A 375,207-nucleotide genomic window follows, 5' to 3' on the forward strand; every position below is an offset into this window, starting at 1 on the left:
CGCCACCTCCCCCGGGCAGGTCCGGGCCGACCTCGACATCCTGGCCGCCGAGGCGGGCGGCCGGCTGCCCGCCGTCCTGGAGCCGCTGCACCGGGACCCGGCCGGGCAACTGCCCGGGCTGGCCGCCGAGATCGAGGTGTACTGGGAGCGGGCGCTCGCCCCGTACTGGGCCCGGATCCGCGCACTGCTCGCGGCGGACGTCTTCCACCGCTCCCGGCAGGCCGCGGAGCACGGCACCGCGCGGATGCTGGACGAGCTGCACGGGACGGTCCGCTGGGACGGCGCCGCGCTGCGGCTGGAGCGGCGGCACTGCGCGGTCACCCGGCTGAACGCCGGGGCCGGGCTGCTGCTCGTGCCCTCGGCCTTCGCCTGGCCGCGGGTGCTGACCCGGGTGCTGCCGCCCGACCCGCCGCAGCTGAGCTACCCGGCGCGCGGCGCGGCGACGCTGTGGGAGCGGCGGCCGGACCCGGCGGACCGCGCCGAGGCGCTGGCCGGCGTCCTCGGCCGCTCCCGCGCCCGGCTGCTGGCCGAGCTGGACGCCCCGGCCTCGACCACCGAGCTGGCCCGCCGCACCGGACTGTCCGCGGCCGGCGTGTCGCAGCACCTCACCGCCCTGCGCACCGCGGGCCTGACCAGCGCCCACCGCGCCGGGCACGCCGTCCTGTACGCCCGTACGGCGGTGGGCGATTCCCTGTTCGAGCAGGACGGACAGGTGTTCCACCGATGACCGCCCGCGGGCTCCCCTCGGCGGGCCCGCCCGGTGACCGTCCGGTACGAATGGCCCCGCACGGCACACCTCGGCACACCCCCTCCTCATATGATCGGAGCGACATGCGCCATGCTTGGTGATGCAGAACACTGAACGGAACTTGCGCCGGACGGCCCACCCGCCGTACGGCCGAGAAGGAGGAAGCACGTGGACGACGTTCTGCGGCGCGCCGCACTCTTCGCGGCACTCGACGACGAACAGGCCGGCGAGCTGCGCGCTTCCATGACCGAGGTCACCCTCGCCCGTGGTGAGTCGCTGTTCCACGAGGGCGACCCGGGCGACCGCCTGTACGTCGTGGCGGAGGGCAAGGTCAAGCTGCACCGCGCCTCCCCGGACGGCCGCGAGAACATGCTCGCCGTGCTCGGCCCCAGCGAGATGATCGGCGAGCTGTCGCTGTTCGACCCGGGCCCGCGCACCGCGACCGCCAGCGCGCTGACCGAGGTCAAGCTGCTCGGCCTCGGCCACGGCGACCTCCAGCCCTGGCTGCACGCCCGCCCCGAGGTCTCCATCGCGCTGCTCCGGGCCATCGCCCGCCGACTGCGCCGCACCAACGACGTGATGTCCGACCTGGTCTTCTCCGACGTGCCCGGCCGCGTCGCCAAGGCCCTGCTGGACCTCTCCCGCCGGTTCGGCGTGCAGTCCGAGGAGGGCATCCACGTCGCCCACGACCTCACCCAGGAGGAGCTGGCCCAGCTGGTCGGCGCCTCCCGCGAGACGGTCAACAAGGCGCTCGCCGACTTCGCCGGCCGCGGCTGGCTGAAGCTGGAGGCCCGCGCCGTGGTCCTGCTGGACGTCGAGCGGCTGTCGCGCCGCTCGCGCTGACGCCCGCGCACGCGGAAGGGCCCGTCCGGATCGGACGGGCCCTTCCGCGTCTCCCCCGGTCTCCCCGGTCTTCCCCGGTCAGTCCGAGCCTCTCCCCCGGTCAGTCCTCGGCGCCCGGGATCAGCCCGTGCTCCTCCAGGTAGTCCAGTTGGGCCCGCACCGACAGCTCGGCGGCCGGCCAGAGCGCCCGGTCCACGTCGGCGTAGACCCGGGCCACCACGGCGGACGCCGTCTGGCAGCCCGCCTCGACCGCGGTCTCCACCTGGGCGAGCCGTGCGGCCCGGTGGGCCAGGTAGTAGTCGACGGCGCCGAGCGCGTCCGCGAGCACCGGGCCGTGGCCGGGCAGCACGGTCCGCACGCCCTGGTGGGAGGCCATGGTGTGCAGTCGGCGCAGCGAGTCCAGGTAGTCGCCGAGCCGGCCGTCGGGGTGCGCGACCATCGTGGTGCCGCGGCCGAGCACGGTGTCGCCGGTGAGCACCGCGCCGTCGTCCGGCAGGTGGAAGGTCAGCGAGTCCGAGGTGTGCCCCGGGGTGGCCACCACCCGCAGGTCCAGTCCGCCGACGTCCAGGCGCTGGCCGCCGACCAGCCCCTCGGAGCCCAGCCGGTGCGCCGGGTCCAGGGCCCGTACCTCGGTGCCGGTCAGCTCGGCGAAGCGGGCCGCGCCCTCGGAGTGGTCGGCGTGGCCGTGGGTGAGCAGGGTCAGCGCGATCCGCTTGCCCCGCTCCTCCGCGAGGTCGATCACCCGGCGCAGGTGGCCCTCGTGCAGCGGGCCCGGGTCGATCACCACCGCGAGGTCCGAGCCGGGCTCGGAGAGCAGCCAGGTGTTGGTGCCGTCCAGCGTCATCGGCGACGGGTTCGGTGCCAGCACGCACAGCGCCCGAGGGGTGGCCTCGCCGCCGACGGCGGCGGCGGGGTCGCCCGGCAGGAGTCCGCTCACCGGCCGCCTCCCACGTCTCGGTGCAGGGCCCGCAGCGGCAGCGCCCGGACGAGGGCGCGCTGCGCCACCTCGACGAACGGGACCTGGCTCTCGCAGGCGGGGTCACGGGGAATCACGCGGCGGGCGGGCATCCGGGGCGCCGTCCGGCGAGCCACGTCGTTGTGGGTCATCGGGCGTCGGTCCTTTCTCTGCGGCGGTACGGGAAGGTCGTGTCGTGCGGTGGGGCTGGGTGGGGCGGATCGTGCGAGTCGCACCGGAAGCACGGGCCGGTGCGGATCGTGCGGCTCGTACGGGTGGTCCCGGAAGGGAGCAACGGTCAGGGCCCCTCGGGGAACTCCCCGTCGATCGTCAGTTCCTCGTAGCCGGGCCAGCGGACCGTCAGCCGGTCCCCGCGGACCTCGGCCCGGCCCAGGACCGGTGTCAGCCTACGGTCGGCGGCCGCGGCCAGGGCCTCGGCGGCGGTCCGGGCCGAGGACAGCTCGCGCAGCACCGTCACGGTCGGCGGCAGCATGCCGAACCGGCCCTCCCGGTGGCCCCGCACCGCCTCGGCAGGAGTCAGCCAGGCGACCCGGTCGGCCTCGCCGACCTCCAGGGCCGCGCGCTGGCCGGCCGGCAGCACGGCGACGAAGAACCAGGTGTCGTAGCGCCGTTCCTCGAACTCCGGGGTGATCCAGCGGGCCCAGCCGCCCAGCAGGTCGCTGCGCAGCACCAGGCCGTGGTCCCGGAGGAACTCGGCGAAGGACAGCTCGTGCGCCTCCAGCGCGGCCCGCTCGGCGGACCAGTCGCGCGGCGCGACGACGCTCTCGGCGTCCGGGCCGGCCAGCAGCACGCCAGCCTCCTCGAAGGTCTCGCGGACGGCCGCGCAGACCACCGCCCGCGCCGTCCGGGCGTCCACCCCGAGCCGCCGCGCCCACTCCTCGGGCGCCGGCCCGGCCCAGCCCGGCTCGACCTCGGCGTCCCGCGGGTCCACCCCGCCGCCGGGATAGGCGTACATCCCGGCCGCGAAGGCCATCGAGGTGCGTCTGCGCAGCAGGTAGGCCTCCGGCCCGTCGGCGGCGTCGCGCAGCAGCACGACGGTGGCGGCGGGCCTGGGCACCGGCGGGGTCACCGCGCCGGATTCGACCGCCCGGATCCGGGCGGGCCAACCGGGCGGCATCGGGAGCGTCGTCGCTCGATGGTCCATGCCCGGATGCTAGGGCGTGTCCGACGATTCCCGCCAGGCTCACGGATCGATCGGACACCCTCCGGCAACACCGGGGCGGGGCCGGAGGTCCTCCGGCCCCGCCGCCGCGGTCATGCTCAGGCGGACTTGACCTTCACCAGGATCTCGACCTCGACCGGGGCGTCCAGCGGCAGCACCGCGACGCCGACGGCGCTGCGGGCGTGCTTGCCCGCGTCGCCCAGCACCGTGCCGAGCAGCTCGCTGGCACCGTTCACGACGGCCGGGACACCGATGAAGTCGGGGGCGGCGGCGACGAAGCCGACGACCTTGACGACCTGCTCGACCTGGTCGAGGTCGCCGATCACCGACTTCACGGCGGCCAGGGCGTTCAGCGCGCAGATCTGCGCGAGCTCCTTGGCCTCCTCCGGGGAGACCTCGGCGCCGACCTTGCCGGTGGTCGGCAGCTTGCCGCCCACCACCGGGAGCTGGCCGGAGGTGAACACGAGGTCGCCGGTCCGCAGGGCCGGGACGTAGGCGGCGACCGGGGCGGCCACCGGCGGCAGGGTCAGACCCAGCTCGGCGAGCTTCTCCTCGACCTTGCTCATGCGTTCTTCTCCCGCTTGAAGTAGGCCACCAGCTGCTCCGGGTTGGGGCCGGGCACGACCTGGACGAGCTCCCAGCCGTCCTCGCCGAAGTTGTCCAGGATCTGCTTGGTGGCGTGCACCAGCAGGGGCGCCGTCATGTATTCCCACTTGGTCATGGCCAGACTCTAGACGAGCCGTCGCGACGATCGGCGCCGCCGACCCCGGGGTGTGTGAGGTGGAGCACAAACAGGGCATGATCGGGCCTGACGGCCCAGGTGCTCCGGGCATCCGGTGCGCTCCCTGGTTACCCTCGCGAGAGGGCACCCTGAGGAGGGGCACCCTCGTCAGGAGGGGACGCCCGTAGGACGGAGACGGACGGAGACGGAGCGTGGCACGCACCCCCGGCCAGACGGCCCGGCGCGACCCCGACTGGGAGGGCGTCCGGCTGCACGTGGTCAGCGGCAAGGGCGGCACCGGGAAGACCACGCTGGCCGCCGCACTGGCCCTGGCGCTCGCCGCCGACGGCGGACGGGTGCTGCTGATCGAGGTCGAGGGCCGGCAAGGCGTCGCCGAGCTGTTCGGGATCGCCGCGCTCCCGTACGAGGAGCGCCGGATCGCCTCGGTCTCGCGCGCCCAGCTGGCGCTGCCCGCCGGGCCGGGCGGGCCCGGCGAGGTCTTCGCGCTGGCGATCGACACCGAGCTGGCGCTGCTGGAGTACCTGGAGATGTTCTACAAGCTCGGCCGGGCCGGGAAGGCGCTCCAGAAGGTCGGCTTCGTCGACTTCGCCACCACCATCGCCCCCGGCGTGCGGGACGTCCTGCTCACCGGCAAGGCCTGCGAGGCGACCAGGCGCAAGGACCCGGACGGCCGGCGGCGCTACGACGCGGTGGTGATGGACGCCCCGCCGACCGGGCGGCTGACCCGCTTCCTGAACGTCAACGCGGAGGTCGCCGGGCTGGCCCGGATCGGCCCGATACACACCCAGGCGCAGGCCGTGATGCGGGTGCTGAAGTCGCCGGAGACCGCGGTGCACCTGGTCACCCTGCTGGAGGAGATGCCGGTGCAGGAGACGGTCGACGGCATCGAGGAGCTGCGCGAGGCGAAGCTCCCGGTGGGCGGGGTGATGGTCAACATGGTCCGGCCGCCGCTGCTGGACGCGGCGGCGGTGGCCGCGGTGGACGGGGACCACCGGGAGGAGGTCGCCCGGGCGCTCGGGGAGGCCGGGCTCGGCGGCCGCACCCGGGCCGCGGAGAAGGTCCGGGCGGCGGTGGAGCCGCTGCTCGACCCGCTGCTGGAGCAGGCCAGGGAGCACGCCGAGCGGGTCGAGCTGGAGCGCGCGCAGCGCGCCGACATCCAGCAGCTGCGGCTCCCGACGTACGAACTGCCGTTGCTGGGCGAGGGCGTGGACCTCGGCGGGCTGTACCGGCTGGCGGGCGAACTGAAGCGGCAGGGGGCGGCATGACCACCGACGGCACGACCTCCAACGGCCCGGCCGGCCCCGGCGCGTCCTCCGGCGGCCCGACCGGCCAGAGCCCGGCCTCCAGCCGCACGACCGGCCACGGCGCGGTCGGCAACGGTGCGGTCGGCAACGGCGCGGTCGGCAACGGCGCGGTCGGCAACGGGGTCCGGAGCACCGGGCGGCGGCTCGCGGTGGACGAGCTGATCGACGACCCGAAGACCAGGATCATCGTCTGCTGCGGCTCCGGCGGCGTCGGCAAGACCACCACCGCCGCGGCCCTCGGCCTGCGGGCGGCCGAACGCGGCCGCAAGGTCGTGGTGCTGACCATCGACCCGGCCCGCCGGCTCGCCCAGTCGATGGGCCTGACCGAGCTCGACAACACCCCCCGGGTGGTCAAGGGGATCACCGGCACCGGCGAACTCCAGGCCATGATGCTGGACATGAAGCGGACCTTCGACGAGGTCGTGCTGGCCCACGCCGAGCCCGAACGGGCCCGGGCGATCATGGAGAACCCCTTCTACCAGTCCCTGTCGGCCGGCTTCGCGGGCACGCAGGAGTACATGGCGATGGAGAAGCTCGGGCAGCTGCGGGCCGCCGAGGAGTGGGACCTGATCGTCGTCGACACCCCGCCGTCCCGCTCGGCGCTGGACTTCCTGGACGCGCCCAACCGGCTCGGATCCTTCCTGGACGGCCGGGTGATCCGAATCCTCACCGCCCCGGCCAAGGTCGGCGGACGCAGCGCGATGCGCTTCCTGAACGTCGGGATGGGCCTGCTCACCGGCACCCTGGGCAAGATCTTCGGCGCCCAGCTGCTCACCGACGTGCAGACCTTCGTCAGCGCGATGGACTCGATGTTCGGCGGCTTCCGGGAGCGCGCGGACCGCACGTACCAACTGCTCAAGGCGCCGGGCACGGCGTTCCTGGTGGTGGCCGCGCCGGAGCGGGACGCGCTGCGGGAGGCGGCGTACTTCGTCGACCGGCTGGCCGCGGACCGGATGCCGCTGGCCGGGCTGGTGCTCAACAGGGTGCACGGTACGGGCGCGCCGCAGCTCACCGCGGAGCGGGCGCTGGCGGCCGCCGAGGCCCTGGAGGAGAACGGTTCGGAGCACGCCTCGCCCGAGGCGGAACAGCTCGCGGCCGGGCTGCTCCGGCTGCACGCCGAGCGGATGCAGATCATGGGGCGCGAACGCCGTACCCGCGACCGCTTCGTCTCGGTGTACCCGGACGTGCCGATCGTGGAGGTGCCGGCGCTGCCGGGCGACGTGCACGACCTGGACGGGCTGCGGGCCATCGGGGACCGGCTCAACGGCGCGGTGTAGCACGCGCCCCGGGGCCGACCGGCCTGGACCGCCGCGGTGCGGCCGGGCTCAGCCCGCCTGGGCGTAGTCCGTCAGTATCACGCCGGTCGCGAGGGACTCCTCGTACTCGGTGCGCGCCGTCTCCAGCAGCCGCCGCCACGAGATGACCGTCGGGCGGCGGCGCAGCAGCGCCCGGCGCTCGCGCTCCGTCATCCCGCCCCAGACCCCGAACTCCACCCGGTTGTCCAGGGCGTCCGCGAGGCACTCCGTCCGGACGGGGCAGCCGCTGCACACCGCCTTCGCCCGGTTCTGTGCCGCCCCCTGGACGAACAGTTCGTCCGGATCACTCGTGCGGCAGGCGGCCTGCGCACTCCAGTCGTCTACCCAGCCCATGCCGGCGCCGTCCTCTCCCATATCGAGGCTCCCCCACGGCGGCAACGGCATATTCACCGTTGCCAGTTGAGGACGTTACGGAAGAACGACAGCTTGCAACAGCCCCTTCGGGCTCAATCTCGAATGACCCGATTGGACTATGGGTGTCGATCAGCTCACTCGTTGGAGTGATCGCAGGTGGCACACCTTGCCAAAAGCGGAACCGGTACTCTCGCCACAGGTGTCGTCACGTAGCGTAACCAGTCACACGGGTACAGCAGGCCACAGCTGCCTCAAAACCCGGTCATCGGCGGGCAATCCGGGCAAGTCTCCTCGCCCACAAGAGTGAATGATGTTGACGCACCGAAGCTGTCGCAAGCTTGTGACAAGCCTAGGCGAACACCTGCCGCCGTGTGCGGGAATCCGCGACGTAGGGTTCTCCTCATGGCACCGAAGCGCCCACAGGCATCCCAGGCCCCAGGCAACCCCGGAGCTCCGCGCGGCAGGACCGGCGGATCACCGTTGGAGCACGCCGGCAACGGCGTGAAGTTCCTGGGTGTCAGCGTGCTGTCCGGAGTCCTGCTGGCGGGGCTCGCCCTGCCCGCCGTCGGCGCCATCGGACTGACGGCCAAGGACACGGCGGAGAGCTTCGACAACATCTCCGACGACTTCAAGACGCCGCCGCTCACCCAGGCGACCCAGATCTTCGACGCCAAGGGCGGGCTGATCGCCAAGGTCTACGAGCGCGACCGCACCGTCCTGACCGCCGATCAGATGTCGCCGTTCATGCGGCACGCCCAGGTGGACATCGAGGACGCCCGCTTCTACGAGCACGGCGCCGTCGACCTCAAGGGCATCCTCCGCGCGGTCAGCAAGAACGCGGAGAGCGGCACCGCCTCCCAGGGCGCCTCGACGCTGACCCAGCAGTACGTGAAGAACGTCAACGTGGAGAAGGCCGGCGACGACCAGGCGGCCGTCCTGGAGGCCCAGCGCAAGACCCTGGGCCGCAAGATCCAGGAGCTCAAGGTCGCCATCAAGCTGGAGGAGGACCTGTCCAAGGACCAGATCCTCACCAACTACCTCAACATCACCTTCTACGGCCACCAGGCGTACGGGGTGGAGGCCGCCTCCCAGCGCTACTTCAGCAAGAGCAACAAGGACCTGACCATCGCCGAGGCCGCCACCCTGGCCGGCATGGTGCAGAACCCGTCGTCCTACGACCCGGTGCGCTACCCCGAGAACACGGTCAAGCGCCGCAACGTCGTGATCGACAAGATGCTGGAGAACAAGCACATCACCGCCGACCAGGCGAAGGAGGCGAAGGCCGCCCCGCTGGGCCTGAAGTACAAGGACCCGCAGAACGGCTGCATCACCGCCCAGGCCGGCATGGGCTTCTTCTGCGACTACGTGCGCCACGTGGTCAAGCAGGACCCGGCCTTCGGCAAGAGCTCCGACGAGCGCAAGAAGCTCTGGAACACCGGCGGCCTGAACATCTACACCACGCTGGACCCGGACAAGCAGGCCGCCGCGCAGAACGCCGTCACCACGAAGGTCAACGTGACCGACCAGGTGTCGGCGGCCGCGACCATGATGGAGCCGGGCACCGGCAAGATCCTGGCGATGGCCCAGACCCGCCCGTACGGCCTGGACCCGAACAAGAACCAGACCGTCGTCAACCTCAACGTGGACGCTGCGATGGGCGGCGGCAACGGCTTCCAGACCGGTTCGACCTTCAAGCCGATCCTGGCCGCGGCGGCGCTGGAGTCGGGGATGTCGAACACCCAGGCGTTCCCGTCCGAGAACAAGATCGAGTACCCCCAGATGTCCACCTGCTCGGGCACCTGGAAGAACACCGAGAAGCCCAAGGCGACGGTGAAGAACGAGCAGGACAGCGAGGTCGGGCCGTACCAGCTGAAGGAGGCGATGGCCCGCTCGATCAACACCTACTTCGTGCAGATGGAGCAGCAGGTCGGCCTCTGCGCGATGAAGCAGATGGCGAACAAGCTGGGCATCACCCAGTCCGCCAAGGGCGACGCCTTCCAGGAGGTGCCCTCGATGGTCCTCGGCACCCTGGAGCTCTCCCCGCTGACCATGGCGAACGTCTACGCGACCTTCGCCGCCCGCGGCAAGTACTGCACTCCGATCGCGATCAACAAGATCACCACGGTGGACGGCAAGGACGTCCAGGTCCCGCAGGCGCAGTGCAGCCAGGCCTTCTCCGACAGCACCGCGGACTCGCTCAACGCCGTCCTGCTGAACGTGACGGAGAAGGGCACCGCCGCCGCCCTGACCATGGACGACGGTCGCAAGATCGCCGGCAAGACCGGTACCACCGACGAGAAGAAGGCCGCCTGGTTCAGCGGCTACACCCCGTCGCTGGCCACCGCGGTCTGGCTCGGCGGCCCGGCCGGCGGCGTCAAGATGAAGAACATCAACATCGGCGGCAAGCACTTCGACGACGTGTTCGGCGCGACCGGCCCCGGCCCGATCTGGGCGCTGGCGATGAACCAGGCGCTCAAGGGCACGCCGCTGGAGCCGATCCAGACCGCGAACATCCCGGACCCGCTGCCGGCCACTCCCCCCGCGGGCGCCACCCCGCCGGCCGCCGACCCGAACACCCCGCCGCCCGCCGGCAACCCCCCGCCGCCGCAGCCCGGCGGCAACCCCGGCCAGGTCGGCGGTCTGCCCGGTGGGCTGCCCGGCGGCTTCCCCGGCGGGTTCACCTTCCCGCCCCTCCCCGGCAACGGGAACGGCGGCCGGCACGGCGGCGGCAACGGGAACGGCTGACGCGGCTCCCGGGCCGGGTCAGGTGCACCGGCCGGTGACACGCCGAAGGGGCGTCCTCCAGTACGGAGGGCGCCCCTTCGGCGTGTCACCGGGGCTCGCGGAGCCGGCACCGGGCGGCCGGGCGCCGCCCAGCGGTACCCCGGCACCCCGGCCCCCGGTTCAGGCCAGGGCGGCCTTCACGGCGGCGGCGACCCGGCTGCCCTCGGCCAGGCCGTCGACCTTGGGCTTCACCAGCTTCATGACGGCGCCCATCGCCTGCGGGCCGCTCGCGCCGCTCTCGGCCACGGCGCCCGCCACGATCGCGGCCAGCTCCTCGTCGGAGAGCTGCTTGGGCAGGTAGGTCGCCAGCACCTCGCCCTCCGCCAGCTCCCGGGCCGCCTGCTCCGTCCGACCGGCGGTGCCGAAGGCCTCGGCGGCCTCCCGGCGCTTCTTCGCCTCGCGGCCGATCACCTTCAGCACGTCGGCGTCGGACAGCTCGCGCTTCTGCTTGCCCGCCACCTCCTCGCTGGTGACGGCGGCCAGCGTGAGCCGGATGGTGGACGAGCGCAGCTCGTCCCGGTCCCTGATGGCAGCCGTGAGGTCTTCTTGCAGCTGCTCCTTGAGCGTTGTCATTTCCTCTTCTTATCCTTCGGCTGTGGGTGGGCTCAACCAGGTTTCCCGCGGGCGTCCACCGGGGTTTCCGCAGTTGAACGAGTATCCCCCGACAATCCCGACGCGCCGTCACCAGCCGCCCGCCAGCGGTGCGCCGGGCCGCGGCGATCCGGACCGGGAACGGGCGGTGGTCGAGTCCGTGAACAATCGACGATCCGGGCCGGGAACGAGCGAAGGGATTCGGCCAAGGTGGCCGACAACGCTCGCACAATCTCGGCCGAAATGCCGAAAATTGCCTGCCCCGGAGCGAAGTTGCCGGTCCTGGAGGGGCAAATCGAGCGCTGTGACCGCTTCGCCGAAAATAATCGGCGTAGTACACTCGTTCGCGCGTCGCTTGAGCAGTCCGATGGCGGCGATCACCTCACCGCCGAATCATCGCCGAATCGCCTCGAATCATCGCCGGACCGCCCTCGAAGACCGCCATGAACAACTGAGACAAACCGTCAGCACGTCCCTGATTCATTATTCCACGGCATTGACACACTGCCGCCCAGGCCCCCTGCAGCCCTGACACCCTGCGGCCCGGGCACTGTGTGCCCCATGCCGGCACGAGCACTCGGGGCCGCGCTCCACCCGGCTGCCCGACCGCCCGGCCCAGCAGTGATCGTTTTCCGAGTGATTGCACGCCGCAGCACGGCGCGTTGAGTTCTGACTTTTATTCTGCTCACGACAGCAGGAAGCGCGGGGGAATGGACAACAATCAGCTTCGCTCGATGTTGGTAACCCAACGGAAGGTGGTCGGCTGGAGCCAGGAGCAATTAGCCGAGCACTCCACGGTCAGCGTCCGCACCATTCGAAATCTGGAAACCGGGGCCATCAAGAATCCGCGGCGCAGTTCCGTGGAACTGCTGGTGGGCGCGCTGTTCTCCGCGGCGACCGGCCGGGACGACACCCTGCTCTCCCAGGCCGTCCGGTCGGACATTCCGGCCGGACCGCTGCCCACCCGGCCGGGGCCCGGAGCGCCGACCCACGTCTCCGAACTCCCGGACAACGCGCGGTGGCAGGGGCTCCGCCCCAAGACGGACATCACCGTCGGGCGCCAGGCCGACCTGCTGCACGTCGTGACCGCCCTGCGTCCGGGCCGTCCGCTGGTGCTCACCGGGCCGGCCGGGGTCGGCAAGACCCGCCTGGCGCTGGACTCGGCCGCCCACCTGCTGGACCGCTTCCGGGACGGCGTCGTGGTCCTGGAGCTCGGCTCGGTCACCCCCGAGGGCGTCGACCCGGCAGCCGCCGCGGCCCAGACCCAGCGCGCGCTCGACGCGCTCTTCCAGGGCTTCGACCGCGACCCGCGGACCAACGCCGAGCTGCAGATGCTGCTGGTCGTCGACAACGCCGAGCACGTCATCGACACGGTGGCCCGGCTGGTCAGGGCTCTGCTGGCCCGGCACCCGGCGCTCCACATCGTGATCACCTCGCTGCGGGCGCCCGCCGGGGTGCCCGCCGACCTGTGGGAGGTCTCGCCGCTGTCCGTCGACCACCCGGACGGCCCGTACGGCTGCCCGCCCGCCGCCGAGCTGTTCTGCCGCCGGGTGCACTCGGTCGTCCCGACGCTGGACCTCGGCGACCAGATGCCCCAGGTGGTCGAGCTCTGCCGGCGGCTCGGCGGTCTGGCGCTCGCGATCGAGAACGCCGCCGTCCGGATGCGCTCGGTGCCCCTGCACGTCCTGATGGAGGAGTACCGGGTGCTGCCGATCCTCGGCCAGGAGGAGGTCGGCGGGCTCTCCCACCACCGCTCGCTGCACCGCAGCCTCGCCTGGGCGTACGGGCTGCTCGACGAGCGGCAGCGCCGGGCGCTCAGACGGCTCTCCCGGTTCCCCGAGGAGTTCTCCATCGACGACGTCCGGCGGGAGCCGGTCGACGGCGGCCGGGAGACCTCCCGCAACCTCGACGTCCTGGCCGAGCTGGTCGACCTCTCCGTCGTCCAGGTGAAGCGCGGCCACCACTACGCGTACCGGGTCCCCCGGATGATGCGCGAGTACGTCAACGCCATTCCGGCCTGAGGCCGGCCCGCCACCCCGCCTGGCCCGGAGCCCTGCTCCTGGCCAGGCGGGGGTGGCGGGGTGCTGTGCGTCGGCGTCGGCAGCGGGGCCGATGGGCCCCCCGCTCCCGTAACCCCTCTTCCTGGTTACGCCTATCCTGGGCCGTATGACCGACGGAGCCGACCCAGCCACCCGGAACGCAGCCGACACCGCCGACCGGGGCACCCCGCCCGGGCTGGTCCTCACCACGGCCGCGGGCGGGAGCTTCCACTTCGATCCCGGCGCCCTCTGCCTCGAACTGCTCACCACCGGCGGCCCCGGCCCCTACGCCCGGTACGAGGTGCTGCACCGGCCCGCCGACCTCGCCGCCTGGCTCCCGCTGTCCCGGCTGCGGCTGCCCGCCGACGCCGTCCGGGTCTCCCCCACCGAGCTCGCCGCCACCCGCACCCTGCGCGACGCGCTGTGGCGCCTCGCCGCCGCCCGCGCCCACGGCACCCCGGGCGAACCCGGGGACTACGCCGTCCTCAACCGGACCGCAGAGCACCCGCCGATGGTCCCCCGGATCGCCCCCGACGGCACCGCGGCCGCCCCGCTGCCCGCCGACGGCGCGCAGCTGGCCTCCACCCTCGCCCGGGACGCCATCGCCCTGCTCACCGGCCCGTACGCGGACCGGATCCGGGAGTGCGGTGCCCACGACTGCCAGCTGATCTTCGTCGACACCTCGCGGCCCGGCCGGCGGCGCTGGTGCTCGATGGAGCGCTGCGGCAACCGCCACAAGGTCCGCGCCCTGCGCGCCCGCCGCGAGTCCGAGGAGGCCTCCCCGGCCACCGCTCTCCCGGCCGCCCTCCCCACTGTCCTTCCCGCCGATCTCCCCGCCGGCTCCGGGCGTGCGCCGGCTGATCCACCGTCTGAGAGCATGGGCTGATGCGACCGCTGTACTCCGTTCCCCTCGGCATCGCCGCCGCCGGCGCCGCCTGTCTCGCCTACTCCGTCGGGTACGAGGTCCGGGCCTTCCGCCTCCGCCGGATCGAGGTCCCCGTCCTCCCGCGCGGCGCCCGCCCGATCCGGGTCCTCCAGGTGTCCGACATCCACATGGTGAGCGGGCAGGGCAAGAAGCAGCGCTGGCTGAAGAGCCTGGCCGGCCTGCGCCCCGACCTGGTGGTCAACACCGGCGACAACCTCTCCGACCCGCTCGGCGTCCCGGCCACCCTCGACGCGCTCGGGCCGCTCATGGAGTTCCCGGGCGTCTACGTCTTCGGCTCCAACGACTACTACGGCCCGGCCCGCAAGAACCCGGCGCGCTACCTCCAGGCCATGCGCAGCGGCGCCCACGGCATGAACAACCCCGACGGCACCGCCCGCCGCGGCATCACCGGCGCCGTCCACAACCCCTGGGAGAAGCTCCGCGACGGCTTCGACGGGGCCGGCTGGCTCGACCTCACCAACACCCGCGGCCGGCTCACCGTGAACGGGCTCGACCTGGAGTTCACCGGCCTCGACGACCCGCACATCCGCCGCGACCGCTACAGCGAGGTCACCGGCGGCCCCTCCGCCGACGCCGACCTCTCCCTCGCCGTCGTCCACGCGCCCTACCTGCGCGTCCTCGACGCCTTCACCGCCGACCGCTACCCGCTGATCCTGGCCGGCCACACCCACGGCGGCCAGCTCTGCGTCCCCTTCTACGGCGCCCTGGTCACCAACTGCGACATCGACACCCGCCGGGTCAAGGGCCTCTCCACCCACACCGCCGGCGGCCACCGCTCCTACCTCCACGTCTCGGCCGGCTGCGGCACCAACCGCTACACCCCCGTCCGCTTCGCCTGCCCGCCCGAGGCCACCCTCCTCACCCTCACCCCGGCCCCCCGCTGACCCCCACCGGACGCCCGCTCGAAACCGGATTTCGTGTCTCGGCGAGCGTCCGGTAGAGTTCTACTCGTCGCGAAGGAGACGGAGCGACAAACAGAAAGACCGGGGTGTGGCGCAGCTTGGTAGCGCGCTTCGTTCGGGACGAAGAGGCCGTGGGTTCAAATCCCGCCACCCCGACCCAGTGCAGAGGCCCTGCCGGAGAGATCCGGCAGGGCCTCTGTCGTTGTGTCCGACCGGCCGGGTGACCGTGCCTCAGCCGGTCCGGCGGTGGTCCCGCTCCACCCCGACTGCCGTGGCCGTGGCCTGATGGCCCCGCGGCCGTCGCCTCGTTCGGTGTTCTCCTCGATCCGCCCTGCGTCCGGCGGCCGTCCCGTCAGAGGACGGTGGTGAGTTCGGTGCGGGAGGTGATGTTGAGCTTGGGGTAGGCCTTGTAGAGGTGGTGGGCGACGGTCCTCGGGCTGAGGAAGAGCTGGGCGGCGATGTCGCGGTTGGTGAGGCCCTGGGCGGCGAGGCGGGCGATCTGGAGTTCCTGGGGGGTGAGCGGGGACTGCGGGGTGCCGGCGGGGGTGGCCGGGGTGGGGGCCGGGGTGCCGGTGGCGGAGAGTTCGGTGCGGGCGCGGGCGGCCCAGGGGTGGGCGCCGAGGCGCTCGAAGGTCTCCAGGGCGGCGCGCAGGTGGGGGCGGGCGTCGGTGCGGCGGCGGGTGCGGCGCAGCCATTCGCCGTAGAGGAGGGCGGTACGGGCCTGTTCGAAGGGGCGGTGGGCCGTTCCGTACCGGGAGAGGGCCTCGAGGTAGGCGGCTTCGGCGAGTTCGTCGGGGCCGAGCAGGGCCTGGCAGCGCAGGCGCAGGGCCTCGGCCCAGGGGCGGTCGGCGGCGGCCGTCCAGCGGGCGAAGCGTTCGTAGGGTTCGGCGGCGCGCTCGGGGGTGCCGAGCCGGACGGCGGCCTCGACCAGGTCGGGGACGGCTCGGGTGGCGCTGATGTGGTGCCGGTACGGGCCGGTGGTCAGGGCGTGCAGCCGGTCGGCGGCGTCGCCGGCGCGGCCCTGGCCGAGGTCGAGCAGGGCGAGCGCCCACTGCACCCAGGCCTGGCCGGCCGCGGGGGCGGCGGTCCGCGGACCGGTGGTGGCGAGGGAGGCGGCGGCGAGTTCGGCGCAGCGGTCGGTGCGGCCGTCGAGGGCGGCCAGGCAGGCCAGCAGCGCGGTGAGTTGGCTGACCCACTGGTGCTGGCCGGTGTCCCGGGCGAGGCCGAGGCCCTCGGTGGCGGTGAGTTCGGCGTCGCGGTGGCGGCCGTGGAAGAGTTCGGCCTCGGCGAGGAAGAACTGCAGGGTGGGCATCACGCCGACGGTGCCCTTGGCGCGGGCCTCGGCCACCAGTTCGGCGGCGAGTTCGGCGGTCTCCTCGTCGCGTCCGAGGACCAGGGTGGCGCCGCACAGCTGGACCAGGTCGACCGGGCTCTCGGCGCCGGCCCGGCGGGCGGCCTCGACGGCCTCCCGGACGGGCGGCAGCGGCCCGGCGGGCCGGCCGAGCGCGGGCAGGACGGCTGCGGGCAGGTGGCGGGCGAGCGGGGCGAGGGGGTCGTCGTCGGCGAGCGGCAGGACGGCCAGGCGGTCCAGGACGGCGACCACCGGCTCCTCCCCCGCGTACCAGGCGGCGTGGAAGGCCTGGAGCAGCATCCGGGCGGCGTGCATCGGGTCGATGTCGGTGCCCGCGGCGTCGAGCAGCAGCCGGTGGGCGGTCGGGTACGCGCCGCGCCAGAAGTGCGCGGTGGCCCGGACCTGGTCGAGCAGGGCGTGCGCCAGGACGTCGTCGGTACGGCCGGCGGCCTCGTCGGCGAGCACCTCGGCCCGGGCCAACTCGCCTTCCTCGGTGGCGGCTTCGGCGGCCAGGACGAGTCTTCGGGTGGCGCTGTCGCGGTTTGGGGTGAGCCGGGCGGCGCGCTCGTACGCGGCGGCGCCGCCGTGGCCGCCGCGGCGTTCGGCGCGGACGGCGGTGCGTTCCAGCGCGTCGGCGAGTGCGGCGTCGGGGCCGGTGGCGGCCAGGGCGAGGTGCCAGGTGCGGCGGTCGCCGTCCGGCAGCGACCGCGCGACCGCCCGGTGGGCCGTCACCTTCTGGTGGTGCGGAGCCCGCTGGAGGATCGCGGAGCGCAGCAGGGGATGCCGGAAGGCGATCCGGCGGTCGGCCGTGACCGTCACCAGTCCGGACTCCTCGGCGGGCGTGAGGTGTTCGGCGGTGACGCCGAGGGCGGCCGCGGCGGGCAGGACGACGTCCAGCGCCCCGCTCTCCTCGGTGGCGGCGACCAGCAGCAGCGTCTGGGTGGCCGCAGGCAGGCCGGTGACCTGGCCGTGGAAGGCGATCAGCAGTCGGCTGGTGAGCGGCAGGCCGCCCGGCGCCGGTGTCCGCGCGCCGGTGGCGACCGGGAGTTCGGTGAGGGCGAGCGGGTTGCCGGCCGCCTCGGCGAGCAACCGGTCGCGGACGGCGGCGGGCAGGTCGGGGCCGACCCGCCGGGTCAGCAGCCGGGTGGCGTCGGCCTCGGACAGGCCGGTCACCTGCCGTTCGGGCAGGCCCAGCGGGCGCTCCGCCGGACCGTCGCCGGGCCCGTTCGGGCCGCCGGTGCGGACGGCGAGCAGCAGGGCCACCCCTTCGGCCTGGAGCCGCCGGGCGGCCAGCAGCAGCGCGTCCAGTGAGGCCCGGTCCAGCCACTGCACGTCGTCCACGACGCACAACAGCGGGCGTTCGGAGGCGAGTTCGGCGAGCAGTCCGAGAGTGGCGAGGCCGACCAGCAGCCGGTCGGCACGCCCTGCGCCGGGGAGGCCACCGCCGGAAGTGCTGCCGTCGGAGTTGCTGCCGTCGGAGAGACCGAACGCCGCCTCCAGCGCCCGCCGTTGCGGTCCGGGCAGGGCGTCCAGCCGGTCCAGGCCGGGCGCCAGCAGCAGGCTCAGTCCGGCGTACGGCAGCTCGGCCTCGTACTCGACGCCGGCCGCCCGGATCACCCGGAACGACTCCCCCGCCCGCGCGACGGCGTCGTCCAGCAGCGCGGTCTTGCCGATGCCGGCCTCGCCCCGCAGCAGCAGCACCCCGCTGCGGCCTGCCCGCGCCCCGTCCAACAGGCCGTCCAAGGCGGCCTGTTCGCCTTCCCTCCCGTACAGCATGGACCGACCCTACCGACCCCGGCCGCGCGCCGCCGACGCCGGAGGCGCCGGTACACCCCCGGGCAGGCTACGTACCCCCATGCCCATACGTGACGGATTCGCCGCCGGCCGCCCTTCCCTACCTTGGTGAGCACCGGGAAGGACCCGGCCAACCACCCAACGGAACACGGGAGATGACCATGACCGAGATCACCGCCGCCACCCTCCAGCAGCTCGCCGAGCGCTACCTCGCGGTGTGGAACGAGACCGACCCGGCGGCCCGTCGCAAGCTGGTCGACGAGGTGTGGGCCGAGGACGGCCGCTACACCGACCCGCTGGCCGCCGTCGCCGGCCGGGACGCGATCGACGCGCTGATCGGCGCCGCCCAGGCCCAGTTCCCGGGGCTGGAGTTCACCCTCGGACCGGTCGACGCGCACCACGACATCGCCCGCTTCACCTGGAACCTCGGCCCGGCCGGCGCGGAGCCGGTGGTGATCGGCTTCGACGTGCTGACGGCCACCCCGGACGGCCGGATCGGCGCGGTGTACGGCTTCCTCGACCGCGTGCCCGGCGCCTGAGCCCCCGCTGCCGCCATAGCCGCCGTAGCCGCCGTAGCCGCCGCCGTCGACCCCGCTACCCCCGAGGAGCGGGCCGCGCCCCACCGCGTCCCGCCCCTCGCCCTCGGCCCCACCGGCCCCACCCGCCCCCTTGAGGAGAGCCCGAGATGAGCACCGCCCTGAACGCCCGGCGGCCCGCCCCGGCCGCCCCGGCCACCCCGGCCGCCCAGGCCGCACCGGCACCGGTCCCCAAGGGGCTGCTGCCGGTCGTCCTGACCGCCACCTTCATGACCGCCCTCGACATCTTCGTCGTCAACGTCGCCCTCCCCTCCCTCCAGAGCGACCTCGGCGCCGGCCCGGCCGCCGTCCAGTGGGTGATGGCCGGCTTCAGCCTGGCCCTCGCGGCCGGTCTGGTCACCGCCGGCCGTCTCGGCGACCGCTACGGCCGCCGCCGGGTGTTCGGCCTCGGCCTGGCCCTGTTCACCCTCGCCTCCGCCGCCTGCGGCCTCGCCCCGACCGCGGCCACGCTGGTCGGCGCCAGGGTGCTGCAGGGCCTGTCGGCGGCGCTGATGGGCCCGCAGGTGCTGGCGATCCTGCGGACCGCGTTCAGCGGCGCCGCCCAGGCCCGGGCCTTCGCCCGGTACGGGCTGACCATGGGCGTCGGCGCGGTGTTCGGCCAGTTGATCGGCGGCCTGCTGATCCGCGCGGACCTCTTCGGCCTCGGCTGGCGCAGCTGCTTCCTGATCAACCTGCCGATCGGCCTGGCCGCCCTGCTGCTGGTCCGCCGCAGCCTGCCGGAGTCCCGCGCCCCGCAGCGGCCCGGCCTGGACCCGGTCGGCGTGCTGCTGGTCACCACCGCGCTGACCGGCCTGGTGCTGCCGCTGATCCAGGGCCCCCAGCTGGACTGGCCGCTGTGGACCGGGCTCTGCCTGGGCGCCTCCGTCGCCCTGCTGGCCGTCTTCGCCGTGCACCAGCACCGGGCCACCGGGTCGGCCACCGCCACCCCGCTGGTCGACACCCGGCTGTTCCGCAGCCGCTCCTTCAGCGCCGGCCTGCTCGCCCAACTCGCCTTCTGGCTCGGCCAGGGCTCGTTCTTCCTGGTGCTCGCCCTGCACCTCCAGCTCGGCCGCGGCCTGGACGCCCTCGGCGCCGGACTGGTCTTCACCGCGATCGGCCTCGGCTACCTGATCACCTCCAACACCACCCACCGGGTCACCGCCCGCCTCGGCGACCGCCGCACCATCGCGTTCGGCGGGCTGCTGATGGCCCTCGGGCTCGGCCTGCTGGCCCTCGCCGGCTACGAGGCCGCCGACGGCGGCGTGGGGTGGCTGGCACCCGGGCTGTTCGTGGACGGGCTCGGCATGGGCCTGGTGATCGCCCCGGTGACCTCGGTGGTCCTGGCGGGCGTCGAGCCGCGGCTGGCCGGCTCCGCGGCCGGGGTGGTGTCCACCGTGCAGCAGGTCGGCGGGGCGCTCGGGATCGCGCTGATCGGCCTGGTCTACTACGGCGCCGGCGACCCGACCGCCGCCTTCGGCCACAGCGTCCTCGCCCTGGCGGTACTGGAGCTGGTGCTGGTGGGCCTGGTCCGGTTCCTGCCGCCCGGAGCGCCGCGCCGGGGGTGATCCCCGAGCGGGCCGGGCCGCGCCGTGACTCCCCTGGGACTGATCCCGAGCGGCCGGGGGCGGCGTCCCCGAGCGGCCCGGGTGCGGCGTCCCCGAGCGGGCCCGCGGGATCCCCGGGGAGTGACGGCGCGGCCCCGTCGGGGCCCCGGCGCCCGGGGCGGGTGGGCCGAAGCCCGCCCGCCCGTTCCCTTCCCTCGCCCCGATCGGGTTGGATGGTCGGATGAGCGAGGAGAAGAGCGCCGTACCGGCGTGGGAGCAGCGGTTCAGGGCGGCCCGGGTGTCGCTGCCCGACTGGGCCGAGGACGCCCCCGACCGGGCGCTGTACGTGTCCAACGCGACCGGCACCTACGAGGTCTACGCCTGGGACCGCGCCACCGGCGCCCACCGCCAGGTCACCGACCGTCCGAACGGCACCACCGACGCCGAGCTGTCCCCCGACGGCGACTGGGTCTGGTGGTTCGACGACCACGACGGCGACGAGTTCGGCGTCTGGCGCCGCCAGCCGTTCGCGGGCGGCCTCGACGAGGAGGCCGTGCCCGGCCTCGCCGCCTCCTACTCGGCCGGCCTGGCCCTCGGCCGCGACGGCACCGTGGTCGTCGGCCGCTCCACCGACGAGGACGGCACCACCCTGCACCTTCGCCGCCCCGGCGCCACCGAGCCGGTCGAGATCTACCGGCACGAGGAGTACGGCGGCATCGGCGACCTCAGCCACGACTCCACGCTGCTGGCCATCGACCACACCGAGCACGGCGACGCGATGCACTCCGCGATCCGCGTGGTGCGCCTGGACGGGGACGGCGGCGTCGAGACCGTCGCCGAACTGGACGAGGTCACCGGCCGGGACGAGCCGCGCGGCGTCGCCTGCCTCGGCTTCGCCCCGGTCGAGGGCGACACCCGGCTGCTGGTCGCGCACCAGCGCACCGGCCGCTGGGAGCCGATGATCTGGGACGTCGCCACCGGTGCCGAGACCGCCCTGCCGCTGCGCGACGAGCAGGGTCGCGAGCTGCCCGGCGACGTCTCCGCCCAGTGGCGCCCCGGCGCCCGGGAGCTGCTGGTGGAGCACGAGTACGAGGCGCGCAGCGAGCTGTTCTCGTACGGGCTCGCCGACGGCCGACTGACCCGCCTGGACACCCCGCGCGGCACCGTCGGCGGCGCCACCGCCCGTCCGGACGGCACCGTGGAGTACCTGTGGTCCTCCGCCGCCGAGCCCTCCGCCGTCCGCTCCACCGCCGGGACGGTCGTGCTGCGGGCGCCCGGTTCGGTGCCGCCCGGCTCGGTGCCGGTCGAGGACGTCTGGGTGGACGGGCCCGGCGGGCGGGTGCACGCCCTGGTGCAGCGGCCGGCGGCGCCCGCGCAGGGCCCCTACCCGACCGTGTTCGAGATCCACGGCGGCCCGACCCATCACGACAGCGACTCCTTCGCCGCCGGTCCGGCCGCCTGGCTGGACCACGGCTTCGCGGTGGTCCGGGTCAACTACCGCGGCTCGACCGGCTACGGCCAGGCCTGGACGGACGCGCTGCACGAGCGGGTCGGCCTGATCGAGCTGGAGGACATCGCGGCGGTCCGCGCCTGGGCGGTCGACAGCGGCCTCGCCGACCCGGCCCGGCTGGTGCTCGCCGGCGGCAGCTGGGGCGGCTACCTGACCCTGCTCGGCCTCGGCGTCCAGCCCGACAGCTGGGCGCTGGGCGTCGCCGCCGTGCCGGTCGCGGACTACCACACCGCGTACGCCGACGAGATGGAGGCGCTCAAGTCGCTGGACCGCACGCTCTTCGGCGGCACCCCGGAGGAGGTCCCGGAGCGCTTCACCGCCTCCTCGCCGCTGACCTACGTCGAGCAGGTACGGGTGCCGGTGTACATCAGCGCCGGGGTCAACGACCCGCGCTGCCCGATCCGGCAGATCGAGAACTACGTCGAGCGGCTGGAGCAGCTCGGCAAGCCGCACGAGGTGTACCGCTACGACGCCGGGCACGGTTCGCTGGTGGTGGAGGAGCGGATCAGGCAGCTGCGGCTGGAGATCGACTTCGTCCGCCGGCACCTGGGCACGGCGTCGGCGGAGACCGGCACGGGCGCCGCGGCCGGCGCCGGAGGCACCGCGTGAGACGTCTGCTGATACTCGCGGGGGCGACGGTGGCCGGGGCCCTGGTGCTCACCGGCTGCTCGGGATCGCAGCAGAGCAACGCCTCCTGCCCACCGCCCGCCGGGCCGCCGGCGCCGAGCTCCTCGGCCGTCGTGCCGACGCCGGCCGCACCCACCACGGCTCCCGGCACGGCGGCACCGCTCGCCACCGCGACACCGCTCGCCACCGCGACCAAGGCGAGCGCACCGGGCGCCGGGGTCGCCGGCGCGACCGTCCTGCGGGCGGCGTACGCGTCGGTCGGCGGGGACGAACCGGTCCAGCTCGCCAAGGGAGGCGGCGGCAAGAGCGGCTCGTCCGGTTCGAAGGGCTCGGGGTCCAAGGGCTCCAAGACCGGCCGCACCGTGCACCACCACACCGACAACTACAACTCCGGCAGCGGCAGCGGGAACGGCCGCAACTGCGTCGGCGTCCCGACGCCGGCGCCCACCGGCACCTGGACGCCGTCCCGGGCGCCCAGCGGGACACCGGCCGTACCCCTGCCGGCCGCGACGCCGGTGCCGACCGCACCGCCGAAGCCGGCGGTGCCCGTACCGGTGGCCCCGTCGGCCAAGCGCTGAGGCCCGGGGCCGCTCGGGAGCGTCAGTCCAGGACCGGGTCCAGCCCGAGGGCCCGGTCCTGCTCCGCCTCCGCCTCGCGGCGCACCAGGCGGTACCACATGAAGACCACGAACCCGCCGAAGACGAACCACTCCAGGGTGTAGCCCAGGTTCTGGAACGCGCGCAGGGTGAGCCCGTCGCCGCCCTGCGGCTGCACGGTCGGTACGGGGGCCAGCCCGGCGGGCGCGTCGTCGGCGGCCACCCAGCCGTCGTACCAGCCGTCGTACTCCAGCACGTTCAGCAGCGACGCCCGGTTGATCATGCCGAGCTGCCCGGCGGGCAGACCGCCCGCCACCGCGCCGTTGCTGCCCACCGACTCGTTGGCCTGCAGGCGCCCGGTCACCGTCACCTGACCGCCCGGCGGCGGCCCGGCGGCGGCCGGGTCCCCGGCCGCCCAGCCGCGCACCACGGCGACGGCGTGGCCGTCGGCGGTGCGCAGCGGGGTGAGCAGGTAGTAGCCCTGCTTGCCGTCCACCACCCGGTTGGGGACGAGCAGTTGGTGTTCGGTGTCGTAGCTTCCGGTCACCGTGACGGCCTTGCCGACGGTCTCCGTGCTCACCTGCGGGGCCGCCTGGTTGAGCAGCTCGTCGATCGGCCGGGCGTCACCCGAAGCGGTGACCGCCTGCTTGGCGTCCTGGTGCGTGGACACCCGGTCCTCGAACCGGCCGAGCTGCCAGGAGCCCAGCCACAGGCACACCGCCACGGCCGCCACGGCCACGACGGTGCCGCCGAGCCAGCGCGGGGTCAGGAGGAACCGGTACACACCCCCACGGTAACCACTCCTCACACCCGCCCGGCCCCCGGGCCCCGGGACACGGGATACCGGGCACCGCGGCCACCGGCCCGCCACGGCGTCCGGCCCGAGCCACGGGCGGCGGGGCGCGCCGACCGCGGTCACCCCGCGGTCACCCCGCCGTCGGCGAGGCCGACGGCTGCGGCGCCGGGCCGCCCGGGCCCTCGACCCCGCCGCGGTAGACGGTGCCGCCGCACGACACCGGCAGGGTCGCCGTGGCCGCCGCCGGGCTGCCGGGGGCGGGGGTGTGGGCGATCGTCACCGCGGTCGGCGCGGTGGTCGGGTTGCCGGTCGGGGTCGCGGTCGGGCTGGGGGCCGTGGTGGGGCCGGCCGACGGGGACGAGGAGGCCGGCGGGTTGGCGCTGGGCGCGTCGGTGGGGGCGGAGGCCGGGGCGCCGGACTCGACGGCGGGGACGTTCGAGCGCAGGGCCGCCTGGTTGACCCCGTTCGACGTGGCGGTCAGCGTGCCGGATCCGGTGCAGCTCTGGTCGGGGACCCAGGCGAACGGCACCCGGTACCCGGCCCGCGGCGCGAGCACCGGCGGCTCCCCGTCCATCGCGGGCAGCCCGGCCGCCGGGTCGCCCGGGGTGTGGTCGGCGGTGCGGACGCGGCCGCGGTCCCCGCCGCTGACGGTGGTGACCGCCACCGAGCCCGGCCCGCCGAGCCGGCAGCTGTGGTCGGAGACGTTGTAGACGGTGAACGAGCCGTAGATCCGCCCGGCCCCGTCGGCCGGGCCGACCTGTGCGACGCCCTCGCCGAGGTCCGCGCGGGTGCAGAGCAGGACGATGCCGCCGTCGCCGGCGCCGGAGGTCCCGGTGGGCGCGACGCCGCCGTCGGTGTGGGCCAGCCCGCCGCCGGGGGTGTGCGGGGCCGAGGCCGTCCCGGGCGGCGGGGTGGCGCCGCCGGTGCCGCTCGGGTCGGCGTGCGGGGCCGTACCGGAGCCGCCGACCGTTCCGGCGGTGCCGCTGGGGGAGGCGGCGGCCGGGCTCCCGGTGTCCGCCGAGCCGGGGCCGCCGGAGAGCCCGAGGTGCTCCCCCTCGTGCAGGACGGGCAGGCCGACCGCGACGACGAAGGCGAGCGCGGCCGCCCCGGTCCAGGCGCCGCGCCGGGCGGCCCGGCGGCGGGGTACCGCCCGCCGGATCCGCGGCAGCCCGCCGGCCGCGGGCTGGATGCCGGAGACGGCGCCGTGCAGCAGCTCGCGCAGCGCCCGTTCCTCGGTGGACAGGTCCAGGAGCTCCGGGACCTCGCCGGCGGGGCCGTCCGCACCGGGCGCCCCCGCACTCGGAACCCCGTCCTCCGGTCGCCGTCGGCCGCCGTCCGCCTCAGCCATGTCCGGCCTCCATCTGGACCCGGAGGGCGGCGAGTCCGCGCGAGCCGTAGGCCTTCACCGAGCCGAGCGAGATGCCCAGGGTCTCGGCGACCTGCGCCTCCGTCATGTCCACGAAGTAACGCAGCACCAGAACCTCCCGCTGACGGCGTTGCAGACCACGCAGCGCGGCCTTCAACTGGTCGCGCTCCAGGGCATCGTAGGCACCTTCTTCTGCACTGGCCATGTCAGGCATGGGCTTCGGCAGCAGTCGCAGCCCGAGGATGCGCCGGCGCAGCGTGGAGCGGGACAGGTTGACGACCGTCTGCCGCAGGTACGCCAGGGTCTTCTCGGGCTCGCGCACCCGGCGCCGGGCGGCGTGCACCCGGATGAACGCCTCCTGGACGACGTCCTCGCAGGTCGAGAGGTCGTCGAGGAGCAGCGCCGCGAGCCGCAGCAGCGAGCGGTAGTGCGCCTGGTAGGTCTCGGTGAGCAGGTCCTCGCTGGTACCCGCGTCGGTACCGGCGCCGGAGTCCGCCGCACCGCGTGCGGCCGCCGTCATCTGGTCTTCTTCCGGCCTACTCGCAGGCCACGGGGCGCGCGACGGGAAGGACACCGCGGATCTCGCCGGGATGCCCGCCCTTGCCCCCACCATCACGTTCGCCACGCACGTTGGACACTCGATCCCCTGTCATGGTTGCCCGGCCCGGGGCCCATTCTTCCGCATCGGCGGAAGAGGCCTCCAGGGGATTCCCACGGGATTCCGGACAGATTGTGTCGAGGAGCGGACACAGGTATGGACACACCTGTGGACACAAGGGGGCACATCGGGACGCGCGCGGGCCCCGGAACGCTACTCCCCCGGCTCCGCCGGCCGACCCGCCGTCAGCTCCGCCGCCACCAGTTCGGCCAGCTGCACCAGGTTGAGCGCCGCCCCCTTGCGCAGGTTGTCCCCGCACAGGAAGAGGTCCAGCGCCTCCGGCTCGTCCAGCGCCCGCCGGACCCGCACGACCCAGACCGGGTCCGTCCCGACCACGTCGTTCGGCGTCGGGAACTCGCCCGCCGCCGGGTCGTCGTAGAGGACCACGCCCGGCGCGTCCCGCAGGATGTCCTGCGCGTGCTCCTGGGTGACCTCGCGTTCGAACCGCGCGTGGACGGCCAGCGCGTGGGTGCGGACCACCGGGATGTGGACGCAGGTCGCCGAGACCTTCAGGGCGGGCAGGCCGAGGACCTTGCGGGACTCGTCGCGGATGCCCATCTCCTCGGCGGACCAGCCGCCCTCGCGCAGCCCGCCGGTCCAGGGCACCGCGTTGAAGCGCCAGCGGGGCGGCGAACGGCCCCTGATCGGCGATCAGGGCGCGCAGGTCGCCGGTCTGCCGGCCGGCCTCGGTGCCCGCCACCAGCGCGGACTGGGCGCGCAGCGCCGCCTCGCCGGCCCGGCCCTCGCCGTCGGCGGCCTGGTAGGAGGCGACCACGAGCTGCGCCAGCCCGTACTCGGCGTGCAGCGCGCCCACCGCGGCGATCATCGCGAGGGTGGTGCCGGCCGGGCTGGCGACGATGCCGCGCGGGCGGATCCGCAGCGCGGGCGCGTTGACCTCCGGGACGACCAGCGGCACGTCCCCGGCGGTGCGGAAGGCGGCCGAGTCGTCGATCACCACGACGCCCTTGGCCGCCGCGACCGGCGCCCACCGGGCGGAGACCGGCTCGGGCACGGCGAACACCGCGACGTCGATCCCCGCGAAGGCCTCCTCGGTCAGCGGGACGACCTCGACGGTCTCCCCGCGCACCACCGCCTCGCGGCCGGCCGAGCGCGGGGAGGCGACGAGGCGGATCCCGCCCCAGACGTCCTGGCGGAGCGAGAGCAGTCCGAGCAGCACCTCGCCGACCGCGCCGGTGGCGCCGACGACGGCGAGGTTCGGACGCCGGGTCATCGCCCGGCGTCCCGGCCCGGCGCCCGGGTCATCGCCCGGTGCCGCCGTTCCGCCCGCGGGTCATCGCCCGGTGCCGCCGTTCCGCCCGCGGGTCATCGCCCGGTGCCGCCGTTCCGCCCGCGGGTCATCGCCCGGTGCCGCCGTAGACGACGGCCTCGTCGCTCTCGCTGTCCAGGCCGAAGGCGCTGTGCACGGCGCGGACGGCCTCCGGCACGTCCTCGGCGCGGGTGACCACCGAGATCCGGATCTCCGACGTGGAGATCAGCTCGATGTTGACGCCCGCGGCGGACAGCGCCTCGAAGAAGGTCGCCGTCACGCCCGGGTTGGAGCGCATCCCGGCGCCGACCAGCGAGATCTTGCCGATCGCGTCGTCGTAGCGCAGCGACTCGAAGCCGATGCCCTCCTTGACCCGGCCCAGCGCGTCGATGGCCTTCTGGCCCTCGGTCTTGGGCAGGGTGAAGGAGATGTCGGTCAGGCCGGTCGACGCGGCGGAGACGTTCTGCACCACCATGTCGATGTTGACCTCGGCGTCGGCGATGGCGCGGAAGATGCGCGCCGCCTCGCCCGGCTTGTCGGGCACGCCGACGACGGTGACCTTGGCCTCGGAGGTGTCGTGGGCGACTCCGGAGATGATGGCCTGCTCCATCTCGCCCCCTTCGGGCTGGTTCGGGTTGTCGTTGCTGACGATCGTCCCGGGAAGACCCGAGAAGGACGAGCGTACGTGAATCGGGATGTTGTAGCGACGGGCGTACTCGACGCACCGGTCGAGCAGCACCTTGGACCCCGACGAGGCCAGCTCCAGCATGTCCTCGTAGGCGATCCAGTCGATCTTGCGGGCCTTCTTCACCACGCGCGGGTCGGCGGTGAACACGCCGTCCACGTCGGTGTAGATCTCGCAGACCTCGGCCTTGAGCGCGGCGGCGAGCGCCACCGCGGTGGTGTCCGAGCCGCCCCGGCCCAGCGTGGTGATGTCCTTGCTGGTCTGGGAGACGCCCTGGAAGCCGGCCACGATCGCGATGTTGCCCTCGTCCAGGGCGGTGCGGATGCGGCCGGGCGTCACGTCGATGATGCGCGCCTTGTTGTGGACGGAGTCGGTGATGACGCCGGCCTGGCTGCCCGTGAAGGACTGCGCCTCGTGCCCCAGCGATTTGATCGCCATGGCCAGCAGCGCCATGGAGATGCGCTCTCCAGCGGTCAGCAGCATGTCGAACTCACGGCCGGCAGGCAGCGGTGACACCTGCTCCGCGAGTTCGATGAGCTCGTCCGTCGTGTCGCCCATCGCGGACACCACGACGACGACCTCATGGCCGGCCTTCTTGGCGTCAACGATTCGGCGGGCCACGCGCTTGATGCCTTCGGCATCCGCAACGGATGAGCCGCCGTACTTCTGCACGACAAGGCCCACGTGCGCTCCTCGACTCGAAGTCTCTTCCGGGGGCCGCGGGCCCCCGTACCCCCCTGGGGAGAGGGGGGTGCGGTCCTCGTCAGTCTACCGAGCAGGGGTGCTCCGACCGGCGCTTTCCATATGGTGAGATGGTGGTTTCAGCACGTGAACGGCGGTGCGGGCGGCTCCGCCGTCAGGTCTGCGGGGGATCCGGTACGGCTCCGAAGAATCGGCGGATCGGGGTGCGGCGATCCGATCGGATTTCTTTTCCGGCCGGGCCGCTGAGGCATTCGTCACAATCCGTGGACGCCGTCGCGGAATACCGCCCACGGCTTCCTGAACAGCCCCGCGCCCGGACGGGCCGCGCGCCCGACGGGACTACCGCCCGAGGCCCAGCTCGGCCGCCATCAGGTCGCCCGCCTGCTGCTCCAGCTGCTCGTCGGTGAGCCCGTCGTCGTCGGTGTCCGCGCCGTCCGGCACCGCGCCGATCGGGCTGTCCAGCCGGACGTGGGCGATCAGCGACTGCAGGGCCCGCAGCACCGCCGTGCAGGTCGTGCCCCAGTTGGAGAGGTACGAGAACTGCCACCACCACAGCGCCTCGCTGACCCGGCCCTCGCGGTAGTGGGTCAGGCCGTGCTGGAGCTCGCCGACCACGCCGGCCAGGTCGTCCGAGATCCGGAAGGCGTTGGGCTTCTCCGGCGGGCCGTACGGGTCGAAGACCTCGTGGTAGACGTCGATCGGCGCGAGCAGCTCGGCGAGGCGCTCGCGCAGCTGCTCGCCGTCCGGCTCGGGACCGGCGTCCGGCTCGAACCGGTCCTCCGGGACGACGTCCTCGATCGCGCCCAGCCGGCCGCCGGCCAGCAGCAGCTGCGAGACCTCCAGGAGCAGCAGCGAGACCGCGCTGCCGGGCTCGTCGCCCTTGGCGACCTCGGTGACGGCGAGCACGAAGCTCTCCACCGAGTCGGCGATCTGCACGGCGAAGTCGTCCGGCTCCGAGCCGTGGCCGTGGGTGTGCGGGGCGTGTGCCCCCGGGGCCCCGTGGGACTGCTGGTGGGGGGTGTGGGGCTGCTGGTTGATCGTCCGGTCAGACATCGAGCAGTCGTCTCCCTTCGAAGGCGCGGCCGAGGGTGACCTCGTCCGCGTACTCCAGATCCCCGCCGACGGGCAGGCCGCTCGCCAGACGGGTCACCTTCAGGCCCATCGGCTTGCAGAGCCGGGCCAGGTAGGTGGCGGTCGCCTCCCCCTCCAGGTTGGGGTCGGTGGCCAGGATCAGCTCGGTGACCGTGCCGTCCGCGAGGCGCGCCAGCAGCTCGCGGATCCGCAGGTCGTCCGGGCCGACGCCCTCGATGGGGCTGATCGCGCCGCCCAGCACGTGGTAGCGGCCGCGGAACTCACGGGTGCGCTCGATGGCGACGACGTCCTTGGACTCCTCGACCACGCAGATGACGGCGAGGTCGCGGCGCGGGTCCAGGCAGACCCGGCACTGCTCGGCCTCCGCGACGTTGCCGCAGACCACGCAGAAGCGGACCTTGTCCTTGACCTCCAGCAGGGCGTGCGCCAGCCGGCGCACGTCGGTCGGGTCGGCCTGCAGCACGTGGAAGGCGATCCGCTGGGCGCTCTTGGGCCCGACGCCGGGCAGCCTGCCCAGTTCGTCGATCAGGTCCTGAACCACGCCCTCGTACAACGTCGCGCCTTCCTTCGGATGGTCGGTGGTGCCGGTGGCCGGTCGGGCCGGGGTGGCCGGTCGGGCCGGTGGCCGGTCGTGCTGAGCGGCCGGTGGCACCGGACGGCCGGTGGTGTTCCGGTGCCATCATCCAACGAATCGGGCGTCGGACACAGCGCCCGACGCCCGACTCCCACATAAATCACATGGGTCTGTCGTCTGAACTTCAGACCTTCTGCGCCGGGAAGCCCGCCGTCAGAACGGCAGACCGGGGATGCCGCCGCCCAGGCCCTGGGTCAGCGGGCCCATCCGCTCGGCCTGCATCTTCTGCGCGGTCTGGTTGGCGTCCCGGACGGCCGCCAGGATCAGGTCGGCCAGGGTCTCGGTGTCCTCCGGGTCCACGGCCGCCGGGGCGATGGTCAGCGCCACCAGCTCACCGGCACCGGTCACCGTCGCCTCGACCAGGCCGCCGCCCGCCGTCCCGTTCACCTTCGTGTCGGCCAGCTCCTGCTGGGCCTTCGCGAACTCCTGCTGCATCTTCTGCGCCTGCTTCATCAGCTGCTGCATGTTGGGCTGGCCACCACCGGGGAACACGGCTGTCTCCTTGCTGTCACGGCTGTCGTGCGGTGCTTCGTCCGTCACCGCCGAGCCTACGTGCTGCCCGCCACTCCGGGCCCCGGAGCGGGGCCCGGTTCAGGGTCGCCTCAGGGGCCCGTCGTTCCGGGGGACGGGGGCGCGGGTCAGGAACCCTGGTGGTGGATCTCCTCCAGCACCGTCGCGCCCAGCTCGCGGATGATCAGCTCCTGGCCGGAGAACACGTCCTCCTTGAGGTCCGGGTCGTCCTCCTCCGGGATGTCGTCCTCCGGCGCCACCGACCGCACCGGAGGGGCCGGCGCCACCACCGGCGGCGGGGCCTGCACCGGCGCGGACCGCACCGGCGGGGCCTGGACGGGCGCGGGCGCCGCCTGGACCGGCGGAGCCTGGACGGGGGCCGGGGCGGGGGCGGGCATCGGCGGCGCGGCGGCCGCCGGACGCGCCGGGGCTCCCCAGCCCCCGCCGCCCTGGGCCGCACCGCCCGGAGCGCCACCACCCGGAGCGCCACCACCCGGGCCGGCGGTGCCGCCGGACGGGTCGACGATGCACTCGATCCGCCAGTCCACGCCCAGCGCGTCGGCCAGCGCGGCGCGCAGCACGTCGTCGCTGTTGCTGCCGACGAAGCTGTCCCGGGCGCCGGCGTTGATGAAGGACACCTGGAGCACGCTGCCGTCGAACCCGGCCACCTGACCGTTCTGGCTGAGCAGGATCCAGGTGAAGCGGCGGCGGTTCTTCACCGCCTCCAGGATCTGCGGCCACAGCTGCCGCACCTGCGCGGCACCCTGCTGCGCGGACGCCGACGGCTGCCCGCCGGGGGCCGCCGGAGCGGGGGCGGGGGCCGGTGGGGGGGTCGGTGCCGGGACGGGGGCCGCCTGCGGCTGCGCCGCGGGAGGCGCGGCGGGGGCACCACCTGCGGGGGCACCACCGGCGGGCGGGAAGCTGCGCGGGATCGGCCAGGCACCCGGCGCCGGCGCGGCCGGTCCGGCGGGCGCGGCAGCGGGCGGCGGGGCCTGCACGGGCTGCGCAACCGGTACGGGAGCGGGGGCCACCGGCGCTTCGGCCGCCGGAGCCGCCCCGGCCGGGGCGGCCGCCGCCGGGGCCACCGGGGCCGCCATCGGCATCCCCCCGGGGACGGCCATCGGCGCGGCGAACCCGCCCGCGGACGCCCGCCGCTCCAGCTTGTCCAGCCGCGCCTGCAACGACAGCTCGTCGCTGTACGCGCCCGGCAGCATCACCCGGGCGCAGATCAGCTCCAGCTGCAGCCGGGGCGCCGCGTTGCCGCGCATCTCGGTCAGCCCGGTGTTGACGATGTCGGCGGCCCGGCTCAGCTCGGCCGCGCCGAACGCGTCCGCCTGCGCCTGCATCACCGCGACCCGGTCGGCCGGGGCGTCGATCAGCCCCTTCTCCCCCGCGTCCGGAACGGTGGCCAGGATCACCAGGTCGCGCAGCCGCTCCAGCAGGTCGGTGACGAAGCGGCGCGGGTCGTGCCCGCCCTCGACCACCCGGTCGACGGCCTGGAACACCGTCGCCCCGTCGTGCGCGGCGAAGGCGTCCACCACCTCGTCCAGCAGCGCGGAGTCGGTGTACCCGAGCAGCGCCGTGGCCATCTGGTACGTGACGCCGCCCTCGCCGGCCCCGGCCAGCAGCTGGTCCATCACCGACATCGAGTCACGCACCGACCCGGCGCCCGCCCGCACCACCAGCGGGAACACGGCGTCCTCGACCTGGATCCCCTCCCGGCCGCACACCTCCGCCAGGTAGTCGCGCAGCGTGCCGGGCGGGACCAGCCGGAACGGGTAGTGGTGCGTCCGGGACCGGATCGTCCCGATCACCTTCTCCGGCTCGGTGGTCGCGAAGATGAACTTGAGGTGCTCCGGCGGCTCCTCCACCACCTTGAGCAGCGCGTTGAAGCCGGCCGAGGTCACCATGTGCGCCTCGTCCAGGATGAAGATCTTGTACCGGCTGTGCACCGGCGCGAAGAACGCCCGCTCGCGCAGCTCGCGCGCGTCGTCCACACCACCGTGCGAGGCGGCGTCGATCTCGATCACGTCGATCGACCCGGGCCCGCCGGTCGCGAGGTCACGGCAGGACTGGCACTCCCCGCAGGGCGTCGGCGTCGGCCCCTGCTCGCAGTTGAGGCAACGGGCCAGGATGCGCGCGCTCGTCGTCTTGCCACAGCCGCGCGGCCCGCTGAACAGGTACGCGTGGTTGACCCTGTTGTTGCGCAGGGCCTGCTGGAGCGGAGCGGTCACGTGCTCCTGCCCGATGACCTCCGCGAAGGTCTCGGGGCGGTAGCGGCGGTACAGGGCTAGGGACACACCCCCGACGATATCGGGACGGACCGACAAACGCGTCGCCCCTCGCTCCCACCGGGCCCCGGGAACGCGAAGACCCCTCGTGCACCCGTCAGAGCCCTCCTACCCTTGCTGCCTTCCGGCCCTGGGGGGGGTTCAGAGAGATAACGCCACACGAGGGGCTGACACCCACACTACCGGATCCCCGCCCCGAGGATCCACAGGCACCCCCGCCCTCCCGCCTGCGGGATCGGTGGTCGCGAGCACCCCGAAACATGTACTAAGCTCTCCCACGGAGGATTCGCCTAGAGGCCTAGGGCGCACGCTTGGAAAGCGTGTTGGGGGCAACCCCTCACGAGTTCGAATCTCGTATCCTCCGCCTCGCCCACCAGGGCAAACGAGGGCCCCGACCGCTCAGCGGTCGGGGCCCTCGTCGTTGCGTGGTCTCAGTTCTGGTCTCATTTCGGCTTTGGGCGACCCAGAGGCCCCTCGGCGCGGCCCCAAGGACGGCTGCGGGGCTTGGTGTAGGTCCGCGGGGAGGCTACCGCGACCGTAGGCGGCCCTTTCGTGGCGGCGATGGAGGCAGCCTTCTGGTGGTGCTGAAGGGCGGCTTCGAAGCGGCGGCCGTCGATCGCCGCCCACATGGCGGACGACATGAAGGAGGCCGCGCAGGCGTACAAAGCCGCGCGGATGCGCTGGGACGCGGTGCCGTGCTCTTGGAGGGCGAGGGCTTCATCTGCGAGTTGTACGGCCCTGGTCTCGATGCTGACCCGGCCGCCGTGGCGGTGGTCGCTGGCGATGACCTCGGCGAAGCGCGCTTCCAGCCGCTGGATGTCGGCGGTGCCGATCCGGCGTGGTGCGGCGTCGGCCACGCCGTGGGCGATGACTGCGACGGCGGTCCCGCCGGCGGCCGTTATGAAGTCGCGTCGCCTCACGTCTGCCTCCGGTGTGGTGCGGGCCCGGCCTGTGGGGAGGAAGCCGAGCTGTTCGGGCGTGCAGTCGAATACTGCACCGAGCGCTACCCGGATCTTCCCTGGGGGCCACCGGGTCACGCCGGTCAGCCAGTTGTGCACCGTGCGCTCTGATACGGTGCCCGGCTTCCCGGTGAGGGTCCTGATCTCGGCGTTCACCTCGCGCGCCAACTCAGCCTTGGTCATGCGGCGTTCGGCCATTCTGCGGCGGAGAGCGACATTGGCCACCATGCGGTCAACGTAGCCGTGTTGTCACCTGCTGTGCAGGGCTTCGGGTAATGAGATCGTCAAGTTTTCCGGTTGGCGGCAGACCTTCCGGCAGTGAACTTTGCCTCACCACGGTGGAGTTGGGAGTCATTCACTGGATGAGCGCCGCCGGACACCCCCTCGGTGGCGGCCTCTCCTCCTGCCCTCACCTCTGGAGTTCGCCATGCCCTTCTCCTCCAGTTGTTCCGGACGAGCCCCGGCCACCGAGCTGCCCCACCGGGGCGGGCGAGCGTGACGGGAGCGGTCGCCGTGCTGGAGCCCCCGGTGGCGCTCGCCGAGCTGAGCACAGATCTGCCCTACGAGCCTGGCTCGGCCTCGCGGGCCCGGCAGCTGGTTCAGGCGGCGCTGACCGGCTGGGGCTTGGGCGACCTGGTCGACGACGCCGTGCTGGTGGTCTCGGAGCTGGTCACCAACGCCGCGAAGACCGGCTGTCGCTTGGAGATGACGCTCCGGATCATCCGCCTGACGGCGGCCTCGGTGCGGATCTCGGTGACTGACGGCTGCCGGGTCCTGCCGGTGCGGATCGAGGCAGACGACGGCGACGTGTCCGGTCGCGGTGTCGACCTCGTCCACAAGCTCACCCGGGGCCAATGGGGCGCCGTCCCTGAGCCGTTCGGCAAGACCGTCCACGCCGACCTGCGACTTGGGAGGAAGCCGTGACGGGCCAGCACCGGGGTCAGGCCCGCGACCCGATCGCGACCGTGCTGCAGGCGGTCTGGATGACCGGCCATCTCGTCGTCCTCGGCCTGCTCGGCGCCGTGGCCGACCACCAGCTCACCGGCGGCCCCCAGCCCGAGATCGCAGCCTCAGCACCCGATGCCGAACCGCCGACATCGTCCCTCTGATGCGAAGGAGCCCGCACGATGCAGACCTTGGCCCGCTACCGGCGCCGCATCGCCCGCCGTCCGGAGGCGTACGTCGTCCAGCCGGACGGCTTCTGCAACCTCAACTGCACCTACTGCTACCTCCCCGACGGCGGCCGCCGCACGCCGATGCCGGTCGAGGTCGCCGAGGCCGTCGCCCGCTCGGTCGCCGAGCTGGTGGGCCCCGCCGCCCCGAAGCCGGTCGAGATCATCTGGCACGCCGGTGAGCCGCTGGTGATCGGCCGCCGGCGCTTCGCCGAGCTGCTGGCACCCTTCGAGCCGCTGCGGCGGGCCGGACTGGTCGAGCACTCGGTGCAGACCAACGCCGTCCTGCTCAACCCCGCCTGGTGCGAGTTCCTGACCGAGTACGGGTTCCGGGTCAGGGTGAGCATCGACGGCCCGGCTGCACTCAACCGGCAGCGCGTCGACTGGGCCGGGCGGCCCGCGTTCGACCGGATCATGAAGGGCATCGGCTGCCTGCGCGAGCACGGCGTGCGGTTCGCGGTGATCGCGGTCGTCAGCGCGGAGAGCATCGGCAACCCCGAGGGGCTGCTGGGCTTCATGGCCGGCCTCGGCTGCTACAGCGTCGGCCTGAACATGGAGGAGACGGAGGGCGTCAACACCGACCGCCTGGTACCCACCGTCGAACAGGCCCGCGAGTTCTGGCGCCGCACCATCGCCTGGTCCCGGCAGCACAAGGAATTGACTGTCCGTGAGGTCGACCGCCTCGGCGGCTATCTGCGGGCAGCCCGCGCCGGTGGCTCGGCGGTCCCGGACGGAATGCTGATCGACCCCATACCGACCGTCTCCTCCGCCGGAGACGTCGTCCTGCTCTCGCCCGAGCTCGCCGGGATCAAAGACCCGGCCTACGAGGACTTCCGGGCCGGCAACGTCATGGAGCTGAGCATCGGCTCCATGCTGGACCGCGCGCACGACCTGCGTTACGTGCGCGAGTTCCTGACCGGCCTGGACGAGTGCGAGGCCACCTGCGAGTTCTTCGGCTTCTGCCGAGGGGCCCAGGCCGGCAATCGCTACTTCGAGAACGGCCGCCTGGACACCACCGAGACGAACTACTGCCGCGTGTCCAGGCAGGCCCTCATCACCGCACTGTCCGATACCGTCCGAGAGGAACAAGCAGCATGACCCTGCTCGAACTGCTGGCCACCACCGACGCCCCGGTGGTCGCCGACCTCACCACCGGCACCCTGACCGGCCCCGCGGTCGCCAAGTTCGACAACCGACCGACCTGGGACAACCCCGGACCGGCGTTCGACAACCGGCCGACCTGGGACAACAAGAACAGCAAGTAGCGCCACCTGAACCACCCGGGCCCGCACCCACGGTGCGGGCCCGGCCCCGAACCGAGAGAGCGGAGCAAGACCGTGGACAGCACCTTCGGCCGCGTCACCGTGACCCTGCCCAGTCTGAACGAGCCCGGCCTCTACCTGTCCAACGTCCAAACGCTCGACTCCGCGCGGGGCATCGTCCAGGACTTCCAGTACGGCGACGCCGACCCGCGGGACCTGGACCTCACCGACACCAGCCTCATCACCGGCCGCGTCACCGGACTGCGGGCCGACCGCGCCCAGCTCGACAAGGTCCGCCTCGACTCGATCGAGTTCGACTCCTGCGACCTCGGCTCCGCCCGCATCAGCGACGCCAAGCTCTCCCGTGTCGTCTTCCGCAACTGCAAGATCATGGGTGCCAACCTCGCAGGCGTGACCCTGGACAACGTGCTGTTCGAGAGCTGCAAGCTCGACTACAGCACCTTCGAGCAGGTCCGGGCCACCGGCCCGCTGGCCTTCTCCAAGTGCGTCCTGAACGAGGCGACGTTCACCGGCAGCGACCTCAGCCGGGCCGTCCTCGACGCCTGCAACCTGCGGCTGACTGACTTCGGCCGAGGCAAGTACCAGGACCTCGACCTGCGCGGAAGCGACCTAAGCAGCATCCGGGGAGCCGCCCACCTCGGCAAGGTCATCATCGACCGGACCCAGCAGGCCGAACTCGCCGAAGCCCTGATCGCGGAGCTGGACGTGACCTTCGCAGACACCCTCGACGACCGCCGGTGAGACCAACCGGGAGGAGCCCGGAATGAACCTCGCCATCGCCCACACCGACCCCGCCGCCCTCATCGAGCGGTGCGAGGTCACCGGCGTCCGCATAGCCAGCGGCGAACCGGAGTACGAAGACGGGGCCATCCTGCCCGCCGGCCCCTGGCGCCCCCTGACCACCGAGCTGGCCGCGAGCCTCAAGCCGACCACCGGCACCTCCGACAGCACACTGGTGGAGCTGATCAAGCTCCCCGACGGCCCGCCACCGACCAGCCTGGCCGCCCTCGCCGACCCGCTCGGCGACCCGGACGCCGTGCACCTCGGCCAGGCCGCCAGCCCCGCCAAAGCCCTCACCACCACCCCCAACTACAAGGACGGCCGCCGCATCGGCCTGCACCTCGACAACTGCGACAAGCTCGACTACCAGACCAAGCACACTGGCCGCCGACGCCTGTGCATCAACCTCGGCCCGGGCACCCGCTACCTCCTGCTCGGCGCCCTCGACATCCAGACGATCTGCCGCACCATCCACCACGACCGGTCAACCGCTACCCGCACACCGACGACCTGCGCGCCTACATCGCTGGCGGCCACCAGATCGGCGTCTACCGCATCCGCTTGGAGCCCGGCGAGGGCTACATCGCCCCCACCGAACTCCTGCCTCACGACGGCTCCACCGAGGGCCAGCCGCAGCCGTCCACCGCCACCTTCTGGCTCGGCCACTGGCCACGCGGAGTACTCCCGGCCGTAGCCTGACGTGCCCAGTCAGGTGCAGCAGATCCCCGTGCGGTGCCACCTCCCAGGGGCTGTGCTTTTCGCGGCGCCTTACCAAACGCCGCCGGGTCAGCCGAGTAGTTCGGTGACTAGTTGGTCCAGCTCCTCGGCATCGGTGGAGCTCAGGAGGAAGTCGCGCAGGGTACGGCGGATCTGAATGTAGCTCTTGCCGTCCTCGAACTGCAGCTCCGCGATTCTTTGAGCCTCGGCTTCGCCGATCGCCGCGATTCGTGCGTGTTTGGCGTCAGCCGGGTCGAAGTCCGGGATGGGCAGCTCCCATACAGCCATGTCGATGTCTCGCTCGTCCTTACCGTAGGACATGAGTGGACGTACAGCTTCTGTCGTATACGGCGAGTTAAGAACAGCCAGTAGATACATGCCCTCCTGGCGAGTGGTGACGGTGCTCCAGTACAACTTGTGCTCAATGACGGCATTTGGATCGTCCACCAATGCCGCCGTGATGTGCATGCCAGAAGCTCCGTACACCACCCGCAGGGGTGCACCGGGGAGCTGCTCAGTCAGTTTCTTTCGGAAGTTGAGCTGTTCGGTCAGAGAGAGCCGGTCGCTGGAGCGGTTGGCGTCCCAGAGCCGTTCAGCGTCACGCCACCATGCCGCTAGGTCCGGATATCGATCGAGATGGTCATGCTCGCCGTGCATGAGGGTATTCGTCCCCTCGATGGGCAGAATGACCTTATCTGCACCCATAACCCGGTAGGGGACAACGTGTTCGCCGAGCAGGATGGGCCAGATGAACTGCTTCTCAACGGACCCTTCCCGATCGGGGAGCTGCTTCCAGGGCTTCTTCTCCAAAGTGCTCCGCTGGGACCGGACTGACACTCGGCCACTTCCGAGACCAAGGGGGTTGACGGCCTGTTCCTCGACGAAGAAGAGGACCTTGGGGAAGACGGTTGCCCCGTTCATGAAGCGAGCTCGGTACGGCGAGCTGATCAGTCCTTCTTTCGGGTAGCGCAGTTCACCTGACTTCCGGGCAATCCAACCCTTGGCATTTTCCCAGTGAGCGGCGCTCTTGAAGATTTTCCCGGTCCAAATTTCGGTCTGCCTGGGTAGCGCGACGGCTCCGTTGCCCAGTTGCCCGATGGCAACGGGCAGGCGGCGGCCGAACACAACAGCAGCGGCGCGGGGAAAGAAATGCGGTCGCAGCCGGCGCAGGTCCCAGGAGCCAGTGAATTTTACCTTGACGGGGTGCTCAGGGTCAGCCCATTCTCCACTTCGGAACCCAGTCCAGTAGGGGCGATCCAGAACCGGGTTGGGTACGACGAAGGCAAAGGTGCCGTCCTCGCGCAGATACTGTTGAACTGCGCGGGCAATGAACAAGCCGGAAAGGTCCTGGTGGGTGGCGACCTCGAAGCCACTCCACAGGCCACGAGCCTGCATCATTTCCTTGAATTTCACCTGCATGTCGGCTGGCATGTGGCGATATGAGAGCCAGGGTGGATTGCCAATAAGAACGTCTACCCGGTTTTCGGCGCGCGACAACCACATAGGGCGGGCAAGGTTACGGACATAGTAGGACCAGATGTGATTTCGGTCCTCGTCGACCAAATTGCACAGGACGCGAAAGGCCTCTGTCAGTTCGTCTCGGTCGTCCTTGCTGGAGACCCCGTGTCGATTGAAGAGGCTAACGAGGGAGGGCAGCTTGCTCTTATCCCGGTGCGGGTCGGCTGCCTTGTCGGCGAGTTCGTTGACGATTGCGTCGAATCGGCTGGCATCCTGCAGCAGGTTTTCGGGGAATCGCAGGTCATTGGCAAAGAGCTGGTTGCCCGTACCGGTCTGGATGACGAGATGACCATGGTCGATGAGGTCAGTGCGCTGGTCCCATTGAACGCTGTCGCCCAAGTAGACGGGAACGCTTATCGGACCGCGTTCATCGGAGGTGAGTGTTTCTCTGCCAATGGCAAGAAGGTAAGTGACGCGGGCCAGGGCTACAGCAACGGGGTGCAGATCGATGCCGACAACATGGTCGTGCAGGCCGTCCAGTGCTTCATGCAAGGGCAACCCGCTGTCCTGTGCGGCAGTGAGATAGCGTCGGACGCAGTGGAAGAGGAACGTGCCAGAGCCGCACGACGGATCCATGACCCGCTGATTCAATGGATCAGAGACGGCCTCGGCCACCGTGGCTGCTGCCAGCCAGTCCGGGGTGTAGTACTCCCCCTGCTTCTTGCGGGTCTCTGCGGCAATCACCGACTCATACAGCACCTTCAGCACGTCGTGTTCGACCTTCGACCAGTCGAAGCCGGCGAGGCGCCGAGAGAGGTCTTCGATAAATCCCTTGCCGCCTTCGGTCTCCAGCGGCCAGCCGAAGAAATCCGACTCGACCACACCCGAAATCCTCGCCTGCGTGAACAGCTGGCCGTAGACCAGTGAGGCTGGAGCGGTCTCCTTCACGTCAATGCCCATCACTGCATGAGCAATGATCGCGGCAGTGTTCACGAGGAGCGTGTGCTCGATGAACAGGTCATCGCTGGCCTCGAACTGGGCGCCCAACGCGCTGCGGAGCAGACGCGCCCATAGATCGCGTTTCAGCTGGACGGTCGGCAGATGCTTGTTCTCCTCGTACAGCGCGACCAGGACCGCTTTGTCGATGGAGTGGGCGACACTGTCCGCTCCCAGGCGGGCGGCGATGGCATCTGGCGTGGGTGCTGCACCTTCGGACGTCGCCAGAACACCTTCGAGCCAGCGGACCAAGTTCAGAGCGTTGCCGCTGCGCTCCCGGGTATCGAAGCGGTTCACCTCGTTCAGGTCATCGTTGACCAGCGCGTAAGCACGCCAGTCGGCACCGTCCGTGAGGATGCCGACGTGCCGTCGTTCCCGCTGCTCTGTCCTGGCTCGCACGTACTTCGCGAGTTGCTCGACCGCGTCCTTGCGGATCTTCGGACGGCTGATGTCCTTCTTGACCTCGATGACGGTCGCGCCCATCTCAATATCGATGCGATGGCCAGTCCCGTCACCCACCTGCGCTTCGAGCACGGGAGTCAGGAGGTCCTGCTCGCCGAGGTTGAGGTCTGCGTCCAGGAGGAACTGGCGAATATCGGCCTGCAGTGTCGCCTCAGCGCGGACAGCCTTGCGCTCGATGACCCGCTTGAACACGGTTTCGAGCGCGGTAGGCGTAGGAGGGGCGGAGAGCATCACGGCGAGAGCTCCAAGAGCATCAAGGTGTACAGACGGGCAAGGGGACTGCTGGTCCCGTTGGCCATTGTGGGGCAGGAAGTAGGTGTCGGCACAGTCCTTGCCTGGAGAAGAGGTGGTCAACCGACATCTGCCACGCTGGCGGCGCACCGCCGCGCGGGCCCGTTCGATCCGGCGCATGGCCGCCTCGTCGATCTCGTTCAGGGTCGGCCGCACCATGGGAAAGCTGTGGAAGCGCCGACCCGGCAACCATCCGTTCCACTACTGCGAGGTTGAGTGCTGATTCCGCTTGCTGCCCCGGATGTGGTGCGCCTGTTCTCAGCTGGCAGCTCGTACGACTGCGGCCAAGGCATGACGGCCACAGTGACGGCACTGTCCGAGGCGACGCTGCCTCTCCCTTCAAGCAAGATCGCGGCCCGCGACCCGTTCATCGCGTCGATGCCTCCGACGGAACCCCGCTCGGCGACCTGCTGCTGGCCGAGGACTACGAGCTCCTGACGAACAGCCCTGTTCGGCGAGGAGAACTCCATGGTGCACACGCCAATCGTTCTAGCGCTTTCGCGCCCCGCGCCGCACGAGCGGCAGACGATTCGCGGCCTTGGCCGCACTGGCAGCGGTACTGGCGGGCCGCCTGACCGCGCCCGCGTACGCCGCCGACCTGGTCGTCCGGGCCGGCCTGGTGGCCGACGACCGAACGGTGACGGCCGGTCCGCTGTGTACGCCGCCGACTCGGCGGACGTGAACGTGACTGGCCCCGCGAGCGGCCACAGCCTCGCTGCTTTCTCTTCTGGCGGGGGTGACAGCCACTACCCGACATGGATCGGCCGAAGCATCGACGGCACGATCACCGGCTTCGTATCGGAGTTCTTCGTGGTACCGCAGCCGGGCCGCGGCCCCGTCTCCAAGTAGTACCGACAGCGCCGACGCCAGATCATGGTCTCAGTTCTGGTCTCATTCAGCCCCGTCCGGGCAGGTTCAACGCCGGCACCACCATTCACTCCGCCGCAGGTCAGGACGGGTGTGAACCCCGGCGGACGCCGTTCGTGAGAATCGGAAAGCGTGTTGGGGGCAACCCCTCACGAGTTCGAATCTCGTATCCTCCGCCTTGATCGAAGGCCCGGACCGCGTCAGCGGCCCGGGCCTTCGTCGTTCCGCGGGTGCGCGCGCCGGCGGCCTGGGGAGGCGGCGACCGGTCAGGAGTCGATGAGTCGCATCTCCGCCGCGTCGTAGCGGGCACCGGTCACCTGTCGGGCGACCGCGTTCAACTGCTCCAGGTCGGCGCTGCTCAGGCGCAGGTCGTCCGCAGCGGCGTTCTCCTCCAGCCGGCGGCGGTGCCGGGTGCCGGGGACGGGCACGACGTCGTCGCCCTGGGCCAGCAGCCAGGCCAGGGCGAGCTGGGCGGGAGTGCTGCCGGTCGTGGCGGCCAGCCGCCTGAGCTCGTCGACCAGGCGCAGGTTCGCGGCGAAGGCGTCGCCGGTGAGTCGGGGCACGTGTCCGCTGCGGCGGAAGTCGTCGGGGGCGAGCTGGGCGGGGTCGCTCAGCTGACCGGTGAGGACTCCACGGCCGAGGGGGCTGTAGGGGACCAGCGCGATGCCCAGCTCCCGCAGCACCGGCAGGACGGTGTCCTCCACGCCGCGCTCCCACACGCTGTACTCGGTCTGCACCGCGGTGATCGGGTGGACGGCGTGTGCGCGGCGGATCGTGTCGGCCGCCACCTCGCTGAGACCGAGATGACGCACCTTGCCGGCGGCCACCAGTTCGGCCATGGCGCCGACGGTGTCCTCGATCGGTACGTCCGGGTCGACACGGTGCAGGTAGTACAGGTCGATGTGTTCGACGCCGAGTCGCCGCAACGAGGCGTCCGCGGCCCGACGGACGTGGGCCGGACTTCCGTCGACGCCCCGCACCGCGCCGTCCTCGTCCCGGACGAAGCCGAACTTGGTGGCGATGAACGCCTGCTCCCGGCGGCCGGAGAGTGCCGTGGCGAGCAGCTTCTCGTTGCCTCCGCAGGCGTACATGTCCGCGGTGTCCAACATGGTGACGCCCAGTTCCAGGGCCCGCCTGATCGTGGCGACGGCCTCGCCCTCGTCGCCGGGGCCGTAGAACTCGCTCATCCCCATGCAGCCGAGTCCCAGGCCGCCCACCTTCGGCCCGCCCGGGCCCAGGGTGCGGGTACGCATGATCGCTCCTCCAATTTCGGTCGGTACCGGATTCGGTCGCAGCGGGCCCCGGGGCGACCGCCGCGGACGCGGGCCTGCCGGTGGGCCGGCAGGCCCGCGCCTGGTGCCGATCAGCTGAGCTGGCCGGTGGGCATGACGGTGACCTGCTGGAGGTTCACCCGCGGCGGCAGCGAGGCAAGGAAGCCGATGGTCTCGGCGACGTCCTGCGGGGTGAGCCACTCCATGGTCGCCTTCGAACCGGCCAGCCAGTCCCGCGCACCCTGGTCGGTGACGTGGCTCTGCAGCTCGGTGCCGACGATGCCCGGCTCGATCGCGGCCACCCGCACGTTCTTCGGGCCCAGCTCCGCGCGCAGGTGGCGGGAGAAGTGGGTGACGTACGCCTTCGTGGCGGAGTAGACGGCGAAGTTGGGGAAGATGTTCTGCGCCGCGATCGACGAGGTGTTGATCAGGTCGGCCACGCCGCGCTCCCCGGCGGTTCGCACCAGCTGCGGGACGAACGCGCCGGTGACGTTCATCAGGCCGGCGATGTTCAGGTCGATCTGGTGCTGCCACTGGTCGGTCGCCAACTCCTCGACGGGAGCGGGCAGCATCACGCCGGCGTTGTTGAACAGCAGGTCCGCGCCGCCCAGTTCGGCCTCGACCCGGTCGGCCGCCGCCCGGACGGCCGCCCGGTCGGTGACGTCGGCGGCGATGGCCACGGCGCTGCCGCCGTTCTTCTCGATCCGGGCGACCAGTTCCCCGAGCCGCTCGGCCCGGCGGGCCAGCACGACGACGCGGGCCCCCAGTTCGGCCAGCCTCTCGGCGGACGCCTCGCCGATGCCGCTGGAGGCTCCGGTGACGACGGCGACGCGGCCCTGAAGTGCCTTGGTGTTGTTCAGCGTGGACATGGTGCGGGTACCTTCCGGACGAAGCGGTCGGGGTGAGGGTCGGTGCCGTCGGGCTACTCCCGGGCACAGCTCAAGCACACCAGCCCGCCGCCCCCGCCGGAGCGCCACAACAGGCCCTGGCCAGGCAGGTACTGGCAGGGCCACCCTGGGGCTCCCCGCAGGGACACCGACGATCCACACTGGGACCATGGACCGCAGCAAGGAGATCGCCGACTTCCTCCGGAGCCGTCGCGCCGCGATCAGGCCGGACCTGGCCGGGCTTCCCGCCGACGGGCGGGTCCGCCGCGTCCCGGGTCTGCGCCGGGACGAAGTCGCACGTCTGGCGGGGGTCAGCACCGAGTACTACACCCGGCTGGAACAAGGGCGCGCCCGCAACCCCTCCGCCGAGGTCGTCGCGGCCCTGGCCCAGGCCCTGCAGCTCGACGCGTCCGAACGCGAGCACCTCACCGACCTGCTGCTGCCCGACCCGCAGGCGGCACGGCGCACCCCGAACCGGCCCCAACGGGTCCGGCCCGGCCTGTACCTGATGCTGGAGACGCTGAGCCGTGTGCCGGCGTTCATCCTCGGTCGCCGCACCGACGTGCTGGCCGCCAACCACCTCGCCAGGGCCGTCCTCACCGACTTCGAAGCCCTGCCGGCCACCCGGCGCAACCTCGCCCGCTACTACCTCCTGGACCCGCAGGCCCGCGAACGCGTCGGCGACTGGGAACGGATCGCCGCGGAGACGGTGGCCATCCTGCGGCTGGAGGCCGGCCGCTACCCGGGCGACCGCCGGCTCGCCGACCTGGTCGGCGAACTCACCCTGGGCTGCCCCGAGTTCTCGACCTGGTGGAACGACCACAAGGTGCTGCGCCGCACCCACGGCGCCAAGCACTACGTCCACCAGGTCGCGGGCGAACTCCATTTCTCCTACGAGTCGTTCCAGGTCCCCGGCGACACCGAGCAGACCCTGTGCGTCTACAACGTGGAACCCGGCTCCGACACCGCCCGGGCACTGCAGCTCCTGAGCAACTGGACGGCGCCCGAACTCGCCTCCCCGTCCACCGGCTGACGCCCCGCACCTCCGCACGCGGGGCGGGCGGGGCGCGGGGCGGGCGGGGCACTGGCCGGGGCAACCCGTCGTGCCTCCCTCCCGGGAGGGAGGCACGGCCCCGCCCCGGCGGGATCCGCGGTGTCCGCCGTTCCGGTTGACTCGGGGCATCGACGACCGGGGAGGCGAACATGCTGCGCAGACGAATCGGACGGGTGCTGGCTCAGGCCGGTGCGGCGGTCCTGCTGGCCGGTACGGCCGCGGTGCCCGCCGCGGCCGCGCAGGGGACGGGGCCGGCCGACATCCGGGCGGCCATCGAGGCGGTGCCGGGCCTGCGCGTCGTGGAGGAGAAGCCGGCCGCGCCCGGGTTCCGGTTCTTCGTCCTGACCCTGCACCAGCCCGCCGACCACGACCACCCGGAGAAGGGCGGCTTCGAGCAGCGCCTCACGCTCCTGCACCGGGGCACCGACCGGCCCACCGTGCTGTTCACCAGCGGATACACCGTCCCCGGCGCGCAGTTCCGCTCGGAACCCACCGAGCTGCTGGACGCCAACCAGGTGAGCACCGAGCAGAGGTTCTTCGGTGCCTCCCGGCCCGAGCCCGCGGACTGGACCGACCTCGACATCCGGCAGGCCGCGGCCGACCACCACCACGTGGTGGAGGCCCTGCGCCGGGTCTACCGGGCGGCCTGGATCTCCACCGGCGGCAGCAAGGGCGGCATGACCACCGTCTACCACCGCCGCTTCTACCCGCAGGACGTGGCCGGCTCGGTCGCCTACTCCGCGCCGAACAACGTCGACGACCACGAGGACTCCGCCTACCTCGACTTCCTGCGCACCGTCGGCACCCCCGAGTGCCGTGCCGCCCTCCAGGCCGCGCAGCGGGCCCTGCTGGAGCGCCGCACCTCCCTGGTCGCCGGGTACCAGGCCTGGGCGGACTCCCGGGGCGACGGCTTCCAGCTGGTCGGCAGCGCCGACAAGGCCTTCGAGATCGCCGTGCTGCGGGCCCCGTTCATGTTCTGGCAGGGCCGCGGCCAGGCCGCCTGCCCGGCCGTACCGGCTCCGGACGCCACCGACGACGCGCTGTACGCATGGCTCTCCGATGTCGCCCAACTCCCGGTATATGCCGACTCGGTGGCGAACCAGTTCGTCCCGTACTTCTACCAGCTGGGCACCCAGCTGGGGTACTTCCCGGTCGAGACGGCCCACCTGGCCGACCTGCTCCGCCACCCCGGCGCCACCGAACCGCGCACCTTCGTCCCCCGCGACATCCCGCTGAGCTACCGGCCGCAGGCGATGCGCGACGTGGACCGCTGGGTCCGCACCCGCGGTGACCGGCTGATGTTCGTCAACGGCGCCGCCGACCCGTCGGTGGCCGAGCCGTTCCGGCTGGGCCAGGGCACCCGGGACTCCTACCTGTACCAGGTGCCGGGCGGCACCCACGCGGCACGCATCGCCCAACTGCCCCCCAGCGACGCCGCGATGGCGACGGCCACCCTCCGCCGCTGGGCGGCGGTGTGACCCCCGGAGGCGGTGCGCGGTACCGGGCGGGGGCGGGGACGCCGACGGCCCCGGCCGCACGAGGCAGCCGGGGCGGGACAATCGAGACACAAGGGCCGTACGCCGCAAGCGCCGTAAGCCGTGAGCGCCGCAAGCGCCGTGAGCGCCGGGCTCAGCCGACCGGCTCGGCCGTGGGCTCCGTCGGCACCCCGGCCTCCGCGGCGGCGGTCTTCCGCCCGTCGCGCATCAGCACCAGGGTGAGCGCCGCGGCCGCGACGACCGCGATGCCGCCCACCGTGAAGGTGGTGGAGGTGGCGGTGTTGAACGCCTCCCGGGCGGCGGCGACCAGTCCGCCGTCCCCGGTGGAGCCGGCCACCGCAAGCGCGCCGGTGATGTCGTGGCGGGCGGCGTCGGGGGCGGCGTCGGGCATCGCGCCGGTGTAGGTGCTGGAGAGCACGGTGCCGAGGATGGCCACGCCGAGCGCCGCGCCGGACTGCTGGATGGTGTCGTTGAGCGCGGACCCGACGCCGGCGTGCTCGCTGGGGATGGCGCCCATCAGGGCGTTGGCGGCGGCCGGCATGCCGAGGCCGGAGCCGACGCCGAGCACCAGCATGGCCGTGGCGACCTTGGTGAAGCCGTCGCCCACCGAGAGGGTGGCCAGCAGGCCGAAGCCGCCCGCGATGATCAGCATGCCGACCGAGGTGAGCGCCCGCGCCGGGACCTTCTTGCCGAGCACCGCGCCGAGCGCGTTGAACACCAGCGAGGCGACGGCCAGCGGGATGAAGGCGAGGCCGGTGTCGGTGGGCGAGAACTCCAGCACGAACTGGAGGTACTGGGTGAGGACCAGCATCAGCCCGCCGGTGGCGAAGGTCAGCAGGACGAGCGAGAAGCTGGCGCCGGTGAAGACCCGGTTGCGGAAGAGCTTGATCGGGACCATCGGCGAGTCGGTGCGGACCTGCCGGACGGCGAAGCCGGCCAGCGAGGCCACCGCGAGCAGGAGCGCGCCGAGGGTGCTCGCGCTGGTGAAGCCGTCCCGCGGCAGCACGATGATCGACCAGACCAGCGCCGTCATGCCGACCATCGACAGCACCATGCCCGGCAGGTCGGGGCGGCGCCACGGCCCCTTGGACTCCGGCATCAGCAGCATCGCGGCGACGATGGCGACCGCCGCGATCGGCACGTTGAGCAGGAAGACCGCGCCCCACCAGAAGTGCGCGATCAGCGCGCCGCCCAGCACCGGACCGCCGACCAGGCCGATCATGGCCACCGCGCTCCAGGCGGCGATCGCCTTCGGGCGCTCCTCGTCGTCGAAGACGGTGATCAGGATGGAGAGCGTGCTCGGCATGACCAGCGCGCCGCCGACGCCCATCAGGACGCGCCCGGCGATCAGCTCACCGGGGCTGCCGGCGTACGCGGCGACCAGTGAGGCGGCACCGAACAGCACCAGTCCGACGATCATCACCTTCCGCCGGCCGAAGCGGTCGGAGAGGCTGCCCGAGGTGAGCAGCAGGCCGGCGAAGACCAGGATGTACGAGTCGATGATCCACTGGATGTCCTGCGCCCCGGCCTTGAGGTCCTCCGCGATCGGCGGGATGGACACCGTGAGCACCATGTTGTCGATCACCAGCACCAGGCTGCTGAGGCAGAGCACGACCAGGATGAGCCAGCGCTGCGGATGCCGTTCCACGGCGTTTCCCCCTTCGGACTACGGAATCGGTGCGGGCACACCGCCCTCCGTCCCCAGGGGAACGGTGTGCGCCACTCCGAACACTGTACGGACGCCGCACACTGTTCGCAACGCCGTACGCCGTTCGATCTCCGCACAGCGTTCGCTCCGCCGTACACTGTTCGCATCAACCTGTGGTGAGCTGTGCCGGACCGGCCCGGTCCGGACGACTGGTGAGGAGAGCCCGATGACGGCCAAATCAGAGGACGGAACGACCCCCGGCATCCCCACGCCGTGGAACCGCCCGCAGCGACGGCGGGAACAGCCCGCCCTCAGCCGCGAGCAGATCGTCTCCGAGGCCTTCGCGCTGCTGGACTCGGACGGCATCGAGGCGCTGAGCATGCGCAAGCTCGCCGCCCGCCTGAACGCCGGCGCGACCTCGCTGTACACCCACGTCGCCAACAAGGACGAACTGCTCGCCCTGGTCGTCGACCAGATCTTCGGCGGCCTCCCCCAGCCCGACGCCGAGGGCTGCGAGGCGTCCGAGGTCTGGCGCGCGAAGGTCATGGAGCTGGCCGAGGGCATGCGCGCGGCCGTCATGCGCCACCCGTGGATGGTCTCGGTGATCGGCGACGTCGGGATGGTCTACCTCGGCCCCAACTGGATGCGGCTCTCCGAGACCTTCCTGACCGTGATGGAGACGGCCGGCTTCGACGCCGGCGAGGCCAACGACGCGATGAGCGCGGTGATGGGCTACACCATCGGGAGCGCCTGCGTGGAGGCCTCCTGGGTGCGCGCGCTGGCCCGCAGCGGCCAGGACGAGCAGGAGTGGATGAACCGGCTCCTGCCCGCCGTCATCGAGGCCACCAAGGAGTTCCCGCGACTGCACCGGCTGTACACCACCGAGGTGCCGGACGAGGTCGCCGCGGGCCGGGACCAGGGCTTCGCCCGCGGGGTCGACGTCATCCTGGACGGGGTCGAGGCGTCCCTGGCCGTCCGGCGCCGGGGCTGAGCGGCCGCACCCGGTTCCGTCGAGTGCGGCCGTCCGGGGCGACGCCGCACTGGCGCTCCGGTTCGCTCTCGACCGGCAGGGCGGCGCCACCCCCGGGCGGACCGCTCAACTCCCGCTGAGCGCCTGCACCTCCGCGTAGCCCGGCACCGGCCCGACCGGCTCCCCCGCCGCGACGGCCGCCGCCGTGGCCACCGCCGCCGCCAGCGCCGCGCGGTACAGCAGCGACCCCAGGCTGACCCGGGCCACCCCGAGCGCGGCCAACTCGGCGAGGCCCGGGCCGCCCGGCGTCCAGAGGATGTTGAGCGGGACGGCGACCGCGCCGACCAGCCGGCCGATGACCGCCGGATCGGCCAGCCCGGGGACGAACACGCCGTCCGCACCCGCCTGCTGGTAGGCGTCCAGGCGCCGGAGCGCCTCCGCTTCGGGGGCGTCCTGGCCGCACCAGTAGGCGTCGGTGCGGGCGTTCACGAACAGCTCCGGTACGGCCGCCTTCACCGCCGCGACCTTCGCGGCGTGACGGGCGGACGCGGTCAGCGTGCCGTCCGCCCGGCCGTCCTCCAGGTTGATGCCGACCGCTCCGGCGCTCGCCAACTCCACGGCCAGCTCGGCGACTTCGTCCGGGTCTTCGCTGAACCCGGACTCCACGTCGACGCTGAGCAGGAAGCCGCCGCGGCCGAGCCGGCGCGCCAGCCGTACGGTCTCCGCACGGGTCGCGGCGGCACCGTCGGGCAGACCGGCCACGGCCGCCACGCCCAGGCTGGTGGTGCCGATCGCGGGGTGGCCCTGGGCGGCGAGGGCGACGGCCGAGGCGTGGTCCCAGGCGTTGGGGAGCAGCAGCGGCCGGCCGGGACGGCGGTGCAGGGCGGCGAAGGGGGTCATCGGACCGCCTCCACCGGCTCGTTCGCGAGGTCTCCGGTCGCGCCGAGCGGGCCGCGCGTCACGTCCGTCGCGCTGCCGGTCGTGTTCGCCGCGCCGTCGGTCGGTTCGGTCGCGCCGCCGGCCGCGTTCGCCGCGCCGCCGGCCGGTTCGGTCGCGCCGTCGGCCTGGTCGGCCAGGTGCCCGAGGGAGTCCGCGTAGTAGTACCCGGCCTCGGAGACGTGGCAGACGATCTGCCGGAAGCTCCAGCCCGTCCCCGGCGAGTCGTCCAGCCGCTCGTCCGGCAGCGCGGCGACCCGCCGGGACCAGATCCCGGCCAGCCGGGTCAGCCGGCTGCGGGCCTCGTCCAGGTCGGCGGCGGTGAACGGGGCGAGGTCGGCCGGGGTGGTGATGCCGGAGGCGTGCCAGCGGTCCGGCTCGGTCGGTTCGCCGGCCAGCCGGGCCTCCAACTCGGCGAGGTGGTCGATGAGATGGTCGGTGATGCGGCGAAGTGCCTTGTGCGGCGCGTAGGTCCGGCCGTCGCCGTTGACGATCGGGCGGCCGTCCCAGGCCGTCCAGCCGGCCGCCCGCACGAGCACGTGGTCGACCATCTCCGGCACCAGGGCGGCGAGTTCGGCCTTGCCGAGGTCCAGAGCCGGAGGTGTTTCGGTGTCCGCCGGATCGGAGGCGCCGTACTGGATGCCCTCGGCGATCGCCAGGGCCTGCGAGCGGCCCGGGCAGCTCCGGGGCGGGGCTCCGAAGGTGAGCGCGACGCCCTCCGGCGCGCCGGCCTGGGCGGCCGCGATGTCCAGCAGGACCAGCGTCCCGGCCGGTACCGCGACCCCGCCGACCTCGGTCGCCCGGGCGGCGAGCCGCCGCATCGTCCGGACCGGCGGGTCCGAGCGCAGCACGGCGGCCGGCCCGTCGCCGCGCCGGCGGGCGGCCTCGACCAGCGCGGCGGTGGCGTCGCAGGCCTGGACGAGCAGGCCGATCCGGTTCGCGGCCGTCTCCTCGTCCCCGTCCCCCATCGCGGGCAGCAGCCGGGCCACCGCCGCGTCCGCCGAAGGGTCCGCCACCGGATTCCCCGCCGGGTCGGCCGGGGTGTCGGCGAAGTACGCCCGGGACACCGCCGCGACGTCCCGGGCCACGGCCTCCGGGTCGGCCAGGCCGAGCTCCGCCGCGAGCACCCGGACCACCCGCAGCCGCACGTCGGGCTCGAAGCCCCCGGCGGCGGCCACCCGCAGCCGGGCCGGGTCCAGCCGCTCCAGGTCGGCCAGCACCAGCGCCCGGCGCCGGGCGTGCGCCTCGCCGGAGCTGAACCGGGCGACGGCGGACCGCAGCCAGGCCACCGTGCCGGGGGCGGCGCCGGGCGCGAGGGGCGCGGCGGGCAGCGGGACCAGCTCCGGGTCGGCCAGGGCCGCCGTCACGTCCTCGTAGTGGGAGAAGGTCATGGTCGCGGGGTCGGAGACCACCGTGGTTTCGCTCATGCCGTCATCGTGGCCCGGGGTCGTTTCGGCGCCGGCCGAACCGTGCCGGGGCGACCCTGGAGACATGTCCCCGGCTCCGCTCCCCCGTGCAGCCCCTCATCCGCCTCCTCGTCCGCCCCTTCACCCGTCCCCCGCACCGTCCCCGTGCCCCGACCATGGAGGCATGACGCTCGCCGCCCTCGCCGCCCTGCTCGCCGACCCCACCCGCGCCGCCTTCTGCACCGCACTGCTCGACGGCCGTGCCTGGACCGCCGGCGAGCTGGCCCGGCACGCGAGCGTCGCGCCGTCCACGGCCAGCGAGCACCTGTCCCGGCTGATCGCGGGCGGGCTGCTGGCCGAGGAACGGCAGGGCCGGCACCGGTACGTCCGGCTGGCCACGCCCACGGTGGCCACGCTGATCGAGGACCTCACCGTCTTCGCCGAGTCCGGCACCCGCCCCGCGACCGCTCCCCGCAGCCTGGGCGAGGCCACCCGGCTGAGCGCCGAGGCCCGCGCCCGTACCTGCTACGACCACCTGGCCGGACGCCTCGGCGTGGCCGTGTCGGACGCGCTGCTCGCCCACGGCCTGGTCACCGAGGAGGGCGGGCTGGCCGTCACCGAGCGCGGCCGGGACTGGCTGGCCGCGCAGGCGATCGAGCTGCCGCCGCGCGCGGGCCGCCGGGGCGGACGCCCGGTGGTGCGCGGCTGCCTGGACTGGACGGAGCGCCGCACCCACCTGGGCGGGGCGCTGGGCGCGGCGCTCTGCCGGGCCGCGCTGGACCGGGCCTGGGTGGAGCGGATCGGCTCCGGCCGGGCCCTGCGGGTCACCCCGGACGGCGGCCGGGCGCTGCGCGAACTCCTGGGCGTGGAGCTGCCCTGACGGTCGTCCGGGCGCCGAGAGCTGCCCGGTCGGCCGGCCGACCACCACCGGAGCCCGCTCAGCCCATCGACTTCGCCCCGTCCAGCGACTCCCGGATGATGTCCGCGTGCCCGGCGTGCTGCGCGGTCTCGGCGATCAGGTGCAGCAGCACCCGCCGGGCCGACCAGGCCGTACCCGGCGGGAACCAGGGCGCGGGCGGCAGCTCGTGGGCGAGGCCGAGGTCGGGCAGGGTCCGGATCAGCTCGTCCGTCCCGCGCGCCACCCGCTCGTACTCGGCGAGCAGCCCGGCCAGCGTGTCGCCCTCCGCCATCCGGAACTGGGCCGCCCAGGTGTCCGCGTCGTCGGGGCCGTGCTCCCCGTTCCGGCCCCGCATCGCCTCCGCGCCCCCGGTCATGAACCGCGCCCAGCGCGCCTCGACCGCCGCCACGTGCTTGAGCAGGCCACCGAGGCACAGCTCGCTGACCGTGGTGCGCTCGGCCGCCTGCGCGTCGGTGAGGTCCCGGACGGTGCGCCGCAGCAGGTCGCGGTGCTTGTCCAACGTCTCGACGAGTTCCTCGCGCTCACCCACGGCCCGCCCCGCTCCGTCGCCCCGCAGGCCACCGTTCCGCAGCCCGTCCTCCCACGCCCCACCGCCCCATCAGACGTCCACCGTCTTCGGCGGCTCGCCGACCGTCCGCCCGAGGTCGATCAGCCCGAAGGCCGCACCCTGCGGGTCGCCGACCGCCGCGAACCGGCCGAACGGGCTGTCCGTCGGCCCGAAGTACACCTTGCCGCCGCGCGCCGTCAGCCGCTCGATCGCGGCGTCGGTGTCGTCCACCGCGAAGTAGACGCTGATGTACGAGGGGGCCTGCGGCGGCAGGAAGTCGCCCTCCGCTCCCATCCGGCCCAGCACCGGCCGACCGCCGACCTGGAACATCCGGTAGTCGAACTCCTCGGAGTCCATCTTCGCCACGCCGTACGGGAAGACCGCCGGGAAGAAGGCGTCCGCCTCGGCCGGTTCGCGGGTCACCAGTTCGGCCCAGCTGTACGCGCCGGGCTCGCCCTGCTTCTCGAAGCCCTCGTGCCGCCCGGCCTCCCAGACGCCGAACACCACCCCGCCCGGGTCCTTGGCGATCACCATCGTGCCGAAGTCGCCGATCTGCATCGGCCCCATGACCACCTCGCCGCCGTTGGCGCGGATCCGCGCCGCGGTGGCTCCGGCGTCCGGCGAGGCCAGGTACAGGCACCAGGCGGACTCGGCCTCCACGCCGGGCATCGGCGGCACGACCGCGGCGACCGCCTTGCCGTCCGAGTACGCCTGGGTGTAGCTGCCGAACTCCGACGAGCTCTCGCCGAAGGTCCAGCCGAGCACCTCGCCGTAGAAGGCCTTCGCGCCCTCCACGTCGGTGAACATCGCGTCGGCCCAACAGGGTGTGCCCTCAGGTAGCGCAGCCATCTCTCTGCCCTCGTGTGTGGCGAAGTGCGCGCGCCGGAGGACGCGCGCCGGCCCCCGGTTGGCCAGCCTAGCCACGGGGCGGCGCGCCCGCGCGGGCTGGGCTCCGCGCGGGTCGCGCCGCCCCGGTGGCGGGCCTCGGCGGCTCACGGGTGCGGCGTGCCCGCCCCCGGACGCGGTGAGGACGGGCGCAGGCGCAGCGAGGACGTGCCCAGCCCGGTCGGCCCGAGCGGCAGCGCGGGCGCCGGCACCGCCGTGGGCGCCGTCGGGGCCGTGGGAGCCGTCGGCGCCTCGGCCGCGGCCGCCGTGGCCGCCCGCCGGGCCTGCGAGGCCTCCGCCAGGTCCCGCTCGGCGCCGAAGTGCCGCTCCAGGTCGGCCGTGCCGTAGCGGAGACAGCCCTCGTGCCAGCTCAGGATCCCCGCGAGCCAGTTCTCCAGCTCCCCCACGTACCCGTCGAGCAGTTCCCTGGCCTCCTGCGTCAGCCCGAAGTCCTCGTAGACGACCGGGAGTTCCTTCTGCGCGACGTGCTGGAACTGGTCCAGCCGCGAGTGCATCAGGTCGTCGACGATCCGGACCGCCGACTCGTAGCCGCAGTCGAAGAAGTTCTGCACCACCAGGACGACGTTGTGCAGCTCGCCCTCGTACTCGACCTCCTTCTGGTACGAGAAGAGGTCGTTCATCATGCACGCGTAGTCCATCGCGGAGTTCTCCAGTGCGCGCATCGAGCCGTGGTCGTACACCTCCTGCGGGACGGCCTTCCCGTGACCGAGCCGGGAGAGGCTCGTGGTGAGCTCGGAGCCGAAGGTGGAGCGGCGCATCTCCAGGTAGTCCACCGGGTCCGGGATCCGGTTCTGGATCTGGTTGGCCAGCTCCCAGATCCAGCTGTCCAGCATGGCCTCGACCGCCACCCGGAACCGGCCCCGGGCCTCGACGGTCATCGGACCGGCGGTGCGTTCCCAGAGGTCGGCGAGGCTGCGCTCCAGCGCGTTGCCCGGCTCCGGCGCGGGGGTGCCGTCCACCGGCATGAACAGCGACAGCCGCGCGTTGGCGGCCTTGGCGCCGCCCAGGTCGCGGGTGTGCCCGAAGGCCCGGGGGTAGTAGTCGTCGGCCCAGGTGCCCCAGGCCAACCAGGCTGAGGCGATGTCGAGTTGGTCGGCCGTGGCGTCCGGATGGATGCCGGCCGCGCAGAGCGGGAGGTCGTAGTCGCGCATCGACTCGGCGTCCCAGATGCCGGATGCGGGGACGCCCGGCTCCGCCGCCAGCAGTCCCATCCGCTCGGCCCACTCGATCACCCGCTCCCGGGCGCCGTCCAGGTGGGGGCTCAGCCGGAGGTCGTACGGCAGCCTGAACTCGGGCAGCAGGGAGGGCCCGACGGCCTGGTACGGCACGTGGCCGTACGACCGCGCCCGCCGCCGGGCCGGGCCCGCCGCCCCCCGGGCCGCGGAGGCCGCGCCCTCCTTCGCGGAGGCCGCCTGGGCCGCCGGGGCCCCCGCGGCCGTGCTGCGCAGGATGTCCAGCGCCGAGGTGCCGATGCCGCCGATCGCGTACTGGTCCCACCAGTTGCCACCCCCCGGCCCGCCCGGCAGCCCGGCCGGCGCACCACCCGAGCCCGGCGCCACCTCGCCCGACCCGCCCGAACCCGCCGCCGCCCCACCGCCGTTCATGTACCGGCTGGACCGCAGGTGCCACTCGTGCCCGCCGGACTGCCAGTCCTGGAGGCCCTTGACGTACGCCATCACCCGGGCACGGCCCGCCGGGTCGAGCCCGGTCTCCGCGAACAGCACCGGCAGTTCGGTGAACACGGTGCTCTCGAACTGCTGGAGCCGCGAGGTGAGCAGGTCGTTGACCGCGTCGGCGGCCTCCTGGGTGGAGCACTCCAGGAACCGTTCCAGCACCAGGATGCCGTTGCTCAGCTCGCCCTCGTCCTCCACCTCCCGCTGGTACGAGAAGATGTCGTTGCGCAGGTGCACCCCGTCGGAGAAGGCGTCCATCAGCACCCGCAGCGACCGCGAACCCGACACCTCCGCGGGCACCTCGGCACCGGCCGCGTACTCGACCAGCTGCGCCGACCAGGGGGCGCCGCCGACCTTGCGGCGCATCTCGATGTACTCGACCGGGTTGGCCACCCGGCCCTCGTTGATGTTGGCGAGCTCCCACAGCGACTCGTCGAGCAGGTTGCGGGTGCTCTCCGCGAACCGGATCCGCCAGTCCTCGCCCATCGCCGGCACGGTGCGCCGCCACAGGTCGGCCAGCCCCGCCTCGACCGGGTTCTCCGGCTCGGGCAGCGCGGCGGCCGGATCGGCCGGCATGAACAGCGGCAGCCGGTCGAGGTGGGCCTTGCCCGCCTCGCGGTCGTTGGTGCGCTTGTACATGTCGAGGAAGTGGTCGTCGAAGAAGAAGACCCACACGTACCAGTCGGTGACCAGCGACAGCGCCTCGGCGGAGGCGTCGGGATGGGTGTACGCGCAGAGCAGGCCGTAGTCGTGGGCCTCCAGATCGGCCTGGTCCCAGATCCCGGAGCCCTCCAGCATCCCCATCTCCCGGGCCCAGCCGGTGGAATGGGACCGCGCCTCCTCCAGATGGGGATTGAGCCGTGCCGGGTGCGGCACGTAGAAGGACGGCAGTTCGAACGGCTGGGTCACGGCTGCGAGCCTTTCTGGACACGTCGAGTGGACCAAGGATGGCCCGCCGTCAGCTCACCGCACCGGCACAACAGAAACAGTCATATGAAATGACTCGCTCCCCCCACACAAGTCCACTCCCCCGGCCGAGCGCTCCCCGATCCTCCGCACACCCCCCACGCACCCCGATCCGCCGGGGCGGGCCGTGGGAGGCCCGCCCCGGCGGGGGCGGAGGCAGGGGCAGGGGCAGGGGCGGGGCAGGGGCGGGGCAGGGGCGGGGCAGGGGCCCTCCGGCTCAGGCCGCGAGGGCGAGGACGAGGGAGGCGGCGACGGGCGCCATGTAGACGAGGGGGAAGGGGACGTGGGCGTAGGCGCGGGCGCGGAGGACGGTGACGACGGCGCCGAGGAAGTAGAGGACGACGCCGACCGCGGCCGCGTAGCCGACGGCCGGGACGGCGAGGCCGACCAGCAGGCCGAGGGCGCCGGCCGCCTTGGCGACGCCGAGCCAGGTCCACCAGGCGCGCGGGACGCCGTAGTCGGCGAGGGGCTTCACGACGTACTCGGCGCCGGCGAAGACGGAGTAGGCCGAGAAGCCGACCATGAGGGCGCCGAGGACGGTGACGACGGTGTGGGCGATGGACATCGGAGGGCTCCCCATTCGACGGCTGTTCGGTTCGACACTCCCCTGACCCGGGGCACCCGACGGATGTGACAGAGGCGGGCAAAAAATTGTCCGCGCCACCCCGATGCCTGGCCCGGAAACCGCTCCGCCAACGAACAATGCCGCTCTGACAAGGCCTTGAACAGACAAGACTTCCCCGGATACGGGCGTGTTGACCGCGTACGCCAACGCCGCTTCCACCAGACTGGGCGCCGACCCGACGTCAACTCCGAGGAGGGCAAGCCCATGAACGTCACCGTCCGGCTCGCACAGCAGCCCGAGGCCGACGAACTGCTCGGACGCAGTGCGCTCGCCGCGCTCGTCGGCATGCTGCTGGACCAGCAGGTCCCGATGGAGTGGGCGTTCACCGGCCCGCTGACCATCGCCCAGCGCCTCGGCCACGACGACCTGGACGCCCACGAGATCGCCACCTACAACCCGGAGGAGTTCGTCGCACTCCTCTCCGCGAAGCCCGCGGTCCACCGCTACCCGGCCGCGATGGCCAAGCGGGTGCAGCAGCTCTGCCAGTTCCTCGTCGCCCAGTACGACGGCGACGCCGCCGCGCTGTGGAAGAACGTCCGCACCGGCAAGGAGCTGCTCAGCCGGCTCAACGCCCTGCCCGGCTTCGGCAAGCAGAAGTCGCAGATCTTCCTGGCCCTGCTCGGCAAGCAGTACGGGGTGCGGCCCGAGGGCTGGCGGGAGGCGGCCGGGGTGTACGGCGAGGAGGGCGCCCACCGCTCGGTGGCCGACATCACCGGCCCCGAATCCCTCACCCTGGTACGGGAGTTCAAGCAGGAGATGAAGCGTGCCGCGAAGGAGGCCAAGGCCGCCGCCAAGCCGCGCACCACCACCCGTACGACCGCCGCCCCCGCCCCGTCCGGTGCGCGCTGACCGACGGTCGGCCCGCCCGCCCGGCGGCACCGCGGCCGGGCCTTCCCAGAGCGCGACGCGGGCCCCGGCCGCGCCGCGCGACCGGGGCCCGCGAACGGGAGTGCTCCGTCAGGCCAGGACGGGCTCGCGCTCCTCCGCGGAGGAACCGGCCACCGGCCCGGCCGCCTTGCGCCGCCGCGGCAGCGCGAACATCAGCAGGAACACGGCGAGCAGCACCCCGGCGACCCACCACATGGCGTGCACGAAGGCCCCGCCGAACGCCGTCCCGACCGCCTCCGGCACGACCACGTCGTCCATCGCCCCGAAGAAGGCCACCGACACCAGGCCGAGCCCGAGCGCGTTGCCGACCTGCTGCACGGTGTTGATCAGCCCGGACGCCGAACCGGCGTGCTCGCGCGGCACCTCCGCCAGCACCGCGTCGGTGATCGGCGCGACGATCAGCCCCATCCCGAGGCCCATCACCACCAGCGGCAGCGCCATCTGCCAGGCCGCGATCGCCGTCCCGTACCGGTCCGCCTCCCAGATGTAGACGAGCACGCCCGCCGCCATCACCAGCGCGCCGGTCTGCAGCACCTTGCGCCCGAACCGCGGCACCAGCTTCTGCACCGACAGCCCTGCCGCCGTGGAGACCGCGATCGAGAACGGGATGCCGGTCGCACCAGCCTTGAGCGGGCTCCAGCCCAGCCCCACCTGCATGTAGAGGGTCCAGACCAGGAAGAAGATGCCGAGCGCCACCCCGAAGGCCAGCTGCACGCAGATCCCGGCCGCGAAGGACTTCACCCGGAACAGCGCCAGCTCCACCAGCGGCGAGCCGTCCCGCCGCGTCTTGACCTTCTCGTACACCACGAACAGGACGAACACCGGCAGGCTCCCGGCCATCGACAGGTAGCCCCACAGCGGCCAGCCGGCCTCCCGGCCGTGCGTCAGCGGGTAGATCAGCATCAGCAGGCCGAGGCTGGCCAGCGCCACGCCCACCAGGTCCAGCTTCAGCGCCTGGTCGGCCTTCGACTCGTCGATGAAGCGGCGGCCGAGCAGCAGCCCGGCGATCCCGACCGGCAGGTTGATCAGGAAGATCGGCCGCCAGGCCAGGCCGAACAGGTCCCACTCGGTGAGCAGCGCGCCGATCATCGGACCGGAGACCGCGCCCAGCCCGACCACCGCGCCGAACAGGCCGAACACCTTGCCGCGCTCCTCCGCCGGGAAGGTCGCGTGGATGATCGACAGCACCTGCGGCACCATCAGCGCCGCCGTCCCGCCCTGCAGCAGCCGGGTCGCGACCAGCATCTCCGGGTCGGCCGCCAGCCCGCACAGCGCCGAGGCCAGCGTGAACCCGCCGATCCCGATCAGGAACACCCGCTTGCGGCCGTGGATGTCGCCCAGCCGGCCGCCGGTGATCAGCCCGATCGCGAAGGCCAGCGCGTAGCCGCCGGTGACCCACTGGAGGGTGCTGAAGGAGGCACCGGTGTCCTGCTGGATGCTCGGGATGGCGATGTTGACGATGGTGACGTCCACCAGGTCCATGAAGGAGGCGACCATCACGATGGTCAGCGCGATCCACCTCCGCCGATCCGCTGCCGCGGTGCTCATTCCGCCGTCCTCTTTCCTCACGTCCGCCTTTTTCACGTCCGTGACAGTAACGACCATGTAGGTCAGAACCTGTCCTAGTCGTTACGGCATGCTGAAGAACATGAGCGATACCCCGGCCCGGCTGCTGAACCTGCTGTCCCTGCTCCAGACCCCGCGCGAGTGGCCGGGCAGCGAGCTGGCCGAGCGGCTCGGCGTCAGCCCCCGCACGATCCGGCGCGACATCGACCGGCTGCGCGAACTCGGCTACCCGGTGCGGGCCAGCATGGGCGCGGTCGGCGGTTACCGGCTGGTCGCGGGCACCGCGATGCCCCCGCTGCTGCTGGACGACGAGGAGGCGGTGGCCATCGCGGTCGGGCTCCGCGCGGCGGCCGGGCACGCCGTGGTGGGCATCGAGGAGGCCTCGGTGCGGGCGCTCGGCAAGCTGCTCCAGGTGCTGCCGGGCCGGCTGCGGCAGCGGGTCGGCACGCTCAACTCCGCGACCGTGCCGCTGCTCACCGGGGACGGCCCGACCGTCGACCCGGAGGACCTCACCGTGCTCGCCCGGGCCGTCACCGCCCGGGAGCGGCTGCGCTTCGGCTACCGGGCGTACGACGGCGCCGAGACCAGGCGGCAGGTCGAGCCCGAGCGGCTGGTCTCGGTCGGCCGGCGCTGGTACCTGGTCGGCTACGACCTGGACCGCGCGGACTGGCGGCTCTTCCGGGTCGACCGGCTGACCGACCCGGCGGCCACCGGCGTCCGCTTCACCCCGCGCCAGCTCCCCGCCGAGGACGCCGCCGCGTACGTGGCGGGCAAACTGCACCGCCCGTCACCGAGCGGCACCGTGGTCGCCACCGTGCACGCCCCGGCCGAGCGGGTCCGCCACATCCTCCGGTCGGGCGACTCCGAGGTCGAGCCGATCGACGGGCACAGCTGCCGGCTGCGCTCGCACTCGGACTCGCTGGAGTGGACGGCGATGCGGCTGCTGTCGCTGGACTGCGCCTTCGAGGTGCACGAGCCGTCGGCGCTCCGCGACCACCTGCGCCGGCTCGCCGCCCGCGCCCGGCACGCGGCGGGCGCGGCGGGCGCGGAGCGGAAGGAGGGGAAGGAGGGACAGGCCGCACCGCGGGAGGACCCGGAGGATCAGGCCGCGCCACGGGAGGATCAGGAAGGTCAGGCCGCCACCCGGAACCAGCCGTCGCCGGACCGGAACCACAGCACCCCGTCCCGCCCGTAGGCGCAGCGCCGGTCGAGCTCCCCGGGGACGTCCACCCGCTCGCGGCGCACCTCCCGCCAGCCCTTCCGGCCCTCCCGCTCGCACCGGACCAGCTGACCGTCGGGCTGGAGGAACACTGCCCGGTCCCCGGCGATCGCGAAGCCGACCGGCTGCCGGGCCGGCAGCCGCAGGACGACCGGCTCGCCCCCGGCGGGGTCGATGCCGGTGAGGTGGCTCCGGTCCCCGTACCAGGCGAGCCAGGCCCGCCGTCCCTCGGTGGCGGCGGCGAGGCCCTCCAGGGGTTCGTCGCCCAGCGCCTCGAAGTCCGGCCGCCAGACGAGCCGCCCGGCGGTGTCCAGCCCGAGCAGGCCGCACCGGCCGAGCGGGTCGTCGCCGTGGTTGCCCTCGTCGCCGAACGCCAGCCAGATCCGGCCGTCCCGGTCGGTGATCAACGCCTGGACGTCGTCGCCGAGTCGCAGCTCCCGGGCCGGCCGGCCGTCCGGGCCGAACACCTGGCCGTTGTGCTCCCGGCCGTCCGCCGTCGCCGCGGCCCGGCACCCGGCCAGCAGCACCCGCCCGCCCGGCAGCAGCGCCAGCAGGTCCGGCGGCACCCCGGCCCCGGCGATCGGCACCCGCCACCCGCCGTGCGGGCCGTGCACCACCACTTCGCCGTCGAACGGCAGCCGGGCGGACGGCCAGGAGCCGGCCCGTGCCAGGCACCCCTCCGGCACCAGCAGGACGGCCAGCTCCCCCTGCGGCCCGACCGTCCAGGCCGGGGCCCGGCGGCCGGCCCGTACGTCCTCCCCGGGCAGCCGCCAGACCTCGACCGGACGGTCGGGCATCGCCATTGCTCAGACCCCGTACTCGGCGGTCAGCAGCGCCCGCCCCAGGGTGTGGAAGGTCAGGTTGAAGCCCACCTGGGCCGGCGGGGTGTCGGCGGCGACGTCCAGCTTCTCCACGTCCAGCGCGTGCACGGCGAAGACGTAGCGGTGCGGGGCGCCGGGCGGCGGGGCGGCACCGTCGTACCGGTTGCCCGGGAAGTCGTTGCGGCCGTGGAACGAGGCCTCACCGGGCAGGTCGGCGTCCGAGGACCCGGCGCCGCGCGGCAGTCCGGTGGTGTCGGCGGGCAGGTTGAGGGCGAGCCAGTGCCACCAGCCGGAGCCGGTCGGCGCGTCCGGGTCGTAGCAGGTGACCGCGATGCTCCGGGTGCCCTCCGGCAGGCCCGACCAGGCCAGCTGCGGCGAGAGGTTGCCACCGGCGTGGACGAACTCCTGGCCCAGCGTGCCGCCTTCGGTGAGGTCCTGGCTGCTGAGCCGGAAGGACGGCACCTGCGGCAGGAACTCGTACGGCAGCGGCGGACGAACACTCATGGGTGGTCACCTCTCACGGTCGGAATGACACGGGTCACTGTAATGGGGTGCACGTCCGATCCCGGCGCCCCTACAGTCGGGGTATGGCCGCCAAATTCGCCCAGTTGTTCGCCGACTCGCGCCGCGCGTTGTTCACCATGCTCGGCATCCAGGCCGTCATCTGGTCGGTGCAGGTGGTCAACTGGCTGGACGACTACGGGCTGTCGCGGGACTTCGGCCTGCGCTCCGAGCAGGTCGGGGACCTCCCCGAGATGTTCACCATGCCGTTCCTGCACTTCAGTTGGAGCCACATCGAGGCCAACTCCTGGCCGCTGTTCGTGCTCGGCTTCCTGTCCGCGTACCGCGGCATGAAGAGGTTCCTGCTGGCCAGCCTGGTGATCCTGGTGTCCGGCGGGCTGCTGGTCTGGCTGCTGGAGAGCCCGAACACGGTGACCGCCGGAGCGAGCGGCATGGTCTACGGCTATCTGGGCTACGTGGTGCTGCGCGGCGTCCTCGACCGCAACGTGCTGGACGCGGCGGTCGGCATCGTCATCGCGGCGGTCTACTCGACCATCCTGATCGGGGTGCTGCCGGTCACCCCGGGCGTCAGCTGGCTGGGCCACCTCGGCGGGCTGATCGGCGGACTGGCCGCCGCCGTGCTGCTGCGCGAGCGACCGGCCGCCCGGCAGGCCCGGCAGTCGGCCGCACCGCGGGGCACCGCACCGGACAGCCCCGGGTCCGCCCTGCTCAAGCAGCTGGACGAACTCGGCCTGTGAGGCCGGGCGGCGTACGCCGTCCGGGGCATCAGGTATAGACCAATCCCACCGCTGCGGCTAGCGTGGACCGCTCACCTCCCCAGCTCCGGAGCCGCGCCGTGCAGTCCTCCGTCCTCGCCTTCGCCACCGACCTGCTCGACGAGGGCGCCGACACCTTCTTCGGCAACCTCGCCGACCGCGCCGGGGTCGGCGGCGTCACCCTCGCCTCGGTCTACCACCAGGCCCGCGACGTCTTCCCGCACAACCCCCGCCGGGTGGTCCGCTACCTGGAGCCGGGCGCGGCCTACTTCCGCCCCGACCCGGCCCGCTGGGCGGGCCGCCGCCTGGCCCCCGTCCCGTCCACCGCGCTGGACGGGCGCGACCCCTTCGCCGAGGCCGCCGAGGAGGCCCGCCGCCGCGGCCTGAAGCTGCACGCCTGGACGGTCTTCTGCCACAACGACCGGCTCGGCTTCGCCCACCCCGACTGCGCGCCCGCCAACGCCTTCGGCGACCGCCACCTCACCGAGCTCTGCCCGGCGAACCCGGAGGTCCGGGAGTACGCGCTGACCCTGGTCTCCGAACTGGCCCGGTACGGCGTGGACGCGATCCGCGCCGAATCCCTGCACTTCCACGGCCTGCGCCACGGCTACCACCACGAGCGCTACTTCGAGGAGCTGGGCCCGAGCGCCGAGGCGCTGCTCGGGGTCTGCTTCTGCCCGCACTGCCGCGCCGCCGCCACCGGCGCCGGCCTCCCGGCCGACGAGGTGGCCGAGGCGGTCCGCACCGAGCTGCGCCGCCGGCTGGCCGACGAGTCCGCGGCCGCCGAGCCCGCCGACCTGAGCGCCCTCGCCGACGGCGCCTTCGCCGCCTACGTGGACGCCTCCGCCGCCACCGTCACCTCGCTCGCCGCCGAACTCACCGAGCAGGCCCGCCGGCACGGCATGCGGCTGAGCTTCATGGACGGCGGCGGCCCGGGCACCGGCTGGCTCTCCGGCATCGACCTCCCGGCCCTCGCGCGGGCCACCGACCAGATCGAGACCCTCGGCTACGCGAAGACCGCGGAGGCGGTCCGGGAGAAGATCGCCGCCTTCGCCCTGCACGGCGTCCACCCGCGGTCCATGGCGGTGATCCTGCGCCCGATGTCCTCCGACTGCGACGGCCCGGAGAACCTCGCCGCCAAGATCGCCGTGCTACGCCGACTCGGCGTTCCCGAGGTGGAGTTCTACAACTACGGCCTGATGCGGCTGTCCTCCCTGGACCGGATCGGCGCCGCGCTCGCCGGCTGACCGGCCGGCACCGCGCCCCATCGGCCCACCGGCCCACCGGCCCACCGGTCGGCCCCGCGCCCCTCCGGCCGACCGGTCGGCACCGCACTCGCCGACCCCCCGTCAGCGCCGCCGCTTGGACGTCCCGAACAGGCTGCGCGAGATCTCCTGCCCGAGCTGCCGCCCGGCCGAGCGCGCGAAGGACTTCACGGCCGGGTTGTTCAGCAGCGAACCGAGCAGCCCGCCCGCACCCGACTGCTCCCTCGCCCGCTCTCCCGACCCCGCCCGCTCCCCCCGCTCCTCCCGCCGCGGCGCGGGCTGCTCGGGCTGCCCGGCCGGCGCCGCCTCCGGCCGGGGCGCGCGCGCCGCCAGCTTCTCGTACGCCGACTCCCGGTCGACGGCGTCCCGGTAGCGCGCCGTCAGCGGCGACGCGTCCACCACCGCCCGCAGGTCCGCCGCCCCGAGCGGCCCCATCAGCGACTGCGGCGCCCGCAGCCTGGTCGCCGCGACCGGCGTCGGCGCGCCCTTCTCGGAGAGGACGGTGACCACGGCCTCGCCCGTGCCCAGCGAGGTCAGCACCGCGCCGAGGTCGTACGAGGACCGCGGGAAGGTCGAGACGGTGGCCTTCAGCGCCTTGGCGTCGTCCGGGGTGAAGGCGCGCAGCGCGTGCTGCACCCGGTTGCCCAACTGCGCCAGCACGTCGGACGGGACGTCCCGCGGCGTCTGGGTCACGAAGAAGATGCCGACGCCCTTGGAGCGGATCAGCCGCACGGTCTGGGTGATCGCCTCCAGGAAGGCCTTGGAGGCGCCCTTGAAGAGCAGGTGCGCCTCGTCGAAGAAGAACACCAGCTTGGGCCGGTCCAGGTCGCCCACCTCGGGCAGCTCCTGGTAGAGGTCGGCGAGCAGCCACATCAGGAAGGTGGAGAACAGCCGCGGCCGGTCCTGCACCGCGGGCAGCTCCAGCACCGAGACCACGCCCCCGCCGTCCGGGGTGGTCCGCAGCAGCTCGGCGGTGTCGAACTCGGGCTCGCCGAAGAACGCCCCGGCGCCCTCGTTCTCCAGCACGGTGAGCGCCCGCAGGATCACCCCGGCGGTGGCCGCCGAGAGCCCGCCGATGGTCCGCAGTTCCTCCTTGCCCTCCGGCGAGGCGAGGAAGGCGATCACCGCGGTGAGGTCCTTGAGGTCGTAGAGCTCCAGGCCCTTGCCGTCGGCGTAGTGGAACACCAGGCTGAGCGAGGACTCCTGGGTCTCGTTCAGGTCGAGCACCTTGGCCAGCAGCAGCGGCCCGAAGCTGGTGACGGTGGCCCGGATCGGGATGCCCGCGCCCTGCCCGCCGAGCGAGTAGAACTCGGCCGGGCAGCCCCGGGGCGTCCACTGCTGCCCCACCTCGGCGGCCCGGGCGGCGGTCCGCTCGCTCGGCGTCCCGGAAGCGGCGACGCCGGAGACGTCCCCCTTGACGTCGGCCAGGAACACCGGCACGCCCTGCCCGGAGAGCTGTTCGGCGATCAGCTGGAGGGTCTTGGTCTTCCCGGTGCCGGTGGCCCCGGCGACCAGCCCGTGCCGGTTGAGCACGCCCAGCGGGACGCGCACCCGGGCGTCCGGGTACGCGGTGCCGTCCAGCAGCACCGCGCCGAGGTCGAGCGCGGGGCCGGTGAACGCGTACCCGTCGGCGATCTCCCGGACGGCCGGCGGGGTGGGGTCGGAGGACATCGGTGCACACTCCTGAGCGGATCGGAACGCTTCGGAACGCTTCGGCATCGGATTTCATCGGCTCGGAACCCGATCGGCACCGGGCGATGTTCGCGACATTTCCCATCAAACAGCCGCATTCGTCCATGCGCAGTTCACACCGGCGCGCGTGGCGGCGCCGCGGCTGCTGCGCCATCCGCCGCCCAAACGGTAGGCTTTCCGTGTGATCTTCAAGCGCATCGGCAATGGGCGGCCGTACCCGGATCACGGCCGGACGAGCACCCGCCAGTGGGCTGACGTCGCCCCGCGCCCGGTGCGACTCGACCAGCTGGTGACCACCAAGGGGCAACTCGACCTCGAAACCCTCCTGGCCGAGGACTCGACGTTCTACGGGGACCTCTTCGCCCACGTGGTGAAGTGGCACGGCGACCTCTACCTGGAGGACGGCCTGCACCGGGCCGTCCGGGCCGCGTTGCAGCAGCGCCAGGTGCTGCACGCCCGCGTCCTCGAAATGGAGTGACGGTCCCCGCCGCAGCGACCGCCGGACCGCCACGGGCTCTTCCGGACCGCCCCCTCGCCACCCGGCGGAGGGCGGTCCGCGCGTACCCCGGTACCCCCTTTCGGGTACCGGGGTACGCCAGATGATGATCGTTTAGTACCTTCGAGGCCGTACGGCACTACGCTGCTGACTACGGCCGCGACCAGGGGATTCCGCCCGCAGCGGGGGAAGCCCCCACCCGGCCGATCCGTCATCCCGACCCCGCCCCGGCACGAGGGGGAGACAAACCGTGAGCATGTTGACTCCCCGAGGCCTCAAGGGGAAGCAGTACCGGGTCACCGGCAACACCTACCCGCGGTTGGGCCGCCCCCCGAAGAAGAGCCGCAAGGTGATCGCCGCGCTCGCCGGTCTGCTCGCCCTGGCCCTGATCGGCCTGGGCGGCCTGCAGCTGTACGACATCTTCACCGGCAGGAACAAGAGCGCCTCGGCCCAGGCCTGCGCGACCCCGTCCGGCAAGGCGCTGGCCGCCCCGACCCCGGGGGCCACCCCGGGCGCCTCCGGCGCGCCCGCCGCCGCGCAGGGCGACCCGCACGCCGTCCCGCAGCCCGCCGCCGTCACCGTGAACATCTACAACGCCACCACCAAGGCCGGTCTGGCCGGCCGGACGGCCGAGGAGTTCAAGAAGCGCGGCTTCGTCATCGGCAAGGTCGGCAACGCCCCGGCCGAGCTGGACAAGAAGGTGCCCGGCACCGCCCAGGTGATCGCCGGTCCGGCCGGCGCCGGCGCGGGCACCCTGGTCGGCTCGCAGATCGCCGGGGCCGCCGTCACCGCCGACGCCCGCACCGACGCCACCGTGGACTTCGTGATCGGCGACAGCTACAACGCCCTGCTGGACGAGACCCAGGCCGCCGCCGCCCTCGCCCTGGCCACCAAGCCCTCCCCCACCCCGACCGCCACCGGCAGCTGCTGAGGCGCCGAACACCGAGAGCCCCCGGCAGACGCAGTGCCGGGGGCTCTCGGTGTTCGGTGGTTCGGGTGGGGAGGCTCAGCCGGCCGTGCCGTACAGGCGGTCGCCCGCGTCGCCGAGGCCGGGGACGATGTAGCCGTTCTCGTTGAGCCGCTCGTCCAGGGCGGCGGTGACCACGGTGACCGGCAGGCCCGCCAGCTCCCGCTGCATCACCTCGACGCCCTCGGGGGACGCCAGCAGCACCACGGCGGTGACGTCGGTCGCACCGCGCTCGATCAGCATCCTGAGCGCGGCGACCAGGGTGCCGCCGGTGGCCAGCATCGGGTCGAGCACGTAGACCTGGCGGCCGGAGAGGTCGTCCGGCATCCGGGTGGCGTAGGTGGAGGCCTCCAGGGTCTCCTCGTTGCGGACCATGCCGAGGAAGCCCACCTCGGCGGTCGGCAGCAGGCGGGTCATCCCGTCCAGCATGCCGAGGCCGGCCCGCAGGATCGGGACCACCAGCGGGCGCGGGTAGCTGAGCCGGGTACCCGTCGTGACCGCCACGGGGGTGGTGATCTCCACCTCGTCGGTGCGGACGTCCCGGGTGGCCTCGTAGGCGAGGAGGGTCACCAGTTCGTCCGTCAGGCGACGGAAGGTCGGCGAGTCGGTGCGCTCGTCGCGCAGGGTGGAGAGCTTGTGGGCGACCAGGGGGTGGTCGACGACGTGGAGACGCATGTACCGAGGTTAGCCCGGTCCTGGACGGGTGTACGACCGCCGTGCCCCACCCGCGCGCCGGACCGGGTGACGTTCCGGTGACACGCCGTGACCCGCCGCGGATGTCCGGACGGAACTGCCCCCTGTGGTATCAACCGGGCCGTTCGGGGAATGTCACGTCTTATGACGAGCAACCCGAACGCCGGGGACGGCTCGAAGGACGAGCCCGTCGACGGGGCGGGCCGCAGCCCGGGCCCGCCGTACGACCATCCGGAGACCGAGGCGGAGCGCCGCAAGCGGCGGGCCGTCTTCCTGCGCGAGCTCACCGAGGCCCGCGAACTGCGGGAGCGGGTGCAGCCCCGACGGACCAAGGAGCGGCGGATGCGCGAGGCGATGCGGATGCGGACCTTCCGGATCTGACCGGCCCGGACGACGTCCGGACACGGCCCCCGCACCGCCCTGGCAGGCCCCTGCCGCGCGCCCCGCCCACCCCCGGACGGCCCGCGAAACGGCCCGCCCCGATCCCGACGGGCGTTCGGAGCAATTTTCGACCGGCCCCGGACCGCCCCGGCCCGACTTCACCGCCCGCCACCCGGTCCTTCCGACACGACCTGCGAAGACGCGCTGCCGAACACCCCCCGCGAGGGCGGGCTTTCTGTCACGATTCCGATGGGACGGTCCGAACAAGCGGACCGCCTCTGGCGCGGGGGCGGCCAGATTTCCGCGTCGCCCGTGCGCGCCGACAGCCGAGACCGATGATCTTGGGAGTGTCCCTGGTGGCGTACTTCGCTGCAGTGCTTGCTCGCACCGAGGACGGGTGGGATGTGAGCGAGACGGAGCTCGACGACGTCGAAACCCTGGCCGATCTGACCGATCTGGCCCGCGACTCCGCCCAGGACGACGACAGCGTCCTGATCTTCATCGAACAGGAGGACGCCTGGTTCGCCGTCGTCCGCGTGGACGGCGAGGAGGACCCGCGGATCTTCGTGTCGGACGGCGCCGCGGCCGCCCGCAGCTCCTACGGCGCCGTCCTCACCGACGAGTTGGTCGACCAGGCCGGCGAGAGCGAGTTCGGCGACCTGGACCACCTGCTGGACGAGGCCGAGGGGGCCGAGGAGCCGGACGAGGAGGACGCCGACGCCCGCGGCGGTGTCCCGGTCGGCCCGCTCGGCGACGCCCACCTGCTCACCGAGTTCGGCCTCGCCTCCGACGCGCTGCTCGCGCTCAGCGGCGAGGGCGCGGTGCCGGGCGACGCCCTGGAGGAGATCGCCGAGGCCCTGGGCTGCGGCGAGGTCCTGGAGGCCGTCCGGTAGCGGGGTCGGTCATGCCGGTGTCCGCCACCGGATACCCGACACTGGATGCCATGCAGCCCGCATCCACCCCGTTCACCGTCCCGCTCGTCCCCCCGCTGCCCGCCCCCGTCCGCCCCGACCCGGTCCGCGACCGCTGGGCGGCGCCGATGCGCCTCGCGATGGCCGAGGCCGCGCTGGCGCCGGCCACCGGTGACGTACCGGTCGGGGCGCTCGTCCTGGACCGGCACGGCGAGGTGATCGGACGCGGCCACAACGAGCGCGAGGCGGTCGGCGACCCGACCGGGCACGCCGAGGTGGTCGCGATCCGGCAGGCGGCCGAGAATTTGAGGCGAGCCGCGCGCAGCGCGCCGAACAAGGGTGGCGGCGGGCGGCGGGAGGGCGAGTGGCGGCTGAGCGGCTGCACGCTGGTCGTCACGCTGGAGCCGTGCACCATGTGCGCCGGCGCCATCGTGCTGTCCCGGATCGACCGGGTGGTCTACGGCGCCCTCGACGAGAAGGCCGGCGCGGCCGGCTCGCTCTTCGACGTGATGCGCGACCGCCGGCTCAACCACCGCCCCGAGGTGATCTGGGGCGTGCTCGCCGACGAGTGCGGCGAGCAGCTGCGCGCCTTCTTCGACACCCACCGCTGAGGCCCGCCGACCGCGGTGGCGATACGGATTTCGTGACTGCGCCACACCTCCGGTAGAGTTCCTCTCGGTAGCGTGTCCGAGCGGCCAAAGGAGCACGCCTCGAAAGCGTGTGTGGGGGCAACTCCACCGTGGGTTCGAATCCCACCGCTACCGCTCGAAAGCCCGAGGGCCCGTCCGATCCGGACGGGCCCTCGGCGTTTGCCCGGCGCGGGCCTGCCGTCCGGTGCAGGAAAGCAGGCCCGCGCGGGCACGAGAAGCGGCTCCGTACCCCGGGCCGATGACCACCGGTGCCCGGTCCGTACGGAGCCTGGAGGGGGGAGCGGCTCGGGGGGACTGACCGCTCCCCCGACGGAGTCCCACAACCGGCGCCGCGTCGGGGGGAAGCCGCGGCGACCGGTCCCACAGCGGGGAGCTCCGGATCCACGTACCGGGGGATTCCTGCCAGATCCCCGGCACGTCCTCCATCCTGCCGCCCGGGCCGCGGCCGGGCACCCGGAGAAAGGCCCCACTCGCGGGGACCTTCGTCCCGCCGGCCGAACGCGTCGCACACTTGATAGCCCGTCCGGGTGGATAAGCTGCCCCTGCAGGCCGCTCGGGGACCGGAAGACGGCGGCGCACAGCTCGGAGGAAGGTCACCCGATGGCGCAGGCGAAGAAGATCGGCATGGTCCTCCTGCTCGTCTTCGTGCTCTACTCGATCATCACCTCGCCCTCCCGGTCCGCCGAGCTGGTCCAGCTCGGGTTCGAGGGGATCTCGAACGCGGCCAAGGCGGTCGGCACCTTCATGACCGGTCTGATCAAGTGACGGACGGCCTCCTCCGGATGACGGCCGGCCCCGCGCACCGGCTACGGTGAGCCCGACCCTCTGTCCCCGTCCGCGAGGAGCGGCAATCGTGATCCGGCACCTGGTCCTGTTCAAGCTCAACGAAGGCGTCAGCAAGGACGAAGAGCGCGTGCTCGCCGGCGCCAAGGCCTTCGACGCGCTCGGCGCGGTGATCCCCGAGCTGCGCGAGTGGGAGTGCGGCTGGAACACCACCGAGCGCGACATCGCGTACGACTACGCGATCAACAGCCTGGTCGAGGACCGCGACGCCCTCCAGGCCTACCTCACCCACCCGGACCACCAGGCCGCGGCCGGCCTCTGGCGCGAGTTCGCCACCTGGGTGATCGCCGACGTCGAGGTCTGAGCGGCCGTCCGGCCCCGCCCCGTCCGACCCAGCCGTCCGAAAGCCCGCGCCAGGGCCCTTCCCCCGGACGGACCGCGGCGCCCCGTCCGGCCTCCGGACGGGGCGCTTCGCCCTGCCCCGGAACGACCCTTGCGGCGCTTCGCCGGCCGGCCCGGGAAAGGTTGAACGCCCCACCAACACACCTCCGTCGGGTGCTTGCCCGACGTATGCCCACCTTGTGATGCTATGACCGGTTTTGCCGGACATGGCGAGGTAGTGAACCAGCCGCGACACCCGCTCCGCAGGGACCGCCGTTGACGACTTTGGGAGGGGTGAGATGTCCGTGGACGAAGTGCTGGCCGCGATCACCAGCCCGGCCGGCGAGCTCCGCCCGGACCGGCTGCGCGGCCCCGGCGGCCGCCCCGCCGTGGACGTCCGGACGCTGACCCGGGTGCTGTTCGAGCGGCTCGCCGAGCTGCCCCCGGACGCCCCCGAGCGGGAACGCGTCCGGGCCGCCCTGATCGAGGTGAACATCCCGCTGGTCCGCTACGCGGCCACCCGCTTCCGCAGCCGCAGCGAGCCGATGGAGGACGTCGTCCAGGTCGGCACGATCGGCCTGATCAACGCGATCGACCGCTTCGACCCCGGCCGCGGCGTCCAGTTCCCCACCTACGCGCTGCCGACCATCCTGGGCGAGATCAAGCGCTACTTCCGGGACAACGTCCGCACCATGCACGTCCCGCGCCGGCTCCAGGAGCTGTGGGTCCAGGTCAGCGGCGCCATGGAGGAGCTGACGGTGCTGCACGGGCGGGCCCCCAAGGTGCCCGAGATCGCCGCCAGCCTGCGGATCCCCGAGGAGGACGTGCGGGCCTGCCTGGACGCCGGACGGGCCTACAACGCGGCGTCCCTGGAGGCCGCGCAGGAGCACGAGGGCGGGCTGGCGCTGCTCGACCGGCTCGGCTACGAGGACTCCGCGCTGGCCGAGGTCGAGCACCGGGACATGGTCCGCCACCTGCTGGTCCAGCTCCCCGAGCGGGAGCGGCGGATCGTGATGCTGCGGTTCTTCGCCAACCTGACCCAGTCCCAGATCAGCACCGAGCTGGGGATGTCCCAGATGCACGTGTCCCGGCTGCTCTCCCGGATCCTGACCAGGCTTCGGACCGGCAACTCCTGGGAAGAGTGACATTGCAGCCAGTTACCCCGACGTGACATCTTGCGACGTTCGGGTTTGCCGTGGACCGTGTTCCGGTATGGAGGGGGAAGGCCCTCGCCGGGAACCTCCGCGCGACGGCCCCCGTTCAGCTGACAGTCACAAGGGGGTGGGTGCATGTCCGGAGAGCCGGCCACTGCGGAGATCCACGCTGGACAGGCCAACGGCACGGCCGTCGTCGAGGACCTGGTCCCGCGGCAACGGGTCGAACCGGTCCGGCCGCCCGGCCCCGAGGCGGCGCCGGAGACGCCGCCCGGCTCCGCGCTGGACACCCGGACGCTCTCCCGCTCGCTGTTCCTGCGGCTGGCCGCGCTGGAGCCCGGCAGCACCGAGCACGCCTACGTCCGCGACACCCTGATCGAGCTCAACCTGCCGCTGGTCCGGTACGCCTCGGCGCGCTTCCGCAGCCGCAACGAGCCGATGGAGGACATCGTCCAGGTCGGCACCATCGGCCTGATCAAGGCGATCGACCGGTTCGACCCGGAGCGCGGGGTGGAGTTCCCCACCTTCGCGATGCCCACCGTGGTGGGCGAGATCAAGCGCTTCTTCCGGGACACCAGCTGGTCGGTCCGGGTGCCCCGGCGGCTCCAGGAGCTGCGGTTGGCGCTCACCAAGGCCGGCGACGATCTCTCCCAGCGGCTGGACCGCTCCCCCACCGTCGCCGAGCTGGCGGTCTGCCTGGGGGTCAGCGAGGAGGACGTGGTCGAGGGCCTCGCCGTCGGCAACGCGTACACCGCCAGCTCCCTCGACTCCAGCACCGGCGAGGAGGACAGCGACGGGCCGCTGGCCGACCGGCTCGGCTACGAGGACCTCGCGCTGGAGGGCGTCGAGTACCGGGAGTCGCTCAAGCCGCTGCTGGCCAAGCTGCCGCCGCGCGAGCGCCGGATCATCATGCTGCGGTTCTTCGGCAACCTGACCCAGTCGCAGATCGGCGAGGAGATCGGGATCTCCCAGATGCACGTCTCCCGGCTGCTCACCCGGACGCTCACCCAACTGCGTGAGGGGCTGATCAACGAGGGCTGAGCCGGCCGCCGGTGGCCGGGCCACCGCCCGGCCCGGCCACCGGGTCCGCCACGACGTCGTCCAGCAGGTTGGCGCGCAGCCCGGCCAGCACTTCGTCGTCCAGCCCGAGCCCGTCCCGCCAGAACGCGTCGAAGCCGCCCCAGCCGGCCTCGACCTCGGCGAAGGCCGCGTCCAGGTAGCCGCCGTCGGCCCGGAAGACCGGCAGCAGCAGCTCGGGCTCGCGCATCAGGCCGCGGCCGCCGAGGTCGTCCAGCACCCGCCGCACCACCGGGGCGGAGCGCTCGTTGGTGAGCAGGTAGTCCGTCCGGACGGTCCCGCGGTCCACCCCGAGGGCGGTCAGCAGCAGCGCGGCGGCCCAGCCGGTGCGGTCCTTGCCCGCGGTGCAGTGGAACAGCAGCGGCGGGCCCTCCGGGGCCGCCAGCAGGCGCAGCAGGGCCGCGAAGCGCTCGCGCGCCACCCGGTCCGTGACGAACCAGCGGTAGAGGCCGGTCATCAGGGCGGCTGCCCGGCCGTCGCCGAGCAGCGCCCGCTGGCGCTGCGGGCTGTGGTCGGCCAGCGCGTCGCGGACCAGCACGAAGACGTCGAAGTCCGTTGCCAGCAGCGGGAGGTGGTGGAGGGTCACGCCAGCCGGCAGGCGGTCCAGGCCGGCCTCGCGGACCTCGCCCATGCTCCGCAGGTCCACCACGCTGCGCAGGCCGAGCGCGCCGAGCGGGCCGATGTCCTCGGCGGTGACATGGTTCAGGCCATCGCTGCGCAGTGCCACCCCGCGCCGGAGAATCCGCCCGTCAGCCGCCCGGTAGCCGCCCAGATCGCGGGCATTCAGCGCACCCCGCAAACCGAGACTGCGCCCGACCAGCGGCGTTCCGTACGGCTCCGGTGACGCATTCCGTACGCTCCGGAATCCCGCCGGCTCGGTATGCTGATCGACCACGCGAGCGCCTCCATTGCATATTCGGACTGTCACATGGCACAGCGGTGCCCGATATTGCATGAACCTGCCCGACCGGGCGGTGGGATGTGCAAGAGTGTCATGCGCAACGACGACAGTGTAGGTGTCCCGCCCGACCCGCCGAGCCACACCGTCGGTTACCGCTTGTAGCACTCAGCTTCCGGTTTTTCATTTTCAATTCATTATTTGCGCCGCCGGTACGGTTCCGGTCACAATCAGCGCCTTCATGGCTTCGCCATGAACGTTGGTAACAGGTTCGCTGCACTCTCGCCCGATTGGTCCCTCGCACTGCCGTCCCTCGACCAGGATGGGCCCGGGCAGCCTGCTGCCCGCGAACAGCTACACGGGCAGGCGAGCGCGGAGCAGCGCGACGCCTGTACCAAGGGGAGGATCACCATGGGTCGAGCGACCCGAAGAGTCGCCGCGTGCGCGGCGGCAGTCCTGCTGGCCAGCGGCTTGCAGACCACCCTGGCCCACGGCGACACCGCGCCGCCCAGGATCGACCTCACCGTCCTGGTCATCGACGACGGCGGCCCGTCCGTCGCGGCCATCACCGCCGAGCTGAAGAGCCAGGGCACGCCTTACAAGGTCGTCAGCCTCAATGACCCCAACCGCCCCGTCATCAACTCCGCTTTCCTGAGCGACACGGTGAACGGCCAGTCCCGGGGGAAGTTCCAGGGCATCGTGCTGCCCAACGAAAACCCCTTCCCCAACAGTGCCGCCGAGATGACGGCGATCGCGAGCTACGAAGCCGCATTCAACGTCCGTCAGATCGACGCGTACACGTGGGCCAGTCCCGCGGTGGGGCTGAACTACGCCCAGAATCCCGGATTCGCGGGCACCCTCGACGGATTCCAGGGCGCCACCACCGCGGCCGGAACTGCGGGACCGTTCGGGTACCTCAAGGGCAGCGTCCCCTTCGAGGACAACGACGCGAACGTCAGCGAGAGCTACGGCTACCTGGCCACGCCGCTCGCCGCTCTGCCGGCCGGCGCCTCCTTCGTCCCGCTCGTCGACGCGCCGATACCCGGCGCGACCGCCCGCGGTTCACTGGTCGGCGAGTACACCCACGACGGCCGCAAGGAACTGGTCGTCACGTTCGTCTACAACCAGTACCAGCAGCAGTACCGGCTGTTGGCCCGGGGCATGGTCGACTGGCTCACCCAGGGCGTCCACCTCGGCTACGACCGCAACTACTTCGCCACCCACGTGGACGACGTCTTCCTGGCCGACGACCGCTGGGACACCGTCCTCAAGTGCACCCCCGGCGACGTCACCTGCCCGCCCGGCACCCCGGACTCCGCCAACCCGATTCGGATGACCCAGGCCGAGGGCCAGCGCCTCAAGCAGTGGCAGACCGCCAACGGCTTCACCCTGGACATGGTGTTCAACGGCGGCGGCAGCGAGGACTGGAAGGCCGACCACGAGACCACCGTGGACGCCGCGGCGGACCAGCTGATCACCGACCAGAACAGCTACCGCTGGATCAACCACACCTACACCCACCCGTACCTGGGCTGCGTCCAGGACGTCTCGGTGGTGCCGTGGCGCTGCTCCAAGGACGCCGCCGGCAAGACGGTCTGGGTCGACCAGAACACCGTCTCCACCCAGATCAGGAACAACTCGGACTGGGCCACCGCCCGCGGCCTCCGGTTCGACCCGCAGACCCTGGTCACCGGCGAGCACTCCGGGCTGCTGACCGCGCCGCAGGAGACCAGCGACAACCCGAACCTGGCGCCGGCGCTGGCCGCCAACGGCATCAAGTTCACCGCCAGCGACGCCTCCCGCGAGGCCGCCCAGCGCGCCGTCGGCACCTCCACGCTGACCGTGCCGCGGTACCCGATGAACGTCTTCTACAACGCCGGCACGGCGAAGGAGGAGACCGACGAGTACAACTGGATCTACACCAGCAAGGCCAACGGCGGCAGCGGCGTCTGCGAGAACAACGCCAACTCGACCTGCCTGCCGCAGCCGCTGGACGTCAACACCGGCTACCAGTCGTACATCGTGCCGCTGGAGGCCCGGATCGACCTCGGCCACGTGCTGAGCAACGACCCCCGGCCGCACTTCGTGCACCAGTCGAACCTCGCCGAGGACGGCATCCTGTACCCGGTGCTGGAGAAGATCCTCGGCACCTACCGCTCGCTGCACGCGGACAGCGCCCCGATCGTGAACCTGAGCCAGCGCGAGATCGGCCTGGAGTTCCAGCGCCGCGCGGCCTGGAACACGGCGCTCGCCTCCGGCCAGGTCACCGCCTACCGGGTTGGCAACACCGTCACCGTGAACGCGCCGTCCGGCGTTCAGGTCCAGGCCACCATGCCGACCGGAACCGCTCAGAAGCTGGCCATCGGAACGACCGGGTTCGGTTCGTCCTACGCCGGTACCCTCTCGGGTTGGGTGGCCCCGGGCGCGCTGCAGAGCAGCGTCACCCTGCAGCTGCCGGCCGCGCCGACCGCCCCGGCCGCCGTCGCGCCGAGCGTCGCGGCCAAGTCCGTCCCGGCCCCGGCGCCGACGGACAAGACGGTCGTCCCGCAGGGCGTCGCCACCCCGGTCCCGGCGGGCCCGAGCGACACCACCCGCCAGCCCGCTCCGTCCCTGGTCCCCGGTAGCGGAACCCCGGTGCCCGGTAAGGACGTCGCCGCTGGCAACATCGGGCAGGGCGGCAACGGCCACCACGGCGACAAGGCCGCGGCGAAGAACGGCAAGGCCTCCGGGGGGACGGCCGCGCCGAGCAGCACCACCGGACGCCCCGGCAACCGGTAACCGGTACCACCCGCTGGTGGGGCCGGGCCGGTCGCCCGGCCCGGCCCCGCCACGGCTCCCGTTCCGGTCATCCAGACCGGAACCGACGCAAGAACAGGAGGGGGGACAGGAATGCGCGTCACCCTGCTCACCGAGGGGACGTATCCGCACCAGCACGGCGGCGTGAGCGTCTGGTGCGACCAGCTCGTTCAAGGCATGCCGGACGTCGAGTTCGACGTCATCGCCGTCACCGGAACCGGCCACGAACCACTGGCATGGGAGCTGCCCGCCAACGTGCGGTCGGTCACCACCGCACCGCTGTGGGGGCCGGCCTCGGAAGGCCGGCCGCCCCGCGGCAAGGAGATGCGGCGCTTCCTCAACGCGTACGAGCGCTTCCTGCACTCCATCCTCGACCCGGTCTACACCACCCACTTCGGCACCGAGCTGTACGGCTTCGCCGACCTCGCCCGGCGCGGGCTGCTCAGCCCGGCGCTGCGCAGCGAGCGGGCGCTGCGCACCCTCCAGCAGGTCTGGACCCGCGACTACCTGCCGACCGCCGTCTCCCGGCCCACCCTGCACGACGCCCTGAACGCCACCGACCTGCTGGAGCACGCCCTGCGGCCGCTCTCGGTCGAGCCGCCCAAGGACGGCGTCGCCCACGCGGCCAGCGGCGGGCTCGCCACCCTGCCCGGGCTGATCGCCGCCCAGCAGTACGGCGTACCGTTTCTGCTCACCGAGCACGGCATCTACCTGCGCGAGCGCTACCTCGGCTACCGCACCGGCCCGTACCGCTGGCCGGTCAAGGCGCTGCTGCTCGGCTTCTACCGGATGCTCGCCGAGGAGAGCTACCGGCAGGCCGCGCTGGTCACCCCCGGCAACCGGTACAACCGGCGCTGGGAGGAGCGCGGCGGCACGCCGTCCTCGCACATCCGCACCGTCTACAACGGGGTGGACCCGGCGGCCTTCCCGCCGGCCGGCCCCGAACCCGAGACGCCCACCCTCAGCTGGGCCGGCCGAGTCGACCCGATCAAGGACCTGGAGACGCTGATCCGGGCCTTCGCCATCGTCCGGCGCGAGATCCCCGAGGCGCGGCTGCGGCTCTTCGGCGGCACGCCCAAGGGCGGCGAGGCGTACCGGGACGGCTGCATAGCCCTGGCCGCCGAGCTCGGCATAGCCGACTCGGTGGCCTTCGAGGGCCGCGTCGCCGACATCACCGACGCGTACGCGGCGGGCAACGTGGTCATGCTCTCCAGCATCAGCGAGGGCTTCCCGTTCACCCTGATCGAGGCGATGTCCTGCGGCCGCGCGACCGTCTCCACCGACGTCGGCGGCGTCCGGGAGGCCGTCGGCGACACCGGACTGGTCGTCCCCCCGCGCGAACCCGAACCGATGGCGGCCGCCGCGATCGAGCTGCTGCGCGACGCCGAACGGCGCGCCCGGCTCGGCGAGGGCGCCCGGCTGCGGGTGATCGAGCAGTTCACCCTCCGCCAGAACATCGACGGCTTCCGCGGCATCTACACCGAACTCCTGGGCACCGCCCGCTGGATGCCCGGCGGCGTGGTCGCCGTCACCGACCAGGTCCCCAGCCCCGACTGGAACCAGCGGCCGGCCGCCGTCCGCCCCGAGCCGAGCGAGGTCGGGGCGTGAGCGGGCGTCGGGGGTACCCCCTGCCGAAGGCCGGGGGAGAGCGAACCGTAGAAGGGCGCGTCCGCCGAGGGGCGGCCGCCGAGCACAGCGAGGTGGACGCATGAGCGGTCCTCTGCGTCTGATCCCGGGCGAAGGCGGCCCCGAGCACACCATGCAGCTGCGCACGCTGCCACTCAAGCGCCGCCGCCCCGCCCCGCCGGAGCCGGAGCCCGAGGAGTCGCTCTACCTCCCCGCGGACCCGCTGGACGAACTCGCCGAGCGCCTGCGCGACGTCTGCGCCGACGCCGTCCACCCGTACGAGATCGCGGCCTTCCTGGAGTCCGACGGCCTCTCGGACGAGCAGGCCGCCCTGCTGTACGGCCGCCCCGACGCGTTCACCGTCGCCGAGGAGCTGTTCGAGAAGGTCGAGCGCCGCTACCCCGGCCCGAGCTCCGAGTTCGCCAACCCGTGGCGGGCCGACCCCTGGCGCTGCGTGGTGCGCGGCCTGGTGTTCGCCCTGCCGGGGCTCGGCTACCTGCTCGGCGCCAACCTGTTCGCGACCACCCGGATGCGCTTCGGCCTGCCCTCGGGCATGCTCGCGCTGTCCGTCGCCACGCTGGTCAGCTGGGGCTTCAACCAGGCGCTGGCGCACCGCTCCTACCGCTGGCTGGGCCGGCTGCGCCGCCGCGAGGCGGCGGTCTGCCTGGCCGTCGGCGCCCCGCTCGGCGCGCTGGTCGCGGCGGCCTCCGCCTACCTGGTCGGCGGGCCGCTCGGCGCGCTGTCCTTCGCCGCCGGGCAGTCCTGCTACCTGGGCGCGGCCACCGTGCTGCTGGTCCTGGGGCGGGAGAAGTTCCTGCTGCTGGCGCTGGCCCCGGCCTCGGTCGGCGCGGGCGTGGTGCTGGCGGTGGACGTGCCGCAGATGGTCCGCACGGTCGTGCTGCTCGCCTCGCTGGCGCTGGCGGTCGGACTGGCCGTCCGCGAGCTGCTGGTGTGCGTCCGCGGCGGCGAACGCGAGTCCGTGGCGCTGAGGCTGCCGGTCCGCCAGGAGGTCCCGCACCTGCTGTTCGGCCTGGCCTGCGGCGCGCTCACGCTGATCGCCGGCCTCGGCGGGACCATCCACCAGGCCGTGCAGACCGGCGGCCACCCCGCGCAGGAGACCTCGACCACCCCGACCGGCCCGGCCATGATCGCGCTGACGCTCAGCCTGGGCCTCGCCGAGTGGCTGCTCTTCCGCTACCGGGCACTGGCGGTGGCCGCCCTGCGCACCAGCCACACCAGCGGCCAGTTCTCCCGCCGCACCGGCGCGATCCTGCTCGGCTGCCTGTTCATCTACCTCACCACCGTGGCCGCGCTGGACGCCGCCGCGACCGTGCTGTGGCCCGGCGCCCCCGCGCTCGGCGTGCCGCAGCTCGGCGCGATGCTGCTCCTCGGCGGCTCGCTCTGGCTGGCGCTGCTGCTGAACGCCTTCGGGTTCAGCTGGAGCACCGCCCTCGTCTGTCTGGCCGCCGCGGTCGCCGAGAGCGCCGGGCTGCTGGCAGGTGCGGACCCGGTCGTCCTGCAGCTGATCGGCTGCGGGACGGCCGCCGTCGTCCTCACCGCACTCGCCGGGCCCGCGCTCGGCCGCACCACCCAGCACCGCTGAACACAACGAATATCCCGCACGCCTCCTTTCGCGTGCACCGTCGTACCCGCTCCACCTGAGACACCCATCGGGCCACGGCGGCCGGCCGCACCACAGCGCGTCGGACCGTCCCGGCAGATCGAGAAAGCGAAATCCGCATGAGCAGCGTCGCGGTTACCGGAGCCGAGGGCTTCATCGGCTCCCACCTCGTCGAGACCCTGGTCGCCGACGGGCACCACGTCCGCGCGATGGTCCAGTACAACTCGTTCTCGTCCTTCGGCTGGCTGGAGACCCTGTCCGAGGACGTGCTGGACTCGGTCGAGATCGTCCTCGGCGACGTCCGGGACCCGGGCTCGGTCAACGGCCTGGTCAAGGGCACCGAGGCGGTCTACCACCTGGCCGCCCTGATCGCGATCCCCTACTCCTACCGCGCCCCCCACTCGTACGTGGACACCAACGTCACCGGCACCCTGAACGTGCTGGAGGCGGTGCGCCACCTGGAGGTCCCCCGCCTGGTGCACACCTCCACCAGTGAGACCTACGGCACCGCGCAGACCGTGCCGATCACCGAGGACCACCCGATCAACACCCAGTCCCCGTACGCCGCCTCCAAGGCCGGCGGGGACCGGCTGGCCGACAGCTACCACGCCAGCTTCGAGACCCCGGTCGTCACCCTGCGCCCGTTCAACACCTTCGGCCCGCGCCAGTCGATGCGCGCGGTCATCCCGACCGTGATCGCCCAGGTCGCGGCCGGCCAGACCGAGATCACCCTCGGCGACCTGCGCCCGACCCGCGACTTCACGTTCGTCAAGGACACCGCCAACGCCTTCCGCACGGTGGGCACCGCGCCCGCCGAGGCCGTGGTCGGCCGGACCTTCAACGCCGGCACCGGCGGCGAGATCTCGGTCGGCGACCTGGTCACCCTGGTCGGCAAGCTGATGGGCGTGGACCTGGTGGTGAAGGAGGACGAGCAGCGCATCCGTCCGACCAACTCCGAGGTCATGCGCCTGGTCGCGGACGCGACCCGGCTGCGCGGGGCCACCGGCTGGGCCCCCGCCTTCAGCCTGGAGCAGGGCCTGGAGCAGACCATCGAGTTCTTCCGCGACCCGGCCAACCTGGCCCGGTACAAGACCGACATCTACAACGTCTGATCCGCCGCGACCGAGCTTGCTCGTCCTGGTAACCAAGGTTCGTGTCCTGCACATCCTTTCCGTGGGGGAAACACCATGCACGCAGTGATCCTGGCCGGCGGCAAGGGCGTCCGTCTCCGCCCGTACACCACCGCGCTTCCCAAGCCGCTCGTCCCGATCGGCGACCAGCACGCGATCCTGGAGATCGTGATGCGCCAGCTCGCCGCCGCGGGCTTCCAGAGCGTCACCCTGGCCATCGGCCACCTCGGCCACATCATCCGCGCCTACGTCGGCAACGGCTCCCAGTGGGGCCTGCGGGTCGGCTACGCCGTCGAGGACAGCCCGCTGGGCACCATGGGCCCGTTGCTCACCATGCAGGACCGCCTGCCCGAGCACTTCCTGGTGATGAACGGCGACATCCTGACCGACCTGGACTTCGCCGGGGTGCTCAAGCACCACGAGGCGTCCGACGCACCGCTGACCATCGCCACCTACGCCCGGCAGGTCAAGATCGACTTCGGCGTGCTGACCGCCGCCGAGGGCAGCATCACCGGCTTCCAGGAGAAGCCCAGCATCGACTACCGCGTCTCGATGGGCGTGTACGGCGTCTCCCGCTCGGCGCTCGCCAAGTACACCCCCGGCCTGCCACTGGGCTTCGACGAGCTGGTGCTGGACCTGCTGGCCGCCGGGACCCCGCCGTCCGCGTACGAGTTCGGCGGCTACTGGCTGGACATCGGCCGGCCCGACGACTACGACCGGGCCAACGCCGAGTTCAACACCATCCGCCCGGTCCTGATGCCCTTCGAGTCGACCGGCATCACGTCCGGCGTCGCGGAGCTGCCGATCCCGGCCGCCCGCACCGCGCCGGACGACCAGGACGCCGAGCCCGCCGCCGCGGGCGTCGAGAGCGACGGACGGGCCGCGTGAGAATACTGCTCCTCGGCGGCGACGGCTTCCTCGGCCGTCACGCCGCCGCCGTCCTGCGGTCACTGCCCGGTGCCACCGTGCTGACCGCGGGCCGGCGGCCCGCCCACGACGTCCGGCTGGACCTGGCCACCGCCCAGGCCGGCCCGCTCGGCGAGGAACTGTCCGCGCTGGCCCCTGACGCGGTGGTCAACTTCGCCGGCGCGGTGGCCGGCAGCGCGGTGAAGCTCGCCGAGGTGAACGCCCGCGGCCCGGCGGTGCTCTGCGAGGCGCTCTCCCTCGGCGCCCCGAAGGCCCGTCTGGTGCACATCGGTTCGGCCGGCGAGTACGGCGTCTGCGCGCAGGGCGAGTCGCTCGCCGAGGACGCCGACGCCCGTCCGGTCGGCGTGTACGGCGCGACCAAGCTGGCCGGCTCCCTCGCGGTGGCCGGCTCGTCGCTGGACGCCGTGGTGCTGCGGGTGTTCAACCCGGTCGGCCCCGGCGCCCCGGCGGGCTCGCTGCCCGGCCGGCTGGCCGCCGAGCTGCGCCGGGTGGCACCCGAGGGCGCCGACGGCGTGGTCACGGTCGGCGACCTCTCCGCCTACCGCGACTTCGTCGACGCCCGGGACGTGGCGAAGGCGGTCGGCCTGGCCGTCACCGCCAACCGTCCGCTCCCCCGGGTGCTCAACCTGGCCTCCGGGCAAGCCCGGCAGGTCCGGGCGATCGCCGACGGGCTGGTCGCCGCGGCCGGCTTCACCGGCCGGATCGACGAGAGCGGGGCGGGCTCCGAACGCTCGGCCGCGGTCTCCTGGCAGCAGGCCGACGTGTCGGCCGCCGCCCGGGAGCTCGGCTGGCGGCCGGAGACGGACCTCGCCGACACCCTGCGCGATCTGTGGCTCGGCACCGCCGCCCCCACCCCCGACCCGGTGGTCGCATGACCGCCGGGCTGACCCCCGACGGCCGCCTGCTGGTGCCGCTGTACGTCCACCCCGCGGTGGACCCGGCGGCCTGGCGGGCGGTCGCCGCCGCCGACCCCGCCCGGATCGCCGCCGTCGTGCTCAACCTCGCCGACGGCCCGGGCGAGGTCCCGGACCACGTCTTCGCCGAGGCGGCGGAGGAACTCCGCGCCGCCGGCCTGCCGTTGGTCGGCTACACCGACACCGACTACGGCCGCAGACCGCACGCCGCCGTGGTGGCCGACATCCTGACGTACCGCCAGCGGCACGGCATCACCGGCGTCTACCTCGACCAGGTCAGCACCCACCCGGGCGCGTTGGCGCACTACCGGCGGCTGGCCACGGCCGCCCGCGCGGCCGGCTGCGGCACCGTGGTGTTCGGCCACGGCGAGCACCCGGACCCGGGCTACGCCGAGGTCGGCCTGGCCGACCTGCTGGTCACCTTCGAGGGCGACTGGGACGCCTACCGCACCATGACGCTGCCGCTGTGGACCGGCCGGCACGCGGCCTCCCGCTTCTGCCACCTGGTCTACGACGTCCCCGCCGAGCACGCCCGGGACGCCGCCGCCCTGATCGCCGCCCGGCGAGCCGGCGTCGGCTGCGCCGTACCGGGAGCCGGGGAGAACCCCTGGCGCACCCTGCCGTACGGCCTGAACGCCGCCGAACTGACCTGACCCGATCCGGAGTCCGACTACCGTGAACCGCCGCAACCGGCTACTTCCGGCCGCCCTGGCCCTCGCCACCGCCACCGCCCTGCTGGTCAGCTCGTGCAGCAGCTCGGGATCGGAGGACGACCAGGACCAGGCCGACGGCACCCCGAGCAACTCCCCCGCGGCCACCGCGCCGGGCGCCCCCGGCACCCCGGACGCGACCACCGCCGCCCCGGACACCCCGGCCCCCGCGCCGGCCACTCCGGGCACCACCGCCCCGGCCCCGGGCACGCCCGGCGGCGGCCCGCCGCCCGCCACCCCGCCGGGGACCGGCACCCCGCCGGGCAACCCGGCACCGCCGCCGGCCGGCGCCCGCTGGCAGCCCACCCCGGGCCTGGCCTGGCAGTGGCAGCTCGGCGGCGGCGTCGACCAGTCGGTGGACGTCCCGGTCTACGACATCGACGGCTTCGAGAACGACGCCTCGGTGGTGGCCGCGCTGCACGCCAAGGGCCGCAAGGTGATCTGCTACATCAACGCCGGCTCCTGGGAGGACTTCCGCCCCGACTCCGCCGCCTTCGCCAAGTCCCTCCAGGGCTCGGACACCGGCTGGAAGGGCGAGAAGTGGTTCGACATCCGCAAGCTCGACCAGCTGAGGCCGCTGATGGCCGCGCGCTTCGACATGTGCAGGAGCAAGGGCTTCGACGCCGTCGAGCCGGACACCATCGAGGCCTACAACCAGAACAGCGGCTTCCCGCTGACCCCGGACGACCAGCTCAGGTACAACCGGATGCTGGCCCAGCTCGCCCACGAACGCGGCCTGGCCATCGGCCTGAAGAACGACCTGGACCAGATCCCGGCGCTGCTCGCGGACTTCGACTTCGCGGTCAACGAGGAGTGCGCCCAGTTCGACGAGTGCGAGCGGGTCGCCCCCTTCGTGAAGGCGGGCAAGGCGGTCTTCCACGTCGAGTACAAGCTCGACACGGGCCAGTTCTGCGGCAAGGCCAAGTCGCTGGGCTTCAGTTCGATGCAGAAGAAGCTCGAACTGAACGCCTGGCGCAAGCCCTGCTGACGCGCCGCGCGCCCGTCGCGCGGGTGACCCTCGTCCGGGTCACCCGCGCGAGGGTCACTTGACCGCCAGCCAGATGACGCCGCCCAGGACGACCAGCGCGACGACGGCGACCAGCGCGATCACGCCGGTGCGGCTGCCGCCCTTGCTGCTGCCGTAGGTGGAGACGGAGCCCGGTGCCTGGGGCGCCGGGCTCTCGTCGACGAACGCCCGGAACATCTGGGTGCTGCCGGCGGGGTCGTAGTCGTTGTCAGCCATGGCACGGACTCTAACGAATCGGCCCACCTCGGGCACACCCCGGACCCCCGTCGCGCGGGACACACCACCCCCACGTGCGACAGCGGTACGACAGCCTCGTGAAGACCTCGCGGTTCACGGAATGCCCGGCCGCGCGATCGGGTTGACTGCCACCATGACCGGAACCCACAGCCGGGTGAGCCTCGGCACCTCCGACCTGTCCGTCTTCCCGCTCTCCCTCGGCGGCAACGTCTTCGGCTGGACGGCCGACGAGCAGCAGTCCTTCGCCGTCCTGGACGCCTACGCGGCGGCCGGCGGCAACTTCGTCGACACCGCCGACGTCTACTCCTCCTGGGCCCCGGGCAACACCGGCGGCGAGTCCGAGACGGTCCTCGGCAACTGGCTGCGCAGCCGCGGCAACCGCGAGGACGTCGTGATCGCCACCAAGGTCGGCATGCTCGCCGGGCGCAGCGGCCTGGGCGCGGCCAACATCAAGGCCGCGGCCGAGGACTCGCTGCGCCGCCTGGGCGTCGAGCGGATCGACCTCTACTACACCCACCGGGACGACGACACCCCGGTCGAGGAGTTCGTCACCGCGCTGGACGAGCTGGTCCGCGAGGGCAAGGTCCGGGCGGTCGCCGCCTCCAACATCTCCGCCGAGCGGCTCACCGAGGCGCTGGCCTTCGCCGAGCGCGAGGGCCTGGCGAAGTACGTCGCCGTCCAGCCGCACTACAACCTGGTCTCCCGCGGCACCTTCGAGGGCCCGCTGGCGGACGTGGTCGCCGAGCACGGCCTGGCCACCGTCCCGTACTACGCGCTGGCGTCCGGCTTCCTGACCGGCAAGTACCGTCCGGGCGCCGAGGGCGTGGACAGCGCCCGCGCCGAGGGCGCCGCCCGCTACCTGGCCGAGCCGCGCGGGCCCAAGGTGCTGGAGGCGCTGGACACCGTCGCCGCCGAGCTGGAGGTGGAGCCCGCCTCCGTCGCCCTGGCCTGGCTCGCCGCCCGGCCGACGGTCGCCGCCCCGATCGCCAGCGCCCGCACCGTCGAGCAGCTCCCGCCGCTGCTGGCCGGCGCCACCCTGGAGCTCACCCCGGAGCAGACCGCCCTGCTGGACGCCGCCTCCGCCTGAGCCCGGCCGGCCGGCACCACACCGTGCCGTGCACCGCAGGCCGCGAACCCGCCCCGCCCGAGGGCCGGTTCGCGGCCTGCGGCGGTCCGGACGCGTCCGCCCGTCCGGGAACCATCGGGCACGGTGACAAGTCATGGTCAATGAACCATCAAGCACGCATCAAGACTTCACTCGCACAACGCCGACACGGGGGACGCTTTGGCCGACAATCCTGCCTGGGACGGTCTGTTCGACGACGAGGACCGGAAACGGTACGCGGGCCTGCGACTCAACTCCGCGGGCGGCAGCGGGGGCGGCGGCAAGGTGACCGTCAGCCCCGCCGACCTCAAGGCGCGGGCCGGCACCGTCGACGAGATCAAGGGCAACTTCCACACCGTCGACGACACCGCCGACGAGAAGACCACCGCCGCCTACGGCGCGCTGACCAGCTGGCAGACCGGCCCGGAACTGCGCAACCGCTCCATCCGCTGGGACAGCCAGGTCTCCACGCTCGGCAACCTCCTCTACGACATCGCCGAGCGGCTGCGGAAGACCGCCGACCAGTACACGGCGACCGAGAACGCCAACAAGCAGAACCTGTCCGGCGGGAACTGAGGGGGCCACCACCGTGCTGAGCTACGAGATCGTCCGCAACGCCAAGTTCGAGCCGCTGCACGCGGCCGCCGAGGAGTGGAAGACGCTCCAGGCCCGCTACGTCGGCCTGAAGGACCGGCTGACCAGCGAGGTCGCCAACAAGCTGGCCGCCGGCTGGGAGGGCGAGGCCGCCACCCAGGCGCGTACCCAGATCCAGAAGGCCGCCGAGCAGCTCGACGCCGCGGGCAAGGAGTCCGCCGACATCGCCGGGCTGCTCGCCGACGCCGCCCAGCAGTTCACCGCCGCGCAGAACCTGCTCAAGAAGATCGCCGACGAGGACGGCCCCGCCGACCACCTCAAGGTGGACGGCACCGGAAAGGTCACCGACGTCCACCCGCTGCTCACCGACAAGACGGCGCAGCACGACCCGGACTACCAGACGGTCTTCCTGCCCCAGCGCAAACGCGCGGTGGAGAACCTGGTCCACAGCCTCGAAGCGGCGCTCCAGCAGGCCGCCGACGCGGACCAGGCCGCCGCCTGGGCGCTGCGCTCGGACCCGAACGGCGCGAACGACCACTCGTTCAACGCCAACGGCTACCACAGCCTCAAGGAGGCCACCGAGGCCCGCAAGGACCTCTCCGACGCGCTCGCCCTGGCCGGGAAGGGCGGCGACCTCTCGGTCGAGGAGTTGACCAGGCTCAACTCGCTGCTGGAGAAGCGCAAGAGCGACCCGGCGTTCGCCGAGCAGTTCGCCACCACGCTCGGCCCGCGCGGCACCCTGGACTTCTGGCGGGACGTCAACGACCCGACGAGGTTCCCCGGGGGGTACAGCAAGGAACGCAACGAGGCCATGAAGAAGCTCCAGGCCTCGCTGGGCGTGACCCTGGGCACCGCCACCCAGAGCCACTCCAAGGCCATGCAGGACTGGGAGAACGAGATGATCAAGCTCGGTCCCCAGCTCGTGACGCGCGACCACGGCGGCCCGCTGCCGCGGGGCTACCAGCTGATGAGCAGCCTGATGCGCTCCGGCGAGTACGACACCGACTTCCTCAACTCCTACGGCGACAGCCTGCTCAAGTTCGAGCGCAGCGCCCAGACGACCCCGCAGGGGCTCTGGTCGCCCGACTCCACCCAGCCGAGGTGGGACTACCTCTCCGAGAGCCGCGGCGGCGACGCCGTGGGCGGCTTCCTGGAGTCCCTCAGCCACAACCCGCAGGCCTCCACCCGCTTCCTGGACCCGGGCGACCCCCGGACCAACGACAACCTGAAGTACCTGGTGGACGACCGCCGTTGGCCGGAGGAGATCGACCGCCACGCCAAGTACGTCCAGGACAAGCACTCGCTGGGCCTGGCCATCGAGGCCGCCGCCACCGGCGACCGGGCGGGCCAGGAGGACGGCGTCCGGCACCACAGCGAGGCCCAGGCCCGGGTGATGCGCGACTCCATCAACATGCTGGACGGCGGCATCAAGGACGAGGGGCTCCCGGCCGGCATGCAGCGCCCGATCGCCAACGCGCTCGCCGACTACGCCGCCGACACCCACGACATCCTGTCCGGCTCCAACCGCGCCGCCAAGGACCACTCGGGCGAGGACGCCAGCGGCGTCTGGGTCGACCCGGTCACCGGGGAGACCAGGATGGCCACCGACAAGGGCTCCCTGATCCGGGTCCTGCGCGGCGTCGCCGACGACCCCGAGTCCCACCACATCGTCCAGCAGGCCGAGATGGTGCACGTCGCCCAGCAGCTCGCCGAGCTCCCGCCGAACGTGAGCGAGAAGGAGTGGAAGGGCGTGATGGCCAACTCCTCGGTCGCCCTCGGCGTGTACGACGCCGTCCAGGCCGACGCCATCCTCGACCAGCGCGACGACGACACCAAGGTCGCGGCCTGGCGGGCCAAGGGCATGTACCAGGGCATCGGCACCCCGCTGAAGCTGGTCCCGGTCCCCGGCGTGGCGGACGTGGCACAGAGCCTGCTCGGCAGCGGGATCATGGGGTGGCAGATGAACGCCACCGAGGAGATCAACGCGACCGCGGCCGGCAAGATCGAGGAGAACACCCTCACCGGCGCCAACGGCCGCAGCGGACACGAGGGGATCAGCGCCATGGTCGAGAAGTGGCAGCAGCAGCGGGCCGGCCTCAACCCGGACGCCCCGGCCGTCGACTGGGACGAGCAGCAGATGCGGACGATCTACAACACCGGTCGCAGCGACGCCGCCTCCGCCCTCGGCCGCGGCGGCGAGAACAAGTGACGCCCGAGCCCGCGGAACCGCGCGGGGCCCGTCGGCGGTGGCGGCTCCCGGTCGCCGCCGCCGTCGGGCTGGTCCTCGCCGCCGGCGCGGTGTTCTACCTGGGCGGCGGGTACGACCGCTGGCAGGACGGCCGCTCGCTGGCCGGGCTCTGCCACGGCAGCGTGGACACCGCCGAGGTCAGGGCCCTGCTCGGGGCGGACCGGGTGCGCGGCAAGGACGCCGGGGCTCCCGAGGGCCTGGCCTCCTGCTCCGTGGACAACGCCGGGAGTCCCGGCAACGGCTACCTGGACGTCCGGATCGACCGGGGCTCGGAGGGGGTCGGCACGGCGCTGCACACGCTGGGCCGGGACCGCCCGAGCCTCGCCACCAGCATGGTGATGCCGCTCGGCCACGGCCGCCGGGGCGTGCTGGACCTCCAGGGCCGGGCCGGCGCGACCGCCGTGACCGCCCTGGACTGCCCGGGCCAGGGCAAGGAGGGGCTGCTGGTCACCGTCCACACCGTCCCCGCCGGCGGCGACCACCTCCTCGACGACCCGGCCCAGCGCGCCCGGTTCGCCCGGATCGCCGCCCGCGCCGCGGACGGTGCCGCCCGGGTCTGGGGCTGCACCGCCCCCTCCGGGCCGGAGATCACCGAGGTCCCCGCGGACACCCGGTACGTCAAGGTCCCGGACGGCGCGGCGAGCGGCACCTGCGCCGGGCTGTCCGGCACCGTCAACGAGTCGCCGGCCGATCCGAACGCCCCTGTCGAGGATTGCTTCCTGTACGCCGACCAGGACGCCCCGCGCTTCCGCCTGGGCGCGTACTACCCGCCGTTCGCGGACCGCCTCCCCGCCGTCGCCGACTACCCGGTCACCGGCCCGGCCGGCGGCAAGGACGGCCTGGCCTGGGCCACCGCCGCCTGCCCCGGCGGCGGCACCGCCCTCTTCACGGTGGACACCGTGTTCGACGGGAACCGGGCCGCCGCGCCCGACCCGGCGCTGGAGAAGGACGCCCTGCGCACCTTCGCCACCCGCTCCGCCCAGCGCCACGGCTGCTCGGCGCCGCAACTGCCCTGAGGCCACGGCACGGGCCCCCGGCGGCACCGCGCCGCCGGGGGCCCGTCACGTCCCCGCGGCTACGGCCGCCCGAAGTGGGTCGGGTAGTAGCCCGCGCTGAGCGTCGAGACCCGGACGGTCGTGCCCGGCCGCGGCGCCTCCACGAACTTGCCGCCGCCCAGGTAGATCCCCACGTGGTGGATGCCCGACGCCCGTCCGCTGTCGGACCAGAACACCAGGTCGCCGCGGCGCAGCTGCCCGGCGCTGATCGGCGTGGTCGCCGCGTACTGGTCGTCGGCCACCCGCGGCAGGCTGATCCCCGCGCGGCGGTAGGCCTGCTGGACCAGCCCCGAGCAGTCGTAGCCGGACGGGCCGTTGCCGCCCCAGACGTACGGCTTGCCGAGCTGGGCGAGCGCGTAGTCGACGGCCGACTCCGTGCTCCCGGAGGCCGGGGCGGAGCTCGACGACGGACGGCTCGCGGGGGGCGCGGGCTGCGCGGGGGCCTGGGCCGGACCGCTGCCGGACCGCCCGGTGCGGCTCGCGTAGACGTCGTAGTGGCTGGTCCAGCGCCACTCGCCGCTGCCGTTCTTGAACCAGTACTTCGACCCGTCCCAGCCCTGGCGCATCCCGGCGGAGGAGGCCGAGCCGTTGGAGACGGTCCGGGCGGTGGGGCCGGCCGAGCCGCCGGACTGCCCGGTGCGGCTCGCGTAGACGTCGTAGTGGCTGGTCCAGCGCCACTCGCCGGAGCCGTTCTTGAACCAGTACTTCGACCCGTCCCAGCCCTGCTTCCCGGCCGCGGCGTGCGCGGATCCGGCGCCGGCCGTCAGGCCGACGACGCCGGCGCCCGCCAGCACGGTGGTGGCCAGACAGGTGCTCCGCACGGCCCGGTGTATTCGGCCGCCCCCGGCCGCCGGCGCCGAGCGGGCGGTGCGCGGCCGGACGACGCAGTCGGGGCAGCCGCAACCCGCGACCGCGGGGACGCTGCCGAGGCTCTCCTCGAAGCCGATCAGTCCGGGATCGTCGTCCCCGGTCCCGACCGCGCCGCCGGTGACGGCGGGTTCGGCGTACGCGCCGGTGGCTATCCTCATGCGGATCGTCCTTCCTTCCGTCCGGCACGGACGGCCGGGGGCGGTACCGAGGCGGCCACTCCGGCCGGGGCGACGAAGGCGACCAGCAGCTGTTCCATCAGCGCGCTGCGGGCGGCCTCGTCCAGTTCGTGCGCGGTCGCCCGCTCCAGACGGCGGACGGCGAGCGCCGCCGCCTCCACCGCGTCGTCCACCAGCACCGTGCGCAGGCCCGCGTCCAGGTCGGCCAGCCGGCGCCGGCGCATCGACTCGGCCACCTCGGGCGCGTAGTCCAGGGCCAGCGGCTGCACCGAGTAGACCTCCAGGCCGGCCGGGACGACCTCGGCGGCCAGCGCCCTGGTCATCTCGTCGGCGAACCACTGCCCGTCGCGCAGCGCGGGGCCGGGCGCCGCGTTGCTGTCGCAGGGCAGGATGGACGCGGTGCGGGTGAGCACCGCCTGGACCTGCTCGCGCAGGTAGCTCTCGTGGTCCGCGATCGCCAGCAGCGCCCGCGCGGTGTCCTTGACCCGCCAGACGATCAGCAGCCGGACCACGATCGGCGTGCCGGTGCGGTCCACCACCTTGACCGGCTCGCTGCGCCAGTGCCGCAGCCGCACGTCCACCCGGCGGCGGCGCAGCAGCGGGTTGACCCAGACCAGGCCGGTCCGGCGGACGGTGCCCCGGTAGCGGCCCCAGCGGGTCAGCACCCGGGTCTCGCCGCCCGCGTTGGCCAGCAGCCCGGCGAGCGCGAACACCGTCAGCAGGCCGGCCGCGGCCGCCGCGGCGATCCACTGCGCGTCCACCTCGACCAGACCGCTCCTCTTCGCGGCGGCGCCGCGCAGGTCGGGCAGCGCGTCCCAGTACGGGATGACGCCGGTGCGCAGCAGGACGAACAGCACGCCGGCCACGCCGACCAGCACCGCCAGCAGGGCGATCCAACCGGGCACCGCGGTGGCGCGCTGCTCGCGCAGCGCCTGGTCGGCGCGCGGCGGGCGCCGGGAGGTGGTCGCGGCCGGGGCCCCGACCGTCGTCGCGTCCAGGAGTTCGACGGTCTCCGGGGCGACGGTCTCCAGCGGATCGGGCAGGTCCGCCGGGGCGCCCGGCGAGGGGTTCGGCGAGGGGTTCGGGACGACGGCCAGCGGGGTGGTCGCCGGTCCGCTGTCGGCCGGGCCGCCGGGCTTGACGGCCCTGACGGCCGTGGCTCTGGCCAGCGGGCTGGAGCCGGAGCGCTCCGGCAGGGCCGGCGGGAGCGCCCTGGGCGGGTTGTCGGGTCGCTGCGAAGAATCGCGGGTGACGTCCATGCACGGATCCTCTGGGTCGGTGTGTCGCGCAACGGGCGGCCCGGATCTGACGGGCAGTGCCAGGGTCAGGCTAAGTTCATAGGTCATCAAATGCGACATTTGACCGAGGTGTGTCGACATTTACTGACGAATCATCCAAAGCCGACCTGACGCGCAGGCACATGAACGGATGGTCGGGACAGTTCGGCGCGGTTCAGCGCCGAGGAGCACCGGGCCTGCGGGCGAACACCCGACGGGTGATCAGACCGAGACCGGTGAGCACCAGCAGGACTCCGGCGAGTCCACCGCGCCAGCCGGCCTCCCCGGGCCGTCCAGACGCACCCTGCGCGGCCTCCGCCGGCGGCGCCGCCAACGGCCGGCCCGCGTCCCCGGCCGGCCCGGCGAGTCCGACGAGGCCGACGGCTCCGGCCGGCTCGGGCACGGGCTTCACCGCGGCGACGGCCGTCGGCGAGGCGCCGACAGCGGTGGCCGGGGTCGCGGAGACGACCGCGGCGGTCGAAGGGGACGGGCCGACGGGACGGGTGGTGGCGGCGGGCGCGGCGGTCGCGACGGCGGCCGGGGCGGTCGCGGCGCTCGGACCGGCCGTCGCGGACTCCGAAGGCGCCGCCGACGGTACTGCCGACGGGCCGGTCGGCACCGCCGTTGCCGCCGTCGCCGCCGACGACGGACTGGGCCGGGCCGAGGCCGACCGCGTCGGGCTCGCGGCCACCGGGCTCGGCACCGCCGAGGCCGCCGTACTCGGCGCCACCGGGTCGGGCGCCGCCTTCGCCGCGGCGACCCGCACCAGCACCGCCTCCCCCGAGACCCCGTTCCCCGCCCGGTCGGTCGCCGTGACGGTCAGCCACTGCTCCCCGTCCGCCAGGTCCCGGTTGGCCGTGCAGGTCCAACTCCCGTCGAACGCCGCCGTCGCCCCGCACAGCACCGTCCGCCGTTGCCGCTCCGGGCCCGCCGCCGCCCGCGCCGTGACCAGCACGTCCACGCCCGGATCCGCCCGGCCGGCCAGCTTCGGCCGACTGACCCGCACCGTCTCCCCGGCGGCCGGAGAGGTGAGCACCGGCCCGGTCGGCAGGGCGGTGTCGACGACCAGCGCGACCGGCGGTCCGGCCGTCCGGTTCCCCGCCGCGTCGACCGCGACCGGGGTGAGCAGGTGCTTCCCGTCCGTCAGGTTCTCGACCGGCAGGCAGGACCACCGACCGTCCGCCGGCACCCCCGTGATGCACAGGTCGTCGGCCGAGCCGTGTTCGACCACCATGACGGTGCTGCCCGGCTCGCCGGTGCCGGTGAGCCGCAGGCCCGGGTCGTTGGTGTGGTCGGGGACGGTGAGCATGGGGGCGCTCGGCGGCACGGTCTTCACGCTGACCTTGACCGGGTCACCGCGCAGCACCACGCCTGCGCCGGTGGTCTCCACCGGCGTGAGGACGTGCGAACCGGCGGCCAGCTCCTTGTCGGGGCGGCAGGACCAGTCGCCGCCGCGCCCCGCCACGGCCGTGCAGAGCGCGGTGCCGCCCTCCCGGACCTCCACCGAGGCGCCGGACGCCGCGCCCCGGCCGCCGATCCGCGGGCGGGCGTCGGCGAGGACGGCGCCGTCGACCGGCCCGGTGATCTCCGGCCGGGGGCGGTCGGACGCGGGACCGGAGGACCGCGCGGGGGCTCCCGGCCGCGTGCCGCCGGCGGGGCCGCCGGCGGGGAGCCCCGCCGCGAGGGGGGTGTTCCACGTGGTCAGCAGCCCGGTCGCGAGGACGGCCAGGGCGGCAGCCGTACGGGAAAACTGTCGGCTCATCCGGCTCTCCTTCGCGGTCGGCTGCCGGGTGGTGGGCAGTCTGCACAAGATCCGACAAAAAGGAATCACGATCCTGAGCCGGTCATACTGCGACACCTGTGGTTCTGGCCGTGTCCCACCCGTTCGGCGGGCTTCCGAGCGGCAGGACGGGATGTACCCGAAACAGCTGCATTTCATCCATTAGGCGGCAATCGGCACCACCCGAACGGACGCGGGACCGGGTGCTCCGGACCCATCCGGGCGACCCCTGCTCCCGGGACGGGTCCATCCACCGCAGGGCTCTGTTCGAATCGCCGACCGGGCATCCCGGAGAAAGGGAGAAGCCCCCGGCCGGTGGCCGGGGGCTTCTCGATGGTGCGCTCAGCAGGATTCGAACCTGCAACCTCTTGATCCGTAGTCAAGTGCTCTATCCGTTGAGCTATGAGCGCAAGGAACGGGCGAACCCGATCTTGCGGAGTTTGGTGCGCTCAGCAGGATTCGAACCTGCAACCTCTTGATCCGTAGTCAAGTGCTCTATCCGTTGAGCTATGAGCGCTCGCCCTGGTGAACGTTGCCTCCGGGGCGTTGCGGGGACAACATTACATGACCTGCGGCGTAGGACGAAATCGGTTGATCCGGGCCCCGCCCGGCCCCCACCGACCTCTCCGAACCCCTCCCCGGCACCCCCGGCCCGCACCCCGGGTCCACCCGTCGGGCGGCCCGCGACCATCCGCCGGACCGCCCCGGACCCTGCCCGGGAACGCGAAGAGCCCCCGCCGACGAGATCGTCGACGGGGGCTCCCGACTGGCGGAGGCTGAGGGATTTGAACCCTCGATCAGGAATAACCCCGAAACCGCATTAGCAGTGCGGCGCCATAGACCGGACTAGGCGAAGCCTCCCCACATGGACCGTGCCCGCGCGAGCGGACCCGTTCCGTGTGTCAGTGATGATGCCACACCCGTGGGGCTCGGCACCAACCACCGCCAACGTTACTAGGCGGGTCGTCCCCGCCGCAAAGAAGAATGAGATACTGCCGTCTCCGGAGGAGCTGCCCCGAGCCGAGGAGACCTGTCGACGTGAGCAGCAGGCCGATCCGAGGCGCTGCTCGCCTCGCCGCCATACTCGACGCCCTGCCCGACGCGTTGCTGCTGGTGAACAGCAACGGCACCGTCGTGGACGCCAACAGCGCGGCGGTCCAGGCGTTGCAGGCGCCGGGCACCTCACTGGTCGGCATGGGCGTGCTGGGTCTGCTGCCCGAGTTCGACCCCAGTCGCATCCCCGGCTCGATGCGCCCGGCCACCCGCGACGGCGAGGCCCTCGACCGCCCGGTCCGGATGACCGCCCACCGCACCGACGGCACCACGTTCCCGGTCGAGGTCTCCGGCAACGACTTCGCCGACGACGGCGACGGCCGCGGCTACGCGCGCTCCCCGTACGACTCGTACCGCGAGAACTCGCCCTCCTCCTCCGACCTGCTCCTGCTGCTGGTCCGCGACCTCTCCGGCCGGCTCGGCGTCGAGGCCGAACTGCGCCGCCAGCACAAGCAGACCGAGATGATCCTGCGCGCCGCCGCCGAGGGCGTGCTCGGCGTGGACCTCGAAGGCCGCTGCGTGCTGGTCAACCCGGCCGCCGCGCACATCCTGGAGTACCGGGCGAGCGAGCTCGGCGGGCGCGAACTCCACCCGCTGATCCAGCACTCCCGGGCCGACGGCACCCCGCTGGCGCTGGAGGAGTCGGCGCTGCTGGACACCCTGACCTCCGGGCGCAAGCACCGGGTGCGCGGCACCGTGCTGTGGCGCAAGGACGGCCGGCCGGTCACCGTCGACCTCACCACCGCCCCGGTCCGGGACGGCGACCAGCTGGTCGGCGCGGTGATGACCTTCACCGACCGCAGCCGCGAACTCGCCCTGATCGCCCGCAACGAGCACCTCACCGCCGTCCTGGAGAGCGAGCTGGGCGGCGCGCTGAACGCGCTGAACCAGCGGCTCGACGCGCTCGCCGCCGACCCGGCCGGCCAGCTCTGGCCGGAGGCGAACTGGACGCTGCGCCGGCTGGCCGCCGAGTGCCGCCGGTTCGGGAAGCTGATCGACGGCGTGCTGGACCACCAGCGCTGCGAGGCCGGCGAGAGCGGCGCGGAGGCCAAGGACGGCAAGGAGTCCAAGTCCGGAAAGGACGCCAAGGACGACAAGGACGGCAAGGGCGTGCGGAAGGCCGCGCCGCGGGTGCCGGTGGGCCTGGACACGGTGGTCCGCCGGGCCGTCGAGGAGGCCGGCGAGCTGGTCGGCCCCGGCCGCGTGCGGTTCTCGGTGCACGCCGCCGCGGTCGAGGTGATCGCCGACGAGCGGCGGCTGGCCCAGGCGCTGGCCCACCTGGTCGCCGACGTCAGCGGCGTCGGAGTGGTGCTGGACCCCCCCGCCGCCCCCTCCCCCGGCCTGGCCGTGCCCGGGCTGAACGGCGCCGCCGCGCCCGTGCCGCCGCCCGCCCCCGAGCCGCCGACCGTCGTGCTGGCCGCCGCCCAGCGCGGCGAGGTCGCCCGGGTCGAGATCCGCGGCCCCGGCGTCGGCGGCAGCCCCGTCCACCTGCCGATAGCCCGCACGGTGGTCGAGCGCCACGGCGGCGTGCTCCAGCCGCACGAGCTGCCCGGCAAGGCCGGCACCACGTACGTCGTCGAGCTGCCGCTGGACCCGGCCGCCGCGAAGGCCGCCGCCGAGCGCGCCGCCGCCGAGGGCCGCTCCGACCGGCCCAAGGAGACCGACAGCGCCGTCCTGCCCGAGCTCCCGGGCATCCCGCAGCTGCCCAGCAGCGGCGCCGACGGGACCGCCGAGCCCGCGACGGCCGGCGAGCGGTCCGGGCCCGAGGCCCCGGAAGCCCCCGCGGCGGAGCAGGCGCCCGCCGAGGAGCCCCCCGCCGAGCGACGCGGCCGCCGTGGCCGCCCGGCCGCCGAGGCCACGGCCCCCGCCGGTAACCCCGAAGCCACCGGCGTCCCCGGTGCTCCCGGCATTTCCGGTGCCCCTGGCGATCCCGGTGCCTCCGGTGCTCCCGGTGCTCCCGGTGCTCCCGGCCTTCCGGCCGACCAGTGGCCGAACTCCCCCGCCCGGGTGGAGCGGGCCGTCCCCGAGCAGTGGAACGGCACCGGCAACGACCCCGCGTACGGCCGCCAGGGCCTGGCCGGACCGGACGGCGTCCAGAGCGACCCGTGGGGCAAGGACGACGGCCGCTCCGGCCCCGCCTACGCCGTGCCCGTCGACGGCGACCGGGCGCAGCCGCCGACCCGCCCCGCCGGACGCGAGCCGCTCGCGCTCGGCCCGGCCCCCGCGCCCGCCGCCCCGGACGGCACCCCGCCCGGCGGCACCCCGACCGCCGAGGGCGACCAGGAGCAGGCCGCGGGCGAGACCAAGCCCCGGCGCCGCCGCGCGCTGCCCTCCGCCGAGGACTCCTCCGGCGGCTTCGCCCTGCCCGGGGTGGCCGACGCCCCGGTCTACCCCGGCCTGGAGCACGCCCTGCCGGCCGGCCCGGCACCCGCGCCGCCCGAGCCGGCCGCCACCGCGCCGACCGGACGCCGCCGCCGACTGGCCGTCCCCCCGGGCCCCGGCCCGGACGCCCCGGTGAACGCCTCCGGTCCGGCCGGCCAGGCCCAGCCCGCGCCCGGCACCGCCCTGGCGCCCGCCCGGGCCGCGCTGCCCGCCGCCGAGGAGCCGTCCGCCCCCCGCCCGGTCGGCACCGGCCTGGGCGAACTCGCCCCGCCGCGCGCCCTCGGCCCGGCGCCGGTGCCCGCCGCCGCGCCGCAGCCGCCCGTACCGGCCGAGGCCGCCCGGATCGCGCCGCGCCCGGTCGCCGAGCTCCCGGCCGCCGAGGAGCGGCCCGCCACCGAGCAGCCGTCGGCCCCGACCGGCGAACTGGCCAACACCCGTCGGCTGCTGGTCTGGCCCGAGCCCGACCCGGCCACCAAGCAGGCCCTCCAGTCGCGCGGCTACCTGCCGGTGATCGTCCGCTCGCGCGAGGAGGTGGACGCCCAGGCCGCCGGCTTCCCGGCCGCCCTCTTCGTCGACCCGCTGACCGGCCCGATCACCCGCACCGCGCTGCAGTCGCTGCGCACCGCGGCGCTCAACCGCCGGGTCCCGGTGCTGGTCACCGCCGGTCTCGGCCAGGCCACCCGGGACGCCGCGTACGGGGCCGACCCGGCCGTGCTGCTGCGCGCCCTCGCGCCGCGCGACGGCGAGCACCACGCCCCGCGGGTGCTGCTGGTCGAGGGCGACCCGGACATCGCCGCCGCCATGATCAGCAGCCTGGAGCGGCGCGGCATGCACGTCGAGCACGCGGTGGACGAGAACGACGCGGTGGCCCGGGCCAGCAGCGTCCAGCCCAACCTGGTGGTGATGGACCTACTGCAGATCCGCCGCCGCCGGGTCGGTCTGCTGGACTGGCTGCGCGCCAACGACCGGCTGCACCGCACCCCGCTGGTGGTCTACACCTCGGTGGACCTCGACCCCCGCGAACTGCCCCGGCTGCGCACCGGCGAGACGGTGCTGTTCCTCGCCGAGCGCTCGACCAGCGAGGACGTCCAGTCCCGGATCGTCGACCTGCTCGGGCGGATCGGCGCGATGGGCGAGGCGGGCGTCGCCGCCGCGGGCTGACCCCCGGTACGCCGAAGGGCCGGCCGCCCCCGTTCCGGACGGGGGCGGCCGGCCCTTCTCCTCGATCACGCCTCGGTGTCACGCCTCGGCGGTCACTCCTCGACCGTCACTCCTTGCCGAGGACCGTGACGTCCAGCTCCTCCGCCGCGTAGCTGGCCCGGATCACCTTCTTGTCGAACTTGCCGACCGAGGTCTTCGGCACCGACTGCACGATCGACCAGCGTTCCGGCAGCTGCCAGGAGGCGATCCGCTCGCCCAGGAAGGCCCGCAGCTCCTTCAGTCCGACGGTCGCGCCCGGCCGCAGCACCACGGTGGCCAGCGGGCGCTCGCCCCACTTCTCGTCCGGGACGGCGACCACGGCGGCCTCGGCCACGTCCGGGTGCGCCATCAGGGCGTTCTCCAGCTCGACCGAGGAGATCCACTCGCCACCGGACTTGATGACGTCCTTGGCCCGGTCGGTGAGGGTCAGGTAGCCGTCGGCGGTGATGGTGCCCACGTCACCGGTGCGCAGCCAGCCGTCCTCGGAGAACTTGTCGTCCGGGCGGACCGGGTCCTGGCCGGCGCCGCCGTAGTACGCCCCGGCGATCCACGGGCCGCGCACCTCCAACTCGCCCGCCGAGACGCCGTCGTGCGGCATCCGCTCGCCGCCCGGGCCGATCAGCCGGGCCTCGACGGAGGCCGGGAAGACGCCCTGGGTGATCCGGTACGGCCACTCCTGCTCGGGGGTGAGACCGCCCGGCGGCTGGGCGAAGCAGCCGAGCGGGGAGGTCTCGGTCATGCCCCAGGCGTGCAGCACCCGGATGCCGTGGCGCTCCTCGTAGGCCTTCATCAGGGACGGCGGGCAGGCGCTGCCGCCGATGACCACCATGCGCAGGCTGGAGGTGTCGTAGTCGCCCGCGTCGAGTTCGTCGAGCAGGCCGGCCCAGATGGTGGGGACGGCGGCGCTGACGGTCGGACGGACGGCGGCGATCATCTCGGCCATCGGCTTGGGCTGGAGGAAACGATCCGGCATCAGCAGGTTGGCGCCGGACATGAAGGCCGCGTGCGGGATGCCCCAGGCCTGGACGTGGAACATCGGCACCACCGGCAGCGCGGTGTCGCGCGGGGTGAAGGCGAAGTTGTCGCCGGTGTTGACCTGGAGGCAGTGCAGGTAGACCGAGCGGTGGCTGTACAGCACGCCCTTCGGGTCCCCGGTGGTGCCGGAGGTGTAGCAGAGCACGGCGGCCTGCCGCTCGTCGATGTCCTGCTGCCACGGGTACTCGGTGGGCCGTCCGGCGATCAGCTCCTCGTAGTCGTGCACGCCGCCCGCGAAGCCGGCCAGCAGCGAACGGTCGCCGGGGCCGCTCACCACGATGTGCCTGAGGGTCGGCGCGAGGTCCGGGAGGACGGCGGCGAGCAGCGGCAGGACGGAGCCGTTGACGACGATCACGCGGTCGGCGGCGTGGTTGACGATGAACGACAGCTGCTGGGAGGGCAGGCGGAGGTTCAGCGTGTGCAGCACGGACCCCATCGAGGGGACGGCGAGGTACGCCTCCAGGTGTTCGGTGTTGTTCCACATCAGGGTGGCGACCCGGTCGTCCGCCGTCACGCCCAGCTCGTCGCGCAGCGCGCAGGCCAGCTGCGCGGCGCGTGCGCCGACCTCTGCGTAGGTCCGGACTACCGGCCCGGTGCCGTCCCAGGTGGTCACGGTCGACCGTCCGTGGATCGTGGACCCGTGCTCCAGGATTCGGGCGACGGTGAGCGGTACGTCCTGCATCGTGCTGAACACGGGTCCTCCTTGACCGGGCGGCACTGGCGGCTGCGCCTGCGGCACCTACCGGGCGGTAATGCGCGCCGACGTGCCCGATTGTGCCGCCCCCGCCCCCCGCTGTCAGCATCCCGTCCCCGTTGCACGGATCACGGCTCCGCCCCGGGCCGCCCCTCCGCCCCGCGCCCGGGTGGGGCGGTCAGGGCTGGGTGGGGGCGGCGGGGCGGGTGAGGCGGAGGGAGTTGGCGGGGTCGGGGGTGTAGGCGGGGTCGAGGGTCCAGCCCTGGGCGGCGGCGATGCGGAGGGCCTGGTGGGCGCCGGCGCCGCGGTAGGTGGCGCGCTTGAGGTGGATGCGGAGGGCCAGGGTGCCGTCGGGGGTGCGGGTGGTGGTGGGCCGGGTGCGGTTGGAGTCGCGTTCGAGGATGCGGCGGATGTGGCGGTCCCAGGCGGCGGGGCTGTTGGTGAACTCCGCGCGGAAGGCGCGCGGGCCGACGGTCCAGCGGGCGCCCCAGCGGTCCCAGTAGTCGGGCTCGGGGCGCTTCACCCAGCAGGTGAGCAGGCCGTACACCGGGGCGTAGACGATCTGCAGCAGGAGGACGAACGGCAGCAGCGGCGCGAAGCGGACCGGCTGCGGGCCCCACGGGGTGCCGGGGGCGGCCGGCGGGTCGTGCGGGGAGGGGGCGTTCAGGGTGGCCGGGGCCGGGAAGTGGCGGGCGAGCCGGACGTGCCCGGCGTCGGTCCCGGACGCCACCCCGTGCCAGCCGCGCGACTCCGCGAGCCGGACCACGCCGGCCGCGCCGAGGCCGCGGTAGAGCCGCAGGGCGAGCCGCACCCCCACCACCCGGCCGAGGTCGGGCTGCACCTCGCCGCCACCGGCCGCGTACGACGCCTCGGCGGCGGCGATCCGGCGCTCCAGGACCGGGGCGACGTAGCGCTCCCAGTGCTCCGGCCGGCCGGTGAGCTCGGCCCGCAGCCGGCGCGGCGGGATGAAGCCGCGGTTGACCTTCAGCCAGCCGTCGGAGCTGGGGCCTCCGCCGCTGTAGTCCGCGAGGATCAGGACGACGAAGAGGAGCACCAGGCCGAGCACCCAGAGCGGGGCGTAGATCCACTGGAGGAGGAACTGGAGCAGCACGGCGAGGCGGTTGCGGCGCGGCGCCGGGCCGGGGAAGCCGCCGGGCCCGCCCGGGCCGGACGCCGGCGGGGCGCCGAACCGGGCGGCGGGGTGGGGCGGTCGGGGAGCGGGCTGCGACGGCGGGGCCGGGTATGGCTGCGGGGCCGGGTGGGCCTGCTGGGCCGGGTACGGCTGCTGGGGCTGGTACGCCTGCGGCGGCGGTACCGGCTGCGCGTACGGGTTCTGCCCCGCGTACGGGTTCTGCCCGTAGGGCGCCGGTCCGTACGAGTCCTGCGGCGGCGCGCCGTACCCGCCGGTGCCGCCGTGTCCCTGGCCGTTCGCCATGCCGTTCCCCCCGTGCTTCGATCGGGGCCACCCTACCGGCGGGGCTCAGCGGGCGGTCGGGCCGTCCACCTGGTTGCGGTCGACGGTGAGGGTGGCACCGCCGAAGGTCTCCTCGACGTTGCCGTGGTACTGGTGGACGCGCTGGTGGAAGCTCCAGAGGTCGGGGGCGAGGCCGCCGGAGCCGTCGGTGTCGGCCCGGCCGTCCCAGCGGGCGTACCAGAGCGCGTCGGGCATCGGGGAGCTGCCGGCCCGGGCGGCGGCGGCGAGGTCCGCGATGCCGGAGTCGAGGCTGGAGTAGAAGCCCGAGCGGTAGCCGGCGGCGTGCAGGCCGGCGGTCCAGCCGAGGGTGAAGTCGACCACGGCCTGGCCGCAGGCCGGGTCGTGCGCCGGGTAGGCCTCGATGTCCAGGTAGACCGGGCTGCCCTTGACGAGTCCGAGCGAGCGCAGGGCCCGGGCGGCCTCGCCCGCCTCCTCCCGGCCCTGGTCGGCGGCCTTCGCCGGGTCGATCCGCTCGGGCTTGCGGCTCGGGTCCGCACAGGGTGCCTGCCGTCCGACGTGCACCGGCAGGAACCGCCAGCCCGTCGCCCGCGCCTGGCGCACCCACTCGGCGGTGAGCAGCGGCTGGGCGCAGCCGCGCTGGGAGCCGCTGGTGTAGATGCCGACCGCCCCGTACGGGGAGGTACCGCGCCAGGCCGTCAGGGTGTCGAGCGGCGGTGCGGTGCAGGCGTCGAAGGCGGGGCCGCTCCAGATGTCGCGGGCCCGGGGCGGGCCGGGTCGGTCGGGCAGCGTGGCGGCCCGGATGCGGGGGGTGGTGGCGGCGGCCGGGGCGGCGGCCGCGGCGTTCGCGCCCGTCCCGTCGGTGGCCAGCAGGAGCACGAGGGTGGCTGCGAGGAGGGCGGCGGGGCGGAGATGGCGCATCCCGCCTTGATACTGACGACCCGTCGGACAGCGGCGGCAGCCACGCCGCAGCGCCCTCGTGGGTCCACCCTTTCGGACGCACCCGTCCGTATCCGTCCCGATTTTTGTAACGAGCTTGCCCGTTCATCACTCCTTACGGCAAACTCACGAGCATGCCCACCTCCCATACCAGCGAAACCCCCTCCGCCTCGCCGTCGGCCGCCGCCGTCGCCGAGGCCCTCGCCATGCCGCCCGCCCCCAAGGGCGAGCCTGCCGGTGAGCGGGGAAGCTGGCGACGAGGTGGGGCGTCCGGCTCCGCGGCGCCACCCGACGGCCGGCCCGGTCGGTCCACCGGCCGGCTCGGCAAGGTCCTGCGGCGCCCGGAGAGCATCCCGGCGCCGCTTCTCTGTCTGACCGCGATGTTCCTGGTGCAGACCGGCATCGCGCTGTCCAAGCCGCTGTTCGGCCCGCTCGGCGTCAGCGGCACGACGTTCCTGCGGCTCGGCTTCGCCGCCGTCATCCTGCTCGCCGTCACCCGGCCGAAGCTGCGCGACAAGCGCCCGCGCGACCTCGCCGCGGCCGCGCTGCTCGGCATGGCCTCGGCCGGGATGACCTTCCTGTTCGCCGGGGCGATCGACCGGCTGCCGATGGGCACCGCCGCGACCATCGAGTTCCTCGGCCCGCTCGCGGTCGCGCTGGTCTTCGCCCGGCGCGCCAGCCACCTGCTCTGGGCGCTGCTCGCAGCCGCGGGCGTGGTGCTGCTGACCCTGCTCGGCGAGGGGGACGGCGGCGGGTCGCTCGACCCGGTCGGCCTGCTGTACGCCTTCGGGGCGGCGGCCTGCTACGCCGCGTACATCCTGTTCACCGACAAGGTCGGCGCGGCCTTCCAGGGGTTCCAGGGCCTGGCGGTGTCGATGACGGTCGGAGCGCTGACGCTGGCGCCGTTCGGGCTCGGCCAGGCGTGGGACGGGCTGACCGCGCCCGGCGCCTCGCCGCTCGGGCTGCTCGCCGCCGTCGCCGGGGTGTCGCTGCTGCTGCCGGTGATCCCGTACGCGCTGGAGATGACCGCGCTGCGACGGATGCCGCAGCGGGTGTTCAGCGTGCTGGTCAGCCTGGAGCCGGCGGTCAGCGCGCTGGTCGGGCTGGTGGTGCTGGGCCAGCTGCTGGGCGTGCCGCAGCTGGCCGGGATCGGCTGCGTGGTCGCGGCCAGCGTGGGTGCCACGCTGACCGGGCGGCGGTAGCCGCGCGGCGCGGGCCGTACGGCCTACGCGGCTCTACGGCGTCACCGGCTTTACCGGCTTCACGGCGTCGCCGGTGTCACGGCGTCTCCGGTGTCACGCCTCACGGCCAGAGCAGGGTGCGCGACCACTCCGGGGAGCTGACCGGGCCGGTGCGGGTGTAGCGCAGCCGGATGTGCCGGCGCTGGGCGTCGCCCTGCCAGAACTCCACCTCGTGCGCCCACAGGGTGTAGACCGCGTGCCCGGACGCGACCGCGTCCGGGTGCGTCTCCAGCCGCCGGCGGGCGACCGTCACCGCCTCGTCGTACTCGACGAACGAGCCCAGTGGCTCGCTCTGCCGCCCGACCAGCGCGCCGACCCGGGCGGCGGGCGAGCGGGTGGCGAACTCGGCGGCGGCGACCACGTCGGCGGCCTGCTCGACGGTGCCGCGCACCCGGACCTGGCGGCCCAGCTGCGGCCAGTAGGCGGTCAGCGCGGCGGCCGGGTGGTCGGCGAGCTGACGGCCCTTGGGGCTGTCGGCGTCCGCGGAGAAGTTCCAGCCGGTGCCGGCCGCGTCGACGTCCCGCAGCACCAGCACCCGGGCGTCCGGCATGCCGTCGGCGTCGACGGTGGAGAGGGTGAAGGCCTGCGGGTCCAGCACCCCGGCGTGCAGCGCGGTGGCGAGCCAGTCCACGAACAGCGGGCCGGGCTCGGCGGGGGCGGCCTCGTGGTCGAAGGACGGCAGCGGGCGGGCCATCGGCGGGCGGCCGAGCAGCAGTTCGGGGACGGACCGGGGGCCGGACCGGCGCTCGCGGACCGGCTCGGCCGGCGGCTCCGGGCGTGCCTCCGCCGCCGACGGTGAACCGGGCTCGGACCGGGGCTCCGGTGCAGGCCTGGTCTCGTCCGGGCCGCTCAGGCCCTCCTCCTCCGCCGCCATCGCGCGCCCTTCCTTCCGATTGCCGCGGTCGCCGCCCCGGCCGGGCCGGTCCATCCGGGCCCGGGCACGTGGGTGCGCTGTCGGAGCGCAACCGTACCGCCGTACACCGACGGCTCCGGGCGCGGGCCCTCGGTGGGCGGATCCGGGCCGGTCGGCGGGGGAATCCGGGGCGGTCGGACGGGGATTCCGGGTGGACGGGCGGGGCGGCGCGGGAGGTCAGGCGGGGCGGGGTGGCCGGGCACGGGCGGGGTGGCCGGGCACGGGCGGGGTGGCCGGCGCCGGACACGCTCGTGGGCGGTGCCGATGGCGGCACCGCCCAACGAGGCCGGTTTCGCGGTGACCCTTTCCGCCTACCGGTCGAATGCGCTGTTCCCTCTGGTGTGATGCGTCGGTACCCCGGTGTCCGTTCCGGCCTTCGCGATCCGCTCCGGGCCCTTCCGCGGCTGCTCAGCTCACCCGCGGCCCCCCACGTCCGGCGCCCCCGCCTTCCGTGGTGGTGTGGTGCCCGGTGCCGTCACCCGGCCGGGCGGGCGGTCAGTTGAAGGTCGGAGCGAAGACGACGTTGACGTTCTTGCTGTCCTGGCCTCCCTGGACGGTGCCCGCGTTGTCCTTCACCGCGAGGGTGTTGTCCTGGTTCGAGGCACCGGAACCGGTGGCGGTCTGCTGGGTGGAGACGTGGTTGCCGTCGACCCCGCCGAACACGTTGCCGGAACCGGAGTTGGAGACCGCACCGGCGTTGGAGGAGGGCTCGGCGCCCGCGCCCTCGTCCGCGACGGCAGCACCGGCACCGACCAGCAGCAGTCCGGCCGCTAGTGGGCCGGCGAGGAGGAGTCCGGCCAATCGGCGGGTGTGGATGCGTGCCATGGATGCCTCCAGGGAGCTTTTTCGGGCAACGGTCGATCAAGGTCTGCAAGGTTCGTCGGCCAGACGAAAACCTGCGGGCTGCGACGCCGGAAGACAGCCTTCCGCAACAAATCGACAAAGCGCCAGCTCGCACAGCGCATTTCGCCCGTTTGCGTGATATCCGTTCGGGCCGCGAATAACGAGCCGGAAAGCGGTCAAGGCACAGGCCCATCCCGGCTGAGCTGCAGGTATACCCGGACGGCCGCCCGCCAGGACGCCCCGGACCGCAGCGCAGCGGCGTCACACGATCCGCTGGGCGCACCACCCCGGCGCGCGCGAACCGTGAACACGCCCCTGAAAAGTTCGGTCACCCTTCCGTATCGACTTTTCCGGCCGTTCACAGAGGGCCGAGAAAATCAGATCATCTTGCCGGGATTCAGGATTCCCAGCGGATCGAAGACCGCCTTCAGCTGTCGCTGCAGGTCCAACGCCACCGGGCCCAGCTCGCGGGCCAGCCAGTCCCGCTTCAGCAGCCCCACCCCGTGCTCCCCGGTGATCGTGCCGCCCAGCTCCAGTCCGAGCGCCATGATCTCGTCGAAGGAGCGCTGAGCGCGGGCCGTCTGCTCCTCGTCCGCCGCGTCGAAGATGACGATCGGGTGGGTGTTGCCGTCCCCGGCGTGGCTGACCACCCCGATGGTCAGCCCGTGCCGCTCGGCGATCACCGCGACGCCGTTCAGCATCTCCGCCAGCCGGGAGCGCGGCACCGCGACGTCGTCGATCATCGTGGTGCCCAGCCGGTCCAGCGCGGGCAGCGCCATCCGTCGGGCGGCCAACAGCAGATCGGACTCCGCCTGGTCCTCGGCCGGCACCACCTCGGTCGCCCCGGCCTCCCGGCACAGCCGCGCGACCCGCGCCAGCTCGGCCACCCGGTCCGGCCCGTCGAAGGCCACCAGCAGCAGCGCCTGGGTGGACTCCGGCAGGCCCATCCGCCCGAACTCGTTGACGGCCCGCACCGAGACCGCGTCCATCAGCTCCATCAACGACGGGGTCAGACCGCGCGCCATCACCTCGCAGACCGCCGCCCCCGCCGCGTCCGCGCTCGGGAACTCCGCCGCCAGCGCAAGCTGCGGAGCGGGCGCCGGCCGCAGCGCCAGCACCGCCCGGACCACCACGCCGAGCGTCCCCTCCGAACCGACGAACAGCCTGGTGAGGTCGTACCCGGCCACGCCCTTCGCCGTCCGGCGGCCGGTGGACAGCAGCCGTCCGTCCGCCAGCACCACGTCCAGCCCGAGCACGTACTCGCTGGTGACGCCGTACTTCACGCAGCAGAGCCCGCCCGCGCCGGTGCCGATGTTGCCGCCGATCGTGCAGGACTCCCAGCTGGACGGGTCCGGCGGGTACGAGAGGTCCGACTCCTCGACCGCACGGGAGAGTTCGGCGTTCACCACGCCGGGCTCGACCACCGCGATCCGGTTCACCGGGTCGATCTCCAGGATCCGGTTCAGCTTCACCAGCGACAGCACGACGCAGCCGTCCACCGCGTTCGCCGCACCCGACAGCCCGGTCCGGGCACCCTGCGGCACCACGGGGACGCGCAGCTCGGTCGCGGTGCGCAGCACGTGCTGCACCTGCCCGACCGTCTCCGGGAACACCACCACCGCGGGCTGCCCGGCCGCGCAGAAGCCCGCCATGTCGCGGCGGTACGCGGCGGTCACGTCCGGATCCACCACGACGGCCCCGTCCGGGAGGCCCTGCGCCAGTCGGTCCGTCAGATCACTCATCGCCGCCTCCACTCGCCGCCCCGACCGCCTCCACCTCCGCACTCTGCCCGGACGGGACGGGGCGGGCAAGTGGGCCCCGGGGCGGGCGGGGAAAGGGAGGCGGACGGACTGGAGGCAGGGAAGGAGGGGCGAACGGGCTGGAGGGGGCGGCACCGCCAGAGCGGCAGGGAGGAGCCGCACGGCGGACGGGCTGGGGGCGCTGCCGCACGAGCGGGATGCCCGGTGGGCTCAGGCCCGGCGGAGGGCCGGGGCGGCCAGGGCGGTGAGGCCTGCGGCGGCGGTGGCGAGGGCGCAGAGCAGGGTGGGCAGGGTGGCGCCCGCCGTGTCCGCGAGCAGCCCCAGCAGGGCGTTCGAGAGCACCAGGGCCAGGCCCTGCACCAGCGTCAATAGGGCCTGGATCCGGGAGAGATGGGTCGTCGGCGCACCGGTCATCACCAGCGGGCCGAGGTGGCAGGCGAAGAGCCCCGAGCCGAGGCCCGCCACCGCACTGCCGGCCACCGCCGCCACCGGTCCCGCGGCCAGCGCCAGCAGCGCGGTCCCCGCCGACGCCGTACAGAGCCCGGCCGCCGCCCCCACGCCGGCCCGGGGCAGCGCACCGCGCCGGGCGACCAGGGCGGCCACCGCCAGCACCCCGGCCGCCTGCCCGGCGCTGACCAGTCCCGCCGGCCCGGCCGTCCAGCCGTGGGCCCGGGCGAGCAGCGGGCCGAGCAGCGACACCACCGGCAGCAGCGCCCCGGCCGCAGCACCGGTGAGCAGCAGCGCGGCCCGCAGCAGCGGGTCGGCGAGGGCGAGCCGGACGCCGGAGGCCGCCTCGCGCAGCAGACCGGCCGACGGACCGGACGGCTCGTCCTCCCGGGGCCGCACCCGCAGCAGGACCAGCAGCACGACCCCGAAGCTGACCGCGTCCGCCAGCGCCGCACCGGACAGCCCGCCGACCGCGACCAGCAGACCGCCCAGCGGCGCCCCGAGCAGGACGGCGCTCTGCCCGCCGGCCTGCCGCAGGGCGAGTGCCCGGGGCAGCCGGTCGGCGGGCACCAGCCGGCGCGGCATCGAACCGCTCGCCGGAAGGTGGAAGGCGTCGACCGTGCCGATCACGGCCGCCGCCGCGACCAGCAGCCACAGCGGCGTCCCCCGGTCGGCCGCCACCAGCGCCAGCGCGACGGTCGCGACCAGCATCACCGTGTCCCCGACGAGCATCACCCGCCGGGCGCCGAACCGGTCCGCGACCGCGCCGCCCAGCAGGACCAGCGCGGTGCGCGGCACCGTGACCGCCGTCAGGACCAGCCCGGCCGCGCCGCCGCCGTGCGCGGAAGCGGCCCAGCCGAGGGCGAAGTACAGCGCGGCGTCGCCCAGCAGTCCGGTCTGGACGCCGGCCAGCCAGCACAGGTACGTCCGGGGCAGCGCCGCCGAGGTCGGAGCGCCGGAACCGGCGGTGGTGCCGGTGGCGGTGCTGGAACGGGAGCCGGTGGCGGTGGTCATGCCGGGCGACGCTAGGGCCCTCGACCAGGTCGAGGGCAAAACGCGGCTACCGCCGGGCCACCGGCTCCTGGATCTCGGTGACCCACCCCGCCAGGTCGTCCGGGCACTCCAGGTACAGCTCCCGGGCGTAGCCGGCCGAGCGGTAGCCGTTCTCGTCGATGAACCGGGCCAACTCCTGTACGGTGCCCAGCACTTCGTCCATCGCACCGCGGTGCACGATGGTCGCCGCCGCCTCGATCGGCGGCAGGTCGAGCACCTCGAAGTCGTGCCCGTCCGGCCGCACCGCCGGGCCGACCGGGACGGCGGCCAGCACCAGCACCGAGCCGCCGCCCTCCGGCGCGTCCCGGTAGTGGGCGACGGACGGGCCGGCCGCCTCGACCCCGGCCGCGGCCAGCCGCCGGCACAGCTCGGCGAATAGCGGCCCGATCACCGGTCCGATGTCCTCCGGCTCGTAACTCGCGGCCACACCGGCCAGTTGGGCCACCCGGACGGACGGCACCGGCTTCACCACGACATCCTGCGCGGACATGGTCCCCTCGCTCTCGATCGTCCGGAGCCTCGCCTCCACCCGGGCCAGCCGCAGCTCGTCGGCCGCGATCGCCTCGGCGAGCTGGGCCCGCCGCAGCCGCAGCATCCCGCGCAGTTCGGCCGCGTCCACCCGCTCGTCCAGGACGTCCCGGACCTGCTGGAGGGTGAAGCCGAGCTCCTTGAGCGCGATCACCCGGTTGAGCCGGGCGAGTTGGGACGCCTCGTACGAGCGGTACCCGCTGACCGGGTCCACCCGGGCCGGCCGCAGCAGCCCGATCGCGTCGTAGTGGCGCAGCATCCGCACCGACACCCGGCCGTGGCTGGCGAAGTCTCCGATGTTCAACATGGTGCGACCACTCCACCCCCTGCCACCGTGTCAGGGTCAACCCCGACCGCCCGCCGCCCCCCGGGAAACACCGAGGGCGGGTGCCGAACGATGTCGGCACCCGCCCTGAGCAGGTGGTTCCCTACCGGCGGAGAGCGTGGGATTCGAACCCACGGTACGGGGTCACCGCACGACAGTTTTCAAGACTGTTCCCTTAGGCCGCTCGGGCAGCTCTCCAGGCGGAGGTCAGCCTAACGGGTCCGGCGGGGTTCGGCGCACACGTTTGGGCACCGGCGGGGGTCACGGCTGGTCGCCGACCCGCTCGGCCAGCGTGACCTTGGTGTTGAAGGTCTGGCCGTTGCGGGTGTACTCGACGTCGACGGTCTCGCCGGGCTTGTGCGTCCAGATCCGGCTGACCAGGGCGGGGCCGTTGTCGATCGGGACGCCGCCGAGCTTGGTGATGACGTCGCCCGGCTTGAGGCCGGCCTTGTCCGCCGCGCCGCCGGGGGTGACGGCGGGCTGGCCCTGGATGTCCTTGGTCTGGATCTGCGCGCCGTCGCCCTTGTAGTCGTCGTTGCGCAGCACGTCGAGCTTGGCGTAGACCGGCTTGCCGGTCTTGATCAGGGTGTCCGCGACCCACTTGGCCTGGTTGATCGGGATGGCGAAGCCGAGGCCGATGCTGCCGGCCCGGCCGTTGGACGAGGCGTTGGACTGGATCGCCGAGTTGATGCCGATCACCGCGCCGCCGGAGTCGAGCAGCGGGCCGCCGGAGTTGCCGGGGTTGATCGAGGCGTCGGTCTGGAGGGCGTTCATGTACGAGGCCTGCGAGCCGGTCTCGTCGCCGGAGGCCACCGGGCGGTCCTTGGCGCTGATGATGCCGCTGGTGACGGTGGACTCCAGGCCGTACGGCGCGCCGATCGCGACGGTGGCGTCGCCGACGTTGACCTTGTCGGAGTCGGCCAGCGGCAGCGGGGCCAGCTTGCTCTTGGGCGGGTTGTCGATCTTGATCACGGCGACGTCGTAGCCCTCGGCGTGGCCCAGCACGGAGGCGCCGTAGGAGCTGCCGTCGGCGAACTTGACGGTCAGTTTGCCGCCGTTGAGGGTCGGCGCGACCACGTGGTTGTTGGTGAGGATGTGGCCCTCGGTGTCGAAGACGAAGCCGGTGCCGGTGCCCGACTCGCCGTTGCCCTGCGCCTTGATGGTGACGACGCTGGGCAGCGCCTTCTGCGCGATGGCGGCGATCGAGCCGGGGGCGGGCTCGTTCTTCTGGGTGTCGCTGGCCTGGACGGTGGTGCTGCGGTGGTCGTTCGCGGAGCCGACGCTGTCGGAGCGGTCGGCGACGGTCACGCCGAGCACGCCGCCGGCCACACCGGCGACCAGCGCGACGGCCGTCATCAGCGCGACCAGGCCGCCGCGCTTCTTGCGCGGGCCGCCGGGGCTGCCCGGAGCGCCGGAGTGGTCCGCCGGGTAGCCGAGCGGGCCCGCCGGGCCGCCGGGGTAGCCCGCGCCGCCGGAGGCGGAGTCGTGGGGTCCCCAGCCGCCGAGCGGCTGGCCGGCCCCGAAAGGGTGGTGGCCGTGCGCGGCGGGGGCGGCGGGAACGGCCGGGGCGGCGCCGTACCCCTCGTGCGGACCGGCGGCGGGGACGCCGTGGGTCGGGGTGGCGTACGGGTTGCCGGCCGGCGGCAGCGCCGGGGCGGCGGGCGCGGCGGCGGCCGGGGCCGCCGGAGCCTGCGGGGCGGGCAGCAGGACGGGCGGCGGCGCGTCGATGTACCCGGTGGCCGGGTCGACGGCCGGCTCCCCGGCGGCGGCCACGGGTGCGGCCGGGGCCTGCGGCGCGGACACCTTGGTGAAGGCGACGGTGGGCTTGTGGCCGCCCTCCGCCTGGCCCGCGTCCGCCGGAACACCCGGCGCCGGGACGCCCTCGGCCGACCCGGCGTCGACGGGCGGAGCCGCCTCGACGGCAGCGGCCCCGGCCGCGCCCGCCTCCGGCTCCGGCACCCGCCGGAAGGCCATGGTCGGCTTGTGCCCGCCCTGAGCGGGGCCCTCGGAAGCGGACTCGGCCGCCCCCAGGCCTGCGGGCTGCTCCCCCTGCGGCCCGGTGGGCCCAACCTCGCGCTCGGTGCTCACGGACGACCTCCATAGCTGGCAGAACCAAGGACCATAGTTTTTCGCACTGTCGATTCGTTTGCCGTAAGGACCCCTCTGAAGAACTCATAAGAATCCTTAGCCGGCACCGACACCGGCGCCGGAACCGACCCGGTACGGACACCGGAACCGACCCGGTACGGACACCGGAACCAGCACCGACGCCGGTACCGACGCCGGTACCGACGGCCGAGGCTCCCCTCCCCGCCGGGCGTCCCGCGATGCGGACCGCACGCCCTCGGCCTTGGGTGTTCGCCCCCGTGCCGGTTAGCCTGTCGCTCCAAACTGACACGCGGGAGCTTGGACCCACCAGGCTGAGAGTGCGCATGTCGACCGTACGCCACACGAGTGACGGCCGTTCGAGGGGGCGCTGACCGCCGGAACCTGTCCGGGTAATGCCGGCGTAGGGAGTATCGGCCATGCCGCCTGCTTCGCCATCCTCTTCTTCGGGCGCGAACGCCCCCGCTTCCGGTCCGGACACCCCGGCTCCCGGCGCGACCGCCGTCCTGGAGCGCCCCGACCACGTCGAAGCGCCCCTGGTCCTGGACACCGAGCCGCCGCGCACGCTGCGCTTCCGGGACCACTTCGCGCTCTGGATGAACCTGGGCGTCAGCCTGATCGGCTTCTCCACCGCCGCCACCGTGCTCGGCGCCCCCGGCAGCGAGCTGTCGCTGGCCGCCGCGGTGACCGCGATCACGGTCGGCACGGCGGTCGGCACCGCGATGCTCGGCGTGGCCTCGCTGATCGGCGCCCGGACCGGCGCCCCCGCGATGGCGAACCTGCGCGGGCTGTTCGGCACCCGGCTGTCGTACCTGCCGACGGTGCTGAACATCGTCCAGTGCGTCGGCTGGGGCGTGTTCGAGCTGCTGACCATCTCGGCGGGCGCCCAGACCGTCGCGCACACCACCGGCTACCGCTGGCTGTTCGTCCTGCTCGCGGGCGCGCTGACCACCGCGCTGACCATCTGGCCGCTGGGCTCGATCGCGGTGCTGCGCCGCTTCGTGGCCGGGGCGGTCGCGGTGGCGATGGTGTACTTCACCGTCCAGCTGGGCCGCCAGGGCGTGCCGGACCCGGGCGCGGGCAACTGGCACGGCTTCCTGGGCGCCACCGACGCGATGATCGCGGTGTCGGTCTCCTTCGTCCCGCTGGCCGCCGACTACACCCGGCACTCGCGCACCCCGCGCTCGGCGTTCTGGGGCAGCTTCTCCGGCTACACGATCGCCCAGGTCTGGTGCTACGTGCTCGGCCTGATGGCGCTGCTGCAGTCGGACGGCGACCCGAACCGGATCTTCGACTCCTTCCTCGGCGTGTGGGCCGGCTGGCTGTTCCTGCTGGTGCTGGTGCTGCGCGAGACCGACCAGTCCTTCGCCAACGTGTACTCGACCGCGATGTCGGTGCAGAACCTGCTGCCGAAGGTCGACCGCCGGGTGCTCTCCGGGGCGATCGGCGCGCTGACCACCGTGCTGGCGCTGCAGATCGACGAGTTCACCGACACCTACTACGGCTTCCTCGGCCTGATCGGCTCGGTGTTCGTACCGCTGCTGGCGGTGCTCGCGGTGGACTACTTCCTCGGCGCCGGCCGGCGCGGCTGGAACCTCTCCGCCGACGCGCCGTCCCGCTGGCTGATGCTGCTGCCGTGGGCGCTGGGCTTCGCGGTCTACCAGCTCATCGCGCCGACCCGGGTGGCCGACTGGTGGACGGACTTCTGGACCTCCGCCCGGGAGGCGCTGCACTTCAGCCCGCAGGAGTGGACCTCGGCCTCGCTGTTCGCCTTCGTGGTGCCGGCGCTGGTCACCTGGGCGCTCACCCCGCTCGGCCGCCGCACCGCCGGGCGCTGAACGGAACCACCGGGCACTGAACGGAACCGCCCGGCACCGAGCGGACGAAGACGGCCCCACAGGTTGGGGCCGGCTTCGTCCGCGCTTCACCTCCGCCGCCTATCGTTGGGCCCGTGACCAGCCCAGACCTGTCCTCGACGACGGCGCGCACCGTGCCGCCCGTCCAGGTGATCGCCCACCGCGGTTCCTCCCACGCCCTGCCCGAGCACACCCTCGCGGCCTACCGGCGCGCGCTCGACGAGGGCGCGGACGCGCTGGAGTGCGACGTCCGGGTCACCGCCGACGGCGCGCTGGTCTGCGTCCACGACCGCCGGATCGGCCGGGTCTCCAACGGCCGGGGCACCGTCTCGGCCATGACCCTCGCCGAGCTGGAGGCGTACGACTTCGGCGCCTGGAAGACCGGCCGCCCCAGCACCGACCCGGAGCTGCGCGGCGTGCTGCGGCTGGAGCGGCTGCTGGAGCTGGTGGTGGAGTGCGGCCGCCCGGTGGACCTGGCGATCGAGACCAAGCACCCGGTGCGCTTCCGGGGCCGGGTGGAGACCGAGCTGCTGCGGACGCTGGAGCGCTTCAAGATCGGCGCGACCCGGGACGGCGACCGCCCGTCCGCCCGGATCATGAGCTTCTCCTCGGTCGCGCTGAGCCGGGTGGCCGCCACCGCACCGGAGTACCGGCGGGTCTTCCTGTTCGAGCGGACCATGCCGCTGCTCGGACGGCTGCGGCCGGGCTCGCCGCTGCCGGGCGGGGCACGGATCGCCGGCCCGGGCATCGAGCTGGTGCGGGCCCGCCCGCAGCTGGTGACCCGGCTGCGCGAGCTGGGGCACGAGGTGCACGTGTGGACGGTGGACGACCCGGCCGACGTCGAGCTCTGCCTGGAACTCGGGGTGTCCGCGATCATCACCAACCGGCCCGCGGAGGTGTTGGCGCAGCTCGGCCGGTGATCCGCCGACGCACCGATCGCGGTAGCCCGCCGATCCGGTCACTCTGGTCGGCAGTCAAACCTTCCCCGCGCGATATTGCCGGAATTCTTGCGCCCGGGCGACGCAGGGTGAGCGGGGAATGACCTGATGTCGACCGTCGGGCGTCCCGCCCGAAATGGGCCCGCGGGATCGTCCGGTGCTCGTTTCCGACGCATTACCAAGGGGCATCTCTCCCTCGGCATACGCTGAAGGAGGTCCGGGGGTGGCGTTGATGGTGGCGCGTGAAGTGCCGACTTCATCGACCATGGCAGTGCCGCACGGCCCAGCGAGTGTCGGGGTCGCACGGCGCCGACTGCGTCGAGATCTGGGTGACCGGCAGATACCGGAACCGGTCATCGATGATGCTGTTCTGATCCTTTCCGAGCTGTTGAGCAACGCCTGTCGGTACGCCCGCCCGCTCGGACCGCTGTCGGCCCTGGGCCGCAGCGCCCGGGCCGAGGTACTCGGGCAGGTGCTGGTCGGCGTCCCGTCCGGGCCGCACTCCGCGCAGGGCGGCCGGAAGCCCGCCGACGGCTCGGACGAGCCGGACGGCGGGGTGCTGGTCCGCTGGCAGATGCACGCCGACGGGGTGCTCACCCTGGAGGTCACGGACGGCGGGGCGGCCACCCGGCCGCTGCCCGCCAGTCCCTCGCTGACCTCGCGCGGCGGCCGCGGCCTGGGCATCGTCGACCAGCTGGCCAGCGACTGGGGCGTGCGCGACGCCCCCGGCGAGGTCACGGTCTGGGCGGCGCTGCCCGCCCGGGCCCGGCACGCCCGGCGCACCGGAGGCGATGCCCGTAGCGCGTGAGCCGGGCTCGGGGAATGTGTCGTTAGGCTTCCCGGGACACAGGACCACCGTTCCCGGGAGAGCCGCAGCATGGGCAAGAAGGCCGCCAAGAAGGCGCCGCAGCGCCAGTCCACCACCGCCGTCACGGGCGAGGTCCCCGTGGTCGGGGCCCGCGAGGACTGCCCCTGCGGCTCGGGCCGCCGGTACAAGGCGTGTCACGGCCGGGAGGCCTCGCACGCGGTGCAGGAGCTGGTGCACCGCCCGTTCGAGGGCCTGCCGGGCGAGGCGGACTGGGTGGCCCTGCGCGAGCTGGTGCCCGCCGCCACGGCGCCGCTGACGCTGGCCGCCGGGGTGGCCGAGGGCGCGACCGGTGACGTCCCGTCGGTGACCCTGGCCACCGTGCTGCCGCTGGCCTGGCCGGCCCTGCGCCGCCAGGACGGCTCGATCCTGCTCGGCCTGCAGACCCAGTCCGCCTCCGGCGACCTCAGCCGCGACCTCGCGGACGCCCTGGAGCTGGCCCTGGCCACCGAGCCGGGCAGCCCGGTGCCGGCCCGCCGGACCGTCCCGGGCGGGCGCCGACTGCAGGACCTGCTGGACACCACCGCGGCGTTCGCGCCCACCGTGCACACCGGCTTCGAGTTCTGGCTGGAGGACGCCGAGGCCTCCACCGGTGAGGTCGCCGCCTCCCTGGAGCGCGCCAACGCCTCGGCCATCCCGACCGAGAAGCTCGCCGGTGTGGACGCCGCCTACTGGTGCGGCACCCCGGACAAGAACCACCTGCGCTGGGTGATGACCGTGCCCGAGGAGCGGCTGCTGGACGCGCTGGCCCGGCTGAACGCGGCCGGCGAGGCCTCGCTCGGCGCGGACACCCGCCTGGTGGGCTCCTTCCGCGCCCACGGCCTGACCGTCCCGGTGTGGGACCTGCCGCTCGCGATGACCGCCGCCGACTGCGAGAAGCCGGCCGCCGAGTTCGCCGAGCGGCTCGCCGCGGTGCTCGCCGACGGAACGCCGCTGAGCGCCGAAGAGCGGCGCGCCCGCGCGAACCTGGTGAACCGTCAGGTCACCTTGAACTAAAGCGCGCGGGATCCGCGTGATACGCGTCACATTGTCGCGGTGAACGCGCAATTTCCGGGCGTGGAGGGCGTCTTGGAAATTGGCGCGGGCGCAGATCCTTGTTACTGTCTAAAGAGTCCGGCCGCTGGTGCATCCCCCGTCGCCAGCGGTCGGATCTTTTGTTTTTCCGGGGCGCCCCGGTGAACGGCTCCGGCGTCCGCCCCGTTCCGGTGATCCTCAGTAGGCCGGACGTCCGCGATCGAGCCGGACCGTCGCCTCCACCAACTCCCCCAGCAGCGGCCCGACCTGCGGCAGCCAGACCCCGCCGCCGACGCCCGGTCGCGGCGCCATCACCCAGCGCACCCGGCCGGCCGCCCCGCCGGGCGGCAGCGGCAGGAAGCCGCCCGCCCCGTGGTAGCGCAACGATCCCGGCACCCAGGGGAGTTGGGCGAGCATCTCGCCGAGCACGTCCAGCGAGTACGGCGCCACCAGCAGCGCGTAGCGGCCCGGCATCGCCAGCACCGGCCCGAGCGGCAGCCGCAGCGCGCCCAGGTAGCCCAGCGCCCGGGCGCCGGCCGCCGCGGGCAGGCTGACCGCCGAGACGGTGGAGCCGGTGGCGGCCAGCACCGGCGCGTCCGGGCTCTGCCGCTCCCACCACCAGCGCACCATCCGGGCGTCCGTGGTGGCGGCCAGCAGCGAGGGGTCGTGCGGGTGCGCGCCGGGGACGGTGCAGTCCGGGTCGCCACAGGAGCAGCGGCCGTCGCGCAGCACGGTGCCCGGCACCACGGGCCAGCGGTGGTCCACGGCGGCCGCCAGGGCCGCGGTCAGCCGGGCGGAACGCTCCTCCGACCGGTCCTTCGGGTTCTCACGCATGGCGCTCGTTCCTTTCCCTGACCGCTCGGTTCGCTCCGCTCCGCCGGCGTCCGTCGGGATCCTCCGTGCGGGCCCGCCGCGGCGGGCCCCGGACTGCGCGAAGCGGGGCGGGCGGCAGGACGGGCGGCGCGGCTACGACGTGGAGCAGGTGTGGAGCACGACATGAAAGGGCCGAACACCGGCCCAGCCCTTGGAACGAGAATCCCGTACGCGACCGGATGGACGCCGCCCGGGCGCGCTTGGTTCCACCGTACGAGTGAGAGTGTTCCGGCCGGCGCGGCTCGCGGGCGGCACGGACATACGATCCGGACGGCCGCCCGGTCCGTCCTCCCGGTTCTGCCCGTTCGCGGCCCGCTCCATGCCTCCCGCCCACCCGGCGCGCGCACGGACCCCGCACGCCCCCTGACCGGGGCGCGAGCGATGTGGAACCGGCCACCGCGTCGTCCTGGATCTGGACATGCCCCGAATGGCCTGTGTAGAAGTGGTGGCATTGCTGTCGATCAATGACGAGTAGTAGCGAATCGAGGCGAAACACGCCCTTAGGCCGTGCTCGCTCCACATTGGCCGCATCTGGGGGTTTCGCATGGCACGTAGCACCGCGTCAGGAGTGACGGCATGAACGAGTCCCACCCGTCGGCGGCCCTCCCCCCGACGACGACCGCCGAGCCGGGCGAACCCGGCTGCGCAGGCGGGCTCACCGTCCTCGACCCGCCGGGCCTGCCCGGCCCCGTCGACGCCCCGGACGGCACGCCGGACGCCCGCGCGGAGCCGTCCACCGCGGTGCAGGACCGTTTGGCCGGACGCCTGTCCGATATCACCAGCCTGCACGAGCACACCGAGCGGCTCGTCCGCGCCCGCGGACTGGCCGCCGTCCTGGACACCGTCCTCGCCTCCGGCGCCGCCCTGCTCGGCGCCCGCCGCGGCGTCCTGGTCACCAGGCAGCCCGGCGGCGGACCCGGACAGCCGGTCGGCTTCGGCCTCGACCGCGCCAGCCTCGGCGCCCTGGAGACCGTCCCGACCGAGCAGAGCATGCTGGCCCGGCTGCTGCGCGAACGGGACCGGCCCGCCCAACTGCACTCCCGCGATCTCGCCGAGGACCCGACCACCGGCGCCCGGCTGCGCGAACTCGCCGTCCACCTCGGCCTCGGCGGCGCCTACGGCCTGCCGCTCGCCACCGTCGAGGACGGCCCGCTCGCCGCCGCCCTCTGGTTCTACGACGAGCCCGCCGAACCGACCGCCTGCCGGCGCGAGCTGGCCCGCCACTACTGCGAGATCGCCGCCCCGCTGCTCGCCAAGCAGCTGGAGGCGGACCGGATCTCGCGCACCACCGAGGCGCTGCGCCGCGGCCTGCTGCCGGACCGGCTCCCCCGGGCCGCCGGGCTGCGGCTGGCCGCCCGGCTCGTCCCGGCCGGCCTGGAGCGCTCCTGCGGCAGCGACTGGTACGACGCGATCCCGCTGCCGGACGGCACCATCGGCCTCACCGTCGGCTCCGTCTCCGGCGACGGCCCCGGCGCGGGCCCCGGCTCCGCCCCCGGCGCGGCCGCCGCGATGGGCCGGATCCGGGCCGCGCTGCGGGCGTACGCGGTGCTGGAGGGCGAGGACCCGGTCTCCGTCCTGGGGGACCTGGAACTGCTGCTCAAGACCACCGAGCCGACCCGCACCGCCACCGCCGTCTACGCCTGGCTCGAACCCGAGGAGCGCCGGATCACCCTGGCCGGCGCCGGGCACTGCCCGCCCGTCCTGGTCGGCCGGCACGGCGCCGAGTTCGTGGAGACCTCGCTCTCCGCCCCGCTCGGCATGCTGGCCTGCTGGGAGGCCCCCGGGGTGGAGTTCACCGCCGAGCGCGGCGACACCCTGCTGCTGTACACCGAGGGCCTGGCCCGCCGCTGCGGCCCGACCCTGCACGCCGGCCAGGCCAACCTGCGCCGGGCCGCCGCCGACGCCCCGCGCGACGTGCGGATCGATCCGGACCGGCTCTGCGCCCACCTGCTGGCCGTCTGCCCGGACCCGGAGGCCGGGGGCGCGGCCACCGACGACCTGATGCTGCTGGCGGCCCGCTTCGAGTGACGGTTCGATCCCGGAACAACCGGGCGGCCGGTCGTCCGTACCATGGACGCACGGCCGCCCGCGCGTGTCGCGATCCGACACCTCCCCCGAGGGGCGGCGGTACCACCCCCCAAGGAGGCGTTGCACGTGACCGAGGACCGTACCCCCGCGGTGGCCGAGAACCCCGAGGCCGAGGGCGGCGAGGAGCCTGAGCAGTTCAAGGGCCGCAAGAACGGTCTCTACGGCGAGATCTCCGACGAGCTGGCCGCCTCGATGAAGTCCGGCTGGGCCGACACCGAGCTGCACGGCCTCACCCCGGTCGCCCAGGCCCCGTACGCGGCCGAGCGCCGCGCCAAGCTCTCCGCCGCCTTCCCCGGCGAGCGCCTGGTCGTCCCGGCCGGCAACCTGCGGGTGCGCTCCAACGACACCGACTACGCCTTCCGCGCCTCCAGCGAGTACGTCCACCTCACGGGCGACCGGACCGAGGACGCGGTGCTGGTCGGCGAGCCGACCGGCGCGGCCGGCCACGAGTTCACGCTCTACCTGCTGCCCCGCTCGAACCGCGAGAACGGCGAGTTCTGGCTCGACGGCTACGGCGAGCTGTGGGTCGGCCGCCGGCACAGCCTGAGCGAGCAGGAGCAGCTGCTCGGCCTGCCCGCCCGCGACGTGCGCAAGGCCGCCGAGGAGCTGGCCGCCAAGGCGGCGGACTCCGCCGTGCCGACCCGGATCGTCCGCGGCTACGACGCCGGCCTGGAGGCCGCGCTCGCCGACGCCCTGGACGCCGACAAGGACGCCGAGTTCAAGGAGTTCCTGAGCGGCCTGCGGCTGGTCAAGGACGAGTGGGAGATCGGCGAGCTGCGCGCCGCCTGCGACGCCACCGTCAAGGGCTTCACCGACGTGGTCCGCGAGCTGGGCCAGGCCGTCGCCACCTCGGAGCGCTGGATCGAGGGCACCTTCTGGCGCCGCGCCCGGGTCGAGGGCAACGACGTCGGCTACGGCACCATCGCCGCGGCCGGCCCGCACGCCACCACCCTGCACTGGGTGCGCAACGACGGCGACGTGCGCCCCGGCGAGCTGCTGCTGCTGGACGCGGGCGTCGAGACCAGCACCCTGTACACCGCCGACGTCACCCGCAGCCTGCCGATCGACGGCCGGTTCACCGGGATCCAGCGCCGGATCTACGACGCGGTCTACGAGGCCCAGGAGGCCGGCATCGCCGCGGTGAAGCCCGGCGCCCGGTTCCGCGACTTCCACGAGGCCTCGCAGCGCGTCCTCGCCGAGCGGCTGCTCGCCTGGGGCCTGCTGGACGCCTCGGTGTACGACGTCGAGAAGGTCCTGGAGCTCGGCCTCCAGCGCCGCTGGACCCTGCACGGCACCGGCCACATGCTCGGCCTGGACGTCCACGACTGCGCCCACTCGCGCCGCGAGGAGCACGTCGACGCGCTGCTGGTCCCCGGCATGGTGCTGACCGTCGAGCCCGGCCTGTACTTCCAGCAGGACGACCTGACCGTACCGGAGGAGTACCGCGGCATCGGCGTCCGGATCGAGGACGACATCCTGGTCACCGCCGACGGCAACGAGAACCTCTCGGCCGGCCTGCCCCGCCGCGCCGAGGACGTCGAGGCCTGGATGGCCTCGCTCGCCTGAGCCCCGGCACCGCGCAGGGCCCGGCCTCCCGAGCGGTGGGAGGCCGGGCCCTTCGGCTCCGCCCCGGGCTCAGCCCTGGCTGTAGGGCTGGACCAGGGAGTCCACGCCGTGGTGGCCGGCGGCCACCCCGCCGACCTCGATGGCCATCGGTCCGGCGTGCCGCGCCACCGCGACCCGGAACGTGTACCGGACCGAGCTGCCCGGGAGGAGGTCCGCCAGCCCGGTCGGCTCCACCCCGACCCGGCCGTTGCAGTCCTGGACCGTCGTGAGGGTCTTCCACTCCCCGCCGACCTTCGTCTGCACCGTGACGTCCGACTCGGACAGCCCCTCGCTGTTCCGGGCGGACAGGAACACCGACGGGTGCATCCGGGTGACGCCGTCCGGCGAGGAGAGCGTGTAGGAGAACTCGGTCGGGGCGCCGCCGTAGACCAGGAGGGACGGCTCGGACACCGCGTCCACCACCGGGCGGTGGGCGTCGACGACCTTCGTGGTCACCACGCTCTTCGCCATGTCCCGGTAGGACTTGTCGTGCGGGGCCGGGGCGTCCGCCTCGACGGCGAGGCTGCCCGGGCGGTCGGCCACGTCGAGCACCATCCGGTACTCGACGGTCCGGCTCTCGCCCGCGGCCAGGGTGAAGGCCGCGTCGTCGCCGCTGCCCGCGTAGTCCATCCCGCCGCCCTGGCTCAGCCCGGGCAGGGTCTTCCAGCCGGAGGCGTCCTTGCGCTCCAGCGTGCCCCGCGCCGTCGAGAGCACCAGCCGGCACGGCGCGCCCTCGTACTGCCGCGTCGCCACCACCGGCGCCACCGCGCGGCTGCCGGAGGCGTCGTCGTTCCTCCAGGTCACCGAGAACGAGACCGTGTCGCCCACCTGGATCCGCTGGCCCTCCCGCAGGCCGTTGAAGGTGATCCCGATGCCACCGGGCTTGGCGGTGCTGTCGGTGGCGGGCTTGGCCCCGGTCTTGGCGACGGGCCCGGCCGCGCTCTTCGCGACGGGCCCGGCCCCGGTCTTCGCGGCCGGCGCGGCGGCGGTCGGCGCGGCGGTGGACGGCGCGGCGGTGGACGGCGCCGCCTCGGTGGTGGGCGCGGCCGGGGCGGTCGTGACCGGGGAGGTCGGGACGGAGCCCGCGCCGGGGGTGGCCGACGAGGTGGCCGCGGGGGTGGGGGCGGGAGCCGGGGCGGCGACGGACGCCCCGCCGTTCGTCGGACCGCAGGCGGCGGCACCGACGGCGGCCACGACGGCCAGCGGGACGATCTTCGCAATACGGGCGATAACGGACGCGTTCATGTGACAGTCCCCCAAGGACACGGTGATGGTGATCGGAGTGGTCGGGCGCCTGCTGTCGCGCCCCGAGGAGCCGGCCCGAGCCCCCCGGCTCCGCCGGCTCGCTCTCCCCGCCTCTCACCCTGATAGACGTCCATCCCACCGGGGGGTTGCAGGTGGGTCCGAAGTTTTTTCCGCGGACTTCCCCGGAACGCCGAAAGGCGCCGTGACCAGGGGAAACCCCCGGCCTCGGCGCCTCGAAGGCCCGCCTGGGACGGCTACTTCACGACCGTCACCGGGACGGTCAGCTCCTTCAGCGCGGCCAGCGGCGCGGTCCCGTCGTACGGCAGCGTCAGCTGGACGGCCACCGGCATCGTCCCCGGCCCGTCCACCGGGTCGAGGGCCATCCGGTACGTCACCTTCCTGGTCTCACCCGGTGCGAGCGGGAACCGGGCCTTGCCGCTCACCACCGCGTAGTCCATGCCGCCGCCCATCGAGAGCGGGATCTCCGTCCAGCCGCCGCCGTCCTGGCGCTCCAGCTTGCCCTTGTTCATCGGGAGCACGACGTTCGGCGGCGTACCGGCGTACTCCGTCGTGTAGACCAGCGGCTGGAGCTGCGGGTAGGTCTTCTGGCCGGTGTTCCGGTACGTCACCGTGAAGGTCACCGGGGTGCCGTCGGTGGACACCTTCTGCCCGGCTCCGATGCCTCCCTCGACCGTGATGGAGAGGTCCTTCGCGGCCTGCTCGGCCGAGGACAGGCCCGGCGACCGGTGGCCGCTCACGTCCAGGCTGTTGACGATCGCCGTCAGGCCCGACTGGTAGTCGCTCTTCAGCCCGTTCGCCAACACGAAGACCTGTTCCCCGCCCATCCCCCACAGCTGGGCCGTGAAGGTGTCGCCGGGCTTGCAGGTGACGTTCCACTGGACCTTGTCGACCGCCTTGCCGGCCACCGTGGACCTGGTCCGCGCGGGGTCGCCGACCGAGGCGTAGCCGTTCTCGGCGACGTAGGGACGGCCCCAGAGCGGGCAGTTCGACCGGCGGCCCCAGCTCCCGGAGCCGGTCACGTCGGTCATCGTCGGCCAGGCGCCGCCTTCGAGTTCGGCCGGGCTGTCGTAGGCCACGACCAGGACGCCGTACGGCTCGCAGGTCGACTGCGACCAGCCCTGCTGCGGGTCCGTCGGCGCGCCCGGGCTCAGGACGCAGACCCGGTCGGCCGAGACCGGCACGGCCTTCCAGCCCGCCGGGACCTTGAACCTGACGCCCCGGAGGCTGGACGAACCCGCCGCGCCTCCGGAGGAGGTGGACGACGGGCTGCCGCCGTCGGCGAGCGGGGCCTCGGTCCGGGGGGCCTCGCCGGTGGGGGTGCCCGGGTCGGTCGGGGCGGCCGTCGCGCTGGGGGTGCCGGTCGGCTCGGGCGTCGGGCTCGGCGAGGTGGTCAGGGTGGCCGCCGGGGGCGGGACCTCGTCCTGGGCGACCGGATCGCCGTGGAAGGTGAGCACGCCGACCGCCACGGCCGCGGCCAGGCCGAGCGGCAGGGTGACGGCGTACACCGGGCGCAGCCGGCGGACCCGGCTCTTCGGGGGCGCGGGCGGACGCAGCCCGGTCGCCGTGACCAGGGAGGCCCGGGCCGTCATCGCCTCGCGGAGCAGCCGTTCGGTCGGTGTCCCGGCCGGTCCGTCGCCGTCGCCGCCGGTGCGGCCGGGGAGCTTGTCGGTCATCGAACCTTCTCCAGGTGCTTTTCCAAGGCGTCCAGAGCGCGGCTGGCGGTGGACTTCACGGCGCCCCGGGACAGTCCCAGGGTCTCGGCTATCTGCGCCTCCGACATGTCGGACCAGTAGCGCAGCACCAGCACCTCGCGCTGGCGGGGGGTCAACTCCTGCAGCGCAACCAGCACCCGGCGGTGCTCGTCGTTGAGCACCGCGTGGTCCTCGGCGGACGGGGCGTCGGCCACGTGCGGCGGCACGTACTCGCGAGCGGTCCTACGGCGGCGCAGCATGGAGCGGGCGCCGTTGACCACCGAGGTGCGCAGGTAGCCGAGCGCGTTGTCGAGGTCGTCCAGTTCCTCGCCGTGGCGCTGGTAGAGCTGGGTGAAGGCGTCCTGGACGACGTCCTCGGCCAGGTCCTGGTGGTCGACCAGCAGGACCGCCATCCGGACCAGGCCGAGCCGGTGGGCGTGGTAGAGGTCGGTCAGGGTGGGCCGGTCCTCGGCCGGCCTGCGGCCGCCGCGCAGCAGCCGGAACCCGGAGCGGCGCTGCTTCGCCTCCTGCTCGGTGACGACGGCGGCGAGCGGTTCGCCCGCCTCCTGCGCACCGAACAGCGCGGCGACCACTCCTCGGATGGAGAAGCCGCGAGCCCCTGACTGCGCGGCGGTCGGCCCGATGGCCATGGACATCTGCGTTTCCGCTTTCCCCCGGGACGGTGACGGCTGCCGCCGTTCCGTCAGGTCACCTGATCAAGATCGTGATCGGGGGGATCATCCCAGCCGTCCGCTGCCGGGCTCCCTCCGCCCCCGTTCCGAGGACGTCTGACGGCGGTGGAGGTTGCGGGCGGGTTCGAGGAAAGTTCCGAGGTGGCCGGGACGGCTACACTCACCGGCATTCCGCCACCCGTGAGCAGGGGGTTCGCATGGCCGAGCAGAACGTCGACGGTCCGGTCGGGGCCGGCACCGGTCCGGCCGCCGGGCCGGCTCCGACCGGTACGGACGCCGGTACGGCTCCGACCGTCCAGGCCGCGGGCAGGGTCGCGGCCGGCGGCACCGCCGTCGGGTCGCGGCCGGTGGCCGTCGCCATCGGCCGGCGCCCGGAGCCCGTGCACGATGTCGCGGTGTACGCCTTCCCGGGCATGGCACCGTTCGAACTCGGCGTGGTGGTCGAGGCCTTCGGGCTGGCCCGGCCGGAGCTGACCGGCCTGCTGGCGGCGCCCTGGTACGGGCTGAAGGTGTGCGCCGACCGGCCCGGGACGGAACTGGAGGCGGTGGGCGGCTTCGCGCTGACCGCCCGGCACGGGCTGGACGAGCTGGCGGCGGCCGACACCGTGGTGGTCCCCGGGGTGCCGAACGCGTTCGGCGGTGTGGGGGCGGGCGTCTCCCCCGCCCTGGTCCAGGCGCTGCGCACCGCGCACGGACGCGGCGCCCGGATCGTGTCGATCTGCTCGGGCGCCTTCGCGCTGGCCGCCGCCGGGTTGCTGGACGGCCGGGAGGCGACCACCCACTGGCGGTACGCCGAGCTGCTCCAGCAGCGCTACCCGGCGGTGCTGGTCAACCCGGACGTGCTGTACGTGGACAACGGAGACGTGCTGACCAGCGCGGGCAGCGCGGCCGGCATCGACCTCTGCCTGCACCTGGTCCGCCGGGACCACGGCGCCAGGGTGGCCAACACGGTGGCCCGCCGCTTCGTGGTGGCCCCGCACCGGGACGGCGGGCAGGCCCAGTTCGTCGAGGCGGCGGTCCGCCCGGTCGAGGAGGAGGACGACGGGGTCGCCCGCAGCATGCAGTGGGCGCTGGACCACCTGTCGTCCCCGCTGACCATCTCGCAACTGGCCGGCGCCGCCCGGATGTCGGACCGCTCGTACCTGCGGCACTTCACCGCCCGCAACGGGACCAGCCCGATGCGCTGGGTGGTCACCCAGCGCATCGCGGCCAGTCTGGCGCTGCTGGAGTCGCCGGAGGGGTCGGTGGAGGAGATCGCCGCGGCGGTCGGCTTCGAGAGCGCGGCGACCTTCCGCCACCACTTCGGCCGGGTGATGCGCACCTCCCCGACCGCCTACCGGCGCTCCTTCGGGCGCGGGGTGGCCTGAGCGCGGACCCTCGGCGTGCGGTGGCCTGAGCGCAGGTGGCCTGGGCGCAGGCCCTGAGCGCGGGTGGCCCGAGCGCGGGGCCTACTGCCCCTCGCTCTTCTCCTCGCGCCGGTCCGCGTTCGCGACGATGGCGTCGTGCAGCCACTGGGCCAGGCCCGGCGCGATCTTCTCGTAGGTGTCGGTCCAGCGCGCGTCCGAGACGTACAGGGAGGCCAGGCCGCGGTGGATGGTGAACGTGCAGTCGTAGAAGTTCCGGCAGATGTGCTGCCGGTGCTCCTCGGCCAGGTCCGCGGCCACCGTGCCGTCGGCGGGCTCGCCGGCGGTGACCGCCGCGGCCAGACGGTCGTTGAGCTCCGTCGTCTCGACCTGGATGCGCTGCCAGTCGGCCTTGGAGTAGCCGCCGGTGCGGCGCTGCGACTCGGCCCAGGCCTCGGTGTCGCCCCAGCGCTGCTCGGCCTCCTGCTCCCACTCCTCCTGGTAGTCCTCGCCGAAGATCTCGAACTTCTCCTCCGGGGTCAGCTGAATGCCCATTCTCCGTGCCTCCATGGCGTGTTCGACGGCTGAGGCGAGTTCCTGGAGGTGACTGATCCGGTCGGTCAGCAGCCGGTGCTGCCGCCGGAGGTGTTCGGTCGGGCTGACCGAGTCGTCGTCCAGGATCGCCGCGATCTCGTCCAGGGGGAACCCGAGTTCGCGGTAGAAGAGGATCTGCTGCAGCCGGTCGAGGTCGGCGTCCACGTACCGGCGGTAGCCGGACCGGGTACGGCCGGCCGGGGACAGCAGGCCGATCTCGTCGTAGTGGTGCAGGGTGCGGACGGTCACCTTGGCGATCTTCGCCACGGCGCCGACCGAGTAGCCCTCACTGGTCATCGGAGTTCCTCCCTGGTGCTGACCACCACCCTCGGCTCTCACGTCGCGTGAGGGTCAAGCGGTGAACGGGAACGGGCGCGCGCCCGCCTCAGACCCCGGCGCCGGCCGGCGTCCGCTCGCGCCGCCGGGCAGCTCTGGCGTCCCGGCGGCCACCGCCGCCGCCGTCACCCGGGGCGCCGGGCCGCCGACGGGGCCGCCGGGTGGGCCAGAACAGCACGTACCCGGCGGAGAGCACCACGAAGGCGAGCCGGACGAAGCCCCGGGCCGCGTCGGACGGCAGGAACAGCGTGCCGCCGTACAGCGAGGCCAGCGCGATCCAGCTCCACCACGGGACGAGCCGCTTCTGCCCGACCGCGTCCCAGAGCAGGGTGCCGAGCAGGATCGAGGCCGTGTAGTAGGTGTAGACGCTCGGGTCGAGCAGGATGCGGGCGTCCGCGCCCAGCAGCACCACGGCCGGCCAGCGGCCGCGCCATACGGCGGCGCAGCCGAGCCCGATGCCGAGCGCGAACTGGGCCGGCCGGTCCCACCAGGGGGTGGCCGGGTCGGTGACCCCGAACCAGCGCAGCGCGGAGGCGGGCTGGTTCGGGATGGTGAACTTGGCGGCCGCCATGGTGTCCAGGTTGCCCAGGTAGAACGGCAGCCAGGCGATCGCCACCAGGGCGCAGAACCAGAGCGCGGTGCGCAGCCAGGCGGGCCGGGGCAGCGCCAGGAGCAGCGGGGCGAAGGCGATCGCCCAGGGCTTGGAGTCCACCGCCAGCGCCAGGAAGACCGCGACCTGGACGGGCTTGCCGCGGGCCAGGGCGTGCGCGGCGAGGGTGGTGAAGAACAGCGCGAGGACGTCGTCCAGGTGCGCGAAGCGGACCGAGACCTCGACCCACATCGGGATGAACGCCAGCCCGGCGATCAGCAGCCGCTGCTGGAGCCGTCGGTGGTTGGTCCCGGTGCCGAGGTAGTACAGGGCGGCGGTGCGGCCGACCAGGACCAGCATCACCAGGCCCAGCCCGGCGCTCACCGCCTCGGCGACCAGCTCGCCGGTGTGCGGGGCGAACGGGGCGGTGAGCCGGGCCGCGGCCAGGCTCACCGGGCCGATCTGGAGCTCCGGGTGGTGGGCGTAGAGCGACAGGCCGCCGTCGGACTGGCCGCTGAAGAGCAGCTGCTCGCCCTGGCGCAGGTAGTGCCAGGAGAAGCCGCCGCTGGGCTCGACCAGGAGGAACCAGAGCACCGTCCAGGCGGCCAGCAGGACGTGGTGCCTGCGCAGCGGCAGTCCGGCGATCCGCCCGGTCGACGCCTCGTAGTCGGTGGTGGCCCGTGCCGTGCGCGCTGTCCGCACCTGTCCTCTCCCCGCCGTTCCGCCCCCCTCCGGCCGGACATCCTATGTGACGGAGGAGAACCGGCCGTGCCGCCCGCGGATCCGTCCGACGGGACGGGGCGGGCGGCACGGGGAAGGCTCCGGAGACGCTCCGGAGACGCTTCGGGGCGGCGCTGGGGAGGTCTGGGAACGCTCGGGAACACTCGGGACGCTCGGGAACACTCGGGACGCTCGGGAACGCCGCCCGGGTCGGGTCGGCGGCAGCCGTGGCCCGGCCCTCCCGGGGCGGCGTCCCGGAGACGGCGCGCTCCTCAGCGGGCGCGTCTCACGCTCGGCGCGCCCCGGGGCGACGCGCTTCGGCTCAGCCCTGCTGGGCGGACTTGCGGCGGCGCAGCACCACGAGGGTGCCGACACCGGCCACCAGCACGGCGGCACCGGTGGCCGCGATGGCGGTGGTGTTGTCACCGCCACCGGTCTGGGCCAGCGCCTTGTCGCTGCCGTCCGCGGCGGCCTTGGCCTTGTCGACGGCGGCAGGGGTCAGCGGCGGCGGGGTGATGACCGGGGGCTCCACCGGGAAGTCGATCGGGCCCGCGGTGTCGCCGCTGCTCTCGGCCGGGGCCGGGGCGGTGGCCGAGCCGGACGGCTCACCGGTGGCCGGGGTGGTCGGCTTCTCGGTGGGCTTCCCGGTCGGGCTGCCGGTCGGCTGCCCGGTCGGCGTGGCGGTCGCGGTCGCGGTCGCGGTGGCCGACGGGGAGCCGCTCGCGGTCGGGGACGGCTTGCCCGTCTGGGTCGGGGTCGGCGTGGGGCTGGGCTTGCCGGTGTGCGACGAGGTGGGCGTCGGGGTCGGCTTGCCGCCGGCCGCCTTGATGACGAAGCCCACGCCGCCGTCGCAGCTGAGGTGGCCGTTGTCGACCGGCTGGTGGCTGGAGTCGTCGAGCTGGGCGGCGAAGACGACCGGGACGACGCCGGCCCGGCCGAGCGGGGCACCGTCGGCGAAGGACGCCCGGACCTTGATCGGGACGTTCTTGCCGCGGTTCACCCCGAGCAGGTCGTCGGCGACCGGGTTGCCGCTCGCGTCGAGGGTGCCGAGCATCATCAGGACGGAGTTGTTCTTCTCCCCGCTCTGGTCGGGGGCGACCACCGCGGTCTGCCACTCGCCGCCGGGGAGCCGGTACTGGACCTTGAGGTCCTTGGCCTGGAGCGAGCCCGCCTTGTTCTTGAACTTGAGCAGCGGGATGAAGACGAAGTCGTGCTTCGTCCGGTTGTCGATCTTGAAGGTGAACTCGCGGGCGTCACCGCCGGCGATGAAGGTGCCGGGCACGCCGTTCAGCGAGAGGTCGAGCCCGGCGTGCGACGCCTTGTCGGCCTGGGACGCGACGGCGGACGGGGTGCCGGTGGCGCCGACGGCCATGGCGCCCTGGGCGCCGGCCAGCACGAGCGAGGACGCGAGCGCGGCGGCCCCGGCAAGGGAGAGACTGCGACGTATGGACAAGGGAGACCTCACGGAAGAGTCCGGGCGAGGCCCGGGCGCGAGGGGGCGGCCGCAGACGCCGCGTACCCCCCGCGAAGCTGAAAGTCCGACGGAGAGTACCGAACGATCGGACCGGTCCGGAAGGCGGGTGGCACGCTTCGCCCCGGACCCGGGGCAGACCTGTCCGAATCGTCCAACTCTGGCACTCCGTACGGCTTTTGCTCCACACCGGAGGACCGCCGGCGGGTGACGTCCGGCGGGTGGCGGGTACACGCCCGGCGGGTGGTACCCCGCGCCCCCCTGGAGGATCAGCCCGCGAAGAAGGACTTGGCCGCGATCACCGCCCGCTCGTCGGCCAGTACGTCACCCGGCCGGGTGCCGGTGCCGAGCAGCACCCCGCCCCAGCGCATCCCCATGTAATCGGCGGTCAGCCGGAGCGTGCCGATCAGCGGCTCGGCCTTGTCGTCCTCGGTGGCGAGGGCGGTGACGCCCCAGACGGTGCCGCCGCGCATCGCGTCGCGGAACCCCACCCCGGGCACCCGGAACCAGGCCGACCAGTAGTCGAGGTAGAGCTTGGCGCTGGTCGGCAGCGAGTACCAGTACAGCGGCGCGACGAAGACCAGGTCGGTGGCCGCCAGGGTGGCGTCCAGCAGCGTCCGCTCGTGGCCGGCCGGCTCCGGGTAGCTGCCGTCGCCGGTGTGCCGCAGGTCCCGGAAGGGCGGCAGCGGGTGCTCGTCCAGCCGCAGCCAGCGCTGCTCGGCACCGGCCGGCAGGCTCGACTCGGCGGCCAGCCGGGCGAGCCGGGCCGAGTTGCCGTCGGTGCGCGCGCTGGCGTCGAGGAACAGGAAACGGCGCGGCGCCTCGGCGCCGGACGGCTGATCGGCCATCAGGACTCCTCCGTCGTACTTACGGTGCGGACGCAGGGGTGAGCAGCCGTCGAACGCCGGTTTATTCCGCGCCGGTGGCGGTGACGGTCCGGAGCCGGGCGGCACCCGGGAGCGGCCGGGAGACCCCGGGTGCGGCCCAGGTGCGGCCCGGAAGCGGCCGGGCCGCCGGCCAGTCGGTCAGTCGGGCAGTCCGGCCCGGCGGCGGGCGACGGCGGCGACGGCCGCCCAGTCCTTGTCCCCGTCGCCGTGGGCCAGCGCGTCCAGGAAGGCGTCCCGCAGGATGCTGCCGAACGGCAGCGGGACGTTGCGCGCGGCGCCCGCCTCCAGCGCGAGGCCGACGTCCTTGAGCCCCAGCGGCAGCCGGAACCCGGCCGGCTCGTAGCGGCGCTCGGCCACCATCGCGCCGTAGCCGCTGTGGATCGGCCCCGGGAAGAGCGTGCCGGTGAGCATCTCGACCAGGTCGGTCGGCCGGACGCCGTTGGCCTCGGCGAGGCTGCACGCCTCGGCCATCGACTCGATCGCGCAGGCGATCAGGAAGTTGGTGCTGATCTTGGCCGTGTTGGCCTGCCGGGGGCTCTCGCCGAAGTGCCAGGTGCGCTCGCCCATCGCGGCGAACAGCGGCTCGGCCCGCTCCAGCAGCTCGGGCGCGCCCGCGACCAGGAGGTTCAACCGCCCCGCCGCCGCGACCGGCGGCCGGCCGAGGACGGGGGCGGCGACGTAGCCGATGCCGTGCTCGGCGTGCAGCGTCTCGGCCCGCTCGGCGAGTGCGAGCGAGACGGTGGCCATGTTGACGTGCAGGGTCGCCGAGGCGCCGGCCAGCAGCGCGGGGTCGAGCAGCAGCTGCTCGACCGCCGTGTCGTTGGCCAGCATGGAGACCACCGTGTCGGCGGCGAACACCTCGGCGAGCGAGCCGGCCGCCTCCGCGCCCTCGGCCACCACGGCGGCCACCGGCTCGGGCGAGCGGTTCCAGACCCGTACGGTGTGGCCGGCCCGGAGCAGGCTGCCGGCCATGCCGCGCCCCATCGCTCCGAGCCCCACGAAGCCGATCGTCCGCCCGGTCATCCGCCCGCTCCCCTCGTCACCGCCGCTCGTGTGCGACCGACTGTACGTCAGGGAGGCGGCGGGCCCGCGGGTGGACCGGTCGGCGTACCGCTGCCGGGGCACGGCGCATCGCTGCCGGGGCCGGGCGCACCCGCGGCCGGGCCACGGCTCACGCGCAGGCGCGGGCGGCCCGCATCCGGGGGCGGCCGGCGGCCGCACCGCGCTGCAGTTCGGCGACCACCCGGTCGCGCAGCAGCTCGTACTGGGCCTGGAGCCGGCCGGGGCGGGCCGGGCGGGCGACCGGTCGGCCGGGGCCGACCAGCTCGTCCGGCCCGAACTGCTCACGGGTGAGGTCGATCTCGAAGCCGGTGGCGAAGCGGTTCCACCAGTGGAGGTCCGTCCGCACGCCGTCGACGTGCACCTCGCCCATCATCAGCTCGCCGCCGAGCAGGTCGTGCACCACCATCGCCGTCACCCCGCACTGGCCGCGGGCGGGGTTGTCGGGACGCCAGTGGGCCAGATCCTCGGGCGCACAGGTGTCAACACCCCAGGAGGAGCGGATCGCACGTTCGATGTCGTTGAGGGTCCACGCCGTCATACCGGGAAGCCTGCCACGCGCCACTGACAGCGGCACCGGCTTTTCGAAGGGTCATCCCGTGTTCTGCGGCGACCCTCCTGTCGTTCACCCGAACGAGACCGTGGCCCGGCCGGACGGTCCGCCCCGGTGCGGGAGGGGCCGGCCGGCCGGGCCAGGCGTCACTTCGCCAGCTCGGCGACGCCCGCCTGCGCGAACTGCTCGTCCAGGTCCCCGCTGGGCGCGCCCGCGACACCGACGGCCGCGATCGGCGCGCCCTTCGACTGGATCGGGGCGCCACCCGCCAGGAACAGGGTGCCCGGGATGTCCTTCAGGTTCGGGGCCTGGGCCAGCCGCTTGGCCAGCTCCGAGGTCGGGGCGTTCCAGGACACCGCGGTGAAGGCCTTGCGCTCGGCCGAGACCGGGGCCTGCGGGCCGGCGCCGTCGCCCTTCAGCAGCACCCGGGTGACACCGTCCCGGTCGACGACCGCGACCGACACGTGCTGGCCGGCCTTGGTGGCCGCGTCCAGGGCGGCCTGGGCGGCGCGGGTGGCGGCGTCGATGGTCAGACCGCTGCTCTGGGCCAGGTTCTTGTTCTGGGTGTCGGCCTTCACGGCGGCCGGGGCGGCCGGGATGTCGGTGGACTCGGCGCTGGCCGAGACGGCGCCCACGGTGGCGGCGGCGAGCGCGGCGGCGGCGACGGTGCCGGTCAGCACCCGGGTGCGCACGGAGGTCTTCTTCATGGTCCAGCTCCTCAGCGGATCTGCGGGGTGGGTGGGGCGGGGGTTCGGGGGCCGCCGGACCGTTGCGGGGATCGTCCGGCGGCGTGCTTCGATCCTCCGCCCGGGGCAGGGGCCGCCACATCGGCGGTCCGGCGCGGGCGGCCGGGCACGATGGTGGACGGGGGCGTCAACCGATCGGCTGATGCGGACCCGGGCCGGACGGGTCACCATCGAGGGATCGGCGCAGGTCGGCGCGGATCGACGCCGGTAGCCGCCGCGGTGGCCGCGGCTCGGAACGGACCGGCGCCGACCGCGCACGCACCACCCCGTTCAGCCAGGAGCCACCCGTGCAGCAGCCCCGCCCGACCGCCGGCCGCCGCGCCGCGGACCGCACCGGCGCCGCCCGTCCCGGCGTCCTCGGCCACGACGCCGGCGACCCGGACGCGGGCCGGCTGGCGCTGCTGCTGGACTCCGCCTTCCTGCTGCTGCTCGCCGCCTCGCTCAACCGCTACCTCGGCCACCACTCCGGCAGCGCCCAGGCGCCCTGGGTGATCGGGTTGAGCGCGGCCCTCGCGGTCGCCCAGCCGGCCGGGTCCTGGCTGGACCACCGCCGGCCGCCCGCCCCGGGCCGGCGCCGCCGGTGGCCGTCGGCGGTGGTGGTGGCGCTCTGGGTGGTACTGGTACTGCTCGCACCGAGCTTCGCCTGGTGCGCCGTCCCGCTGATCTACACCGCGCTGCGGGCGCTGCCGGCGAAGGCCGCCATCCCGCTGGTCGGCGCGCTGACCCTGCTGGTGGTGATCGCCGAGATCCGGCTGCCGGGCGGCACCGACGCCACGCTCGTCCTGCTGCCGCCCGCGGTGGCCGGACTCGCCACCGGCGTCTTCCTCTTCATGGCCCGGCAGGCCGCCCGGCAGCGCGCGCTGATCGCCGACCTGGTCCGCACCCGGCGCGAACTCGCCGCCACCGAGCGGCGGGAGGGCACCCTGGCCGAGCGCGAGCGGCTGGCGATGGAGATCCACGACACCCTGGCGCAGGGCCTGTCCAGCCAGCAGATGCTGCTCCAGGCCGCCGAACGCACCTGGGACACCCACCCGGCGACCGCCCGCACCCACGTCCGCACCGCCGCCGAGGTGGCCGCCCGGAACCTGGCCGAGGCCCGCCGTTTCGTCCACGACCTCGCCCCGGCGGAGCTCTCCGACGGCCGCACCCTCGACCAGGCGCTGCGGGCGCTGGCCGAGCGGGAGTCCGCGGAGAGCGGGCTGCCGGTCCGCTTCCACCTGGACGGCACGCCGGTGCCGCTGCCCACCGCCGCCCAGTCCGCGCTGCTGCGGATCGCCCAGGGCGCGCTGGCCAACGTCCGCGAGCACGCCGGGGCCTCGGCCGCCGCGATCACGCTGTCCTTCCTCGGCGACCAGGCTGTGCTGGACATCGCCGACGACGGGCAGGGCTTCGACCCGGAGGCGGCCGGCACCGGGGGCGGGCGCGGGTACGGCCTGCCGGCGATGCGGGCCCGGCTGCGGCAGCTGGGTGGCAGGCTGACCGTGGAGAGCACGCCCGGCGAGGGCACCGTGGTCTCCGCCGCGATCCCCCTGCAGCAGCGGTGAGCCCGGCGGCGCCCCTGAACCCGTGACGGCCCTGGAACTGCGATGACCCTGGAGCGATGACCGTGGAGCAGCGATGAACACGACTCCCGTACCGGCGGCTCCTGTCCGGCTGCTGGTCTGCGACGACCACGCCGTGGTGCGGGCCGGACTGCTGGCACTGCTGGCGAGCGCCGGCGACATCGAGGTGGTCGGTGAGGCGAGCACCGGGGAGGAGGCCGTCGCGCTGGCCGCCCGGCTGGCACCGCAGGTCGTGCTGATGGACCTCCAACTCGGCGACGGCATCGACGGGGTGGAGGCCACCCGGCGGATCACCGCCGTTCCGGACGGGCCGCACGTCCTGGTGCTCACCACCTACGACACCGACGCCGACATCACCCGGGCGATCGCCGCCGGCGCCACCGGCTACCTGCTGAAGGCCGAGCGGCCGGAGGAGCTGTTCGCCGCCGTGCACGCGGCCGCGCAGGGCCGCACGGTGCTGTCACCGCCGGTCGCCTCCCGGGTGATGGCGCAGATGCGGGCGCCCGCGCCGCAGCTCACCGAGCGCGAGCAGGACATCCTCGAACAGCTGGCGCAGGGCCTGGGCAACCGGGAGATCGCCCGGGCGCTGTTCATCAGCGAGGCCACGGTGAAGACCCATCTCGGCCGGATCTACGACAAGTTGGGCGTGGAGACCCGGGCGGGCGCGGTGGCGGTGGCCAAGGAGCGCCGGCTGCTGCGCTGAGCCCGCCGGCTTCCCCTTCCCCCCGGCTGCGCTGGGCGCTCGCCCGGTGTCACTGCGTGCTGCCATGATGCTCGGAATGTCGGATTCCAGGCCGGTGACCGCCGCCGCCTACTCCCGCCCCGGCACGGGAGGTTCGGGCGGCGGCCACCCCACGGGACCGTAAATTCCTGGCCCTGCGGGCTTTTCGGCCGCCACCGGGGGTGCACCGTGATGTAAATGTTTCGTGGATTCCGCTATTGACAAACCAACCACGCGGTTTGTTAGTTTGAGATCAACGACGTCCCCGGAGGTGGGGGCTCGCCGGGGCCTGTGCGGACCGCTCTCGCCGGAGGGTGTGGCCCAGGGGGGGAACGGCGGGTTTGCCGGGGTGTCGGGGGGAGCGGCAGCGCCGAAGCCGCGCGACGAGGCGGCGTGGAGCGAGTCCGGGGGGACTCGCTCCACGCCTCCCCCGGTCCCTTCGACTACACCAGCGCGCTCCAGTACGGACAACTGACGTACGGCAGTGGTGGCGCGCAGTGGTCGACGCCCCCGGACAGCACCGGCCCCCGCTCCGAACGGGCCACTCCCGGCGAGGTCGCGGTCAGCCCGGCCTCGCCCAACTCACCGAAGCGCAGGGCCAGTCGATAACCCTCCGGGGTGGTCGCGGCGACCCTCGGGCGCTCCCGGCCGGCGTCCAGCGAGGTGATCGTCCAGCCGCGCCGCCGCCAGTGCCGCTCCACCACGCCGACCAGCGCCGTCCGCCGGGGCAGCGAGACGACGGTGAGGAGGTCCCGGCCCCGGGTGACGTACCAGAGCAGCTCCGACTCGCGCCCCGGCAACGACAGCCGGGCCCCCGCCCGCGCGGGCGCGCCCTGCCAGACCGGCGCCGGACGGACGGCGTCCAGGGTGTCCTGGAGCAGCGTCTCGCAGTGTTCGGCCGCGTCGAGTTGATCGACCGTCGCCGAACCCGCCCCGGGCCCCGGCCGCCGACCCGGCGCGACCCGCGCGCCCCCGGGGCCGCCCGGGCATCCGACGTTCAGTTCGGCACCACCTGACTGCACAGGGCCCCTCCGTACTCCTCCCGGTGTTCAACCCGGGCAGGCATTCCGTCACTGCTTGGACGGCGGGCGGGTACGGGCAGTTCCCCTCCCGGTTCCGTCCCTCACCGTTCCCACACCTCCAGACTGCACTGCACGGTGCAGTTGAATGACTGCCCTGCACTGTGTAGTTTACCTCTCGTGCCGACCGGCCGGGCCGAACCAGCCGACCGGCCGCTTCCCGCACGCGTTCTGACCCGCCATCGAGAGGACCCGCCGCCATGCCCGTCATCACCGTCGGCACCGCCCGCATCCCCTACCGCGTCGTCGGCGACGGCCCCGACACCCTCGTCCTGGTGCACGGCACCGGCCCCGGCTCCGCCATGTGGGACGGCCTGCTGGACTCCTTCACCGACCGCTACACCGTGCTGCTGCCCGACCTCTCCGGCAGCGAGGCCGCCGAGGACGACGGCGCCACGCTCACCCTGGAGGCCATGGCCGCCCAGGTCGCCGCCGTGATCGAGGACGCCGGGCGCGGCCCCGCCGACGTCCTCGGCTTCTCGCTCGGCGCCGTCGTCGCCACCGCGACCGCCGCCCTGCACCCCGAGCGGGTCCGCCGCCTGGTCGCCGCCGCCGGCTGGATCAGCGCGGAACAGGACGAGTACCTGCGGCTCTCCATGGCCACCTGGCTCTCGCTCGCCGACCACCCCGCCGCGTTCGGCGGATACGCCACCCTCACCGCCTTCAGCGGCGGCTTCCTCAACCGGATCGGACGCGCCGCCGTCCAGTCCAACACCGCCTACATGCGGCCCACTTCGGGCACCCTGCGGCACATCGCCCTCAACCTCGACCTGGACCTCGGCCCGCTGCTCCCCCGCGTCCAGGCCCCCGCCCTGGTGATCGGCTGCACCCAGGACGCCACCGTCCCGGTGGAGAACGCCCGCCGGCTGCACGCCGCCCTGCCCGGCAGCACCTACGCCGAGTTCGACACCGGCCACATCGTGCTCGCCGAGGAGACCGAGGCCTTCACCGGAGCCGTCCGGGACTTCCTCCTCGCCGCCGCCGCGCCGACGGCCGCCTGACCGGCCGGTCGGGCTGCCTCCCGGAGCACACCATTGCCCCCGGGGCAAGCCCTGCCGCAGAACGGCTGATTACCGCGCATGGTGATCGAAATCAAATTGACTGAACGTCAACTCCAAAGGTGAGACTGCCTTGTTCGCGACATTCGCAAGGAGACCACCATGCGCATACTCTTCACCGGCCCCACCGCGGCCGGTCACCTCTACCCGATGGTGCCCACCGCCCAGGCGCTGCGCGCCGCCGGGCACGAGGTGCTGTTCGCCGTCGGTCAGCCGGTCGACCTGATCCGGTCCGCGGGCTTCCCGGTCGTCGAGATCGGCGACGGCCGGACCCTGCGGGAGATCATCGAGGAGCTCCTCGGCGGCAAGGTCGAGTACGTCAACCACGACCGGACCCAGGAAGAGATCTTCGACATGGCGGCCGCCATGTTCGCCCGCGCCTCGCGCCCCGACCTGGACGGCCTGCTGGCCGCCGCCACCGCCTGGGGCGCCGACCTGATCGTCCACGACTCCTTCCACGCCGCCGCCCCGGTGGTCGCCGGCCTGCTCAAGATCCCGTCGGTGGTGCAGAACTTCGGCGCCAGCCCCGGCCGTCCGATGGCCGAGCTGGTGGCCTCGCACGTACCCGACCTGTACGAGGAGCACGGCCTGACCGGCCCGGACATCGCCGCGGTGCTCAACATCGGCCCGCTCGGCGGCGACCCGGACGGCCTCGCGATGCGCTACGTCCCGTACAACGGCGGCGGCATCGTCCCGGCCGAGTTCCTGCACAAGCCCGAGCGCCCGCGGGTGGTCGTCACCCTGGGCACCGTGCTCGCCGAGCTCGACGGCGTCCGCTCGGTGGTCCGCCTGGTCGAGGCGGCGGGCGAGGTCGACGCCGACTTCCTGCTCGCGGTCGGCGGCGCCGACCTCGACCCGCTCGGCACCCTCCCCGCCAACGTCCGCGGCCTGCCCTGGGTCCCGCTCAACGAGCTGCTCAGCCGTGCCGACGCGCTGATCCACCACGGCGGTGCGGGCACCATGCTGACCGCCCTCCAGGCCGGTCTGCCCCAGCTGCTGCTGCCGCAGGGCGCGGACCACTTCGTCAACGCCGAGGCCATCACCGCCACCGGCGCCGCCCTGAGCTCCACCTCCGACGCCGTCGACACCGCGCTGCTCAACCGCGTCGTCACCGACGCCGAGCTGCGCGACGCCGCCCGCCGGCTGCAGGCCGACAACACCGCCCTGCCCACCCCGACCGCCCTGGTCCCCGCCCTGGAGGGCCTCGCCGCCCGCCACTGAACCCGGCGCCGCCTCCGGCGCACCCGAACGAAGCGCGGCAGCCGCGGGTCGACCGACCTGCGGCTGTCGGCCGTACACGCCCGGTACCAGCGGGAGACACCCCGGAACCAGATGGATCTCGGCCACTTCGAACACACTGCCGATCCGGACGCGGTGGGCCCCTGGCCATCACCGCCCGGTCAGCCGGCCCGCAGCAGCGCGCGCAGCCCGGCGGTGTCGACAGCACCGGCCCGGGAGGGGAGGACCCGGTGCAGCAGGAGGTGGTGGACTTCCGGGTCCGGGTCGGCGACGCCGTCGGACAGGACGTACAGCCGGTAGTCGCGGTCGGCCGCGTCGACCACGGTGGACAGGACGGCACCACCGGTGCTGAGCCCGGCGACGACCAGGGTGGTGATGCCGCGCTCGCGCAGCCGCCGGTCGAGGCCGGTGCCGGACAGGGCGCCGTAGCGGGTCTTGCGCACGACGAGGTCGCCGGCCCGGGGCGCCAGCCGCTCATGGACGGCGGCGTCGGGGTCCTCGTGGTGCATGGCACGGTGCCGGGCCAGCGGGGCGAAGGACCGGTTGGCGGCCGGGACGGCGTCCCAGTCGGCCTCGGTGAAGCCGACCCGGGCGTAGGCGACGGTGCCGCCCGCGGCGCGCACGTCGGCGACGGCTCCCGCCACCCGGTCGAGCAGGGCCTCGCGGTGCCCGGCCTCGGGCAGCGCGGCCAGCACCGCGGGTTGGCAGTCCAGGACCAGGAGCGCGGTGTGCGCGGGGTCGAGTGCCGGCTCGGTGTTCATGCGGGTGTCCTCCGTACTGGTGACGTGCCCGGTGTTGGGCCTGGTGACGTGCCTGATGGTGGGCCTGGTAGTGAGCCCGGAAGCGGCTCTGCCGGTGTGCCCGGTCCGGACTCCGCTCGCGCCCGGTCCGGTCGGGGCAGCAGGAGCGGGGTGGCCAGGACGAGCAGCCCGGCGGCGGCGAGGGCGGTGCGCGGGCCGGTGACGGCGGCGAGCAGCCCGCCGAGCGCGGTGCAGACGGCGATCGCCGCCTGCTGCCCGATCGACCAGGCCGTCAGGGTGCGGGCGACGAGGTGCGCGGGCGTGCGTTCGAGCCGGTAGGTGGCGAGCACCGGGTTGAACAGGCTCATGTTGACGATGATCGCCAGCTCGACGGCCATCACGGCGACGAGGCCGGCCACGCCGGGGCGGACGAAGGCCAGGCCGATCAGCCAGACGGCGCGCAGGGTGCCGACGGTCCGGAGCACCCGGTCCCGGCCGTGGCGCTCCACGACCCGCCGGGCCAGCCGGGAGCCGACCAGTCCGCCGAGGCAGGGGGCGGCGAAGGCGAGGCCGTACTGCCAAGGGGCGAAGTGGAGTTGGCCCAGCAGCAGCACGGCGAGCACCGGCTCGGTGGCCATGATCAGGCCGGCGACGAGCATGTTGTTGAGGTAGAGCGCCCGCAGGCCCGGATCGCCGGCGATGTGCCGCCAGCCGTCGAGCACCCCACCGGCCCGGGACGGACCCCCGTCGGCCCGGAGCGTGCCCCCGCCCGTCCGCCGCGGCGCCTCCTCCCGGCCCCGGATCGCGAGGACGCACAGCGCGGAGAACAGGTAGCCGAGCGCGTCCGCCACCACGGTGGTGACCGGCCCGAAGCGGCCTACCGCCGCCCCGCCCAGCGGCGGCCCGATCGCGATGGAGCTCCAATTCGTGGACTCGAAGCGCGCGTTGGCCACGAGCAGGTCCTCCGGCCGGACGAGCGCCTTGAGGTAGGCACCGCTGGCCGCGCCGAACGCGATCTTCGCCGCGGCGACCACGGTCGAGACCACGAGCAGCTGGACGAAGCCGAGCCGCCCGAAGGCGTAGGCGACCGGGATCGTCGCCATGGCCGCGAACCGGGCCAGGTCCATCGCGACCATGACCGGACGCTTGCGCCGGAACTCCACCCACGGCGCGAGCGGCACCGCCACCAGCGCGCCCACCGCGGGCCCCACCGCGGACAGCGCGGACACCTCCGCGGGGCCGGCGTGCAGCACCAGTACGGCGATCAGCGGCAGCGCCCCGAACCCCAGCCCCGACCCGTACGCGCTCACCGCGTACGCCGCCCACAGCCGGCCGAACCGCCGGCCCAGCCGTCTCCCGCCCGTCATGGCCGGTGCCCTTCCTCGCCGTCCCGCCCTCGGCCGCACAAACCGAGGTTGACCGGGTCGAGCCAACCGGGCGGCGCGGCGGCGGGTCAAACAACCGGTTCACCCATTCCGCACAACCACGGGTTGTTCCCTAAGGTGGGCCGACGTGGATCTCGAAGCAGTGCGCACCTTCGCCGCCATCGCGGAGGCCGGCCAGTTCCAGCGGGCCGCCGTCGACCTGGCGATCACCCAGCAGGCCGTCTCCAAGCGCGTCGCCGCACTGGAGCGCGACCTCGGGGTGCGGCTGTTCACCCGCACCCCGCGCGGCGCCGAACTCACCATCGACGGGCAGGCGTTCCTCCCCCACGCCCGCGAGCTGCTGCGCGTCGCCGAGCGCGCGGTCGCGTCCGTCCGCGCCGGCCGCCGCCCGCTGCGGGTCGACGTGATCGCCTCGCGCGGGGCGGCCTCCGGCCTGATGCGCGGCTTCCACCACGCCCACCCCGGGATCGACCTCGACGTGCTGATGCTGCTGGAGATCGAGACCGCCGTCGCCGCCCTCCGCTCCGGCACGATCGACGCGTCCTTCCGCGCCGTCGCCATGCCCGGCCGGCCCCTGCCCGAGGACATCGCGTCCGTCCGGGTCCTCGACGAACCGCTCCAACTCCTCACCGGCCCGGCCCACGCGCTGGCGGGCGCCCGGTCGGTGACCCTCGCCGAGCTGGTCGGCCACCGGATCTGGATGCCCGGCATCCTCCCCGGCAGCGAGTGGGGCGCCTACTACGACGACCTGGTCGCCGAGTTCGGCCTCACCATCGAGGCCACCGGCCCCAACTTCGGCTCCGACGCCCTCCTCGACACCATCGCCGACACCCCGGCCCTGGCCACCTTCATGAGCGAGCAGACCCGCCTCGTCTGGCCGGCCGGCCACGGCCTGCGCCGCATCCCGGTGACCGACCCGACGCCCGTCTACCCCCACTCACTCCTCTGGCACCGCGACAACCCCCACCCCGCCCTGCCCACCCTCCGCACCCACCTCGCCACCGCCGCCCCCGCCCCCACCGCCCCCGAAACCTGGACCCCCGCCTGGGCCCTCCCCCGCTGACCACCGGCCACCGGCCACCCCGAACGGCCCGGACAACACGAAAGCCGCAGGTCATATGACCTGCGGCTTTCGGCAGTGGAGCGGGCGACGAGAATCGAACTCGCGCTCTAAGCTTGGGAAGCTCATGTTCTACCATTAAACTACGCCCGCCTGATGAGCCGTCAGAGACCGCTCGATCCAGTGTCACTGTACCCCATCCGCGACGGTGGTTGCACGGGGGGCCGGCGGACGTGGCGGAGCGCCGTGGGGCGGGTGTGGAGGCGTACTGTTTGGGCCGCGTGCGAGTGCTCCGGCGGGTGGGGGCCGAGGCGGCGAGCCATGGTGAGGAATGTCCGGAACATCCCCTAATGTGACGCTGTCCCGGGGCTCGGCCGCCGGGGCGCGTGAGTACGGGTGAGTACTGGGTTAGGGATGGGAAGGGGATCGATGGAGCAGCGCGCCGTCGTTCGTTGTGCCGAGGGGCACCTGTTCAGCACCACCACGTTCCCGATGCAGAACCTCGGTCCGGGCCGGCTCGGCCCCGGGCGGTTGATCCGCTGTCCGCAGTGCGGACGGCTGCGGAGTTCGGTGCTGGCCGACGTGCGGGAGCTGTCGGAGCCGCAACTGGCGCGGGCGATGCGACTGGAGGCCGCGGAGTTCCTGGCCTGACCGCGGACGGACGCGGAGGTGGGCCCCGGACGGATTCGTCCGGGGCCCTTTCTTGCACGTAACCTCGAAGCGTGCTGCTCTCTGACAAGGACATCCGGACCGAAATCGACCTGGGCCGGGTCGTCATCGACCCCTTCGACCCGGCGATGGTCCAGCCGTCGAGTATCGACGTGCGCCTCGACCGCTTCTTCCGCGTGTTCGAGAACCACAAGTACCCCCACATCGACCCCTCGGAGGAGCAGCCGGACCTGACCCGGCTGGTCGAGCCCGAGGGCGACGAGGCGTTCATCCTGCACCCCGGCGAGTTCGTGCTGGCCTCGACGTACGAGGTCATCACCCTGCCCGACGACGTCGCGTCCCGGCTGGAGGGCAAGTCGAGCCTGGGCCGGCTGGGCCTGCTCACCCACTCCACGGCCGGCTTCATCGACCCCGGCTTCAGCGGCCACGTCACGCTGGAGCTGTCGAACGTCGCGACGCTGCCGATCAAGCTGTACCCGGGCATGAAGATCGGGCAGCTGTGCCTGTTCCGGCTCTCCTCGCCGTCGGAGCACCCGTACGGCTCGGAGCGCTACGGCTCGCGCTACCAGGGCCAGCGCGGCCCGACGCCGTCCCGTTCGTTCCTGAACTTCCACCGCAGCCAGGTCTGACCCCGGGAGACCGGAGACCCGCGGAGCCGCACGCAGCCGGGCGGCCACCCCTCACCGGTGAGGGGTGGCCGCCCGCGGCGTTCTCAGGCCCGCTTGGGGCTGGTGACGGCGACCAGCTCGGTGCCGTCCTCGGACAGCCGCAGCTCGGTGCGCAGCTCGGCCAGCTCGCCGAGGTGGTGCAGGTGGGTGCCGCCGCAGAAGATCCGCGCGCCGCCCTCGGGCAGCTCGCAGTGCCACTGGCGGCGGGCGGTGAGCTCGGGGCCGGGCACCTCGATGCGGACCGGGGCGTCGGCGGCGACCCAGGCGGCCAGCCGGGCGTTGACGGCCTCGGTGAGGGCCGGCAGGGCGTCGGCGAGGGCCGGGAACTCCTCGGTGGCGTCCGCCGTGAAGCCCTTCTTCTTCAGCGACTTGCCGAGCCGGTAGGTGTCGGTACTGGCCTCGGTGTCCATCACCGAGCTCGCCATCGCGAGGCTGTCGAAGTCCGGGTTGCCGAAGGCGTCCGAGCGGCCCGGGTCCTTGCGCCAGCGCGGGGCGAGCGCCGCGTTCAGGGCGAGGGCGAGCAGGTGGCAGCCGCTGTGCGAGGCGCTGAGGGCACCGCGGCGCCGGGCGTCGACGGCGAGCTCGGCGGTGCGGCCGACGATGTCACCGGGGTCGGTGTCGAGGACGTGCAGGACTAGCCAGGACCACTCCTCGTCGCCGCGCCGGACCGGGATGTCGGCGCCGACCGCCGGCTCCCCGCCCTCCGGGCCGACGGCGCCGGTCAGGCAGTCGACCACGGCCAGCTCGGTGCCGTCCACGGTCAGGGTGCCGAGGTCGGCCGGCTGGTCGGGCCAGGTGTGGTCGAGCGGGTGGAACGGGGTCGCCTCGGTGACGACGGCGTACCGGCCGTCGGCCAGCGGGTGCACCGCCAGCACCGGGGACTCGCCGGTCACCGCCCCGGCCGGGAAGCTGACGTGGGTGGTGGGGAGGGTCATGCCTGGCTCCGGTGAAGGTGGGACGACGAGGGTGGGGCGGGCTCGGCGCTCGGCCGCGGCCCGCCCCCATTCTGCCCTTCGCCCGTCGGAGCCCTCAGCCCAGCGTCGGCAGCTTGATCAGCACCAGCAGCGCGACCAGCTGTATCGCCGAGGCGGCTGCGGCCTTGCCCCAGGGCAGGTCGTGCAGCCGCCGGACCATGCTGGTCAGCAGGTACCCGCAGAGCATCCAGGTGGCCCAGCCGACGACCTGGACGACGGCGCTGCCGGAGGGCAGCACCAGGTCGAGCAGCAGCCGGGGCGCGTCGGTGAGCCAGCCGATCAGGGCGGCCAGGCCGACGGTCGCCTTCCACGGGCCGTCGCCGCCCAGCTGGCGGGCCAGCCCGTAGGTGACCCCGCCGAAGAGCGCGCCGGCCACGGTGAAGCCGACGGCGGCGGCGAGCAGGCCGGTCAGCGCCACGGTGAAGGTCGAGTTGACGATGTCGTCGCGGGTCAGCCCGATGCCGAGCACCGCGAGCGCGCCGTACAGCAGCGAGACGGTGAGGGCGGGCAGCCAGACCTGGTGGTCGCGGGTGCGGTCGAAGATCGCGGTCGGGCTGCGGAACAGGCCGGCGAACAGCTCGCGCCAGTGCGGCCGGGGGCCCGCGACGTGCGGGGCGGACTGGCCGCCGGCCCGGTAGACGGCGACGTTGTCCTGGCCGTACGGCTGCTGGTCGTAGCCCGCCTCGGGGCCGTACCCCCCGTCCGGGCCGTAGCCCTGGTCGGAGCCGTAGCCCTGCGCGGCACCGTACGGCGGCTGCTGCCCGTGGCCGTCGTCGTAGTAGCCGTGCTCCGGGCCGGGGTGCCCCTGGTACGGCGGCTGCTGCCCGTACGGGCCGCCGGCCGCGTACGGGTCGCCGGCCGGGAAGGCCCGGGTGTTGCCGGGCCGGTCGGCCGCGTACGGGTCGTACCCGTGCCCCGCCGGGTGCCCCGGGCCGCCGGACGTGCCGCCGGGGCCGCCGGGGCCGCCGGGCGGTGCCGTGTGCGGGGCCGTGAAGTACTCCGGCCCGTCCGTCCCCCCGGGCGACGCGGGCGGCGGAGGGGCCGACCACCCGCCGTGCGGGCGGTCCGCGCCCTGACCGCTGTCGTATCGATTACCAGCCACGGTCCGAAGGTACCCGCCCCGCCCGGCCCGCGTCGGCCCCGGACGGAGCCGGGGCCGGTTTGCAGCGAGGCTGAGACGAACGGGGCCGAAAACCCGCCGGAACGGGCCCGGAGCGCCGCGGACCCGCAGACCCGCGAAGCCGCGCGGACCCGCGACCCGGAATCCCGCGAACCCGACGGCCCCCGCCCCGGGGGCGCTACCGCTGGGCGCCGACCGACGGCCCGTGCACCGCCGCGGCCGCGCTGGTGCCGGCCGGGCAGCCGCCAGGGCCGGCCGAGGTGCGGACGGCACCGACCGGCAGCAGGGTGCCGCAGGCGATCCGGATGCCGTTCGGCAGCTCGTTGTCCGACTCCACGATCGCGCCGTCGCCGATCACCGCGCCGTCCAGCGCCGAGCGGTCGCCGACGGTGGCGAAGGCGCCCACGATCGAGTCCTTGACCAGGGTGTCCGGGCCGATCACCGCGCCCGGCAGGATCACGCTGCCCTCGACGATCGCGCCGGCCTCGACCACCGCGTCCTCGGCGACCACGGTGCCGCCGCTGAGCACCGCGCCCGGGTGGACGGTGGCGCCGGGCAGCAGCAGGGCGTCGCCGGTCGGGCCGGGGACGGCCGGGGAGTCGACCTTGCCGAGCACCAGGTCGGCCGAGCCGCGGACGAACGCCGCCGGGGTGCCCAGGTCCAGCCAGTACGAGGTGTCGACGACGCCGCGCAGCAGCGCGCCGGTGGCGAGCAGCTCGGGGAAGGTCTCGCGCTCGACGGACACCTCGCGGCCGACCGGGATGCGGTCGATCACGGACCGGGTGAAGACGTAGCAGCCGGCGTTGATCTGGTCGGTGACGATCTGCTCCGGGGTCTCCGGCTTCTCCAGGAACTCCAGCACCCGCCCGTCCTCGTCGGTCGGGACGAGGCCGAAGGCGCGCGGGTCCTCGACCCGGGTCAGGTGCAGGGTGACGTCGGCCCCGGCGGCCACGTGGCCGTCGCGCAGGGCGGCGATGTCGACGCCGGAGAGGATGTCGCCGTTGAAGACCAGGACCGGCTCGTCGGGGCCGCAGGTCAGGCCGGAGGCGGCGTTGCGGATGGCTCCGCCGGTGCCCAGCGGCTCGCGCTCGGTCAGGTAGACCAGCTCGATGCCGTACGGGGTGCCGTCCTGGAAGTGGTCCTCGAACACCTCGGCCAGGTACGAGGTGGCCAGCACGACGCGGGTGACGCCGGCGGCTGCCGCGCGGGCCAGCTGGTGCGCGATGAACGGGACGCCTGCCACCGGCAGCATCGGCTTGGGGGTGTGGGTGGTCAGCGGACGCAGTCGCGTGCCCTTACCACCGACCAGCATGATCGCCTCGGTCATGGTCTGCGCTGTTCCCCTTGTGGTCTCTGCGGCCCCGGCCCGGCGGGCCGACGCCTCGTCGTCGGTCTGGACCCGGCCGGCCGGCCGGCGCGGGTCGCCACCCGTCCGGGGCTTCCGTCCGGAACGGGTGGACCGGCACGCAGCCGGTCCGGGCCTACTGTATTTGCTTCCGACCGAATGCCCGTCCGGCGCCTGTGCGATCGCCGTCACCCGCCGTCCGCCCGCCGTACCGGCGCAGGCCGTCCGGGCCGTCCAAAAGCGCGGCCCGGCGGGCGCGTTCGCGGCGTCCACCGGGCCGGGCGGTTGTAGCAGAACTGTCGAACAGCGGGCTCCGCGAGGGCTGTTAAGCGTCCACCGTCGCGGGCTGCTCCTCGTTGTCGGCCGGCGGGACGGCCTTCACCGAGTCGAGCAGCAGCTGGGCCACGTCGACCACCTTCAGGTGCTCCTTGGCCGCGCCCTCGTTCTTCTTGCCGTTGACCGAGTCGGAGAGCATCACCAGGCAGAACGGGCAGGCGGTGGAGACGATGTCCGGGTTGAGCGACAGCGCCTCGTCCACGCGCTCGGTGTTGATCCGCTTGCCGATGCGCTCCTCCATCCACATCCGCGCACCGCCGGCGCCGCAGCAGAAGCCGCGCTCCTTGTGGCGGTGCATCTCCTGCTGGCGCAGACCGGGGACCTTGTCCATGATCTCGCGCGGCGGGCTGTAGACCTTGTTGTGGCGGCCCAGGTAGCAGGGGTCGTGGTAGGTGATCAGGCCCTCGACCGGGTTGACCGGGATCAGCTTGCCCTCGTCGATGAGGTGCTGGAGCAGCTGGGTGTGGTGGATGACCTCGAAGTGGCCGCCCAGCTGCGGGTACTCGTTGGCGATGGTGTTGAAGCAGTGCGGGCAGGTGGCCACGATCCGCTTGACCGGGGCGTCCTCCAGGGCCGCGTTGAGCGTCTCCACGTTCTGCGCGCCGAGCATCTGGAACAGGAACTCGTTGCCCAGGCGGCGGGCGGAGTCACCGGTGCAGGACTCCTCCTTGCCGAGGATCGCGAACTTCACGCCCGCGGTGTGCAGCAGCTCGGCGAAGGCCTTGGTGGTCTTCTTGGCGCGGTCCTCCAGGGCGCCGGCGCAGCCCACCCAGTAGAGGTACTCGACCTCGGCGGGGTCGATGTCCTCGCCGATCACCGGCACCTCGATGCCGGTCTCCTTCTTGAGCTCCTTGACCCAGTCCAGGCGGGCCTTGGTGGCCATGCCCCACGGGTTGCCCTTGTTCTCCAGGTTCTTGAGCATCGTCCCGGCCTCGGTCGGGAACGAGGACTCGATCATCACCTGGTAGCGGCGCATGTCGACGATGTGGTCGATGTGCTCGATGTCCACCGGGCACTGCTCGACGCAGGCGCCGCAGGTGGTGCAGGACCACAGCACGTCCGGGTCGATGACGCCGTTCTCCTCGGCGGTGCCGACCAGCGGGCGCTCGGCCTCGGCCAGGGCGGCCGCCGGGACGTCCTGGAGCTGCTCGGAGGTCGCCTTCTCCTCGCCCTCCATGTCCTTGCCGCCGCCGGCCAGCAGGTACGGCGCCTTGCCGTAGGCGTGCTCGCGCAGGCTCATGATCAGCAGCTTCGGCGAGAGCGGCTTGCCGGTGTTCCAGGCGGGGCACTGCGACTGGCAGCGGCCGCACTCGGTGCAGGTGGAGAAGTCGAGGATGCCCTTCCAGGAGAAGTGCTCGACCTGGGAGACGCCGAACACGGCGTCGTCGGCCGGGTCCTCGAAGTCGATCGGCTGACCGTTGCTGGTCATCGGACGGAGGGCGCCGAGCGCGGTGCCGCCGTCCTCCTCGCGCTTGAAGTAGATGTTGAAGAACCCGAGGAAGCGGTGCCAGGCCACGCCCATCGAGGGGTTGAGGCCGATGGTGGTCGCCCACGCGAACGAGATGCAGATCTTCAGCATCGCGAACAGGTAGATCAGGTTCTCCAGCGTGCCGTGCGACAGGCCGCTCAGCGCGGAGACCAGCGGGTACGAGACCAGGTGCTCCGGGCCGTACGAGTCCACGCCGTTGAGGGCGCCCTCCAGCGCGCGCAGCATCAGGATGCAGAGGCCGATGCCGAGGATCGTGTACTCGACGTAGAAGGCCTGCCAGGCGATCGAGCCGGCGAACCGGGACTTGCGGCCGGACCGGGACGGCAGGCTCATCAGCCGGATCACGATCAGGACCACGATGCCCAGCGTGGTCAGCGTGCCGAGCAGCTCGACGAAGAGCTGCCAGACCATCCAGTGGCCGATGACCGGCAGCGCGAAGTCGGCGTCGAAGAGCTGGCCGAAGGCGTTGACGATGGTCAGCACCAGGCTGAAGAAGCCGACCGCGACGAACCAGTGGGCGATGCCGACGATCCCCCAGCGGTTCATCCTGGTGTGGCCGACGAACTCGGTCGCGAGGGTCTTCACCCGCTGGGCGGGCTGCCCGAAGCGGGTGGAGTCCGGCGCACCGGTGCGGACCACCTTGTAGATGTACAGCGCCGCACGGGCGGCGAGCGCGGTGCCGATCACGAATGTGACCAGCGAGATGACGATCGCTGCTAGCTGCATCGGCTCTCCGTCTCCTGCGGCTTTGCGGTTGAGCAGGCTCTCTGCGGTCCTACGGTCTTCGGACTGAGTGTACTGGTCGGTAACTTGCCGGGCCGACGGCCCGGACATTACCGGTGGGCAACAGTTCTCCAGAAGATTCCCAAGCTATGGCGGCAGTCACGTGGGCGCACCCCCGCCACGGCGTGGCGGGCACCCGGAGCCCCGGCCGCGCGACCAGCTCAGCAAAGTTGAGCGACTGGCACTCATACCTGTTGACGCCACCCCTCGGGTCGTGCATCCTTGAGCCTGTAAAGCTCAACTCTTCCGTGGAGGTATCTACGATGGCACGCGCGGTCGGCATCGACCTCGGTACGACGAACTCGGTCGTCAGCGTTCTGGAGGGTGGCGAGCCCACCGTCATCACGAACGCCGAGGGCGCTCGGACCACGCCGTCCGTCGTCGCCTTCGCAAAGAACGGCGAGGTCCTGGTCGGCGAGGTGGCCAAGCGCCAGGCGGTCACCAACGTGGACCGCACCATCCGCTCGGTCAAGCGCCACATGGGCACCGGGTGGAAGATCAACATCGACGGCAAGGACTTCAACCCCCAGCAGATCTCGGCCTTCGTGCTGCAGAAGCTGAAGCGGGACGCCGAGGCGTACCTGGGCGAGACCGTCACCGACGCCGTCATCACCGTCCCGGCGTACTTCAACGACTCCGAGCGCCAGGCCACCAAGGAGGCCGGTGAGATCGCGGGCCTCAACGTCCTGCGCATCGTCAACGAGCCGACCGCGGCCGCCCTCGCGTACGGCCTGGACAAGGACGACCAGACCATCCTGGTCTTCGACCTCGGCGGCGGCACCTTCGACGTCTCCCTGCTGGAGATCGGCGACGGGGTCGTCGAGGTGAAGGCCACCAACGGTGACAACCACCTCGGTGGTGACGACTGGGACCAGCGCGTCGTCGACCACCTGGTCAAGGTCTTCCAGGCCGGCCACGGCGTCGACCTGTCCAAGGACAAGATGGCCCTGCAGCGTCTGCGCGAGGCCGCCGAGAAGGCCAAGATCGAGCTGTCCTCGTCCTCCGAGACCTCGATCAACCTGCCGTACATCACGGCCTCCGCCGAGGGCCCGCTGCACCTGGACGAGAAGCTCACCCGGGCCCAGTTCCAGCAGCTGACCGCCGACCTGCTGGAGCGCTGCAAGGTCCCGTTCCACAACGTCATCAAGGACGCCGGCATCTCGCTCTCCGAGATCGACCACGTCGTCCTGGTCGGTGGCTCGACCCGCATGCCGGCCGTCGCCGAGCTCGTCAAGGAGCTGACCGGCGGCCAGGACGCCAACAAGGGCGTCAACCCGGACGAGGTCGTCGCCATCGGCGCCGCGCTCCAGGCCGGTGTCCTCAAGGGCGAGGTCAAGGACGTCCTGCTGCTCGACGTCACCCCGCTGTCCCTCGGCATCGAGACCAAGGGCGGCATCATGACCAAGCTGATCGAGCGCAACACCACGATCCCGACCAAGCGCTCCGAGATCTTCACCACGGCCGAGGACAACCAGCCGTCCGTGCAGATCCAGGTCTACCAGGGCGAGCGCGAGATCGCCGCGTACAACAAGAAGCTCGGCATGTTCGAGCTGACCGGCCTGCCGCCGGCGCCGCGCGGCCTGCCGCAGATCGAGGTCACCTTCGACATCGACGCCAACGGCATCATGCACGTCGGTGCCAAGGACCTCGGCACCGGCAAGGAGCAGAAGATGACCGTCACCGGCGGCTCCTCGCTGCCGAAGGACGAGGTCGACCGCATGCGCCGCGAGGCCGAGCAGTACGCCGAGGACGACCACAAGCGCCGCGAGGCCGTGGAGACGCGCAACTCCGCCGAGCAGCTCGTCTACTCGACCGAGAAGTTCATCGCCGACAACGCCGACAAGCTGCCGGGCGACGTCAAGACCGAGGTCGAGACCGCCGTCGGCGAGCTCAAGGAGGCCCTGAAGGGCGAGGACATCGCGAAGATCCGCGAGGCCTCGGAGAAGGTCTCCACCACCGCGCAGAAGCTCGGCCAGGCGCTGTACGCCAACGCCGACGCCCCCGCCGGTGCCGCCGCCGGTGACTCCGCCCAGGCCAAGGACGACGACGTCGTCGACGCCGAGATCGTGGACGACGAGAAGCCCAAGGGCGGTGCGGCATGACGGACAAGCCGCAGGGCGGCAAGCCCGGCGACGACTCCGCCGCCGACGAGGTGATCAAGGCCGCCGAGGAGGCCGCCGCGGCCGGCGCCGGGGAGTCCGGTTCGGACGACCTCGCCGCCGCCAAGCGGGAGCTCGCCGAGCGCACCGGCGACCTCCAGCGCCTCCAGGCCGAGTACCAGAACTACCGCAAGCGGGTCGAGCGCGACCGGCTGACCGTCCGCGAGATCGCCGTCTCCAACATCCTGGAGTCGCTGATCCCGGTCCTGGACGACATCGGCCGCGCCCGCGAGCACGGCGAGGTCACGGGCGGCTTCAAGTCCGTCGCCGAGTCGCTGGAGACGGTCGTCGCCAAGCTGGGCCTGCAGCAGTTCGGCAAGGAGGGCGAGCCCTTCGACCCGACCATGCACGAGGCGCTGATGCACAGCTACTCCTCGGACGTCACCGAGGACACCTGTGTGCAGGTCCTCCAGCCCGGCTACCGCATCGGCGAGCGGATCATCCGCCCGGCGATGGTGGCCGTCGCGGAGCCCCAGCCCGGCAGCCAGGCGTCCTCGGGCGCCGAGGCGAAGCCCGCCGACACGGACAAGTCCGACGGTGGCTCGGACAGCTGACAACCTGTGACAGCTGACAACCAGTGCAGTCGTACGCCGGCCAGTACGGCGGCCGGCTCCGCAGCGCGTTGTCAACCGCCGTTTCTTCACCGGCGGTTGACAACGCAGTGACGATGGACATCGGGAGGTGGCGGAAGCCGTGAGCGAGCGCAGCGGGCGAACCATCGGGGGACGCGTGTACCGCTCAGCGGCTGCCGAGCGCAGCGAGGTGGACGCATGAGCGGCAAGGACTACGTGGAGAAGGACTACTACAAGGTCCTCGGCGTGCCCAAGGACGCCACCGCCACCGAGATCAAGAAGACCTACCGGAAGCTCGCGCGCGAGTTCCACCCCGACGCCAACAAGGGCGACGCCAAGGCCGAGGAGCGGTTCAAGGACATCTCCGAGGCGTACGACGTCCTCTCCGACGAGAAGCGCCGCAAGGAGTACGACGAGGCCCGCAGCCTCTTCGCCAACGGCGGCTTCCGGGCCGGCGGCCCCGGCGGCACCGGCAGCTACAGCTTCGACTTCGGCGACCTCTTCAGCGGCAGCCAGGGCGGCGGGCAGGGCGGCGGCCTCGGCGACGTCTTCGGCGGCCTGTTCAACCGCGGCGGCACCCGGCAGGCCCAGCCCCGGCGCGGTGCCGACGTCGAGACCGAGGTGACGCTCTCCTTCGAGGAGGCGGTGGACGGCGCGACCGTCCCGCTGCGGATGACCAGCCAGGCCCCCTGCCGCGGCTGCAACGGCACCGGTGCCAAGTCCGGCACCACCCCGCGGGTCTGTCCGACCTGCGTCGGTGCCGGCACCGTCAGCCGTGGCCAGGGCGCCTTCGCGCTCTCCGAGCCGTGCAAGGACTGCCGCGGCCGGGGCATGATCGTCGACGACCCGTGCCCCGACTGCCACGGCAGCGGCCGCGCCAGCTCGGCCCGCACCATGCAGGTCCGGATCCCGGCCGGCGTCCAGGCCGACCAGCGCATCCGGCTCAAGGGCAAGGGCGCCCAGGGCGAGCGCGGCGGGCAGCCCGGCGACCTCTACGTCACCGTGCACGTCGACCCGCACCCGGTCTTCGGGCGCAAGGGGGACAACCTCACCGTCACCGTCCCCGTGGCCTTCCCCGAGGCGGCGCTCGGCGCCACCATCGAGGTGCCGACCCTGAACGGCCCGGCCGTGAAGCTCAAGCTGCCCCCGGGCAGCGCCAACGGCCTCACCATGCGCGCCCGCGGCAAGGGCGCCACCCGCAAGGACGGCACCCGCGGCGACCTCCTCGTCACCGTCGAGGTCGTGGTGCCCCAGCACGTCACCGGTGACGCGCTGAACGCCCTGGAGCAGTACCGCGAGGCCACCGCCTCCGACGATCCGCGCGCCGCCCTGTTCCGGGCGGCGAAGGGAGCGTGACGACCAGATGTCCCCGATGAACCCGATCGACCCCGAGACCCCGATCGGTCCCGGCCTCGGTGAGGGCCTGCCCGGCGCCGGCCCCCGTCGCGCCCGCCGGGCCGCCGCGGGCCCGCCGCCGTACGTCCTCACCGAGGACACCCCGGTGTACGTCATCTCCGTGGCCGCCGAACTGTCCGGCCTGCACCCGCAGACCCTGCGCCAGTACGACCGCCTCGGCCTGGTCTGCCCCGACCGCACCGCCGGCCGCGGCCGCCGCTACTCGGCGCGCGACATCCAGCAGCTGCGCGAGGTCCAGCGGCTCTCCCAGGACGAGGGCATCAACCTCGCGGGCATCAAGCGGATCATCGAGCTGGAGAACCAGGTCACCGCCCTCCAGTCCCGCGTCGCGGAACTGGTCGACTCCCTGGAGGGCGCCGCCGCCGCGCTCCAGCAGCGCGAGGCCGCCGTCCACGCCTCCTACCGCCGCGACCTCGTCCCGTACCAGCCCCCCACCCCGCAGTCCAGCGCCCTCGTCGTCTGGCGTCCCAGGCGCTGACCGTCGTACGCACCCGAGCCGCCGGCCCCTCCTCCCGGGGGGGGTGCCGGCGGCTGCCGTGTGGTGAGAGAGTGCTCTGCCGGGCCCGCACCGTCGATCCGCGGGCGGCAGGGCACCCGGTTCACGCCGCCTAGGATTCTTGCCACGGAAGACGCCAGTCGCGTTGACTACTTCCCGGTCAACACTAGGAGCCGAGATGAGTGGGCGAGAGCACGCGGGAGCTGCATCCAGCGGATCGCGCGTCCTGTCCGAGGGCGCCCGAAAGCTCTATCTGCAGGCCGTGAACGAGAACGGTCGTCTCACCAAGAGCGCGTGCCCGGCCGCCGGCTCCCCCGCCCTCGAAGAATTGTTGAAGCTGGGACTTCTCATACCCGACAGCGACGAACCGGGCGAACTGCTCGCCGTCGATCCGACGCAGCTCGCCCACAGTCTGAGTTCGACCTGGCAGCGGCAGGCCCTCGAGCTGCTTTCGAAAGCGGTGACGCTACCCGCCGATCTCAGCGAACTCGCCGAGGCATTTCACGCGCCGGACACCACGGGCGGCGCCATCGAATACATCCACGGGAAAGCGCGAATTAATCAGAGACTTCAGCAGTCGGCCGCGGCGGGAGTAACGGAGGGGCTGGCCATGCAGCCCGGCGGCCCTCGGCCGGCGGAAATGCTCACGTCATTCCTGGCGCGCGACCTGGAGATTCTCCGGCACGGCGCGTCCATGCGGACCATCTACAACGCGAGCACCCGCTACCACCAGCCGACCCGGGACTACGTCGCGAAGCTGACCGAGGCGGGGTGGCAGTTCCGCACCCTGGACGAGCCGTACGCCCGGCTGATCATCGTGGACCGCAAGCTCGCCGTGATCCCGGTGGTGGACGACGACCTGGCCGCGTTCATCCACGACCCGGCCATCGTCAACTTCCTCATCGAGGAGGTGTTCGAGCGCAGCTGGAACCGGGCCCTGGAATTCGACGGGGACCGGTCCGTCCCGCAACAGGTGGTGTCCAGACTGCGCCAGACGATAATCGACCTGATGCTCGCCGGAACGAACCACCGGGTCATCGCGCGTCGGCTCGGAATCAGTGAGCGAACCCTCGCCCGCCACATCGCGGAACTACGGGAGGAGTACCACGTCGACTCCCTCTTCCAGCTGGGCTACGCGCTCGGCCGGTCGGCGAGACCGGACCTGGGCTGAGGGCAGCGGTCGAAACCCCGCCCCGCCCGGCGCGACAGGTTCACCCCTACTGTCCGCTTCGTCCCGACCGGGCGTCCGGCGGGATTCAGCCCCAGTGGAGATCGTCCGCGACAGCCTCCACCGCGCGGGTGGTACCAGCGGACTGCCCGCTGTCGGAGGAAACGGACACTCCGGTCACCACCGCTATACCGATGAGGATCGGAAGCGCAGCCTTGCAGACGAGTCGACGCACAGACACGGACCCACCCTCCCACTCTCTGACACTGTGGACTGAATCAATAGCACTAGCGTCCACATGATGCCGTACGTTCCGCGAGAGTGCCATCCCCCCTCACCTCGACCGGAGCGTCATCTCTCTGCCAGGCATCCAGATGACAGGGCGGGACGCTGGACGCGGCCGCGTGCGCTGATAGACGATCAATTCGCTCCCAATGGTCCAGCACGGATAGCGAACTTGCCGCTGTACCGTCAAATATCCTGCCAGATCTCTTCAGTCCTCGGACTGGAAAACCACCGTCCTCAGCGCCCGCCGGCACCACTTCGCAACCCGGTCGGCCTTTCCCCGGAGTCGACATGACCGAGCCCTACCTGCGTCACCACGACAGCCAGGCCCCTGAGGGTCGGCGTGCACGTGTGTTCCTGGCCGCCCCGCTGATGCGACTGACCGGGCCGGCCGACAGTGTGGTGACGCTCGCCAGCCGGACGCGGTTGACGACGCTCCGCACGACCCTGCTCCGCAGCGGTGCCGCCGTGTACAGCGCGCACCACAGCGACGCCTGGACCATCTCCGGCCGCGCTCCGGAGCCCCGCGTCCCCTCCGACTTCCGCGCCCTGCAGTCCGCGGACCTCGTGTTCGCCTACGTCGGGGCCCCGCTCTCGGCCGGTGTGAGCCTGGAGCTCGGCTGGGCGTCGGCGCTGCGCAAGCCGATCGTCCTCCTCGTCGACGAGGCCATCACCCACAACCCGCTGATCGCCACCATCGAGCAGGTCGCCCCCGTCCTGCCGCTGGTCTTCGACGACACCTGGTCGCAGGAGGCGCTCAACCACACGGTCGAGACAGCCCTGGACTGGGCCGGCATGGCGCTCTCCCTGCGCGAGGGCTTCTGGACCGCCCCCGGCGAGCAGTTCAACGTCCCCCGGCAGCAGCCCCCGGTCCCCGGCTACTGGCCGACCGGCGCCGCCACCGGCTGAGCCGCGGCCACCCACCGGACTCCCCCGCCCGGCCTCCCCCCGCCCGGCCTCCCCCCGCCCGGGCTCCCCTGCCCTGGTTCCCCCCGCCCGGACCCCCGACGTCCACCGGCCCCCTCGGAACAGCGCCTCCGCGCCGTACGGCTCCCACAGCCGGGCGATGTGACCGGCCACCGCACCGTGTGCCCGCTCAAGCCCGTCCGGCCGGCCGTTCGCCCGCCGCGTGAGCCCGCGGACGAACGGCCGGCCGACCCGCTGGTACGGCGCGCCGCCGCAGGACCGCACCGATCCGCCCGCCGACCGCCCGGGATCGCCCGCGCCGAACCGGCCGCCGGCTCCGGTAGCAGCGGCCCGGATTCCCCCGATCGCCCTGGCGCCGGTCGGTCCGTCAGTCATGGCGCTCGCCCCGGAGCTGCCAGCCGAGGTGGAACAGCGTGTGGGCGCCGTAGCGGTCGCGCAGCCGGGAGATGTGGGCGGCGACGGTGCGTTCGCTCACGCCCAGCCGGGTGGCGACGGCCCGTTGGGTGAGGCCGCGGGCGAGCAGCCGGCCGATCCGCACGGTGGTGACGGACGGCGGGTCGAGGTGGCGGCCGGCGGGCGTGGCGCGGGCCCAGTCGCGTTCGAACTGGGCGGCCAGGTAGGCGACGGTGGTGGGATCGGTGAGGAAGACCGCCCGGCCGCGCTCCTCGTCGGCGGGGATGACCGCCACCGCGCGGTCGAAGACCAGCATCCGCTCGTACGGTTCGGCGAGGACCCTGACCTGGGCGCCCTGTCCGGTGCGCAGGGCCACCTGGCTCTGCACGGCGGGGTCGGCGAGGGCGGCCGGCTGGTAGACGGTGCGCAGCGAGCAGCCGCGGCGGAGCAGCGAGAGGTCCTGGGCGAGGACCGTCCGGAGGCCTTCGACCGGACGCGGTCCGGGCTGGGCCGCCAGGACCTCCTGCCGGCACTCCGAGACGAGTTCGGCGATCCGGCGGCGCACCTCGGCGACGTCGTCGACGGTGCCGGCCCCGGAGTCGACGGCCCCCGAGTCCACGGCCCCGGACGGCCGGTTCGCGCCCGCCCCCGGGTGGCGGGCCTCGTCGTAGGCGCGGGCCAGCGGCCCCAGGGTGCCCGGGAGCCGCTCGGCGTACCGCAGCAGGCGGACGGCGCGGGTGCGCAGGTGGAACCCGATCCGGTCGCCGACGGCGCGCGGGCTGGCGGCGGTCCAGCCGGTGGCGGTGGGGGTGAGCAGGCCGCGGGCGACGAGGGCGGCCAGGGCGGGGCGGTCGGCGGGGGCGAGGTCCTCGGGGAGCAGCCGCCCGCCGCTCCGGACGGCGGCGAGGTAGAGGGCCCGTTCGGCCGGGCCCGGCTCATCGGTCATCGCGGGCGCCCCGCATCAGCCAGCCGAGCTGGAAGAGGGTCTGCGCGCCGTAGCGGTCGCGCAGCCGGGAGATGTGGGCGGCGACGGTGCGTTCGCTCAGGCCCAGCCGGGTGGCGACGGCGCGCTGGGTGAGGCCGCGGGCGAGCAGCCGGCCGACCCGGTCGGGGACGGTGCGGGCGGGTGCCTGACCGGGGGCGGCGGCCTCGGCGGTGTCGGCCCGGGCCCAGTCGCGTTCGAAGGTGCCGACCAGGTAGGTGATGGTGGCCGGGTCGGTGATGAAGGCGGCGGTGCTGTTGTCGTCGTTGGCGGAGATCACGGCGACGGACCGGTCGAAGACGATCAGCCGCTGGAAGGGCTCGTCGAGCACCCGGATGAGCGAGCCGTGCCGGGTGACCTCCTCGGCGTAGGCGAGGGCGGGCGGGTCGGCGAGGGCGACCGGCTGGTAGATGGTGCGCAGCGAGCAGCCGCGCTGGAGCAGTTGGACGTCCTGGAGCACGGCGACCTGGAGCATGTCGGCGGGCCGGTGGCCGGGCTGCGCGGTGAGGACCTCGGAGCGGCAGTCGGAGACCAGTTGGGAGATCCGCTGGCGGATGTGGACGTGCCCCTCGACGTGGACGGCGCCGCCGGCCCGGTCGGTCGGGCGGGGCATCGCGTCGTAGGCCCGGGTGAGGCCGTCCAGGGCGCCCGGGAGGTTCTCCGCGCGGACCAGCAGCCTGGTGGCCTCGCTGCGCAGTTCGGCGCCGAGGCGGTCGCTGACCGAGCGCGGGCTGACCGCGGTGTAGCAGCGGTCCATCCGGTTGACCATCAACAGGCCGATGTCGATGAGCTGTTGGAGGGCGTCCCGGTCGACGTCCGCGACCTCGCCGGTGGGGACGCGGCCGCCCGCGGCGATGACGGCCAGGTAGAGCTGTCGCGCGGCCTCGTCGGGCTCCTCGCCCAACGGCCCGTGATGCGGTGTGACCGCCGGTTCCGCCGTCACGTCGCACTCTCCCTGCCGGACGCCTCTCCTGGTGCTGCCCGTGCTCCCCGCCGCGCGGGCCGCGGCACCGGTGGGCCGGGCGGGCGCACGGTACCGGTGGGCCGGTACGGCGTGCCCACGGATCAGGCGGTCACCGTACCGGGTGGGACGGCGGGCCCCCGGGCCCGGGTGCCGTCGCACACCGGGTCGTCCGGGGGCCGCCGTCGTACGCCAATGCCAAGGCGCTCCCGTCGAGGCGGAGCAGCAACGCCTCGACGGGTCCGGCAGGAGGCCATCACCACACATGGCCCCCGGCCGGCGCTCTTCGCTCCCCCGTTCCGCCGGCGCGAGACGTGTCGCACCCGCGGTCCGTTCGAAGAGCCAGTCGCCACCATCAGGCTGCGGTGCCTGGACGACTTGACGTGCCTCCACCCTCACAGCGTGACGGCCGGTGAACAAGTGCCGCCCGAGTGCAGGTTCGCGCAATTGCAGCTATCTGCATCCCGTGGCGGAGGAGGCGGTTAGGACGGCGGGGTGGATTCCGGTGGGAACCGGGACGGGCGACGGGAGTCGGCGCCGCCCGGGCACCACCGCCGGTCGGCGGTCGCGGCGCTCCGGCCGTGCACGTTCCTGCACCGGCGGCGTGCTCCCGGGCCGCGCGGCCGCGCCTGCCGGGGCGCCCGCCGCCGTCAGCGGGCCAGCAGCCGGCGCCGCGCCAGCCCGGTCGCGGTGCCGCCCGCGGCGAGCACCCAGGCGAACGCCAGCAGCAGGTAGAGGCCGACGGCCAGCCCGTCGAAGCCCCCGAAGCCGGTGTGCCGGGCGAGCGCGGAGGCGCCGGTGACACAGGTGCCGACCGGGAAGGTGTACGCCCACCAGGTCATCGCGAACGGCATCCCGGCCCGTCGGGCGCGCAGGTTGGCGGTGAGCGCGACGGCCAGCCAGAGCATCGCGACGCCGATCACCGCCACGCCGTACAGCTCGGCGAGGTCGGCCATGGCGGGCGCCAGCGCGGGCAGCACCGGGCGGGCGGCGTCGGCGAGCTGGTGGACCGCGGTGACGGACTGGCCGAGCGGGCCGAGCACCAGGAACAGCGAGGGGGTGAGCGCCAGGGCGGGCAGCTTGCTGTGGAACAGCCCGGTGAACACCACCGGCAGCAGCACCAGGGTGGCCAGCAGGCCGACCCCGAACAGCGCCCAGCAGCCGTACAGCATCGCCTGCCGGGCCGTCCCGGCCGGCAGGTGGGGGACGAGCGCCGGGCCGCAGGCGGAGGCGACCAGCGGGGCGACCACCGGCAGCAGCCAGGTCGGGTTGGCCTCCAGCGCGGAGAGCGGGTGCCGGGTGATCATCAGGTACGGGATGCCGCCGGCCACGGCCAGCGCGTACAGCGTTCCGAGGCTCCACAGCACCGCGTCCAGGGCGACCGCCGGGCCGGTGCCGATCACCCGGGAGCCGAGCAGCAGGGTGCCCAGCCCGACCGCCAGCAGCGCCATCGGCGGGCAGCCGTAGAAGACCGCGGTGGCCGGGTCGTCCAGCAGCTGGGCGCGGGCCGCCTCGCGGTGCCGGGTCAGGTGGACCAGCCGGGCCCCGGCCAGCACCAGCAGCGCGGCCAGCGCGAGCGCCCACATCACCTCGCCGAAGCCGGTCAGCCCGGGCAGCCGCACCGGCAGGACGGCGGCGCCGTTGGCCAGGATCGCGGTGCCCATCACGGCGGCGTACCAGTTGGGGCCGAGCTGGGCGAGGTCGAACCGGGGGCGGACGGCGGGGTGGGCGAGGGGGCGGATTCCGGCCAGAGTGGACATGCTCCCACCGTCGCCCGGACGGCCCGGCGGCCGGTAGCGCCCGGGCTCCTATGGGGGCATAGCCTGAACCTATGCCCCTCTCCCCGCACGTCCCCGAACTCGGCGCCCTGGAACTGCTGCTCGCGGTGGCCCGGCTGGGCAGCGTCGGACGGGCGGCGGCCGAGCTGGGCGTCAGCCAGCCGACCGCCAGCGCCCGGATCAAGGGCATGGAGCGGCAGATCGGCGTCCCGCTGCTGGACCGCTCGCCCCGGGGCAGCCGGCCGACCGAGGCGGGCCGGCTGGTGGTCGAGTGGGCCCGGCAGGTGGTGGAGGCGGCGCAGGCGCTGGACGCCGGGATCGACGCGCTGCGCGAGCGGCGGGACGCCAAGCTGCGGGTGGTGGCCAGTCTGACCGTCGCCGAGTACCTGATGCCCGGCTGGCTGCTCGGCCTGTCCGAGGCCAGCCCGGGGACGGCGGTGACGCTGCGGACGGCGAACTCGGCGGACGTCGCCGGGCACGTCCTGGCCGGGGAGGCCGACCTCGGCTTCATCGAGGGCCCGTCCGCCCCGCCCGGGCTGGCCTGCACGGTGGTGGCGGCTGACCGGCTGGTGCTCGTGGTGGCGCCCGGCCACCCGTGGGCGCGCCGCCGCGCCCCGCTGACCGGGGCCGAGCTGGCGGCCGTCCCGTTGGTCCTGCGCGAGCCCGGCTCGGGCACCCGGGAGGTGCTGGAGACGGCCCTGCGGCCGTACGGGGGCGCGGCCCGGCCCCGGATGGAGCTGGCCTCGTCCACCGCGCTGAAGGCGGCGGCGATGACCGGGGCGGGCCCGGTCTGCCTGAGCGAGCTGGTGGTGCGGGAGGAGCTGGCCACCCGGCGGCTGGTCGAGGTCCCGCTGGCGCAGGAGCTGGACCTGCGGCGGCCGCTGCGCGCGGTCTGGCCGGCCGGACAGCGGCCGGGCGGGCCGGCCCGGGAGCTGCTGGGGCTGACCCGGCGGTCCGCCGAGCGTTCACCGGGACGTCGCGGGGCGAACGGAGTCGGGAAAGGTTGAGCGGAATAGACTCAACTTAGTGCATGCTGTACATGGCAGTGCTGCTCGCCAGCCGCCGCACGTGGCAGTAGTGAACGACGACGAGGGAGGACCCCCCAGCAGTGGACGCCAGCAAGTTCACCACCAAGACGCAGGACGCCCTGTCCGCCGCGATCCGGCAGGCAGGCACGGCCGGCAACCCGGACGTCAGGCCGGTGCACATCCTGATCGCCCTGCTGGAGCAGCCCGAGGGCATCGCCCGGCCCCTGCTGGAGGCGGTCGGGGCCGACGTCGCCCGGGTCGACGCCGAGGCCCGCCGTCAGGCGGCCGCGCTGCCCAGCGCGATGGGCTCGACGGTCGCCGCGCCGCAGCTCGCCCGGGACACCGTCGCGGTGCTCACCGAGGCCGGCCGGCGCGCGAACGACCTGGACGACCAGTACGTCTCCACCGAGCACCTGATGGTCGGCCTGGCCGCCGAGGGCGGGCAGGTGGCCGAGCTGCTGGTGCAGCAGGGCGCCACGCCCAAGGCACTGCTCGCCGCGTTCAAGGACGTGCGCGGCAGCGGCCGGGTCACCTCGCCGGACCCGGAGGGCACCTACAAGGCGCTGGAGAAGTACGGCACCGACCTCACCCAGGCCGCCCGGGACGGCAAGCTCGACCCGGTGATCGGCCGCGACCACGAGATCCGCCGGGTGGTCCAGGTGCTCTCCCGCCGGACCAAGAACAACCCGGTGCTGATCGGCGAGCCCGGCGTCGGCAAGACCGCCGTGGTCGAGGGCCTGGCCCAGCGCATCGTGGCCGGCGACGTGCCGGAGTCGCTGCGCGGCAAGCGGCTGGTCGCGCTGGACCTCGGCGCGATGGTCGCGGGCGCCAAGTTCCGCGGCGAGTTCGAGGAGCGGCTGAAGGCCGTCCTGAACGACATCAAGGCCTCCGACGGCCAGGTCGTCACCTTCATCGACGAGCTGCACACCATGGTCGGCGCGGGCGCCGGCGGCGACTCCGCGATGGACGCGGGCAACATGCTCAAGCCGATGCTGGCCCGCGGCGAGCTGCGGATGGTCGGCGCCACCACGCTGGACGAGTACCGCGAGCGGATCGAGAAGGACCCGGCCCTGGAGCGCCGCTTCCAGCAGGTGCTGGTCGGCGAGCCCAGCGTGGAGGACTCGATCGCCATCCTGCGCGGCCTCAAGGGCCGGTACGAGGCGCACCACAAGGTGCAGATCTCGGACGCCGCCCTGGTCGCCGCGGCCACCCTGTCCAACCGCTACATCACCTCCCGCTTCCTGCCCGACAAGGCGATCGACCTGGTCGACGAGGCGGCGTCCCGGCTGCGGATGGAGATCGACTCCTCCCCGGTCGAGATCGACGAACTCCAGCGCGCCGTCGACCGGTTGCGGATGGAGGAGCTGGCCCTGGAGAAGGAGTCGGACCCGGCCTCGGTCGACCGGCTGGCCCGGCTGCGACGCGACCTCGCCGACAAGAACGAGCAGTTGAGCGTGCTCACCGCGCGCTGGGAGCAGGAGAAGAAGAGCCTCAACCGGGTCGGCGAGCTCAAGGAGCGGCTGGACGACCTGCAGGGCGCGCTCGAACGCGCCCAGCGCGACGGGGACTTCGAGCGGGCGTCCAAGCTGATGTACGCCGAGATCCCGGCCGCCGAGAAGGAGCTCGCCGACGCCCAGGAGCGCGCCGCCACCGCGGACACCGAGCCTGGGTCCGCCTCCGCCCCGATGGTCAAGGAGGAGGTCGGCCCGGACGACGTGGCCGATGTGGTCGCCTCCTGGACGGGCATCCCGGCCGGTCGCCTGCTGGAGGGCGAGAGCGCCAAACTCCTGCGCATGGAGGAGGAGTTGGGCAAGCGCCTGATCGGCCAGGCGGAGGCCGTGCAGGCCGTCTCGGACGCGGTGCGGCGCACCCGCTCCGGCATCGCCGACCCGGACCGCCCGACCGGCTCCTTCCTCTTCCTCGGCCCGACCGGTGTCGGAAAGACCGAACTCGCCAAGGCGCTGGCCGACTTCCTGTTCGACGACGAGCGGGCGATGGTCCGGATCGACATGAGCGAGTACGGCGAGAAGCACTCGGTCTCCCGGCTGGTCGGCGCCCCGCCCGGGTACGTCGGCTACGAGGAGGGCGGCCAGCTCACCGAGGCGGTCCGCCGCCGCCCGTACAGCGTGGTGCTGCTGGACGAGGTGGAGAAGGCGCACCCGGAGGTCTTCGACGTCCTGCTCCAGGTGCTGGACGACGGGCGGCTCACCGACGGCCAGGGCCGCACGGTGGACTTCCGCAACGCCATCCTGATCCTCACGTCCAACCTGGGCAGCCAGTACCTGGTCGACCCGACCACCCCGGAGGCGGAGAAGCGGGAGCTGGTGCTCGGCGCCGTCCGGGCCGCGTTCAAGCCGGAGTTCCTCAACCGGCTGGACGACATCGTGGTCTTCGAGCCGCTGGGCACCGGTGAGCTGAGCCGGATCGTCGACCTCCAGGTGGCCCGGCTGGGCGAGCGGCTGCAGGAGCGGCGGCTCACCCTGGAGGTCTCCGAGGCCGCCCGCGACTGGCTGGCGCTCACCGGCTACGACCCGGCGTACGGCGCCCGCCCGCTGCGCCGGCTGGTGCAGTCCGCGATCGGCGACCAGCTGGCCCGGGCGATCCTGTCCGGCGCGGTGCACGACGGGGACACCGTCGTGGTCGAGCGGGACGAGACGGGCGACCGCCTCACCGTCCGCGGCCGGGGGCCGCTGGAGAAGTAGCACCGCCGGGCGTCCGGCGCACGGGCCGCTCCCTCCGCTCCGGCGGCAAGGGGGCGGCCCGTCCGCGCTCGGCCTGGTCCGCGCCCGGGGGCCGGTTCGCGCCCGGGGCCGGGTTCGGCTACTCCGCGGCGGTCACTCGGCCGTCGCCCCGCCGCCCGAGCGCAGCAGCCGCCGGGCCCGGTCCCGGCGGCTGCGCGCCAACCGGTGCAGTTCGGCCACCTGGGCGTCCGGCAGCCCCCAGGTCTGGGTCAGCAGCCGCAGCGTGGTCACCCGCGGACAGGACACCTCCCGCTCCAGGTCCCGGATCGACCGCACGCTCAGGCCGGTCGCCTCGCCCAACTGCTCCTGCGTCATCCCCCGGTCCAGCCGGATGCTCCGCAGCAGCGCCCCGAGCGTCGCGCCGTCCCCCGTCGCTCCACCCATGCCCGTTCCCTTCCCGATTCCGGGCCGTCCGCCTCAGGACGGCTCAACTCTCCCGGCAGTAACGGTGTTTGACCGACGCGTGTTCCTCAGCGCGCCGATGACGACCGCCCGGCGGGGCAGCCGGACCAGCTCGCCGGGCTGCGCGTCCGGCTCCAGCCCACCCCTCCGTACGGCCCCGCGCCCCGATCCGGCCCCCATGCCGCGCACCCTCCGTGACCACCCCCCGTTCCGCCCGACCGGAGGCGCCGGACGACCCCCGGAAGACCGCCGGACGAAGATCGACGCACCCCTCGGCTGCCCCTGTGAGCGGAGCCCCGGATGAGGCAGGATGGGAGGTGGAAAGGGCGGCCTCTCATTGCCGGCCACCACGTGCACTGAGGAAGAGGACCCCCATGAGCATCGACCCGTCGTCCATCCCGTCCTTCGGCGTCCCCCAGGGCGGCCAGCCCGGCGGCCAGGGCGGGCGGCCGGCCGGCCCGCCGCCGATCGTCGTCCCGGACCAGGCCCTGGTCGCCCAGCTGCTGGACCAGATGCAGCTCAAGCACGTCGTGGACGAGGAGGGCGACCTCACCGCCCCCTGGGAGGGCTTCCGCGTCTACTACATGTTCCGCGGTGAGCAGAAGGAGCTCTTCGCGGTGCGCGCCTTCTACGACCGCTCGTACCCGCTGGAGAAGAAGGGCGAGATCCTCGACCTGATCGACGAGTGGAACCGCGAGACCCTCTGGCCCAAGGTCTACACCCACACCCACGAGGACGGCGTGGTCCGCCTGATCGGTGAGGCCCAGATGATCGTCGGCACCGGCGTCAACCTGGACTACTTCGTCACCACCACCGCCAACTGGACCCAGGCCTCGGTCGGCTTCGAGCAGTGGATCGTCGAGCGCCTCGGCCTCCAGAACGAGATCGAAGGCGAGGACGGCGAGGGCACCGAGGGCACCGACGAGGCCTGATCCCGCCCCGCACCTCCGGGTACGGCCCGCCACCGCCTCAGCGCCGGTGGCGGGCCGTTCTTGTCCCCGGCTCCCGGCTGTCCCAGGATGGCCCTGACGACGAGCCGTGAGGGAGCCACCGATGGGTACCAGGCCACTGCTGAACCGCCGACTGGCCGGGATGGGCACGACGGTCTTCGCCGAGATGTCCGCCCTGGCCACGGCCACCGGCTCGATCAACCTCGGTCAGGGCTTCCCGGACACCGACGGGCCCGAGGAGGTCCGCGAGGCGGCCGTCCGGGCCCTGCGCGAGGGCCGCGGCAACCAGTACCCGCCCGGCCCCGGCATCCCCGAGCTGCGCACCGCGATCGCCGAGCACCAGCAGCGGCTGTACGGCCTGTCGTACGACCCGGACACCGAGGTGCTGGTCACCGCCGGCGCCACCGAGGCCATCGCCGCCACCCTGCTGGCCCTGCTGGAGCCCGGCGACGAGGTGATCGCCCTCGAACCCTTCTACGACTCCTACGCCGCCTGCATCGCGATGGCCGGCGCCACCCGCCGCCCGCTCACCCTGCGGGCCCCGTCCTTCCGTCCCGACCTGGACGAGCTGCGCGCGCTGGTCACCCCGCGCACCCGGCTGCTGCTGATCAACACCCCGCACAACCCGACCGGCACCGTCCTCACCGCCGAGGAGCTCGCCGCCGTCGCCGCGATCGCCGTCGAGCACGACCTGCTGGTCGTCACCGACGAGGTCTACGAGCACCTGGTGTTCGGCGCCGTCCACCGCCCCCTCGCCGCCCTGCCCGGCATGCGCGAGCGCACCGTCTCCATCTCCTCGGCCGGCAAGACCTTCTCCTTCACCGGCTGGAAGGTCGGCTGGGTGACCGCGGTCCCCGAGCTGGTCGCGGCCGTGCGCACCGCGAAGCAGTACCTCACCTACGTGAGCGCCGGCCCCTTCCAGTACGCGGTCGCCGAGGCGCTGCGGCTGCCCGACGCGTACTTCGACTCCCTCCGTGCCGACCTGCTGCGCAAGCGGGACCTGCTGGTCGACGGCCTCACCTCGGCCGGCTTCCGGGCCTTCACCCCTGAGGGCACGTACTTCGTCACCACCGACATCACCCCGCTCGGCGAGAAGGACGGCATCGGGTTCTGCCGTGCCCTGCCCGGCCGTTGCGGCGTCGTCGCGATCCCGAACGCGGTGTTCTACGACGACCCGGAGGCCGGCCGTAGCCTGGTCCGCTTCACTTTCTGCAAAAAGGACGAGGTCCTCCAGGAGGCCGTCACCCGGCTGCAGCGCCTGTGAGCGGCCGCACGCCCCCTTTCGCGCCCCTCGAACAGGACCGCCGGTGATCCGATACCAGTTCTGATTGAGCACCAACTCGCTTGATCTGCTTGCCCTTTTGGTGCCACGGTGGCAGTCCGCCCGCCGCGCCGGCACTTCCCCGCCGCCCTCCGCGCCCCGCGTTCGGAGGGCGGCGGTGCGTGATGCACCCGAACAGCACACACCCGGCGCGCACGGCGCACGATCCGGTGGCAGGGGCGCGCGCTGTGCAGACTCGCACATGGGCTCGATCAGACCCGGGAAGCAGGTGTGCTCGAAACGGTGAATGCTTGACAAAGTTGGGTAAATCACCGGCGGACCCGGCGTATTCGTGCTTCTCTGCTGCTGAATCTCCAGCCGGAATCCTTCCTTCCACGGTCGGCCGCGCCCAGGGCCGGACAGCCACGAACAGCCTCGCCATCGCCTAGGCCTACTCGCTGCTGCCCGACGGGCGCGCACGGAGCTGAAACGCGGAGCCGAGCATGCTCACCACACTGCAGACCTCCTACACGGACACCCGCGCCGGTGACCTCGCCTGGTGCCTCGGCGGCGACCCGCTGCCCGCTCTCGCCGTCCGCGACCTGAGACTCGACGGAGCCGGCCGCCCGGGCACCTCCGGCGCCCTCCAACTGCGCCTGCTGGGCGCCTCCCACCAGGTGGTGATCGACGCGGGCCCGGGCCAGTGCCTGGAGACCGTCGCCTGCCTGCCCGGCCGCCGCACCCCGCTGCCGGCCCGGGTGGCCAAGCAGGTCGGCGGCTGGGAGTACGAGTTCGCCGCCCGGATCGAGGCGCTGCCCCCGCACGACTTCGCGGCCCGCGCCCAGGAGCTGCTGGCCCTGGTCGAGGGGCACCCCCGGGGCCTGGCCGGGGTCTTCCCGGGCGACCCGAGCGCCTTCACGGCGCTGGTCACCCAGGGCGGCGCGGACCGGCTTCTCTGGCGCACCTGGCACGCCTACCCCCAGGAGGGGCAGCTGGTGTGCACCCGCTCCTCGCTGGTGGTGTCCGGGGCATGACCGCCCGAAGCCCGGAGCGGTGCACCGATCCGGCCGCAGGCCGCCCACCACAGGCCTACGAATCGTACGCAGGAACGGTTCGTCAATCCGACGTCGCCCACTGTCCGTCGGATGGGCGCAGCCATCCGTCCCGCACGTCCCCTAGCGTTTGTTCGTGATCAACCATCCGGCCGGTCCGCACGCGCGCCCGCGAGTGGACCTCGACGACGGCACCCCGCTCCGGCCCGGGCGAGGCCCCGCCCCACTCCCGCCCACCCGCCGTCGGTCCCGGCTGCGCTCCAGCCCCCGGCTCGCCCGCCTGACCGTCCTGCTGGCCGCGTTCGTCTGCGCGGCCTGCGGACTCGTCTACGAGCTCGAACTCGTGGCGCTCGGCGACTACCTGCTCGGGGACACCGTCACCCAGACCTCCGTCGTGCTCTCCGTCATGGTGTTCGCGATGGGCCTCGGCTCGCTGCTCGCCAAACGGTTCACCAGCCGGCCCGCCACCGCCTTCGCCCTGGTCGAGTGCGCACTCGCGCTCACCGGCGGCCTCTCCGTCCTCGCGCTCTACTCCTGCTGGGCCTGGATCGGCCGCTACCAGGCCGCCATGGTCGGCCTCACCTGCCTGATCGGCATCCTGATCGGCGCCGAGATCCCGCTGCTGATGACCCTCATCCAACGGATCCGGCGCGACGACGCCGGACGGGCCGTCGCCGACCTGTTCGCCGCCGACTACGTCGGCGCGCTGATCGGCGGCCTCGCCTTCCCGTTCCTGATCCTGCCCTCCCTCGGACCGGGCGACGGCGCCCTGCTCACCGGCGCCGTCAACGCCGTCGCCGGAGCGGCCGTGGTGCTCTGGCTGTTCCGCGAGGAACCCGCCCCCCGGATACGACGGCTGCTCTGGGGCGGCTGCCTGCTCGTCCTCGCCCTGCTCGCGGCGGCCGCGGCCGGCTCCGACGCCGTCGAACGCGCCGCCCGGCACGCCCTGTACGGCGACCAGGTCCGCTACGCGACCCGCGGCCGCTCCCAGGAGATCGTGCTCACCGGCCCCGCCGAGGGCCCGCTCCGGCTCTACCTCGACGGCCGGCTCGCGGTCTGCGGGCCCGACGAGTACCGGGGCAACGAGGGCTTGGTCCACCCCGCCATGGCGGCCGGCCCGGACGCCCGGGTGCTGCTGCTCGGCGGCGGCGACGGCCTCGCCCTGCGGGAGGTGCTGCGGCACCGGGGCGTGCGCACCGTCCGGCTGGTCGACGCCGACCCGGCCCTCCCCCGGCTCGCCCGCACCGACCCCGGGCTCGCCGCCCTCGGCGGCCACTCGCTGGACGACCCCCGGGTCCGCACCTCGGCGGCCGACCCGATGGCCTGGCTGCGCGGCGCGGACGCCTCCGGCGGGGACGGCCCGTACGACGTGGTGCTCGCCGACCTCCCGGCACCGGCCGACGGCGGGCCGGTCAAGTTCCACTCCCAGGAGTTCTACGGCCTCGCCGGCCGGCTGCTCTCCCCCGGCGGCCGACTCGCCGTCCGCGCCGGGAGCGACCTGGACGGGCTCTGGCGGATCGAGTCCGGCCTGCGGACGGCGGGCCTGCGGACCGTCCCGTACGCCGTCCCGGGCGGCGCCACCGCCGACTGCCGCCCCGGGCCGCCGGACAGGGCCGAGAACTTCCTCCTCGCCGCCGCCACCCCGCCCCCGCTCACCCTCGCCCCCGACGCCCCACCGCCCCGCGCCCTCACCCCCGAGACCCTCCACGCCGCCGCCGCCCGCCTCACCGCCCTCCGCCCCGCCCACCCCCCGGCCGCCCTCACGCTCCTCGGCCCCCGCTGACGCCGCAGGGGCGGCGGCAGGGCCGGCCCGGCGGTGGTGCGACGGCCGGGGGAACAAGCGGGGACCCGGAAAATCTGGTGGTGGTGGGTAGGGACCGTGCGGGGCCCAGTCGGTAGGCTCCGTTGCATGGAGCATGAGGTTGTCGTCCCGATGTCCGCCGAGCTGGTGCGGCAGGCCTTGCAGGATCCGGCGCTGTTGGCCCGGAGCGTGCCGGGCCTGAGCACCGAGCCGGCCGCGGTCGGGGCCGGTGCGGCCGAGGAGATCAGCGGCCGGCTCAAGCTGCGGGTCGGCGGCTCCACGATCACGTACAAGGGCGTGCTGTCGCTGATCGAGGGCCGGGAGGGCGTGCTGACCGTGCTCGCCGAGGGCGAGGAGGCCCGGGGCAGCGGCGAGGTGACCGCGACCGTCCGGGTCAGCGTCGCGGACGGCGCCGAGGACGGCACCGCGGCGATCCGCTTCACCGGCGACCTCAGCGCCACCGGCCGGCTGACCGAGTTCGACGCGGAGACCCTCGACGCCACCGGCCGCCGCCTGCTGGACAGATTCGCCGCCGCGCTGGTGGCCCCGGAGGGCGAGCAGCCGCAGGACCAGGACCAGGAGGACGCCGAAGCGGCCGGGTCCGCCGTCGACGGGGCCGAGGCCGGGGTGGTGTTCATCGAGGAGCGCCAGGACCAGCCCGGCGACGACCTGGACGACGACCTCTCCGACCTGATCGCGTTCTCCGACGCCGACGCCGAGCGCTTCGGTCTGCCGACCGGCTCCGCCGACGACGACGAGGACGACGTCGACGGCGAGGGGGTCTCCGCCGAGCAGGACGGCGTCGCCGAGGAACTCCCCGCCGAGCCGCTCTTCGCGTACGAGGAGGAGCCGGCGCTCGGCGGCCCGGTGCGCCGCAGCATCGTCGGCCGGTCCGCCGAGGAGGTGGACCACGCACCGCCGCGCGGCCCGTACGCCCCGGCGCTGCCCGCCCGCAGCGCGCGGGCCCGGGCGGCGTCCCGCTGGGGCGGCGAGGCCGGCGGGATCGTGGTGCCGGGCACCGGCGGCCGCAACGCGGTGCCGTGGGTGATCGGCGGCTCGGTGGCCCTGCTGGGCGGTGCCGTGGTGCTGGTCAGGGCGCTGCGCCGACGCTGAGCCCGGGGCGCCGCGGCGGTGCGCAGGGCCTAGACTGAACGCTCATGAGCAACGACCGCGACGCCCTGCTGGCACAGATCAAGGACAAGGCCGTCGTGCACGGCAAGGTCACCCTCTCCTCCGGCAAGGAGGCCGACTACTACGTCGACCTGCGCCGGATCACGCTGGACGGCGTGGCCGCCCCTCTGGTCGGTCGGGTGATGCTGGACGCGACCTCGCACCTGGAGTACGACGCCGTCGGCGGTCTGACCCTGGGCGCCGACCCGGTGGCCGCCTCGATGCTGCACGCCGCCGCCGCGCGCGGACGGCAGCTGGACGCCTTCGTGGTCCGCAAGACCGGCAAGGCGCACGGCCTCCAGCGCCGGATCGAGGGTCCCGAGGTCAAGGGCCGCCGGGTGCTGGCCGTCGAGGACACCTCCACCACCGGCGGCTCGGTGCTGACCGCCGTGGAGGCGCTGCGCGAGGCGGGCGCCGAGGTGGTCGGCGTCGCGGTGATCGTGGAGCGCGGCGGCGCGGCCGCCGTGGAGGCCCAGGGCCTGGAGTACGTGACCGCGTACACCCTGGACGACCTGGGCCTCTGACCGGGCCCGGCACGACGAACGACCGAGGGCCGGTGCTGTTTCACGTGAAACAGCACCGGCCCTCGCCGTGTCCGGGGCGCCGGGCGCTCAGCCGCGCCGGTGCCGGCCGCCGCCGGCCTGGACCTGGTTGTCGTCGGCGGCCTCGACGCCGCCGGCCCGCTTCTTCCTCCGCTCGCGGACGACCTCGACCAGGATCGGCGAGATCGACAGCAGGACGATCAGCAGCACCGCCGGGATCAGGTACTTGTCGATCACCGGGGCGAGCGCGTCACCGAAGAAGTAGCCGATCAGCAGCATGGACTCGGTCCACAGCACGCCGCCGACCACGTTCCAGAGGAAGAACGTCCGGGCGGGCATCTCCAGGGTGCCGGCGACCGGGTTCAGGAAGGTGCGGACGATCGGCATGAAGCGGGCCAGCACCACCGCCTTGCCGGAGCCGAACTTGTTGAAGTACTCCTCCGCCTTCACCACGTACTCGCGGCGGAAGATCTTCGATTCGGGCTTGTCGAACATCTTCGGTCCGACCTTGGCGCCGATCAGGTGCCCCAGCTGGGCACCGGCGATCGCCGCGATCGGGCAGCCGACCAGCAGGACGGCGATCGGCAGCTTGGCCCCGTCGCCGAGCACCGAGGAGGCGGCGTTCGAGGCGGCGACGCCCGCGAGGATCAGCAGCGAGTCACCCGGGAAGAAGAAGCCGACCAGCAGGCCGGTCTCCGCGAAGATGATCGCGATCAGCCCGATGGCGCCGAGGGACGAGATCAGGGATTTGGCGTCGAGCAGGTTGACGGCCAGCTGGTTGTAGTCCACGGGCGCAGGATAGCGGGCGCACCTTGCCGACGGAGCGGGCGTCCCGTGCCTGCGGCACCCGGCCGGGACCGCTCCCGGCCCCCGCCGGGGCCGCCCGGGAACCGCCGTGCGCCCGTGCCGTGCGCCGTTCCGCATGGCGGGCTCCTGCTGACCTGCGGGCACGAGTCTGGGAAGATGGCACCGGCGTCCGGTCCGCGACGGCACACCACCCTCATGGCCGTACCGCGGAGGTCGCCTCGAACGTGCCGGAGAGCCACACCGCAACGCCGCGCGTCGGCGGGCCGGCACGGAGTCGTCACGAAGGCGTACACAGCGTCGGACAGCACCGTCCGTACGCCGCAACCCGACAGGAGCGGATCGCATGCCCATCGCAACTCCCGAGGTCTACAACGAGATGCTGGACCGGGCCAAGGCGGGCAAGTTCGCCTACCCGGCCATCAACGTCACGTCGTCGCAGACCCTGCACGCCGCGCTGCGTGGTTTCGCCGAGGCCGAGAGCGACGGCATCATCCAGATCTCGACCGGTGGCGCGGAGTTCCTGGGCGGCCAGCACAACAAGGACATGGTGACCGGCGCCGTCGCGCTCGCCGAGTTCGCCCACATCGTCGCCGCCAAGTACGACGTCACCGTCGCGCTGCACACCGACCACTGCCCGAAGGACAAGCTGGACGGCTACGTCCGCCCGCTGCTGGCGATCTCCGCCGAGCGCGTGGCCAACGGCCGGGACCCGCTGTTCCAGTCGCACATGTGGGACGGCTCGGCCGAGACCCTCGCCGACAACCTGGCCATCGCCCAGGAGCTGCTGGCCCAGGCCGCCGCCGCCCGGATCATCCTCGAGGTCGAGATCACCCCGACCGGTGGCGAGGAGGACGGCGTCACCCACGAGATCAACGACGAGCTGTACACCACCGTCAACGACGCCGTGCGCACCGCCGAGGCGCTGGGCCTGGGCGAGCAGGGCCGCTACCTGCTGGCCGCCTCCTTCGGCAACGTGCACGGCGTGTACAAGCCGGGCAACGTCGTGCTGAAGCCGGAGCTGCTGCGCGAGCTCCAGGACGCGATCGGCAAGCAGTACGGCAAGACCGACCCGTTCGACTTCGTCTTCCACGGCGGCTCGGGCTCGACCGCCGAGGAGATCGCCACCGCGCTGGAGAACGGCGTCGTGAAGATGAACCTGGACACCGACACCCAGTACGCCTTCACCCGCCCGGTGGCCGGCCACATGTTCGCCAACTACGACGGCGTGCTGAAGGTCGACGGCGAGGTCGGCAAGAAGAACACCTACGACCCGCGCACCTGGGGCAAGCTGGCCGAGGCCGGCATGGCCGCCCGCGTGGTCGAGGCCGCCGAGCAGCTGCGTTCGGCGGGCAAGCGCCTGAAGTGAGGCCCGTGCCCGGCGCAGGGCACACGCCCGGCACAGGGCCGCGCCCGGCGTAGGGCCCGCGCCCCGAGCGCGGAACACGGGTGCCCCCGGCGGAGACCGCCGGGGGCACCCGTACGTCGGGGGGTGTCTACTGCTTGAGCTCCGCGTACGCCTCCGCGCTGCTGTCCTTCAGGAACTGCCAGCAGCGGGTCTCCTCCTCGGTCTCCTTGATCGCGCCGGCCGCCCGGGCGAGCGCCGCCAGGCAGCGCAGGAAGCCGCGGTTGCCGCGGTGCTCCCACGGCACCGGGCCGTGCCCCTTCCATCCGCTCCGCCGCAGCGCGTCCAGGCCACGGTGGTAGCCGGTACGGGCGTAGGCGTACGACTCGACGTACCGGCCGGCCGCGTAGGCGTCGTCGGCGAGCATCGCCCACGCCAGGCAGAAGGCCGGGAACTCGGCCGCCACCTGGGTCGGGGAGGCCGACTCCTCCGCCAGCATCCGGTAGGGCCGCTCCTCCTCCGGGAGGAGGGTCGGTTCGGGACCGTCGAGAAGGTTCCTGTGAATCGCCATGCCCTGAAGTCTGCCACCCGAGACGCAGGGGTCAACCGCCGTCCCGCGCGGTTCACCGCCACCGGCGCACCGGAGCCGCGTCCGGGGTGTGTGGACATTCACCCGTTCGTCGTGCCAGTGTGAAGATCATGTCCGCAGCCCGATCCGTCGGCAGGCGCACCGCACCGCCCCGGAAGGGCGGTCGCCGACGCCGCCGACCGCGGCGCGGATCCGGTCCTGGCATGCTCACGGCACTAACGCTCTCCGTCCTGGTGCTGGGCGCCACCGCGATCGCGCTGACCCACCCGGGCGGGACGCCGGCCGCCGCCCCGACCACCCAGGCGAGGGTCGCCCCGCCGGCCGAGCAGGCCGCCACGGCGGCGCCGGCGCCCGAGCAGGCCCCGCCCCCGGCCACCGCCCCCGCACCGGTACCGGCCGGCGCCCCGTCACCCGCACAGCCCCCGACGCCGGCCGCACCGCCGACCGCGCCGCCGGCCGCACCGCCCGGCCCCGCCGGGCCGGACCCCGGGCCCACCAAGGGCGCGGGCACCTTCACCGTCGCCCCCGCCACCGCCAAGCCGGTCGGGCGCGGCAACGTGCGCCGCTACCGGGTCGAGGTCGAGGACGGCATCGGCATCGACGCCCCGACCGCCGCCGCGCAGGTCCACGGCATCCTCGGCGACCGGCGCGGCTGGACCAACGACCGCAGGAACGGCTTCCACCTGGTCGCCGACGGCCCGTACGACTTCACCGTGAAGATCGCCTCACCGGCCACCGTGGACCGGATCTGCGGCGCCTCCGGCCTGGACACCCACGGCGAGGTCAACTGCAACGTCGGCAACCAGGTGCTCGTCAACTCCAAGCGCTGGAACACCGGTTCGCCCCAGTTCAGCGGACCGCTGGACGAGTACCGGGCGCTGATCGTCAACCACGAGGTGGGCCACCGGATCGGCCACGGGCACGAGGGCTGCCCGGGCGAGGGCAAGCCCGCGCCCGCGATGATGCAGCAGATCTACGGCCTCAACGGCTGCGCGCCCAACGCCTGGCCGTACTCGGCGGAGGGCGCCTACCTCAGCGGGCCGGCCGTCCCGTAAGCCGGGCGGCGAAGCCGGCCGCAGGGCTGGCCAACCCGGCCGGGACAGACCATAGTCTGCGGTCATGACCACCGTCCGACGCCGCACCCTCACCGCCCTGTTCGCCTCCGCCGGGGTCCTGCTCGGCACGGCCGCCTGCACGTCCTCGTCCGGGAGCCTGCCCGGTTCGGGCACCCTCTCGTACGACCGCGTCCGCTCGACCGCCGAGCAGCTCCGGCAGAACCAGGGCGGCCAGGACGTCTGCCCCTTCGGCCTGGACCTCGGCAAGGCGCTCACCGCGGCCGGGATCCCCGGCACGGCCACCCCCGACACCGCGGACGGGCGCGCCGTGGACGGCGACACGGGCTCCGGCGCGCCACCGCAGCCGTGGCCGTCCGGTTTCACCCACCCGCCGGAGATGCCGTCGGTCCCGGCCCGGCCCCCGCACGCCTCGGTCAGCTGCGCCTGGCGGGTGGACGGGACGCCGGTGAGGGCCGAGCTGGTGGCGACCACCCAGCGCGGGGTCGCCGTCAACCTGATGCTGCCGGCCATCCAGCGAGCCGCCGGTGCCGGGGTCGACCAGCTCCAGCAGATCGCCACCGACCAGCCGGCGGCCGGTCAGACCGAGCTGGTCCCGGGCACGGGCGGGGCCGCCCTCGCCCGGGTGGCGATCAAGGGCGACGGCGACCTCATACTGCTGGTCTCCCAGGACCGCACCGGCGCCGAGCTGGACCGCGCCCTCGCCGGGGAGCCGCTGCGCAGGGCCGCCGAGGCCCTGGCCGGCCAGCTGCGGTAGCCGGGGGCTACCGGAGCACCGGCAGGTACTCCCTCAGGTCGCTGCGCTCGCCCGAGGCGGACACCTCGCCCGCCTCCACCGCCGCCGCCCAGTCGGCCCGGCCGGTGGCCAGCCGGATCCAGGTCAGCGGGTCGGTCTCCACCACGTTGGGCGGGGTGCCGCGGGTGTGCTTCGGCCCCGGCACCGCCTGGACCACCGCGTACGGCGGGATCCGCAGCTCGACCGCGCCGCCGGGCACCTGTCCGGCGAGGGCGTCGGCCAGCATCCGGGTGACGGCGGCGACGGCCTCGCGGTCGTGCGGGAAGGCGTCCAGGCCGAGCGCGTCGGCCAGGTCGTCGGCGTGCACCACGGTCTCGACCAGCCGGGACACCAGGTAGTCGGTCAGGTGGAGCGGATGGCCGCTCAGGAAGGTGACCCGCCGGTCCGGCTCCAGCGCGGCCGCCCGGCCGAGCACGGCCCGCACGGTGTCGAGCGCCTCGTCGAACGCGGCGGCCACCTCCTTGGGCGGGCCGGCGAAGCCGATCGCCGTGTGCTCCGTGGTCGCGGCGTCGACGAACTCGGCCATCGACGCGGCCAGCGCCGCGTAGTCGGCCAGCGGGAGCGGCGGGCCGCCCACCTCCGCGGCGTCCAGCACGGCCCGCATCTGGCTCAGCGCCAGGCTCACATGGGTCACCAGCTCCCGCACCCGCCAGGAGCCGAGGCGGGTCGGCCGTTCCAGGTCGGACTCGGTCAGCTGGTGCACGACGTCGCGCACCGCCTCGCACTGCGCCACCAGCGCGGCACTCGTCTTCTGCGGCTGATACGTACGGGACTTGGCAGGCATGGGCGTCAACATACGCCTAGGGGCGGGTGGTTCACCAGAGAACCACCCGCCCCGGAGGGAACCGTGACGTCAGGCCAGCAGGGCCTCGATGACGCCGGTGTGGGCGTCCTTCAGCTCGGCCAGCGAGACGCTGAACTGGCCCTGGACGTCCAGGCTTTCACCGTCCACGACACCGATCCGGGTGGCCGGCAGGCCGCGCGCGGTGCACATGTCGTTGAACCGGAGCTCCTCGCTGCGCGGCACCGCCACGACGGCGCGGCCGGCCGACTCCGAGAACAGCAGGACGAACGGGTCCTGGCCCTCGGGCACGATGATCCGCGCACCGTGGCCGCCCTTGAGGCAGCTCTCCACCAGCGCCTGGCCGAGACCGCCGTCGGACAGGTCGTGCGCGGCGTCGATCATGCCGTCGCGCGAGGCGGCGATCAGGATCTCGCCGAGCAGCCGCTCGCGCTCCAGGTCCACCTTGGGCGGCAGGCCGCCGAGGTGGTCGTGGACGGCCTGCGACCAGGCCGAGCCGCCGAGCTCGTCCGCCGTGTCGCCGAGCAGGTAGAGCAGCTGCCCCTCCTCGGCGAAGGCCAGCGGGGTGCGCCGGGTGACGTCGTCGATGACACCGAGCACCGCGACCACCGGGGTCGGGTGGATGGCGACGTCGCCGGTCTGGTTGTACAGCGAGACGTTGCCGCCGGTGACCGGGGTGCCGAGCACCAGGCAGGCGTCGGCCAGGCCGCGGGTGGCCTCGGCGAACTGCCACATCACGTCCGGGTCCTCGGGGGAGCCGAAGTTGAGGCAGTCGGAGACGGCGAGCGGCTTGGCACCGCCGGCCGCGACGTTGCGGTACGCCTCGGCCAGGGCCAGCTGGGCACCGGTGTACGGGTCCAGCTTGGCGAAGCGGCCGTTGCCGTCGGTGGCGACCGAGACGCCGAGGTTGGTCTCCTCGTCGATCCGGATCATGCCCGAGTCCTCGCCGACCGAGAGCACGGTGTTGCCGAGCACGTAGCGGTCGTACTGGTCGGTGATCCAGGACTTGGAGGCCTGGTTCGGGTGGCTCGCGACCTTCAGCAGGTCGGCCTTGAGGCCCTCGCCGGTGGTCGGACGGGCCAGCCGCTCGGCGGTCGGGGCGTCGGCCTGCAGCGCGTCCTGCCAGCTCGGGCGGGCGTACGGGCGCTGGTAGGTCGGGCCCTCGTGGGCGACGGTGCGCGGCGGGACGTCCACCACGAGCTCGCCGTGCCAGAAGATCTCCAGGCGCTCGCCGTCGGTCACCTCACCGATGACGTTGGCGATGACGTCCCACTTCTCGCAGATCTCCAGGAAGCGGTCGACCTTGTCGGGCTCCACGATCGCGCACATGCGCTCCTGCGACTCGCTCATGAGGATCTCCTCCGGCGAGAGCGTGTGGTCGCGCAGGTGCACGGTGTCGAGCTCGATCCGCATGCCGCCGGAGCCGGCCGAGGCCAGCTCGCTGGTGGCGCAGGACAGGCCGGCGCCGCCGAGGTCCTGGATGCCCTTGACGAGCTTCTCCCGGAAGATCTCCAGGGTGCACTCGATCAGGAGCTTCTCCTGGAACGGGTCGCCGACCTGGACGGCCGGGCGCTTGGCCGGCTTGGTGTCGTCGAAGGTCTCGGAGGCGAGCACCGAGACGCCGCCGATGCCGTCGCCACCGGTGCGGGCGCCGTACAGGATGACCTTGTTGCCGGCGCCGGAGGCCTGCGCGAGGTGGATGTCCTCGTGCTTCATGACGCCCACGCACAGCGCGTTGACCAGCGGGTTGCCCTGGTAGCAGGAGTCGAAGACGACCTCGCCGCCGATGTTCGGCAGGCCCAGGCAGTTGCCGTAGCCGCCGATGCCCGAGACGATCCCGGGCAGCACGCGCCGGGTGTCCGGGTGGTCGGCCGCACCGAAGCGCAGCGGGTCCATCACGGCGACCGGGCGGGCGCCCATCGCCAGGATGTCGCGCACGATGCCGCCGATGCCGGTGGCCGCGCCCTGGTAGGGCTCGATGTACGACGGGTGGTTGTGCGACTCGACCTTGAAGGTGACCGCGTAGCCCTGGCCGACGTCGACGACGCCGGCGTTCTCGCCGATGCCGACGAGCATCGCGTCCGAGTCGGGCTTCTTCTCACCGAACTGCTTCAGGTGGACCTTGCTGCTCTTGTACGAACAGTGCTCCGACCACATGACCGAGTACATCGCGAGTTCGGCGCCGGTCGGGCGGCGGCCGAGGATCTCCCGGATGCGCGCGTACTCGTCCTCCTTGAGGCCGAGTTCGGCCCAGGGCTGGGCGGCGTCCGGGGTCTGCTCGGCGTTCTTGACGGTGTCGAGGCTCATCAGGCGTTCACCAGCTGCTTCAGGACGGAAGTGAAGAAGCCCAGGCCCTCGGTGGTCGGACCGGTGAGCGGCTCCACGGCGTGCTCCGGGTGCGGCATCAGGCCGACGACATTGCCGGCGGCGTTGGTGATGCCGGCGATGTCGCGGTACGAACCGTTCGGGTTGACGTCCAGGTAACGGGCGACCACCCGGCCCTCCGCCTCCAGTTCGTCCAGCACCCGCTCCTCGGCGACGAAGCGGCCCTCGCCGTTCTTCAGCGGCACGACGATTTCCTGGCCCGCCGAGTAATCCCGGGTCCAGGCGGTGCCGGCGTTCTCGATGCGCAGCTTCTGGTCGCGGCAGATGAAGTGCAGCGAGTCGTTCCGGGTGAGCGCACCGGGCAGCAGGTGCGATTCGCAGAGCACCTGGAAGCCGTTGCAGATACCGAGGACCGGCATTCCGAGCTTCGCCTGCTCGATGACGGTCTCCATCACCGGCGAGAAGCGGGAGATCGCACCGCAGCGCAGATAGTCGCCGTAACTGAATCCGCCCGGCAGGACGACGGCGTCGACCTGGTGGAGATCCTTGTCACGGTGCCAGAGGGCGACCGGCTCGGCGCCGGCGAGGCGGACCGCCCGCTGGGCGTCGCGGTCGTCGAGCGAGCCGGGGAAAGTGACGACGCCGACGCGGGTGGTCACTTGCCCTCCTCCTCGACGCGGACGGTGAAGTCCTCGATCACGGTGTTGGCGAGAAAGGTCTCGGCGGCTTCGCGGATACGGGCGAGCGCCGCGTCGTCGACCGGGCCCTCCACATCCAGCTCGAAACGCTTGCCCTGGCGGACGTCGGCGATCCCGGTGAATCCGAGACGGGGCAGTGCACGCTGCACCGCCTGTCCCTGGGGGTCGAGGATCTCCGGCTTGAGCATGACGTCGACTACGACGCGTGCCACTGGCACTCCCGGTGGTGTCTTCGGTGAGGCGGGGGAACTCCAGACTACCGGTGGTTTCGGGCAGGATTGCTGGCCGGGGATAGCGACGCGCGTAGACCCGAGACCCTTACGCCGCAAGGGATCCGGGCGGGTCGCCACCGGACCGGGCCGGCCGGTTTCCCCGGATTCGGCACTCGGAACGGCGCCGCCCGGAGAACACCCGAATACGGCACTTGGGGACAGATCCGCCCGTCCCGCACCCCGGTATCCAGGAGTCCCGCGAAGAGACGTGAATATCCGGAAAAGAATGCCGGACTCTTCGATTTCGGCCCCCTTCGGGTGCAGAATAGGGCCACCTGTCGCGGCAAGTGCTGCGTATCAGGCGAGCCGTCCGGCCCGCCCGTACGCGCTTGCGCGAGTTGGTGCACATCAGGCCCCGGTACCCCCTCGGACCGGGGCCGAATTGCCCGAGAGGATTGACACCCATGGCTCAGCGTGTAGTTGTCACGCTCTCCGACGACCTGGACGGCGGCGCCGCCGCGGAAACCGTCCACTTCGGCGTCGACGGGAAGTCGTACGAGATCGACCTGTCCGTGGACAACGCGGAAAAGCTGCGGGAGGCCCTCGCTCCGTTCGTCGCCGCCGGCCGCCGCCAGAGCCGCACCGGAAAGTCGTTCCGCCGCACCGCCCTCACCCCCGACCCGGCCGCCGTCCGCGCCTGGGCCCTGTCCCGCGGGATGGAGCTGCCGGCCCGCGGCCGCATCCCCAAGCACGTGTACGAGGCGTTCGCCGAGGCGAACTGAGCCCTGCGGGAGTCCGCTCCCGGTCGCCCCGCCCGCCCGGACCGAAAGGGTGGGGCGACCACCCCGAACGATGCTGTAGAGTATTCCTCGTCGCCGCAACGGAGAGATCCGAAGAGGCGGCGGGTGCCCCACCAGGCACCATGCGGACGTGGCTCAGTTGGTAGAGCATCACCTTGCCAAGGTGAGGGTCGCGAGTTCGAATCTCGTCGTCCGCTCGCAGTGCGCGAGCACAGCACAACTCAATAGTTTGACCTGCGGACGTGGCTCAGTTGGTAGAGCATCACCTTGCCAAGGTGAGGGTCGCGAGTTCGAATCTCGTCGTCCGCTCAGATACGAAGGGCCCCCTCGAACGAGGGGGCCCTTCGGCATTCCCTCCCGGCGCCCGCGAACCCCGCCCCGGCTGCCGCGATATCGCCCATGACGTTTGTCATCGCCGACCCGTGGATCCCCACCGCGAGGTCATGACGGCGCGCACTGCCCCCGCGGCCCGGCCGACGGGAGGCTTGGGGCATGGAAACGAGCCGGCCCTCCCGCCCCAGCGAAGACGTGATCGAGGTCACCGACCTGCACCGCCACTACGGCGGCGGCACCTCCGGGTACCACGCCGTGCGCGGCGTCGACCTGACCGTCCGCCGCGGCGAGCTGTTCGCGCTGCTCGGCACCAACGGGGCCGGCAAGACCTCCACCATGGAGGTCATCGAGGGCCTGGCCGCCCCCACCGGCGGCACCGTCCGGGTGCTCGGCCGGGACCCCTTCGGGGAGCGCGCCGCCGTCCGCCCGAGGATCGGCATCATGCTCCAGGAGGGCGGCTTCCCCGGCGAGCTCACCGCCGCCGAGACCGGCCGCGTCTGGGCCGGGATGACCAGCGGCGCCCGCCCGGTGGCGGAGGCACTGGAGCTGGTCGGCCTCGGCCACCGCGCCAAGGTCCGGGTCAAGCAGCTGTCCGGCGGCGAGAAGCGCCGACTGGACCTCGCGATGGCCCTGCTCGGCCGCCCCGAGGTGCTCTTCCTGGACGAGCCCAGCACCGGCCTGGACCCGGAGGCGCGCGCCGCCGTCTGGCAGCTGGTCCGCGAACTGCGCGCCCAGGGCACCACGGTGCTGCTCACCACGCACTACCTGGAGGAGGCCGAGGAGCTGGCCGACCGGCTGGCCATCATGCACAGCGGCCAGGTCGTCACCACCGGCACCGTCGCCGAGGTGATCGCCGACCGGCCCTCCCGGATCACCTTCGAGCTGCCCGCGTTCACCGGGGCCGCGCTGCCCGTGCTGGCCGGGGCCGAGATCGGCGTCGACGGCCGCCGGGTCACCGTCCAGACCCTCGGGCTCCAGGACACCCTCACCGACCTGCTCGGCTGGGCCCGGCACCACGGGATCGCGCTCGGCGCCCTGGACGCCCGCAGCGCCTCGCTGGAGGAGGCCTTCCTCGCGATCGCCTCCGAGGCCGCCCACCAGAACCCCCCGCAGGCGCCCGCCGCCACCCGCCCCGCCCGCCGCCGCCTGATCGGATCCGCCCGATGACCACCACCGCCGTCCCCGCCGTCACCGCCGGTCCGCGGAGCACCGCCGTCCGCCGGCTGCTCGCCCTCGGCCGGGCCGAGGCCACCCTGCTGCTGCGCAACCGCACGGCCCTGTTCACCGCCCTGGTGCTGCCGCTGGTGCTGGTCTTCACCCTGCGGGGCACGCTGTCGGCGCAGGCCGAGTCCCACCCCGGGCTGGACGTCGACTCGCTGCTGGTCTACGGCTCGGTCGGGATGATCCTGGCCTTCGTCGTGTACTACAACCTGACCGCCGCGTACGTCGGGCGGCGCGGCGAGCTGGTCCTCAAGCGGCTGCGCACCGGCGAGGCTCGGGACGTCGAGATCCTGCTCGGCACCGCCCTCCCCTCGCTCGCCCTCGGCCTGCTGATGGCCGCTCTGATCGGGATCGGCGGCAGCCTCGGCCTGCACCTGGCCGTGCCGGTCAACCCGCTGCTGATGCTGGTCGGCCTGCTGCTGGCGCTGGCCACGATGATCGCCCTGGCCGCGCTGTCCAGCGCCTTCACCAGGACCGTGGAGAGCGCGGGCATCACCACCCTGCCGGTCATGCTGGTCATGCAGCTCGGCTCCGGCCTGTTCGTCCCGCTGGAGGTCATGCCCTCCCAGGTGGCCGACGTCTGCCGGCTGCTGCCGACCACCCCCGCCTTCCAGCTGATCCGGATCGGCTGGTTCGGCACCGACGGCTCGGCCCCCGCGACGGACTTCATCGGCTCCTGGGGCGCGGCCGGCTCGCACCTGGTCACCGGGGCCGTCTGGTTGGGCCTGGCGGTCTGGGGAGCGGTGCGCTACTTCCGCTGGGAACCGCGCCGCTGACCCGAAGGACGTGCCCCCCGGAAGGCGCTCATCCGATGGATGAGCGCCTTCCGGGCCTCTGGTATGAAGACACCGGCAAGATCGTGATCGAACTGGGGCGGAAGAATTGGGAATGCGGTCACCGCTTCGCAGCTGGACGGGCCTGAGCAAACCCCAGCGCACCGAGCTGTACCTGCGCTGGTCGCTCTACCTGATGGCGCTGTTCGTCCTCCCGAGCGTCCTGATCGCCGCCGGGAGCGCCGCCGACCAGCCCGGGAACCTCCCCGCCGTCCGGATCTCCGTGCTGATCGGACTCGCCGTCACCCTGGTGCTGCTGCGGGCCTACCGGGCCGCCCTCGACCACTACCTGGGCCGCCCCGCCGACCACCGGATCTGGACCGCCCTCTCGGTCGGCCTCGCGGTGGCCGGCTCCTGGACCGTCCTGCTGTTCGGGCCCGCCCACGGCAGCGCGGAGAGCCCGGGGCCGCCCTTCACCCTGTACGTCGCCAGCAGCCTGCTGCTCTTCTCCCACGGCCAGGTCTGCGTGGCGCTGACCCCGCGCGGGGCCACCGCCGTCGGGCTGGGCATGCTGGCGTCCGTCGTCCCGGCCGCGACGCTGGCCGGGCTCGACACCGCGAGCACCGCCGGATACGTGACCGGTCTCACCATCGGCATGGCCTTCCTCGGCTCCAGCTGCCGCAGCTTCGCCTGGCTGACCTCGATCGTCTGGGAGCTGGACGCCGCCCGCGAGGCGCAGTCCCGGCTGGCCGTCGCCGAGGAGCGGCTGCGCTTCTCCCGCGACCTGCACGACGTGATGGGCCGCAACCTCACCACCATCGCGCTGAAGAGCGAACTCGCCGTGCAGCTCGCCCGCCGCGGCCGTACGGAGGCCGCCGACCAGATGGCCGAGGTGCAGAGGATCGCCCAGGAGTCGCAGCGCGAGGTCAGGGACGTCGTCCGCGGCTACCGCGCCGCCGACCTGCACGCCGAGGCGATCGGCGCCCGGGCGGTGCTGCGCTCGGCGGACGTCGCCTGCGAGATCGACCTCGGCGAGCACGCCGACGAACTGCCGGCCGCGGTCCAGTCGGTGTTCGGCTGGGTGATCCGCGAGGCCACCACCAACGTGCTGCGGCACAGCGAGGCCGACCGCTGCCTGATCCGGCTGCGGACCGAGGACGGACGGGCCGTGCTGGAACTGGAGAATGACGGGGTGCCCGAGATCCCGTTCCCCTCCCAGGGCAGCGGCACCGGGCTGCGCGGACTGCGCGAGCGGCTCGCCGCCCACGACGGCGAGCTGACCGTGGCCCCCACCGGGGCGGGCGTCTTCCGGATGCTCGCCACCGTCCCGCTCGCCGGCTGAGGAAGAAGGACCGCCCGATGACCGAGAACACCGCACCCGTCCGCGTCCTGCTCGCCGACGACGAGCACCTGATCCGGGGCGCGCTGGCCGCGCTGCTCTCGCTGGAGGACGACATCGAGGTGGTCGCCCAGGCCGGCTCCGGCACGGAGGCGCTGGCGATGGCGCAGGCGCACCGCCCGGACGTCGCGGTGCTGGACCTCCAGATGCCGGGCAGGGACGGCATCGAGGTGGCCGCCCAGCTGCGGCTGCAGCTGCCGGACTGCCGCTGCATGATCGTCACCGGGCACGGCCGCCCCGGCTACCTGAAGCGGGCGCTGGAGGTCGGGGTGCGCGGCTTCCTGCCGAAGACCGTCTCGGCGGCGGACCTGGCCGGCATCATCCGCACCGTGCGCTCCGGCGGCCGGTACGTGGACCCGGAGCTGGCGGCGGACGCGATCAGCGCCGGCGAGACCCCGCTGACGCCGCGCGAGACGGACGTCCTGGAGCTGGCCGCCGACGGCACCTCGATCGCCGAGATCGCCGAACGGGCCTCGCTCTCCCAGGGCACCGTGCGCAACTACCTGTCCGCGGCGGCCACCAAGCTGGGCGCGGAGAACCGCCACGCGGCGGTGCGGATCGCCCGCGAGCACGGCTGGATCTGAGGCCCGTCGCCGAACTCGCGTCCGCGTGGGCGGGTTCGACGACAGGCCCGGGCCGTGCCCGCGGGCGGTCGGGGCGGCTCAGGCCCAGGTGGTCCCGGTCAGCCGCTCGTAGACCTCGATGTACTTGGCCCGGGTCCGCTCGACGATCTCGGCCGGCAGCGCCGGCGGCGGCTGCTCGCTGTAGCGGTCCCAGCCGGAGGCCGGGGAGACCAGCCAGTCGCGGATCAGCTGCTTGTCGAAGGACGGCTGCGAGCGGCCCGGCTGCCACTGGTCGGCGGGCCAGTAGCGGGAGGAGTCCGGGGTGAGCACCTCGTCGCCGATCACCAGCTCGCCGTCCAGCAGGCCGAACTCGAACTTGGTGTCGGCCAGGATGATGCCGCGGTCGCGGGCGATGTCCCGGGCCCGGGCGTAGACGTTCAGCGTGGTCTGCCGCAGCTGGGCGGCCAGCTCGGCGCCGATCCGGCGGGCGGTCTCCTCGTAGGAGACGTTCTCGTCGTGCTCGCCGACCTCGGCCTTGAGGGCCGGGGTGTAGATCGGGGCGGGCAGCTCGGAGCTGTTCTCCAGGCCCTCGGGCAGCGCGATGCCGCAGACCGTACGGCTCTCCTGGTACTCGGCCAGGCCGGAGCCGGCCAGGTAGCCGCGGGCGACCGCCTCGACCGGGACCATCTCCAGGCTGCGGCAGACCAGCGTGCGGCCCTTCCAGTCGGCCGGGGCGCCGGCCGGGACCTCGGTGGAGATCACGTGGTTGGGCACGATGTCGGCGATCCGCTCGAACCACCACAGCGACAGCTGGGTGAGCACGCGGCCCTTGTCGGGGATCTCGTTCGGCAGCACCCAGTCGTGCGCGGACGTCCGGTCGCTGGCCACCATGACCAGCTCACCCGACCCGGTGCGGTAGAGGTCGCGCACCTTGCCGGTGTGCAGGTGGACCAGGCCGGGTACCTGGACCGGCTCGGGCTTGGTGACAAATCCGCTCAAGGTGTTCAGTCCTCAGGGGTCGTTCACGGGCGGGGGCACCGCGAAAGGGGAGGTCACTGCCCCCGCAGTCTTTCACGCCCGCCGGACGCCGCTCCTCCGGCCGTCGGTCACTCGTTCTTGCAGAGCCGGTCCAGCAGGTTCGCGGTCGCCCGCTGGATCCGCTCGTCGGTCAGGCCCGGGCGGCCCAGCGCGGGCGACCAGGCGAACGTCCCGGCCGCGAAGACGTACGCGCCGCTGGGCGCCCGGTACAGCGAGGTCTCCTGGTAGCGGGTGCGGCCGGCCGGGTCCTGGTAGGGCGAGTGCGCCAGCAGCACCCGCTCGACGTGCTCGGGCAGCGCCACCTTGGGGTAGTAGCGGTCCGCCTCGCCGGCGACCAGCCCGGGCAGCTCGTCGCCCTCCTGGAGGCCGGTGCCGTCCCAGAGCCAGTGCGCGGTGTGCCGGGCGACCAGCGGGACGGGCGTGGCGACCCGCCCCGAGTACTGCACCCCGAGCAGGTGCTGCTCGGGCTCCCCGGCGTCCCGCCACAGCGCGCTGGCCGCGCCGGGCGCCCCGGCGGCCGGGCTGCCCGGGCCTACCTTCTGCCGCTTGCGGCAGTTGAGCAGCCGGTTGGGCTCGCCGGAGGCGGCTGCGGTCAGCTCGACCCGCCAGTACATGGTGTTGGCGGAGAGGAACACCAGCGAGGTGCCGCCGTCCCGGGCCCGCTCGGCGGCCCGGCGCATCGGCTCGGACCAGTACTCGTCGTGGCCGGGGAAGACCAGCGCCCGGTGCCGGGAGGCGTCCACCAGGCCGGCGTGCAGGTCGGTGGCGGTGGCGTAGGAGAGGTCGTAGCCGTAGCGCTCGGCCCAGCGGATGAAGTCGTACGCGTGGCCGACGTGCAGCGGCAGTCCGGCGGTGGCGTGCGGGCGGTCGAAGGAGACGGTGACGGCCGCCTCCGGCTCGCCGACCAGGCCGCCCCGGCCGTCCCAGGCGTGGTAGAGGCTGGCGCCGGTGCGGCCGTCCTCCGGGAACAGGTTGTACGCCTGCCAGGTCACGTCCGGGAGCACCAGGAGCAGCTCGGCGGTGCGCCCCTGCTCCTCGAAGTCCCGGACGGTGAACGGGATGTGGCTGCGGTGCAGCATGTCGGCGGTGGTCAGCACGGCGACGTACGCGCCGGGCTTCCAGTGCGCCGGGATCTGCTGCCGCCAGGAGTGCCACCAGTGGTGGCAGGAGACCGTCCGGTCGACCACCAGCGGGGCGGGCTGGGCGAGGCCGGCGATCAGCGGGCTGGAGGTCATGTGGCGGGCGCCGTCGCCGCCGTAGTGGCCGATCCGGAAGATGTTCACGGTGAACTCGCGGGGCGGGTTGACGGTGACCCGGAAGTCCACCGAGCCGCCGGGGCGGACCACCCCGGCCGAGGCGAAGCCCTTGATCTGCTGGTCCACGTCGTTGGCGCCCTGCGGGGAGCCGACGGACGGCTTGCGGCGGACCCCGGCCGTCAGCGACTGCTGGCCGGGCGCGTCCACCGAGACGTACCAGGGCACGGCGCCCTCCGCCCCGGCCAGGTACTGGTCCGGGCTGCGCAGCCAGGGCAGCGGGCCCTGCCCGAAGGGGTCGGAGACGCTGTAGGCGTGCGTCCCCGACTCCCAGCGGCGGTTGAGTTCGGTCCCCACGCGCCCCTCCCAGGTGCACTTCCGCCCGGTTGGCACGTGCCCCCCGGATGTGCGTGCGGTCTAATACACCACAGAGTGCTGGCGCAACGTCACCCTCCGGTAGCAATTGGTGCAGGGAATCTCGCGCGCCTCCCGGGCAGGGCCTCCGGCCTGCGAAGACGCCCGGCAGTCGGCCGGTTTGGGGGCGCGCGGAGGGATGCCGAGCGCCCTTCCGGTACGCACGGGACGTCAGAGGCGGACGGGTTTCTCGAGGCGGACGTCGGCGGCGTCCAGCCAGGCGCGCAGCGGACCGTCCTGGCCCTGTTCGACGGCCTGGGCGACCGGGCCGGCCAGGTCGGTGCGGCGCACCCCGCCGAGCAGCAGCACCGGGCCGTCCAGCCAGTCCAGGCCGGGGGCGCCGCCCGCGGTGTCCACGGCGGCGCAGCAGACCATCGCGGTGACGTGGTCGACCAGCAGGTCGCGGCCGCCGCGGTCGGGTTCGAGCAGCGGGGCCGGGGCGGTGGTGCGGGCCAGCTGGGCGGCGAGCGCGGCGGCCAGCAGCTCGCCGTCGCCCTCGGCGAGCCGGCCGAGCAGCCGGGTGAGGGTCGGGGCGCCGGGACGGGACTGCGGGGCGAGCCGGTCCAGCGCGGTCTGCAGGGTGGTGGCGCCCGCCCGCCAGCCGGCGTCCACCACCTCGGCCGGGTAGTCGGCCCACTCCAGCTCGTGCCAGGCACCGGCCGCCGGGCGGCCGAAGAACAGTTCGGCGGCGAGCCGGGAGACCGCCCGGTCGACGGTGCCGGGCTCCTCCAGCAGGTCGCAGGCGGGGCGGTCGCCGAGCCGGCTGCCGTAGCCGTCGGCCAGCCGGTCGCGCCGGGACAGCTCGGTGAGCGCGGAGACCACGCCGGCGTTGAGGCGGGCCGGGTGCCGGCCGAGCCGCCAGGCGGGCAGCGCGACCCGGGTGAGCAGCCGGTCCCAGCCCGCGTAGGCCAGGCCGACCTGTTCCTGGGCGGCGATCCGCAGGCCGTAGTCGACCGCCCTGGCCTGCTCGGAGGCCCAGCCCGCGACCGAGCGCTCCAGCTCGGCGGAGTGGCCCCGGCAGGCGCCGAGCAGGCGGCGGACGATCCGGCGGACGATCCGGTCGGCGAGCGCGGCCGGACCGCGCCGGGGCGGCCGGGGCGGGGCGGCCAGGGTGCCGCCGCCCAGGCCGGGGGCCGCGCCGCCGCCGGAGTCCAGGCAGGCGTCCAGGCCGCGCAGGAAGCGCCGGGCGGCGGCGATCTCCGGGTCGGCGGAGGCGGCGGTGCCGGCCACCACCGGGGCGAGCAGGGCGCGCAGCTCCCCCGCCCGCATCCACCACAGGAAGGGCGAGCCGATCACCAGGACGGGGGCGGGTGCCCCGGCGTCCGGGCCCCGCCGGTGCGGCCGGGCCGGCCGCCCCGCCGACGGGACGTCCTCCAGCCAGCTGTCGCAGTCCGGGGTGAGGGCGACGGCGGAGGGCGCGGGCACGTCCAGCCGGTCCGCCAGCTCGTCGATCAGCCGGTACAGCTCGGGGGCCTCGGCGCGGTCCAGCGGGACGGCCGGGGTGCGCGGCGGGACGGCCCGGCGCACGGCCCGGGCGGTCAGCTCGGCCACCGCCAGAGTCAGCGCGGCGACCGCGCAGACCACCCAGCGGGCGGCGTCCCAGCCCGCCGCGTCGGCGGCCCCGGGCGCGCCGATCCGGCCGGTGAACCGGCCCGCGAGCAGGACCACCGCGACGGCGGCGGGCAGGGCGGCGGCGGCCCGGGCGAGGCCTCGGACCCGCAGGACCGCCTGGGCGTGAGCGCGCGCGATGTCGACTGCGGCCATACGGTGCGGCACCCCCTTCGGAGCCCTCGGGCGCCCGGCTTCGGGCCCTGAGCCGACTCGAAACGATCAGTTCCGACCGGGAAGCGGAGGCGTCCGATCCCCGGTAGTGCATGCTGCGTGGCGCTACTGACATTTTCGACGCCCCGGTCCGGGCGGGTGTTCCGGATCGCCCCGGTTTCCACTCGTCCCGGTGACCCCGCCCGGTCGTTCCGGTGACGCGGTCGTTCCGGTGACACCGCCCGGACCCCGGCGGCCGGTCCGGTGCGAAGCACCCGGACGACCACCCGGCCGGACGCCGTCCAGCATCCCCCCGTGGGAGCACCGCTACCCGGCGGCGACCCCGGCGCACGGACCCCGCGCACCGCGATCCAGCGCACCATAAGGCCGCACGGCCGGTTGCGTCAGCCGGATGCGGACGCTGTCACCCGATGGGCTGGAATCCGTCGGCCGAACGGGACGTCCGCCCCTGCGGCCGCTCCGCTCCCGAAACGCCCGGGACGCTGCGCCCATGGGGGTTGACCGGTGGGCTCGGGCGTTCGATTCCCGCTCGCCCCGCGAGGTCCGCCGTCCCCGCGCCGCGCCCGGGACCGCCCCGCCCCGTGCTCGTGGGCGCCACGCAAAGTCCCGTGGGCGCCACACGCGCCGCGGCCCCCGTGCGAGCGGTTCGCACGGGGGCCGCGGGCAGCGCGGACGCGGGCGCCTCAGGCGGTGGCCGCCTTCAGCGCGATGTCGGTGCGGTGCTGGCCGCCCTTGAGGGAGATCCGGTCCACCGCCGCGTACGCGCGCTCGCGCGCCTCGGCCAGGTCGCTACCGGTCGCGGTGACCGACAGGACGCGGCCGCCGGCGCTCAGCACCCGGCCGTCCTCGTCCGTCCTCGTCCCGGCGTGCAGCACGAACGCGGTGCCGTCCGCCTCGGCCTCGGCCAGGCCCTCGATCGGGTCGCCGGTGCGCGGGGCGGCCGGGTAGCCCTCGGAGGCGACGACCACGGTGACGGCCGCGCCCTCGTCCCAGCGCAGCGGCTCCAGCTGGTCCAGGGTGCCGTTGGCGGAGGCCAGCAGCACGCCCGCCAGCGGGGTGCGCAGCCGGGCCAGCACGACCTGGGTCTCCGGGTCGCCGAAGCGGGCGTTGAACTCGATCACCCGGGTGCCGCGCGAGGTGAGCGCCAGGCCCGCGTACAGCAGGCCGGAGAACTCGGTGCCCCGGCGGCGCAGCTCGTCGACGGTCGGCTGGAGGACGGTCTCCAGGACCTCCTCGACCAGCCCGGCGGGCGCCCACGGCAGCGGCGAGTAGGCACCCATGCCGCCGGTGTTGGGGCCCTCGTCGCCGTCCAGCGCGCGCTTGAAGTCCTGGGCGGGCTGGAGCGGGACGACGGTGGTTCCGTCGGTGATCGCGAACAGCGAGACCTCGGGGCCGTCCAGGTACTCCTCGATGACCACGCGCTCGCAGGCGGCGGCGTGCGCCAGCGCCTCCTCGCGGTCGGAGGTGACCACGACGCCCTTGCCGGCGGCCAGGCCGTCGTCCTTGACCACGTACGGGGCGCCGAAGGCGTCCAGCGCCTCGGCGGCCTCGGCGGCGGTGGTGCAGACGTAGGAGCGGGCGGTGGGGACGCCGGCCGCGGCCATCACGTCCTTGGCGAAGGCCTTCGAGCCCTCCAGCTGCGCGGCCGCCGCGGACGGGCCGAACACCGGGACGCCGACCGCGCGCACGGCGTCCGCGACGCCGGCGACCAGCGGGGCCTCCGGACCGACCACCACCAGGGCGGCGCCGAGCCGGCCGGCCAGTGCGGCGACCTGCGCACCGTCCAGCTGGTCGACCGGGTGGACCGTCGCGACCTGCGCGATCCCGGCGTTGCCCGGGGCGCAGTGCAGTTCGGTCACTGCGGGATCTTGGGACAGAGAGCGGCACAGGGCGTGTTCGCGGGCGCCGCCGCCGATGACGAGGACCTTCACGCCTGGCAGCGTAGTCGGTGGCCGGTTCCGGCCGCTCTCCGGTCCCGTCCGATCCTCCAGGCGGGCGGCTGGGCAGGGCGAGCGGGTCGGAGGATCCTCCAAGCCGGACGGCGCCGGTTCGGCGGTCGGTGGCCGGGTCACGACGTCGGGTCGCCGGGCCCTCGCTCGGACGGGTGAAATCTCGCCGCCTCCCGCAACCCGCCCACCTCGGGTTCCGTTGGCCGAAACCGGTAACGATCAGCGGAGAAGCGCCCCCACGGTCAGCCATTTGGCGGTAAGAAGTGCTGTTGGAGAACCACCGGCGGACACCACGTCAGCCGTTGCGCCGACAGACCAGCAGTCCGCCCGCCACAGGGAGCCCCACAGGTGAGCCAGCCGGAAATGCAGCCCGAGGAGAGTGCCTGGGGCAAGGAGATCGGTGAGGAGGACCAGCCCGTCGCCGCCGTCGTCCGACGGGCCTCCACCAGCCGCCGGACCGATCTGAGCACCCGCCAGTTCCCCCTCGGGGACTGGGGCGAGCCCGCCGAGCGGCTGGAGGAGCTCTACCGCTGGTCCGAGGAGCGGGCGGTCGAGGCGATCGAGTGGTACCGCCGGGACCGGATCTGGAAGCGCCGCTGGGCGCGCCTGCTGCGGTTCGGCGCGGCCGGCTTCGCGGTGGGCGGCGTCGTCGCCCCGCTGGTCGGCCTGGCCGGCGGCTTCGCGCACGGCACCGGCTGGGGCTACGTCGGCTTCGCGCTCTCCGCCGCCTGCCTGGCCGCCGACCGGGTCTTCGGCCTCACCTCCGGCTGGATGCGGGACATCTCCACCGGGCAGGCGCTGCAACGCCGCCTGGAGGCCTTCCAGTTCGACTGGGCCTCGGAGTGCGTGCGCGAGGTGCTCGGCCCGACCGAGGGCACCGCGGGCGAGGCCGCCGAGCGCTGCCTGGGCGTGCTGCGCCGGTTCTGCGAGGACGTCTCGGACATGGTCCGCACCGAGACCTCGGAGTGGATGCTGGAGTTCCGCGCCTCGATGACCCAGCTGCCCACCCAGTCCGGCGGGGCCTGGGGCGGGCGCAGCGAGCCCGGGGTGGGCGCCCAGGTGCGGGTGCTGCCGCCGCCGGGCACCCGGCCCACCATGCCGCGCCAGCGGCCGCCGGAGGGTCCGCTGCGGTAGCGCCCGGGACCCCGGCGGGGCCCGGGCCCCGGGCGCGGAGGGGGCCTCAGGCGAAGACGATCATCGAGCCCTGGGTGACGCTCCTGGTCGCCGCCGCGTACAGCCCCGACCAGGCGTGCCGCTCCCGGGCGAAGGGGTGGACGTCGTCGATCGGCGGCCCGAACGGCTGCTCCAGGCCGGTCGGGCCGAGCGGCCGGGTCGGGTCCGGCGGGTTGAGCGGGTCGATGCCCAGCGCCGGTGCGACGGCCTGGAGTTCGCGCAGCAGCCCGTGGCTGGAGCCGAGCGGGCCGCCGGAGGCCAGCAGCGTGTCGTCCACCAGCGGCACCGCGAACTCGACCGGCACGTACGCGCCGGCGTGGTCGAAGTGCCAGACCAGGTGCGACTGTTCGGCACTGCTCTCGAACATCTCCAGCAGCTGCTCGTAGTCGCCGCCGAGCGCGTCGACCGGGGTGATGTCCAGCCCGGTGAGGCCCAACAGGTAGGCGCGGCGCAGGAAGTGCAGCGAGTCGTAGTCGAAGGCGGCTATCGGCTCGACCGCGCCGCTGACGCCCGGCACGAACCGGTAGACCGGCACCTCGGGCAGCCCGCGCGAGGCCAGCGCCGAGTTGTAGAGCGCGAGGTCGTCCCGGAAGGGGTTGTCGGTGCTGTGGCTCAGCACGTCCACCAGCGGGACGAGCCAGAGGTCGCAGGCCATGGCCGGCAGTTCCTCTCCGGAGGCGGGGATCGCCCGCGGAGACGGGGCGACGACGGGGCTGGGTCGGTGCCCGGACGGCCCTTCGGCGGGGCGCCCGGTCCGACGCCCGCCCACCCTACCGGCCCGGCGCGGCGTGCGGGTCGGGCCGTCCCCGCCCGGCCTCCGGGGCCGGCTCGGTCAGCCGCCGGCCGAACCGGCCGTACGGCAGCGTGCGCGGCTGGGGCACCAGGCCGAGGCCCAGGCCCAGCTCACGGCCGAGTTCCCGGCCCACCTCGTCGCCGCGGCGGCTCCGCTCGGCGCGGGCCCCGCCGGGCTCCGGGCCGGGCCCCGCGGCGGGACCGGCGGCGGGCTCGACGGCCGGCGCCGGCGGCGGCTCGACCGGCACCGGCGGCAGCTCCTCGCCGACGTACTCGGTGAGCAGCCCCAGGACGGTCACCGACTCCAGCGGCTGCCCGGCCAGCCCGGCCAGCAGCCGGACGGTGTACAGGTTGTACTCGCAGATGATCCGGTGCGCGCCGACCGAGTCGCGGGCCTCGATCGCCCCGACCAGGTCCGGGTGGCGCTCCCAGCAGATCCCGCCCAACGCGGGCAGTTCCCGCAGGTAGCGAGCGGCGAACATCCAGGACTGCACCCGCAGCCAGTCCAGGTAGTCGGCGATCCGGCGGTTGCCGAGCAGCCCGCCGACCTCCTGCCAGAACCGGCGGTCGCAGCCCACCATCACGTCCAGGTTCCCGGCCCGGGCGGCCCGCACCGCCGCGTCCGCCCGGCGGTGCAGCGAGGGCAGCCGGCTGAGGTCGGGCAGCGACCGACGGGCGACGAACTGGCGGTGGAAGCTGTCGGTGATCAGCACCCGGGACTCGAAGATCTCCAGGAAGTCGTCCCACCCCAGCTCGGGCACGGTGAAGCCGCGGTGGTGCTCGGCCCGCAACAGGCCCTGCGCACCGAGGTCGACCAGGGCCTCGCGGGCCGGGGTCGCGGAGACGCCGTACAGCTCGGCGATCTCCTTGACGGTGAAGTTCCGGCCGGCCGCGAGCCGGCCGGCCATCATCTCCTCGCGCAGCGCTCCGGCGATCTGCTCGCGCAGGCTGTTGCGGTGGATGACGGGGCGGGGGGTGTCGCCTGCGCCGTCGCCAGGCATGGGCGCGACCTCCTCGGGCGGCCTACCGTGCCGGCCCTCGTCCGGGCCGGTGGGGAACACGACGAGTGCTCATCTTCTCAAACCCGACCGGCCCAGGTACGAACCAACCCTCCGAAACGCCGTCCCCGCGCCCCGGCCCCGCCCCGGCTCAGCGCTGGACCGGCGCCGGGATCCCCAGCAGGCGGTCCCGCAGCACCGGGAACTCCTCCCGCGCCTTGGCCACCTCGGCCGGGTCGAACTCGACCGTCAGGACCTCCTCGTCCGCCCCCGCCTCGGCCAGCACCCGGCCCCACGGGTCCACCACGATGCTGTGCCCGGCCTGCTCGACCCCGGCGTGCGTCCCGGCCGTGTTGCAGGCCAGCACGAAGGCCTGCTCCTCCACCGCCCGGGCCCGGGCCAGCAGCGTCCAGTGCTCGCGCCGCCGGGCCGGCCAGGCCGCCGGGACCACCAGCAGCTGCGCTCCGGCGTCCAGCAGCGCCCGGAACAGCTCCGGGAAGCGCAGGTCGTAGCAGGTGGCCAGGCCCAGCGTGGCGAAGTCGACGGGCGCCGTGACGATCTCCTGACCGGCCCCCATCACCACCGCCTCGCCGCTGTCGAAGCCGAAGCGGTGGATCTTGCGGTACGTGTGCACCAGCTCGCCGTCCGGGGAGAACAGCAGTGAGGTGTTGTAGATCGGCCCGTCCGGATCGCGTTCGACGATCGAACCGGCGTGCAGCCAGGCCCCGGCGGCCCGGGCGGCGGCCGACATCGCGTCGGAGGTGGGCCCGTCCAGCGTCTCCGCGCCGTCCGACCAGAGGTCGTGGGCGAAGCCGCCGAGCGGCCACAGCTCCGGGAGCACCACCAGGTCGGCGCCCTGCTGCGCCCGCACCAGGGACGCCGCCCGAGCCCTCCGCTCGGCGGGCGGCTCCGCGTCGGAGACCGCGAGTTGGATCAATGAAGCGCGCACAGTACCACCGTCCACGGCAAGAGACCTACGATCGTCACCCGAAAGCGCTGCCCAGCTGTCTCCCGGCAGCGTAACGTGCGGTTAGCGTGTGCGCCCGGAAGCCGGACCATCCCGGTCGGCGTGACGGCGGGGCGCAGAGGCAAGGAAGCTGACGGAGGGCCGGAGATTCCCGTGACGGACAACCAGACCGTGCAGGCTTACACCGAGGCGTGGACCCAGACCATCGAGTCCATATCGGAGCTGGTCGCCCCCCTCCCCGAGGACTCCTGGAACCGGGCCACCGAGTGCCCCGGCTGGTCCGTCCGGGACGTCGTGTCCCACGTGATCGCGGTCGAGTCCGACCTGCTCGGCGACCCCCGCCCGATCCACTCGCTGCCGCGTGACCTCCGTCACGTCACCACGGAGTTCGCCCGTTACGTCGAGCTCCCGGTCGACAAGCGCCGCTGCCACACCGCGCTGGAGATGACCAGCGAGCTGGAGTACACGATCATCCGCCGCTCCCGGGCGCTGCGGAACGCCAAGCAGACGCCCGAGGAGCCGGTGCGCTGGCCGGCCGGACCGCTGGCCAGGGACGTCCCGTACCACGAGCTGCTGCGGATGCGGGCCTTCGACGTCTGGGTGCACGAGCAGGACCTGCGCCGGGCCCTGGAGGCTCCGGGCAACCTGGACGCCCCGGCCGCCCTGATCACCCGGGACCTGCTGCTGGAGCTGCTGCCCAAGGCCGTCGCCGACAAGGCCGGGGCACCGGCCGGGACGGCCCTGGTGCTGGACGTCACCGGCCCGGTGGAGTTCCTGCGCACCGTCCGGGTGGACGCCGCCGGCCGCTGCACCGTGGACGAGTCGATCAGCCTGGCCCCCGACGTCCAGCTCACCATGGGCTGGGAGACCTACCTGCGGCTCGCCTGCGGGCGCGGCCGGCCCGGCCCGGTCTCCGTCGAGGGCGACCAGGAGCTGGCCGAGCGGGTGCTGGCCAACTTCTCGGTGACCATCTGACGGCCGGCGCCCGCCGCCCCGGGCCCCGCACGGGCCCGGGGCTCAGCCCGGCTGCGCCGCGACCTTCCGGCGCAGCCGCAGGATCATCGCCGTGCCCACCGCCAGCGGGACGTACTGCCAGCAGAACGCCCACCGGAAGGCGGCGGCCGAGTAGGACCCGGCGCCGTCCGGGGAGAGCAGGTCCAGCAGCACGCCGATGCCGAACAGGGTGATCATCGTGCCGATGAAGCCGCCCATGTTGACGATCCCGGAGGCGGTGCCGAGCCGCTCCACGGGGTTGCGGGCGCGCGCGTAGTCGAGGCCGACCAGCGAGGCCGGGCCGTTGCTGCCCATCACCAGGATGATCCCGACCAGCAGCCAGGCCGGCGGGTGGCCGCCGGGCCAGGCCAGCACCAGCGCCCAGCCGAGCGCGGTGGTCACCACGACGGTCAGGACGATCGGCATCCGGGCCCGGGCCGTGGCGGAGAGCAGCCGGCCGAAGACGAAGCCGAAGGTCATGTTGCTGAGCACCAGCAGGGTCAGCAGCCCGCCGGCCCCGGCCCGGGACATGCCCTGCGCCTGCACCAGGTAGGGCAGGCCCCAGAGCAGGCCGAAGGCGTTGCCGGGGAACTGGGTGGTGAAGTGGATCCAGAGCCCGAGCCGGGTGCCCGGCTCCCGCCAGCAGGCGAGGACCTGCCGGCCGACCTTCGGCCGCGCGCCGACCGGCTCCGGCCGGTCGCCGGCCTCCTGCCGGGGCGGCGCGTCCCGGAGCAGGAACGCGACCGGCACGAACACCCCCGCGCCCAGCAGCGCGATCGCGCTGAAGGTGGGCGTCCAGCCCTCGCTGTGCAGCGCCCGGGCGAGCACCACGGTGGTGACCAGGTTGCCGCCCATCCCGACCAGGCCGGTCAGCTGGGCCACGAAGGGGTTGCGGGCCGCCGGGAACCACCGGGCGGCGATCCGCAGCACGCTGATGAAGGTCATCGCGTCACCGCAGCCGAGCACCGCGCGGGAGGCCAGCGCGGGGCCGAAGTCGGCGCTGAACGCGAAGGCCAGCTGACCGGTGCTCAGCAGCGCGATGCCGAGCATCAGCACCCGGCGCGGCCCGAACCGGTCCACCAGCAGGCCGACCGGGATCTGCATGGCCGCGTAGACCAGCACCTGGAGGATCGAGAAGGTGGAGAGGGCCGAGGCGCCGATGCCGAAGCGGTCGGCGGCGTCCAGTCCGGCCACGCCGAGGCTGGTGCGGTGGATGACGGCCAGGACGTAGACGCTCACCCCGACGGACCAGGCCAGCCAGGCCGCCCGGCCACCGGGCGGCGCGGCGGGCGCGGAGAGGGGTACCGGGACGGGCACGGCCGGGGGCTCGGCGGTGGACCGGGGAGCGGGGACGGACGGGGACGGGGCTGGACGGGCGGGCTCCACGGTCATAGTCCGACCAGATTAGTCATCCCATGATCGGATGCCCGGAGCCGGGGTGCGCGGACCGGGGCCTCAGCCGGTCAGCGTCCAGGACACCGAGCGGGTCATGTAGCGGTCCCGGAAGGCCTCGTCCCGCACCCAGTCGGTGGTGTCCCGGACGGTCGCCGTCACGGTGGCCGTCCGGCCCGGGGCCAGTTCCAGCCCCGCGGTGTCGAGCCAGGAGCCGTCGGGGGACTGCGGCGTCATCGGGACGCCGTCCACCTTCCACTCCACCCGCAGCTGCCGCGGGCCGGTCAGCGGCAGCGGCCGGACGTCGAGCCGGGGCCGCCCGGCCACCTCGCCGGGGGCCGGCACCGGGGCGTCGGTCGGCCGGACCCTGCGGTACAGCTCCTCGATGATCGCCTCCCGCGAGGGGAGGTTGTACGCGCTGCCCAGGGTGCGCATCACCGAGTCCGGGGTGGGCCGGTAGAGGCCGTTGGCGCTGCGGTACGCCCCGATCACGCCGGCCCCGTCCGGGGACTCGGCGCCCAGCCAGCGCCACCACTTGAGCTGCTTCCGGCGCATCTCGTCGGCGTTGAGGGTGGAGAGGTTCGGGTAGTCGGCGTCGTCCGGGGCGCTGTCGTACTCGTCGCCGAGGTCCCCCACGGTGTGCCCGATCTCGTGCTGGATGATCCGCCCGGCGTCCGGGTTGCCGCCCGCCAGAGTGGTCACCCCGGTGCCGCCGGCGCCGCCGTACTCGGTGGAGTTGGCCAGCGCGATCAGGTACTGCGGGCCGGCGCCGTCCCCCGCGTACCGGGCGGTGGCGGCCTCGTCGGCGCAGAGCAGCCGGGCGGTGCCCTCGCACCAGAAGTGCATGCCGAGCGGGGTGGCGGTCCTGCGGCCGTGCTTCTCGGACTCGGCGATGCCGGAGACCGGGGAGACCACCTCCACCCGCCTGATGTTGAAGAAGGCCTGGTAGGTGCGGAAGGGCTCGATGTCCATCAGGGCGCGCCAGGCCTTGTCGGCCTGCAGCCGGAAGAGGTCCTGCTCGTCGGCCGTGTAGCCGTCGCCGAGCAGCACCAGGGTGATCCGGTTGGCCGGTTCGCCGGTGCGGCGTATGTCGACGGTCGGGGCGACCTCGGATATCCGCTGGTCGGCGCGGAGCGCCGTGTGCGGGGGCACCGCGCGGTCGGCCGGGGCCCCCGGCCCGATCACGCCGAACGGCGAGGGGCCGGCCAGCTCCAGGGCGGCCGGGAGGGCGGCGGCGGACACCAGCACGAGTGCGGCCATGCTCCGCACGAGACGGCCAGGGTTGCCAGGCGGCATACGGGTCGTCCTCCGGGCTCCGGCACCCGGCGTCGCCCGGGTGGTGGAGCGGAGACGTACCCGGACGGGTGGGGCCCGCCTATCCGGCCGCGAAAAAGTCACCGACCTGGCCGAACGATCCGCATCCTCCCTGCCATACGGGTCATCCCAACCACATCCCCGTTCAGGCCCGCCGGAAGCCCAGCACCAGGTGGGTGCCGAGCCCGAACAGCAGCCCCCAGAAGGCCGAGCCGATCCCGAACAGGCTCATCCCCGAGGCGCTCGCCAGGAAGGTCACCACCGCCGCGTCCCGTCCGCGCTCCTCCGCGACCGCCGCCGCCAGGCTGCCCTGCAGCGAGGCCAGCAGGGCGACTCCGGCGATCACCGCGATCAGCTCCTTCGGCAGCCCGGTGAACAGGCTCACCAGCACCCCGCCGAAGCTGCCCACCAGCACGTACAGCACGCCCGAGGACATCCCCGCGACGTACCGGCGGCGCGGGTCCGGATGGGCCTCCGGGCCCGAGCAGATCGCCGCCGTGATCGCCGCCAGGTTCACCCCGGGCGAGCCGAACGGCGCCATCAGCATCGACACCACGCCCGTCGAGCCGATCAGCAGCCGGTCGTCCGCGCGGTAGCCGAAGGCCCGCATCACCCCGAGGCCCGGCGCGTTCTGCGAGGCCAGCGCCACGATCGTGAGCGGCAGCGTCAGCCCCACCAGGGCCGCACCGGAGAACGCCGGCACCGTCAGCACCGGCACGGTCGGCCCGCCCGGGCCCAGGTGCAGCGGCAGTCCGACGGTCAGCGCCGCCAGCACCCCGCCGACCAGCAGTGCGACCGGCACGGCGTACCGCGGCGCGAAGCGCCTGGCCAGCAGGAAGGCCGCGAAGCTGCCCACCACCAGCACCGGCGCGCCGTGCACGGCGCCGAAGATCCCGGCGCCGAAGGAGAACAGGATGCCCGCGAGCATCGCGTTCACGATCCCCACCGGCACCGCCGCGATCAGTCGGCCGAACCAGCCGGTCACCCCGAACAGCGCCACCACCGCCGCGCTCACCAGGAACGCCCCGACCGCCTCCCGGTACGGGTAGTCGCCCAGGCTGGTCACCAGCAGCGCGGCGCCCGGGGTGGACCAGGCGGTGATCACCGGCGTCCGGGTCCACCAGCTCAGCGCGAAGCCGCTCACCCCGCTGCCGATCGCCACCGCCCAGATCCAGGACGCGGTGTGCGCGGTGTCCAACCGCCCGGCGGACGCCGCCGCGAGCACCACCACCAGCGGTCCCGAGAAGGACACCGCGACGCACACCAGCCCCGCCAGTAGCGCCGGCCCCGACGCGTCCCGACGCAGCGACCGACGTTCCCCGCTCCCGGTCGACGTCGTTTCCGGTCTGATCGTCAGCTCATCGGTCATCCCGGCAGTATCCCGAAGCGGCCCTTCGGAAGCGCCCGAAAAAAATTCCGGACCCACCTGCAACCCCGGACGGGGATGCGCGTCCATAGGTATGAAGGCACGGAGAGCGAGACCGGCGGAGCCGGGGGGCGCTTCCGCTCAGCAGGAGCGGAGCAGGCCGGTCGTCTTCACACCACACCGTCAGTCACACGGCCCTGGGGAGCCACGTCATGCGTACGTCCGTTATCACCCGATTCGCGAAGAACGACCGCGCGCTCTCCGGCCGCCGCCGCATCGCCACCGTCGCCGCCACCGTGGTCCTCGCCGGCGGCGTGCAGCTCCTCGCCACCGACACCGCCTGGGCCTGCGGGGACTACCGGGTCACCGGCGCGTACCAGGCCCCGGCCGGCGCGCCCGGCCTCTCGCCCGACACCGCCATCGTCTCGGCCGGGTCCACGGTGGTCGCGGACGGCAGCTGGAACGAGGTCTCCCTCAAGGTCACCAACAGGGCCGACGAGGACGCCCACGGCATGGAGCCGTTCCTCGGCCTGGTCACCCCGGGCCCGGGCGCCGCGGCCCGCGGCAAGGACGTCAGGGTGCAGTTCCAGGACCACACCGGCGCCTGGAAGAACCTCCAGCTGAGCGAGGGCTGCACCCGCGTCGTCGACGTCACAGGCTCGCAGCGCCAGCGGATGGCCGCCCACAGCTCGATGACCTTCAGGTTCCGGTACTCGCTGGCGTCCAGCACCCCGGCCGGGGTGACCACGGTCAACCTGCTGGCCTCGACCGAGATGGCCGGCTCCCAGGGGCCCGGCGACTCGGGCTTCAAGCCGGTCAAGGTGACCCACCCCCAGAACACCGGCACCGGCACCGGTACCGCCAAGCCGGCCGCCCCGGCCAAGCCCAAGCCCGCCCCGAGCAAGGCGGCACCCGCCAAGGAGGCGACCGCCGAGGCCGCCGAGCCCGCGACCGACCGGAGCCAGACGGCCGCCCCGGCCGCCGGGGCACCGAAGGCGTCGGCCCCGTCCGCCGCCCCGGCCACCACCGCGCCGGCCGGCACCCCCGAGCTGGCCCGGACCGGCTCCTCCGCCACCAACACCCTGCTCGCCGCGGGCTCCGCCCTCCTGCTCGCCCTCGGCGCGGGCGTCCTGGTCGCCGTCCGTCGGCTCCGGCCCCGGCGGTAGTCGATCGGGCGGTCACGACGAAGGGGCCCTCCTGCGCACGGCCATGCGCGGGAGGGCCCCTTCTACCTGCTGCCGGGCCGTCAGCCCCAGGTGATCAGGCGCTTCGGGCGCTCCAGCAGGGCGGCCACGTCGGCCAGCACCCTGGAGCCCAGCTCCCCGTCCACCAGGCGGTGGTCGAAGGAGAGCGCGAGCGTGGTCACCTGTCGCGGGACGACCTTGCCCTTGTGCACCCACGGCAGTTCCCGGACCGCGCCGAAGGCCAGGATGGCGGCCTCGCCCGGGTTGAGGATCGGGGTGCCGGTGTCGACGCCGAAGACGCCGACGTTGGTGATGGTGACCGTCCCGCCCTGCATGTCGGCCGGCGAGGTCTTGCCCTGACGGGCGGTCTCGACCAGCTCGCCGAGCGAAGTGGCCAGCCCCGCGAGGGTCTTGGACCCGGCGTCCTTGATGTTCGGGACGATCAGGCCGCGCGGGGTGGCCGCGGCGATGCCGAGGTTCACCTGGCCCTTGAGGACGATCTCCTGGGCCGCCTCGTCCCACTGGGCGTTGATCCCGGGGTGCCGCTTGATCGCGGTGAGCAGCGCCTTGGCGACGATCAGCAGCGGGCTGACCCGGACGTCCCGGCCCAGCTCGCCGCTCTCCTTGAGCCGGCGGACGAACTTCATCGTGCGGGTCACGTCGACCTGCACGAACTCGGTGACGTGCGGGGCGGTGAAGGCCGAGGCCACCATCGCCTGCGCGGTCGCCTTGCGGACGCCCTTGATCGGCACCCGGACGTCGCCCGTGGTGGGCACCGGCGCCTGCGGCGCGGCCGGCTCGGCCACGGCGGCCTCGGCCACCGCGACCGCCGGGGCGGCCGCCGGAGCGGCCTGGGCAGCGGCGTGGGCGTGCACGTCCTCGCGGGTGACCACGCCGTCCCGGCCGGTCGGGGTGACCGCGCGCAGGTCGACGCCGAGGTCCTTGGCCAGCTTGCGCACCGGCGGCTTGGCCAACGGCCGTTCCCCGCCGGGCGCTTCGGCCACCGGCGCCGGAGCCGCGGGCGCCGACACGGCCACCGGGGCCGGAGCGGCGGCCGGGGCCGGAGCGGCGGCCGGGGCCGGAGCGGCGGCCGGGGCCGGAGCGGAGGCGGCGACCTTGGTCGTGGTCGTCCGCCGCGCCCGGCGCTGGGCGGCGCCGGTGCGCGGGCCGTACCCGACCAGCACCTCGCGCCGCTCGGGCTCGGACTCCGCGTCGGACGCCGGGGCCGGAGCCTGGGCCGGAGCCGCGGCGGGGGCGGCCGGAGCCGCGGCCCCCGCCTCCCCGGCGACCGCGACCGAGATGATCACGGTGCCGACGTCGACCGTCGCGCCCTCGGGGAAGTGCAGGTTCTCGACCACCCCGTTGAACGGGATGGGCAGCTCCACGGCCGCCTTGGCGGTCTCCACCTCACAGACGACCTGCCCGTCGGTGACGGTGTCACCGGGCTTGACGTACCAGCTGAGGATCTCGGCCTCGGTGAGGCCCTCGCCCACGTCGGGCATCTTGAACTCGCGGAGCGAGCGAACTTCGGTGGTCATCTTCGCTCCCCTGGATCAGTACGCGAGCGCGCGGTCGACGGCGTCGAGCACGCGGTCAAGGTCGGGGAGGAATGCCTCCTCGACCCGGGACGGCGGGTACGGCGCGTGGTAGCCGCCGACCCGCAGGACCGGCGCCTCCAGGTGGTAGAAGCACTTCTCGGTGAGCCGGGCGGCCAACTCCGCGCCCATGCCCAGGAAGACGGGTGCCTCGTGCACCACCACGGCGCGGCCGGTGCGCTTGACCGACTCCTCCAGGGCGGCGAAGTCCACCGGGGAGAGCGAGCGCAGGTCGACGACCTCCAGCCGGCGGCCGTCCTCCTCGGCGGCCGCGGCGGCCTCCAGGCAGACCTTGACCATCGGGCCGTACGCGATCAGCGTCGCGTCCGTGCCGGGCCGGACGATCCGGGCGTCGTGCAGGCCCAGGTCGGCGGCGTCGCCGACCTCGCCCTTGTCCCAGTAACGGCGCTTGGGCTCCAGGAAGATGACCGGGTCGTCGGACTCGATCGACTGCCGCAGCATCCAGTGGGCGTCGTGCGCGCTGGCCGGGGTGACCACCCGCAGGCCGGCGGTGTGGGCGAAGTACGCCTCGTGCGACTCGCTGTGGTGCTCGACCGCGCCGATGCCACCCGCGTAGGGGATGCGCACGGTGACCGGCAGCTTGACGTGGCCCAGCGCACGGGCGTGCATCTTGGCCAGCTGGGAGACGATCTGGTCGAAGGCCGGGTAGACGAAGCCGTCGAACTGGATCTCCACGACGGGGCGGTAGCCGCGCAGCGCGAGGCCGATCGCGGTGCCCATGATGCCGGACTCGGCGAGCGGGGTGTCGATCACCCGGTCCTCGCCGAAGTCCTTCTGCAGGCCATCGGTGATCCGGAAGACGCCGCCGAGCTTGCCGATGTCCTCGCCCATCAGGACGGTCTTCGGGTCGTTCTCCAGCGACTTGCGCAGCGCTCCGTTCAGCGCCTTGGCGATGCTCAGCTGACCGGCCATCAGTGGGTCTCCCCCGCCTCGAAGGAGGCCGCGTACTCGATGTACTCGGCCCGTTCCTCATCGACCAGCGTGTGCGGCTCGCTGTACACGTGGTCGAAGATCAGGGTCGGGTCCGGGTCCGGCATGCCGCGCACGCCCTCGCGCACCCGCAGCCCCAGCTGCTCGCTCTCGGCTTCGACGGAGGCGAAGAACTCCTCGTCGGCCAGGCCCTCCTTCTCCAGGTGGGCGCGGAGCCGGCTGATCGGGTCCTTGGCCTTCCAGGCCTCGGTCTCCTCGGTGTGCCGGTAGCGGGTGGGGTCGTCGGAGGTGGTGTGGGCACCCATCCGGTAGGTGAACGCCTCGATCAGCACCGGGCCGTTGCCGCTGCGGGCGTGGTCGAGCGCCCAGCGGGTGACCGCCAGGCAGGCCAGCACGTCGTTGCCGTCGACCCGGACGCCCGGGAAGCCGAAGCCGGAGGCGCGGCGGTACAGCGGGATCCTGGTCTGGGTGGTGGTGGGCTCGGAGATCGCCCACTGGTTGTTCTGGCAGAAGAACACCACCGGCGAGTTGTAGACCGAGGCGAAGGTGAAGGCCTCGTTGACGTCGCCCTGGCTGGAGGCGCCGTCACCGAAGTACGCGATCACCGCGTCGTCCGCGCCGTCCTTGCTGATGCCCATCGCGTAGCCGGTGGCGTGCAGGGCCTGCGCGCCGATCACGATGGTGTACAGGTGGAAGTTCTTCTCGTTCGGGTCCCAGCCGCCGTGGTTCACGCCGCGGAACATGCCGAGCAGGTTCAGCGGGTCGACGTCGCGGCACCAGGCCACGCCGTGCTCGCGGTACGTGGGGAAGGCGTAGTCGCCGGGGCGCATGGCGCGGCCGGAGCCGACCTGGGCGGCCTCCTGGCCGAGCAGCGAGGCCCACAGGCCGAGCTCGCCCTGGCGCTGCAGCGAGGTGGCCTCGCTGTCGAACCGGCGCACCAGCACCAGGTCGCGGTAGAGGGCGCGCAGCTCCTCGGGAGTGGTGGTGAGGGGGTAGTCCGGGTGCTCGACCCGCTCGCCTTCCGGCGTGAGCAGCTGGACGAGCTCCGGCTGGGCGTTCTCGCCCTTGGCGCGGAGGGTGTCAGGGACGCCGGGGGCCGCCTTCTTGCGGGCCCTCGCCGTGCTTTTGACGGTCACGTTCACTCCTCGGTCTGTCCGGCCGCCCGGGGTCGCCGGTGACCGGTCCGGTCACCGCCTCGCGGGGCGCGCGTGGGTGTGCGCTTCCCCTACGGGGCAGGTGGTGATCCTGTTCCGACGGCGTCCCTCACGAGAACGTTACCCAGCGTCCGCCCTCGACGCGCTTGCGCTAGGACGTCCTACTTGTTCAGGGCCTACAACCCCGAGGGTGCCGCGTTCGGCTCGCCGTCGGAAGGGTGGGGGTGACGGGCGGCGTGACGCAGCTCTCAATTCGAGCGCCTTCAGGACACCAGCGCACGTTATCCGGGCGGACGCCCGTACGTAAGGGGGTTCTCGGTATCGGTTTCGGACGGTCCTGGCCGGATCACGTCGTTGCGGAGGTCCGGGTGATAGGTCTTTCGTACGGTGATATGGGAGGCTTTGGACGTGACTGATAACGGACAAATCAGGGTGTTCCTGCTCGACGACCACGAGGTCGTCCGGCGGGGCGTGCACGATCTGCTCTCGGTCGAGGGCGACATCGAGGTGGTCGGCGAGGCCGGCACGGCCGCCGAGGCACTCACCCGGATCCCGGCGGTCCACCCGGACGTGGCGGTGCTCGACGTCCGGCTGCCGGACGGCAACGGGGTCGAGGTCTGCCGGGAGATCCGGTCCAGGCTGCCGGAGATCAAGTGCCTGATGCTGACCTCGTTCTCGGACGACGAGGCACTGTTCGACTCGATCATGGCCGGCGCCTCCGGCTACGTGCTGAAGGCGATCCGCGGCAGCGACCTGATCACCGCCGTCCGGGACGTCGCGGCCGGGCGCTCGCTGCTCGACCCGGTCGCCACCAGCAGGGTGCTCGCCCGGCTGCGCGACGGCGGCGAGAAGGAGGACGAGCGGCTCGCCCAACTCACCAAGCAGGAAAGGCGGATCCTCGACCTGATCGGCGAAGGGATGACGAACCGCCAGATCGGCAACGAGTTGCACCTGGCCGAGAAGACGGTGAAGAACTACGTCTCCAGTCTGCTCGCCAAGATGGGCATGGAGCGGCGCACCCAGGCGGCCGCCTTCGTGGCGCGGCACCAGGTCGACCACCAGTACTGACGGACGGATTCACAGAACTGACGGTTTGTCAAGGGCCCCCGCAAGGGGGCCATAACCTCTTCACGTGACTTTCAGCCAGACCCTCGCCTGCGCACCGGCCCGCCCCGACCTCTCCGCACCGCCGATGGGGACCCTCAGCCCACCCGTCCCGCTGGGAGCGCTCGCCGAGGTCCTGACCCGCTACCGGACAGGACGGCTGCTGACCGCCGAACCGGTCGCCGAGGGCCTGCTGAACCGGGGGTACCTGGTCACCACCGAGGCCGGTCCGTACTTCCTGAAGTGCTACGTCGACTCCGCCACCGCCAGCCGTCCGAAGATCCTCGCCCACCACCGCGCGATGGCCGCGCTGAACACCCTCGGGCTGCCCGTCGCACCCCCGCTGAGCTGCGCCGAACGGTCCGGCACGGTGGCCGCCTGGGGCGGCCGGCTGTTCGCGCTGTTCCCCTGGGTCGACGGCCGGCACCGGCACGGCGGCGAGCTCGACCCGTCGCAGTGCGACGCGCTCGGCACGCTGCTCGGCCAGCTGCACGGCGCGCTCGACGACGTCTGCGCCCCCCTCGTCCAACCCGCCGGCTACCGGAGCGCCGACCCCGTCGACAGCGCCGGGCTCGCCCGCGAGCTGCGGCGCCGCGCCCGCGAGCACCACCCGGCCGGGGAACTGGACGCACTGGTGGTCGAACGGCTCACGGAAAGGCTGGAACTGCTCGCCGAGCACGCCCACCGCCGCCCCGCCCCGGAGGCCGCGCCGCCCACCGGCTGGACCCACGGCGACTTCCACGGCCTCAACCTGCTGTACGGCGACGGTCCGCAGGGCGGCCGGGTCGCGGCCGTCCTGGACTGGGACAAGCTCGGCCCGCAACCACGCGCCGAGGAGGCCGTCCGGGCCGCCACGCTGCTCTTCAACGACCGCTCGTCCGGCGTCCTCGACCTGGTCCGGGTCCGCCGCTACTCACAGGCCTACCGGGCCTCCGGCGCCGCCACCGCCGAGCACCTGGCCGCCGCCGTCCACCGGGTCTGGTGGGAGCGGCTGAACGACTTCTGGATGCTGCAGTGGCGCTACCAGCGGGCCGACCACCGGGCCGACCCGCTCTACCCCGCCTCCGCGGGGCAGCTGGCGTGGTGGTGCCAGGAGTACGAGCAGGTCCTGGACGCCTTCGCCAACTGACCCGGTCAGTTGCCGCCGGGCGTGGCCGGTGCGGTGACCGGCAGCGACGGCTTGGGCGTCTGGGGAGGCACCGGCTGCCCCGAGCCGCCGCCGGTCGGTGCCGTCGTCGGCGCGTTCGTCGCCGACGACGTCCCCGTCGGGGTGCGGGTCGGGCCCCCGGTCGGCGTCGGGGCCTGGGAGTGCTTGCCGGTGTTCGGCGACGGCGACATGTTGTTGCCGCTGTTCCCGGTGTTGTTCCCGGTGCTGTTCCCGGTGTTGGTGCCGGGGTCGGTCGGCTGCTGCGGCTTCTTGCTGCCGGAGGACGAGGGCGGCGCCGTCGTCGGACCGCTCGGGACCGGCGCCGTCGTCTCGGTGCTGGTGACCACCGGAGCCTGCGTCGGGGGCACCTTGGAGTCGGGGTGGTCGCCGCCGCTGAGCGCGAACGCGATGCCCGCGCCGGCCGCGACCAGCACGGCGACCGCGCCGGCCACCCACGCCCACGGCCCGCGCCGCCGGCCGGAGCCGTCGCCGTCCTCGTCCGCGCCGTCACCGCCGTACGGGCCGCCGGCCGCCGGGTAGGGCGCGGCGGAGGAGTGCGCGCCGCCCGTCGGGTACGGCAGCACGGAGGTCTGGTCGCCGGGGCCCACCGTTCCGAAGGCCGTGGTGGCCGCGATCTGGTCCGGCCGGATCACCTGGGTCGCGCCGGTGTCGCCGGCCGCGGCGCCGCCCCAGCCGGGCCCGGCCGCGCCGTGCATCTCGCGCAGCGCGTGCTGCACGTGGGCGCGGAACTCGTCGGCGTCCTGGAAGCGGTCGTCCGGGTTCTTGGCGAGCGAGCGCAGCACCAGCGGGTCGAGGCCGACCGGCACCCGGCCGTTGGCCTGCGAGGGCGGCACCGGCGGGTCCTGGACGTGCTGGTAGACCACCGAGAGCGGGGTGTCGCCGGTGAACGGCGGGCGCAGCGTGAGCAGTTCGTAGAGCATGCAGCCGGCCGCGTACAGGTCGGAGCGGTGGTCGACCGGCTTGCCGAGCGCCTGCTCGGGCGAGAGGTACTGCGGGGTGCCCATGACCATGCCGGTCTGGGTCATCGTGGTGGCCCCGCCGGTCAGCGCCCGGGCGATGCCGAAGTCCATCACCTTGACCGCGCCGGTGTTGGTGATGATCACGTTGGCGGGCTTGATGTCGCGGTGGACGATGCCGTTGCGGTGGCTGTAGGCGAGCGCCTCCAGCACCCCGGCGATGATGATCAGCGCCTGGTCGACCGGCGGCGCCTCCTCGTCCGCCAGCAGTTCGCGGACGGTGCGGCCCTCGACCAGCTCCATCACGATGTACGGCGTGGACTCGTCCCCGACGTACTCCTCGCCGGTGTCGTAGACCGCGACGATCGAGTGGTGGTTGAGCGCCGCGACGGCGTGTGCCTCGCGGGTGAAGCGCAGCCGGGCGACGTCGTCCTGGGCCAGTTCCCCGCGCAGCAGCTTGACCGCGACGGTGCGGCCGAGCCGCACGTCCTCGGCGGCGAACACCTCGGCCATGCCGCCGCGCCCGAGCCGGTGGGTCAGCCGGTAGCGGCCGTCGCCGACGGTGCTCAGCGGCACGGCGGTGCCGCGGCCCGGGGTCTGCGGGCCGGCGGGATCCGGGATCCTCGGCGTTCCGCCGGTCCGGCCGGCCGCTCGGACACCCGCGTCGTCGTCCGGCTGCTGCGTCTGTGCCATCGCTCCTCGCCCCGGGCGTTCGCTCGGATCGCGGTGCCCTGTCGCTTACGTATCCCCGAACGCTACCGCCTCCGGCGGACGACCGTGGTACCCCCGAACCGGCCGGAACCCGTCAGAGCAGGCCATTCCGGTCGGCGGGGAGGTCGAGGACCAGGACGTGGGCGGGGCGCTCCGAGGTGCTGAACTTGCCGCCGGTCTTCTCGTTCGCCTTGTTGACCACGATCGCGATGATGATGCCGGCGAGCACCAGCACGCCGACGATGATCCCGATCACGACCACGGCCGTCGAGCAGCCACCGCCGCTGGTGGGCGCCTTCGGCTGCTGGTACGGCGGCATCGGCTGCGGCGGCGGGGTGTGCGCCTGCGGGAAGGGGTGCGGGGTGTGCGGCGCCTGCGGCCGCGGGGCCTGGAAGGCCGGCGGCGGGGTCTGGTACTGCTGCTGCGGGAAGGGGTGCGGGGTCTGCGGCGCCTGGTAGGCCGGCGGCGGCGTCCGGTACTGCTGCTGCGGCGGCTGCGGCTGGAAGGGCTGCGGCGTCTGCGGGGCCTGCGGCGCCGGCGGGGCGGCGTGCACCGAGCGCGGGCCCTCGTTGATCACCAGCGGGGTGCTGGCCTGCAGGCGCTGCCCGTTGGCACCGCCCTTGGCGGCCTCGATCAGCCGCTCCGCCTCGTCCCGCATCGCCGCCGCGCTCTGGAACCGGTGCGCCGGGTCCTTGCGCAGCGCCTGGGCGACGAAGGCGTCCACCTCGGGGGTGATCGAGCGGTTGAGGGTGGAGGGGGCCGGCGGCTCCTCCTGGACGTGCTTGTAGGCGATCGAGAACGCCGAGTCGCCGTCGAAGACCAGCTGCCCGGTGATCATCTCGAAGAGCATCACGCCGACCGAGTACAGGTCGGAGCGGGCGTCCACCGGCTTGCCGAGCGCCTGCTCGGGCGAGAGGTACTGCGGGGTGCCGACCACCATGCCGGTCTGGGTCATCGACGTGACGCCGGACTCCAGCGCCCGGGCGATGCCGAAGTCCATGACCTTGACGTTGCCCTTGCGGTCGAACATGACGTTGCCGGGCTTGATGTCGCGGTGCACCAGGCCCATGTCGTGCGAGGCCTCCAGCGCGTTCAGCACGCCGATGGTGACCTTCAGGGCCTCCTCGGCCGGCATCGCGCCGTACTGGCCGATCGCCTCGTTGATCGCCTCGCGCAGGCCCTTGCCGTCGATCAGCTGCATGACGATGTACGGCGTGCTGGAGCCGTCCGGGGCGACGTCCTCGCCGCTGTCGTACACCGTGACGATGTTCGGGTGCTCCAGCCGGGCCACGGCCTGGGCCTCACGGCGGAACCGCTCCTTGAAGGAGTCGTCCCGGCCCAGCTCGCTGTGCATGCTCTTCAGCGCGACCTGCCGGTCGAGCACGCTGTCGTAGGCGAGGTGCACGGAGGCCATGCCGCCCTCGCCCAGCAGCCGCTGCAGCACATAGCGGCCGTTGCCCAGGGAGAAGCCCTCGACCGCGTTGCCGTGCTCGCTCATGGTCCTCTGCTCCCCCTCGGCGCGGCCGTGCTGCCGCAGCCTGACGTTCGGTCTCGTCCGTGCGTGGTGGGCCCGGCCCGCTGGCCTGGCGGGCCCCTGCCGCGGCGGTTCCACCGGCCGGCGACAGGGGTCAGGGTATCGGCTCCCGCCGACGGTGATCGGCCCAGGGCCGGGACGGGCCCCGGGCCGGCGGCCCTGCGGACCCGGTGGCCCGGGGCGGGGAGGATCGTCGCGGTACGTCCGGTCCGTCGGCGGTCGGCACGGACCGGACGTCCCTACCGGCGGGTACCGCCGGGTGTGCCCGGTGCGGCTACAGGTACGGGCCGGAGCGGATGCCGCGGCTCTGGCCCGGCTCGTCCTCGTCCGGCTCACCGCTGTTCAGACCGGGCGGCAGCGCCCGCCGCATCTGCTCCAGCTGGGCCCGCGCCGCCATCTGCTGCGCGAACAGGGCGGTCTGGATGCCGTGGAACAGGCCCTCCAACCAGCCGACCAGCTGGGCCTGGGCGATCCGCAGCTCGGCCTCGGTCGGGATGGTGTCGTCGGTGAACGGCAGCGACAGCCGCTCCAGCTCGGCGACCAGCTCCGGGGCCAGCCCCAGTTCGAGCTCCTTGATCGAGCTCGCGTGGATGTCCTTCAGGCGCACCCGGCTCGCCTCGTCGAGGGGAGCCGCCCGGACCTCCTCCAGCAGCTGCTTGATCATGCTGCCGATGCGCATGACCTTGGCGGGCTGCTCGACCATCTCGGTCACCGGGAGCTCGCGCGGCATGTCGCCCTCGTCGTCCCCGTCACCGGCCGCGCCGGCGAACCCCTGGCCCACGGGCAGCCCGTCCGGTCCGACGATCAGCACCTTCTGGCCGTCCTGCGACTGCCCGCCGGCGGCCCGGAAGGGCTCCTGCGACGGGCGCTCGTTCATCGGATTCGTCATGAACAACATTCTCTCTCACTGGGGTTGGTCGGGCGGAAGCCCCCGGTCGTCCCGCCGTCCTGCGCCACCCGGGACGAAGGTACGCCCCCGGGCGCCGCACGGGTATCCGTACGGATACTCAGTTCCCGCGTACGCGGTTCCCGCGCCCCGTGCGCCGGCCGTGGGCGTGCCTCGGCCCCTACGCCGCAACCCCTTTGCCCCGGCCCCTGCACCGCAGCCCGACGCCTCGGCCCCTGCGCGGTCTCAGCCCTTGCGCAGCCGCAGGCCGACCAGGCCGAGGCCGCAGCCGATCAGGCCCAGACCGACGCCCAGCGGGAGCTGGGTGGTGGAGGCGTCCCGCCAGCGGGCCGGGAAGATCGCGGGCACCGCGGCGACGGCGGCGACCGGCTGTCCGGCGGCCGTGGCGGTGTCCGGCGCGGCCGGGCCCGCGGCGTCGCCGGGGGCACCGGCCTCCGCGCCGTCCCCGTCGCTCTCCGACGGCTCGGCCTCGACGCCCTGCTCCGGGGCCTGCTCCGGCACCTGGTCGGGAGCCTGCTCGACGGACTGCTCCAACGCCTGCTCCAAGGCCTGCTCCGGCACCTGGTCGGGGGCCTGTTCCACGGCGGCGTCCGGGCGCTCGGGCAGCGAGGCCGGGTGGTGCCGGTGGACCCGCGGGAAGCCGCCGCCCTGGTGCGGACGCGGCACCGGCCGCCAGGGCGGCGCGGCCGCCGGCCTGGCGGCGCCCGGCAGGACGTCGGCGCCGGCACCCGGCCAGGCCTTCGACTCCGTCCCCGACGGGGGGATCCCCGCCGACGGGGGCAGCGCCACCGCCGCCGAGGCGGCGGCCAGCGGGAGCGTGAGCCCCAGCACGGCCGCCGCGAACAGTCGCCGGGCGCGGCCCGGCGATCGGCGGCCCGGGGACCGGCGGGAAGCACGACGGCGGTGCGGCGCGACGGGCAGCGGCCCGAGGGAGACGTGCGGTGATGCGGCCACGGTCGGAGTCCTTCCGACGGCCGACGGCGCCCGGGGGCGGGATCGGCGGCGGGACAGCTCCGGACCAGATTCGCACGCCCCGGCCGTCGCGGCACTTCGGGCGGTTCACGCCCTCCGCCGCCGCCCGCCGTCACCCGCCGTCACGCCTCGTCGCCAGGCCTCCCCGGCTCAGGCCCGCAGGACGATCTTCCCGACCTGCTCCCCGCGCTCCAGCGCCCGGTGCGCCTCGGCCACGTCGGCCAGCGGCAGCACCCGGTCCACCACCGGCTTCACCACCCCGGACTCCACCAGCGGCCAGACGTGCTCCCGCACCGCCGCCACGATCGCCGCCTTCTCCGCCAGCGGCCGCCCGCGCAGGTTGGTGGCGATCACCGCCCCGCGCTTGCGCAGCAGCGCGTTGAGGTCGAGCTCGCCCTTCACCCCGCCCTGGAGTCCGATGATCACCAGCCGCCCGTTGACCGCCAGCGCGTCCACGTTCCGCTGGAGGTACTTGGCGCCCATGATGTCCAGGATCACGTCCGCCCCGGCCCCGCCGGTGGCCTCCCGGAGCGCCTCCACGAAGTCCTGCTCGCGGTAGTCGATCAGGATGTCCGCGCCCAGCTCGGCGCACCGCGCCAGCTTCTCCGGGCTGCCCGCGGTGACCGCGACCCGGGCGCCGACCGCCTTGGCCAGCTGGATCGCCATCGTCCCGATCCCGCTCGCGCCGCCGTGCAGCAGCACCGTCTCGCCGGGCCGCAGGTGCGCGGTGAGGAAGACGTTGGACCACACCGTGCAGGCGACCTCGGGCAGCGCCGCGGCCTGCTCGACGGACAGCCCCGCGGGCAGCGGCAGCAGCTGCCCGGTCGGCACCGCGACCCGCTGCGCGTAGCCGCCGCCGGCCAGCAGCGCGCACACGTCGTCGCCGACCGCCCAGCCGGCCACCCCGGGCCCGAGCGCGACGATCCGCCCGGCGCACTCCAGCCCCGGGTACGGCGAGGCGCCGGGCGGCGGGTTGTAGAAGCCCTGCCGCTGGAGCAGGTCGGCACGGTTGACGGCGGTGGCCGCCACCTCGACCAGGACCTCGCCCTCAGCGGGCACCGGGTCGGGCACCTCGGCCCACACCAGTGCCTCGGGACCGCCGGGTACGGGAATCGTCATCGCATGCATGCCCCGAACCTACTGCGGGCCGGGGCCGTTCCGCGGCGCGGCTCAGCCGGTCGGCGCCACTCCGCTGGACCTGATGACGATCACCCGGTCGGTGAGCTGGAGCACGGCGGCCTCCGGCTCGGTGTAGTTGAGCACCCGTCGGCCGCGGACCACCGCGACCACCAGGTCCGCGCACTCGCGCGGGCTGTGCCCGGCCTCGGCCCGGGTGACCGGGCGCTCCACCACGTCCAGCCCGTTGCCGTACGTCAGCAGGTCCTCCATCACCGCCCCGGCGTGCGGGCTGAGCATCGACAGCCCGAGCAGCCGCCCGGCCGAACTGGAGCTGGTCACCACGACGTCGGCGCCGCTCTGCCGCAGCAGCGGCGCGTTCTCGTCCTCCCGGACGGCGGCGACCACGGTGGCGGCCTTGTTCAGCTGGCGGGCCGTCAGCGTGATCAGCACGGCGGTGTCGTCCCGCTCCGGCGCGACCACCACCCGCGCGGCGGTGGGCAGTGCGGCGCGCACCAGGGTGTCGGTGCGGGTGGCGTCGCCGACCACCCCGACCAGGCCGTGCTGGGCGGCCTGGTCGATCACCTTGCGCTGCGGGTCGACGACGACGATCTCCTCCTTCTTCACCCCCTGCCCGAGCAGGGTGTCGACGGCGCTGCGGCCCTTCGTCCCGTAGCCGATGACGACGGTGTGCTCGCGCACGGTGGACCTCCAGCGGTTCAACCGCCATTGCAGGCGGGTCCGTTCGGTGAGCACCTCCAGCGTGGTGCCGACCAGGATGATCAGGAACAGCACGCGCAGCGGGGTGATCACGAGGATGTTGGTGAGCCGGGCGCTGTCACTGAACGGGGTGATGTCGCCGTACCCGGTGGTGGAGAGCGTCACGGTGGCGTAGTACGCCGCGTCCAGGAAGCTGAGCCCGCCGCCCGCGTTGTCGTTGTAGCCCGCCCGGTCGCCGTAGACGATGAACGTGGTGGCGACCAGGACGGCGAGCGCCAGCAGCAGCCGGGAGCCGACCTGCCGGACGGCGGGCGCGGCCCGTCGGGCGGGCAGCACGACCCCGGCGTCCGCCCACGGCTCGGTGCCGGGCGCCGGGTTGCGTCGGATCCGGCTCACGGCACCTCCAGGAGTTCGACCGGCTCCCCCGCCGCCGCCCCGCCGGGCGGCACCACGGCCAGCGCCTCGGCCCGGGCGAGCCCGCGCAGCATCGCCGGTCCGTCGAAGGCCAGCGGCAGCACGCCCCCGGCGGTCCGCCGGACCGGCTGGAGCCGGGTGTCCGTGCGGTGCCCGGGCAGGGCGGCCGCGGCGGGGGCGAGCGCGGGGGCGCCGACGGTCCGCCCGCCGCGCGCGTGCAGCAGCGGCAGCGCCAGGGTGACCATCCCGGCGACGGCGGCCAGCGGGTTGCCCGGCAGGCCCACCAGGTGGCGGCCGCCGGGGAGTTCGGCCAGCAGCATCGGGTGGCCGGGCCGGACGGCGACACCGTCCACCAGCAGCCGGGCACCGGTCTCGGCGAGCGCCCGGTGCAGGAAGTCGACCGGTCCGGCGGCCGTACCGCCGGTGGTGACCACGAGATCGGCGGTGGAGTGCCGCATTGCGTCCCGGAGCAGCCCGAAGTCGTCCCGGACGTACCCGGCTTCGGCCGGATCGGCGCCGGCGGCCCGCAGCCAGGGCGGCAGCAGCGGCCCCAGCGCGTCCCGGACCAGGCCCGGCCCGGGCACCCCGGCGGTGAGCAGCTCGTCGCCCAGCACCAGCAGCTGGACCTCGGGACGGCGGTGGACCGGCAGCCGGTCGTGGCCGCAGGCGGCGGCCAGGCCGAGCACGGCCGGCCCCACCGGCGTCCCGGACGGCAGCAACTCCTCGCCCCGGCGGCACTCCTGGCCGCGCGGGCGGACGTCCTGGCCGGTGGTCAGCGGCTGCGGCCCGCGGTCGCGCAGCAGCGCGCCGTCCGTCCGCCCGTGCTCACGGCGCAGGACGGCGGTGGCACCGGACGGCAGTTGGGCGCCGGTGGCGATCTCCACGGCGGTGCCGTCGGCCAGCGGCGCCGACGCCGTCCGTCCGGCCAGCACCCGGCCGGCCACCCGCCACGGGCCGGGGCCGGCGACCGCCCAGCCGTCCATCGCGGAGGTGTCGAAGGCGGGCAGGTCGGTGAGCGCGCCGAGCGGCTCGGCGAGGGTGCGGCCGAGCGCCTCGGCCAGCGGGACGGGGACCCCGGGCAGCGGGCGCGACCCGGCCCGGCGCGCGGTCTCGCGGGCCCGGGGCCAGCTCAGCACGCCGGGACCGGTGGACGGTGCGGCCATGACGGTCTGTCCGACCGCACTCACGACTCGCCCGGCCGGGCGGCGGTGCTCCAGCCCTCGGCGAGGGCCTCGGTCCGCCGGGCCGCCTCGGCGACGGCCTCCGCCCCGCCGCCCCGCCGGGCGGCCGCGTAGCCGATCAGGAAGGCGGTCAGCGGCGCGGCCGGCCGGGCCACCCCGTGCGCGACCACCCGGGCCGTGTCGAGCAGACCACGGACGTCGACGTCCAGGTCGATGCCCAGGTCGGCCTTGACCTCGGCGATCCAGTCATCCAGCGTGCGCTCCATGCGCCCATGCTGCCCGATCGGCGGTTTCCCCGGGGTGTTCGCCCCGTGTGCGGGGCGCGTCGTTTCGCTCACACCCCGGTGACGGCACCGGTGAGGTTCAGGCCCGGTCGCGCTCGCGGGCCCGCTCCAGGTCCTCCCAGGTGTCGCAGTCGTGGGTGACGTCGTCGCTGTCGGCCACCCGCAGCCGGGTCAGCCCGCCGACCAGACGGCGCAGCGGCCGGTCGGCCGGGTCGCCGAGGGCGGCCAGCGCGGCGCGCAGCGGGGCGGTGCGGTAGGCGGCGGCGAGCGGCTGGTCGCGCCCGCCCGCGTCGACCAGTACGGCGGCGTCCGCCCGCGCCCCGGCCCGGTCGAGGGCGGTGACCAGCCGTTCCACCGTCCGCCGGTCCAGGAAGGGCAGGTCGGCGGCGAGCAGCAGCACGGTGTCCGCGGTGACCAGGTCGAGCCCGGCCGCGACGGCGGCCACCGGCCCGCCGCCGGGCGGCTGCTCCCTGGTCCAGTGGACGCCGCCGTGCGCGGTCGGCCGGGCCGGACCGACCACGACGGTGGTGCGGGCGCCCGCGCAGGCGGCGAGCACCCGGTCGAGCAGGGTGGTCCCGCCCACCGTCAGGCCGGGTTTGTCGGCGCCGCCGAGGCGCCGGGCGGCCCCGCCCGCCGGGACGATCACGTCGTACGGCGTCATGCGGCCAGTATCCGCCCTACTCCGGCGCGCTCCCGCCGTTCTCGGCGGGCTCCGGGCCGTCCTCCGCGGGGCCCCGCCCGTTCCCGGCGGGCTCCGGCCCGTCCTCGGCCGCCGCGTCGGGCCGGGCCGCGCGGGCGGTGTTGGCTTCCGCGCCCAGTGCCAGGAAGGACGGCAGGGTCAGCTCCCCGTACCGCTCGTTCATCGCGGTGACCAGTGCCTCCGGGTCGTCCGGGTGCGCGGCCAGCAGCCGGTCGAAGTCCTGGAGGTACTCGCCGGTGAAGGCCAGCACCCGGGCCGCGTCGTCGCCCTGGCCCGGGGCCCGGTGCCCGGCGATCACCCGCTCCACGCCGAGGTCGGCGATCCGGCCGAGGTTGTGCCCCCAGGTGACGCGCTGGGCCGGGGTGGTGTCGGCGGTCCAGACGTGGGTGCCGTTGTGGACGAAGTCCCCGGCGATCACGGTGCGGACGCTCGGCACGTGGACGACCGTGGAGTCCCCGCAGTCGGCCTGGCCGAGCAGCAGCACGGGGATCACCTGGCGGTCCAGCATCAGCGGCTGGGGCAGCAGCGGGGAGGGGACCAGCGGGTGGTCCGGGATGTCGTCGCCGTACACCGGCTTCCACTGGGCGACCTTGGCGGCGACGGTGCGCCGGATGCCCTCGACCACGGCCGGGGCGGCCAGCAGCTGCGCGTCCGGGAAGAGCCGCAGCACCTCCTCGGCCCCGAAGTAGTGGTCCGGGTGCTGGTGGGTGACCACGACGGCGAGCAGCCGTCTGCCCTTGCCCGCGACCCACTCGGCCAGCTCGCGCCCGGCACTGCGGGTCAGCTGGGCGTCCACCAGGATCGCGGTCCGCTCGCCGAGGATCAGCGTGGAGGTGGCGAAGAAGGCCGACTCGGGACCGGTGAAGACGGCGACCTCCAGCGGCCGGGCCGGCTGCCCGGGCTCCGGCGGCTCGGCGCCCGCGCCCGGCCCGGGGGCCTCGCCGGGCCCGTCGGGGACGGCCGGCCCGGCCTGGGCACGCTCCGCGCCGGCGCTCTCCTCGGACGGGGACGTCGTCACGGGCTGCTCCCTCTGGTCGGCGGTCGGATTCCCTGCGCCCTACAGCATGGGAGCACCGGCGGCCGAATGCGCGGAAGGCGCGCCCGGCGGGGCACGCCTCCGGCGCACGTCACACCGCGGTGAGGGCGGCCAGTTCCTTGGCCCGGCGGGCGGCCTCCTCCAGCGCCCGGGCCTTGGACTCGGCGGCGTTCGGGACGAAGTCGGCCATCGCCGGGACGACGCTCGCCAGGGTGAACTCCGGGACGATGAAGTCGACCTCCAGCCCCAGCATGCCGGTCAGCACCTTCTCCAGGTAGGTGGTGACGAACTCGTACGGCTCGCGCGGGGCGCCGGGCGCGTACGAGCCGCCGCGCGAGGCGACCACGGTGACCGGGGTGCCCTTGGCGGACGGCGTCTCGCCGGCGGTGCGGCCCATCAGGATCACCTGGTCCAGCCAGGCCTTGAGGCTCGACGGGACCGTGAAGTTGTACATCGGGCTGCCGATCAGCACGGCGTCGGCGCGCTCCAGCTCGGTCATCAGCTCGTCGCGCACCGCGTAGGCGGCGGCCTGCTCGGCGCTGTGGGTCTCGGCGGGGGCGAATCCGGCGCCGATGCCGTGCGCGTCCAGGTGCGGGACCGGGTCGAGGGCGAGGTCCCGGTAGATCACCGTGCCGTCGGGGTGCTCGGCCTGCCAGGCGGCGCGGAAGGCGGCGGTGACCTCGCGGGAGACGGAGCCGTCGTGGACCGCGGAGGAGTCGAGGTGCAGGAGAGTGGGCATGGCAGGGCCTCCAAGGGATTAGTAGCTGCCTATTTCGCTGCAACTGCGAATACCGTAGCAGCTTACTTTTCTGCAGTCACTAGGGATCGGTCGAGTAGGCTGGTCCCATGGCCGAGCACGAGGCAGTGACCGACGGAGTCCCGATCGCCACCGACTCCTGCGCCGTGGCGGACCCGGGCCCCTGCGGGAACATCGACCTGGCCCTCAACCGGGTGTTCACCCTGCTCGGCAAGCGCTGGACCGGCATGCTGCTGGGCGTGCTCAACACCGGCGGCCCCGCGTACTTCTCCGAGCTGCGCCGCGCCGTCCCGGGCATCAGCGAGCGGATGCTCTCCGACCGGCTGACCGAGCTGGCCGAGGCCGGGCTGGTCGTCCGCGAGGTCGACGCCGGCCCGCCGCTGCGGGTCAGCTACCGGCTCACCGAGGGCGGCGCCGCGCTCCGGCCCGCGCTCACCGAACTGGCCGTCTGGGCCGACCGCTACCTGCCGGAGGCCGCGCTCAGGAACGGCTGCTGAGCCGCCCGCGGACTCCGGGCTCCCGGACGTGCGAAGGGGCCCGTCCGCCGGTTCCGGCGGACGGGCCCCTTCGGCCGACAGGAGTTCGGACGGTCAGCGCTTGGCGACGCCCCCGCGCAGCCCGGCCAGCCGGTCGGTGACGCCCCAGGTGGTCACCCGCCACAGCGCCTCGACCACGATGCCGCGGCTCATCTTGGACGCCCCCAGCTCGCGCTCGACGAAGGTGATCGGCACCTCGGCGACCTTGAACCCGGCCTTCACCGTGCGCCAGGCCAGGTCGACCTGGAAGCAGTACCCGGCCGAGGCGACCTCGTCCATGCCCAGGCCCAGCAGGGTCTCCTTGCGGAACGCCCGGTAGCCGCCGGTGACGTCCCGGATCGGCACGCCCAGCATCAGCCGCGAGTAGGTCGAGCCGCCGCGGGAGAGCAGCAGCCGCGACTTCGGCCAGTTCACCACCCGGCCGCCCGGCACCCAGCGCGAGCCCAGCACCAGGTCGGCGCCGCGCAGCGCGCCCAGCAGCCGGTCCAGCTCCTCGGGCTGGTGCGAGCCGTCCGCGTCCATCTCGACCAGGACGTCGTAGCCGTGGTCGATGCCCCAGCGGAAGCCCGCGAGGTAGGCGGCGCCCAGGCCCTCCTTGCCCTTGCGGTGCATGACGTGGACGTGCTCGTCCGCGACGGCCAGCTTGTCGGCCAGCTCGCCGGTGCCGTCGGGGCTGTTGTCGTCGGCGACCAGCACGTGCGCCTCGGGCACGGCGGCACGCACCCGGCCGACGATCCGCTCGACGTTCTCCGCCTCGTTGTAGGTCGGGATGATCACCAGGACCTTGCCGAGATCAGCAAAACTCTGCTGGGTGACGGTCACGTGCAAACCTCTCGGCCGATGGCGGGGGGTCTCGGAACACCGGCGCCCGCACTCTGGAACGCGGCTCCGCCGACAGCCCGCCGGGGAGGACCTCGGTGGCGAACTGCGCGCAGGGCGGAGGCTACTGCGTCCTGGCATCCTACTACCGCGCCGGGAACCACCGGTCCGGCCGTGGCACTCCCACCCGATGACCACCGTTTCCCCCTGGGTGACGCCGTTCGGCTAGGGTCGTTTCCCTTGCCCGTGCCCGGACCGCCCGCACCGCCGGGCCCCCGGCGATCCGGACTCGGGACGTCCGGGGCCGCCCAGACTGCGAAGGAGTAGGACCGCGCGCATGGACAGGCTCGTCAACACCGTCCGCCCGTACGCCTGGGGGTCGCTCACCGCCCTGCCCGAGCTGCTCGGGCAGCAGCCGACCGGGGAGCCGCAGGCCGAGCTGTGGATGGGCGCCCACCCCGGCGCCCCGTCGCGCGCCGACCGCGGCGAGGGCCCGCGCCGGCTGGACGAGCTGATCGCGGCCGACCCCGAGGGCGAACTGGGCGCCGCGAGCGTGGCCAGGTTCGGCCCGACCCTGCCGTTCCTCTTCAAGGTCCTGGCCGCGGGCATCCCGCTGTCCATCCAGGCCCACCCCACGCTGGACCAGGCCCGGGCCGGCTTCGCCGCCGAGAACGCCCTCGGCATCCCCCTGGACGCCCCCGAGCGCAGCTACCGGGACGCCAACCACAAGCCCGAAATGATCTGCGCGCTGGGCGAGTTCGAAGGCCTGTGCGGCTTCCGCCGGCCCGCCGGGGCGGCCCGGCTGCTGGCCGGACTCGCGGTGCCCGGGCTCGCCCCGGTGATCGATCAGCTGGCCGCCGACGGGGGCACCTCCCGGCCGGAGGACGGGGAGGAGTCCGCGGCGCTGCGCGGCGCCCTGACCGCCGCCCTCGCCCTGGACGGGGAGACCGTCCGGCGGACCGTCGAGGCGCTGGCGGCGACCGACCCCGACGGGGAGTACGGCCCGTACGCCCGGATCGCCGAGGACTTCCCGGACGACCGCGGCGTGATCGCCGGCATGCTGCTCCACCACGTCCGGCTGCGGGCCGGCCAGGCGCTCTACCTGGGCGCCGGGGTGCCGCACGCCTACCTGTCCGGCGCCTGCGTCGAGCTCCAGGCCAACTCCGACAACGTGCTGCGGGCCGGTCTCACCCCGAAGCACATCGACGTGCCGGAGCTGCTGAAGGTCGTGGTCTTCGCGGCCGGCGCCCCCGAGGTGCTGGAGCCGGTCCCGGTCCGGGACACCCCGGGCGAGGAGCTCTACCCCGTCCCGATCGACGAGTTCCGGCTCTCCCGCTTCGTGCTGGACGGCACCGGGCGCGAGATCGACGGCCGGACCCCGCAGATCCTGCTCTGCACCGAGGGCACGGCCCTGCTGACCGCCGCCGACGGCACCGTCCTGGACCTGGCCCGCGGCCAGTCCGCCTTCCTCCCCGCCACGGGCACCCCGACCCGCCTCTCCGGCACCGGCAGCACGCTCTTCCGCGCCACCGTCACCGTCTGACGCCCCGGGCGGGGGCGTCAGGGCCGGGCCTCAGTCCCGGGTCATGTCGACGAAGCGCGAGTAGTGGCCCTGGAAGGCCACCGTGATGGTCGCGGTCGGGCCGTTACGGTGCTTGGCGACGATCAGGTCGGCCTCGCCCGCGCGCGGGGACTCCTTCTCGTAGGCGTCCTCGCGGTGCAGCAGGATGACCATGTCGGCGTCCTGCTCGATCGAGCCGGACTCGCGGAGGTCGGAGACCATCGGCCGCTTGTCGGTGCGCTGCTCGGGACCACGGTTCAGCTGGGAGAGCGCGATGACCGGGACCTCCAGCTCCTTGGCCAGCAGCTTGAGGTTACGGGACATGTCCGAGACCTCCTGCTGACGGTTCTCGGCCCGCCGGGAGCCGCCGGACTGCATCAGCTGGAGGTAGTCGATGACGATCAGCTTGATGTCGTTGCGCTGCTTCAGCCGGCGGCACTTGGCGCGGATCTCCATCATCGACAGGTTCGGCGAGTCGTCGATGAACAGCGGCGCCTCGCTGACGTCGGGCATCCGGCGGGCGACCCGGGTCCAGTCGTCGTCCGTCATGTTTCCGGAGCGCATGTGGTGCAGCGCGACCCGGGCCTCGGCGGAGAGCAGGCGCATGGCGATCTCGTTGCGGCCCATTTCGAGCGAGAAGATCACGCTCGGCAGCTTGTGGTGGATCGAGCAGGCCCGCGCGAAGTCCAGCGCGAGGGTGGACTTGCCCATCGCGGGGCGGGCCGCGATGACGATCATCTGGCCGGGGTGCAGCCCGTTGGTGAGCTGGTCGAAGTCGGCGAAGCCGGTCGGCACGCCGGACATCTGGCCCTGCCGGGAGCCGATCGCCTCGATCTCGTCGAGGGCGCCCTCCATGATGTCGGCGAGCGGCGCGTAGTCCTCGTTGGTGCGCTGCTCGGTGACGGCGTAGATCTCCGCCTGGGCCGCGTTGACGATCTCGTCCACGTCGCCCTCGGCCGCGTAGCCCATGCCGGCGATCCGGGTGCCCGCCTCGACCAGCCGGCGCAGCACCGCGCGCTCGTGGACGATCTGGGCGTAGTACTCGGCGTTGGCCGCGGTCGGGACGGAGTTGACCAGGGTGTGCAGGTAGGAGGCGCCGCCGACCCGCTGGAGCTCGCCGCGCTTGGTCAGCTCGCCGGCCACGGTGATCGGGTCGGCCGGCTCGCCGCGGGCGTAGAGGTCGAGGATCGCGCCGTGCACCATCTCGTGCGCGGGCCGGTAGTAGTCGGCCGGCTTGAGCACCTCGACCACGTCGGCGATGGCGTCCTTGGACAGCAGCATGCCGCCGAGGACGGACTTCTCGGCGTCCAGGTCCTGCGGCGGGACGCGCTCGAAGCCGTCCACGCCGCCCTCGCCGTCGCCCTCGCCCCGGCGCGGCCAGCCGCCCTCCGGCCGGCCGCCCTTGCCGCCCTTCTGGAAGCCGTCCTTCTGGAAGCCGTCGCGGCCGCCGCCCTGACGCCCCTCGCCGCGGGCGCGCGAGACCGGCAGCCGGTCACCGGGGCCGTCCGGGAAGGGCGCGTCGTCGAAGGCGCCGGCCGGGAACGGATCCTCGGCGTGCTGCCAGTCCTCCTCCGGCGGCGGGGCGTCGTGGTCGTCGTACTGGGGGCCGGTCACGCGTGTTCCCCGATCAGCGAGTGGTGCGAAGTTGGAGCGGGCTTGCCGGTGGCTGGATGGAGCGGATCCGCTCCTCTTTGTACGCCACAGCTCCGACAAATCGGACGCCGGGGCGGCGGGAATGTCGGGCGGAGGGCCCACGCTAAGGCGCCGGACGCCGTTGCGCCAAGGCGGTTATCCACAGGGGGTGTGGATGAAGCGCCCCGTCCTGTGGAGAACTGCGGCAAAGCTGTGGACACCCCTGTGGACGCTCCTGTGGATAACCGGACGATCGATCCACCGTCAACCGGTTGACCTGGGATTACCTCTTCCCGGGCCTGTGCATGAGAAATTCTTCACACACCTCCGAACGGCTGTGGGCACAGAGCGGACGGACAGCGACGCTCAAGATTTCGAGTAATAGGCACAGGCCACTGACATCCATTACCTGTGGATGAGTAGCCTGGACCCCATGACCGCCTCGCCCCCGACCCCGGCCCCGGTGCCCCCTCGACGCCGGCACGACCGGGAGATCCTCGCCCTGGCCGTCCCCGCGTTCGGCGCGCTCGTCGCCGAACCGCTCTTCCTGATGGCCGACTCGGCGATCGTCGGCCACCTCGGCACCGCCCAGCTGGCCGGGGTGGGCGTAGCCTCCGCCGCGCTCTCCACCGCGACCGGCGTGTTCGTCTTCCTCGCCTACGCCACCACCGCGGCGGTCGCCCGCAGGATCGGCGCCGGGGACCGCCGGGGCGCCGTGCAGCAGGGCATCGACGGCATCTGGCTCGCCCTGGGCCTGGCCGTGCCGGTGGTCCTGCTCACCCTGCTGCTGGCGCCCTGGGCGGCCGACGCGCTGGGCGCCTCGGCGACCGCCGCGCCGCACGCGGTGACGTACCTGCGGATCAGCTCCCTGGGCATCCCGGCGATGCTCATGGTGCTGGCCGCCACCGGGGTGCTGCGCGGCCTCCAGGACACCCGGACGCCGCTGGTGGTGGCCGTCGCGGGCTTCGCCGCCAACATCGGCCTGAACGCCGGCCTGGTGTACGGCGCCGGGCTCGGGGTGGCCGGCTCAGCCTGGGGCACCGTGCTCGCGCAGACCGGGATGGCCGCCGCCTACCTGGTCGTGGTGGTCCGCGGCGCCCGCCGGGAACGCGCCTCGCTGCGGCCGGACGCGGCGGGCATCCGGGCCGGCGCCAGGGCCGGCGGCCCGCTGCTGGTCCGGACGATCAGCCTGCGCGCGGTGCTGATGACCGCCACCGCGGTGGCCGCCCGGCTCGGCGACGACCAGGTGGCCGCCCACCAGATCACCATGGCGGTGTTCAACTTCCTGGCCTTCGCGCTGGACGCCATCGCGATCGCCGGCCAGGCCATCATCGGCCGCTACCTGGGCGCCTCGGACGCGCCCGGCGCCCGGGCCGCCACCCGGCGGATGATCGAGTGGGGCATCGCCTCCGGGCTGGTGCTCGGCCTGCTGGTGGTGGTCGCCCGCCCGCTGTACGTCCCGCTGTTCACGCCCGATCCGGCCGTCCGGGCCCAGCTGGGCACCGCCCTGCTGCTGCTCGCGCTCACCCAGCCGGTGGCCGGGCTGGTCTTCGTGCTGGACGGCGTGCTGATGGGCGCCGGGGACGGCCCCTACCTGGCCTGGGCCGGGCTGGCGACCCTGGCGGTGTTCGTCCCGGTGGCGCTGGCGGTACCGGCCACCGGCGCCGGTCTGGCCGGGCTCTGGTGGGCGATGAACCTGTTCATGCTGCTGCGGGCCGGCTTCCTGGCCTGGCGCGCCCGCGGCGGCAAGTGGCTGGTCACCGGAGCGGTGCGCGGCTGAATCGTTTCCGGGCCGGGCCGGGAGGGACCGCCCCGGAGGTCGCCGGCGCGGAACGCGCCGACCGGGGAACGCCCGCGCCGAGAAGACCGGCACGGGGAGGACCGGCGCGCAGGAGACAAGCGCGGAGAAGACCGGCGCGGAAAAGACCGAGGGCCGGACTCCCGGAGGAGTCCGGCCCTCGGGCCGTGCTACGGAACTCAGGCAGCCACGACGGCGACGTCGAGCTTGGCCACGACGTCCGAGTGCAGCTTGACCGAGACCTTGTGGGAGCCCACGGTCTTGATCGGCGAGGCGATCGCGACGGCGCGCTTGTCCACCGCCGGGCCGCCGGCGGCCTTGATGGCCTCGACGACGTCGGCCTGGGTCACCGAGCCGAACAGACGGCCGGCCTCGCCCGAGCGGACGGCCAGCTTGACCTGGACGCCCTCGAGCTGACCCTTGACCTCGTTGGCGGCCTCGAGGGTCTGGATCTCGTGGATCTTGCGGGCGCGACGGATGGCGTCGACGTCCTTCTGACCGCCCTTGGTCCAGCGGATGGCGTAGCCACGCGGGACCAGGTAGTTGCGGGCGTAGCCGTCCTTGACCTCGACGACCTCGCCGGCGGAGCCGAGACCCGGCACCTCGTGCGTGAGGATGATCTTCATTACTTGGTCACCCTCTCTTAGCGCGCGGTGCTGGTGTAGGGCAGCAGCGCCATCTCACGGCTGTTCTTCACGGCCGTGGCGACGTCACGCTGGTGCTGGGTGCAGTTGCCGGTCACCCGACGGGCACGGATCTTGCCGCGGTCGGAGATGTACTTCCGCAGCAGGTTCGTGTCCTTGTAGTCAACGTAGTTGACCTTGTCCTTGCAGAAGACGCAAACCTTCTTCTTCGGCTTGCGAGCAGGCGGCTTCGCCATTGTGTGCTCCATTTGGGGTTCACGGCCCGGCGGGCGTCCGGGGACGCCGGCCGCCGGGCCGCACGAAATCTGTCAGCTCTTAGAACGGGGGCTCTTCCGAGTAGCCGCTGCCACCGGACGGGGCACCCCAGCCGCCGCCCTGGTTTCCACCGGACGGAGCGCTGGAGGCCCAGGGGTCGTCGGAGGGGCCGGACTGGCCGCCACCGGAGTTTCCACCCCAGTTGCCGCCGCCCTGCTGGCCGCCACCGCCGCCGCCCCAGCCGCCACCGCCCTGGCCGCCACCCTGCTGGCCGCCGAAGCCGCCACCGGGGCCGCCGGACCGGTTGGCCCGGGTGACCTTGGCGGTCGCCGAGCGCAGGCTCGGGCCGACCTCGTCGACCTCGACCTCGAAGACCGTCCGCTTCTCGCCTTCCTTGGTCTCGTAAGACCGCTGGCGCAGTCGGCCCTGCACGATGACGCGCATGCCGCGCTGCAGCGACTCGGCCACGTTCTCCGCCGGCTGCCGCCAGACGTTGCACGTGAGGAAGAGGCTCTCGCCGTCCTTCCACTCGTTCGTCTGGCGGTCGAAGGTGCGGGGGGTGGACGCGATGCGGAACTTCGCGACCGCCGCACCCGACGGGGTGAAGCGCAGCTCGGGGTCGTCGACGAGATTGCCGACGAGGGTGATGACGGTCTCGCCTGCCATGGTGGTGATGACCTCTCGGGAAGATGTCCGTTCACCGCTGTTTCACGTGAAACAACGGACGCGAGCTACCCGAGACCCGAAGGCCTCAGAGGTGGCTCAGTGGGTGTCCGGGCGCAGGACCTTGGTCCGCAGAACCGACTCGCTCAGGCCCAGCTGGCGGTCGAGCTCCTTGACGACCTCAGGCGTGGCCTTGAGGTCGATGACCGAGTAGATGCCCTCGGACTGCTTGTTGATCTCGTAAGCCAGACGGCGACGACCCCAGGTGTCGACCTTCTCCACCTTGCCGCCGGCGTTGCGGACGACAGCGAGGAAGCTCTCGATCAGGGGGGAGACAGCGCGCTCCTCGACCGAGGGGTCGAGGATGACCATCAGCTCGTAGTGACGCATGAGTAACCCACCTCCTTTGGACTCAGCGGCCACGGTCTCTCCGTGGCAGGAGGGTTGTGCGTAGCGTCGGCACCGGTGCGGCGACGACTCCGGCCCACCGTAACGGCCGGGTCGGACAGTCGGCCCCCGCTCCGCCCGAAGGCGGGACGTCATCCGGAAGAGGACACAGAGGGGGCACAACTACACCAGTGCAGACGGCACAGCCTACCTGCACCCGGACGGCCGAACAAAACGCATAGGGGTTGTGAGAGCGACCCAAGCACCGCAATCTGGACGGAACGGGATCCCTGCCCGTTCGTCTCCACGCCAGGAGGTGGGACCCATGGCCCAGTCCGTCCACCGCATGCCCGCCCTCACGCTGAACACCGACGGCCACCCGCACCCCCGCGAGAACACCCTGGTGGGCATCACCGCCCTCCTGGGCGTGATCGCCTTCACCACCTCGTTCTTCCACAACCTGCACCTGCTGACCTCGTGGACCGGCCTGTTCGGCATCGTCACGGGCCTGTGGGGCATGTTCGTGTCGGTCACCACCGCCGAGCGCTTCGTCCTGATGGTCACGCTCGGCGCGGCCGCGCTCGGCTTCTACCTCGGCATCGCCCGCGGCGGCCTCTGGGGCTGATCCGCCCCCGGCCGTCCGCACCGTCCCCGACCGCCCCACCACCGCCCGCGCCGACCCCCGACCGGCCCCCGCCGGCCCGCTGGGACCGAGCCCACAGGGGCCGCCCGGAACCCTCGCCGCCCCCGTCGCGTATCTGCAGGAGGAGACAGGTACCCGACGGGGGCGCCGCCGTGCCCGCCGCGACGGGCGCCCGGGCCCCGGACGATAGGGTCAGCCCGAGAACCTGGGGCCACCGCAGCCCGACCGACGAGGAGCACCGAGCAATGAGCCTGCGCCTGAGGACGATCACCCGCGAGGAGCACCTCGCCTTCATCAGGAGCCGCGCCTCGGCCAGCCACATGCAGGTGCCGTCGTGGGGTGACGTGAAGGCCGAGTGGCGGTCGGAGTCGATCGGCTGGTTCGACGACGCCAACCAGCTCGTCGGCGCCGGCCTGGTCCTCTACCGCCAGCTGCCCAAGCTCAAGCGCTACCTCGCCTACCTGCCCGAGGGCCCGGTCATCGACTGGTTCGACCGCGACCTCGACCGCTGGCTCTCCCCGATGCTGGCGCACCTCAAGTCGCAGGGCGCGTTCTCCGTGAAGATGGGCCCGCCGGTGGTCATCCGCCGCTGGAACGCCCCCACCATCAAGGAGGCCATCGCCGCCAAGCAGGCCAAGCGGCTGCGCGACGTCGAGGCCGACTGGTACGAGGCCCGCGCCTTCGAGGTGGCCGACCGGCTGCGCAAGGCCGGCTGGCTCCAGGGCGAGGACGGCGGCGCCGGCTTCGGTGACGTCCAGCCCCGCTACGTCTTCCAGGTGCCGCTGGCCAACCGCTCGCTGGACGACATCCAGAAGGGCTTCAACCAGCTCTGGCGCCGCAACATCAAGAAGGCCGAGAAGAGCGGCGTCGAGGTGATCCAGGGCGGCTACGACGAGCTGCCGATCTTCCACCAGCTCTACCTGGTCACCGCCGAGCGCGACAAGTTCACCCCGCGCCCGCTGGCCTACTTCCAGCGGATGTGGAAGGCCCTCGTCGCCGAGGACCCGAACCGCATGCGGCTCTACATCGCCTACCACGAGGGCGAGCCGCTGGCCGCCACCACGATGCTGGTGGTCGGCGAGCACGTCTGGTACTCCTACGGCGCCTCGGCCAACCACAAGCGCGAGGTCAAGCCGTCCAACGCCATCCAGTGGCGGATGATGCGCGACTCCTACGCCCTCGGCGGCGGGGTGTACGACCTGCGCGGCATCAGTGACACCCTGGACGAGGACGACCACCTGTTCGGGCTGATCCAGTTCAAGGTCGGCACCGGTGGCCAGGCGGCCGAGTACCTCGGCGAGTGGGACTTCCCGCTCAACAAGCTGCTGCACAAGGCCCTCGACCTCTACATGTCCCGCCGCTGAGGAGGCTGACCCGATGACGCTGTCGCTCTACCTCGACACCGAACGCTGGCGCACCCACCAGCGCTCCGTCCTCGCCGAGTTCCCCGGCCTGGTGCCGGTCGCCAAGGGGAACGGCTACGGCCTGGGCAACCACCGGCTGGCCGAGGAGGCGACGCTGCTGGGCACCGGGGTGCTCGCCGTCGGTACCGCGTACGAGGCGGCCGACGCCGCCGAGTGGTACGGCGGCGAACTGCTGGTGCTCACCCCCTACCGGGTCGGCGAGGAGGTGCTCCCGCTGCCGCACGCCCGGGTGATCCGGACGGTGGCCGGCGTGGACGCGCTGCGCGCGCTGCACGGCACCCGGGTGGTGCTGGAGTGCATGACCACCATGCGCCGGCACGGCGTGAGCGCGGCGGACCTGCGCACCGCCGCCGCCGAGCTGGAGGGCGTCAGCTTCGAGGGCCTGGCGCTGCACCTGCCGATGGACCGGCCGGACGGCTCCAGCCCGGTCGAGGAGGTCGCGTACTGGGTGGACACCGCCCAGGCCGCCGGCATCCCGGTGCACACCGTGTTCGTCAGCCACCTCGGCGCGGCCGGCATGGACCAGCTGGCCCAGCGCTACCCGCGGACGGTCTTCCGGGCCCGGATCGGCACCCGGCTCTGGCTGGGCGACCACGCCGCGCTGGAGGTCCGGGCCACCGTCCTGGACGTCACCCCGCTGCAGAAGGGCGACCGCTACGGCTACCGCCAGCACCCGGCGCCCTCCGACGGCCACATCCTGGTGGTCGCCGGCGGCACCGCGCACGGCATCGGCCTGGAGGCGCCCAAGTACGTGGCGAGCATGGGGGCGCGGGCCAAGGGCATCGCCCGGGCCGGCCTGGCGACCGTCAACAAGACCAAGTCGCCGTTCCACTGGGCCGGCAAGCAGCTGTGGTTCGCCGAGCCGCCGCACATGCAGGTCTCGCTGCTGTTCCTGGACGGGGAGACCAAGCCCCCGACGATCGGCGATGAGCTCGGTCTCCAGGTCCGGCACACCACCACGCACTTCGACCGCGTGGTGGACCGCTGAGCGTTCCGGCGCTCGGCTCGCGGCCCTACGGCTTCTCGGCCGGCTCCGGCAGACCGGGCTCGTCCAGCCACTGCTCGGGGCCGGCCGGCGCGTACGCGGCGTAGCTCTCCTCCTCGCGCAGCCGACGGGCCGTGCCCAGCACGAACACGTCCGGGGCGTGGTCCAGCACCCCGCCGGAGGGGTCGTCGCTGCCGTCCCAGCGGACCGGGTCGCGGTCGGGGTGGAGGACGTCCCGGACCACCAGGGCGACCAGGTAGAGCGTGCCCAGCAGGTGCAGCCCGATCGCGAAGTGGTACCAGCCCTCGCCGAGCCCGTGCTGCTTGGAGCCGGTGACCAGGCCCAGGTGGGACCAGATGCCCAGGGTGTAGAGCACCTCGCAGGCCTGCCAGATCAGGAAGTCCCGCCAGCGCGGCCGGGCCAGCACCGCGAGCGGCAGCAGCCAGAGCGCGTACTGGGGCGAGTACACCTTGTTGACCAGCACGAACAGCGCGACCACCAGGAAGGCCAGCTGGGCGAGGCGGGGCCGGCGCGGGGCCGAGAGGCCGAGCCACGCCACGGCCAGGCAGCCCAGCACCATCAGCACGCCGATGTAGACGTCGAGGTCGGCCAGCCCGGCGCCGCGGCGCTGCATCAGGATCAGCCAGAACGAGCCGTAGTCCTCGCCGCGGTGCTTGCTGAACACGTAGAAGGTCGACCAGCCCCGCCAGTTGGCCAGCATGATCGGCAGGTTGACCAGCAGCCACGAGCCGACCGCGCCGCCCAGCACCACCCGGAAGTCGCGCCACCTGCCGGCCCGCCAGCAGAGCACCAGCAGCGGGCCGATCAGCAGGAGCGGATAGAGCTTGGCCGCGGTGGCCAGGCCGATGAACACACCGGCCCAGCCGGGCCGGGCGCCGGACCACCAGGCCATCGCCACGGCGGCCAGGGCGACCGCGAGCAGGTCCCAGTTGACGGTGCCGTTGAGCAGCAGGACGGGGGCGAGCGCGAACAGCAGCGCGTCCCACGGGCGGCGCCGATGGGTGCGCGAGAGCGCCACCACGGCGACCACCGCGCAGGCCATCAGCATCCCGGCGTTGATCGCCCAGAACCACTGCTCCTGGCTCTGCTGGTCCCCGCCGCCGGGCGTCAGCCAGGCCGCGACCTGCATGAACAGGCCGGTCAGCACCGGGTACTCCAGGTACTGGAGGTCCCCCGAGGAGCCCGGGATGCGGTCCACGTACGGGTGCAGCCCGGCCGCGAAGCCGCGTCCGGAGAACAGGTGCGGGACGTCGCTGTAACAGGCGTGGACGTACTGCGGCGAGCCCGGCTGGAACCAGGCCTGCTCGTAGCAGGGCAGCTTCTGCACCATGCCGAGCACCGACACCACGATCACCGCGAGCGCCAGGAAGCGCGCCGGGATCCACCAGGAGACGCCGAGCAGCGCCCGGCGGCCCGGGGGCCCGCCGATCACCTCGCTGCCGGCCGCCGCCACCGGGTCCTCGTCGGCCGGGACGACCACGGTGTTGGCCGGCGGCGCGGCCGTGGCGACGGCTGCCGGGAGGGGCCCTGCGGCGGCGCCGGCCTCGACCGGGCCGACGGTTTCGTCACGATCGCTCGACGTCATGCCGGACATCCTGCCGCACCGATCCCGCCGGGACGAGGAGGACCCCGCAACGGTCCGTGCCCCCGCACGGCGGCCGGGCTCGCCGATCACGGCGAAACGGCCGCCCCGGAGCGGCCGTGACGGGGCCGGGGCGCGCCGGCCGGGAACGGCGGCGGCGTTCCCCGGACCGGAACGGCGGTGGCGGCCCTCCTGGCACGAAAACGGCGGTGGCGGCCCTCCGAAGAGGACCGCCACCGCCGTTCCGGGTTCCGCCGTGCCGCGGGCTCGCGGGCTCGCGGACTACGGCGTGGTCGACCCGCCCTGCAGACCACCGGTGCTGGTCGGCGACGGCTTGCCGCCACCGCCGCCCGGCTTGCCGCCACCGCCGGGCGACGCGCTGTCCGTCGGCCCCGGCGGCTGTGTCGGGCAGCCGAACACCGGCAGGCAGCTGTTGGTCGGGCGCGGGTTCTTGGTCGGCGTGCTGGTCGGCTGGTCGCCGGGGCAGTCCACGCCGGGCACGCAGGTCTGGGTGGGCTGCGGCTGCACCGGCGGCTGCGGCGCCTGCGACTGGGTCTGCGCCGGGGCCGTCGGGGTGTCGGTCGCCGTCGGGACCGCGGTCGGGCTGGCCGTGGACGGCGCGCCGGAGGAGTCCACCTCGGTGCCGACCGGCTGCGGGGTCGGGAAGTCCATCTTCTTCTCGTTGGCCAGCGCGGCCTTCATGTACCGGGTGAAGACGTCGGTCGGGATGTCACCACCGTGGATGGACTCCTTGCCGCCGGTGCCGTTGAGCGACTGCCGCTCGTGCTTGGTGGGGTCCTCGCGCCACATCGCGACGCTGGTCACCAGCTGCGGGGTGTAGCCGACCCACCAGGCCGACTTGTTCTGGTCGGTGGTACCGGTCTTGCCGGCCACCGGGCGGCCCAGGTCCTTCGTCTTCTTGCCGGTACCGTTCACCGCCACGTTCACCAGCACGTCGGTGACGTTGTCGGCGACGGCCGGCTCCAGCGCGACCTTGGCCTCCTTCTTGCCGAAGCCCGGGCGCTCCACGCCGCTCACCTCGACCTTGGTGACCGAGTACGGCTCGGCCTCCTTGCCGCTGGCCGCCAGGGTGCCGTAGGCGGTGGCCATCCGGATCGGGCTGATGGTGGAGGTGCCGAGCGGGAAGGTCGCCGTCTTCGGGTCGGCGAGGCTCTCCTTCTTGATGCCCATCTGCACCGCGATGTCGGCCACGTTCTGGCCGCCGACGTCCTGGTTGAGCTGGACGAAGGGCACGTTGTACGAGTACTGCATGGACTGCCGCAGCGAGACGTAGCCGCGCTTGCCGGAGTCCTCGTTCTTCTGCCGGTACGGCTTGCCGTCGTCGCCGATCACCAGCGAGCCGTCCGGCTTGCGGATCTCGGACATGTCGTCGGCCAGGTAGCGGCTGTCGGCGTTGATGCGCTTCGGCTTGCCCTTGTCGTCCTTCGCGGTCTGCACGCCGACCTGCATCGCGGTCGCCAGCACGAAGGGCTTGAAGGTCGAGCCGACCTGGACGCCGGTGGCGTCGGCGTTGTTGTCGAAGTGGCCGTTCTCCACGCCGTCGCCGCCGTAGAGGGCGACGATGGCGCCGTCGCCGGGGCGGATGCTGGCGGAGCCGAACTGGATGTTGGTGTCGTTGTCCGGCCGCTTCTGCGGGTTGAGGTTCTCCGCCTTGACGTCGTCGACGGCCTTCTTCAGGGCGTCGACCTTGTCCTTCTCGAAGGTGGTGAAGATCTTCAGGCCGCCCCGGTCGATCATCTGCTGGGTGATCGTCTTGTCGGTGGCCATCACGTACTTGTTGGCGGTGTCGACCAGGTAGCTGATCTCACCGTTCATGTTGGAGCTGGGCTTCTGCGGGACCGGGTCCGGGAAGGCGGTGCACTTGGCGCGCTCGTCCGGGGTGATGGCCTTGGTGTCCACCATCTGGTCCAGGATCCAGTTCCACCGGCCCAGGGCCCGTTCCCTGTTGTTCGGGTTGGTGGGGTCGTAGTACGTCGCGCCCTTGAGCAGGCCGGCCAGCATGGCGCTCTGGCAGACGTTCAGGTCCTTGGCGTCCACCCCGTAGTACGCCTGGGCGGCCGCCTGGGCACCGTTCGCACCGCGGCCGAACCAGCTGGTGTTCAGGTAGCCCGTCAGGATCTCGTTCTTGTCCTTGTCCTGGTTGATCTTCAGCGTGATGAAGAACTCCTTCACCTTGCGGCTGAGGGTCTGCTCCTGGCTCAGGTAGGCGTTCTTCACGTACTGCTGGGTGATCGTCGAGGCGCCCTGGGTCTCACCGCCCTTCGCCATGTTGTAGACGGCGCGGAGCATGCCCTTGGGGTCGATGCCCTTGTCGGTGCGGAAGCTCTTGTTCTCCGCGGCGATGACGGCGTTCTGGAGGTTGGGACTGATGTCCTTGAGCTCGACGATCTGCCGGTTGGTCTGGCCCTTGCGGGTCATCTCCGTGTTGTCGGCCCAGTAGTAGATCGTGTTCTGGTTGTTCACCAGCTGGTTCAGCTCGGGGACCTCGGTGGTCTGGTACAGGTAGAACACCACGCCCACCAGGGAGCCGAAGACCAGCAGGAAGCCGCTCAGCCACTGCCGCCAGGACGGCAGCCAGCGCCGCACGCCGGTCTTGCCGAACCGCGGGTAGTCGATGAAGCGCTTCTTGCCGGGGCCGGCGGCCGCGGCGGCGGAGCCGGAGGCCGCGGCGGCACCGCGCCGACCGCCCCCCTTGCCCTTCTTCTGGGCGGCCTTGCGCATCTCCGCACGGGTCATCCGGGGCTGTTGTGCGGTCTCCCTGACCCCCGGCGGGCGGCGTCGGCCGACGCCTTCCGAGCGCAGCTCGTCGGGCCCCGGCCCGTCGCCCCGACGGCCGCCGCCTCCCGGGGGCTGCTGCCCCTCACCGCCCGGGTTGGGCGTCCTTCGCCGTCGCTCGCTCATCTTCCAGCCACTCCTCGCCAGGCGTTTCCAGCCTGAAGGCAGGGTTCACGTCCGATGCCCGCAAACCGCCCTGATCCCGGAGGTGGTCCTCGTGCACACGCGACAGCGTACGCAGCACGGAAACCCAACTAATCGGACATCAGTTGCCAATGCCCACAAAACGCCGACAGATCATTACACGCCCGTTGCCAACCCCACCCGCGCGTCGGCTTGTGATCACATTCACGCGTGCCCCCCTTGCCGGTTCCGGGGGCCGGGTTTACTGTTCTCGATATATCGAGCCGATACATCGAAGCGGAATACCGCCGGATGCAGCGGCCGGTCGGACACCGAGCGGGAGGAGGACGACGGCAGTGGGCAGACGCTCAGGAGTGCTGGAGTTCGCCGTCCTCGGACTGCTCCACGACGCCCCGATGCACGGATACGAGCTGCGCAAGCGGCTGAACATCCTGCTCGGGACGTTCCGGGCGCTCTCCTACGGGACGCTCTACCCCTGCCTGAAGAGCCTGGTCGCCCAGGGCTTCCTGGTCGAGGACAACCCGGACGTCGAGTACGTCCCGGCCACCGCGCTCAACGGCAAGCGGTCCAAGATCGTCTACCGGCTCTCCGCCGAGGGGAAGCAGCGCTTCGAGGAGCTGCTCGCCGACTCCGGCCCGGACGCCTGGGAGGACGAGCACTTCGGCGTGCACTTCGCCTTCTTCGGCCAGACCGACCGGGCCGTGCGGATGCGCGTCCTGGAGGGTCGCCGCAGCCGGCTGGAGGAACGGCTGGAGCGGATGCGCAACTCGCTGGCCCGCGCCCGCGAGCGGTTCGACGACTACACCGTCGAACTCCAGCGGCACGGACTGGAGTCGGTGGAGCGCGAGGTCCGCTGGCTCAACGAGCTGATCGAGACCGAGCGGTCCAACCGCACCGGGCGGACCGGCCCCGACGCCGGCGGCAGCACCGCCGCCGGCCCCCGCAAGACTTCGGACGGCCGTGGCCAGGAGACCGGGTCCCCCGACCCGTCCGGGCAACCGTACGACCGCCCGGGGCGCTCCGACCAGGAGCGCTGACACCGCGCCAGCCCTGTGCCGCGCGGAAGGACTGGGCGCCTCGCGCCCGCACATGCAGTCATCGAAGAAGCAGGACGAGTTCCGCCGACCCCGGCGGGCCTCATGAGATCACAGGGAGCAACCGGAATGGGTTCGGTTCGCGTAGCCATCGTGGGCGTGGGCAACTGCGCCGCGTCGCTGGTGCAGGGTGTCGAGTACTACAAGGACGCCGACCCGGCCGGCAAGGTCCCCGGCCTGATGCACGTCCAGTTCGGTGACTACCACGTCCGTGACGTGGAGTTCGTCGCCGCCTTCGACGTCGACGCCAAGAAGGTCGGCTTCGACCTGGCCGACGCCATCGGCAACAGCGAGAACAACACCATCAAGATCTGCGACGTGCCGCCGACCGGTGTGACCGTCCAGCGCGGCCACACCCTCGACGGCCTGGGCAAGTACTACCTGGAGACCATCGAGGAGTCGGACGACGCCCCGGTCGACGTCGTCCAGGTCCTCAAGGACCAGCAGGTCGACGTCCTGGTCTGCTACCTGCCCGTCGGTTCCGAGGACGCGGCCAAGTTCTACGCCCAGTGCGCCATCGACGCCAAGGTCGCCTTCGTGAACGCCCTGCCGGTGTTCATCGCGGGCACCAAGGAGTGGGCGGACAAGTTCACCGAGGCCGGCGTGCCGATCGTCGGTGACGACATCAAGTCCCAGGTCGGCGCGACCATCACGCACCGCGTGATGGCCAAGCTGTTCGAGGACCGCGGTGTCATCCTCGAGCGCACCATGCAGCTGAACGTCGGCGGCAACATGGACTTCAAGAACATGCTCGAGCGCGAGCGCCTGGAGTCCAAGAAGATCTCCAAGACCCAGGCCGTCACCTCGCAGATCCGCGACCGCGAGCTGGGCTCCAAGAACGTCCACATCGGCCCCTCGGACTACGTGGCCTGGCTGGACGACCGCAAGTGGGCCTACGTCCGCCTCGAGGGCAGGGCCTTCGGCGACGTCCCGCTGAACCTGGAGTACAAGCTGGAGGTCTGGGACTCCCCGAACTCCGCCGGTGTCATCATCGACGCCGTCCGTGCCGCGAAGATCGCCAAGGACCGCGGCATCGGCGGCCCGATCCTGTCGGCCTCCTCGTACTTCATGAAGTCCCCGCCGGTGCAGTACTTCGACGACGAGGCCCGCGAGAACGTCGAGAAGTTCATCCGCGGCGAGGTCGAGCGCTGAGCGGCTGACCGCTCGTAGTGCGTAGGAAGGGCCCACGGTCTGCGGATCGTGGGCCCTTCACGTTCCCGCAGCCAATGTTTCACGTGAAACGGCGGCCGGTTCCGTGGCACCCTGGGCGGGTGGCGATCACCGAGAACGGCAGCACCCACCAGTCCGCGCACCGCGCCACGGTCCTCGACCTGATGAAGGGCCGCGACTTCCGGCGGCTGCTGACCGCCCGGGTGCTCTCCCAGCTCTCGGACGGCGTCTTCCAGGTCTCGCTGGCCGCGTACGTGGTCTTCTCCCCCGAGAAGCAGTCCTCCCCCGCCGACATCGCGTCGGTGCTGGCCGTGATGCTGCTGCCGTTCTCGGTGATCGGCCCGTTCGCCGGTGTGCTGCTGGACCGCTGGCGCCGCCGCCAGGTGCTCTACTTCGGCAACCTGGCCCGGTTCGGGCTGGGCCTGGGCACCGGGGTGCTGCTGCTGGTGGAGGCGCCGACCTGGCTGTTCTTCGCCTCGGCCCTGCTGGTCACCGCGCTCAACCGGTTCATCCTGGCCGGCCTGTCCGCCGCCCTGCCCCGGGTGGTCGAGCAGGACCGGCTGGTCACCGCCAACGCCCTCTCCCCCACCCTCGGGACGGTCGCCGCCGCCTCGGGCGGGGGCATCGGCTTCCTGCTGCACCAGCTGATGGCCCCCGGACCGAGGGCCGACGCCGCCCTGGTCACGGTGGCCGCGCTGCTCTACCTGTCGGCCGCGCTGGCCGCCCGGCGGATGGACCGCGACCTGCTCGGCCCGGAGCAGCACGAGGACCGCCCCGGGATCGGCCAGGCGCTGGTCCGGGCCGCCCTGGAACTCGGCGCCGCGGTGCGCCACCTGGTCCGGGACTGCCGGCCGGCCGTGCACGCGCTGGCCGCCGTCACCGCGGCCCGGTTCTGCTACGGCGTGCTGATCGTGGTCGTGGTGATGCTCGCCCGGTACACCTTCAACGACCCGGCCGACAGCGCGGCCGGGCTGGTCACCCTCGGCCAGGCGGTCGGGCTGTCCGCCGCCGGGTTCTTCGTCGCCGCGGTGGTCAGTCCCTGGTGCACCCGCCGGCTCGGCCTGGCCGGGTGGATGACGGCCTGCCTGGTCGCCCCGGTGGTGTTCGTCCCGGCGCTGGGCCTGAGCTTCGCCCTGGTGCCCTGCCTGATCGCCGCCCTGCTGCTCGGGGTGGTCACCCAGGGCACCAAGATCTGCGCCGACACGGTGGTGCAGGAGTCGGTCGAGGACGAGTACCGCGGCCGGGTGTTCGCCATCTACGACGTGCTGTTCAACGTCGCCTTCGTGGCCGCCGCCCTGGTCACGGCACTGGTGCTGCCGCTGTCCGGCCGCTCGGTCGCGGTGGTGCTCGGGGTCGCCGGGGTGTACGCCCTGACGGCGGTCCTCTACCTGGGCGCCGCCCGCCGGAGCCCGCTCCCCCGGTGACCAGGCCGCCCGGGAGACCCCGGGGGCTCGGGGCTCAGGGCGTCCGAGCGACTCGCTAAGGTACTCGAACCTGTCGGAACGACAGAACTCTGCTTCGGGGGACGAACTGATGAGCACACCACCCAATCCGTACGGATCCGCCCCGATGGGCGCGCCCGCGGCACCGCCGTACGGGGCGCCCGTCCCGCCGCCGGCCGCGCCGTACGGCCCGCCGCCGGCCTACGGGCAGCCCGCGCCGCAGGCCCCGCCCGGCTACGGCCCGCCGCCCGGCTACGGACAGCAGCCGCCTGGCCCGCAGCCCTACGGGCAGCAGCCGTACGGACAGCAGGGCTACGGCCAGCCGGCCCCCGGGCCGTACGGGCAGCAGCCGCCGCCCGGGCCGTACGGCCAGCCGCAGCCGGCCCCGGCGATGCCGCCCGCGCCGGCCGCCAAGAAGCGCGGCCTGCGGTCCAAGCTGCGGATCGTCGGGGTGGTCGGCGGCTGCGTGGCACTGGCGGTCGGCTACTTCGTGGCCGGGCCGAGCGTCAGCAGCGCCAAGCCCGGCGACTGTGTGCGGGCGAGCGGCTCACGCGACATCGACATCGTCAAGTGCACTGACAGCAAGGCGAATTACCGGGTGCTCGCGAAGTTCGAGGGCACCACGGACACGACCCGCTGCAAGCAGACGCCGCAGACCACGAGCGTGGTCTCGGGCAAGAGCGGCCGCCGCTGGAACAAGAAGCGGTACGTGCTCTGCCTCGGCCCGCTGGCGCCCACCACCACCGGCGTCCCGCCGGTGAAGAAGTCCTGACCTCTTCCGCCTCTCCTTCCCGGGGGACCTCCTTGTCCGCTCCGCCTCCGCCCCAGATGCCGTACGGCCCTCCCCCGGGCGACGGCAACCCGTACGCCTCCGGCGGTTCCTACGGCGCTCCGCCCCCGCCGCCCCCCGGGTACGGCTACCCGAGCGCCCCGCCGCCCGCGCAGCCGTACGGCGCCCAGCCCGCACCCGGCGGCTACGGCTACGGGTACCCGCCGCCCCCGCCGGACGGCACCACCTGCCGGTTCTGCGGCGGGTACCCGGCGGTGGACGCCACCGTCCGCGGCCACCAGGGCATGATCGTCATGTACCGGATGCTGCGGATGACCGGCCCGTTCTGCCGCACCTGCGGCACGGCGACGGTGCGCGACATGTCGGCCCGGACGCTGGTCCAGGGCTGGTGGAGCCCGGTGTCCTGGCTGCTGACGCCCATCACCCTGCTGCTGAACCTCGGCCCGCACACCAGGTTCAAGCGGCTGGTGCCGCCCGTCCCGGGCAGCCACGGCCCGCAGCTCGACCCGGGCGTCCCGCTGACCAGCCGGCCGCACATCGCGATGCTGCTGGTGCCGGTCTCGCTGGCGGTCGCCCTGACCCTGGCCGCCACCGGGGTGCTCGGCCCGAAGAAGGACGACCCGGTCGCCGACCCGAAGCCTTCCCCCACCGTGCTGACCTTCTCGCCCACGCCGCTGCCGATGCCGACCTACACGCCGCCGGTCATCCCCTCGCCGACCATCACGCCGGCGCCGACGCTCACGCTCCCGCCGGTCACCATCCCGACCGACTCGGACACCAAGGTGGACTCGGCCGGCCCCGGCGACTGCCTGCGCAACGCGAACGGCACCAGTGAGACCACGGACACCAACCCGAAGATCACCGTGGTGCCCTGCACCGACGCCAAGGCGCAGTACAAGATCGTCTTCAAGTACCTCGCCACCTCCGACGAGAAGTCCTGCGAGAAGCAGCCGAAGTCGGACAGCTGGTACACCAGCAAGCACCCCAACTTCCCGGCACTGGACTACGTGCTCTGCCTCAAGCAGATCAAGTAGCCCGGGACGGACGAGGGGTGGCGCCGGCGCTCGGCCGGGGCCACCCCTCCGTCGTGTCCGGAGTCCTCTCCGCGGCTCCGGAGGCGGGCTCAGCCCTGCTGCCCGGCCCACCAGGCCCGCAGCGCCGCCACCGCCTCGTCGTGCTCCATCGGCCCGTGCTCCAGCCGGAGTTCGAGCATGTGCTTGTACGCCTTGCCGACCAGCGGGCCGGGCCTGAGGCCGAGCAGCTCCATGATCTGGTTGCCGTCCAGCGCCGGGCGGACGGCGTCCAGCTCCTCCTGCGCCTTCAGCTCGCCGATCCGGGCCTCCAGGCCGTCGTAGGTGCGGGAGAGCGCGGCCGCCTTCTTCTTGTTGCGGGTGGTGCAGTCCGAGCGGGTCAGCTTGTGCAGCCGCTCCAGCAGCGGCCCGGCGTCGGTGATGTAGCGGCGCACCGCGGAGTCGGTCCACTCGCCGCCGCCGTAGCCGTGGAAGCGCAGGTGCAGCTCGACCAGGCGCGAGACGTCCTCGGTGAGCTCCTTGGAGTACTTGAGCTCGCGCATCCGCTTGCGGGTCATCTTGGCGCCGACCACCTCGTGGTGGTGGAAGGAGACCCGGCCGTCCGGCTCGAAGCGGCGGGTGCGCGGCTTGCCGATGTCGTGCAGCAGCGCGGCCAGCCGCAGGGTGAGGTCCGGGCCGTCCTGCTCCAGGTCGATGGCCTGCTCCAGGACGGTCAGCGAGTGCTCGTAGACGTCCTTGTGCCGGTGGTGCTCGTCCCGCTCCAGCCGCAGCGCGGGCAGCTCGGGCAGCACGTACCCGCCCAGGCCGGTGTCGACCAGCAGTCGCAGGCCCTTCACCGGGTGCTTGGCCAGCAGCAGCTTGTTCAGCTCGGCCTGGATCCGCTCGGCGGACACGATGGTGATCCGCTCGGCCATCGCGGTCATCGCGGCGACCACCTCGGGCGCCGGGTCGAAGTCCAGCTGGGCGGCGAAGCGGGCGGCCCGCATCATCCGCAGCGGGTCGTCGGAGAAGGACTCCTCGGGGGTGGCGGGGGTGCGCAGCACCCGGGCCTCCAGGTCGTCCAGGCCGTGGTGCGGGTCGACGAAGCCGCGGCCGGGCAGGTCGACGGCCATCGCGTTGACCGTGAAGTCCCGGCGGACCAGGTCCTCCTCGATGGTGTCGCCGTAGCTGACCTCGGGCTTGCGCGAGGTGCGGTCGTACGCCTCGGAGCGGTAGGTGGTGATCTCGATCAGGAAGGAGCCCTCGGGGGTGTCCTTGCGGGCACCGACGGTGCCGAAGGCGATGCCGACGTCCCAGACCGCGTCTGCCCAGCCCTTGACCAGCTTGAGCACCTGCTGCGGGCGGGCGTCGGTGGTGAAGTCCAGGTCGTTGCCGAGCCGGCCGAGCAGCGCGTCCCGGACGGAGCCGCCGACCAGCGCGAGCCGGTGGCCGGCCGCCTGGAACCGACGGGCGATCTCGTCGGCGACCGGCGACACCCGCAGCAGCTCTTGGAGGCCGAGCGTCTGGGCCTCGCTCAGGCCTGGGACGACCTGGACGGCGGTGCTGGAACGGTCGGTGCGCGCGGTGGGCTCATTGGCAGTGGACACGGCTCACAAGGGTACGTGCCCCGACAGGTCAACCGCCCGCGCGTTCTGGGCGTCTCACCCCACAGCCCGCAACACTGCACCGCGGGCCGCATCGTTACCATGCCGGTGGACGGGTCTCGGCACCGGACAGGGGATGCGGTGCCGCGTGCCGCCGCCACCCGCGGAACTCCGGCGGCGGCGGTGCCGGACGAACAGTTCCACGAGGGTCAAGCGAAGAGCGTCGGGCGGACCGCGCCGGACGGACAGCATCAGCAGCGAACGATCGAGAACGGCGAGGGCGAAGCGAGTGAGCGAGCCGGCACGGCACTCGGGCCTGGGGGCGCACCGACAGCCTGAACGGGCCGAGCGCCCCGCCGGGGGGCGCCATCGGGCGCGCCGTGCGGGCCTGCGCCTGGCCGCCGCCTGCGCGGCGGCCCTGACCCTCCTCACCGCCGCCCCGGCCGGTGCGCTGCCCGCCGGCGGCAACGTCCGCCCGGCCGCCGACTCCTCCGGCACGGCCGAGTACCCGGTGGTGATGACCATCGACACGCTGAGCCCGCAGGTGGCCACCCCGAACGGCATCGTGACCATCACCGGGCAGGTCACCAACGCGGGCAAGTCGGCGGTCAAGGGCGCCCACGCGGCCGTCCGCAAGCCGTACAAGCCGCTGGACCGGCGCAACGACCTGGCCATCGTGGCCGAGCGCGGCACGCCGGACACCAAGGACGGCGTGGAGCTGGACAGCCCGCAGTACGCCCTGCCCGAGCTGAACCCGGGGCAGAGCCAGCCGTACACCCTGAGCGTCGCGGTCAGCGACCTCGGGCTCTCCGCCGGCGGCGCGTACGAGCTCGCGGTGGACGCCTGGGGCGGGACGGCCGACAACCCGCGCGACCGCGCCCTGGGCATCGCCCGGACCTTCCTCCCGTACAACCCGGGCGCCGAGGCGCAGCCGACGAAGGTCGCCACGGTCTGGCCGCTGGTGCACCCGCCGGTGCTGGCCGCCCAGACCGTCGCCGGCAGCGACAGCGACCAGCCGGTCCCGGTGCTGCGCGACGACAGCCTGGCCACCGAGTTCGCCCCGGGCGGCCGGCTGTACGAGCTGGTCGACACCGGCGCCAGGCTGAACGGCCTGACCTGGGTGGTCGACCCGGACCTGCTGGACGCCGCGCTGGCGATGACCAAGACCTACCGGGTGCAGAAGCCGGGCACCGAGGGGTCGGGCAAATCCGCCAAGGACGACAACACCGTCCAGGTCCAGGGCGGCTCGCCCGCCGCCGTCGCCTGGTTGGACAAGCTGCGGGCCGCCGTCGCCAAGCCGGGCAGCCAGGTGGTCGCGCTGCCGTACGCCGACCCGGACCTCGCCTCGATCGCACACAACGGCTCCGACCTGGCCGGGATGACCACCGCCCTGGGCAAGGCGGCCACCGCCGGCCGGCTGACCGTCGAGGGCCGGCTCGCCGTGGACACCCGCTCCGACGTCGCCTGGCCGTACCAGGGCCACGTGGACCAGCAGATCGCGGCCCTCGCCCAGCAGTCGGGCAGCGGGCTGGTGCTGGTCAACGGCGGGAGCATGCCGGAGTCGGACTCGCTCAACTACACCCCGACCGCGGTCCGCCCGATCGGCAACGGGCAGAGCGCCGTGGTGGCCGACGAGACCGTCTCCGCGCTCTTCTACCAGGACCTGAGCAGTCCCCAGGCGCAGACCCGGGCCACCCAGCGCTTCCTCGCCGAGACCTTCGCGATCACCCACGAGCAGCCGCAGAACCAGCGCGGGCTGCTGGTGCTGCCGCCGCGCGAGCTGAGCGCCGCCAACGCCAAGGCGCTGGCGAGCGCCCTGCAGACGGCGGACGGCAAGTGGATCTCCTCGGTCAAGCTGGACACGGTGGTGCAGTCCGCGGCCGACCCGAAGGCCAACACCGCCGTCCCGGCGCCCACCGACTACCCGACCCAGTCCCGCGCCTCGGAGCTGCCGGCGGCCGACCTGAGCCGCACCGACGACATCCAGCACGACCTGGACACCCTGATGCGGGTGCTCACCCTGCCGCAGCGGGTGCGCGGCCCGTTCAGCGCCGCGATGGTCCGCTCGCTGTCCACCGAGTGGCGCAGCCGGCCGCCGGCCGGGAGCGCCTACCGCGCCGGTGTCACGGGGTACCTGAAGGAACTGACCAACGCCGTCCAGGTGCCGAAGAAGAACAGGGTCACGCTGGCCGGCAACACCGGTCTGCTCCAGGTCAGCGTGCGCAACGACCTGACCCAGACGGTCACCAACCTGAAGCTGGTCCTCACCTCGGCCCAGCCGAACAGGCTGCGGGTGAGCAAGGAGGAGGAGCTGGTCCTCCCGGCCTCGCAGAGCGTGACGCTCCGCTTCAACGCCGAGGCGCACAACAACGGGCCGGTCGCGATGACCGCCCAGCTGTGGACCACCGGCCCCGACTCCAGGCCGTACGGCGAGCCGCAGAAGTTCCGGGTGGAGGTCACCTCGGTGACCAACGGCGTGCTGTACGTCTTCGCGGGCGCCGGACTCCTGCTGCTGCTGGCCGCGCTGCGCTTCGTGCGCCAGCGCAAGCGCCGCGGCGGGCAGCCGCACGAGGACGGCGACCAGCCGGTCGGCGACGGCCCGGCGGCGGGCGACGGCGGAGCGGCGGGGAGCGCTCCGCGGCCCACGGCGGACGGTGCCGAGGGGGGCGCCGCACAGGAGTCCGCCGCGGATCCCGCCGGGGCCCCGGCACCGGACGGGACCGGCAGGACGGACGACACCGCTGGTGACGGTCCTGCGCAGACACCGCGCGGCAGCAGCCCGGATGGCCGGGATCGGGCCGCCAGTGATGAGAAGGTTGGTCCTTGACACCGCCGACCCCCAGCACCGCCGGGCCGGTCTCCCCCCACGACAGCGAAGAGGTGACATGACCGGGCGCAGCGAGGAGCGGCCGCCGGGCCGCGGTGAGAGCCGGCCGGGTGCCGAGTCGCCGTCCGGCGACTGGTACGTGGCCGACACCTACGCCCAGGACCCGTACGCGGCGGACGCGTACGGGCACCCGCAGGACGGCCAGGACCCGTACGGTCTGCGGGCCGCTCGGCCCGCCGCGCCCCAGCCGCCGGCCGCCGCGTACGACGTGCCGCCGCAGCTGCCGCCGCAGGGCGGCGGCTACCCCACGCCGGTGCCGCCGGCCCCGTACCAGGCCACGGAGCAGTTCCCGGAGCAGTTCGCCGCGCCGGTGCCGCCGGTGCAGCCCGGCTGGGACACCCCGGCGCCGGCCGCCTGGCCGCAGGGCCAGGCCCCCGCGCAGGCCGCCGGCGGCCCCTGGGGCGGCGTCGAGCAGCCCCGTCCGCAGTGGGAGCCGGGCCCGGCGCACTCCGCCTGGGACACCGAGACCACCGAGTACGTCGGGGTGGACGCGCTGTTCGGCGGCGCTCCGGCGCAGGCCGCGGCCCAGCCGCCGGTCCCGCCGCCCGCCCCGTACCCGGCGGCGGGCGGCTACCCGGGGCAGCCGCAGCACGGCGGCGCTCCGGGCGGGCAGCACCACTTCGTGCCGCCGATCGAGTTCGACCCGCCGCTCTCCGAGGAGGAGGCCACCATGCAGGTGGCCGCCGTCGCGGTGCCCCCGGCGGTCGAGCCGCTCGCGGACGTCGCCGCCGAGGAGCGGACCGCCGGGCAGGCGCCCGGGCCGGCCAAGGCGGCCGGCGGCGGCAAGGTCTCCAGCCTGCTGAACTCCAGCGCGATCATGGCGGCCGGCACGCTGGTCTCCCGCGGCACCGGCTTCGTCCGGACCATGGTGATCACCGCGGCCATCGGCGTCGGCGTGATGGGCGACTCGTACAACGCGGCGAACACCCTGCCGACCCTGCTGTACATCCTGATCGGCGGCGGCGCGCTGAACGCCGTCTTCGTGCCGCAGCTGGTGCGCAGCATGAAGAACGACGAGGACGGCGGCACCGCGTACGCCAACCGGCTGCTCACCCTGGTGATGGTCGGGCTCGGCGGCGTGGTCTTCCTGGCCGTGCTCGGCGCACCCGTGCTGGTGCAGCTGATCGCCCACCCGATGATGGCCAACCCGGAGCGCGCCGAGACCACGGTGGCGATGGCGCGCTACTGCCTGCCGACCATCTTCTTCATGGGCATCCACGTGGTGATGGGCCAGATCCTCAACGCCCGCGGCCGCTTCGGCGCGATGATGTGGACCCCGGTCCTGAACAACATCGTGGTGATCTTCACCTTCTCCGCCTACATCTGGGTCTACGGCGGGTTCGGCACCACCCACGTCGCCCCGGAGGGCATCTCCCCCGAGGGCGTGCGGCTGCTCGGCCTCGGCACCCTGATCGGGCTGGTCGTCCAGTCGCTGGCGATGATCCCGTACCTGCGGGCCGCCGAGTTCCGCTTCCGGCCCCGCTTCGACTGGCGCGGGCACGGCCTGGGCAAGGCCGCCCGGCTGGCCAAGTGGACGTTCTTCTTCGTGCTCGCCAACCAGGCCGGCTACCTGGTGATCACCCAGCTGTCCACCAAGGCGGGCGACGCCGCGTCGGCCTCCGGTCACGGCGGCGTCGGCCTGGCCGCGTTCTCCAACGCGCTGCTGATCTGGCAGCTGCCGCAGGCCGTGATCACCGTCTCGATCATGAGCGCGGTGCTCCCCCGGCTCTCCCGGGCGGCGGCCGACGAGGACGCCGGCGCGGTGCGCGACGACATCTCCCACGGGCTGCGCACCACCGCGGTGGCGGTCGTCCCGGCGGCCTTCCTGTTCCTGTCGCTCGGCCCGGTGGTCGGCCGGGCGATCTACGCGGTCGGCGGCAACGAAACCGTCCTGAACGACGCCACCAACATCGGCCTGATGCTCTCCGCGTTCGCGCTGGGCCTGATCCCGTACTCCGCCCAGTACGTGATGCTCCGCGGCTTCTACGCCTACGAGGACACCCGCACGCCGTTCTCCAACACCGTCTGGGTCGCGGCCTGCCAGGCCGGCTTCGCGCTGCTGTGCTGGCTGGTGCTGCCCGCCGAGTGGACGGTGACCGGCATCGCCTTCGGCTACGGCCTGGCCTACGCCATCGGGGTGACGGTCGCGATGCCGAAGCTGAAGAAGCGGATCGGCGGGCTGGACACCAAGCGGATCGGCCGGACGTACAGCCGGCTGGCCGCCGCCTGCGTCCCGGCCGCCCTGGTCGGCCTCGGCGCCAGCCTGGGCGTCCAGCAGGTGCTCGGCGGCTGGGCGGGGAACGTCCTCGCCCTGGTCGTGGCCGGCGGCCTCCAGCTGGCGGTCTTCGTGCTGGTCGCGAAGCGCCTGCGGATCGAGGAGCTCAACTCCATGCTGGGCATGGTCCGCGGCCGACTGGGCCGCTGACCGTCCGGCCACCGGCCGGACGAGCGGGCGCCCTGACCGGGCGTCAACCGGAGCGCAGCCCTCCTCCGCTCGTCCGGCCGAGTGCCGGGGCACCGGTCGGTTCGGGTCCGCCCGACCGTCGGATGGCGACCCGGTGTCGGATCTGCACCACATCTCTCCACCCGTATGCAACCGAGCGGACGCCTCAGCGGTCGTACCCGGTGGAGAAGAGTGGGCACAATTGTCCTGGAGCACAGGGCCGCCGACCCTACGGCTCCAGCGACTCTCTCAGGCCGGGGCGACACAAGGGGAGGCAGGACCACGGTGGCTGATGGCACCAAGGCGGTCGTCGACACGTCAGCAGCTGACGCGGCGACGGACGAGGCCGCGCTGGCCGCGGCGATCGACGAGCTCGCGGGCTCGGAGGACGCCGCCGAGAGCACCTCCGCGGACGCCCGCGAGGACGCCACCGCCCCCGGGCGCACCGAGGCGGACGAGGAGGACGACGACGCCCCGGCCGCGGGCCCGGGGTCCACCGTCGGCGAGGAGACCTCGGAGATCACCGCCCCGCTCTCGGTCCAGGAGCTCCGCGCCGAGCTGGCCGCCGGCTCCCCCCGGAAGAAACCCGCCCCCGAACCCGCCCGCCCCGCGCGCCGCCCCACCGACCCGCAGCCCACGGTCGACCCGCGCGACACCGCCACCCTCCCGCGCACCCTCCCCGCCCCGCAGCGCCGCAGCGGCGACATGATCGGCCACCGGTACCGGCTGGAGGAGTGCATCTCCCAGACCGAGACCTTCAGCAGCTGGCGCGCCGTCGACGAGAAGCTGCGCCGGGCGGTCGGCGTCCACCTGATGGCCTCCGGCCACCAGCGGGCCCGCAAGGTGCTGGCCGCGGCCAAGTCCGCCGCCCTGCTCGGCGACCCGCGCTTCGTCCAGGTGCTGGACGCCGTCCACGAGGGCGAGCTGGTCTACGTCGTGCGGGAGTGGCTGCCACACTCCTCCGACCTGGCCAGGCTGCTGGCGAACGGCCCGATGGAGCCGCACGAGGCGTACCAGATGGTCCGCCAGGTCGCCGACGCCGTCGCGGCCGCCCACCGGCGCGGCCAGGCCCACCTGCGGCTCACCCCGCGCTGCGTGCTGCGCACCGACAGCGGCCAGTACCGGATCAACGGCATCGCGGTGGACGCCGCCCTGCGCGGGCTGCCCGCCGAGGACGCCGAGGACGCCCAGCGGGCCGACACCCGCGCGATCGGCGCACTGCTGTTCGCCGCGCTCACCCACCGCTGGCCGTACCCGGAGGACCGCTACGACCTCCAGGGCCTGCCCAAGGACCTCCAGAACGCCGCGCCGGACCAGGTCCGCGCCGGCGTCCACAAGGGCCTGTCCGAACTCGCCGCACGGGCCCTGTTCGACCAGCCGCCGCACCACGCCCAGCCGATCACCACGCCGGAGGAGCTGGTCCGGGCGATCGCCCGGATGCCCCGGATCCGCCAGCCCGAGCCGGAGCTGCCCGCCTTCCCGACCCCGCCCCGGCACAACACCCACGCGCTGCCCACCGCGCCCAACCCGACCCGGGTGGCCGACACCAGCGTCGCCCCGCTGCCGGCCTCGTCCCGCCCGACCTCCTCCCGGCGCGCCCGGCGGCGGCTGCGCCGGGTGGTCAAGGCCACCGCCTGGACGGTCGCCCTGGGCGCCATCGGCGTCGCCTCCTGGCAGTTCGTCGACAGCCTGCGCCACACCGGGTCGGCCACCGCGTCACCGCTCCCGTCGGTCAGCAGCAGCAGCAGCAGCGCACCCAGCCCGCAGGCCAGCACCCACAACCCGGCGCCGATCACGATCAAGGGCGCCCAGTCGTACAACCCGCTGGGCGAGGGGTCCGACGGGAACGCCGCGAAGGCCGTCGACAACGACCCGAGCACCACCTGGAACACCCAGTGGTACAACGACCAGTTCGGCACCAAGCCGCCCGCCCTCAAGTCGGGCACCGGCCTGATCATCGACCTCGGCTCGTCGCAGACGGTCTCCTCGGTGGCCGTCCAGTTCGTCGGCGAGCACACCGCGGAACTCCGGGTGCCCACCGCGGCCGCCGCCGCCAACCCGTCGCAGGCCCGGCCGGAGGGCTTCACCGTGGTCGGCAAGCAGACCGGGACCAACGTCGAGTACGCCCTCGACGCCCCGGTCACCACGCGCTACCTCTTGATCTGGCTCACCGCCCTGCCGAAGGATAACGTCGGCCACTACGTCGGCCAGGTCGCGGAGGTCAAGGTCTCCGGCTGACCGGCACCGGCGGACCCGGCACGACGGCGAGGGGTCGAGGGGTGACAGGAACGGACGACGACGCGGCGCTGCTCGCCCGGCACGTCGCGGGTGACCCGGAGGCCTTCGGCCTGCTGGTGGACCGCCACCGCGACCGGCTCTGGGCGGTCGCCCTGCGCACCCTGGGCGACCGCGAGGAGGCCGCCGACGCCCTCCAGGACGCCCTGGTCTCCGCCTTCCGCGCCGCCGCCGGCTTCCAGGGCCGCTCCGCGGTCACCACCTGGCTGCACCGGATCGTGGTCAACGCCTGCCTGGACCGCGCCCGGCGCAGCGCCACCCGCCGCACCGCCCCGCTCGACGAGGACCCGCAGCGGCTGGACACCCTGGTCGGCACCGCCGAGCCGGCCGACTCCCCGGTGGTCCGGGCCGAGCTGCACCGCGAGGTGACCGCCGCGCTCGCCGAACTGCCCGCCGAGCAGCGGGCCGCGCTGGTGCTGGTCGACATGCAGGGCTACCCGGTGGCCGAGGCGGCCGAGCTGCTGGGCGTCCCGGTGGGCACCGTGAAGAGCCGCTGCGCACGCGGCCGGGCCCGGCTCCTCCCGCTGGTCCGCCACCTGCGCGAGCCGGGTGTTCCACGTGAAACACCACCCGCCCCCGGCGCGGTCCCACCACGCCGGAACGCCCCGGGGAACCCGAAGCGCCCCGGCCCCGTCACAGGGACGAGCACCGGTCGGACGGTCCTGGAAGGAGACGCGAGCACCCGATGAACGCCCACCCCTCCTTCCCCGACCCCGCCGACGACCACCCCCCGGTCGAGCGACTCGCCGACCTCGCCGAGGGGCTGGTCGACTCCCCGGAGACCGTCGGGGCGCTGCGGCGGCACCTGGACGGCTGCGCCGAGTGCCGGGAGACGGTCGACGCACTCGCCGAGGTCCAGGCGCTGCTCGGCGACATCGAGACCCCGCCGATGCCGGCCGACGTCGCCGCCCGACTGGACGCCGCGCTCGCCGAGGCCGCCGGGCGGGCACAGGAGGCCGCCGCGGCCGACCGACGGTCCGAGGCCCCGGCCCCGCCCGCAGCCGCCGCCACGGCGCCCGCCACGCCGCTCTCCGCCGTCCCCTCCCGCCCCGCCGACCGCCTCGGTGCCCGGCCCGCCGGCCGGTCCGGCTCCGCGACCGGCCCCGGCCGCGCCCGCGCCCGCCGGCGGCGGTTCGCCCTGCTGTTCGGCACCGCCGCCGCTCTGGCCGCGCTCGGGCTCGGCGGCCTGCTGCTGCCGCACCCCGACGACCGGTCCGGCGCCGTGACGGCCAGCGCGGGCGGTGCCCCGACCACCACCTCCGACAGCCACGACGCCCGCGCGCCGCACACCGCCGTCGCCGGCACCGACTACCGCGAGGACGCGCTCGCGGCCCAGGTCCAGCAGTTGCTGGCCCGCTCGGAGAACGCCCCCGGGCTGTGGGCCACCGGGCCCGCCGCGGCCGAGGGCGCCCCGCCCGCGGACGGCGCCCGGCCGGAGCCCGAGTCCCCCTCCCCGACCGGATCGGACTGCCCGGCCCCCGCCCCCGGCACGCCGCTGGCCACCGACCGGGGCGGCTACCACGGCGCGCCGGTCGACGTCCTGGTCTACCCGCTGCCTGGCCGGCCCGGTTTCGTCGACGTCTACCTGCGCTCCCCCGGCTGCGGTCCGGTCCTCCTCCACCAGGCCGTTCCCAGCCACTGACCGACGGTTCCCATGCGATCCACGCCGACGGCGGCACGCCGCTTCCGGAGTTCGGGCGCCTGGTACTGATCCGCCTGGGAATGCGAGACACTGGTCAGTCGTTGTCCCGGGCGGCGGAGCAGGACCGCCCTCCCCGCAGCAAACGCGGGTCGCGATGCGAACCAGGAGAAGCAGTGAGCGACGTCCGTAACGTGATCATCATCGGTTCCGGCCCCGCCGGGTACACGGCAGCGCTCTACACGGCCCGTGCCTCCCTCAAGCCGCTGGTCTTCGAGGGGGCCGTCACCGCCGGTGGTGCGCTGATGAACACCACCGAGGTCGAGAACTTCCCGGGCTTCCGGGACGGCATCATGGGCCCCGAGCTGATGGACAACATGCGGGCCCAGGCCGAGCGCTTCGGCGCCGAGCTGATCCCCGACGACATCGTCGCGGTCGACCTCACCGGTGACATCAAGACCGTCACCGACTCCGAGGGCAACGTGCACAGGGCGCGCGCCGTGATCGTCACCACCGGGTCCCAGCACCGCAAGCTCGGCCTGCCGAACGAGGACAAGCTCTCCGGCCGCGGCGTCTCCTGGTGCGCCACCTGCGACGGCTTCTTCTTCCGCGACCAGGACATCGCGGTGGTCGGCGGCGGCGACACCGCCCTGGAGGAGGCGACCTTCCTCTCCCGCTTCGCGAAGAGCGTCACGATCATCCACCGCCGGGACACCCTGCGCGCCTCCAAGGCGATGCAGGAGCGCGCCTTCGCCGACCCGAAGATCCGCTTCGAGTGGGACAGCGCGGTCGAGGCCATCCACGGCGACCCGAAGCTGAGCGGCGTCACCCTGCGCGACACCACCACCGGCGAGACCCGCGAGCTGGCCGTCACCGGCCTGTTCATCGCGATCGGCCACGACCCGCGCACCGAGCTCTTCAAGGGCCAGCTGGACCTGGACGCCGAGGGCTACCTCAAGGTCGAGGCCCCCTCGACCCGCACCAACATCCCCGGCGTGTTCGGCGCCGGCGACGTCGTGGACCACACCTACCGCCAGGCCATCACCGCCGCGGGCACCGGTTGCTCGTCCGCGCTGGACGCCGAGCGCTACCTGGCCTCGCTCGACGACCTGGAGGCCAAGGCCGCCGCCGTCGCGGTCTGAGCCCCTCCCCGCTCCACCCCGCGGGGGTGTTCCACGTGAAACACCCCCGCCCCGGCCGGGCAGAAACAGAACGGGCCCATCCGTTGTTCTCCTGGCAGCAGCCCCCTCCGTCCGATCCCGAGGAGTTCCCGTGGCCGGCGCCACCACCACCGTCACCGACGCGACGTTCGAGAACGACGTCCTGAAGAGCTCGAAGCCCGTACTGGTCGACTTCTGGGCCACCTGGTGCGGCCCGTGCCGCCAGGTCGCCCCGGTCCTGGAGGACATCGCGGCCGAGCACGGCGACAAGATCACCATCGCCAAGCTCGACGTGGACGCCAACCAGCAGACCGCCGCCCAGTACAACGTCATCTCGATCCCGACCCTGATCGTCTACAAGGACGGCGAGCCGGTGAAGTCCATCACCGGTGCCCGTCCGAAGGCCGCGCTGCTGCGCGAGCTGGCCGAGTTCATCTAGGCCCTCCGGACGTCGACCACGCGGCGGCGGGGCTCCCCATCGAGGGGGCCCCGCCGCCGTCGTCGTTCCGTCGGCTCCTAGAAGGGCCGCAGCGCCGGTTCCTTGCGCCCGCCGCCCAGCAGCCGTTCCAGTGCGCCCTCCACGTCGCCCCGCCAGGAGAGCGTGGTCCTGGCCTCCAGCCGCAGCCGCGGGTAGCGCGGGTGCGGCCGGACGGTCTTGAAGCCGACCGCGAGCAGGTGGTCGGCCGGCAGCACGCAGCTGGTCGGCACCCGCCCGGCCGAGCCGAAGGCCTCGATCGCCCGCACCCCGCGCCCGATCAGGTCCTTGGCCACCGTCTGCACCAGCACCCGGCCGATCCCCTGGCGCTGGTAGCCCGGCAGCACCCGGCTGACCATCAGCTGGACGGCGTCCGGCGAGACCGGGCTGGTCGGGAAGGACTGCGAGCGGGGGACGTAGGCGGGCGGCGCGTACAGCACGAACCCGGCGGGCCGGTCGTCCACGTAGACGATCCGGCCGCAGGAGCCCCACTCCAGCAGCACCGTGGAGATCCACCCCTCCTTCTCCAGCTCCGGCTTGCCCGACTCCACCGCCTCCTTCGCGCTCACCGGGTCGAGCTCCCAGAACACGCAGGAACGACAGCCGGTCGGCAGGTCCCCGAGGTTGTCCAGCGTCAGCGGAGCGATCCGCCGTCCCATGGCCGCACCTCCTCCTCCCTCTCACGGTCGAGCATTCCCCCACGAACGCCGAAGGGTGCATGTTTCACGTGAAACAGCGCTCACGTGGAACACGCACCCTCGGGTCGTCGCCCTCGGCCGCGCCGGTCCGGCTCAGCCCTGCGACAGCCGCAGACCGTCCTCGCCGGGCGCCATGCTGTCCAGGATCCGGTTCAGGTCCTCCACCGAACCGAACTCCAGCACCACCTTGCCCTTGCCCAGCTTGCCGCCGCGCTGCGACACCTCGACCTTGACCCGGGTGTCGAAGCGGTCGGACAGCCGGCTCGCCAGGTCGGTGAAGGCCGGGGAGTTCAGCTTGCCCGCCTTGGGCGCCTGACGCTTGGGCTTCTCCTCCAGCTTCATCACCTTGACGATCTCCTCGATGTTGCGCACCGTGAGACCCTCGGCGATGATCCGCTTGGCCAGCCGCTCCTGCTCGTCGGCGTCCGGCACCCCGAGCAGCGCCCGCGCGTGGCCGGCCATCAGCGTCCCGGCCACCAGCCGGCGCTGGACGGACGGCGTGAGCTTCATCAGCCGCAGGGTGTTGGAGACGTACTCGCGCGAGCGGCCGATCCGGTCGGCCAGCTCCTCGTGGGTGCAGGAGAAGTCGCGCAGCAGCTGGTCGTAGGCGGCCGCCTCCTCCAGCGGGTTCAGCGCGGCGCGGTGCAGGTTCTCCAGGAGGGCGTCCAGCAGCAGCTTGTCGTCCTCGGTGGCCCGGACGATCGCCGGGATCCGCTCCAGCCCGGCCTCCCGGGAGGCGCGCCAGCGGCGCTCACCCATGATCAGCTCGAAGCTGTCGATGCCGACCTGGCGCACCACGATCGGCTGGAGCAGACCGACCTCCTTGATGGAGGTGACCAGCTCGGCCAGCTTGTCCTCGTCGAAGACCTCACGCGGCTGGCGCGGGTTGGGCGTGATCGCGTCCAGCGGCAGTTCGGCGAACCGCGCACCGGTGCCCTCGACCGCCTCGGCCGCGCGGGACGCCCGGGCGGCGACCGTCCCCCGGCCGTTCGGCAACACCGGCACCGCGGTCGGCGAGACCGCGCCGGTCGTCACCACCGAGGCCGGTGCGGGCGCGGCCGTGGCGGGCTGCGCCGCCGCCCCGCCGACCGTCGGCGGGGCCGACGGGAGCAGTGCCCCGAGCCCCTTCCCCAGACCCCTGCGACCACTCACTGATGACCCTCCGTCGTGCCGTGCTGTGCCGCCGGGGCGACGTGCCCCTGCTGGCCGTCCCGCTGCTGACCCACCAGCGATCCGTTCTGGCCCACCGCGCGCAGCGCGAGCTCGCGGGCGGCCTCCAGGTAGGAGAGCGCCCCGGTCGAACCCGGGTCGTAGGTGAGCACCGTCTGCCCGTAGCTGGGCGCCTCCGAGATGCGCACCGAGCGCGGGATCGCCGTGCTCAGCACCTCTTGCTGGAAGTGGGTCCGGACCTCCTCGGCGACCTGGGCGGCCAGCCTGGTCCGGGCGTCGTACATGGTGAGCAGGATGGTCGACACGTGCAGCTCGGGGTTGAGGTGCGCGCGCACCAGCTCGACGTTGCGCAGCAGCTGGCCGAGGCCCTCCAACGCGTAGTACTCGCACTGGATCGGGATCAGCACCTCCCGGCCGGCGACCAGGGCGTTGACCGTCAGCAGGCCCAGCGAGGGCGGACAGTCGATAAGGATGTAGTCGAGCGGCTGCTCGTAGGCGGCGATGGCGCGCTGGAGCCGGCTCTCCCGGGCCACCAGGGAGACCAGCTCGATCTCGGCGCCGGCCAGGTCGATGGTGGCGGGGACGCAGAACAGCCCCTCGACGTCGCGCACCGGCTGCACCACGTCGGCCAGCGGCTTGCCCTCCACCAGGACGTCGTAGATGGACGGCACCTCGGCGTGGTGGTCGATGCCGAGCGCGGTGGAGGCGTTGCCCTGGGGGTCGAGGTCGACGACCAGGACGCGCAGGCCGTGCATGGCGAGCGAGGCGGCCATGTTGACGGTGGTGGTGGTCTTGCCGACCCCACCCTTCTGGTTGGCGACCACGATCACCCGGGCGGCGGCCGGCCGGGGCAGTCCCTCACCCGCTCGGCCGATCGCCCGGACCGCGGCCTGGGCAGCCCGTGCGATGGGCGTGTCGTCGATCTGGTCGACGGTCTCCGAGTCCTGCATGGGGGTCAGTGTTTCACGTGAAACCGGAGCGGCAACAGTCACCGCCCGGTCGCGGCGGAGGATGCCCGGAAGCAATGAGCGACGTTTCACGTGAAACACCATGCCCGCTATGCCGGAAATCTGACGTTGCGACACTCCGGTGTCCCCCCGTCGGCCCGGCCGTCACCCGAACGACCGCGGGCGGACGCTCCTCCCGTCCAGGAGGCCCGTCCGCCCGTCGTCGTCAGGTATCCGGTGTCGCCCCGGATCAGCGGCTACGGCGCCGCCCGCCCCGGCCGCGCTCGCCGTTGCGCACGGTCGCGTTGCGGCCCGCCCGGGCCGCCTTGGCGCGCCGGGTGGCCGCCTTCACCCCGCCGGGGCTCTCCCCCGCCTTCACCTGGACCACCCGGGTCGAGGTCTCCAGGGTGCCCTCGCCGACCGCGATGACGGTCCACTCGACCGCGCCCAGCTTGGTCAGTCCGGCCCGCGAGTCGGCCAGCTCCTGCTCCGCGCTGTCCCCCTTGAGCGCCAGCATCTGCCCGTGCGGGCGCAGCAGCGGCATGCCCCAGCCGGCCAGCCGGTCCAGCGGCGCCACCGCCCGGGCGGTCACCACGTCCACCGCGAGCTTGCCGACCATCTCCTCGGCGCGGCCGCGCAGCACCGTGACGTTCTCCAGCCCCAGCTCCCGGACGACCTCCTCCAGGAAGGTGGTCCGGCGCAGCAGCGGCTCCAGCAGCGTCACCGAGACGTCCGGACGGGCCAGCGCCACCGGGATGCCCGGCAGGCCGGCCCCGGAGCCGACGTCGCACAGGGTGGTCCCGGCGGGCAGCAGCTCGGCCAGCACCGCGCAGTTCAGCACGTGGCGGTCCCAGAGCCGGGGCACCTCTCGGGGCCCGATCAGCCCGCGCTGCACGCCCGCCGAGGCCAGCAGCTCGGTGTAGCGGACCGCGGCGTCGTAGCGCTCCCCGAAGACCTCCCGGGCGACCGCCGGCGCCTCGGGCAGCTGCCCCAGCTCGCTGGCCCGCCCCTCAGCGGCCGGGTCCACGTCCGCCCCCGGCCGGCCGGCAGCCGCGTTCTCCGTGTCCATCTCGACCTCTCCGATCCCCGGATCCACCGACCCGCTCAACGCACTGTTTCACGTGAAACATCCCAGAAGGGACGACGACCCCGCCCGCACGAGGCGGACGGGGTCGCGTCCGGTGAAGCTCTCCGGCCGCCGCGGCGACCGGTCGTCGGCCTGTCGGCCTCAGACCGGCAGCACGACCACGAACCGCTGGGGCTCTTCGCCCTCGGACTCGCTGCGCAGACCGGCCGCGGCGACCGCGTCGTGGACCACCTTGCGTTCGAAGGGCGTCATCGGCCGCAGCTTGACCTGCTCGCCGGTGCTCTTGGCCTGCTCGGCGGCCTTGGCACCGAGTACCGCCAGTTCCTCGCGCTTGCGGGCCCGGAAGCCGGCAATGTCCAGCATGAGGCGGCTGCGCTCGCCGGTCTCCCGGTGGACAGCCAACCGGGTCAGCTCCTGGAGCGCCTCCAGCACCTCGCCGTCCTGGCCGACCAGGCGCTGGAGCGCGCGGTCGTTGCCGTCACTGACGATGGAGACCAGGGCGCGGTCGCCCTCGACGTCCATGTCGATGTCACCGTCGAGGTCCGCGATGTCGAGCAGACCCTCCAGGTAGTCCGCCGCGATGTCGCCCTCCTGCTCCAGGCGGGAGATGAGGCTCTCGTCGGCGCTGGCGGCGACCTCGGCCTCGACGGCGGAGGTGGTGCCTTCCGTCACTGATGGACTCCTTCGGAGATGGGCCCGTCTGTCGGGCCGGGGACGAAGCTCTTCGCGGCTGTCACAACGGGCTCGGGACCGGTCAGGACTTCTTCTTCGGCCGCTGGCCACCGCGCTTCGGCTGCTGCCTGGTGCCCTGCCGGGTGCCGGCGGGCTTGGCCGCGGCCTGCTTGGCGGCCGGCCGGCCCGCGGACTCGGCGGGGGTGGCGTCGGCGGGGGCGGAGTCGGCCGGAGCGGTGTCGGCGGGCTCCTCGGCCGGGGTCCCGTCCTTGCTCAGCTCGGCGGTCGGCTGACCGGCACCGCCCTGCTGGCGCTGCGACTTGCTCTGCCGACGGGGCTGCTGGCGGCGCGTCTGCACCGACTCCTCGACCACCGCGGCGGCGCTGGCCGCCTCGCTGACGGCCGCCTTGGACGGGGGCAGCATGCCCCAGAGCGCACCCCTGATCTCCGTACCGTCCGGGCGCAGCCGACCGGCCTTCTTCAGGCGGGCCTGGCGCTCCTCGAAGGCCTTGCTGCCCGGGGTCGGGTTGTTGTGGATGACGATCAGCTGCTGGCCCATCGACCAGACGTTGGTGGTCAGCCAGTAGACCAGGACACCGACCGGGAAGTTGATGCCCATCACGGCGAACATGATCGGGAAGACGTACATCAGCATCTTCTGCTGCTGCATGAACGGCGTCTTCACCGTGAGGTCGACGTTCTTGGTCATCAGCTGGCGCTGGGTGATGAACTGCGACAGCGACATCAGGATGATCATCACCGCGGTGACGATCTTGACGCTGGTCTCGGGGCTGCCGACGAAGGTCGCGGAGAGCGGGGCACCGAAGATGTGCGCCTTGCCCGCGCTCACCAGCAGGTCGCCGTGGATGACGCCGATGTCCTCGCCCTTGGCGACCTTGGCGAGCACGCCGTAGAGGGCGGTGAAGAACGGCGCCTGCACGAGGATGGGAAGGCAGCTGGAGAACGGGTTGGTACCCGCCTCCTTGTACAGCTTCATCATCTCTTCGGACTGGCGCTGCCGGTCGTTCTTGTAGCGCTCCTGGATGGCCTTCATCTTCGGCTGGATCGCCTGCATGGCCCGGGTCGCCTTGATCTGCTTCACGAAGAGCGGGATCAGGCAGATCCGGATGACGACCACCATCGAGGCGATGGCGAGACCCCAGGCCCAGCCACCGTCCGGGTCGAAGATGTTGCTGTACAGCGAGTGGAACTGGACGATGATCCAGGACACCGCTGTGTACAGGGGATTCAGGAAGGAGAAGGTCACCGGTCAGGCTCCTTGGACAGGTGGATCGGCCGCACGGGGCCAATGGTCGCCGGGCCCTCGGGGTCCGGACCGGCGGAAGTGGCGGTCACCGGGTCTCCGGTGGCGGACCGGCTCTTCAGCCAGTCTCGCAACCGCCGGTGCCATACCGGATGCTTGCGCGGCGGGACGTGATCGACCCCGCCGGGCGTCCACGGATTGCAGCGCAGGATTCGCCACGCGGTCAGTCCGCCGCCCTTGACCGCCCCGTGCACCTTCACGGCCTCGTAGCCGTAGTGCGAGCAGGAGGGGTAATAACGGCAGACCGGACCGAGCAGTGGGCTGATCGTCCACTGGTAGACCCTGATCAGGCCCATCAGCAGGTACTTCATCGCCCTGCTCCCGTCGGCGCCGTGGCGGCGGGCTCCGTCCTCAGCAACCGTTTCAGTGCCGCGTCCAGGTCACGTTCGAGGTCCTGGTACGAGGCGGTCGCGGCCTGGGGCAGCGCACGCACCACTATCAGGCTACCGGCGGGCAGCCTGGACAGACGATCACGAACGAGGTGGCGCAACCGGCGCTTGACCAGGTTGCGGACGACCGCCGGGCCAACGGCCTTGCTCACGACGAAACCCGCACGCGCCGAAGGAGTCCCCTCGGCGACGTGCGGGCGGAAGTCGCTGGTCCCGTCGGTCTGCCCCTGCGGGTCACCGTCTCTGCTGAGATGGACGACCAGAAGGGGCCGGCCGGCCCGGCGACCGCGTTTCACCGCGGTCGCGAAGTCCTGGCGCCGCCGCAGCCGATTCTCGGAGGGCAGCACAACAGACTCTGGCGCGGATCAGGCGGACAGGCTGGCGCGGCCCTTGCCACGGCGGGCGGCCAGGATGGCGCGGCCGGCGCGGGTACGCATACGCAGCCGGAAGCCGTGGGTCTTCGCGCGACGACGGTTGTTCGGCTGGAAGGTGCGCTTGCTCACTCGGGGGCTCCTGAGGTGAATCGTAGGATGACGGGGGGTCGCTTGGCCGTCACCGTGCGTCCGCGTGATCTCCCCTGATTCGGAAATCCGGCCCATCGCCCCAGTTCGGCTGGGGTCTGAGGCAATCCGCGGCGCCCGTGCTGCGCGCCTTATGGAGCGGGTGGACCCGCGGACATGCGGCAGCGGCCATCGACAACTCGACCTGGTTACGGTACGCGGGACGGGGCGCGAGGGTCAAACCAGCCCGTCCCGGCCCCCGGTTGCCCACAGCCTGTGGACAACAACTTGATCCGGCTCTGTTCGCTGACTACCGTTGCAGAACTTGTCTGGTTTGTTCTTGGAAAGCGTGCACCAGTGGCTGATGTCAACAGCGACCTCGTCCCGGTCTGGGCCAGGGTCGTCGAGCGGCTGGTCAGCGACCCCGATGTCGGGGAGATGGACAAGCAGTGGGTGCAGCGCACCCAGCCGATGTGGATGATGCACGACACCGCCCTGCTGGCGACCCCGAACGAGCGGGCCAAGCAGGTGCTGGAGGGCCGGCTGCTACCGCAGCTGACCGACGCCCTCAGCCGTGAACTCAGCCGCCCGGTGCGGATCGCCGTGATGGTCGACGCCAACGCGGTGCCCACCACCCCCGCGGCCGCCGCCCAGGCCCCCGCCGAGCCCTACCCCGGCCCGGCCGAGGAGGACGCCCCCGACTACGGCGGCCAGGGCTACCAGCAGCCGTACGAGCACGGCCGGCCCTACGAGCAGGACTACGAGCGCCCCCGCTACGACACCGGCGGCTACGAGCAGCGCCAGGCCCCGTACGGCGCCCCCGGCGGCGGACCGGGCTGGCAGGGCTACCAGGAACAGGGCGGGTACCAGGAGCAGGGCGGGTACCAGGAGCAGCCGCCCGGCTACCGCGATCCGGAGGAGTCCGCGCCCCGTCCGGCGCCGCGGCCCGTCCCCGGCCCGCCCGCGACCACCCAGGGCGACCTCTTCGGCGGCGCCTACGGCCCCGGCCCGAACGAGCAGCCCCGCGCCGGTGCCGGCCGTCGGTCCGGCGGCTCCCGCCCCTCCGGCGGCCGCCCCGCGGAGAAGGCCTCCCCGGAGCGCTCCGCCGAACGCCCCGGCGTCCCGGGGGTGCCGGCCCCGCCCGGCGCTCCCCCGGCCGGCGGCTCCCGCAAGGACGAGCCGGCCGCCCGGCTGAACCCCAAGTACCTGTTCGACACCTTCGTCATCGGCGCCAGCAACCGCTTCGCGCACGCGGCGGCGGTGGCGGTCGCCGAGGCCCCGGCCAAGGCGTACAACCCGCTCTTCATCTACGGCGAGTCCGGGCTGGGCAAGACCCACCTGCTGCACGCCATCGGGCACTACTCGCGCAGCCTCTTCCCGGGCACCCGGGTGCGCTACGTGTCCTCCGAGGAGTTCACCAACGAGTTCATCAACTCGATCCGGGACGGCAAGGCGGACACCTTCCGCCGCCGCTACCGGGACATGGACATCCTGCTCGTGGACGACGTCCAGTTCCTCGCGAGCAAGGAGTCCACGCAGGAGGAGTTCTTCCACACCTTCAACACCCTGCACAACGCGAACAAGCAGATCGTCCTCTCCTCGGACCGGCCGCCCAAGCTGCTGACCACGCTGGAGGACCGGCTGCGCAACCGCTTCGAGTGGGGCCTGATCACCGACGTCACCCCACCGGAGCTGGAGACCCGGATCGCGATCCTGCGCAAGAAGGCGATCCAGGAGCAACTGAACGCTCCCGCCGACGTGTTGGAGTTCATCGCGTCCCGGATCACCCGCAACATCCGGGAGTTGGAGGGCGCGCTGATCCGGGTCACCGCCTTCGCCAACCTCAACCGGGCCCCGGTGGACCTGGAGCTGGCCGGGATCGTCCTCAAGGACCTGATCCCGGGCGGGGACGAGGACGCCGGACCGGAGATCACCGCGCAGGTCATCATGCAGCAGACCGCCGCGTACTTCGGCCTGGGCGTGGACGACCTCTGCGGATCCTCGCGCAGCCGGGTGCTGGTGACGGCCCGGCAGATCGCGATGTACCTCTGCCGGGAGCTCACCGACCTCTCGCTGCCGAAGATCGGCGCCCAGTTCGGCGGCCGCGACCACACCACGGTGATGCACGCGGACCGCAAGATCCGCTCGCTGATGGCCGAGCGCCGCTCGATCTACAACCAGGTCACCGAACTCACCAACCGCATCAAGAGCTAGGGCAGAGCGCAGCGGAGCCGGCGGCACCGCACAGCGCGGCCCCGGGGCGGGGCCTTCAGGGCGTCAGGAGCGATCCTGACGCCCTTTTCGCGCCTCCACAGGTGTGCGGCGCGCGCCGGCTGGGCAGGGATGCCGTCGACGGACGGACCGCCAGTCCACAGCCCGCGCCGAACAACTGACCGGTGATTCGAAACCCGGGGGCGCGCAAGGCCGTTGTCCACAGGACCGGCCCCTCCTCCACCGTCCACAGGGTGGGGAGTGCGGAGTTATCCAGAATTCGTCCACAGGCCCGTCACCGCTACGCTCTTCGGCGCAGGTCAGGTGCCTGTGGACTTGTGCACAACGGTTATCCACAGGGTGTGGACAATTGACGGGCCGCCACTGGGCCGTCCGGGTTGTCCACCGGTTGTCCCCAGGCCGAGGGCGGTTATCCCCAGGTTGTCCACAGCGGCGTCCACAGTTCGACAACCGTGGGCTGGCGTTCATACCCTGGTGTGAAAGGCGTCACGAAAAGTTGACCGGCGCCCGTGGATAACCGGGCCCGGATCTGGGGACAGCCCTGGGGATAACCTGTGGATACCCTGCGTGCCCTGTGGGTAACGCTCGGCTGTCCACAGCGCGGCCTGCCCGTCCACAGCCGCCGTCCACAGTCCCTGTGGACAAAATTCGGGCTCTGACCTGCGGAAACGGGGTTATCCACGGTTTCCACAGGCCCTACTACTACCACTACACATTTAGACCCGGGACTTGCTTTCAAAGTGGGTGGGCCCCGGATCTGTGGACAACCGGTCTCCGACAACCGTTCGGGTCGCTTCCGCCCGTCTGCCCCGTCTGTCGGCGGAGTACGTCAGACTGTCCTTGCGACTGGAAGCGGAGCGACCCAGCTCGGCGGACAGCCCGAACCGACGATCAAGACCAGACGAACCAGAGTGCGAGCGGGAGCGCTCGATCCAGGAGGCGGTTACCGGTGAAGTTCCGGGTGGAGCGTGACGTCCTCGCGGAGGCGGTGGCCTGGGCTGCCCGCAGCCTCCCGGCACGGCCGCCGGTGCCGGTGCTGGCCGGCCTGCTGCTGACCGCGCAGGAGGGCAGCCTGGCGCTGTCCGGCTTCGACTACGAGGTCTCGGCCCGGGTCGAGCTGGAGGCGGACGTCGAGGAGGCCGGCACCGTCCTGGTCTCCGGCCGGCTGCTGAACGACATCTCCCGCAACCTCCCCAACCGCCCGGTGGAGATCTCCACCGACGGCCAGCGGGTCAGCGTGGTCTGCGGCAGCTCCCGCTTCACCCTCCCCACCCTCCCGGTGGACGAGTACCCGGCGCTCCCCCAGATGCCGACCGCCACCGGCACCGTCGCCGGCGACGTCTTCGCCTCGGCCGTCAGCCAGGCCGCGGTCGCCGCCGGCCGCGACGACACCCTCCCGGTGCTCACCGGCGTCCGGGTCGAGATCGAGGGCGACCGGATCACCCTGGCCGCCACCGACCGCTACCGCTTCGCCGTCCGCGAGCTGCTGTGGAAGCCCGAGCAGTCGGACATCTCCGCCGTCGCGCTGGTCCCGGCCAAGACCCTCCAGGACATCGCCAAGTCCCTGGGCAGCGGCGACACCGTCTCCATCGCGCTCTCCTCGGGCGGCGCGGGCGAGGGCCTGATCGGTTTCGAGGGCGCCGGCCGCCGGACGACCACCCGGCTGCTGGAGGGCGAGTTCCCCAAGTTCCGCAGCCTGTTCCCGACCGAGTTCAACGCGGTCGCCGCGATCCAGACCCAGCCCTTCCTGGAGGCGCTCAAGCGCGTCTCGCTGGTCGCCGAGCGCAACACCCCGGTCCGCCTGAACTTCGAGGAGGGCGTGCTCACCCTCGAGGCCGGCTCGGGCGACGACGCCCAGGCCACCGAGCGGATCGAGGCCTCCCTGGAGGGCGACGCCATCTCGATCGCCTTCAACCCGGGCTACCTGGAGGAGGGCCTCAAGGCCATCGACTCCCCCTACGCCCAGCTCAGCTTCACCACCCCGACCAAGCCCGCGCTGCTCAGCGGCAAGGTCTCGGTGGACGCCGAGGAGGACAAGGCCTACCAGTACCTGATCATGCCGGTCCGCCTCTCCGGCTGATCCCCCGGATCCGACCGTCCACAGGCTGTGCACACCCGCTGTGCACAGCCTGTGGACGTCTCCCCCGTCCGGCCCGACCGCCGACCGGTGGGCCCGCTCCAGCGCGTAGGCTCAAGGAGCGCGGCAACGGCGCCGCCGGCAGGCACGTCACCACAGGTAAGGACTTGGTCATGGAGCTCGGCCTCATCGGTCTCGGCAAGATGGGCGGCAACATGCGCGAGCGGATCCGCCGCGCCGGCCACACCGTCATCGGCTACGACCGCAACCCGGACATCTCCGACGTCGAGAGCCTCCAGGAGCTCGTCACCAAGCTCCAGGGCCCGCGCGTGGTCTGGGTCATGGTCCCGGCGGGCGCCGCCACCCAGGCGACCGTCGACGAGCTCGCCGAACTGCTCTCCCCCGGCGACGTGGTGGTCGACGGCGGCAACTCCCGCTGGACCGACGACATCAAGCACGCCGAGGCGCTGGCCGCCAAGGGCATCGGCTTCGTGGACTGCGGCGTCTCCGGCGGCGTCTGGGGCCTGGAGAACGGCTACGCGCTGATGTACGGCGGCGACGCCGAGCACGTCGCGAAGGTCCAGCCGGTCTTCGACGCCCTCAAGCCCGAGGGCGACTTCGGCTCGGTGCACGCGGGCGCGGTGGGCGCCGGCCACTTCGCCAAGATGGTCCACAACGGCATCGAGTACGCGATGATGCAGGCCTTCGCCGAGGGCTGGGAGCTGCTGGAGGCCGCCCCCGAGGTCACCGACGTGCGCGAGGTCTTCCGCAGCTGGCAGGAGGGCACCGTCATCCGCTCCTGGCTGCTGGACCTGGCCGTCCGCGCCCTGGACGAGGACGAGCACCTGGCCAAGCTGCGCGGCTGGGCCGCCGACTCCGGCGAGGGCCGCTGGACCGTCGAGGCCGCGATCGACCACGCCGTGCCGCTGCCGGCGATCACCGCCTCGCTGTTCGCCCGCTTCGCCTCCCGCCAGGACGACTCTCCGCAGATGAAGATGATCGCCGCGCTGCGCAACCAGTTCGGCGGCCACGCGGTCGAGTCCAAGTAACCAGCAGGTCCTCCACAAGAAGGCGGGCGCAGTCCACAGCCATGCACGTCGCGCATCTGTCGCTCGCCGACTTCCGGTCGTACGCCCGGGCCGAGGTTCCCCTCGACCCGGGCGTGACGGCGTTCGTGGGGCCCAACGGCCAGGGCAAGACCAACCTGGTCGAGGCGATCGGCTACGTCGCCACCCTGGGCAGCCACCGGGTCGCCACCGACGCCCCGCTGATCCGGCTGGGCGCCGAGCGGGCCGTGGTCCGCACCTCGGTGGTGGACCGCGGCCGCTCCACCCTGGTCGAGCTGGAGCTCACCCCGGGCAAGGCCAACCGGGCCCGGATCAACCGCTCCGACAACGTCCGCCCGCGCGACGTGCTGGGCCTGCTGCGCACCGTGCTGTTCGCCCCCGAGGACCTCAGCCTGGTCAAGGGCGACCCGGGTGAGCGGCGGCGCTTCCTGGACGAGCTGCTGACCGCCCGGGCACCCCGGCTGGCCGGGGTCCGGCAGGACTACGAGCGGGTGCTCAAGCAGCGCAACGCCCTGCTGAAGACCGCCGCGATGGCCCGCCGGGCCGGCGGCGGCAAGGGCGCCGACCTCTCCACCCTGGAGGTCTGGGACGGCCATCTGGCGCGCGCCGGAGCCGAGTTGACGGCCTTCCGGATCCAGCTGGTGGCCGCCCTGCAGCCGCTGGTGGCGGCCGCGTACGGGCAGCTGGCCCCCGGTGGCGGCGAGACCGCCCTGGAGTACCGCAGCTCCTTCGAGGGCGAGCTGCCGACCAGCCGCGAGCAGGCCGAGGAGCAGTTGCTGAACGCGCTGCAGGCGGTCCGCAAGCAGGAGGTCGAGCGCGGCGTCACCCTGGTCGGCCCGCACCGCGACGAGCTGGTGCTCAGGCTCGGCCCGCTGCCCGCCAAGGGCTACGCCAGCCACGGCGAGTCCTGGTCGTTCGCGCTGGCGCTGCGGCTGGCCTCGTACGAGCTGCTGCGCGCCGACGGCGGCGAACCCGTGCTGATCCTGGACGACGTGTTCGCCGAGCTGGACGCCGCCCGCCGGGACCGGCTGGCCGAGCTGGTGGCCGGCGGCGAGCAGGTGCTGGTGACCGCGGCGGTCGCCGAGGACGTGCCGAAGGCGCTGGCCGGCGCCCGGTTCTCGGTCTCCGACGGCGTGGTGCGCCGGATCGACGCCTGACCCCCTCCTTCTTCCTCCCGCCCGGGCCGGTCGCACCGCACCCGGCCGTCCGCCGTCCGCGCCCTCCCGTACGCTGGATCGCTCAGCGTTGTCCACAGGCTGGGGAAAGGAGATCGCCGTGAGCGAGCCGGCGGAGAACTCCCCCCAGCCCGGTGCCCCCGCGCCGACCGGCGCCGACCTCGCCCGTTCCGCGCTGCGGGCGGCCCGAGCCCAGGCCCGCCAGCGCGGTGAGCAGGTCCGGGAGAAGCGCGAGGCGAAGCGGCACGGCCTGCGCAGCGGCGCCCGCTCGGACGGCCGCGACCCCGTCCCGCTGGGAGCGGCGCTCAACCGGCTGCTGACCGAGCGCGGCTGGGAGTCCTCGGCCGCGGTCGGCGGGGTGATGGGCCGCTGGCCGCAGATCGTCGGCCCGGACATCGCCGCGCACTGCCACCCCTCTTCCTACGACGAGGCCGCCGCGGTGCTCACCGTGCAGTGCGACTCCACCGCCTGGGCCACCCAACTGCGCTGGCTGGCACGGCAGTTGGTGGCACGTCTGAACCACGAGCTGGGGCACGGGACGGTCCGGACCATCAAGGTGCTCGGCCCGGCGGCGCCCGCCCGCGGCTACGGCCGGCTGCGCGCCCCGGGGAGCAAGGGGCCGGGCGACACCTGGGGCTGACCGGGACGTCGGACCGCCGCCGGAGGCACGGATCGGATGGCGATCTTCCGGAACCCCTGACAGCCCTTCCAGGCGCCCTGGGCCCCCCGGTCGAGTATCGGGACATGTGCAGAGGGGATTCAGGGCGGCGTATCTGCCCTCAAGGGCTGCCAAACGCCCATCTCTGTCAGTCGTACCGGTAGACTGAAAGCCAAACACTGTTGCTAGTGGCAACCGAGTCGAAACGCTGTGGTCGCACGCCCGCCCGCACGGGGTGGGCATGCGGCCCGTGCTGTGCCAGAGAGGGCGCTTCGTGGCCGATTCCGGCAACCCCAGCCAGACCCCAGACCAGTCCGACCAGGCTTCCTACACCGGTAGCAACATCCAGGTGCTGGAAGGCCTCGACGCCGTCCGCAAGCGCCCCGGCATGTACATCGGTTCGACGGGCGAGCGCGGCCTGCACCACCTGGTGCAGGAGGTCGTGGACAACTCCGTCGACGAGGCGATGGCCGGGTACGCCGACACCATCGACGTCACGATCCTGGCGGACGGAGCGATCCGCTGCGTCGACAACGGCCGAGGCATCCCGGTGGACATCGTCCCCGGCCAGGACAAGCCGGCCGTCGAGGTCGTGCTCACCGTCCTGCACGCCGGCGGCAAGTTCGGCGGCGGCGGCTACGCCGTCTCCGGCGGTCTGCACGGCGTCGGCGTCTCCGTGGTGAACGCGCTGTCCACCAGGCTCTCCGTGGAGATCCACAAGGACGGCCACATCTGGACGCAGGACTACAAGATGGGCGCCCCGACCGCCGCCCTGGTGAAGGGCGCGGAGACCGACCGCACCGGCACCACGGTGACCTTCTGGGCCGACCCGGACATCTTCGAGACCACCGTCTACTCCTTCGAGACGCTCTCCCGGCGCTTCCAGGAGATGGCCTTCCTCAACAAGGGCCTGTCCATCTCGCTGACCGACGAGCGCCCCGAGCACGTGGACGAGGAGGGCAAGCCGCTCACCGTCACGTACAAGTACGACGGCGGCATCGCGGACTTCGTCGCCCACCTCAACTCCCGCAAGGGCGAGGTCATCCACCCCTCGGTGATCGACTTCGAGGCGGAGGACAAGGACAAGGCGATCTCGGTGGAGATCGCGATGCAGTGGAACTCCTCCTACACCGAGGGGGTCTACAGCTTCGCCAACACCATCCACACCCATGGCGGCGGCACCCACGAGGAGGGCTTCCGCGCCGCGCTGACCGGCCTGGTCAACCGCTACGCGCGGGACAAGAAGCTGCTCCGCGAGAAGGACGACAACCTCTCCGGCGAGGACATCCGCGAGGGCCTGACCGCGATCATCTCGGTCAAGCTCGGCGAGCCGCAGTTCGAGGGCCAGACCAAGGACAAGCTCGGCAACACCGAGGCCAAGACCTTCGTCCAGAAGGTCGTCCACGAGCAGCTCAACGACTGGCTGGACCGCAACCCCAACGAGGCCGCGGACATCATCCGCAAGTCCATCCAGGCCGCCACCGCGCGCGTCGCCGCCCGCAAGGCCCGCGACCTGACCCGCCGCAAGGGCCTGCTGGAGTCCGCCTCGCTGCCGGGCAAGCTCTCGGACTGCCAGTCCAAGGACCCGTCCGAGTGCGAGATCTTCATCGTCGAGGGTGACTCCGCCGGCGGCTCGGCCAAGCAGGGCCGCGACCCGCGCACCCAGGCCATCCTGCCGATCCGCGGCAAGATCCTGAACGTCGAGAAGGCCCGGATCGACAAGGTCCTCCAGAACACCGAGGTCCAGGCGCTCATCTCGGCCTTCGGCTGCGGCATCCAGGAGGACTACGACGAGTCCAAGCTGCGGTACCACAAGATCGTCCTGATGGCCGACGCCGACGTCGACGGACAGCACATCCGCACCCTGCTGCTCACCCTGCTGTTCCGCTTCATGCGGCCGCTGGTCGAGTCCGGGTACGTCTACCTCGCCATGCCCCCGCTGTACAAGATCAAGTGGGGCAAGGACGACTTCGAGTACGCCTACTCCGACCGCGAGCGCGACGCGCTGATCGCCGCCGGGGTCGAGGCCGGGCGCCGGCTGCCCAAGGACGACGCGATCCAGCGCTTCAAGGGTCTCGGCGAGATGAACGCCGAGGAGCTCCGGGTCACCACCATGGACGCCGAGCACCGCCTGCTGCTGCAGGTCACCCTGGAGGACGCCGCCCGTGCCGACGAGCTGTTCTCCGTGCTGATGGGCGAGGACGTCGAGGCCCGCCGCTCCTTCATCCAGCGCAACGCCAAGGACGTCCGCTTCCTGGACGTGTGACGCCTGCACCCCAGGCCCCGCACGTTCCAGTCCGCGTGAAAGGAAACTGACCACCAGTGGTCGACGACAACCGTCCCGAAGGCGACCAGCCCGAGACCCCCGAGGCCGCCGAGGCCACCGCCCAGGCGACGATGCGGATCGAGCCGGTCGAACTCGAGACCGAGATGCAGCGCTCGTACCTCGACTACGCGATGAGCGTGATCGTCAGCCGTGCGCTGCCCGAGGTCCGCGACGGCCTCAAGCCGGTGCACCGCCGCGTGCTCTACGCGATGTACGACGGCGGGTACCGCCCCGAGAAGGGCTACTACAAGTGCGCCCGCGTCGTCGGCGACGTCATGGGCAACTACCACCCGCACGGCGACACCTCGATCTACGACACCGTGGTCCGCCTGGCCCAGCCGTGGTCGCTGCGGATGCCGCTGGTGGACGGCAACGGCAACTTCGGCTCCCCGGGCAACGACCCGGCGGCGGCCATGCGCTACACCGAGTGCAAGCTGATGCCGCTGGCCATGGAGATGATGCGCGACATCGACGAGGAGACCGTCGACTTCGCGCCCAACTACGACGGCCGCTCCCAGGAGCCGACCGTCCTGCCGGCCCGTTTCCCCAACCTGCTGGTCAACGGCGCCACCGGCATCGCGGTCGGCATGGCCACCAACATCCCGCCGCACAACCTCCGCGAGGTCGCCTCCGGCGCGCTCTGGTACCTGGAGAACCCGGAGGCCTCCGCCGAGGAGCTGCTGGACGCCCTGATCGAGCGGATCAAGGGCCCCGACTTCCCCACCGGTGCGCTGATCGTGGGCCGCCGCGGCATCGACGACTACTACCGCACCGGCCGCGGCTCGGTCACCATGCGCGCCGTCGTCGAGGTCGAGGAGATCCAGGGCCGCCAGTGCCTGGTGATCACCGAGCTGCCGTTCCAGGTCAACCCGGACAACCTCGCGCTGAAGATCGCCGACCTGGTCAAGGACGGCAAGATCGCCGGCATCGCCGACGTCCGCGACGAGTCCTCGTCGCGCACCGGCACCCGCCTGGTCGTGGTGCTCAAGCGCGACGCGGTCGCCAAGGTCGTGCTCAACAACCTGTACAAGCACACCGAGCTGCAGACCAACTTCGGCGCCAACATGCTGGCCCTGGTCGACGGCGTGCCGCGCACCCTGTCGCTGGACTCCTTCATCCGGCACTGGGTCAACCACCAGGTCGAGGTCATCGTCCGGCGCACCACCTTCCGCCTGCGCAAGGCCGAGGAGCGCGCCCACATCCTGCGCGCCCTACTCAAGGCCCTGGACCTGATCGACGAGGTCATCGCGCTGATCCGGGCCTCGGCCAGTGCCGACGCCGCCCGCACCGGCCTGATGGGCCTGCTCGACATCGACGAGCTCCAGGCCAACGCCATCCTGGAGATGCAGCTGCGCCGCCTGGCCGCCCTGGAGCGCCAGCGGATCATGGACGAGCACGACGAGCTCCAGCGCAAGATCGACGAGTACAACGCGATCCTGGCCTCGCCGACCCGCCAGCGGGAGATCATCTCCGAGGAGCTCACCGCGCTCGTCGAGAAGTACGGCGACGACCGGCGCTCCACGCTGATCCCGTCCGACGGTGACCTCTCCATCGAGGACCTCATCGCCGAGGAGGACATCGTCGTCACGATCACCCGTGGCGGCTACGTCAAGCGGACCCGCTCCGACCTATACCGCTCGCAGAAGCGCGGCGGCAAGGGTGTGCGCGGCGCCCAGCTGAAGCAGGACGACATCGTCGACCACTTCTTCGTGACGACGACCCACAACTGGATCCTGTTCTTCACCAACAAGGGCCGGGTCTACCGCGCCAAGGGCTACGAGCTGCCGGACGCCGGGCGCGACGCCCGCGGCCAGCACGTCGCCAACCTGCTGGCCTTCCAGCCGGACGAGCACATCGCCCAGGTGATGGCCGTCCGCACGTACGAGGACAAGCCGTACCTGGTCCTCGCCACCCGGGCCGGCCTGGTGAAGAAGTCCCCGCTGAAGGACTACGACTCCCCGCGCTCCGGCGGCCTGATCGCGATCAACCTGCGCCAGGACGAGGAGGGCCGGGACGACGAGCTGATCGGCGCCGAGCTGGTCTCCCCCGAGGACGACCTGCTGCTGGTCTCCAAGAAGGCCCAGTCGATCCGCTTCACCGCGACCGACGACGCCCTGCGCTCCACCGGCCGCGCCACCTCCGGCGTCAAGGGCATGGCCTTCCGCGAGGACGACGAGCTGCTCTCGATGAACGTCGTCCGTCCGGGCACGTACGTCTTCACCGCCACGGACGGCGGGTACGCCAAGCGAACCGGTGTGGACGAGTACCGTGTGCAGGGACGCGGCGGCTACGGCACCAAGGCGGCGAAGATCGTCGAGGGCCGGGGTTCGCTGGTCGGCGCGCTCGTGGTCGACGAATCCGACGAGATCATGGCGATCACCCTCTCGGGTGGGGTGATCCGCACGAGGGTTTCCGAGGTTCGTGAAACCGGACGTGACACCATGGGCGTCCAACTGATCAACCTCGGAAAGCGCGACGCGGTCGTGGGCATGGCCCGCAACGCGGAGGCCGAGGACGAGGAGACGGCGGAGGACGAGGTGGCGGGTACCGAGTCCACCGAGACGGCCGAGGGTGCGGCGACGGTGGTCGACGGAGACGTCGAGGCCTGAGCCGAACCGCAGACCGGCGCCGCCGCGTTCGACCGAAGGACGCGGCGGCTCCGGGCGCCGACCAGTTCCGGGCAATCCCGCCGGGCGCTGGATGACGAGTGACAGGCAGGGCGGCGCCGCCGTCCTGGTGGGAAGTGCGGGAGGACCAGGTGAGTGGAGCCACGGGTGCTGCGGGAGGAACCTCCGGCGGCCGTCCGGGCGCGCAGGGCGGGGGTTCGTACGGTGTGCCGCAGCCGCCGAACGAGCACTCGGCCGCGTCCACCTCGCTGATGCCACCGGCCGGCGGAGCGGGCCAGAGCGGTGCGACCTACGGCGGGCAGCCGCCCGTGCCGCCGAGCAGCCCGGCCGCCCCCGGCTCGGGCGGCTTCTCGCAGCCGACCACGTACGCCAAGGGGCAACCGACCCCGGCCCGGGGCACCCGGACCGGCGGCAACACCCCGCCCGGCGGGACCCCGGTCGGCGGCGCCCCCGCCGCCGGGGCGGCGCGCCGGCCCGCGCCGGCCCCGGCCGCGGCGGCCGGCGGCCCCGGTCTCGGCCGGACCCGCAAGGCCCGGCTGCGGGTGACCAAGGTCGACCCGTGGTCCGTGATGAAGGTCAGCTTCCTGCTGTCGCTGGCCGTCGGCATCATCATCATCGTGGCCGCGGCCGTGCTGTGGATGACGCTGGACTCGCTCGGCGTCTTCGACTCGCTGACCAAGACCCTCAAGGACGTCACCGGCTCGGACAGCAGCGGCGGCCTCAACCTGATGGACTACGTCGGCTTCGGCAAGGTGATGACCTTCACCACGCTGATCGCCGTGGTCGACGTCGTCCTGCTGACCGCCCTGTCCACGCTCTCCGCGTTCATCTACAACGCGGCGGCCGGCTTCACCGGCGGCGTCGAGCTCACCCTGGCCGAGGAGGACTGACCCCGGCCGGATCCTGACCCCCGGTCAGTTCCCCGTCCGCGGACGGAATGTGCGGGCCCCACCGGCTGTTGCAGCCGGTGGGGCCCGTCGGCATTTCGGGTGACAGCCGGCCGCCCGCGGCGTGCCGCCCGGAAACCGGGCGGCCGCGGTGGGCTTAGCTGGGTGCCGCCCGTCCCGCGCCTGGGAGTGCCGCAGGCCGCCCCCGGTCCGCCCGACCGGGTCAGCTGAGGTTTCCGCAGGACGACTGGACGGAGGCGCGCGGTGGCGAAGCTCGCAGGTCAACTGGTCGAGGCCCTGGAAGGGCTGTTGGGGGTCCCGGTACCGCTGCGGGTACAGGCCTGGGACGGCAGCGTCGCCGGGCCGCCGGGCGCGCCCACCCTGGTCCTGCGCAACCGCCGGGCGCTGCGCCGGCTGATCTGGCAGCCGGACGAGCTGGGCCTGGCCCGGGCCTACGTCGCGGGGGATCTCGAACTCGCCCCGGGCACCGACCTGTACGAGACGCTCTCCGCCGTCGCCCGCTTCGCCGAGCGGCCGGACATCCGCGCCCGGGCCCTCGGGCCGCGCGACGCGCTCGGCCCCAAGGGCCGCCGGGTGCTCGCCGCCGTGCTGCGGGCCGGAGCGGTCGGCCTCGAACCCGAACCGCCGCGCGAGGAGGTCCGCAGGGCCGCCGGGCGGCTGCACAGCCGCAGCCGGGACCGCGCGGCCATCAGCCACCACTACGACGTCGGGAACGACTTCTACCGGCTCGTGCTGGGCTCCTCGATGGTCTACTCGTGCGCCTACTGGACGCCGGAGGCGAAGAGCCTGGAGGCCGCCCAGGAGGCCAAGCTCGACCTCATCTGCCGCAAGCTCGGCCTGCGCCCCGGGATGCGCCTGCTGGACGTCGGCTGCGGCTGGGGCTCGCTGCTGCTGCACGCCGCGAAGCACTACGGCGTCACCGCGGTCGGCGTGTCCATCTCCCGGGAGCAGGTCGCGCTGGCCCGCGCCCGGGTCGAGGAGGCCGGGCTGTCCGACCGGGTCGAGGTCCGGCTCCAGGACTACCGGGAGATCGCCGACGGGCCCTTCGACGCGATCTCCAGCGTCGGGATGGCCGAGCACGTCGGCTCCGAGCAGTACCGGGTGTACGCCGAGGGCCTGTACGGGCTGCTGGTGCCCGGCGGCCGGCTGCTCAACCACCAGATCGCCCGCCGCCCCGACCTCCCCGGCGAGCCGCACCGCACCAGCCCCTTCATCGACCGCTACGTCTTCCCGGACGGCGAGCTCTCCCCGGTCGGTTCCACCGTGGCCCGGCTGGAGGAGGCCGGCTTCGAGGTCCGGGACGTCGAGTCGCTGCGCGAGCACTACGGGCTGACCCTGCGCGAGTGGGTGGCCAACCTGGAGGCGCACTGGACGGAGGCGGTCCGACTGGTCGGCCGCGGCCGGGCCCGGGTCTGGCGGCTGTACATGGCGGCCTCCGCGCTGGCCTTCGAGCAGAACCGGATCGGGATCAACCAGGTGCTCGCCGTCCGCAGCACCGAGGAGGGCGCGGCGGGCCTCCCGCCGACCCGCGAGGAGTGGCTGCTGCGCCCCGCGACGGGTGCGGCGCGGCTGGTCGCGGGGGGCGCCGCCGCGGCCCCGGGGGATCCGGATTTGGGAGAACGGCCGTCGGTCCGCTAATCTTTCAGTGCGGCAAGGGCCTATAGCTCAGACGGTTAGAGCGCTTCCCTGATAAGGAAGAGGCCACAGGTTCAAGTCCTGTTAGGCCCACCACCGCGAAGGGCCCGGAGTGATCCACTCCGGGCCCTTCGACTCGTCCTGGGATCGGACGGGGCCGCGGGCCGGCCGGAATCCGGTACGATCTCTTCTCGGTGAGGGCCTATAGCTCAGACGGTTAGAGCGCTTCCCTGATAAGGAAGAGGCCACAGGTTCAAGTCCTGTTAGGCCCACCTCCCCGAAGGGCCCGGAGTGATCCACTCCGGGCCCTTCGGCGTTTCCCGCTCCGTTTCCCGGCGTGCTTCCCGGCGTGTCCGCCTCCGCCGGGCCGGGAACCGGCCGCCGGTCCCGGCTGTTCTCCGGGGAGAGGCGGTGGAGGGTTGGTGACACGGCATGGCGATGTTGTGGGCGATGAGCATCCCCGGACTGGTCTGCGCCCTGGTGGTGCTGGCGGCGCTCGACCAGCTGGCCCTGCGGGCGGGCCGCGCCCGGTGGGTGCCCTGGCGGGGAACCGGGCGGGAGGGGCAGATCTCGGCCACCGGGTTCGAGCAGCTGCACGCGCAGTTCGCCGCGGGCAAGCAGCACGAGCTCGACGAACGCGGCAGCACCCTGATGCTGCGGGACGAGGAGGGCGAGGGCGCGCCGCCCCGGACCAGGGTGGACCTGGCGGGCGGCAGGGCCGTGGTGGTGGTGCCGGGCAGCCCGGCGGACGGACCCGTGGACGGTCCGGCGGGCCGAGCCTGACCGGGTGGCGGCCGGGGCGTTCCGGGCCGGTCGGACCGCCCGCCAGGAGGTGCGGCGTCAATCCTGGGACCGGACCGCCGGGTTGACCGCACCGGTGGCTGGTCACGATTGGGACACCGGTGTGTATCATCGGCCGCAAGGGCAGTCTGGCACCCGGCAGCCCTTTCGCGAGCGAAACACAACTGGACTCGTCGGCCCGGTCAGTCCGGCCGGATCCGGCTCTTGAGTCCACCAACGCAAGAAGGACGAGGTCCCGCGGTGAAGAAGCTTCTCCTGGTCGCCCTGGTCGCCCTCGGCGGCTTCTTTGTCTACCGTCAGGTCCAGGCGGACCGCGCCGAGCAGGACCTGTGGACCGAGGCCACCGACCCGGTTCCGGCCGGTCGCTGAGCACCCGGCGATCTGACGATCGACGAACTCCGGAGGCGCCCGTCGGCGCCTCGCGGGCCGGCCGGCCCGGTCGACGCACCGGACCGGCCGACCCTCTGGAACGGCACTGCCGCAGGGGGACGGCGCTGGGAATCGCGCCGGAAACCGGTACGCTAGTGCCCGTTGGCACGCGCGCGGTGCCGTCGAGGGGCATTAGCTCAGTTGGTAGAGCGCTGCCTTTGCAAGGCAGATGTCAGGAGTTCGAGTCTCCTATGCTCCACAGTTCACAGCAGTAGCCGATCGGCCGCCGCCCTGGAATCCAGGGCGGCGGCCGATCGGCGTTTCCGGGGGTCGCCGTGCGGTCAGCGCGGCTGCGGTCCGTCCTCGGGGGCCGGGCCGCCGTTCTCGGCGGACGGGACGCCGTCCGTGGACTCGCCGGGGAAGTCCGGGCCGGAGCCGTTCACCGGGGCGGAGGCGGCGTGCGCACCGGCCGGCCGGGGCTCCTGCGGGGCGGGGGGCTCGACCAGCCACTCCGGGTTGCTGTGCCGGCGCCACCACTGCCAGGCCACGATGCCGCCGCCGATCGCCAGCAGGCCGGCCACGGCGAGGCCGGTGGAGGTCCGGTTGCAGCGCCCCTTCCTGGCGTTCCGGGCGGCCAGCTCGCTGATCTCGGCCGAGCTGACGTTGCCCTGGAGGGCGGTCAGCGCGGCCGCGCCGCGGGCCTGGGCCTCCTGGGCGACCGGGCCGACGGTCGCGCGGGCCTCCTCGACCGCCTGGGCGACCCTGGGGCCCACGGTGGCGCGGGCCTGATCCGCGGCCCGGGTGGCGGACAGGCGGGCCGCCAGGGCGGCCTCCTGGGCCCGGTGGAGGGCCTTCAGGGCGTTCTGCTGGGCGTCCGGCGGAAGGCTGGCGAAGGCGTGGCCGAACTGCGGGGCCAGGTGGCGGTCGTACTGGCTGCGGAGGTTGTGGGCGGCCAGCGCGGCCTTCGGCCCGAAGGCGTCCAAGGCGGGGCCGAGACGCTGCTTGGCGCCGTCCGCGAACTGTGCGGCGGTGTCCCGGGTCCTGGTGGCCGTCTCTCGGGCCGAATCCGAAAAGCTCACGAGTCTCTCCTCCTGGGTGGCGTCCTTTATGCACATATCCACCTGAATGCTGATCATGCATCCTGATTTGTCCGAAGGCACTTCGGATGGGCCGTACGCGGGCCCCTGCGGGCTCCTGCGGGGCGGGGGCGGCACGCCGAGGTGGGCCGTACGGGCGGGTTCGTGCGGGGCGGGCGGTGGGGAGACGGGGCGGGGCGGCACACCGGGTTGGGCGTGCGAGCGGGCCCCTGCGGGGCGGGCGGGGCGGGGGCGGCACGCCGAGGTGGGCCGTACGGGCGGGTCCGTGCGGGGCGGGCGGCGGGGAGACGGGGTGGGGCGGCACACCGGGTTGGGTCGTACGGGCGGGTCCGAGCGGGCGGGGCCTAGGGGCGGACTGGGTGGCTGCGGGGGAGTAGGTCCGGGAGCGGGGGTGCGGCAGTAGGCTGGCGGTTTCGGAGGTCGTGTACGGGAAGGGGACCCCGCTGATGCTCCCGGACGAGCCGCGGTCGTCGGCAGACCGGTCCCCGGAGGCCGGGCCGCCCGGCTGCTACCGGCACCCGCAGACCCCCACCGGGGTCTCCTGCACCCGCTGCGAGCGGCCGATCTGCCCCCGCTGCATGGTGGCCGCCTCGGTGGGCTTCCAGTGCCCCGAGTGCGTCGGCGACGGCCACGCCGGGTCGCGGCAGGCGACCACCCGGTTCGGCGGCGCCCTGGCCGCCGACGGCGGCCTGGTCACCCGGGTGCTGATCGGGGTCAACGTCGTGGTCTGGGTGCTGGCGGCCTACGTGCTCGCCCCGCGGCTGGGCCAGACCTGGTCGCTGTTCAGCGCCGGGCGGGACATCCTCGGCGGCCCGGCGGGCATCGCCGACGGCCCGGGCCAGTGGTACCGGCTGCTGACCGCCGCCTTCCTCCACCTGGAGTGGTGGCACGTCGGGATGAACATGCTGGTGCTGTTCTGGCTCGGCCCGCCGCTGGAGGAGGCGCTCGGCCGGCTGCGCTTCCTGGCCCTCTACCTGGTCTCCGCCCTGGGCGGCAGCACCTTCGCCTTCGTGGTGGCCGGCGACTGGATGAACTCGGTGGGCGCCTCGGGGGCGGTCTTCGGGCTGATCGGCGCCACGATCGTGCTGCAGCTGCGCAACCGGGGCCCGCTCGGCCCGGCGATGGCGTTCCTGGTCTTCAACCTGATCGTCACCTTCTCCCGCCCCGGGATCGACTGGCGCGCGCACATCGGCGGCCTGCTGCTCGGCTCGCTGACCGCGGCCGGCCTGATGTACGCCCCGCGGGAGCGCCGCGGCCCGGTGCAGGCACTGGCGGTGGCGGGCGCGGTGGCGGTCGAGGCGGGGATGCTGCTGGCCGGGATGGCCCTCTACGGGAGCTGACGGGACCGAGCGCTCGGACGTTTGTCCACAGCGGGTGCGGGGTTGTGCACAGGCTGTGCGCCCACCCGGTTGTGGACTGCTGTTCTACGCGTGTCCTCCTGTGCGATTTCTCCGTTCCCGGGGAGTTGCGCACAGCTGTGGGCGGCCGCACCCGGGAAGGTTATCCACAGGCTGGGGGGACTTTTCCCCAGTGTGGATAACCATGTGGATAAGCGGGTGGTCGGATGATGGGGATAACCGGATCCCACCCGGCTCCGGACACGCCTGACCGCCGCCCCGGGACGAGCGATCCGGAGCGGCGGGAGAACGGCTCGGAGCGGAGCCTCAGGACGGGCGGGCCGTCACTTCCACTGGGTGGAGACGCCGAACCCGGCGGCGATGAAGCCGAAGCCCACCAGGATGTTCCAGTTGCGCCAGCTCTCGACCGGGTAGGTGCCGCTGGTCACGTAGTAGGTGACGATCCACACCAGGCCGATCAGGAACAGTGCCAGCATCAGCGGGGCGACCCAACCACGGCCCGAGCTGATCTTCACCGCGGCCGTGGTCGGCGGGGTGTAGTCGGACTTCTTGCGGAGTCGAGACTTCGGCACGAGGAGCTCTCCTGTCGATGCGCTGTGAGACCGCGCGGGGTGCAACGGGTGGAATCGGCCGGGCCGGCCGTGGAGAACGTCCTGGGGACCGCTCCGCCACATGCCACCGGCGTCCGTTAGCGTAGTGGCTCTGCGGGTCTTGAGGAGATAAGGGTACGGTGACTAATTTGTCGATTCCCCCCGAGCCGGCCCGTACCCGCCGCTCCGGCACCCGAATTGTCGGCCGTGCCCTGACCTGCGCCGTCTTCGCGCTCGCCGGTCTGCTCTTCTACATCAGCGCGCAGACCGCCCGCGGCACCGACCTGCGGACCGACAACTCGCTGCTCAGCCTCGGCGACGTGGTCCGCCAGCGCAGCGCGCAGAACCAGCAGGCGCAGTCCCAGCTCGCCGACCTCCAGGCCCGCGCCCGGCAGCTCACCGAGCAGCAGGGCCACGACCCCGCCGACGCCGTGCGGCTGGACGGCCTGCGCACCGGCGCCGCGCTGGAGCCGCTCCAGGGCGGCGGCCTGACCGTCACCCTCAACGACGCCCCGCCGAACGCCACCGCGCGCATCCCCGGCGTGCCCGAGCCCGGCGTCAACGACCTGGTGATCCACCAGCAGGACATCCAGGCCGTGGTCAACGCGCTGTGGCGGGGCGGCGCCGAGGGCGTGCAGGTGATGGACCAGCGGCTGATCTCCACCAGCGCCGTCCGCTGCGTCGGCAACACCCTGCTGCTCCAGGGCCGGGTCTACTCCCCGCCGTACGTGGTCAAGGCGGTCGGGCGGACCGACGCCCTGCGCTCCGCCGTCGAGGCGGACCCGACGATCCGCAACTACCTCCAGTACGTCCAGGCGTACGGGCTGGGCTGGAAGGTCCAGGAGAGCGGCGAGCTGACGCTGCCCGGCTACTCCGGCACCACCGAACTGCGGTCGGCGGGCGGGCAGCAGTAGCGGACCTGCCCCGCGGCCGTGGACGGCGGGTCTACTCTTTAACCCAGTCCGCTGCGTCGAGGGAGCACCATGTACGGCTGGATCTGGCGTCACCTCCCGGGGAACACCCTGGTCCGGTCCGTCATCTCGCTGCTCCTCGTCCTGGGGATCGTCTACCTCCTCTTCACCTACGTCTTCCCGTGGGCGGAACCGCTGCTCCCCTTCGGCGACGTCACAGTGGACGGCGGCGACGGCGCCGCGACCGGCTGAGCCGGCGGGCCCGGCACTCCCTTCCAGCACCGCATCCCACGGAGACCACGCGCGCATGACGACCCGGCCGACGACCCCGCCCCGCATCCTGGTGGTGGACAACTACGACAGCTTCGTCTTCAACCTGGTCCAGTACCTGTACCAGCTCGGCGCCACCTGCGAGGTGGTGCGCAACGACGAGGTGACCGTCGAGCACGCCGTCCGCCGCTCCGGTGCGGAGGGCTTCGACGGAGTGCTGCTCTCCCCCGGGCCCGGCGCCCCGGAGGAGGCCGGGGTCTGCATCGAGATGGTGCACCACTGCGCCCGGATCGGGCTGCCGGTGTTCGGTGTCTGCCTGGGCCTCCAGTCGATCGCGGCCGCGTACGGCGCGGTGGTCGGCCGGGCGCCCGAGCTGCTGCACGGCAAGACCTCGCCGGTCGAGCACGAGGACGGCGGGGTCTTCGAGGGCCTGCCCTCGCCGCTGACCGCGACCCGCTACCACTCGCTCGCGGTCGAACCGGCCACCGTGCCGGCCGAGCTGGTGGTCACCGCGCGCACCGCGACCGGCGTGATCATGGGCCTGAGGCACCGTGAACTGCCGGTCGAGGGCGTGCAGTTCCACCCCGAGTCGGTGCTCACCGAGGGCGGTCACCGGATGCTCGCCAACTGGCTCGCGGAGTGCGGCTTCCCGCAGGCGGTCGACCGGTCGGCCGGGCTCGCCCCGGTGATCGGCCGGGGCTGACCGGCGTGACCGCGCTGCGTCCGGAGGGGCGCTTCCAGCCGGAGGCGGACCCGTACGGCACCGTGCAGCAGTACGGCGGGCCCGGGTACCAGGGCCGGGACGAGGGCACCGGCGGAGCGCCGTACCAGCAGGGCTACCCGGCGCAGACCGCGCCCGAGGACGCCTGGGGCGTGTACGAGCAGGCCCAGGAGCCCATCGTGGACGGGCCCGAGTACCCCTGGCTGCCCGACCAGACCCTCCAGCTGCGGCTGCCCGCCGACCTCGGCGGACCGGCCGCCGAACCGGCGCCGACCGGTGGCCGGGCCGAGCGCCGCCGCGCCGCCCAGGGCCGCACCTCGCTGCGCTCCGGCAGCGGCCGGCGCCGGGCGGGCGGCCGGGCCGCCGGACGGGTGCGCCCCAAGGAGTCCCTGCTGGTGGTGGCCGCCAGGGGCGTCGGCGAGCTGTGCATCTCGCTCGGCGTGGTGATGCTGCTCTTCGTCGCGTACCAGCTCTGGTGGACCAACGTGCAGGCCGACGCGGCCGCCGACGGCGCCCGCAACCAGCTGGAGCAGCAGTTCGACGCGGTCGCGCCGCCCGTCCAGCCGGGACAGCCCGGGCCGCCGGCCCCGGACCCGAACAAGCCCGAGGTGTTCGAGCCCAACAAGGGTTTCGCCATCATCCACCTGCCCAAGCTGGGGCTGAAGTTCCCGATCGCCGAGGGCACCTCCAAGTCGGCGGTGCTCGACAAGGGCCTGGTCGGCCACTACGCCGGCACCGGGATGCCGGGCGACAAGGCGGGCAACTTCGCGCTGGCCGCCCACCGCAACACCCACGGCGAGCCGTTCCGGTACATCAACCAGCTCGGCAAGGGCGACAAGATCGTGGTGGAGACGGCCGCCGGCTACTACACCTACGAGGTCACCGGGGGCATCCCGGAGACCTCCCCCAACAACGTGAGCGTGATCAAGCCGGTGCCGAACGGCGCCGGGTACGCCGGTCCCGGCCGCTACATCACGCTGACGACCTGTACCCCGGAATTCACCTCGAAGTTCCGTCTCATCGTCTTTGGCAAGATGATCGAGGAACGGCCGCGTGCCCAGGGCAAGCCGGCCGCGATCACGGGCGGGTAGCCGCCCGGCCCGGAGGGGGAGCACGCAGATGCAGGACGAGACCGCGCAGTCGGCCGAACCGGCGCGGGAGGCCTCTGCGCCGCCAGGGCGGACGGCCGGGCGGGGGCGGAGCGGGGCGCTGGCCGCGCTCGGGGTCTTCGGCGAGCTGCTGATCACCCTGGGCCTGGTGCTCGGCCTGTTCGTGGCCTACTCGCTGTGGTGGACCAACGTGCAGGCGGACCGCTCCGCCTCGGCCGCCGCCGACCGGCTGCGCAGCAGCTGGGCCGCGGGCCCGGCCCCCGGCTCCCCGGCCGCGCCCGGCGCCGCCCCGGCCCCCGGCGCGTCCGGCACCCCCGGTGCTCCCGGTGCCCCCGGAACCGGAACCGCCGGTGCGTCCGGCGGCTCCGGCGCCGCGCCCGCGCCGGGGCAGTTCGCGGTGGGGGCCGACGTGGGCTTCCTGCACGTCCCGGCGATGGGCCGGAACAACCAGGTGCTGATCCGGATGGGCACCTCCGCCGAGGTGCTGGACGACGGCGTGGCGGGCGTCTACGAGCAGCCGTACCGGGCCGCCATGCCCTGGGACCAGGAGGGCAACTTCGCGCTGGCCGCCCACCGGGACGGCCACGGCGCCAAGTTCCACGACCTGGACGCCGTCCACAAGGGCGACGCGGTCGTGGTGGAGACCAAGGACAAGTGGTACGTCTACAGGGTCGACAGCACCCTGGCGGAGACGTCCAAGTACGACACCGGCATCGTGGCGCCCGTCCCGGCCCGCTCCGGCTACGCCGGCCCCGGCCGCTACATCACCCTGACCACCTGTACGCCGGTGTACACCTCGCGCTACCGGATGGCCGTCTGGGGGAGCCTGGTACGGGTGGACGACATGGACGCCAAGCGCACCCCGCCGCCGGAGCTGCGGCGCCCCTGAAGCCGCCGTACGGCCCTCCCGACGGGGCCGGGGTAACCAAACGCCCGAGGGCCCGCCGCTGGTGTCGCGGCGGGCCCTCGGGCGTGCTCCGGACTGCTTCTCCTCCGGCTCAGTCGAACCATGGGAATATCGGAGGCTTAGTGGTCCCCTTTGGGGGGTGTGGTGGTGGGGTCGCCCCCTTTGGTCGGCTCGGCCGCCTTGGTGTAGAGCTGGATCTGGGTGTTCGGGTCGACCATGGTGCCGGCCGGCGGGTTGGTCTGCTGGACGGTCGCGTTCGGGTCCGGCGGACCGCTGGCCACGGTGTAGCCCAGGCCGATCTTCGACAGCGTGCTGATGGCGTCCGACAGCTTGACGTTCGCCAGCGGCGGGACCTGGACCTTGTCCGGCGCCTTGTAGATGGTCAGCGAGATCTTGGTGTTGGCCGGGGCCTTGGTGTTGGCCGGGACCGACTGCGCGTAGACCGTGTTGACCTTGCTCGGGTCGGGGGCCGCCACGGTCTTCGAGGCGTCCACCTGGAAGCCGAGGCCCTGGAGGGTGGCCTGCGCCTCCTCCTTCTGGGAGCCGACCACGTTCGGGACGTTCACCTTGGCCTTGCCCTGCGACACGGTCAGCTTGATCGCGGTGCTCGGGTCGACGGCCGCGTTGGCCGCCGGGTCCTGGCCGGTGACGGTGTCCTGCGGGGCGTTGTCGTCGTCCTTGTACTCGGTGGTGACGTTGGCGAAGCCGGCGTCCGCGAGCAGCTTGACGGCCTGGTCCTTGGTCTTGCCGGTCACGCCGGGGACCGGCGCCTTGGCCGGGCCGGAGGAGACCTGCACCGTGATGGTGGCGTTCTCGGCGACCTGCAGCCCCGCCCCCGGGTTCTGGGTGCAGACCTGGTCCTTCTTGACGTTGGCGTCCGGGCAGGCGACCTTCTCGCCCTCGGCCACCACGAGCTTCGAACCGGCCGCGGCGGCGGCCGTCTTGGCCTCGGCCAGGGTCTTGCCGACCAGGTTCGGCGCGGTGACCTTCGCGGGGTCCTTGCCGCCCTTGTCGCCGAACATCGCCTGGGCGACGAAGAAGGTGCCCACCAGGACCAGCACGGCGGCCACCGCCAGCACGATCCAGGAGGTGTTGCTCTTCTTCGGCTGGTCCTCGCCCCGTCGGCCCCCGCCGCGGCCGTAGCCGTCGTCGTAGCCGTCGTTGCCGCCGCCCGCAGCGCCGGCGTAGGTCTGGCCGTAGCCGTCGTCCTGGTAGCCGCCCTGCTGCCCGTAGCCGGGCTGCCCGGAGGCCTGCGGTAGGACGGTGGTCGGGCCGCCGCCGGGCTGCTGCGGCAGCACGTTGGTCTGGCCGTACGGGTCGTGCTGTTGCGGGTAGCCGTTCTGGTCGTAGCCGTAGCCGGCCGCGCCCATGCCGTACGCGGCCTGCTGGGCGGCGGCCACCGGCAGGCCGTCGAGGAAGCGCTCGATGTCGTCGCGCATCTCGTCGGCGCTCTGGTAGCGGTAGTCGCGCTCCTTGGCGAGCGCCTTCAGCACGATGGCGTCGATCTCGGGGCGCACCTCGGGGTCGAAGACCGACGGCGGCTGCGGCTCCTCCCGGACGTGCTGGTAGGCCACCGCGACCGGCGAGTCGCCGACGAACGGCGGGCGGACGGTCAGCAGCTCGTAGAGCAGGCAGCCGGTGGAGTAGAGGTCGGAGCGGGCGTCGACCTGCTCGCCCTTGGCCTGTTCCGGGGAGAGGTACTGGGCGGTGCCGATGACGGCCGAGGTCTGCGTCATGGTCATCCCGGCGTCACCCATCGCACGGGCGATGCCGAAGTCCATGACCTTGACGTTGCCCTGCCGGGTCAGCATCACGTTGGCCGGCTTGATGTCGCGGTGCACGATGCCGGCCCGGTGCGAGTACTCCAGGGCCTGGAGGATGCCGATGGTCATCTCCAGCGCGCGCTCGGGCAGCAGCCGGCGGCCGGAGTGCAGCAGCTCGCGCAGCGTGGACCCCTCGACGTACTCCATCACGATGTACGGGATGGAGATGCCGTCGATGTAGTCCTCGCCCGTGTCGTACACGGCGACGATCGCGGGGTGGTTCAGGGACGCCGCCGACTGTGCCTCGCGGCGGAAGCGGGCCTGGAACGACGGATCCCGGGCCATGTCGGCCCGGAGCGTCTTCACTGCGACGGAGCGGCCGAGTCGGGTGTCATGGGCGAGGTACACCTCGGCCATGCCGCCGCGTCCGAGGACGCCGCCGAGCTCGTACCTGCCGCCGAGGCGACGAGGCTCTTCCATAGATCCGACCCTCTCCCTCACCCGCCGGTGAGGTTGTGACGTAGGTGTCCCCGCACGCTCTGGGTGACGCCGCGCGGTCCGCGACCGGTTCTCCGGCCGGGCCGTGCGGTGCCTCGCGGGCGGCAACGGGCACACCCGCTGCTGGCGGATACGCTACCGGTCGTACCGCATCGGGCCGGAGTCAGCCGTCGGCCGATATCAGACCGGTATCCGGACGGGCCTGTCGATCGTGACATTCCCCTCACCCCGGATCGCGCTCCTACTTGCCGAGTGCGGCCTGCATCACCGCCTTGGCGATCGGGGCCGCGAGCCGGCCGCCGCTGATGCCGTCGCGGTTCTGGGAACCGTCCTCGACCACCACGGCGACCGCGACCGACTGGCCGTCCGAGGTCTTGGCCCAGGACGTGAACCAGGCGAACGGCAGCCCGGCGTTGTCCTCGCCGTGCTGGGCGGTGCCGGTCTTGCCGCCGACCTGGAGGCCGGGGATCTGGGCGTTCTTGCCGGTGCCGTTCTCGACCACCGAGACCATCAGGTCCTGCATCTTCTGCGCGGTGGCCGGGCTCATCGGCTGGGAGAACTGCTTCTCGGTGTGCTTGGAGATGGTGGTCAGCGAGGCCGAGCGCTCCTGGTCCACCAGGTACGGCTGCATCAGGCTGCCGTTGTTGGCGATCGCGGCGGAGACCATGGCCATCTGGAGCGGGGTGGCGCGGGTGTCGTGCTGGCCGATCGAGTCCTGGGCGGTGCCGTCGAGGCTGGGGCTGTCCGGGAAGACGCTCTTCTCGGACCTGATCGGGGTGTCGACCGTGCTGTTGAAGCCGAACTTCTCGGCCTGCGCGCGCATCCGCTCCTTGCCCAGGTCGGCGCCCATCTTGGCGAAGACCGTGTTGCAGGACTGGTCCATCCCGGACTTGACGGTGGCGTTCTCGCAGCGCTCGTTGGGGCTCTCGTTCTTCAGCTGGGTGGTGGTGTACGGCAGGATGTACGGCTCCGGCGTGTCCGTCGCGTCGTCGATGCTCTGGTACCGGCCGTTCTCGAACGCCGCGGTCGCGGTGACCAGCTTGAAGGTCGAGCCGGGCGGATATGTCTCCTTCAGCGCCCGGTTGAGCATCGGCTTGTTCGGGTCCGCGTTGAGGTCCGTCCAGGCCTTGGTGTCGGCGTCGTCGCCGCCGGCGAAGGTGCCCGGGTCGTAGGAGGGCGTGGAGACCAGCCCCAGGATCGCGCCGGTCTTCGGGTCGAGGGCGACCACCGCGCCCTTCTTGTTGCCCATGGCGTCGAAGGCGGCCTTCTGGACCTTGGCGTTGATCGTGGTGACGACGTCGCCGCCGCGCTTCTGCTCGCCGGTCAGCATGTCCAGGGTGTTGCGGAAGAACAGCCGGTCGTCGGTGCCGGAGAGGATGCCGTCCTCCAGGTTCTCCAGCTGGTTGGAGCCGTAGGCCTGGGAGGAGTAGCCGGTCACCGGGGCGTACATCGGGCCGTCGACCCAGGCCCGCTTGTACTTGTAGCGCAGGCCGTTGACGTAGTCGGACTTGGTGACCGGCTGGCCGCTGACGATGATGTTGCCGCGCGGGTGGGCGTACCGGTCGTACAGCTGGCGCTTGTTGTTCTTGTTGGTCGCCCAGGACTCGGCCTGGACGCCCTGCACCCAGTTGGTGCGCACCATCAGGGCCAGGATCAGGACGAGGCAGAAGATCGAGACCCGGCGGATCGGCTTGTTCATCGGGCGGGTCCTCCCTGGCCCTCGGTGGCCGGGGCCGGTTCGGCCCCGGGGCGGCGGGCGCTGTCGCTGATCTTCAGCAGGATCGCGACCAGCGCCCAGTTGGCGACCACGGACGAACCGCCCTGCGCGAGGAACGGCATGGTCATACCGGTGAGCGGGATCAGCCCGGTGACACCGCCGGCCACGACGAACACCTGGATCGCCATCGCCGAGGAGAGGCCGACGGCGAACAGCTTGCCGAACGGGTCGCGGGCGGCGAGCGCGGTGCGCAGGCCGCGCTGGACCAGCAGCGCGTACAGCAGGAAGATCGCCATCAGGCCGGTCAGCCCGAGCTCCTCGCCGAAGGAGCCCAGGATGAAGTCGCTCTTGGCGGCGAACGCGATCAGCCAGGAGCGGCCCTGGCCGAGGCCGGAGCCGGTGACCCCGCCGGAGCCGAGCGCCATCAGCGACTGGCCGATCTGCTCGGTGGCGCCCTTCGGCGGGTGCGGGCCGAAGGCGGCCATCGGGTCGAGCCAGGCGTTGATGCGGACCTTCACGTGGCTGGCCGTCGAGGCGACCGCGACCGCGCCGCCGACCGACATCAGCAGGCCGAACAGGATCCAGCTGGTCCGCTCGGTGGCGACGTAGAGCATCACCACGAACAGGCCGAAGAACAGGAAGGACGTGCCCAGGTCGTTCTCGAAGATCAGGATCAGCAGGCTGAGCAGCCAGATCACGATGATCGGGCCGAGGTCGCGGCCGCGCGGCAGGTACAGGCCCATGAACCGGCGGCTGGCCAGCGCCAGGGCGTCCCGCTTGACCATCAGGTAGCCGGCGAAGAACACCGTCAGGACGATCTTGGCGAACTCGCCGGGCTGGATGGAGAAGCTGCCCAGCCGGATCCAGATCTTGGCGCCGAAGTCCTCCGCCCGGGACGGGAAGAAGGCCGGTGCCGCGAGCAGCACCAGGGCCACCACCATCGAGATGTAGGTGTAGCGCTGGAGCACCCGGTGGTCCTTCAGCAGCACCATCACCGCGATGAACCCGGCGATCCCGAGGCCCGACCACATCAGCTGGTTCTCGGCCGCCGGGTAGTTGCCCCTGAGCAGCTTGCCCGCCTTGTCGAGCCGCCAGATCATCACCACCCCGAGCCCGTTGAGCAGGGTGGCGATCGGCAGCATCAGCGGGTCCGCGTACGGCGCGAAGCGGCGCACCAGCAGGTGCGCGACCACCGCCAGGGCGCCCATGCCGAGGCCGTAGCCGAGCATGCCGACGGGCAGCTTGCCGTCCATCGCGAGGCCGACGTTGGCGTACGCGAGGACCGGCAGCAGCACCGCGAAGACCAGCATGGCCAGCTCGGTGTTGCGCCGGTTGGGCGCCTCCTGGGGGGAGATCGTGGTGTTGCCCCGCCGGCGGGGGACGGCTCGGTCGGCCGCCGCCCGGCGCCGGCCGGGCCGGGTGGACTCTTCGCTCAGGTCGTAGCTGCTCACGTGGTGACCGCTCCCTGACGGCCGGCAAGCCCGCTCGGGGCGGGCCCATGGCTGATCACGGACGTCACTGCTTCGGGCAGGAGTTGGCCCGGCTGAGTTCCTCTTCGGACAGCGGGGCCTGGTCGCCCTGGGCGCCGGCGGCCGGAGGTGTGGCGTTCGGCGCCGGGGCGGGTGCCGCCGGCGCGGTCGGCGTCGGCGTCGGGGTGGCCGCGGGTGCGGTGCTCGGCGCCGCCGCGGCCGGGCCGCGGTTCTTCTCGGTCGGGGTGGGTGTGGCGGCCAGGTGCACGGCCTGCACCGCCGGGGTGGCCGGCGGGGTGGCCGGGGTGGTCGCCTTCGCGGCCCGCTGGCAGAGCTGGACCCAGCCGTCGAGGTCGTTGACCGTCGACTGGGCGTCCTTCATGCTGCCGACCGAGATGGTCTTCCGCACGTGGGCCTGCTGGTCCTCGGGCAGCCACTTCAGCTGGATCCGGCTGTACGAGGAGTGCACCGAGGACAGGCTCAGACCGGCCAGGTTCTGGTTGATGCCCTGGTAGATCGCGACGTGGTCGTCCTGGGTGCCGACGTAGTACTGGTCCTGGGTCCACCGGTAGCCGAACCAGCCGGCGCCGCCGAGCAGCCCGAGCGTGACCAGGGCGGCCAGCGAGACCGTCAGGCCCTTGCGCCCGCGCTTGGCGGGGCGCTCCGCGTCGGCCTCCCCGGTGCCGTACACCGAGGGCTCGCCGGGGCCGTACTCGCCCTCGTAGCCCTCGGCGGGGCCGAAGCCGCCCTGGGCGGCGCCGTAGCCCTCCTCGTAGCCCTCGGCCGGGCCGAAGGCGCCCTGGGGGCCGCGGCCGAGGCCGGCGGCGCGGCCGGCCGGGGTGTCCGCGATCGAGCGGTCGGCGGCGGCCGAGGACGGCGGGGCGTCGGCGACCGCGCCGACCACCACCGGGACGTCGTTGAACTGGCCGCTCATGGTGTCCGTGGCGCCGACGTCGATGACGTCCGCCACGATGCAGGTGATGTTGTCCGGACCGCCGCCGCGCAGGGCGAGCTGGATCAGCTCCTGCACGGTCTGCTCGGGCGAGTAGTAGCTGCCGAGGGTGTCCTGGAGGGTCTGGTGGCTGACCGGGCCGGAGAGGCCGTCGGAGCAGATCAGGTAGCGGTCGCCGGCCCGGACCTCGCGGATCGACAGGTCGGGCTCGACCTGGCCGCGGCCGTCCAGCGCCCGCATCAGCAGCGAGCGCTGCGGGTGGGTCTCGGCCTCCTCGGGCGTGATCCGGCCCTCGTCGACCAGGCGCTGCACCCAGGTGTGGTCCTGGGTGATCTGCACCAGGGACCCGTCGCGCAGCAGGTAGGCGCGGGAGTCGCCGACGTGCACCAGGCCCATCCGCTGGCCCGTCCACAGCATGGCGGTCAGGGTGCAGCCCATGCCCTCCAGCTGCGGGTCCTCCTCGACCATCTGCCGGAGCCGGTCGTTGGCGCCCTGGACGGCGTCGCCCAGCAGGGTCAGCAGGTCGGCGCCCGGCACGTCCTCGTCCAGCCGGACGATCGAGCCGAGCACCTCGGAGGAAGCGACCTCGCCGGCCGCGGCGCCGCCCATGCCGTCGGCCACGGCCAGCAGCCGCGGCCCGGCGTAGCCGGAGTCCTCGTTCCCCTCCCGGATCAGTCCCTTGTGGGAGCCGGCGGCGAAGCGCAGCACCAGGGTCATGCGACCTGTGCCCCCCTCTGGGTCATGGACGGGATGCTGTCCCTCATGCGCTACTACTTCCGCAGTTCGATGACGGTCCTGCCGATACGGATCGGCATGCCCGGCTGGAGCGGGGTGGGCGCGGTCAGGCGCTGCCGGTCCAGATAGGTGCCGTTGGTGGAGCCTAGATCCTCGACCGTCCACTGCCCAGTCTGATCCGGATAGATCCTGGCATGCCGGGAGGACGCGTAGTCGTCGTCCAGCACGATGGTGGAGTCGTGCGCGCGGCCGAGCGTGATGGTCTGGCCCTGGAGCGCCACCGTGGTGCCGGCCAGCGAGCCCTGCACCACGACGAGCTGGGTCGGGCCGCCGCGGCGGCGCCCGCCGCCGCCCTGGGTCTGGCCCGCCGCGGGGGCGGCCTGCGGGGGTGCCGCGGCGCGTGCGGCGGCCACGGTGGCCGCGCCGGCGCCCGTCGTGGCGCTCGCGCCGCGACGGGAGGACCGCGGGTTCACCTTGGTGCCGAACAGGTCGCTGCGGATCACCTGGACCGCGACGATGACGAACAGCCACAACACGGCCAGGAAGCCCAGCCGCATGACCGTGAGGGTCAGTTCTGACATGACCGTCCCGCCAGTCGGTGAGCGAGGCGCGCGAACAATTCGGACACTACCCTTCGACCTGCCGGTAGACGATGGTGGTGGAGCCCACGACGATTCGCGAGCCGTCGCGGAGCGTAGCGCGCTGGGTGTGCTGTCCGTCCACCACGATGCCGTTGGTGGACCCCAGGTCGAGCACCATCGAAGGGGTGCCGGGCCGGATCTCGGCGTGCTTGCGGGAGACCCCGGGGTCGTCGATCCGCACGTCCGCCTCGGTCGACCGGCCGAGCACGCAGGCCGAGCCGGTGATCTGGTGCCGGGCGCCGTTCACCTCGACCCAGCGGCGCATCCCGGCGCCGCCGTGGCCCGCGCCGGGGAAGGCGCGGACGTTGCCGCCGGCGGGCGCCGGCGGGCCGGGGGGCATCGCGGGGGGCGCGGCGGGCGGCGGGGGCGCGTTGTACTGGCCGGCGCCGGGCTGCTGCCACGGTGCGCCGGGGGCCGGAGCGGCCGGCGGCCGGTCGTAGCCGGGCTGCTGCGGCGCGTACTGCTGCTGCTGGGGCTCCTCGGCGGCCAGGGTGCGGCTGCGCACCCGGTACAGCCCGGTGTCCAGGTCGTCGGCCTTCTCCAGGTTCACCTGGAGCGGGCCCATGAAGGTGTACCGCTGGGCCTCCGCGTACTCGCGGACCATGCCGGCCAGCTCGGTGCCCAACTGCCCGGAGTAGGGGCTGAGCCGCTCGTGGTCGTGCGGGCTCAGCTCGACGATGAAGTCGTTCGGCACGACGGTGCGGTCGCGGTTCCAGATGCTCGCGTTGTTGTCGCACTCGCGCTGCAGCGCTCCGGCGATCTCCACGGGCTGGACCTCGGACTTGAACACCTTGGCGAAGGTGCCGTTGACGAGACCCTCGAGCCGCTGCTCGAACTTCTTCAGCACTCCCATGGGGCACCCCCTTCCAGGGTTCGTTCGCCTGCCTGCCGGCCGGATCCCGCCCGGGACCCGGTCGCGCCTCCTACTTGCGGTACTTCCGTACTGATCGTATCCACGCCGGGCCCTTCCGTACGGTTCCCGGACCGTGTGGTGCCCGGGGGTGGGCTCGGACACACAGGGTGACGCATTTCGGGTACGGCACGCCAGGTGTGCCCGTCGGATCACCCTTCCGATGGTCGTACGGGTGTTCGTCGGGCATCGGTTCGGATGCCGTCGGCCTCCCCGGACAACGGATTCGGAGCAGCCCCCCAGGTCGTGCTAATGTTTTCCACGTCGGAAGGGCCGCCCGGAAGGGAGGCCGGACCAAGGAAGTGCGAAGTACCGATGGTACCGAGCAGTTCGGAGGAACGGTCGGCAACGAGGACAACACCCATGCGCGGGTGGCGGAATAGGCAGACGCGCTGGATTCAGGTTCCAGTGCCCGAAAGGGCGTGGGGGTTCAACTCCCCCCTCGCGCACAGCGAAGCCCCGCAGATCTACGGATCTGCGGGGCTTTCTCGTTGTCCGCTCCCGGTGGGGGCCGGGGCGGCCGGGCCGCCGGTTCGCCGCCGGGCCGGGGCAGCCCCGGTCAGCCGCGGTCGGCGGGGAGTTCGGCGCGGACCGCGAAGCCGCCGTCCGGGGTCGGCCCGGCGGTGAGGGTGCCGCCCAGCAGCTGGGCGCGCTCGCGCAGGCCGACCAGGCCGTGGCCGCCGCCCGGCAGGATCTCCTCCGGGCGCACCGGCGGGGCGTCGTTGCGGACCTCGACCCGCAGCCGGCGTCCCTTCGCCCGGACCCGCACGTGCACCGTCGCCTCCGGGGCGTACTTGGTGATGTTGGTGAGCGCCTCCTGGACGGTGCGGTAGGCGGCCCGCTCGACCGCCTCCGGCCACGGCCGGTCGCCGGGGACCAGCTCGGTGTCGGCGGCCAGCCCGCTCTCCTCGATCAGCCGGGGCAGGTCGGCCAGCCGGGGCTGGGGGGCGAGCGGGGCGTCCGGCAGCCCGCCGGTGCCGCGCAGCACCCCGACCATCTGGCGCAGCTCGTCCAGGGTCCGTACGGACAGTTCGCGGATGGTGCGGGCGGCGGTCACCGCGGCCGGGTCGGCGCTGCTCACCTGGAGCGCGCCGGCCTGGATGCTGATCAGGCTGACCTGGTGTGAGACCACGTCGTGCATCTCCCGGGCCAGCCGGCCGCGCTCGCTGATCAGCACCCGTTCGGCCAGCAGCCGGCTCTCCCGCTCCTGGCCCCGGGTCAGCTGGTCCAGACGGGCGGCCAGCTCCCGCCGGGTGCGGGCGAGCAGACCGGTGGCGGCCGGGCCGGCCGCCAGCATCACGGCCTGGATGGCGTCCAGCGCGGTGGCGCGGCTGAGGTCGAGGACGCCCTCGGGCAGCGGCCAGTGGAAGAACTCGACCAGGGCGAACAGGATGCCGCAGGGGACCACGACCCGGGGGCGGGGGCGCTCGGCGGCCACCGAGTAGACGGCCGTTATCGGGGCCAGCCAGATCTCGTCCACCCAGCTGCCCGGCATGGTGAGCAGCAGGACCGTCACCGGGAAGCGGCGGCGCCAGAACAGCGCGACGGCGGCCAGCGTGGACAGCGCCACCTGCCACCAGGCGGCTTCCCGGGCCACCAGGGCGGCGTCCAGCAGGGAGTAGAGGACGGGCAGCAGCAGCATCAGCCAGGGGGCGGTGCACCAGGCCGGCAGCCGTCTGGACGGCAGTTGGTCGGCGGTGGTCATGCCCCGTCGCCGGGCTTGGGCCGGACCAGACCGGCCCGGTGGGCCAGGACGGCGGCCTGGACCCGGTTGGCGGCGCCGAGCTTGCCGAGGATCGCGCTGATGTGGTTCTTGACCGTGCCGGTGCCGAGGAAGAGCCGGTCGGCGATCTCGGCGTTGGACAGGCCCTCGCCGAGCAGCGAGAGCACGTCGAGCTCGCGGCCGGTGAGGGTGCGGGCCAGCGCGGTGGCCTCGGCGTCCGGGCCGCCGCCGTCCACGTAGCCGCCGATCACGGTGCGGGTGACGGTCGGGGAGAGGATGTTGCCGCCGGCCGCGAGCACCCGGACGGCGTGCACCAGCTGCTCGGGAGCGGTGTCCTTGAGCAGGAAGCCGGCCGCGCCGGCCCGCAGCGCGGTGCCGATGTACTCGTCGGTGTCGAAGGTGGTGAGCATCGCCACGGCGGGCGGGTCGGGCAGGGCGCGCAGGCGGCGCAGCACCGAGATGCCGTCGAGGTCCGGCATCCGGATGTCGAGCAGCACCACGTGCGGGCGCAGCCGCTGGACGTGCTCCTCGGCCTGCCCGCCGGAGCAGTCGCCGACCACCTCCAGGTCGGTGGCGGAGCCGACGATCAGGCCCAGGCCGGAGCGGACCAGGATCTCGTCGTCGACGATCAGCACGCGGGTGGTGGTGATGGTGGCTCCTCGGTTCGGGCGGCCGGGTCGGGGCGGTCCGCGCGGGTCGTTTCGAGAGTAGGGCCTGCGGCCCGGGTCCGGTCGGATCGGGACGCGGCGCCGGGGGCGTCCACCCCCGCCGTTCGGCGGGGGTCGGAATCCGCTACCCGGTTCACGCAATTCTCAGGTTCGGTGGGGAAACATGGAGTTGGCTGACCCTTTTCCGGCCGCTTATCCACCTCGGGCGGTCGGCCGGGTGAGGTCGCCGGCCAGGCCGTCGGGCCCGAGCGGGCGCCCTGCGGCGGCCCTTTCGCGGATGCGCCCCACCACCTGATCGTTTGGAATTGAGCTGTGTCGTCCACTGTGAAGTCGGAGCCGTCCGCCACGTCCCCCGGCCCCCGGCTCGGTGACGCGCTCGACCGCTGGCGCCCGAGGGCCGCCGCGGCCTCCGTCTGGTACCTGCGGCTGATCGCCCTGCTGAACGTGGCGACGGTGCTGCTGGTGCCCTTCCGCGACCAGGTCTACGAGCACAACGAGGGTGAGTACTTCACCCCGTACCTGATGACCGCCGGCCTGGCCAGCGCGGTGCTCTCGGTGTTCCTGGCGATCGCGATGCGGCGGCGCAAGCGGGCCGCGTGGATCTTCAACACGGCGCTCGGCGGCATGTTCGCGCTGCTGTACCTGACGGCCATGGTGGTGCCGGGCGAGAGCTTCGACACCCACCCGCTCAACTACGTCTCCACCGTCCTGACCTGCCTGTTCGTGCTGGCGCTGCTGATCGGGCGCCGGGAGTTCACGTCCAAGGGCGACAGCTCCAACCCGAAGACCGCGGCGGCCACTTTCGTCGGCGGGCTGGCGTTCGGCGGCGGCGTCGGCGCGCTGCTGGTCTGGCTGACCAACGAGCTGTCCGGGGCCGGCTTCTGGGACCTGTTCCGGTACTCCGTCGGCCGGATGATCACGATCACCCCGTCCGAGCACCTGCGCTCGGTGATCTCCGCGCCGACCTGGGTGAACGCCGCGATCAACTTCATGGGCGCGGTGCTCTTCCTGCTGGTGCTGTACGTGGCCTTCCGCAGCCCGCGCGGCAAGGAACTGCTCACCGCGGAGGACGAGGCCAGGCTGCGCGGCCTGCTGGACAAGCAGGGCGAGCGGGACTCGCTCGGCTACTTCGCGCTGCGCCGGGACAAGGCGGTGGTGTTCTCCCCCAGCGGCAAGGCGGCGGTCACCTACCGGGTGATCGGCGGGGTGTCGCTGGCCTCGGGCGACCCGATCGGCGACCCGGAGGCCTGGCCGGGGGCGATCGACGCCTGGCTGTCCGAGGCCCGGGAGCACGCCTGGGCGCCGGCCGTGATGGGCGCCTCGGAGGAGGCCGGGGTGATCTACGCCCGGCACGGGCTGGACGCGCTGGAGCTGGGCGACGAGGCGATCGTCGAGCTGGACGAGTTCTCGCTGGACGGCCGGGCGATGCGGGTGGTCCGGCAGGCGTACAACCGGGTCAAGCGGGCCGGGTACACGGTGCGGATCCGCCGCCACGAGGACATCTCGGAGGTGGAGATGGCCGATCTGGTGGCCAAGGCCGACGAGTGGCGCGACGGGGCGACGGAGCGCGGCTTCTCGATGGCGCTGGGCCGGCTCGGCGACCCGGGCGACGGGCGCTGCGTGATGCTGGAGTGCCACGACGGCGACGGCGAGCTGAAGGCGTTGCTGAGCTTCGTGCCGTGGGGCCCGGACGGGCTCTCGCTGGACCTGATGCGCCGGGCCCGGGACACCGAGAACGGCCTGATGGAGTTCATGGTCATCGAGCTGCTGCAGCGGGCCGAGGAGGTCGGGCTGAAGCGGGTGTCGCTGAACTTCGCGATGTTCCGCTCGGTCTTCGAGCGCGGTTCGCGGCTCGGCGCCGGCCCGGTGCTGCGGCTGTGGCGCTCGATCCTGGGATTCTTCTCGCGCTGGTGGCAGATCGAGTCGCTGTACCGCGCGAACGCCAAGTACCGGCCGATCTGGGAACCGCGCTACCTGCTCTTCGAGAAGAGCAGCGAGATTCCGCGGATCGGCATCGCGAGCGCGCGCGCCGAGGGTTTCATCGTCGCGCCCAGCCTGCCCGCCCTGTTCCGCCGCCGGCACGCCCGGGCCGCCGTGGTGGCGCCCCGGGTCCCGGTGGCGGCCCGGGACGGGAAGGGGTAGCCCTCCGCCGGGGGGCGGAGGGGGCCGGGCGGTCGAAATGGGGGGCTGATGGGGGGACCGCCTCCCCCCAGAGGATGACCCGGCTCCACATCCGTGCCGATGTGGCTTTGTCAAGAGGCTTCTAATGTCGGAGTGGTCGAGAGTTCGGGGATTCGGAGAAACGGTTGTGATGAACAGGACCCACGCGGGGGGCGTGCGAAAGGGGCCGCTGGCAATCGCCGGATCGGCCGCTGTCGCCGAGTGGGGAACGTTGTTCGCGACGGTCCGGGACGCGGTGGTGCGCAAGAAGTTCGCCGCCGTTCCGCTGGCCACCGCGGCGACCTTTCTGATCCTGCTGTTCAGCATCGTCCAGCACCTGCCGGGCGGCGAGCGCTTCGTCAACAACATCGGGGTGGTGCGGGCGGCGCTGCCGCTGGAGGTCTCGCTGCTGCGGACCCCGCTCTCCCTGTACGTGCCGGCGCTGGACCTTCCGGTCTGGGGGGCGCTGGCCCAGGTCTTCGTGGTCTTCGCGATCGCCGAGATCGTGCTCGGCCGTCGGATGACCCTGGTGGTCGCCTACACCTGCACCCTGGCGGGCACGCTGTTCGCCCGGGTCGGCGTGGCGATCGGGCCGCACCACCTGTTCGGCTTCCCGAAGTGGGTCGCCTACGTGCGGGACACCGGGCCCTCGGCCGCGGTGGTGGCCCTGGCGATCTGCATCGCGTTCCGCTGCCGGGCCTGGTTCACCGGCGGTCTGGTGGTGGCGGTGATGATCGGCGAGGCGGTCGTGCTGCCGAACCTGGCCGGTCTGGAGCACGTGGTCGCGGTGGTCACCGCGCTGCTGATCGCCGTCTCGGTCGAGGTCTTCGGGGACTTCTGGCCGAGGGTGCTGGCCGGGGTCGGCGCCGCCGCCTCGGTGGCCGCGGCCGCCTCGATGGAGGTCGCGGTGGAGGCCCGGCGGCGCCGCTCGGCGGGGGCCGTCATCCCCTGACGGGTGTCGATCGTTCCGCCGGCCGCGTACGGGTGCCCGTACGCGGCCTTCCGGTGTCCGGGGGCGGCCGTCAGGAGTGCGGGAACGGGAGCTCGAACCAGACGACCTTGCCCACCGCCTTGCGGGCGGTCCCCCAGCGTTCGGCGAGCTTGGTGACCAGGGTGAGGCCGCGGCCGGTCTCGCCGAGCTGCTCGGCCGGTTCCAGCGAGGGCAGGTTGTGGTTGTCGTCGCTGACCTCGACCAGCAGCTTGTCCACCCGGATCAGCTGGAGCTTCACGGTGTCCCGGGCGACCCGTACGGCGTTCGTCACCAGCTCGCTGACCAGCAGTTCGGTGGTGTCGCTGAGCGCCTCCAGGTGCCAGCCGGCCAGCTGCTCGCGGACCAGCGAGCGGGCCCGGCGGACCTCGCGGTGGTCCACGGTGAGGTCCCAGGTGGCCACCTCGGACGGGGCGACCCCGTCGAAGCGGGCCACCAGCAGGGCGACGTCGTCCTTGCGGTCGTCCGAGTGCAGCCGCCGCAGCACCTCGTCGCAGGCCTGCTCGGGGCTCTGCCGGGGGTCGATCAGGTTGCCGCAGAGCGCGGCCAGGCCGGCTCCTATGTCCCCGCCCCGGACCTCGACCAGGCCGTCGGTGCAGAGCACCAGCATCGAGCCGTCCGAGACGTCGATGGTCTTGGCGACGAACGGCACCCCGCCGACGCCGATCGGGGCGCCGGCCGGGATCTCCAGCAGCTCGCCGGTGCCGTCCGGGTGGACCAGGACGGGCGGGACGTGGCCGGCGCTGGCCAGCTCGCAGGTCCGGTTGATCGGGTCGTACACCGCGTACAGGCAGGTCGCGAGGTGGTCGTCGCCGAGCTTGTGGGCCAGGTTGTCCAGGTGGCGCAGCAGCTGGCCGGGCGGCAGGTCCAGGGCGGCGAGGGTCTGCATGGCGGTGCGGAAGCGGCCCATCGCGGCCGCCGAGTGCAGGCCGTGCCCCATCACGTCGCCGACCACCAGGGCGACCCTGCTGCCGGGCAGCTGGATCGCGTCGAACCAGTCGCCGCCGACCTCGGCCTTGGGGTCGCCGGGCAGGTAGCGGTGGGCGATCTGCACACCGGGGATCTGCGGCGGGCGGGTCGGGATCATCGAGCGCTGCAGGGTGGTGGCGACCCGGGCCTCGGCGCGGTGCAGCCGGGCGTTGTCCAGCGACAGCGCGGCGCGGACGGCCAGCTCCTTGAGGGTCGCGGCGTCGCTCTCGTCGAAGGGGGCGCGGTCCGGCAGCCGGAGCAGCTTGAGGATGCCCAGCACGGTGCCGCGGGCGGAGAGCGGGACGACCAGCATCGAGCGGCCGGAGACCACCGGGGCCAGCCGGGCGCCGCCGAGCGCGATCGCGTAGTCGACCGCGACGTCCGCGCTGATCACCGGGACCAGCACCGGCTGGTTCAGCTGCAGGGCCATCCCGGGCGGGGTGCGGCGGGGCATGCTGACCAGTGAGCCCTCGGAGAGCACGTGGTCCCAGGCGCCGCCGGTCTCGTTGTAGACCAGGGCGACCCGGCGCAGCATGGTGTCGTCGTCCGGGCGGACGGCCGGCAGCTCGGAGTCCGAGATCAGCCCGTCCACCAGGTCCACGCAGGCGAAGTCGGCGACCCGGGGGACCAGCACCTGGCACAGCTCGTGGGCGGTGAAGCCGAGGTCCAGTGTGGTGCCGACCTTGCCGCCGACCTCGTTCAGCAGGGCCAGCTGCTCGCCGGCCTGCCCGTTGGTGAGGAACGGGCTGAGCCGTCCGCCGGGCGGGCCCTCGCCGGTGGCCGGCCCGGGCACCGGGACCGGGACGACGGCGGGCGGGACCCGGTCGGCGGGCAGCGGCGGGTGGCCGTCGGCGGACGGCTCGACGGCGGTGTGCTCGATGGCGGCAGCTCCTCCGGTGGGCGGGGGCGCCTCCCGGCCGGAGACGGGCGGGAGGCCGGACGGGCCGCCGACCGCGGCGCCGCCGACGGCGGCCACCGGCCGGACGGCGGCCGGTACGGGGAACGGGACGCCGGTCGGTACGGGGAAGGTGGCGGCGGGACGCTCGGCCGCCTCGCGCTGGACGGGCAGCGGGCCGGGCGGCCGGCGGCCGGGCGCGCCCGGCTCGGACTGCGCCGGGCCGACCCGGGCGGCGCGCTGCTGGGGCGTCGGGTAGCGGCGGCCGAGGCCGGCGGCCGCGTGCGCCGTACCGGTCTGCGCGTCGGCGGGCAGCACCGGCAGCACGGTGGCCGGGTCCAGCCGCAGGGCGGGAAGCCCGTCCCGCTCCAGCGCGGCCAGCAGTGCCGGGCGGTGGGCGACCGGCAGCAGCCGGGCCAGCGGCTCGGGCACCGGCCGGCCGGCCGGGGTGAGCGCCGCGGCCAGGGCGTGGAAGCCGCCCCGGGTGCCGGGTGCGGCGGCGAAGGGCAGCAGCCGCTCGCCGAGCGCGAGCCGCGGTCCGGTGGCGCGCAGCGGGCGGGCGTCGGCGGCCAGCGCCAGCAGTCCGCCGGACGGGCCGGGCAGCGGATAGGCCCACCAGAACACGTCGCGCTGGTGCTCCTCGCGGTCGGTCACGGTCAGCCGGCCGATCCAGGGCCGGCCGTCGGCGGTCCGTTCGGCGAGGAAGTCGAACGCGTCGCAGGGGCGGCGGACGGAGCGGCGTTCGAGCACCCGCGACTCCAGGGCGGGCAGCAGGCCGGAGGCCGGGCGGTCGCGGGCGACGTCGGCGCGGTGGCCGAACAGCTCCTCGGCGGCCCGGTCCCACCGGGCGATCCGGCCGGACCGGTCGACCAGGACGGGGGCGAGCCGGACCAGGGCGGCCACCCCCGCCGGGTGGTCGCCCGGCGCGGTTCCGTCACCCGCCGGCCGCGGTGTGGAGTTGGACTCGGCCACCATGGATTCGCTCTGCTCCCGCCTGGCCGCCGCGCCCGGGGGCGGCCGTGTCTTCCGAGGAGGGCACGCTGTGCGGATACCAGCGAAGCACGGACCGGGCCGGGCCCGTCACCGAAACGGGGAGATTGCCCAGGATCGGTTGCGTGTCGTGCACCGCACGCCGGTCCGTACCCCCGGTTCACCCGGACGGGGCCCGCGACCACGGCGGTAGGGTGGCAGGCCGGACCGCCCTCGCGGGTGGCCCGCAGGACGCAGCCGGCCGGACGAGACAGAGGCGAGAAGTGAGCGCGCAGAGCCCCGCCCGCTGGACGGACCCGGAGCAGCAGGAGCTGGAGGAGCGGGTCGCCGCCGCCGAGCTCGCCTGGCTCAGCATGGACGTGGACGTGCAGACGCTGCGGGTCGAGATCGACAACTTCGCGCTGATCCACCACCAGCTGCTCGGCCCGCTCTACGCCCGGCTGGACGAGCTGGACGCGCTGGTCGCCGAGGCAGTGGCGGCCCGCACCGGCCGGCCGGAGGACCTGCGCCGGGCCGCCGAGGCGCGCCGACAGGTCGAGGAACTGCCGGACCTGGACGCCCTGTTCGACTCGGTGCGGGAGCAGTCCGGCCCGGACGGGGAGGCGGCCCCGCCGCCGCCCGCCGCGCCGGAGCGGGTGCGGCCCGGCAAGGACGCCCAGCGGATCTACCGCGAACTGGTCCGCCGCGCCCACCCCGACCTGACCACCGACCCGGCCGAGCAGCAGCGCCGGGCCGCCTTCCTGGCCCGGGTCAACGAGGCCTACGCGTACGGGGACGCGGCCGCGCTGGGCGCGCTGGCCGCCGAGTGGTCCACCGCGCCGGAGGCCGCGCCCGCCGTCGACGCCCCCGACCGCGGGGACTGGCTGCGCCGCCGGCTGGACTGGCTGACCGCCAAGATCACCGAGACCGCCACCGAGCAGGTCCGGCTGGAGCAGACCCCGATGGGCCAGCTGCTCGCCCTCGCCCCGCAGGACCCGGACCGGCTGCTGGAGCAGCTCGCCGAGGAACTGCTGGCCAAGGCCGCCGAGCGGCAGGCCGAGCTGCAGCGGCTGCTCGGCGGCCCGGCCCCGGCGGACGGCCCGTCCTCCGGTGCCCACGGCCCCGCGCCGGTGGGCGACAATGGCACGCACCCGAGCGAATCCCAGGAGAGCCACACGATGTTCCCGCAGATCCCCTCCGCCGACGCCGCCGCCGTGCCCGCCGACGCCGCCCTGCTGGACGTGCGCGAGCAGGACGAGTGGGACGCCGGCCACGTGGACGGCGCGCTGCACATCCCGATCGGCGAGGTGATCGCCCGCCTCGGCGAGCTGCCGGACGAGAAGCTGTACGTGCTCTGCCGGGTCGGCGGCCGCTCCGCGCAGGTCGTCCAGTACCTGGTGCAGCAGGGCCGGGACGCGGTGAACGTCGACGGCGGGATGCACGCCTGGCAGGGCGCCGGCCGTCCGATGGTGAGCAGCACCGGCCGGGAGGCCTTCGTCCTCTGACGGCCCGGCACCCGCCCGGCCGTAGGGCAGGATGGGCGCGCGCGAGCGCGCCGGCACCGGGCCGGCGGCGCCCGCCGACCGGGCGGGGAGGCCATGACCGAGACCACGGACCGGCCGGCTGCCGGGCGGGCCTGGTCCAGGCCCGCGCAGCTGGTCCTCGGCTTCGCCGGGGCGGTGCTGACCGGGGGCACCGGGCTGTTCCTCGCCGCGGTGTTCCTGCACGTGGCGCCCGCCAACTCGGTGTCCCGGCAGTACCGGGAGGCGGTCGACGGCGTGGTGTACCCGGAGTTCGAGCAGAACTGGAAGCTGTTCGCGCCCAACCCGCTCCAGCAGAACGTGAGCGTGGACGCCCGGGTCCGCACCGCCGCCCCCGGCGGGGCCACCCGCACCCACGACTGGATCGGGCTGACCGCGCAGGACCTCGCCGCGATCCGGGGCAACCCGGCACCCAGCCACGTCGAGCAGAACCTGCTGCGCCGGGCCTGGGACTTCTACGACGGCACGCACAGCTCGCAGGACGAGACCCCGGCCTCCCCGCGCGGCAGGCTCGCCGAGCAGTACCTCAAGCGGATCGCCCTGCAGCGGATCGGCCGGGCGGCGGACGGCGAACGGGTCCTGGAGATCCAGTTCCGGTCGACCGCGGCCACCGTCCCGCCGCCGTCCTGGAGCGGCGAGCCCGCGCCGCCGGCGCCCCGGGTGCGGGAGCTGCCGTGGTGGCCGGTGGCGGACGAGGACTACCGGGGGCTGCTCGGATGAACGAGGCGACGGTTCGGGCCGGGCACCCGTACGGGACGGTCCCGCCGGAGGAGGCCGTGCCGCGGCAGGGCGGGACCGGGCGGCCGGTGGGGTCCGGGGCGGCGCCGCCGGCACGCGGACCGCGGACGCCGCTCGGGCGGGCGGCGGAGGCCTTCACCGGGCGGGCGCTCGGCCGGCACCAGGCCGCGGTGGTGCGGATCGGCTTCGGACTGGTCTGGCTCGCCCACCTGCTGCGCGAGTGGCCGCACCGGCGGGTGCTGTACGGGGACCGCTCCCCCTGGTCGGCGGAGCTCGCCGAGCGGCTGCTGGCCGACAACGGGGCGTTCACCGTGCTGCCCTGGTCCGGCGGACGGCTCTGGTTCGAGCTGGTCTACCACCTGGCGGTGCTGGCCGCGCTGGCCGTGCTGCTGGGCTGGCGGACCAGGGCGAGCACGGTGCTGTTCCTGGTCACCGTGCTGTCCCTGCAGAACCGCGACGTCTTCCTCGGCGACGGCGGCGACAACGTCGTCCACCTGATGGCGGTCTACCTGGTCTTCACCCGCTGCGCCGAGGTCTGGTCGCTGGACGCCCGGCGCCGGCGCGCCGGACCGGCCGGACCGGCCGGGGTGGTGCTCTGGGCGGTGCTCGGCGCCGCCCTGGCGGCCTGTCAGTTCGGCGGCTTCGCCGGAGACAGCCTGACCTGGACCGACCGGGCCTTCCCGTACCTCGGCTGGTCGCCGCTGTTCTGGGGGCTCTGGACGGTGGCCGGGCTCTGGTGGACGCTCGGGCGGCTGCGACCGGACGGCGAGCCGCGGGCGGTGCTGGACGCGCTGGCGAACATGGTGCACAACTGCGCGATGCTGGTGATCGCCGTCGAGGTGGTGCTGATCTACGCCACGGCCGGCTGGTACAAGGTGCAGGGCTCGCGCTGGCAGGACGGCACCGCGCTGTACTACCCGCTGCACCTGGACTACTTCACCCCCTGGCCCGGGCTGTCCGCCCTGGTCGGCTCGGCGCTGCTGCCGGTCTTCCTGATCTCGTACGGCACCGTGGTCCTCCAGGTGGCGTTCCCGTTCACGCTGCTCAACCGGCGGGTCAAGAACGTCCTGCTGGCCGTCATGGTGCTGGAGCACGTGGGGATCGCGGTGGTGCTCGGGCTGCCGGTCTTCTCGCTGGCGATGATCGCGGCGGACACGGTGTTCCTGCCGACCGGGGCACTGCTGTGGGCGGCGGCGCGGCTGAGCCGGATCCGACGGAGGTCCGCGCCCCCGGGGCCCTAGGATGTCGCTATGTCCTGGTTCGCCGCACTTCGTGACACCGCGCGGACCGGGCTCACCCTGGACCGGGCGCTCACCGATCCCAAGCGGGCGCTGCGCGGGGCGGTCGCGGTGGCGCTGGTGCTCTTCCCCATCCTCGCGCTCGGCGGGGTCGCGCTCGCCACCTCGGCCGCGATGGGCGCGTTCATCGCCGGCGCGGCCACCTTCCAGCGCAGCTTCCGGCCCCGGGCCAGCCTCGCCGTCGCGGCCGGGGCCGGACTCGGCATCAGCACCTTCCTCGGCTACCTCGCGGCCGGCGTCCCCGGGCTGTTCCCGGTGCTGCTCGCGGTGTGGGCCTTCGGCGCCGGACTGGCCTGGGCGATCGGGCCCACCGCCGGGGTGGTCACCACCAACACCGTCTCGGTGATGCTGATCGTCGTCCAGCTCCCGGTCAGCGCGATCACCGCGCTCGGCCACGGGCTGGTCGCCGCCCTCGGCGGGGTCGTCCAGGCCACCGTCATCACCGTCTGGCCGATCGGCAGCTGGACCGCCCAGCGCGAGGCCCTCGCCGACACCTACGCCGAACTCGCCGACTACGCGCGGCGGTTGCGGCAGGACCCGACCGCGCACGTGGACCCGGAACCGTTCATGACGGCCCGCCACGCGGCCGCCCTCACCCCCTGGCAGGACCGCCACCGGCCGCCCGAACTGCGCGGCCTGCGCGGCATCGCCGAACGCATCCGGCCCACCCTCGCCGCACTCGCCGACCCCAAGGTGGGCGCCCCCGAGGAGGGGCTGGAGCGGGACCGCGCCCGGGAGGTGCTGGCGGCCGCCGCCGAGGTCATGGACGCCCTCGCCCGGGCGGTCCGCACCGGCGACCCGGTCCGCCTCCCCCGCTCCGCGCCCTCGCTCACCCTGGTCGGCTCGGACGACGGGCCGCGGCTCCAGGGGGCGGCCCGGCGCTCCGCCCGGCGGCTCGGCGGGCTGCTGCGGAAGGCCGCCGACACCCTGGACCGCAACGACGAGGACACCATCACCACGCCCGTGGTCGGGGCCGGCGGATCGCTGCGCAAGCCGACCATCGCCCGGATGCTGCCGGTCGCGGCGAGGGCCGTCCGGCGGCAGCTGCAGCCGCGCTCGGCGATCTTCCAGCACGCCGTCCGGCTCGCCGGGGTGGTCACCGTCGCCTACCTGCTGGCCCGGCTCGCCGGGTTCCACCACGGGTACTGGGCGCCGATGACCGCAGCGATGGTGATGCGGCCGGACTTCGCCCAGACCTACAGCCGGGGCGTCGCCCGGCTGGCCGGGACGGTCGTCGGGGTCGCCGTCTCGACCCTGGTGGTGCAGCTCGCCCACCCCGGGGAATGGGTGCTGGCCGCGCTGGCGGTGGTCTGCATCGGCGGGTCGTACCTGGCGTTCCGGACCGGGTACGCGCTCACCACCGTCGGGATCTCCACGTACGTGGTGTTCCTGCTCGGGCTGCAGGAGGGGAACCCGCTGGTGACGGCCGTCGAACGGGTCGGGCTGACGCTGCTCGGCGGGTCGATCGCGCTCGTCACGTACGCGCTGTTCCCGACCTGGCAGACCGCCCGGCTCGGCGAACGGCTCGCCGAGTGGCTGGCGGCGGCCGGACGGTACGCGGGGGCCGTCATCGCCTGCTACGAGGAGCCGGCGGGGACCGGCGGGCGGGCGGTGCGGAGCGCCCTGCTGGACTCGCGGGAGGCACGCTCCGAACTGATCCAGGCGATGCAGCGGGCCGACGCCGAACCGGGGCGGCACGAGTCCGGGCTGGCCGGGGTGAGCCGGCGCCAGATCGACCGGGCCAGGGCGGCGGTCGGGGCGCTCGGGCGGGCGGCGGTGCTGCTGGAGGCCCATCTTCCGGCCGGCGACGCGGAGCCCGTGCCGGGGACCGGGGAGTACGCGGAGGAGCTGCGGCTGGCGACGGCGCTGGCGGCGGGGGCGCTGCTGACCGGGCAGGCGGTGGAGTTCGGGGCGGTGCGGGTGGCGCAGGCGCGGTTGGAGGAGGCGTTGGCGGGGGCGCCGGCGGGGGTGCAGCGGGATGTGGTGCGGGCGGGGACTCGGTTGGTGGGGCAGGCTTTGCGGGATTTGGAGCGGGCTTTGCGGGGGTCTTCGGGGGAGGGTGGCTCTCGGGAGGGTGGGGGGCCGGGGGCGGCTCCGGGGGTGGGTGCTGCGGGGGCTGGATGATTTTCAGACTGCCGGTCCTGGGGGTGGGGGGCTGGGGGAGCGTTGGCAGTCTGAAAATCACCCGTCACGCCCCTCTCCGCACCCACCCCCTGCGCCGCCCGCTTCCGCAGCGCGTCCCTCTCGCTGGGGTGGGGGAGGGGTGGGTGCCCTGCTGCTGGGGTGGGGGCTGGGGGGTGCCTGCTGGGGGGTGGGAGGGGTGCGTGGGTGAGTCGGGGTGGGGGTGGTGGGGGGTGACAGAGTGAGTGGCATGGATGACGAGGTGGTGCGGGCGTGGCGGGCGGCTGAGCGGGGGGCGGGGGTGGTGGTGCTGGACGGGTTTCACGCGTTGAAGCACGCTCTGCGGTTCGGGGGGGAGGTGCGGTGGGTGCTGACCGTGGACCGGGGGGGCTTGCTGGGGTTGGCGGGGGAGTTGGCGCCGGATGTGGTTCCGGCGTTGGAGGGGCTCGCGGTGGAGGCGCCGGAGGCGGTGGTGCGGGGGCTGGTGCCGCGGTTGCACCCGACCGGGGTGGTGGCGTTGGCGGTGCGGCCGTCGGTGGAGGCGAACCGGGCGGTGCTGGGGGGTCGGCCGCGGCGGGCGCCGGTGGTGGTGCTGGAGAACCCGCGCAACCTGGGGAACGTCGGGGCGGTGATCCGGTTGGCGGCGGGGTTCGGTGCCACCGGGGTGGTGACCACCGGGGACCTGGATCCCTGGCACCCGAACGTGTTGCGGGGGAGCGCGGGGCTGCACTTCGCCACCGCGGTGGAGCGGTCGGGTCTGTCGGAGCTGCCGGACGGGCCGTTGTTCGTGCTGGATCCGGAGGGGGCGGACATCCGGGACGTGCCGTTCCCGGACGACGCGCTGCTGGCGTTCGGTACCGAGCGGCACGGGGTGTCGGCGGAACTCAGGGCGCGCGCCGACCGGTTGGTGGCGGTGCCGATGCAGCCGGGGGTGTCCAGCTTCAACCTGGCGACCAGTGTGGCGATGGGACTCTTCCACTGGATGTCGGGGAAGCGCTGAGGCGCGGCGCCCGGGTGGGCACCGCGCCTCGGCGAGGGGGTCAGGAGAAGAGCCGGCGCCAGGTGTCGGGGCCGGGGTAGCCGTCGGCCTCGCCGCCGCGCCAGCCCTGGGCCTGCTGGAAGGCCTGGACGGCGCGGCGGTCGCTCTCCGTCCAGCGCGGGCCGGGGCCGACGCCGTACGAGGAGCCGAAGCCCTTGCGGACCAGCTGTTCGCCCAGCCGGCGGATGTGGTCGTTGCTCCGGCCGGGGCCGAAGTACTGCGCGCCGGGGAAGGCGGGGCTCCCGGTGGTGGGCGGCGGGGGCGGCGGGGTGCCGCCTCCGGGGCCGATGTCGTGGCCCTTGCCCATGACCAGGTAGTCCCAGGTGGCCTTGCCGGGGATGCCGTCGGCCTCGCCGCCGCGCCAGCCCTGGGCCTGCTGGAAGGCCTGGGTGGCCCTGCGGTCGGCCTCGCTCCAGCGCGGGCCGGGGCCGGTGGAGTAGAACGGGCCGCCGCCGCGCTGCACCAGCATCCGGCCCAGCTTGGTGACGTACGCGTTGTCGGCACCGGGGCCGAACCTGTCGGCGCCGGGGAAGGCGGTGGTGGAGGTTCCGCCGCCGTCGTTGCTGCCGGAGGAGAGGCCGGTGTAGCGGTACGGGACGTAGCTGCCGGAGTTGCTCCAGTAGGCGTACGGGGTGGAGCGCTTCTTGGCGGAGGGGCCGGTCTGCTCGTAGGCGATGTACTTGGTGCGCGAGGAGTCGGCCCAGCCGCCGAAGATCGTCACGTGCGAACCGGCTTGCGGGCTGGCGGGGTTGTTGTAGATCAGGATGTCGCCGGGCTGGAGGTCGTTCCTGCCGATCCGTTCGGCGTAGTCGGGGAGGGTCCAGGTGGTCTGGCTGCTGCCCAGGCCCCAGGCCATCGAGACGAAGCCGGAGCAGTCCTGGCGGTAGCCGTCCGTCCAGTAGCGGCTCATGCTGTACGGCACGCCCTGGTCGACCCAGGTCTGGGCGCGCTGGATGATCTGTGCCCGGGTGACCGGCGCCGCGGCGGTGCGAGGGGCGGCGAAGGTACGGGCACCGGGGGCCTGGCCGTAGAGGCCGCTGACCTCGCCCTGGGGCGTCTGTGACCGGTTGGCGCTGTTGCCGCCGGGCGTGGGGCCGGGGGCCGGGGCCGGGGCCGCGGTGGCGGAGCCGACGGCGGCCGCTCCGCCGCCGATCGCGGTGCCCACGGCGGCCACCAGTACGGCGGCCCGGCGGCGGACGCTGCGGGCGGCGGCGTGTCCGCCCTCGTGGACCGGTGCGGCGTGCAGCCGGGCGCGTCGGCGGGCGTTGCAGCCCCCGCATATGCAGTCCTCCGCCGGCTCGACGTCGTCGAACACCATCAGCGGGGACAGGGGGTCGGTCAGGGTCATGCTCCGCCTCTTTCCTGCGGTCTCTCCGGATCGCCGCCTGACGGCGGGACAGGAGTGGCCTTCCCGGCACTATTCCGCGTGTTATCCGGACCAAAGTCCCAAAGCGGGCGGGATGCGTCACGGTGGGTTGGGCCGAACAGGTGAGATCCGTTCATCTCCCGGGCGTGGCGGGGGCCATTGGGAGGGCGGACGCGCGGTCAGTGCGGGATCGCGGGCGAGTACTCCGGTGCGGTCCAGGTCAGCGGTGTGGCGTCGGTCAGCTCCACCACGCCGGTGACGGACAGTTCGACCATCCGCTCGGCGCCCGGCACGCCGCGCCGGGCCTCCTCGGACCAGTCGGTGCGGGCCTCGCCGGTGACCAGTAGCGAGCCGCCGGTCTCCCAGTCGGGCAGCAGCAACCCGGCCCGGGGGTCCAGCTCCAGGTTCCCGAGCGTCAGGAACATGTTGTTGCCCGGGTACTCCGGCCAGCGCAGCCGGTCCGGCGCCACCGGCTCCAGGAAGCCCGGGAAGCCGCCGCGGTGGGAGGCGTCCACGCTCCCGTCCGGGCCGGTGCTGGCGATGAAGAAGGTGTCCGCGGTGGCCACCGCCAGGCGCTGGGCGGTGGTCAGGGCCGCACCGGTGGCGACCGTACGGGGCGGGCCGGCGGCCGGGCGGTCCGTCGGGGAGCGGCGCTGGATGTACTTCGGGCAGTTGGCGACCACCTCGTCGGCGTGCACCAGCAGCCCGCCCCGGCCGTCCGGGGCGGAGCGGCCGTTGAGCCGCATCCGGCGCCGGCCGGCCGGGTCCAGCGCGATGGTGCCCACCCGGGCCGGGCGGTCCAGCGCCCCGGCCAGCGGGTCGGCCGGGGCCGGGAGGGCGGCCACGGCCATGGTGCGTTCGTCCGGGGCCGAGAGGAAGCCGGCCGGGCCGGCCAGCTGGGTGGCCCAGACCCGGCCGTCCCGGTCGGCGGCGCCGACGACCAGCATCCGGCGCTCGGCCAGGAAGCGGGCGGCGACCGCCGGGACGGTGCTGCGGATCGCCCGGCCGGCGTGGTCGGCCCGTTCGGTCCGGCCGGCCCGGGCCTGGGCGGCCCGCTCGCCGGGGTGGTACGGCGTGCCGGTAGCGGTCATGGTCGGCTCCTGACGGTCGGCTTAGAAGAACCCGCAGGTCGGGGCGTCCGTGGTGGGGGCGGCGGCCTCGGTGCCGTCCACCCCGGTACGGGTGTAGATCTCCAGCCGGATGCCGTCCGGGTCGGTGAAGAAGATGCCGCCGGAGGCCGAGCCCTCGCGGTGCGGGACGACGCCGTCGTAGGCGAAGTCGGCGCCCAGTTCGCGCAGCAGCTTCTCGGCGGTGCGGACCTCGTCGAGGCTCTCGACCTCGAAGGAGAGGTGGTGCAGGCCGGGGGCGGCGGGGGCGAAGGCGCCGGTGCTCTGCTGCCAGAGCGTCACCACCAGGCGGCCGTCGCGGCCGAGCAGGGCGTAGCGGCGCTCGGGGTCGGTGCCCTCGGTGGTGACGTCGAGGCCGAACACCGTGCGGTAGAAGGCGATCGAGCGGGCCAGGTCGGTGACGTTCAGACCCACGTGGCCGGTCTGCAGGGTGCGGAGCTGGGTGGTGGACATGCCTGGTCACTCCCGGGGGGGCTTCGGTGTCCGGCGAGGCTCCTGCCTAACCGGTACTCATGAGAGTAGGAGTTAGGTGATGCATCGTCAACCAGTATTGGAGATTTGAATGGTTAGGTTTGCGGGCGGGCATGCGAAAGCCCCGCCGGCCTGCGGTGGCCGACGGGGCGTGGGGGAGGGAAGGTCAGGCCCACTCCCAGCGGATGCCGATGTGGCCCGGCTGCTGGTCCGGGGCCAGGACGTGGGCGCTCGCCGAGGCGCCGATCCAGAGCTGCTCGCGGCGGTGGTCGACGTCGGCGCCGGGCTCGCGGTCGTAGCGCTCGCAGTGGGCCGGGACGGCCGCCGGGTCGAAGTGCACCTGGAGCACGTACTCGCGGACGGGGGTGGCGAAGCGGCGGCTGTACTCCATGGTCGGGCCGCCGGGCGGGATCTCCACCTCGTACTCGAAGACCGTGCTGTCGCCCAGGCCGAGCGGGCGGTCCAGCATCAGCTCGGCGACGATCAGCCCGGCCTCCGGGCGGCGGCGCACCCGGCCCAGCCGGCCGTGCCGCACCGAGGTGATCTCCGGGCAGCCGGCCGCCTCCTCGTCGGCCATGTGCACCACCAGGCAGCGGCCGACGCCGCCGACCGTGGCGCGCACCACCTGGCGCATCCGCAGCAGGTTGCCGCGCCGCTCGGCGTCCACGTAGTAGGAGTCGTGGATGCTCAGCCGCTCCAGCTCGCCGGCCGGCGGGGCGTTCAGCTCGGCGAAGATGTTGGCGATCTCCTGCTCGCCCGGCCAGACGTCCTCCAGCCCGAGGTGGCAGGTGTTGGCGGCGGCGGCCCAGCGGCCGCGCGGGCGCGGCGGGCCGAGCAGCGAGGAGAGCGCGCTGTGCGGCAGGCCGAGCAGCTCCTCCAGCAGGTGGACGGCGCGCAGCGAGCTGGCCCGCTCGGGCTGGCTGCGGCCGCGCCGCCAGTAGCTCAGGGTGGTGACGCTGACCCGGACGCCGCGGCCGGCCAGGGCGGCGCGGATGCGGTCCAGGCTGAGGCCGCTGGCCTCGATGGCCAGGTGCAGGGTGTCCGCGAAGCCGCCGACCGGGGCGAGCCGGCCGGGGGACGGTGCGGGGACGGCGGCCGGGCCGGCGGCGGGAGCCGGTCCGGGCGGGCCGGGGTGCTCCGTGTGCGATCCGACCAGCCGCAGCCGCGCGGCGTCCTGAGGTTGCTGTGCGGCCATACGGTGACCCTCCCCACCAGGTGAGTTCGGTGGGACCGGGCCGGCGCCGGGGCGCGCCGCCGACGGCTTCACCGAGCTTTGGGGAACCCTATGCACGGTCGAGAGGCTACGTCATCAGTCGTGCGTATGACAGTGGTCACGGCAGGTGGACCGAAGGGTTAGCGATCTTGAAACAGTCCGGAAACACGGGTCGTCGACCGGCCCCCGCGCACCGCCGCGGCGGGGCCCGGGACGGCCTCCGCCGGGGCGGGCCCTGACGGCTCCGCCCCGGCGGGGATCGGGTGGTGCGGTGGTGCGGTCGGGCGGTGGTCAGCCGACGTTCAGCGCGACGTCGTCGATCACGAAGCTGGTCTGCAGCGACGCGTCCTCGGTGCCGGTGAACTTGACGGTCACGGTCTGGCCGGCGAAGGAGGTCAGGTCCACGGTGCGCTGGACGTAGCCGGCGGCGGCGTTCGCGTTGGAGTAGGTCGCCAGGGTGGTGCCGTTGGCCTGGACGGTCAGCTTGTCGTACGCGGTGGTGCCGGTCTCCGCGGTGTCGACGTGCAGCCAGAAGGTCAGCTTGGCGGAGGCGCAGCCGGCCGGGATCGAGACGGTCTGCGACATGGTGTCGGTGTGGGCCGAGCCGTAGCCGTTCATCCAGGCCTTCCAGCTGCCCGAGTGGGCCGCCTGGGAGGAGCTGTTGTCGACCACGCCGGTGGAGGTGGTCCACGGGGCGGCGGTGCCGCTCTCGAAGCCGCCGTTGCCGACCAGCTGGGCGGCGGTGCAGCCGCCGGACGGCGGGGTGGTGGTGCCGCCGAGCAGGGCGGTGGTCAGCGCGTCGGCGACCGGGGTGCCCCAGCCGGTGACCTGGTCGTAGCCGGCCTTGGTGGAGAAGTCCTGGTTGGCGCCGGCGGTCACGTCGTGGAAGGTGCTGCCGTAGCTGCCGCTGTTGGCCACCGAGTACAGCCGCGGGCTCGCCTCGCCGAGGACCGGCTGGCCGGCGGCCTTGGCCTTCTGGTTGAACTGGGCCGCGTAGCCGGACCAGAGCGGTGCGGCGGCGCTGGTGCCGCCGTACACCTGCCAGCCGCCGACCGTGTAGATCGAGAAGCCGCTGGCCGGGTCGGCGTTGGAGGAGACGTCCGGGACGGTGCGCATGGTGCCGCTGACGCCGGTGCCGGTCTGCCAGCTCGGCTTGGCGAACACGGTGGAGACGCCGCCGCCGGCGGTGCTCCAGGCGCTCTCCGAGGAGTAGGTGTTGCCGCTGGACACCTTGAGGTTGGTGCCGCCGACGCCGGTCTGGTGCGGGCTGGAGGCCGGGAAGTCGACGGCCTTGACGGACGAGCCGCTGGTGGAGCGGGTGCAGTCGCGGGAGCCGTCGTCGCCGGAGGCGGAGAAGATCGAGATGCCCTGGGCGGCGGCCTGCTTGAAGGCGTTGTCGACGGCCGTCATCGAGGAGGCGGTGGTGTCGGGCTCGCAGGAGCCCCAGGAGATCGAGATGACCGAGACCCGGTTGTCGGTCACGATCTTGTTGGCCATGTCGATCTCGCCCTGGTCGCTGTTGGGCGCCTCGTAGACCAGCTGGGTGGCCTTGGGGGCCACGCCGCGGACGATCTCGCTGTCCAGCTCGACCTCGCCCTGGCCCTCGCCCGGCTTGGAGTCGTAGTTGGCGCCGTCGACCGGGACGGTGGTGACGGCCGGGCCGCTCAGGCCGAACTGCGAGTCGTAGGTGGTCAGGTTCGTCGACTTGTAGCCGTCGAACTCCCAGAGCGCGACCGTCACGCCGGTGCCGTCCGCGCCGGTCCTGGTGAGGTTGTAGGCGCCGGTGTACTGGGCCGGCGACATGCCGCTCGGAGTGGCGGTGGCCGCGTTGGGGGTGACCGCGTTCGGCGCGGCCAGGCGGTTCTTGCGGACCGCGTGGTTGTCCAGGCCGCTGACGCCCTGGACCACGGCGGCCAGGTCGGACGGGATCGAGGCGGCGGCGTCGTTGGCGAAGAAGGCGCGCTGGAGCTGCGGGTCGAGGTACGCGCTCTCGTGCGTGCCGAAGGCCTGGGAGACCTGGGCGGTGGTGCCGTGGGCGTTGACCACCTGGCGGTTGGCGCTCACGTCGGTGACGGTCAGGCCCTGCTGGGCCAGGTACGTCCTGACCTGGTCGACGGCGGCCTGGGTCGGTCCGAACCGCGCGGTGAACTGCTCCGGCGTCAGGTAGTGGCCGTACTCCGGGGTGCCCGGGGTGGTGACCGCGGTGAGGAAGCGGTCCAGGGCGTCGGTGTCGCGCAGCTTCAGGCTGACGGACACCGAGATCTGCTGCGCCGCCGGAACGTCACCCTTCTTCTCCGAGTGGGCCACCGCCGGGTTCACGGTGTTCGGCAGGGCGACGCGCGGGGAGGCGTTGGGGGTGGCGGCCTGCGCGGTGGAGACACCGAGCGAGACGGCGGTCAGCGGCAGCACGGCTATCGCCGCGGCGAGGGCAAGGGAGCGGGGGCGCAACGGATCCTCCTCTGGCCGGCTGTGGGGGCCGGCAAGGGGCCAGGCGTTCAGGGGGTCCAGAACGCTGGCTCGAACATGACAGAACCCGTGTGCGAATTGGCTCATGACCAGGCAATTCGTTGCTAAAAAACAGTCAACTGTGGAGGACCGGCGATGCGGTGGTTCCATTCAGTGAATGACCGGGAATCCGGGGGCGGTCCAGACCAGTCGGAGTCGATCGGCCGGACGTAGAATCGGACCGAGCCGAGGGAGGACGATGACTGACGTGCAGCCGGACCCGAGGGACCCGCGGCCGCTGATCGGCGAGCCGCTCGCGCTCGACCTGCTCAACACGCGCTGGGCCGGCACCCCCGTCAACGACCTGCTCACCGGTGTCGAGGGGTACGCGGTCTGGCTCTCCTCCGCCGGGCTGAGCGGACGCTGCGCGGCCGACGAGGCGGGCCTGGCGGCGATCCGCCGGGCCCGCGACGCGATCCGGTCGGCGGCCCAGGACGCCCGCGAGCTGGGCAAGTTGGGCTCACCGGCACGGGACGGACTGGACGCCGTGCTGGCGCACGGACGGATCCGGCGGACGGCGGCTCCGGGCGGGGCCGAGGACCGGATCGAGGTCGACCGGCCGGAGTGGCTGGCGCCCTGGCTGGCGGCGGACGGCTTCCTCGGACTGCTCGGCCAGGGGGCGCACCGGATCAAGCAGTGCGCCCACGAGGCGTGCATCCTGCACTTCTTCGACGCCTCGCAGAACGGCCGCCGGCGGTGGTGCCGGATGGCGGTCTGCGGGAACCGGGCGAAGGCGGCGCGGCACTACGAGAAGACGCGGGGTTAACCGACGACCGGTCGGCGGGGCGCTCGGCCGACGGGTCGCGGCGACGGGTCGGGACGACGCGCCGGGCGCGCGGACAGGCGCAGGACGACGGTGCGCGGGGCCGGGCGACGGGCGGGCGCGCGGGGGCCGCGCACCCGCCCGAGGGGCGGTCAGGCCGGGGTGCCGAGCCAGTCGGTGAGGGCGGCGCGCAACTCGCCCTGGCCCGGGTCGACGGAGGCCCAGGCGACGTAGCCGTCCGGGCGGATCAGCAGCACGGTGTCGCGCAGCTTGCCGTGCGGGTCGGCGGGCGCGGCGGAGACCATGCGGTCGGCCCAGGGCTCGGCGGCGGCCAGCTCGTCATTGCTGACCAGGACGAACTTCCCGGCGCGCAGCGCCTCGTAGAGCCGCTCGGGGGCGGCCGGGGCGCCCTCGACGGGCTTGCTCAGGGCGGTCAGCCGCAGGTCCGGGACGCGCTTGCCGACCTGCGGGTGGGCGTCCTTGGGGGCCGGGTAGGAGATGCCGATGCCGGAGACCAGCTTGGCGCCGCGCTCGGTGACCGGGTCGAGGTGGCCGCCCAGCGCGGTGAGCGCCCCGCGCAGGGCGCGGGTGGGGGCGGACTCGGCGAGCGCCAGCCGGATCAGCGCGCCGGAGGTGCGCAGCACCGTCCGGCCGACCGGGTGCCGCTCGGTCTGGTAGGTGTCCAGCAGGGCGTCGGTGGCGTGCCCCCGGACCGCGGCGGCGAGCTTCCAGGACAGGTTGGCGGCGTCCTGGAGGCCGGTGTTCATGCCCTGGCCGCCGGCCGGGGAGTGGCAGTGCGCGGCGTCGCCGGCCAGGAAGACCCGGCCGGAGCGGTAGTTGGGGGCCTGCCGCTCGTCGCTGTGGAAGGTGGAGCTCCAGCGCACCTCCCGCAGGCCGTAGTCCTCGCCGAGGATGGCCCCGAGGAGGGCGGTGAGCTGCTCGGCCGTGGGGGCGGTGCCGTCCGGGTGACGCTCCTCGCGGTCCCAGGCGATGACCCGGAACCAGCCGTCGCCGAACGGGGCGACGAAGGCGAAGCCGGCCTGGTTGGCGCCGACGGTGACCGCCTGGGCGGGCTCGCGCTCCAGCCGGACATCGGCCAGCACCACCGAGTCGACCACCGACTCCCCGGGGAACGGGATGCCCAGCAGGTCGCGGACGGTGGAGTGGACGCCGTCGGTGGCGACCGCGTACGCGGCGCGGTGGCTCCGCCCGTCCCGGGTCTCCACGGTCACGCCCTCGGCGTCCTGGTGCAGCCCGGTGACCTCGGCGCCGCGCAGCACGGTGGCGCCGGCCTCCTCCGCGCGCTCCAGCAGCAGCCGTTCGACGTTGTACTGCGGGGTGATAAGGACGAACGGGAAGCGGGTGGGCAGCGAGCCGAGGTCGATGCCGAAGCGGTCGAACATCCGCAGCTCGGCGAGCGGCCGGCCGGTGGCGATCAGCTCCTCGGCCAGCCCCCGGGCGTCCAGCAGCTCCAGGCTGCGGGCGTGCACGGCGAAGGCCCGGGTGAGGTCGGACCCGGCGGCCCGCTTCTCCAGCACGGTGACGCCGACTCCGGAGGCGGCGAGGTCGCCGGCCAGCAGCAGTCCGGTCGGTCCGGCACCGACGATCAGGACATCGGTTTCGGTCGTCGGCTTCACGGCCATGTACTCAGCTCCCGTTGTTCGGAGGGCGGTCGGACGCCGTTCCCGGCGTCCTCCCAGCCTCCATCATCGCGGGCGCGGTCGGAGCTGTGAACCGCCGGGCCCCGGCGGTCGGTGACCGCCGGGGCCCGGGGGCGTCACCGGCCCGGTGCCTTCCGGGCTCAGGCGTGGCGGCGGACCTCCACCGTGCGGAACCGGTTGGCGACGAACGCGCCGTCGCAGTAGGCCGAGTTGGCGGCCGGGTTGGCGCCGGTGCCGTGCAGGTCGGAGAAGGCCGCGGTCTGGTTGGGGTAGACCCCGCCGGTCAGGTTGAGCGAGAGCGAGACGCCGGCGTCCAGCGCCGCCTCGACCAGCAGCGCCTCCACCTCGGGCGAGGTGGTGTAGCCGGAGGCGGTCATGGCGCCCTTCTCGCGGACCGTGGTGCGCAGCAACTCGACGGCGGCGGCGGTGGATTCGACGGCGACGGCGAAGGAGACCGGACCGAAGCACTCGCTGCGGAAGACCGCGCGGTCGTCCGGCTTGTCGGCGTCCAGCTTGACCAGCGCCGGGGTGCGGACGGTCGCGCCGGGGAAGTCCGGCGAGACCACCGCGCGCGGGGCGAGTGCGAGTTCGCCGTACTCGCCGCCGGCCGCGGCCGCCGAGCGCTGCAGCACCCCGGGGTTGACCACGGCGCCGAGGATCGCGGCGGCGCGGGCGTCGTCCGAGAGCAGGCCCTCGATGGCGCCGGCCAGGTCGGTGACCACCTGGTCGTAGGTCTTGGCGCCCTGGTCGGTGGCGATGCCGCCGCGCGGGATCAGCACGTTCTGCGGGGTGGTGCACATCTGGCCGCTGTAGAGCGAGAGCGCGAAGGCCAGGTTGCCCAGCATGCCCTTGTAGTCGTCGGTGGAGTCGATCACGACCGCGTTGACGCCGGCCTTCTCGGTGTACACCTGGGCCTGCCTGGCGTGCTCCTCCAGCCAGTCGCCGAAGGCGGTGGAGCCGGTGTAGTCGATCATCCTGATCTCCGGGCGGACCGCGAGGGTCGCGGCGACGGTGCCGCCCTCGTGCTCGGCGGCCAGGCAGACCAGGTTGGCGTCGAAGCCGGCCTCGGCGAGCACCTCGCGGGCGGTCCGGACGGTCAGCGCGAGCGGCAGCACGGCCCGCGGGTGGGGCTTGACCAGCACCGGGTTGCCGGTGGCCAGCGAGGCGAACAGGCCCGGGTAGCCGTTCCAGGTGGGGAAGGTGTTGCAGCCGATCAGCAGCGCGAGGCCGCGCGGGACGACGGTGAACTCCTTGGTCATCACCAGCGGGTCGCGCTTGCCCTGGGGCTTGGTCCAGCCGGCCCGCCGCGGCAGCCGGGTCTGCTCGGCGTAGGCGTAGGCGACGGCCTCCAGGCCGCGGTCCTGGGCGTGCGGGCCGCCGGCCTGGAAGGCCATGCCGTAGGCCTGGCCGGTGGTGTGCATGACGGCCTGGGCGAACTCGTGGGAGCGGGCGTTGATCCGGTGCAGGATCTCCAGGCAGACGGCGGCGCGCTCGAGCGGGGTGGCGGCGGCCCAGCCGGGGCGGGCGGCGGTGAGCGCGGCGATCAGCGCGTCCGGGCCGGCGTGGGGGTAGGTGATGCCCAGCTCGACGCCGTACGGGGAGGCCTCGCCGCCGACCTGGTCGCCGTCGGTGGGGTGGCCGTCGAGGGTAAAGGGCTTGCCGAGCAGGGCGTCGAAGGCGGCCTTGCCGTCCGCCGGGCCGCTCTCGCCGTACGCCTTCGGGAACTCGGGGTAGGGCGACCAGTAGTCGCGCTCGGCGGCGGCGGCGAGCGCGGCGTCCAGGGTGGCCTGGTGGCGCTCGACCAGCTCGCTGACGAGGGGGTGGGTGACCGCTGCGGACATCTGTGCGCTCCTCGGAGGGCCTCGAAAAGCAGGACGGGACACGTCACAGAGTAACCGAACGATCGGTCGGCTCAAGAGGGGGCGGCGGAGGGGATCCCGGGAACGCGCGAGACGGAGGGGAGCCCCGGGAACGCGCGAAGGGGCGCGTCCGTCGCGGACGCGCCCCCGTGGGCTTCGGACGATCCCGGTCTACGGCACGCCGAGTTCGAAGATGAGGTACCCGGCGTACCAGCCGGAGGCGACCGCCCCGGTGCCCAGCACGGTGGCCAGCACCGGCAGGCTGAGCCTGCGCATCCCCACCGCCAGCGCGATGAACAGCGGGAACACGGGCATCAGGTAGCGCGAGACGTTGCCGAAGATGCCCAGGCTGCCGAGCACCGAGACGATCGTGGCCAGGGTGTAGGCGGTCAGCACCAGCGGCGGGCGCAGCCGGAACAGCAGCACGATCAGCACCGGCAGGCTGAACACGATCAGGGTGGCGAGGAGGTCCGGCGCCGGGAAGCCGTAGGGGTAGTCGGCGCGGCCCAGCAGCACCCCGCGGATCGCGTGCCAGGTGCCCTGGCCCCAGTCGAAGTAGTGCATCCAGGCGTCCTGCTGGATCCGGAAGTAGCCGCCCCACTCGCCGGTCCGCCAGCCCACCCAGCCGACGTAGCCGAGCAGGCCGAGCGGGGCCGTCAGCATCGCGGCCAGCGGGCGCGCCACGCCGCTCTCCCGGCGGTACAGGTCGACGATCGCCGCCAGGCCGACGGCGCCTATCAGGGCCGCCGAGGTCGGCCGGTTGAGCCCGGCGACCAGCGTGATCGCCCCGGCCGTGAGCCACTGCCTGGTCATCACGGCGTAGCAGGCCCAGGCGGCCAGCGCGACGAAGAGGGAGTCCGAGTAGACCGCCCACTGCGCGCCCGAACCCGGGACGATCGCCCACAGGCCGGCCGCGATCACGCCCGACCGGACGTCGCCGGTCATCTTCTCCACCACGGCGTAGATGCCGGCCGCGGCGAACAGCGAGGCCACCACCGAGACCAGCATCCCGGCGCCGTACAGGCCCAGGCCGGTGCCCTCCGAGACCAGCCGCATCAGGCCCGGGTAGAGCGGGAAGAACGCGGCCGAGTTCTGCTCGATGGTGTAGCCGAGCGGGCCGTTGGGGATCGGGACGAGCGCCGGGTGGTAGCCGAACTGGGCCACCTGCTGGTACCACCAGCCGTCCCAGCTGGCCACCACGTCCCAGGGGTTGGCGCCGCCGCCGAACCGGGCCGGCTTCTTCGCGTAGTCGCCGGCGAAGGAGAGCAGCTTCATGAAGACGGTGAAGCCGACGAGCTTCAGCACCGCGTAGCACCACACGGCCGGTCCGAACCGGACCACCAGGGCGCGGCCGCGCTCCTGCCAGCTGCGCGCGGCGCCGTCCGGTTCCCCGCTGCGCTGCTCTGGCGCGTCGGAGGCGACTGCCGGTATTGCGTTCATCAGCCGTGGACCCCAGTGCTCTGGACGTGAACGGATCGTCCGGAGAGTCTAGGGCCTGCGCCTTCCGGTTGGTGTGGACCAGCGGGACCCGATCGCGTACCGCCGCGGGCGGCCGGGGATACTCGGAGGATGGCCGATCACACCACGCGCACCGCCTACACCGTGGAGTCACTGCTCGCGGTGACCGTCGACGTCTTCAACGAGCGCGGCTACGACGGCACCTCGATGGAGGACCTGTCCCGGGCGGCCGGGATCTCCAAGTCCTCCATCTACCACCACGTGCGCGGCAAGGAGGAACTGCTGCGGCTGGCGGTCGGGCGGGCGCTGGACGGGCTGTTCGCGATCCTGGCCGAGCCGGCCGCGGTCGGGGGGCCGGCGGTGGAGCGGCTGGAGCACGTGGTGCGGCGCACCGCCGAGGTGCTGCTGGCGGAACTGCCCTACGTGACGCTGCTGCTGCGGGTGCGCGGCAACACGGCCACCGAGCAGTGGGCGCTGGAGCGCCGGCGGGACTTCGACCACCAGGTCGCCGAGCTGCTGCGGGCGGCGGTCGCGGACGGCTCGCTGCGCGCGGACGTGGAGCCGCGGCTGGCCACCCGGCTGCTGTTCGGGATGATCAACTCGATCGTGGAGTGGTACCGGCCCGGGCTCAAGGCCGCCGACGGGGTCGCGGACGCGGTGGTCCACCTGGCCTTCGACGGGCTGCGGGCGCGCTGACCGTCCGGAGCCGGCCGCTCAGAGCGGCGGCACCTGGTCGGTCTCCTCGAAGACCAGCATGGTGCGGGTGCCGAGCACCTGGGGGATGGACTGGATGCTGCCCAGCACCAGCTCCCGCAGCGCCTTGTTGTCGGCGGTGTGCACCAGCAGCAGGACGTCGAAGTCCCCGCCGACCAGCGCGATGTGGGCCACCCCGGGCAGCTCCAGCAGCTGCTCGCGCACCGTCCGCCAGGAGTTCTGGACGATCTTCAGGGTGACGTACGCCGACGCGCCCTGACCGGCCCGTTCGTGGTCCACCCTGGCGGTGAAGCCGCGGATGATGCCGTCCTCGACCATCCTGGAGATCCGGGCGTACGCGTTGGCCCGGGACACGTGCACCCGCTCGGCCACCGAGCGGATGGAAGCGCGACCGTCCTGCTGCAGCAGCCGCAGGATCGACCGGTCGACCCGATCGAGTCTGGACGTCTGTTCAGCCGACATGACCCCCCACCCCCACCGTTTGGACGTACTGCCACCAGTCGACCGCCGAACAGGCCGAATGTCCACCACCTTGTCACGCTTCTGGTCAAGATGAACAGACGACCGAACAATCGGTAGGGAGCCCCCGCCACCCCTGGAGGTGCCCCGAGATGACCGTTCTCGACCACAGACACCACACCGGCGTGCCCGGTTGGCTGCCCGGCGCCACCGCTCCGCGCACCGACCCGGCGCCCCTTCTCCCGGACCTCTCCCCCGTCCGGGCGCTCGGCACCCCCGCGCTGGAGAAGTACGACCCGGCCCTGCTGCGCGAGCTCTACCGCCGCCTGGTCGTCGGCCGCCGGTACAACCAGCAGGCCACCACCCTGACCAAGCAGGGCAGGCTCGCCGTCTACCCCGCGTCCACCGGCCAGGAGGCCTGCCAGGTCGCCGCCGCGCTGGTGCTCGGCGAGCGCGACTGGCTCTTCCCCAGCTACCGCGACACGCTCGCCGTGGTCTCCCGGGGCGTCGACCCGCTGGAGGCGCTGACCCTGCTGCGCGGCAGCGCCCACACCGGCTACGACCCGCGGGCCAGCCGCACCGCCCCGCTCTGCACCCCGCTCGCCACCCAGGCCCCGCACGCCGTCGGGCTGGCGCACGCCGCCCGGCTGCGCGGCGAGCCGGTGGTCGCGCTGGCGATGCTCGGCGACGGCGGCACCAGCGAGGGCGACTTCCACGAGGCGCTGAACTTCGCGGCCGTGCTGGGTGCCCCGGTGGTCTTCCTGGTGCAGAACAACGGCTACGCGATCTCCGTCCCGCTCAGCGCCCAGTCCGCCGCGCCGAGCCTGGCCCACAAGGCCGTCGGCTACGGCATGCCCGGCCGGCTGGTGGACGGCAACGACGCGCCCGCCGTGCACTCGGTGCTGACCGAGGCGGTCGAGCGGGCCCGGGCCGGCGGCGGCCCGACCCTGGTCGAAGCGCTGACCTACCGGATCGAGGCCCACACCAACGCCGACGACGCCACCCGCTACCGCACCGAGCCCGAGGTGGCCGCCTGGCGGGAGCACGACCCGATCCTGCTGATGGAGCGCGCGCTGCGCGGCCTCGGCGTGCTGGACGACCGGCTGGTCCGGGAGGCGGCCGACGAGGCGGAGGCGCTGGCGGCCCGGATGCGGGCCGAGTTCCACGCCGACCCGGACCTGGACCCGATGTCGCTCTTCACCCACGTCTACGCCGAACCGACCCCCCAACTACGCGAACAGGCAGCCCAGTTGGCCGCCGAGTTGGCCGCCGAGGCGGAGGTGGCGGACTGATGGCGACCGCGACACCCGTGCGCACCGCGTCCATGGCGAAGGCGCTCAACTCCGCGCTGCGGGACGCCATGCGCGAGGACCCGGCGGTGCACGTGCTCGGCGAGGACGTCGGCGCGCTCGGCGGCGTCTTCCGGATCACCGACGGGCTCACCGCCGAGTTCGGCCCGGAGCGCTGCCTGGACACCCCGCTGGCCGAGGCCGGCATCCTCGGCACCGCGATCGGCATGGCGATGTACGGGCTGCGCCCGGTGGTCGAGATGCAGTTCGACGCCTTCGCCTACCCGGCGCTGGAGCAGTTGTTCTCGCACGTCGCCAAGATGCGCAACCGCACGGCGGGCAGGCTCCCGCTGCCGATCACCGTCCGCATCCCGTACGGCGGCGGCATCGGCGGGGTCGAGCACCACAGCGACGCCTCCGAGGCGTACTACACCAGCACCCCCGGCCTGCACGTGGTCACGCCGGGGACGGTGGCCGACGCGTACGGGCTGCTGCGCGCCTCGATCGCCTCCGACGACCCGGTGGTCTTCCTGGAGCCCAAGCGGCTCTACTGGGGCAAGGCCGGGTTCGACCCGGCGGCGCCGGTCGAGCCGATCGGCCGGGCGGTGCTGCGGCGCACCGGCACCTCCGCCGTGCTGATCACCTACGGCCCCTCGCTGCCGGTCTGCCTGGAGGCGGCGGAGGCGGCGCGGGCCGAGGGCTGGGACCTCGCGGTGCTGGACCTGCGCACCCTGGTCCCGTTCGACGACGAGACGGTCTGCCGGGTGGTGCGCTCGCTCGGCCGGGCCGTGGTGGTGCACGAGGCCAGCGGCTTCGGCGGCACCGGTGCGGAGATCGCCGCCCGGGTCACCGAGCGCTGCTTCCACCACCTGGCCGCGCCCGTGCTGCGGGTCACCGGCTTCGACGTCCCGTACCCGCCGCCGATGCTGGAGCACCACCACCTGCCCGGGGTGGACCGGATCCTGGACGCGGTCGCCCGGCTCCAGTGGGAGGACCGAGGATGATGCCCGTCGTACGGGAGTTCCGGCTGCCCGACCTCGGTGAGGGGCTCACCGGGGCGGAGGTGGTGCGCTGGATGGTCGAGGTCGGCGAGGTGATCGCGGTCGACCAGCCGGTGGTGGAGGTGGAGACCGCCAAGGCCGTGGTGGAGGTGCCCTGCCCGTACGGCGGGGTGGTCACCGCGCGGTACGGCGCTGAGGGCGAGGAGATCGCCGTGGGCGCGCCGCTGGTGACGGTCGCGGTGGGGCCGTCGGAGGGGGGCGCCACCGAGGCCCCGGACGGGCCCGGCGCCGTGGCGGCGGAGGTCGAGCGGCCGCTGGTCGGGTTCGGGGTCGCCGAGCCGGGTCGGGGCGGGCGGCGGCGCCGGGTCGGGGCGGGTGCTGCCGCCGGTGGCGCGGCTGTGTCGGCGCCGGTCGCGTCGGTTGCTCCGGTCGGGCCGGTGGCTCCGGCGGTTCCGGTGGCCCCGGCCGGGCCGGCGGTGGTGCCGGTGATCTCGCCGCTGGTGCGGCGGCTGGCCCGGGAGCAGGGGGTCGACCTGGCCGCGCTCGCCGGGAGCGGGCCGGACGGGCTGATCATGCGCGCGGACGTCGAGCGGGCGGTCGCGGCCAGGGTGGCCGCGCCGGTGCCCGCCGGGCCGGCCGTGCGGGACGCCGTGGTCCCGCTGCGCGGGCTGCGCAAGGCGGTGGCCGAGAAGCTCAGCCGCAGCCACCGGGAGATCCCGGCGGCGACCTGCTGGGTGGACGCGGACGCCACCGAACTGATGGCACTGCGACGGCAGTTGAACGCCACGCCGGGGCCGAAGGTGAGCGTTCTGGCGCTGCTGGCGCGGATCTGCACGGTCGCGCTGGCGCGCTTCCCGGAGCTCAACTCCTCGGTGACCGAGGACGGTTCGGGCATCGTCCGGCACCCGGCGGTGCACCTGGGCTTCGCCGCGCAGGGCGAGCGCGGGCTGGTCGTCCCGGTGGTGCGGGACGCGCAGGACCGGAGCACCGAGCAACTCGGCGAGGAGCTCGGCCGGTTGACCGAGGCAGCGCGCAGTGGCGCGCTCACCCCGGCCGAATTGACCGGCGGAACCTTCACGTTGAACAACTACGGGGTGTTCGGCGTGGACGGCTCCACCCCGATCCTCAACCACCCGGAGGCGGCGATGCTCGGCGTCGGCCGGATCGTCGCCAAACCCTGGGTCCACCAGGGGGAGTTGTCGGTGCGCGAGGTGACCCAGCTGTCGTTCACCTTCGACCACCGGGTCTGCGACGGCGGGACGGCCGGCGGCTTCCTGCGGTTCGTCGCGGACTGCGTGGAGCAGCCGGGGATGCTGCTGCGGCAGCTCTGAGCAGGGTCGTTTCCGGGCAGGGCGGCACGGTCGCCCTGGGTGTGCGGAGGGGCACCCAGGGCGACCGCGGACCGAGGAGAGTAGCGCGTCCCGGGCCCGGATGTCCGGGCTTCGCGTGATTCGTCGGGCGGGCCGTCCGGCCGTGCCACGCTGCCTTGGCGTCAGCAGAGACAAGCCAGGTGGCGCAGGTCGGCCGGAGGCGAAACGATTCTCTTGGGTACTCGAAACGTAGCGGTGAAGTCCCGCGGAACAGTCCTGGTCCGCACCGGGCACGGCTCGGCGGGGGTCGCCTCCGTCCCGGGCCTGTCCCGGTCCGCGTCCCCGTCCCAGTCCGTGTCCCGGTCGGAGCCCGCGTCCCCGTCGGACTGCGCGTCCCCGTGGGAGTCCGCGTCCGAGCGGGCCCCGTCGCGGCGGACGGCCGTCCGGCCGCCGGTGCCGCCGGTGCCGCTGGACCCGCCGGACCGGCCGCCGGTGGTGGCGGCGGCGGACGCGCCGACGGCGGTGCTGCCGCCGGTGCCACTGCTGGAGCCCGTCCGGCCGGTGATCCCGGCCCGGCCGGTGCAGCCGCCGGCCGAACCCGCTCCCGTGCCCGCGCCCGTTCACGCCCCTGCCGCCCCCGCCGTCTTCCGGCCGCTGTTCGTCGACGCGCCCGGCCTCAACTGGGCCGGGCCGGGCGACCGGTGGAGCGACGCCTGGGGCGTGCGGACCCCCGCCGGGCAGCTCCCGGCCGCGCCCGTCGCCGCCGCGCTCCCCGCTGCCGGGCAGGCCGGGCCCGTCGACCGGCCGCTCACCGCCCGCGACATCGAGCTGGTCCGGGCCGGCCTGGCCGCCGTCGAGCCGGTCGCGGACCGGGCCACCGCGCACTTCTACGCGCTGCTCTTCCTGCGCCATCCCGAGCTCCGCTCTTTTTTCCCCGCCGCCATGGACGCCCACCGCGACCGGCTGTTCCGCACCCTGCTGGCGGTCGTGCGCGAGATCGACCGGCCGGTGGCCCTGCGCGCCATGCTGGCCGGGCTCGGCCGCGACCACCGCCGGTACGGCACGCTGGCCGGCCACTACGTCGCGGTGGAGGAGTGCCTGGTGGGGACGCTGGCCCGGTACGCCGGCGAGCGCTGGGACGCCGAGGCGGAGTCGGCCTGGCGCCGCGCCTACCGGATGGTCTCCTCGACCATGATCGAGGCCGCCGAGGAGGACGCCCGCACCTCGCCGCCCTGGTGGCAGGGCGAGATCGTCCGGCACGAGCGCCGCACCCGGGACGTCGCGGCGATCACCGTCCGGCCGGACCAGGCGTACCCGTTCCGGGCCGGGCAGTACGCCGCCCTGGAGACGCCCTGGTGGCCGCGGGTCTGGCGGCACTACTCCTTCGCCGCCGCGCCCCGCCCGGACGGGCTGCTGACCTTCCACGTCAAGGCCGTCCAGGCGGGCTGGGTGAGCAACGCGCTGGTCCACCGGGCCGCCCCCGGGGACGTGCTGCGGCTCGGCCCGGCCACCGGCTCGATGACCGTCGACCACGCGGCCGGGCCGGACCTGCTCTGCCTCGGCGGCGGCACCGGCATCGCGCCGATCCGGGCCCTGGTCGAGGAGGCCGTCGCGCACGGGGCGTCCGGCCGCCGGGTCGAGGTGTTCTACGGGGCCCGCCGGGCCGAGGAGCTGTACGAGCTGGCCGCGCTGCGCGAACTGGCGGCACCGCACCCGTGGCTGACGGTCCGTCCGGTGCTGTCGGGCGGCGGGGCGGCCGGGGGCCTGCTGACCGGCGAACTGCCCGAGGTGGTGGGCCGGTTCGGCCCGTGGGCCGGCCGCGAGGCGGTGCTCAGCGGGCCGCCCGCGATGGTGCACCGGGGCGTGGGGGTGCTGGTGCGCGCCGGGGTGCCGGCCGAGCGGATCCGGCACGACCTGGTCGGCGACCTGGCCGGCGGGTGATCAGCCGAGATCGGGTGCGAGGAGCGCGCGGATGCCCTCGATGTTGGCCGCCAGGTACGCCCGCAGCCGGGGCGGGACCACGTTGACCGAGGTGACGCCCTCGCGGGTGAACGGCAGCCGGACCACCTCGTACTCGCCGTTGGGGTCGGTCACCTCGGGCCCGTGCCGTCGGCTGAGGTCCATCGAGGCGAGCCGGCAGACGAAGAAGTGCTGCACCTTGACCCCGTGGGGGTGCAGCGGGGTGCCGTCGTCGTGGTGGGTGTGGCTGATGGTGTCGACGAAGGCGGGCACCACGTCCACGACCTTGCCGCCGAGCTCCTCGTCCACCTCGCGGTGCAGCGCCTCGACCACCGTCCGGTCCTCGTGTTCGACGCCGCCGCCGGGGGTGATCCAGTACGGGTGCGGCGAACCGGGCCGGACCCGCCGGATCAGCACGATCGAGGCCGGGCCGTCCGGATCGTCCGGATCCAGCTCCAGCAGGATCGCCCGCGCGGTGCGCTTGACGACCGGGCGCGGTGGCGGAGTGCGGTTCTCGGGGCCCATGGCAACCTCCGGGACTGGCGCGTTGTGCGGGAGTCTCCCGCGCCGGGGAGGGGGCGAAACCCGGGGAACGGGTCGAAACGCACCGGGAACGGGTCGAAACGCCGACCTGGTCGGGTGCCTCCGTTCGGGGCTCCGCTGTGCTGCAATGAGCAGCCACCGGGCACATGGGAGGCTTCGCTCCGCATGCCCGGGCCGGGCAGGGACCTGTACGAGGGACTCGGGCTGAGGGTCGGGTGGTACGGATCGAATCGCACGCTCCGGGGCGATGTGCCCGTCGTTCATTCTCTGACCGGACTTGGTCTAGACCGCTCCCGACTCGTTCACCATTTGAAAAAGCACACCTTGTCCATGACATCCGCAAACATGGACGATGGTGATCGAACGTGGATTGGTTGCATAAACCGTCACAAAAACCGTCGAAACCATGTCCGGCCGCCATCGGACCAAACGAACCGACGGCGCGGGCTGAACGAGAGGTACTGGCGCCATGCAGCACAGCACAGTCCAGGGCCACCTGGTGATGAACCTCGTGGTCTCGCACGAGCTCTCCTTCCGCCTCCTGGTGGACCTGGGGTACGACGCGGACGACCCGTACGCCGTCCGGCTCACCTTCCACCTGCCCGGCGACGCCCCGGTCACCTGGTACTTCGCGCGGGAGCTGCTGCTCGACGGGATCAGCGGGCCCGCGGGCGAGGGCGACGTGCACATCCGCCCGGTCGGCGAGGAGCTCTCGGAGGTCCGCATCGTGCTGCGCTCCCCCGACGGCGACGCCCTGCTGTGCGCCTCCTCCGCGCCGCTGATCGCCTTCCTGGCGCGCACCGACCGGCTGGTGCCGATGGGCGAGGAGTTCACCGGGCAGGACATCGACGCCCAGCTCGCCGACCTGCTCAAGGGGCGTGAGAACGCGGGGTGAGCGGTCCGGCAGGCGACGCAGGCACGAGGAAGGGGCCCGCACCCGGTGGAACACCCGGGCGCGGGCCCCTTCCGGCCGTCCGCACGACACCGCTCAGTCGTCGTCCAGGGCCAGGTGCAGGCCCCACGACACCAGGCTGATGATCAGTGAACCGACCAGCGCCGAGACGAAGTTGGTCACGTGGAAGTCCAGGCTCAGCTTCCCGGCGGCCCAGGAGGTGAGCAGGAGCATCAGGGCGTTGATCACGAAGGTGATCAGGCCCAGCGTGAGGATGAACAGCGGGAACGAGAACAGCTTGACCACCGGCTTGATCAGCCAGTTCACGACGCCGAAGACCACGGCGACGCCGAGCACCGTGAGCGCCTTGTGCTGCCAGTCCGCGTTCCCCTGGGCGAGTTGGATGCCGCTGACGATCCAGGCGGCGACCCAGATGGCCGCCGCGTTGATCAGTGTCTTGATGACGAAACCCTTCATGCCGCCCAAGCCTGGCAGGAACCCCCGTCCCGGCGGAACCACCACACGGCGGGTCGGTGTTGAATGGCCCTGGTCCGGGAGGTGGACGGACCGGTCCGCGAACGAGGGAGGACGGCGGCGGTGAAGCTCTTCCGGCTGGACGAACTGGACGCCGAACGGGCGGCCAACGACGGCGCGTACCTGCGGTTCCTGCGCGAACCGCGGATGTCCGCCGGGCTGTACGCGCTGGCCCCCGGCGACACCGACACCCAGACCCCGCACGACCAGGACGAGATCTACCAGGTGATCAGCGGCCGGGCCGAACTCACCGTCGGCGCCGAGACCGCGACGGTCGGGCGCGGCACGGTGGTGTACGTGCCGGCCGGCACCCCGCACCGGTTCCACCACGTCACCGAGGAACTGCGGGTACTGGTGGTGTTCTCCCCTCCGGAGGACTGAACGCCCGGGCGTCGGAGGACGCGTGCGGCCCGCCGGTTAGGGTCGCGTCATGAGCACCAAGACGCTGACCGAAGAACTCTGGGCGGCCATCGAGCCGGTGTACGCCGAGATCCTCGCCCACCCCTTCCTGGCCGGGCTCACCGACGGCACCCTGCCGCGCGAGGCCTTCCGCCACTTCGTCGTCCAGGACTCTCACTACCTGCGCGACTACGCCCGCGCGCTCGCCGTCTGCGCCGCCAAGGCGCCCGGCGAGGAGGACGTCCGGGCCTTCGCCGACGACGCGGTCGGCGCGCTGGCCGCCGAGCAGGGCATGCACGCCGAGTTCCTGACCGCCTTCGGCGGCAGCGCCGAGCAGGCCGCGGCCGAGCCGGTGCTGCCCACCACCCGGGCGTACACCAGCTACCTGCTGGCCACCGTCTACGGGGGCTCCTTCGCCGAGGCGGTCGGCGCGGTGCTGCCCTGCTACTGGATCTACGCCCGGGTCGGCGAGGCGCTGCTCGCCCAGGGCTCGCCCGACCCGCTCTACGCCAAGTGGATCTCCACCTACGGCGACGAGGCCTTCCAGTCGGTCGTCCGCCGGGTGCTGGCGCTCGCCGACCGGCTGGGCGAGGAGCTCTCCGCGGCCGAACGCCGCAGGGTGGTCGAGCACTTCGTGACCACCTCGCGCTACGAGTGGATGTTCTGGGACGCCGCCTGGCGCGGCGAGCGCTGGCCGGTCTGAGCCGTTCGCCGACCGGCCTTGCTCCCGGCACCAGTTGGTCGCTCCGGAACGCCGGAGGTTGTGCTCCGCCGGACGAGTTCTCCGGGGTCACCCGGGGGGTCGGGGTAGGGGTGATCTCGGGGTTCTCTCCGGGCCGCCGGGCCTCGTTCCGGCACTCGCGCCCCCGTACGATCGAAGTACCGAAAGCAAGCGGGATGCGGCACCGGACGGCGGCCGACCCGAGGGGAGAAGAGGAACCGACATGGCTGAGCTCTGGAAGTCGCTGCCCTCCTGGGTGCGCAACATCGTCATCCCGGTGCTGGTCCTGGTACTGGCCTGGAACGTCGTCGCGTTCGTGTTCGGCGTCGTCGGCGCACTGCTCTCGATCGTGATCAAGCTGCTGGTGGTGGTCGGCATCGCGGCCGCCGTGGTGGTCCTGGTGAAGAAGGCCGCCAGGAGCTGACCCGCCACCCCGCAACGCCGCCCTGAGGCCCGGTCCCCTCCCACGAGGGGCGCCGGGCCTCGGCCGTTCTCCGGTGGCCCACGCGACTGAGCCGGGGGCGGCCGCGCGGGCGGGCCGGGAGGCGCTCTGGACCTGCGGCGATCCGCTCGCTACGGTGTTGGGCGTCGTGTGCAGGCAACACCGCCTGCGACGCGGGAGCTCGGAGCACCGGGCTGAGAGGGCGCTGACCGGGACGTCGACGGACGGACCGACGGCTGCGTCGACCGCAGGAACCTGACCGGGTAATGCCGGCGTAGGGAGTAGAGGTCAGATGACCACGTTCGAAGCACAGCCGCAGTCTGCCCAGGGCGCCCCCAGCAGCGAGCGCACCGGCTACCCGACCCCGGCCTGGCGCAAGGCCCACCGCGAGGGATCGCGCCCCGACCTGCGCGTCCCGTACCGCGAGGTGCGGCTCACCAACGGCAGGACCGTCCCGCTGTACGACACCTCCGGCCCGTACACCGACCCGTCCTACGAGCCCGACGTGCGGCGCGGCCTGCCCGCGCTGCGGGACCCCTGGATCCGCCAGCGCGGCGACGTCGAGGAGTACGACGGCCGCGAGCCGCGCCCCGAGGACGACGGGATCAAGCACACCTCGCCGCGCGGCGGGAACCTGCGCAACCTGGACGCCGTCTTCCCCGGCCGCCCGCGTCGCCCGCTGCGCGGCCGCGACGGCGTCGCCGTCACCCAACTCGCCTACGCCAAGCGGGGCGTGGTGACGCCGGAGATGGAGTTCGTGGCGCTGCGGGAGGGCCTCGCGCCGGAGTTCGTGCGCGCCGAGGTGGCGCGCGGCCGGGCCGTCATCCCGGTCAACGTGAACCACCCGGAGGTGGAGCCGGCCATCATCGGCACCAACTTCCTGGTGAAGATCAACGCCAACATCGGCAACTCGGCCGTCACCTCCTCGATCGAGGAGGAGGTGGAGAAGATGACCTGGGCCACCCGCTGGGGCGCCGACACCGTCATGGACCTCTCCACCGGCCGCAACATCCACACCACCCGCGAGTGGATCCTGCGCAACTCCCCGGTGCCGATCGGCACCGTGCCGCTCTACCAGGCCCTGGAGAAGGTGGACGGCAAGGCCGAGGAGCTGAGCTGGGAGGTCTACCGGGACACCGTCATCGAGCAGTGCGAGCAGGGCGTCGACTACATGACCGTCCACGCCGGCGTGCTGCTGCGCTACGTCCCGCTCACCGCGCGCCGCAAGACCGGCATCGTCTCGCGCGGCGGCTCGATCATGGCGGCCTGGTGCCTGGCGCACCACCAGGAGAACTTCCTCTACACCAACTTCGAGGAGCTCTGCGACATACTCGCCGCCTACGACGTCACCTTCTCGCTCGGGGACGGGCTGCGCCCGGGCTCGATCGCGGACGCCAACGACGAGGCGCAGTTCGCCGAGCTGAAGACCCTCGGGGAGCTCGGCCGGATCGCCCGCGAGCGGGACGTCCAGGTGATGATCGAGGGCCCGGGCCACGTCCCGATGCACAAGATCAAGGAGAACATGGATCTCCAGAAGGAGATCTGCGACGAGGCGCCGTTCTACACCCTCGGCCCGCTGACCACGGACGTCGCCCCCGGCTACGACCACATCACCTCGGGCATCGGCGCCGCGATGATCGCCTGGTGGGGCACCGCGATGCTCTGCTACGTGACCCCCAAGGAACACCTGGGCCTGCCCAACCGGGACGACGTCAAGACCGGCGTGATCACCTACAAGATCGCCGCCCACGCCGCCGACCTGGCCAAGGGCCACCCCGGCGCCCAGGCCTGGGACGACGCCCTCTCCGACGCCCGCTTCGAGTTCCGCTGGGAGGACCAGTTCAACCTGGCCCTCGACCCGGAGACCGCCCGCGACTTCCATGACGAGACCCTGCCCGCGGAGCCCGCCAAGACCGCCCACTTCTGCTCGATGTGCGGTCCGAAGTTCTGCTCGATGAAGATCAGCCAGAAGATCCGGGACGAGCACGGCGACGGTTCCAGCGCCGTCGACACCGAGTTCGACGCCGAGGCGCTGGCCGGCATGCAGGCCAAGTCCGAGGAGTTCGCGGCCCAGGGCAACCGGGTCTACCTCCCGCTGGCCGACTGACGCCGGAGCCCGGCACCGGAGCGCCGCCCCGGGAGTATCGCTTCCCGGGGCGGCGCTTCGTCGCTCCCGCCTCCGGCGGCTCCACTATCTGCATTCCGCAGATAGTGGAGCTAGAATGCAGACATGACTGTCCTCACGATCCGGGACGTCCCGGACGACCAGATCCAGACCCTGAAGGTCCGCGCAGCTCAGGCCGGCAAGTCGCTGCAGTCGTTCATGCAGGACCTGATCGCCAGGGAGGCCTCCAAGCCCACGATGGCGGAGATGATGGCGAGGCTGAACCGGGAAACCACGGCCGACGTCAGCGCTGCCGACGTGCTCGCCGCCATCGACGAAGGGCGCGCCGGGCGTTGATCGTCATCGACTGCTCTGCCCTCGTCCTGGTTCTCACGGCCCACGGTTCCGACGGGGAGCTCATCCGCAACCGCCTGGCCGGGGCTGGGGACGTCTACGCTCCCACCCTCCTCGACTACGAGATCCAGTCGGCCCTCCTCGGCATGCGGCGTGGCGGCAAGCTGACGGAGAAGGAGGTGGAGAGGGCGGTAGACGCATATCGGCTGCTTCCCATCGCCAAACGGGAGACGCTGCCCTTCTGGGACCGGGTGAGGAGGTTGCACGCCAACCTCAGCGCCTACGACTCCCAGTACGTCGCCCTGGCGGAAGCCCTGGGCGTACCACTGATCACCAGCGATGCGAGGATCAGACGCAGCGGTGCGGCGAAGTGCGAGGTCGAGGTCTTCGCCTCGATCCGCCCCTGACCGGCACGGCACTGTGCGGCGCCGCCCCGGGAGGTGCGGCCTCCCGGGGCGGCGCCGTGTGCGGGGGTTGGTGGGCCCGCCCCTGCCCACCCCCGTGGGGCCGGGGCGGGGGTCCGGTCAGGCGGTGGCGTCCTGGGGGTACCAGCGGAGTTCGACGGTGTTGCCGTCCGGGTCCTGGACGTAGACGGAGGTGGCGGTGCCGCGGGCGCCGTAGCGGGGGACGGGGCCTTCGAGGACGGTGAAGGTGCCCGCGTCGATGACCTCCTGCCAGTCGAGGGGCTCGACGGTGAGGCAGATGTGGTCGACGTTGGACTCGTGCCGGGGGCCCTTGGCCAGGTCGATGATGGTCTCGGGGCCGACGCGGACGGAGGGGAACGACACCCGGCCGGCCCGCCACTCGTCGACCCGGACGGGGGCCAGGCCGAGGAGGCCGGTGTAGAAGGCCAGCGAGCGCTCGACGTCGGCGACGTTGAGGACGAGGTGGTCGAAGGCTACGACGCGCATGGCGGGGTCCTTTGGGGTACGGCGGGGCGGGCGGGGGACGGGCGGGGGAGCGCGGGGAGGGGTCAGGCCTGCTGGTAGTGCAGGTGGACGACGCCGGTGCTGAAGGTGGCGGAGTGGGCGAGCCGCAGCGGCGTGCGGTCCTGCTCGGTGAACAGGCGGATGCCCTGGCCGAGCACGATCGGGTGGACGAGCAGGTGGAGGTCGTCGATCAGCCCGGCGCGCAGCAGGGTGCGGGTGAGCATGATGCTGCCGGTGACGTTGATGTTGCGGCCCGGACGGCGCTTGAGCGCGGTGAGTTCGGCGACGACGTCCCCGGAGAGGACGGTGGAGTTGTTCCACTCCGCCTTGTCGAGCGTGGTGGAGACGACCAGCTTGCGGATCGCGTTGAGGCCGTCCGCCATCTCGCCGGTCTGGTGCGGCCAGACGGCCGCGAAGGACTCGTACGTCCGCCGCCCGAGCAGCAGGGTGTCGGACGCGGCGGCCATCCCGCCGACGACGGCGCCCATCTCCTCGTTCAGGTACGGGAAGTGCCAGGTCTCGGGGGCCTCGACGACGCCGTCCAGCGAGACGAAGAGTCCGGCGGTGATCCGGCGGTCGGTGCTGGTCATGGGGGGTTCTCCGGAAGTGGCGGGGCGGTCGGCGCGGAGCGGGCTTCCCGCTCGGCCGGTGACGTGTTCAACGATCCCCTGGTCCGGATGCCTGATCAATACGCGATCACCGTACGATTGTTGAGCCGGATTCAACGATCTAGGGGCGGGACGGGATGCTGGAACGGTTGGAGGTCGAGGTCTTCCTCGCGCTCGCCGAGGAGCTGCACTTCGGCCGGACCGCCGAGCGGCTGCACCTGACCACCGGGCGGGTCAGCCAGGTGGTGAAGAAGCTGGAGCGCCGGATCGGCGGGCCGCTCTTCGACCGCACCAGCCGGTCGGTCGGACTCACCGCCGTGGGACGGCGGTTGGCCGACGACCTGGTCCCGGTGGTGGCGGCGATGGCGGAGGCGCTGCGCCGGGCGGAGGACGCCAGCCGGGGTGTCACCGGGGAGCTGCGGGTGGCGTTCCTCGGGGAGTGGACGGCGCCGCTGCTGCTCAAGGCGGCCGCGCTGTTCGGCGAGCGGCACCCGGAGTGCCGGGTGGACGTGCGGGAGGTGCAGCTCTCCAACTCCCGGGCGAGCCTGGTGGACGGCTCGATCGACGTCCTGATCGCCTCCTACCCGTTCGACGGCATGGCCCGCGGGCCGGTGCTGATGACCGAGCAGCGGGTCCTGGCGGTGGCCGCCGGGCATCCGCTGGCCGCGGAGCCGTCGGTGTCGCTCGAGGTGCTCGCCGACCACCCGGTGGTGCAGTACCCGGCCGTCACCTCGGCGAGCTTCAAGCGCGACCGCACCCCCGACCGCACCCCGTCGGGCCGCCCGGTGCCCGAGGGGCCGTCCGGCAGCACCTTCTCCGAGATGCTCAGCCTGGTCGCGATGGGCCGCGGCGTGCTTCCGGTCGGCGAGCACTCCCGCCGCTACTACCCGCGCCCGGACGTCGCGTACGTGCCGATCCACGACGCGCCGCCGATCGAGCGCGGCCCGGTCTGGCTGGAAAGCAACACCACCGCCCGGGTCCGCGCCTTCGTCCAGGCGGCGACGGACGCCGCCGGGGTGCGGGGGGCCGGTGGGGCGGCGCCGTCGTGCGTGGCGCCGGCGGGATGACGGGGCCAACCGGATAGAACCGGTGCCGAGCGGACGACCGGTACCGACGGGGCGGCCGGGGCGGCCCGTCGCGGAGGCGGCGGTCAGGAGATCGCGCGCAGCCGGGCCGGCGCCGGCGTGAGCAGATGGTCGAGGTGGGCGGCCGTCTCATCGTCGGCGGGGAGCAGGACGACGAGCTGCTGGGAGTCGTCGGTGAGGTCCAGGGTCTCGCGCAGCAGCCGGAGTTCGGGGCCGGACGGGTGCCGGAGGCGGAGCGGGCCGCGCCGGGGGACGAGGTGGTTGCCGAGCCGGCGGGTGAACTCGGGGCCGGCGACCGGGGCGAGTTCGGTGCTGAGCCACTCGGCGGATTCGACCGAGGGACCGAGCCAGATGTCGAAGGCCTGTTCGTCGGCGACGTCGTCCCAGTCGGCGAACAGGGTGCGGGCGCGCGGGTCGGTGAAGACGTAGCGGGTGAGGTTGGGCGCCGGGCTGTCGAGCAGTCCGGCGGCGCCCAGGACGGTCGCGTAGCCGCTGGTGTGGGCGAGGACGTCGCCGAGACGGTTGGTGACGGCGGCGATGCCCGGTTCGAGCAGGCGCAGCGTCTCGCGGACGGTGGGGCGCAGTTCGCGCGGGGCGGGGGCGGGCCGGGTGCGGCCGGCGCACGCGCCTCCCGCGATCTTGGTGAGGTAGCGCAGGTGGTTGCGCTCGGCGGGGCCGAGGCTGAGGGCGTCGGCGAGGGCGTTGACCACGGCGGTGGAGGGGTTGCGGTCGCGGCCCTGTTCCAGCCTGGTCAGGTACTCGACGCTGATGCCGGCGCGGACGGCGAGGTCGGCGCGGCGCAGGCCGGGTGAGCGGCGGCGGCCGTGGTCGGGCAGGCCCAGCGTCTCGGGCTGGATGCTGTCCCGCTTCGCGCGGATGAAGTCCCCCAGTGGTGTGCCCATATGACGAGCGTAGTGCTGATCACCGCGCGCAGGGTGGCCCTGCGGGGGCCAGCCTGGGCACGGCCTGGTTGCTGGTGGGCGGCGGGCAGAGAGTGGTGGCCATGGAGACGAACAAGCACAAGCTGGTGATCATCCTCGGCAGCGTCCGGGAGGGCCGGTTCGGCCCGGTGGTGTCCTCGTGGGTGGCCGAGCAGGCCGCCGCGCACGGGGGCTTCGAGGTCGAGGTGGTGGACCTCGCCGAGGTCGAGCTGCCGCTCGAACTGCCCGCCGCCTCACCGAAGTTCGCGGGCGACGACTACCCGCGTCCGGCCGGGATGGCGAAGCTGACCGAGGCCCTGGAGGGCGCCGACGCCTTCGTCGTCGTCACCCCGGAGTACAACCACAGCTACCCGGCCTCGCTGAAGGCCGCGATCGACTGGCACTTCACCCAGTGGACGGCCAAGCCGGTCGCCTTCGTCAGCTACGGCGGTGCGGCCGGCGGCCGGCACGCCGTACTGCACCTGGAGAACGTGCTGACCGAGCTGCACGCGGTGACCGTCCGGGACGGCCTGGCCTTCCCGAACTACTTCACCGCCTGGTCGGACGGCCGCCCGGACGACCCGCAGGCGCCCGGCTACGCCAAGGTGCTGCTGGACCAACTGTCCTGGTGGGCAGGTGCGTTGAAGACCGCACGGGCCGCCGCGCCGTACCCGGCGTAGGCGCGGGGGCAGCGGACCGAGCCACCTGGAGGAGCCGGAGCACCCGGAGAAGGAGGAGGACGATGGACTACCTGAAGCTGGCCGGCACCGACCTGGAGGTCAGCCGGATCGCGCTCGGCTGCATGGGCTTCGGCGGCAGCGGCACCGGACACAACCCGTGGGCGCTGGACGAGGAGGCCGCGGCGCCGGTGTTCCGGCGGGCGGTCGAGCTCGGCATCACCCTCTGGGACACCGCCAACGTGTACGGCGGCGGCGCCTCGGAGGAGCTGGTCGGCCGGGCGGTGCGGCGCTTCACCCGGCGTGAGGACGTCGTCCTGGCGACCAAGGCGGGCCTGCCGATGCACGACGGACCGGGCGGCTCCGGACTGTCCCGGCGGGCGGTCCTGGAGCAGGTGGACGGCTCGCTGGCCCGGCTCGGCACGGACCACGTCGACCTCTTCCAACTGCACCGCTTCGACCCGGCGACGCCGGTCGAGGAGACGGTGGCGGCCCTGCGCGAGGTGGTCGAGGCCGGGAAGGTCCGGTACGTCGGGGTCTCCTCGATGTGGGCCTGGCGGTTCGCGGAGCTGCGGCACGCGGCGGCCGTGGCGGGCGGCCCGCGGTTCGTGTCGATGCAGCACCAGTACAGCCTGGTGCAGCGGGAGGAGGAGCGGGAGATGTTCCCGTTCCTCGCCGCCCGGGGCGTGGCCAGCCTGGTCTGGTGCCCGCTGGCCTCGGGCCGGCTGGCCCGGCCGTACGGGCAGGGCACCGCCCGCTCGGCCGGGGATCCGGTGGCCGGACGGTTCTTCGCGGACGTCGACCGCCCGATCGTGGACGCCGTCCAGCGCGTCGCGGAGGCCCGCGGCGTGCCGATGGCGCAGGTGGCGCTCGCCTGGGTGCTGCGCAACCCGGTGGTGGCCGCCCCGGTCGTCGGTGCGACCCGGCCGGGCCACCTGGACGACGCGGCGGCCGCCCTCGGCCTCGGCCTCACCGGCGCCGAGGCGGCGGCCCTGGAGGCCCCGTACACGCCCCGGCTGCCCACCGGCTTCTGAACCCCGGCTGCCCACCGGCTTCTGAACCGCGACGGCTCGACGGCTGCTGAACCGGGCCGGCTCGACGTTCCTGAACCGCGGTTGCCCACCGGCTTTCCGAACCGCGACGGCTCAACGTGCTCGACCCGCCGTGCGCCGGCGGTAGTAGTGCACGGTGAGCGCGGCGAGCAGCGGGCCCCAGGCGGCCAGCGGCAGGTAGCTGGCCCAGAACACGGCGGTCTGCCAGCCGTGGGTGATCAGCCCCAGGTCCCGGTCGCCCCGGATGGTCAGGCCGAACGAGAACATCACCATCGAGTACGGGAAGACCATCAGCGCCGCCGAGCCCAGTCCGGCGGGGACCACGGCGGCGAGCACCGGGACCGGACGGCCGCCGAGGACGGGGACCCAGCGCGGCCAGACCTCGCCCCAGCGGGCGACCAGGCCGAAGCAGAGCAGGGCCAGCCCCTCGCTGACCACGCTCAGCGCGAGGATGTACGCCCAGCCGCCGTCGAACGAGCCGGCGGCCCGGTCCGGGGGCGTCGGGCCGTGTTCGAGCAGCGGAAGGTCGAGGATGAAGCCGCCGATCCGCCAGAGGCAGGAGGGCAGGACGGCCAGGGTGATCGCGTACCCGGTCCGGACCGCCCAGCGGGGCACGCCCGGTGCGGGGGTGCCGTGCAGTCGTGCCGCGATCGTCCGTGCGCCCATGGTCTCCGCCTCCAGCCCGGGCGGACGCCGTCCGTCCGCCACCGGTACCGACCCTCCCGGAGAACGCCGGCGGGGGCGTCCTCACTCCGACCGAATCCGGGCGGACCCGCTCCCCCGGGCGAGGGAGCGGGGGTGCGCCCGGCGGTCGGCACCGGCGGCGGTCGGCGTCGTACCCGGGTATGACGCCGGATCCGGCTCCCCGGTGTGACGACCGGCCGTATCCCGGCACGGGACGGTGGGGACATCGACCGAACGAGGCCGGAGGAGCCGACACGATGCCCGCGAACCGCCGTCAGTCCAGCAGGTCCGTCCCGGCCGCCCTCCGTACCGGCCTGGCACTGCCGGCCGGCGCGGTGGGGGCCGCCCTGGTGCTGACCGGGCGGCCCGCCGAGGCCGCCCGGTGGCAGGCACGGGTGTCGGGCGGCCACGGGTGGACCGGCGGCCGGGTGCTGGCCCGGGCGGCCCTGGGGCTGCCGCTGGACGCCCTGGCACTGCTGCTGGTCGGGTACGCGCTGTTCAACTCGGTGCGGAACTTCGGTTATCCGCTCTGGTACCTCGGCACGGACTACCACCAGGCCTGGGGCGGCCCGACCATGGCCGGTGTCTGGACGGTGCACGCGGCGGGCTGGGGCCTGTGCCTGTACCTGCTGCTGCGTTGGCCGCTGCGGTGGATCGCCCGTGGCCAGCGGGCGCTGGCGCTGCGGCTGACGGGCGGCCGGCCTTCGTCCACGGCTGGGCGTCCGGCCATGGCGGCGGCCTGAGACGGCGGCGGGGGGCCGGGACAGTGGGTGCGGCCTGAGACGGTGGCGGTGGTTCGAAACTGCCGGGGTCAGGGCAGCAGCCCCCAGGACAGGACCCAGGGCAGGAACACCAGCCCGGTCAGCAGCAGGGCGCCCAGCCGGACCCGGTCGGCGGCCGGGGCGCCCCGCTCCCGCCGGGCGCCGGCCGCGGCGACGGCGGCCGCCCCGAGGGCGAACAGCCCGAGCAGCTGGACGGCCAGCCAGACCACCGGGCGGCCGAACAGGACCGGGCCGGGGGACATCGCGGCGGTGAGCACCAGGAAGAGCAGGTAGCCGAGGGCGCCCAGGGCGGCGACCGTCCCGGCGAGGGCGGCCCAGCGGGCTGCCCGGGACGGGGCACCCGGGCGAAGCCGGCGGCGGAACGCGCCGGTCAGTGCGAAGCCCGCGAAGCCGGTCAGGCAGAGCAGGGTGGCGACGGCCTCGAACCAGGGGGACTCGTACCAGGGGAGCGGGGCGAGTGCGCGGCCGGCGACGTCCAGCGGCGCGGCGCCGGACGGTCCGACGGTGGGAACCAGCCCCGGCAGCGCTGCCGGCAGGGCCGCCAGCAGGGCCGCCGGCAGGACCGCCAGCAGGACGGTGACCAGCGGCAGCGCCGGTCCGGTGCGGGACGGTCGGACGGGTCCGGTGCTCATCGCTGGTCTCCCCCGGTCGCACTCCTCTTGTGGGGTCCAGCCTGGCGGACGGCGGAGTCCGGGGCGATGGTGGCGGCACCCGGACCGGGGGTGGGGATGTCCCCCGGAAACGGCTGCTGAGCAGGCGGAACGCCGGCCTCGGGGGGCGCCGGTCGCGCGGGGGCGCCGGTCTCGGGGGCGCCGGGAGGGGAACGCCGCCCCCGGGGCGCCGGGCTCAGCGCACCTCGTCGGGCCCGGTGAAGTCGGGCGGCGTGTACCCGGGGCCGGTGAAGTCCGGCGGGGTGAAGGCGGCCGGTCGCGGGGTACGGCCCTCGGGGTCGGTGAGCCCGTCGGGCCCGGGACTGGTGAACGCGGGCGAGGTGTAGCCGGGGCTGCTGAAGTCGGGGCCGGGGGCGTCCTGGCCGGTGGCGTCGGGTCGGGCCGCCGCGCCGGGCACCGGCGGCAGCGAGTCGAGCAGGTACGGGACGAGGCCGCGCTCGCGCAGGGCGGTGCGCCACTCGCGGTGGGCGTCGCCGAGTTCGGCGGCGAGCTCCGGGTCGGTGCCGGCCGGGGCGCGGGCGGGGCCGTCGCGCAGGGCGGTGAGCAGCAGTCCGATGATGCCGATGGCCATCGCGGCGACCCCGGCGGCGAGCGCCACCCAGCCGGCCGTGACCAGGGAGCCGGCCAGCGCCGGGTCGGGGTCGGCGGCGCGCAACAGGTAGCCGATCAGCAGCAGGAACAGGGCGGCGGCCCAGGCCAGGATCGGGGTGAGCACGGTGAGGACGGGGAACAGCCCGGCCCCGCCGCTGCCGGAGCGCAGCTGGGTGAGCAGCCCGGGCGCGACGGGTTCGCTGCCGGGCGGCGGGGGCGTGCTGTGCAGGCTCCCGCGCAGCCGGACGTAGTGGGTGTACTCGGTGGCGGCCGCGGCGTTGACGCGGTCGGCGTCGCGCAGCGCGCGGACGCGCAGCTGGTCGGCAGTGAGCGCGCCGGGGGCGCGCAGGGCGGCGAGGACGGTGCGGTCGCGCAGGGCTTCCGTGAGGAGGCGCTCGTACTCCGGGCGGTCCTCGGCGAGCAGTGGCGGGGGGTTGGACATGGGGACCCCGTTCGTGCGGACCCCGTTCGCTCCGCCCCGGGGGCGCGCGGCCCTCAGGGCGCCGAAACGGGCGCGGAGGCGGGCCGCCGGACGGGCGGCCGGGTGTGGTGTGCCTCATGGTAGGGGCGGGCGCGCCCGGGCTGACAGTCGGTTTCCGGAATTTCGCGCCCCGGGACGCGCGCGTGCGACGACCCGAGCGCCGGGAACAACTGTTCTACGGAGATGGTCGGTTGACGATCCGTCGGCGGCCTGCGGGGGCCTCAGTCGATCGGCAGCCGGGCGACCAGCAGCCGCCCCTCCATGGTGACGCCGCCGTCCATCGCCACCGCGAGGTCGTCCGCGTACACGTACGGCCCGGGGATGTGCGGCGGCTGGCCGTCGTCGTTGTGCACCGCGCCGGTGAGGTACGGGATGGGGCTGTGCCCGTGCACGATCCGGCTGCCGCCGTAGGTGTCCAGCAGCTCGTGGACGGCCAGCGGGCCGGCGTCGCCGCGGAAGGCGAACCGCTTGGTGAAGCGGCGGAAGCAGTCCCACCACTCGTCCACGCTGCCGTCGGCGAGCAGTCCGTGCACCGCGTCGTTGACGTCGGGGATGGACTCGCCGTACTCCAGGTACGCGGTGGTGTCGGAGTGCAGCAGCAGGTGGCCGTCCTCCAGCGCGATGGCGGGCAGCCGGGAGAGCCAGCTGATGTGGTGCGCCTCCAGCCGGTCCAGGTCGTTCTGCTGGCCGCCGTTGAGCCGCCAGGCGGCGAGGAAGGACGCGGTGCCGGCGGTGGACTGGACGGGCTCGTCGCCGTACCTGGCGGCGCCGAGGAAGAGCAGTTCGTGGTTGCCCATCAGGGCGCGGCAGTAGCCGCCGGCCGCGGCGGCCTCGGCGGCCAGCTGCATGACCAGGTCGATGACGCCGATGCCGTCGGGGCCGCGGTCGGTGAAGTCGCCGAGGAACCAGATCCGGGCGCGGCCGGCCGACCAGTGGCCGTCGGCGTCGATCAGGCCCTGGCCGTGCAGCGCGGCGCGCAGCTCGTCCAGGTAGCCGTGCACGTCGCCGACGACGTAGACCGGGCCGGGGGGCTCGCCGGGGCCGGGGGCCGGGTACGGGTAGGTGGGCGCGGCGGGGTCGGGCAGCGGCGGGCCGAGCTCGATGGTCGGCGGGTCGTCGCGGCCGTCGAGCTGGAGCGCCGGGGACGGCTGGTCGGGCAGGGTGGGCTCGTAGCCCTTCTGCCCCTGGCCGTCGTAGCCGCCCTGGTCCGAGCCGTCGTAGCCGCCCTGCTCCGGGCCCTCGTAACCGCCCTGCTCCCGGCCGTCGTAGCCGCCCTGCTCCGGACCGTCGTAGCCGTTCTGCTCCTGCGCCTCGTAGTTCGGGCGGTCCTCGTACTCGGCGCGGTCCTGGTAGCCCGGGCCCTCCTCGTAGCCGCCCTGTCCCTGCTGCGAGAAGGCCGGGGCGTGGTCCAGGCCGACCCCCTGGGCGTGCACGGTGTGGCCCTGGCCGTCGGCGGGCCAGTGCTGCTCCAGGTAGCGGGCTCCGCCGTAGCCGCTGTAGGTCTCCCCCTCGTAGGACGGGGCGGGGTAGCCGGTCGCGGGATCGGGTTCGTAATAGGTGCCGTACGGCAGCACGTCGAGGTCCGGCTGGTGGCGGGGGCCCGAGTGGGGGTGCTCGGGCCCGGGGAAGCGGTCCTCGGGTGTCATTCGCCCATCATAGGAAGACCACTCTCCCGGCGTCGTCACCTGGTGGGTATCCAATCCTCCGGAGCGTCAGCCGGGCGGTCCCGCAAGGTCCGTTTTGTCCCGGCTCGGTACGGTCTCATCAGCTCTGGTCGCCTGCTCGGCACGGCCCTCGGCCCGCTTCCCGCGGGCCCGTCCCGGGCCGGTCCCGATCCAGGAGGGCGCAGTGGTCTACACCTCGCCCGGGGCCCGGGGCGGGCTGACGGTGGTGCGCGGACTCCGGCGCTGGGAGGACGCGCGGACGATCAGCTCGGTCGGCATCAGGGTGCCCGGCGGCGGCCCGGTGCCGGCGGTGCGGAAGCGCGGCGGGAAGAGCCGGGCGATGTCGACGCCCGTCCCCGAGTCCACGCCCTCGATCGCGTCGATGAGCAGGTTGACCACCGTGGTGCCGATCTTGCGCGGCTTGAGCGAGAGCGTGGTGATCGGCGGCTCGGTGGCCGCGTAGACGTCGCTCTCGCTGCAGCAGACCAGCAGCAGGTCGTCCGGCACCCGCAGGCCGTACCGTCGGGCGGCGGCCAGCAGGTCGGTGCCGTTGGGGTCGAACAGTCCGTAGACGGCGTCCGGCCGGTCGGGGCGGGCGAGCAGCCGGTCGGCGGCGACGGCGCCGGCGGCCGGGTCGTGCGCCGGGTAGGTCTCGTACACCGGCTCCTGCCCGACCTTGGCGCACCAGCCGAGGTACGCCTCGGTGGAGAGCCGGGTGTAGGTGTCGGTGCTGGTGCCGGTGAGCAGGCCGATCCGGCGGGCGCCGGCCTCGGAGAGGTGGTCGAGGATGCCGAGTACGGCGGCCTCGTGGTCGTTGTCGACCCAGGCGGTGACCGGGCAGTTGCCGGGCTTGCCGTCGCTGACCACCGGGACGCCGGACCGGTACAGCTCGCTGACCAGGGGGTCCTGGTCGGGCGGGTCGATCACCACGGTGCCGTCCAGGGCGATGTTGCCCCAGACGTCGTGGCGGGAGGAGGCGGGCAGCACCACCAGCGCGTAGCCGCGGCCCAGGGCGGCGCTGGTGGCGGCCCGGGCCATCTCGGCGAAGTACGCGAACTCGGTGAAGGTGAACGGCTCTTCACCGTAGGTCGTGACGGTCAGCCCGATCAGGCCGGACCGTCCGGTGCGCAGGGTGCGGGCGGCCGCGGAGGGGCGGTAGCCGAGGCGCTCGGCGACCTCGCGCACCCGGCTGCGGGTCTCGTCGGGCAGGCGGCCCTTTCCGTTCAGCGCGTCGGAGACAGTGGTGATCGACACTCCGGCGGCTGCTGCCACATCCCGGATGCCGGCCCGTTCCAGACGCCTTGAGGTGGTGGGACGCCGACCGCTCTGGTTGGCTGCTGCTGTCATGGCGGACCGATCGTATGGCTCCTGACAAGGGTCTGTGACCGGCGCATCGGGAGCCCGCGGAGATACGTTTCTCCAAGAGTGAGCCGGGGTGCGCTCCTTCGATACCCGCCTGAAACCAGCACTCTTACCTCTGACATGTGCCAAAGGAACCGGGCAGAATGGCTGATCTGCGCCTGTAACCCGACCGGGCATCTCACTCCTACGGGTGAGGGCGGTCGGTATCGTGCAAGGCACCCGACCGGGGTGGTCCGGGCGCGTCACGAGGTCCCGGGCACGGAGGCGAACCCGTCCGTGGCGGGCGAGCGCACCGGAGAGTTCCGCAACTGGAAACGGAGTACGACCGTGAGCAGTGGTACGTCAGCGCAGGGCCCGCGGCTGCGGCCGACCCTCGACGGCATCCCCACGTACAAGCCCGGCAAGCCGGCCGGCGCCGACGCCTACAAGCTGTCCTCGAACGAGAACCCCTACCCGCCGCTGCCCGGCGTGCTGGAGACGGCGGTCGCCGCGGCCGGTTCGTTCAACCGCTACCCCGACATGGGCGTCACCGAGCTGACCTCGGTGCTCGCCGAGCGCTTCGGGGTGCCCGCCGAGCACATCGCCACCGGCACCGGCTCGGTCGGCATCGCCCAGTCGCTGGTGCTCGTCACGGCCGGCCCGGGCGACGAGGTGATCTTCGCCTGGCGCTCCTTCGAGGCGTACCCGATCGTCGCCACGGTCGCCGGGGCCACGCCCGTCCCGGTGCCGCTCAAGGCGAACGGCGACCACGACCTGGACGCGATGCTCGCCGCGATCACCCCGAACACCCGGCTGATCTTCGTCTGCAACCCCAACAACCCCACCGGCAACGTGATCCACCGCGCCGAGCTGGAGCGCTTCCTGGACGCCGTCCCGGGCGACGTCCTGGTCGTGGTCGACGAGGCCTACATCGAGTTCATCCGCGACCCCGAGGTGCCCAACGGCATCGACCTCTACCGGGACCGCCCGAACGTCTGCGTGCTGCGCACCTTCTCCAAGGCCTACGGCCTGGCGGGCCTGCGGGTCGGCTTCGCGGTCGCGCACGAGCCGGTGGCCACCGCGCTGCGCAAGGTCGCCACCCCGTTCGGCGTGAGCCAGCTCGCCCAGAACGCCGCCGTCGCCTCGCTGCGCGCCGAGGAGGCGCTGCTGGTGCGGGTGGAGGCGCTGGTCGAGGAGCGCACCCGGGTGGTGGCCGGGCTGCGCGCCCAGGGTTGGGAGATCCCGGACTCGCAGGCCAACTTCGTCTGGCTCTGGCTGGGCGAGCGCTCGCAGGAGTTCGCCGCCGCGTGCGCCGAGGCCGGCGTGGTCGTGCGGCCGTTCCCGGAGGGCGTGCGGGTGTCGATCGGCGAGGCCGAGGGCAACACGATCTTCCTGTCGGTGGCGGAGGCCTTCCGCAAGTCGCTCTGACTCCTCCGGCTCTCGTTCCGGGCCCGCAGAGGCCCGCAGAGGCCCGCAGGGGCGCGTCGGATCTCCGGCGCGCCCCTGCGGCGTTCCGCGCTGGTGCGCCCCTGTGCCTCCGCACGGCTCCTCGCACGTTCTTCCAGAAGGCTGTGGATCACTGGGAGCCCGCTGGGAGTTCGGCCAACGGCCGGCCACGGAGCGGCCAAGGCGCCGACGGAGGACGGGGCATCCGTCCGGAATGCCCGGATCCGGCCGGTCAGTCTTCTCCCAGCCGGTGCCCAGGGCTCCGCAAGAGCCCACCGGGAAGCTGTCCGGCATGAAGGTGCTCCCACGGCGGCGAGGCGCCGTCCTCGTCAACTCCGCGCTCGGCGTGGCCCTGCTGGGCGGGGCCGCCCTGGTGTACGCCACGGTCAGCGGCAGCTCCGGCCCGGCCGCCGCCAGGCCCGCGGCCCGTACCGCGACGGTGTCCAAGGGCACCGTCCTGGCCACCGTGTCCGGAACCGGCACCCTGGTCTCACCGACCGACGCGGCCCAGGACTTCACCACCGGCGGTCGGCTCACCGAGGTCAAGGTCGCGGTCGGCGACGCCGTGAAGAAGGGCCAGGTGCTCGCCACCGTCGACACCACGGCGGCCCGGCAGCAGGTGGACGCGGCCGAGGCGGCGCTCACCACCGCCGGGGCCAACCTCACCAAGGCCCGGGCCGGGGTCACCACCACGACCACCGAGCCGCTGCCGGGCACCACCTCCGGGCCCGGGGCCGCCACCTCCGGGGCGACCTCCGGGGCCGGAGCCGGCAGCGCCGGTGGCGGTCGCGGGGCGGGCGGGAGCAGTACGCCCGCCCCGCAGACCACCACGATCACCACCACCAAGGTCGACGACGCGGCCGTGGCCCAGGCCCAGCAGCAGGTCGCCACCGCGCAGACCAACCTCGCCAACGCCCAGGCGGCACTGGCGGGGACCACCCTGACCGCCTCGGTGGACGGCACCGTCGCCTCGGTCGCCGGCAAGGTCGGCGACACCGTCGGGGCCACCGCGAGCGGTTCCTCATCCTCCGCCAAGGCGTCCGGGAGCGGCGCGAGTTCGACGTCCGCCCCGAGCGGCTTCATCGTCCTCACCAACCCGACCGGGATGCAGGTCACCGCGAACTTCTCCGAGCTCGACTCGCTCAAGCTGAAGAAGGGCGAGGCGGCCACCGTCACCCTGAACGCCCAGTCCGACACCAAGCTCAACGCCACCGTCCTGTCGGTCAGTTCGCTGCCCAGCGGCAGTGGTGGCAGCGGCGGCAACGCGGGCTCCGCCGCCGTCCAGTACGCGGCCACGCTCCAGATCACCGGTGACACCGGCAACCTGCGCACCGGTCTCAGCGCGACCGTCCAGGTGATCACCGGCGAGGCCGACAACGCGCTCTCGCTGCCCACCTCCGCGCTGTCCGGCACCGGCGCCTCGCGCACCGCGACCCTGGTGCGCCCGGACGGCGCCTCCGAGCGGGTCACCGTCGGCGTCGGGGTCGAGGGCGACAGCACCGTTCAGGTGGTCTCCGGGCTGAAGGAGGGCGACAAGGTCGAACTCCCCACGACCAGCGGCGGGAACGGCTTCCCGAACGCCTCCTACCCGGGCCTCGGCGGCAACCGCGGCACCGGTGGCGGCGCCGTCCTCCCGGGCGGTGGCAGCGGCGGCGGTGCGGCCGGTGGTGGCGGGGCCGGCCGCGGCGGCAGGGGCTGAGGCCGGTCATGCGTCACGTCATCGACAAGCGCGTCCCGGCGCGTCCCGTCCCGGTGATCCGGATCCGCCGGCTCACCAAGGCGTACGGGCACGGCGACGCCACCGTGCACGCGCTGCGCGGCCCCTCCGACCCCGCGAGCGGCGAGCCGCTGGGCGTCGACCTGGACGTCGAGCAGGGCGACTACGTCGCCGTGATGGGCAGCTCCGGCTCCGGCAAGTCCACCCTGATGAACATCCTCGGCTGCCTGGACGTCCCGACCGCCGGCCGCTACCTGCTGGACGGCACCGACGTCGGCCACCTGGACGAGCGGCAGCTCGCGCTGGTGCGCAACCGCAGGATCGGCTTCGTCTTCCAGTCCTTCAACCTGGTGCCCCGCACCACGGCCCTCGCCCAGGTCGAGCTGCCGCTCGCCTACGCGGGCGTGCGCACCGCCGAGCGGCGCCGCCGGGCGATGGCCGCGCTGTCGCTCGTCGGGCTGGCCGACCGCGCCGGCCACAAGCCCAACGAGCTCTCCGGCGGCCAGCAGCAGCGCGTCGCGGTGGCGCGGGCGCTGGTGACGGCGCCCGCGATGCTGCTCGCCGACGAGCCGACCGGCAACCTCGACAGCCGCTCGACGGAGGAGGTGCTGGCCCTGATCGACGGGCTCAACGCCACCGGCCGCACGGTCGTGCTGATCACCCACGAGGACGAGGTCGCCCGGCACGCCAAGCGGGTGCTGCGGCTGGTGGACGGGCAGATCGTCAGCGACCTCCGGCAGGCCCCGGTGGAGGGCCCGCCGCCCGCCCTCCACGAGGCGGAGGTGCCGGCGTGATCCTCTGGCAGACGCTCCGCTTCGCGGCCGGCGGCCTGGCCGCCAACAAGGTGCGCTCGGCGCTCACCATGCTCGGAGTGCTGATCGGCGTGGCCTCGGTGATCCTGCTGCTGGCGGTCGGCAACGGCTCGTCGGTGGCGGTGAAGGAGTCGATCACCTCGCTCGGCACCAACGCGCTGACGGTCAGCGCCGGTTCGGCGAGCGGCGGCTCCCGCGCCACCTCCTCGGTGAAGAGGCTCACGGTCGCCGACGCCAAGGCGCTGGCGAGCGACTCCTCGGCCGACGCCATCAGGTCCGTCGCCCCGGTGGTCACCACCGGCGCGACGGCGCTCTACGGGAACGTCTCGTACAACCCCGGCTCGGTCGTCGGCACCTACCCGTCGTACTTCGAGACCGCCAACCAGAAGGTCGCCCACGGCGAGTACTTCACCGACGACGACGTGCTCGCCTCGCGCAAGGTCGCGGTGCTCGGCGCGACGACGGCCAGGCAGCTGTTCGACACCGAGGACCCGGTCGGCCGAGTGGTCGTCCTCGGCGGCACGCCGTTCACCGTGGTCGGCGTGCTCCAGGCCAAGGGCGGCAGCGGCTTCACCGACCCGGACGACGTGGTCGTCGCCCCGCTCCCGACGGTGCAGAACGCGTTCACCGGCTTCGGCCCGGTCAACCAGATCCTGGTCCAGGCCGCGTCCGCGGACAGCACGGCGGCGGCCCAGTCCGAGATCAGCCGCGTCCTGCTCGGCGCCCACGCGATCGCCGACCCGGCCAAGGCGGACTTCCGGATCACCAGCCAGGCCTCGCTGCTCACCGCGCGGGAGAGCACCACGAAGACCTTCACCGTGCTGCTCGGCGCGGTGGCGGCGATCTCGCTGCTGGTCGGTGGGATCGGGATCACCAACATCATGCTGGTGACGGTCACCGAGCGGACCAGGGAGATCGGCATCCGCAAGGCGCTCGGCGCCCCGCGCGCGGTGATCCTCGGGCAGTTCCTCACCGAGTCGACGCTGCTGTCGGTGATCGGCGCGGGATTGGGAGTGGCGGCCGGGATCGCCGGTTCGCACTTCAGCATCGTCGGCATCGAGCCGGTGGTGATCCCCGAATCGGTGCTCGGCGCGTTCGCGATCGCCGTCGCCATCGGGCTGTTCTTCGGCAGCTACCCCGCCAACCGGGCCGCCTCGCTGCGGCCGATCGACGCCCTCCGGCACGAGTAGGACTCCACTGTCATGAGCAAAGAGATCGCCACGGTCGCCACCGGCGCGCCGGTCGAGGCCGGCACCCCGACCGGCCCGGCCGAGCAGCTCGCCCTGCTCGCCACCCCGCCGGACGCCCGGGACGTGAGCGCCGAACTGGCCGCGCCGCCACGGCGGAAGCTGCCCTGGCTCAGCCTGGTGCTGGCGGGCGGCGTGATCGCCACGGGGGCGTTCGCGGGCGGGGTCTGGTTCCAGCAGAACCACGGGTCCGCCGGCGGGAAGGCCTCGGCCAGGCCCGCGGCCGCCGCTGCGGCTGCCGGTGGCGGGTACGGGCAGAACAACTCCCGTCGTGGAGGCCAGGGCGGGCAGGGGCAGGGTGGGCAGGGCCAGGCCGGGCAGCCCGGTTTCGCGCGGGGCACGGTCAAGGCCGTCGACGGCACCACCGTGTATCTGACCGACACCAACGGCAACACCGTCAAGGTCACCACCGGCGACGCGACGAAGGTCCAGCTCAACAAGGAGGGCAAGGTCGCCGACCTGCTGCCCGGCCAGAGCGTGACCGTCGTCGGCACCCCCGACGCCGACGGTGGCTACACGGCCAGCCAGCTGGTCGAGGGAGCCGGTGCGGTCGGCGGCTTCGGCGGAAGTTCTGGTGCGGGGATGCCCAGGAAGCCGTCCGGCGGCTGACCCGGAGCCGACGGACGACCGCGAGGCCCTCGCCCTTCGGTGGGCGGGGGCCTTCGCGTGGGACGTCATCGTCCGTACGACTGCCCCCGAGTTCGCCGCCCTCCTCCGGGGTGCGAAGGCCGGCGACTTCGACCACCTGACCGCCGCCACCGCCCGGCGAACCGTCTCGGCGGCCCCTTGCTCCTCCGCAAGGGGCCGCCGATCAGGGGGTGCTCAGTCGAGGCAGAACTCGTTGCCCTCGACGTCCTGCATGTTGAGGCACGACTCGTTCTTGTCGTCGGCGAGCAGCAGTTGTCCGCGAGTCGCGCCCAGGGGGAGCAGTCGGGCGCACTCGGCCTCCAGCGCCGCCAGGCGTTCCGCTCCCACCAGCCCGGTGCCGACCCGGACGTCGAGGTGGACCCGGTTCTTGACGACCTTGCCCTCGGGGACGCGCTGGAAGTACAGGCGCGGGCCCGCGCCCGTGGGATCGCTGGCGGCGAACCAGGCGTCCTGCTCCTCGGGCGGCAGCGAGCGCTGGTACTCGTCCCAGGTGTCGAACCCTTCGGGGATGCGCGGCGGGAGGTACCCCAGGGCCTCGCACCAGAAGCGGCCGACGCGCTCGGGCGAAGCGCAGTCGAAGGTGATCTGGACCTGCTTGACCGATGTCATCGGGCCACCATAGCCATGACCAGAGGGCCACACCGCTCAATTTCCGTGGTGCCGGTCGCCGTCATCGCGGTCGATGTCGTCCCCGGCCTCTGCCCGCCCTGGTACGCCGTTCACCAGGGCCTCTCCGCCCTCGCCCTGGCCGCGGTCGCCGTCCCCGTCCCCGCCCCCGCCCCCGCCCCCCGCCTCTGAAGGCCGCCTTCCCCAAGCCCGGCTGATCAACCACAGCCCCAACTCCGCGCAGGTAGTCGGCCGTTCCGACTTCCACGCTGGAGGAAATTCCTCCCGGCGGCTCGTTGCCCTCACAAGGAGCCGCCGGCCAACCGCTCGTGCACGGTCCTGCGGCAGATGTTCGAGACGGGCCCGATTTCCCCAGGTCGTCCGCGACGGCCGTGTGCTCCGCGACACCGTGGGCGGCTCGACCGTCCACGCGCGGGGCCGCACCGCCGCTCCGTGCGAGGGGCCGCCGGTCCATGTAGGGGGTACGTCGGGTCGTTGCCCATCCCTTCAGAGGGGGCGTGGCGGCGATGAGCCGGCCCGGTCGGCGGGAGGCCGGAAGACCTCTCGCGGCCGCGGCAACCTTTTCGGGGGCGGTGGCAACTGGGTGGTGTCCGGCCAGGCGGTCCGGTCAAGAGGCAACGGCTGAAAGAGAGCATCGACATGTTCCCTCGCCCATCCACGTCGTCGGAGGCGTCTCCTCCCAGCGGCGGCGCCCGCCGTGGCCGCCCCTCGTTCCGTTCAGCCGTTCCGGGGCGACGGCAGAAGCACCGTGGCCGTCGGCTGTACCAGCGGCGGAGTCTCTGGGCGGCCGTCGCCCTGGCGGTCGTGGGCGGGTCCGTGGCCGTGGTCAGCACGGCCTCGGCGGGCGTCGTGGACACGAAGGCCTGGTACCTGCTGGTCAACCGCAACAGCGGCGAGGTGCTGGACGGCCTCGGCTACGCCACGCACGACGGTGCGGCGGTGGCGCAGTGGGCCCGTCACGACGGGACCAATCAGCAGTGGCGGTTCATCGACTCGGGTGACGGGAACTACCGGCTGCAGAACCGGAACTCCGGCAAGGTGCTGGACGACTACGACTGGTCGAGGACCGCCGGCTCCGAGCTGGTGCAGTGGCGCGACCTGAACGGCGTCAACCAGCAGTTCCACCTGGAGAAGTCGTCGGACGGCTACGTGCGTCTGATCAATCGGTTCAGCGGCCTGGCCGTCGAGGTCCAGAGCGGATCCAAGGCCGACGGGGGCCGCGTCGCCCAGTACCACGACTGGGGCGGCGCCAACCAGCAGTGGCAACTCGTCCTGGTCGGGAGCGGCGGCGGCGCCGGGAACGCGGGGAGCTCCGGCACCAGCGGGAACACCGGGAACACCGGGAACGCCGGGAGCACCGGGAGCCCCGGCAGCACCGCCACGCCCACCAAGCCGGGCGGCAGCGTTCCGACGGGACAGGCCCCGAGCGGTACCCGCCCGCCTTCGGCCTTGGCCTCGGCCCCGCCGGCGACATCTCCGGCCCCCGGCGGCGGCAGTGGCGGCGGCCCGGCGAAGACCTTCATGGGCAGCAGCACGGTGCTCCTCGGCGGCATGATGGAGGACGCCACGTCGAACGCCGCGCCGTTCGACGTGCGGTACGCCTACATCCACAGCCGGCCCGCGCCCTCGTCCGACGCCTACACGGCCTCGCGCTGCAAGGCCGAGTGGTCGGGCTGGTGGGGCTGCTGGACCGGCGACACCACGGCGCCCGGCACCCAGGTGACCGTGTACAAGGACCGCGCCTCCAAGGCGACGTACCAGGGCAAGCCGCGCCCGCAGAAGTTCCTCTTCACGTGGTACTCGCTGCGCGACCTCGGAGACATGGCGGGCCAGGGCGACGGTCCCGGCGAGGTCCAGGCCATCGACCGGACCGACCTGCTCACCAAGTACCTGAACGACTACCGCTTCTTCCTCCAGAAGATCGGCAACGCGCAGGACATGATCGACATCGAGCCCGACTTCTGGGGCTACGTGCGCTCGCTCGGCAACCCGCACCAGGTCTCCGCCCAGGTCAAGGCCGCGAACCCGACGGACTGCGGATCGCAGGAGAACAGCGCCTCCGGCCTGGCCCAGTGCATGATCGCGATGAGCCACAAGTACGCGCCCAACACCGGTGTGGGCCTGCACCTGTCCTGCTTCGACTGGCAGCAGAACACCCCGCAGTGCGTCAAGGACTACGCGGATCTCGGGGCGAGGAACGCCGACTTCCTCGTCACCGACGTGACGGACCGCGACGCGGGCTGGTACGCGCTGCCCGCCCACGGCAGCAAGGACACCTTCTGGAACGACCAGAAGGGCTTCGCCGCCCTCGCGTTCTACAGGACGATGTCCGAGTCGGTGGGCAAGCCGGTGGTCCTGTGGCAGGTCCCCCTGGGCAACATGGCGGGGAACAACACCCCCGGCCACTACAAGGACGACAAGGTCGACTGGTTCTTCTCGCACATGGACCAGGTGGCGAACGCACACGTCGGCGCCCTCCTGTTCGGCGCCGGCTGGTCGGAACAGACCACGCCCGAGACCGACGGCGGAAACCTGGTCAACAAGACGACCGCGTACCGCAACTCGGGCGGTACGGCGCTCAAGTAGGCGCCCGCACGCGACGCCGCCCCGTCGAGTCGGTGCCCGGCGGGGCGGCGTCACGTGCGGTCAGTGCGGCTGGTCGGTCGTCTGGGCGGTGGCCGCCGGGCCGGTCGGGGCGCCGGTGGCGTTCGGGTCGGGCTTGGGGGCCGGGTCGGGGATGACGGCCATCGGCAGGGACTGCTTGGGCGTGCCGCGCAGGGCCTGGTTCATGGCGTCCCGCCAGATCGCGCCGGGGCCGTCGGCGCCGAACACCTCGGTGCGGTACTTCCCGTTGATGGTGATGTTGCGCATCTCGACGCCGCCCTTGGGGCCGCCGAGCCAGACCGCGGTGGCGAGCTGCGGGGTGTAGCCGTTGAACCAGGCGGCCCGCTTGCGGTCCGAGGTGCCGGTCTTGCCCGCGATCTGGCGGTTGTCCTCCAGGTTGAGCGCCGCGCCGGTGCCGTTGTTCTCGGTCACGCCGTTCAGCACGGTGTTCAGCGCCCGCGCCGTCTCCTCGGAGAACGCCTTCTCGCAGTGGCCGGCCGGAACGGGGACATCCTTGCCCTCCACGGTGGTGATCCGGTCGATGGCGAGCGGGGCGCAGTGGGTGCCCTGGGCGGCGAAGGTCGCGTAGACGTTGGCCATGGTCAGCGGGCTCATCTCCGCGACGCCCAGGGCCATCGAGGGGACCTCCTCCAGGGGCTTGCCGCTGGCCCTGGTGGTGATGCCGAGCTTGTTGGCCATCTGCTTGACCGCGCAGAGGCCGATGTCCTTCTCCATCAGTACGAAGTAGGTGTTGACCGAGAGGGCCATCGCCTGCTTCAGCTGGTAGGCGCCCTTCTCGTTCGGCGACTCGTTGGGCACCACCGTCTTGGGGCGGGTGTCGTTCCGCCAGGTCCCCGTGCAGGTCTTCATCGCCGGGTACTCGATCTTGTTGTCGGACGTGTACTCCTGGGTCGCCGGCAGGCCCGCCTCCAGGGCCGCGGCCGCGATGACCGGCTTGAACGTGGAGCCGGGCTGGAAGCCGTTGCCGCCGCCCATCGCCGCGTCGACGTTGAGGTTGACGACGGTCTCGTTCTTCTCCTCCAGCAGCCCGTACGGGCGGGTCTGGGCCATGGCGAGGATCTTGCCGGTGCCCGGCTCGACCATGGAGACGGCGGCGGAGACGCTGTCGGTGACCCGCACGTTGGAGCTCACCGCGTTCTGGGCGGCGGCCTGCTTGTCCGGGTCCAGCGTGGTGTAGATGTTCAGGCCGCCGGTGTTCCAGAACTTCTTGCGCTCCTCGGCGCTCTTGCCGAAGGCCGGGTCCTGCTTGACCACGTGGCGCACGTAGTCGCAGAAGAAGCCCATCCCGGCCTGGGCCTTGATGCAACCGTTCTGCGGCGCCTTGTAGTTCAGGCCCAGCGGGGCGGCCTTCGCCTCCTTCGCCTGGTCGGCGGTGAGGTGCTTGTTCTCCAGCATCTTGTCGATGACGGTGTCGCGGCGGTTCTGCGCGGCCTGCGGGTGCAGCTTCGGGTCGTACTGGGACGGGTTCTGCACCAGCCCGGCGAGGGTCGCGGCCTCGGCGACGGTCAGGTCCTTGTTGCTCTTGCCGAAGTAGCGCTGGGAGGCGGCCTCCACGCCGTAGGCGCCGTTCCCGTAGAAGGTGATGTTGAGGTAGTTGGTGAGGATCTGCTCCTTCGGCAGCTCCTCCTCCAGCTTGATGGCGACCTTGAGCTCCTGGATCTTGCGGCCCAGGGTCTTGCGCTGGGCCTCCAGGACGGCGCCCCGGTCCTCCCCGGCCTGCTCGACGTTGACGTTCTTCACGTACTGCTGGGTCAGCGTCGAGGCGCCCTGGGAGGCGGTGCCGCTCTCCGCGTTCTTGCTGATGGCGCGCAGGACGCCCTTGAGGTCGACGGCGCCGTGCTCGTAGAAGCGGGCGTCCTCGATGTCGACCTGGGCCTGCCGCATGTACGGCGACATCTGATCGGCGGTCAGCACGGTGCGGTCGCGCTCGTAGACCTTGGCGATCAGCCCGCCCTTGGCGTCGAAGATCTGGGTCGCCTGGGTGAGCGGCGGCGTCTTGAAGTCGGAGGGGACGTCCTCGAAGCCCTCGGCCGTGCTCTTGGCCGTCAGTCCGATGCCGCCCGCGACGGGCAGGGCGAGCCCCGCCAGCAGCACACCGGACACGACGCTCACCCCCAGGAAGGTCGCTCCGAAGCCGGCCAGCCGGAGCGGCGCCTTGCGGGACGGCCTGCGGTCCGCGTCCTCGGAGGAACTCCATATCGGGGGGCGATTCGATTCCATTCCCGGATGCTAACTCCTGGGAGTGGTCGGGCAAGCGGTTTTTCGGGCACGGCTGTCACGGCTGTGCAACAGGCTCCGAAAGGGCTCCGGAATCGGTTTCGAAAAGGAGGATCGTGTACGTAGTGAATGGTTTCGGAGGAATTCGGCATCCAGTGCTCGATGCGGCCCGTCGCGCGTGCGGCGGCCTCCCCTCCCGCGGTCCTGTCATCACGTGGATGCGGTGAGCGGGGCGAAAGGTTGCGCCCGCGGTCGTCAGGTGCCCGGCTCATCCGGCTCGGAAGCGCTCTCCAGGACCGCCTCGACATCGACCTCGACGTCGACCAGGTTGCCGACCACCGTGCCGCCCCGGTCCACCACGTCGTTCCAACTCACGCCGAAGTCCTGGCGGTTGATCCGGGTACTGGCGGTGAAACCGGCGCGCCGCCTCGGGCCCAGGTCGCGCCCGTCCTCCCACCACGGGGTGTCCCACTGCCCGAGGTAGTTCACGTCGAAGGTGACCGGGCGCGTCACGCCGCGGATGGTGAGCTGCCCCGTGACCTCGAACCCGCTCGCGCTCACCTGGTGCACCCGGGACCCGACGAACGTCCAGGTCGGGTGGTGCTCGACGTCGAAGAAGTCGGCACTGCGCAGATGCGCGTCCCGCTCGGGCGAGCCCGTGTACACCTGCGTCGCGTCGATGGTCGCCTCGACCCGGGCCCGCTCCGGAACGTCCGGATCGACCTCCAGGAAGCCGCGCACGTTCTTCAACTGGCCGCGCACGTAGGTGACCATCATGTGCCTGGCGCGGAACTCCGCACCGGTGTGGCTGGGCTCGAAGAACCATTTCGTGGTGGCCATGGCGACTCCGTGAGGTGGCGGCCGACGCTCCCCGAGATCCCCTCCAGCCAGCCTAGGCCGAACCCGTCCCGCAGTCGCCCGCACGGCTCCTGTGCGGCCCCCGGCTCCCGTGCGGCCCCGGCCGCCTTCGGCGCGGCCCCGGCCGGGGGCTGCGCGGGCCCCGGCCGGACACGGGGAAAACCGGGCGACCGCGACGGGCCTGATCCTCTACGGTGAACGCGCCCAGGGCGGCCGTCTACCGCCCGTCGACGTGGCGCGACCAACGCGCCCGCACCCCAGGAGCCGCCGCCATGACGCGCACCCTCGTCTCCGAACTGCACGCACGCCTCGGGGAGACGGTCACCGTCTACGGATGGGTGAACACGCTGCGGCTGCAGCGGCGCATCCAGTTCGTCCTGGTCCGGGACCACACCGGGCTGGTGCAGGTCACCCACCGCCGGGGCGGGGAGGGCGACGCCGTCGAGGCCGCCTTCGAGGGCGTGACCGTCGAGTCCGCCGTGAAGATCACCGGCACGGTGGTCGCCGACCCGCAGGTCAAGCTCGGCGGCCTGGAGATCGTGCCGTCCCTCGTGGAGGTCGTGTCGCCGGCCGAGCCGAAGCTGCCGATCGACGAGCGGACCGGCATCGACCAGCGACTGGACTGGCGGTTCCTGGACATCCGGCGCCCCTCCCAGCGCCTGGTCTTCGAGGTCCAGACGACCGTCGAGCGGGCGATGCGCGAGGTGGCGGCCGAGGAGGGCTTCACCGAACTGCACACGCCGAAGCTGATGGGGACGGCCTCCGAGTCGGGCGCCGAGGTGTTCGAGGTGGGCTACTTCGGGCGGACCGCCTATCTGGCCCAGTCCCCGCAGTTCTACAAGCAGATGGCGATCGCGGGCGGCATCGACCGGGTCTTCGAGATCGGCCCGGTGTTCCGTGCCGAGCCGTCGTTCACCTCCCGGCACGCCACCGAGTTCACCGGGGTCGACGTCGAGATCGCCTGGATCGACGGGGTCGAGGACGTGATGGCCTTCGAGGAGCGGATGCTGCACCGCGTCCTGGCCGCCGTGGCCGAGCGGCACGGTGCGGCGATCGCCGAGCACTTCGGCACCCCGGTGACGGTCCCCGAGCTGCCGTTCCCCCGGATCACGATGGCCGACGCGCTGGCCAGGCTCCGCGCCACCGGCTGGGACCCGGAGGGCGTCAAGGACGACCTCGACCCCGAGGGCGAGCGCGCGCTGTGCGGGATGGTCGCGGAGGAGACCGGGCACGAGTTCGTGTTCGTCACCCGGTTCCCGGCCGCCGTCCGGCCGTTCTACCACCTGCGGCCGGAGGACGACCCGACCGTCACCGAGTCCTTCGACCTGCTGTGGAAGGGCGTGGAGATCACCACCGGGGCCCAGCGCGAGCACCGGTACGACCGGCTCGTCACCCAGGCCCGGGAGAAGGGCATGGACACCGGGCCGCTCTCCGGGTACCTCGACTGCTTCCGCTACGGCACCCCGCCGCACGGCGGGCTGGGGCTCGGCCTCGGCCGGCTGCTCATGCTGGCCCTGGGGCTGCCGTCGATCCGTGAGGCGACCTTCCTCTTCCGGGGCCCGCACCGCCTCGGACCGTGAGAACGGGGAATCGCGGGGAACGGCGAAAGGCCGCGGGAGAAAGGCTGCCGGGAACCGCAGGGGAATCGGCGGGCCGGAACCGCGGGGGGCTGGCGGGCCGGAACTCGCGGAAAGGGCCGCGCCCGAGGAAACGATCTCCTCGGGCGCGGCCCTTTCGCGTTCCGGCCGCCTTCCGTCAGCTGCGGCGGAGGGCCTCGGTGAGCCGGTTGGCGGCCTCGATGATGGCCTGGGCGTGCAGGCGGCCCGGGTGACGGGTCAGCCGCTCGATGGGCCCGGAGACGGAGACCGCGGCCACCACGCGGTTGGAGGGCCCGCGGACGGGGGCGGAGACGGACGCGACGCCCGGCTCGCGCTCCCCGATGGACTGGGCCCAGCCGCGGCGGCGGACGCCGCTGAGCGCGGTGGCGGTGAAGCGGGCGCCCTGGAGGCCTCGGTGGAGGCGCTCGGGCTCCTCCCAGGCGAGCAGCACCTGGGCGGCGGAGCCGGCCTTCATGGGCAGGGTGCTGCCCACGGGGACGGTGTCGCGCAGGCCGGAGAGCCGTTCGGCCGCGGCGACGCAGATGCGCATCTCACCCTGGCGGCGGTAGAGCTGCGCGCTCTCCCCGGTGACGTCGCGCAGATGGGTGAGGACGGGGCCCGCGGTGGCGAGCAGTCGGTCCTCGCCGGCGGCGGCGGAGAGCTCGGACAGGCGGGGGCCGAGGATGAAGCGGCCCTGCATGTCCCTGGTGACCAGGCGGTGGTGTTCGAGTGCGACGGCGAGTCTGTGGGCGGTGGGGCGCGCCAGACCGGTGGCGGCGACCAGCCCCGCCAGCGTGGCGGGGCCCGACTCCAGTGCGCTGAGCACCAGAGCGGCCTTGTCGAGAACGCCGACGCCGCTAGTGTTGTCCATACCATGATATTGCAGTCTCAGTTGGCGAGACGCAAGTCTGTTTCGATGTCCGCCATCCTCTCAGATGCCCGCAAAGCGGTTCTTCCGGGCTTCGGCGTCTCACATGCTGGATCCGTCGGAGGGCGCGTGGGGGCAGGGCTGCCTGGAGGCGAAATGGCGGGCGAAACGGCGGGCGAAACGGTGGCCGGAATGCAAAAAGCCCCTGCCGTGTCACTGTCGGACACGGCAGGGGCCGTAAGAAGAATTCGGCGGCGTCCTACTCTCCCACAGGGTCCCCCCTGCAGTACCATCGGCGCTGAAAGGCTTAGCTTCCGGGTTCGGAATGGAGCCGGGCGTTTCCCTCTCGCTATGACCACCGAAATGATCGGGCCGGGCAATCGCTCGAAAGCATTGCCTTCGCCTCGTCGCGAATCATAGCAGCCGCCCCCGGGCCGATCAGAAGCCGACGGCCTCGCGCAGCAGCAGGACGGTCCCCCGGGAGGGCCGGGCCGGGGCGTTGAGCACCAGGAGCTGGGCGGGACACCCCGGCGCGCGACGCGCGGGAGTGAGGCGCGTCACCGCCCGTGCGCTCCCCGTCCGTCGTGTTCACGCCCGTGCGCACACCACCGAGCCCGCCCCTGTGCACCGATCGCCCAAAAACCGACCGATAAGGTGTTAATCCAACATTCATCCATGCCGCATAGCCTCCGGGGGCTAGCCTCATGCTGAACGTCATCGTCCGACCGGGAGGCGAAAGCCCCGTGCAAGGCACTGTCACCACACCAGGCGGCTCCACGGTGGCCGGGGGCCAGGGCGAAGCGTTCCTGCTCGTCGTGGACGACGAGCCCAACATCCGCGAGCTGCTCTCCGCCTCGCTGCGCTTCTCCGGCTTCCGCGTCGCCTCCGCCGCCACCGGCACCGAGGCGCTCGAACTGGTCGCCGCCGAGCGCCCGGACCTGGTCGTGCTCGACGTGATGCTCCCCGACCTCGACGGCTTCACCGTCGTCGAGAAGCTGCGCGAGCGCACCAGCCGCGGCCAGATAGCCGGCCCGGCCCACGGGCACCCCGGCGACCACCTGCCGGTGCTCTTCCTCACCGCCAAGGACGGCGTCGGCGACAAGGTGCAGGGCCTGGCCGCCGGTGCGGACGACTACGTCACCAAGCCGTTCAGCCTGGAGGAGCTGATCGCCCGGATCCGCGCCATCCTGCGCCGGGCCGGCGGCCCCGCCGAGGACGGCCGGCTGGTCGTCGCCGACCTCAGCCTCGACCCGGTCGCCCACGAGGTCACCCGCGGCGGCACCCCGGTCTCGCTCTCCCCGACCGAGTTCAAGCTGCTGCACTACCTGATGGCCAACGTCGGCCGGGTGGTCTCCAAGGCGCAGATCCTCGACCACGTCTGGGCCTACGACTTCGGCGGGGACCTCTCCATCGTCGAGTCGTACATCTCCTACCTGCGCCGCAAGCTCGACTCCGGCCCGGTGCACGGCCCCAAGCTGATCCACACCGTGCGCGGCATCGGCTACGCCCTGCGCCGCCCCCCGCAGGGCTGACCGGGCCCGTTGGTGTTCGCCCGGTTCTCCTCCCGGCTGTCGCTGCGCGCCCGGCTGCTGGTGCTCGCCCTCGCCCTGGTCACCACCGGGCTCGCGGTCAGCGACGCCTTCGTGCTCGGCACCGTGCGGAAACAGCTGGTGCACCAGCTGGACGAGCAGCTCCAGCGGTACGGGCCGCCGCTGTCCCGCAAGCCCCCCGGCCAGCTGACCGCGCCGACCGCCGGGCGGCCCGCCGTCGCCGGCCGGCGGGTCAGCCTGCCCAGCCAGTACCTGGTGGAGTACCTCTCCTCGGACGGCAAGGTCCAGGCGGTGATGCGCCAGCCCGTCTCCGACACCGACCCGGCGCCCCAGCTGGCCGGACTCGACCCGACCAGGACCGCCCCCGACGTCCCCTTCGACCTGCCCGACCAGCGCGGCCAGCACAGCTGGCGGGTGCTGGTGCTGCCGCTCCAGGCCCCCCGCGGGCAGGCCGCCAACCCCAGCGCGTACGCCTCGCCGACGGTCACCCCGACCCACGTCATGGTGGCGGTCTCCCGCGAGGACATCGACGCCACCATCGGCAAGCTGAGCACCTCCTTCCTGGCCATCGGCGGCGGCGTCCTGCTGCTGATCGCCGGGCTCGGCTTCTTCGCGGTACGGGCCGGCCTGCGGCCGCTGCGCCGGATCGAGGAGGGCGCCGAGCGGATCGCGGCCGGCGAACTCTCGCACCGGATGCCGGAGCTCTCGCCGGGCACCGAGGTCGGCCGGCTGTCGATCGCGCTCAACGGGATGCTCACCCAGATCGAGGCCGCCTTCGCGGCCCGTGCCGAGTCCGAGGCCAGGATGCGGCGCTTCGTCGCCGACGCCTCGCACGAGCTGCGCACCCCGCTGGCCGGCATCCGCGGCTTCGCCGAGCTGTACCGGATGGGCGCGCTGCCCACCGACGCCGACGTCAAGCGGACCATGACCCGGATCGAGAGCGAGGCCGACCGGATGGGCGCGCTGGTCGAGGACCTGCTGGTGCTCGCCCGGCTGGACGAGGAACGCCCGCTCGACCTCGCCCCGATGGACCTGCGCACCCTCGCCGCCGACGCGCTGCACGACCTCACCGCCCTCGACCCGAGCCGCCCGGTCGCGCTCACCGGCCCGGCGGGCACCGGCGCGCCCGGCGCGGCGCCCGTCATCGGTGACGAGGCCCGGCTGCGGCAGGTGGTCACCAACCTGGTCGGCAACGCGGTCAAGCACACCCCGCCCGGCACCCCGGTCCGGATCGGGGTGGGCGCCGGCCCCGGCGGCATCTGCCTGCTGGAGGTCGCCGACTCCGGCCCCGGCCTCACCGAGGAGCAGGCCCGGCAGGTCTTCGACCGGTTCTTCCGGGTCGACCCCTCCCGCAGCCGCGACAACGGCGGCGGCGCCGGCCTCGGCCTCGCCATCGCCACCGCCCTCACCCGCGCCCACGGCGGTACCCTCACCCTGCGCACCGCCCCGGGCGAGGGCGCCACCTTCCGGGTCGAACTGCCCCACCAGCGCTGACCGGAATTCCCGGGCGCGGGACCTTCCCGCCAGTCCCGCCCGAAATCCCGAAAGCCCGAAAGCCCGGAATCCGGGCATTCGGGACGCGGATCCCGTCGAATTTGTCGACTCGTCAATTCTTCCGGCGAACCGGGAAACCGCGGCGCCCGGTCATTGCCGGAATCCGGCATGGAGCGTCAAGAAAGCGTGTGCCTATGATCGACACTGCCCGGCCGCCGGAATCCTGCCCGGCCGGGACATCTGCATTCCTTCAGGCCCGAAAGGGGTCACCGTGAACCTCCGCCGTTCGCTGGTCTCGGCCGCCGTCGTCGCCGCCGTCGTCTCGCCCGCCGTGATCTCCGCCGCCCCCGCCTTCGCGGAGTCGGCCGGGGTGGCGCAGACCCGGAGTGACAACGGTTCGCTCGCCGAGCTGGAGCGGGCCGCCGCCGACGCCGCCAAGGCCTACGCGGCCGCCGTCGCCAACGAGGCCAAGGTGCAGGCCGAGACCTCCGCCTTCCTCAACGACTCGCAGCCGTACCTGGGCAGGTACCAGGAGGCCGAGGCCGCCGCGGTGCAGGCCGCCGCGGCCAAGGCCACCGCCGAGAAGGAGGCCAGGGCGGCCGCCGACGCGTACGGTTCCGCCTCGGAGGAGGACCTGCCCAAGGCCAAGGAGCGGATGCTCAAGGCGTTCGCCGCCGCCAACGCCGCCACCGCCGCGGACGAGAAGGCGAAGGCCGCCGTGACCGCCGCGCGCGACGCCGTGAGCGACGCCAGGGTCGAGTCGGTCCGGCGGGTCCACGCGGCGCAGCAGGGCACGGCGGCCGCGGCCGCCGCCAAGGCCGCCGCGGACAAGGCCCTCGCCGACGCCAGGGCGGCCGCCGAGAAGCCGGTGGAGAAGCCCGTCGAGAAGCCGGTGGAGAAGCCGGCCGCCGTCACCCCGGTCTCCGACAACACCACCACCACGACCAAGACCACCACCACCGCCAACAAGGCGTCCGCCTCGGCCACTTCGGCCACTTCGGTCACTTCGGCCACCGCCGGCTCGGCCGCCCCGACCACCACCCGGGCCACCACCGGCTCGGCCGCCGAGCTCGCCGAGACCGGCTCCGACCCGGCCACCCCGTACCTGGCCCTGGGCGCCGGCCTCGCGATCAGCCTCGGCGCCGCCGCCCTCTACGTCTCCCGCCGCAAGCCGGCCACCGCCCGCTCCAGCTCCTGACCCACCCCGTTCGCGCCCGCTCGGGAGGAGGGCGCGACCACCCGGAACCGCAGGACAGGCCAACGGCCCGTCCTGCGGTTCCGCCGTTCCCGGCCCCGAAACTCCTCGATCGGGTGAACCAACCGCCATTCACCCGCCCGGCCCCTCGGTCGTGTGCGATCGTCCAGCGGTTGCTTGTGCGGACTCGCGCGGGCTGATCACACCGGACGGGAAATGGGGTGTCTCGATGAGCGTGCTCGTCGCCGAGAGGACCGTCGCCGTGAACCTGGACCAGTTGCTGTGGCAGGCGTGGAAGTCCATGGATGTGCCCGAGGGATTCCGAGCGGAGATCATCGAGGGGACGAACACGTTGTCACCCACCGGCGGAACCCGCCGCTTCACTGTCAACAGGCGGTTGGGTCGGGCCCTGTACGACTACCTGAAAGGCAGCGGTTACGGGCCGGCGCAGGACGGAAATGTCATCGCCGATCTCAAGGTGTTCATTCCGGACGTGTTCGTGGCGCCCGACGACATCGACGAGATCGAGCATCCCGAGGGTGTGGGGTTGCTCGCCTCCGGTGTTCCGGTGGTCGTCGAGACCGTCTCGCCGGGCGCCGAAGCCCGCAAGCGTGATCACATCATCAAGCGCCGCGCCTACGCCGTTGCCGGAATCCCGGTGTACGTGATCATCGACGACCACGATGACGGCGGCGCCGTGACCGTCCTCACCGAGCCGGACTCCGGGCGCCGTGAGTACGCCTCCTCGATCCGCGTCCCCTACGGCAAGGAGGCCGTGATCCCCGAAGGCCCCGCCAAGGGCTTCGTGATCGGCCCCGACACCACCGGCGAGCGCCGTGGCTGACCGCGGCGCGTCGTTCAGGCGGGACCTGTCGGAGCGGCGGGTCGTGCTGGTCGCCTGGCGGCTGCTGGTGCTCCAGGCGGCGGACCCGGTGGTGTCGGCGGGGATGGTGGAGCACTCGACGTACCGGACGCACCCGTGGCGGCGGGTGGACCACACCCTGGGCAGCGGGCGGCGGCTGTTCTACGAGGACGCGGAGACGCTGCGCCGGGAGGTCGCCCGGCTGGAGCGGGCGCACAAGCGGATCCGGGGGACGGGGCCGGACGGGCGCCCGTACGACGCCCGGGACCCGAGGGCCAGGGCGTGGGTGCTGCTGACGCTCTTCGAGTGCGTGGTCGCCATGCGCCGACTGGGCGGGGACCCGTACGACGCGGTCGAGACGGCGCAGGCGTACGCGGACTTCCGGGAGGCGGTCGCCGCCTTCGGCCTCCCCGAGGGCGAGATCCCGGCCACCGCGGGGGAGTTGCCGGCCTACTTCGCGCGGTACGCGCGGGAGCGGCTGGAGTTCACCGAGGCGGCGCGCTTCCTCCTGTGCGACCTGCTGCGCGAGGCGCCCCGGCCGCGCCGGCTCCGGTTCCTCGGCGACGCGGGGTGGCGGGTGGTGCGGGTGGTGGTGGCCCGGGCGGTCCGCGAGCTGACGGTGGCGGACCTGCCGCCGGTGGTGCGGGAGCGGTTCGGGCTGGTCCGCACCCGGCGGGCCGCGCTGCTGTCCGCCGTGCTGCACCGGGGCGCGGGCGCCGTCGTCCCGCTCCTCCCGGACCGGCTGCGCTACCGCGACCCGGGGCCGTCCCGGCCGAAGCGCCGCCGCCCGCACCAGGATTCCCGCGGGCCCCGGGTGGACCGCTTCTTCCGCGAGGTGCTGGACCAGACCGGCGACGGCTTCGTCACCGTGCACGACCTGCGGGCGATGGCGCACAACGTGTGCTGGCGGCTGGAGCTGGACGAGGCCGGTGAGGCCCGGGTGTACGAGGCCTTCGACACCTGGTGGGAGCAGCTGCGCGCGGTGATGGACGCCGACGGGGACGGGCGGGTGAGCCGGGAGGAGTTCGTGGCGGCCACCCTGGCCGGCTGCGACCGGGACGAGGCCTACCTGGAGCGGGGGCTGCTGCCCGCGCTGCGGGCGGTGTTCACCGCGGCGGACACCGACGGCAGCGGCTTCCTGGAGTTCGACGAGTACCGCGTGGTGTTCGGCGGGGAGCGGGTGGACCCGGTGGAGCTCTCGCACGGTTTCCGCCGGCTGGACACCGACGGGGACGGCCGGATCACCCGGGAGGAGTTCCTCGCCGGCTTCAGCGGGTTCTTCACGGCCCGCGCCGACTCCGCCCCGGGCACCGAGCTCCTCGGCCGGGCGTAGCAGCACGACCCTCCAGCCGGCGGCCCGGGACCGCGCCGGCGAGCCCCGCTAGCACGCCCCGCCCGCCGACGCGAGCGGGGCGTCGGCCTGTCAAGCGCCGGTTCGGACAAGATCCCCGCCGGGGCCGCCCGGTCGTTCGTTGTCCCGGTGCCCTCCGGCTGCGCAGACTGTGCGCACCGTCACGCACCGCCGCACCGCGTCAACCCCACCCCGCCTGGGATTCCTCCGTAAGGATGATGGATACTGGCCCTTGTGAACGTGTTCACGTTCACAAGCGGACAAGCTTGCGCGGTCGGCAACGGTCCGACGGCTACAGATGAAGTTGTCCGGAAGATGCCCGTCCTCACACGGGCAGGTTGGGAGAGAGGGCGACGTGGAACTGGCAATCGCTCACGAGACCATCGCCCGATGGCAATTCGGGATCACCACCGTCTACCACTTCCTCTTCGTCCCGCTCACGATCAGCCTGGCCGCGATCGTGGCCGGTCTGGAGACCGCCTGGGTGCGGACGAACAAGGAGAAGTACTTCCACGCGACCAAGTTCTGGGGAAAGCTCTTCCTCATCAACATCGCGATGGGCGTGGTCACGGGCATCGTCCAGGAGTTCCAGTTCGGCATGAACTGGTCCGACTACTCCCGCTTCGTCGGCGACGTCTTCGGCGCCCCGCTCGCGATGGAGGCGCTGATCGCCTTCTTCTTCGAGTCCACCTTCATCGGCCTGTGGATCTTCGGCTGGGACAAGCTGCCGAGGAAGATCCACTGCGCCTGCATGTGGATGGTGTCCCTCGGCACCGTGCTCTCCGGCTACTTCATCCTGGCCGCCAACTCCTGGATGCAGCACCCGGTCGGCTATGCGATCGACCCGGTCACCGGCAAGGCCCGGCTGACCGACGTCGTCCAGGTGCTGTTCCAGAACACCACCCTGGTGGTGGTCTTCCACACGCTGACCGCCGCCTTCCTCACCGGCGCGGCCTTCGTCGTCGGCATCGCCTCCTTCCACCTCTGGAGGGCCAAGCGCAGGCCGGAGACCGCCGACCCGAAGAGGACCGCCGCGATGCGCACCTCGCTGCGGCTCGGCCTGGTGCTCGCGGTGGTCTTCGGCGCCGGCACCGCGTTCAGCGGCGACACCCTGGGCAAGGTCATGTTCGAGCAGCAGCCGATGAAGATGGCCGCCGCCGAGGCGCTCTGGGAGACCCAGTCGCCGGCGCCGTTCTCGGTCTTCGCGGTCGGTGACGTCAGCAAGGGCCACAACTCCGTGGCGCTGGAGGTCCCGGGGATACTCTCCTTCCTCGCCCACAACGACTTCAGCTCGTCCGTCCCCGGCATCAACGACACCGCGGCCGCCGAGGCCGCCCAGCACGGCGGGGACCCCAAGGACTACATCCCGAGCATCTTCGTCACCTACTGGGGCTTCCGCCTCATGATCGGCTTCGGGATGACCTCGTTCCTGGCCGGCCTGATCGGCCTGTGGACCACCCGGAAGAAGCTCTTCCTGCGCCCCGGGTTCCGCACCGGCGAGAGCGAGGTGCCCCGGCTGATGCTCACCCCCGGGCGCGAGCTGGGGCCGCTGCTGACCAGGTGGAGCTGGCGGATCGGCATCCTGACCATGGGCTTCCCGCTGATCGCCAACAGCTTCGGCTGGATCTTCACCGAGATGGGCCGTCAGCCCTGGGCGGTCTTCGGTCTGATGACCACGGCCAGCGCGGTCTCCCCCAACGTCGGCATCGGCACCCAGGTCGGCGCGCTGGCCACCTTCACCGCGCTGTACGCGGTCCTGGCGGTCATCGAGGTCCGGCTGCTGGTCAAGTACGCCAAGGCCGGCCCGGAGGTGACCGAGCAGCCGCCCACCAAGGACCCGTCGCTGCGCGGGCCGTCCTCGGACGAGGACGCCGACAAGCCGCTCGCCTTCGCCTACTGAGGCGCCGGGACCACCGGGGAACTGAGGATCTGACATGCAACTCCACGACGTCTGGTTCGTGCTGATCGCGGTCCTGTGGATCGGCTACTTCTTCCTGGAGGGCTTCGACTTCGGGATCGGCGTGCTCACCAAGCCGCTGGCCCGCAACACCGCCGAACGCCGGGTGCTGATCAACACCATCGGCCCGGTCTGGGACGGCAACGAGGTCTGGCTGCTGACCGCGGGCGGCGCCACCTTCGCGGCCTTCCCGGACTGGTACGCGACGCTCTTCAGCGGCTTCTACATCCCGCTGCTGGTCATCCTGGTCTGCCTGATCGTCCGCGGCGTGGCCTTCGAGTACCGGCACAAGCGCGACGGCGAACGCTGGCAGCGGAACTGGGAGGAGGCCCTGTTCTGGACCTCCCTCCTCCCGGCCTTCCTCTGGGGCGTGGTCTTCGCCGACATCGTGCGCGGCGTGGACATCGACGCGCAGAAGAACCACACCGGCGGCCTCTGGGACCTGCTGAACCCGTACGCGCTGCTCGGCGGCCTGGTGACGCTCGCGCTGTTCACCTTCCACGGCTCGGTGTTCGCCGCGCTCAAGACGGTCGGCGAGATCCGCGACCGGGCCCGCCGGGCCGCCCTGCAGACCGGGCTGGCCACCGCCGTGCTGGCGCTGGTCTTCCTGGTCTGGACCCAGGCCGACCACGGCAACGGCCGCAGCCTCGCCGCACTGGTCGTCGCGGTGGTCGCGCTGGTCGCCGCCCTGGCGGCCAACCAGCTCGGACGGGAGGGCTGGGCGTTCGCGCTCTCCGGAGTGACCGTGGTGGCCGCGGTCGGGATGCTCTTCCTGGCGCTCTTCCCGGACGTCATGCCCTCCACGCTGAACCCGGAGTGGAGCCTGACCGTCCGCAACGCGGCCTCCTCGCCGTACACGCTGAAGGTGATGACCGTCGTGGCGGCCGTCTTCACCCCCCTGGTGATGCTCTACCAGGGCTGGACCTACTGGGTGTTCCGCAAGCGGATCGGCGTCCAGCACATCCCCGGGCACCGCCCGGCCGCCCCGCTCGACCAGGCCTGACGTCGTGAAGCCGGTCGACCCCCGACTCCTCGGGTACGCCCGCACCACCAGGGCCTTCCTCGCCGGGTCCGTGCTGCTCGGCGCGGTCGGCGCGGCCCTGGTGGTCGCCCAGGCGAGTCTGATCGCCGAGATCGTCGTCCGCGCCTTCCAGCGCGGGGCGACGCCCGGCGAGCTGACCACGCCGCTGCTGCTGCTCGCCCTGACGGCGGTCGGGCGCGGGCTGGTCGGCTGGCTCACCGAGCTCACCGCGCACCGGTCCGTCGCCCGGGTGAAGTCCACCCTGCGGCGCCGGCTGCTCGACCACGCCACCGCGCTCGGCCCGTCCTACCTGGCGGGCCGGCGCACCGGCGAGCTCACCACCCTCGCCACCCGCGGCGTCGACGCGCTGGACGACTACTTCGCCCGCTACCTGCCGCAGCTGGCGCTGGCCGTGGTCGTCCCGGTGATCGTGCTGCTGCGGATCGTCGGCGCCGACCTCGCCTCGGCCGCGATCATCGCCGGGACGCTGCCGCTGATCCCGCTGTTCATGGTGCTGATCGGGATGGCCACCCAGTCCCGGATGGACCGGCAGTGGACCACCCTCGCCCGGCTCTCCCACCACTTCCTCGACGTGGTCGCCGGGCTGCCCACCCTCAAGGTGTTCAACCGGGCCCGCAGCCAGGCCGCCACCATCGCCCGGATCACCGCCGACTACCGCCGGGCCACCCTGCGCACCCTGCGGATCGCCTTCATCTCCTCCTTCACCCTGGAGCTGCTCTCCACGCTGTCCGTCGCGCTGGTCGCCGTCACCGTCGGCTTCCGGCTGGTGGACGGCACGCTCGACCTGGAGACCGGGCTGCTGATCCTGGTGCTCGCCCCCGAGGTGTACTTCCCGATCCGCCAGGTCGGCGCGCTCTACCACTCCAGCGTCGAGGGGCTGACCGCCGCCGACGAGCTGTTCCAGGTGCTGGAGACCCCGCTGCCCGCCGCCGGCACCACCCCGGCGCCGGACCTCGCGGGCGCCGTGATCGCCGCCGAGGGCCTGGTCGTCCGGCACCCCGGTCGCACCGAGCCGGCGCTGGACGGCGCCGGGCTGACCCTGCGTCCGGGCTCCAGCACCGCGCTCACCGGCCCCAGCGGCGCCGGCAAGTCCACCCTGCTGGCCGTGCTGCTCGGCCTCACCGCCCCGGCCGCGGGCACCGTCTGGATCACCGCCGCCGACGGCCGCCGGTACGACCTGGCCGAACTGGAGCCGGAGAGCTGGCGGCGGCAGATCGCCTGGGTGCCGCAGCACCCGCACCTGTTCGCCGGGACGGTCGCCGAGAACCTGCGGCTGTACCGGCCGGAGGCCACCGACGAGCAGCTCCGGACCGCGCTGCGGGCCGCGCACGCGCTCGACTTCGTGACCGATCTGGCCGCCGTCCTGGGGGAGGACGGCGCCGGGCTCTCCGCCGGGCAGCGCCAGCGCCTCGCGCTGGCCCGGGTGCTGCTCGCCGACGACCGCCCGCTGGTGCTGCTGGACGAGCCGACCGCCAACCTGGACGGCGCCTCCGAGGCGGCCGTGGTGGACGCCGTCCGGACGCTCGCCGAGGACCCGGCGCGCACCGTGCTGGTGGTCGCGCACCGGCCGGCGCTGCTGGCCGTCGCGGACGAGCGGGTCCGCCTGACGGGGCCCGCTGCCGCCCCGATCGCCGATCCGGTGGTACCGCTCGCCCACAGCGGGCTCCCCACGCCCGCCCCCGCCGTGCCCGAGGAGCCCGAGTCCGAAGGCGGCACCACTCCCCGGCTGGCGCTCTCGATCCTGCTGGGCGCGCTCGCCCTCGGCTGCGCCGTCGCCCTGATGGCCACCTCCGGCTACCTGATCTCCCGGGCCTCCCAGATGCCGCCGGTGCTCCACCTGATGATGGCCGTCACCGCGGTGCGGGCCTTCGGCATCGGCCGCAGCGTCTTCCGCTACGCCGAGCGGCTGGTGTCGCACGACGCCGTGCTGCGCACCCTCGGCACCCTGCGGGCCGCCGTCTACCGGCGGCTGGGCGCGCTCGCCCCGGCCGGACTGCCCGCCTTCCGGCGCGGCGACCTGCTCTCCCGGCTGGTCGCCGACGTGGACGCGATCCAGGACCACTACCTGCGCTGGCGGCTGCCGGCCGCGGTGGCCGGCCTGGTCGCCCTGGCCTCGACGGCGGCGATGGCCGCCTTCCTGCCCGCCGCCGGGCTGGTGCTCGGCCTCGGGCTGCTGCTCGCGGGCGGGCTGGTGCCCGCGCTGGCGGCGCGCTGGTCGGCCGGCGCCGAGCGGCGCCAGGCCCCGGCGCGCGGGCGCCTGGCCACCGCCGTGGTGGACGCCCTCACCGGCACCGCCGAGCTCACCGTGGCCGGCGCGCTGCCCGGCCGGCTGGCCGCCGTCCGCACCGCCGACGCCGCGCTGACCGGGCTGGCCGCCCGCTCGGCCGCCACCACGGCGCTGGGCACCGGGCTGATCGCGCTGCTCACCGGGCTGACCGTGGCCGCCGCGGCCGCCGTCGGCGTCCAGGGGGTGCGCGACGGGACGCTGGCGCCGGTCTGCCTGGCCCTGGTGGTGCTCACCCCGCTGGCCGCCTTCGAGGCGGTCACCGGGATGCCGCTCGCCGTCCAGGCCCGCCAGCGCAGCCGCGCCGCGCGGGCCCGGCTGGACGAGGTGCTGAACGCTCCGGCGCCGGTCGGCGAGCCCCAGGGCTCGTCGGCGGTGGAGCTGCCCGAGCAGCCGCTGCCCGTCGCGGTGCGCGGGCTGACCGTACGGCACCCCGGGCAGCCGGTGGACGCGCTCTCCGGGGTGGACCTCGACCTCGCGGCCGGCCGCCGGATCGCCGTGGTCGGCCCCTCCGGCTCCGGCAAGACCACCCTCGCCCAGGCACTGCTGCGCTTCCTGGAACCGGGCGCCGGGACGGTGACGTTCGCCGACGGCCGTCCACAGGCTGTGGACAGCCGCGCGCTGACGGGCGAGTCGGTCCGCCGGGTGATCGGGCTCTGCGCCCAGGACGCCCACGTCTTCGACAGCTCGCTGCGGGAGAACCTGCGGCTGGCCAGGCCCGGCGCGGGGGAGGACGAGCTGCGCGCCGCCCTGGCCGCCGCCCGGCTGCTGGAGTGGACGGAGGGTCTGCCGGACGGCCTGGGCACCATGGTCGGCGAGCACGGCGCCCGGCTCTCCGGCGGCCAGCGCCAGCGGCTGGCGCTCGCCCGGGCGCTGCTCGCGGACTTCCCCGTACTGGTCCTGGACGAGCCCGCCGAGCACCTCGACCTGCCCACCGCCGACGCCCTGACCGCCGATCTGCTGGCCGCCACCGAGGGCCGCAGCACCGTGCTGATCACCCACCGGCTGGCCGGGCTGGACGACGCCACGGTGGACGAGGTGCTGGTGCTGGACGGCGGACGGGTGGTCGAGCGCGGCCGCTGGTCGGAGCTGGTCGCCGACCCGGACGGGCGGCTGCACGCGATGTGGCGGCGGGAGCGGGAGGCGGACGGGCTGCTGGAGCCGGTCCCGGCACGCTAGTCGCGCCGCCCTTCGGCTGAAAAGCGTACAAACTAGGCTTTCTCCATGGACCCCACGCCGGACACCCCCGAGGCCACGCCCGAGCCGACACCCCACCGGGTGCCCGAGATCGCCTCGTTGGGGCTGGACACCCTGGTCACCGAGGTCGCCGAGCGCCTGCAGTCGGCCGCCGCGGTCACCGACCGGATGCAGCGGCTGCTGGAGGCGGTGGTCTCGATCGGGGCCGGACTGGACCTGCACGCCACCCTGCACCGGATCGCCCTGGGCGCGGCCGAACTGGTCGACGCCCGGTACGCGGCGCTCGGCGTGATCGCCCCCGGCGGCACCGGCCTGGCCGACTTCATCCACGTCGGGATCGACGACGAGACCGCCGCCGAGATCGGCGAGCTGCCCGCCGGCCGCGGCATCCTCGGCGCCCTCATCGACCGCCCCGAACCGCTGCGGCTGGCCGGCCTCGGCACCGACCCGCGGTCCTCCGGGTTCCCGGCGCACCACCCGTGCATGAGGACCTTTCTGGGCGTGCCGATCCGGGTCCGCGCGGAGGTGTTCGGCAACCTCTACCTCACCGAGAAGAAGGGCGGCGGCGCCTTCACCCCCGAGGACGAGCAGGTGGTGCACGCCCTCGCCGCGGCGGCCGGCGTGGCCATCGAGAACTCCCGGCTGTACGAGGAGGGCCGCCGCCGCGAACGCTGGATCGCCGGCGCCGCCGCCGTCGCCACCGCGCTGCTCTCCGCCGAGCAGGCCGAGACCGCGCTGACCGTCGCGGCCGAGCAGGTGCGGGAGCTGGCGGACGCCGCGCTCGGCATGATCCTGCTGCCGACCGGCCCGGAGGGCGGCGGCGACGGGCAGATGCGGGTCGCGCACGCCTCCGGCGAGCTGGCCGAGTACGTCCGCGGCGAACTGCTGCCCAAGGGCGGTTTCGGTGCCCGGCTGCTCGCGGGGGAGAGCGTCTACCTGGACGACATGTCCAGCGACCCGACCGTGGTGATCCGGCTGGCCCGGCGCTTCGGCCCGTCCATGGCCGTGCCGATGGTCGCCGCCGGCCGGGTGCTCGGCGGGCTCTGCGTCTGGCGCCCCTGCGGGGCCCTGCCGTTCACCGACAGCGAGAAGCAGCTCGCCGAGACCTTCGCCTCGCAGGCCGCGCTCGCCCTGCGGCTCGCCGAGGGCCAGCGCGACCAGCAGCGGCTGGCCGTCTTCCAGGACCGCGACCGGATCGCCCGCGACCTGCACGACCTGGTGATCCAGCGGCTGTTCGCCACCGGGATGATGCTGGAGAGCGCCGCCCGGCGGGCCGTCGTCCCCGAGGTGAAGGTCGGCATCGGCAAGGCGGTGGACGAGCTGGACGCCACCATCCAGGAGGTCCGCACCACCATCTACGCCCTCCAGCACGACAACCACGGCGACGCGCCGGACACCCTGCGCACCCGGGTGCTGCGGGAGGCCAGCCAGGCCGCGGCCGCGCTCGGCTTCAAGCCCTCGGTGAGCTTCGTCGGGCCGGTGGAGAGCCTGGTCGGCGAGAAGACCGGCCGTCAACTGCTCGCCGCGCTACGGGAGATGCTCTCCAACACGGCCCGGCACGCGCGCGCCTCCCGGGTCGGCGTGGAGATCGACGCGACCACCCATCTGGACGAGGGCGGCCGCCCGGTGGGCGGCGACCCGGAGTCGCTGGACCGGGGCGGGCGGCCCGGTGTGCTGCTCACCGTGACCGACGACGGGGTGGGCATCCCGGCGGGCGGCCGGCGCAGCGGCCTGCTCAACCTCACCCGGCGCGCGGAGGCGCTCGGCGGTGACGCCTGGCACGAGAGCGGGCCGTACCGGAAGGGCACGATGGTGCGCTGGACGGCCCGGCTCTGAGCGTTCCCGGCTGCTTCCCGACGGCACGTGACCGGGTTCCCGACCGGTTTCCGACCGGGACGGGTGAAAGTTAAACGAGGGAGAACTTCCGGACCAACAGCGCAAGTTGTGAACGTTCTGGGCTTTCGGGGGCTCCGTGTGCACACATAGCTTTGCTCCGCTCGGAGGGGAATCCGGAGGGCGACCGGACGGAGGGGGCAGTGAACGCTGCCGGCCGCGGACACACCGCAGCAGGGGCAAGTCGAGGGGGGTTCCGTGCCGAACGGGCGGCGGACGGGCGCTACCGCTGGCAACTGAAGGCGCCCAACGGGCGGGTGGTCGCGATCACCCCGGCCGCGTTCGAGACGGCCGGCGAGGCCGAACGGTGCTTCGACGGCCTGCGCGTCACCGCGGCCGGGCTCACCGCGCGGATCACCCACGTCCGGGACGGCATCGGCTGGATCTGGGTCGTCCCGGGCTCGCGCTCCCTCCCCGAGGTGCGCTCCAGTCGCGCGTACGAGCGGTACGCGACCTGCCAGAACGCCTTCCGGCGGTTCGTGGTGCTGCTCGCCAAGCAGCCGCCGCGCGAACTCCCGGAAGGCGCGGTGCCGTTGAGACGCACCGATGGCCGCTGAGCGGCGCGGTCCGCGGCTGCTGATCGTGCCCGCGGCCGACCGCTGCCTGGGCTGGGCGCTGCGGGCCGCCAACGGGCGGCCGCTCGGGGTCGGCGTGCGCACCTACCGCAGTGAGGAGGAACTCTCCGACGCGGTACGGGAGTTGTTGATCGAGCGGGCCGTGCTGCGCTGTTCTGTCGGGCAGTCGGAGGGGCGCCAGTGGGTCTGGACCGCCTACCTGCCGGTGCGCAGCACCCGGCCGGGGGCGGCCGACGCCGTTCCGGTCGCCCGCAGCGCGCGGGGGTACCTGCGGCGCGACCAGTGCCGGGCCGGAGCCGAGGGGTTCCTGGCCGGACTGCGGTGGGTGGGGCAGGAGTCGCGGCGGTCCGGACGGGACGGCCGCCGGCCGTTGTGAGCGTGCGGGCAGACGGCGGTCCGCCGGGCGGTGGACCGCCGTCCGGCATGCCCGGACGCCGTGCCCGCGCCGCGCTCCCGGTCCGTGCGGTTCCGGTGAAGGACAGGTTTCCGGCAACACCCCGAGCAGCCTCCTGGAGAAGAACGTCGACCGGGCCCGGAGGTCCGGTGGAGCCCCCGTCGCGTCCCTGCTGACCAGTGGCTAAACCTCGCCGAACCGATGAGTCGACATTCCCCGGCCGGCCTCGACCGCTCTTCCGGCGGAACCTGCCCGCCGGACAGGATCGGCACTGCCGGCGAGGCCGCAGCGGACGCGGCCTCCGGCCCCGAACTCCCCGACGGAGTAAGGGTTCACGCGATGTACGTCTCTCCCCCGGAGGAAGAGGAACATGCGTAAGACCGCTGCCAAGCTGCTCACCGTCGCCGCGCTGGCGACCTCCGTCGTGACCGTCGCCGGCGGCACCGCCGTCGCCGACCCGGCCCCCGGCGTGACCCCGCGCGCCATCGACTTCGTGGGTGTCGGCTCCGACACCACCCAGTCGGTGCTCAACAAGCTCGCCGCCGACTACAACGCGTCGCTGACCACCACGACCGCCCCCCGCGTCTACAGCTGGGACGCGATCCCCTCCGGCACCATCACCCCCAAGACCGGTGCCGCCACGATCACCCGGCCGAACGGCTCCGGCGCCGGCATCAACGCGCTGAACACCTACACCAGCACCACGGTGGACTTCGCCCGCTCCTCGCGCGGTCCGCAGGCCTCCGACCCGACCACCGACGACTTCATCGCGCTGGCCAAGGACGCCGTCGCCTGGGCCGCCCCGGCCACCGGCAACGCCCCGGCGAACCTGAGCACCGCGAACCTGAAGGACATCTACACCTGCGCGGTCACCACCTGGAACCAGATCGACCCGTCGCTGCCGAACGCCACCATCAAGCCCTTCCTGCCGCAGACCAACTCCGGCACCCGGTCGTTCTTCCTGACCACGATCGGCGGCGGCGTCGCGGTCACCCCCGGTGCCTGCGTCACCAGCGGCACCCAGGAGAACCAGGGCAGCGACCCGGCCCTGGCCGACGCCAACGCGGTGGTCCCCTACTCCGTGGCCCACTACGTCGGCCAGGTCTACTACGGCCAGGGCAGCGGCGCCGACGTCCAGGGCCCGCTGACCATCCGCAACGTCGACGGCGTCGCGGGCGGCCCGGTGGACACCACCGCCAAGACGATCAGCTCCGCCTTCGCGGCCACCCCCTACGCGCGCGTGGTCTACAACGTGTTCCGCGACGCGGACTGGACCTCGAACGCCACCCTGCGCGCCATCTTCGGCAAGGGCGGCTGGATCTGCGCCAACGGCGCGGCCGACATCAAGAGCTTCGGCTTCCTGCCGCTGTCCTCCTTCGCCTGCGGTTCCGTCACCCACTCCTGAGCCACCCCGCACCACACCGGCGGGGGGGGGGGCCCGCCCCCCGCCCCCCCCCGCCCCCCCCCCCCCCCCCGCCGGGGGGGGCGGGGGGGCCCCCCCCGCCCGCGCCCCCCCCCCCCCCCCCCCCCACCCCCCCCC

The 375,207-nt window shown here is 73.4% G+C and carries 318 protein-coding genes, 14 tRNA genes, 1 rRNA gene, 1 other RNA gene, 4 pseudogenes and 2 riboswitches (1 of these 340 cut by a window edge); of the genes and pseudogenes, 180 read left to right on the forward strand and 158 right to left on the reverse strand.

Annotated features, from left to right (window positions below; translation table 11 throughout):
• Together ACIQI7_RS06535 and ACIQI7_RS06540 are read left to right on the forward strand one after the other, a co-directional pair.
• Positions 1-727, forward strand: the 3' portion of a protein-coding gene (locus ACIQI7_RS06535) for a DUF5937 family protein (protein ID WP_401105774.1). The gene continues 281 nt to the left of window position 1, outside the view; only the last 727 of its 1,008 coding nucleotides appear in the window; its start codon lies off the left edge, out of view; it ends in the stop codon at positions 725-727.
• Positions 728-916: 189 nt separating this feature from the next.
• Positions 917-1,591 (forward strand): Crp/Fnr family transcriptional regulator, encoded by a 675-nt coding sequence (locus ACIQI7_RS06540; RefSeq protein ID WP_030288117.1) that lies wholly within the window; start codon positions 917-919, stop codon positions 1,589-1,591.
• Positions 1,592-1,691: 100 nt separating this feature from the next.
• Here the strand turns inward: ACIQI7_RS06540 and ACIQI7_RS06545 are convergent, their stop codons facing one another.
• The 5 genes from ACIQI7_RS06545 to ACIQI7_RS06565 form a co-directional block, all read right to left on the reverse strand.
• Positions 1,692-2,528, reverse strand: coding sequence for an MBL fold metallo-hydrolase (locus ACIQI7_RS06545; RefSeq protein WP_401105776.1), 837 nt, complete (start codon positions 2,526-2,528; stop codon positions 1,692-1,694).
• A complete protein-coding gene (locus ACIQI7_RS06550) occupies positions 2,525-2,698 on the reverse strand; it encodes a hypothetical protein (protein ID WP_387752536.1) in 174 nt (57 codons plus the stop codon). The genes ACIQI7_RS06545 and ACIQI7_RS06550 overlap by 4 nt, the downstream gene beginning before the upstream one ends.
• A 146-nt stretch (positions 2,699-2,844) precedes the next feature.
• On the reverse strand, positions 2,845-3,711 hold the full coding sequence (locus ACIQI7_RS06555) for an NUDIX hydrolase (RefSeq protein ID WP_387752533.1): 867 nt from the start codon (positions 3,709-3,711) through the stop codon (positions 2,845-2,847).
• Between the two features lie 116 nt (positions 3,712-3,827).
• Positions 3,828-4,295 (reverse strand): RidA family protein, encoded by a 468-nt coding sequence (locus ACIQI7_RS06560; RefSeq protein ID WP_401105778.1) that lies wholly within the window; start codon positions 4,293-4,295, stop codon positions 3,828-3,830.
• Positions 4,292-4,450, reverse strand: coding sequence for a DUF4177 domain-containing protein (locus ACIQI7_RS06565; RefSeq protein WP_094743074.1), 159 nt, complete (start codon positions 4,448-4,450; stop codon positions 4,292-4,294). Before ACIQI7_RS06565 ends, ACIQI7_RS06560 begins: the two co-directional genes overlap by 4 nt.
• Positions 4,451-4,662: 212 nt before the next feature.
• Here ACIQI7_RS06565 and ACIQI7_RS06570 point away from each other — a divergent pair, with 212 nt between their 5' ends.
• Both ACIQI7_RS06570 and ACIQI7_RS06575 read left to right on the forward strand, forming a co-directional pair.
• Complete coding sequence (locus ACIQI7_RS06570; RefSeq protein ID WP_387752528.1) at positions 4,663-5,736, forward strand: ArsA-related P-loop ATPase; 1,074 nt, start codon at positions 4,663-4,665, stop codon at positions 5,734-5,736.
• A complete protein-coding gene (locus tag ACIQI7_RS06575; protein ID WP_401105781.1) occupies positions 5,733-7,052 on the forward strand; it encodes an ArsA family ATPase in 1,320 nt (439 codons plus the stop codon). Before ACIQI7_RS06570 ends, ACIQI7_RS06575 begins: the two co-directional genes overlap by 4 nt.
• Positions 7,053-7,100: 48 nt before the next feature.
• Here ACIQI7_RS06575 and ACIQI7_RS06580 read toward each other — a convergent pair whose 3' ends face one another.
• Entirely contained in the window at positions 7,101-7,424 is a 324-nt protein-coding gene (locus tag ACIQI7_RS06580; RefSeq protein ID WP_030240986.1) for a WhiB family transcriptional regulator, read from the reverse strand.
• Between the two features lie 501 nt (positions 7,425-7,925).
• Between ACIQI7_RS06580 and ACIQI7_RS06585 the strand changes: the two genes are divergently transcribed.
• On the forward strand, positions 7,926-10,190 hold the full coding sequence (locus ACIQI7_RS06585) for a transglycosylase domain-containing protein (RefSeq protein WP_401105783.1): 2,265 nt from the start codon (positions 7,926-7,928) through the stop codon (positions 10,188-10,190).
• 159 nt (positions 10,191-10,349) lie between these two features.
• Here the strand turns inward: ACIQI7_RS06585 and ACIQI7_RS06590 are convergent, their stop codons facing one another.
• The gene (locus tag ACIQI7_RS06590) at positions 10,350-10,802 is read right to left on the reverse strand and encodes a GatB/YqeY domain-containing protein (RefSeq protein ID WP_401105785.1); all 453 of its coding nucleotides are present in this window, start codon (positions 10,800-10,802) and stop codon (positions 10,350-10,352) included.
• A 752-nt stretch (positions 10,803-11,554) separates the two neighbouring features.
• Here ACIQI7_RS06590 and ACIQI7_RS06595 point away from each other — a divergent pair.
• The 4 genes from ACIQI7_RS06595 (at position 11,555) to ACIQI7_RS06610 (ending at position 14,863) form a co-directional block, all read left to right on the forward strand.
• Positions 11,555-12,841 carry a helix-turn-helix domain-containing protein gene (locus ACIQI7_RS06595; protein ID WP_401105787.1) on the forward strand — a complete coding sequence of 429 codons (1,287 nt, stop codon included), beginning with the start codon at positions 11,555-11,557 and terminating at the stop codon, positions 12,839-12,841.
• A gap of 145 nt (positions 12,842-12,986) precedes the next feature.
• Positions 12,987-13,745, forward strand: a complete 759-nt coding sequence (locus ACIQI7_RS06600; RefSeq protein ID WP_401105789.1) for a CGNR zinc finger domain-containing protein — start codon at positions 12,987-12,989, stop codon at positions 13,743-13,745.
• The gene (locus tag ACIQI7_RS06605; protein ID WP_401105791.1) at positions 13,745-14,689 is read left to right on the forward strand and encodes a metallophosphoesterase; all 945 of its coding nucleotides are present in this window, start codon (positions 13,745-13,747) and stop codon (positions 14,687-14,689) included. The genes ACIQI7_RS06600 and ACIQI7_RS06605 overlap by 1 nt, the downstream gene beginning before the upstream one ends.
• A gap of 100 nt (positions 14,690-14,789) precedes the next feature.
• Positions 14,790-14,863 (forward strand) — tRNA-Pro (locus ACIQI7_RS06610).
• A 196-nt stretch (positions 14,864-15,059) separates the two neighbouring features.
• Here ACIQI7_RS06610 and ACIQI7_RS06615 read toward each other — a convergent pair.
• Positions 15,060-17,834: an ATP-binding protein gene (locus ACIQI7_RS06615; protein ID WP_401105793.1), complete on the reverse strand. Its 2,775-nt coding sequence runs from the start codon at positions 17,832-17,834 to the stop codon at positions 15,060-15,062.
• Positions 17,835-18,013: 179 nt separating this feature from the next.
• On the opposite strand from ACIQI7_RS06615, the gene ACIQI7_RS06620 reads away from it, so the two are divergent.
• The 4 genes from ACIQI7_RS06620 (at position 18,014) to ACIQI7_RS06635 (ending at position 22,686) form a co-directional block, all read left to right on the forward strand.
• Entirely contained in the window at positions 18,014-18,391 is a 378-nt protein-coding gene (locus tag ACIQI7_RS06620; protein WP_401105795.1) for a nuclear transport factor 2 family protein, read from the forward strand.
• Positions 18,392-18,537: 146 nt separating this feature from the next.
• Positions 18,538-19,992 (forward strand): MFS transporter, encoded by a 1,455-nt coding sequence (locus tag ACIQI7_RS06625; RefSeq protein ID WP_401105797.1) that lies wholly within the window; start codon positions 18,538-18,540, stop codon positions 19,990-19,992.
• Positions 19,993-20,212: 220 nt separating this feature from the next.
• Positions 20,213-22,090: a S9 family peptidase gene (locus ACIQI7_RS06630; protein ID WP_401105799.1), complete on the forward strand. Its 1,878-nt coding sequence runs from the start codon at positions 20,213-20,215 to the stop codon at positions 22,088-22,090.
• Positions 22,087-22,686, forward strand: a complete 600-nt coding sequence (locus ACIQI7_RS06635; protein ID WP_401105801.1) for a hypothetical protein — start codon at positions 22,087-22,089, stop codon at positions 22,684-22,686. Before ACIQI7_RS06630 ends, ACIQI7_RS06635 begins: the two co-directional genes overlap by 4 nt.
• A 22-nt stretch (positions 22,687-22,708) precedes the next feature.
• On the opposite strand, the gene ACIQI7_RS06640 is transcribed toward ACIQI7_RS06635, so the two are convergent.
• From ACIQI7_RS06640 to ffs, 10 genes and pseudogenes are all read right to left on the reverse strand, one after another.
• A complete protein-coding gene (locus ACIQI7_RS06640; RefSeq protein ID WP_387752432.1) occupies positions 22,709-23,488 on the reverse strand; it encodes an SURF1 family protein in 780 nt (259 codons plus the stop codon).
• A 142-nt stretch (positions 23,489-23,630) separates the two neighbouring features.
• The gene (locus tag ACIQI7_RS06645) at positions 23,631-24,848 is read right to left on the reverse strand and encodes a hypothetical protein (RefSeq protein ID WP_401105803.1); all 1,218 of its coding nucleotides are present in this window, start codon (positions 24,846-24,848) and stop codon (positions 23,631-23,633) included.
• On the reverse strand, positions 24,841-25,386 hold the full coding sequence (locus ACIQI7_RS06650) for a SigE family RNA polymerase sigma factor (RefSeq protein WP_359905665.1): 546 nt from the start codon (positions 25,384-25,386) through the stop codon (positions 24,841-24,843). Before ACIQI7_RS06650 ends, ACIQI7_RS06645 begins: the two co-directional genes overlap by 8 nt.
• A gap of 291 nt (positions 25,387-25,677) precedes the next feature.
• Positions 25,678-26,755 (reverse strand): annotated as a pseudogene (locus ACIQI7_RS06655) (aspartate-semialdehyde dehydrogenase).
• Positions 26,756-26,879: 124 nt separating this feature from the next.
• Positions 26,880-28,160, reverse strand: a complete 1,281-nt coding sequence (locus ACIQI7_RS06660) for an aspartate kinase (protein ID WP_401105805.1) — start codon at positions 28,158-28,160, stop codon at positions 26,880-26,882.
• 357 nt (positions 28,161-28,517) lie between these two features.
• Positions 28,518-29,231 (reverse strand): DUF5063 domain-containing protein, encoded by a 714-nt coding sequence (locus ACIQI7_RS06665; protein WP_401105807.1) that lies wholly within the window; start codon positions 29,229-29,231, stop codon positions 28,518-28,520.
• Positions 29,224-29,823 carry a recombination mediator RecR gene (recR, locus tag ACIQI7_RS06670; RefSeq protein WP_355259448.1) on the reverse strand — a complete coding sequence of 200 codons (600 nt, stop codon included), beginning with the start codon at positions 29,821-29,823 and terminating at the stop codon, positions 29,224-29,226. The genes ACIQI7_RS06665 and recR overlap by 8 nt, the downstream gene beginning before the upstream one ends.
• A 234-nt stretch (positions 29,824-30,057) precedes the next feature.
• Positions 30,058-30,396: a YbaB/EbfC family nucleoid-associated protein gene (locus tag ACIQI7_RS06675; protein ID WP_387753174.1), complete on the reverse strand. Its 339-nt coding sequence runs from the start codon at positions 30,394-30,396 to the stop codon at positions 30,058-30,060.
• 146 nt (positions 30,397-30,542) lie between these two features.
• Positions 30,543-32,714, reverse strand: coding sequence for a DNA polymerase III subunit gamma and tau (locus tag ACIQI7_RS06680; protein WP_401105810.1), 2,172 nt, complete (start codon positions 32,712-32,714; stop codon positions 30,543-30,545).
• Between the two features lie 65 nt (positions 32,715-32,779).
• Positions 32,780-32,877, reverse strand: an RNA gene (gene ffs / locus ACIQI7_RS06685) — signal recognition particle sRNA small type.
• A 107-nt stretch (positions 32,878-32,984) separates the two neighbouring features.
• Here ffs and ACIQI7_RS06690 point away from each other — a divergent pair.
• Positions 32,985-33,069 (forward strand) — tRNA-Ser (locus tag ACIQI7_RS06690).
• 79 nt (positions 33,070-33,148) lie between these two features.
• On the opposite strand, the gene ACIQI7_RS06695 is transcribed toward ACIQI7_RS06690, so the two are convergent.
• Positions 33,149-33,892: a helix-turn-helix domain-containing protein gene (locus tag ACIQI7_RS06695; RefSeq protein WP_401105813.1), complete on the reverse strand. Its 744-nt coding sequence runs from the start codon at positions 33,890-33,892 to the stop codon at positions 33,149-33,151.
• A 267-nt stretch (positions 33,893-34,159) separates the two neighbouring features.
• Between ACIQI7_RS06695 and ACIQI7_RS06700 the strand changes: the two genes are divergently transcribed.
• The 6 genes from ACIQI7_RS06700 to ACIQI7_RS06725 all read left to right on the forward strand — a co-directional run bounded on the left by ACIQI7_RS06700 (position 34,160) and on the right by ACIQI7_RS06725 (position 37,593).
• Complete coding sequence (locus ACIQI7_RS06700) at positions 34,160-34,588, forward strand: ATP-binding protein (RefSeq protein ID WP_401105815.1); 429 nt, start codon at positions 34,160-34,162, stop codon at positions 34,586-34,588.
• Positions 34,585-34,773 (forward strand): hypothetical protein, encoded by a 189-nt coding sequence (locus ACIQI7_RS06705; RefSeq protein WP_401105816.1) that lies wholly within the window; start codon positions 34,585-34,587, stop codon positions 34,771-34,773. Before ACIQI7_RS06700 ends, ACIQI7_RS06705 begins: the two co-directional genes overlap by 4 nt.
• 18 nt (positions 34,774-34,791) lie before the next feature.
• Positions 34,792-35,934 carry a cyclophane-forming radical SAM peptide maturase AmcB gene (amcB, locus tag ACIQI7_RS06710; protein ID WP_401105818.1) on the forward strand — a complete coding sequence of 381 codons (1,143 nt, stop codon included), beginning with the start codon at positions 34,792-34,794 and terminating at the stop codon, positions 35,932-35,934.
• Positions 35,931-36,101 carry a multiple cyclophane-containing RiPP AmcA gene (gene amcA, locus ACIQI7_RS06715; protein WP_401105820.1) on the forward strand — a complete coding sequence of 57 codons (171 nt, stop codon included), beginning with the start codon at positions 35,931-35,933 and terminating at the stop codon, positions 36,099-36,101. Before amcB ends, amcA begins: the two co-directional genes overlap by 4 nt.
• Positions 36,102-36,173: 72 nt before the next feature.
• Positions 36,174-36,860, forward strand: coding sequence for a pentapeptide repeat-containing protein (locus tag ACIQI7_RS06720; protein ID WP_401105822.1), 687 nt, complete (start codon positions 36,174-36,176; stop codon positions 36,858-36,860).
• Positions 36,861-36,882: 22 nt separating this feature from the next.
• Positions 36,883-37,593, forward strand: coding sequence for a hypothetical protein (locus ACIQI7_RS06725; RefSeq protein ID WP_401105824.1), 711 nt, complete (start codon positions 36,883-36,885; stop codon positions 37,591-37,593).
• A gap of 92 nt (positions 37,594-37,685) precedes the next feature.
• On the opposite strand, the gene ACIQI7_RS06730 is transcribed toward ACIQI7_RS06725, so the two are convergent.
• Positions 37,686-40,982 (reverse strand): N-6 DNA methylase, encoded by a 3,297-nt coding sequence (locus tag ACIQI7_RS06730; protein ID WP_401105826.1) that lies wholly within the window; start codon positions 40,980-40,982, stop codon positions 37,686-37,688.
• A 379-nt stretch (positions 40,983-41,361) separates the two neighbouring features.
• On the opposite strand from ACIQI7_RS06730, the gene ACIQI7_RS06735 reads away from it, so the two are divergent.
• Positions 41,362-41,505, forward strand: a complete 144-nt coding sequence (locus tag ACIQI7_RS06735) for a hypothetical protein (protein WP_401105828.1) — start codon at positions 41,362-41,364, stop codon at positions 41,503-41,505.
• A 2-nt stretch (positions 41,506-41,507) separates the two neighbouring features.
• Positions 41,508-41,672 (forward strand): DUF4241 domain-containing protein, encoded by a 165-nt coding sequence (locus ACIQI7_RS06740; RefSeq protein WP_401106874.1) that lies wholly within the window; start codon positions 41,508-41,510, stop codon positions 41,670-41,672.
• 284 nt (positions 41,673-41,956) lie between these two features.
• Here the strand turns inward: ACIQI7_RS06740 and ACIQI7_RS06745 are convergent, their stop codons facing one another.
• Positions 41,957-42,943 (reverse strand): aldo/keto reductase, encoded by a 987-nt coding sequence (locus ACIQI7_RS06745; RefSeq protein WP_401105830.1) that lies wholly within the window; start codon positions 42,941-42,943, stop codon positions 41,957-41,959.
• 110 nt (positions 42,944-43,053) lie between these two features.
• On the reverse strand, positions 43,054-43,830 hold the full coding sequence (locus ACIQI7_RS06750) for an SDR family oxidoreductase (protein ID WP_401105832.1): 777 nt from the start codon (positions 43,828-43,830) through the stop codon (positions 43,054-43,056).
• A 187-nt stretch (positions 43,831-44,017) separates the two neighbouring features.
• Here ACIQI7_RS06750 and ACIQI7_RS06755 point away from each other — a divergent pair, with 187 nt between their 5' ends.
• Positions 44,018-44,881, forward strand: coding sequence for a helix-turn-helix domain-containing protein (locus ACIQI7_RS06755; RefSeq protein ID WP_401105834.1), 864 nt, complete (start codon positions 44,018-44,020; stop codon positions 44,879-44,881).
• A gap of 170 nt (positions 44,882-45,051) precedes the next feature.
• Complete coding sequence (locus tag ACIQI7_RS06760; RefSeq protein WP_401105836.1) at positions 45,052-46,380, forward strand: S28 family serine protease; 1,329 nt, start codon at positions 45,052-45,054, stop codon at positions 46,378-46,380.
• A 151-nt stretch (positions 46,381-46,531) separates the two neighbouring features.
• Here the strand turns inward: ACIQI7_RS06760 and ACIQI7_RS06765 are convergent, their stop codons facing one another.
• Complete coding sequence (locus ACIQI7_RS06765) at positions 46,532-48,046, reverse strand: MFS transporter (protein WP_401105838.1); 1,515 nt, start codon at positions 48,044-48,046, stop codon at positions 46,532-46,534.
• A gap of 226 nt (positions 48,047-48,272) precedes the next feature.
• Between ACIQI7_RS06765 and ACIQI7_RS06770 the strand changes: the two genes are divergently transcribed.
• Positions 48,273-49,037: a TetR/AcrR family transcriptional regulator C-terminal domain-containing protein gene (locus tag ACIQI7_RS06770; protein ID WP_401105840.1), complete on the forward strand. Its 765-nt coding sequence runs from the start codon at positions 48,273-48,275 to the stop codon at positions 49,035-49,037.
• Between the two features lie 105 nt (positions 49,038-49,142).
• Here the strand turns inward: ACIQI7_RS06770 and ACIQI7_RS06775 are convergent, their stop codons facing one another.
• Positions 49,143-49,916: an isocitrate lyase/phosphoenolpyruvate mutase family protein gene (locus ACIQI7_RS06775; protein WP_401105842.1), complete on the reverse strand. Its 774-nt coding sequence runs from the start codon at positions 49,914-49,916 to the stop codon at positions 49,143-49,145.
• Positions 49,913-51,379 (reverse strand): hypothetical protein, encoded by a 1,467-nt coding sequence (locus ACIQI7_RS06780; protein WP_401105844.1) that lies wholly within the window; start codon positions 51,377-51,379, stop codon positions 49,913-49,915. Before ACIQI7_RS06780 ends, ACIQI7_RS06775 begins: the two co-directional genes overlap by 4 nt.
• A gap of 163 nt (positions 51,380-51,542) precedes the next feature.
• Between ACIQI7_RS06780 and ACIQI7_RS06785 the strand changes: the two genes are divergently transcribed.
• Positions 51,543-52,238, forward strand: a complete 696-nt coding sequence (locus ACIQI7_RS06785; RefSeq protein WP_401105846.1) for an ArsR/SmtB family transcription factor — start codon at positions 51,543-51,545, stop codon at positions 52,236-52,238.
• Between the two features lie 58 nt (positions 52,239-52,296).
• Here ACIQI7_RS06785 and ACIQI7_RS06790 read toward each other — a convergent pair whose 3' ends face one another.
• From ACIQI7_RS06790 to ACIQI7_RS06805, 4 genes are all read right to left on the reverse strand, one after another.
• Positions 52,297-52,806 (reverse strand): DinB family protein, encoded by a 510-nt coding sequence (locus ACIQI7_RS06790; RefSeq protein ID WP_401105848.1) that lies wholly within the window; start codon positions 52,804-52,806, stop codon positions 52,297-52,299.
• A gap of 69 nt (positions 52,807-52,875) precedes the next feature.
• Positions 52,876-53,673 (reverse strand): VOC family protein, encoded by a 798-nt coding sequence (locus ACIQI7_RS06795; protein ID WP_401105850.1) that lies wholly within the window; start codon positions 53,671-53,673, stop codon positions 52,876-52,878.
• A gap of 143 nt (positions 53,674-53,816) precedes the next feature.
• Positions 53,817-56,312, reverse strand: a complete 2,496-nt coding sequence (locus ACIQI7_RS06800; RefSeq protein WP_401105852.1) for a germacradienol/geosmin synthase — start codon at positions 56,310-56,312, stop codon at positions 53,817-53,819.
• Positions 56,313-56,586: 274 nt separating this feature from the next.
• Positions 56,587-56,934, reverse strand: a complete 348-nt coding sequence (locus tag ACIQI7_RS06805; RefSeq protein WP_401105854.1) for a DoxX family protein — start codon at positions 56,932-56,934, stop codon at positions 56,587-56,589.
• A gap of 264 nt (positions 56,935-57,198) precedes the next feature.
• Here ACIQI7_RS06805 and ACIQI7_RS06810 point away from each other — a divergent pair, with 264 nt between their 5' ends.
• Positions 57,199-57,843, forward strand: coding sequence for an HhH-GPD-type base excision DNA repair protein (locus ACIQI7_RS06810; protein WP_401105856.1), 645 nt, complete (start codon positions 57,199-57,201; stop codon positions 57,841-57,843).
• A gap of 108 nt (positions 57,844-57,951) precedes the next feature.
• On the opposite strand, the gene ACIQI7_RS06815 is transcribed toward ACIQI7_RS06810, so the two are convergent.
• Positions 57,952-59,430, reverse strand: coding sequence for an MFS transporter (locus ACIQI7_RS06815; RefSeq protein WP_401105858.1), 1,479 nt, complete (start codon positions 59,428-59,430; stop codon positions 57,952-57,954).
• Between the two features lie 100 nt (positions 59,431-59,530).
• On the opposite strand from ACIQI7_RS06815, the gene ACIQI7_RS06820 reads away from it, so the two are divergent.
• Complete coding sequence (locus tag ACIQI7_RS06820) at positions 59,531-60,643, forward strand: helix-turn-helix transcriptional regulator (protein ID WP_401105860.1); 1,113 nt, start codon at positions 59,531-59,533, stop codon at positions 60,641-60,643.
• Here ACIQI7_RS06820 and ACIQI7_RS06825 read toward each other — a convergent pair.
• Both ACIQI7_RS06825 and ACIQI7_RS06830 read right to left on the reverse strand, forming a co-directional pair.
• The gene (locus tag ACIQI7_RS06825; protein ID WP_401105862.1) at positions 60,580-61,470 is read right to left on the reverse strand and encodes a hypothetical protein; all 891 of its coding nucleotides are present in this window, start codon (positions 61,468-61,470) and stop codon (positions 60,580-60,582) included. The two genes, ACIQI7_RS06820 and ACIQI7_RS06825, sit on opposite strands and share 64 nt — an antisense overlap.
• A 3-nt stretch (positions 61,471-61,473) precedes the next feature.
• Complete coding sequence (locus ACIQI7_RS06830; RefSeq protein WP_401105864.1) at positions 61,474-61,992, reverse strand: YbhB/YbcL family Raf kinase inhibitor-like protein; 519 nt, start codon at positions 61,990-61,992, stop codon at positions 61,474-61,476.
• 83 nt (positions 61,993-62,075) lie between these two features.
• Here ACIQI7_RS06830 and ACIQI7_RS06835 point away from each other — a divergent pair, with 83 nt between their 5' ends.
• Complete coding sequence (locus ACIQI7_RS06835) at positions 62,076-62,747, forward strand: rhomboid family intramembrane serine protease (RefSeq protein ID WP_401105866.1); 672 nt, start codon at positions 62,076-62,078, stop codon at positions 62,745-62,747.
• Positions 62,748-62,845: 98 nt separating this feature from the next.
• Positions 62,846-64,012 carry a hypothetical protein gene (locus ACIQI7_RS06840; protein ID WP_401105868.1) on the forward strand — a complete coding sequence of 389 codons (1,167 nt, stop codon included), beginning with the start codon at positions 62,846-62,848 and terminating at the stop codon, positions 64,010-64,012.
• A gap of 102 nt (positions 64,013-64,114) precedes the next feature.
• On the opposite strand, the gene ACIQI7_RS06845 is transcribed toward ACIQI7_RS06840, so the two are convergent.
• Complete coding sequence (locus ACIQI7_RS06845) at positions 64,115-65,701, reverse strand: helicase HerA-like domain-containing protein (RefSeq protein WP_401105870.1); 1,587 nt, start codon at positions 65,699-65,701, stop codon at positions 64,115-64,117.
• 202 nt (positions 65,702-65,903) lie between these two features.
• On the opposite strand from ACIQI7_RS06845, the gene ACIQI7_RS06850 reads away from it, so the two are divergent.
• Complete coding sequence (locus ACIQI7_RS06850; RefSeq protein WP_030061387.1) at positions 65,904-66,200, forward strand: type II toxin-antitoxin system VapB family antitoxin; 297 nt, start codon at positions 65,904-65,906, stop codon at positions 66,198-66,200.
• Positions 66,201-66,474: 274 nt separating this feature from the next.
• A complete protein-coding gene (locus ACIQI7_RS06855; RefSeq protein WP_387753172.1) occupies positions 66,475-67,149 on the forward strand; it encodes a LytR C-terminal domain-containing protein in 675 nt (224 codons plus the stop codon).
• Positions 67,150-67,224: 75 nt separating this feature from the next.
• On the opposite strand, the gene upp is transcribed toward ACIQI7_RS06855, so the two are convergent.
• Entirely contained in the window at positions 67,225-67,860 is a 636-nt protein-coding gene (gene upp / locus ACIQI7_RS06860) for a uracil phosphoribosyltransferase (RefSeq protein ID WP_387752309.1), read from the reverse strand.
• A gap of 162 nt (positions 67,861-68,022) precedes the next feature.
• Between upp and ACIQI7_RS06865 the strand changes: the two genes are divergently transcribed.
• The 8 genes from ACIQI7_RS06865 (at position 68,023) to ACIQI7_RS06900 (ending at position 73,179) form a co-directional block, all read left to right on the forward strand.
• A complete protein-coding gene (locus ACIQI7_RS06865) occupies positions 68,023-68,259 on the forward strand; it encodes a hypothetical protein (protein WP_387752306.1) in 237 nt (78 codons plus the stop codon).
• A gap of 335 nt (positions 68,260-68,594) precedes the next feature.
• Complete coding sequence (locus ACIQI7_RS06870; protein WP_401105873.1) at positions 68,595-69,152, forward strand: tRNA adenosine deaminase-associated protein; 558 nt, start codon at positions 68,595-68,597, stop codon at positions 69,150-69,152.
• Positions 69,153-69,202: 50 nt separating this feature from the next.
• Entirely contained in the window at positions 69,203-69,781 is a 579-nt protein-coding gene (locus tag ACIQI7_RS06875; protein WP_401105875.1) for a nucleoside deaminase, read from the forward strand.
• A 66-nt stretch (positions 69,782-69,847) separates the two neighbouring features.
• Positions 69,848-69,934 (forward strand) — tRNA-Ser (locus tag ACIQI7_RS06880).
• Positions 69,935-70,420: 486 nt separating this feature from the next.
• Complete coding sequence (locus tag ACIQI7_RS06885; protein ID WP_199823286.1) at positions 70,421-70,585, forward strand: hypothetical protein; 165 nt, start codon at positions 70,421-70,423, stop codon at positions 70,583-70,585.
• 88 nt (positions 70,586-70,673) lie between these two features.
• Positions 70,674-70,967 (forward strand): Dabb family protein, encoded by a 294-nt coding sequence (locus ACIQI7_RS06890; RefSeq protein ID WP_380699755.1) that lies wholly within the window; start codon positions 70,674-70,676, stop codon positions 70,965-70,967.
• A 316-nt stretch (positions 70,968-71,283) separates the two neighbouring features.
• Complete coding sequence (locus tag ACIQI7_RS06895) at positions 71,284-72,129, forward strand: RNA polymerase sigma factor SigF (protein ID WP_387752299.1); 846 nt, start codon at positions 71,284-71,286, stop codon at positions 72,127-72,129.
• A 144-nt stretch (positions 72,130-72,273) separates the two neighbouring features.
• Positions 72,274-73,179, forward strand: coding sequence for an RNA polymerase sigma factor SigF (locus tag ACIQI7_RS06900; RefSeq protein WP_401105878.1), 906 nt, complete (start codon positions 72,274-72,276; stop codon positions 73,177-73,179).
• Here the strand turns inward: ACIQI7_RS06900 and ACIQI7_RS06905 are convergent.
• Positions 73,166-74,170 (reverse strand): tyrosine-protein phosphatase, encoded by a 1,005-nt coding sequence (locus ACIQI7_RS06905; RefSeq protein ID WP_401105880.1) that lies wholly within the window; start codon positions 74,168-74,170, stop codon positions 73,166-73,168. The genes ACIQI7_RS06900 and ACIQI7_RS06905 overlap by 14 nt on opposite strands.
• 354 nt (positions 74,171-74,524) lie before the next feature.
• Between ACIQI7_RS06905 and ACIQI7_RS06910 the strand changes: the two genes are divergently transcribed.
• The 8 genes and pseudogenes from ACIQI7_RS06910 to ACIQI7_RS06945 all read left to right on the forward strand — a co-directional run bounded on the left by ACIQI7_RS06910 (position 74,525) and on the right by ACIQI7_RS06945 (position 84,825).
• Entirely contained in the window at positions 74,525-76,891 is a 2,367-nt protein-coding gene (locus tag ACIQI7_RS06910) for a hypothetical protein (protein ID WP_401105882.1), read from the forward strand.
• 111 nt (positions 76,892-77,002) lie between these two features.
• Positions 77,003-78,517, forward strand: coding sequence for a GT4 family glycosyltransferase PelF (gene pelF / locus ACIQI7_RS06915; protein ID WP_401105884.1), 1,515 nt, complete (start codon positions 77,003-77,005; stop codon positions 78,515-78,517).
• A 100-nt stretch (positions 78,518-78,617) separates the two neighbouring features.
• On the forward strand, positions 78,618-80,138 hold the full coding sequence (locus tag ACIQI7_RS06920; protein WP_401105886.1) for a hypothetical protein: 1,521 nt from the start codon (positions 78,618-78,620) through the stop codon (positions 80,136-80,138).
• A gap of 137 nt (positions 80,139-80,275) precedes the next feature.
• Positions 80,276-81,268, forward strand: a complete 993-nt coding sequence (locus ACIQI7_RS06925) for an SDR family NAD(P)-dependent oxidoreductase (RefSeq protein WP_401105888.1) — start codon at positions 80,276-80,278, stop codon at positions 81,266-81,268.
• A 75-nt stretch (positions 81,269-81,343) separates the two neighbouring features.
• Positions 81,344-82,045, forward strand: a pseudogene (locus tag ACIQI7_RS06930) (NDP-sugar synthase); the annotation flags it as partial.
• Between the two features lie 125 nt (positions 82,046-82,170).
• Complete coding sequence (locus tag ACIQI7_RS06935) at positions 82,171-83,088, forward strand: NAD-dependent epimerase/dehydratase family protein (RefSeq protein WP_401105890.1); 918 nt, start codon at positions 82,171-82,173, stop codon at positions 83,086-83,088.
• Complete coding sequence (locus tag ACIQI7_RS06940) at positions 83,085-83,780, forward strand: spherulation-specific family 4 protein (protein WP_401105891.1); 696 nt, start codon at positions 83,085-83,087, stop codon at positions 83,778-83,780. The genes ACIQI7_RS06935 and ACIQI7_RS06940 overlap by 4 nt, the downstream gene beginning before the upstream one ends.
• A gap of 22 nt (positions 83,781-83,802) precedes the next feature.
• Entirely contained in the window at positions 83,803-84,825 is a 1,023-nt protein-coding gene (locus ACIQI7_RS06945; protein WP_401105893.1) for an endo alpha-1,4 polygalactosaminidase, read from the forward strand.
• 54 nt (positions 84,826-84,879) lie between these two features.
• On the opposite strand, the gene ACIQI7_RS06950 is transcribed toward ACIQI7_RS06945, so the two are convergent.
• Entirely contained in the window at positions 84,880-85,080 is a 201-nt protein-coding gene (locus tag ACIQI7_RS06950) for a hypothetical protein (protein ID WP_387752272.1), read from the reverse strand.
• A 154-nt stretch (positions 85,081-85,234) separates the two neighbouring features.
• Between ACIQI7_RS06950 and ACIQI7_RS06955 the strand changes: the two genes are divergently transcribed.
• From ACIQI7_RS06955 to ACIQI7_RS06970, 4 genes are all read left to right on the forward strand, one after another.
• Positions 85,235-86,188: an aldo/keto reductase gene (locus ACIQI7_RS06955; protein WP_401105896.1), complete on the forward strand. Its 954-nt coding sequence runs from the start codon at positions 85,235-85,237 to the stop codon at positions 86,186-86,188.
• 198 nt (positions 86,189-86,386) lie between these two features.
• Positions 86,387-86,782 (forward strand): WXG100 family type VII secretion target, encoded by a 396-nt coding sequence (locus ACIQI7_RS06960; RefSeq protein WP_401105898.1) that lies wholly within the window; start codon positions 86,387-86,389, stop codon positions 86,780-86,782.
• Positions 86,783-86,795: 13 nt separating this feature from the next.
• Positions 86,796-89,009 carry a hypothetical protein gene (locus tag ACIQI7_RS06965; protein ID WP_401105900.1) on the forward strand — a complete coding sequence of 738 codons (2,214 nt, stop codon included), beginning with the start codon at positions 86,796-86,798 and terminating at the stop codon, positions 89,007-89,009.
• Positions 89,006-90,064 carry a hypothetical protein gene (locus ACIQI7_RS06970; RefSeq protein ID WP_401105902.1) on the forward strand — a complete coding sequence of 353 codons (1,059 nt, stop codon included), beginning with the start codon at positions 89,006-89,008 and terminating at the stop codon, positions 90,062-90,064. Before ACIQI7_RS06965 ends, ACIQI7_RS06970 begins: the two co-directional genes overlap by 4 nt.
• Before the next feature lie 59 nt (positions 90,065-90,123).
• Here the strand turns inward: ACIQI7_RS06970 and ACIQI7_RS06975 are convergent, their stop codons facing one another.
• The 6 genes from ACIQI7_RS06975 to ACIQI7_RS07000 form a co-directional block, all read right to left on the reverse strand.
• The gene (locus ACIQI7_RS06975; RefSeq protein ID WP_401105904.1) at positions 90,124-91,131 is read right to left on the reverse strand and encodes a C40 family peptidase; all 1,008 of its coding nucleotides are present in this window, start codon (positions 91,129-91,131) and stop codon (positions 90,124-90,126) included.
• On the reverse strand, positions 91,128-92,408 hold the full coding sequence (locus ACIQI7_RS06980; RefSeq protein WP_401105906.1) for an SPFH domain-containing protein: 1,281 nt from the start codon (positions 92,406-92,408) through the stop codon (positions 91,128-91,130). Before ACIQI7_RS06980 ends, ACIQI7_RS06975 begins: the two co-directional genes overlap by 4 nt.
• A gap of 193 nt (positions 92,409-92,601) precedes the next feature.
• Positions 92,602-94,188, reverse strand: a complete 1,587-nt coding sequence (locus ACIQI7_RS06985) for an Ig-like domain-containing protein (RefSeq protein ID WP_401105908.1) — start codon at positions 94,186-94,188, stop codon at positions 92,602-92,604.
• A 352-nt stretch (positions 94,189-94,540) separates the two neighbouring features.
• Positions 94,541-94,616: transfer RNA gene (locus ACIQI7_RS06990), tRNA-Arg, on the reverse strand.
• A 31-nt stretch (positions 94,617-94,647) separates the two neighbouring features.
• A tRNA-Arg gene (locus ACIQI7_RS06995) sits at positions 94,648-94,723 on the reverse strand.
• Positions 94,724-94,973: 250 nt separating this feature from the next.
• Positions 94,974-95,067, reverse strand: a tRNA-Ser gene (locus ACIQI7_RS07000).
• A 177-nt stretch (positions 95,068-95,244) separates the two neighbouring features.
• Here ACIQI7_RS07000 and ACIQI7_RS07005 point away from each other — a divergent pair.
• Positions 95,245-98,802 (forward strand): PAS domain-containing protein, encoded by a 3,558-nt coding sequence (locus tag ACIQI7_RS07005; RefSeq protein ID WP_401105910.1) that lies wholly within the window; start codon positions 95,245-95,247, stop codon positions 98,800-98,802.
• Between the two features lie 106 nt (positions 98,803-98,908).
• On the opposite strand, the gene ACIQI7_RS07010 is transcribed toward ACIQI7_RS07005, so the two are convergent.
• The 3 genes from ACIQI7_RS07010 to ACIQI7_RS07020 all read right to left on the reverse strand — a co-directional run bounded on the left by ACIQI7_RS07010 (position 98,909) and on the right by ACIQI7_RS07020 (position 102,923).
• Positions 98,909-100,570 carry a long-chain fatty acid--CoA ligase gene (locus tag ACIQI7_RS07010; protein WP_401105912.1) on the reverse strand — a complete coding sequence of 554 codons (1,662 nt, stop codon included), beginning with the start codon at positions 100,568-100,570 and terminating at the stop codon, positions 98,909-98,911.
• 178 nt (positions 100,571-100,748) lie between these two features.
• A complete protein-coding gene (locus tag ACIQI7_RS07015; protein WP_401105914.1) occupies positions 100,749-102,005 on the reverse strand; it encodes a hypothetical protein in 1,257 nt (418 codons plus the stop codon).
• Between the two features lie 45 nt (positions 102,006-102,050).
• Complete coding sequence (locus ACIQI7_RS07020) at positions 102,051-102,923, reverse strand: DUF1906 domain-containing protein (protein WP_401105916.1); 873 nt, start codon at positions 102,921-102,923, stop codon at positions 102,051-102,053.
• A gap of 152 nt (positions 102,924-103,075) precedes the next feature.
• Between ACIQI7_RS07020 and ACIQI7_RS07025 the strand changes: the two genes are divergently transcribed.
• A complete protein-coding gene (locus tag ACIQI7_RS07025) occupies positions 103,076-104,143 on the forward strand; it encodes an EamA family transporter (protein ID WP_401105918.1) in 1,068 nt (355 codons plus the stop codon).
• Positions 104,144-104,243: 100 nt separating this feature from the next.
• On the opposite strand, the gene ACIQI7_RS07030 is transcribed toward ACIQI7_RS07025, so the two are convergent.
• From ACIQI7_RS07030 to ACIQI7_RS07060, 7 genes are all read right to left on the reverse strand, one after another.
• Positions 104,244-105,056 carry a pyridoxal 5'-phosphate synthase gene (locus ACIQI7_RS07030; protein ID WP_401105920.1) on the reverse strand — a complete coding sequence of 271 codons (813 nt, stop codon included), beginning with the start codon at positions 105,054-105,056 and terminating at the stop codon, positions 104,244-104,246.
• Between the two features lie 534 nt (positions 105,057-105,590).
• Complete coding sequence (locus ACIQI7_RS07035; protein WP_401105921.1) at positions 105,591-105,920, reverse strand: hypothetical protein; 330 nt, start codon at positions 105,918-105,920, stop codon at positions 105,591-105,593.
• A 395-nt stretch (positions 105,921-106,315) separates the two neighbouring features.
• Positions 106,316-107,680, reverse strand: a complete 1,365-nt coding sequence (locus tag ACIQI7_RS07040) for an FAD-binding oxidoreductase (protein ID WP_401105923.1) — start codon at positions 107,678-107,680, stop codon at positions 106,316-106,318.
• A gap of 228 nt (positions 107,681-107,908) precedes the next feature.
• On the reverse strand, positions 107,909-109,159 hold the full coding sequence (locus tag ACIQI7_RS07045) for an MFS transporter (protein WP_401105925.1): 1,251 nt from the start codon (positions 109,157-109,159) through the stop codon (positions 107,909-107,911).
• 46 nt (positions 109,160-109,205) lie between these two features.
• A complete protein-coding gene (locus ACIQI7_RS07050) occupies positions 109,206-110,033 on the reverse strand; it encodes a MerR family transcriptional regulator (RefSeq protein ID WP_401105927.1) in 828 nt (275 codons plus the stop codon).
• A 128-nt stretch (positions 110,034-110,161) separates the two neighbouring features.
• Positions 110,162-110,249: transfer RNA gene (locus ACIQI7_RS07055), tRNA-Ser, on the reverse strand.
• Between the two features lie 63 nt (positions 110,250-110,312).
• Complete coding sequence (locus ACIQI7_RS07060) at positions 110,313-112,025, reverse strand: S1C family serine protease (protein WP_401106877.1); 1,713 nt, start codon at positions 112,023-112,025, stop codon at positions 110,313-110,315.
• A 414-nt stretch (positions 112,026-112,439) separates the two neighbouring features.
• Positions 112,440-112,584: riboswitch (TPP riboswitch) on the forward strand.
• Between ACIQI7_RS07060 and ACIQI7_RS07065 the strand changes: the two genes are divergently transcribed.
• From ACIQI7_RS07065 to ACIQI7_RS07080, 4 genes are all read left to right on the forward strand, one after another.
• A complete protein-coding gene (locus tag ACIQI7_RS07065) occupies positions 112,577-113,995 on the forward strand; it encodes a purine-cytosine permease family protein (protein WP_401105929.1) in 1,419 nt (472 codons plus the stop codon). (Overlaps the previous riboswitch by 8 nt.)
• A gap of 113 nt (positions 113,996-114,108) precedes the next feature.
• Entirely contained in the window at positions 114,109-114,933 is an 825-nt protein-coding gene (locus ACIQI7_RS07070) for a glycerophosphodiester phosphodiesterase (protein WP_401105931.1), read from the forward strand.
• A 241-nt stretch (positions 114,934-115,174) separates the two neighbouring features.
• Complete coding sequence (locus ACIQI7_RS07075; protein ID WP_401105932.1) at positions 115,175-115,759, forward strand: ATP-binding protein; 585 nt, start codon at positions 115,175-115,177, stop codon at positions 115,757-115,759.
• 69 nt (positions 115,760-115,828) lie between these two features.
• Entirely contained in the window at positions 115,829-116,812 is a 984-nt protein-coding gene (locus ACIQI7_RS07080) for a DUF5926 family protein (protein ID WP_401105934.1), read from the forward strand.
• A 216-nt stretch (positions 116,813-117,028) separates the two neighbouring features.
• On the opposite strand, the gene ACIQI7_RS07085 is transcribed toward ACIQI7_RS07080, so the two are convergent.
• Positions 117,029-117,664 (reverse strand): bifunctional DNA primase/polymerase, encoded by a 636-nt coding sequence (locus tag ACIQI7_RS07085; RefSeq protein ID WP_387752217.1) that lies wholly within the window; start codon positions 117,662-117,664, stop codon positions 117,029-117,031.
• A 615-nt stretch (positions 117,665-118,279) separates the two neighbouring features.
• Between ACIQI7_RS07085 and ACIQI7_RS07090 the strand changes: the two genes are divergently transcribed.
• Together ACIQI7_RS07090 and ACIQI7_RS07095 are read left to right on the forward strand one after the other, a co-directional pair.
• Positions 118,280-119,731, forward strand: coding sequence for a PP2C family protein-serine/threonine phosphatase (locus tag ACIQI7_RS07090; RefSeq protein ID WP_401105937.1), 1,452 nt, complete (start codon positions 118,280-118,282; stop codon positions 119,729-119,731).
• A 126-nt stretch (positions 119,732-119,857) separates the two neighbouring features.
• On the forward strand, positions 119,858-121,357 hold the full coding sequence (locus tag ACIQI7_RS07095; RefSeq protein WP_401105939.1) for an aminopeptidase P family protein: 1,500 nt from the start codon (positions 119,858-119,860) through the stop codon (positions 121,355-121,357).
• A gap of 69 nt (positions 121,358-121,426) precedes the next feature.
• On the opposite strand, the gene ACIQI7_RS07100 is transcribed toward ACIQI7_RS07095, so the two are convergent.
• The 3 genes from ACIQI7_RS07100 to ACIQI7_RS07110 all read right to left on the reverse strand — a co-directional run bounded on the left by ACIQI7_RS07100 (position 121,427) and on the right by ACIQI7_RS07110 (position 125,009).
• Positions 121,427-122,641 (reverse strand): hypothetical protein, encoded by a 1,215-nt coding sequence (locus ACIQI7_RS07100; protein ID WP_401105941.1) that lies wholly within the window; start codon positions 122,639-122,641, stop codon positions 121,427-121,429.
• 254 nt (positions 122,642-122,895) lie between these two features.
• Positions 122,896-124,335 (reverse strand): hypothetical protein, encoded by a 1,440-nt coding sequence (locus tag ACIQI7_RS07105; protein WP_401105942.1) that lies wholly within the window; start codon positions 124,333-124,335, stop codon positions 122,896-122,898.
• Positions 124,332-125,009 carry an RNA polymerase sigma factor gene (locus ACIQI7_RS07110; RefSeq protein ID WP_401105944.1) on the reverse strand — a complete coding sequence of 226 codons (678 nt, stop codon included), beginning with the start codon at positions 125,007-125,009 and terminating at the stop codon, positions 124,332-124,334. The genes ACIQI7_RS07105 and ACIQI7_RS07110 overlap by 4 nt, the downstream gene beginning before the upstream one ends.
• A 233-nt stretch (positions 125,010-125,242) precedes the next feature.
• Here ACIQI7_RS07110 and ACIQI7_RS07115 point away from each other — a divergent pair, with 233 nt between their 5' ends.
• On the forward strand, positions 125,243-126,412 hold the full coding sequence (locus ACIQI7_RS07115) for a helix-turn-helix domain-containing protein (protein ID WP_401105946.1): 1,170 nt from the start codon (positions 125,243-125,245) through the stop codon (positions 126,410-126,412).
• Positions 126,413-126,493: 81 nt separating this feature from the next.
• On the opposite strand, the gene ACIQI7_RS07120 is transcribed toward ACIQI7_RS07115, so the two are convergent.
• From ACIQI7_RS07120 to ACIQI7_RS07150, 7 genes are all read right to left on the reverse strand, one after another.
• A complete protein-coding gene (locus ACIQI7_RS07120) occupies positions 126,494-127,279 on the reverse strand; it encodes a MerR family transcriptional regulator (RefSeq protein WP_401105948.1) in 786 nt (261 codons plus the stop codon).
• 88 nt (positions 127,280-127,367) lie between these two features.
• Positions 127,368-128,609, reverse strand: a complete 1,242-nt coding sequence (locus ACIQI7_RS07125; protein WP_401105950.1) for a hypothetical protein — start codon at positions 128,607-128,609, stop codon at positions 127,368-127,370.
• Between the two features lie 340 nt (positions 128,610-128,949).
• Positions 128,950-130,080 (reverse strand): LPXTG cell wall anchor domain-containing protein, encoded by a 1,131-nt coding sequence (locus ACIQI7_RS07130; RefSeq protein WP_401105951.1) that lies wholly within the window; start codon positions 130,078-130,080, stop codon positions 128,950-128,952.
• Between the two features lie 287 nt (positions 130,081-130,367).
• A complete protein-coding gene (locus ACIQI7_RS07135) occupies positions 130,368-130,946 on the reverse strand; it encodes an NAD(P)H-dependent oxidoreductase (RefSeq protein ID WP_387752190.1) in 579 nt (192 codons plus the stop codon).
• A gap of 177 nt (positions 130,947-131,123) precedes the next feature.
• The gene (locus tag ACIQI7_RS07140; protein WP_401105953.1) at positions 131,124-132,008 is read right to left on the reverse strand and encodes an NAD(P)-dependent oxidoreductase; all 885 of its coding nucleotides are present in this window, start codon (positions 132,006-132,008) and stop codon (positions 131,124-131,126) included.
• Between the two features lie 148 nt (positions 132,009-132,156).
• Positions 132,157-132,585, reverse strand: a complete 429-nt coding sequence (locus ACIQI7_RS07145) for a hypothetical protein (protein WP_401105955.1) — start codon at positions 132,583-132,585, stop codon at positions 132,157-132,159.
• A gap of 158 nt (positions 132,586-132,743) precedes the next feature.
• The gene (locus tag ACIQI7_RS07150) at positions 132,744-133,304 is read right to left on the reverse strand and encodes a heme-binding protein (RefSeq protein ID WP_401105957.1); all 561 of its coding nucleotides are present in this window, start codon (positions 133,302-133,304) and stop codon (positions 132,744-132,746) included.
• Positions 133,305-133,630: 326 nt separating this feature from the next.
• Here ACIQI7_RS07150 and ACIQI7_RS07155 point away from each other — a divergent pair, with 326 nt between their 5' ends.
• Positions 133,631-134,887 carry a sensor histidine kinase gene (locus ACIQI7_RS07155; RefSeq protein WP_401105959.1) on the forward strand — a complete coding sequence of 419 codons (1,257 nt, stop codon included), beginning with the start codon at positions 133,631-133,633 and terminating at the stop codon, positions 134,885-134,887.
• A 73-nt stretch (positions 134,888-134,960) separates the two neighbouring features.
• A complete protein-coding gene (locus tag ACIQI7_RS07160) occupies positions 134,961-135,608 on the forward strand; it encodes a response regulator (protein WP_401105961.1) in 648 nt (215 codons plus the stop codon).
• Between the two features lie 461 nt (positions 135,609-136,069).
• Here the strand turns inward: ACIQI7_RS07160 and ACIQI7_RS07165 are convergent, their stop codons facing one another.
• The gene (locus ACIQI7_RS07165; protein ID WP_401105963.1) at positions 136,070-136,648 is read right to left on the reverse strand and encodes a hypothetical protein; all 579 of its coding nucleotides are present in this window, start codon (positions 136,646-136,648) and stop codon (positions 136,070-136,072) included.
• Between the two features lie 257 nt (positions 136,649-136,905).
• On the opposite strand from ACIQI7_RS07165, the gene ACIQI7_RS07170 reads away from it, so the two are divergent.
• Both ACIQI7_RS07170 and ACIQI7_RS07175 read left to right on the forward strand, forming a co-directional pair.
• The gene (locus ACIQI7_RS07170; protein WP_401105965.1) at positions 136,906-137,706 is read left to right on the forward strand and encodes an alpha/beta fold hydrolase; all 801 of its coding nucleotides are present in this window, start codon (positions 136,906-136,908) and stop codon (positions 137,704-137,706) included.
• A 159-nt stretch (positions 137,707-137,865) separates the two neighbouring features.
• Positions 137,866-138,984, forward strand: coding sequence for a nucleotide disphospho-sugar-binding domain-containing protein (locus tag ACIQI7_RS07175; RefSeq protein WP_401105967.1), 1,119 nt, complete (start codon positions 137,866-137,868; stop codon positions 138,982-138,984).
• A gap of 179 nt (positions 138,985-139,163) precedes the next feature.
• On the opposite strand, the gene ACIQI7_RS07180 is transcribed toward ACIQI7_RS07175, so the two are convergent.
• Both ACIQI7_RS07180 and ACIQI7_RS07185 read right to left on the reverse strand, forming a co-directional pair.
• Positions 139,164-139,763 carry a cysteine hydrolase family protein gene (locus ACIQI7_RS07180; protein WP_401105969.1) on the reverse strand — a complete coding sequence of 200 codons (600 nt, stop codon included), beginning with the start codon at positions 139,761-139,763 and terminating at the stop codon, positions 139,164-139,166.
• Entirely contained in the window at positions 139,760-141,109 is a 1,350-nt protein-coding gene (locus ACIQI7_RS07185) for an MFS transporter (protein ID WP_401105971.1), read from the reverse strand. The genes ACIQI7_RS07180 and ACIQI7_RS07185 overlap by 4 nt, the downstream gene beginning before the upstream one ends.
• A gap of 145 nt (positions 141,110-141,254) precedes the next feature.
• Here ACIQI7_RS07185 and ACIQI7_RS07190 point away from each other — a divergent pair, with 145 nt between their 5' ends.
• Positions 141,255-142,190, forward strand: a complete 936-nt coding sequence (locus ACIQI7_RS07190) for a LysR family transcriptional regulator (protein ID WP_401105973.1) — start codon at positions 141,255-141,257, stop codon at positions 142,188-142,190.
• Positions 142,191-142,266: 76 nt separating this feature from the next.
• Here the strand turns inward: ACIQI7_RS07190 and ACIQI7_RS07195 are convergent.
• Positions 142,267-142,340: transfer RNA gene (locus ACIQI7_RS07195), tRNA-Gly, on the reverse strand.
• Between the two features lie 276 nt (positions 142,341-142,616).
• Here ACIQI7_RS07195 and ACIQI7_RS07200 point away from each other — a divergent pair.
• Complete coding sequence (locus ACIQI7_RS07200; RefSeq protein ID WP_174315667.1) at positions 142,617-142,838, forward strand: hypothetical protein; 222 nt, start codon at positions 142,617-142,619, stop codon at positions 142,836-142,838.
• Between the two features lie 71 nt (positions 142,839-142,909).
• Positions 142,910-143,485 (forward strand): dCTP deaminase, encoded by a 576-nt coding sequence (gene dcd / locus ACIQI7_RS07205; RefSeq protein WP_387752162.1) that lies wholly within the window; start codon positions 142,910-142,912, stop codon positions 143,483-143,485.
• An 83-nt stretch (positions 143,486-143,568) separates the two neighbouring features.
• Here the strand turns inward: dcd and ACIQI7_RS07210 are convergent, their stop codons facing one another.
• The 4 genes and pseudogenes from ACIQI7_RS07210 to ACIQI7_RS07225 all read right to left on the reverse strand — a co-directional run bounded on the left by ACIQI7_RS07210 (position 143,569) and on the right by ACIQI7_RS07225 (position 149,514).
• Entirely contained in the window at positions 143,569-144,459 is an 891-nt protein-coding gene (locus ACIQI7_RS07210; protein ID WP_401105975.1) for a metal-dependent hydrolase, read from the reverse strand.
• A gap of 94 nt (positions 144,460-144,553) precedes the next feature.
• Entirely contained in the window at positions 144,554-145,600 is a 1,047-nt protein-coding gene (locus ACIQI7_RS07215) for a Yip1 family protein (RefSeq protein ID WP_401105977.1), read from the reverse strand.
• A 271-nt stretch (positions 145,601-145,871) separates the two neighbouring features.
• Positions 145,872-146,945, reverse strand: a pseudogene (locus tag ACIQI7_RS07220) (sugar phosphate nucleotidyltransferase); the annotation flags it as partial.
• A 343-nt stretch (positions 146,946-147,288) separates the two neighbouring features.
• Positions 147,289-149,514: a (Fe-S)-binding protein gene (locus ACIQI7_RS07225; protein WP_401105979.1), complete on the reverse strand. Its 2,226-nt coding sequence runs from the start codon at positions 149,512-149,514 to the stop codon at positions 147,289-147,291.
• 320 nt (positions 149,515-149,834) lie between these two features.
• On the opposite strand from ACIQI7_RS07225, the gene dnaK reads away from it, so the two are divergent.
• The 6 genes from dnaK (at position 149,835) to ACIQI7_RS07255 (ending at position 156,576) form a co-directional block, all read left to right on the forward strand.
• Entirely contained in the window at positions 149,835-151,673 is a 1,839-nt protein-coding gene (gene dnaK, locus ACIQI7_RS07230; protein WP_387752150.1) for a molecular chaperone DnaK, read from the forward strand.
• Positions 151,670-152,284: a nucleotide exchange factor GrpE gene (grpE, locus tag ACIQI7_RS07235; protein WP_387752148.1), complete on the forward strand. Its 615-nt coding sequence runs from the start codon at positions 151,670-151,672 to the stop codon at positions 152,282-152,284. The genes dnaK and grpE overlap by 4 nt, the downstream gene beginning before the upstream one ends.
• A 216-nt stretch (positions 152,285-152,500) precedes the next feature.
• Positions 152,501-153,658 carry a molecular chaperone DnaJ gene (dnaJ, locus tag ACIQI7_RS07240; protein WP_387752146.1) on the forward strand — a complete coding sequence of 386 codons (1,158 nt, stop codon included), beginning with the start codon at positions 152,501-152,503 and terminating at the stop codon, positions 153,656-153,658.
• A 7-nt stretch (positions 153,659-153,665) separates the two neighbouring features.
• Complete coding sequence (locus ACIQI7_RS07245) at positions 153,666-154,196, forward strand: heat shock protein transcriptional repressor HspR (protein ID WP_401105982.1); 531 nt, start codon at positions 153,666-153,668, stop codon at positions 154,194-154,196.
• A 196-nt stretch (positions 154,197-154,392) separates the two neighbouring features.
• On the forward strand, positions 154,393-155,385 hold the full coding sequence (locus tag ACIQI7_RS07250; protein WP_387752141.1) for a hypothetical protein: 993 nt from the start codon (positions 154,393-154,395) through the stop codon (positions 155,383-155,385).
• Between the two features lie 573 nt (positions 155,386-155,958).
• The gene (locus ACIQI7_RS07255) at positions 155,959-156,576 is read left to right on the forward strand and encodes a hypothetical protein (RefSeq protein ID WP_051709310.1); all 618 of its coding nucleotides are present in this window, start codon (positions 155,959-155,961) and stop codon (positions 156,574-156,576) included.
• Between the two features lie 385 nt (positions 156,577-156,961).
• Here the strand turns inward: ACIQI7_RS07255 and ACIQI7_RS07260 are convergent, their stop codons facing one another.
• The 3 genes from ACIQI7_RS07260 to ACIQI7_RS07270 form a co-directional block, all read right to left on the reverse strand.
• Complete coding sequence (locus ACIQI7_RS07260; RefSeq protein WP_401105985.1) at positions 156,962-157,933, reverse strand: helix-turn-helix domain-containing protein; 972 nt, start codon at positions 157,931-157,933, stop codon at positions 156,962-156,964.
• Positions 157,923-158,873 (reverse strand): LuxR C-terminal-related transcriptional regulator, encoded by a 951-nt coding sequence (locus tag ACIQI7_RS07265; protein ID WP_401105987.1) that lies wholly within the window; start codon positions 158,871-158,873, stop codon positions 157,923-157,925. Before ACIQI7_RS07265 ends, ACIQI7_RS07260 begins: the two co-directional genes overlap by 11 nt.
• A 707-nt stretch (positions 158,874-159,580) precedes the next feature.
• The gene (locus ACIQI7_RS07270) at positions 159,581-160,690 is read right to left on the reverse strand and encodes a TDT family transporter (RefSeq protein ID WP_401105989.1); all 1,110 of its coding nucleotides are present in this window, start codon (positions 160,688-160,690) and stop codon (positions 159,581-159,583) included.
• A gap of 71 nt (positions 160,691-160,761) precedes the next feature.
• On the opposite strand from ACIQI7_RS07270, the gene ACIQI7_RS07275 reads away from it, so the two are divergent.
• Positions 160,762-161,715 carry a LysR family transcriptional regulator gene (locus ACIQI7_RS07275; protein ID WP_401105991.1) on the forward strand — a complete coding sequence of 318 codons (954 nt, stop codon included), beginning with the start codon at positions 160,762-160,764 and terminating at the stop codon, positions 161,713-161,715.
• Positions 161,716-161,816: 101 nt separating this feature from the next.
• Positions 161,817-164,438, forward strand: a complete 2,622-nt coding sequence (clpB, locus tag ACIQI7_RS07280) for an ATP-dependent chaperone ClpB (protein ID WP_401105993.1) — start codon at positions 161,817-161,819, stop codon at positions 164,436-164,438.
• Positions 164,439-164,570: 132 nt separating this feature from the next.
• On the opposite strand, the gene ACIQI7_RS07285 is transcribed toward clpB, so the two are convergent.
• On the reverse strand, positions 164,571-164,861 hold the full coding sequence (locus ACIQI7_RS07285) for a helix-turn-helix domain-containing protein (protein ID WP_387752125.1): 291 nt from the start codon (positions 164,859-164,861) through the stop codon (positions 164,571-164,573).
• A gap of 392 nt (positions 164,862-165,253) precedes the next feature.
• Between ACIQI7_RS07285 and ACIQI7_RS07290 the strand changes: the two genes are divergently transcribed.
• The 6 genes from ACIQI7_RS07290 to pyrE all read left to right on the forward strand — a co-directional run bounded on the left by ACIQI7_RS07290 (position 165,254) and on the right by pyrE (position 171,637).
• Complete coding sequence (locus ACIQI7_RS07290) at positions 165,254-165,811, forward strand: YbjN domain-containing protein (RefSeq protein ID WP_387752122.1); 558 nt, start codon at positions 165,254-165,256, stop codon at positions 165,809-165,811.
• A gap of 121 nt (positions 165,812-165,932) precedes the next feature.
• Complete coding sequence (locus tag ACIQI7_RS07295) at positions 165,933-167,093, forward strand: pyridoxal phosphate-dependent aminotransferase (protein ID WP_401105996.1); 1,161 nt, start codon at positions 165,933-165,935, stop codon at positions 167,091-167,093.
• A 500-nt stretch (positions 167,094-167,593) separates the two neighbouring features.
• On the forward strand, positions 167,594-168,124 hold the full coding sequence (locus ACIQI7_RS07300) for a DUF2617 family protein (protein ID WP_387752117.1): 531 nt from the start codon (positions 167,594-167,596) through the stop codon (positions 168,122-168,124).
• 154 nt (positions 168,125-168,278) lie between these two features.
• Entirely contained in the window at positions 168,279-169,925 is a 1,647-nt protein-coding gene (locus ACIQI7_RS07305) for a polyamine aminopropyltransferase (RefSeq protein WP_401105999.1), read from the forward strand.
• 126 nt (positions 169,926-170,051) lie between these two features.
• A complete protein-coding gene (locus ACIQI7_RS07310; protein ID WP_401106001.1) occupies positions 170,052-171,056 on the forward strand; it encodes a CoxG family protein in 1,005 nt (334 codons plus the stop codon).
• A 44-nt stretch (positions 171,057-171,100) separates the two neighbouring features.
• Positions 171,101-171,637 (forward strand): orotate phosphoribosyltransferase, encoded by a 537-nt coding sequence (gene pyrE, locus ACIQI7_RS07315; protein WP_387752109.1) that lies wholly within the window; start codon positions 171,101-171,103, stop codon positions 171,635-171,637.
• An 87-nt stretch (positions 171,638-171,724) separates the two neighbouring features.
• Here pyrE and ACIQI7_RS07320 read toward each other — a convergent pair whose 3' ends face one another.
• Positions 171,725-172,444, reverse strand: a complete 720-nt coding sequence (locus ACIQI7_RS07320; protein WP_401106003.1) for a DedA family protein — start codon at positions 172,442-172,444, stop codon at positions 171,725-171,727.
• Positions 172,445-172,805: 361 nt separating this feature from the next.
• Between ACIQI7_RS07320 and fbaA the strand changes: the two genes are divergently transcribed.
• Positions 172,806-173,828: a class II fructose-bisphosphate aldolase gene (gene fbaA, locus ACIQI7_RS07325; RefSeq protein ID WP_387752104.1), complete on the forward strand. Its 1,023-nt coding sequence runs from the start codon at positions 172,806-172,808 to the stop codon at positions 173,826-173,828.
• A gap of 127 nt (positions 173,829-173,955) precedes the next feature.
• On the opposite strand, the gene ACIQI7_RS07330 is transcribed toward fbaA, so the two are convergent.
• The gene (locus ACIQI7_RS07330; protein ID WP_350749668.1) at positions 173,956-174,375 is read right to left on the reverse strand and encodes a DUF3151 domain-containing protein; all 420 of its coding nucleotides are present in this window, start codon (positions 174,373-174,375) and stop codon (positions 173,956-173,958) included.
• Positions 174,376-174,596: 221 nt separating this feature from the next.
• On the opposite strand from ACIQI7_RS07330, the gene ACIQI7_RS07335 reads away from it, so the two are divergent.
• Together ACIQI7_RS07335 and ACIQI7_RS07340 are read left to right on the forward strand one after the other, a co-directional pair.
• On the forward strand, positions 174,597-175,448 hold the full coding sequence (locus ACIQI7_RS07335) for a DUF3152 domain-containing protein (protein ID WP_401106006.1): 852 nt from the start codon (positions 174,597-174,599) through the stop codon (positions 175,446-175,448).
• Between the two features lie 64 nt (positions 175,449-175,512).
• Positions 175,513-176,223, forward strand: a complete 711-nt coding sequence (locus tag ACIQI7_RS07340; RefSeq protein ID WP_401106008.1) for a hypothetical protein — start codon at positions 175,513-175,515, stop codon at positions 176,221-176,223.
• A gap of 7 nt (positions 176,224-176,230) precedes the next feature.
• On the opposite strand, the gene ACIQI7_RS07345 is transcribed toward ACIQI7_RS07340, so the two are convergent.
• From ACIQI7_RS07345 to purS, 4 genes are all read right to left on the reverse strand, one after another.
• Positions 176,231-177,046, reverse strand: a complete 816-nt coding sequence (locus ACIQI7_RS07345) for a sterol carrier family protein (RefSeq protein WP_401106010.1) — start codon at positions 177,044-177,046, stop codon at positions 176,231-176,233.
• 69 nt (positions 177,047-177,115) lie between these two features.
• The gene (gene purL, locus ACIQI7_RS07350; RefSeq protein ID WP_387752092.1) at positions 177,116-179,371 is read right to left on the reverse strand and encodes a phosphoribosylformylglycinamidine synthase subunit PurL; all 2,256 of its coding nucleotides are present in this window, start codon (positions 179,369-179,371) and stop codon (positions 177,116-177,118) included.
• A complete protein-coding gene (gene purQ / locus ACIQI7_RS07355) occupies positions 179,371-180,048 on the reverse strand; it encodes a phosphoribosylformylglycinamidine synthase subunit PurQ (RefSeq protein ID WP_387752090.1) in 678 nt (225 codons plus the stop codon). Before purQ ends, purL begins: the two co-directional genes overlap by 1 nt.
• Positions 180,045-180,299 (reverse strand): phosphoribosylformylglycinamidine synthase subunit PurS, encoded by a 255-nt coding sequence (gene purS, locus ACIQI7_RS07360; protein ID WP_049654013.1) that lies wholly within the window; start codon positions 180,297-180,299, stop codon positions 180,045-180,047. The genes purQ and purS overlap by 4 nt, the downstream gene beginning before the upstream one ends.
• A gap of 464 nt (positions 180,300-180,763) precedes the next feature.
• Between purS and ACIQI7_RS07365 the strand changes: the two genes are divergently transcribed.
• From ACIQI7_RS07365 to ACIQI7_RS07395, 7 genes are all read left to right on the forward strand, one after another.
• On the forward strand, positions 180,764-181,081 hold the full coding sequence (locus ACIQI7_RS07365; RefSeq protein ID WP_030056585.1) for an Lsr2 family protein: 318 nt from the start codon (positions 180,764-180,766) through the stop codon (positions 181,079-181,081).
• 142 nt (positions 181,082-181,223) lie between these two features.
• A tRNA-Gly gene (locus ACIQI7_RS07370) sits at positions 181,224-181,296 on the forward strand.
• Between the two features lie 39 nt (positions 181,297-181,335).
• Positions 181,336-181,408 (forward strand) — tRNA-Gly (locus ACIQI7_RS07375).
• A gap of 183 nt (positions 181,409-181,591) precedes the next feature.
• Complete coding sequence (locus ACIQI7_RS07380; protein WP_401106012.1) at positions 181,592-182,599, forward strand: ABC transporter ATP-binding protein; 1,008 nt, start codon at positions 181,592-181,594, stop codon at positions 182,597-182,599.
• Entirely contained in the window at positions 182,596-183,429 is an 834-nt protein-coding gene (locus tag ACIQI7_RS07385) for an ABC transporter permease (protein WP_401106014.1), read from the forward strand. Before ACIQI7_RS07380 ends, ACIQI7_RS07385 begins: the two co-directional genes overlap by 4 nt.
• Positions 183,430-183,541: 112 nt before the next feature.
• A complete protein-coding gene (locus ACIQI7_RS07390; RefSeq protein WP_401106016.1) occupies positions 183,542-184,768 on the forward strand; it encodes a sensor histidine kinase in 1,227 nt (408 codons plus the stop codon).
• Between the two features lie 17 nt (positions 184,769-184,785).
• Positions 184,786-185,409, forward strand: a complete 624-nt coding sequence (locus tag ACIQI7_RS07395) for a response regulator (RefSeq protein WP_387752080.1) — start codon at positions 184,786-184,788, stop codon at positions 185,407-185,409.
• Between the two features lie 78 nt (positions 185,410-185,487).
• Here ACIQI7_RS07395 and ACIQI7_RS07400 read toward each other — a convergent pair whose 3' ends face one another.
• The 4 genes from ACIQI7_RS07400 to purD all read right to left on the reverse strand — a co-directional run bounded on the left by ACIQI7_RS07400 (position 185,488) and on the right by purD (position 191,806).
• Entirely contained in the window at positions 185,488-186,387 is a 900-nt protein-coding gene (locus ACIQI7_RS07400; protein ID WP_401106018.1) for a phosphoribosylaminoimidazolesuccinocarboxamide synthase, read from the reverse strand.
• 107 nt (positions 186,388-186,494) lie between these two features.
• Positions 186,495-188,036 (reverse strand): N,N-dimethylformamidase beta subunit family domain-containing protein, encoded by a 1,542-nt coding sequence (locus ACIQI7_RS07405; RefSeq protein ID WP_401106020.1) that lies wholly within the window; start codon positions 188,034-188,036, stop codon positions 186,495-186,497.
• 228 nt (positions 188,037-188,264) lie between these two features.
• Positions 188,265-189,857: a hypothetical protein gene (locus ACIQI7_RS07410; RefSeq protein WP_401106022.1), complete on the reverse strand. Its 1,593-nt coding sequence runs from the start codon at positions 189,855-189,857 to the stop codon at positions 188,265-188,267.
• A 701-nt stretch (positions 189,858-190,558) separates the two neighbouring features.
• Positions 190,559-191,806: a phosphoribosylamine--glycine ligase gene (gene purD / locus ACIQI7_RS07415; RefSeq protein WP_401106024.1), complete on the reverse strand. Its 1,248-nt coding sequence runs from the start codon at positions 191,804-191,806 to the stop codon at positions 190,559-190,561.
• Between the two features lie 366 nt (positions 191,807-192,172).
• Here purD and ACIQI7_RS07420 point away from each other — a divergent pair, with 366 nt between their 5' ends.
• Positions 192,173-192,958, forward strand: a complete 786-nt coding sequence (locus ACIQI7_RS07420) for an SLATT domain-containing protein (protein WP_401106026.1) — start codon at positions 192,173-192,175, stop codon at positions 192,956-192,958.
• A 46-nt stretch (positions 192,959-193,004) separates the two neighbouring features.
• Here the strand turns inward: ACIQI7_RS07420 and ACIQI7_RS07425 are convergent, their stop codons facing one another.
• The 3 genes from ACIQI7_RS07425 to ACIQI7_RS07435 form a co-directional block, all read right to left on the reverse strand.
• The gene (locus ACIQI7_RS07425; protein WP_401106030.1) at positions 193,005-193,652 is read right to left on the reverse strand and encodes a hypothetical protein; all 648 of its coding nucleotides are present in this window, start codon (positions 193,650-193,652) and stop codon (positions 193,005-193,007) included.
• 115 nt (positions 193,653-193,767) lie between these two features.
• Positions 193,768-194,790: a GntR family transcriptional regulator gene (locus ACIQI7_RS07430; RefSeq protein WP_401106032.1), complete on the reverse strand. Its 1,023-nt coding sequence runs from the start codon at positions 194,788-194,790 to the stop codon at positions 193,768-193,770.
• Between the two features lie 148 nt (positions 194,791-194,938).
• The gene (locus ACIQI7_RS07435) at positions 194,939-195,736 is read right to left on the reverse strand and encodes a carbon-nitrogen family hydrolase (protein WP_401106034.1); all 798 of its coding nucleotides are present in this window, start codon (positions 195,734-195,736) and stop codon (positions 194,939-194,941) included.
• A gap of 171 nt (positions 195,737-195,907) precedes the next feature.
• On the opposite strand from ACIQI7_RS07435, the gene ACIQI7_RS07440 reads away from it, so the two are divergent.
• A complete protein-coding gene (locus ACIQI7_RS07440) occupies positions 195,908-196,729 on the forward strand; it encodes a maleylpyruvate isomerase family mycothiol-dependent enzyme (protein WP_401106036.1) in 822 nt (273 codons plus the stop codon).
• Positions 196,730-196,771: 42 nt separating this feature from the next.
• On the opposite strand, the gene ACIQI7_RS07445 is transcribed toward ACIQI7_RS07440, so the two are convergent.
• The 3 genes from ACIQI7_RS07445 to ACIQI7_RS07455 form a co-directional block, all read right to left on the reverse strand.
• Positions 196,772-198,139, reverse strand: a complete 1,368-nt coding sequence (locus tag ACIQI7_RS07445; protein WP_401106037.1) for a nitrate/nitrite transporter — start codon at positions 198,137-198,139, stop codon at positions 196,772-196,774.
• A 63-nt stretch (positions 198,140-198,202) separates the two neighbouring features.
• Entirely contained in the window at positions 198,203-199,399 is a 1,197-nt protein-coding gene (locus tag ACIQI7_RS07450; protein WP_401106038.1) for a M64 family metallopeptidase, read from the reverse strand.
• A gap of 199 nt (positions 199,400-199,598) precedes the next feature.
• Positions 199,599-200,909, reverse strand: a complete 1,311-nt coding sequence (locus tag ACIQI7_RS07455) for a benzoate/H(+) symporter BenE family transporter (RefSeq protein ID WP_401106040.1) — start codon at positions 200,907-200,909, stop codon at positions 199,599-199,601.
• A gap of 122 nt (positions 200,910-201,031) precedes the next feature.
• Here ACIQI7_RS07455 and ACIQI7_RS07460 point away from each other — a divergent pair, with 122 nt between their 5' ends.
• Complete coding sequence (locus ACIQI7_RS07460; protein ID WP_401106042.1) at positions 201,032-201,985, forward strand: LPXTG cell wall anchor domain-containing protein; 954 nt, start codon at positions 201,032-201,034, stop codon at positions 201,983-201,985.
• Between the two features lie 80 nt (positions 201,986-202,065).
• Here the strand turns inward: ACIQI7_RS07460 and ACIQI7_RS07465 are convergent, their stop codons facing one another.
• Genes ACIQI7_RS07465 through pdhA (ACIQI7_RS07475) form a run of 3 tightly spaced genes read right to left on the reverse strand, consistent with a single transcriptional unit; the run spans position 202,066 to position 205,685 of the window.
• Positions 202,066-203,541 (reverse strand): dihydrolipoamide acetyltransferase family protein, encoded by a 1,476-nt coding sequence (locus tag ACIQI7_RS07465; protein WP_401106044.1) that lies wholly within the window; start codon positions 203,539-203,541, stop codon positions 202,066-202,068.
• A gap of 15 nt (positions 203,542-203,556) precedes the next feature.
• Positions 203,557-204,531: an alpha-ketoacid dehydrogenase subunit beta gene (locus ACIQI7_RS07470; RefSeq protein ID WP_396300480.1), complete on the reverse strand. Its 975-nt coding sequence runs from the start codon at positions 204,529-204,531 to the stop codon at positions 203,557-203,559.
• Positions 204,531-205,685 (reverse strand): pyruvate dehydrogenase (acetyl-transferring) E1 component subunit alpha, encoded by a 1,155-nt coding sequence (pdhA, locus tag ACIQI7_RS07475; RefSeq protein ID WP_387752038.1) that lies wholly within the window; start codon positions 205,683-205,685, stop codon positions 204,531-204,533. Before pdhA (ACIQI7_RS07475) ends, ACIQI7_RS07470 begins: the two co-directional genes overlap by 1 nt.
• 426 nt (positions 205,686-206,111) lie before the next feature.
• Here pdhA (ACIQI7_RS07475) and ACIQI7_RS07480 point away from each other — a divergent pair, with 426 nt between their 5' ends.
• Positions 206,112-206,771 (forward strand): response regulator, encoded by a 660-nt coding sequence (locus ACIQI7_RS07480; protein ID WP_401106046.1) that lies wholly within the window; start codon positions 206,112-206,114, stop codon positions 206,769-206,771.
• 64 nt (positions 206,772-206,835) lie between these two features.
• Positions 206,836-207,936, forward strand: coding sequence for a phosphotransferase (locus ACIQI7_RS07485; protein WP_401106048.1), 1,101 nt, complete (start codon positions 206,836-206,838; stop codon positions 207,934-207,936).
• A gap of 5 nt (positions 207,937-207,941) precedes the next feature.
• Here ACIQI7_RS07485 and ACIQI7_RS07490 read toward each other — a convergent pair whose 3' ends face one another.
• The 10 genes and pseudogenes from ACIQI7_RS07490 to ACIQI7_RS07535 form a co-directional block, all read right to left on the reverse strand.
• Positions 207,942-209,624: a protein kinase gene (locus tag ACIQI7_RS07490; RefSeq protein WP_401106049.1), complete on the reverse strand. Its 1,683-nt coding sequence runs from the start codon at positions 209,622-209,624 to the stop codon at positions 207,942-207,944.
• Between the two features lie 112 nt (positions 209,625-209,736).
• A complete protein-coding gene (locus ACIQI7_RS07495; RefSeq protein ID WP_401106051.1) occupies positions 209,737-211,140 on the reverse strand; it encodes a protein kinase in 1,404 nt (467 codons plus the stop codon).
• 310 nt (positions 211,141-211,450) lie between these two features.
• Positions 211,451-212,065 (reverse strand): bacterial proteasome activator family protein, encoded by a 615-nt coding sequence (locus ACIQI7_RS07500; protein ID WP_387752023.1) that lies wholly within the window; start codon positions 212,063-212,065, stop codon positions 211,451-211,453.
• Positions 212,066-212,308: 243 nt separating this feature from the next.
• Entirely contained in the window at positions 212,309-213,037 is a 729-nt protein-coding gene (locus tag ACIQI7_RS07505; protein WP_401106053.1) for a hypothetical protein, read from the reverse strand.
• Between the two features lie 168 nt (positions 213,038-213,205).
• On the reverse strand, positions 213,206-214,183 hold the full coding sequence (locus ACIQI7_RS07510) for an NAD(P)H-quinone oxidoreductase (RefSeq protein WP_401106055.1): 978 nt from the start codon (positions 214,181-214,183) through the stop codon (positions 213,206-213,208).
• 42 nt (positions 214,184-214,225) lie between these two features.
• Entirely contained in the window at positions 214,226-215,278 is a 1,053-nt protein-coding gene (locus tag ACIQI7_RS07515) for a potassium channel family protein (protein WP_401106880.1), read from the reverse strand.
• A 5-nt stretch (positions 215,279-215,283) separates the two neighbouring features.
• Complete coding sequence (locus tag ACIQI7_RS07520) at positions 215,284-216,468, reverse strand: molybdopterin molybdotransferase MoeA (protein WP_401106057.1); 1,185 nt, start codon at positions 216,466-216,468, stop codon at positions 215,284-215,286.
• 20 nt (positions 216,469-216,488) lie between these two features.
• Positions 216,489-217,431, reverse strand: a pseudogene (locus ACIQI7_RS07525) (NTP transferase domain-containing protein).
• Between the two features lie 16 nt (positions 217,432-217,447).
• Positions 217,448-218,488: an MBL fold metallo-hydrolase gene (locus ACIQI7_RS07530; protein WP_401106059.1), complete on the reverse strand. Its 1,041-nt coding sequence runs from the start codon at positions 218,486-218,488 to the stop codon at positions 217,448-217,450.
• 109 nt (positions 218,489-218,597) lie between these two features.
• Positions 218,598-219,245: an FMN-dependent NADH-azoreductase gene (locus ACIQI7_RS07535; protein WP_401106061.1), complete on the reverse strand. Its 648-nt coding sequence runs from the start codon at positions 219,243-219,245 to the stop codon at positions 218,598-218,600.
• A 107-nt stretch (positions 219,246-219,352) separates the two neighbouring features.
• On the opposite strand from ACIQI7_RS07535, the gene ACIQI7_RS07540 reads away from it, so the two are divergent.
• Positions 219,353-219,760 carry a winged helix-turn-helix transcriptional regulator gene (locus tag ACIQI7_RS07540; RefSeq protein ID WP_401106063.1) on the forward strand — a complete coding sequence of 136 codons (408 nt, stop codon included), beginning with the start codon at positions 219,353-219,355 and terminating at the stop codon, positions 219,758-219,760.
• A 93-nt stretch (positions 219,761-219,853) separates the two neighbouring features.
• On the opposite strand, the gene ACIQI7_RS07545 is transcribed toward ACIQI7_RS07540, so the two are convergent.
• Positions 219,854-220,621, reverse strand: coding sequence for a polyprenol monophosphomannose synthase (locus tag ACIQI7_RS07545; protein ID WP_401106064.1), 768 nt, complete (start codon positions 220,619-220,621; stop codon positions 219,854-219,856).
• A gap of 334 nt (positions 220,622-220,955) precedes the next feature.
• Here ACIQI7_RS07545 and manA point away from each other — a divergent pair, with 334 nt between their 5' ends.
• Positions 220,956-222,161: a mannose-6-phosphate isomerase, class I gene (manA, locus tag ACIQI7_RS07550; protein ID WP_401106066.1), complete on the forward strand. Its 1,206-nt coding sequence runs from the start codon at positions 220,956-220,958 to the stop codon at positions 222,159-222,161.
• 30 nt (positions 222,162-222,191) lie between these two features.
• Here manA and dnaB read toward each other — a convergent pair whose 3' ends face one another.
• A complete protein-coding gene (gene dnaB / locus ACIQI7_RS07555) occupies positions 222,192-223,667 on the reverse strand; it encodes a replicative DNA helicase (RefSeq protein ID WP_401106883.1) in 1,476 nt (491 codons plus the stop codon).
• A 577-nt stretch (positions 223,668-224,244) separates the two neighbouring features.
• On the opposite strand from dnaB, the gene ACIQI7_RS07560 reads away from it, so the two are divergent.
• Positions 224,245-225,591: an MATE family efflux transporter gene (locus ACIQI7_RS07560; RefSeq protein WP_401106068.1), complete on the forward strand. Its 1,347-nt coding sequence runs from the start codon at positions 224,245-224,247 to the stop codon at positions 225,589-225,591.
• Positions 225,592-225,788: 197 nt separating this feature from the next.
• Here ACIQI7_RS07560 and rplI read toward each other — a convergent pair whose 3' ends face one another.
• The 4 genes from rplI to rpsF all read right to left on the reverse strand — a co-directional run bounded on the left by rplI (position 225,789) and on the right by rpsF (position 227,561).
• Positions 225,789-226,235: a 50S ribosomal protein L9 gene (rplI, locus tag ACIQI7_RS07565; protein ID WP_387751994.1), complete on the reverse strand. Its 447-nt coding sequence runs from the start codon at positions 226,233-226,235 to the stop codon at positions 225,789-225,791.
• Positions 226,236-226,252: 17 nt separating this feature from the next.
• Complete coding sequence (rpsR, locus tag ACIQI7_RS07570; RefSeq protein WP_030059640.1) at positions 226,253-226,489, reverse strand: 30S ribosomal protein S18; 237 nt, start codon at positions 226,487-226,489, stop codon at positions 226,253-226,255.
• 79 nt (positions 226,490-226,568) lie between these two features.
• A complete protein-coding gene (locus tag ACIQI7_RS07575) occupies positions 226,569-227,174 on the reverse strand; it encodes a single-stranded DNA-binding protein (protein WP_401106070.1) in 606 nt (201 codons plus the stop codon).
• Positions 227,175-227,270: 96 nt separating this feature from the next.
• The gene (gene rpsF / locus ACIQI7_RS07580) at positions 227,271-227,561 is read right to left on the reverse strand and encodes a 30S ribosomal protein S6 (RefSeq protein ID WP_188298654.1); all 291 of its coding nucleotides are present in this window, start codon (positions 227,559-227,561) and stop codon (positions 227,271-227,273) included.
• A gap of 322 nt (positions 227,562-227,883) precedes the next feature.
• On the opposite strand from rpsF, the gene ACIQI7_RS07585 reads away from it, so the two are divergent.
• The 3 genes from ACIQI7_RS07585 to ACIQI7_RS07595 all read left to right on the forward strand — a co-directional run bounded on the left by ACIQI7_RS07585 (position 227,884) and on the right by ACIQI7_RS07595 (position 230,613).
• On the forward strand, positions 227,884-228,183 hold the full coding sequence (locus ACIQI7_RS07585) for a hypothetical protein (RefSeq protein ID WP_387751989.1): 300 nt from the start codon (positions 227,884-227,886) through the stop codon (positions 228,181-228,183).
• A gap of 263 nt (positions 228,184-228,446) precedes the next feature.
• A complete protein-coding gene (locus ACIQI7_RS07590) occupies positions 228,447-229,565 on the forward strand; it encodes a lipid II:glycine glycyltransferase FemX (RefSeq protein WP_387751986.1) in 1,119 nt (372 codons plus the stop codon).
• A gap of 13 nt (positions 229,566-229,578) precedes the next feature.
• Entirely contained in the window at positions 229,579-230,613 is a 1,035-nt protein-coding gene (locus tag ACIQI7_RS07595; protein WP_401106072.1) for an alanine racemase, read from the forward strand.
• Positions 230,614-230,638: 25 nt separating this feature from the next.
• Here ACIQI7_RS07595 and ACIQI7_RS07600 read toward each other — a convergent pair whose 3' ends face one another.
• Together ACIQI7_RS07600 and ACIQI7_RS07605 are read right to left on the reverse strand one after the other, a co-directional pair.
• Entirely contained in the window at positions 230,639-232,216 is a 1,578-nt protein-coding gene (locus tag ACIQI7_RS07600; protein WP_401106074.1) for a glycosyltransferase family 87 protein, read from the reverse strand.
• 279 nt (positions 232,217-232,495) lie between these two features.
• On the reverse strand, positions 232,496-234,970 hold the full coding sequence (locus ACIQI7_RS07605; RefSeq protein ID WP_401106075.1) for a transglycosylase domain-containing protein: 2,475 nt from the start codon (positions 234,968-234,970) through the stop codon (positions 232,496-232,498).
• A 518-nt stretch (positions 234,971-235,488) separates the two neighbouring features.
• On the opposite strand from ACIQI7_RS07605, the gene ACIQI7_RS07610 reads away from it, so the two are divergent.
• The 5 genes from ACIQI7_RS07610 (at position 235,489) to ACIQI7_RS07630 (ending at position 240,683) form a co-directional block, all read left to right on the forward strand.
• Positions 235,489-236,190 (forward strand): PadR family transcriptional regulator, encoded by a 702-nt coding sequence (locus ACIQI7_RS07610; protein WP_401106077.1) that lies wholly within the window; start codon positions 235,489-235,491, stop codon positions 236,188-236,190.
• Between the two features lie 126 nt (positions 236,191-236,316).
• Positions 236,317-237,399 carry an inositol-3-phosphate synthase gene (locus tag ACIQI7_RS07615; protein ID WP_387751973.1) on the forward strand — a complete coding sequence of 361 codons (1,083 nt, stop codon included), beginning with the start codon at positions 236,317-236,319 and terminating at the stop codon, positions 237,397-237,399.
• Between the two features lie 182 nt (positions 237,400-237,581).
• A complete protein-coding gene (locus ACIQI7_RS07620; protein WP_401106886.1) occupies positions 237,582-238,841 on the forward strand; it encodes an MFS transporter in 1,260 nt (419 codons plus the stop codon).
• Between the two features lie 109 nt (positions 238,842-238,950).
• Positions 238,951-239,631 carry a hypothetical protein gene (locus ACIQI7_RS07625; RefSeq protein WP_401106078.1) on the forward strand — a complete coding sequence of 227 codons (681 nt, stop codon included), beginning with the start codon at positions 238,951-238,953 and terminating at the stop codon, positions 239,629-239,631.
• 32 nt (positions 239,632-239,663) lie between these two features.
• The gene (locus ACIQI7_RS07630; RefSeq protein WP_401106080.1) at positions 239,664-240,683 is read left to right on the forward strand and encodes a hypothetical protein; all 1,020 of its coding nucleotides are present in this window, start codon (positions 239,664-239,666) and stop codon (positions 240,681-240,683) included.
• An 89-nt stretch (positions 240,684-240,772) separates the two neighbouring features.
• On the opposite strand, the gene ACIQI7_RS07635 is transcribed toward ACIQI7_RS07630, so the two are convergent.
• Positions 240,773-242,197 carry a CCA tRNA nucleotidyltransferase gene (locus tag ACIQI7_RS07635; protein WP_401106889.1) on the reverse strand — a complete coding sequence of 475 codons (1,425 nt, stop codon included), beginning with the start codon at positions 242,195-242,197 and terminating at the stop codon, positions 240,773-240,775.
• A 355-nt stretch (positions 242,198-242,552) separates the two neighbouring features.
• On the opposite strand from ACIQI7_RS07635, the gene ACIQI7_RS07640 reads away from it, so the two are divergent.
• From ACIQI7_RS07640 to trxA, 7 genes are all read left to right on the forward strand, one after another.
• Positions 242,553-245,090, forward strand: a complete 2,538-nt coding sequence (locus ACIQI7_RS07640; RefSeq protein WP_401106082.1) for a DUF6049 family protein — start codon at positions 242,553-242,555, stop codon at positions 245,088-245,090.
• A 58-nt stretch (positions 245,091-245,148) separates the two neighbouring features.
• Positions 245,149-247,575, forward strand: a complete 2,427-nt coding sequence (gene murJ / locus ACIQI7_RS07645) for a murein biosynthesis integral membrane protein MurJ (RefSeq protein ID WP_401106084.1) — start codon at positions 245,149-245,151, stop codon at positions 247,573-247,575.
• Positions 247,576-247,878: 303 nt separating this feature from the next.
• A complete protein-coding gene (locus tag ACIQI7_RS07650) occupies positions 247,879-249,831 on the forward strand; it encodes a protein kinase family protein (RefSeq protein WP_401106086.1) in 1,953 nt (650 codons plus the stop codon).
• A 41-nt stretch (positions 249,832-249,872) separates the two neighbouring features.
• A complete protein-coding gene (gene sigM / locus ACIQI7_RS07655) occupies positions 249,873-250,577 on the forward strand; it encodes an RNA polymerase sigma factor SigM (protein WP_401106088.1) in 705 nt (234 codons plus the stop codon).
• Entirely contained in the window at positions 250,574-251,530 is a 957-nt protein-coding gene (locus tag ACIQI7_RS07660; RefSeq protein ID WP_401106090.1) for a hypothetical protein, read from the forward strand. Before sigM ends, ACIQI7_RS07660 begins: the two co-directional genes overlap by 4 nt.
• 173 nt (positions 251,531-251,703) lie before the next feature.
• Positions 251,704-252,669 (forward strand): thioredoxin-disulfide reductase, encoded by a 966-nt coding sequence (trxB, locus tag ACIQI7_RS07665; RefSeq protein WP_401106092.1) that lies wholly within the window; start codon positions 251,704-251,706, stop codon positions 252,667-252,669.
• Positions 252,670-252,799: 130 nt separating this feature from the next.
• Positions 252,800-253,126, forward strand: a complete 327-nt coding sequence (gene trxA / locus ACIQI7_RS07670) for a thioredoxin (RefSeq protein ID WP_401106093.1) — start codon at positions 252,800-252,802, stop codon at positions 253,124-253,126.
• Between the two features lie 77 nt (positions 253,127-253,203).
• On the opposite strand, the gene ACIQI7_RS07675 is transcribed toward trxA, so the two are convergent.
• The 9 genes from ACIQI7_RS07675 to rpmH all read right to left on the reverse strand — a co-directional run bounded on the left by ACIQI7_RS07675 (position 253,204) and on the right by rpmH (position 259,952).
• Positions 253,204-253,821: a GNAT family N-acetyltransferase gene (locus ACIQI7_RS07675; protein WP_401106095.1), complete on the reverse strand. Its 618-nt coding sequence runs from the start codon at positions 253,819-253,821 to the stop codon at positions 253,204-253,206.
• 132 nt (positions 253,822-253,953) lie between these two features.
• Positions 253,954-255,012 carry a ParB/RepB/Spo0J family partition protein gene (locus tag ACIQI7_RS07680; RefSeq protein WP_401106097.1) on the reverse strand — a complete coding sequence of 353 codons (1,059 nt, stop codon included), beginning with the start codon at positions 255,010-255,012 and terminating at the stop codon, positions 253,954-253,956.
• The gene (locus tag ACIQI7_RS07685; protein ID WP_401106099.1) at positions 255,009-256,082 is read right to left on the reverse strand and encodes a ParA family protein; all 1,074 of its coding nucleotides are present in this window, start codon (positions 256,080-256,082) and stop codon (positions 255,009-255,011) included. The genes ACIQI7_RS07680 and ACIQI7_RS07685 overlap by 4 nt, the downstream gene beginning before the upstream one ends.
• A 145-nt stretch (positions 256,083-256,227) precedes the next feature.
• A complete protein-coding gene (gene rsmG / locus ACIQI7_RS07690; protein WP_401106100.1) occupies positions 256,228-257,046 on the reverse strand; it encodes a 16S rRNA (guanine(527)-N(7))-methyltransferase RsmG in 819 nt (272 codons plus the stop codon).
• Positions 257,047-257,205: 159 nt separating this feature from the next.
• The gene (locus tag ACIQI7_RS07695) at positions 257,206-257,736 is read right to left on the reverse strand and encodes a protein jag (RefSeq protein WP_401106102.1); all 531 of its coding nucleotides are present in this window, start codon (positions 257,734-257,736) and stop codon (positions 257,206-257,208) included.
• 82 nt (positions 257,737-257,818) lie between these two features.
• Positions 257,819-259,003 (reverse strand): membrane protein insertase YidC, encoded by a 1,185-nt coding sequence (yidC, locus tag ACIQI7_RS07700; RefSeq protein WP_401106103.1) that lies wholly within the window; start codon positions 259,001-259,003, stop codon positions 257,819-257,821.
• Positions 259,000-259,371: a membrane protein insertion efficiency factor YidD gene (gene yidD, locus ACIQI7_RS07705; protein ID WP_387760620.1), complete on the reverse strand. Its 372-nt coding sequence runs from the start codon at positions 259,369-259,371 to the stop codon at positions 259,000-259,002. Before yidD ends, yidC begins: the two co-directional genes overlap by 4 nt.
• Positions 259,368-259,796, reverse strand: a complete 429-nt coding sequence (gene rnpA, locus ACIQI7_RS07710) for a ribonuclease P protein component (RefSeq protein WP_387760621.1) — start codon at positions 259,794-259,796, stop codon at positions 259,368-259,370. The genes yidD and rnpA overlap by 4 nt, the downstream gene beginning before the upstream one ends.
• Before the next feature lie 18 nt (positions 259,797-259,814).
• Complete coding sequence (rpmH, locus tag ACIQI7_RS07715) at positions 259,815-259,952, reverse strand: 50S ribosomal protein L34 (protein ID WP_030059672.1); 138 nt, start codon at positions 259,950-259,952, stop codon at positions 259,815-259,817.
• A gap of 354 nt (positions 259,953-260,306) precedes the next feature.
• Between rpmH and dnaA the strand changes: the two genes are divergently transcribed.
• From dnaA to ACIQI7_RS07785, 14 genes are all read left to right on the forward strand, one after another.
• Positions 260,307-262,163 carry a chromosomal replication initiator protein DnaA gene (gene dnaA / locus ACIQI7_RS07720; protein WP_401106106.1) on the forward strand — a complete coding sequence of 619 codons (1,857 nt, stop codon included), beginning with the start codon at positions 260,307-260,309 and terminating at the stop codon, positions 262,161-262,163.
• Positions 262,164-263,130: 967 nt separating this feature from the next.
• The gene (gene dnaN, locus ACIQI7_RS07725; RefSeq protein ID WP_387760623.1) at positions 263,131-264,261 is read left to right on the forward strand and encodes a DNA polymerase III subunit beta; all 1,131 of its coding nucleotides are present in this window, start codon (positions 263,131-263,133) and stop codon (positions 264,259-264,261) included.
• 170 nt (positions 264,262-264,431) lie between these two features.
• A complete protein-coding gene (gnd, locus tag ACIQI7_RS07730) occupies positions 264,432-265,307 on the forward strand; it encodes a phosphogluconate dehydrogenase (NAD(+)-dependent, decarboxylating) (RefSeq protein ID WP_316522219.1) in 876 nt (291 codons plus the stop codon).
• Positions 265,308-265,348: 41 nt separating this feature from the next.
• Positions 265,349-266,482, forward strand: a complete 1,134-nt coding sequence (recF, locus tag ACIQI7_RS07735; protein ID WP_401106108.1) for a DNA replication/repair protein RecF — start codon at positions 265,349-265,351, stop codon at positions 266,480-266,482.
• Positions 266,483-266,600: 118 nt separating this feature from the next.
• Positions 266,601-267,140: a DUF721 domain-containing protein gene (locus tag ACIQI7_RS07740; protein WP_387760626.1), complete on the forward strand. Its 540-nt coding sequence runs from the start codon at positions 266,601-266,603 to the stop codon at positions 267,138-267,140.
• Between the two features lie 268 nt (positions 267,141-267,408).
• Positions 267,409-269,424: a DNA topoisomerase (ATP-hydrolyzing) subunit B gene (gene gyrB, locus ACIQI7_RS07745; protein ID WP_387760627.1), complete on the forward strand. Its 2,016-nt coding sequence runs from the start codon at positions 267,409-267,411 to the stop codon at positions 269,422-269,424.
• A 131-nt stretch (positions 269,425-269,555) separates the two neighbouring features.
• The gene (gyrA, locus tag ACIQI7_RS07750) at positions 269,556-272,093 is read left to right on the forward strand and encodes a DNA gyrase subunit A (protein ID WP_387760651.1); all 2,538 of its coding nucleotides are present in this window, start codon (positions 269,556-269,558) and stop codon (positions 272,091-272,093) included.
• Between the two features lie 224 nt (positions 272,094-272,317).
• On the forward strand, positions 272,318-273,001 hold the full coding sequence (locus tag ACIQI7_RS07755; RefSeq protein WP_401106110.1) for a DUF3566 domain-containing protein: 684 nt from the start codon (positions 272,318-272,320) through the stop codon (positions 272,999-273,001).
• Between the two features lie 261 nt (positions 273,002-273,262).
• The gene (locus ACIQI7_RS07760) at positions 273,263-274,657 is read left to right on the forward strand and encodes a class I SAM-dependent methyltransferase (RefSeq protein ID WP_401106112.1); all 1,395 of its coding nucleotides are present in this window, start codon (positions 273,263-273,265) and stop codon (positions 274,655-274,657) included.
• A 16-nt stretch (positions 274,658-274,673) separates the two neighbouring features.
• A tRNA-Ile gene (locus ACIQI7_RS07765) sits at positions 274,674-274,750 on the forward strand.
• A 102-nt stretch (positions 274,751-274,852) separates the two neighbouring features.
• Positions 274,853-274,926: transfer RNA gene (locus ACIQI7_RS07770), tRNA-Ile, on the forward strand.
• A gap of 178 nt (positions 274,927-275,104) precedes the next feature.
• The gene (locus ACIQI7_RS07775; protein ID WP_401106114.1) at positions 275,105-275,437 is read left to right on the forward strand and encodes a DUF6191 domain-containing protein; all 333 of its coding nucleotides are present in this window, start codon (positions 275,105-275,107) and stop codon (positions 275,435-275,437) included.
• A 258-nt stretch (positions 275,438-275,695) separates the two neighbouring features.
• Complete coding sequence (locus ACIQI7_RS07780) at positions 275,696-275,824, forward strand: DLW-39 family protein (RefSeq protein WP_014137031.1); 129 nt, start codon at positions 275,696-275,698, stop codon at positions 275,822-275,824.
• Between the two features lie 186 nt (positions 275,825-276,010).
• A tRNA-Ala gene (locus ACIQI7_RS07785) sits at positions 276,011-276,083 on the forward strand.
• Positions 276,084-276,165: 82 nt separating this feature from the next.
• Here the strand turns inward: ACIQI7_RS07785 and ACIQI7_RS07790 are convergent.
• Positions 276,166-276,903 carry a DUF5324 family protein gene (locus ACIQI7_RS07790; RefSeq protein WP_401106115.1) on the reverse strand — a complete coding sequence of 246 codons (738 nt, stop codon included), beginning with the start codon at positions 276,901-276,903 and terminating at the stop codon, positions 276,166-276,168.
• Between the two features lie 464 nt (positions 276,904-277,367).
• Between ACIQI7_RS07790 and ACIQI7_RS07795 the strand changes: the two genes are divergently transcribed.
• Positions 277,368-278,261, forward strand: coding sequence for a rhomboid family intramembrane serine protease (locus ACIQI7_RS07795; RefSeq protein ID WP_401106117.1), 894 nt, complete (start codon positions 277,368-277,370; stop codon positions 278,259-278,261).
• A gap of 341 nt (positions 278,262-278,602) precedes the next feature.
• Here the strand turns inward: ACIQI7_RS07795 and crgA are convergent, their stop codons facing one another.
• Positions 278,603-278,851 (reverse strand): cell division protein CrgA, encoded by a 249-nt coding sequence (gene crgA, locus ACIQI7_RS07800; protein ID WP_049656797.1) that lies wholly within the window; start codon positions 278,849-278,851, stop codon positions 278,603-278,605.
• A 167-nt stretch (positions 278,852-279,018) separates the two neighbouring features.
• On the opposite strand from crgA, the gene ACIQI7_RS07805 reads away from it, so the two are divergent.
• The 5 genes from ACIQI7_RS07805 (at position 279,019) to ACIQI7_RS07825 (ending at position 282,769) form a co-directional block, all read left to right on the forward strand.
• Positions 279,019-279,783 (forward strand): DUF881 domain-containing protein, encoded by a 765-nt coding sequence (locus ACIQI7_RS07805; protein WP_401106119.1) that lies wholly within the window; start codon positions 279,019-279,021, stop codon positions 279,781-279,783.
• A gap of 69 nt (positions 279,784-279,852) precedes the next feature.
• Positions 279,853-280,032, forward strand: a complete 180-nt coding sequence (locus ACIQI7_RS07810; protein ID WP_387760634.1) for a hypothetical protein — start codon at positions 279,853-279,855, stop codon at positions 280,030-280,032.
• 55 nt (positions 280,033-280,087) lie between these two features.
• Positions 280,088-280,753 carry an aminodeoxychorismate/anthranilate synthase component II gene (locus ACIQI7_RS07815; protein WP_401106121.1) on the forward strand — a complete coding sequence of 222 codons (666 nt, stop codon included), beginning with the start codon at positions 280,088-280,090 and terminating at the stop codon, positions 280,751-280,753.
• A gap of 5 nt (positions 280,754-280,758) precedes the next feature.
• On the forward strand, positions 280,759-281,862 hold the full coding sequence (locus ACIQI7_RS07820; protein ID WP_401106123.1) for a class E sortase: 1,104 nt from the start codon (positions 280,759-280,761) through the stop codon (positions 281,860-281,862).
• Between the two features lie 28 nt (positions 281,863-281,890).
• Entirely contained in the window at positions 281,891-282,769 is an 879-nt protein-coding gene (locus ACIQI7_RS07825; protein ID WP_401106124.1) for a class E sortase, read from the forward strand.
• 137 nt (positions 282,770-282,906) lie between these two features.
• Here the strand turns inward: ACIQI7_RS07825 and pknB are convergent, their stop codons facing one another.
• The 6 genes from pknB to ACIQI7_RS07855 all read right to left on the reverse strand — a co-directional run bounded on the left by pknB (position 282,907) and on the right by ACIQI7_RS07855 (position 291,415).
• Positions 282,907-285,030 carry a Stk1 family PASTA domain-containing Ser/Thr kinase gene (gene pknB, locus ACIQI7_RS07830; RefSeq protein ID WP_401106125.1) on the reverse strand — a complete coding sequence of 708 codons (2,124 nt, stop codon included), beginning with the start codon at positions 285,028-285,030 and terminating at the stop codon, positions 282,907-282,909.
• Between the two features lie 259 nt (positions 285,031-285,289).
• On the reverse strand, positions 285,290-286,747 hold the full coding sequence (locus ACIQI7_RS07835) for a peptidoglycan D,D-transpeptidase FtsI family protein (protein ID WP_401106127.1): 1,458 nt from the start codon (positions 286,745-286,747) through the stop codon (positions 285,290-285,292).
• Complete coding sequence (locus ACIQI7_RS07840; RefSeq protein ID WP_401106893.1) at positions 286,744-288,120, reverse strand: FtsW/RodA/SpoVE family cell cycle protein; 1,377 nt, start codon at positions 288,118-288,120, stop codon at positions 286,744-286,746. Before ACIQI7_RS07840 ends, ACIQI7_RS07835 begins: the two co-directional genes overlap by 4 nt.
• Positions 288,121-288,280: 160 nt before the next feature.
• The gene (locus ACIQI7_RS07845) at positions 288,281-289,903 is read right to left on the reverse strand and encodes a PP2C family protein-serine/threonine phosphatase (RefSeq protein WP_401106128.1); all 1,623 of its coding nucleotides are present in this window, start codon (positions 289,901-289,903) and stop codon (positions 288,281-288,283) included.
• Positions 289,904-289,956: 53 nt separating this feature from the next.
• Positions 289,957-290,502, reverse strand: a complete 546-nt coding sequence (locus ACIQI7_RS07850; protein ID WP_387760641.1) for an FHA domain-containing protein — start codon at positions 290,500-290,502, stop codon at positions 289,957-289,959.
• A 46-nt stretch (positions 290,503-290,548) separates the two neighbouring features.
• Positions 290,549-291,415 carry an FhaA domain-containing protein gene (locus ACIQI7_RS07855; protein ID WP_401106131.1) on the reverse strand — a complete coding sequence of 289 codons (867 nt, stop codon included), beginning with the start codon at positions 291,413-291,415 and terminating at the stop codon, positions 290,549-290,551.
• A gap of 422 nt (positions 291,416-291,837) precedes the next feature.
• Between ACIQI7_RS07855 and ACIQI7_RS07860 the strand changes: the two genes are divergently transcribed.
• Positions 291,838-291,921 (forward strand) — tRNA-Leu (locus ACIQI7_RS07860).
• Between the two features lie 110 nt (positions 291,922-292,031).
• Here ACIQI7_RS07860 and ACIQI7_RS07865 read toward each other — a convergent pair.
• Positions 292,032-293,177 carry a sensor histidine kinase gene (locus ACIQI7_RS07865; RefSeq protein WP_401106133.1) on the reverse strand — a complete coding sequence of 382 codons (1,146 nt, stop codon included), beginning with the start codon at positions 293,175-293,177 and terminating at the stop codon, positions 292,032-292,034.
• Positions 293,174-293,827: a response regulator gene (locus tag ACIQI7_RS07870; protein WP_401106895.1), complete on the reverse strand. Its 654-nt coding sequence runs from the start codon at positions 293,825-293,827 to the stop codon at positions 293,174-293,176. The genes ACIQI7_RS07865 and ACIQI7_RS07870 overlap by 4 nt, the downstream gene beginning before the upstream one ends.
• A 348-nt stretch (positions 293,828-294,175) precedes the next feature.
• On the opposite strand from ACIQI7_RS07870, the gene ACIQI7_RS07875 reads away from it, so the two are divergent.
• Together ACIQI7_RS07875 and ACIQI7_RS07880 are read left to right on the forward strand one after the other, a co-directional pair.
• Positions 294,176-296,005, forward strand: a complete 1,830-nt coding sequence (locus tag ACIQI7_RS07875) for a phosphatidylglycerol lysyltransferase domain-containing protein (RefSeq protein ID WP_401106135.1) — start codon at positions 294,176-294,178, stop codon at positions 296,003-296,005.
• A 250-nt stretch (positions 296,006-296,255) separates the two neighbouring features.
• A complete protein-coding gene (locus ACIQI7_RS07880; protein ID WP_401106137.1) occupies positions 296,256-296,975 on the forward strand; it encodes a hypothetical protein in 720 nt (239 codons plus the stop codon).
• A 70-nt stretch (positions 296,976-297,045) separates the two neighbouring features.
• Here ACIQI7_RS07880 and ACIQI7_RS07885 read toward each other — a convergent pair whose 3' ends face one another.
• Positions 297,046-299,850 carry a SpoIIE family protein phosphatase gene (locus tag ACIQI7_RS07885; RefSeq protein ID WP_401106140.1) on the reverse strand — a complete coding sequence of 935 codons (2,805 nt, stop codon included), beginning with the start codon at positions 299,848-299,850 and terminating at the stop codon, positions 297,046-297,048.
• 278 nt (positions 299,851-300,128) lie between these two features.
• Between ACIQI7_RS07885 and ACIQI7_RS07890 the strand changes: the two genes are divergently transcribed.
• The 5 genes from ACIQI7_RS07890 (at position 300,129) to ACIQI7_RS07910 (ending at position 306,542) form a co-directional block, all read left to right on the forward strand.
• Positions 300,129-301,349 carry a rhodanese-like domain-containing protein gene (locus tag ACIQI7_RS07890; protein ID WP_401106142.1) on the forward strand — a complete coding sequence of 407 codons (1,221 nt, stop codon included), beginning with the start codon at positions 300,129-300,131 and terminating at the stop codon, positions 301,347-301,349.
• Positions 301,350-301,442: 93 nt separating this feature from the next.
• Complete coding sequence (locus ACIQI7_RS07895; RefSeq protein WP_401106144.1) at positions 301,443-302,105, forward strand: DUF5819 family protein; 663 nt, start codon at positions 301,443-301,445, stop codon at positions 302,103-302,105.
• Positions 302,102-303,364 (forward strand): HTTM domain-containing protein, encoded by a 1,263-nt coding sequence (locus ACIQI7_RS07900; RefSeq protein WP_401106146.1) that lies wholly within the window; start codon positions 302,102-302,104, stop codon positions 303,362-303,364. The genes ACIQI7_RS07895 and ACIQI7_RS07900 overlap by 4 nt, the downstream gene beginning before the upstream one ends.
• A gap of 9 nt (positions 303,365-303,373) precedes the next feature.
• On the forward strand, positions 303,374-305,545 hold the full coding sequence (locus ACIQI7_RS07905; RefSeq protein ID WP_401106148.1) for an FUSC family protein: 2,172 nt from the start codon (positions 303,374-303,376) through the stop codon (positions 305,543-305,545).
• 247 nt (positions 305,546-305,792) lie between these two features.
• The gene (locus ACIQI7_RS07910) at positions 305,793-306,542 is read left to right on the forward strand and encodes a TrmH family RNA methyltransferase (RefSeq protein ID WP_401106150.1); all 750 of its coding nucleotides are present in this window, start codon (positions 305,793-305,795) and stop codon (positions 306,540-306,542) included.
• A 40-nt stretch (positions 306,543-306,582) separates the two neighbouring features.
• Here ACIQI7_RS07910 and ACIQI7_RS07915 read toward each other — a convergent pair whose 3' ends face one another.
• From ACIQI7_RS07915 to ACIQI7_RS07935, 5 genes are all read right to left on the reverse strand, one after another.
• Positions 306,583-307,929, reverse strand: coding sequence for a peptidoglycan-binding protein (locus ACIQI7_RS07915; protein ID WP_401106152.1), 1,347 nt, complete (start codon positions 307,927-307,929; stop codon positions 306,583-306,585).
• Positions 307,930-308,126: 197 nt separating this feature from the next.
• Positions 308,127-309,038, reverse strand: a complete 912-nt coding sequence (locus ACIQI7_RS07920; protein ID WP_401106154.1) for a pyridoxamine 5'-phosphate oxidase family protein — start codon at positions 309,036-309,038, stop codon at positions 308,127-308,129.
• Positions 309,039-309,059: 21 nt separating this feature from the next.
• Complete coding sequence (locus ACIQI7_RS07925) at positions 309,060-309,527, reverse strand: VOC family protein (RefSeq protein ID WP_401106156.1); 468 nt, start codon at positions 309,525-309,527, stop codon at positions 309,060-309,062.
• A gap of 184 nt (positions 309,528-309,711) precedes the next feature.
• Positions 309,712-310,740: an XRE family transcriptional regulator gene (locus tag ACIQI7_RS07930; RefSeq protein WP_401106158.1), complete on the reverse strand. Its 1,029-nt coding sequence runs from the start codon at positions 310,738-310,740 to the stop codon at positions 309,712-309,714.
• Positions 310,741-311,049: 309 nt separating this feature from the next.
• Positions 311,050-313,206, reverse strand: a complete 2,157-nt coding sequence (locus tag ACIQI7_RS07935; RefSeq protein WP_401106160.1) for a protease pro-enzyme activation domain-containing protein — start codon at positions 313,204-313,206, stop codon at positions 311,050-311,052.
• Between the two features lie 256 nt (positions 313,207-313,462).
• Between ACIQI7_RS07935 and ACIQI7_RS07940 the strand changes: the two genes are divergently transcribed.
• Entirely contained in the window at positions 313,463-314,029 is a 567-nt protein-coding gene (locus tag ACIQI7_RS07940) for a CGNR zinc finger domain-containing protein (RefSeq protein WP_401106162.1), read from the forward strand.
• Positions 314,030-314,178: 149 nt separating this feature from the next.
• Here the strand turns inward: ACIQI7_RS07940 and ACIQI7_RS07945 are convergent, their stop codons facing one another.
• From ACIQI7_RS07945 to ACIQI7_RS07955, 3 genes are all read right to left on the reverse strand, one after another.
• Positions 314,179-315,669, reverse strand: coding sequence for an FAD-dependent monooxygenase (locus ACIQI7_RS07945; RefSeq protein ID WP_401106164.1), 1,491 nt, complete (start codon positions 315,667-315,669; stop codon positions 314,179-314,181).
• A gap of 158 nt (positions 315,670-315,827) precedes the next feature.
• Positions 315,828-317,528, reverse strand: a complete 1,701-nt coding sequence (paaN, locus tag ACIQI7_RS07950) for a phenylacetic acid degradation protein PaaN (RefSeq protein ID WP_401106166.1) — start codon at positions 317,526-317,528, stop codon at positions 315,828-315,830.
• Positions 317,529-317,717: 189 nt separating this feature from the next.
• Entirely contained in the window at positions 317,718-318,986 is a 1,269-nt protein-coding gene (locus ACIQI7_RS07955; RefSeq protein ID WP_401106168.1) for a hypothetical protein, read from the reverse strand.
• A gap of 129 nt (positions 318,987-319,115) precedes the next feature.
• Here ACIQI7_RS07955 and ACIQI7_RS07960 point away from each other — a divergent pair, with 129 nt between their 5' ends.
• Positions 319,116-319,700 (forward strand): TetR/AcrR family transcriptional regulator, encoded by a 585-nt coding sequence (locus ACIQI7_RS07960; protein WP_360258767.1) that lies wholly within the window; start codon positions 319,116-319,118, stop codon positions 319,698-319,700.
• Between the two features lie 18 nt (positions 319,701-319,718).
• Here ACIQI7_RS07960 and ACIQI7_RS07965 read toward each other — a convergent pair whose 3' ends face one another.
• The gene (locus ACIQI7_RS07965) at positions 319,719-320,180 is read right to left on the reverse strand and encodes an Lrp/AsnC family transcriptional regulator (RefSeq protein WP_387759595.1); all 462 of its coding nucleotides are present in this window, start codon (positions 320,178-320,180) and stop codon (positions 319,719-319,721) included.
• A gap of 149 nt (positions 320,181-320,329) precedes the next feature.
• On the opposite strand from ACIQI7_RS07965, the gene pdhA (ACIQI7_RS07970) reads away from it, so the two are divergent.
• The 4 genes from pdhA (ACIQI7_RS07970) (at position 320,330) to ACIQI7_RS07985 (ending at position 325,718) form a co-directional block, all read left to right on the forward strand.
• On the forward strand, positions 320,330-321,469 hold the full coding sequence (gene pdhA, locus ACIQI7_RS07970; protein ID WP_387759596.1) for a pyruvate dehydrogenase (acetyl-transferring) E1 component subunit alpha: 1,140 nt from the start codon (positions 320,330-320,332) through the stop codon (positions 321,467-321,469).
• Entirely contained in the window at positions 321,469-322,470 is a 1,002-nt protein-coding gene (locus ACIQI7_RS07975) for an alpha-ketoacid dehydrogenase subunit beta (protein ID WP_401106172.1), read from the forward strand. Before pdhA (ACIQI7_RS07970) ends, ACIQI7_RS07975 begins: the two co-directional genes overlap by 1 nt.
• The gene (locus tag ACIQI7_RS07980; RefSeq protein ID WP_401106897.1) at positions 322,470-323,798 is read left to right on the forward strand and encodes a dihydrolipoamide acetyltransferase family protein; all 1,329 of its coding nucleotides are present in this window, start codon (positions 322,470-322,472) and stop codon (positions 323,796-323,798) included. The genes ACIQI7_RS07975 and ACIQI7_RS07980 overlap by 1 nt, the downstream gene beginning before the upstream one ends.
• 441 nt (positions 323,799-324,239) lie before the next feature.
• Entirely contained in the window at positions 324,240-325,718 is a 1,479-nt protein-coding gene (locus tag ACIQI7_RS07985; RefSeq protein ID WP_401106174.1) for a globin domain-containing protein, read from the forward strand.
• Here the strand turns inward: ACIQI7_RS07985 and ACIQI7_RS07990 are convergent, their stop codons facing one another.
• On the reverse strand, positions 325,719-326,261 hold the full coding sequence (locus tag ACIQI7_RS07990) for an NUDIX domain-containing protein (RefSeq protein ID WP_401106176.1): 543 nt from the start codon (positions 326,259-326,261) through the stop codon (positions 325,719-325,721).
• A gap of 487 nt (positions 326,262-326,748) precedes the next feature.
• Between ACIQI7_RS07990 and ACIQI7_RS07995 the strand changes: the two genes are divergently transcribed.
• On the forward strand, positions 326,749-327,174 hold the full coding sequence (locus ACIQI7_RS07995) for an SsgA family sporulation/cell division regulator (protein WP_401106178.1): 426 nt from the start codon (positions 326,749-326,751) through the stop codon (positions 327,172-327,174).
• Positions 327,175-327,267: 93 nt separating this feature from the next.
• Here the strand turns inward: ACIQI7_RS07995 and ACIQI7_RS08000 are convergent, their stop codons facing one another.
• Complete coding sequence (locus ACIQI7_RS08000; RefSeq protein WP_401106180.1) at positions 327,268-327,648, reverse strand: phage holin family protein; 381 nt, start codon at positions 327,646-327,648, stop codon at positions 327,268-327,270.
• A gap of 120 nt (positions 327,649-327,768) precedes the next feature.
• Here ACIQI7_RS08000 and ACIQI7_RS08005 point away from each other — a divergent pair, with 120 nt between their 5' ends.
• The 6 genes from ACIQI7_RS08005 to ACIQI7_RS08030 all read left to right on the forward strand — a co-directional run bounded on the left by ACIQI7_RS08005 (position 327,769) and on the right by ACIQI7_RS08030 (position 332,132).
• Positions 327,769-328,086, forward strand: coding sequence for a cupin domain-containing protein (locus ACIQI7_RS08005; protein WP_401106182.1), 318 nt, complete (start codon positions 327,769-327,771; stop codon positions 328,084-328,086).
• 49 nt (positions 328,087-328,135) lie between these two features.
• Positions 328,136-328,807 carry a thiaminase II gene (gene tenA, locus ACIQI7_RS08010; protein WP_401106184.1) on the forward strand — a complete coding sequence of 224 codons (672 nt, stop codon included), beginning with the start codon at positions 328,136-328,138 and terminating at the stop codon, positions 328,805-328,807.
• Positions 328,808-329,048: 241 nt separating this feature from the next.
• Positions 329,049-329,249 carry a DUF5326 family protein gene (locus tag ACIQI7_RS08015; RefSeq protein ID WP_387759609.1) on the forward strand — a complete coding sequence of 67 codons (201 nt, stop codon included), beginning with the start codon at positions 329,049-329,051 and terminating at the stop codon, positions 329,247-329,249.
• 181 nt (positions 329,250-329,430) lie between these two features.
• Positions 329,431-329,565: riboswitch (TPP riboswitch) on the forward strand.
• Positions 329,560-331,374, forward strand: a complete 1,815-nt coding sequence (gene thiC, locus ACIQI7_RS08020) for a phosphomethylpyrimidine synthase ThiC (protein WP_401106187.1) — start codon at positions 329,560-329,562, stop codon at positions 331,372-331,374. (Overlaps the previous riboswitch by 6 nt.)
• A 123-nt stretch (positions 331,375-331,497) precedes the next feature.
• On the forward strand, positions 331,498-331,728 hold the full coding sequence (locus ACIQI7_RS08025; RefSeq protein ID WP_401106189.1) for a FitA-like ribbon-helix-helix domain-containing protein: 231 nt from the start codon (positions 331,498-331,500) through the stop codon (positions 331,726-331,728).
• On the forward strand, positions 331,725-332,132 hold the full coding sequence (locus ACIQI7_RS08030) for a type II toxin-antitoxin system VapC family toxin (RefSeq protein WP_401106191.1): 408 nt from the start codon (positions 331,725-331,727) through the stop codon (positions 332,130-332,132). Before ACIQI7_RS08025 ends, ACIQI7_RS08030 begins: the two co-directional genes overlap by 4 nt.
• A gap of 117 nt (positions 332,133-332,249) precedes the next feature.
• Here the strand turns inward: ACIQI7_RS08030 and ACIQI7_RS08035 are convergent, their stop codons facing one another.
• Positions 332,250-332,636, reverse strand: a complete 387-nt coding sequence (locus ACIQI7_RS08035; RefSeq protein ID WP_401106193.1) for a VOC family protein — start codon at positions 332,634-332,636, stop codon at positions 332,250-332,252.
• A gap of 62 nt (positions 332,637-332,698) precedes the next feature.
• Entirely contained in the window at positions 332,699-333,244 is a 546-nt protein-coding gene (locus tag ACIQI7_RS08040; protein WP_401106195.1) for a dihydrofolate reductase family protein, read from the reverse strand.
• A 155-nt stretch (positions 333,245-333,399) separates the two neighbouring features.
• Here ACIQI7_RS08040 and ACIQI7_RS08045 point away from each other — a divergent pair, with 155 nt between their 5' ends.
• Entirely contained in the window at positions 333,400-334,329 is a 930-nt protein-coding gene (locus ACIQI7_RS08045; RefSeq protein ID WP_401106196.1) for a LysR family transcriptional regulator, read from the forward strand.
• An 83-nt stretch (positions 334,330-334,412) separates the two neighbouring features.
• Here ACIQI7_RS08045 and ACIQI7_RS08050 read toward each other — a convergent pair whose 3' ends face one another.
• Complete coding sequence (locus tag ACIQI7_RS08050; protein WP_401106198.1) at positions 334,413-335,249, reverse strand: helix-turn-helix transcriptional regulator; 837 nt, start codon at positions 335,247-335,249, stop codon at positions 334,413-334,415.
• A 101-nt stretch (positions 335,250-335,350) separates the two neighbouring features.
• On the opposite strand from ACIQI7_RS08050, the gene ACIQI7_RS08055 reads away from it, so the two are divergent.
• Positions 335,351-335,947: an NADPH-dependent FMN reductase gene (locus ACIQI7_RS08055; RefSeq protein ID WP_401106200.1), complete on the forward strand. Its 597-nt coding sequence runs from the start codon at positions 335,351-335,353 to the stop codon at positions 335,945-335,947.
• 62 nt (positions 335,948-336,009) lie between these two features.
• On the forward strand, positions 336,010-336,978 hold the full coding sequence (locus ACIQI7_RS08060) for an aldo/keto reductase (RefSeq protein WP_401106203.1): 969 nt from the start codon (positions 336,010-336,012) through the stop codon (positions 336,976-336,978).
• Between the two features lie 111 nt (positions 336,979-337,089).
• Here the strand turns inward: ACIQI7_RS08060 and ACIQI7_RS08065 are convergent, their stop codons facing one another.
• On the reverse strand, positions 337,090-337,662 hold the full coding sequence (locus ACIQI7_RS08065; protein WP_401106205.1) for a hypothetical protein: 573 nt from the start codon (positions 337,660-337,662) through the stop codon (positions 337,090-337,092).
• Positions 337,663-337,937: 275 nt separating this feature from the next.
• Between ACIQI7_RS08065 and ACIQI7_RS08070 the strand changes: the two genes are divergently transcribed.
• Complete coding sequence (locus ACIQI7_RS08070) at positions 337,938-338,423, forward strand: hypothetical protein (RefSeq protein WP_401106208.1); 486 nt, start codon at positions 337,938-337,940, stop codon at positions 338,421-338,423.
• Positions 338,424-338,491: 68 nt separating this feature from the next.
• Here the strand turns inward: ACIQI7_RS08070 and ACIQI7_RS08075 are convergent, their stop codons facing one another.
• The 4 genes from ACIQI7_RS08075 to ACIQI7_RS08090 form a co-directional block, all read right to left on the reverse strand.
• Positions 338,492-339,094, reverse strand: a complete 603-nt coding sequence (locus tag ACIQI7_RS08075; protein WP_401106209.1) for a hypothetical protein — start codon at positions 339,092-339,094, stop codon at positions 338,492-338,494.
• 214 nt (positions 339,095-339,308) lie between these two features.
• A complete protein-coding gene (locus ACIQI7_RS08080) occupies positions 339,309-340,166 on the reverse strand; it encodes a hypothetical protein (protein WP_401106212.1) in 858 nt (285 codons plus the stop codon).
• Between the two features lie 260 nt (positions 340,167-340,426).
• On the reverse strand, positions 340,427-341,851 hold the full coding sequence (locus tag ACIQI7_RS08085; protein ID WP_401106214.1) for a metallophosphoesterase: 1,425 nt from the start codon (positions 341,849-341,851) through the stop codon (positions 340,427-340,429).
• A gap of 207 nt (positions 341,852-342,058) precedes the next feature.
• The gene (locus ACIQI7_RS08090) at positions 342,059-343,216 is read right to left on the reverse strand and encodes a LacI family DNA-binding transcriptional regulator (RefSeq protein WP_387759635.1); all 1,158 of its coding nucleotides are present in this window, start codon (positions 343,214-343,216) and stop codon (positions 342,059-342,061) included.
• Positions 343,217-343,558: 342 nt separating this feature from the next.
• On the opposite strand from ACIQI7_RS08090, the gene hisC reads away from it, so the two are divergent.
• From hisC to ACIQI7_RS08115, 5 genes are all read left to right on the forward strand, one after another.
• Positions 343,559-344,638 (forward strand): histidinol-phosphate transaminase, encoded by a 1,080-nt coding sequence (gene hisC / locus ACIQI7_RS08095; protein WP_401106216.1) that lies wholly within the window; start codon positions 343,559-343,561, stop codon positions 344,636-344,638.
• A 310-nt stretch (positions 344,639-344,948) separates the two neighbouring features.
• Positions 344,949-346,355 (forward strand): efflux RND transporter periplasmic adaptor subunit, encoded by a 1,407-nt coding sequence (locus ACIQI7_RS08100; RefSeq protein WP_401106218.1) that lies wholly within the window; start codon positions 344,949-344,951, stop codon positions 346,353-346,355.
• An 8-nt stretch (positions 346,356-346,363) separates the two neighbouring features.
• Positions 346,364-347,167, forward strand: coding sequence for an ABC transporter ATP-binding protein (locus tag ACIQI7_RS08105; RefSeq protein ID WP_401106221.1), 804 nt, complete (start codon positions 346,364-346,366; stop codon positions 347,165-347,167).
• On the forward strand, positions 347,164-348,375 hold the full coding sequence (locus ACIQI7_RS08110) for an ABC transporter permease (protein WP_401106224.1): 1,212 nt from the start codon (positions 347,164-347,166) through the stop codon (positions 348,373-348,375). Before ACIQI7_RS08105 ends, ACIQI7_RS08110 begins: the two co-directional genes overlap by 4 nt.
• Before the next feature lie 12 nt (positions 348,376-348,387).
• Positions 348,388-349,041 (forward strand): hypothetical protein, encoded by a 654-nt coding sequence (locus ACIQI7_RS08115; protein ID WP_401106225.1) that lies wholly within the window; start codon positions 348,388-348,390, stop codon positions 349,039-349,041.
• A 213-nt stretch (positions 349,042-349,254) separates the two neighbouring features.
• On the opposite strand, the gene ACIQI7_RS08120 is transcribed toward ACIQI7_RS08115, so the two are convergent.
• Positions 349,255-349,689, reverse strand: coding sequence for a VOC family protein (locus ACIQI7_RS08120; RefSeq protein ID WP_401106227.1), 435 nt, complete (start codon positions 349,687-349,689; stop codon positions 349,255-349,257).
• A 15-nt stretch (positions 349,690-349,704) separates the two neighbouring features.
• Between ACIQI7_RS08120 and ACIQI7_RS08125 the strand changes: the two genes are divergently transcribed.
• Together ACIQI7_RS08125 and ACIQI7_RS08130 are read left to right on the forward strand one after the other, a co-directional pair.
• The gene (locus ACIQI7_RS08125) at positions 349,705-349,878 is read left to right on the forward strand and encodes a hypothetical protein (protein ID WP_401106229.1); all 174 of its coding nucleotides are present in this window, start codon (positions 349,705-349,707) and stop codon (positions 349,876-349,878) included.
• 633 nt (positions 349,879-350,511) lie between these two features.
• Positions 350,512-352,293 carry an RICIN domain-containing protein gene (locus ACIQI7_RS08130; protein ID WP_401106230.1) on the forward strand — a complete coding sequence of 594 codons (1,782 nt, stop codon included), beginning with the start codon at positions 350,512-350,514 and terminating at the stop codon, positions 352,291-352,293.
• A 60-nt stretch (positions 352,294-352,353) separates the two neighbouring features.
• On the opposite strand, the gene ACIQI7_RS08135 is transcribed toward ACIQI7_RS08130, so the two are convergent.
• Positions 352,354-354,552 (reverse strand): transglycosylase domain-containing protein, encoded by a 2,199-nt coding sequence (locus tag ACIQI7_RS08135; protein ID WP_401106233.1) that lies wholly within the window; start codon positions 354,550-354,552, stop codon positions 352,354-352,356.
• A 252-nt stretch (positions 354,553-354,804) separates the two neighbouring features.
• Positions 354,805-355,389: a YceI family protein gene (locus tag ACIQI7_RS08140; protein ID WP_401106235.1), complete on the reverse strand. Its 585-nt coding sequence runs from the start codon at positions 355,387-355,389 to the stop codon at positions 354,805-354,807.
• A gap of 290 nt (positions 355,390-355,679) precedes the next feature.
• Between ACIQI7_RS08140 and aspS the strand changes: the two genes are divergently transcribed.
• A complete protein-coding gene (gene aspS, locus ACIQI7_RS08145; protein WP_401106237.1) occupies positions 355,680-356,987 on the forward strand; it encodes an aspartate--tRNA(Asn) ligase in 1,308 nt (435 codons plus the stop codon).
• A gap of 175 nt (positions 356,988-357,162) precedes the next feature.
• Here aspS and ACIQI7_RS08150 read toward each other — a convergent pair whose 3' ends face one another.
• The 3 genes from ACIQI7_RS08150 to ACIQI7_RS08160 form a co-directional block, all read right to left on the reverse strand.
• Complete coding sequence (locus ACIQI7_RS08150) at positions 357,163-357,876, reverse strand: IclR family transcriptional regulator (protein WP_030246527.1); 714 nt, start codon at positions 357,874-357,876, stop codon at positions 357,163-357,165.
• A 243-nt stretch (positions 357,877-358,119) separates the two neighbouring features.
• A 5S ribosomal RNA gene (rrf, locus tag ACIQI7_RS08155) occupies positions 358,120-358,236 on the reverse strand.
• 75 nt (positions 358,237-358,311) lie between these two features.
• Positions 358,312-358,434 carry a hypothetical protein gene (locus ACIQI7_RS08160; RefSeq protein ID WP_401106240.1) on the reverse strand — a complete coding sequence of 41 codons (123 nt, stop codon included), beginning with the start codon at positions 358,432-358,434 and terminating at the stop codon, positions 358,312-358,314.
• Positions 358,435-358,616: 182 nt separating this feature from the next.
• On the opposite strand from ACIQI7_RS08160, the gene ACIQI7_RS08165 reads away from it, so the two are divergent.
• The 12 genes from ACIQI7_RS08165 (at position 358,617) to ACIQI7_RS08220 (ending at position 375,072) form a co-directional block, all read left to right on the forward strand.
• Complete coding sequence (locus tag ACIQI7_RS08165) at positions 358,617-359,405, forward strand: response regulator transcription factor (protein WP_401106243.1); 789 nt, start codon at positions 358,617-358,619, stop codon at positions 359,403-359,405.
• Between the two features lie 12 nt (positions 359,406-359,417).
• The gene (locus tag ACIQI7_RS08170) at positions 359,418-360,917 is read left to right on the forward strand and encodes a sensor histidine kinase (RefSeq protein WP_401106899.1); all 1,500 of its coding nucleotides are present in this window, start codon (positions 359,418-359,420) and stop codon (positions 360,915-360,917) included.
• A gap of 271 nt (positions 360,918-361,188) precedes the next feature.
• Positions 361,189-362,115, forward strand: coding sequence for an LAETG motif-containing sortase-dependent surface protein (locus tag ACIQI7_RS08175; protein WP_401106246.1), 927 nt, complete (start codon positions 361,189-361,191; stop codon positions 362,113-362,115).
• A 226-nt stretch (positions 362,116-362,341) separates the two neighbouring features.
• Positions 362,342-362,956, forward strand: coding sequence for a Uma2 family endonuclease (locus ACIQI7_RS08180; protein ID WP_401106248.1), 615 nt, complete (start codon positions 362,342-362,344; stop codon positions 362,954-362,956).
• Positions 362,949-364,307 (forward strand): oxygenase MpaB family protein, encoded by a 1,359-nt coding sequence (locus tag ACIQI7_RS08185; protein ID WP_401106250.1) that lies wholly within the window; start codon positions 362,949-362,951, stop codon positions 364,305-364,307. The genes ACIQI7_RS08180 and ACIQI7_RS08185 overlap by 8 nt, the downstream gene beginning before the upstream one ends.
• Before the next feature lie 373 nt (positions 364,308-364,680).
• Positions 364,681-366,225: a cytochrome ubiquinol oxidase subunit I gene (locus ACIQI7_RS08190; RefSeq protein WP_401106253.1), complete on the forward strand. Its 1,545-nt coding sequence runs from the start codon at positions 364,681-364,683 to the stop codon at positions 366,223-366,225.
• Between the two features lie 34 nt (positions 366,226-366,259).
• Complete coding sequence (cydB, locus tag ACIQI7_RS08195) at positions 366,260-367,285, forward strand: cytochrome d ubiquinol oxidase subunit II (protein ID WP_401106256.1); 1,026 nt, start codon at positions 366,260-366,262, stop codon at positions 367,283-367,285.
• Positions 367,286-367,289: 4 nt separating this feature from the next.
• Positions 367,290-370,787 (forward strand): thiol reductant ABC exporter subunit CydD, encoded by a 3,498-nt coding sequence (gene cydD / locus ACIQI7_RS08200; RefSeq protein WP_401106258.1) that lies wholly within the window; start codon positions 367,290-367,292, stop codon positions 370,785-370,787.
• Positions 370,788-370,832: 45 nt separating this feature from the next.
• Positions 370,833-372,641 (forward strand): GAF domain-containing sensor histidine kinase, encoded by a 1,809-nt coding sequence (locus ACIQI7_RS08205; protein WP_401106261.1) that lies wholly within the window; start codon positions 370,833-370,835, stop codon positions 372,639-372,641.
• A gap of 200 nt (positions 372,642-372,841) precedes the next feature.
• Positions 372,842-373,255 carry a hypothetical protein gene (locus ACIQI7_RS08210; RefSeq protein ID WP_401106264.1) on the forward strand — a complete coding sequence of 138 codons (414 nt, stop codon included), beginning with the start codon at positions 372,842-372,844 and terminating at the stop codon, positions 373,253-373,255.
• Entirely contained in the window at positions 373,245-373,649 is a 405-nt protein-coding gene (locus ACIQI7_RS08215) for a hypothetical protein (protein ID WP_401106267.1), read from the forward strand. Before ACIQI7_RS08210 ends, ACIQI7_RS08215 begins: the two co-directional genes overlap by 11 nt.
• A gap of 388 nt (positions 373,650-374,037) precedes the next feature.
• Positions 374,038-375,072, forward strand: coding sequence for a PstS family phosphate ABC transporter substrate-binding protein (locus ACIQI7_RS08220; RefSeq protein ID WP_401106269.1), 1,035 nt, complete (start codon positions 374,038-374,040; stop codon positions 375,070-375,072).
• Positions 375,073-375,207 lie beyond the last annotated feature (135 nt).

Source organism: Kitasatospora sp. NPDC092039, from assembly GCF_044756065.1.
In the GTDB taxonomy this organism is placed as follows: domain Bacteria; phylum Actinomycetota; class Actinomycetes; order Streptomycetales; family Streptomycetaceae; genus Kitasatospora.

Coding starts and splice junctions, on each gene's coding strand:
- ACIQI7_RS06550 (WP_387752536.1), bottom strand. CDS start 2,698: ATGACCCACAACGACGTGGCTCGCCGGACGGCGCCCCGGATGCCCGCC.
- ACIQI7_RS06555 (WP_387752533.1), bottom strand. CDS start 3,711: ATGGACCATCGAGCGACGACGCTCCCGATGCCGCCCGGTTGGCCCGCC.
- ACIQI7_RS06560 (WP_401105778.1), bottom strand. CDS start 4,295: ATGAGCAAGGTCGAGGAGAAGCTCGCCGAGCTGGGTCTGACCCTGCCG.
- ACIQI7_RS06565 (WP_094743074.1), bottom strand. CDS start 4,450: ATGACCAAGTGGGAATACATGACGGCGCCCCTGCTGGTGCACGCCACC.
- ACIQI7_RS06575 (WP_401105781.1), top strand. CDS start 5,733: ATGACCACCGACGGCACGACCTCCAACGGCCCGGCCGGCCCCGGCGCG.
- ACIQI7_RS06580 (WP_030240986.1), bottom strand. CDS start 7,424: ATGGGCTGGGTAGACGACTGGAGTGCGCAGGCCGCCTGCCGCACGAGT.
- ACIQI7_RS06590 (WP_401105785.1), bottom strand. CDS start 10,802: ATGACAACGCTCAAGGAGCAGCTGCAAGAAGACCTCACGGCTGCCATC.
- ACIQI7_RS06595 (WP_401105787.1), top strand. CDS start 11,555: ATGTTGGTAACCCAACGGAAGGTGGTCGGCTGGAGCCAGGAGCAATTA.
- ACIQI7_RS06600 (WP_401105789.1), top strand. CDS start 12,987: ATGACCGACGGAGCCGACCCAGCCACCCGGAACGCAGCCGACACCGCC.
- ACIQI7_RS06605 (WP_401105791.1), top strand. CDS start 13,745: ATGCGACCGCTGTACTCCGTTCCCCTCGGCATCGCCGCCGCCGGCGCC.
- ACIQI7_RS06615 (WP_401105793.1), bottom strand. CDS start 17,834: ATGCTGTACGGGAGGGAAGGCGAACAGGCCGCCTTGGACGGCCTGTTG.
- ACIQI7_RS06620 (WP_401105795.1), top strand. CDS start 18,014: ATGACCGAGATCACCGCCGCCACCCTCCAGCAGCTCGCCGAGCGCTAC.
- ACIQI7_RS06625 (WP_401105797.1), top strand. CDS start 18,538: ATGAGCACCGCCCTGAACGCCCGGCGGCCCGCCCCGGCCGCCCCGGCC.
- ACIQI7_RS06630 (WP_401105799.1), top strand. CDS start 20,213: ATGAGCGAGGAGAAGAGCGCCGTACCGGCGTGGGAGCAGCGGTTCAGG.
- ACIQI7_RS06645 (WP_401105803.1), bottom strand. CDS start 24,848: ATGGCTGAGGCGGACGGCGGCCGACGGCGACCGGAGGACGGGGTTCCG.
- ACIQI7_RS06650 (WP_359905665.1), bottom strand. CDS start 25,386: ATGACGGCGGCCGCACGCGGTGCGGCGGACTCCGGCGCCGGTACCGAC.
- ACIQI7_RS06665 (WP_401105807.1), bottom strand. CDS start 29,231: ATGTCTGACCGGACGATCAACCAGCAGCCCCACACCCCCCACCAGCAG.
- ACIQI7_RS06695 (WP_401105813.1), bottom strand. CDS start 33,892: ATGGTGGCCAATGTCGCTCTCCGCCGCAGAATGGCCGAACGCCGCATG.
- amcB (WP_401105818.1), top strand. CDS start 34,792: ATGCAGACCTTGGCCCGCTACCGGCGCCGCATCGCCCGCCGTCCGGAG.
- amcA (WP_401105820.1), top strand. CDS start 35,931: ATGACCCTGCTCGAACTGCTGGCCACCACCGACGCCCCGGTGGTCGCC.
- ACIQI7_RS06725 (WP_401105824.1), top strand. CDS start 36,883: ATGAACCTCGCCATCGCCCACACCGACCCCGCCGCCCTCATCGAGCGG.
- ACIQI7_RS06730 (WP_401105826.1), bottom strand. CDS start 40,982: ATGGTGCGGCCGACCCTGAACGAGATCGACGAGGCGGCCATGCGCCGG.
- ACIQI7_RS06745 (WP_401105830.1), bottom strand. CDS start 42,943: ATGCGTACCCGCACCCTGGGCCCGGGCGGGCCGAAGGTGGGCGGCCTG.
- ACIQI7_RS06750 (WP_401105832.1), bottom strand. CDS start 43,830: ATGTCCACGCTGAACAACACCAAGGCACTTCAGGGCCGCGTCGCCGTC.
- ACIQI7_RS06755 (WP_401105834.1), top strand. CDS start 44,018: ATGGACCGCAGCAAGGAGATCGCCGACTTCCTCCGGAGCCGTCGCGCC.
- ACIQI7_RS06760 (WP_401105836.1), top strand. CDS start 45,052: ATGCTGCGCAGACGAATCGGACGGGTGCTGGCTCAGGCCGGTGCGGCG.
- ACIQI7_RS06770 (WP_401105840.1), top strand. CDS start 48,273: ATGACGGCCAAATCAGAGGACGGAACGACCCCCGGCATCCCCACGCCG.
- ACIQI7_RS06775 (WP_401105842.1), bottom strand. CDS start 49,916: ATGACCCCCTTCGCCGCCCTGCACCGCCGTCCCGGCCGGCCGCTGCTG.
- ACIQI7_RS06780 (WP_401105844.1), bottom strand. CDS start 51,379: ATGAGCGAAACCACGGTGGTCTCCGACCCCGCGACCATGACCTTCTCC.
- ACIQI7_RS06785 (WP_401105846.1), top strand. CDS start 51,543: ATGACGCTCGCCGCCCTCGCCGCCCTGCTCGCCGACCCCACCCGCGCC.
- ACIQI7_RS06795 (WP_401105850.1), bottom strand. CDS start 53,673: ATGGCTGCGCTACCTGAGGGCACACCCTGTTGGGCCGACGCGATGTTC.
- ACIQI7_RS06805 (WP_401105854.1), bottom strand. CDS start 56,934: ATGTCCATCGCCCACACCGTCGTCACCGTCCTCGGCGCCCTCATGGTC.
- ACIQI7_RS06810 (WP_401105856.1), top strand. CDS start 57,199: ATGAACGTCACCGTCCGGCTCGCACAGCAGCCCGAGGCCGACGAACTG.
- ACIQI7_RS06815 (WP_401105858.1), bottom strand. CDS start 59,430: ATGAGCACCGCGGCAGCGGATCGGCGGAGGTGGATCGCGCTGACCATC.
- ACIQI7_RS06820 (WP_401105860.1), top strand. CDS start 59,531: ATGAGCGATACCCCGGCCCGGCTGCTGAACCTGCTGTCCCTGCTCCAG.
- ACIQI7_RS06825 (WP_401105862.1), bottom strand. CDS start 61,470: ATGGCGATGCCCGACCGTCCGGTCGAGGTCTGGCGGCTGCCCGGGGAG.
- ACIQI7_RS06830 (WP_401105864.1), bottom strand. CDS start 61,992: ATGAGTGTTCGTCCGCCGCTGCCGTACGAGTTCCTGCCGCAGGTGCCG.
- ACIQI7_RS06835 (WP_401105866.1), top strand. CDS start 62,076: ATGGCCGCCAAATTCGCCCAGTTGTTCGCCGACTCGCGCCGCGCGTTG.
- ACIQI7_RS06845 (WP_401105870.1), bottom strand. CDS start 65,701: ATGTCCTCCGACCCCACCCCGCCGGCCGTCCGGGAGATCGCCGACGGG.
- ACIQI7_RS06855 (WP_387753172.1), top strand. CDS start 66,475: ATGTTGACTCCCCGAGGCCTCAAGGGGAAGCAGTACCGGGTCACCGGC.
- upp (WP_387752309.1), bottom strand. CDS start 67,860: ATGCGTCTCCACGTCGTCGACCACCCCCTGGTCGCCCACAAGCTCTCC.
- ACIQI7_RS06865 (WP_387752306.1), top strand. CDS start 68,023: ATGACGAGCAACCCGAACGCCGGGGACGGCTCGAAGGACGAGCCCGTC.
- ACIQI7_RS06870 (WP_401105873.1), top strand. CDS start 68,595: ATGATCTTGGGAGTGTCCCTGGTGGCGTACTTCGCTGCAGTGCTTGCT.
- ACIQI7_RS06875 (WP_401105875.1), top strand. CDS start 69,203: ATGCAGCCCGCATCCACCCCGTTCACCGTCCCGCTCGTCCCCCCGCTG.
- ACIQI7_RS06885 (WP_199823286.1), top strand. CDS start 70,421: ATGGCGCAGGCGAAGAAGATCGGCATGGTCCTCCTGCTCGTCTTCGTG.
- ACIQI7_RS06895 (WP_387752299.1), top strand. CDS start 71,284: ATGTCCGTGGACGAAGTGCTGGCCGCGATCACCAGCCCGGCCGGCGAG.
- ACIQI7_RS06900 (WP_401105878.1), top strand. CDS start 72,274: ATGTCCGGAGAGCCGGCCACTGCGGAGATCCACGCTGGACAGGCCAAC.
- ACIQI7_RS06905 (WP_401105880.1), bottom strand. CDS start 74,170: ATGCAATATCGGGCACCGCTGTGCCATGTGACAGTCCGAATATGCAAT.
- ACIQI7_RS06910 (WP_401105882.1), top strand. CDS start 74,525: ATGGGTCGAGCGACCCGAAGAGTCGCCGCGTGCGCGGCGGCAGTCCTG.
- pelF (WP_401105884.1), top strand. CDS start 77,003: ATGCGCGTCACCCTGCTCACCGAGGGGACGTATCCGCACCAGCACGGC.
- ACIQI7_RS06920 (WP_401105886.1), top strand. CDS start 78,618: ATGAGCGGTCCTCTGCGTCTGATCCCGGGCGAAGGCGGCCCCGAGCAC.
- ACIQI7_RS06925 (WP_401105888.1), top strand. CDS start 80,276: ATGAGCAGCGTCGCGGTTACCGGAGCCGAGGGCTTCATCGGCTCCCAC.
- ACIQI7_RS06940 (WP_401105891.1), top strand. CDS start 83,085: ATGACCGCCGGGCTGACCCCCGACGGCCGCCTGCTGGTGCCGCTGTAC.
- ACIQI7_RS06950 (WP_387752272.1), bottom strand. CDS start 85,080: ATGGCTGACAACGACTACGACCCCGCCGGCAGCACCCAGATGTTCCGG.
- ACIQI7_RS06955 (WP_401105896.1), top strand. CDS start 85,235: ATGACCGGAACCCACAGCCGGGTGAGCCTCGGCACCTCCGACCTGTCC.
- ACIQI7_RS06975 (WP_401105904.1), bottom strand. CDS start 91,131: ATGAGGATAGCCACCGGCGCGTACGCCGAACCCGCCGTCACCGGCGGC.
- ACIQI7_RS06980 (WP_401105906.1), bottom strand. CDS start 92,408: ATGGACGTCACCCGCGATTCTTCGCAGCGACCCGACAACCCGCCCAGG.
- ACIQI7_RS06985 (WP_401105908.1), bottom strand. CDS start 94,188: ATGAGCCGACAGTTTTCCCGTACGGCTGCCGCCCTGGCCGTCCTCGCG.
- ACIQI7_RS07015 (WP_401105914.1), bottom strand. CDS start 102,005: ATGGCGAACGGCCAGGGACACGGCGGCACCGGCGGGTACGGCGCGCCG.
- ACIQI7_RS07020 (WP_401105916.1), bottom strand. CDS start 102,923: ATGCGCCATCTCCGCCCCGCCGCCCTCCTCGCAGCCACCCTCGTGCTC.
- ACIQI7_RS07025 (WP_401105918.1), top strand. CDS start 103,076: ATGCCCACCTCCCATACCAGCGAAACCCCCTCCGCCTCGCCGTCGGCC.
- ACIQI7_RS07030 (WP_401105920.1), bottom strand. CDS start 105,056: ATGGCGGCGGAGGAGGAGGGCCTGAGCGGCCCGGACGAGACCAGGCCT.
- ACIQI7_RS07035 (WP_401105921.1), bottom strand. CDS start 105,920: ATGGCACGCATCCACACCCGCCGATTGGCCGGACTCCTCCTCGCCGGC.
- ACIQI7_RS07040 (WP_401105923.1), bottom strand. CDS start 107,680: ATGAGTGATCTGACGGACCGACTGGCGCAGGGCCTCCCGGACGGGGCC.
- ACIQI7_RS07045 (WP_401105925.1), bottom strand. CDS start 109,159: ATGACCACCGCCACCGGCTCCCGTTCCAGCACCGCCACCGGCACCACC.
- ACIQI7_RS07050 (WP_401105927.1), bottom strand. CDS start 110,033: ATGTTGAACATCGGAGACTTCGCCAGCCACGGCCGGGTGTCGGTGCGG.
- ACIQI7_RS07060 (WP_401106877.1), bottom strand. CDS start 112,025: ATGGCCTTCCGGCGGGTGCCGGAGCCGGAGGCGGGCGCGGCCGGGGCC.
- ACIQI7_RS07065 (WP_401105929.1), top strand. CDS start 112,577: ATGCCGCCTGCTTCGCCATCCTCTTCTTCGGGCGCGAACGCCCCCGCT.
- ACIQI7_RS07080 (WP_401105934.1), top strand. CDS start 115,829: ATGGGCAAGAAGGCCGCCAAGAAGGCGCCGCAGCGCCAGTCCACCACC.
- ACIQI7_RS07085 (WP_387752217.1), bottom strand. CDS start 117,664: ATGCGTGAGAACCCGAAGGACCGGTCGGAGGAGCGTTCCGCCCGGCTG.
- ACIQI7_RS07090 (WP_401105937.1), top strand. CDS start 118,280: ATGAACGAGTCCCACCCGTCGGCGGCCCTCCCCCCGACGACGACCGCC.
- ACIQI7_RS07100 (WP_401105941.1), bottom strand. CDS start 122,641: ATGAACGCGTCCGTTATCGCCCGTATTGCGAAGATCGTCCCGCTGGCC.
- ACIQI7_RS07105 (WP_401105942.1), bottom strand. CDS start 124,335: ATGACCGACAAGCTCCCCGGCCGCACCGGCGGCGACGGCGACGGACCG.
- ACIQI7_RS07110 (WP_401105944.1), bottom strand. CDS start 125,009: ATGTCCATGGCCATCGGGCCGACCGCCGCGCAGTCAGGGGCTCGCGGC.
- ACIQI7_RS07115 (WP_401105946.1), top strand. CDS start 125,243: ATGGCCGAGCAGAACGTCGACGGTCCGGTCGGGGCCGGCACCGGTCCG.
- ACIQI7_RS07120 (WP_401105948.1), bottom strand. CDS start 127,279: ATGACCAGTGAGGGCTACTCGGTCGGCGCCGTGGCGAAGATCGCCAAG.
- ACIQI7_RS07135 (WP_387752190.1), bottom strand. CDS start 130,946: ATGGCCGATCAGCCGTCCGGCGCCGAGGCGCCGCGCCGTTTCCTGTTC.
- ACIQI7_RS07140 (WP_401105953.1), bottom strand. CDS start 132,008: ATGACCGGGCGGACGATCGGCTTCGTGGGGCTCGGAGCGATGGGGCGC.
- ACIQI7_RS07145 (WP_401105955.1), bottom strand. CDS start 132,585: ATGACGGCGTGGACCCTCAACGACATCGAACGTGCGATCCGCTCCTCC.
- ACIQI7_RS07150 (WP_401105957.1), bottom strand. CDS start 133,304: ATGAAGAAGACCTCCGTGCGCACCCGGGTGCTGACCGGCACCGTCGCC.
- ACIQI7_RS07160 (WP_401105961.1), top strand. CDS start 134,961: ATGAACACGACTCCCGTACCGGCGGCTCCTGTCCGGCTGCTGGTCTGC.
- ACIQI7_RS07170 (WP_401105965.1), top strand. CDS start 136,906: ATGCCCGTCATCACCGTCGGCACCGCCCGCATCCCCTACCGCGTCGTC.
- ACIQI7_RS07175 (WP_401105967.1), top strand. CDS start 137,866: ATGCGCATACTCTTCACCGGCCCCACCGCGGCCGGTCACCTCTACCCG.
- ACIQI7_RS07180 (WP_401105969.1), bottom strand. CDS start 139,763: ATGAACACCGAGCCGGCACTCGACCCCGCGCACACCGCGCTCCTGGTC.
- ACIQI7_RS07185 (WP_401105971.1), bottom strand. CDS start 141,109: ATGACGGGCGGGAGACGGCTGGGCCGGCGGTTCGGCCGGCTGTGGGCG.
- ACIQI7_RS07200 (WP_174315667.1), top strand. CDS start 142,617: ATGGAGCAGCGCGCCGTCGTTCGTTGTGCCGAGGGGCACCTGTTCAGC.
- ACIQI7_RS07210 (WP_401105975.1), bottom strand. CDS start 144,459: ATGACCCTCCCCACCACCCACGTCAGCTTCCCGGCCGGGGCGGTGACC.
- ACIQI7_RS07225 (WP_401105979.1), bottom strand. CDS start 149,514: ATGCAGCTAGCAGCGATCGTCATCTCGCTGGTCACATTCGTGATCGGC.
- dnaK (WP_387752150.1), top strand. CDS start 149,835: ATGGCACGCGCGGTCGGCATCGACCTCGGTACGACGAACTCGGTCGTC.
- grpE (WP_387752148.1), top strand. CDS start 151,670: ATGACGGACAAGCCGCAGGGCGGCAAGCCCGGCGACGACTCCGCCGCC.
- dnaJ (WP_387752146.1), top strand. CDS start 152,501: ATGAGCGGCAAGGACTACGTGGAGAAGGACTACTACAAGGTCCTCGGC.
- ACIQI7_RS07245 (WP_401105982.1), top strand. CDS start 153,666: ATGTCCCCGATGAACCCGATCGACCCCGAGACCCCGATCGGTCCCGGC.
- ACIQI7_RS07250 (WP_387752141.1), top strand. CDS start 154,393: ATGAGTGGGCGAGAGCACGCGGGAGCTGCATCCAGCGGATCGCGCGTC.
- ACIQI7_RS07255 (WP_051709310.1), top strand. CDS start 155,959: ATGACCGAGCCCTACCTGCGTCACCACGACAGCCAGGCCCCTGAGGGT.
- ACIQI7_RS07260 (WP_401105985.1), bottom strand. CDS start 157,933: ATGACCGATGAGCCGGGCCCGGCCGAACGGGCCCTCTACCTCGCCGCC.
- ACIQI7_RS07270 (WP_401105989.1), bottom strand. CDS start 160,690: ATGTCCACTCTGGCCGGAATCCGCCCCCTCGCCCACCCCGCCGTCCGC.
- ACIQI7_RS07275 (WP_401105991.1), top strand. CDS start 160,762: ATGCCCCTCTCCCCGCACGTCCCCGAACTCGGCGCCCTGGAACTGCTG.
- ACIQI7_RS07285 (WP_387752125.1), bottom strand. CDS start 164,861: ATGGGTGGAGCGACGGGGGACGGCGCGACGCTCGGGGCGCTGCTGCGG.
- ACIQI7_RS07290 (WP_387752122.1), top strand. CDS start 165,254: ATGAGCATCGACCCGTCGTCCATCCCGTCCTTCGGCGTCCCCCAGGGC.
- ACIQI7_RS07295 (WP_401105996.1), top strand. CDS start 165,933: ATGGGTACCAGGCCACTGCTGAACCGCCGACTGGCCGGGATGGGCACG.
- ACIQI7_RS07300 (WP_387752117.1), top strand. CDS start 167,594: ATGCTCACCACACTGCAGACCTCCTACACGGACACCCGCGCCGGTGAC.
- ACIQI7_RS07310 (WP_401106001.1), top strand. CDS start 170,052: ATGGAGCATGAGGTTGTCGTCCCGATGTCCGCCGAGCTGGTGCGGCAG.
- pyrE (WP_387752109.1), top strand. CDS start 171,101: ATGAGCAACGACCGCGACGCCCTGCTGGCACAGATCAAGGACAAGGCC.
- fbaA (WP_387752104.1), top strand. CDS start 172,806: ATGCCCATCGCAACTCCCGAGGTCTACAACGAGATGCTGGACCGGGCC.
- ACIQI7_RS07330 (WP_350749668.1), bottom strand. CDS start 174,375: ATGGCGATTCACAGGAACCTTCTCGACGGTCCCGAACCGACCCTCCTC.
- ACIQI7_RS07335 (WP_401106006.1), top strand. CDS start 174,597: ATGCTCACGGCACTAACGCTCTCCGTCCTGGTGCTGGGCGCCACCGCG.
- ACIQI7_RS07340 (WP_401106008.1), top strand. CDS start 175,513: ATGACCACCGTCCGACGCCGCACCCTCACCGCCCTGTTCGCCTCCGCC.
- ACIQI7_RS07345 (WP_401106010.1), bottom strand. CDS start 177,046: ATGCCTGCCAAGTCCCGTACGTATCAGCCGCAGAAGACGAGTGCCGCG.
- purL (WP_387752092.1), bottom strand. CDS start 179,371: ATGAGCCTCGACACCGTCAAGAACGCCGAGCAGACCCCGGACGCCGCC.
- ACIQI7_RS07365 (WP_030056585.1), top strand. CDS start 180,764: ATGGCTCAGCGTGTAGTTGTCACGCTCTCCGACGACCTGGACGGCGGC.
- ACIQI7_RS07380 (WP_401106012.1), top strand. CDS start 181,592: ATGGAAACGAGCCGGCCCTCCCGCCCCAGCGAAGACGTGATCGAGGTC.
- ACIQI7_RS07385 (WP_401106014.1), top strand. CDS start 182,596: ATGACCACCACCGCCGTCCCCGCCGTCACCGCCGGTCCGCGGAGCACC.
- ACIQI7_RS07390 (WP_401106016.1), top strand. CDS start 183,542: ATGCGGTCACCGCTTCGCAGCTGGACGGGCCTGAGCAAACCCCAGCGC.
- ACIQI7_RS07395 (WP_387752080.1), top strand. CDS start 184,786: ATGACCGAGAACACCGCACCCGTCCGCGTCCTGCTCGCCGACGACGAG.
- ACIQI7_RS07410 (WP_401106022.1), bottom strand. CDS start 189,857: ATGGCCGCAGTCGACATCGCGCGCGCTCACGCCCAGGCGGTCCTGCGG.
- ACIQI7_RS07425 (WP_401106030.1), bottom strand. CDS start 193,652: ATGGCCTGCGACCTCTGGCTCGTCCCGCTGGTGGACGTGCTGAGCCAC.
- ACIQI7_RS07430 (WP_401106032.1), bottom strand. CDS start 194,790: ATGCCTGGCGACGGCGCAGGCGACACCCCCCGCCCCGTCATCCACCGC.
- ACIQI7_RS07445 (WP_401106037.1), bottom strand. CDS start 198,139: ATGACCGTGGAGCCCGCCCGTCCAGCCCCGTCCCCGTCCGTCCCCGCT.
- ACIQI7_RS07450 (WP_401106038.1), bottom strand. CDS start 199,399: ATGGCCGCACTCGTGCTGGTGTCCGCCGCCGCCCTCCCGGCCGCCCTG.
- ACIQI7_RS07455 (WP_401106040.1), bottom strand. CDS start 200,909: ATGGACGCGCATCCCCGTCCGGGGTTGCAGGTGGGTCCGGAATTTTTT.
- ACIQI7_RS07460 (WP_401106042.1), top strand. CDS start 201,032: ATGCGTACGTCCGTTATCACCCGATTCGCGAAGAACGACCGCGCGCTC.
- ACIQI7_RS07465 (WP_401106044.1), bottom strand. CDS start 203,541: ATGACCACCGAAGTTCGCTCGCTCCGCGAGTTCAAGATGCCCGACGTG.
- ACIQI7_RS07470 (WP_396300480.1), bottom strand. CDS start 204,531: ATGGCCGGTCAGCTGAGCATCGCCAAGGCGCTGAACGGAGCGCTGCGC.
- ACIQI7_RS07490 (WP_401106049.1), bottom strand. CDS start 209,624: ATGGCACAGACGCAGCAGCCGGACGACGACGCGGGTGTCCGAGCGGCC.
- ACIQI7_RS07495 (WP_401106051.1), bottom strand. CDS start 211,140: ATGAGCGAGCACGGCAACGCGGTCGAGGGCTTCTCCCTGGGCAACGGC.
- ACIQI7_RS07500 (WP_387752023.1), bottom strand. CDS start 212,065: ATGACGAATCCGATGAACGAGCGCCCGTCGCAGGAGCCCTTCCGGGCC.
- ACIQI7_RS07510 (WP_401106055.1), bottom strand. CDS start 214,183: ATGCATGCGATGACGATTCCCGTACCCGGCGGTCCCGAGGCACTGGTG.
- ACIQI7_RS07520 (WP_401106057.1), bottom strand. CDS start 216,468: ATGGCCGCACCGTCCACCGGTCCCGGCGTGCTGAGCTGGCCCCGGGCC.
- ACIQI7_RS07535 (WP_401106061.1), bottom strand. CDS start 219,245: ATGCCCACTCTCCTGCACCTCGACTCCTCCGCGGTCCACGACGGCTCC.
- ACIQI7_RS07540 (WP_401106063.1), top strand. CDS start 219,353: ATGGCCGAGCACGAGGCAGTGACCGACGGAGTCCCGATCGCCACCGAC.
- manA (WP_401106066.1), top strand. CDS start 220,956: ATGGACAGGCTCGTCAACACCGTCCGCCCGTACGCCTGGGGGTCGCTC.
- ACIQI7_RS07560 (WP_401106068.1), top strand. CDS start 224,245: ATGACCGCCTCGCCCCCGACCCCGGCCCCGGTGCCCCCTCGACGCCGG.
- rplI (WP_387751994.1), bottom strand. CDS start 226,235: ATGAAGATCATCCTCACGCACGAGGTGCCGGGTCTCGGCTCCGCCGGC.
- rpsR (WP_030059640.1), bottom strand. CDS start 226,489: ATGGCGAAGCCGCCTGCTCGCAAGCCGAAGAAGAAGGTTTGCGTCTTC.
- ACIQI7_RS07575 (WP_401106070.1), bottom strand. CDS start 227,174: ATGGCAGGCGAGACCGTCATCACCCTCGTCGGCAATCTCGTCGACGAC.
- rpsF (WP_188298654.1), bottom strand. CDS start 227,561: ATGCGTCACTACGAGCTGATGGTCATCCTCGACCCCTCGGTCGAGGAG.
- ACIQI7_RS07585 (WP_387751989.1), top strand. CDS start 227,884: ATGGCCCAGTCCGTCCACCGCATGCCCGCCCTCACGCTGAACACCGAC.
- ACIQI7_RS07590 (WP_387751986.1), top strand. CDS start 228,447: ATGAGCCTGCGCCTGAGGACGATCACCCGCGAGGAGCACCTCGCCTTC.
- ACIQI7_RS07595 (WP_401106072.1), top strand. CDS start 229,579: ATGACGCTGTCGCTCTACCTCGACACCGAACGCTGGCGCACCCACCAG.
- ACIQI7_RS07600 (WP_401106074.1), bottom strand. CDS start 232,216: ATGACGTCGAGCGATCGTGACGAAACCGTCGGCCCGGTCGAGGCCGGC.
- ACIQI7_RS07605 (WP_401106075.1), bottom strand. CDS start 234,970: ATGACCCGTGCGGAGATGCGCAAGGCCGCCCAGAAGAAGGGCAAGGGG.
- ACIQI7_RS07615 (WP_387751973.1), top strand. CDS start 236,317: ATGGGTTCGGTTCGCGTAGCCATCGTGGGCGTGGGCAACTGCGCCGCG.
- ACIQI7_RS07620 (WP_401106886.1), top strand. CDS start 237,582: ATGAAGGGCCGCGACTTCCGGCGGCTGCTGACCGCCCGGGTGCTCTCC.
- ACIQI7_RS07625 (WP_401106078.1), top strand. CDS start 238,951: ATGAGCACACCACCCAATCCGTACGGATCCGCCCCGATGGGCGCGCCC.
- murJ (WP_401106084.1), top strand. CDS start 245,149: ATGACCGGGCGCAGCGAGGAGCGGCCGCCGGGCCGCGGTGAGAGCCGG.
- ACIQI7_RS07660 (WP_401106090.1), top strand. CDS start 250,574: ATGAACGCCCACCCCTCCTTCCCCGACCCCGCCGACGACCACCCCCCG.
- ACIQI7_RS07675 (WP_401106095.1), bottom strand. CDS start 253,821: ATGGGACGGCGGATCGCTCCGCTGACGCTGGACAACCTCGGGGACCTG.
- ACIQI7_RS07685 (WP_401106099.1), bottom strand. CDS start 256,082: ATGGTGTTTCACGTGAAACGTCGCTCATTGCTTCCGGGCATCCTCCGC.
- rsmG (WP_401106100.1), bottom strand. CDS start 257,046: ATGGACACGGAGAACGCGGCTGCCGGCCGGCCGGGGGCGGACGTGGAC.
- yidD (WP_387760620.1), bottom strand. CDS start 259,371: ATGAAGTACCTGCTGATGGGCCTGATCAGGGTCTACCAGTGGACGATC.
- gnd (WP_316522219.1), top strand. CDS start 264,432: ATGGAGCTCGGCCTCATCGGTCTCGGCAAGATGGGCGGCAACATGCGC.
- recF (WP_401106108.1), top strand. CDS start 265,349: ATGCACGTCGCGCATCTGTCGCTCGCCGACTTCCGGTCGTACGCCCGG.
- gyrA (WP_387760651.1), top strand. CDS start 269,556: ATGCGGATCGAGCCGGTCGAACTCGAGACCGAGATGCAGCGCTCGTAC.
- ACIQI7_RS07775 (WP_401106114.1), top strand. CDS start 275,105: ATGAGCATCCCCGGACTGGTCTGCGCCCTGGTGGTGCTGGCGGCGCTC.
- ACIQI7_RS07795 (WP_401106117.1), top strand. CDS start 277,368: ATGCTCCCGGACGAGCCGCGGTCGTCGGCAGACCGGTCCCCGGAGGCC.
- ACIQI7_RS07810 (WP_387760634.1), top strand. CDS start 279,853: ATGTACGGCTGGATCTGGCGTCACCTCCCGGGGAACACCCTGGTCCGG.
- ACIQI7_RS07815 (WP_401106121.1), top strand. CDS start 280,088: ATGACGACCCGGCCGACGACCCCGCCCCGCATCCTGGTGGTGGACAAC.
- ACIQI7_RS07825 (WP_401106124.1), top strand. CDS start 281,891: ATGCAGGACGAGACCGCGCAGTCGGCCGAACCGGCGCGGGAGGCCTCT.
- pknB (WP_401106125.1), bottom strand. CDS start 285,030: ATGGAAGAGCCTCGTCGCCTCGGCGGCAGGTACGAGCTCGGCGGCGTC.
- ACIQI7_RS07835 (WP_401106127.1), bottom strand. CDS start 286,747: ATGAACAAGCCGATCCGCCGGGTCTCGATCTTCTGCCTCGTCCTGATC.
- ACIQI7_RS07845 (WP_401106128.1), bottom strand. CDS start 289,903: ATGACCCTGGTGCTGCGCTTCGCCGCCGGCTCCCACAAGGGACTGATC.
- ACIQI7_RS07850 (WP_387760641.1), bottom strand. CDS start 290,502: ATGTCAGAACTGACCCTCACGGTCATGCGGCTGGGCTTCCTGGCCGTG.
- ACIQI7_RS07855 (WP_401106131.1), bottom strand. CDS start 291,415: ATGGGAGTGCTGAAGAAGTTCGAGCAGCGGCTCGAGGGTCTCGTCAAC.
- ACIQI7_RS07865 (WP_401106133.1), bottom strand. CDS start 293,177: ATGACCACCGCCGACCAACTGCCGTCCAGACGGCTGCCGGCCTGGTGC.
- ACIQI7_RS07885 (WP_401106140.1), bottom strand. CDS start 299,850: ATGGTGGCCGAGTCCAACTCCACACCGCGGCCGGCGGGTGACGGAACC.
- ACIQI7_RS07895 (WP_401106144.1), top strand. CDS start 301,443: ATGACCGAGACCACGGACCGGCCGGCTGCCGGGCGGGCCTGGTCCAGG.
- ACIQI7_RS07900 (WP_401106146.1), top strand. CDS start 302,102: ATGAACGAGGCGACGGTTCGGGCCGGGCACCCGTACGGGACGGTCCCG.
- ACIQI7_RS07905 (WP_401106148.1), top strand. CDS start 303,374: ATGTCCTGGTTCGCCGCACTTCGTGACACCGCGCGGACCGGGCTCACC.
- ACIQI7_RS07910 (WP_401106150.1), top strand. CDS start 305,793: ATGGATGACGAGGTGGTGCGGGCGTGGCGGGCGGCTGAGCGGGGGGCG.
- ACIQI7_RS07915 (WP_401106152.1), bottom strand. CDS start 307,929: ATGACCCTGACCGACCCCCTGTCCCCGCTGATGGTGTTCGACGACGTC.
- ACIQI7_RS07920 (WP_401106154.1), bottom strand. CDS start 309,038: ATGACCGCTACCGGCACGCCGTACCACCCCGGCGAGCGGGCCGCCCAG.
- ACIQI7_RS07925 (WP_401106156.1), bottom strand. CDS start 309,527: ATGTCCACCACCCAGCTCCGCACCCTGCAGACCGGCCACGTGGGTCTG.
- ACIQI7_RS07930 (WP_401106158.1), bottom strand. CDS start 310,740: ATGGCCGCACAGCAACCTCAGGACGCCGCGCGGCTGCGGCTGGTCGGA.
- ACIQI7_RS07940 (WP_401106162.1), top strand. CDS start 313,463: ATGACTGACGTGCAGCCGGACCCGAGGGACCCGCGGCCGCTGATCGGC.
- ACIQI7_RS07945 (WP_401106164.1), bottom strand. CDS start 315,669: ATGGCCGTGAAGCCGACGACCGAAACCGATGTCCTGATCGTCGGTGCC.
- paaN (WP_401106166.1), bottom strand. CDS start 317,528: ATGTCCGCAGCGGTCACCCACCCCCTCGTCAGCGAGCTGGTCGAGCGC.
- ACIQI7_RS07955 (WP_401106168.1), bottom strand. CDS start 318,986: ATGAACGCAATACCGGCAGTCGCCTCCGACGCGCCAGAGCAGCGCAGC.
- ACIQI7_RS07960 (WP_360258767.1), top strand. CDS start 319,116: ATGGCCGATCACACCACGCGCACCGCCTACACCGTGGAGTCACTGCTC.
- ACIQI7_RS07965 (WP_387759595.1), bottom strand. CDS start 320,180: ATGTCGGCTGAACAGACGTCCAGACTCGATCGGGTCGACCGGTCGATC.
- pdhA (WP_387759596.1), top strand. CDS start 320,330: ATGACCGTTCTCGACCACAGACACCACACCGGCGTGCCCGGTTGGCTG.
- ACIQI7_RS07975 (WP_401106172.1), top strand. CDS start 321,469: ATGGCGACCGCGACACCCGTGCGCACCGCGTCCATGGCGAAGGCGCTC.
- ACIQI7_RS07980 (WP_401106897.1), top strand. CDS start 322,470: ATGCCCGTCGTACGGGAGTTCCGGCTGCCCGACCTCGGTGAGGGGCTC.
- ACIQI7_RS07990 (WP_401106176.1), bottom strand. CDS start 326,261: ATGGGCCCCGAGAACCGCACTCCGCCACCGCGCCCGGTCGTCAAGCGC.
- ACIQI7_RS07995 (WP_401106178.1), top strand. CDS start 326,749: ATGCAGCACAGCACAGTCCAGGGCCACCTGGTGATGAACCTCGTGGTC.
- ACIQI7_RS08000 (WP_401106180.1), bottom strand. CDS start 327,648: ATGAAGGGTTTCGTCATCAAGACACTGATCAACGCGGCGGCCATCTGG.
- tenA (WP_401106184.1), top strand. CDS start 328,136: ATGAGCACCAAGACGCTGACCGAAGAACTCTGGGCGGCCATCGAGCCG.
- ACIQI7_RS08015 (WP_387759609.1), top strand. CDS start 329,049: ATGGCTGAGCTCTGGAAGTCGCTGCCCTCCTGGGTGCGCAACATCGTC.
- thiC (WP_401106187.1), top strand. CDS start 329,560: ATGACCACGTTCGAAGCACAGCCGCAGTCTGCCCAGGGCGCCCCCAGC.
- ACIQI7_RS08025 (WP_401106189.1), top strand. CDS start 331,498: ATGACTGTCCTCACGATCCGGGACGTCCCGGACGACCAGATCCAGACC.
- ACIQI7_RS08035 (WP_401106193.1), bottom strand. CDS start 332,636: ATGCGCGTCGTAGCCTTCGACCACCTCGTCCTCAACGTCGCCGACGTC.
- ACIQI7_RS08040 (WP_401106195.1), bottom strand. CDS start 333,244: ATGACCAGCACCGACCGCCGGATCACCGCCGGACTCTTCGTCTCGCTG.
- ACIQI7_RS08045 (WP_401106196.1), top strand. CDS start 333,400: ATGCTGGAACGGTTGGAGGTCGAGGTCTTCCTCGCGCTCGCCGAGGAG.
- ACIQI7_RS08050 (WP_401106198.1), bottom strand. CDS start 335,249: ATGGGCACACCACTGGGGGACTTCATCCGCGCGAAGCGGGACAGCATC.
- ACIQI7_RS08055 (WP_401106200.1), top strand. CDS start 335,351: ATGGAGACGAACAAGCACAAGCTGGTGATCATCCTCGGCAGCGTCCGG.
- ACIQI7_RS08060 (WP_401106203.1), top strand. CDS start 336,010: ATGGACTACCTGAAGCTGGCCGGCACCGACCTGGAGGTCAGCCGGATC.
- ACIQI7_RS08065 (WP_401106205.1), bottom strand. CDS start 337,662: ATGGGCGCACGGACGATCGCGGCACGACTGCACGGCACCCCCGCACCG.
- ACIQI7_RS08070 (WP_401106208.1), top strand. CDS start 337,938: ATGCCCGCGAACCGCCGTCAGTCCAGCAGGTCCGTCCCGGCCGCCCTC.
- ACIQI7_RS08075 (WP_401106209.1), bottom strand. CDS start 339,094: ATGAGCACCGGACCCGTCCGACCGTCCCGCACCGGACCGGCGCTGCCG.
- ACIQI7_RS08080 (WP_401106212.1), bottom strand. CDS start 340,166: ATGTCCAACCCCCCGCCACTGCTCGCCGAGGACCGCCCGGAGTACGAG.
- ACIQI7_RS08085 (WP_401106214.1), bottom strand. CDS start 341,851: ATGACACCCGAGGACCGCTTCCCCGGGCCCGAGCACCCCCACTCGGGC.
- ACIQI7_RS08090 (WP_387759635.1), bottom strand. CDS start 343,216: ATGACAGCAGCAGCCAACCAGAGCGGTCGGCGTCCCACCACCTCAAGG.
- ACIQI7_RS08100 (WP_401106218.1), top strand. CDS start 344,949: ATGAAGGTGCTCCCACGGCGGCGAGGCGCCGTCCTCGTCAACTCCGCG.
- ACIQI7_RS08105 (WP_401106221.1), top strand. CDS start 346,364: ATGCGTCACGTCATCGACAAGCGCGTCCCGGCGCGTCCCGTCCCGGTG.
- ACIQI7_RS08115 (WP_401106225.1), top strand. CDS start 348,388: ATGAGCAAAGAGATCGCCACGGTCGCCACCGGCGCGCCGGTCGAGGCC.
- ACIQI7_RS08120 (WP_401106227.1), bottom strand. CDS start 349,689: ATGACATCGGTCAAGCAGGTCCAGATCACCTTCGACTGCGCTTCGCCC.
- ACIQI7_RS08125 (WP_401106229.1), top strand. CDS start 349,705: ATGACCAGAGGGCCACACCGCTCAATTTCCGTGGTGCCGGTCGCCGTC.
- ACIQI7_RS08135 (WP_401106233.1), bottom strand. CDS start 354,552: ATGGAATCGAATCGCCCCCCGATATGGAGTTCCTCCGAGGACGCGGAC.
- ACIQI7_RS08140 (WP_401106235.1), bottom strand. CDS start 355,389: ATGGCCACCACGAAATGGTTCTTCGAGCCCAGCCACACCGGTGCGGAG.
- aspS (WP_401106237.1), top strand. CDS start 355,680: ATGACGCGCACCCTCGTCTCCGAACTGCACGCACGCCTCGGGGAGACG.
- ACIQI7_RS08150 (WP_030246527.1), bottom strand. CDS start 357,876: ATGGACAACACTAGCGGCGTCGGCGTTCTCGACAAGGCCGCTCTGGTG.
- ACIQI7_RS08180 (WP_401106248.1), top strand. CDS start 362,342: ATGAGCGTGCTCGTCGCCGAGAGGACCGTCGCCGTGAACCTGGACCAG.
- cydB (WP_401106256.1), top strand. CDS start 366,260: ATGCAACTCCACGACGTCTGGTTCGTGCTGATCGCGGTCCTGTGGATC.
- ACIQI7_RS08205 (WP_401106261.1), top strand. CDS start 370,833: ATGGACCCCACGCCGGACACCCCCGAGGCCACGCCCGAGCCGACACCC.
- ACIQI7_RS08215 (WP_401106267.1), top strand. CDS start 373,245: ATGGCCGCTGAGCGGCGCGGTCCGCGGCTGCTGATCGTGCCCGCGGCC.
- ACIQI7_RS08220 (WP_401106269.1), top strand. CDS start 374,038: ATGCGTAAGACCGCTGCCAAGCTGCTCACCGTCGCCGCGCTGGCGACC.